The 339190-nt window shown below is 64.6% G+C and carries 337 protein-coding genes, 1 tRNA gene, 1 pseudogene and 3 riboswitches; of the genes and pseudogenes, 175 read left to right on the top strand and 164 right to left on the bottom strand.

The features are described 5' to 3' along the window. Positions 1–475, top strand: a 475-nt coding sequence (locus ACXJKC_RS01695) for an HNH endonuclease (RefSeq protein WP_456694934.1), incomplete at its 5' end; no start/stop codon positions are given. Between the two features lie 388 nt (positions 476–863). On the opposite strand, the gene ACXJKC_RS01690 is transcribed toward ACXJKC_RS01695, so the two are convergent. The 3 genes from ACXJKC_RS01690 to xylB are packed head-to-tail and all read right to left on the bottom strand — an operon-like array spanning position 864 to position 4607. Continuing rightward, positions 864–2024, bottom strand: a complete 1161-nt coding sequence (locus ACXJKC_RS01690) for an ROK family protein (RefSeq protein ID WP_456694933.1) — start codon at positions 2022–2024, stop codon at positions 864–866. Positions 2025–2032: 8 nt separating this feature from the next. Further along, complete coding sequence (xylA, locus tag ACXJKC_RS01685; protein WP_456694932.1) at positions 2033–3193, bottom strand: xylose isomerase; 1161 nt, start codon at positions 3191–3193, stop codon at positions 2033–2035. A gap of 28 nt (positions 3194–3221) precedes the next feature. After that, positions 3222–4607 carry a xylulokinase gene (gene xylB / locus ACXJKC_RS01680; protein WP_456694931.1) on the bottom strand — a complete coding sequence of 462 codons (1386 nt, stop codon included), beginning with the start codon at positions 4605–4607 and terminating at the stop codon, positions 3222–3224. Positions 4608–4836: 229 nt separating this feature from the next. Here xylB and ACXJKC_RS01675 point away from each other — a divergent pair, with 229 nt between their 5' ends. The 7 genes from ACXJKC_RS01675 (at position 4837) to ACXJKC_RS01645 (ending at position 12782) form a co-directional block, all read left to right on the top strand. Further along, positions 4837–6081: a class I SAM-dependent methyltransferase gene (locus ACXJKC_RS01675; RefSeq protein WP_456694930.1), complete on the top strand. Its 1245-nt coding sequence runs from the start codon at positions 4837–4839 to the stop codon at positions 6079–6081. An 18-nt stretch (positions 6082–6099) separates the two neighbouring features. Next, entirely contained in the window at positions 6100–6618 is a 519-nt protein-coding gene (locus tag ACXJKC_RS01670) for a flavin reductase family protein (protein ID WP_456694929.1), read from the top strand. Positions 6619–6628: 10 nt separating this feature from the next. Continuing rightward, positions 6629–7615 carry an SMP-30/gluconolactonase/LRE family protein gene (locus ACXJKC_RS01665; RefSeq protein ID WP_456694928.1) on the top strand — a complete coding sequence of 329 codons (987 nt, stop codon included), beginning with the start codon at positions 6629–6631 and terminating at the stop codon, positions 7613–7615. Between the two features lie 64 nt (positions 7616–7679). Further along, complete coding sequence (dxs, locus tag ACXJKC_RS01660) at positions 7680–9560, top strand: 1-deoxy-D-xylulose-5-phosphate synthase (RefSeq protein WP_456694927.1); 1881 nt, start codon at positions 7680–7682, stop codon at positions 9558–9560. Positions 9561–9570: 10 nt separating this feature from the next. Next, complete coding sequence (locus tag ACXJKC_RS01655) at positions 9571–10491, top strand: proteasome assembly chaperone family protein (protein ID WP_456694926.1); 921 nt, start codon at positions 9571–9573, stop codon at positions 10489–10491. Between the two features lie 230 nt (positions 10492–10721). Continuing rightward, positions 10722–11906 carry a DUF418 domain-containing protein gene (locus ACXJKC_RS01650; RefSeq protein WP_456694925.1) on the top strand — a complete coding sequence of 395 codons (1185 nt, stop codon included), beginning with the start codon at positions 10722–10724 and terminating at the stop codon, positions 11904–11906. Between the two features lie 9 nt (positions 11907–11915). Next, complete coding sequence (locus ACXJKC_RS01645; RefSeq protein ID WP_456694924.1) at positions 11916–12782, top strand: acyl-CoA thioesterase; 867 nt, start codon at positions 11916–11918, stop codon at positions 12780–12782. Here the strand turns inward: ACXJKC_RS01645 and ACXJKC_RS01640 are convergent. The 4 genes from ACXJKC_RS01640 to ACXJKC_RS01625 are packed head-to-tail and all read right to left on the bottom strand — an operon-like array spanning position 12779 to position 17585. Further along, complete coding sequence (locus ACXJKC_RS01640; RefSeq protein ID WP_456694923.1) at positions 12779–14923, bottom strand: CocE/NonD family hydrolase; 2145 nt, start codon at positions 14921–14923, stop codon at positions 12779–12781. The two genes, ACXJKC_RS01645 and ACXJKC_RS01640, sit on opposite strands and share 4 nt — an antisense overlap. Before the next feature lie 44 nt (positions 14924–14967). After that, on the bottom strand, positions 14968–15327 hold the full coding sequence (locus ACXJKC_RS01635; protein WP_456694922.1) for a bleomycin resistance protein: 360 nt from the start codon (positions 15325–15327) through the stop codon (positions 14968–14970). A 25-nt stretch (positions 15328–15352) separates the two neighbouring features. Next, positions 15353–16234, bottom strand: coding sequence for a MaoC family dehydratase (locus ACXJKC_RS01630; RefSeq protein WP_456694921.1), 882 nt, complete (start codon positions 16232–16234; stop codon positions 15353–15355). A 1-nt stretch (position 16235) separates the two neighbouring features. After that, a complete protein-coding gene (locus tag ACXJKC_RS01625; protein WP_456694920.1) occupies positions 16236–17585 on the bottom strand; it encodes a 3-oxoacyl-ACP reductase in 1350 nt (449 codons plus the stop codon). Between the two features lie 151 nt (positions 17586–17736). On the opposite strand from ACXJKC_RS01625, the gene ACXJKC_RS01620 reads away from it, so the two are divergent. Then, on the top strand, positions 17737–19083 hold the full coding sequence (locus ACXJKC_RS01620) for an acetyl-CoA C-acetyltransferase (protein WP_456694919.1): 1347 nt from the start codon (positions 17737–17739) through the stop codon (positions 19081–19083). A gap of 24 nt (positions 19084–19107) precedes the next feature. Here ACXJKC_RS01620 and ACXJKC_RS01615 read toward each other — a convergent pair whose 3' ends face one another. Beyond that, on the bottom strand, positions 19108–19761 hold the full coding sequence (locus ACXJKC_RS01615) for a TetR/AcrR family transcriptional regulator (RefSeq protein ID WP_456694918.1): 654 nt from the start codon (positions 19759–19761) through the stop codon (positions 19108–19110). 49 nt (positions 19762–19810) lie between these two features. Between ACXJKC_RS01615 and uvrB the strand changes: the two genes are divergently transcribed. Both uvrB and ACXJKC_RS01605 read left to right on the top strand, forming a co-directional pair. Continuing rightward, positions 19811–21895, top strand: a complete 2085-nt coding sequence (gene uvrB / locus ACXJKC_RS01610) for an excinuclease ABC subunit UvrB (RefSeq protein ID WP_456694917.1) — start codon at positions 19811–19813, stop codon at positions 21893–21895. A 26-nt stretch (positions 21896–21921) separates the two neighbouring features. Next, positions 21922–22683, top strand: a complete 762-nt coding sequence (locus ACXJKC_RS01605; protein ID WP_456694916.1) for an aldose epimerase family protein — start codon at positions 21922–21924, stop codon at positions 22681–22683. On the opposite strand, the gene ACXJKC_RS01600 is transcribed toward ACXJKC_RS01605, so the two are convergent. Next, positions 22665–23588, bottom strand: coding sequence for an oxygenase MpaB family protein (locus tag ACXJKC_RS01600; RefSeq protein WP_456694915.1), 924 nt, complete (start codon positions 23586–23588; stop codon positions 22665–22667). The two genes, ACXJKC_RS01605 and ACXJKC_RS01600, sit on opposite strands and share 19 nt — an antisense overlap. 195 nt (positions 23589–23783) lie before the next feature. Here ACXJKC_RS01600 and ACXJKC_RS01595 point away from each other — a divergent pair, with 195 nt between their 5' ends. Next, positions 23784–24785 carry a TerC family protein gene (locus tag ACXJKC_RS01595; RefSeq protein ID WP_456694914.1) on the top strand — a complete coding sequence of 334 codons (1002 nt, stop codon included), beginning with the start codon at positions 23784–23786 and terminating at the stop codon, positions 24783–24785. Between the two features lie 20 nt (positions 24786–24805). Here the strand turns inward: ACXJKC_RS01595 and ACXJKC_RS01590 are convergent, their stop codons facing one another. Then, the gene (locus ACXJKC_RS01590; RefSeq protein WP_456694913.1) at positions 24806–26230 is read right to left on the bottom strand and encodes an APC family permease; all 1425 of its coding nucleotides are present in this window, start codon (positions 26228–26230) and stop codon (positions 24806–24808) included. A gap of 96 nt (positions 26231–26326) precedes the next feature. On the opposite strand from ACXJKC_RS01590, the gene ACXJKC_RS01585 reads away from it, so the two are divergent. Then, on the top strand, positions 26327–27607 hold the full coding sequence (locus ACXJKC_RS01585) for a cytochrome P450 (protein ID WP_456694912.1): 1281 nt from the start codon (positions 26327–26329) through the stop codon (positions 27605–27607). Between the two features lie 2 nt (positions 27608–27609). Further along, a complete protein-coding gene (locus tag ACXJKC_RS01580; RefSeq protein ID WP_456694911.1) occupies positions 27610–28608 on the top strand; it encodes a hypothetical protein in 999 nt (332 codons plus the stop codon). On the opposite strand, the gene ACXJKC_RS01575 is transcribed toward ACXJKC_RS01580, so the two are convergent. Next, positions 28605–29000: a hypothetical protein gene (locus tag ACXJKC_RS01575; RefSeq protein WP_456694910.1), complete on the bottom strand. Its 396-nt coding sequence runs from the start codon at positions 28998–29000 to the stop codon at positions 28605–28607. The genes ACXJKC_RS01580 and ACXJKC_RS01575 overlap by 4 nt on opposite strands. Positions 29001–29090: 90 nt before the next feature. On the opposite strand from ACXJKC_RS01575, the gene ACXJKC_RS01570 reads away from it, so the two are divergent. After that, on the top strand, positions 29091–29504 hold the full coding sequence (locus ACXJKC_RS01570) for a hypothetical protein (protein WP_456694909.1): 414 nt from the start codon (positions 29091–29093) through the stop codon (positions 29502–29504). Between the two features lie 119 nt (positions 29505–29623). On the opposite strand, the gene ACXJKC_RS01565 is transcribed toward ACXJKC_RS01570, so the two are convergent. Continuing rightward, a complete protein-coding gene (locus ACXJKC_RS01565; protein ID WP_456694908.1) occupies positions 29624–30277 on the bottom strand; it encodes an MBL fold metallo-hydrolase in 654 nt (217 codons plus the stop codon). Positions 30278–30474: 197 nt separating this feature from the next. Here ACXJKC_RS01565 and uvrA point away from each other — a divergent pair, with 197 nt between their 5' ends. The 5 genes from uvrA to whiA all read left to right on the top strand — a co-directional run bounded on the left by uvrA (position 30475) and on the right by whiA (position 38215). Further along, positions 30475–33339, top strand: a complete 2865-nt coding sequence (gene uvrA, locus ACXJKC_RS01560) for an excinuclease ABC subunit UvrA (RefSeq protein WP_456694907.1) — start codon at positions 30475–30477, stop codon at positions 33337–33339. 9 nt (positions 33340–33348) lie between these two features. After that, positions 33349–35289 carry an excinuclease ABC subunit UvrC gene (gene uvrC, locus ACXJKC_RS01555; RefSeq protein WP_456694906.1) on the top strand — a complete coding sequence of 647 codons (1941 nt, stop codon included), beginning with the start codon at positions 33349–33351 and terminating at the stop codon, positions 35287–35289. A gap of 13 nt (positions 35290–35302) precedes the next feature. After that, positions 35303–36166, top strand: a complete 864-nt coding sequence (rapZ, locus tag ACXJKC_RS01550) for an RNase adapter RapZ (RefSeq protein ID WP_456694905.1) — start codon at positions 35303–35305, stop codon at positions 36164–36166. Further along, on the top strand, positions 36163–37143 hold the full coding sequence (locus ACXJKC_RS01545) for a gluconeogenesis factor YvcK family protein (RefSeq protein ID WP_456694904.1): 981 nt from the start codon (positions 36163–36165) through the stop codon (positions 37141–37143). Before rapZ ends, ACXJKC_RS01545 begins: the two co-directional genes overlap by 4 nt. Positions 37144–37231: 88 nt before the next feature. After that, entirely contained in the window at positions 37232–38215 is a 984-nt protein-coding gene (gene whiA, locus ACXJKC_RS01540) for a DNA-binding protein WhiA (protein ID WP_456694903.1), read from the top strand. 6 nt (positions 38216–38221) lie between these two features. On the opposite strand, the gene ACXJKC_RS01535 is transcribed toward whiA, so the two are convergent. Beyond that, complete coding sequence (locus tag ACXJKC_RS01535; protein ID WP_456694902.1) at positions 38222–38683, bottom strand: hypothetical protein; 462 nt, start codon at positions 38681–38683, stop codon at positions 38222–38224. Positions 38684–38787: 104 nt separating this feature from the next. Here ACXJKC_RS01535 and gap point away from each other — a divergent pair, with 104 nt between their 5' ends. From gap to ACXJKC_RS01510, 5 genes are all read left to right on the top strand, one after another. Next, positions 38788–39792, top strand: a complete 1005-nt coding sequence (gap, locus tag ACXJKC_RS01530) for a type I glyceraldehyde-3-phosphate dehydrogenase (RefSeq protein WP_456694901.1) — start codon at positions 38788–38790, stop codon at positions 39790–39792. Between the two features lie 18 nt (positions 39793–39810). Next, on the top strand, positions 39811–41019 hold the full coding sequence (locus ACXJKC_RS01525; RefSeq protein WP_456694900.1) for a phosphoglycerate kinase: 1209 nt from the start codon (positions 39811–39813) through the stop codon (positions 41017–41019). Between the two features lie 3 nt (positions 41020–41022). Next, positions 41023–41820, top strand: coding sequence for a triose-phosphate isomerase (gene tpiA / locus ACXJKC_RS01520; protein ID WP_456694899.1), 798 nt, complete (start codon positions 41023–41025; stop codon positions 41818–41820). A gap of 66 nt (positions 41821–41886) precedes the next feature. Then, complete coding sequence (gene secG / locus ACXJKC_RS01515; RefSeq protein ID WP_456694898.1) at positions 41887–42123, top strand: preprotein translocase subunit SecG; 237 nt, start codon at positions 41887–41889, stop codon at positions 42121–42123. Next, on the top strand, positions 42123–42476 hold the full coding sequence (locus ACXJKC_RS01510; RefSeq protein ID WP_456694897.1) for an RNA polymerase-binding protein RbpA: 354 nt from the start codon (positions 42123–42125) through the stop codon (positions 42474–42476). Before secG ends, ACXJKC_RS01510 begins: the two co-directional genes overlap by 1 nt. A 78-nt stretch (positions 42477–42554) precedes the next feature. Here ACXJKC_RS01510 and ACXJKC_RS01505 read toward each other — a convergent pair whose 3' ends face one another. Genes ACXJKC_RS01505 through tkt form a run of 7 tightly spaced genes read right to left on the bottom strand, consistent with a single transcriptional unit; the run spans position 42555 to position 51383 of the window. Continuing rightward, complete coding sequence (locus ACXJKC_RS01505) at positions 42555–43397, bottom strand: alpha/beta fold hydrolase (protein WP_456694896.1); 843 nt, start codon at positions 43395–43397, stop codon at positions 42555–42557. Beyond that, positions 43394–44095: a 6-phosphogluconolactonase gene (pgl, locus tag ACXJKC_RS01500; RefSeq protein ID WP_456694895.1), complete on the bottom strand. Its 702-nt coding sequence runs from the start codon at positions 44093–44095 to the stop codon at positions 43394–43396. Before pgl ends, ACXJKC_RS01505 begins: the two co-directional genes overlap by 4 nt. A gap of 1 nt (position 44096) precedes the next feature. Next, positions 44097–44996: a glucose-6-phosphate dehydrogenase assembly protein OpcA gene (locus tag ACXJKC_RS01495; protein WP_456694894.1), complete on the bottom strand. Its 900-nt coding sequence runs from the start codon at positions 44994–44996 to the stop codon at positions 44097–44099. Further along, positions 44996–46522 carry a glucose-6-phosphate dehydrogenase gene (gene zwf / locus ACXJKC_RS01490; protein ID WP_456694893.1) on the bottom strand — a complete coding sequence of 509 codons (1527 nt, stop codon included), beginning with the start codon at positions 46520–46522 and terminating at the stop codon, positions 44996–44998. The genes ACXJKC_RS01495 and zwf overlap by 1 nt, the downstream gene beginning before the upstream one ends. After that, the gene (locus ACXJKC_RS01485) at positions 46519–48096 is read right to left on the bottom strand and encodes a glucose-6-phosphate isomerase (RefSeq protein WP_456694892.1); all 1578 of its coding nucleotides are present in this window, start codon (positions 48094–48096) and stop codon (positions 46519–46521) included. Before ACXJKC_RS01485 ends, zwf begins: the two co-directional genes overlap by 4 nt. 4 nt (positions 48097–48100) lie before the next feature. Continuing rightward, positions 48101–49189 (bottom strand): transaldolase, encoded by a 1089-nt coding sequence (tal, locus tag ACXJKC_RS01480; RefSeq protein WP_456694891.1) that lies wholly within the window; start codon positions 49187–49189, stop codon positions 48101–48103. Between the two features lie 34 nt (positions 49190–49223). Continuing rightward, on the bottom strand, positions 49224–51383 hold the full coding sequence (gene tkt, locus ACXJKC_RS01475) for a transketolase (RefSeq protein WP_456694890.1): 2160 nt from the start codon (positions 51381–51383) through the stop codon (positions 49224–49226). Positions 51384–51467: 84 nt separating this feature from the next. On the opposite strand from tkt, the gene ACXJKC_RS01470 reads away from it, so the two are divergent. Both ACXJKC_RS01470 and ACXJKC_RS01465 read left to right on the top strand, forming a co-directional pair. After that, entirely contained in the window at positions 51468–52415 is a 948-nt protein-coding gene (locus ACXJKC_RS01470) for a heme o synthase (RefSeq protein WP_456694889.1), read from the top strand. Between the two features lie 21 nt (positions 52416–52436). Then, complete coding sequence (locus tag ACXJKC_RS01465; RefSeq protein WP_456694888.1) at positions 52437–53462, top strand: hypothetical protein; 1026 nt, start codon at positions 52437–52439, stop codon at positions 53460–53462. Positions 53463–53551: 89 nt separating this feature from the next. Here the strand turns inward: ACXJKC_RS01465 and ACXJKC_RS01460 are convergent, their stop codons facing one another. Genes ACXJKC_RS01460 through ACXJKC_RS01445 form a run of 4 tightly spaced genes read right to left on the bottom strand, consistent with a single transcriptional unit; the run spans position 53552 to position 56949 of the window. Further along, positions 53552–54325: an inositol monophosphatase family protein gene (locus ACXJKC_RS01460; RefSeq protein ID WP_456694887.1), complete on the bottom strand. Its 774-nt coding sequence runs from the start codon at positions 54323–54325 to the stop codon at positions 53552–53554. Next, positions 54322–55236: a COX15/CtaA family protein gene (locus ACXJKC_RS01455; protein WP_456694886.1), complete on the bottom strand. Its 915-nt coding sequence runs from the start codon at positions 55234–55236 to the stop codon at positions 54322–54324. The genes ACXJKC_RS01460 and ACXJKC_RS01455 overlap by 4 nt, the downstream gene beginning before the upstream one ends. Positions 55237–55240: 4 nt before the next feature. Next, on the bottom strand, positions 55241–56017 hold the full coding sequence (locus ACXJKC_RS01450; protein ID WP_456694885.1) for an ABC transporter permease: 777 nt from the start codon (positions 56015–56017) through the stop codon (positions 55241–55243). Then, on the bottom strand, positions 56014–56949 hold the full coding sequence (locus ACXJKC_RS01445) for an ABC transporter ATP-binding protein (RefSeq protein ID WP_456694884.1): 936 nt from the start codon (positions 56947–56949) through the stop codon (positions 56014–56016). The genes ACXJKC_RS01450 and ACXJKC_RS01445 overlap by 4 nt, the downstream gene beginning before the upstream one ends. A gap of 50 nt (positions 56950–56999) precedes the next feature. Here ACXJKC_RS01445 and ACXJKC_RS01440 point away from each other — a divergent pair, with 50 nt between their 5' ends. After that, positions 57000–58085: an ATP-dependent DNA ligase gene (locus ACXJKC_RS01440; protein ID WP_456694883.1), complete on the top strand. Its 1086-nt coding sequence runs from the start codon at positions 57000–57002 to the stop codon at positions 58083–58085. Positions 58086–58110: 25 nt separating this feature from the next. Here the strand turns inward: ACXJKC_RS01440 and ACXJKC_RS01435 are convergent, their stop codons facing one another. Then, positions 58111–58890, bottom strand: coding sequence for a GTP pyrophosphokinase (locus ACXJKC_RS01435; protein ID WP_456694882.1), 780 nt, complete (start codon positions 58888–58890; stop codon positions 58111–58113). A gap of 80 nt (positions 58891–58970) precedes the next feature. On the opposite strand from ACXJKC_RS01435, the gene ACXJKC_RS01430 reads away from it, so the two are divergent. After that, positions 58971–59537, top strand: a complete 567-nt coding sequence (locus ACXJKC_RS01430; RefSeq protein ID WP_456694881.1) for a YdeI/OmpD-associated family protein — start codon at positions 58971–58973, stop codon at positions 59535–59537. A 6-nt stretch (positions 59538–59543) separates the two neighbouring features. Here the strand turns inward: ACXJKC_RS01430 and ACXJKC_RS01425 are convergent, their stop codons facing one another. Then, positions 59544–60587: a DNA polymerase domain-containing protein gene (locus ACXJKC_RS01425; protein WP_456694880.1), complete on the bottom strand. Its 1044-nt coding sequence runs from the start codon at positions 60585–60587 to the stop codon at positions 59544–59546. Between the two features lie 66 nt (positions 60588–60653). Between ACXJKC_RS01425 and ACXJKC_RS01420 the strand changes: the two genes are divergently transcribed. The 12 genes from ACXJKC_RS01420 to ACXJKC_RS01365 all read left to right on the top strand — a co-directional run bounded on the left by ACXJKC_RS01420 (position 60654) and on the right by ACXJKC_RS01365 (position 73042). Next, positions 60654–62789, top strand: a complete 2136-nt coding sequence (locus ACXJKC_RS01420) for an MMPL family transporter (RefSeq protein WP_456694879.1) — start codon at positions 60654–60656, stop codon at positions 62787–62789. 162 nt (positions 62790–62951) lie between these two features. Further along, positions 62952–64184: a DUF2786 domain-containing protein gene (locus tag ACXJKC_RS01415; protein WP_456694878.1), complete on the top strand. Its 1233-nt coding sequence runs from the start codon at positions 62952–62954 to the stop codon at positions 64182–64184. 63 nt (positions 64185–64247) lie between these two features. Beyond that, positions 64248–64955, top strand: coding sequence for a helix-turn-helix transcriptional regulator (locus ACXJKC_RS01410; protein WP_456694877.1), 708 nt, complete (start codon positions 64248–64250; stop codon positions 64953–64955). Continuing rightward, positions 64952–66400, top strand: coding sequence for a Fe-S cluster assembly protein SufB (gene sufB, locus ACXJKC_RS01405; protein WP_456694876.1), 1449 nt, complete (start codon positions 64952–64954; stop codon positions 66398–66400). The genes ACXJKC_RS01410 and sufB overlap by 4 nt, the downstream gene beginning before the upstream one ends. After that, positions 66397–67581, top strand: a complete 1185-nt coding sequence (gene sufD, locus ACXJKC_RS01400; RefSeq protein ID WP_456694875.1) for a Fe-S cluster assembly protein SufD — start codon at positions 66397–66399, stop codon at positions 67579–67581. Before sufB ends, sufD begins: the two co-directional genes overlap by 4 nt. Further along, positions 67578–67898, top strand: coding sequence for a non-heme iron oxygenase ferredoxin subunit (locus ACXJKC_RS01395; RefSeq protein ID WP_456694874.1), 321 nt, complete (start codon positions 67578–67580; stop codon positions 67896–67898). Before sufD ends, ACXJKC_RS01395 begins: the two co-directional genes overlap by 4 nt. A gap of 6 nt (positions 67899–67904) precedes the next feature. Further along, positions 67905–68666: a Fe-S cluster assembly ATPase SufC gene (sufC, locus tag ACXJKC_RS01390; protein ID WP_456694873.1), complete on the top strand. Its 762-nt coding sequence runs from the start codon at positions 67905–67907 to the stop codon at positions 68664–68666. Continuing rightward, a complete protein-coding gene (locus tag ACXJKC_RS01385) occupies positions 68663–69949 on the top strand; it encodes a cysteine desulfurase (RefSeq protein ID WP_456694872.1) in 1287 nt (428 codons plus the stop codon). The genes sufC and ACXJKC_RS01385 overlap by 4 nt, the downstream gene beginning before the upstream one ends. A gap of 8 nt (positions 69950–69957) precedes the next feature. Then, positions 69958–70416: a Fe-S cluster assembly sulfur transfer protein SufU gene (sufU, locus tag ACXJKC_RS01380; protein ID WP_456694871.1), complete on the top strand. Its 459-nt coding sequence runs from the start codon at positions 69958–69960 to the stop codon at positions 70414–70416. After that, a complete protein-coding gene (locus ACXJKC_RS01375) occupies positions 70413–70775 on the top strand; it encodes a metal-sulfur cluster assembly factor (RefSeq protein WP_456694870.1) in 363 nt (120 codons plus the stop codon). Before sufU ends, ACXJKC_RS01375 begins: the two co-directional genes overlap by 4 nt. Before the next feature lie 190 nt (positions 70776–70965). Beyond that, positions 70966–72564 carry a ribosomal protection-like ABC-F family protein gene (gene abc-f, locus ACXJKC_RS01370; RefSeq protein ID WP_456694869.1) on the top strand — a complete coding sequence of 533 codons (1599 nt, stop codon included), beginning with the start codon at positions 70966–70968 and terminating at the stop codon, positions 72562–72564. A 58-nt stretch (positions 72565–72622) separates the two neighbouring features. Continuing rightward, entirely contained in the window at positions 72623–73042 is a 420-nt protein-coding gene (locus tag ACXJKC_RS01365; RefSeq protein WP_456694868.1) for a GNAT family N-acetyltransferase, read from the top strand. A 6-nt stretch (positions 73043–73048) separates the two neighbouring features. Here ACXJKC_RS01365 and ACXJKC_RS01360 read toward each other — a convergent pair whose 3' ends face one another. Continuing rightward, complete coding sequence (locus ACXJKC_RS01360; protein WP_456694867.1) at positions 73049–73828, bottom strand: SURF1 family cytochrome oxidase biogenesis protein; 780 nt, start codon at positions 73826–73828, stop codon at positions 73049–73051. Between the two features lie 69 nt (positions 73829–73897). Between ACXJKC_RS01360 and moaA the strand changes: the two genes are divergently transcribed. Continuing rightward, positions 73898–74884, top strand: coding sequence for a GTP 3',8-cyclase MoaA (moaA, locus tag ACXJKC_RS01355; RefSeq protein ID WP_456694866.1), 987 nt, complete (start codon positions 73898–73900; stop codon positions 74882–74884). A gap of 109 nt (positions 74885–74993) precedes the next feature. Here the strand turns inward: moaA and ACXJKC_RS01350 are convergent, their stop codons facing one another. Continuing rightward, positions 74994–75182: an acetone carboxylase gene (locus ACXJKC_RS01350; RefSeq protein WP_456694865.1), complete on the bottom strand. Its 189-nt coding sequence runs from the start codon at positions 75180–75182 to the stop codon at positions 74994–74996. Further along, positions 75175–75531, bottom strand: a complete 357-nt coding sequence (locus tag ACXJKC_RS01345) for a DUF3099 domain-containing protein (protein ID WP_456694864.1) — start codon at positions 75529–75531, stop codon at positions 75175–75177. Before ACXJKC_RS01345 ends, ACXJKC_RS01350 begins: the two co-directional genes overlap by 8 nt. Positions 75532–75574: 43 nt before the next feature. On the opposite strand from ACXJKC_RS01345, the gene ACXJKC_RS01340 reads away from it, so the two are divergent. Further along, the gene (locus ACXJKC_RS01340; RefSeq protein WP_456694863.1) at positions 75575–75790 is read left to right on the top strand and encodes a dodecin; all 216 of its coding nucleotides are present in this window, start codon (positions 75575–75577) and stop codon (positions 75788–75790) included. 2 nt (positions 75791–75792) lie between these two features. Here ACXJKC_RS01340 and ACXJKC_RS01335 read toward each other — a convergent pair whose 3' ends face one another. After that, positions 75793–76995, bottom strand: a complete 1203-nt coding sequence (locus ACXJKC_RS01335) for an MFS transporter (RefSeq protein WP_456694862.1) — start codon at positions 76993–76995, stop codon at positions 75793–75795. An 85-nt stretch (positions 76996–77080) separates the two neighbouring features. Here ACXJKC_RS01335 and ACXJKC_RS01330 point away from each other — a divergent pair, with 85 nt between their 5' ends. Beyond that, positions 77081–77395, top strand: a complete 315-nt coding sequence (locus ACXJKC_RS01330) for an ArsR/SmtB family transcription factor (RefSeq protein WP_456694861.1) — start codon at positions 77081–77083, stop codon at positions 77393–77395. Here ACXJKC_RS01330 and serB read toward each other — a convergent pair. Next, positions 77392–78597, bottom strand: coding sequence for a phosphoserine phosphatase SerB (gene serB, locus ACXJKC_RS01325; RefSeq protein ID WP_456694860.1), 1206 nt, complete (start codon positions 78595–78597; stop codon positions 77392–77394). The two genes, ACXJKC_RS01330 and serB, sit on opposite strands and share 4 nt — an antisense overlap. A gap of 80 nt (positions 78598–78677) precedes the next feature. Here serB and ACXJKC_RS01320 point away from each other — a divergent pair, with 80 nt between their 5' ends. From ACXJKC_RS01320 to ACXJKC_RS01270, 11 genes are all read left to right on the top strand, one after another. Then, positions 78678–79490, top strand: coding sequence for an ABC transporter ATP-binding protein (locus ACXJKC_RS01320; protein ID WP_456694859.1), 813 nt, complete (start codon positions 78678–78680; stop codon positions 79488–79490). Between the two features lie 46 nt (positions 79491–79536). Continuing rightward, a complete protein-coding gene (locus tag ACXJKC_RS01315) occupies positions 79537–80007 on the top strand; it encodes an NfeD family protein (RefSeq protein ID WP_456694858.1) in 471 nt (156 codons plus the stop codon). Next, positions 80007–81092 carry an SPFH domain-containing protein gene (locus ACXJKC_RS01310; protein WP_456694857.1) on the top strand — a complete coding sequence of 362 codons (1086 nt, stop codon included), beginning with the start codon at positions 80007–80009 and terminating at the stop codon, positions 81090–81092. Before ACXJKC_RS01315 ends, ACXJKC_RS01310 begins: the two co-directional genes overlap by 1 nt. 187 nt (positions 81093–81279) lie before the next feature. After that, positions 81280–82293, top strand: coding sequence for a phosphate ABC transporter permease subunit PstC (gene pstC, locus ACXJKC_RS01305; RefSeq protein WP_456694856.1), 1014 nt, complete (start codon positions 81280–81282; stop codon positions 82291–82293). Next, entirely contained in the window at positions 82293–83429 is a 1137-nt protein-coding gene (gene pstA, locus ACXJKC_RS01300; RefSeq protein WP_456694855.1) for a phosphate ABC transporter permease PstA, read from the top strand. Before pstC ends, pstA begins: the two co-directional genes overlap by 1 nt. Positions 83430–83455: 26 nt before the next feature. Further along, on the top strand, positions 83456–85051 hold the full coding sequence (locus ACXJKC_RS01295) for a substrate-binding domain-containing protein (RefSeq protein ID WP_456694854.1): 1596 nt from the start codon (positions 83456–83458) through the stop codon (positions 85049–85051). Further along, positions 85051–87606 (top strand): hypothetical protein, encoded by a 2556-nt coding sequence (locus ACXJKC_RS01290; RefSeq protein ID WP_456694853.1) that lies wholly within the window; start codon positions 85051–85053, stop codon positions 87604–87606. Before ACXJKC_RS01295 ends, ACXJKC_RS01290 begins: the two co-directional genes overlap by 1 nt. After that, positions 87603–88529 carry a sortase domain-containing protein gene (locus ACXJKC_RS01285; protein ID WP_456694852.1) on the top strand — a complete coding sequence of 309 codons (927 nt, stop codon included), beginning with the start codon at positions 87603–87605 and terminating at the stop codon, positions 88527–88529. Before ACXJKC_RS01290 ends, ACXJKC_RS01285 begins: the two co-directional genes overlap by 4 nt. A 139-nt stretch (positions 88530–88668) precedes the next feature. Continuing rightward, positions 88669–90549 carry an Ig-like domain repeat protein gene (locus ACXJKC_RS01280; RefSeq protein WP_456694851.1) on the top strand — a complete coding sequence of 627 codons (1881 nt, stop codon included), beginning with the start codon at positions 88669–88671 and terminating at the stop codon, positions 90547–90549. Between the two features lie 92 nt (positions 90550–90641). After that, entirely contained in the window at positions 90642–91496 is an 855-nt protein-coding gene (locus ACXJKC_RS01275; protein WP_456694850.1) for a phosphate ABC transporter ATP-binding protein, read from the top strand. Continuing rightward, positions 91489–92289 (top strand): lytic transglycosylase domain-containing protein, encoded by an 801-nt coding sequence (locus ACXJKC_RS01270; protein WP_456694849.1) that lies wholly within the window; start codon positions 91489–91491, stop codon positions 92287–92289. The genes ACXJKC_RS01275 and ACXJKC_RS01270 overlap by 8 nt, the downstream gene beginning before the upstream one ends. A gap of 118 nt (positions 92290–92407) precedes the next feature. Here ACXJKC_RS01270 and ACXJKC_RS01265 read toward each other — a convergent pair whose 3' ends face one another. After that, the gene (locus ACXJKC_RS01265; protein ID WP_456694848.1) at positions 92408–92935 is read right to left on the bottom strand and encodes a YbhB/YbcL family Raf kinase inhibitor-like protein; all 528 of its coding nucleotides are present in this window, start codon (positions 92933–92935) and stop codon (positions 92408–92410) included. Between the two features lie 18 nt (positions 92936–92953). Between ACXJKC_RS01265 and ACXJKC_RS01260 the strand changes: the two genes are divergently transcribed. Beyond that, positions 92954–93757 carry a TrmH family RNA methyltransferase gene (locus ACXJKC_RS01260; RefSeq protein WP_456694847.1) on the top strand — a complete coding sequence of 268 codons (804 nt, stop codon included), beginning with the start codon at positions 92954–92956 and terminating at the stop codon, positions 93755–93757. A gap of 95 nt (positions 93758–93852) precedes the next feature. Here the strand turns inward: ACXJKC_RS01260 and ACXJKC_RS01255 are convergent, their stop codons facing one another. Both ACXJKC_RS01255 and def read right to left on the bottom strand, forming a co-directional pair. Beyond that, a complete protein-coding gene (locus ACXJKC_RS01255) occupies positions 93853–94749 on the bottom strand; it encodes a DUF5343 domain-containing protein (RefSeq protein WP_456694846.1) in 897 nt (298 codons plus the stop codon). A 48-nt stretch (positions 94750–94797) separates the two neighbouring features. Continuing rightward, positions 94798–95409, bottom strand: coding sequence for a peptide deformylase (def, locus tag ACXJKC_RS01250; RefSeq protein WP_456694845.1), 612 nt, complete (start codon positions 95407–95409; stop codon positions 94798–94800). 177 nt (positions 95410–95586) lie between these two features. On the opposite strand from def, the gene ACXJKC_RS01245 reads away from it, so the two are divergent. The 4 genes from ACXJKC_RS01245 (at position 95587) to ACXJKC_RS01230 (ending at position 98978) form a co-directional block, all read left to right on the top strand. Next, complete coding sequence (locus tag ACXJKC_RS01245) at positions 95587–96903, top strand: acyl-CoA dehydrogenase family protein (protein WP_456694844.1); 1317 nt, start codon at positions 95587–95589, stop codon at positions 96901–96903. A 14-nt stretch (positions 96904–96917) separates the two neighbouring features. Continuing rightward, positions 96918–98135 (top strand): acyl-CoA dehydrogenase family protein, encoded by a 1218-nt coding sequence (locus ACXJKC_RS01240; RefSeq protein WP_456694843.1) that lies wholly within the window; start codon positions 96918–96920, stop codon positions 98133–98135. A 67-nt stretch (positions 98136–98202) separates the two neighbouring features. Further along, positions 98203–98652, top strand: coding sequence for a MarR family winged helix-turn-helix transcriptional regulator (locus tag ACXJKC_RS01235; protein WP_456694842.1), 450 nt, complete (start codon positions 98203–98205; stop codon positions 98650–98652). Then, complete coding sequence (locus ACXJKC_RS01230; RefSeq protein ID WP_456694841.1) at positions 98649–98978, top strand: DUF952 domain-containing protein; 330 nt, start codon at positions 98649–98651, stop codon at positions 98976–98978. Before ACXJKC_RS01235 ends, ACXJKC_RS01230 begins: the two co-directional genes overlap by 4 nt. Here the strand turns inward: ACXJKC_RS01230 and ACXJKC_RS01225 are convergent. Next, positions 98956–100002 (bottom strand): zinc-binding dehydrogenase, encoded by a 1047-nt coding sequence (locus ACXJKC_RS01225; protein ID WP_456694840.1) that lies wholly within the window; start codon positions 100000–100002, stop codon positions 98956–98958. The two genes, ACXJKC_RS01230 and ACXJKC_RS01225, sit on opposite strands and share 23 nt — an antisense overlap. A gap of 41 nt (positions 100003–100043) precedes the next feature. Here ACXJKC_RS01225 and ACXJKC_RS01220 point away from each other — a divergent pair, with 41 nt between their 5' ends. After that, a complete protein-coding gene (locus ACXJKC_RS01220) occupies positions 100044–100403 on the top strand; it encodes an FKBP-type peptidyl-prolyl cis-trans isomerase (RefSeq protein ID WP_456694839.1) in 360 nt (119 codons plus the stop codon). Between the two features lie 202 nt (positions 100404–100605). After that, positions 100606–101307 carry a GAP family protein gene (locus ACXJKC_RS01215; protein ID WP_456694838.1) on the top strand — a complete coding sequence of 234 codons (702 nt, stop codon included), beginning with the start codon at positions 100606–100608 and terminating at the stop codon, positions 101305–101307. Here the strand turns inward: ACXJKC_RS01215 and hrpA are convergent. From hrpA to ypfJ, 3 genes are read right to left on the bottom strand one after another with little or no spacing between them, the layout of a single operon-like run. Continuing rightward, complete coding sequence (gene hrpA / locus ACXJKC_RS01210) at positions 101304–104888, bottom strand: ATP-dependent RNA helicase HrpA (protein WP_456694837.1); 3585 nt, start codon at positions 104886–104888, stop codon at positions 101304–101306. The genes ACXJKC_RS01215 and hrpA overlap by 4 nt on opposite strands. Further along, positions 104885–105634, bottom strand: a complete 750-nt coding sequence (locus tag ACXJKC_RS01205; RefSeq protein WP_456694836.1) for a CPBP family intramembrane glutamic endopeptidase — start codon at positions 105632–105634, stop codon at positions 104885–104887. The genes hrpA and ACXJKC_RS01205 overlap by 4 nt, the downstream gene beginning before the upstream one ends. 3 nt (positions 105635–105637) lie before the next feature. After that, complete coding sequence (gene ypfJ, locus ACXJKC_RS01200; protein WP_456694835.1) at positions 105638–106540, bottom strand: KPN_02809 family neutral zinc metallopeptidase; 903 nt, start codon at positions 106538–106540, stop codon at positions 105638–105640. A gap of 52 nt (positions 106541–106592) precedes the next feature. Between ypfJ and ACXJKC_RS01195 the strand changes: the two genes are divergently transcribed. The 3 genes from ACXJKC_RS01195 to ACXJKC_RS01185 all read left to right on the top strand — a co-directional run bounded on the left by ACXJKC_RS01195 (position 106593) and on the right by ACXJKC_RS01185 (position 108474). Next, positions 106593–107873, top strand: a complete 1281-nt coding sequence (locus tag ACXJKC_RS01195; protein ID WP_456694834.1) for a DUF445 domain-containing protein — start codon at positions 106593–106595, stop codon at positions 107871–107873. A gap of 161 nt (positions 107874–108034) precedes the next feature. Further along, positions 108035–108298: a DivIVA domain-containing protein gene (locus ACXJKC_RS01190; RefSeq protein ID WP_456694833.1), complete on the top strand. Its 264-nt coding sequence runs from the start codon at positions 108035–108037 to the stop codon at positions 108296–108298. A gap of 91 nt (positions 108299–108389) precedes the next feature. After that, positions 108390–108474: transfer RNA gene (locus ACXJKC_RS01185), tRNA-Leu, on the top strand. An 85-nt stretch (positions 108475–108559) separates the two neighbouring features. Here ACXJKC_RS01185 and ACXJKC_RS01180 read toward each other — a convergent pair. Further along, positions 108560–109738, bottom strand: a complete 1179-nt coding sequence (locus ACXJKC_RS01180) for a GGDEF domain-containing protein (RefSeq protein ID WP_456694832.1) — start codon at positions 109736–109738, stop codon at positions 108560–108562. 369 nt (positions 109739–110107) lie between these two features. Here ACXJKC_RS01180 and ACXJKC_RS01175 point away from each other — a divergent pair, with 369 nt between their 5' ends. Further along, positions 110108–111265, top strand: a complete 1158-nt coding sequence (locus ACXJKC_RS01175) for a M20/M25/M40 family metallo-hydrolase (protein ID WP_456694831.1) — start codon at positions 110108–110110, stop codon at positions 111263–111265. Here ACXJKC_RS01175 and ACXJKC_RS01170 read toward each other — a convergent pair. Next, positions 111252–112097 carry a M55 family metallopeptidase gene (locus tag ACXJKC_RS01170; RefSeq protein WP_456694830.1) on the bottom strand — a complete coding sequence of 282 codons (846 nt, stop codon included), beginning with the start codon at positions 112095–112097 and terminating at the stop codon, positions 111252–111254. The two genes, ACXJKC_RS01175 and ACXJKC_RS01170, sit on opposite strands and share 14 nt — an antisense overlap. 129 nt (positions 112098–112226) lie before the next feature. Between ACXJKC_RS01170 and ACXJKC_RS01165 the strand changes: the two genes are divergently transcribed. From ACXJKC_RS01165 to ACXJKC_RS01120, 10 genes are all read left to right on the top strand, one after another. Beyond that, positions 112227–113843 (top strand): helix-turn-helix domain-containing protein, encoded by a 1617-nt coding sequence (locus ACXJKC_RS01165; protein WP_456694829.1) that lies wholly within the window; start codon positions 112227–112229, stop codon positions 113841–113843. A gap of 147 nt (positions 113844–113990) precedes the next feature. Then, positions 113991–115580, top strand: a complete 1590-nt coding sequence (locus tag ACXJKC_RS01160; protein WP_456694828.1) for an ABC transporter substrate-binding protein — start codon at positions 113991–113993, stop codon at positions 115578–115580. Next, entirely contained in the window at positions 115577–116602 is a 1026-nt protein-coding gene (locus tag ACXJKC_RS01155; protein WP_456694827.1) for an ABC transporter permease, read from the top strand. Before ACXJKC_RS01160 ends, ACXJKC_RS01155 begins: the two co-directional genes overlap by 4 nt. Next, entirely contained in the window at positions 116602–118461 is a 1860-nt protein-coding gene (locus ACXJKC_RS01150; protein WP_456694826.1) for a dipeptide/oligopeptide/nickel ABC transporter permease/ATP-binding protein, read from the top strand. The genes ACXJKC_RS01155 and ACXJKC_RS01150 overlap by 1 nt, the downstream gene beginning before the upstream one ends. Beyond that, positions 118458–119258: an ABC transporter ATP-binding protein gene (locus ACXJKC_RS01145; protein ID WP_456694825.1), complete on the top strand. Its 801-nt coding sequence runs from the start codon at positions 118458–118460 to the stop codon at positions 119256–119258. Before ACXJKC_RS01150 ends, ACXJKC_RS01145 begins: the two co-directional genes overlap by 4 nt. Continuing rightward, positions 119255–122563, top strand: coding sequence for a serine hydrolase (locus ACXJKC_RS01140; protein ID WP_456694824.1), 3309 nt, complete (start codon positions 119255–119257; stop codon positions 122561–122563). The genes ACXJKC_RS01145 and ACXJKC_RS01140 overlap by 4 nt, the downstream gene beginning before the upstream one ends. After that, complete coding sequence (locus tag ACXJKC_RS01135; RefSeq protein ID WP_456694823.1) at positions 122560–123351, top strand: GNAT family N-acetyltransferase; 792 nt, start codon at positions 122560–122562, stop codon at positions 123349–123351. Before ACXJKC_RS01140 ends, ACXJKC_RS01135 begins: the two co-directional genes overlap by 4 nt. After that, positions 123352–124479: an o-succinylbenzoate synthase gene (gene menC, locus ACXJKC_RS01130; RefSeq protein WP_456694822.1), complete on the top strand. Its 1128-nt coding sequence runs from the start codon at positions 123352–123354 to the stop codon at positions 124477–124479. It abuts the gene before it with no gap. A 49-nt stretch (positions 124480–124528) separates the two neighbouring features. Then, positions 124529–126082 (top strand): GMC family oxidoreductase, encoded by a 1554-nt coding sequence (locus ACXJKC_RS01125; protein ID WP_456694821.1) that lies wholly within the window; start codon positions 124529–124531, stop codon positions 126080–126082. A gap of 28 nt (positions 126083–126110) precedes the next feature. After that, positions 126111–127526 carry an aldehyde dehydrogenase family protein gene (locus ACXJKC_RS01120; RefSeq protein ID WP_456694820.1) on the top strand — a complete coding sequence of 472 codons (1416 nt, stop codon included), beginning with the start codon at positions 126111–126113 and terminating at the stop codon, positions 127524–127526. 6 nt (positions 127527–127532) lie between these two features. Here ACXJKC_RS01120 and ACXJKC_RS01115 read toward each other — a convergent pair whose 3' ends face one another. After that, the gene (locus ACXJKC_RS01115; protein WP_456694819.1) at positions 127533–128582 is read right to left on the bottom strand and encodes a serine hydrolase domain-containing protein; all 1050 of its coding nucleotides are present in this window, start codon (positions 128580–128582) and stop codon (positions 127533–127535) included. A 225-nt stretch (positions 128583–128807) separates the two neighbouring features. Between ACXJKC_RS01115 and speB the strand changes: the two genes are divergently transcribed. Beyond that, positions 128808–129824, top strand: coding sequence for an agmatinase (gene speB, locus ACXJKC_RS01110; RefSeq protein ID WP_456694818.1), 1017 nt, complete (start codon positions 128808–128810; stop codon positions 129822–129824). A gap of 14 nt (positions 129825–129838) precedes the next feature. On the opposite strand, the gene ACXJKC_RS01105 is transcribed toward speB, so the two are convergent. From ACXJKC_RS01105 to ACXJKC_RS01095, 3 genes are read right to left on the bottom strand one after another with little or no spacing between them, the layout of a single operon-like run. Beyond that, the gene (locus tag ACXJKC_RS01105) at positions 129839–131053 is read right to left on the bottom strand and encodes an MFS transporter (protein ID WP_456694817.1); all 1215 of its coding nucleotides are present in this window, start codon (positions 131051–131053) and stop codon (positions 129839–129841) included. Further along, positions 131050–132063 (bottom strand): App1 family protein, encoded by a 1014-nt coding sequence (locus ACXJKC_RS01100; RefSeq protein WP_456694816.1) that lies wholly within the window; start codon positions 132061–132063, stop codon positions 131050–131052. Before ACXJKC_RS01100 ends, ACXJKC_RS01105 begins: the two co-directional genes overlap by 4 nt. 36 nt (positions 132064–132099) lie before the next feature. Beyond that, the gene (locus tag ACXJKC_RS01095) at positions 132100–132573 is read right to left on the bottom strand and encodes an SRPBCC family protein (RefSeq protein WP_456694815.1); all 474 of its coding nucleotides are present in this window, start codon (positions 132571–132573) and stop codon (positions 132100–132102) included. A gap of 134 nt (positions 132574–132707) precedes the next feature. On the opposite strand from ACXJKC_RS01095, the gene ACXJKC_RS01090 reads away from it, so the two are divergent. From ACXJKC_RS01090 to ACXJKC_RS01060, 7 genes are all read left to right on the top strand, one after another. Further along, on the top strand, positions 132708–133325 hold the full coding sequence (locus ACXJKC_RS01090; protein ID WP_456694814.1) for a phosphoribosylanthranilate isomerase: 618 nt from the start codon (positions 132708–132710) through the stop codon (positions 133323–133325). Positions 133326–133359: 34 nt separating this feature from the next. Then, entirely contained in the window at positions 133360–133524 is a 165-nt protein-coding gene (locus ACXJKC_RS01085) for a hypothetical protein (RefSeq protein WP_456694813.1), read from the top strand. Between the two features lie 19 nt (positions 133525–133543). Then, positions 133544–133681 carry a hypothetical protein gene (locus ACXJKC_RS01080; RefSeq protein ID WP_456694812.1) on the top strand — a complete coding sequence of 46 codons (138 nt, stop codon included), beginning with the start codon at positions 133544–133546 and terminating at the stop codon, positions 133679–133681. Positions 133682–133874: 193 nt separating this feature from the next. Then, complete coding sequence (locus ACXJKC_RS01075) at positions 133875–134048, top strand: hypothetical protein (RefSeq protein ID WP_456694811.1); 174 nt, start codon at positions 133875–133877, stop codon at positions 134046–134048. 9 nt (positions 134049–134057) lie between these two features. Further along, entirely contained in the window at positions 134058–134627 is a 570-nt protein-coding gene (locus tag ACXJKC_RS01070; RefSeq protein ID WP_456694810.1) for a cysteine hydrolase family protein, read from the top strand. Positions 134628–134741: 114 nt separating this feature from the next. Next, a complete protein-coding gene (locus tag ACXJKC_RS01065) occupies positions 134742–134990 on the top strand; it encodes an SCO4226 family nickel-binding protein (RefSeq protein WP_456694809.1) in 249 nt (82 codons plus the stop codon). A 2-nt stretch (positions 134991–134992) separates the two neighbouring features. Further along, a complete protein-coding gene (locus ACXJKC_RS01060; RefSeq protein WP_456694808.1) occupies positions 134993–135793 on the top strand; it encodes a class I SAM-dependent methyltransferase in 801 nt (266 codons plus the stop codon). A gap of 23 nt (positions 135794–135816) precedes the next feature. Here the strand turns inward: ACXJKC_RS01060 and ACXJKC_RS01055 are convergent, their stop codons facing one another. After that, positions 135817–136293 carry a hypothetical protein gene (locus ACXJKC_RS01055; protein WP_456694807.1) on the bottom strand — a complete coding sequence of 159 codons (477 nt, stop codon included), beginning with the start codon at positions 136291–136293 and terminating at the stop codon, positions 135817–135819. A gap of 75 nt (positions 136294–136368) precedes the next feature. Here ACXJKC_RS01055 and ACXJKC_RS01050 point away from each other — a divergent pair, with 75 nt between their 5' ends. The 7 genes from ACXJKC_RS01050 (at position 136369) to ACXJKC_RS01020 (ending at position 143946) form a co-directional block, all read left to right on the top strand. Next, on the top strand, positions 136369–136779 hold the full coding sequence (locus ACXJKC_RS01050) for a VOC family protein (RefSeq protein ID WP_456694806.1): 411 nt from the start codon (positions 136369–136371) through the stop codon (positions 136777–136779). 91 nt (positions 136780–136870) lie between these two features. After that, positions 136871–137905, top strand: a complete 1035-nt coding sequence (locus ACXJKC_RS01045; RefSeq protein ID WP_456694805.1) for a phosphatase PAP2 family protein — start codon at positions 136871–136873, stop codon at positions 137903–137905. After that, positions 137902–139497 carry an ArnT family glycosyltransferase gene (locus ACXJKC_RS01040; RefSeq protein WP_456694804.1) on the top strand — a complete coding sequence of 532 codons (1596 nt, stop codon included), beginning with the start codon at positions 137902–137904 and terminating at the stop codon, positions 139495–139497. The genes ACXJKC_RS01045 and ACXJKC_RS01040 overlap by 4 nt, the downstream gene beginning before the upstream one ends. 179 nt (positions 139498–139676) lie before the next feature. After that, complete coding sequence (locus tag ACXJKC_RS01035) at positions 139677–140993, top strand: extracellular solute-binding protein (protein ID WP_456694803.1); 1317 nt, start codon at positions 139677–139679, stop codon at positions 140991–140993. Next, complete coding sequence (locus ACXJKC_RS01030) at positions 140990–141934, top strand: carbohydrate ABC transporter permease (protein WP_456694802.1); 945 nt, start codon at positions 140990–140992, stop codon at positions 141932–141934. Before ACXJKC_RS01035 ends, ACXJKC_RS01030 begins: the two co-directional genes overlap by 4 nt. 1 nt (position 141935) lies before the next feature. Beyond that, positions 141936–142778 carry a carbohydrate ABC transporter permease gene (locus tag ACXJKC_RS01025; RefSeq protein ID WP_456694801.1) on the top strand — a complete coding sequence of 281 codons (843 nt, stop codon included), beginning with the start codon at positions 141936–141938 and terminating at the stop codon, positions 142776–142778. A 4-nt stretch (positions 142779–142782) separates the two neighbouring features. Beyond that, positions 142783–143946, top strand: coding sequence for an ABC transporter ATP-binding protein (locus tag ACXJKC_RS01020; protein WP_456694800.1), 1164 nt, complete (start codon positions 142783–142785; stop codon positions 143944–143946). 12 nt (positions 143947–143958) lie between these two features. Here the strand turns inward: ACXJKC_RS01020 and ACXJKC_RS01015 are convergent, their stop codons facing one another. The 3 genes from ACXJKC_RS01015 to cls form a co-directional block, all read right to left on the bottom strand. Then, entirely contained in the window at positions 143959–144807 is an 849-nt protein-coding gene (locus ACXJKC_RS01015; protein ID WP_456694799.1) for a hypothetical protein, read from the bottom strand. Position 144808: 1 nt separating this feature from the next. After that, on the bottom strand, positions 144809–145450 hold the full coding sequence (locus tag ACXJKC_RS01010) for a metallophosphoesterase family protein (RefSeq protein ID WP_456694798.1): 642 nt from the start codon (positions 145448–145450) through the stop codon (positions 144809–144811). A 224-nt stretch (positions 145451–145674) separates the two neighbouring features. After that, positions 145675–147174, bottom strand: coding sequence for a cardiolipin synthase (cls, locus tag ACXJKC_RS01005; protein WP_456694797.1), 1500 nt, complete (start codon positions 147172–147174; stop codon positions 145675–145677). A 128-nt stretch (positions 147175–147302) separates the two neighbouring features. Here cls and ACXJKC_RS01000 point away from each other — a divergent pair, with 128 nt between their 5' ends. From ACXJKC_RS01000 to ACXJKC_RS00965, 8 genes are read left to right on the top strand one after another with little or no spacing between them, the layout of a single operon-like run. Then, positions 147303–147533: a lipopolysaccharide assembly protein LapA domain-containing protein gene (locus tag ACXJKC_RS01000; protein WP_456694796.1), complete on the top strand. Its 231-nt coding sequence runs from the start codon at positions 147303–147305 to the stop codon at positions 147531–147533. Positions 147534–147569: 36 nt separating this feature from the next. Then, positions 147570–148217 (top strand): TM7S3/TM198-like domain-containing protein, encoded by a 648-nt coding sequence (locus ACXJKC_RS00995; RefSeq protein WP_456694795.1) that lies wholly within the window; start codon positions 147570–147572, stop codon positions 148215–148217. Between the two features lie 8 nt (positions 148218–148225). Continuing rightward, positions 148226–148801: a hypothetical protein gene (locus ACXJKC_RS00990; RefSeq protein WP_456694794.1), complete on the top strand. Its 576-nt coding sequence runs from the start codon at positions 148226–148228 to the stop codon at positions 148799–148801. Next, positions 148798–149286: an RDD family protein gene (locus tag ACXJKC_RS00985; protein ID WP_456694793.1), complete on the top strand. Its 489-nt coding sequence runs from the start codon at positions 148798–148800 to the stop codon at positions 149284–149286. The genes ACXJKC_RS00990 and ACXJKC_RS00985 overlap by 4 nt, the downstream gene beginning before the upstream one ends. Positions 149287–149314: 28 nt before the next feature. Continuing rightward, entirely contained in the window at positions 149315–151033 is a 1719-nt protein-coding gene (locus ACXJKC_RS00980) for an alpha/beta hydrolase (protein WP_456694943.1), read from the top strand. A 33-nt stretch (positions 151034–151066) separates the two neighbouring features. After that, positions 151067–152452 (top strand): magnesium chelatase, encoded by a 1386-nt coding sequence (locus ACXJKC_RS00975; RefSeq protein WP_456694792.1) that lies wholly within the window; start codon positions 151067–151069, stop codon positions 152450–152452. After that, positions 152445–154514, top strand: a complete 2070-nt coding sequence (locus ACXJKC_RS00970) for a vWA domain-containing protein (RefSeq protein WP_456694791.1) — start codon at positions 152445–152447, stop codon at positions 154512–154514. The genes ACXJKC_RS00975 and ACXJKC_RS00970 overlap by 8 nt, the downstream gene beginning before the upstream one ends. A gap of 58 nt (positions 154515–154572) precedes the next feature. Continuing rightward, entirely contained in the window at positions 154573–155103 is a 531-nt protein-coding gene (locus tag ACXJKC_RS00965) for a ribonuclease H family protein (RefSeq protein ID WP_456694790.1), read from the top strand. On the opposite strand, the gene ACXJKC_RS00960 is transcribed toward ACXJKC_RS00965, so the two are convergent. Next, positions 155100–155855 (bottom strand): hypothetical protein, encoded by a 756-nt coding sequence (locus ACXJKC_RS00960; protein WP_456694789.1) that lies wholly within the window; start codon positions 155853–155855, stop codon positions 155100–155102. The genes ACXJKC_RS00965 and ACXJKC_RS00960 overlap by 4 nt on opposite strands. 70 nt (positions 155856–155925) lie before the next feature. Between ACXJKC_RS00960 and ACXJKC_RS00955 the strand changes: the two genes are divergently transcribed. Continuing rightward, positions 155926–156732, top strand: coding sequence for a phosphatase PAP2 family protein (locus ACXJKC_RS00955; RefSeq protein WP_456694788.1), 807 nt, complete (start codon positions 155926–155928; stop codon positions 156730–156732). Here the strand turns inward: ACXJKC_RS00955 and ACXJKC_RS00950 are convergent. Genes ACXJKC_RS00950 through ACXJKC_RS00940 form a run of 3 tightly spaced genes read right to left on the bottom strand, consistent with a single transcriptional unit; the run spans position 156719 to position 160568 of the window. Then, the gene (locus ACXJKC_RS00950) at positions 156719–158233 is read right to left on the bottom strand and encodes a glycoside hydrolase family 16 protein (RefSeq protein WP_456694787.1); all 1515 of its coding nucleotides are present in this window, start codon (positions 158231–158233) and stop codon (positions 156719–156721) included. The genes ACXJKC_RS00955 and ACXJKC_RS00950 overlap by 14 nt on opposite strands. Before the next feature lie 23 nt (positions 158234–158256). Next, positions 158257–159690 carry a vWA domain-containing protein gene (locus tag ACXJKC_RS00945; protein ID WP_456694786.1) on the bottom strand — a complete coding sequence of 478 codons (1434 nt, stop codon included), beginning with the start codon at positions 159688–159690 and terminating at the stop codon, positions 158257–158259. After that, positions 159687–160568, bottom strand: a complete 882-nt coding sequence (locus ACXJKC_RS00940) for an AAA family ATPase (protein WP_456694785.1) — start codon at positions 160566–160568, stop codon at positions 159687–159689. Before ACXJKC_RS00940 ends, ACXJKC_RS00945 begins: the two co-directional genes overlap by 4 nt. Positions 160569–160583: 15 nt before the next feature. On the opposite strand from ACXJKC_RS00940, the gene ACXJKC_RS00935 reads away from it, so the two are divergent. Both ACXJKC_RS00935 and ACXJKC_RS00930 read left to right on the top strand, forming a co-directional pair. Beyond that, complete coding sequence (locus ACXJKC_RS00935) at positions 160584–160979, top strand: SRPBCC family protein (RefSeq protein ID WP_456694784.1); 396 nt, start codon at positions 160584–160586, stop codon at positions 160977–160979. 26 nt (positions 160980–161005) lie between these two features. Beyond that, positions 161006–162298, top strand: coding sequence for a M20/M25/M40 family metallo-hydrolase (locus ACXJKC_RS00930; RefSeq protein WP_456694783.1), 1293 nt, complete (start codon positions 161006–161008; stop codon positions 162296–162298). Positions 162299–162401: 103 nt separating this feature from the next. Here the strand turns inward: ACXJKC_RS00930 and ACXJKC_RS00925 are convergent, their stop codons facing one another. Continuing rightward, entirely contained in the window at positions 162402–162587 is a 186-nt protein-coding gene (locus ACXJKC_RS00925) for a DUF5703 family protein (protein ID WP_396046908.1), read from the bottom strand. An 11-nt stretch (positions 162588–162598) separates the two neighbouring features. Continuing rightward, a complete protein-coding gene (locus tag ACXJKC_RS00920) occupies positions 162599–163552 on the bottom strand; it encodes an aldo/keto reductase (RefSeq protein ID WP_456694782.1) in 954 nt (317 codons plus the stop codon). A gap of 48 nt (positions 163553–163600) precedes the next feature. Between ACXJKC_RS00920 and ACXJKC_RS00915 the strand changes: the two genes are divergently transcribed. Continuing rightward, on the top strand, positions 163601–164437 hold the full coding sequence (locus ACXJKC_RS00915; RefSeq protein ID WP_456694781.1) for an undecaprenyl-diphosphate phosphatase: 837 nt from the start codon (positions 163601–163603) through the stop codon (positions 164435–164437). A 3-nt stretch (positions 164438–164440) separates the two neighbouring features. Here the strand turns inward: ACXJKC_RS00915 and corA are convergent, their stop codons facing one another. Then, positions 164441–165400 carry a magnesium/cobalt transporter CorA gene (corA, locus tag ACXJKC_RS00910; RefSeq protein ID WP_456694780.1) on the bottom strand — a complete coding sequence of 320 codons (960 nt, stop codon included), beginning with the start codon at positions 165398–165400 and terminating at the stop codon, positions 164441–164443. A gap of 74 nt (positions 165401–165474) precedes the next feature. Here corA and mshC point away from each other — a divergent pair, with 74 nt between their 5' ends. Beyond that, complete coding sequence (gene mshC / locus ACXJKC_RS00905; protein ID WP_456694779.1) at positions 165475–166701, top strand: cysteine--1-D-myo-inosityl 2-amino-2-deoxy-alpha-D-glucopyranoside ligase; 1227 nt, start codon at positions 165475–165477, stop codon at positions 166699–166701. A 1-nt stretch (position 166702) separates the two neighbouring features. Here mshC and ACXJKC_RS00900 read toward each other — a convergent pair whose 3' ends face one another. The 3 genes from ACXJKC_RS00900 to metH form a co-directional block, all read right to left on the bottom strand. Further along, positions 166703–167080, bottom strand: coding sequence for a hypothetical protein (locus ACXJKC_RS00900; RefSeq protein ID WP_456694778.1), 378 nt, complete (start codon positions 167078–167080; stop codon positions 166703–166705). 7 nt (positions 167081–167087) lie between these two features. Beyond that, complete coding sequence (locus tag ACXJKC_RS00895; protein WP_456694777.1) at positions 167088–167939, bottom strand: PAC2 family protein; 852 nt, start codon at positions 167937–167939, stop codon at positions 167088–167090. A 125-nt stretch (positions 167940–168064) separates the two neighbouring features. Then, positions 168065–171865 (bottom strand): methionine synthase, encoded by a 3801-nt coding sequence (gene metH, locus ACXJKC_RS00890; protein WP_456694776.1) that lies wholly within the window; start codon positions 171863–171865, stop codon positions 168065–168067. 152 nt (positions 171866–172017) lie between these two features. Here metH and ACXJKC_RS00885 point away from each other — a divergent pair, with 152 nt between their 5' ends. Beyond that, entirely contained in the window at positions 172018–172659 is a 642-nt protein-coding gene (locus tag ACXJKC_RS00885; protein ID WP_456694775.1) for an HAD family hydrolase, read from the top strand. Positions 172660–172668: 9 nt separating this feature from the next. On the opposite strand, the gene ACXJKC_RS00880 is transcribed toward ACXJKC_RS00885, so the two are convergent. After that, on the bottom strand, positions 172669–173505 hold the full coding sequence (locus ACXJKC_RS00880; RefSeq protein WP_456694774.1) for a RecB family exonuclease: 837 nt from the start codon (positions 173503–173505) through the stop codon (positions 172669–172671). A 66-nt stretch (positions 173506–173571) separates the two neighbouring features. Between ACXJKC_RS00880 and ACXJKC_RS00875 the strand changes: the two genes are divergently transcribed. From ACXJKC_RS00875 to ACXJKC_RS00860, 4 genes are all read left to right on the top strand, one after another. Further along, entirely contained in the window at positions 173572–174507 is a 936-nt protein-coding gene (locus tag ACXJKC_RS00875) for a site-2 protease family protein (RefSeq protein ID WP_456694773.1), read from the top strand. After that, on the top strand, positions 174504–175394 hold the full coding sequence (locus ACXJKC_RS00870; protein ID WP_456694772.1) for a tRNA (adenine-N1)-methyltransferase: 891 nt from the start codon (positions 174504–174506) through the stop codon (positions 175392–175394). The genes ACXJKC_RS00875 and ACXJKC_RS00870 overlap by 4 nt, the downstream gene beginning before the upstream one ends. A 119-nt stretch (positions 175395–175513) precedes the next feature. After that, positions 175514–177238, top strand: a complete 1725-nt coding sequence (gene arc, locus ACXJKC_RS00865; RefSeq protein WP_456694771.1) for a proteasome ATPase — start codon at positions 175514–175516, stop codon at positions 177236–177238. Positions 177239–177241: 3 nt separating this feature from the next. After that, positions 177242–177754 carry a GNAT family N-acetyltransferase gene (locus tag ACXJKC_RS00860; protein WP_456694770.1) on the top strand — a complete coding sequence of 171 codons (513 nt, stop codon included), beginning with the start codon at positions 177242–177244 and terminating at the stop codon, positions 177752–177754. Positions 177755–177773: 19 nt separating this feature from the next. On the opposite strand, the pseudogene ACXJKC_RS00855 reads toward ACXJKC_RS00860, so the two are convergent. Further along, a pseudogene (locus ACXJKC_RS00855) lies at positions 177774–178604 on the bottom strand (DMT family transporter); the annotation flags it as partial. Positions 178605–178662: 58 nt separating this feature from the next. On the opposite strand from ACXJKC_RS00855, the gene ACXJKC_RS00850 reads away from it, so the two are divergent. Then, the gene (locus ACXJKC_RS00850) at positions 178663–179283 is read left to right on the top strand and encodes a TetR/AcrR family transcriptional regulator (protein ID WP_456694769.1); all 621 of its coding nucleotides are present in this window, start codon (positions 178663–178665) and stop codon (positions 179281–179283) included. Between the two features lie 4 nt (positions 179284–179287). Then, positions 179288–180790 (top strand): depupylase/deamidase Dop, encoded by a 1503-nt coding sequence (dop, locus tag ACXJKC_RS00845; RefSeq protein ID WP_456694768.1) that lies wholly within the window; start codon positions 179288–179290, stop codon positions 180788–180790. Positions 180791–180835: 45 nt separating this feature from the next. Here the strand turns inward: dop and ACXJKC_RS00840 are convergent, their stop codons facing one another. Then, positions 180836–181264 carry a universal stress protein gene (locus ACXJKC_RS00840; RefSeq protein ID WP_456694767.1) on the bottom strand — a complete coding sequence of 143 codons (429 nt, stop codon included), beginning with the start codon at positions 181262–181264 and terminating at the stop codon, positions 180836–180838. A gap of 167 nt (positions 181265–181431) precedes the next feature. Here ACXJKC_RS00840 and ACXJKC_RS00835 point away from each other — a divergent pair, with 167 nt between their 5' ends. Genes ACXJKC_RS00835 through ACXJKC_RS00820 form a run of 4 tightly spaced genes read left to right on the top strand, consistent with a single transcriptional unit; the run spans position 181432 to position 183467 of the window. Beyond that, positions 181432–181626, top strand: a complete 195-nt coding sequence (locus ACXJKC_RS00835) for a ubiquitin-like protein Pup (RefSeq protein ID WP_456694766.1) — start codon at positions 181432–181434, stop codon at positions 181624–181626. After that, positions 181626–182447: a proteasome subunit beta gene (gene prcB / locus ACXJKC_RS00830; protein WP_456694942.1), complete on the top strand. Its 822-nt coding sequence runs from the start codon at positions 181626–181628 to the stop codon at positions 182445–182447. The genes ACXJKC_RS00835 and prcB overlap by 1 nt, the downstream gene beginning before the upstream one ends. Positions 182448–182489: 42 nt before the next feature. Continuing rightward, positions 182490–183185 (top strand): proteasome subunit alpha, encoded by a 696-nt coding sequence (gene prcA / locus ACXJKC_RS00825; RefSeq protein ID WP_456694765.1) that lies wholly within the window; start codon positions 182490–182492, stop codon positions 183183–183185. A 3-nt stretch (positions 183186–183188) separates the two neighbouring features. Further along, positions 183189–183467, top strand: a complete 279-nt coding sequence (locus ACXJKC_RS00820; protein ID WP_456694764.1) for a DUF6191 domain-containing protein — start codon at positions 183189–183191, stop codon at positions 183465–183467. Positions 183468–183469: 2 nt separating this feature from the next. Here ACXJKC_RS00820 and ACXJKC_RS00815 read toward each other — a convergent pair whose 3' ends face one another. Then, a complete protein-coding gene (locus tag ACXJKC_RS00815; RefSeq protein ID WP_456694763.1) occupies positions 183470–183784 on the bottom strand; it encodes a DMT family transporter in 315 nt (104 codons plus the stop codon). A gap of 11 nt (positions 183785–183795) precedes the next feature. Further along, positions 183796–183859, bottom strand: a riboswitch (guanidine-III (ykkC-III) riboswitch). Positions 183860–183937: 78 nt separating this feature from the next. Between ACXJKC_RS00815 and pafA the strand changes: the two genes are divergently transcribed. The 8 genes from pafA to ACXJKC_RS00775 all read left to right on the top strand — a co-directional run bounded on the left by pafA (position 183938) and on the right by ACXJKC_RS00775 (position 192947). Continuing rightward, positions 183938–185299 carry a Pup--protein ligase gene (gene pafA / locus ACXJKC_RS00810; RefSeq protein ID WP_456694762.1) on the top strand — a complete coding sequence of 454 codons (1362 nt, stop codon included), beginning with the start codon at positions 183938–183940 and terminating at the stop codon, positions 185297–185299. 69 nt (positions 185300–185368) lie between these two features. Beyond that, a complete protein-coding gene (locus ACXJKC_RS00805; RefSeq protein WP_456694761.1) occupies positions 185369–186304 on the top strand; it encodes an FKBP-type peptidyl-prolyl cis-trans isomerase in 936 nt (311 codons plus the stop codon). A gap of 12 nt (positions 186305–186316) precedes the next feature. Continuing rightward, positions 186317–187288: a helix-turn-helix transcriptional regulator gene (locus ACXJKC_RS00800; protein WP_456694760.1), complete on the top strand. Its 972-nt coding sequence runs from the start codon at positions 186317–186319 to the stop codon at positions 187286–187288. Beyond that, a complete protein-coding gene (locus ACXJKC_RS00795; RefSeq protein ID WP_456694759.1) occupies positions 187285–188247 on the top strand; it encodes a helix-turn-helix transcriptional regulator in 963 nt (320 codons plus the stop codon). The genes ACXJKC_RS00800 and ACXJKC_RS00795 overlap by 4 nt, the downstream gene beginning before the upstream one ends. Before the next feature lie 10 nt (positions 188248–188257). Further along, the gene (tatA, locus tag ACXJKC_RS00790; protein ID WP_456694758.1) at positions 188258–188485 is read left to right on the top strand and encodes a Sec-independent protein translocase subunit TatA; all 228 of its coding nucleotides are present in this window, start codon (positions 188258–188260) and stop codon (positions 188483–188485) included. Positions 188486–188542: 57 nt separating this feature from the next. Next, positions 188543–189310 carry a twin-arginine translocase subunit TatC gene (tatC, locus tag ACXJKC_RS00785; RefSeq protein ID WP_456694757.1) on the top strand — a complete coding sequence of 256 codons (768 nt, stop codon included), beginning with the start codon at positions 188543–188545 and terminating at the stop codon, positions 189308–189310. 19 nt (positions 189311–189329) lie between these two features. Beyond that, complete coding sequence (locus ACXJKC_RS00780) at positions 189330–190211, top strand: diacylglycerol kinase (RefSeq protein WP_456694756.1); 882 nt, start codon at positions 189330–189332, stop codon at positions 190209–190211. 9 nt (positions 190212–190220) lie between these two features. After that, on the top strand, positions 190221–192947 hold the full coding sequence (locus ACXJKC_RS00775) for a DEAD/DEAH box helicase (protein WP_456694755.1): 2727 nt from the start codon (positions 190221–190223) through the stop codon (positions 192945–192947). Between the two features lie 352 nt (positions 192948–193299). Here the strand turns inward: ACXJKC_RS00775 and ACXJKC_RS00770 are convergent, their stop codons facing one another. Further along, entirely contained in the window at positions 193300–194235 is a 936-nt protein-coding gene (locus ACXJKC_RS00770) for a 5'-3' exonuclease (protein ID WP_456694754.1), read from the bottom strand. 38 nt (positions 194236–194273) lie between these two features. Beyond that, positions 194274–195767, bottom strand: a complete 1494-nt coding sequence (locus tag ACXJKC_RS00765; RefSeq protein ID WP_456694753.1) for a M20/M25/M40 family metallo-hydrolase — start codon at positions 195765–195767, stop codon at positions 194274–194276. Positions 195768–195911: 144 nt separating this feature from the next. On the opposite strand from ACXJKC_RS00765, the gene ACXJKC_RS00760 reads away from it, so the two are divergent. Genes ACXJKC_RS00760 through ACXJKC_RS00750 form a run of 3 tightly spaced genes read left to right on the top strand, consistent with a single transcriptional unit; the run spans position 195912 to position 199236 of the window. Then, the gene (locus ACXJKC_RS00760) at positions 195912–196991 is read left to right on the top strand and encodes a M24 family metallopeptidase (RefSeq protein WP_456694752.1); all 1080 of its coding nucleotides are present in this window, start codon (positions 195912–195914) and stop codon (positions 196989–196991) included. Then, the gene (gene lnt / locus ACXJKC_RS00755; protein ID WP_456694751.1) at positions 196988–198514 is read left to right on the top strand and encodes an apolipoprotein N-acyltransferase; all 1527 of its coding nucleotides are present in this window, start codon (positions 196988–196990) and stop codon (positions 198512–198514) included. The genes ACXJKC_RS00760 and lnt overlap by 4 nt, the downstream gene beginning before the upstream one ends. Next, a complete protein-coding gene (locus ACXJKC_RS00750; protein WP_456694750.1) occupies positions 198511–199236 on the top strand; it encodes a polyprenol monophosphomannose synthase in 726 nt (241 codons plus the stop codon). The genes lnt and ACXJKC_RS00750 overlap by 4 nt, the downstream gene beginning before the upstream one ends. A 63-nt stretch (positions 199237–199299) precedes the next feature. On the opposite strand, the gene ACXJKC_RS00745 is transcribed toward ACXJKC_RS00750, so the two are convergent. The 7 genes from ACXJKC_RS00745 to ACXJKC_RS00715 all read right to left on the bottom strand — a co-directional run bounded on the left by ACXJKC_RS00745 (position 199300) and on the right by ACXJKC_RS00715 (position 206305). Next, positions 199300–199680: an RNA polymerase-binding protein RbpA gene (locus ACXJKC_RS00745; RefSeq protein ID WP_456694749.1), complete on the bottom strand. Its 381-nt coding sequence runs from the start codon at positions 199678–199680 to the stop codon at positions 199300–199302. A 73-nt stretch (positions 199681–199753) separates the two neighbouring features. Further along, on the bottom strand, positions 199754–201088 hold the full coding sequence (locus ACXJKC_RS00740) for an MFS transporter (protein WP_456694748.1): 1335 nt from the start codon (positions 201086–201088) through the stop codon (positions 199754–199756). Further along, complete coding sequence (locus ACXJKC_RS00735; protein ID WP_456694747.1) at positions 201085–201855, bottom strand: glycerophosphodiester phosphodiesterase family protein; 771 nt, start codon at positions 201853–201855, stop codon at positions 201085–201087. The genes ACXJKC_RS00740 and ACXJKC_RS00735 overlap by 4 nt, the downstream gene beginning before the upstream one ends. A gap of 45 nt (positions 201856–201900) precedes the next feature. Next, on the bottom strand, positions 201901–203436 hold the full coding sequence (locus tag ACXJKC_RS00730; RefSeq protein ID WP_456694746.1) for a UDP-N-acetylglucosamine 1-carboxyvinyltransferase: 1536 nt from the start codon (positions 203434–203436) through the stop codon (positions 201901–201903). Between the two features lie 31 nt (positions 203437–203467). Then, on the bottom strand, positions 203468–204439 hold the full coding sequence (locus tag ACXJKC_RS00725) for a DMT family transporter (RefSeq protein ID WP_456694745.1): 972 nt from the start codon (positions 204437–204439) through the stop codon (positions 203468–203470). Positions 204440–204441: 2 nt separating this feature from the next. Further along, complete coding sequence (locus tag ACXJKC_RS00720) at positions 204442–205086, bottom strand: MBL fold metallo-hydrolase (protein ID WP_456694744.1); 645 nt, start codon at positions 205084–205086, stop codon at positions 204442–204444. A 4-nt stretch (positions 205087–205090) separates the two neighbouring features. Then, positions 205091–206305 (bottom strand): oxygenase MpaB family protein, encoded by a 1215-nt coding sequence (locus tag ACXJKC_RS00715; protein ID WP_456694743.1) that lies wholly within the window; start codon positions 206303–206305, stop codon positions 205091–205093. 44 nt (positions 206306–206349) lie between these two features. On the opposite strand from ACXJKC_RS00715, the gene ACXJKC_RS00710 reads away from it, so the two are divergent. After that, on the top strand, positions 206350–207012 hold the full coding sequence (locus ACXJKC_RS00710) for a TetR/AcrR family transcriptional regulator (RefSeq protein ID WP_456694742.1): 663 nt from the start codon (positions 206350–206352) through the stop codon (positions 207010–207012). Positions 207013–207021: 9 nt separating this feature from the next. Next, positions 207022–207636: a rhomboid family intramembrane serine protease gene (locus ACXJKC_RS00705; RefSeq protein ID WP_456694741.1), complete on the top strand. Its 615-nt coding sequence runs from the start codon at positions 207022–207024 to the stop codon at positions 207634–207636. Here the strand turns inward: ACXJKC_RS00705 and ACXJKC_RS00700 are convergent. Further along, positions 207624–208454 carry a hydrolase gene (locus ACXJKC_RS00700; protein WP_456694740.1) on the bottom strand — a complete coding sequence of 277 codons (831 nt, stop codon included), beginning with the start codon at positions 208452–208454 and terminating at the stop codon, positions 207624–207626. The genes ACXJKC_RS00705 and ACXJKC_RS00700 overlap by 13 nt on opposite strands. A 56-nt stretch (positions 208455–208510) precedes the next feature. Here ACXJKC_RS00700 and ACXJKC_RS00695 point away from each other — a divergent pair, with 56 nt between their 5' ends. Together ACXJKC_RS00695 and ACXJKC_RS00690 are read left to right on the top strand one after the other, a co-directional pair. Continuing rightward, a complete protein-coding gene (locus ACXJKC_RS00695) occupies positions 208511–209110 on the top strand; it encodes a hypothetical protein (protein WP_456694739.1) in 600 nt (199 codons plus the stop codon). Between the two features lies 1 nt (position 209111). Continuing rightward, the gene (locus tag ACXJKC_RS00690; RefSeq protein ID WP_456694738.1) at positions 209112–209462 is read left to right on the top strand and encodes a hypothetical protein; all 351 of its coding nucleotides are present in this window, start codon (positions 209112–209114) and stop codon (positions 209460–209462) included. On the opposite strand, the gene ACXJKC_RS00685 is transcribed toward ACXJKC_RS00690, so the two are convergent. Further along, positions 209463–210092 (bottom strand): LysE family transporter, encoded by a 630-nt coding sequence (locus ACXJKC_RS00685; protein ID WP_456694737.1) that lies wholly within the window; start codon positions 210090–210092, stop codon positions 209463–209465. Positions 210093–210162: 70 nt separating this feature from the next. On the opposite strand from ACXJKC_RS00685, the gene ACXJKC_RS00680 reads away from it, so the two are divergent. Continuing rightward, positions 210163–210636, top strand: coding sequence for an Lrp/AsnC family transcriptional regulator (locus tag ACXJKC_RS00680; RefSeq protein WP_456694736.1), 474 nt, complete (start codon positions 210163–210165; stop codon positions 210634–210636). Positions 210637–211040: 404 nt separating this feature from the next. Here ACXJKC_RS00680 and ACXJKC_RS00675 read toward each other — a convergent pair whose 3' ends face one another. Further along, on the bottom strand, positions 211041–211550 hold the full coding sequence (locus ACXJKC_RS00675) for a winged helix-turn-helix transcriptional regulator (RefSeq protein ID WP_456694735.1): 510 nt from the start codon (positions 211548–211550) through the stop codon (positions 211041–211043). A 79-nt stretch (positions 211551–211629) separates the two neighbouring features. Between ACXJKC_RS00675 and ACXJKC_RS00670 the strand changes: the two genes are divergently transcribed. Beyond that, positions 211630–212892 carry an MFS transporter gene (locus ACXJKC_RS00670; protein WP_456694734.1) on the top strand — a complete coding sequence of 421 codons (1263 nt, stop codon included), beginning with the start codon at positions 211630–211632 and terminating at the stop codon, positions 212890–212892. On the opposite strand, the gene ACXJKC_RS00665 is transcribed toward ACXJKC_RS00670, so the two are convergent. After that, positions 212826–213263 carry an alpha/beta fold hydrolase gene (locus tag ACXJKC_RS00665; protein ID WP_456694941.1) on the bottom strand — a complete coding sequence of 146 codons (438 nt, stop codon included), beginning with the start codon at positions 213261–213263 and terminating at the stop codon, positions 212826–212828. The two genes, ACXJKC_RS00670 and ACXJKC_RS00665, sit on opposite strands and share 67 nt — an antisense overlap. A gap of 2197 nt (positions 213264–215460) precedes the next feature. Between ACXJKC_RS00665 and ACXJKC_RS00660 the strand changes: the two genes are divergently transcribed. Further along, positions 215461–215655 carry a hypothetical protein gene (locus ACXJKC_RS00660; RefSeq protein ID WP_456694733.1) on the top strand — a complete coding sequence of 65 codons (195 nt, stop codon included), beginning with the start codon at positions 215461–215463 and terminating at the stop codon, positions 215653–215655. A gap of 120 nt (positions 215656–215775) precedes the next feature. On the opposite strand, the gene ACXJKC_RS00655 is transcribed toward ACXJKC_RS00660, so the two are convergent. The 4 genes from ACXJKC_RS00655 to ACXJKC_RS00640 all read right to left on the bottom strand — a co-directional run bounded on the left by ACXJKC_RS00655 (position 215776) and on the right by ACXJKC_RS00640 (position 219356). Beyond that, the gene (locus ACXJKC_RS00655; protein WP_456694732.1) at positions 215776–216585 is read right to left on the bottom strand and encodes a hypothetical protein; all 810 of its coding nucleotides are present in this window, start codon (positions 216583–216585) and stop codon (positions 215776–215778) included. Then, positions 216582–217151, bottom strand: coding sequence for an RNA polymerase sigma factor (locus ACXJKC_RS00650; RefSeq protein ID WP_456694731.1), 570 nt, complete (start codon positions 217149–217151; stop codon positions 216582–216584). The genes ACXJKC_RS00655 and ACXJKC_RS00650 overlap by 4 nt, the downstream gene beginning before the upstream one ends. 104 nt (positions 217152–217255) lie before the next feature. Continuing rightward, complete coding sequence (locus tag ACXJKC_RS00645) at positions 217256–218278, bottom strand: hypothetical protein (RefSeq protein WP_456694730.1); 1023 nt, start codon at positions 218276–218278, stop codon at positions 217256–217258. A gap of 142 nt (positions 218279–218420) precedes the next feature. Continuing rightward, on the bottom strand, positions 218421–219356 hold the full coding sequence (locus ACXJKC_RS00640) for a GNAT family N-acetyltransferase (protein ID WP_456694729.1): 936 nt from the start codon (positions 219354–219356) through the stop codon (positions 218421–218423). 108 nt (positions 219357–219464) lie between these two features. On the opposite strand from ACXJKC_RS00640, the gene ACXJKC_RS00635 reads away from it, so the two are divergent. After that, positions 219465–220094, top strand: a complete 630-nt coding sequence (locus tag ACXJKC_RS00635; RefSeq protein WP_456694728.1) for an FMN-binding negative transcriptional regulator — start codon at positions 219465–219467, stop codon at positions 220092–220094. A 14-nt stretch (positions 220095–220108) separates the two neighbouring features. Here ACXJKC_RS00635 and ACXJKC_RS00630 read toward each other — a convergent pair whose 3' ends face one another. Then, complete coding sequence (locus ACXJKC_RS00630) at positions 220109–220534, bottom strand: cupin domain-containing protein (RefSeq protein WP_456694727.1); 426 nt, start codon at positions 220532–220534, stop codon at positions 220109–220111. Positions 220535–220650: 116 nt separating this feature from the next. Next, complete coding sequence (locus ACXJKC_RS00625; RefSeq protein ID WP_456694726.1) at positions 220651–221286, bottom strand: hypothetical protein; 636 nt, start codon at positions 221284–221286, stop codon at positions 220651–220653. 86 nt (positions 221287–221372) lie between these two features. Here ACXJKC_RS00625 and ACXJKC_RS00620 point away from each other — a divergent pair, with 86 nt between their 5' ends. Both ACXJKC_RS00620 and ACXJKC_RS00615 read left to right on the top strand, forming a co-directional pair. Next, positions 221373–221858, top strand: coding sequence for an SHOCT domain-containing protein (locus ACXJKC_RS00620; protein WP_456694725.1), 486 nt, complete (start codon positions 221373–221375; stop codon positions 221856–221858). Between the two features lie 91 nt (positions 221859–221949). Beyond that, positions 221950–222672 (top strand): VOC family protein, encoded by a 723-nt coding sequence (locus ACXJKC_RS00615; protein ID WP_456694724.1) that lies wholly within the window; start codon positions 221950–221952, stop codon positions 222670–222672. 17 nt (positions 222673–222689) lie between these two features. Here the strand turns inward: ACXJKC_RS00615 and ACXJKC_RS00610 are convergent, their stop codons facing one another. After that, positions 222690–223073 (bottom strand): YunG family protein, encoded by a 384-nt coding sequence (locus ACXJKC_RS00610; protein ID WP_456694723.1) that lies wholly within the window; start codon positions 223071–223073, stop codon positions 222690–222692. A gap of 90 nt (positions 223074–223163) precedes the next feature. On the opposite strand from ACXJKC_RS00610, the gene ACXJKC_RS00605 reads away from it, so the two are divergent. Continuing rightward, entirely contained in the window at positions 223164–223532 is a 369-nt protein-coding gene (locus tag ACXJKC_RS00605; RefSeq protein ID WP_456694722.1) for a hypothetical protein, read from the top strand. A gap of 119 nt (positions 223533–223651) precedes the next feature. Here the strand turns inward: ACXJKC_RS00605 and ACXJKC_RS00600 are convergent, their stop codons facing one another. The 4 genes from ACXJKC_RS00600 to ACXJKC_RS00585 are packed head-to-tail and all read right to left on the bottom strand — an operon-like array spanning position 223652 to position 226521. Continuing rightward, positions 223652–224485, bottom strand: coding sequence for a substrate-binding periplasmic protein (locus ACXJKC_RS00600; RefSeq protein WP_456694721.1), 834 nt, complete (start codon positions 224483–224485; stop codon positions 223652–223654). A 49-nt stretch (positions 224486–224534) separates the two neighbouring features. Beyond that, positions 224535–225194: an amino acid ABC transporter permease gene (locus ACXJKC_RS00595; protein ID WP_456694720.1), complete on the bottom strand. Its 660-nt coding sequence runs from the start codon at positions 225192–225194 to the stop codon at positions 224535–224537. Further along, complete coding sequence (locus ACXJKC_RS00590; RefSeq protein WP_456694719.1) at positions 225191–225832, bottom strand: amino acid ABC transporter permease; 642 nt, start codon at positions 225830–225832, stop codon at positions 225191–225193. Before ACXJKC_RS00590 ends, ACXJKC_RS00595 begins: the two co-directional genes overlap by 4 nt. Further along, positions 225829–226521, bottom strand: coding sequence for an amino acid ABC transporter ATP-binding protein (locus tag ACXJKC_RS00585; protein ID WP_456694718.1), 693 nt, complete (start codon positions 226519–226521; stop codon positions 225829–225831). The genes ACXJKC_RS00590 and ACXJKC_RS00585 overlap by 4 nt, the downstream gene beginning before the upstream one ends. A gap of 292 nt (positions 226522–226813) precedes the next feature. Here ACXJKC_RS00585 and ACXJKC_RS00580 point away from each other — a divergent pair, with 292 nt between their 5' ends. From ACXJKC_RS00580 to ACXJKC_RS00530, 11 genes are all read left to right on the top strand, one after another. Beyond that, a complete protein-coding gene (locus ACXJKC_RS00580) occupies positions 226814–227221 on the top strand; it encodes a RidA family protein (protein WP_456694717.1) in 408 nt (135 codons plus the stop codon). Next, positions 227218–228684: an APC family permease gene (locus ACXJKC_RS00575; RefSeq protein ID WP_456694716.1), complete on the top strand. Its 1467-nt coding sequence runs from the start codon at positions 227218–227220 to the stop codon at positions 228682–228684. Before ACXJKC_RS00580 ends, ACXJKC_RS00575 begins: the two co-directional genes overlap by 4 nt. A 42-nt stretch (positions 228685–228726) precedes the next feature. Then, on the top strand, positions 228727–228948 hold the full coding sequence (locus ACXJKC_RS00570) for a hypothetical protein (protein ID WP_456694715.1): 222 nt from the start codon (positions 228727–228729) through the stop codon (positions 228946–228948). Positions 228949–229025: 77 nt separating this feature from the next. Beyond that, positions 229026–230357 (top strand): amidase, encoded by a 1332-nt coding sequence (locus ACXJKC_RS00565; RefSeq protein ID WP_456694714.1) that lies wholly within the window; start codon positions 229026–229028, stop codon positions 230355–230357. 43 nt (positions 230358–230400) lie between these two features. Further along, on the top strand, positions 230401–231576 hold the full coding sequence (locus tag ACXJKC_RS00560) for a PucR family transcriptional regulator (protein WP_456694713.1): 1176 nt from the start codon (positions 230401–230403) through the stop codon (positions 231574–231576). An 88-nt stretch (positions 231577–231664) separates the two neighbouring features. Next, entirely contained in the window at positions 231665–232909 is a 1245-nt protein-coding gene (locus tag ACXJKC_RS00555; RefSeq protein ID WP_456694712.1) for an NAD(P)/FAD-dependent oxidoreductase, read from the top strand. A gap of 29 nt (positions 232910–232938) precedes the next feature. Further along, entirely contained in the window at positions 232939–233730 is a 792-nt protein-coding gene (locus tag ACXJKC_RS00550) for a DUF1707 domain-containing protein (protein WP_456694711.1), read from the top strand. Then, the gene (locus tag ACXJKC_RS00545) at positions 233730–234545 is read left to right on the top strand and encodes a DUF1707 SHOCT-like domain-containing protein (RefSeq protein ID WP_456694710.1); all 816 of its coding nucleotides are present in this window, start codon (positions 233730–233732) and stop codon (positions 234543–234545) included. Before ACXJKC_RS00550 ends, ACXJKC_RS00545 begins: the two co-directional genes overlap by 1 nt. Before the next feature lie 23 nt (positions 234546–234568). After that, on the top strand, positions 234569–234904 hold the full coding sequence (locus ACXJKC_RS00540) for a TraR/DksA family transcriptional regulator (protein WP_456694709.1): 336 nt from the start codon (positions 234569–234571) through the stop codon (positions 234902–234904). 30 nt (positions 234905–234934) lie between these two features. Next, a complete protein-coding gene (locus ACXJKC_RS00535) occupies positions 234935–236470 on the top strand; it encodes an MFS transporter (RefSeq protein WP_456694708.1) in 1536 nt (511 codons plus the stop codon). Positions 236471–236478: 8 nt separating this feature from the next. After that, positions 236479–237045, top strand: a complete 567-nt coding sequence (locus tag ACXJKC_RS00530) for a TetR/AcrR family transcriptional regulator (RefSeq protein WP_456694707.1) — start codon at positions 236479–236481, stop codon at positions 237043–237045. Here ACXJKC_RS00530 and ACXJKC_RS00525 read toward each other — a convergent pair whose 3' ends face one another. The 3 genes from ACXJKC_RS00525 to ACXJKC_RS00515 form a co-directional block, all read right to left on the bottom strand. After that, positions 237046–237606, bottom strand: a complete 561-nt coding sequence (locus tag ACXJKC_RS00525; protein WP_456694706.1) for a mycothiol transferase — start codon at positions 237604–237606, stop codon at positions 237046–237048. It abuts the gene before it with no gap. 121 nt (positions 237607–237727) lie between these two features. After that, positions 237728–240952: a fibronectin type III domain-containing protein gene (locus ACXJKC_RS00520; RefSeq protein WP_456694705.1), complete on the bottom strand. Its 3225-nt coding sequence runs from the start codon at positions 240950–240952 to the stop codon at positions 237728–237730. A gap of 23 nt (positions 240953–240975) precedes the next feature. Beyond that, positions 240976–243111 carry an Ig-like domain repeat protein gene (locus ACXJKC_RS00515; protein ID WP_456694704.1) on the bottom strand — a complete coding sequence of 712 codons (2136 nt, stop codon included), beginning with the start codon at positions 243109–243111 and terminating at the stop codon, positions 240976–240978. A gap of 286 nt (positions 243112–243397) precedes the next feature. Between ACXJKC_RS00515 and ACXJKC_RS00510 the strand changes: the two genes are divergently transcribed. Next, the gene (locus ACXJKC_RS00510) at positions 243398–244006 is read left to right on the top strand and encodes a DnaJ family domain-containing protein (protein WP_456694703.1); all 609 of its coding nucleotides are present in this window, start codon (positions 243398–243400) and stop codon (positions 244004–244006) included. Here ACXJKC_RS00510 and ACXJKC_RS00505 read toward each other — a convergent pair. From ACXJKC_RS00505 to ACXJKC_RS00490, 4 genes are all read right to left on the bottom strand, one after another. Continuing rightward, positions 243975–246470 (bottom strand): penicillin acylase family protein, encoded by a 2496-nt coding sequence (locus ACXJKC_RS00505; protein WP_456694702.1) that lies wholly within the window; start codon positions 246468–246470, stop codon positions 243975–243977. The two genes, ACXJKC_RS00510 and ACXJKC_RS00505, sit on opposite strands and share 32 nt — an antisense overlap. 81 nt (positions 246471–246551) lie before the next feature. Next, positions 246552–247235 (bottom strand): alpha/beta fold hydrolase, encoded by a 684-nt coding sequence (locus ACXJKC_RS00500; RefSeq protein ID WP_456694701.1) that lies wholly within the window; start codon positions 247233–247235, stop codon positions 246552–246554. Between the two features lie 10 nt (positions 247236–247245). After that, positions 247246–247866 (bottom strand): L-threonylcarbamoyladenylate synthase, encoded by a 621-nt coding sequence (locus ACXJKC_RS00495; protein WP_456694700.1) that lies wholly within the window; start codon positions 247864–247866, stop codon positions 247246–247248. 88 nt (positions 247867–247954) lie between these two features. After that, entirely contained in the window at positions 247955–248098 is a 144-nt protein-coding gene (locus tag ACXJKC_RS00490) for a GPGG-motif small membrane protein (protein WP_456694699.1), read from the bottom strand. Between the two features lie 203 nt (positions 248099–248301). Here ACXJKC_RS00490 and ACXJKC_RS00485 point away from each other — a divergent pair, with 203 nt between their 5' ends. Genes ACXJKC_RS00485 through cobA (ACXJKC_RS00470) form a run of 4 tightly spaced genes read left to right on the top strand, consistent with a single transcriptional unit; the run spans position 248302 to position 252562 of the window. Further along, positions 248302–249099: a phosphoadenylyl-sulfate reductase gene (locus tag ACXJKC_RS00485; RefSeq protein WP_456694698.1), complete on the top strand. Its 798-nt coding sequence runs from the start codon at positions 248302–248304 to the stop codon at positions 249097–249099. A 45-nt stretch (positions 249100–249144) separates the two neighbouring features. Further along, complete coding sequence (gene cysD, locus ACXJKC_RS00480) at positions 249145–250056, top strand: sulfate adenylyltransferase subunit CysD (RefSeq protein WP_456694697.1); 912 nt, start codon at positions 249145–249147, stop codon at positions 250054–250056. Continuing rightward, positions 250056–251366, top strand: a complete 1311-nt coding sequence (locus tag ACXJKC_RS00475) for a sulfate adenylyltransferase subunit 1 (protein ID WP_456694696.1) — start codon at positions 250056–250058, stop codon at positions 251364–251366. Before cysD ends, ACXJKC_RS00475 begins: the two co-directional genes overlap by 1 nt. Continuing rightward, positions 251363–252562: a uroporphyrinogen-III C-methyltransferase gene (cobA, locus tag ACXJKC_RS00470; protein WP_456694695.1), complete on the top strand. Its 1200-nt coding sequence runs from the start codon at positions 251363–251365 to the stop codon at positions 252560–252562. The genes ACXJKC_RS00475 and cobA (ACXJKC_RS00470) overlap by 4 nt, the downstream gene beginning before the upstream one ends. An 8-nt stretch (positions 252563–252570) precedes the next feature. On the opposite strand, the gene ACXJKC_RS00465 is transcribed toward cobA (ACXJKC_RS00470), so the two are convergent. Continuing rightward, on the bottom strand, positions 252571–253884 hold the full coding sequence (locus ACXJKC_RS00465) for a DUF222 domain-containing protein (protein WP_456694694.1): 1314 nt from the start codon (positions 253882–253884) through the stop codon (positions 252571–252573). Between the two features lie 93 nt (positions 253885–253977). Between ACXJKC_RS00465 and ACXJKC_RS00460 the strand changes: the two genes are divergently transcribed. Then, positions 253978–254811, top strand: coding sequence for a hypothetical protein (locus ACXJKC_RS00460; protein WP_456694693.1), 834 nt, complete (start codon positions 253978–253980; stop codon positions 254809–254811). Between the two features lie 38 nt (positions 254812–254849). Here the strand turns inward: ACXJKC_RS00460 and ACXJKC_RS00455 are convergent, their stop codons facing one another. From ACXJKC_RS00455 to ACXJKC_RS00435, 5 genes are all read right to left on the bottom strand, one after another. After that, the gene (locus tag ACXJKC_RS00455) at positions 254850–256022 is read right to left on the bottom strand and encodes an RtcB family protein (RefSeq protein WP_456694692.1); all 1173 of its coding nucleotides are present in this window, start codon (positions 256020–256022) and stop codon (positions 254850–254852) included. A 259-nt stretch (positions 256023–256281) separates the two neighbouring features. Continuing rightward, entirely contained in the window at positions 256282–256743 is a 462-nt protein-coding gene (locus ACXJKC_RS00450; protein WP_456694691.1) for a hypothetical protein, read from the bottom strand. Beyond that, a complete protein-coding gene (locus ACXJKC_RS00445; protein WP_456694690.1) occupies positions 256740–257138 on the bottom strand; it encodes a hypothetical protein in 399 nt (132 codons plus the stop codon). The genes ACXJKC_RS00450 and ACXJKC_RS00445 overlap by 4 nt, the downstream gene beginning before the upstream one ends. Further along, on the bottom strand, positions 257131–257496 hold the full coding sequence (locus tag ACXJKC_RS00440) for a hypothetical protein (protein WP_456694689.1): 366 nt from the start codon (positions 257494–257496) through the stop codon (positions 257131–257133). Before ACXJKC_RS00440 ends, ACXJKC_RS00445 begins: the two co-directional genes overlap by 8 nt. Further along, a complete protein-coding gene (locus ACXJKC_RS00435; RefSeq protein ID WP_456694688.1) occupies positions 257493–258155 on the bottom strand; it encodes an alpha/beta hydrolase in 663 nt (220 codons plus the stop codon). Before ACXJKC_RS00435 ends, ACXJKC_RS00440 begins: the two co-directional genes overlap by 4 nt. Before the next feature lie 174 nt (positions 258156–258329). On the opposite strand from ACXJKC_RS00435, the gene sigK reads away from it, so the two are divergent. The 3 genes from sigK to ACXJKC_RS00420 are packed head-to-tail and all read left to right on the top strand — an operon-like array spanning position 258330 to position 260416. After that, positions 258330–258929 carry an ECF RNA polymerase sigma factor SigK gene (gene sigK / locus ACXJKC_RS00430; protein WP_456694687.1) on the top strand — a complete coding sequence of 200 codons (600 nt, stop codon included), beginning with the start codon at positions 258330–258332 and terminating at the stop codon, positions 258927–258929. After that, positions 258926–259627: an anti-sigma factor gene (locus ACXJKC_RS00425; RefSeq protein WP_456694686.1), complete on the top strand. Its 702-nt coding sequence runs from the start codon at positions 258926–258928 to the stop codon at positions 259625–259627. Before sigK ends, ACXJKC_RS00425 begins: the two co-directional genes overlap by 4 nt. A gap of 42 nt (positions 259628–259669) precedes the next feature. Further along, complete coding sequence (locus ACXJKC_RS00420) at positions 259670–260416, top strand: alpha/beta fold hydrolase (protein WP_456694685.1); 747 nt, start codon at positions 259670–259672, stop codon at positions 260414–260416. A 1-nt stretch (position 260417) separates the two neighbouring features. Here ACXJKC_RS00420 and gcvP read toward each other — a convergent pair whose 3' ends face one another. The 10 genes from gcvP to ACXJKC_RS00370 form a co-directional block, all read right to left on the bottom strand. Then, complete coding sequence (gene gcvP, locus ACXJKC_RS00415; protein ID WP_456694684.1) at positions 260418–263243, bottom strand: aminomethyl-transferring glycine dehydrogenase; 2826 nt, start codon at positions 263241–263243, stop codon at positions 260418–260420. 92 nt (positions 263244–263335) lie between these two features. After that, positions 263336–263425: riboswitch (glycine riboswitch) on the bottom strand. A 115-nt stretch (positions 263426–263540) separates the two neighbouring features. Beyond that, positions 263541–264134 (bottom strand): MerR family transcriptional regulator, encoded by a 594-nt coding sequence (locus ACXJKC_RS00410; protein ID WP_456694683.1) that lies wholly within the window; start codon positions 264132–264134, stop codon positions 263541–263543. Between the two features lie 172 nt (positions 264135–264306). After that, positions 264307–264768, bottom strand: coding sequence for a bifunctional nuclease family protein (locus tag ACXJKC_RS00405; protein ID WP_456694682.1), 462 nt, complete (start codon positions 264766–264768; stop codon positions 264307–264309). Between the two features lie 4 nt (positions 264769–264772). Then, the gene (ftsR, locus tag ACXJKC_RS00400) at positions 264773–265492 is read right to left on the bottom strand and encodes a transcriptional regulator FtsR (RefSeq protein WP_456694681.1); all 720 of its coding nucleotides are present in this window, start codon (positions 265490–265492) and stop codon (positions 264773–264775) included. Further along, entirely contained in the window at positions 265489–265950 is a 462-nt protein-coding gene (locus tag ACXJKC_RS00395) for an FHA domain-containing protein (RefSeq protein WP_456694680.1), read from the bottom strand. Before ACXJKC_RS00395 ends, ftsR begins: the two co-directional genes overlap by 4 nt. A gap of 97 nt (positions 265951–266047) precedes the next feature. Beyond that, entirely contained in the window at positions 266048–266425 is a 378-nt protein-coding gene (gene gcvH, locus ACXJKC_RS00390; protein ID WP_456694679.1) for a glycine cleavage system protein GcvH, read from the bottom strand. A gap of 53 nt (positions 266426–266478) precedes the next feature. Next, positions 266479–267198, bottom strand: coding sequence for a DUF881 domain-containing protein (locus tag ACXJKC_RS00385; RefSeq protein ID WP_456694678.1), 720 nt, complete (start codon positions 267196–267198; stop codon positions 266479–266481). Beyond that, on the bottom strand, positions 267191–267523 hold the full coding sequence (locus ACXJKC_RS00380; protein ID WP_456694677.1) for a small basic family protein: 333 nt from the start codon (positions 267521–267523) through the stop codon (positions 267191–267193). The genes ACXJKC_RS00385 and ACXJKC_RS00380 overlap by 8 nt, the downstream gene beginning before the upstream one ends. Further along, the gene (locus ACXJKC_RS00375) at positions 267520–268326 is read right to left on the bottom strand and encodes a DUF881 domain-containing protein (protein WP_456694676.1); all 807 of its coding nucleotides are present in this window, start codon (positions 268324–268326) and stop codon (positions 267520–267522) included. Before ACXJKC_RS00375 ends, ACXJKC_RS00380 begins: the two co-directional genes overlap by 4 nt. A gap of 2 nt (positions 268327–268328) precedes the next feature. Continuing rightward, entirely contained in the window at positions 268329–268904 is a 576-nt protein-coding gene (locus ACXJKC_RS00370) for a CDP-alcohol phosphatidyltransferase family protein (protein WP_456694675.1), read from the bottom strand. Positions 268905–269070: 166 nt separating this feature from the next. On the opposite strand from ACXJKC_RS00370, the gene ACXJKC_RS00365 reads away from it, so the two are divergent. Continuing rightward, a complete protein-coding gene (locus tag ACXJKC_RS00365; RefSeq protein ID WP_456694674.1) occupies positions 269071–269688 on the top strand; it encodes a superoxide dismutase in 618 nt (205 codons plus the stop codon). A gap of 35 nt (positions 269689–269723) precedes the next feature. Here ACXJKC_RS00365 and ACXJKC_RS00360 read toward each other — a convergent pair whose 3' ends face one another. From ACXJKC_RS00360 to ACXJKC_RS00345, 4 genes are read right to left on the bottom strand one after another with little or no spacing between them, the layout of a single operon-like run. After that, a complete protein-coding gene (locus ACXJKC_RS00360) occupies positions 269724–271691 on the bottom strand; it encodes a cytochrome c oxidase assembly protein (RefSeq protein WP_456694673.1) in 1968 nt (655 codons plus the stop codon). Then, positions 271672–272205, bottom strand: a complete 534-nt coding sequence (locus tag ACXJKC_RS00355; protein ID WP_456694672.1) for a copper resistance CopC family protein — start codon at positions 272203–272205, stop codon at positions 271672–271674. Before ACXJKC_RS00355 ends, ACXJKC_RS00360 begins: the two co-directional genes overlap by 20 nt. Next, on the bottom strand, positions 272198–272884 hold the full coding sequence (locus tag ACXJKC_RS00350) for a YcnI family copper-binding membrane protein (protein WP_456694671.1): 687 nt from the start codon (positions 272882–272884) through the stop codon (positions 272198–272200). The genes ACXJKC_RS00355 and ACXJKC_RS00350 overlap by 8 nt, the downstream gene beginning before the upstream one ends. 38 nt (positions 272885–272922) lie before the next feature. Continuing rightward, complete coding sequence (locus ACXJKC_RS00345) at positions 272923–273450, bottom strand: hypothetical protein (RefSeq protein ID WP_456694670.1); 528 nt, start codon at positions 273448–273450, stop codon at positions 272923–272925. 172 nt (positions 273451–273622) lie between these two features. Between ACXJKC_RS00345 and rocD the strand changes: the two genes are divergently transcribed. Both rocD and ACXJKC_RS00335 read left to right on the top strand, forming a co-directional pair. Beyond that, positions 273623–274828 carry an ornithine--oxo-acid transaminase gene (rocD, locus tag ACXJKC_RS00340; protein ID WP_456694669.1) on the top strand — a complete coding sequence of 402 codons (1206 nt, stop codon included), beginning with the start codon at positions 273623–273625 and terminating at the stop codon, positions 274826–274828. Positions 274829–274845: 17 nt separating this feature from the next. Further along, complete coding sequence (locus ACXJKC_RS00335) at positions 274846–276483, top strand: ATP-binding cassette domain-containing protein (protein WP_456694668.1); 1638 nt, start codon at positions 274846–274848, stop codon at positions 276481–276483. A 2-nt stretch (positions 276484–276485) separates the two neighbouring features. Here ACXJKC_RS00335 and ACXJKC_RS00330 read toward each other — a convergent pair whose 3' ends face one another. Then, on the bottom strand, positions 276486–276842 hold the full coding sequence (locus ACXJKC_RS00330) for a hypothetical protein (protein ID WP_456694667.1): 357 nt from the start codon (positions 276840–276842) through the stop codon (positions 276486–276488). A gap of 25 nt (positions 276843–276867) precedes the next feature. Further along, entirely contained in the window at positions 276868–277689 is an 822-nt protein-coding gene (locus ACXJKC_RS00325; RefSeq protein ID WP_456694666.1) for a spermidine synthase, read from the bottom strand. A 37-nt stretch (positions 277690–277726) separates the two neighbouring features. On the opposite strand from ACXJKC_RS00325, the gene ACXJKC_RS00320 reads away from it, so the two are divergent. Beyond that, a complete protein-coding gene (locus ACXJKC_RS00320; protein WP_456694665.1) occupies positions 277727–278512 on the top strand; it encodes an ABC transporter ATP-binding protein in 786 nt (261 codons plus the stop codon). Here ACXJKC_RS00320 and ACXJKC_RS00315 read toward each other — a convergent pair whose 3' ends face one another. Both ACXJKC_RS00315 and ACXJKC_RS00310 read right to left on the bottom strand, forming a co-directional pair. Continuing rightward, positions 278513–279565 carry a Gfo/Idh/MocA family protein gene (locus ACXJKC_RS00315; protein ID WP_456694664.1) on the bottom strand — a complete coding sequence of 351 codons (1053 nt, stop codon included), beginning with the start codon at positions 279563–279565 and terminating at the stop codon, positions 278513–278515. A gap of 1 nt (position 279566) precedes the next feature. Continuing rightward, positions 279567–279797 (bottom strand): RNA-binding S4 domain-containing protein, encoded by a 231-nt coding sequence (locus ACXJKC_RS00310; RefSeq protein ID WP_456694663.1) that lies wholly within the window; start codon positions 279795–279797, stop codon positions 279567–279569. 22 nt (positions 279798–279819) lie between these two features. On the opposite strand from ACXJKC_RS00310, the gene ACXJKC_RS00305 reads away from it, so the two are divergent. Further along, positions 279820–280185 carry an RNA-binding S4 domain-containing protein gene (locus ACXJKC_RS00305; protein WP_456694662.1) on the top strand — a complete coding sequence of 122 codons (366 nt, stop codon included), beginning with the start codon at positions 279820–279822 and terminating at the stop codon, positions 280183–280185. On the opposite strand, the gene ACXJKC_RS00300 is transcribed toward ACXJKC_RS00305, so the two are convergent. The 21 genes from ACXJKC_RS00300 to ACXJKC_RS00200 all read right to left on the bottom strand — a co-directional run bounded on the left by ACXJKC_RS00300 (position 280182) and on the right by ACXJKC_RS00200 (position 299214). Continuing rightward, positions 280182–280808, bottom strand: a complete 627-nt coding sequence (locus ACXJKC_RS00300) for an alpha/beta hydrolase (protein WP_456694661.1) — start codon at positions 280806–280808, stop codon at positions 280182–280184. The two genes, ACXJKC_RS00305 and ACXJKC_RS00300, sit on opposite strands and share 4 nt — an antisense overlap. Further along, the gene (locus ACXJKC_RS00295; RefSeq protein ID WP_456694660.1) at positions 280805–281212 is read right to left on the bottom strand and encodes an NUDIX hydrolase; all 408 of its coding nucleotides are present in this window, start codon (positions 281210–281212) and stop codon (positions 280805–280807) included. The genes ACXJKC_RS00300 and ACXJKC_RS00295 overlap by 4 nt, the downstream gene beginning before the upstream one ends. Continuing rightward, complete coding sequence (locus ACXJKC_RS00290; protein WP_456694659.1) at positions 281209–281802, bottom strand: LOG family protein; 594 nt, start codon at positions 281800–281802, stop codon at positions 281209–281211. The genes ACXJKC_RS00295 and ACXJKC_RS00290 overlap by 4 nt, the downstream gene beginning before the upstream one ends. A gap of 59 nt (positions 281803–281861) precedes the next feature. Beyond that, complete coding sequence (locus ACXJKC_RS00285; protein WP_456694658.1) at positions 281862–282590, bottom strand: WecB/TagA/CpsF family glycosyltransferase; 729 nt, start codon at positions 282588–282590, stop codon at positions 281862–281864. 84 nt (positions 282591–282674) lie between these two features. Then, positions 282675–283085 (bottom strand): transcription antitermination factor NusB, encoded by a 411-nt coding sequence (nusB, locus tag ACXJKC_RS00280; protein WP_456694657.1) that lies wholly within the window; start codon positions 283083–283085, stop codon positions 282675–282677. Continuing rightward, positions 283085–283654 carry an elongation factor P gene (gene efp, locus ACXJKC_RS00275; protein ID WP_456694940.1) on the bottom strand — a complete coding sequence of 190 codons (570 nt, stop codon included), beginning with the start codon at positions 283652–283654 and terminating at the stop codon, positions 283085–283087. The genes nusB and efp overlap by 1 nt, the downstream gene beginning before the upstream one ends. Beyond that, entirely contained in the window at positions 283651–284718 is a 1068-nt protein-coding gene (locus ACXJKC_RS00270) for a M24 family metallopeptidase (protein ID WP_456694656.1), read from the bottom strand. The genes efp and ACXJKC_RS00270 overlap by 4 nt, the downstream gene beginning before the upstream one ends. Beyond that, positions 284715–285809, bottom strand: coding sequence for a 3-dehydroquinate synthase (gene aroB, locus ACXJKC_RS00265; RefSeq protein ID WP_456694655.1), 1095 nt, complete (start codon positions 285807–285809; stop codon positions 284715–284717). The genes ACXJKC_RS00270 and aroB overlap by 4 nt, the downstream gene beginning before the upstream one ends. Further along, positions 285806–286315 carry a shikimate kinase gene (locus ACXJKC_RS00260; protein ID WP_456694654.1) on the bottom strand — a complete coding sequence of 170 codons (510 nt, stop codon included), beginning with the start codon at positions 286313–286315 and terminating at the stop codon, positions 285806–285808. The genes aroB and ACXJKC_RS00260 overlap by 4 nt, the downstream gene beginning before the upstream one ends. Further along, positions 286312–287490: a chorismate synthase gene (gene aroC / locus ACXJKC_RS00255; protein ID WP_456694653.1), complete on the bottom strand. Its 1179-nt coding sequence runs from the start codon at positions 287488–287490 to the stop codon at positions 286312–286314. Before aroC ends, ACXJKC_RS00260 begins: the two co-directional genes overlap by 4 nt. Before the next feature lie 23 nt (positions 287491–287513). Continuing rightward, positions 287514–288197 (bottom strand): prepilin peptidase, encoded by a 684-nt coding sequence (locus tag ACXJKC_RS00250; protein ID WP_456694652.1) that lies wholly within the window; start codon positions 288195–288197, stop codon positions 287514–287516. 10 nt (positions 288198–288207) lie between these two features. Next, positions 288208–289011, bottom strand: a complete 804-nt coding sequence (locus ACXJKC_RS00245) for a shikimate dehydrogenase (protein ID WP_456694651.1) — start codon at positions 289009–289011, stop codon at positions 288208–288210. After that, entirely contained in the window at positions 289011–290138 is a 1128-nt protein-coding gene (gene mltG, locus ACXJKC_RS00240; protein ID WP_456694650.1) for an endolytic transglycosylase MltG, read from the bottom strand. Before mltG ends, ACXJKC_RS00245 begins: the two co-directional genes overlap by 1 nt. Then, the gene (gene ruvX, locus ACXJKC_RS00235; RefSeq protein ID WP_456694649.1) at positions 290131–290598 is read right to left on the bottom strand and encodes a Holliday junction resolvase RuvX; all 468 of its coding nucleotides are present in this window, start codon (positions 290596–290598) and stop codon (positions 290131–290133) included. Before ruvX ends, mltG begins: the two co-directional genes overlap by 8 nt. A gap of 10 nt (positions 290599–290608) precedes the next feature. Next, on the bottom strand, positions 290609–293266 hold the full coding sequence (alaS, locus tag ACXJKC_RS00230; protein ID WP_456694648.1) for an alanine--tRNA ligase: 2658 nt from the start codon (positions 293264–293266) through the stop codon (positions 290609–290611). Continuing rightward, positions 293266–293562 carry a DUF6167 family protein gene (locus ACXJKC_RS00225; protein ID WP_456694647.1) on the bottom strand — a complete coding sequence of 99 codons (297 nt, stop codon included), beginning with the start codon at positions 293560–293562 and terminating at the stop codon, positions 293266–293268. Before ACXJKC_RS00225 ends, alaS begins: the two co-directional genes overlap by 1 nt. Next, positions 293559–294029 (bottom strand): hypothetical protein, encoded by a 471-nt coding sequence (locus tag ACXJKC_RS00220; RefSeq protein ID WP_456694646.1) that lies wholly within the window; start codon positions 294027–294029, stop codon positions 293559–293561. Before ACXJKC_RS00220 ends, ACXJKC_RS00225 begins: the two co-directional genes overlap by 4 nt. 42 nt (positions 294030–294071) lie before the next feature. Continuing rightward, positions 294072–295433 (bottom strand): replication-associated recombination protein A, encoded by a 1362-nt coding sequence (locus tag ACXJKC_RS00215; protein ID WP_456694645.1) that lies wholly within the window; start codon positions 295431–295433, stop codon positions 294072–294074. A gap of 9 nt (positions 295434–295442) precedes the next feature. Beyond that, positions 295443–297221 carry an aspartate--tRNA ligase gene (aspS, locus tag ACXJKC_RS00210; protein WP_456694644.1) on the bottom strand — a complete coding sequence of 593 codons (1779 nt, stop codon included), beginning with the start codon at positions 297219–297221 and terminating at the stop codon, positions 295443–295445. Continuing rightward, entirely contained in the window at positions 297218–298519 is a 1302-nt protein-coding gene (gene hisS, locus ACXJKC_RS00205; protein WP_456694643.1) for a histidine--tRNA ligase, read from the bottom strand. Before hisS ends, aspS begins: the two co-directional genes overlap by 4 nt. After that, positions 298519–299214: an MBL fold metallo-hydrolase gene (locus ACXJKC_RS00200; RefSeq protein ID WP_456694642.1), complete on the bottom strand. Its 696-nt coding sequence runs from the start codon at positions 299212–299214 to the stop codon at positions 298519–298521. Before ACXJKC_RS00200 ends, hisS begins: the two co-directional genes overlap by 1 nt. A gap of 122 nt (positions 299215–299336) precedes the next feature. On the opposite strand from ACXJKC_RS00200, the gene ACXJKC_RS00195 reads away from it, so the two are divergent. Both ACXJKC_RS00195 and ACXJKC_RS00190 read left to right on the top strand, forming a co-directional pair. Next, positions 299337–300572: a DUF349 domain-containing protein gene (locus tag ACXJKC_RS00195; RefSeq protein ID WP_456694641.1), complete on the top strand. Its 1236-nt coding sequence runs from the start codon at positions 299337–299339 to the stop codon at positions 300570–300572. A gap of 140 nt (positions 300573–300712) precedes the next feature. Further along, positions 300713–301672, top strand: a complete 960-nt coding sequence (locus ACXJKC_RS00190) for a type IV toxin-antitoxin system AbiEi family antitoxin domain-containing protein (protein ID WP_456694640.1) — start codon at positions 300713–300715, stop codon at positions 301670–301672. Between the two features lie 30 nt (positions 301673–301702). Here the strand turns inward: ACXJKC_RS00190 and ACXJKC_RS00185 are convergent, their stop codons facing one another. From ACXJKC_RS00185 to ACXJKC_RS00085, 21 genes are all read right to left on the bottom strand, one after another. After that, positions 301703–303994: a RelA/SpoT family protein gene (locus ACXJKC_RS00185; RefSeq protein ID WP_456694939.1), complete on the bottom strand. Its 2292-nt coding sequence runs from the start codon at positions 303992–303994 to the stop codon at positions 301703–301705. Positions 303995–304198: 204 nt separating this feature from the next. Continuing rightward, positions 304199–304729: an adenine phosphoribosyltransferase gene (locus tag ACXJKC_RS00180; RefSeq protein WP_456694639.1), complete on the bottom strand. Its 531-nt coding sequence runs from the start codon at positions 304727–304729 to the stop codon at positions 304199–304201. Positions 304730–304756: 27 nt separating this feature from the next. Continuing rightward, positions 304757–305203, bottom strand: coding sequence for a hypothetical protein (locus ACXJKC_RS00175; RefSeq protein WP_456694638.1), 447 nt, complete (start codon positions 305201–305203; stop codon positions 304757–304759). A 59-nt stretch (positions 305204–305262) separates the two neighbouring features. Then, positions 305263–306360: a protein translocase subunit SecF gene (gene secF / locus ACXJKC_RS00170; protein ID WP_456694637.1), complete on the bottom strand. Its 1098-nt coding sequence runs from the start codon at positions 306358–306360 to the stop codon at positions 305263–305265. Next, positions 306357–307997, bottom strand: coding sequence for a protein translocase subunit SecD (gene secD, locus ACXJKC_RS00165; RefSeq protein ID WP_456694636.1), 1641 nt, complete (start codon positions 307995–307997; stop codon positions 306357–306359). Before secD ends, secF begins: the two co-directional genes overlap by 4 nt. Continuing rightward, entirely contained in the window at positions 307997–308296 is a 300-nt protein-coding gene (yajC, locus tag ACXJKC_RS00160; RefSeq protein ID WP_456694635.1) for a preprotein translocase subunit YajC, read from the bottom strand. The genes secD and yajC overlap by 1 nt, the downstream gene beginning before the upstream one ends. 115 nt (positions 308297–308411) lie before the next feature. Further along, positions 308412–309461: a Holliday junction branch migration DNA helicase RuvB gene (gene ruvB / locus ACXJKC_RS00155; protein ID WP_456694938.1), complete on the bottom strand. Its 1050-nt coding sequence runs from the start codon at positions 309459–309461 to the stop codon at positions 308412–308414. Between the two features lie 17 nt (positions 309462–309478). Further along, positions 309479–310069, bottom strand: a complete 591-nt coding sequence (gene ruvA, locus ACXJKC_RS00150) for a Holliday junction branch migration protein RuvA (protein ID WP_456694634.1) — start codon at positions 310067–310069, stop codon at positions 309479–309481. Beyond that, positions 310066–310581 (bottom strand): crossover junction endodeoxyribonuclease RuvC, encoded by a 516-nt coding sequence (ruvC, locus tag ACXJKC_RS00145; RefSeq protein WP_456694937.1) that lies wholly within the window; start codon positions 310579–310581, stop codon positions 310066–310068. The genes ruvA and ruvC overlap by 4 nt, the downstream gene beginning before the upstream one ends. An 86-nt stretch (positions 310582–310667) precedes the next feature. Further along, complete coding sequence (locus tag ACXJKC_RS00140) at positions 310668–311429, bottom strand: YebC/PmpR family DNA-binding transcriptional regulator (RefSeq protein ID WP_456694633.1); 762 nt, start codon at positions 311427–311429, stop codon at positions 310668–310670. 31 nt (positions 311430–311460) lie between these two features. Next, entirely contained in the window at positions 311461–312060 is a 600-nt protein-coding gene (gene pdxT, locus ACXJKC_RS00135; protein ID WP_456694632.1) for a pyridoxal 5'-phosphate synthase glutaminase subunit PdxT, read from the bottom strand. A gap of 245 nt (positions 312061–312305) precedes the next feature. Then, entirely contained in the window at positions 312306–313256 is a 951-nt protein-coding gene (locus ACXJKC_RS00130) for a signal peptidase I (RefSeq protein WP_456694631.1), read from the bottom strand. Then, a complete protein-coding gene (locus ACXJKC_RS00125) occupies positions 313253–313888 on the bottom strand; it encodes a SipW-dependent-type signal peptide-containing protein (RefSeq protein WP_456694630.1) in 636 nt (211 codons plus the stop codon). The genes ACXJKC_RS00130 and ACXJKC_RS00125 overlap by 4 nt, the downstream gene beginning before the upstream one ends. Then, a complete protein-coding gene (locus ACXJKC_RS00120; protein ID WP_456694629.1) occupies positions 313881–314429 on the bottom strand; it encodes a signal peptidase I in 549 nt (182 codons plus the stop codon). Before ACXJKC_RS00120 ends, ACXJKC_RS00125 begins: the two co-directional genes overlap by 8 nt. 27 nt (positions 314430–314456) lie before the next feature. After that, positions 314457–314957: an alternate-type signal peptide domain-containing protein gene (locus ACXJKC_RS00115; protein WP_456694628.1), complete on the bottom strand. Its 501-nt coding sequence runs from the start codon at positions 314955–314957 to the stop codon at positions 314457–314459. A 270-nt stretch (positions 314958–315227) separates the two neighbouring features. Continuing rightward, positions 315228–316124, bottom strand: a complete 897-nt coding sequence (gene pdxS, locus ACXJKC_RS00110; protein ID WP_456694627.1) for a pyridoxal 5'-phosphate synthase lyase subunit PdxS — start codon at positions 316122–316124, stop codon at positions 315228–315230. A 96-nt stretch (positions 316125–316220) separates the two neighbouring features. After that, positions 316221–317885 (bottom strand): FAD-dependent oxidoreductase, encoded by a 1665-nt coding sequence (locus ACXJKC_RS00105; RefSeq protein ID WP_456694626.1) that lies wholly within the window; start codon positions 317883–317885, stop codon positions 316221–316223. A gap of 2 nt (positions 317886–317887) precedes the next feature. Further along, positions 317888–318913, bottom strand: a complete 1026-nt coding sequence (locus ACXJKC_RS00100) for an AurF N-oxygenase family protein (RefSeq protein WP_456694625.1) — start codon at positions 318911–318913, stop codon at positions 317888–317890. A gap of 67 nt (positions 318914–318980) precedes the next feature. Further along, positions 318981–320090, bottom strand: coding sequence for a GGDEF domain-containing protein (locus ACXJKC_RS00095; RefSeq protein ID WP_456694624.1), 1110 nt, complete (start codon positions 320088–320090; stop codon positions 318981–318983). 10 nt (positions 320091–320100) lie between these two features. Beyond that, complete coding sequence (gene pgsA, locus ACXJKC_RS00090) at positions 320101–320745, bottom strand: phosphatidylinositol phosphate synthase (protein WP_456694623.1); 645 nt, start codon at positions 320743–320745, stop codon at positions 320101–320103. 5 nt (positions 320746–320750) lie between these two features. Then, positions 320751–321299: an HIT family protein gene (locus ACXJKC_RS00085; RefSeq protein ID WP_456694622.1), complete on the bottom strand. Its 549-nt coding sequence runs from the start codon at positions 321297–321299 to the stop codon at positions 320751–320753. A gap of 73 nt (positions 321300–321372) precedes the next feature. Between ACXJKC_RS00085 and ACXJKC_RS00080 the strand changes: the two genes are divergently transcribed. Next, on the top strand, positions 321373–322113 hold the full coding sequence (locus ACXJKC_RS00080) for a hypothetical protein (RefSeq protein ID WP_456694621.1): 741 nt from the start codon (positions 321373–321375) through the stop codon (positions 322111–322113). 7 nt (positions 322114–322120) lie between these two features. Here the strand turns inward: ACXJKC_RS00080 and thrS are convergent, their stop codons facing one another. Continuing rightward, positions 322121–324103 carry a threonine--tRNA ligase gene (gene thrS, locus ACXJKC_RS00075; protein ID WP_456694936.1) on the bottom strand — a complete coding sequence of 661 codons (1983 nt, stop codon included), beginning with the start codon at positions 324101–324103 and terminating at the stop codon, positions 322121–322123. 181 nt (positions 324104–324284) lie between these two features. On the opposite strand from thrS, the gene ACXJKC_RS00070 reads away from it, so the two are divergent. Beyond that, a complete protein-coding gene (locus tag ACXJKC_RS00070) occupies positions 324285–324944 on the top strand; it encodes a DUF305 domain-containing protein (protein ID WP_456694620.1) in 660 nt (219 codons plus the stop codon). Here ACXJKC_RS00070 and ACXJKC_RS00065 read toward each other — a convergent pair. Then, entirely contained in the window at positions 324922–326634 is a 1713-nt protein-coding gene (locus ACXJKC_RS00065; protein ID WP_456694619.1) for an FAD-dependent oxidoreductase, read from the bottom strand. The genes ACXJKC_RS00070 and ACXJKC_RS00065 overlap by 23 nt on opposite strands. 55 nt (positions 326635–326689) lie before the next feature. Here ACXJKC_RS00065 and ACXJKC_RS00060 point away from each other — a divergent pair, with 55 nt between their 5' ends. The 3 genes from ACXJKC_RS00060 to ACXJKC_RS00050 are packed head-to-tail and all read left to right on the top strand — an operon-like array spanning position 326690 to position 329312. Beyond that, entirely contained in the window at positions 326690–327271 is a 582-nt protein-coding gene (locus ACXJKC_RS00060; protein ID WP_456694618.1) for a TetR/AcrR family transcriptional regulator, read from the top strand. Further along, positions 327268–328710, top strand: a complete 1443-nt coding sequence (locus tag ACXJKC_RS00055) for a flavin-containing monooxygenase (protein ID WP_456694617.1) — start codon at positions 327268–327270, stop codon at positions 328708–328710. Before ACXJKC_RS00060 ends, ACXJKC_RS00055 begins: the two co-directional genes overlap by 4 nt. Continuing rightward, the gene (locus ACXJKC_RS00050) at positions 328701–329312 is read left to right on the top strand and encodes a hypothetical protein (protein ID WP_456694616.1); all 612 of its coding nucleotides are present in this window, start codon (positions 328701–328703) and stop codon (positions 329310–329312) included. Before ACXJKC_RS00055 ends, ACXJKC_RS00050 begins: the two co-directional genes overlap by 10 nt. 11 nt (positions 329313–329323) lie before the next feature. On the opposite strand, the gene cobA (ACXJKC_RS00045) is transcribed toward ACXJKC_RS00050, so the two are convergent. After that, positions 329324–330064: a uroporphyrinogen-III C-methyltransferase gene (cobA, locus tag ACXJKC_RS00045; protein WP_456694935.1), complete on the bottom strand. Its 741-nt coding sequence runs from the start codon at positions 330062–330064 to the stop codon at positions 329324–329326. A 109-nt stretch (positions 330065–330173) separates the two neighbouring features. Next, positions 330174–330302: riboswitch (cobalamin riboswitch) on the top strand. A 38-nt stretch (positions 330303–330340) separates the two neighbouring features. Here cobA (ACXJKC_RS00045) and cobN point away from each other — a divergent pair. The 5 genes from cobN to ACXJKC_RS00020 are packed head-to-tail and all read left to right on the top strand — an operon-like array spanning position 330341 to position 337560. Beyond that, the gene (gene cobN, locus ACXJKC_RS00040; RefSeq protein WP_456694615.1) at positions 330341–333961 is read left to right on the top strand and encodes a cobaltochelatase subunit CobN; all 3621 of its coding nucleotides are present in this window, start codon (positions 330341–330343) and stop codon (positions 333959–333961) included. Continuing rightward, on the top strand, positions 333958–334674 hold the full coding sequence (cobF, locus tag ACXJKC_RS00035; RefSeq protein WP_456694614.1) for a precorrin-6A synthase (deacetylating): 717 nt from the start codon (positions 333958–333960) through the stop codon (positions 334672–334674). The genes cobN and cobF overlap by 4 nt, the downstream gene beginning before the upstream one ends. Next, the gene (locus ACXJKC_RS00030) at positions 334671–336149 is read left to right on the top strand and encodes a cobyric acid synthase (RefSeq protein WP_456694613.1); all 1479 of its coding nucleotides are present in this window, start codon (positions 334671–334673) and stop codon (positions 336147–336149) included. Before cobF ends, ACXJKC_RS00030 begins: the two co-directional genes overlap by 4 nt. Further along, complete coding sequence (locus ACXJKC_RS00025) at positions 336146–336865, top strand: cobalt-precorrin-6A reductase (RefSeq protein ID WP_456694612.1); 720 nt, start codon at positions 336146–336148, stop codon at positions 336863–336865. Before ACXJKC_RS00030 ends, ACXJKC_RS00025 begins: the two co-directional genes overlap by 4 nt. After that, the gene (locus ACXJKC_RS00020) at positions 336862–337560 is read left to right on the top strand and encodes a (2Fe-2S) ferredoxin domain-containing protein (RefSeq protein ID WP_456694611.1); all 699 of its coding nucleotides are present in this window, start codon (positions 336862–336864) and stop codon (positions 337558–337560) included. The genes ACXJKC_RS00025 and ACXJKC_RS00020 overlap by 4 nt, the downstream gene beginning before the upstream one ends. Here ACXJKC_RS00020 and ACXJKC_RS00015 read toward each other — a convergent pair. Both ACXJKC_RS00015 and ACXJKC_RS00010 read right to left on the bottom strand, forming a co-directional pair. Beyond that, the gene (locus ACXJKC_RS00015) at positions 337543–338358 is read right to left on the bottom strand and encodes a CbtA family protein (RefSeq protein ID WP_456694610.1); all 816 of its coding nucleotides are present in this window, start codon (positions 338356–338358) and stop codon (positions 337543–337545) included. The genes ACXJKC_RS00020 and ACXJKC_RS00015 overlap by 18 nt on opposite strands. 95 nt (positions 338359–338453) lie before the next feature. After that, a complete protein-coding gene (locus ACXJKC_RS00010) occupies positions 338454–338672 on the bottom strand; it encodes a CbtB domain-containing protein (protein ID WP_456694609.1) in 219 nt (72 codons plus the stop codon). A 312-nt stretch (positions 338673–338984) separates the two neighbouring features. On the opposite strand from ACXJKC_RS00010, the gene ACXJKC_RS00005 reads away from it, so the two are divergent. Beyond that, the coding region (locus ACXJKC_RS00005; RefSeq protein WP_456694608.1) for a hypothetical protein at positions 338985–339190 on the top strand (206 nt) is incomplete at its 3' end.

Genomic DNA, 339190 nt, shown 5'->3' with positions numbered 1-339190 from the left:
GGAGAATCCGTGGGTGGCGCCGGATCGGATGCCTCCGACAGAGCCAGCGAAGTTGGCTGGGCATGGGGCTATTGGCCCAAATCTGCTGATGTATTTGTTGTGTGTGTCTGATCTGACGGCGTTTGTGATGAAGGACGGCGACCGGCAGGCGCAGGTGTTGAATGTGGGACGTACCAAGTACGAACCGAACATCAGGCAGCGTCGTGCTGTGCTGGCGCGTCAACAGGGGGTGTGTGCGGCACCTGGTTGCAGTCACACGCATCTGGAGATTCATCACACGGTGTTCTGGTCCCGGGGCGGTTCGACTGATCTGGATCTGCTGATCGGGTTGTGTACCCGGTGCCATCATTTGTTGCATCGGGGGTTCTTGAACATCACCGGTAACGCGGTTGATGGGTTCGTGTTCACCAATAACCAGGGCAAACTGCTACGCCGCCGCAGGCGACGACAAACCGGCCACCGGCCAGCCGCCTGACACCCCAGGTCCGGCGGCCCACCGGCACGCCCGCAGGTAAATCTGAGGATGAGCGTCGGCAGGCTCGGCTACTTGGTGCGGATTTCGGGGGAGGCATCCGGCCCGCCAGCCTCGTCCCACGCCACCCAAGCGCGATAGGCGCGTTCTTCGCGAATCCACTGCAACATGTCTCTGACGCCTAGCGCTATGACAGCCATGACGAACGCCTATGCCCACCAAGCTCGGTGATTGGCCAACAGCAACCCTGCGGCGATAATCTTGAGGGTGGCCCGAAAGGCGCAGCGGAGTTAGGTGCTTTCGGTGCCTTGTCCCACATCACCCGATCACCATAGAGGCCTGGCCGACTGCACGCGCACCTGTGGCGGGCTGGCGCACTCGAGACACCTACCTACAGCGCAAGCGCTCCGGTGAAGACCTCGGAGAGGGCATGCTCAGCTGCGCCGAGAGCTGCGGCGTGGATACCAAGAGAGCTGAGCCGGATCTCCGGCAGGTGGAGCTCGGCGGACGGCATTCTCGCCGCCAACACCTCCTGTGCAGCCGGAACAATGAACTCACCCAATGGCACGAAGTAGCCGCCCAGCACGATCGCAGCAGGGTCGAGCACCGCTGCCAAGGTCGCGATACCTGTGCCGAGGTCGGCTCCAAGTCGGGCCAGCGCAGCGCGGACGGTGGCGTCTTCGTGTGCCCGGTCGGCGACTGCCTGCGCTGTCTGCAAGGGTGTGGATTCTTCCTTCATCCCCACGAGTTCCAGCATTGCGCGCAGACCGACGGATGCTTCCCAGCAGCCGAGTCGTCCACAACCGCACGTGGAGCCGGGATTGCCGATCGGCATGTGCCCGACCTCGCCGGCAAATCCTGCGCCGCCGCGCAGCAATGCGCGGTTCTGCACGATCCCGGCGCCGATGCCGATCGTTCCGGTGAGATAGAGGAAGTCGTCGATATCGGTCGCGATGCCGTGAGATGACTCCGCCAACGCAGCGCAGTTGGCGTCGTTGTCGATCGTGGTCGGGCATTCGCCGTCGAAAGCCGCCTCCAGCTCGTCGGCGAGTGGCCGCGAGTCCCAGCCGAGATTGGGCGCCCAGGCGACCACACGGTTGTCGCTCTCGACCAGCCCGGGAACGGCGACAGCGGCTCGCACCACAGTGAGATCCTCTGCGAGCAAGGACGCGCGAACGTCCGTGGCGAACGCGATGAGCTGTTCGCCGGAGGTGACCGGTCGGGTCTCGACGCCCTGCACACGGCCGGACAGGTCGACCGCCACAGCGGCGACATAGTCGACGTTGACTTCGAGCCCTAGGCCGACGATACGTTCCCCGGTCAGTGTGACCGGGCGTCCTGGGCGGCCTCGGCCGTTCACCACGGTCCCGTCCTCGGAGACTGCCCCGCCAGTTTCCAGTTCAGCCACGATCGTGCCGATCGTGGCTTTGGCCAGACCTGTGCGGCGGGACAGTTCGGTACGAGTGGCCGGGCCATCGGAGCGCAACGAGCGCAGCACAAGACCGGTGTTCTGCCTCCGAATGTGCTCGGTCGCCGTGGGAGCGCCGGTCACCGCCACGCTCAGCGCACCCCGTACAGGTGCTCGAGCGCGAGTTGATCGAGCAGCTCGAAGCCTGCGCCACGAGCGGCCATCACCTCGGGAGCGGCCAGCGGCGCCTCTGCGAGCTCGGCCCAGCCTTCGCCCTCGGCGAGGGTCGGCACCGAGAGCTCGGGCAGCTTGGCCGCCTCGAGAGCCTCCCGGACGTCGGGGTCGGCCCGGAAGGCGAGTGCCTTGTCGCGCAGGATCAGGTAGTTGGTCATGCACGCCTCGGCGGCGACCCAGACACCGTTGTCGTCCTCGGTGCGCGGCGTCTTGAAGTCGAAGTGCACGGGTCCGTCGTAGCCACCCTGCAGGAGCGTGTCGACGACCCAGAATGCGCCGCGCGCATTCCCGGCGCCGAACCGGAAGTCCTGGTCGTAGCGGGGACCGCTCTGCCCGTTGAGGTCGATGTGGAACAGCTTGCCCTGCCACATCGCCTGGGCGTAGCCGTGCGCGGCATTGAGTCCGGCCATCTCCTCGTGGCCGATCTCGGGGTTGACGCCGACCAGCTCGGAACGGTCGAGCGTCTCGATGAACGCCAGCGCATGGCCGATCGTCGGCAGCAGGATGTCACCGCGCGGCTCGTTGGGCTTGGGCTCGATCGCGAACTTGATGTCGTAGCCCTTGTCGGTCACGAATTCGCCGAGGACGTTGAATGCCTCGCGGTAGCGGTCGAGCGCCGCAGCGACGTCCTTGGCGGCACCGGACTCGGCGCCTTCGCGTCCGCCCCAAGCGACGTAGACCTTGGCACCGAGTTCGGCGGCGAGATCGATATTGCGCATGACCTTTCGGATCGCGAACCGACGGACGTCGCGGTCATTGGACGTGAAACCGCCGTCCTTGAACATGGGGTGGGTGAACAGGTTGGTCGTCGCAGTTGTCACGGCCAGGCCTGTGTCGGCGAGGCCCTTCTTCCACCGGTCGATGATCGCGTCGCGGGCGGCATCGTCGGAGCCGAACGGGATCAGGTCGTCGTCGTGGAAGTTGACGCCGTACGCGCCGAGGCTCGCGAGCTTCTCCAGCGCGTAGATGGGGTCCATGTCGGCGCGGGTCGGCTCACCGAAAGGATCGCGTCCGGGGTAGGCGACGGTCCAGAGGCCGAAGGAGAACTTGTCGGCCGGTGTCGGGGTGAATGCGGTCATGATCGGGCCAATCTGTTGAGGTGGGGTGTCAGGTCCAGGCGGATGTGCGTTGGCGCAGGAGTGCGTAGGCCTCACGCACCAGAGGGGTGGGCTCGGCGGTGTGTGTCTCGGACGACACCGACGTCCAGGTCGGAGGAACAGCGGCCCCGGACAGCGCCCAGGCCGCTTGTCGGGCCGCGCCCAGCGCGACGTACTCGCCCGGCGAGGGAACCGTGACAGGGGTGCCCAGAATTGCCGGAGCAAGGGCTTTGATGGCCGGATTGGCCGCAGCGCCCCCGATCAGCAGAATCCGCCGAGGAGGGTCATGGGTCACGGCGGTCAGCTGGTCGACGGCATCGGCCAAAGAGCACAGCAGTGCTTCGAAGGCGGCCCGCGCCAGGTCCTCGCGCGTCGTGGACGAGGTCAATCCGGCCCACGTCCCGCTGGCGTCGGGCCGATTCGGGGTGCGCTCACCGTCGTAGTACGGCAGGAGAGTGAGACCGTGGGCACCGGGCGGCGCGGCCAGTGCGAGTCGCGCCAGTTCCTCATGGTCGACCCCCAGCAAGGCGCACTGCAGGTCGAGGATGCGTGCCGCATTCATTGTTGTGGCCATGGGCAGGAATCGACCAGTGGCGTCCGCGAAGCCCGTGACGCTACCGGAGCCGTCGGCGATGCGTGTGGAGCTGATCGCCGACGCGACTCCGGAGGTGCCGATCGACACAGCGACATCGCCCGGTTGCAGGTCGAGCGCCAACGCGGCGGCCATATTGTCACCTGTTCCTGCGGCGACAGGCACGCCCGTCGATGTGTGGGCCGCGACCTCGGCCGGGTTCGCGATTCGTGGCAGGGAGACTGGGTGACCGATCGCCGACTCGGCCAGATCAGTGCGCCATGTGCCGGTTACGGTGCTGAAATATCCGGTGCCAGACGCATCGCCGCGATCGGTGAACGACTCGCCGGTCAGGTGTCGCGAGAGGTAGTCATGGGGAAGGAGGACTTCGTGCGTACGACGGGCGGCTTCGGGTTCGTTCTCGCGCAGCCAGCGCAGTTTGGTTGACGTGAAGGACGCCACGAGGACGCTGCCGACCGTGTCGGCGCAGGCTTGGGGACCGCCCAGTTCGTTGATCAGGTCGAGCGCTTGACGACTCGAGCGGGTGTCGTTCCACAAGATCGCATCGAAGACCGGCCCGCCGGCGGCGTCCAACGCGACCATTCCGTGCTGCTGCCCTCCGACGGAGACGGCGTCGGCTCGGGGGAGTAGACCGTCGGTCGCGCGGTCGAAGGCGTCGAGCCAGGCGCGCGGGTCGACCGACGTGCCAGGCGGGTGGGCTGCTGATTGCTGTGCCACGACCTCGCCCGTGGCGGCCTCGACGAGGACCGCCTTCGTCGATTGGGTCGACGAGTCGATGCCGAGTACGAGGTCCGCTACCATCATCCCTGTTTAATACGAGTCTTGAACTAAGTCAAGAGGTGGCAGTCTGACATCTGGTCACAATAGAATCGACCAAATGACCACACCTATGACTGAAGTCCTGCGCCGTCGCCTTTCGCGAGTCGTACGAAGGTCTCAGTCTTCCCCGGCGACCAACGGCGCGAGTGCTCCCAAACCCATCGGACCTGAGGGGATTCCGGGTCGACTCGTCAGGGCGGTGGCAGACCACCCCGTGGCAGATCAGCCCTTCGAGACAGAGGGAACCGACCCGACCGAGACTTCCGCGGTCCGTGCGGGCTGGCTGTTGCTCGATGCATACGAGCGTATGAGCAGGCGAGGTGCCGACCGCATATTCGGACACGAGACGGCGGCTTGGCACAACTACGCAGAAGAGACACTCGGGGAGCTCGTCTACACGCTCTCGAGCGGTCAGGAGCTGGTTCCCGAGAACCGGAAGAACCGGCTGCGTTTCCGGCGCACACTCGACTTCGCCCGACCTGGTGAGACTGTCTTCGACGTGGGGTTCGGACGAGGTCTACTCGCGGCGCAACTGATCAAAGACCGCGGCGTCGCCCGCTATCACGGGATCGACATCGTCGATCGCTACGTCCCGACTGCGACGGATCTCTTTCATGTCAACGGGCTGGCCCCCGACACGCTCCAGCTCTCGGTCGGAGATCTGTACAACCTGAAGCGCGCCGACATCGAGGCCACGGGTGCCACGTTCGTGATCTGCTGCGAGGTGCTCGAGCACGTTCCCGACGCCGAGCTCGCACTCAAGACACTCGCCGAGGCGCTTCCCGAGGGCGCGGACCTGTTGTTCTCGGTTCCTATGTTCGGTCGGATCGAAGGTGCTTGGGGCCATGTGTCGGTGTTCGATGTCGCACGCCTCAAAGCGATGCTCGACGGTGCCGGCCTCATCGCGCATCACGTCGAGCCGCTGGCCAATGCCTGGTCGCTGATCGTCGCTTCACGGGACCCGGCCCCATCGCAGCGGGTTCGTGAAGCCACCTCTCGGCCTGCCCGGCGGGTTGCGGTGCCGCTGTCCCGGGCGCGTGACTTCGTCTACCTCAAGCCCGACGAGATCGAAGCCGCGGGCGCGGCCAGCATCGTGGCCCGGGGCAAGAGCGCTACAACACTTCGCATGTCGACGGGCGACGGCGTGACATTTGGCGTCAAGGGCTTGCAGGTGCTGAGGTTGATGTTCAAGTTCAGTGATGTCAACGCGGTCTCCCGCGTTGCGGTCAAGGCATACGCCGGGGAGCAGGTCGTGGCGACCTGGACGTGGAAGGTCAAGCCGGCGAAGTTGGTCTCGGGCTCCTGGATCACGACCTCGATGCGCCCAGGCGAGGTCGGACTGCAGTTCGTCGGAGGCCGCCATGACGGTGTCGGGCAGGCAGACCGGGTTGAGATCACGACCTCGTTGACTGGCAGCGAACCCGTGGAGACCATGGTCCGGGCCGCCTACCTGCCGTGACGAACTAGTCTCCGAAGTGTGACCATCCACTCCGACCACCCGTTCGTCCCACCAGAGGGGCAGCGCGATCCGCTGCGCCGACTGCGTGGCCGTCTTCCCGCGCCGGTGACGGTGTGGACGAGCGGGGTCGGGGCGGAACGCAGCGGCCTGACGGTTTCCTCGGTACTGGTGGCCGACGGAGAGCCCGGCCAGGTACTCGGTCTGATCGACGAGGACTCCGACTTCTGGACTGCCGAGCCGCAGACCTGGGTCGTCAACGTGCTGGGCGTCGGACATCGATTCTTGGCCGATGTATTCGCCGGAACGGCTCCCGCACCGGGTGGTCCGTTCACGCTCGGTGCTTGGGAGGAAAGCCCCTGGGGTCCGGTCCTGACTGACACCGCAGGATGGATCGGTGTTCGGCGCAGTGCGCTCGAACCCCGGCACGCTGGGTGGGGACTACTGGTCGAAGGATCTATCGAGCACATCGAGGTAGGTGATGCCGACGCGATGATTCACCTGCGCGGACGCTATCGACAGGCCGGTGCTTCGGACTAAAGTCCGCAGCATGACCAAGCCCTCGTTGGACCCTGCCCGCTGGAGACCGCCCGCCGCTGCGCCGATCGGCACACCCTCGGCTCCGCGCAATCTGAGGGTCTACAACACGTCGGGTTATGGCACCGAGGACGTGCTGCTGCGTGATGACGGACATGTCATCACCGGCGTCGAGGGCGGTCGCCTCATCGCGATCGATCCGATCACGGGCACCGAGAGCGTCATGGCCGATACGACCGGGCGTCCTCTGGGCATCGAGCATCATCCGGCGGGCGGCTACATCGTGTGCGATTCGAGCCGCGGACTCTTGCGTCTGGGAGTCGACTGCAGGGTCGAGGTCCTGGCAGACGGCTTCGAGGGCATGCCGTTCAAGTTCTGCAATAACGCGGCCGTCACCGCCGACGGCACGATCTACTTCACCGACTCCTCGACGAAGTTCGGCTTCGAACACTGGCGCGGTGACTTGATCGAGCATCGGCCGACCGGGCGTCTGTTCCGTCGCACCCCGGACGGAACACTGACTCTGCTCCTCGACGGTCTCGCGTTCGCCAACGGGGTGGCGCTGGCCGCCGATGACTCGTTTGTCGTCGTCGCGGAGACGGCTGGATATGCCTTGCGACGGCTGTGGCTGACTGGTGAGAAAGCCGGTTCCGTCGAGGCGTTCGGACCGGTGCTGTCAGGTTTCCCCGACAACATCTCCACAGGAGAGGACGGCAATATCTGGGTCACCATCGCCTCGCCGCGCGACGCGATCCTCGACAAGCTGTTGCCGAAGGCGCCCTGGATCCGCAAGGTCGTGTGGGCGTTGCCCGAACGTTTCCAGCCGCAGGCACAGCAGCTCATCAACATCCAGGCCTACGCTCCTGATGGCTCGTTGGTTCACGACATCGCCGGTCAGCACGACCGTTTCGGTAAGGCGACCGGTGTTCGGCAGGTGGGCGACAAGGTGTGGCTGGGCAGCTTTGAGCAGACCACGATCGCGGTGTTCGACCTCCCATGAGGGGCGACTCTCAGGTGACGCCGATAGACTGAGCGCTATGGCCAACGGAGGGAAGGAGCCCGCAATGAGCATCCTGGGCAGGTTGTCTGGACCTTCCGATCTGCGAGGTCTCGATCACGAGCAACTCGCACAGCTCGCGGCTGAGATGAGGGAACTGCTGATCACCTCAGTGGCCTCCAACGGCGGCCACCTCGGACCTAATCTCGGGGTCGTCGAACTCAGTATCGCGATCCACCGGGTCTTCGAATCGCCCCGCGATCGAGTCGTGTGGGACACCGGCCACCAGTCGTACGTCCACAAGATGTTGACTGGCCGCGCAGGCCAGTTCGGCTCCTTGCGCACCGAGGGCGGTCTGTCGGGCTATCCGAGCCAATCCGAATCCGAACACGACTGGGTCGAGAACTCGCACGCGTCCACGAGCCTGTCCTATGCCGACGGCATGGCCAAGGCCAACTATCTGCTGGGCAATGACGATCATGTCGTCGCGGTCATCGGCGACGGCGGCCTGACCGGTGGCATGGCCTGGGAGGCGCTCAACAACATCGCTGCCGACCAAGACCGCCGACTCGTCGTGATCGTCAACGACAATGGCCGTTCCTACACGCCGACGGTGGGCGGCCTGGCCAACCGGCTGACCGATATCCGCACGAATCCCAAGTACGAGCCGACGCTCAGTGCGATCCGGGAACGACTCAGCAATGCCCGATTCGGCGGTGCGCAGGCCTATGAGGCCCTGCACGCGATCAAAAAAGGCGTCAAGGACGCGCTCGCGCCGCAGGGCATGTTCGAGGACCTAGGGCTCAAATACATCGGCCCCGTCGACGGCCACAACCTGGCATCGGTCGAACACGCGCTGACCCAGGCCAAGAAGTTCGGCGGCCCCGTCTTGGTGCATGTCCTGACGACCAAGGGACAGGGCTACGACATCGCCGTGGCCAATGAGAACGATCAGATGCACCAGGCCAGTCCATTCGACCGGGAGACCGGCGACGCGCTCAGTATCGCCCCCGCCGGTTGGACGTCGGTATTCCGTGACGAGATCGTGCGCATCGCCGATCAACGTCCCGATGTCGTCGGGATCACTGCGGCGATGCTGTACCCGGTCGGTCTCGACGCCTTCGCCGACAAATTTCCCGACCGGGTGTTCGATGTCGGTATCGCCGAACAGCACGCCGTGACAAGTGCGGCCGGTCTGGCGATGGGGGGCCTGCACCCTGTCGTCGCGGTCTATGCGACGTTCATCAACCGGGCCTTCGACCAGGTGCTGCTCGACGTCGCACTGCACAAATGCGGTGTGACGTTCGTGCTCGATCGGGCTGGTGTCACGGGTGATGACGGTGCGAGTCACAACGGCATGTGGGACATGTCGCTGTTGCAAATCGTTCCAGGATTGCGACTTGCGGCACCCCGCGACGGATCACAGTTGCGCGAGCTGCTGCGCGAGGCCGTCGACGTCGACGATGCGCCGACCGTCATCCGGTTCGCGAAAGGCCCGGTGAGTGACGATCTGGTCGCGGTCGAGCGAGTCGGCGTATTCGATGTCCTATCTCGCGACGAAGCCAAGAACGTCCTGATCGTGGGAGTGGGCATCTTCGCCCACCTCGCTGTCGAGGCCGCGGACCTGATCCGCGCGGCAGGTCACGGCGTCACTGTCGTCGACCCCCGGTGGAGCAAACCCTTCGATCCTGCCCTCATCGAGTTGGCCGGCGACTACGACCTCGTTGTCACCGTCGAGGACAATGGTCGTCAGGGTGGAGTCGGCTCGGCGTACACGCAGGCCGTACGCGACACAGACATCGAGGTGCCCATCAGGGTTCACGGCATCGAGCAGGAATTCCTCGACCACGCCAAGCGCAATGTGCTCCTCGGCCGGCTCGGTCTCACGGCCGATGCGGTGGCTGATGACGCGATCAGTGCGCTCAGTCGGAATAGCACGGACAAGTGAGCGGTTGACCATGAAGATGAAGAACTGGCTATCACGACAAAGGCTCCCTCGACGAGGCGCCGACCGGCCGGCCCACACCGGGTCGGGTCCGGTGCTGATCCATGCCCTCGACGGTTTCCTCGGCGCGGGATCTGCCGCGAGGTTGGCCGCCGACCAGCTGAAGTCGGGCAGCGGCGAGGTCGTCCAGGAGTTCGATGTCGACTCACTGTTCGACTATCGCGCCCGTCGCCCCATGATCGCGTTCCGTGAGAATCACTACGCCGATTACGAAGATCCCACGCTGCAAATCGTGCTGGAGCATGACGCCAACGGGGTTCCGTACTTCCTGCTGTCCGGTCCCGAACCTGACTTCCAGTGGGAGTACTTCATCAACGAGGTACACGAGTTCGTCGAAGACAATGACGTGCCCTTGACGATCGGTCTCGGCGCCGTCCCGATGGGTGTGCCTCACACCCGCCCGCCGATGATCACGGCTCACGGCACCCGCCCAGAGCTCGTCGACCGGCAGAACATCTGGTCCGCCGAGGTGACGGTTCCGTCCTCTGCGCAGGCCCTGTTGGAATACCGATTGGGTCAGTGGGGCCATGACGCAGCAGGGTATGTCGTGCACGTGCCGCACTACCTCGCCCAGATCGACTATCCGACAGCATCTCTGGCGCTGATCGATGCGCTGGTCGATCGAACCGGTCTGAGCCTCGATGTCGACAATCTGCGCGCCCGTCAGGGTGAGGCGATCAAGGAGATCGAGCAGCAGATCGAGGAGCAAGGCGGTGCCGGTCTGCTCGGTGGGCTCGAGGAGCAGTACGACGCTTTCACGCGTGGTGCCGCCCAGTCATTGCTGGCCCATGACGGCGATCTGCCCAGCGGTGATGAGCTGGCCGACCAGTTCGAGCAGTTCCTGGCGCGCCAGCGCAAAGACGACCAGGGCTAGGGCGCGCGGCTCGTTCCTCGCCGCTCCAGCGGTTCGTTCCTCACCGCTGCCGGACTTCGTCCGGGCGCCTGCCTCGCTTCGCTCGGCCCATGGTTGGGTCTCGACCTTTGGCTTTCGTTCCTGACCGCTGCCGGACTTCGTCCGGGCGCCTGCCTCGCTTCGCTCGGCCCATGGTTGGGTCTCGACCTTTGGCTGATGGCAGCATCCGGTTGGTCGCCTATGTTCATCGGGTGACCACTCAGACCTCGGGGCCTCTCGCTCTCGGTGAGCGTGCGCTCGGACCCGACCTGGCGCGCGGCGTCATGCTGCTGTTCATCGCCTTGGCCAACTCACACTATTTTCTGGCCGGGACGCACATCCGAGGTGGCTTCCCGATGGGCGGTTCAGCCGTCGACAATGCCGTGATCTGGTTCATTGCCACGTTCGTCGACGGACGGGCGTTCCCGATGTTCGGGCTGCTGTTCGGCTATGGCGTGGCCCAGATCGTCCGTCGACAGCAGGGCCTCGGACGGCGGGGGGTGCGACACCTTCTGTGGCGACGGAGCGCGGCACTCATGCTGATCGGCTTCACACACGGGATGCTCCTGTACGTCGGAGACATCCTGGGGGCGTACGGAGTGCTGCTGTTCTTCGGAGTATGGGCGTTGCGGTGGAGCGATCGCTGGCTACTCGGTGTCGCGGTTGCGATATTCGTCCTGACCGCGATGCCGTCAGCCGATTCTTTGTCGATCTCGACGGATGGGCCTGACCCTTCGATGCTGCCACCTGATCTGGCCTCGATGCTGACCGAGCGGATCGTGGTGGTGCCCTTCATCATGCTGTTGGGACCGATCGGCTTCCTCTGCCCGTTCCTGGTAGGCATGTGGTTCGGCCGGCGCCGGGCGCTCGAACGTCCCCGACAGTATCGACGGTTGCTGACGGTGACGGCCGTCGTCGGGATATTCGCCGCGGTGCTGGGGGCCCAGCCGATCGCGCTGATGCTGTCAGGTGTGACTCGAGTGCCGTCGCAGTCGACGCTCGAGCTGATTGGACCGATGCACGATGCCACGGGTGTCCTGGGCGGATTCGGCTACGCGGCACTCATCACCCTGCTGGCCCATCGTCTCGGTGGTCGGCGTCCTCGGATCGTCGAAGCCATTGCCGCGACCGGTCAGCGATCGATGACGTTCTACCTGGCCCAGTCGGTCGTCTGGACCGTCGTCTTCACTCCGTTCCTGCTCAGCCTGGCCGACGAGTTGAGCGTCGCTGTGACGGCCCTGCTGGCAGCGGCAACGTGGGCGACGACCGTGGTGTCAGCTGACTGGATGCGGCGCACAGGCAGGCGCGGCCCGTTCGAGCAACTGATGCGGCGCGTCACCTACGTCACGGCGTCTGCAGTGCCTGTCTCGCCCCCCAAACAGGTTCCTCCCCGGTAACATCGGGCTGTGCCCTCGTCGATTGAAGAAGTTGTCGGACTGCTCGAACTCGAGACCCTGGAGGTGGGGCTGTTTCGTGGCTCGCAGCCCGAGAACTCGAAGGTCACACGAGTCTTCGGCGGACAGGTCGCCGCGCAGGCACTGATGGCCGCGCAGCTGACGGTTCCCGAGGATCGCCACGTGCACTCGATGCACGTGTACTTCCTGCTGGGCGGCGATCCGAGCATCCCGATCATCTACGACGTCGAGAGCGTCCGCGACGGCCGATCGTTCACGACCAGGCGCGTGGCAGCCCGCCAGCACGGGAAGATCATCTTCTACATGACCGCCTCGTTCCAGGTCGATGAGCCGGGCTATGACCACCAGGACACAATGCCGCAGGTGCCGGGGCCCGAGGGGTCGATGCCGATGAGCGAACTCCTACGTGGCATCAGCCAGGAAGCAGCAGAGCACTGGATCACGGAGTGGTCGTCATTCGACATCCGCTATGTCGGCGACAACCGGGCGGCCGACGATCCGCAGCGCGAACTCGTCCCCGGCGTGCAACGGCTCTGGTTCAAGGCTGCCGGACCGCTGCCGAAGTCGCGGATCATCCACAATGCGGTGTTCACGTACGTCAGTGATCTGTCTCTGCTGGGCGTCAGCCTCGTGCCGCACGGTCAGTACATCGGATCGCCGAAGATCCAGCCAGCGTCGCTCGACCACACGGTCTGGATCCACCGTCCGATCGCAGCTGATGAGTGGCTCCTGTACGACCAGACCTCCCCGTCGGCGTCGGGTGCCCGCGGCCTCAGCACGGCCCGCGTCTTCGCACAGGACGGGACGTTGGTGGCCTCGGCTGCTCAAGAAGGCCTGATCCGACCCGTGACGCGTTAGCGCACCCTCCACGAGACGGCGCGGCTCGATGCTTTGACGCTCGGTGAGCCGAGGTACTTGACCGTCACCCGATACTTGCGGGCACGAGTCTGCGTGGGGAGGGCGACTGTTGCGCGTCCATTCTTCAAGGTCGCGGTCCTGACCTTGCGGGAGCCCACATAGACCGCGACCTTGCCGGTGGCGGTGAACCCGTCGTTTTTGACCGTGATGGTCGCCCGATTCGACTTACGGACTTTGGTCGTGTGGTGCCGCAACGTCACGGACGTCGACGAAGCAAAGGTGCTGACTGTGGGGATCGTCAGCTCGGACGGGTACGCGGCAGAGTTGTGGATCTTCATGACGCTCAGGGTCCCGAGCAGATCGGGCAGCGTCGGCAGCAGGTGCGGGATGTCGAATGCCTGCACCGCGAGACGCAGCTTGTGCCCCGGCCTGATCTGAGCGGCAGTGGGGAAGATCTCCACGTCGATGGGTGCCACTTCGCCGTTGACCAGCTTTTTCTGCGCGGCCTTGGTGAACGGATGGAACGGTTGCAAGATCTTCCCGTCGACGTAGCGCGACTTCTTCTTGTCCAATGCGCGGTGGGAGATGACCTGCCAGCCGCCGGTCAGTCGGCTGACCTTCCCGTCGGGTGCCACATCCGACACCGAGACCGAGAGCATCCCGTCGCCGCCGATCGACGAAGTCCACAGCCGGGCGTTGATGGGCCCCTGCAGGCTCATCGCCTTCGTTGCGGCAGCGGTCTCGAAGACGATCCCAGTCTTGTCGTTGAGCGCATTGTCGGTGATGCACGGGTTGCTGGGCATCACCATGTTGAGGATTCCGGCGGTCCACTGGCTCGCGGAACGGGTGCAGAGCCCGGCCACGGGGATCGGCAGGACGTCCGATGTGCCGGTCGTGGCCTTGCCTGTCGTGAGGGTTCCGGGCGCACCTCCGGGGCTCGAGGACCCGGACAGCTTCAGGCTCGTGGCGCGGATGTTGGAGCCCAGCCAGTTACGTGACTTGGTCCAGGCGCCGGTGCCCTGCTGGTAGTAGGTCAGATCGGCGATATCGCTGTCGAGAGCGGTGTCCTTGATGCCCTTGACGTAGTGATCGAACCAGCGAAGTTGCAGTTCGGCGAGCGTTCCGTGCCCGGCCCGGTCCAGGCCCGTTCCGGCCGAGGCCTGCAGGTGGTCCCAGGGGCCGACGATCATCTTGGTCGGGATCTTGCGCTTGTTGAGGTTCTCGAACAGCAGGGGAGTGCCGCGCTGGAACAGGTCGTACTCGCCCGACACGAAGAAGGCCGGAACCTTGACCTTGTCGACCACGTTGATCAGCGAGCGCTCGCCGTAGAACGGGCCGTCGTACGCCGGCTCGCCGCCGCCGAGCGCGCTGACCAGGAGTGGAAGCGTGAACGTCCCGGCGCCCGCGAGATGTTGCAGCAGCGCGGCGAGACCCGACTGCGGATTGGTTGCGGTGACGGCCGGCGGGATGATGCCGGTTGCGGTCACCAGCCCCATCCACAGCGGGATGAATCCGACGTCGATCTGTCCGCCGGACGCCACGACATCGCGATACACGTCGGCACCGGGTACCTGAGGGAAGATCGCCTTGAGCCCGGGTGGCTGGGCGGCTGCGGCCCAGAGCTGGCTGATGCCCATGTAGGACGGTCCGGACATCCCGGTGCTGCCATTGCTCCACGGGCGACTCGCCGAGTGCGCCCATGTCATGATCTCGCCGCCGTCTTTGTTCTCCCGCGCGCCGAACGCCTGCCAGATGCCCTCAGAGCTTCCGGTGCCCCGGGCGTCGACGGTCAGCTGCACATAGCCGCGTTTGACCAGATAGTCCGGGCTGGCACCGCCCAGGCCTCCGGCAGACGACAGGATCGATTTGTTGTAGGCCGTGATCGTCACGATGACCGGGAAGCGTTTGTCGATCGCCTTGCCGTTCGTGTCAGCAGGACGCACAACGTCCCCGCGCAGGATCGTGCCATCCGACATCGGGATCGGGACATCACGTTCGGTGACAGTGTGCGCATACTGCTGCGCTCGGGGCTTCCACTTCGGCGTTGCTGCGGTGGCGGACGTGAACGACAGTGAGGTGCCGACCAGTGCGAGCGTCAGTGTCGCGACGACGATGAGCCGAGCGAGAACGGTGCGGGTCATGTATCCACAACGAAGCGCCGTCGACCGAAGTTACGTGCGGGTAACTAGGGGTTCGCGATCAGCCGCAGCAGCGTGCCGTCCAGGTCTAGCAGCGCCCCGATACGCAGGCCTGATGCCTCCACTACCGGCCGGTGCAAGCGTGGGAAGCCGCGCGCGGCCTCCGGTATCCCGGCGGCAAGACACTGCTCATAGAAGGCATCGACATCATCCAGTCGAAGGCAGCAGCTGAACCAACTGGTCGACGGATCGAGGTCGAGGTGACGGAAGAACTCGATCAGTAGATCGCCGCGACGCATGATCATCCAGTCGTCATCGCGGTACTCCTGGGCGAAACCGAGCTGGGTGTAGAAGTCAGCCGTGCTGCTCAAAGATTGTGAGGGCAGATTCGGTGTGGCCTTGTCCATGAAGCGACCTTAGAGGCAGCCGCCGTCACAAACCGGCCGAAATCTGCCCGACGAGGTGTGTACTCGGCTTCTTGGCGCCCTTCACGCCGAACACGAGCCCGTCGGCGGTCTGCTGCGAGCCGAATATCACGGTGCTCGGCAGCAGGATCGGCTTACGGAACTCGGCATGGTTGACAAATACCTCTGGCAGCTTGTTCTGGACTGCGGCCAGGCTCCGGGCCAGCGTCCACATGCCATGGGCGATATTGCTCGAGAAACCGAATGCCTTGGCCGTCAACGGGTGGAGATGGATCGGATTGCGATCGCCCGAGATCGCGCCGTAGCGTCGACCGAGGTTGCCTTTCAACTTCCAGTGCACGACACCGTCAGGTGCCTCGATGCCTGCCAGAGGGGCGGCGACTGTCTCGGCCGAGCCACCGGAATGACGAGCGAACAGGGTCATGACCTCGTCCCATACGAGTTCCCCGTCTGCGGAGACGGTCGTGACGATGTCGATCAGTGACCCCTTCGGATGGGGACGCAGGTCAGATGCTCGCACGGAGACGTCGAGATTTTCGTCGAGACCGATACGCCGGTATTGGCGGATCGTGTTGCGCAGATGGACCAGGCCCATCGGCGCGAATGGGAAGGAGGTGTCGGTCATCATCGTCATGTGCAGACCGAAGGCTGCCATGTGCGGATATGTCGCGGGCAGGAAATCGGCATGTGGGAAGCCACAGACCTCGTTGTACGCGTCGAGGTGGGCGCGGTCGGTCGCGATCCCACTGCGTTCCAGCACCAGATCAGGCGCAGCGCCGCGGGAGTGTTTGACGCCCGGCAGGCTGCCGATCAGCGGTATGGCCGGCAATGCGGCCTTCACCATGAGTGGCAGACCGGCCGGCGCCTTGGTCAGAACGCGAGTCGTCATGTCACGCGCCGATCAGTGCCTGGCCGCACACGCGGACGACGTTCCCGGAGATCGCTGAGGACCCAGGGTTCGCGTACCAGGCGATGGCCTCGGCGACGTCGATCGGCTGGCCTCCTTGTGACAGCGAACTGAGTCGGCGGCCGGCCTCGCGGATGCCCAGCGGCATGGTCTTGACCATGTCGGTCTCGATGAAACCGGGGGCTATCGCGTTGACCGTGATGCCGTCCTTGGCCACCCGTTTGGACAGGTCCTGGACGAAGCCGATGACGCCGGCCTTGGCGGTACCGTAGCTCGTCTGGCCGTTATTGCCCGCGATGCCGGCGATCGAGGAGATGCCGATGACGCGGCCGCCCTTGCGGATGAGCTTGCGCTTCAGCAGTTCCGCCGTGATGCGCTGTGGCGCGCCGACGCTGATGTCGATCACGAGATTCCAGTTCTCGGTCTTCATGTTCTTGAGTCGCTTGTCGCGGGTGATGCCGGCGTTGTGCACGACGATGTCGACGCCGCCGTGGGCCGCCTTGACTGCTGCGGCGATGACGCTGGGCGCATCCTCCGCCGTGATGTCTTCGGCGATCGAGGTGCCGCCGAGCTCTGTCATCAAGGCGTCCAGGTCTGATGAGAGGGCTGGAACGTCGAGGCCGATGATCGTGGCGCCGTCACGGTGCAGCGTGCGAGCCATCGCGGCACCCAGGCCGCGCGAGGCACCCGTGATGAGGGCGACTTTTCCGGTCAACGGCTTCGTGGAGTCAGCGACTTCGTCGGCGTCGACGAGTTCGGTCAACCCGAGTCGGATGACCTGACCCGACACGAAGGCGGACTTGGGCGAGAGCAGGAACTCCAGCGTCGAGGTCAGCGCATTCTCGGCACCCGCGCCGACGTACACCAGATTCGCGGTGCTGCCGTTTCCGCCGACTTCCTTGCCGGCCGAACGGACGAAGCCTTCAAGTGCACGCTGGGCGATCGCCGCGGTCTCGGATGCGGCCTGTTCGGGCAGGGTACCGATGACGATCAGACGCCCGGAGTTGGCGAGGCTGCGGAGGGCGGGAGTGAAGAACTGTTGCATGTCGGCCAGTCCGGCGGTGTCGCTGATGCCGGTCGCGTCGAACACCAGGCCCTTGTAGCGCTTGGAATCGGCACGCACACCGACGACGTCGACTCCGCTGGCCTTGAGCGTCGGGTTGAGGGAGTTCCCCAGGGTGCTGTGCGGTGCGGCACCGAGCAGGACCGTGCCCTGGACGAGTGGAGTGCCTTCGGTCCACCGCTCCAGGTCTGGAGGGTTGGGCAGACCCAGGTTCTTGATGACGAACTTGCCGATGGGATTGTGCGCCAGCGACTGGTAACGGTCAGTCATGAGTTGGGTGTGTCCTATCTCTCGGATACCATTGGTATCTGGATTGCTGCTGAAACTGTAACCTCATGTTTCAGCGCTAGTCCACCAATGCGTGTGCGGCGCTCGTCACGTTTGTTCGGTTCCACTGTTCACGAAGATCGAGGAGATTGCCATGGCCGACACCACCCCAGCCAAGAAGCCGGCCAAGAAAGCCGCGTCGCCGGCGGCTGCTACTCCCCAGCAGGTTCGCCGCGTCGCGGTGATCGGCGGCAACCGCATCCCGTTCGCGCGGTCCAACAGTGTGTACGTCGATGCCTCGAATCAGGAGATGTTGACCGCTGCGGTCGACGGACTCGTTGACCGTTTCGGTCTGGCCGGCGAGACGGTCGGCGAGTTTGCGGCCGGCGCCGTGCTGAAGCACAGCCGCGACTTCAATCTTGCGCGTGAGACGGTCCTGGGTTCGAAGCTCTCGCCGTCGACGCCGGCCTTCGACGTCCAGCAGGCGTGCGACACGGGTATCCAGGCAGCCGTGCTGGTCGCCAACAAGATCGCCCTCGGCAAGATCGAGTCCGGTATCGCCGGCGGATCCGACACGACGTCCGATGCGCCGCTGGCGGTCGGCGAGAAGCTGCGCAAGATCCTGCTCGAGGCCAATCGGGCCAAGGACAACAAGGGACGTCTCTCGGCGCTCGCCAAGATCCGGCCGAGTCACCTGGCACCCGATCAGCCCCGCAACGCCGAACCGCGCACGGGACTGTCGATGGGCGACAGCCAGGCCATCACGACCAAGCAGTGGGGCATCACCCGTGAAGCTCAGGACGAACTGACCGTCGCCTCACACGTCAACCTCGCGCGGTCGTACGACGAGGGCTGGCAGGACGACCTGGTGACGCCGTTCCGGGGTGTCACGAAGGACAACAATCTGCGACCCGACTCCAAGATCGAGAAGCTCGCGACGCTGAAGCCGGTGTTCGGCAAGTCATTCGGCGACGCTGCGACCATGACGGCCGCGAACTCGACACCGCTGTCCGACGGCGCTTCGGTCGTGCTGCTGGCGTCCGAGGACGAGGCCAAGCGCCACGGCTGGACCCCGCAGGCCTACTTCGTCGACTACGAGACCGCCGCCGTCGACTACGTCTCGGGCGCTGAGGGGCTGTTGATGGCGCCGGTCTACGCCGTCCCACGGATGCTGGCCCGTCAGGGCCTCACGCTGCAGGACTTCGACTTCTACGAGATCCACGAGGCGTTCGCAGGGCAGGTCCTGACGACGCTCGCTGCGTGGGAGGATGCCGAGTTCTGCAAGGACAAGCTGGGCCTCGACGCCCCGCTCGGTGCGATAGATCGCAGCAAGCTCAACGTCAAGGGCTCCTCACTGGCCGCGGCGCACCCCTTCGCCGCGACGGGTGGACGCATCGTGGCCAACCTCGCCAAGCTGCTGCAGGAGAAGGGATCGGGTCGCGGCCTGATTTCGATCTGTGCGGCCGGTGGTCAGGGCGTCGTCGCGATCCTCGAAGCCTGACTGCTCGCGGGGTTTCGCGGGGGACTAGTTCGTGCCGCGGGCCATCGCGATCGCCGCTGTGGCGACGAGCGCTTTGACCTGATCGAACGGGACCGCATCGACCGCGGGCAGGCCCGGATTCTCCTCGCGCACCGACAGTTGCAAAGTCGCCAGGTTCAGAACGCCTAGTGCCTGGGTGTAGTAGACATTGGCCAGCAGATGCGGGTCGGTCACCTCGAACTGGCCCGTGGCGACGCCGGCCTGCAAGATCTCGACGGCGTGATTGAGGCACGCGGTCATCGCGACGCCGAGGTCGATCATGACCTCCTGGCTGACCTCTTCCATGAGCTCTTCACCGCGGCGGCGCAACAACGCCTGGGCGCAGTCGACGAACGCCGGCAGACGTGCGCCGAAATCGAGGAACTCCACAGATATCGACCGCAGGCGTACCTCCGGATCGGCCGACGAGTCGTCGGCCGCCGCGAGAGCCGCGTCGAGTTCGCGTAGATAGCCGACCAGAGTCTGCGCGAACAGCTCCTCCTTGCCGGAGAAGTGCCGGTAGATGATCGCGCGGTTGATTCCGACAGCACGGGCAATATCTTCGATTTGGGCATCACGGACGCCGCGCTCGTCAAACAGGTTGCGGGTCGCGTCGAGGATCTCCCTCTTACGGGCTGCGCGGCGTTCGGTAACGGGCATAGCCGACACTTTAATCGCCCTTGTCAGTGGCGGCCCGTAGGCTCGACGTATGAGGCAAGTGTCCGAGCTCCGCCGCCAGGTGGCGCCTATCCAGGTCGTGTCCGACTACCAGCCTGCCGGTGATCAGCCGGCAGCGATCGCTGAGCTCGCCAAGCGCCTGCGCGGCGGCGAGCAGGACGTCGTGCTGCTGGGTGCGACGGGCACCGGAAAGACCGCCACAACGGCCTGGCTCGCCGAAGAACTGCAGCGGCCCATGTTGGTCATGATGCCCAACAAGCTGTTGGCCGCTCAGTTCGCCAATGAGCTGCGCGAGCTGCTGCCCAACAATGCGGTCGAGTACTTCGTCTCGTACTACGACTACTACCAACCTGAGGCCTATATCGCCCAGAGCGACACCTATATCGAGAAGGACTCCTCGATCAACGAGGAGGTCGAGCGGCTGCGTCACTCGGCCACGTGGTCGCTGCTGACCCGTCGCGACGTGATCGTTGTCGCGACCGTGTCATGTATCTACGGCCTCGGTTCAGCGCAGGAATACCTGGAGCGCATGATCGGCTTCAAAGTCGGCGAAGAGCTGCCTCGGGAGCAGTTGTTGCGCACCCTCGTGCAGGCGCAGTACGTCCGCAATGACGTTGCCAGCACCCGCGGCACGTTCCGGGTCAAGGGTGACACTGTGGAGATCTTCCCGGTCTACCAGGAGATGGCTGTCCGGGTGGAGTTCTTCGGCGACGAGATCGAGCGCCTCATGACACTGCACCCGCTGACCGGTGAGGTGCTCAGCGACGACCAGGAACTCTATGTGGGTGCCGCGACGCACTATGCGGCCGGCAACGAAACGATGCACCGGGCGATGCGCACGATCGCCGAGGAGCTGGAGGTCCGGCTGGCCGAACTCGAGGGTGAGGGCAAGTTGCTGGAGGCTCAGCGTCTTCGCATGCGCACGACCTACGACCTGGAGATGATGCAGCAGGTCGGCACATGCGCCGGCATCGAGAACTACTCGCGCCACATGGACGGCCGTGAAGCCGGATCGGCGCCCAACTGCCTGCTCGACTACTTCCCCGAAGATTTCGTCCTGGTCGTGGACGAGTCCCATGTGACGATTCCGCAGATCGGCGCGATGTACGAGGGCGATATGTCTCGCAAGCGTTCGCTCGTCGATCACGGATTCCGGTTGCCGAGCGCGATGGACAACCGGCCGCTCAAGTGGCCCGAGTTCCTGGAGCGCATCGGTCAGACGGTCTACTTGTCGGCCACGCCGGGCAACTACGAGATGGACAAAGTCGATCGCGATGTGGTCGAACAGATCATCCGTCCGACCGGTTTGGTCGATCCCGAGGTCATCGTCAGGCCCACCAAGGGGCAGATCGACGATCTCATCACCCAGATCCGCACCAGGGTCGACAAGAGCGAGCGGGTGCTCGTCACAACCCTGACCAAGAAGATGTCCGAGGACCTCACGGACTATCTGCTCGAGGCCGGAATCCGCACCCGCTATCTGCACAGCGAGGTCGACACCTTGCGACGCGTCGAACTGCTGCGCGAGCTGCGCATGGGGGAGTACGACGTCCTGGTCGGCATCAACCTGCTGCGGGAGGGACTCGACTTACCGGAGGTCAGTCTGGTCGCGATCCTCGACGCCGACAAAGAGGGCTTCTTGCGGTCGGGGCGTTCGCTGATCCAGACCATCGGACGTGCGGCCCGAAATGTGTCGGGTCAGGTCATCATGTACGCCGACCGCATCACCGACTCGATGGCCCAGGCGATCGACGAGACCAACCGACGTCGCGAGATCCAGGTTGCCTACAACACGGCCAATGGCATCGATCCGACCCCGTTGCGCAAGAAAATCGGCGACATCACCGACATGCTCGCCCGCGAGGACGCCGATACCGCGACTCTGCTCGCGGCCACCGGTGACAAACGGCGTAAGGGTGCCCCGGTGCCGTTGGGTCAGCACACGGCCGATCTGGCGAGCCTGCCTTCAGGCGAGCTGGCCGAACTGATCGAACAGCTCAGCGAACAGATGCGAGCGGCTGCGGCCGAGTTGCAGTTCGAGGTGGCGGCGCGGTTGCGCGATGAGATCAGTGAACTCAAAAAGGAATTGCGCGGGATGATCGAGGCTGGCGTCTGAGACGTCATGTCCTCGACAATGGCCGGGTGACCCATGTTCTGCACAATGATGTCGTCCGCGCCACGATCGATCCGGGTCGCGGGGCGCGGCTGACCTCACTGCAGGTCCACGGTCTCGAGCTCTTGGCCGAGGCGGGCAGCTTCCCGATGGTGCCATGGGCGGGGCGGGTGCGCGCGGGCAAACTCAATATCGGCGGCGCGACCTATGACCTGCCCTTGGGCAAGGACGGCAATGCGATGCATGGCCTGGGTCGCAATGTCGGGTGGCAGCAGGTGTCGACCGGTCGCTACTGGGTCGAACTCGGTGATCCGTGGCCGAGCACTGGAGTCGCCGAGCTGCACTACGAATTGCTGGCCGATGGCCTGCGCACGACACTGACTTGGACTGACGGCACCGACCTGCCCGCGTCGATCGGGTTGCATCCGTGGTTCAACCGCAAGCTCGCGATCGGTGATGAAGTTATCGTGGATCTCGACATCTCGCATATGGTCGAACGCGGTACCGATGGTTTGCCGACGGGACATCTGGTCGAACCCCGTCCCGGGCCGTGGGACGACTGCTTCAGACTCGCAGCCTCCCCGGTGCTGACCTGGCCGGGCGCACTCCAGCTGACGCTCTCGTCATCCTCGCCCTGGTGGGTCGTCTACGACCAGCCCGCCGACACCGTGTGCGTCGAGCCGCAGACCGCCCCGCCAGACGCCTTCGACCACCCCTCGCTTCAGCCTGACGGGTCGTGGCCCCGCTCCCTGACATTCGACCTCGTGGTCTCTCAGCGACCCGGAACATAGTGGCTGGGATCATTGCGCTCAGCCTCAGGAGGCAGATTGCGATCAGGGGTCTCAGGCAGTGGGGCGTCGGCCCGAATGCGGCCGGTGGCGCGATCCCAACCGGCGCGGGCACGTGGATGCAGGCGCCGACGGCGGGGCACCAATGTGAAGGCGGCGTTGACGCTACGTCCCATGAGTCGGTGCAGCCGCTCGTCGCGTGACGACCACGAGTATCCGAGCAGCTCGCGGATCTCGGGGTCGTACAGACCGACCGTCGTCCACACCTGGCCGCGGGAGATGCCCGGGCGCAGTGCACGCCAGACGGGGCGAGGGAACCACCACCAGGTCGGCGGTTTCGGCAGATCGGACAGGTCGAGGACCTGCCGGGTCGCCACATTGTCTTCGAGTACGTGGCTGCACATGTGCTTCCAATAGATCTGGAAGTCCTCCCAGGTGCCGGGCACGGGACGCATGCTCATGCCGTACAGCGCGTACCAGGTCCGGTGCTCGTCGAACATCTGACGCTTGTCGGCTTCGGAGAGGCCGCCCATGAAGTGCTGGGCGGTCAGCAGCGTGCCCATGAAGAACGTCGCATGGGCCCAGTAGAACGTGTCGGGGTCGAGCGCGTGGTACTTGCGACCCTGGGAGTCGACGCCATGGATCCCGTGGTGGTAGTCGCGCACCTGACGGGCGGTTCGAGCGGCACGGTCGCCGTCGAACACAACACCGCCGATCGGATACAGCGATCGCAACAGACGTTCCCAGCGTTCATTGAAGAACCGCGAGTGCTGTTCGACGCCGGCTCCGAGGCCCGGATGCATGTTCTGCATCGACCCCGCCCACAAACCTTGCAGGATGCCTCGCCAGTCACCGAAGTAGCGCCAGGTCAAAGACTCCGGCCCCAAAGGTGTCACTGGCGTTTGCATTGTGGAACTATAGGTCGATTCGGTGTCAGGGACCATCCCTGACACAATGGCCCACGGAGGGGAGTATTCCCTGATCGCAGTGCCGTCATCACGGTGACTCCCGGCAGTCATCCGGTGCTGCGGGCCGTGCTCCTAGTAGTTTTCGGGACATGCGGCGGAAGAGACCTCCGGCGTAGTGACGACCGGAGGAAAATCTTGAACGTCTCCCAGACCGAGTGGTTCATCACCATCGGTGTGACCGTGGCGGTGTTGTTGTTCGACATCGTCATCGTGGCCCGCAAACCGCACGAACCGTCCATGAAGGAATGTGCGACGTACCTGTCGATCTATGTCGGCATGGCGATCGCCTTCGGTATTTGGGTCATGGTCTACCACGACGGACCCGGCAAGAATGAGGACTTCGGCCTACAGTTCTTCGCCGGTTGGCTGACCGAGTACAGCTTGTCGATCGACAATTTGTTCATCTTCATCATCATCATGGCGAGCTTCAATGTGCCGCGGAAGCTGCAGCAGGAAGCGCTGCTGGTCGGCATCATCATCGCCTTGATCTTCCGCGGAATCTTCATCGCGCTGGGTGCAGTGGCGATCAACAACTTCTCGTGGATCTTCTACATCTTCGGAGCGTTCCTGCTCTACACGGGCTACAGCCTGATGAAGGACACCGACCACGACGATGACGGGGAGAATGCCGTCGTCAGGTTTGCCCGCAAACGTTTCCGGGTCTCGGAGAACTGGGACGGACTCAAGCTCGTGGTCCGCGAGAACGGCGCCCGAGTCATCACGCCGATGCTGCTGGTGATCCTCGCGCTCGGTACGACCGACCTGCTGTTCGCGCTCGACTCGATCCCGGCGATCTACGGTCTGACCAAGGAGCCGTACCTCGTCTTCACGGCCAATGTCTTCGCCCTGATGGGTCTTCGCCAGCTGTACTTCCTGATCGGCGGACTGCTGACCAAGCTGATCTACCTCTCGCAGGGCCTCGCGATCCTGCTGGGCTTCATCGGCGTCAAGCTGATCCTGCACGCCCTGCACGAGAACGAGCTGCCGTTAATCAACGGCGGCGAACACGTCAAGGTGCCCGAAATCCCGACGCTGGCCAGCCTCGGCGTGATCGTCGTGATCCTCTCGGTGACCGCCGTCGTCAGCCTGGTCGTGTCAGGTCGACGCGAGCGAGCAGCCGCAGACGATTCCGCCTGAGGCTGCTCGCGGGGCGAGGATCACGGGATCTTGTGCGGCGGAATATCGTCCGGATCGGTGATCTCGAGGTCTTCGCCCTGCGCTCGGCGGTACAGGTAGATCGGCACCGAGAGCACCAGGCCGATCACCAGTAGGATGCCGGCCACGACGTACTGCTCGCTGTCGCGGCCCGACAGCGGCGTGACCAGATACAGGCACGCTGCGGAGCCGGCGATCGCTAGAGCGGTCTTGGTCTTGAAGTGATCGTGATCGACGCGGTCGTGGCGTAGCACCAGCACCGCGATGTTGACGACACCGAAGACACCGAGCAGAAGCAGCGCCGTGGTTCCACCGAGAACCGCCACCGAGTCGTCGTTGGCATTGGCCACATAGGCGATCAAGGCGAGCGAGAGTGCGGTGGTGAAGACGATCGCGGCGTACGGCGTCTGATTCTTGTGGTGCACCTTCGCCAAAGATCGGGGAAGCACGCCTTGACGTGCCATGCCGTAGAGCAGGCGGCTGGCCATCATCATGTTGATCAGCGCCGAGTTGGCCACGGCGAACATCGAGATGAACGGCAAGATGTCGTCGGCCGGGATATCGGGTGCGCCGGCCGCGACCACCTGAACCAACGGCGGGGCAAGATCGGGATTCGACAGATCGCCTACCGGCACGAGCGCGACCGCACAGATCGACACGAGGACGTACATCACGGCCGCGATGCCCAGGCCGGTCAGCATCATCTTGGGGAAGATCCGACTCGGTTCGTGGCACTCCTCGGCCATATTGACCGAGTCTTCGAAGCCGACCATCGCGAAGAACGCCAAGGAAGTCGCTGTGGTGACGGCGAGGAAGACGTTCTTGTCATCAGGGGTGTCGAAGGCCACGACCCGACTGAAGTCGGCGTCGCCGCCGGCGATCGCGTAGAAGCCGACCAGGATGACCAGCACGAGTCCGGAGATCTCGACCAAAGTCAGCACGACATTGGTCTTGACGCTTTCGCTGGCACCGCGGAAGTTGATCGCCGCGACGAGAAGCATGAAGCCCATCGCCATCAACATGATTTCGGTGTCGGTGGCCTGCCAGTCGATCCCGGCAGCGAGGTTGTCTGCGAAGGCATTGGATGCCGTTGACGCCGACGTGATGCCAGAACACATCACGGTGAAGGCCACCATGAACGTGAAGAAGTGCACGCCGAAGGCTTTGTGGACGTACAGGGCAGCCCCGGCTGCCTGTGGATATTTGGTCACCAACTCCAGATAGGAGAATGCGGTCAGCAGCGCCACCGCGAACGCCACCAGGAACGGCAGCCAGGCAGCGCCGCCGACTTCGGCGGCGACCGAACCCGTCAGTGCATAGATCCCGGTGCCGAGGATGTCGCCGACGATGAACAGCAGCAGGAGCTTGGGCCCCATGACCCTTTTGAGTTCGGGCGGCTGTGTTGAATCGGTGGTTTCGGTACTCATCTGAACCCCCATCCAGGCCCACTACTGGGCGTCACGTTTGTCCCACCTTCCACCGGCTGGACACGACGCGCAACAAGGCGGTGTAGTTTCGTGTCCGTGTTCGACGTGAAGAGGAGACTCAGTGGCTTGCTCAGCAAGCTAGTAGTTCGGCGGATCCAGAAGAAGGGGATCGACCTCAGCGCACTGTCGTTCATTCCGGCCAAAACCAAGATCCCGCTGCAACGCGAGGGCATGAATCCGCTGCCGGAGATCGCCGAGTGGCGCGAGACCGAGCCGATGCACAAGCTCGACCTGCCGTTCGCTTTCACGGCCTACTTGGTGACGGGTTATGAGCAGACCCGGACGGTGTTGACCGACCGTGACTCCTACAGCAATGACATCCGGCACCTGCTGCTCGGTGACGGGCCCGCCACCGCAGACGATGTCGGTGGGCTCGGCTTCACGGATCCTCCGTTGCACACCCGTTTGCGCAAGATCATCACTCCCGAGTTCACGATGCGGCGCCTTGCGCGACTGGAACCCATGATCACCGAGTTCGTCGAAACGCAGCTGAACGCCCTGGAGGCCGAGGGCCCCGGTGCTGACTTGTGCAAGGCGGTCGCCTTCCCGATCCCGTTCCAGACGATCTGCGCCCTCCTGGGTCTCGACTACGACGACCGGGATGCCTTCGAGAAGCTGGGTAGTGCACGGTTCGACGCGACCAACGGCGGCGCCGCGGCATTCGGAGCCGTTTCCGAGCAACGGGAGTTCTTGTTCGCGGCAGTGGCCAAACAACGCAAAGAGCCCGGACCGGGTCTGATCGGACAGATCCTCCTCGACGAGGGTGACATGATCTCCGACGTCGACCTCGCGGGTCTGGCCGACGGCGTGTTCACGGGTGGTTTCGAGACGACCGCAGGAATGATCGCGCTCGGAACAATCGTGCTGCTGGGCGATCCGGAGTACGCCGCGCTGATGCGCCGCGGCGATCCGAAGGACGTGGATCGGATCGTCGAGGAGCTGCTGCGCTATCTCGCGGTCGTGCAGGTCGCCTTCCCGCGCTTCGCCAAGCACGATATGGACCTGTTCGGCACCAAGGTCAAAGCCGGCGACGTCATCCTGGCCTCGTTGAGCGGTGCGAACCGCGATCCGGAGATCACGGGGGAGCGGCCCGACGAGTTCGATCCGTTCCGTACACCGTCCAGTGGGCACCTTGCGTTCGGCCACGGCATCCACCGGTGCATCGGCGCCGAACTGGCCCGGATGGAGCTGCGGATCGCCTTGCCGATGTTGTTCCAGCGCTTCCCCGATCTCGCATTGGCCAAGCCGGCCGAGGAGCTGAGCTTTCGGCAGCTGTCATTCGTCTTCGGTGTCGACGAGCTTCCCGTCACGTTCTAGCGATGTCGTCGTCCCACGCCGATTCGGCTGCCCAGATCGAGACCTGGTTCGATCAGCACGGATTGCCGTACTTCGCTGGTGATCACGCCGACGCGGTCGAGCGCTGGCTGTCGAGTCGGCGGATCGTCGCGGTCATCGTCTTGATCGTTGCGGTCTCGGTGGCTTCGGGGATCGTCGTGGGGGTCGTGTGGGCCGATCACGGCTCCGTGGGGACGCTGGTCGGCGGATTGGTACTCCTGACCCTGTTAGGGCTGTTCGCGGGCCGGTTCCTGCGGCTGGGCACGATGCTGCGGTGGGCGGTCCGGCGTACATTCGGTTCGCTCGGCCTGATGTTCCCGTTGCTGACTCGGGCATTGCCATTGCTGCTGCTTGCGGTCACATTCTTGTTCATCAACGCCGAGGTCTGGCAGGTCGCGGCACTGATGTCACGCCATGTGCTGTGGCTGGCGGTGTTGTTCTTCGCCGCGATCGCGATGACCTTCCTCCTGGTTCGGCTACCCGAGGAGGTGCGTCAGGTCGAGGCCGACGTCGTGGGCGACCGGGTAGCCGAATGCTGCGTCGGCACTCCGGCCGAACAGGCCGCACGACTCGTCACCGCCGAACCCGCCGCGTTGCCGCGGTTCGCCCGAGCCAATCTGGTGTTGGTGTTGTTGTTCAGCCAGGCGATTCAGGTGTTGTTGCTCGCGTTTGGTCTGTTCCTGTTCTTTGTCGTGTTCGGCTCGTTGACGATTCCGGACGGGACGGTCGAGGCCTGGACGGGTGCGCCGGTCTCGGACCTGCCGTCGTCCCTCGGCAAGCACATTCCGGTCACGAATGAGCTGTGGCAGGTTGCGGTCTTCCTGGCGGCGTTCTCCGGTCTGTACTTCACGGTCTATGCCGTCACGGACGAGACGTATCGGTCGCAGTTCTTCGCGGGGCTGTCGCAGGAACTCGAACAGGCCGTTGCGGTCAATGCGGTGTATGTGTCGCTGCCACGCCAGGATCAACCCCAGCAGGATTAGGTCAGCACGCCGGGCGTGCTGTCGAACGGCTCGCCGGATGCGCACTGGTTCAGGGTGACCGCTTTGTGACGGGCGAAGTCAGCGGACTGGCGTGCGGCCTTGGCGTAGCTCTCCGGAGGCAGTGCGGCGTAGTAGTGGACGGCCTCCAGTAGAGCGCGGGCCTCCGGCTCCGGCTGGGCCGTCGCGTAGATCTCGGCGGGGGGCACAGCCTTCTGGAAGTGTTCGACCGTTCCTTGGTAGTCCTTCTGGTTGAACTCGTCGATGCCGGCTCGGACTTCCTCGCAGGTACGTTGCACCGCCTCGGCCGCAGACAGATCATCTTGCTTGTCTGCTTTGTCACTGCCACAGGCGCACAGGACCGCGAGGAGGCCGAGCGCGACGAGCAATCTCATGGCTCAACGCTAGGGGCTGGGTGACTTTCCGCGAGCCGAAGTCCGAAGTGCGGAATCAGGTGCCGTCCGGGCAACCGGTACAACTGACGCATGGGACTTTTCGCGACGTTCGTGTTCGCCGACGGCGCCTGGGGCGGCAGCCATGACTCGACACCTCGATTGACGGCGAAGGTGCACGACAGCGATTTCGTCACGATCGGCTACTCGCCGGTGCTGGCCGACGGGAGTGGACGCTGCTACGTCGGTTTTGAGCCACGGCACTACTTCGAGGAGGAGAGCGCGAGCGATCCGATCGATCCCGCCGCTGAGGCGCGAGGTCTGGCGGCCTGGGCGGCCGACGTCCGCGGAACGGTCGTCGATCCCGCTGCGGTTCTGGAACTGCTGGCCAGTCCGGATGCCGCCGACGAGGCGCCAGACGTGTTCGTCGAGGCCGCCTTGGTCCGCGTGTTGCTGGCACTCGGCCTGCCGGTGCCCGAGGACCTGGAGGACTGGGTTCCGGCCTGATCCAACCGGTGCCGGCGGTTTCCCATGAGGCCTCGTGCCTTTGGCACGTACCTCGGGTTACAGCGCTGGGGGAGTGACGAACTCCCTAGGCCTCATGGGAAACCGGCAAGGGGTGGGGATCACCAACCGCGCTCGCGCCACTCCGCCAGGTGCGGACGCTCGACGCCGAGCGTCGTATCGCTGCCGTGTCCCGGGTACACCCGCGTGTCGTCGGGGAAGCGGCCGAAGATCTTGGTCTCGACCTCGTCGATCAGCGTCGCGAAGTCCTCTTCCGACCAGGTCTTGCCAACGCCGCCGGGGAAGAGGGAATCGCCGGTGAACAGGTGCACGATGCCATCTGGATCGTCGTAGGCCAGAGCGATGGAGCCAGGGGTGTGGCCGGCGATCTCGATGACTTCGAGCTCGCAGGAGCCGACGCGCACTCGGGCGCCGGTCTGCACGCGGACGTCGACCGGGACCGGCAACTCGTCGGCATCCCGCTCTCCTGCGACCGTCTCGGCGCCCGTCGCCGTCACCAAGGCCTCGAGGGCCTGCCAGTGATCGCCGTGACGGTGTGTCGTGACGATCTGCGAGATACCTGCGTCGCCGATCAGTTCCGCGAGGCGGTCGGCCTCGTTCGCGGCGTCGATCAGGATCTGCTCGCCGGTGAGATTGCAGCGCAGCAGATAGGCGTTGTTGTTCATCTCGCCGACGGCGATCTTGGTGATGATCAGGTCTGTTGCGTCCTGGACGTCGGCGGGACCGCCGACCTCGACTTCTCCGGTGTACGTCATGGCTCCAACCCTGCCAGAACCCCCAGGGACGGTGCGCTGGCGTCCAAGAATGTGGCGAGAGTGGACGCCAACGCACCGCCCCGGGGGAGGTGTGATGGGGCTGACTCGGTCTCCCGGAAAGAAACTGTCGGACCTCGTCGTTACGATGACGAGGGGCAGAATTCTGCCCGTCAACCACGATTTTTACAGGGGAACACGTGACCGATCGCCTCGTCATCCGCGGCGCACGAGAGCACAACCTCAAGGACGTCTCACTCGACCTTCCGCGCGATTCGCTGATCGTCTTCACGGGGCTGTCCGGCTCGGGCAAGTCGTCCCTGGCCTTCGACACGATCTTCGCCGAGGGCCAGCGTCGCTACGTCGAGTCTCTGTCGGCGTACGCGCGCCAGTTCCTCGGCCAGATGGACAAGCCCGACGTCGACTTCATCGAGGGCCTGTCGCCCGCGGTCTCGATCGACCAGAAGTCGACCTCACGCAATCCGCGCTCGACTGTCGGCACGATCACCGAGGTCTACGACTACCTGCGCCTGCTGTACGCCCGCGCAGGCCGCGCGCACTGCCCCGAGTGTGGCGAGCCGATCGCGCGCCAGACGCCGCAACAGATCGTCGACCGTATCCTCGACGGCGAGGAGGGCGCCCGGTTCCAGGTGCTGGCCCCCGTCATCCGTGGCCGCAAGGGCGAGTACCTCGAACTGTTCCGCCAACTGCAGTCACAAGGCTTCAGCCGCACGGTCGTCGACGGCGAAGTGCACATGCTGGCCGATGAGCCGCCCAAGCTCGCCAAGCAGAAGAAGCACACGATCGACGTCGTGGTCGATCGCTTGCAGGTCAAAGCCAGCCAGCAGCAGCGACTGACCGAATCGATCGAGACGGCGCTGAATCTCGCCGACGGCCTCGTGATCATCGACTACGTCGACCTCGACGCCAAAGACCCGGCACGTACGCGCCGATTCTCCGAGAAACTCGCGTGCCCCAACGACCATCCGTTGGCGGTCGACGAGCTCGAACCCCGGTCGTTCTCGTTCAACGCCCCGTTCGGTGCCTGCCCCGAGTGCCACGGCATTGGCACCCGTATGGAGGTCGATCCCGAACTCGTCGTCGCCGACGATGCCAAATCCCTCAACGAAGGTGCCGTCGTGCCGTGGGCCTCGGCGCACGTCGCAGACTATTACTCCCGCCTGATCGGCGCCTTGGCCGATGAATTGAACTTCTCGGCCGACACCCCGTGGGGCGATCTCAGCAAAGAGGTCCAGGACGCGATCCTGCACGGTCACCCGACCAAGGTGCACGTCCGGTACAAGAACCGGTACGGCCGTGAACGGTCGTATTACACCTCGTTCGAGGGCGCGATCACCTACCTGGAGCGGCGCCACGAAGAGACCGAATCCGACACCAGCAGGGAGCGGCTCGAAGGCTTCATGCGCGAAGTTCCGTGCCGGGTCTGCCAAGGCACGAGACTCAAGCCGGTCATCCTGGCCGTGCAGCTCAACTCGGCGAAGTTCGGTCCCAAGAACATCGCCGAAGTCTGTGCACTGTCGATCGCCGAAGCGGCCGAGTACCTCGCGACGCTCGAGATGACCGATCGTGAACGCCAGATCGGCGAACGGGTCCTCAAGGAGATCAACGAGCGACTCCGGTTCCTGCTCGACGTCGGCCTCGACTACCTCGCCCTCGACCGGGCCGCCGGCACGTTGTCGGGTGGTGAAGCGCAGCGCATCCGGCTCGCGACCCAGATCGGCGCCGGCCTGGTCGGCGTGCTCTACGTCCTCGACGAACCTTCGATCGGCCTGCACCAGCGTGACAATCAGCGACTGATCGAGACCCTGATCCGCCTGCGCGATCTCGGCAACACCCTGATCGTCGTCGAGCATGACGAAGACACGATCCGCGCCGCCGACTGGGCCGTCGACATCGGACCAGGCGCAGGCGAACACGGTGGGCAAGTCATGGTCTCGGGTCCGATCAAGGAGCTATACGCCAGCAAAGACTCGCTGACCGGTCAGTACCTGTCCGGACGCAAGTCGATCCCGCTGCCGGAAAAGCGCCGTGAGCGGGTTCCGGGTCGCGAGCTCACAGTGCACGGCGCCAAGGAGAACAATCTCCGCGATATCGACGTGTCGTTCCCGCTCGGCATGCTGGTCGCCGTGACCGGAGTTTCAGGCTCCGGCAAGTCGAGTCTGGTCAACGACATCCTCTACACCCAGCTTGCGCGGACGATCTACGGAGCGCGCACGATCCCTGGGCGGCACCGTACGATCACCGGACTCGACCAGGTCGACAAAGTCATCCATGTCGACCAGTCGCCGATCGGCCGTACGCCACGGTCCAATCCGGCGACGTACACAGGCGTCTTCGACCATGTCCGCAAGCTGTTCGCGCAGACGCCCGAGGCCAAAATGCGCGGCTACCAGCAGGGCCGGTTCTCGTTCAACGTCAAGGGCGGCCGCTGTGAAGCGTGCTCCGGCGACGGAACCCTCAAGATCGAGATGAACTTCCTGCCCGATGTGTACGTGCCGTGCGAGGTCTGTCACGGCGCGCGCTACAACCGCGAGACGCTCGAGGTGCACTACAAGGGCAAGTCGATCGCCGATGTGCTCGACATGCCGATCGAAGAGGCCGTCGAATTCTTCGAGGCCATCCCGGTCATCGCCCGTCACCTGCGCACCCTCGTCGAGGTCGGCCTCGGCTATGTCCGGCTCGGGCAGCCCGCGACGACGTTGTCAGGTGGTGAGTCGCAGCGGGTCAAGCTGTCGGCCGAGCTGCAGAAGCGCTCGACCGGCCGTACGGTCTACGTCCTCGACGAGCCGACGACCGGCCTGCATTTCGAGGACATCAACAAGCTCCTCGGCGTCCTGCAGCGCATCGTCGACACCGGCAACTCGGTCATCGTCATCGAGCACAACCTCGACGTCATCAAGACCGCCGACTGGTTGATCGACATGGGTCCTGAAGGCGGCAGCGGCGGCGGCCTGCTGATCGCCGAGGGTACGCCCGAGGACGTCGCTGCCTGCCCCGACAGCTACACCGGCTCGTTCCTCAAGCCGCTGCTGGCCAGCTCGTAGAGTGGACCAGTGGCAGATCCAGCAAGCTATCGACCCGCGCCGGGGGAGATTCCTCGGGATCCGGGTGTCTATCGGTTCCGCGATGACGAGCGTCGGGTCATCTACGTCGGTAAGGCCAAGTCGCTACGGCCGCGACTGAGTTCATACTTCCAAGACGTCAACGGCCTGCACCCTCGTACGCAGCAGATGGTCTTGACTGCGGCCAGCGTCGAATGGACCGTCGTCAGCACCGAGGTCGAAGCGCTCGCGCTGGAGTATTCGTGGATCAAGGAATTCGACCCGCGGTTCAACGTCAAGTACCGCGACGACAAGTCGTACCCGTGGCTCGCGGTGACGGTCGGTGAGGAGTTCCCGCGGGTCACCGTGATGCGCGGCGCCCAACGCAAAGGTGTCCGTTACTTCGGCCCCTACGGCCATGCGTGGGCGATCCGCGACACCGTCGACACGCTGTTGCGGGTCTTTCCGATGCGGTCGTGCTCGGCCGGCGTCTTCCGCCGGGCCAAGGCGATCGGTCGGCCGTGCCTGCTGGGCGATATCGGCAAATGCGCTGCCCCTTGTGTGGGGCGGGTCAGCCCCGATGAGCATCGCGCGATCGTCAACGACTTCCTGGCGTTCATGGGCGGGCAGACCGCCGGGTTCACCAAACGCATCGAGAAGCGCATGTTGGAGGCGTCCGCGCAGGAAGAGTACGAACTCGCCGCCAAACTGCGGGATGACCTCGGGGCGCTCCAACGGGTTCTGGAGAAGCAGACCGTCGTGCTGGGCGACGGAACTGATGCAGATGTGCTGGGCTTCGTCGACGATCCGCTCGAGATCGCAGTGCAGATCTTCTCGGTCCGCGGCGGCAGGATCCGCGGTCAGCGCGGCTGGGTCGCCGAGAAGGCCGATGAGGCAGAGTTCCCCGAGCTCGTCCAGCGTGCACTGATGACGCTCTACCAAGACAGTGCGCCCTCGGCGATACCCAAGGAGGTCTTGGTCCCCAAGCTGCCGCTCGACACCGACACGGTCGTCGAACTGCTCACCGAGCTGCGCGGGGGAGCCGTGCGCATCCGGGTGCCCCAACGCGGTGACAAACGAGCACTCATGGCGACCGTCGAACAGAATGCCAAGCAGTCGTTGATGCGGCACAAGATGAAGCGGACCTCCGACCTGACGGCGCGCAGTCTGGCGCTGGAGGAGATCCAAGAGGCCCTCGATCTGCCCACCGCACCGCTGCGCATCGAGTGCTATGACATCTCCAACCTCGGCGAGACCGAGACGGTCGCCTCGATGGTCGTGTTCGAAGATGGCCTGCCACGCAAGTCCGAATACCGCCGATTCACGATCCGCAATGAGGGGCAGAGCGATGTCGCCGCGATGCACGAGGTCATCACGCGACGGTTCACTCAACTCCTTCGGGCCAAGCAGGACAATGACGACGAAGGTCCCGGCATCGATCCGGAGACCGGCAAGCCGCGTCGGTTCGCCTACACACCGGCACTCGTTGTGGTCGACGGCGGACCCCCACAGGTCGCCGCCGCGCACCAGGCCATGCAGGAGCTCGGGGTGTCCGGTATTGCCCTGGTCGGACTGGCCAAACGGCTTGAGGAGGTGTGGCTGCCCGAAGACGAGGACCCGGTCATCTTGCCGCGCACCAGCGAGGGGCTCTACCTGCTGCAGCGGCTGCGGGACGAGGCACACCGGTTCGCGATCTCCCATCACCGTGGTCGGCGCAGTAAATCGATGATCGAAAGTGTCCTGGATTCGGTCGACGGTCTCGGCCCGACGCGGCGCAAGTCATTGCTCAAATCGTTCGGCTCGATCAAGAAGCTGCGCGCGGCGACGGCCGAGGAAATAGCAACTGTGCCCGGGATCGGCGCGACTACGGCACAATCCATCGTGGACGCTCTTGCGACCAGCGAGACTGCGCCGTCGATCAACACCGCGACTGGCGAGATCATCGATTCATGACAGTGGAGGAAAGTTGACGACCCTCAGGCAGCTCGTGCTCGTGACGGGTATGACCGGTGCCGGCCGGGGTTCGGCATGCAAGGTGCTGGAAAAGCTCGGCTACTACGTCATCGACAATCTGCCGCCCGACCTCCTCATGAACGTGGTCGAAACGGTCGAGAAGTCGCCCGATATCGACAAGCTGGCCGTGGCGGTCGATGCCCGGTCACGGCAGTTCTTCGGCGCGATCGTCGACAAGATCGAGCAACTGCGCGAGCGCGGCACACACACCCGCATCCTGTTCCTCGAGGCCGCCGACGAGGTGCTGGTACGTCGCCAGGAAGCCGCTCGCCGGCCACACCCGCTGAGCCGCGAAGGCCGTCTGATGGACGGTTTCGATCGGGAGCGCGAGTTGCTGCGGCGGCTTCGTGGGCGGGCCGACATCGTCGTCGACACGACCAATCTGAACGTGCACCAGTTGGGCCAGCGGATCCACGCCGCCTTTGTCGACGCTGACTCCGGCGGTCTACGGGCTTCGGTGATGTCATTCGGCTTCAAATACGGCATCCCGATCGACGCCGACATGGTGGCTGACTTGAGATTCCTGCCGAATCCGTTCTGGGTCGACGATCTGCGTCCGCTCAGCGGCCTTGACGTTCCGGTCAGCCAATATGTTCTGAATCAGCCGCGGGCCGAAGAGTTCCTCGAACAGTACGAGAAGCTCGTCGCGCTGCTGACGGACGGATATCTACGCGAGGACAAGCACTTCTTGACGATCGCGATCGGCTGCACAGGAGGGCGGCATCGCAGTGTTGCGATGTCCGAGGCCTTTGCCGCCCGACTACGCGCTCAAGGTGTCAAGACTTTGGTCGTCCACCGCGATCTAGGTCGCGAATGATCGCTCGTCCAGCCCGCCCCTCGAGGCCAGAACGATACGAGGGGGACCTGAGGGTCGTCTCCCTGGGCGGCGGGCATGGCCTTGCGGCCAGTCTCGCGGCGTTGCGTCGCCTGACGACCGAGCTGACCGGAATCGTCACGGTGGCCGACAACGGCGGTTCCTCGGGACGGCTGCGCGAGGAGTTTGGCGGTCTGCCGCCAGGTGATCTCCGGATGGCGTTGGCCGCACTGTGTGGCGACGACGACTGGGGTCGTACCTGGGCGGCAGTCCTGCAGCACCGTTTCTCCAGCGACGGTCCGCTGAACAACCACGCTGTCGGCAATCTTCTGATCGCTGCGATCTGGGATCAACTCGGCGATCACGTCGCAGGACTCGATCTCGTGGGTGACCTGCTGGGTGCCCAAGGACGGGTTCTGCCGATGGCGGCGGTGCCTCTCGACATCGAGGCCGATGTGCACCTGACCGCGGCGCCGGATCGGTTGACGGTCTTGCGCGGGCAGGTGCAGGTCGCGCAAGTCGAGGGACAGGTCGTCTCGGTCCGGCTGTCCCCGGCCGACCCGCCGGCCTGTCCGGAGGCAGTTGTCGCGGTGGAAGAGGCCGATTGGGTCGTCGTCGGTCCCGGATCCTGGTTCACCAGCGTCATGCCGACGTTGCTCGTCCCGCAGCTGCGCGATGCGTTGATCCGCACCAGTGCCAAGCGGGCCCTGGTGCTGAATCTGGTGGAGCAGCGCGGGGAGACTGAGGGGCTGAGTCCGACCGATCATCTTGAGGTGTTGGCCGCACATGCGCCCGACTTGCGACTCGATGCCGTGATCGCCGACAGTAGCCAAGTAGACGCGCGCGGCACGCTCGAGTCGACGGCGCGGGCACTCGGTGCGACGCTGTTCGTCTCCGACCTCGCGGTGACCCGCGGATCGGATCAGCATGATCCGTCTCAGCTCGCAGCCGCATTCGGGCATGTCATGCGGCAAGCGTAAAGTGGCACCTTCTTTGGGCACACAGGTCCTGACCGAACTGAACTGAATCGAATACTGAATTGATCGAAAGACATGGGGGCGTGGTGGCATGGCGATGACGGCGCAGGTCAAGGCGGAACTGGCCAGTACGACGATCACGAAGTCATGCTGCCGCAAGGCCGAGGTTTCATCGATCTTGCGGTTCTCCGGCGGTCTGCACATCGTCGCCGGCCGGATTGTCGTCGAAGCTGAACTCGACACCGGTGCGGCGGCGAGGAGACTTCGCAAGGACATCGCCGAAATCTACGGTCACGACAGCGATATCCTGGTCATGCAGAATGCCGGTATCCGCAAAGACACCCATTACGTCGTCCGCGTTTCCAAAGAGGGCGAGGCGCTGGCCCGGCAGACCGGATTGATCGACGGCGGTGGACGTCCCATTCGCGGCCTTCCGCCGCAGGTGGTCTCCGGCTCGTCGTGCGACGCCGTCGCGGCCTGGCGGGGCGCCTTTCTCGCGCACGGATCGTTGACCGAGCCCGGACGCTCTTCTGCCCTCGAAGTCAGTTGCCCCAGTCCTGAAGCGGCGCTCGCGCTGGTGGGCGCGGCTCGCCGGGTGGGCATCAGTGCCAAGGCCCGCGAAGTGCGTGGGATCGACCGAGTCGTGATCCGCGACGGCGAGGCGATCGGAGCTTTGCTGACTCGCCTCGGCGCACATGAATCGCTCTTGGCGTGGGAAGAACGCCGAATGCGCCGCGAGGTGCGTGCGACGGCCAACCGCCTGGCCAACTTCGACGATGCCAACTTGCGCCGTTCGGCTCGGGCAGCTGTTGCTGCCGGTGCGCGGGCCCAGCGGGCGTTGGAGATCCTGGGTGAGGAAGTGCCAGATCATCTCAAGATGGCCGGCGCCCTGCGCGTCGAGCACCGTCAGGCGAGCCTCGAAGAGCTCGGACAGTTGCATGAGCCCGCCCTGACCAAGGACGCGATAGCCGGTCGCATCCGACGTCTCCTCGCGATGGCCGACAAGCGTGCGGAGGAGCTCGGTGTGCCCGACACGGAGTCGAGCCTCGGCGAAGAGACGCTCGCGAGCGACTGACGCGGATCATCTCGTCGCGACGCGTCCGGCCCAGCTGTTGGGAAGATGGCCTGCAGCCAAGATCGTGACGGCCAGGGCGAGCCAGGCCGACTCGGCCCAGATCGCCAGCCCCGCGAAGATCAGCACCGGAAGCACCGCCATCGGCACGGGAACGCCCGCGACAGGACTGAACAGATCAGCCACCCGGCGCCCGCCACGCACGTAGCGCAGCCACAGCATCCAATAGCCTGCGACGAGCACGACGACGCCGATCGCGCACGCAGCGTCGAGGCCACGGGCGATCGTCTGCGGTCCTGTCACTGTCGCCAAGGCGAGACAGCCGACCTGACCGGATCGTTCGAGAGCCGTGGCCAGGACTCCGGCAGAGAATCCTGCTGGTCCAGCCGGACGAGGCGGCCAGAAGACCAGCAGCATCGACGGCGCGAGGACGGTGAGCGCGACCGACAGGCCGATGATGGACAAACTCATGATGCGCACACGGTGGCACATCGAGAGGTGACTCGCCGGTAGTAGTGCGCTCTCGGTAGGGTGGGGGCACCTAGCCACCTCATCTTGCAGGAGATCTGTTTCCCGTGACCGTACGCGTAGGCATCAATGGATTTGGCCGAATCGGCCGTAACTTCTTCCGTGCGGTTCGCGCCGCCGGGGCTGACATCGAGATTGTCGCCGTCAACGACCTGACCGACAACAAGACGCTCGCCCACCTGCTCAAGTACGACTCCATCCTGGGCCGTCTCGACGCCGACGTCACGTATGACGAGGGCTTCATCTACGTCGGCGACCAGAAGATCGCCGCCTTCGAAGAGCGCGATCCGGCCAAGCTCGACTGGGCCAGCGTCGGCGTCGACGTCGTCGTCGAGTCGACCGGCTTCTTCACCGATGCCACCAAGGCCAAGGCGCACATCGACGGCGGTGCCAAGAAGGTCATCATCTCGGCGCCCGCCAAGAACGAAGACATCACGATCGTCATGGGCGTCAATCATGAGCTCTACGATCCCGCCGCGCACACCGTGATCTCGAATGCTTCGTGCACGACCAACTGCCTCGCTCCGATGGCCAAGGCGCTCAATGACGCCCTCGGCATCGAGAAGGGCCTCATGACCACGATCCACGCGTACACGCAGGATCAGAACCTGCAGGACGCGCCGCACAGCGATCTGCGTCGGGCCCGGGCTGCTGCGATCAACATCGTGCCCACCTCGACGGGGGCCGCGAAGGCCGTCAGCCTCGTGCTGCCTGAGCTCAAGGGCAAGCTCGACGGCTACGCGCTGCGCGTTCCGGTTCCGACCGGTTCGGCCACCGACCTGACGTTCACAGCCTCGCGTGAGACCTCGGTCGAAGAGGTCAACTCGATCATCAAGGCTGCTGCAGAAGGCGCCATGAAGGGCATCCTCGTCTACACCGAGGACCCGATCGTCTCCAGCGATATCGTCACCGATCCCGCATCGAGCATCTTCGACTCGGGTCTGACCAAGGTCATCGGCGACCAGGTCAAGGTTGTCTCCTGGTACGACAACGAGTGGGGTTACTCCAACCGCCTCGCCGATCTGGTCGCGCACGTCGGCTCCTCGCTCTGAGCTGCGGAGTCAACTGACGTGAAGACAACTGCGTTCAAATCGGTTGGGGACCTCGGCGACCTGCGCGGCAAGCGAGTGCTCGTCCGCAGCGATCTCAACGTCCCCTTCGAAGGTGACGCGATCTCGGACGACGGGCGCATCCGTGCGAGCGTCCCGACGATCAAGAACCTGGCCGACGCAGGTGCGCGAGTCCTGGTGACCGCGCACCTGGGTCGGCCCGACGGAGTGCCCAACGAGAAGTATTCGCTGGCGCCCGTCGCTCTCCGGCTCGGTGAACTGCTGGGTGCGCCTGTGCAGTTCGCCGCCGACACCGTGGGTGCTGAGGCCCAGGCTGTCTCGTCAGGTCTCCAGGACGGTGAGGTCGCGGTCTTGGAGAACGTCCGCTTCAACGCGGGCGAGACCAGCAAGGACGACGCCGTGCGGGCTGAATTCGCCGCACAGCTTGCCGCTCTGGCCGATGTGTTCGTCTCGGACGGTTTCGGTGTCGTTCACCGCAAGCAGGCCAGCGTTTACGACGTCGCCACATTGTTGCCGTCAGCGGTCGGCGGACTCGTCGAGGCCGAGGTGACTGTGCTGAAACAGCTCACGGAGGATCCGGCCCGTCCCTACACCGTCGTCCTGGGCGGTTCGAAGGTTTCCGACAAGCTGGGTGTCATCGACAACCTGCTCAGCAAGGCCGACAATCTGCTGATCGGCGGCGGCATGGTCTTCACGTTCCTGAAAGCCCAGGGTCACGAGGTGGGCAAGTCGCTGCTCGAGGCCGATCAGCTCGAGATCGCACGTGGCTACATCAAGCAAGCCGCCGATCTGGGCGTCAAGCTAGTGCTGCCGACCGACGTCGTTGTCGCGCAGGCATTCGCGGAGGACGGCGCGACAGTTGTCGCCGCAGACGCGATTCCGGCCGATCAGCTCGGACTCGACATCGGGCCTGAGTCCGGCGCGGCGTTCGCCGAGATCATCGCAGCTTCCAGGACGGTGTTCTGGAACGGTCCCATGGGCGTGTTCGAGATGAATGCCTTCGCGGCAGGCACCAAGGCAGTTGCACAAGCGTTGACCGAGGTCGACGGTCTGTCAGTTGTCGGCGGCGGCGATTCGGCTGCCGCAGTACGTCAGCTCGGCTTCGCCGACGAGCAGTTCGGCCACATCTCCACCGGTGGTGGCGCCTCCCTGGAGTACCTCGAGGGCAAGACCCTGCCGGGCCTGGACATCCTGAATGAAGGAAGCTGAATCATGACCCGCAAGCCACTCATGGCAGGCAACTGGAAGTCCAACGTCAACCACCAAGAAGCTGTGGTGTTGGTCCAAAAGCTCGCCTGGACATTGCAGGACAAGAAGCACGACTACGACAAAGCCGAAGTCGTGGTGATCCCGCCGTTCACGGATCTGCGCAGTATCCAGACCGTGGTCGACGGCGATCAGCTGGGTATCCGTTACGGCGCCCAGGATGTCTCCGAGCACGACGGCGGCGCCTACACCGGCGAGATCTCCGCCGCGATGCTCGCCAAGCTCGGTTGCTCGTACGTCGTGGTCGGACACTCCGAGCGTCGGGAGTACCACGCCGAGACCGACCAGGTCGTCAACGTCAAGGCGACCAAGACTCTCGCCGCGGGCATGAGCCCGATCGTGTGTGTCGGCGAAGGGCTCGACGTGCGTAAGGCGGGCGAACACGTCGCCTACACGTTGGCGCAGATTGACGGTTCCCTAGCCGGTTTGACCGTCGAGCAGATGGCCGATGTCGTCATCGCCTATGAGCCCGTGTGGGCCATCGGCACCGGCGAGGTCGCCACTCCCGAGGACGCTCAGGAGGTCTGCGCGGCTATCCGGGGACGCATCGAGGAGACCTGGTCCACCGAAGTGGCCTCGGCAACGCGTATTCTGTACGGCGGGTCGGTCAAAGCGGCTAACATCGCTGCCATCATGGTGAAGTCAGACGTTGACGGAGCCCTGGTCGGCGGAGCTAGCTTGCAAGCCGATGAGTTCGCCGGGATTTCCCGGTTCTATGCCATGCCGGACCTGTCCGGTTCGTGACAATCACTTTGTGATGGTTGCTCAGCAAGTGTTGGACAGATTAGTGACCACAACCGAAGGTAAGCCGTGATTTTAACTTTCTCGATCATCCTCGCGATCAGCAGCATGCTGATGATCGTCCTGGTCCTCATGCACAAGGGACGCGGGGGCGGCATGTCCGATATGTTCGGCGGCGGCGTCTCCAGCTCACTCGGCGGTTCGTCCGTGGCGGAGCGCAACCTCGACCGCATCACGGTCGGTATCGCCGTCGTGTGGGTCGTGTCGATCTTCGCGCTCGGTCTGCTCCTGAAGGTGAGCAACTAGTGGCAGCAGGAGCCATCCGGGGAAGCCGTATCGGCTCTGGCCCCATGGGCGAGGCCGAGCGCGGCGAAGCGGCCCCGCGGCAGTTCGTGACGTTCTTTTGCATCAACAATCACACGACCGAGCTGCAGTTCGCGATCGAGGCCGAGGTCCCGGAGGCCTGGGACTGCCCTCGTTGCGGTATGCCGGCCAGCGTCGATGCTGACAACCGTCCGACAGCCAAGAAGATCGAACCGTACAAGACGCATCTGGCGTATGTGAAGGAGCGTCGCTCAGAGACTGAGGCCGACGAGATCCTGAAGGAAGCAGTCGACACCCTGCGCAGCAAGCGCAAGTCCGGCGAGATTATCTTTTAAACCAACTCAACCCGTCGGCGGTGCGCTGGCGTCCACATCCTGCGCTCAGGTGGACGCTGGTGCACCGCCTTCGGCGTATCAGGGGAGTTTGGTATCGAGGAATTCGGTGACCTGGGCGGCAAAGACGTCGTTGTCGTCGCCGGCGACCATGTGGCCGGCCTTGGCCTCGCGGACGATCGCGTGGGGAATGAGCTCACGTAATTCCTCGGCGCCTTCGGCCGTCACGACGTCAGACTCGGCCCCCCGCACCAGCAGCGTCGGTACCCGCACCGCGCGAGCGGCGTCCTCGAGGCGTTCCTGTGATGCGCTGCGGCGGTGCTCGTCGCCGCCGTTCAAGAAAGCAGGATCCCAATGCCAGCGCCAGCGGCCGTCTGCGCCCTGCCGAACGTTCTTCTTCAAGCCTTCCAACGAGGAGGGGCGCGGTCGATGCGGATTGTACGCCGAGATCGCGTCAGCCACCTCCTCCAACGAGGCGAAGCCGTCCGGCGCCGAGCGCATGAACCCGAGGATGCGTTCGACGCCCTTGGGTTCGGTGCGGGTCGCGATGTCGACGAGTACCAGGGCGCGCGCCAGATCGGGATTCTCTCCCTGAGCGATCAGCGAGGTGATACCCCCGAGCGAGGCTCCGATCAGCACCGGTTGGGTACCGATCTGCCGCACCACGCCGAGCAGGTCCTCGACGAGTAGATCGATGCCGTACTCGCCGTCGGAGTCCCAGGTGCTGTCGCCGTGCCCGCGCGCGTCGAGGGCGTATGTCGTCCACCCGGCCTCGGCGAAACGGGCCCCGCTTCGATGCCACGAATGGCGGGTCTGCCCACCGCCGTGCAGCAGCAACACTGTGCCGCGGTCACCCGCACTCGGCCACTGATCGGCAACGATCGTGCCCGCAGAGTTCTCGAACTTGACGACCTCGGACGTCATGCAGTGATCTCCTTCGCAGCATCCTCATCGAGGAGCCAGAGCGTTTCGGTCGCCCCACGCACGCCGCTGGCGGGGATCTGAGCCTTGTCGGCACCGTCCACGGCCTGGGCGACCACCGCAGCCTTGGCCTCGCCGGAGACCAGCAGCCAGACGCTCTGCGCACGGTTGAGCGCGGGATAGGTCAGTGAGATGCGCTGGGGCGGCGGTTTGGGGGAGTCGAACACCTCGACGGCCCGGCGCTCGGTCTCGTCGAGCTGCGGAAAGCCGGGGAACAACGAAGCGATGTGCCCATCGGGCCCCATGCCCAGCAGCACCAGATCGAACGGCTCCTGCGGCAGGATGTCGGCGTAGCCGTCGGCGGCCTCGGCCATGCTCAGGTCACATCCGTGCGCCGGCATCGGGTGGATGCCGGTCTCGGGGACCCCCAGCCGGGTCAAGAACGCATCGCGTGCCTGTTGGTCGTTCCGGTCGGCATGGCCAGCAGGAACGAACCGTTCGTCGCCCCAATAGAAGTCGACGTCGGCCCAGTCGACATCGCCTGTCGTGATGTGCCTGTAGGCCTCGATCGCGATCGTGCCACCGGTCAGGACAATGCTGGGCCGTCGCCCTGTGCGCTGCACTTCGGCGAGTCGGGTCGAGATGCGCTCCGCGATCTTGGCGGCGAGCACATCTGCGGTGGGCCACACTTCGACCGTCACGTCACGCCTCCAGCAGATGTTTGATCGTCGCGGCGTAGATGTCGTCGGCGTCGAGTCGCCGCAGGTCCTCAGCCAACAACTCAGCGAGTGTGCGGGCGCCGAGCGGCACTTCGCGCGGAGACGAACCGGGGACGCTGAAGTGACACGACACGGCGTCGATGCGCTCGATCAGCACATCGCCGACCGTCGTGTTCAGGACGACAGAGGCGATCTGCTCGGTCTCGCTGCGCTTGGAGACGATGGGCACCTTCAGGCGGCTCTCCAGCCAGGCGACGAGCAGCGCAGCGGCCGGGTTGGCCGGACCGGCCACGACGGTGCCGCCGGTGACCTTGCCGGAGGTCTGATCGAGTGCCGCCGCCAGCAGCGCACGCCACGGCGTCAACCTGGTCCACGACAAGTCGGTGTCGCCGGGTTCGTACGCCCGGGCGACGGCCTTGAGCGCGCGGATCGGTGAGTCGGTCGCTTCGGCGTCGGTGAGTCTGCGGCGGGCCAGCCTGCCGATCGCGTCCTCGGACGGGACGGTCGGCGGCTTGCCCGGCCACCACACGACGACGGGGGAGTCGGGCAAAAGGAGCGGGAGGACGACGGACTCGGCGTGTTTGGTCAGCTCGCCGGAGATGCGCAACAGGATCGACTCCCCGGACGAACTCTCGCCGACCCGAACTTTCGCGTCGAGCTTGGCCGAACCGCGACCGTCGCCGAGGATCACTCCGATGACGCGCGAAGGGTGCTCACGCGACAGCGTCGTGGCCGTCTGCAGAGCTTCGCTGACGTTGGCGTCGTCGGTCACGACCAGAAGCGTCAGCACCATGTCCATGGCCGGACTGCCTGCGGCCGAACGCGCCTTGACCAGGGCACGGGCGATCTTCGCCGAGTTGGTGCGAGTCAGTGCGATCTCCATCAGGGACGCCTCCAGAAGCGACCGTCGTGGGCCATCATGGCGTCGGCACTGGGTGGTCCCCAGGTGCCGGCCTCATAGGTGTCGATGTCCTTGTCACGTTTCCAGTGCGCGATGACAGGATCGAGGATCTTCCAGGCCAGCTCGACTTCTTCGTGCTGCGGGAACAGCGGTGGATCGCCCAGCAGAACGTCGAGAATAAGCCGCTCGTACGCTTCCGGGCTGCTTTCGACGAAGGCGCCGCCGTAGGCGAAGTCCATGTTGACGTCGCGGATCTCCATCGTGGTGCCAGGTACCTTGGCGCCGAACCGCAAGGTGACACCCTCGTCGGGCTGGATGCGCATGACCAAGGCGTTCTGCCCGAGCTCCTCGACGTCGTTCTTGGCGAATGGCTGGTGCGGCGCACGTTTGAACACGACCGCGACCTCGGTGACGCGACGGCCGAGGCGTTTGCCGGTGCGCAGGTAAAACGGGACGCCGGCCCAGCGACGGGTCGACACGTCGACTCTGATCGCGGCGTACGTCTCGGCGCGTGAGCCGTCGGGGACACCGTCTTCCTCAAGGTAACCCTGCACCTTTTCCCCGCCTGCCCAACCGGCCACATACTGCGCCTGGGCGGTGTGTAGGTCCATGCGTGCCGGTGGGCGCGCATTCGCGAGGATCTTCTGCTTCTCCAGACGCAGCGACGAGGCGTTGAACGAGACGGGTTCCTCCATCGCGATCAGCGCCATGAGCTGCAGCAGGTGGTTCTGGATCACGTCGCGGGCGGCGCCAATGCCGTCGTAGTAGCCAGCGCGTGAGCCGATGCCGATGTCTTCGGCCATCGTGATCTGGACGTGGTCGACGTAGTGGTTGTTCCAGATGGGTTCGAACATGCCGTTGGCGAAGCGGAACGCCAGGATGTTCTGGACGGTTTCCTTACCGAGGTAGTGATCGATCCGAAACACCGACTCGCGGGCGAAGACGTCGGCGACGATGCGGTTGAGCTCTTCGGCCGAGGCAAGATCGTGCCCGAAGGGCTTCTCGATCACAACCCTGCGCCAGCCCTTCGCCGATTCGGCCAGGCCATGCTTCTTGATCTGCGAGACGACGACCGGGAAGAGTCCTGGCGGGATCGACAGGTAGAACGCGTGATTGCCGCCGGTGCCCTGTTGCTCGTCGAGGTCGGCCATCGTGTCGGCGAGCCGTTCCCAGGCGTCGTCGTCATCGAACTCGCCGGGAACGAAGCGGATGCCCGCCGCGAGCTGCTTCCAGACCGTCTCGCTCCAGGCGGTGCGAGCGCCGTCTTTTGCGGCCTGTTTGATCATCTTGGCGAAGGTGTTGTCGCCGAAATCGTGCCGGGCGAAGCCGACGAGCGCGAATCCGGGCGGCAGCAGGCCACGGTTGGCCAGGTCGTACACCGCCGGGATGAGCTTCTTCTTGGCCAGATCGCCGGTCACGCCGAACATGATCAGACTGCATGGCCCGGCGATCCGCGGCAGCCGCCGGTCGTTCGGATCGCGCAGCGGATTGCTGGTGGCAGAACTCATGCCAGCAGACTCCTGATCTTGGCCAGACCGGCCGGTATGTCGTCGAGGTGAAGCCGGAGCACCGGTCTACCGTGGTCCCGCAGGACTGTTGCATCGCCGGCTGCCTGTGAGGCGATGAACGAGCCGAAAGAGAAGCCACGTCCGGGGACGTCGAGATCCTCGATGGGAGTTCCGGTGACCTGCAAAAACACGCCATTGGGCGTGCCGCCCTTGTGGTACTGGCCGGTCGAGTGCAGGAATCGTGGGCCCCAGCCGAAGGTGACCGGACGGTCGAGCCTCGCGGCGGCGACTTCGCGGACGCCCGCGAAGTCGGCGTGCGCGTGGCGATCCAGATATGCCTGGATCGCCAGATAGCCGTGATCCAAGTCGATCTGGTCGAGCAGGGTACGAATCGCGTTCTCGAGCGATCCGCCGGGTCCGTAGACGTCGATACCCTCTTCCGTGAAGTCGGGCGTCGGTGCGCTACCGCCGCCGTCGAGCAATTCGCGCGCGGCCTTCTTGGCGCTTTCGACGTCGGGCTGATCGAATGGATCGATGCCGATCAGGCGGCCGGCGATCGAGACCGCGACCTCCCACAGCAGCATCTGGGCACCGAGCGGGCCTTGGATCGCGGCGGCATAGCCGGACTGGCCCACGGGCACCTCGGAGCTGCCGATCGAGACCAGGATCGAATCGGGCGTGCTGGGGGAGAAGTTGACCGCATTCGTCGACGGCACCACGACCGGTAGGACGCCACGGCCCTTCTTACCGGTCGATTCGGCGACGAGCTGCTCGATCCAGTCGCCCACACCGTGGCGGGTCTGATCGGCGATCACGAGCTTGTCGATCTGCTGGGTGTTGGAGACGCCCATCAGGACGCCGAGCAGCAGCGCCGGATTCGCGGGATCGTCCGAGTACAACAGCGCCTCCGTGTCGGCGGCGCTCTCCAGGAGCTCGTTGATATCGGCACCGGCAAGTCCACTGGGAACGAGTCCGAACGCGGTCAGCGCCGAATAGCGTCCGCCGACGTGCGGATCGGCCCGGAACACCCGGTATCCGGCGGCTTTGGCCATCTGGTCGAGCGGGGAGTCCGGATCGGAGACCACGATGATCCGGGTCAGTGGATCGATCCCGGCGTCTTCGAATGCCTTCTCATAGGCACGTCGTTGACTGTCGGTCTCCACGGTGCCGCCGGACTTGCTCGACACCACCACGACGGTCCGGTCGAGACGGTCGGTCAGCGCGCCCCGGACCATGTCGGGCTGCGAGGAATCGAGCACGGTCAGATCGACGCCGGCGGTATGACAGATGACCTCCGGTGCCAGCGAGGAGCCGCCCATCCCGCACAGCACGATGTGGTCGAGCCCTTGCATGATGAGCTCTTCACGCAGGGCGAGTATCTCGGCGACCAGAGGACGTGAGGATTCGGGTAGATTCGTCCAGCTCAACCGGATGCTGGCCTCGGACTCGGCATCGGGACCCCACAGGGTGGAGTCCCTCGCCGCGATACGGGATGCGACCTTGTCGTCGATCGCGCGTTGGAGCGCGCTGTCGAACGCAGGTTGGGACGGAACGCTGTATGCGACCTCGACCACGGTTTCAGGCCTTGTCGAGCTCGGCGGAGACGGTGTCGAGGAGCTCGTTCCAGGAGGTCTCGAACTTCTCCAGTCCCTCGTCCTCCAGGAGTTTCACGACTTCGTCGTAGGAGACGCCCTCACGTTCGAGCGCCGCGATGGCGTCACGGGACTCCTCGTACGTGTTGCTGACCCGATCTCCCACGATCTCGCCGTGATCGGCGACAGCCTGCAGGGTCTTCTCCGGCATCGTGTTGACGGTGTTGGCCACGACAAGCTCGGTGACGTACAAGGTGTCGGGCAGGCTGGGATCCTTGACGCCGGTCGAGGCCCACAGCGGACGCTGTGCATTGGCGCCCTGCGCGGCCAAAGCCTCGAAGCGATCGGAACCGAAGACCTCTTCATAGGCCTCGTACGCGAGTCGGGCATTGGCCAGCGCAGCAGTGCCGCGCAGCGGACTGTCGTCGGCGAGGCGCTTATCGACTTCGGTGTCGACGCGGCTGACGAAGAAGGACGCGACCGAGTGGATAGTCGACAGATCGCGCCCGGCTGCGGCGGCCTGTTCCAGACCGGCCAGGTAGGCGTCCATGACACCGCGGTAGCGATCGAGCGAGAAGATCAACGTGACGTTGACGCTGATACCTTCGGCGATCGCCGCCGTGATGGCCGGCAGGCCCTCGACCGTCGCGGGAATCTTGATCAGCAGATTGGGACGGCTGACCCGCTCCCACAGCCGGTGTGCGAGTTCGATCGTGCCCTCGGTGTCGCGGGCCAGATCGGGATCGACCTCGATCGAAACCCGTCCGTCGACGCCACGGGTCGCGTCGTAGACCGGCTTCAGGATGTCGCAGCCGTTCTGCACGTCGGTCGTGGTGATCTCGAAGACTGTTGTCGCGACATCGGCGCCCGACTCTTTGAGTTCCTTGACCTGTGGCGCGTACTTCTCACCCTTGGCGAGCGCCGAGGCGAAGATCGAAGGATTGGTCGTGACACCCACGACCCCGTAGTCGGCGATGAGTTCGGCGAGATTGCCCGATTCGATGCGCTCGCGAGACAGATCGTCGAGCCAGATGGACACTCCCGCGTCAGCGAGAGCCTTGAGACGGTCGTTCATGAGTGCTCCTTTGTGAGGATCAGTCCTGCGTTCGTCAGTGTGAGAGGTCCGGGAGGACGGGCCCGGCCGGACGGGCGTGGAACGGGGCCGACGGTTCGCCTGCCGCCGCCGCGATCGAGTCCTTGGCTGCTGTGACAACGGCGTCGGCGGTGATACCGAACTTGTCGTACAGCGTCTGGTAGTCGGCCGAAGCACCGAAGTGCTCGAGGCTCACGATGCGTCCGGCGTCGCCGACGACATCGCGCCAACCCAATGAGATGCCGGCCTCGACGGAGACGCGGGCGCGAAGCGACGGCGGGATGACGCTGTCGCGGTAGTCGGCGTCCTGCCGCTCGAACCATTCACGCGAGGGCATCGACACGACACGGGCCGCGATTCCCTCGGTCGCGAGCTGTTCGCGGGCGGCGACGGCCAGCTGCACCTCGGAACCGGTGGCGACCAGGATGACGTCGGGGGTGCCGTCGGTGTCGAGCAGGATGTAGGCGCCCTTCGCGACGAGGTCGGCCGAGGCATAGCCGTCGGTTCCACGCGGGAACGTCGGCAGGTTCTGCCGGCTCAACGCGAGCGCCGACGGACGGTCGGTGTGCGTCATGATGGTCTTCCAGGCGACGATCGTCTCATTGGCATCTGCCGGACGGATGACATCGAGGCCGGGGATCGCGCGCAACGAGGCGACGTGCTCGATCGGCTGGTGTGTCGGGCCGTCCTCGCCGAGGCCGATCGAGTCGTGGGTCCACACATACGTGACGGGCAATGCCTGCAGCGCCGCGAGACGGACCGACGGGCGCATGTAGTCACTGAAGACCAAAAATGTTCCACCGTAGGGGCGGGTCAGGCCGTGCTGCACCATGCCGTTCATGATCGCGCCCATGGCGTGCTCGCGGATGCCGAAGTGCAGCACCCGGCCGTACTCGGTGCCCTGGAACTTGTCGGTCGACCACTCAACGGGAATGAACGACGGTTCGCCCTTGGGCGTCGTGTTGTTGGAGCCGGCGAGGTCGGCCGAGCCACCCCACAGCTCTGGCAGTAGGGGAGCGGCGGCGGTCAGGAAGTCACCCGAAGCGACACGGGTCGCGACGCCCTTCGAGCTGGCTTCGTAGGTCGGCAGCTCGGCGTCCCAGCCCTCGGGCAGGGCGCGGGTCGACAGACGGTCGAGCAGTTCGGCGGCTTCGGGCGAGGCAGTGCGCCAGGCGTCATATGACTTCTGCCACTGCGCGTGGGCCTCGGCGCCGCGATCGCCGGCGGCCTGGGTGTGCGTGATGACATCGTCGTCGACGAAGAACGTCTTCTCCGGGTCGAAGCCCAGCAGCGTCTTGGTGGCCTTGATCTCATCGTCGCCGAGCGCCGAACCGTGCGATCCGCCGGTGTTCTGGGCGGTCGGGGCTGGCCACGCGATGATCGTGCGGAGTTTGATGAAGCTCGGCTTGTCGGTCACTGCCTCGGCCGCCTGGTAGGCGTCCCAGAGGGCCTGGACGTTCTCTTCGTAGCCGGTGCCGCCATTGGTCCAGTCGACGGTCTGGACATGCCAGCCGTACGCCTCGTAACGGGCAGCGACGTCCTCGGTGAACGCGATGTCGGTGTCGTCCTCGATCGAGATCTTGTTGTCGTCCCACAGGACCGTCAGATTGCCGAGCTTCTGGTGCCCGGCGAGCGACGACGCCTCGGCCGAAACGCCTTCTTGCAGGTCGCCGTCGGAGGCGATGACGTACACGCGGTGGTCGAAGGGGCTCTCACCCGCGGCGGGGTGCGGATCGAGCAGCCCACGCTCACGACGGGCGGCCATCGCCATGCCGACAGCGTTGGCGACGCCCTGACCGAGCGGGCCGGTCGTGACCTCGACACCGGGCGTGTGGCCGTACTCGGGGTGGCCGGGGGTCTGGCTGCCCCAGGTGCGCAGGCTCTTGAGATCGTCGAGCGTCATGGGATAGCCCGCCAAGTACAGCTGGATGTACTGGGTCAGGCTCGAGTGGCCGCACGACAGCACGAACCGGTCGCGACCGATCCAATGCGGATCGGTCGGGTCGTGGCGCATGACCTTCTGGTACAGCAGGTACGCGGCCGGTGCCAGACTCATGGCGGTGCCGGGGTGGCCGTTGCCGACTTTCTGCACGGCGTCGGCGGCCAGGAGTCGGACCGTGTCGACGGCCTTCTTGTCAAGGTCGGTCCACTCGAGGGCGGGAGTTCCTGACGTCACAGCGGTGGCTCCTGATCATGATGCGAGTTATGTCATTGACGAGCGGCGTAGGCCGTCATACCGAGCCTACTCGCGTCCATTAGAATGGCGAACGTGACCGCCGTTGATGTCAAGACAGCTGCTACCGCTGACGCTCCCGCATCCCTGCCATTCGGCGAGGTGATCAAGGGATATGTCGCGCTGACCAAGCCGCGGATCATCGAATTGCTGCTGCTCACGACGGTCCCCGTGATGTTCCTTGCACAAAAGGGCGTGCCGCCGTTCTGGCTGGTCATCGCGACGTTCGTGGGAGGAGCGCTCTCGGCCGGCAGTGCCAATGCGCTCAACTGCGTCGTCGATGCCGACATCGATCAGAAGATGCGTCGCACCTCGCGCCGGCCGCTGGCACGTCATCAGATCCCGACCCGCAATGCACTGATCTTCGGTCTGGTGCTGGCTGTCGTGTCGACACTGGTGCTCGGCATCTTCGTCAACTGGCTGTCGTCGGGTCTGGCCTTGGCCGCGAATGCCTTCTACGTCTTCGTCTACACCATGATCCTGAAGCGCCGCACCAGCCAGAACATCGTGTGGGGCGGGGCCGCAGGCTGCTTCCCGGCGCTGATCGGCTGGACGGCCGTCACCGGCGAGCTGGCCTGGGCACCGGTTGTGCTGTTCGCGGTCGTGTTCTTCTGGACGCCGCCGCACACCTGGGCGCTCGCGATGCGCTATCGCGAGGACTACTCCGCGGCCAACGTCCCGATGCTGCCGTCCGTGGCTCCCGCCGCCGAGGTGGGTCGACAGATCGTCCTGTACAGCTGGGCGATGTTCGCGACGTCTCTGGCGCTGTGGCCCGTCGCCGGGACCGGATGGTTCTATCCCGCCGTCGCGATCGTGCTTGGCATCGTGTTCATGGTCGAGGCCTATGACCTCAAGTCCCGTGCGCAGGACACCGAGCAGTTGTCCATCATCAAGCCGATGCGACTGTTCCACTACTCCAATGCCTATCTCGCATTGCTGTTCGTGGCGGCCGCGGTCGATCCCTTCCTGCGTTGAGTCAGCCCTGAGGTGACGCCGTTGCCGCCGCATCGACTGGTTCGCGCGCAAGCGGCATCGGAGCTCGGTCGGCATCGCCGGGTGGGCCTGCGGGGAGTGCTGTCCCATCTGAACCGCACAGCGCAGCATGCCGATGTGCCTGCCGAGGCCGCGACATCCGCGATGGTCTGGGATGCGGTCGACCAGGACTCGACCAGGTGGTTCCCGCAAGGCATCACGACGTCCGCTGACGCGTACGGGCCCGAGCCGACCGGCGGGATGTTCGAGGGCCACGACGTCGTGATGACGAGCTGGTACGGCCGTGGCTGGATCGGGCGCCGGCTCGGATCACGTGTCTCGGTGATCGACTGGAAGGACGACGCGGCTCCGCGCTATCGCCACGTGCTCCTGGTCGAGCCGCGACGCCGGTGGGGATTCTCCAGGCTGCGCCGGGTGAAGATCCATGCCGGCGGTATCGTCTGGTACGGGGAATATCTGTTCGTTGCGGGCAGCTCGACCGGCATCCGGGTCTTCCGGCTCGATGACATCGTCCAGGTCCGCAATCGGCTGCGCACCGGGGGCTACCGCTACGTCCTGCCGCAGTTCACGTTCTACGCCGCCGAACACGATGAAGCGTCCGGGCCCCTGACGTACTCCTTCATGTCGCTGGACCGGCGCGGTTCGGCCGATCATCTCGTCGCGGGGGAGTACGGGCGCAAGGGCGGCAGTCACCGTCTGGTCAGTTATGCGATCGACGCGGAGACCGGCTTAATGCGAGGCGACGAGCTGGGACGATCGACACCCACGGACCTGCACGATCGACAGATCGTCCGCATGCAAGGAGCGGTCGTGGCGGACGGTCGATGGGTCGTGACGTCGAGCAATGGCGAGGGTCAGCCGGGCGATCTGTGGATCGGACGACCAGGTGAGTTCACCCGGCACCGTGGCGTGTTGCCGACCGGACCGGAGGACATCACCTACCTGCCCCAGCGGCGTCAGCTGTGGACCCTGACGGAGTGGCCCGGCCGACGTTGGGTCTACGCGATCGACTTCGACCGCTGGCTGTGAACCCGCGAGTGGTGCAAAACCGGCCCCGAGTGGTGCGCTTCGGACAGACACGCCGTCTCAGGACGTCCACAATCCAGCACTCGCGGATCTTAGGAGGTGACGAGGCGCTTGAGTAATTCTTCGACCGATTGCTGGTTGCCGGCCAGGTGCCAGCGATGGCCGCGATGCTCCACGACTTCGGTACGTCCGCCTGCTGCCGTGACGAGCGCCTGACCGGGCAGCCAGTCCCATGCGGGAACCGAATGCTGGGCCCAGACGCCGATCCGTCCGCTGGCGACGCCCGACAGGTCCAACGAACCCGATCCGAGCAGGCGGGGGGTTGCGACACCACTGACCATTGCGAGCCATGGCTCCAAGACGTCTGGGTCGGTCAGCGTCGTGGGATGCACGTAGGTCGCTAGGCTGACCTGGTCGAGCGGTTGATCCGACAGGCGGTCGACCAGAACGCCGTCGACGGTCGTCGGCAGACCGCGCCCGCCGATCCAGGTCTCGCCGCCGACGGGCTGGTGCACCGCGCCCAGTACCGCACCGTCCGCGTCGCGCAATGCCAGCGCGCTGCACCAGTAGGCGAGCCCCGAGGCGAAGTTGTAGGTTCCGTCGACCGGGTCGATGACCCAGGTGCGTCCGCTGGTGCCGTCGTGTGATGCACCTTCTTCGCCGAGGATCCCGTCGTCCGGCCGTGCCAGGCGCAGGGCGTCCGTGACGAGCTTCTCAGCCGCGTGATCGGCGGCCGTGACGACATCTGAGACCGACGTCTTCTGGGCGATGTCGAGCCCCTGAGAGCGCATGTCGGCGGCAAGTCGTCCGGCGATCTGCACGAGCTCGACCGCGAGTTCGGCATCGCTTTGATTGGTGTCGATCATGTGCGCACCCGGGTGTCCGAACTGCCCACGGGCACAGACCTGGTGGGCGCGATCACGTCGATCAACAGGCGAGTGCCGATGGCCACCAGGACTGCGGCGCCGACCAAGTGGGCCGCGACCAGCGCGATGGGCAAGTCGGTGAAGTACTGCACGAAGCCGATCAGGCCCTGCGCGAGCTCGGCGACGAGCAAGGTCACCACGAGGACGCGTGCGGTGGTGTTGCGCAGCAGGTAGCAGCACACCAGTGTCAGAGCTATCAGCGCGTAGACGCTGAACGCGTGCACGTGGCTCATGACCTGCGGGTCGAGGCCGTTGCGGGGTGCCTCGTCGTCGCCGGCATGCGGCCCGCTACCCGTCACGATCGTGCCGAGGTAGACCACGATCCACAACACGGCGTACGTCACGACGACGAGCAGACGCGTGCGACTGGTGTGGACGGTCGATGCGCCGCCGCGCACGCGGACGACCAACAGCACCGAAGCCGACACGAGGATCAGCGACAAGATCAGGTGCAGCGCCACGATCCACGGGTTGAGGTCGGTCAGCACCGTGATGCCGCCGATGACTCCCTGGAACGGGACGCCCAAGGCGATCACCGCAGCCAAGCGGCGCAGTTCGCGGCTCGTGCCGGACCAGCGCCACACCGCCACGAACGTGGCGACCACGACCGCGATCAGGACGTAGGTCAGCAGCCGGTTGCCGAATTCGATGAGACCGTTGATGCCGAGCTCGCTGTGCGGGACGAATGACTCTTCCGTGCATTTGGGCCAGGTCGGACAACCGAGGCCTGAACCGGTCAGGCGGACGAGCCCGCCGGTCAGGATGATGACCGTGTTGGCGATGACGGTCGCCCAGGCCCATCGGTGGACGGTGGACGTCTCGGCCCGCCTCAGGCCTAGATCGATACCCATATGTCTATTCCCATTTGAAGGTCCTCGAGACCATGAGACTTGCGCACACGGTCCAGATGAGCAGTACGACGGTGGAGAACGCGGAGGGCCCGTGGCCGGCGAATGTGTCGCGCAGGCCTTGGCCCAGCGCGCCGGAGGGCAGCAGCTGCAGCGCATGGCTGGCGGCTTCCGGGTACCGGCTCAACGGCACGAGCAGCCCGCCGCCGACCAGAAGAAGGACATAGACCAGGTTCGCGACCGCGAGCGTCGCCTCGGCGCGCAGGGTTCCGGCGATCAGCAGGCCGAGCGAGCCGAAAGCGGCGGTGCCGAGCACGATCATCAGCAGGAACTGGGCGACCGCGGTGAGCCCGCCGTGTGGCTCCCACCCGAGGGCGAAGCCGACGCCGGACAGCACCGCCAACTGGAGGATCTCGATGATCACGACGGCGCCGATCTTGCCGAACAGCAATCCCCATCGGGGCAGGGGCGAGGCGCCGAGTCGCTTGATGATGCCGTAGCGGCGTTCGAAACCTGTGGCGATCGCCAGTGAGGTGAACGAGGTCGACAGCACCGCGAGCGCCAAGATTCCCGGCGTGATGATGTCGATCGTGCGGCCGGGGCCCAGGTCGACGATCGACTTGGCTTTGGCGCCGAGCACCAGCAGCACCAACGGGATGACCATCGTCAGCAGGACCTGCTCGGCGTTGCGGGTCTGCAGGCGCAACTCCATGACGGTCTGCACGCGCAACATCGTGGCGCGTGACGCCGCACCCGGCTTGGGCGTCAGGTCGAGTGCCGTCATCGCAGCGCCTTTCCGGTCAGTTCGAGGAACCGGTCCTCGAGGGTCTGCCGTTCGACGAGCAACGACTCGGTCAGCACGCCCTGATTGGCGCACCACGCGGCCAGCGTCGCCAGGAGCCCGGGATCGACCTCTCCGGCGATGACATAGGAGCCGGGGTTGATCTCGTCGACCTTGGTGTCGTGCGGCAGTGCCAGCATCAGGCTCTCGAGGTCGAGCCCCTCACGGGCCGTGAACCGCACAGTGTTCTTGGCGCCGGACGCGGAGAGCTGTGCGGGAGATCCTGAAGCGATGACCTGGCCCGAATCCACGATGTGGATCTGGTCGGAGAGCGCTTCGGCCTCATCCATAAAGTGGGTCGTGAGCACAGTCGTCACACCGCTGTCGCGCAGCTCGGTGAGCAGGTCCCAGGTCGAGCGTCGCGCGGCCGGATCGAGGCCGGCGGTCGGTTCATCGAGGAACAACAACTCGGGACGTCCCACGATCGCCATCGCGAGACTGAGCCGCTGCTGCTGACCTCCGGACAGCCGGCGATAGGGCGTCTTGCCGTACGAGCCCATTCCCAGCCGGTCGATCAGCAGGTCGACATCGAGCGGATGCGCATGCAGCGAAGCGATGTGGCGGAGCATTTCGTACGACCTGGCGCCTGACCACGCACCGCCTGACTGGAGCATGACGCCTACTCGTGGGCGGAGGAGATGGCCCTCGGCTACGGGATCCAAGCCCAGAACACGGACGTTTCCGGCGTGCGGTGTCCGGAAACCCTCGCACGTTTCGATCGTGGTGGTCTTTCCCGCGCCGTTGGGACCCAGGATCGCGGTGATGGTTCCGGTCTCGACGGTCAGGCTGAGCCCATCGACCGCGGTCGTTGCGCCGTATTGCATCACGAGGTCGACGACCTCGACGGCGGACACCTCTCTAGCCGGCTCAGTCACCCCAGAAGTATAGGTGTCGTGAATCTGCGAGCCGCCTTAGGCTGTGCTCCATGGATCTGCCCGTGATGCCGCCGCTGAAACCCATGTTGGCCAAGTCGGTCAAGGGAGTGCCTGCCGCAGACTCGATCGATGGTGGCCTCTCGTACGAACCCAAATGGGACGGCTTCCGCTGTCTGGTGTTCCGCGACGGCGGCGAGGTTGTCCTCGCGAGCAGATCGACCAAGGAGCTGAACCGGTACTTTCCCGAGATCGTCGAAGCGGTGCTGGCCCAGACGCCGGAGCGTTGTGTTCTGGACGGTGAGATCTTCCTGGCGGTCAAGGGGAAACTCGAATTCGAGCTGCTGTCGCAGCGGATCCATCCGGCCGCCTCGCGGGTGAAACTCTTGGCCGTCGAGACGCCGGCTTCATTCGTGGCATTCGATCTGCTGGCCGTGGGCGATGAGTCGTTGATCGACGAGCCGTTCGCGGTGCGACGAGCCAGGTTGGAGACCGAATTGGCCTCGGCTGTCGCCCCGGTGCACGTCACGCGCACCACGACGGACTCTGCTGTGGCGCAGGAGTGGTTCGGAATCTTCGAGGGCGCAGGCCTCGACGGGGTCGTGGCCAAGCCGCTCGCGAAGGCTTACGCGCCCAATGGCCGCACGATGCTCAAGATCAAGCACGCGCGGACCGCCGACGTCGTGGTCGCGGGGTACCGACTGCACAAGACCTCTACCGACGAGCGACCGCTCCTGGGGTCGCTGTTGCTCGGGCTGTACGCCGACGACGGGATGTTGCAGCACGTCGGCGTCGCGGCGTCGTTCACCGAGGCCCGCCGTGCCGAGCTGATCGCCGAACTGGCCCACCTCGTGGTCGACGGAAGCGATCACCCGTGGAGTCAATGGCAGGACCCGGATGCTCAAGCGGCTTCGCGACTGCCCGGCGGGCAGAGCAGGTGGACCGGGAACAAGGACCTGTCATTCGTCCCGCTCGCGCCGACACAGGTCGCCGAGGTCGGCTACGAACACATGGAGGGGGACCGGTTCCGTCACACCGCCCAGTTCAAACGCTGGCGCCCCGACCGTGAACCCGCATCGTGCACCTACGAACAGTTGGAGGAAGTCGCCAAATACGATCTGGCCGACGTCCTCAGCTGACCCAAGATCCGGTGATGGGCCGAGGTCAGGGAGCCATGCGGCGGAGCCGTTCGAGGAAGTCCTCGCCCGGTACGACGTCGCTGCTGGCCTGCAGTTTGTGTTTGAGGTCTGGCGGCAACTCGCCTGACGTCATGACCTCGGTGTGCAGCCGTTCCATCGTGGCGTCGAGTTCGCCGGCGGTGTCGGCGGCCTGACGTAGGCCGTCGACCAATGAGTCGGGGATGTCCTGGCGGTACTTGTAATGGATCTTGTGCTCGAGGCTGGCCCAGAAGTCCATCGCGATGGTCCGCCACTGGACCTCGACCAGAACGGGCACCGCGCCGTCGGTCATGAACACCGGAACCTCGATCAGCGCATGCAAGCTCCGGTAGCCATTGGGCTTGGGATCGGCGATGTAGTCGCGCACCTCCACGACCCGCACGTCGGATTGTCCCGTCAGCAGGTCGAAGACACGGTAGACGTCAGAGACGAAACTGCATGTCACCCGTACGCCGGCGATGTCGGTGATCCGCTCGGCGATTGACTCGAAAGTCGGATCGCAGTTCTTGCGACCCATCTTCTCCAAGATGCTGTCGGGCTTCTTGAGCCGCGACGAGACGTTTTCGATCGGGTTCGTCTGGTGCAGGTGGGCGAATTCTTCGCGCAGGATCGACAGCTTGGTCGTGATCTCCTCCATCCCGAACTTGTAACGCATCATGAATCGAGTGAAGTCCTGGCGGAGCTCGGCGGCGTTCTCGTAGGCGAAGGCACCCGTCGGTTGTTCGATGAGACGGCCGAGATCGATACTTGCGGGCGTGGTGTCCACCTGACCAACTGTAGACACGCGGCCCATGCGTCGGCTGTGAGACCGTCATCACACCGATTGACGGTTCTATTCTGAAGCCCATGACCGCCATGGACGACGCCGAGCGATTCCATCCCGCTTCGCTGGAAGACTGGCGTGCCTGGCTGGCCGAGCATCACGCGCGCGGGCATGGGGTCTGGCTCGTGTTCTGGCGACGCTCGTCGGGCGGGCCGGTCATGGAGTACGAGGACTCCGTCCTGGAAGCGCTGTGCTTCGGGTGGATCGACTCGACCCGCAAGGTCCTGGACGACAACCGGGTCATGATGTGGTTCGCCCCGCGCCGACCCCAGAGCACCTGGGTGCGCAACAACAAAGAACGAGTTGCCCGGTTGGAGGCGGAAGGACGCATGCAGCCGGCAGGGTTGGCGCTGGTCGCCGCTGCTAAAGCCAATGGCATGTGGAACGTCTTCGACGATGCCGAGGCGGGCGTGCTGCATCCAGCTCTCAGTGCTGCCCTCGCGGATGAGCCGTCGGCCTCGACGGCTTGGGACGCGCTCACCCCGGCGCAGCGCAAACGTCACCTGATGGACCTGGCGCTGGCCAAGACGCCGACGATACTGGCCAAGCGGGTCGATGCGGTGGTCGCCACGCTCCGGCAGAGCCAGTAGTCCCGGCTACTCCTTCTTGGCCTTGCTCGGCTGGACCCGCTTGGGTTCGCCCGGCATCTTCGGATATTCCGGGGGATAGGGCATCTCGGTCGGATCGGCGTCCCAGAGTACGAGCAGCGGCTCCAGCGAATGCTCCACATCGTCCATCTCGGCCCAGGCATCGCCGTCGGCGGCAAGCTTGTCGGGCACGGTGTGCAGCGTGAACACCCGCGGGTTGTCGAGATCGGCCAGCTCGTCCCACGTCACCGGCATCGAGACCGTGGCGCCGGGTGAGGGCCGCAGACTGTACGCCGAGGCGATCGTCCGGTCGCGGCAGTTCTGGTTGAAGTCGACGAAGATGTTGTCTCCGCGCTCTTCCTTCCACCAATGTGTCGTCACTCCGGTGGTGCGCCGTTCCAGTTCACGTGCGAACGCGATCGCGGCATGCCGGACGTCGGTGAACGTCCACTTCGGTGCCACTCGCGCGTACACATGGATGCCCCGTTTGCCGCTGGTCTTGGCGAAGGCCCGGATCCCCAGCTCCTCGAAGAGCTTCCTGGCCACATCGGCCACACGCACCGCATCGGCGAACGTCGCCGAACCGAACGGGTCCAGGTCGATGCGCAACTCGTCGGGACGGTCGTTGTCGATGCGACGGGTCGGCCAGGGATGGAAAGTGATCGCGCCCATGTGCGCAGCCCACGCAGCGACCGCGATCTCGGTCATGCACATCTCGTCGGCCACCCGGCCCGACGGGAACAGCACCCGGGTGCTCTCGGCATAGTCGGGGGCGCCGCGCATCATCCGCTTCTGATAGAACGCATCGCCGTGGCTGTCGCTGCGAGTCGACATGACCATGTCTTCGCGAACGCCCTTGGGCCACCGCTCGAGCGCGACGGGGCGGTCCCGGAGCGCTCGCATCAGACCGTCCTCGACTGCGACGTAGTACTCGGCCACCATCAGCTTGGTGACCTCGGGGGAGAACTCGGTGGTTTCGAAGATGACCCTGGTCGGGCTCGAAATCCGCACAGAACGTCCGCCTGCTTCGATCTCGACCGCATCGTTCGCCATGGCTTCACTGTAGATGCGGGCGTGTCGTCTTTCGCTGTACCTGCAACTTCTTCTAGTGTCGTGGGCATGTTCTCAGCGCTCGGACGGTTCGTCGCTCGTCATCCCTGGCAGGTCATCATCGCGTGGATCGTGGTGGCCGTCGTCGTCATCCTGACAGCTCCCAAGCTGACCTCCACGACCGACGAGGCCGAGTTCCTGCCCAATCACTATGAGTCGATCAGGGCTCTCGACCTGCAGAGCAAGGCCTTCCCCGATCGCACGGATGTCGGCGCGATCATCGTGTTCGACCGTCAGGACGGCGGTGAGTTGACTGCCGCGGACTCGGCGGCCATCGGAAAGATCGCGAGCAGGCTGGATGCCAAGGGCATCGACCAGTTCGGTGCGATCGCAGCGTCTCCGCCGTCGGAGAACAAGCTCGTGCAGACTGTGCTCGTCAGTCTCGACAAGGACGCTGATCCGTTCGGCACCAAGATCCTCGACAGTGCCAAAGAGCTCCGTGCCGAGCTCAAACCACTGGTCAAGGACACCGATCTGCAGGCAGGTGTCACCGGCTCGGTCGCGCAGAGTCTCGACTCACAGGAAGCGTCCTCGAACGCCGAGGCGATCGTCGGCATCGCAACGATCCTGTTGATCGTCATCTTGCTGCTCGTGATCTTCCGTAGCCCGATCATCGCGTTGATGCCGATCGTCCTGATCGCGATCATCTCGATGGTGGCGACCGGCCTGATCGCCTTCGCCAACGAGGTGTTCGGTCTCCAGGCCGACAGCTCGATCCAGGTCATCTTGATCGTCGTCCTGTACGGAATCGGCACCGACTACATCTTGTTCTTCCTGTTCCGCTATCGAGAGCGGCTACGCCAGGGAGAAGACAGCAAAGTTGCAGTCGCGCAGGCGGTCGAACGGGCCGGCGAAGCTATCGCCTCGGCCGGCGGCGCGGTCATCGTGGCGTTCATGGCGCTGATCTTGTCGACCCTCAGCATCTTCCGGTCGATCGGTCCTGCGCTGGCGATCGCGGTCGCGGTGACGGTTGTCGCGGCGCTCACTCTGGTACCGGCCGTCGTCTCCCTGCTGGGCACCAAGATCTTCTGGCCGTCCAAGGCCTGGAAGGTCGAGCCCGAGGGAGCGCGGTTCGGCGCGGTCGGCGACTCACTCGGTCGGCATCCGGTGCGCTTCGCGCTGGCGTCGGGTCTCGTACTGGCCGCGCTCGCGGTGTTCGCCTTCGGTTTCAAACCGACGTTCGACCTGACCGACACGGGCGTGCCCAAGACCGCCGAGTCGACTGTCGCGCTCAAGACACTGCAGAAGGGCCTGCCACCAGGAGCTACCGATCCGACCGCGGTGTTCTTGACCAGCAAGGACGGGGAACCGCTCGATGACGCGGCGGTGACCCGGTTCGCGACTGATCTGGGCAAGGCCAAGGGGATCGCGCAGGTCGCGCCGGCGACGCTGTCGGAGGACAAGGCGACCGCGGTGTTCAGCGTCCTGCTGGATGCCGATCCGACATCGGATGCAGCGTTGGCCAACGTCAAGGGACCGATCCGGTCGACTGCCCACGCGGCGGCGTCGGATGGCGCGGAGGCTCTGGTCGGCGGTACGACGTCGGTGTTCGTCGACCTGCAGCGCGCCATGAACCGCGACTATTCGGTCGTGTTCCCCGTGGCGGCGGTCATCATCATGGTGATCTTGGCGCTGCTTCTGCGAAGCCTCGTGGCTCCTTGGTACCTGATGGCGTCGGTCGGTCTGGGCTTCGGTGCGACGTTGGGTGCGACGACGCTGCTGTTCCAGCAGATCAAGGGCGAGGACGGCCTGATCTTCATGTTGCCGATCTATATCTATCTGTTCGTGGTGGCGCTCGGCACCGACTACAACATCTTGATGATCGCGCGATTGCGTGAGGAAGCGCGTGAAGGCAGGAACTCGCGCGATGCCGCGGCGCACGCGGTCCGGCACGCCGGACCCACGGTTGCCGCAGCAGGTCTGATCCTCGCCGGGACGTTCGCCTCGCTGATGCTCGGTGGCAACGCCTTGCTGATGTCGATGGGCTTTGCGATCTCGTTCGGCATCATCGTGTCGGCATTCGTCATGGCGATGTTCTTCACTCCGGCCCTCACGGCTCTGATCGGGCATGCGGCATGGTGGCCCGGACACGGGGACCGTTCTGCCGACGAAGGCGAGCAGGAGAAGGTCGGCGCGACCCGTTGACGGGCCGGCCTGTGGACAACCGGACCGACGGCTGAGGGCGATGTCCTCGGCCGTCGCAAGGATGTCGATATGAGCCAAAACAGCCGACAGCGAAGAGATGCCAGACGACGAGCTCAGGGCCGGGTAAGACGCCCTGTGCAGCCCCCATCACAGTGGACGGCGGTGCGTGGCGCCCCGCCGCCCTCGGTGGCAGAACTCGTGCAGTTGATCGAGATCGCCAGGCGGTATGCCGTCGCCTCGCCCAAGGCCGCCGTGCCGCGTGTCGAACTGCTTGTGGAGTTGGGCGCGTCCGCATCCGATCCGCACCTGGATCCGGCCGTCATGGTCATGGGTCAGATCCTGTCGCGGCTCACCCAGGTGTGGGAGCTCGGCTGGCAGCCACACGATCTGGTGCACGCGACCAAGCGGCGGGCCTCGGCGAAGACGGCCACCTGGCTGGCCCGTGCGGTGCTGCTCGAGGCTGATCGCGCTGGTGCCGTCGAGCGCGCTCCGCAAGCCTGGGTCGATCAACTGTCGGCTCTGGCGGATCGCCACGGCCACCCCACCCGGCCCGAGACCTTGCTGGGCACCGGGGGCCGCGCCTCGATCGACGAATGGACCGTCGCGCTCGTCGCGATGGACTTCCTCCACCGCCTGCCACCATCGCAGCTGCTCCTGCCGCCACCTTCGAGGTGGGATCAGCCGCGACATAGCCCCAGGGCGGCCACGCCTCGCACCGGCGAGCAGGCCAAGACCCTCACCAAGATCCGGGCCTTGTTGGCCAAGGCCGAATCGACCGAATTCACCGCCGAGGCTGAGGCCTTCACGGCCAAAGCACAGGACTTGATGACCCGTCACTCGATCGATGAGACGTTGTTGGCCGATGAGGCCGGGCTCGACTTCGAAGTCGCCGGACTGCGGGTCCTGATCGACCATCCCTATGCCTCCGAGAAGGCCAGCCTGTTGCATGTCGTCGCCCGGGCCAACCGGGCCCGAGCGGTGTGGAGTGACTTCGCGTCCCATGCGACGCTGCTGGGAGCGCCCATCGACGTCTCCCAAGTAGAGATGTTGTTCACATCGACGCTGGTTCAGGCGACGCGTGCCATGACGCAGGCGGGGGAGACATCACACGGAGCTGATCGCCGTTCGGGGTTTCGCAAGGCATTTCTCACCGCTTACGCCGTTCGGATCGGTGAACGGCTCGCCGGGGCCGACGACGCGGCCGCCAGATCGTATGGCAGCGCACTTGTCCCGGTATTCCAGCGCCAGGCCGAGGCGATCGAAGAAGAGCTCGAACGGCTCTTTCCGCACATCACGACGGGCTCGTCGAGGTCCTCCTATGACGTGCGCGGCTGGAACGCGGGTCTTCGCGCCGCCGACCAGGCGGTCTTGCCGGCTGCCGAGGTCGAAAGATGAGGGCTGCCTCACTAAGGTTCACCTTCGTTGAAAGCGTTTGTCGATTAAAGGCACACTTATCTTGTGAAAAACATTGGGCCGTCGCAGACGCCCGCTGCCGAGGTGGCAGCGGACGATGCGCCGACCCGCGAGAAGGTCGCTACGACGCTGCTGACCAAAGGGCCTTCGACGGCCGCCGACCTGGCGGTCGAGCTGGGACTTACTCCGGCAGCGGTGCGCCGCCACCTCGACCAACTCCTGGCTGACGGGATCATCGAAGCCCGTGACGAGCGGATCACCGGCCAGCGCGGACGGGGACGTCCCGCCAAGGCGTTCGTCATCACCGATGCCGGTCGCGATCACTTCAGCCATGCCTACGACGATCTCGCCGCAGACGCGTTGAGGTTCCTGGCCGACACCGTGGGCACGGATGCGGTCAAGGCATTCGCACAGCACCGCCTGCTCGACCTGGAAGATCGGTACCGGCCGTTGCTTGCGATGGCCGATCCCGCACAGCGTCCCCAGATTCTGGCCGAGGCACTCAGCAAGGACGGCTTCGTAGCGTCCAGCAGCACCACGGGTGCGGGCACCCAGATCTGCCAGCACCACTGCCCGGTCGCCCACGTGGCCGAGGAGTTCCCGCAGATGTGCGAGGCCGAGACCGAGATGTTCTCGCGTCTTCTCGGCACGCACGTCCAGCGACTCGCGACGATCGCCCACGGCGACGGCGTGTGCACCACCTACCTACCCGCTCTACCTGTTGTTTCCACCACAGAGAGGTTGACCTCATGACGACGACGTCGCACGAGAGCACCGTTCCGAACGCGATCATCGAGGCCAATCCCGGCCTCAAGGATGTCGGCCGCTACGAGTTCGGCTGGTCCGACGGCAATGACGCCGGTGCCAACGTCCAACGAGGTCTCAGCGAGGCAGTCGTCCGCAATATCTCGGCGCTCAAGAGCGAGCCCGAGTGGATGCTCGACCTGCGCCTCAAGGGCCTCAAGCTGTTCGGCCGCAAGCCCATGCCGACCTGGGGTTCGGACCTCGGGGGCATCGACTTCGACAACATCAAGTACTTCGTGCGCTCGACCGAGAAGCAGGCCGCCACGTGGGACGATCTGCCTGAAGACATCAAGAACACGTACGACCGCCTCGGCATCCCCGAGGCCGAGAAGCAGCGCCTCGTCTCCGGTGTCGCCGCGCAGTACGAGTCCGAGGTCGTCTACCACTCGATCCGCGAGGACCTCGAGGCCCAGGGCGTGCTGTTCCTCGACACCGACACGGCGCTCAAGGAGCACCCCGAGCTGTTCCGCGAGTACTTCGCGACGATCATCCCGGTCGGCGACAACAAGTTCTCCGCGCTCAACTCCGCGGTCTGGTCGGGCGGCTCGTTCATCTACGTGCCCAAGGGCGTCCACGTCGACATCCCGCTGCAGGCCTACTTCCGCATCAACACCGAGAACATGGGGCAGTTCGAGCGCACCCTGATCATCGCCGACGAAGACTCCTACGTTCACTACGTCGAGGGCTGCACGGCGCCGATCTACTCCAGCGACTCGCTGCACTCGGCGGTTGTGGAAATCATCGTCAAGAAGGGCGCTCGCGTCCGCTACACGACGATCCAGAACTGGTCGAACAACGTGTACAACCTCGTCACCAAGCGCGCCGTCTGCGAAGAGGGCGCGACGATGGAGTGGGTCGACGGCAATATCGGCTCCAAGGTCACGATGAAGTACCCGGCGGTCTACCTCATGGGCGAGCACGCCCGTGGCGAGACGCTGTCGATCGCCTTCGCCGGTGAGGGACAGCACCAGGACGCCGGCGCCAAGATGGTGCACGCGGCACCCAACACGTCGAGCTCGATCCTGTCGAAGTCCGTGGCCCGTGGCGGCGGACGCACGTCGTACCGCGGTCTGCTGCAGGTGCTCGAAGGCGCCGAGGGCTCGGCCAGCACGGTCAAGTGCGACGCGCTGCTCGTCGACCAGATCAGCCGCTCCGACACCTACCCGTACGTCGACGTCCGCGAGGACGATGTGACGCTCGGCCACGAGGCCACGGTCTCCAAGCTCAGCGATGACCAGCTCTTCTACTTCATGTCACGCGGCATGGAGGAGGACGAGGCCATGGCGATGATCGTGCGCGGCTTCGTCGAGCCGATCGCGCGCGAGCTGCCGATGGAGTACGCCCTCGAGCTCAACCGTCTGATCGAACTTCAAATGGAAGGAGCAGTCGGTTGAGTCTCGCCGAAGCTCTGGAGCTCTCGCCTGTCGAGAGCCACTTGCACCCCGAGGGGTCCTTCGACCTCGACGACCACCCTGTGCCGACGGGTCTGGAGGAGATCTGGCGGTTCACCCCGCTCAAGCGCCTCCGCGACCTGCACAAGGACGAACCGCTCGACGGTGACGACTACAAGGTCGAGGTCGACGCCGCACCCGGTGTGACCGCCGTGTCGGTGCCTGCCGCCGACTCAGCGCGCGGTGTCTCGGGCTACGTGCCCGTCGACCGCGTGTCGGCCCGTGCCTGGGCTGCCGCGAAGTCAGTCTTCGAGATCACGATTCCGGCCGATGCCGAGATCGATCAGCCCACGACTGTGCGACTGCACGGTGGGGGCATCGAGAAGGCCGCAGCCGGTCACTTATTGGTGCGCGCTGGTCAGTTCTCCCGCTCCGTTGTCGTCGTCGACTACGACGGTTCGGCGACCTGGGCCGAGAACATCGAGGTCGTCGTCGAAGACGGTGCCCAGCTGACCTTCGTGACGATCCAGGACTGGAATGACGACAGCGTCCACGTCGTCACCCAGCACGCGACAGTCGGTCGCGACGCCGAGTTCCGCCACGTCGCGGTTTCGCTCGGCGGAGACGTCGTGCGTGCCAGCACATCGGCCGACTACCGCGGCACCGGCGGCAGCGTCGAGATGCTCGGCGTCTACTTCGCCGATGCAGGGCAGCACATCGAACACCGCCTGTTCGCGGATCACACAGCTCCCCGCACCAAGAGCAACGTCGAATACAAGGGCGCGCTGCAAGGCGAAGGCGCTCACACGGTGTGGATCGGCAATGTGCTGATCCGCAAGGAAGCCGAAGGCATCCTGACGTACGAGAGCAATGACAATCTCGTGCTGACCGATGGTGCCAAGGCCGACTCGGTGCCCAACCTGGAGATCGAGACCGGCGACATCGAAGGCGCGGGACACGCGTCCACGACTGGCCGCTTCGACGACCAGCACCTGTTCTACCTGCAGAGCCGTGGCATCCCCGAAGAGGAAGCCCGGCGCCTCGTCGTGCACGGCTTCTTCAACGACATCATCCGTCGTATCGGCGTGCCGTCACTGCAGGAGCGTCTCGTGGCCTCGATCGAGACTGAGTTGTCACAGCATCTTGGGCTCGCCGAAACGCACGTAGGACGCCTCGAAGGATGAGCTTCGTTGAAGCCGCGCAGCTGGCCGACGTACCCGAAGGGGGAGCGCTGGCCGTCGAGATCGACGGTCAGGAGCTCGCCCTGGTACGCAACGGCGACGATGTCTACGCGATCCGCGACGAGTGCTCGCACGCCTCGATCCCGCTGTCCGAAGGCGATGTCGAGGGTTGCGAGATCGAGTGCTGGCTGCACGGATCGCGTTTCGACCTGCGTACCGGCAAGCCACTGAACCTCCCAGCCACAGAACCCGTACCCGTTTACCCCACCCAGATCACCGGAGACGTCGTCATGGTCGACCTCTCCGCCGACAGGAGCTGAACCCACATGGCAACCCTTGAGATCAAGGACCTGCACGTCTCGGTCGACACCGAGGAAGGTGCGAAGGCGATCCTCAAAGGCGTCGACCTGACCGTCAAGACCGGAGAGGTCCACGCCATCATGGGCCCCAACGGCTCGGGCAAGTCGACGCTGGCGTACTCGATCGCCGGTCACCCCAAATACACCGTGACCGGTGGCAGCGTGACGCTCGACGGCGTCGACATCTTGACGATGTCGGTCGATCAGCGCGCCCGCGCCGGCCTGTTCCTCGCAATGCAGTACCCCGTCGAGGTTCCCGGCGTCTCGGTCGCGAACTTCCTGCGCACCGCCAAGACCGCGATCGACGGCGAAGCGCCCAAGCTCCGTACCTGGGTCAAGGACGTCAACGCGGCTCTGGAGCGGGTCACCCTCGACAAGGACTTCGCTCAGCGCAGCGTCAACGAGGGCTTCTCCGGCGGTGAGAAGAAGCGTCACGAGATCGCTCAGCTCGAGCTGCTCAACCCCAAGTTCGCAGTCCTCGACGAAACCGATTCGGGTCTCGACATCGATGCACTGCGCGTCGTCTCCGACGGCGTCAACCGCTACAGCGACCAGGGCGACCGTGGCGTGCTGCTGATCACGCACTACACCCGCATTCTGCGCTACATCAAGCCTGACTACGTCCACGTTTTCGTGGCCGGCCGGGTCGCCGACCAGGGCGGAGCAGAACTCGCCGACGAGCTCGAGGCCAACGGCTACGACAAGTACGTCAAGGCTGCCGCGCTGTGACCACTGTCGAGGGCACCCAGGCGTACGACACCGCGTCGTATGACGTTGCCAGGATCCGGGGAGACTTCCCGATCCTGGGACGTCGGCTGTCCGGTGACTTGCCACTGGTGTACCTCGACAGTGCCAACACTTCGCACAAGCCGCGGCAGGTCATCGATGCGATCGCCGATCACTATCGGCTGCACAACGCCAATGTGGCACGGGCGATGCATCAGCTCGGTGCCGAGGCGAGCGCGGCGTTCGAACTGGGTCGCGACAAGGTCGCCGCGTTCATCAACGCGCCAAGTCGCGACGAGGTCGTCTACACCAAGAACGCCTCCGAGGCGCTGAATCTGGTGGCCCGCGTGCTGGGCGACGCCGGACGTGTCTCGGCCGGCGATGAAGTCGTCATCACCGAGATGGAGCACCACTCCAATATCGTGCCGTGGCAACAGCTCACGCAGCGCACTGGCGCGACGCTTCGGTGGTTCGGCGTCACCGACGAGGGGCGGCTCGATCTCGATGACATCGACACGCTCATCACCGAGCGGACCAAGGTCGTCTCGCTGACCTGGGTGTCCAATATGCTCGGCACCATCAATCCGGTCGATGTCATCATCGCCAAGGCCCATGCGGTGGGTGCGCTCGTCGTCATCGACGCCTCGCAGGCTGTGCCGCAGTTACCGGTCGATGTGGCAGCTCTCGGGGCCGACTTCGTGGCGTTCACGGGGCACAAGCTGGTCGGTCCGACCGGTATCGGCGTCCTGTGGGGCCGTTATGACCTGTTGGCCGAACTGCCGCCGTTCCTCGGCGGTGGCGAGATGATCGAGACGGTCACGATGCAGGGTTCGACGTACGCTGCTCCTCCGGCGCGTTTTGAGGCAGGCACCCCGCCGATCGCCGAATCCGTCGGACTCGGCGCAGCTGTCGACTACCTGTCGTCGATCGGCATGGAGAACGTCGCGGCCCACGAGCAGGCCATCACGGCCTATGCGCTTGAAGCGATGCAGGAGATCGACGGCATGACGATCGTCGGTCCCAAGACCGCCGAGATGCGCGGGGGAGCGATCAGCTTCACGCTCGACGGCGTCCACCCACATGATGTGTCGCAGTTGCTCGATTCGCGTGGTGTGGCCGTACGCGCAGGTCATCACTGCGCAAAGCCGGCTCACCTGCGGTTCGGTGTGCAGTCGACGACCCGCGCGTCGTTCTACCTGTACACGACCGAGCAGGAAATTGATGCGCTGGTCGAGGCGTTGCACTATACGAAGAAGTACTTTTTGGGAACGCCGAGCGGGGCCTGAGGGGGATCGTGAACGTCGACACTCTGTACCAGGAGATCATCCTGGACCATTACAAGCACCCACACGGTGCGGGCCTGCGCGAGCCCTTCGAAGCCGAGGTGCACCATGTCAACCCGACGTGCGGTGACGAGATCACGCTGCGGGTGCATCTCGACGGCGAGACCGTTGCCGATGTCTCGTACGAGGCCCAGGGTTGTTCGATCAGCCAAGCCTCGGTGTCGGTGCTCAATGATCTGATCCTCGGCAAGAGCGTTGACGAAGGTATGTCGGTGCTCGACTCCTTCACCGAGCTCATGCAGGGCAAAGGCAAGGTCGAACCCGACGAAGACGTGCTCGAAGACGGCATCGCCTTTGCCGGCGTCGCCCAATTCCCGGCGCGCGTCAAGTGCGCGCTGCTGGGCTGGATGGCCTGGAAGGACGCCGTCTCACAAGCGCTTGTCACCACCAACACGGGAGATACCCCATGACCACCGACCACAGCGACCTCCCCGAGGTCTCCACTGCGCCGGCCGGCGCGACCACGGCCGAAGATGTGCTTGAGGCGATGAAGGATGTCGTCGACCCCGAGCTCGGTATCAACGTCGTCGATCTCGGCCTGGTCTACGGCGCCGACGTCGACGAGCACAGCAACACAGTGCTCTCGATGACGCTGACCTCGGCGGCTTGCCCGCTGACCGACGTCATCGAGGACCAGACCCGAGCAGCCCTCGACGGAATCGTCAACGACTTCCGCATCGAGTGGGTCTGGATGCCGCCGTGGGGCCCCGACAAGATCACCGACGACGGCCGCGAGATGCTGCGCGCCCTCGGCTTCAACATCGGCTGACCCCAACGCTCGCGAGTCACTGAATTACGTGCCGCGAGTCACTTGGTGACAGAACTCACGTGACCAAGTGACTCGCGAGGCGTAACTCAGTGACTCATCAGCGTAGAGTGGTGAGGTGAACTTTTATCAGCGTGAGTGACGTCGGTTTCGCTTCGTCGATCCCTTTCCACCCCTGATTCAAAGGTTTTTCATGCTTACCGTCTCCAATGTGGAGCTGCGCTTTGGCGCGCGCGTTCTGATGTCCGATGTCTCCTTCAGAGTCGACAAGGGCGACAAAGTGGGTCTCGTCGGCCGTAACGGCGCAGGCAAGACGACGTTGACCCGCATGCTGTCGGGCGACGGCGAACCTGCCGAGGGCACGATCAGTTCGACCGGCAAGATCGGGTACCTGCCGCAGGATCCCAAGTCCGGTGACCTGTCGACCACGGCTCGCGACCGTATCCTCGGCGCACGAGGACTCGATGAGGCGTTGACGGCGATGCGCAAGGCCGAACTCGACATGGGCTCGCCCGACGCCGCGATCGCTGAGAAGGCCATGAAGGCCTATACCCGTGCGGATGCGATCTTCGGTTCTGGCGGAGGCTATGCAGCCGAAGCGGAGGCGGCGACGATCGCGCATGCTTTGGGACTGCCTGACCGTGTCCTCGAACAGCCGCTCAGCACTCTGTCGGGCGGACAGCGGCGTCGTATTGAGCTCGCCCGGATTCTGTTCTCCGACGCCGACACGCTCCTGCTCGACGAGCCGACCAACCACCTCGACGTCGACTCCGTCGTGTGGTTGCGCGGCTTCCTCAAGTCATTCCCCGGCGGCATCGTCATCATCAGCCACGACGTGGAACTGATCGAGGAGACCGTCAACAAGGTTCTCTATCTCGACGCCAACCGGGCAACGATCGACATCTACAACATGGGCTGGAAGTCCTACGTCAAGCAGCGTGAGTCCGACGAGCAGCGGCGCCGTCGCGAGCGGGCCATCGCGGTCAAGAAGGCTGATGCGCTCACGAGCCAGGCCAATAAGTTCCGCGCCAAGGCTTCCAAGGCGTCCACGGCCCAGCAGATGCTTCGTCGAGCAGAGCAGCTCGTCGCCGGGCTGGAGGGCGAACGGGTTCAGGACAAGGTCGCGAACATCAAGTTCCCGAAGCCTGCACCGTGTGGCAAGACTCCGCTCATGGCCGAAGGCCTGTCGAAGTCGTACGGATCTTTGGAGATCTTCACCGGCGTCGACTTGGCGATCGACAAGGGCAGCCGGGTCGTGATCCTCGGCCTCAACGGTGCCGGTAAGACGACGCTGTTGCGTATGCTGGCCGGCACCCTCAAGCAGGACTCCGGTGAGATCATTCCCGGCCACGGCCTCAAGATCGGCTACTTCGCCCAGGAGCATGAGACGCTCGACACCTCGCGCACCGTCCTGGAGAACATGCAGGCCCAGGCGCCGCAGCTGACCGACACCGAAGCACGCAGCGTGCTGGGCTCGTTCCTGTTCAGCGGTGACGACACGTCCAAGCCCGCCGGGGTGCTTTCGGGCGGTGAGAAGACCAGGCTCGCGCTCGCCAGTCTCATCGTCTCCAGCGCCAACGTCTTGCTTCTCGACGAGCCGACCAACAACCTCGATCCGGCTTCTCGCGAAGAAGTGCTGCGGGCGATCCGCACCTATGAGGGTGCCATCATTTTGGTCTCGCACGACGAGGGTGCCGTCATGGCGCTCGAGCCCGATCGGGTGCTGCTGCTGCCGGACGGCGATGAGGACATCTGGTCCGACACGTACGCCGACCTCGTGAACCTGGCTTAGCAGGCCGACTATGCCGCGCTGGGCTCTGAGACGGAGTCACGCCTCGGATGCGCAGTGGATGGCTGAATTGCGCGCAGTGGTGATGCAGCCAGACCTGCAACGGTTGGGTCGCTATGACCCGGTGCGGGTACGTCGACGCTTCCTCGACGGGTTCGTGGCCCATCACACGCGGGTTGTGGTCATCGACGGCAAGGACGTGGGGCTGGTGGGTGTTCGTGCGGAGGAAGATGCATTCTGGCTCGAACATTTCTATCTGTCTGCGGAGTGTCACGGCCAGGGGATCGGCGGCGAGGTGCTTGCTGAGGTCATGGTCGAAGCGTCAGACGGCGTTCGGCCGTTCCGCCTGAATGTTCTGCAGGGCAGCCCAGCACGGCGACTCTACGAGCGTCATGGATTCGTCCTCGAACACGAGGACGCCATTGACGTGTACTTGAAGGCGGAGCCAATGCCTCAAATCAATCGTGGCAACTCGGCCTAGCGGACGTCACGCGGTCTCCTTGGTCGAATCCTTCGGACTGAACCCGTCGATTCGACTCGGATTGCGACGTTCCTTGGCCTCGACGCGGGCGAACCAGAAGAAGCCGACGATCGCCAGTAGCGCGAAGAACCACCATTGGAGCGCGTAGAAGAAGTGTGGTCCTTGACCCAGGTCCGGTTCGGGTTCGGCGGCCAAGCCCGTGGTGGGCTCGGGGGTCTGCTTTTGCAGGTTGATGTACCCGTTGACCAACTCGTACGGGACCTGTTCACCCAACACCGTGCTGGAGATGGCACGGATCTGCCCTTCAGCGGGGACAGTCGCGTTGGTGCCCGCACCTGAGTTCTTGCGGAGCCAGCCCTCGATCGTGACCTCGCCGCTCGGCGGTGCCGGTGCATCGGGCTTCGTGACGTTGTTGTCGGTCGCGACCCAACCGCGGTTGACCAAAACCGCCTGGCCGGACGGCAGCATGAAGGGCGTCACGACATCTGCACCGGGTGCTCCGTCGCGGGTCACGAACTTGACCGTGACCTGGTGGTCCACGTCGTAGGTGCCGACGGCAGTCACGCGCGTCCACTCATTTGTCTTGTCGACCTCGGCGCCCTCCGGCAACGCAGTCTGTAGATCGACCGGTGCGGCGGCGAAATGCTTGGTGACAATCTTGTTGCGATCGATTCGCTGGTCGAGTTTGTCCAACTGCCAGAAGCCCAGTCGGGTGCAAATGGCGGCGAGTAGCACGACGAATACGGCGAATCCGATCCAGCGCGCGCTCAAGACGAAGCGGTACACACCATGACGGTAGTTGTCGTGGCCAAGTATCGGTCGGCCGGGTTATCGGTTGGCGCCTAGAATCAATCTATGGAGCTGATCGATAGTCACGGGCGTCGCGCCACCGATCTGCGCGTGTCGTTGACCGATCGGTGCAATCTGCGCTGCCAGTACTGCATGCCGGCCGAGGGCCTCGACTGGTTGCCGACCGATGAGACCCTCACTGACGCCGAATTGATCCGCCTGATCACGATCGGCGTCGAGATCCTGGGCGTCCGTGATGTCCGGTTCACCGGGGGAGAGCCGCTGCTGCGCCGTGGTCTCCCCGCTATCGTCGCCGCGACCAAGGCATTGCCTTCGAATCCGCGCACCGCGATGACGTCCAACGGATTGGGTCTCAAGCACACGGCCAAGGCGCTCGCGGCGGCCGGACTCGATCGCGTCAATATCAGCCTCGACACGACCGATCCGATGACATTCGAAAAGATCACTCGTCGCAACCGCCTCGATGACGTCCTCGCTGGTCTTGGGGCGGCCCGGGAGGCCGGTCTGACGCCCGTCAAGGTCAATGCGGTCCTGTTGCGTGGCATCAACGATCTGGAGGCGCCAGATCTGCTCCGCTGGTGCATGAAGCATGAGTACGAGTTGCGTTTCATCGAGCAGATGCCGCTCGACGCCCAGCACGGCTGGAGCCGAGAAGCCATGGTCACCGCCGACGAGACGTTGGCGCTTCTGGGCGAGCACTTCCGGCTGACCGCCATGGACGGACGTGGTTCGGCGCCGGCCGAGAAGTTCCTGGTCGACGACGGGCCGCACACGGTCGGCATCATCGGTTCGGTGACGCGTCCGTTCTGCGGTGACTGCAACAGAGTGCGGCTGACCGCGGATGGACAGATCATGAACTGCCTGTTCGCCCGTGAGGAGTCGGATCTACGCACGGCGATGCGAGCCGGCGCGAGCGATGTCGAGATCGCCGAGCGTTGGGCTGCGGCCATGATGACCAAACTCCCCGGCCACGGCATCGACGATCCGACGTTCTTGCAGTCGCCGCGCCCGATGTCGGCCATCGGCGGCTGACTTCTCGGGGTGCGGTTTCCCATGAGGCCTAGCGCAACGCTCACGTACCAAGCGCTGTAACGCTAGGTGCGTGCCAAAGACCCTAGGCCTCGTGGGAAACCGACAACCCTTAGAGGGGCTGGGTTTCTTTCCAGAAGCCGCGGGCATCGAGGAAGCCTCGGAGCGACACCTCATGTTCGTCGCAGGCCAACCAGGTCTTACGACGGTCGGGTGTGTGGAGCTTCGGGTTGTTCCAGAGCACTTGATGCGTCGCATCGGCAGTGCAGCCCTTGGCCGAGCAGATGGGCGCGTCAGCCATGGGTATTCGGCGGAGTGTCGGCCGGGGGCTGCTGGGGGCCGTCGATCTGGCGGCCTGGCTCGGCGCCGAACGGAGAGGGACCTGCGCCCTTCTTGCGGACGCCGGCATTCGCGACCACCACGGCGATATACGGCAAGAACACCGCGCCGACGAACATCAGCCAACCGAGGACCGCCCACGGCATCGACTGCATGACCAATACGACACCGGCGAGGAAGCACACCGTGCGGATCCCCATCGAGAGCGCGTAACGCTTTTCGCGTCGCAGCCGGTCGGCGGTCTGCGACTCGGCTGCTGACGTGATGGAGAAGACCTGCTGCTTGCGGGGTTCGCGAGGCTCGGGGGGCACCCTTCCAGAGTACGCCGATGGGTGGAGACGGCATGATGGGCACATGACTGATCGCACGTATCGCATCACCGAGATTGTTGGAACCTCTCCCGACGGCATCACCGAGGCCGTCGACAACGGCATCAAGCGGGCCTCGCAGACATTGCGGCACCTCGACTGGTTCGAGATCACCGGAATGCGCGGCCAGATCACCGACGACGCCGTCTCGCACTACCAGGTGACGATGAAGATCGGCTTCCGCCTGGAAGATGACGAATAAGCTCAGTCCTTCGACTTGAACTTTCGGAGCAGCGCGGCGGCGCCGGACAGCACGACGACGATCCCGCCGTAGATGAAGGTCGTCTCGGCCAAACCGATGTGCGGTGCGGCGATCCCGGCGATGACTGCCGGGACGCCGAACGCGAGATAGCTCACCACGAAAACCGAGGCGAACAGCTCGCCGCGTTCGTGCGGTGCCGCCACGGGCGTGATCGAGCGCATGATGCCAAGAAATGACGTTCCGAACCCGGAACCAGCCACGACGGCGGCAGCGATGAAGCCCCAGTAGGAGCCCGCCGCCAGCGCGACCAGTGTCAGGGCCGTACCGATCGCGAGGGCGGAGGTGCCGTAGATCGTGATGGATCGTGACGACCGATCGCGAGCGATGAAGCATGCGATCGAGCCGACCCCCGTGAGCACCGCGACGACGAGCCCCTGTTCGATATGGGCCGTGCCGCCGAGTTCCTGTGTGACGAGCGGCGCTCCCAGCGACAGGTAGAGGCCTCCGGTCGCCCAGCCGGCGAAGAGGGCCGGAGCGCTTCGCAGGAACGGCGCGCGGGCCGATTGCGGCACGCCGATGCGAGGGATGAACGATCGCAGGATGCCCTCATTGCGCGGTGACGTCTCGGGAATCAACCAGACCATGGCGCCGATGACGACATAGATCGCCGTGAGGCTGCCGAAGACCACGGCAAGTGCCGAGGACGAGTGGTCCAGCAGGAGTCCGGCGACGAGTGCGCCGACCGCGAGGCCGCCCAACGGACTGACGCTGTTGAGCGTCGCGGCCAGGCCGGGACGGTGCGAGGGCTCCAGGTCGACCACGGCCGCTGACAAGGACGACATCAGCAGGCCCGCGGCAATGCCCTGGACGATGCGCGCGATGAACAGCACCATGACGCTGTCGGCGTGCCAGAACGCCACCATGCTGATCGCGAGCACGATGAATCCGACCGAGATGACCGGACGTCGACCGAGATGGTCAGAAAGCGATCCCGAGACGAGCAGGGTCAGCAGCAGGGCCACGGCGTACACCGCGAAGATCGCGGTCATCGTTGCTGCTGAGAAGCCCAACTCGGCCTGCAGTACCGGGTAGAACGGTGAGGGAGCACTCGCACCGATCATCATCGCCACGACCGCCGCGACGGCCAACGAGAAGCCGTAGGTGCGGGTCGAGCGGATCGCGGGGGGTGCTGTCGTGACGTTCATGTCGGCCTCGGAGAGAAAAGTTCGAAAATAATGGAACTCGGACCACGTTACCCCGGTTTCGAGATTGTTCGAGTATTATCGAACCATGACGACGATCACACGGCTGGCGCATCCCGATGTCGCGGATCTGGCGCTGACAGATGTGCTGTTCGCCCTGAGCGACCCCGCACGCCTCGAGATCGTCCGCGAACTGGCCGCCGGACCGCTGACGATGGCCGAATGCGGCGTCACGCACCCCGATCTGCCGAAGTCGACGAAATCGCACCTCATGAAGGTGCTGCGTGAGGCCGGGATCGTGCGCAATGAGCCTGACGGGCGCCGTCGCGTCCTCAGCCTCCGTAAGGACGAACTCGACCGGGTGTTTCCCGGCCTGCTCGATTCGGTGTTGCGTGCCGACTAGTCGGCAGCGTCTGCGGCTTCGACCTCTTCGCGGGTGATGCCCAACAGGTAGATGATGGCATCGAGATACGGGACGTTGACCGACGTGCGGGCCTGATCGCGCACGACCGGCTTGGCGTTGAATGCGATGCCGAGGCCAGAAGCGGCCAGCATGTCGAGATCATTGGCGCCGTCACCGATCGCCACGGTGTTCTTGACCGGGATGCGCGCCTCGGCCGCGAACGTCCGGAGCGCTTCGGCCTTGCCGGCGCGGTCGACGACCCGGCCCACGATGCGTCCCGTGAGTTTGCCGTCTTCGACCTCCAGGTCATTGGCGGCGTAGTAGTCGATGCCGAGCTCGGCGGCGATCTTCTCGATGATCTGGGTGAATCCGCCGCTGACCAGTGCGAATCGATAGCCCAGTCGTTTCAGAGTTCGGATCATGGTGCGCGCCCCGGGCGCGTACAGCAGGGATTCATACACCGCATCGAGCGCGGAGGCGTCGACGCCCTCGAGCAGAGCGACACGGGCCGTGAGCGATTCACCGAAGTCGAGCTCGCCGCGCATCGCCGCTTCGGTGATCCGCGCCACTTCGGCCTCGCAGCCGGCGTGGGCAGCGATCATCTCGATGACTTCGCCCTGGATCAGGGTCGAGTCGACGTCCATGACCACGAGCCTTTGGGCATGTCGCAGGATGCCGTTCTCCTGGACGGCCACGTCGACGCCCTGCTGGTAGGCGACAGCCGCCAGATCCGACTGCAGCAGGTCGGGGTCGGCACCAGAGACCTCCATACGGATCGCGGTGACGGGATAGCGCGCCATACGGACGATCCGGTCGATATTGCCGCCATCGTCCTTGATGCGTTGGGTCAGTGCGGCGAGTGCGCCCGGACGAAGGGGGGCACCCAGGATCACGACCTGCGCGCGACCGACCCGGCGCGGGCGGTTGTCGCCCGTCCCGTACTCGATCGTGACCTCGAGCCCGAAGGCCGCGGCTACCGCGTGTGCGGTCTTCTCGAATGCATCGAGATCATCGGGGACGGTGACGAGCGCGCTGAGCACGAGTCGTCCTCGAACGACGAGCTGTTCGATGTCGATGACCTCGATGCCGAATGGCGCGAGGTCGGTGAACAGGCGAGTCGATACGCCGCTCTGGTCAGGTCCGGTGAGGGTGACGAGAGCGGTCGGGTCGGTGAAGTGCAACGTGGGCACAGGATCAGTCATCGCATCCGAGGCTATCGCTGACGTCCAGGTGGCTCGCGATAGGTTGACACCACCGGCACCTACACAGTCCAGGAGGGTCCATGCCTGCTGCTTTCGAGCTCTCGAAGGTGAGTGTGGTGCGCCCCGGCAAAGTTCTGCTCGACAACGTCAGCTGGACCGTCGCCGAAGGCGAACGTTGGGTCGTCCTCGGACCCAACGGAGCGGGCAAGACGACCCTGATGCAGATCGTCGGAACGTTCCTGCATCCGACCACCGGAACCGTCACGATCCTCGACGAACTGCTCGGTGCGGTCGACGTCTTCGACATCCGCACCCGCATAGGCCACACGAGCACATCGGTTGCCGATCACATCCCGCCGGCGGAGTCGGTGAGGAATGCGGTGTTGTCCGCGGCGCATGCCGTCACGGGACGCTGGAAGGAGATCTACGACGAACAGGATCTGCGTCGTGCCGAGCAGATCATGGGCGAGTGGGGCATTGCCGGATTGGCCGGACGGACGTTCGGCACGCTGTCCGAGGGCGAACGCAAACGTGTCCTGATCGCTCGGGCATTGATGACCGACCCAGAACTGCTGTTGCTCGACGAGCCTGCGGCCGGCCTCGACCTGGGGGCCCGCGAGGATCTGATGGCGAGTCTGGAGACGCTCTCGCACGCCGATGATTCGCCGGTGCTCGTGATGGTCTCGCACCATGTGGAGGAGATCCCGGTCGGCTTCACGCACGCGTTGATGCTGCGAGATGGCAGGGTCGTCGCGCAGGGTCCCATCGAAGAGACCATGACCGCTGCGAATCTCGGCAGGACATTCGGCCAGCGCATCCAGCTGGACCACGAAGGTGGACGCTGGGCCGCGCGTCGGGCAGCATACGGACACCGGGCCGAAATCAGCCGCTAGAACCGCCACACCGACTCACTCACGGATCAACTCACTAAGGGGAAGCATGATCGACTGGATTCAGGAGCATGCGTGGGCCAGCTGGCTCGGCGCCGCGGTGATCCTCGCGGCGGTCGAACTGCTGAGCCTTGACCTGGTCCTGCTGATGTTCGCGATCGGCGCGCTGGCTGCGGCGTTCATCGCGGCTGTGGGCGGACCGCCGTTGCTGGCGATCGCGGTCTTCGCGGTGGTCTCGCTGCTTCTGCTGCTCGTGGTTCGCCCATCCGTGGTCGCGAAACTCCACGCCGGCCCGACGCTGGAGACCGGACACAGCAATCTCATCGGCCGTACCGCCACAGTGCTCGAACCCGTGACGAAGTCGAATGGTCGAGTCCAGCTCGCGGGTGAACTGTGGTCGGCCCGCACGGCAGAACCAGACGATGTCTTCGTTCCCGGCATCGAGGTCATCGTCATTCAGATCGACGGCGCCACCGCCGTCGTCACACACGCCAGCCCATCCGCCTCTAAGGAGTCCTGATGACCCCAGCATTGATCGTGCTCATCCTGCTCGCCGTCCTGGCGATCTTGATCGTCTCGATGACGGTCAAGATCGTGCCCCAGGCACGGTCGGGCATCGTCGAACGATTCGGCAAGTACCGAACGACCCTGTCCGCGGGCCTCAATATCGTCCTGCCGTTCATCGACAAGGTGCGCTATGTCATCGACCTGCGCGAGCAGGTCGTCTCGTTCCCGCCCCAGCCGGTCATCACGGAGGACAACCTCGTAGTTTCGATCGACACCGTGATCTACTTCCAGGTCACCGATCCGGTCGCCGCGACGTACGAGATCGCCAACTACATCCAGGCGATCGAGCAGCTGACCATGACGACGCTGCGTAATATCACCGGCGGCATGAGCCTGGAGCACGCGCTGACGAGCCGCGATCAGATCAACTCGGGTCTGCGCGGCGAACTCGACTCCGCAACCGGCAAGTGGGGTATCCGCGTCAACCGCGTGGAGCTCAAGGGCATCGACCCGCCGCCGTCGATCATCGACGCAATGGAGCAGCAGATGCGCGCCGAGCGCAACAAGCGTGCCGCGATCCTGACCGCCGAGGGCGAGCGTCAGTCGGCGATCCTGACCGCCGAGGGCGACAAGCAGTCCGCGATCCTGACCGCCGAAGGCCAGCGGCAGGCGCAGATCCTCACGGCTCAGGCCGATCGCCAGGCACAGATCCTGCGCGCCCAGGGCGAGGCACAAGCTATCCAGACGGTGTTCCAGGCGATCCACGACGGCAACCCGGATCAGAAGCTGCTGTCGTACCAGTACCTGCAGATGCTGCCGAAGATCGCCGACGGCGAGAACGCGACGACGTGGATCATCCCGGCCGAGCTGACCAAGGCACTGGGAACTCTCGGTGGCACGATCGGGTCGATCCCGGTCGACGGCGGCGGCAGTAAGAGCCGGGTCGATCTCAACGCCGAGATCGAGGACGACGTAACCGACGATGCGGCGACCAACGTCGCCGTACAGGAGGCGCTCGACGCCGCGAAGGCCGCGGAGAATCCTGCGACGGCCGCCGCCGACGTGCCGCCCCCGCCGCGCGACGATCAGAGCAGCTAGCTCGAAAGAACTACCGCGAATGCCCCGTCCGAACCATCGGACGGGGCATTTTCGCGCGCCCGGAAGCGTGACGCCGAAGGTATGGCCAGCGTTCATTCCACGTTCACCGCAGGCGGCCGGATCGGCAGATCGGTGACCCTATATTGCTCGGGACAAGCACGACTGCAACCCGAGAAGAGAACCCTCTGTGAGCACGATCTTGCGTTCCGGCCCGCCGGACGCAGACCTCGATGAGCCGCGTGAGCTGGCCACCAATCCGACCGGATCCGACCGGGCCTTTCTCCTCATCAGTCGATCTGTCGCGGCAATAGTGCTGCTCATCACCGGCGGCATCGGCCTGTTCCTGGCCAAGTCGTTCCTGCCCACATTGGGACACTACGGACTGAGCTTCTTCACCGAACGCCAGTGGCAGCCCGAAGCCGATGTGCTCGGCATCGCGGCAGTAGTGATGGGCACGTTCACGGTCGCGATCGTGGCGCTTTCGATCGCGTTCCCGCTCTCGGTGCTGACGGCGCTGTACATCGCCGAATATGCCCCCGCACGGATCCGGCCGACGTTGGTGTCGCTGGTGGACCTCATGGCGGCGGTGCCCAGCATCATCTACGGGCTGTGGGGGTTCACGCTGATCAGCCCTTATGCGAGCAGCCTCGCGCACTGGCTGCACGTTCACCTCGGTTTCATCCCGTTTTTTCGGGTCGACGCCGATCCGAACGCCGCTATCTGGGAGCAGACCCGCTACACCGCCTCGGCGTTCATCGCGGGTATCGCGGTGGCCATGATGGTCATTCCCATGGCCTGCGCCGTGATGCAGCAGGTGTTCAGTCAGGCACCTCCCGGCGAGCGAGAGGCCGCATTCGCGCTCGGCGCGACGCACTGGGGAGTCGTCAAGAGCGTCGTCCTGCCGTTCGGCAAGGGCGGCGTCATCGGCGGAACCATGCTGGGCCTCGGCCGCGCGCTCGGCGAGACGATCGCGGTGCTGCTGATCATCTCGCCGTCCTTCGACATCAAATTCAAGCCGCTCGAAGTGGGCACCAACACGGTGTCGGCGCTGATCGCCGGACGTTTCGGCGAGGCGACCGCCTCCCAGTTGCAGGCGTTGTTGGCCGCCGGATTCGTGCTGTTCCTGATCACGCTGTGCATCAACAGTCTGGCGTCCATGGTCGTGGCGCGCAGCCGTTCTGGACAAGGGGCCGACGCCTGATGAGCATCGATATCGATGAAGCGCCGACGACGATCGTCTCGACGGGCACGACTCACGTGCGGACCGAGCCGTCCTCGACCGAGTCCGTTCCGGTCTTTCAGCGTCGCCTGCTCAGCAAGTCGACCGCCGAGCAGAAGTTCGAGGTCCTCGGATGCTGGGTCGCAGCGTTCGCGATGGCCTGGCTCGTGTGCGGGAGACTGCTGCCGTGGAACGGCCCGATCGTGTTCACCCTGACGACTGTCGTGGTCGGTGTCATCCTGATCGCCGTCATCACAGCGATCGACTCGGGCTGGCCAGAGGTGGCCGACCGGGTGGTGACAACCGTCATCACTTTGGCCGCACTGCTCGTCGGCGTAGCACTCGTCTCGACCGTGGTGTTCGTCTTCGCCAAAGGCTGGAAGCCGCTGATCCACCTCAACACGTTCTTCGACGACATGTCGGGCGTCGGCCCGCGTGATCCGCTGACCAAGGGCGGCGTCGCACACGCGATCGTCGGCTCGCTCATCCAGGTCGGAATCGCGATCATCATCACGATCCCACTCGGTATCGGTACCGCGGTCTATATGACCGAGGTGGGCGGGAAATTCGCCCGAATCGTCCGCACCGTCGTGGAAGCCATGACAGCGCTGCCGTCGATCGTGGCGGGCTTGTTCATCTACACGACGCTGATCGTGGGTCTTGGCGTTCCGCGTTCGGGACTCGCCGCCGCGTTGGCGCTCGGCGTCATGATGCTCCCGATCATCGCCCGGGCAGCGGACGTCGTGCTGCGCGTCGTGCCGAGCAATCTGCGCGAGGCGAGTCTCGCGCTCGGGGCGTCACGCTGGTCGACTGTGTGGCACATCGTGCTGCCGACAGCGCGTCCCGGCCTCGCAACGGCGGTGATCCTCGGCGTCGCACGCGGCATCGGAGAGACCTCGCCGGTGCTGCTGACCTCGGGTGCCGCGAGCTTCATGGTCGCCAATCCTGCCGACGGCGTCATGAACTCGCTGCCGCTGTTCATCTTCTCCACCGTCCGAAGCGGCGAGCCGATCTACATCGAGCGCGCCTACGGCGCCGCCGCGATCCTGCTCGCCATCGTCCTCATCCTGTTCGTCATGGCCCGACTACTGGCCCGTCCCAGAAAGGGCACCCGTTGATCACCATCGCCCGCAAACCGCTCATCATGAGCACGCTGATCGGCATTTTGTCGGTCGCCGTGCTGTTGGCAGGTTCGCGTCCAGCCAACGCCGCCGCCTACGCGCAGATCGAGGGCTCGGGGTCCACTTGGTCGCAGGGCATCGTGTCGCAATGGATCGCCAAAGTCAGAGACAATGGCATGAAGATCGCTTACAACGGTGCCGGCTCCTCGCAGGGCCGCAAGGATTTCGCCAATAACGTCACCGATTTCGGCATCACGGAGATCCCGTACCAGGGCAAAGATGAATTCGGCAACGTCGATACGGCCGGATCGCGCGAGTACGCGTACATGCCGATCGTCGCGGGCGGCACGGCGTTCACATATCAGCTCAACGTCGCCGGCAAGCCGGTCAAGAACCTGCGCCTGTCGGGGGACACGATCTCCAAGATCTTCACGAACAAGATCACCAATTGGAACGATCCCGCGATCGCCAAGGACAACAACGGCCGCAAACTGCCGTCGCTGCCGATCATCCCGGTCGTACGCTCTGACGGCTCGGGCACGACGGCGCAGTTCACCGCCTGGATGGACAAGATGCACTCCAGCATCTGGCGCTCGTACTTCGGACGTTCGGGCCTGACGTCGTACTATCCCAAGAAGTCCGGCAGCAAGATGATCGGCGCCTCGGGCTCGGATCAGGTCATGAACACGATCTCCAGCAGGTCCGGCCAGGGGACCATCGGGTACGTCGAGTACTCGTACCCAGTGAACAAGAACTACCCGGTCGTCAAGGTGCTCAACCGGGCCGGATACTTCGTCGAGCCGACGCAGTACAACGTCGCAGTAGCGTTGACACGGGCCAAGATCAATCAGGACAAAGGATCGCAGAACTACCTGACCTCGATCCTGGACGGCGTCTACACGGCGTCCGATCCGCGGGCCTATCCGCTGTCCTCGTACTCCTACATGCTCCTGCCGACCGGCAAGAACGACCGTCGCATGACAACTGCGAAACGGCAGACTCTGGCCGACTTCATGTTCTACTCGCTGTGCCAGGGCCAGGGGAGTGCGGGAAATCTTGGCTACTCGCCGCTGCCGCTCAATCTCGTGCAGGCCGGATTCACCCAGCTCAAGAAACTGTCGACCGCCGATCCCAACGTCAACTTCAAGAACCGAGATGTCACGAAGTGCAATAACCCGACGTTCACGAAGGGAAATCTGGCCAAGAACCATCTGGCCGAGATCGCGCCGCAACCGGCCAAGTGCGACAAGGTGGGCGCGGGACCGTGCGTCGGTCCGACCGGATCGGCGCCGACGACGGTTGCCGAGGCGTCCGGCGGCGATAAGCCCGCGGCCGGTGCAGGCGGCGGTACCGATGCTCCTGCAGGCGGCGATGCGCCGACGGGGGGAGATGAGATACCTGGTGCGGTCGATCCCGAAACAGGGATTGCTTCTGGCGGCGGTTCCGCCGGAGGACCCGGATCGGAGGCCGTGCCGACCGAACTCGTTTCGAGCCGCGCCGGCGACAACAAAGTCTTCGGTGCGTTAGCGGCGGCCCAGCTGCTCGTCATCGTCCTGGCCCCGGGAGTGGGCGCCGTGTACTTCCGCCGACGCGCGCGCAAGCGCCAAGGAGCATTCTGATGAAGGTCAACTTAGCCCGACGAGGCTTGTACATGCTTGCGACGCTGATGCTGCTTGCTGGCACCGTGGTGGGTGGCGTGACCACACCTGCCGCGGCGGCGGGCGCCGACGAGGGGGCGTTCAGCAAGACCAAGACCGTGACTCGCGAATTCAGGAGCGCCGGCGGTGCCGATGAGACCGTCGACCGACGCGATGTGACGTTGAAGGTCGATCACACCAAGAACCTGCGTGGGCGTGAACGGGTCAAGGTCAACTGGTCCGGCGCACGACCGAGCGCGGCCCGCGCGGCGGACCCCTACGGCGAGAACGGCCTGAACCAGGAGTATCCGCTGGTCCTGCTGCAGTGCCGGGGCATCGACGACCCGAAACTGCCCGCAGCCAAGCAGATCCGGCCCGAAACCTGTTTCACCTCGACCCGCCAGCAGCGTTCGCAGTCCACATCGCCGAGCTTTGCGGTGTGGCGGCACGATCTGTACGCGACGGAAGCCGACCGGGGCGAGAAGTCCGGCCTCGACCCGATTCCTGCGGCCTGCAATGACATCGCGGTGTTCTCGACCCATGTGACACCCTTCAAGGCAGCTTCGGGCAAGGTCTACCCGTCCTGCACGGGTGAGACCATGCCGCCGGAAGCTGCAGTCGGCGCATCGTTCCCGCCGTCGGAGGTGGCTGCATTCACCGGCAAGGACGGCAAGGGCGAGATCAACTTCGAGGTTCGTTCGGCCGTTGAGAACGAATCCCTGGGCTGCACGGACGACACTCCATGCTCGATCGTGGCGATTCCCATCATGGGTTTGAGCTGCATCGACGCCGATCGCGAGTGCCGCCGGGCAGGACGCTTCGAGCCGGGGTCGAGTAACTTCGCCAACGAAGGGATCGACGCGGCCGTCTCACCGGTGTACTGGTGGAGCGAGTCCAACTGGCGCAACCGGATCGCGGTACCGTTGACCTTTGCGCTGCCGCCGGACGTCTGCGATGTCGTGGACAGCCGCACGCCGGTCGACTTCTACGGTTCCGAGCTCATGAGCCAGGCCACGATGCAATGGGCGCCGGCGTATTGCCTCAACAAGAAGCGGTTCACCTTCCAGCACACGACTGTCGGTGACGCTCCGGCGTTCAAGCTGGTCGAGACCGGCTCAGCGGCGGGAGCGTTCGTGTCGGGAACCCGTGAAAGGTCGACGGAGGACCCGATCGGCTATGCCCCCACAGCATTGACCGGGTTCGCGGTCTCCTATGTCGTCGACAAGCCCAATAATGCCGGCGAGCAGGTTGCGCTCAACCTGAATCCGCGGCTCATCGCGAAGCTGCTGACGCAGTCGTACACGGGTTCGAGTCTGGGCGCCCAGCATCCGGGCCTGACCAAGAATCCGATGTCGCTCAACCAGGATCCTGAGTTCAAGGCGCTCAACCCCGGACTCGACTCGATTGCGCGGGAGGCCGGAGCCAATATGTTGTCGCTCTCGGAGTCGTCTGATGTCATCAAGGCCATGACCGAGTACCTGCAGGCCGACCCTGAGGCCAAGGCATTCATCTCGGGCAAGACAGATCCGTGGGGAATGGTCGTCAACCCGTCGTACAAGGGCATCGAGCTGCCGGTCAGCGAGTATCCGTTGCTCGATGAGTTCCAGCCCAAGTCGGAGCAGAAGTGCCGCCAGGACAACCCGGCGGCTTACTTCGGGCAGCTCGCGGCGCCGGTTTCGAGCCTTCGCAAGATCGCCGAAGCCGTCCTCGATGCGTGGCCCAATGTGCAGACCAAGTGCGAGCGGCCGAACCCGGCCGAGCCGTACAAGGTCGGTCGCATCGATCGGCAGGGTGTGGGAGCTCGGTTCATGCTGGGCGTTGTGAGTTTGGGCGATGCGCAGAGGTACGGTCTGCGCACGGCCAAGCTCCAGACCCAGTCGTCGATGTCGCCGACTGCCAAGTTCGTCAGTGACGAGGGACGCACGTTCATCGCACCTACTGTCAAGAGCATCTTGGCCGCAGCGCGTATCGCGAAGCCGGGTAAGAACACCGCGGCGTTCTCGTTGCCGATGAAGAGGCTGCGCGACAATCCCGAGGCCTATCCCGGCACGATGATCGTCTACACGACTGCCAAGCTGCGTGGGCTCGCCAAACCCGAGGCCAAGAACGTGTCGTCGTTCATCAAGATCGCGACGACAGAGGGGCAGGTCCCCGGCTCGGGCAATGGCAGGCTTCCCGACGGCTTCGTGCCGATCACCAAGAAGGGTGCGACAGCCGCGCTGTATGAGCGGGCCCAGGACGTCGCCGCGCTCGTCGCGGCACAGAAGGAGGCGAAGTCGCCGGTCAAGAAGCCCGAGACGCAGTCGCCGGGCGGCGGTGGTTCCGACACGCCGGTTGACGGCCCTGCCCCGGACGCCCAGGACGAACCTCCGTCGGCCTCGGGAGACGGGACCCAGACCTTGGAGACCAGCCCGACCGCAGGTGCGTCATCGCGACCGGCCCAGGTGCTGCTTCCCATGCTCCTGGCTCTTGCCCTGCTTGCCGGCCTGGGTGGGCCGGCGACTCGCCTGATCGCGATCGTGAAGGCACGCAAGTGACGGCGATCCTCAATGGTCGTCGGCGGGCCAGTCAACCCGCGCAGGTGTGGCCGATCCTGCCTCGTCGAGACCGCGCGCCGGTCACCCTGGCTGAGTCGACGTCGATCATCAGCACGTCGTTGACGGTCTTCGCGATCATCTTGATGTGGTTCCTGGCGCAACTGCTGTTCCTCAGCGGAATCGAGCAGGGGCGCGCGCAGGACCGCCTGTATCTCGACTTCCGGACCCAGCTCGCTGCCGCGACAGCGCCCACCGGGGGAGTCATCGCCCCGGGTGCTCCAGTCGCGCTGTTCTCTATCCCGGCGCTCGGATATGAACAGGTCGTCACGGAGGGTACGTCGTCTGGAGCCCTGCTCTCAGGGCTTGGACACCGCCGTGACACGGTTCTGCCTGGTCAGGCCGGCGTCTCGATCGTCTACGGCAAGTCACGCACATTCGGCAAGCCCATGGCGGTGATGCTCGATGGTGCGGCCGGCCGCACCATGAAGGTCACGACGGCGCAGGGCACGTCGGAGTACCGAATCGCCACGGTGCGCCGAGCCGGTGATCCCATGCCGGCACCGCCGACCGGTGCCGGGTCGCGCATCACGATGGTCACCTCGGAGGGGTCGGGAAGTCTCGGGGCGCTCTCTCCGAGCAAGGTTGTCTACGTCGACGCGCAGCTGACCGGGAAATCGTTCGAAGCTCCGGGCGGACGTCCCAATACCGTGAGCAAGACCGAAGTCGCGATGGCCGGTGACACGACCGTGATGCCTTCGCTGGCTCTGAGCCTTGGAGCCCTGGCGCTGGCGACAGTCGGGACGATCTGGGCACGCCAACGATTCGGACTTGTGCGTACCTGGATCATCGCCGCGCCGATCATCGTCGCGCTGGCCTGGTTGACATCCGATCTGGCGATGTATCTGCTGCCGAATCTCCTGTGATTGCAGCGATTCCAACTTGCCGTCTGATGGACATCTGCCGTTCACCTCAAACCCTGCCAAGCACACCCCAACAGCCATACGTTGCTCGTGGGCGACAGCATCCCGCTGGCGCAGCACATATGAGAAGAGGATCCCAGGAATGATTCGTCAGCGAGTCTCCTTCGCCGTGGCCGGCGCACTCGTGGCCGGCACGGCAATGACCGTAGGACTGGCCGGACCGGCCAGCGCGGCCAACACTGCGTACGACCCGAACTTCACCCCCGCAGCTGGCGACCTCGTCGGAGTCGGGTCCGACACGATCGAAATCGCCCTTGACTACCTGGCCAAGGGTGCCAACGGCGTGAATGGCTTCAACGCCGGGACTGCCGGATTCAAGATCGCCTCGTTCGCGGCCGCCGGCGATCCGGCCACCGTGACACTGCGCTCGGGATCTGCGGCGATCGCTCGCTCCACGATCAACGGATCGGGTTCGGGCAAGGCCAAGCTCTACAGCACCGGAAACAACCCCGACGTGAACTTCGCGCGTTCGTCCTCCTCGCTCAATGCCGCCGAGATCTCGGCCGGACTGCAGCAGTACCCGTTCGCGGTCGATGGTCTGAAGCTCGCCGTGTCGGGTGCGACGACCTCGAACGCTCCGGCCACGATCTCCCCGGCCGACATGGTCAAGATCTACAGCGGCCAGGTCACCAACTGGAGTCAGCTCGGTGGCACCCCCGGCGTCATCAAGCCGTATGTCCCGCCGACGACTTCAGGAACCTACTCGTTCTTCATCGCGCAGTTGAAGGCGGCGAACTCGGGCTCCGACGTCACGCTCGCCGGAACCGTGTCCACGAGCCAAGAGCACGATGACACCCTGATCAAGAGTGATCCGAACGCTATCGCGCCGTTCTCGACGGCTCGTGCCAAGGGTCTGACCAGCAGCATCAAGCTCGAAAAGGGCTTCAAGGCGTACCGCGCGGTGTACAACGTCGTGCGCGGGACTGACCTGTCGGACGGTGTCCTCGGCCCCAAGCTCAACTCCGTGTTCGCCGGGAACGGCTTCATCTGCAGCCCCGCGGCCAAGCCCCTGATCGAGGCCGCCGGCTTCGACCAGCTGGCACGTGCCAGTGCCGGTGGAGTGTGCGGGGAGCCGACGCAGGCCGCTGTGTCGACGTTCGTGACGACCTCGCAGGTCGACACCGAGACGACCCTCACGGCCGAGTCGATCAACGACAGCAAGGTCAAGCTGACCGCGACAGTCGACGCGTCCAGTGACGTCGAGGGTACGGTGCAGTTCAAGCAGGGCGGCACCGCGATCGGTGTGCCGGTCGAGGTCGTGTCGGGTAAGGCCAGCAAGACGCTTACGCTGGTCGCACCAGGGGACTACTCGTACACCGCCGAGTTCATCCCGGCCGACTCGCTCGGGTTCAATGCTTCGACCGGGACCGCATCGGCCTCGGTCAAGGCGCCTTCGCAGGTCACAGTCGGTCTGCTGAACCCGTCGGGCACCTACGGCTCGGCACGTCTGGCAGTCGTCTCGGCCACCGTCGACGGTGCTGCGGCGACGGGCAACGTCCAGGTCAAGGTCGACAACGGTGCTGCGGTCAACGTCGCGCTCAAGAACGGCTTCGGCTTCTACACGGTTCCCGGCACGACCGCGCTCGGTTCGCACACTGTGACCGCATCGCTGGCCGGCACCGCGACGTACAGCGCGGACACCGCGTCGACACCGCTCAGCGTCTCGAAGGCGACGACCAAGACGTCCTTCACGTTGAGCCCGGCCAAGATCAAGGTCAAGAAGGCGACGAAGGCCAAGGTCTCGGTCGTCATCAACGGGGCTGCGGTCAAGGCCAACGGTGCAGTCGTCATCAAGGCCGGCTCGAAGATCGTCGGCAAGGGCACGGTGCGCAACGGCGTCGCCACCATCACGATCGCCAAGCAGTCCAAGAAGGGAACGCTGTCGCTCAAGGCAACGTTCACGGGCAACGGCAACTACGGCAGCTCGACCTCCTCGACCGTCAAGCTCAAGGTCACCAAGTAACGCATGCCAGACCCGCACACAGCAGCCGGCTCCGTGTCCTCCGGGACGCGGGGCCGGTCGTGTGTGCTCCGTACTCCAGAGAGGCTCGACCCATGACCATGACCGCACCTGAATTCGATGTCGAGGCGGGCTCGTACACCGATGTCCTGCCGGCCGTTCCCGCTGCACCGACCCTGGCCGAGATCAAGGCGAATGAGGTCTCGGCCTGGTTCGGTACCCACAAGGTGCTCGACCGGGTCTCGCTGACGATGCCGGCCGGTGCCGTGACGGCCCTGATCGGTCCGTCCGGCTGCGGCAAGTCGACGTTCCTGCGAATCCTCAATCGCATGCACGAACTGATCCCTTCGGCCTCGCTCGCCGGCAGCGTCGAACTCGATGGCCAGGACATCTACGATCCGGAGCGCAAGCTGACCGATGCCCGGCGATCCATCGGCATGGTCTTCCAAAAGCCCAATCCGTTCCCGGCGATGACGATCCAGGAGAATGTGCTGGCCGGACTCAAACTGACCGGTACCAAGATCGATCGTGCCGCGCGGGAGGAACTCGTCGAATCGTGCCTGACCAAGGGCGGTTTGTGGAATGAGGTCAAAGATCGGCTCGACGCGCCAGGCGGCGGTCTTTCCGGCGGGCAGCAGCAGCGCTTGTGCATCGCCCGTTCGCTGGCCATCAAACCGCGCGTCCTTTTGATGGACGAACCGTGCTCGGCACTCGATCCGACCTCCACCAGGGTCATCGAGGAGACGATGCTCGAGCTCGCCCGGGAGGTCACGATCGTCATCGTGACGCACAATATGCAGCAGGCCGCCCGGGTCTCCTCGCAGTGCGCGTTCTTCCTCGCCGCCCAGGGCACGCCCGGCGTGATTGTGGAGCATGGGGATACTGGTTCCATGTTCGGCAGCCCCCAAGATCCCCGCACAGCGGATTACGTCAACGGTCGCTTTGGCTGATCACCCACGAGACTCTCGCTCCACGACAGGACTGCTCCTGGGCGTGCTGGGTGGCTTGAGCGCACTCGTGCTGTTGATCGCGATCGCGATCTTCGCGAGTACGCCGAACGATATCCCGGCACGAGACGGCACGGCCGCGATCGATCCTGCGCTGCCCCCCGAACCCGTCACGACGATGTCGCCCGTCCAGCCCACCGAAGAGGCGGCGACACCACAGGCCGCCACCACCGCCGGGGTCGCACCTCAGTGGATCGCCCGGGTCTCGCAGCAGACCGGCATCAGCAGCGTCGCGGTGGCGGCCTACGGCTCGGTATCGCTGCGGATGGCCAAGGAACAGCCCGGATGCAAGGTCGGTTGGACGACCCTGGCAGGCATCGGCGGGATCGAATCGGGACACGGCACCAACAGCGGATCCCAGTTGTTGGCGGACGGCACGACCTCGCGGCAGATCCTCGGCCCGGCCCTCGATGGCTCACCGGGCCTGGCCGCGATCCGATCAGACGAGGAGTCGGCACAGTGGCACGGCGACACGAAATGGGACCACGCGATCGGACCCATGCAGTTCATCCCGTCGACCTGGGAGAAATGGCATTCTGACGGCAACAGCGACGGCACGGACGATCCGCACAATATCTTCGACTCCGCCTACGCTGCCGGCCGCTACTTGTGTGCGTCCGGCGGCGATCTGACGACGGGCGAGGGGTGGACCCGAGCGGTGTTCTCCTACAACCACTCCGACGACTATGTGCGAAACGTCCTGGCCCGCGCGAACTCCTACGCTCAAGCCAAATAGAAACCCTTCCCGCGAGTGGTGCGCTCTGGACGTTTCAAGACGGCGTGTCTGACCAAAGTGCACCAGTCGCGGGGCGGTTTGCACCACTCGCGGGAAGGTTTGCACCACTCGCGGACGGTCAGTGGGCGTAGGTGCCTTGGATGATGGCCCGGCCCAGCGTCTTGAACGCCAGGTTGAAGCCCACGACCGCCGGGGACGCTGATGCGTCGACGCCCAGAGTCTCGGCTCCCACAGCGTGGACGACGAAGTAATAGCGGTGCACCTGATCGCCTTGCGGGGGAGCAGCGCCCATGTACGACAGGCCGCCGCCGTCATTGCGCACGTGGAAGGCACCGCCGGGCAGTGATGCGTCGGAGCTGCCGGCGCCGGTGGGCAACTCGGTGACGTCGGCCGGGAGGTCGACCACGACCCAATGCCAGAAACCCGACACGATCGGTGCATCGGGGTCGAAGCAGGTCACGACGAAGGACTTGGTCCCCTCGGGAACGTCGGTCCAGCTCAGTTGCGGCGAGGTGTCGCCGCCGCTGTTGACCTGGTCGTCTTTGAGTGGATAGCCGTCGGACACATCCGTACTGGTGACCGTGAACGATGCGACGGTGGGCAGAAGCGGGTAGGGATCAGGTGTGACGGGACGATCAAGGCTCATGGTCGATAGGCTAACGCGGTGGCCGAGATCGTACGACTGGAAGACCTGGACGATCCGCGATTGCGCGACTACCTCGACCTCCGAGACGTCCAGATGCGGCTCAAACACGAGGTCGACGGCGGGATCTTCCTGGCCGAGGGCGAGAAGGTCGTGCGCAGAGCAGTCGAGTCGGGCCACACGCCGCGCTCGTTCCTGATGGCGCCGAAATGGCTCGATGGGCTGGCCGACATCCTCGATACGACCGATGCGCCCTGTTTCGTGCTCGATGAGAAGGCGGTCGAGAGGGTCACCGGCTTCCACGTGCACCGAGGCGCTCTGGCAGCGCTCGAACGTCCCGCTCTGCCGTCGCCGCAACAGGTGCTCGCGGATGCTCGACGTGTCGTCGTCATCGAGGACCTCGCCGATCACACCAACGTCGGCGCGATCTTCCGCAGCGTCGCCGCATTGGGGTTCGACGGGGTCTTGTTGTCGCCACGCTGCGCCGACCCGTTGTACCGGCGGGCCATCAAGGTCTCGATGGGTTCGGTGTTCTGGCTGCCCTACGCCCGCGTCGACGACTGGTACGGCGCACCTGATCTGCTCCGCGATGCGGGTTACACGACGTACGCCATGACCTTGGCCGACGATTCGGTGGCGATCGATCAGGTACCCCGCGACGTCGAACGAATGGCCGTCATCGTGGGCTCAGAGGGCCACGGGCTGACGGCTCACTGGGAGCAGGCCGCCGACTATCGCATCACGATTCCCATGGCGGCCGCGATCGACTCGCTCAACGTGGCGTCCTCGGTCGCGGTGGCGTGCTGGGAGCTGCGCCGGCGCTGACCTGGACGCCATCGTTCCTGGTGGGCCGGTGCGCTGGCGTCCAAGACGAGCGCCGCGGTGGACGCTAGAGCACCGCTGCAGGGATGCGGTGGACGCTAGAGCACCGCTGCAGGGATGCGGTGGACGAGCGAGAGTGCGGCAGTGACGACATCACTGATGTAGTCGGCGGTCTCATCGGCTGACGGCGTGAAGAACGTGGGACGGGCGGAGTCGTCTCGTGCCTGCAGGAGGATCTCCAGGTTGTCGACTTCGGCGGCCGTGCACAGATCGAGCGAGGAGAGCATCTCCAGCAGCAGTTCGCCGTTGGTGCGCACCGACAGATCCTCGATCGTGCCGCCGCTCCAGCTGGGGCGGATCGCCCTCACCGCCGAGAAGTCGTTGGAAGCGAGCATCGTCAGGGCCAAGGCAGTGAATCCGTTCCAGGCCGAGACATGCGCCGGCCGGTGCAACTCGTACCGAGTGCACTCGAGCGCTTCCTGATGGGCGGCGGTGAGTCGCCGCATCGCCAGCAGTCGTTCGTGGGTGGTCAGACTCACCTGCCGTGAGGCCGGGCTCTTGGACGTCTGGATCACCGAGACGGTGAAGTTGGCATGCTGCGCCAGCGTCAGGAAGCACTCGGCGGTGCGGGTCACGTGATGCTCGGAGTATTCGGTGTGGCGGCGGATGACCTTGCTGAGTGCGGCGATATCGCGATCGGGTGCATCCGAGTAGCGGGTGAACAGGGGAGCGTAGGAACTGCGCAGGGCTCCCGCGAGCACGACACCGGAATGGTCCGGGCGTCGGTAGCGGTTCCAGGTCAGGGTCGGACGTCCTGCACCGTCGACGAAACCGAGGGCGCGCAGCATGCCGACGACGTGACCGCCCTCGCCGGAAGGGATCCCGTTGGCCTCCAGGAACGCAGCAGTCACCTTGCCCGGGACGGTCGCATTGCGAATCGCGTTGAGGGTCAGGGGGATCGACGATGGAGCCGTCGTGTGCGGCATGCCTCCCATGACCCTCCTCGTCCGGTCGTGCCGATCGGCGGTGCCGTCGGCGCGGTCTCAGCGTTCGATGACATCCTCGTCGACGAGGATCGTGACGGGCCAGTCGTCGGGATAGCTGTCGGCGAGTTCCTCATGTTGTTTGTAGAGCTTCTTGCGCGAGCGTTCGGGGACGCGATCGCCGAAGACAGTGCCGAAGAGGTGATCGGTCTCATGCTGCAGGCAGCGGGCGAGCAGGCCGTTGCCCGTGAACTCGACCGGTTCGCCGTTCTCGTCGAAGCCGCTGACATGGGCGAGATCCGGACGTGCGCAACCCGTGAAGGCGCCGGGCAGCGAAAGGCAGCCCTCATCGTCGTCCTCAAGATTGCGTTCCTTGCCTTCGGGCAGGGTCAGCACGGGATTGCACACGACTCCGGTGATCTGGTTGTTGTCGTCGTCAGGGCAGTCGAAGACGAAGACCTTCAGGTCGACGCCGACCTGATTGGCTGCCAGGCCGACGCCGCGGGCGGCGTACATCGTGGCGACCATGTCGGCGACCAGAGTGCGCAGGTCATCGTCGAACTCGGTCACGTCTGCGAGCTCGCGGTGCATCACGGGCGTGCCCCAGCGCGTGATGGGACGGACAGCGCCGCCGGTAGGTAACGGGCGGGACTGCGATGCGGTGGACGTCACTGGTGCTGGGCTCCTCAGATCAGGTTCACCAAGGTTATCGAGAAGGGTTTCGGGCCGTGGTGCTGGTCCCGGGATGTGAAGTGGAATACCATTGGTATGTCGAAGTGCAAACGAGAGTTACACTTGACACGTGGTGGGCAACTCAGTCCAACCCGACCCAGTCTTCTAGGAGTTCCTGTGGCTACTCGTCGCGATCCCATGGGGATCGGCCTGGCGGTGCTCAATCGCATCGCCAGTTCGCCGACCATCGACAAGCTGAAGCTACGTAAGACGACCGAACGGGCCGTCTACGAAGGCGCCCGGAGCGGATTCCGTGTCGCCGGCGCCTCGAGCCGCGCCTTCAAACGGGTCAAAGGCTCAGGCAAGCCCCAGCGATTGAGCCAGCCGTCCGACCGCGGCGTGTTCGATCTCGAACCGACCGAGGATCAGCAGATGATCGTCGGCGTCATCAAGGAGTTCGCCGCCGAGGTGCTGCGTCCGGGCGCAGCCGAGGCCGAGAACGTCAACGACACGCCCAAGGAAGTACTCGCGCAGACCAGCGATTTCGGTCTGACACTGATCAACATCCCCGAGAAGCTGGGCGGTCTTTCCGAGGAACGCTCGACCGTCACCGGCGTTCTGGTGGCCGAGGCGCTCGCCGAGGGCGATATGGGACAGGCCGTGGCGTGTCTTGCGCCGGCGGCCGTCGCGACAGCGATCTCGCTGTGGGGCACAGATGCCCAACAGCAGACATATCTTCCCGATTTCGCCGGTGACGACATCCCGGCTTCGGCTCTGGCGATCGCTGAACCCCGTGCGCTGTTCGACCCGTTCGAACTGCAGAGCACAGCGGTCAAGCGTGGCGACAAGTATGTGCTGAACGGTGTGAAATCAGCTGTCGTACGCGGGATCGAGGCCGAACTCTTCATCGTCGGTGTCGATCTCGAAGGCAGTGGTCCGACCCTGTTCCTGGTCGAGTCGGCCAGTCCCGGCGTCTCGATCGAGGCCGATCCCAGCATGGGTCTGCGCGCCGCGGGTCTGAGCCGTCTGATCCTCGAAGACGTCGAGCTCTCTGCCGATGCGATTCTCGGCGAGGGAGATCCCGCCGACTACCGAGAGTGCATCCGGTTGTCGCGCCTGGCCTGGGCAGGACTCGCTCTCGGCACGTCACGCGCCGTCCTCGACTACGTGTCCGACTACGTCAAGACGCGCTCGGCGTTCGGCGAGCCGATCGCACATCGTCAGGCCGTCGCCTTCATGGTCGCCAATATCGCGATCGAACTGGAAGGCATGCGACTCGTGACCCTCAAGGCCGCGGCTCGTGCCGAGCGCGGTCAGGACTTCTCGCGCGAGGTCGCCCTCGCGAGGCGACTCGCCGGCGAGTACGGAATGAAGATCGGCACCGATGGTGTGCAGCTGCTCGGCGGCCACGGCTTCGTCAAGGAACACCCGGTGGAGCGGTGGTATCGCGATCTGCGTGCTGTCGGCCTGATGGAAGGAGCAGTCCTCGTCTGAGGGCGGACATACTCATGATCAATCTCGAAACCCCCCGCAAGTTCCGTCCGTTCATCAAACAGGCGCATCAGGTCGCCGAGGAGTTCCTGCGCGCCAATTCGCGCAAGTACGACCTGGCCGAACACGCCTACCCCAAGGAGCTCGATCTCCTGGCATCGCTCGTCGACGGCATGGGCGACTCCGGCCAAGGACAAGGTGCCGGTGCCGGAGCAGTCGGCAGCCGCGATGAGGACGAGGCGAAGGACGGCAAGGTCAAGAACGGCACCAATATGTCGTCGGTCCTGTCGATCATCGAGATGTGCTGGGCCGATGTGGGCCTGCTGCTCTCGATGCCGCGCCAGGGCCTCGGCAACTCCGCGATCGCGTCGGTCGCCAACGAGGAGCAGCTGGAGCGCTTCAAGGGCACCTGGGCCTCCATGGCGATCACCGAGCCCAGCTTCGGCTCCGACTCCGCCGCGATCACCACGACCGCGGTCAAGGACGGCGACGCCTACATCCTGAACGGTGAGAAGATCTTCGTCACCGCCGGTGAACGGTCCGACTCCGTCGTGGTGTGGGCGACGCTCGACAAGGCGCTGGGCCGTGCCGCGATCAAGTCGTTCCTGGTGCCCAAGAGCCTGCCCGGTATCCGGGTCGAACGCCTCGAACACAAGCTCGGAATCCGATCGTCCGACACCGCGGTGATCGTTCTCGACAACTGCCGGGTCCCCGCGGAGAACCTCCTGGGAAATCCGGAGATCGACGTCAAGCAGGGCTTTGCCGGAGCGATGGCCACCTTCGACAACACCCGTCCGCTGGTCGCCGGCATGGCCGTCGGCTGCGCCCGCGCGGCGCTCGAGGACACCCGGGAGTTGTTGGAGAAGGCCGGTGTCGTCATCGACTACGACCGTCCCGTGCAGTCGCAGTCGTACGCCGCGGCGACGTTCATCTCGATGGAGGCCGACTGGGAGGCCGCCTTGTTGCTGACGTTGGAGGCGGCCTGGCTCGCCGACAACCGCAAGCCCAATTCGATGGAAGCGTCGATGGCCAAGGCCAAGGCCGGACGGGTCGGCAATGAGATAACCCTTCGCTGCGTGGAGCTGGCCGCAACGCTCGGCTACAGCGAGAACCAGCTGATCGAGAAGTGGTCGCGCGACTCCAAGATCCTCGACATTTTCGAGGGAACCCAGCAGATCCAGCAATTGATCGTGGCACGACGCCTGCTCAACCTCACGTCGACCGAGCTTCGCTGACCCGACCCACACGCCTGGAACTCCCCGAACGGTTCGGGGAGTTCCAGGCGTTCTATAAGGTTCACTCATGACCAGCGATCTCCCAGCCGACCTCGACGTCGACTTCGAGCTGACCCGTTTCGTTCGCCGCGTGCGTGGACGGGCTCTCCGGACCCTGGGGGAGATCCATCCCAAGCTCGACTACGGGACGTTCACCTTCCTGCTCGTGATCTGCGACTCCCCGGACGGAATTCGCGGTTCTGAGCTCGCAGAGGAGCTCGGCGCCCACAAGTCCACTGCCAGTCGGGCCGCGGCCGCTTTGGAGAAGTACGGACTCATCACCCGGGTTCCGGACCCCGACGACGGGCGGGCACAGCTGCTCGTCGCGCAGCCCGAGACCCAACGTCTGATCGCCGAATACCGCAGACGAGGACACGCGAGGCTCAAAGCGATCTTCGAGGACTGGACGCCTGAAGAGATCACCTCATTCGCTCGCGGTCTGGTGCGGCTCAACGAAGGCGCAGAGAAGCTGCTGTGAAGATCTTCCACCTCGCACTCGAGGAGGCGTGGCTCGCGGCGCAGACCGCCGGCACATACACCGTCTCGACGCTGGGACTCGACCTCGCGGAGGTCGGTTTCATCCACTGTTCGCAGGCGGAACAGGTCGCAGCTGTCCATGCCAGGTTCTATCGCGCGGTGACCGGACCCGTCATCCGGTTGACGATAGACACCGGCTTGCTGACGTCACCGTGGCAGCTCGACGAAGTGCCTGGTGAGCCATTGCCGTTCCCGCACATCTACGGCCCGCTCAATCTCGATGCGGTGGTGGCGACGGAACCGTTCACAAGGTCAGCATCGTCTTGATCGCGGTACGCTCGTCCATCGCGCGATAGCCTGCCGCGACTTGGTCGAGAGGCAAGGTCAGATCGAAGACATCGCCCGGCGTGACGGTTCCGTCCAAGACCTCGGGGAGTAGATCTTCGATGTAGCTGCGCACCGGAGCCACCCCGCCGGCGAGCCCGATATTGCGGGCGAACATCGCCGGGATGTTGAGCGAGACGTCGTGCGGGACGCCGACATACCCGACCCGGCCGCCTGGACGTACCGACAGCATCGCCTGCTTCATGCTGTCGCCGGTGCCGACGCATTCGAGCACGCTGTCCGCGCCGATACCGTCGAGGATCTCGCGCACGACAGCGGCGCCGTCCTTGCCTCGCTCTTCGACGATCTCGTCGGCTCCGAAGCGACGAGCGATGGCTTGACGGTCTTCGTGGCGCGACATCGCGATGATGTGGCGTGCTCCCAGACGTTTGGCCGCGAGCACGCCGCTCAGACCGACCGCGCCGTCACCGACGACCACGACGGTGCTGCCCGCGCCGACCCCTGCTGCGACGGCAGCGTGATGGCCGGTCGGGAAAACGTCCGACAATGTCAGGAGATGCGGGATCAGCGCGGCGTCGGGCTGTGACGGGGTCGCGACCAGGGTGCCGTCGGCCCACGGGACTCGCACAAGTTCGCCTTGTCCGCCGTCGGCGAAATGTCCCTGCTTGTCGTCGGCGCCCCAGAAGCCGCCGTTGACGCATGAGGAGTGCACGCCACGGCTGCACAACTTGCAGGTGTTGTCGGAGAAGGTGAACGGTGCGATCACGAAGTCACCGGTCGCCAGCGTCGAGACCGCCGCGCCGACCTGCTCGATGACGCCGACGAACTCGTGGCCGATCCTCACGGGCCCGTCCAGCTTCTTGACGCCGCGATACGGCCATAGGTCGGAGCCGCAGATACATGAGGCGACGACCCGTACGACTGCATCGGTGTCGGCAAGGATCTGGGGTGCCTCCACATCGTCTAGACGGATGTCCCGGGCAGCATGAAGAACGGTGGCGCGCATGGGTTAATACTGCCAGCCAGCCATGTGGAAGGATCTTGCTTATGACTAACAAGCCTGAGATCGACTTCATCGAGGGCCCCGCGCCCACCGAACTCCAGATCACCGACCTCATCGTGGGCGACGGCCCGGAGGCCGTCCCGGGTGGGCTCGTCGACGTGCACTATGTGGGTGTCGAGTTCGACACCGGCGAGCAGTTCGACGCCTCATGGGACCGCGGCCAGTCCGCCAGGTTCCCGTTGCCGCAGCTGATCGGCGCCTGGCAGCAGGGCATCCCCGGCATGAAGGTCGGCGGACGCCGCCAGCTCGTGTGCCCGCCGGAGCTTGCCTACGGTCCGGCCGGCGGAGGACACCACCTGTCCGGCAAGACCCTGGTGTTCGTGATCGATCTCCTCGGAGTCTGAGCGAGGCCCGATCTCGCGCAGCGAGTGACCGGCCGAGCTGGTTGAGGAGCGAGGGCGTCCAGCGCCCGAAGCCTCGAAACCCGATGAGCCGAAAAGCTCGCCAGGTTTCGAGGCTTCGGCCGCAAGCGGCCTACGCACCTCAACCAGCGATGCTCGGTTTCGAGGCACCTCAACCGACGACCTTGACTGATGGGGTTCGGACATGACCTTGGCCCTGCTGGGGACGCTTGCGGTGCTGGCGCTGATCGACAGCACGAGCTTCGGGACACTGCTGATCCCGATCTGGTTGTTGACGGCGCCTGGACGCCTGCGCGCCGCTCGCGTCGTGGTGTTCTTGGCGACGGTCGCGGCGTTCTACCTCGTGCTGGGGCTGTTGCTGGTCGCCGGAGTGGCCCAGTTCTCCGATGAGATCAGCGACGCGCTGGAGACGACGCCGGTCCAGATCGCCCAGGCCGGGCTGGGAATCGCGCTGCTGCTGGCAGGTATCTGGATCGGCTCGCGCAAGGACACGGGCGATTCAGGTCGTCTGCTCCGCTGGCGGGAACGGGCCGTGGGGGAGAGCGGATCGCCTCGGGGTCTGATGCTCCTGGCCCTGATGGCCGCCGTGGTCGAAGCCGCCTCGATGGTGCCCTACCTGGCCGCGATCGGTCTGATCGGAACTGCCGATCTGGCCTGGCCGGTCATGCTGCTGGTGCTGGTCGGCTATTGCTGCGTGATGATCCTGCCGGCCCTGGTGCTGCTGGGGATGCGGATGGTTCTGGGCGGAGTGATCGAGAGGCCCCTGCAGCGGATCAACGACTGGATGATGCGGACCGGACGTGAGAACACCGCCTGGGTCCTCGGCATCATCGGTGTGATCCTCGCCGGCAACGCGCTCCAAGCGTTGGGCGTCATCGGGTCCTAGAGGGCGTCGACCAATGCGGTCAGCCTCTTGACCGAGACCGGATACGCGGTCTTCAGGGTCTGGGCCAGGAGACTCAGGCGAAGCTCTTCCAATGCCCAGCGGACGTGCTGGACCTCGGGCGACAGCCGTGCCCAGGTCGAGAGCCCAGCGGTCCGCTCGTGGAATCTGGCCTCCAGGTTCTGGGTGGCGACCAGATCATCGGTCAGCGGCGAATCCAGTCGCCGCCTGGCCGCCTGCAAGTACAGTGGCAGACGCCGGAGCTGGGCCGTTCCGGCCTCCCGGATGAATCCGGGGAACAGCAGCCACGACAGCTGGACGCGGACGTCCTCGCCGGCCTCGGTCTGCGGCAGGGGAGTCACCTCGCCTAGTGCCCTGAACGTCGCGATGACTGCGTGTACGGCCTGTTCGGTCTCGCCGTAGACCTCGGCACGGACCGTCTCGTACAACAGCCCGAACGTCGCCTCGTCCCAGACGGGCCCGCTATGCCGGACGACCAGAGTCTCGATCGCGGCCAGCCAGCACTCCTCAATGACTGCGGCGGCGTCCTTGTGCGGACCGGTCGACAGCAGCAGTTTCGACTGCAGGTCGAGCGATCGACCCAGGTGAGGCACCGGCGTCGGCAGGGCGTAAGACAGCAGACGTGCCTGTCCTTTGATCATCGCGATCGACTGCTCGGCGGAGGAGTCCAGGATGCGCAGCGCGACCGATGCGCCTTCGTCGACCAGCGCCGGATAGCCGGTCACCTGGCCGGCGGTGATCGACTGCTCGATCGTCCCGACGTCCCAGGTGCGGAGCCCAGCGCGCTCTTCTTGGCGGGCGACCTTGGTCAGGTCGGCCCGCAGGTGGCTGGTCAACTCGCGACGCAGCTCGGCCAGATCCTTGCCGCGGCCGAGCTCCGTGCCGTTCTCGACGACCCTGAACGTGACCCGCAGGTGCGAGGGCAATGCCGCGAAGTCGAAGTCGCTGGCCGCGACGATCGTCCCGTTGAGCAGACGCATCTGCCGGGCCAGCTCCTCGCTCATATCGGTCGCGGCCGGGTCGAGCGCCTCGACGAGTTTGGGTGCGAACTGGCCGGCCGGGACGAACTCACGTCGTAGCCGTTTGGGCAGCGACCTGATCAGCTCGGTGACAAGTTCGACCCGGTGCCCGGGCACATGCCAGTCGAAAGCCCGGTCGTCGACGGTCAGGAGTCGCTCGATCGGCAGATCGACCGTGACGCCGTCATCGCTCATGCCCGGTTCGAAGGCGTACGTCAGCGGGTAGGCCTCGCCGTCGGAGTGCCATTCGCGCGGGAACTCGTCCTCGGCGCCGTCGGGTCCATCGCTCAGCATCGCGGGGTCGAACGTCAGCAAATCGGGCTGGTCGTGCTTGGCCTTCTTCCACCAGGCGTCGAAGTGTCGGGTCGAGACGACGTTCAACGGGATGCGCTGATCGTAGAACGCGTACAGCGTCTCGTCGTCGACACGCAGGTCACGGCGCCGCAGGCGCTCCTCGAGCTCCTCGACGTTCGCGATCATCTTCTGGTTGGCGGCCCAGAATTTGTGGTGCGTGCGCCATTCGCCCTGCACGAGAGCATGCCGGATGAACAGATCGCGCGACACGATCGGGTCGATCCTGCCGAACTGGACCAGCCGGTCGACGATCAGCGGGATGCCGAACAGCAGAAGCTTCTCGCGGGCCATGACCGCGCCACGTCGGGTCGACCAATGCGGCTCGCTGTAGACGCGATTGATCAGGTGATCGCCCGCGGCCTCGACCCATTCGGGTTGGATCTTGGCCGCGGTGCGACCCCAGAGCCGGCTGGTCTCGACCAGTTCGCCGACCATGACCATGCGGGGCGGCTTCTTGGCCAGGCCTGAACCGGGGAAGATCATGAACTTGGCATTGCGGGCGCCGAGATACTCGCGCCCTTCGGCGTCGCGCAGGCCGATGTGGGACAACAATCCCGCCAGCAGCGCCTGGTGGATCAGATCGGGATCGGCGCCGTTGCTGCCAGGCTTGAGACCGAGGTCCTTCGCGGTACGGCGCAGCTGGGAGTGGACATCGTGCCATTCACGGATACGCAGATAGTGCAGGAATTCGTCGCGGCACATGCGCCGAAACGCCGAGCTCGACAGATCGTCGCGGCGCTCGCGGATGTATTTCCACAGCGTGAGGTACGACAGGAAGTCCGAGTCAGGCTCCCGGAACCGGGAGTGCTTCTCATCGGCGGCCTGCTGCATCTCCAGGGGACGTTCGCGCGGGTCCTGGATCGACATCGCCGACACGATGACCAAGACGTCTGCGAGGCAGCCGAGTTCGTCAGCGGCCAGCAACATCCGGGCCAAACGGGGGTCCGTCGGCAGCGTCGACATACGCCGGCCGATCTTGGTCAGCTTGCCGTCTTGGAGGGCATTGAGCTCGTACAGCAGGTTGAGCCCATCGCTGACCGAGCGGGAGTCCGGCGGGTCGAGGAACGGGAAGTTCTTGATATCGCCGAGATCGAGTGATGCCATCTGCAGCAGCACCGACGCCAGATTGGTGCGCTGGATCTCGGGGTCGGTGAACTCGGGACGACCGTCGAAGTCCTCTTCGGAGTACAGCCGGATGCAGATTCCGTCGGCGACGCGGCCACATCGGCCGGCACGCTGAGCCGCGCTGGCCTGCGAGATCGGCTCGATCGGAAGCCGTTGCACCTTGAGCCGTTGGCTGAACCGGGAGATACGGGCCAGGCCGGTGTCGATGACGTAGCGGATGCCGGGAACCGTCAGCGATGTCTCTGCGACGTTGGTTGACAAGACGATGCGGCGTCCGGGGTGGCTGCTGAAGATCTTCTGCTGATCCGCGGCGGCGAGCCGTCCGTACAGCGGCAGGATCTCGGTGCGGGGGTACTTTTTGCCCGCGAGGAACTCGGCGGCGTCCCGGATCTCCCGTTCGCCTGACAAGAAAACCAAGATGTCGCCTTCGAGCGGCAGGTCGGAGACGGCGTACGCGATCGCGTCGAGCTCGCTGTCGGCGCCGGTCTCCTCGATCGGGTGGTAGCGGACCTCGACGGGGAAGGTGCGTCCACTGACTTCGATGATCGGTGCATCGAACATCGCCCCGAAACGTTCGACGTCAATCGTCGCCGACGTGATGATGACTTTGAGCTCGGGGCGACGGGGGAGCAGTTGCTTCAAGTAGCCCAGGAGGAAGTCGATCGACAGCGAGCGTTCATGCGCCTCGTCGATGATGATCGTGTCGTAGCGCGACAACATGCGGTCGCGTTGCAGTTCAGCCAGTAGGAGGCCGTCGGTCACCAGCTTGATCACGGTGTCGGCGTTGGTCTGATCGTCGAAACGCACGGCGTAACCGACCTCGGCACCCAGGTCGACCTCGCACTCGTCGGCGATCCGTTTGGCCACGGATCGGGCAGCGATCCGGCGGGGCTGGGTGTGCGCGATCGATCGGCGTCCCAGCTCGTAGGCGATCTTGGGTATCTGGGTCGTCTTTCCCGAGCCCGTCTCGCCGGCGATCACGACGACCTGATGGTCACGAATCGCCGCAGCGATGTCGTCGTGACGGGCGCTGATAGGCAGGCCCGGGTCGAAGGCGATTTTCATTTCAGTCCAAGCGAATCGGCGAACAAGAGATATCCCACGAATGCGACGACGTCGAGCAATGTGTGGGCGATGACCAGCGGCATGACGCGCTTGGTCCGGTGGAACCAGTATCCGAACACCAGCCCCATGACAAAGTTACCCAGTCCCGCCCCAACACCTTGATACAGGTGGTAGCTGGCGCGCAGCGCGGCTGCGGTCACGATTGTCGCGGCGGTCGTCCAGCCGAACTGTTTGAGCCTGGTCATGAGGTAGCCGATGACGATGACTTCCTCGAGGATCGCGTTCTGGAACGCGGCGAGGATCAGGACGGGAATCGTCCACCAGTAGTCGACATCCGGCGAGGGGATGATCTCGGCGGTGATGCCGAGCCACCGGCCGATGAAGTAGAACGCCAATCCGGGGATACCGATCGCAGCGAACAGCGCAACGCCCCAGCGGGAGTCGAATCCCACCCGCGACCGATCCAGGCCGATGCGCTGCAGCACCGGTTTGTCGTCCCGATCGAGAGACAGCAGGTACAGCGCCAGCGCGACCGCTACCAGTGAGAAGCCGATACCGAGGACTTGGTAGATGAAGTCGAAGATCTCACGGTCGTCGCGGGAGGAGTTGAGCGTCGCCGTCTGATTGCCGATACCGCCAGGCAGGGTCGCCTTGCGGATCAGGCTGACGACGGCGTATACGCCCGAAGCGCCCAGCGACAGGCCGAGGACGATCCAGACCTCGACCTTGAGACGTCGGTCAGACACCGATCACAGGTCGTCCGTGCTGAAAGTGTCGCAGGAGTTGACGGTGCCGGACTGATAGCCCGCGAGGAACCACTTCTGCCGCGATTCGCTGGAACCGTGGGTCCACAAGTCCTGGTTGACGTTGCCTCCGCCGAGCGACTCTTGGATGTGGTCGTCGCCGACGGCTGCGGCGGCGGACAGTGCCGACTGGACATCGGCCTTGGTCAGCGGCTTCAACAGCGTGTTGCCCTCATCGTCCTTGGTTGTCGCGGCGTGGTTGGCCCACACCCCGGCCATGCAGTCGGCCATGAGCTCGATGCGGACACCGCCGCTCTTGGGACCCGTGCGGCCGTCCTGGCCCTTGGCGAGGAAGCCGAGGATGTTCTCGACATGGTGGCCGTATTCGTGCGCGACGACGTACTCCTGTGCCAAGGCGCCGCTGTCGGCGCCGAATCGGCTCGTCAGTTCGTCGAAGAAGCTCGCGTCGATGTAGATGCGTTCATCGCTGGGGCAGTAGAACGGGCCCGTCTGGTTGGACGCCGTACCGCACGGGGACTGCGTCGCACCTTCGTAGATGACGGTCTTGGCGGCGCGGTACTGGCGACCCACATCAGCAGGCAGGGCATCTTGCCAGTAGGCCTGGACGCTGTTGACCGTCCCGACGATGCGGCATGTGTCGTCGCGGTTGGCGTCGGCGCCGGTCTTGCATTGTTCGAAGCTGGTCGTCGACTCCTGTCCTCCGGCCTGGACCTGGCTGGTGTCGAACGGGCTGCCGCTTCCGTTGATGGCGCTGAGGTCGACTCCGAGGAATGCGCCGATCAGGATGATCAACAGTCCGCCGATGCCGCCCCCGACCGCAAGACCCGCGCGCGAGCTGCCGCCGGTGACCTGACTGGTGTCGAGGTTCGCGCCCTCGTTGAAGCTCATGGACGCAAGTGTACGCAGAGCGAGGCCTTCAAAACGTGGATAGTGTCGTCGAGTGACCCCGACAATTTCGGCTGCTGGCCTTGCGATGCCCGAGGCGATGTCAGACGGTGATGCGTCCCGATTGAAGGCTTTGCGGCGCATGCGGGCGCTGGCGTTATCGCTGCTGATCCTCGCTGCTGTCATCTACGTGCTGACCAGGAAACACGACACTGGTTGGCTCGGCTACGTCAATGCCGGCTCCGAGGCCGCGATGGTCGGAGCCATCGCAGACTGGTTCGCCGTCACAGCGCTGTTCAGGCATCCGCTCGGGATCCCCATCCCGCACACCGCGATCATTCCCAAGCGGAAGGAGTCGCTGGGGGAGAGCCTGCAGGAGTTCGTGGCCGACAACTTCTTGCGCGAAGACGTGATCCGGGAGAGGATCCAGACCGCGCAGGTCAGCAAGCGGGTCGGGGAGTGGCTGATCGCAGAGCGACATAGCCAACGCCTCGTCCATGAGGGATCCCGGGTCCTGGCCGATGCGCTGTCGCACATCAAGGAGAGCGATGTCGCCGCCGTGATCCAGGAAGCGCTGATCCCGAGGCTGCAGGAGGAAGAGCTGAGTCCCGTCGTGGGTCAGTTGCTTGAACAAGTTCTGCGCGATGACGCTCACCGCGGTCTGGTCGACCTGGTTCTGGACGAGTTGGCGCGCTGGCTGAGTCACAACGAGGCCGAGGTGGCGGCCCTGATCGAGAACCGGGCGCCGTCCTGGACACCGCAGTGGGTCGATAAGCGGGTCGCGACCTGGGTGCACGAGCAGGTTGTCGAATGGGTCGCTGAGATCAGCCGGTCTCCCGAGCACAAGGCACGGATCGCTCTCGACGGCTGGCTGGCCCAGCTCGCGCAAGACCTGCAGCACGACGAGGCCACGATGCAGCGTTTCGAGCGACTCAAGGAGCGGATGCTGGCCCAGCCACAGGTCATCAAGACGTCGGCGCAGCTCTGGGACGCTCTGCGGCGGGCACTGATCGGTGCCTTGGCCGACGAGGACGGCTTGCTCCGGCGACGAGCGTTGGAAGAGCTGGATGCATTCGGGCATCGGCTGATCGAAGACCCACAGCTCAGCCAGCGCCTCGATTCCACCATCAGCGACATCGCGGCGTACGCGGTCAACAACTATGGGACCGAGGTGGCGTCGATCATCTCGGCAACGGTCAATCGCTGGGATGGCAAGGAGACCGCCGATCGGATCGAACTGCACGTCGGACGCGACCTGCAATTCATCCGGATCAACGGCACAGTGGTCGGCGGTTTGGCCGGGCTCGTGATCCACGCGATCTCGACTCAGCTATGACTCTCAACGTGTGGTGGAGAGTTAGTCCACAGGTGTGGAAAACCTGTGTGTAACTTCTCACATGCTGTGGGTGACCTGGGTCACACTGTGGATTAGCGCGTTCCACGGCGCGCCGAAACGTTTAGGCCGAGTTGGCGGCAGTTGTGGCAGGATCCATCGTCATGGCATCTGAATCGACTGTTCCGCTCGCGGAGCCATTGTTCCGGTTGGCCGGCCTAGCCGAGGGGTATGACCGCGTGCAGGTTGAAGTATTTCTGCACGATGTTCTGGCCGAACTCGATGGTCCGCTGCCCAATGAGGCGCTCGCCGAACGCATCCGGGACACACTGTTCACGCCGGTCCGATTCCGCCGTGGCTACGACATGGACGAGGTCGACGAGGCCCTCGATGAGCTCGAAGTGTTGGCATTGCGGGGACGCGGCTGATCGAGCGCCAGAACAAGCATCCCCATGACAGCTGCTCGCGAGGGGTTTGTTAGAGTTCAGTGCTGCACCGCGCTACTGCAAAGAAGCGCATGTCCGGGTGGCGGAATGGTAGACGCGCTAGCTTGAGGTGCTAGTGCCCTGTTAGGGGCGTGGGGGTTCAAGTCCCCCCTCGGACACAAGAGGAATAGTGGCCCTGAACTGTGGAAACGCAGTCAGGGCCACTATTCATTTGGTGCCGTGAGCGCCAACCCTCTTGGCGCCTCAGATGGCCTTTTCAATGGGTCGAACCACCAGGATCTGGACTTCTTGGTCCTCGAGGACTGCGCGATCACGGCCACGCATCTTGGCTTGGTAGAGGGCGTCGTCGGCCGCCGCGATCATGCCGTTGAGATCCTTGCCGTCAGCATTGGAGGCGATGCCGTAGCTGACGGTAGGCAGACCGCCTTCCGGCGGTTGCATGCTGTGGATCCGACGGCTTATCTCCGAGGTGATCTGCTCGGCCCGGCCCAGGCTGGTGCCCGTCAGCAGGAAAACGAACTCCTCGCCGCCGTAGCGACCCACCAGATCAGTCGAGCGCACTGTATCGGTGCAAGCAGCGGCAAATACCTGTAGTGCGTGGTCGCCAGCGAGGTGGCCGAATGTGTCGTTGATGTTCTTGAAGTGATCCAGGTCGGCGAGAATGAGTACGATCTCCGTGCCGTCGGGCTTCGTGCGACGTAGTTCCTGGGCAGCCAAGTCAAAGAATTCGGTGCGGTTGAGCAGCCCCGTCAGTCCGTCCCGCGTCGCCCGGGCACGCAGAGCTCTGATCGACTGCTCTTGACTCAACAAGGACATGCTGAACGACACTGCGATCAGCAATATGAGGTTGATGAGCAGTGCGATGCTCCCGTTCAGATACGTCCTGAAGAACGCCCCGTCCGGACCTGTGATCGTGAAGACCACCAGCCGGCACAGGTAGAACCCGCTGACGATGCCTGCGGCCACAGACATTGCGCCCTGCGTCAGCGCGTCGGCACCGCTATGGGGCCACAGCTCGCGTGCTGTGAGGCCGAACAGCAAGGCCATCATCAAGAGGAAGGCGCTTCCACCCGCCCACGGCTCCGAACCGGGGTTGCCCAGCGCTGCTGCTCCGCCCGCCACCGCCGGCGGCACGAGGATCAGCCACGCTCTCGATTGCCGTTTCACCAAGGAGCGAGCCGCAGTCCAGATCGAAGCGGCACCCATGACGAGCAAGGCATTGCCGACAGGATTGGCCCACCGCTGCTGACCGAAGTCCACCAAGAGGTAGGCGGTTGAGCCGCCAAGGAACAGCACCAACGCAATACACCACCAGCCGCAATACGACGAGCGGGTGGAGCGATATGTGACGAAGTAGAACAGGGACAGCGTGGTCAATGCGACCACGAGGAACGCTACGAACAGAGCCGATGATTCAAGCACAATGGTGTAGTCCCTCAACTCCCCGTGATCCCGTTCCCAGTCTCCCATGGAGGCATCGACACCGGGTCGGTTTGTGCCACATCGATGGCGGTCCGACTGATGTCACATCTCGGCGTGCTCCTGACGGACATCCAACGCGGCGCGGGTGGCGCTCCACGGACCCGCGAGTGCTGTTCGGGAGACCGACTCGAGCTGCTGTTTCTGGGTCAGCCAGACGGATACGCAGGGGGTGTTAACAGGCGAGACTGACTAAGAGGAGATCGAGATCTCCAGGTAGGCGATTGATGTGCCTCGGCATCTCACATCACTGCATGACTTTCGACAAGTGGCGGCTGATCCCGCTCGTGACAAACGACTATGAGGTTCTTGATGCGATCCGTACCTATTTCTGATGTCGGTGATTTCGATTCCGGCGAAGGCGACGATCTTCGGGTCATGCTTGCCGATCTGGCTCGGCTGGTCCGAACCGAGTCGCCGTCGACCGACCTAGACGCTGTCCGCGTCTCCGCGCATGGCGTCGCGGACCTCGTGGAGGAACGATTGGCTCGTCGGCCGCAGGTCATCGCGGTGGACGGCGTGCATCACGTCATCCTGCGCGGCGCGCAGCCCCGCGTTCTGATCCTGTGCCACCACGACACGGTCTGGCCGATCGGGACGCTGGATGAACTGCCGTACTCCGAGACGCAGGGCGTAGTGCGCGGTCCAGGGTGTTTCGACATGAAGCTCGGGCTGGTTCAGGCCGTGCACGCGCTCGCCCGTTTGGTCGAACGTCACGGTCCACACGCCCTCGACAGGGTGACGTTGTTGGTGACCGGCGACGAGGAAGTCGGTTCGACGACGTCGCGAGCCATGATCGAACAGGAAGCCGGGGGGTGTGTCGCGGCCCTCGTCCTGGAGGCGGCCGGACCGGGTGGTGCGCTGAAAACGGGACGCAAAGGGGTTTCCCGTTACGAGGTCGAGATCATCGGACGTGCGGCTCACAGCGGGCTCGAACCGGAAAAGGGCATCAACGCAACGATTGCCGCCGCAGAGGCGGTTCTCGCGATCGCTGCGTTGGGGGACGTCGAGGGCGGCACCACCGTGACACCGACGGTGATGAGTGCAGGCACATCTGCCAACACCGTCCCCGCCGCAGCCAGGTTCGCGGTCGACGTGCGTGCGAGCACCGTCGAGGAGCAGTATCGAGTGGATACTGCAATACACGCAATGAGGCCCGCGATCGACGGCGCTCGGATCGAGGTCAGCGGAGGTATCAACCGTCCTCCGATGGAACAGACCATGGCGAGGGAACTGTTTCGTCGTGCTGAGCAGATCGCGATCGAGCTGGGACATCCGCCGCTCGCGAGCATCTCGGTGGGGGGTGCTTCGGACGGCAACTTCACAGCGGGCATGGGCGTGCCGACTCTCGACGGCCTGGGGGCTGTCGGTGGCGGGGCCCATGCGCGCGATGAGCATGCGGAAATCGCCTGGATCCTCCCGAGGACCCGCCTTCTCGAGGTGTTGGTGGACGAGCTCAGCGTCGATTGACCACGGCGAGTCGGGTACGTTCGCCCGCGGCAGCGAGTTCGTAGAGAACCGTGATGAAGCCTATGACGTCGCTGGAATCGTTCACCGTCGCCGACACGGTCCGGTCCGCGGTGCGAGAGCACCCGGGGATATTTGCCGCGAGCTCAGCTGCGAGCGGTGATGGCATGTCCACCTCGACATCGAAGGACGAGGGTAGTGATGAGCATGTCAGGCTCACCGCATGGTCTACGGCGCGAGCCGCGCTCTCGCGGATCAGGTCCCGTGAAGTGCTGGGGGAGACGGAGTTGGCGGCAGAAAACCCGTGTGCCGTCTTCACCGTGACGATCTCGGCGCCGGGGAAGGCCTTGGCCGCAATCTCGCCGATGACATCATCGCCGGTGACCAGGCCCACAGGAACTCCCAACGACGTCGCGTAGAGCGCGTTGACCTCGGCTTCGGAGACTGGTTCCCCGTTGATCCTGACCTCGCCGAAGTGTGCCGAGAAGGTGTGGGCCAAGACACCAGGCGCTCCTGCCGGCGCGTGGTATCCGACGAACAGGGCTACAGCACAGTCAGAAGTCAGACCTTCGGCCATGCACTGCGCCTTGGGTGCTCCGAACACCAGCCGCGCTCTCCTATCGAGCCGCTCGTGGATCAGATTGTCCATCGTGCCGTGAGAATCATTGACGATGACTTCGGTCGCGCCCGCGTCGAAGGAGCCTGCGATAGCGGCGTTGGCCTCGTCGGTCATCAATTCCTGGGCTCGGGCGTATCCGTAGCCACCCCGCAGGATCTGATCGAGGGTGGCAATGCCTGCTACGCCCTCCATGTCGACTGATATGTAGACCTTCAACGTTGACTCCTCACGCTCGACACCGGATCCGAATTCGGTCCAGATGATGTTCCCACCGTCTCTGAATGTGGCTCCCGCGCGCTTGTACACTCGTCCAAAATGGTGCGCACTGACATGTACTATCGGACCATGTCGGCTCCTTACTCCACCGCGACTGACCTAGGACGACTCACCGAAAGGCTCGGATCGACGCTACTCACGCTCGTGGCGGGTAAGCATCAGTCCACCCGGGTGATCTCGACGGTAGTTCTCTTCGACCCGCTCGACCCTCCCGAGATCATGCCTGACGCACTCGTCCTGGGTGTGGCGATCGCTGCCGACGAAGATTTCGCCGGCCTGGTGAAGTCACTGGGCGACGCTGGTGCCGCCGCACTCATCGTTCGCGAGCCCGTCATGATCGACGCCGAAGTTGCCCGCGTGGCAGAACGTCACCAAATCTCGATCTTCGGTCTGGTGCGTGGGGCCTCGTGGGTGCAGGTGGCGACGTTGCTCGCAGGTGCCTTGAACATCGGAGCGGAGGAACAGCCGTTCGCGGCTGTCGACTCGGGGCGTGACCTGTTCACGCTGGCGAATTCGCTGTCTGCGTTGCTGGGCGCCCCGGTGACGATTGAGGACCGTTCATCCCGAGTCGTCGCGTTCTCAGCTGATCAGGCCGGGACGGACGAACCTCGCCGTTTGACGATCCTGGGACTTCAGGTACCCGAGTTCTACACTTCCTTCCAGCGTGAGAGAGGCGTGTTCCACCGGCTCTATCGATCGGAACGTCCGATCTTTATGGAGAACCCGGCGCCCAACACTCTTCCCAGAGTCGCGATGAGGGTTCAGGCGGGGGATGAGGTCCTGGGATCGATCTGGGCCGTCGTCTCGAAACCACTCACGTCCGAGCGAGAGCAGGGAATGATCGAGGGCGCGCAAGTTGTGGCCTTGGCCATGTTGCGTGCCCGGGTCAGCGCAGACGCTTCTCAACGTCTGGCCGAGTCGATGGCCTCGATGCTTCTCGAGGGTGGGCTCACCGCGCGCGAGGCCGCGCAGCAACTCGCGATCGGGACCTCGCCGGCGTGCGTCATCGCGTTCGGGCCATTGGATGCCGCTGACGAGGTGCGTGTGGCCGCCGATGTCCAGAAGGCGGCGTCGGCGCTGCGCATGAACTTGCGCCCGGTCTTCCCGAGAGCCATTGCAGCTCAGCTCGGGAGCGTCGTCTACGCCGTGGTGCCCCTCCGGGCCGATGATGCTCACACGAGAACCGCTGTGGAGAATCTGGCGTCCGAGTTCATCGCGCGCCTCGACACGACAACTAAATTCTGCGCCGGCCTCGGTGACATCGTCGGCGACATCAGTGATCTGCACATTTCGAAACGTAATGCCGAAACCGCGCTGAGGGTCGTCCGTTCTCGTGCCCGTGAGGACGGGAGGGTCGCACGTTTCGCCGACGTCCAGGTGGACGCCCTCATGCTTCGAATCGGCGACTCGATCGTGACGGACCACATCGAGTTCGGCGGCCCGCTCGAAGCTCTTCGGGAGTACGACACGGCACATGGCACCCACCTGACGCTGACGCTTCAGACCTGGCTCGAGCACTTCGGCGACGTCGTGGCAGCGGCCCGAGCGATTCATGTTCACAAGAACACGTTCCGCTACCGACTTGACCGACTGGCCTCGATTGCCGAGGTCGACCTCAGCGATCCTGACGTCCGCTTCGGGCTACTCCTGCAACTGAGGCTTTCGGCGGGCCAGCGCTCTTCCTAGAGGGGATCGCGCGACCACGCGGGCTGCCTGGTCATGTGTCCAAGGCCATTCGGTATTTGTTGGACAGGTGAACGATGAGTGGCCCAGAGGTGATGGACGAATGTATGAATCGGACGTGACACCTCGATTTAGCCAAGGCGGACTCACATGAAACGACGCGCGGCCCTTGCGGCCCTCCTGACTGTCTCGCTGACTTTGGCGGCCTGCAGCAGTTCCGACTCAGGCGGAGGCGGGAAGGACTTCGCGACCGACGGATCGTTCTCGGTGGCGGTGGATTCTGATCCCGGTGACCTCAATCCGTTGGTGACCAACCTGGTGAATGCCCAGACCGTCGGCCTGTACTCCTACGACAGCCTCATCTACCAGAATCCTGCGACCGGCGAGCCTGAACCCTTCCTTGCGGAGAGCTGGACTGAGAGCCCGACCAAGGTGACGTACACCCTGCGCTCGGACATCACGTGCGCGGATGGCTCGCCCTTCACTGCGCAGACAGTCGCTGGCAACCTGAACTGGATCCTCGACCCGAAGAACGAGTCGCCTCGTCTGGGGTCAGTGGTGCCGGCTGATGCCAAGGTCACCGCTAAGGGAGACGTTCTCACCGTCGAGACCTCGAAGCCGAGGCCGTTCATGCTGTCCGACCTGGGCGCCCAGCAGCTTGTGTGCGACAAGGCGCTCAAGGATCCGAAGAGCGTCTCGGCGGGAAGCGACGGCACCGGTCCGTTCGTCATCGATCGAGTGGTCGCAGGCGACTCCATCACCTTGACCCGCAGGGACGACTACACGTGGGGTCCCATGGGCAGCACGAGCCAGACTCCTGGTCTGCCGAAGAACGTGGTGATCAAAGTCGTTCCGAGTCCGTCGACTCGAGCCAACCTGCTTCGTTCAGGCGGCCTGAACGCCGCGATGGTGAGCGGGAGCGACGAGGCCCGGCTCAAGAACCTCAAGTCGAAGCCGTCGCCGGCGATATCGGGCATGATCGTCTACAACCATCTGAAGGGGATGCCCACCGCTGACCTCGCGGTACGCACCGCTTTGACGCAGGCCATCGACCTTGACACGCTGACCGACATCCTGACCGGCGGCAAGGGTGAACGCGCGACGTCTCTGTTGACCGAGCAGCCAAGCTTGTGCACCTACGACACCCTCGCGAAAACACTTCCCAAACACGACGCCGCGGCCGCGGGACAGAGTCTGAAGGCTGCCGGCTACGCCAAGGGATCTGGCGGACTGCTCGAGAAGGACGGCACCGGCTTGAGCATCACCCTGGTGTATGACAACAGCACGGACACACGCAGCGCTGCGGCCGAGTACGTCGCCAAGAAGTGGGAGGAGCTGGGCATCAAGGTCAAGCTCGACGGAGGGGATGAGAACTTCATCATAGGTCGCGCGTTCGCACCGAAGGACCCCAGCGGCTGGACGGCAACGCTCGGACTGAACCTGCAGTCGGGAACCCCTGCGATCTTCCCGCAGTATTTGACCGGCCCTACCGCCCCGAACGGCACCAACTTCGCATCAGTGGCCAATAAGGCCTACGAGCAGGCCGTGGCGCGTGCCGCGGACAAGACCGGCGACGCTGCGTGCGCAACGTGGGCCGAGGCAGAGGAAGCGCTGTTCAAAAACGTCGACCTCATCCCCGTGTCCGTGACTCCGTTCAAGATGTACTTCAACGGAGCGACATCGACCGTCCAGCCGATCGGCGGAATGCTCCCGGGCTCCGCGATCCGTGTCCTGAAGTGACGTCTGATCCGGCGGTCGTGAGCGTTGGAGCGGCCGGGCCGTCTCCAGGCATCTCGGGGAGCGGGCACGGCCGTGACAATGCGCTGGTTGCCTTCATCGTCCGGAGAATCCTGCGTCTGGTGTGGTCTGCGGTCGCGCTTGTGACAGTCGCGTTCGTCATGGTGCGACTCGTTCCCGGAGATCCGGTCCGCAATGCGCTCGGAACCAACGCGTCGGCCGCGGCGGTCGAGGCGCGACGTGAGAGTCTCGGCCTGAACGATCCGTTGTTGAGCCAGTACGGCAGCTTCTGGAAGGGGCTCTTCACCTGGGACCTCGGTGACTCATTCTCGCTGAGCACCCCGGTGTCAACCATCATCAACCAGCGGTTGCCGGCGACACTGGAACTCGCCTTCTTGTCACTCGCAGTGGTTCTGTTGGTTTCGGTCCCGGTGGGTATCGTCGTCGCTGCCTTGACGCGTGGCGGACGCCGACGAGCTGTCGATCTGGCGTACACATCAGTCAGCGGGCTGTTCGCAGTCGTACCGGAGTTCCTCATCGGCGTCGGGCTCGTGTACCTGTTCGCAGTGCAGACCCAGCTTCTGCCGGTCGCCGGTCGTGACGGACCAAGCTCATACGTGCTGCCGGTCCTGGCACTGTCGATCGGAGTCAGCGCGGGCATGTCCAGGATCGTGCGGGTCGAAGCTCTCACGGTGTTCGATCAGGACTACATCAGGACGGCCCGGGCCAAACGGATGTCGGGCGCCCGCTTGTATCTGCGGCATGCACTTCCGAATCTCCTGACCTCTTCGCTCACGGTCGGCGGAATCGTGCTCGGCTCCCTGATCGCAGGAACTGTGCTCGTCGAGACGATCTTCTCCTGGCCCGGTCTTGGACTCACGATCGTGGACGCTGTACGCAGCAAGGACTTTCCGCTGGCGCAGGGCATCGTCATCGTCTACGGGCTGATCGTCCTGATCGCCAATCTCCTGATCGATGTCGCCTTGGTGTGCGTCGATCCCCGCTCAGCGCTCAAGGACAGCTGATGACCATGCTCGACCCGAACGCAGTCCAGACCGCCGTCGTATCAGAGCTGACGACCGGAAAGATCGTCAGAGATCGGCGACACCCGATGTGGGTCGCTCTGCGTTCCCCGATCGGGATAGCGGCTTGCATCGGCTTGCTGACTCTCGTGTTCTTCGCAGTGTTCGGGCCCATTCTTTGGGGTGATGCCGCACGAGAGGCCGACCTCGGCCAACTGTCGGCAAAGCCGAGTGCAGATCATCTGCTCGGGACCGATGCCGGCGGCCGGGACGTCATGGCGCGAATTCTGAGTGCGACCAGGCTGTCAGTTGTCGCAGCTGTGTCGGCGACTGCGATCGGAGTGTCGGTGGGCGTGGCCCTCGGACTGCTGCCGGTGGTTGCACCGCGTCGGCTCGGCAACCTCGTCAACGGAATCATCGGGGTCGCCCTCGCCTTTCCCGCGCTCTTGCTCGCGATCGTGGTGTCGATCATCTTCGGTGCCGGGGCGTTCGGAGTCAGCATGGCGATCGGTCTGGCGATGGCGCCGGCCTATGCCCGCCTGACCCAGACCCTGGGGGCCTCCGTGGCGGGGCGCGACTTCGTGGCGGCAGCGCGCATTCTGGGGGTCGGTCGCACACGCGTCCTCCTGCGACATGTCCTACCCAACGTGCGTGATCCGCTGATCGTCAACGCGAGCATCGGGGCCGGCACGGCACTTGTCGCCGCAACCGGGCTGTCCTTCCTCGGTCTCGGCGTTCAGGCACCGAAGTACGACTGGGGGCGACTGCTCGGCGAGAGCTTGGATGCGATCTACGTCAACCCCGCCGCGTCACTGGGACTGGGCGCTGCCATCGTGCTGGCGGGCGTCACCTTCGCGTTGGTGGGCGAGACGTTGGCGCGGGGCCTGGGAGTTCATCGGCCTTCGGGCCGCAACAAGAAGCGGGCGTCGTCAGGGCGAAGCCCGGCACCTGCGGAGCAGCCGCATCACGTCAGCGACGATCCAGTGCTCTCCGTGCGTGGGCTCAGCATCGAGGCGCCACGGGGCGACGGCTGGTCCACTCCGGTCAGCAATGTCAGCTTTGACATCGGGCGTGGTGAGATCGTCGGCATCGTCGGGGAGTCGGGCTCCGGGAAGTCGCTCACGTGCATGGCCGTGGCGTGTCTTCTTGAGCATCCCTTGAGCGTCTCCGCCTCCTCGGTACGGTTCGAAGGCGCCGAGCTGCCGGTGGGCGGACGCCCGCGCGGTGCCCGAAGGACCAAGGGTCTTGCAACTCACCTCGGCACGCGCATGGCATTCGTCTTCCAGGATCCGTCCACCTCGCTCAACCCGGCACTCCACGTCGGCACGCAGGTCGCGGAGATCGGGTTGCTGCATGGAGGGCTTGACCGACGGCAAGCGCGTCGACGCGCTGTCGACAAGCTGGCGGCTGTCAGGATCTCTGATCCCGAACGCCGCGCCCGCCAGTATCCCCACCAGTTCTCGGGAGGGATGCGGCAGCGCGCCATGATCGCCATGGGCCTCATGTGCGAGCCCGCGCTCGTCATCGCTGACGAGCCCACGACTGCGCTCGACGTCACGGTGCAGCGCGAGGTCCTCGCGTTATTGCAAGAGGTCAATCAGGAGCACGGGACGGCAGTCATGTTGGTGTCACACGACATCTCCCTCGTCTCGTCGTTCTGCACCCGCGTCCTGGTGATGTACCGAGGGTCGATGGTCGAAGACATCAGCGTCGAGGACCTCACCGCCGGCCGGGCAACCCACCAGTACACGCGTGCGCTCATGGCTGCCGTGCCCCGTCTGGACGCCGAACCGGGCACCGAGTTCGCCACCATCAGCGAGGGGACTGTGTTCCCCGACGACCGAGCAGGGGAAATATCGTGACGAGCCTGGCCTTTGAGAACGTCTGGGTCCGGTACGGCTCGGGCCGTTCCTCCCACGACGTCGTGCGTGACGTGAACCTGGTCGTGCCGAGCGGACGAATGGTCGGCCTGGTGGGCGAGTCGGGCTCCGGCAAGTCGACGTTGGCCCGTGCTGCGGTCGGCCTTCAGGAGCCGCGCTCTGGCCGGATCCTTGTCGACGGGGTCGATGTCGTCGGCGCACGTGGCAAGACGGCAGTTGCGCGCCGCCGGGTGCAGATGGTCTTCCAGGACGCGAACTCATGCCTTGATCCGCGGATGTCGATCGGGGCGTCGATTGAGGAGGCCATCGCTGTGCGCGGCAGGTCCGCCGGACGCAACCGCACCGCTCGACGTTCCGAGGTCTCCGAGTTGCTGCAGCTTGTCGAGCTGGATCCGGCCCGTGCCGGTGACCTGCCCGCGCAGTTGTCGGGAGGACAGCGTCAGCGGGTCTCGATCGCCCGTGCGCTCGCGGCCGATCCACAGGTGCTGCTGGCAGACGAAATCACCTCCGCGCTGGACGTCTCCGTGCAGGGGACGGTTCTCAACTTGCTGACTCGGGTTCAGCGACAGCTCGACCTGACCGTGCTGTTCATCAGTCACAACCTCGCCGTCGTCCGTCAGCTCTGCGACGACATCGCCGTCATGAAGGACGGCGTGATCGTCGAAGCGGGGCGGGCAGTCTCCGTGATCGACAACCCCCAGCATCCCTACACACAAGAGCTGGTCGCGGCCGTCCCGCGCATCGGCATGCCAATCTTCGGCGAAGGAGCCAGCAGATGACCACCCGACCGTTCGGTCTCGACGATGTCCGCAGGATTGTGACCGTCCCCGAGACAGCGATCTCGGCCGATGGCACCTCGGTGGTCTTCACCAGGCGTGAGGTCATGTCCGGGCGTAGCGTCACGTCGTTGTGGGAGGTGAGTGAAGGCGGCGATGCCCGTCCGCTGACTCAGACAGGCACCGACCGTGCCCCGGTGTCGGCACCTTCGGGCATCTTCTTCCTCCGAGATGTGGCCGACGTCCCGCAGCTGCACCTGCTCCCGCGGCGGGGAGAGCCGATTCAGCTGACAACGGGTTCGACGGGAGCCGGTCCTGCCGTGCCGAGTCCAGACGGCAGCCGTGTCGCCTTCGTCTCGTCCGTCGGCACGGATCCAACACAGCAGCACGCGCCGATCGTCGTCGACACACTCGACCAGCTGGTCGACGGAGTGGGGTGGACAGGTATCCGTCGGCACCTGTTCGTGCTCGACCTGGCAACTCGAGGAGTACGACAGATCACCGACGGCGACTACGACGTCAACGATCCGGCGTGGTCGCCCGACGGAGTACGTATCGCGTTCATCGCGGGCCTGGATCCGCGCGCAGACGTGACGCTTCAACGTCGTGCCTGTTCCGTCGAGGTTGACGATCCGCTGGCACCTGTCGAGAGGTTCGGTGACGCGACAGGACTCGGTGGTCCGGTGATCTGGTCTCCCGACGGCGAGTCCGTCATCGCGGTGGGATCGAAGTCGGCCGACGATGGTCACGCGCACCTGTTGAGGCTGCACCGCGATGGCCGTCCCGACGACGATCTCACTGCCGGTATCGACCGCAACGTGATGCCCGGCTCGACGGGCTACCCGGGCGGACGTCCGGCATTGACTCCCGATGGGTTGCACATCATCTTCTGTGTACGTGACCAGGGATGGACCCATCTCTACAGCGTGGGACTGGACGGTCAGGCTCCACGAGGCGTCGTCGCGCAGCCACACCAGGTGGTCTCGGCGCTGTCTGTTTCCGCGAATGCGTCCCGTGCGGCGGTAGTGCTGACAACGCAGGAATCATTCGCCGAAGTGGCAATCGTCGACCTGGTATCCGGCGAAGTCCGGGTCATGACGGCGTTGAAGGACGAGTCACTCGCCGATGTCGAGTTGTACCGGCCTCAGCCGCGACAGTTCCAGATCAGCGACGGAACAGTCGTGCATGGCTGGCTCATGGAGGCTGAAGGTGCGACCGGGGCTGCACCCCTCATCCTCGATGTGCACGGCGGCCCCCACAACGCATGGTCGGGGGTCGCGGACGAGATCCACCTCTACCAGCAGCTCCTGGTGGCGCGAGGATGGCGCGTGCTGATGATCAATCCGCGGGGATCGGATGGTTACGGCGAGGACTTCTACCAGGCGGTGAATGGTGGCTGGGGTCGAGTCGATCTCCAGGACTTCCTCGAGCCGATCGACCAGCTGGTTGCCGAAGGCGTGGCCGACGCAGATCGGCTCGCCGTCACGGGATACAGCTATGGCGGCATCACGACGTGCGCCTTGACCACGCACACCGACAGATTTGCCGCAGCTGTGGCCGGTGGGCTGATCTGCGACTTCGTGGCCGTGGCGGTGCAGCAGATACCCGAGGGATACTTCTCGTCCTTGGCCGTAGGCGTGCCTCCCACTGACACAGCGCGGCTGGCTGAGGCTTCACCGATCTCGCGAGTGGCTCAAGTGAGCACCCCCACCCTCGTGCTGCACGGGGATGAGGACCACACCTGCCCAGTGGATCAGGCCCAGGAGTGGTTCTCAGCGCTCCGCCACCAGGGAGTGCCGACCCGTCTGGTGGTCTACCCGAGCGGAGGCCATCTCTTCATCGCCGACGGACCAATCGATCATCGGATCGACTATCACGCCAGGGTCGTGGAGTGGGTCGAGCTGAACGTACGGAGCTCGCCGAGGCCGTCCGCCCTCTCCCCGGCGCCTCGCGGTCGTACCTACTGGCAACGCCGGCTCGACCTGCTGCGAAAGAGGCACGCGGTGGTGGGCGCCCAACTCGGGATCGTGCAGCTCACCGAGAACGGGGTGCCGTTCGACCGTGTGACGGTCGGCTCCGGGCTATTGGATGCCTCGACGGGGGAGCCGGTGATCGACGACGCGGTCTTCCAGATCGGGTCGATCACGAAGGTGTGGACGACGATGCTCGTGATGCAGCTCGTCGAGGAGGGCTTGCTGAACCTCGAAGGTCGGGTCCGAGATGTCCTGCCGGACTTCACCCTTGCGGACTCGCCCACGCCTGACGTAACGGTACGAGCGCTGCTCAATCACACCAGCGGGATCGACGGAGACGTCTTCACAGACACCGGGCAGGGCTGCGACTGCGTTCGGTTGTACGTCGATCAGCTGGCCTCGGTGGAACACCTGTATCCCTCGGGTGAGCGATTCTCCTACTGCAACTCGGCGTTCGTCATCGCGGGACGGATCGTGGAGGTCCTGCGGGACATGACGTGGGAGGAAGCCGTTCGGCGCTACCTGATCGAGCCGATGGGCCTCAAGCACACGATTGCGTCTTCGGACGAGGCGGCCAGATTCGCCGCGGCGACTGGCCACACCCTCGACGGCGATACGCCGGTGCCGGTCCCGCAATGGTCGATCGCTCGCTCGATGGGACCGGCCGGCCTGATCACCGCAAGTGTCGGAGACCTGCTCACCTTTGCCGAGACTGCTCTGCGTGCAGGGGTGACGCCCGATGGGGGACGAATTCTTTCGGCCGAAAGTGCTGCCCTCATGACCGAGGAGAACGTGGACCTCAGCGAGAGCGTGGTCACGAAGGACGGGTGGGGTCTGGGGTGGTTCCTCGAGGACTGGGGCGGAACCTTCGCCTATGGTCACGACGGTGGCACGATCGGTCAACGCGCCTATTTGCGACTGTTCCCCGATGCTGGCTATGCCGTGGCGCTGCTGACGACGGGCGGCAGGGCGGACGGTCTGTACACGGAGCTGTTCTCCGACATCGCGTCGTCGATCGACGGGAGCATTCTGCCGCCTCGTGTCCGTGCCGATCACGCGCGGACACCTGCGCCGGTGGAAGGTACGTGGATCTGTGCGGGTATGCGAGCGCAGGTACGCCCCATGGGAGAACGGCTCGAGCTGACGATGACCGATTTGATGGGCATTGTCCACGGGGCGCCTCCGGCGAGTCCGACAACCGTGACTCTCTACCCGTCGACGACCCCCGACGTCTACGCATTCACGACGCCCGATCTTGCTGGTTGGGAGCAGCTGCGTGTGGTGCCCGGAGGAATGTACATAGGGGCCCGCTTCCTGAAGGAGGTGAAGTCATGACCGCCCATTCCGGTCCGTCCGAGGTGGAGATCCGGCTCCTGCACGGTCCAGAGGAGATGGAAGCGGCCTCCGCTCTCGCGGCCCAGATCTGGGAGGTCGACAATGCGCACTCGCATGTCAGCCCGGAACTGCTCATGGCTCTCGCACACGCCGGCAACTATGTGGCGGGCGCCTACCGCGGGCGAGAGCTGTTGGCCATGTGCGTCGGCTTCTTCCATCCTCCGCATGACAACGCGTTGCACTCGCATATCGCAGGTGTTCGCGCGGACGCTGCAGGCAGTGGACTGGGCAAGTCCCTGAAACTGCACCAGAGGGACTGGTGTCTGGATCGCGGTATCACGCGAGTGACCTGGACCTATGACCCCTTGGTGGCCCGCAACGGATACTTCAACGTCCACAAGCTGCGGTGCGAAGTGGTGGCCTATTTCCCAGACTTCTACGGGAGCATGAAAGACGGCCTCAACCAGGGCCAGCACAGCGATCGGCTCCTGGTCGCATGGCATCTGGATGCGACAGACGTCGACACACAAACGGTCGCTGATCCCGGCGTCACCGTCCTCCGGTCCGAGCGCGGACGGCCGGTCCTCGACCTCGACGAGGCACGGGACGCGCAGCACTGTTTCGTCGAGGTCCCGTCCGACATCGAGGTCATGCGCCGGGACGATCCCGACCTCGCCGCCGAGTGGCGCGTCGGACTTCGACATGCGCTCGGCACCCTCCTCCGTTCCGGATGGGTCGTGGTGGATTTCGACCGCCGCGGACACTACCTCCTCACGAAAAGAGCTTGAATGCACATCGAACGCGTCGACCTGGTGACCGTCCGGATGCCATTGGTCCATCCATTCACCACATCGTTCTCGACCCAGACCGAGCGGTATCCCTTGCTGATCCGTCTCACCGCGTCGATCGGTGGCCGTGCCGTGACCGGGTGGGGCGAGTGCGTCGCGCTGAAGGAGCCCTTCTACTCGCCCGAGTACCTCGATGGTGCCCGCGAAGCCTTGGAGCGGTTCCTCGTGCCGGCGTTGTTCGCCTCGCAAACTGCGGGAAATGTGGTGACGGCCCAGTCCGTCGGCCCGATGGTCAGCCATGTCGTGGGGCACCGTATGGCCAAAGCAGCACTGGAGATGGCGGTCCTGGACGTACAGCTGCGAGCCGCCGGGACATCGTTCGCCGACCACTTGGGTGTTACGCGGACAACTGTCCCCTCAGGCGTCAGCGTCGGGATCGAGACCTCTGTGCCAGACCTGCTGGCGGTCGTCGAAGACTTCGTTGGTCAGGGCTATGAACGGATCAAGCTCAAGATCCGCCCCGGATGGGACGTCGAACCGGTCAAGGCGGTCCGGGAACGGTTCGGAGATATCGCCCTGCAGGTCGACGCCAACGCCGCCTACCGGCTCTCCGATGTGCCCGTTCTGCGCAGACTCGATCCGTTCGACCTGCTGCTGATCGAGCAGCCGCTCGCGGAGGAGGATCTGCGCCAGCACGCGTTGCTCGCCCGTCAGGTCGCGACGCCGATCTGTCTCGACGAGTCGATCGTGTCGGCGCAGTCGGCCGCCGACGCGATCGCATTGGGCGCCGCGAGCGTCATCAACATCAAGCCCGGACGGGTCGGGGGATACCTCGAGGCCGTACGGATCCATGATCTCGCAGCGGCCAGCGGTGTCGCCGTGTGGTGCGGAGGCATGCTGGAGACAGGAATCGGTCGATCGGCCAATGCCGCGCTGGCCGGGCTCCCCGGTTTCACGCTGCCGGGCGACATCTCGGCATCGGACCGCTTCTACCAACTTGACATCACCGAGCCGGTTGTCATGGAGGCCGGGGCAGTGGCGGTGCCACGCGGACCTGGATTCGGTGTCGAGCCCATCCCTGACCTCTTGGAGGAGTTCACGGTGCACACGTTGGAGCTGACGGCGTGATCTCACCGAACGCCAGACAAGACGCCAGAGCCGCAAGGGAGCGACGATCATGACCAGCCATGTGCGCTATGACGCGTTGATCGTGGGTGCGGGCTCCTCCGGTGCCGCTCTCGCTGCGGGTCTGGTCAGACGAGGCCGGCGGGTCCTGCTCCTGGAGGCCGGGCGGAACTACGTCGCCTCAGACCTGCCCGAGGTTTGGAGGTCACCCAATCCGTTCAATGCCATCTTGGACCAGGAACTTGGCGGCTATCTCTGGGACGATCTCACGGCCAGTCGAACCGATGCCCAACCGCCACAGCTCTACTGGAGAGGCAAAGGGGTGGGCGGAAGCTCCGTCATCAATGGTCAGATCGCCATCCGGCCTCCGGTTGAGGACTTCGACGAGTGGGCGGCCGACGGCTGCGCCGGCTGGTCGGCGGCGGACGTCATGCCGGCCTTCAAGGCTTTGGAGTCCGACCTCGATTTCGGTCGCGACGACTACCACGGCGATACGGGCCCCATCCCCGTGTTCCGTACCCCGGTCGAGCGTTGGGGCGCGGTGGACGAGGCGCTGCGGGAGGCCGCGTTGGCATCGGGGCTCCCATGGGCGCCCGACGTCAACGCACCTGGGGCGACGGGAGTGTCTCCCTATCCCATCAACTCGATCGACCAGCGAAGGGTGTCCAGCAATGACGCCTATCTGGAGCCGATCCGGGACAATCCGCTGCTGACCATTCGCGGCGACTCGTTGGTCGACCAGGTCCTCTTCGAGGGACGGCGAGCCGTCGGCGTGCGGCTCGTGGACGGCACGTCCTTCCACGCCGACGAAGTCGTCCTCAGTGCCGGCGCGATCGCCTCGCCCGCGATCCTCCTACGGTCCGGCATCGGTCCGGCGCGAGATCTCGAGTCACTCGGTATTCCTGTGCGAGCCGACCTCCCGGTCGGTCTGGGGCTGCAGGACCACCCCTTGGCGCTGATCGGCGTGCCGTTGACGGAAGCTGCCTCGGCGGGACCCGAGGATCGGCACACCAACTGCTGCGTGCGGTTCTCCAGTGGGCTCGGGCCTGATGAAAACGACATGATGTTGGTCTCGCTGAACCAGAACGCGCTGGCGATGGCGTCGGTCGACCTGCGCAGCGGTGCGGGTGCCCTCGGAGTCTTCGTCAACCGACCGTACTCACGCGGTGTTCTCCGGCTGTCGAGTGCCGACCCACTGGTCCAGCCTGAGGTCCGCCTCAGGATGCTGTCGGACGAGCGGGACCTTGAGCGACTCGTCGATGGCGTCGAGAGACTGATGACGATCATCGACCATGGTGCCTTCTCCAAGATCGCCGCAGCAGACATACGGTCCGCCAACCCTGAGCTGAGCAAGGCTCTGACAGGACCGCCGAGCGGCATGCGTCGCTACTTGCTGGAGAGCGTGACCGATACTCAGCACCCGACGAGCACATGTCGCATGGGAGCGTCTGACGCCGCCGACACCGTGGTGGATTCTGACTGCTGGGTTGTCGGGGTCGAAGGCCTGCGGGTCGTGGACGCCTCGATCTTCCCGTTCGTCCCTCGCGCGAACACTCACCTCACTTGTGTCATGGCCGGCGAGCACATGGCACGCAGGATGAGCTGACTTGATGGCACACGAACGAAGGACTCCTATGCTCCATCTGAATCACATCATCGACGGGGTCGGCCTCGAGTCCGCCAGTCCCGAGACCTGCGAGGTCGTCAGCCCGTTCACAGGGCGAGTCATCGCACGGATTCCTGCAGGCTGCCCACAGGACGCCGACGCGGCAGTCGCGTCCGCGCGAGCCGCCCAACCAGAATGGGCCGCACTCGACCTTGCCGAGCGGGAACAGCATCTGATCGCGCTCGCGGATGTGGTGGAGCGAAATGTGCGGGATCTGGCTGAGTCCGAAAGCAGCGAGATGGGCAAACCCCTGGCTCTCGCCGAGCAGTTCATCACCGGGGGAGTCGCCGCCCTTCGTGCGAGTATCGAGCTTGCCCGGACCTATCCGTTCGTCGCCGACGTCACGGTGGCCGGTGAGTCGAGCCGCACCACTGTGCTTCGTCAGCCCGTGGGGGTTGTTGCCCTGATCGTGCCGTGGAACTTCACCGTCATGTCCGTCCTCGGCGTCCTGGGTCCCTTGCTCCTGGCCGGGAACACGGTCGTGATCAAGCCGTCCGAGAAATCACCGGTCTCCGCGGCCGGACTGATCGAACTCAGTGACCTTCCACCCGGCGTCGTCAACCTCCTCCAGGGCGACCGGAGGGCAGGCCAGCCTCTTGCCGAACACGAGGGAGTCGACCTGGTGCACTTCACGGGATCCGTCGGGGTCGGCCGATCGGTCGGCGAGGCTTCGGCGAAGCGTTTGACCCGATCGATCCTCGAGCTTGGTGGCAACGATCCTGTGATCGTCGCGGCCGACATTGATGATGTCGCTGCCACTGCCAGAGCCGTCGCGTTCTCGAGCTTCATCAACAGCGGCCAGATCTGTACGTCGTCCGAACGCATCTATGTGCACCGGTCGATCGCCGCGGAGTTTACGCGCTCCCTGGTCGAAGCAGCGGGGTCGTTCCCGATGATTCTCAGCCCAGAAGGGGCAGGCCTGGGACCTTTGGTCGATGACGGACAGCGACAGATCGTCCACGGGCATGTCATGGACGCGGTCGCGCTCGGCGCGACTGCGGTGTGTGGTGGTGAACTTCCGGAGGGGGATGGGTACTTCTACCCCGCGACAGTGCTCGTCGACGTCCCGCCGGCCGCGCGGATCCTGAGCGAGGAGACGTTCGGTCCCGTGGCCCCTGTCATGGTGTTCGACACCTTCGACGAGGCGATCGCCTTGGCCAATGGGACCCGGTTCGGGTTGGCGGCGACCGTCTACACCTCCGACGGCGACAATCTGCGGCGTTGTCAGGAGATCCGTGCTGCGATCGTGTGGGTCAACGAGTGGCAGGGCGGCGGCGCCGGCGTGATGTACGAGCCCTGGGGGGAGAGCGGTTCAGGAGCGACAGGCGGGGTGGCGCTGTTCGACGCCGCCACCCGGCCCATGTCGGTCATCGTCGCGAGCTAGCCTGCGTCACGCTGGACGGTTCGCGGCGAGCTGCGTACGCACCAGGGCAGCAAGCGTGTCCGCGGCGTTGTCGTCGACGTTGGTCATCGTGACGATCGTGGTGCCCGAGACAGGATCGTGGCCGGCAAAAGACTGGAACCCGGGCAGCGAACCGTTGTGCCCCCACAGTCCGTCGAAGTTCGCGATGCCGAGTCCGTAGCTGACAGGGGCCCCAGGAACGGCAAACGTGTTGAGCCGATCGCGTTGTGTCTCATCGCGAAGCAGAGTGCCTACGGCAGTCGCCTCGACCAGGCGTCCGAGGTCGGCAGCTGTGGACACGAGACCGCCGGCAGCCCATGCCCATGACATGTTGATATGGGTCGCATCGACGAGCTGGCCACTGCGGCGGTGGTAGCCACGGACATGGGCATCCTGCAGGTCGGCGGCCGGGCGGTCGGGCGGGGGGAGCTCGGAGTCGCCCATGCCGAGCGGTGCGAACACGAGGTCACGGGCGACTTCCGTGACGGTTCGGCCGGTGAGCCGCTCGATGAGCAGTCCCAACACGATGTATCCGGAATTGCAGTACTCCCAGGAGGTGCCGGGCTCGAAGCGCTGTGGCTCACCACGCGTCAGGTCGAGCAGTTCTTCGGGGGCCCACACACGGTCCGGGTTGTCCCAGAGTGCGTCGATGAATGCTTCGGAGGTGTAGTCGGGCAAGCCCGAACGCATCGCGAGCAGGTGGCGTACCGTCACGCCGGGCGCGACCCCGAGGTCGGGTAGAAGGATGCTCAGGTCTTGGTCGAGCGCGAGCTCACCGGCATCGGCGAGGCACAGGACCGCAGTGCCCACAACTATCTTGGTGACACTGCCCACCCGCATCCGGCTGTTCGCCGTCAGCGGAGCACTCGTGGTCAGGTCCGAGACGCCGAGCGCGTGCACCCAGCCGGCGTCGATCGCGTCGTTGACGTGGACGATGGCTCCGGGGATCGACAGGCGTCGGCGTTCACTGTCGACCGCCGTGACGAGTTCACTTTCAGCGGCCGAACATACGGTTGCGAGGTGTTCATCTGCCGTCACGATTGCTCCTGGTTGTCATGGGCGGGCTCGGGGCTTGCATCCGCACCATTGTGGGGCACCAGTCGACGAAAGCACCTGGTACATCGACCCAGAGCGGGCTGACAACGCTCGGTCGATCGTCCAAGCCTTGGCGCGCCTTTGCTTCGTAGAGTCGAGGCAGATCGACCACGCACCCTTGCGTGGTCGGAATCGACACTGATGGCGGAAGAAGAGGCGAGGAGAATCGTGCCGGAAGACAGCACTTTTGCGGGACAGTCAGAACATGATCGCGCAGTCATCGTAGGGCCCCCGAGCGCGACGCAGCAGCTGCCACGATTTGCCGGTCCGTCGACGTTCGCAAGGTTGCCCCGTCTCGATGAGGTGGAGCACGCCGATGTCGCCATCCTGGGCGTGCCCTTCGACTCGGGAACGACGTATCGTCCGGGTGCTCGATTCGGTCCTGAGGCCGTGCGAGCGGGCTCGAAGCTCATCAGGCCCTACCACATCGGGCTCGAGATCGAACCGTGGTCGGTCATGCAGATCGCCGATGCGGGTGACGTCGGGGTCACGCCTTTCGATATTGCTGCCGCGATCGGCCAGATCGAGGTGGCGGCGCGCCAGCTCTACCGACAAGCAGATCGCATCGTCTCGATCGGTGGCGATCACACGATTGCCCTGCCGCTCTTGCGGGCCGCGTATGAACGCCATGGTCCGATCGCGCTGGTGCACTTCGATGCACACCTAGACACGTGGGACAACATGTTCGGAGCGCCACTGACGCATGGCACGCCATTTCGGCGAGCCACGGAGGAGGGTCTGCTCGCTGTGAACCACTGCGCCCACGTGGGTATCCGGCACACCACTCCGGCGGCGAAGGACTTCGCTGATGACAAGAAGCTCGGTTTCGCGACGATCACGACGCTCGACGTCGCACGCCGCGGCGTCTCGGAGGCGGCAGACAGGATTCGTGAGCGGGTGGGTGACAAACCGGTCTACCTGAGTATCGATATCGACGTACTCGACCCGGCTCATGCACCGGCAACCGGTACACCTGAGCCTGGCGGGCTGACGACGAGGGAATTGCAGCTGCTGCTCTTTTCCCTGGCGGGCCTGGACATCATCGGCGCGGATATCGTCGAGGTCTCTCCTGCCTATGACCACGCGCAGATCACCGCGCTTGCCGCAGCTGGCCTGACGTTCGATCTGCTGGCCCTGTTGGCCCACGCCCGGTTCCCGGGACGGCTGACCGACGCGCACGGATGATCGAGGCACAAGGCTCAGCTCGTGCGGCCCTCACGCCGTTTCACGGAGACGAGTAGCCCCAACGACGCCGCCTGCAGCACGGCGACGATCGCGATCAGAAGTGGCAATGACCGGGGATACAGGTACCCGGCCGCAGCACCGCCGAGGATCGCCGCCCCGCCTTGGACCGCGGCGAACGTCCCGTAGGCGGTCGCGAGCCGGGTCGGGGGGACCAGATCCGCGACGAGTGCCTTGACCGTCGAGTCCTGCAGCCCCACCGCAACACCCCAGATCGCCACGCCGACCAGCACCGCTGAGATCTGTGGTGCGAACACCAAGGCCGGGACGGCCGAGACCAGCACCGGAAGCGCGAACAGCACCCCGCCGCCGAAGCGGTCGTAGGCCCAGCCTGTGGCGAGCGCTGCGACCGCAGCCGAAGCCATCGCGAGGGCGTAGACGACGGGGACCACGCCGGTGGGCACCAGATCGTCGTCGACGAGATGGAATCCGATGAGCCCGAAACTGACCAGCCCGGCTGTGGCCAGGCCGGCGGCGGTCGCGAACCGGTAGAACGATCCTGGCAGGGACGCGGTGGTGCTCGCGGGTGTTGACGCCGTGACGTCAGCTTGTGGGGGAGGCTCTGGAGACACGCGCATGTGCCCGCGGACGATGACCAGCACGATCATCGCGGCGGCACCTGGGACGGCCAGGACGGCCAATGCCGGCCAGATCGATGTGGTCACGGCGATGACGGCGGCCACGATCAGCGGTCCGGCGAATGCGCCGACTTGATCCAGTGCCTTGTGAACGCCGAATCCGCGCCCGCGACCGACGTCGCGGGCGGCCACCGCGAGCAACGCCGACTTCGAGGGGCTTCGCACGGCTTTGCCGGTGCGTTCGGCCAGGATCAGCAGACACGCGACGCTCAGACCGGCCCCGCCGATGAACGGCGTCAGCGCCAGTAGAGGCACCGATACCGCTGTGAGCCCGTAGCCGATCATGGTCAGGTTCCAGTACTGGCCCGTGCGGTCGGCCATGGTGCCGAAGAACAATCTCAGCACCAACGCGGCCGCTTCACCGGCACCGGTTACGACGCCGACGACGAATGCTGATGCACCGAGGCTCGCGAGCAGCGGACCCGTGATGGACCGCGCACCCTCGTAGACCAGGTCGGCAAGCAGGCTGACGATTCCGAATGCGACGATCGCCCGCCAGGGCGACCAGTTCTGACTGGCGGAAGAGTCCGTCACAGGAGACCGAGCGTTTCAGCGTGCTCTCTGACCGCCTCGCTGTCCGCGGCGAGTACGAACGGGACGTCGGGCGCCCAGGTCTGCGCCACTCGCTCCACGGTCCCGTCGCCAGGGTCCAGGCGGACTTCGCGGATGTAGACCGCGAGGATGCGGCCGGGATGCGAGCGCACGATGTCGGCGTAGATCTGTGGGTCCTTCTCGCCCGAGTCGCCGATCAGTACGAACGGCAGATCCGGGTGAAAATCGAGGATCTCGCGGATGCGTCCGTGCTTCTGCTCGCGCCCCTCGGCGGTGCCCAGAAGATCGCGCAACAACAGCGGGCCGGCCGGGAAGCCGTGGTGATCCAGGAAAGCGGTCAGAAATGCATGCAGATTCCACGGGCTCGACGAGACGTAGAACACCGGATTCGCAGCTCCGGCGAGATCGCGGTACAGGGCGGCCGCGCCCGGGAAGGGCTCACGGGTCAGTGCCGATCCGGTGAACGTCTGCAAGAGCATCTGCGCGGTGCGCTGGACTCCGGTTTTGATGACGGTGTCGTCGATATCGGAGATGACCCCGAAGTGTGCCGTCTGGTCGGGGACCCGCACGTCGACAGGTGTCGCGTGAGGCTCCGTCAGACCCCGGTACTCGCCGTTGAGTGACACGGTCCCGGTGGTCCAGGGGGAGAGGAGCTGCGCGGCCTGCGGAATCGGCACGACGAAGTACCCATCGACATCGGTGAATGCGTCGACTCGCGAGGTTCCCACCTGGATCTTTAAGGGGACGCCGGGCAGTTCGTGTGTCAGGAAGTTCTGCACGCTCCGGCGGACCGCCGCGCCGAGACCTTCGCCTTCGGCGGCCTTCGAGGGTTCGAGGTTGTCGAGGACGCGTCCTCGAACGATGAGTCCTTCGGGTCCACCGTGGCCGCCGTACGACTCGATCCGAAAGCTTGTCGGAGCCGATGTGGACGACTTCAGCCGCGCCGATTCGAGGAGCCGTTCGACCTTGGTGACCCATCGGCTCGCTGCCATGGAACCACCGTATCGGCGAACCCTCTGGCACGTGCTCTAGAGGGCCTCCAGCACATCAGGGTTCCCGCACGCCCGGCCGAATGCGGCGATCCGGGCCCGGATTTCGCGACCCAACAACCACCGGCCGATCGGATCGGCGACCGGAGCCGACCAGGCCGGCCGGGCGGACCAGGTGTACTTCCACACGACCCGGGTCCCGGCCACGCCGTCCTGGTGTTCGGGGGCGAAACGCCAACCGCCCCCGAAGGTCGCGAAGAACCAGGGACCTTTTTCCATCGTCATTCCGACCGACGTGGGTGGCCGGTACGAGACGTAGCGGCTGATCATCGTCGGGCCGATGCGCGCTCGGGTGAGGGTGCGTACATCCTTGCCCGGCCGGTCGGCGTCGATCAGGTGCTGGTGCCGGATGAACGGGTCCCAACTCAGGCGGACCTCTCCGGTCGTCTGCGAGACAGCGAACGCCGTGTCAGGCTCGACCGCGACCCACACCTCTGCTGTGACTTGGGGCATGCAGCGCAGCATGTCACGTCCTGCCCGCGAACTCGTCGACGGCTTTCTGGATCACGTGGCCGACGCTCCGTAGGCGCATTTCGGGTACGGAGGCCGGCTCCGCTGAAGGAGGGTCCTCCTGCGAGAATCACCGCATGTACGTCAAGATCTGCGGCCTCAGAGATCCCGAACACGCACGCGTGGCTGTGGGCGCCGGGGCACACGCCGTCGGCGTGGTTATGAACCGGACGAGCTCTCGCCGAGCCACCGACGACGAGGCGACCGCGGTGATCTCAGCAGTGCACGGACGGGCCGAGACGGTGCTCGTCGTGAATGACATGCCGGCTCACGAAGCTGCCGCGACGGCACATCGGCTCGGATTCGACATCCTGCAGCTGCACGGACCTGCGTATCGCGTTGATGACTTCGCCACTGCCTTGGAGGTCGTGCCACGGATATGGCGTGCGACGTCATTGGATGGCGGATCGGTCCCGCAGGTAGGGGAGTACGGCGACGAGATGCTGCTTCTGGATTCCCCGAAACCGGGATCGGGGGAGCGATGGGATCTCTCGGCCCTGGCAACCAGCGCTCCGGACGGCAAGTGGTTGCTCGCCGGCGGATTGTCGCCCGACAACGTCGCCGATGCCGTGCAGGCGGTAAGGCCCTGGGGTGTGGACGTCTCGAGCGGGGTGGAGATCGCTCCGGGGCAGAAGGACGCGAGTCTGATTGAGACGTTCATCGAGGCAGCGGTCAGGAATCGCACCTTCCGGTAGGTGTCAGCTCGACGTACCTGGGTATCTATGGTCCATGACGACACCTGGGAACGGACATCACGAAGCACCCGATGAGGGCGGTCAGCTGGCCAATCAAGGTCCGGTGCCAGCAGAGCCCGAAGACGTGTCGGACACCGGCGAGAAGCGCGGAGACCTCGCACCGCAGGCCGGGGGACCGGCCGACGAAGAAGAGAGCTGACGAACGCAAGGAGACGATCATGAGCGAGACACCTTTCGAATCGGACCCCACGATCGAGCCGGTCGACCCCGATGAGCCGACGACGACTGTGCCGGGCGGAATCGAGGAAGATCCCGACGGGGGAATCGTGCCGCCCGATCCGACCGAGGACATCTGATCCATAAAAAGGGCCCCGGTCTCGCAAGGGGATCCGGGGCCCGAAGAGGCTGGCTTCCCGCCTGCGTAAGTCGGGGGTGAGCCGTCTTCGTAGTGGGTCGCCTGCCGCCCGGCGCCAAGGCGTCAGACACGACCATATTACCTCGCAAGACACTGCGATACCAGTCAAATATGTCGACTGATCAGGAGTTGCCATGACGATCTTTCCGGACGATTCCGGTTCCCTGTCCGAAGACGATCCAGACGCCGAGCCGGGGCCATCAGCAGAAGGGCCCACCGTTGACCCGGCGGTTGATCCAGGTGCCGAACCGGCAACCGAACCTCCAGTGGATCCGGAAGCGCCGCTGATCGAGCCGACCGATCCGTGAGGGCCCGCAGTGTCTGATCCGCACACCGTGGATGCGCTGGTTCTGATCGACTTGCAGACCGACTACTTCGAAGCCCCTGAACTGCAGCAGCGATCTGAATCACTGGTGTCGACATGCAACCGCCTGATACGTCGGGCGGCGGCTGCTGGAGCGCCGGTGTTCGAGATCCGGACCGAGCACGCAGCTGACGCGAGCACTTGGACGCTCAATATGCGAGATGACGGCGAAGGCGTGGTGATCGAGGGGACCAAGGGCGCGCAGCGAGTCGACGGGCTGGACGCGAACGGGACGATCGAGATTGTCAAGACCCGGGACAGCGCATTTCATCAGACGGCTCTGAGCGGGATGCTGCGTGAGCGGCGGGTCGAGTCGATCGCAGTGTGCGGTGTGTCGACTGAGTCGTGTGTCGCTTTGACCGCCTCAGATGCGTATGCGCACGATCTTCGGGTCGTCCTCGTGGCGGATGCCATCGCCTCCAGCAAGCCCCAACATCACGACCACACGCTCGGACTGCTCAGCGAGCAATATCGTCAGCCCGTGGTGGATGCGGATCAGGTCGGTTTCAACCACCCGCAGTAGCGATCCCGAGCCTGGAATTCGGGCCGATGGTCCCGTGTGGATCGCGGTTTTCGGGCGTACGTTGAAATGGCAGCGTGGTGCTGTGCCATGCCGCGTGTGAAGGAGATGGTGAAAATGCCTGAATTCATGGATGTCCACCGCGGAATGACTGGTATCAGCGCCGAGGATCTGTCGGCGGCGCACGCTGCCGACCTGGCGATCCAGAGCGAGGAAGGGGTCGACTTCAAGCAGGCCTGGGCTGATCCGGACAGCGGTGTCATCTACTGCCTTTCCGAGGCACCTTCGGCCGAAGCGGTCCAGCGCATCCACCAACGTGCCGGTCATCCGGCCGATGAGATCCATGCCGTGCCGCTGAGCGTCTAACGGTGAACCAGTTCGCCGGGTCGATTCCCGACGTCTACGAACGACTGATGGTCCCGATGATCTTCCGGGCCGCGGCGACCAGGCTGGCGGCCATCGTGGCCCGATCGGCACCACACGACGTGCTCGAGACGGCGGCGGGCACCGGGGTGTTGACTCGCGCGCTGATGCAGAGCTGTCCCGAGGCGCACATCGTCGCGACGGACCTCAGCCAGCCGATGTTGGACGTGGCGGCGGCGCAGATGCCTGACAGCGCGCTCGTGTCGCGGCAACAGGCCGATGCGCTCTCCTTGCCGTTCGAGGCGGGTTCCTTCGATGTCGTGGTCTGCCAATTCGGGGTTATGTTCTTCCCCGACCGGGTCCGCGGCTATCGCGAGGCGCGCAGGGTCTTGCGACCACAAGGATCGTTCATCTTCAACGTGTGGGACAGGATCGAACACAACGCTGTGACAGCCGTGATCGAATCGGCACTGAGCGAGGCTGTCCCGACGAGCCCGTTCGCGTTCATGAGTCGAGGTCCGCACGGCTACTTCTCGACCGATCAGATCCGAGCTGACCTGGGGGCTGCGGGCATGGCCGTCGTCAGCACCACTGAAGTCGACGGCCTCGCCAGGAGCACTCCCGGCGAGGCGGCGGTCGCGTTCTGCCACGGCACCCCATTGCGTCTTGAGATCGAAGATCACGAGACGCTGGACGTCGCCGCTGCCACGGTTCTCGCTGAAGCGGCGTTGGTCCGTCACTTCGGGCCAGGCCCGTTCGAGGCGCCGATCCGATCGATCGAGGTCATCGCCCAAGCCAGGGCCTGACGCCATGGGCCAGGTCGTGGCAATCAGGGCTTGCCGGCGGCCAGCTTCGAATCGACGGCCCGCAGGCTGGACCGCAAGGAGAAGTAGGACAACGCGCCCAGCCCCAGGAAGAACAGGACACCGAGGACCAGGAACACGACCGTCGCCGACGGTGCGGTCAGCGTGATCTTCCCGTCGTCCCGGACCCATATCTCCACCCGGTCACCCACATCGGGCCCCGAAGAGCAGGTCCTGGCCCAACCGGTACGGAGTTCGCCGTCCTGGGTCCATTCGAGTTGGGTCTCGTAGTCGCGCCCTTTGCAGCTGCCGCTGCCAGGGACCTCGTCGATGACAGTTCCGTGGGTCTGCAGGACCCGGGATTCGTCGTCCCAGCCCTGCCGCTCCGAGGAGAAGAGGAAGGCAACCAGGCCGATGCACGCCACGGCGAGCAGCACACTGACCGCGATCGCCGACACAATCAGCTCGCGACGTCGACGCAGGAGCGCCTGATGGTCTGTCACGCCGACCAGCGTACGGAAGGTCGCTTCTGGGGCGAGTCCGGGAGTAGCGTGAGCCCACCGTGTATTGGAGGAATCATGTCGAACCTTGTCGTACATTTCGAGATCAACGCTTCTGACCCGGAGGAACTCATCGAGTTCTACTCCGAGCTGCTCGGCTGGAAGTTCGAGCAATGGGGCGAGATGTCCTACTGGGGCATCGACACCGGCGAGGGGTCGGTCAGGAACGATACTGAAGGCGGCACGAAAGGGCTGGGCATCAACGGCGGGCTGACCCAGCGTCCCGGTCCGCGACCCGAGCCGGGTTCGCCCGTCAACGGCTGCAACGTCGTGGTGGCGGTCGATGACGTCGACGAACTGTTCGCCCGCGGGATCGAGCTGGGGGGCTCGCAGGCCCTGGCCCCTGAGACCATGCCCGGGGTCGGACGTCTTGCCTACCTGCTCGACCCGGACGGCAACGTCTTCGGGCTCCTCACGCCAACCATGTAGATGCAGCCGATTGCCCCAGCGGAGGCATTATCGTGATCTCGGGCGCATCCGGCGACCCGCCGTGACGACGCGCACGGACTGAGAGATCGAGGTGCCCGCCATCACGTCCCACACAGGCACAGCCACCGACACAAGAACGGACGATCCGGCGACGACCGCGCGCTGGTGGATCTGGACCTGGGTGGTCGTGATCGTTTTCGGCGCGATCGCGTTGTGGCGCTCCCAGCAAGTGGACGTGCCATTCCGGGATCCGGACGGCCGGGTCTTCACCTCGCGGATCCTGTTGTCGTACGGGATCTTGATCGTCCTCATCCTTCTCGACGGTGCGGTGCGAGCCGGCCGGCGGGACTGGACGATCAAGAAGATGGCCCAGGCGATCGCCGCGCGATGGACACCCGACCGGATCGCTCTGGCGGTGACCGGGCTGCTGGCCTATCACCTGGTGTACACGTTCTACCGCAATCTGAAGAGCTGGAACGCATTTCGTACCCAGTACGACGACGAGCTGCTGAAACTGGATCGTTGGCTCTTCTTCGGCCACGATCCCGCCCAGTTGCTGCATGACCTGTTCGGCGAGCAGGTGGCACCGCATATCTTCCGGGCGATCTACGAGTCGTTCTCGATCATGGTGCCGATCTCTTTCGTGGCGGCATTGGTGTTCGCACCCCGTATCCGTGAGGGGTACGTCTTCTTGACGTCCGCGATGTGGGTGTGGATCCTGGGTGTGGGTTCGTACTACCTGATTCCCGCGATCGGACCGTTCGACTCGGCACCCCACTTGTTCGCCGGTCTCGACCCCACGAGCGTCACCGCGACCCAGGCCAAGTACATGGCAGAACGTGCTGAGTTGTTGAGCGATCCCGGTCTGGCCGATTCCTTCGCGAGCATCGGGGCATTCGCGAGCCTGCATACCGGCTTCACCTTCTTGGTCGTGTTGATGATGCGCTACTACGGATTCCATCGGATCTCGCAGATACTCGGCGTCTACCTGGTCGCCGTGATGGTCTCGACGATCTACCTCGGCTGGCACTTCGTGCTCGACGACGTCGCCGGATTGCTGATCGCCTGGGCAGCCGTACGCTTGGGACGTCTGACAGTCCACCCGCCCGGGAGGTTCCAGGTGTGACGTTGCTGGACGAACGGGTCACCGATTTCGGGACCCGTCTGCGTGACTCGATGGTCCGTTGGTGGCTGCTGTGCGCCGCCATCGTGATCGTGTTGCGTATGCCGTTCATCAATGTCCCGCTGGGAATCGACGAGGGCGGTGACTCGTTCGTGGCCCGGGCCTGGGGTTCGACCGAGGGTTCGATGTACGGGGGATCATGGCTCGACCGGCCGCCGCTCCTGGTGCTGATCTACAAGGTCGGTGTCCTCGGTGGGGACCTGGGAGTCCGGCTGCTCGGCATGCTGGCCGCACTCCTGCTCCTGACCGCGACGATGGTCATCGCCCATCGGATCGCGGGTGCGCGTGCTGCCAGAATCACCGGTGTCATCACCGCCGTGATGACCTCGTCGGTCGTGTTGGGCGCCGTCTTCACCGGCAATGAGTTATTGGCCAGTGTGCCCGCGACCTACTCGATCCTGGCCCTGATGTGGGCCAGAGACGCCCAGCGGCCGCGTCGCTGGCTGTACGCCGCGGGGCTTTTCGCGACCTGCGCGTTGCTGATCAAGCAGTCGTTCGGCGAGGTGCTGGTCGCCGGCATCATCTTCCTGCTCGTCAGCTGGTTGACACGGACGCGTTCGGGGTTCGACATCACCTGGGTCTGGTGGTGGCTGGCCGGCATCGTGACGCCATTGCTTGTGACCTTCGCGTGGTTCGAGGCGTACTCCGTCGGTGCGCGATCCTTCGTCTACGCCGTGGCGGGATTCCGGCTCGACAGCCTCGCCCAGCTGAGCGGCTCACCGCATGGTGCCGGCTCGATGCTTCTACGTCTGGGCCTGCCCATCGCCTTGGTGTCGGGATGCCTGTTCCTTGTGCCCTGGGCGGTCTCGTGGCTGGTCCGACGCCGGACCGATCCGCAGTTGGTACTTCCACTGGGGGCTTGGCTGCTCATCGGATTCATCGCGATCGCCGGTGGTGGCAACTACTACCCGCACTACTTCATCCAGCCTGTCGCCGCTCTCGCGGTGTTGTCGGGTTGCGCATTGGCAGCGACTCGGCGCCAGCGACTGGCTTGGTCCACCGCATTCATGGTTGTCGTGCTGGCGATCGGCAATGTCGCTGTGGGCTCGGCGCTCAGATCCATGGACCCGCCACAGCAACGCACGCTCGCGGTGGCCGACTACCTGCAGTCCAATGCCCACCCCGGCGACACGTTGTACGTCTTGTACGCGCGGGCGAATCTGCTCTATTACGCCGACATGGAGACGCCGTATCCATATTCATGGGCTCAGATGGTGCGCACCGTCCCGAACGCCGAGAACCGGCTGCGCGACATGCTCCGGTCGCCCGTAGAACGGCCGACCTGGATCGTCCAGTGGCAGCGCGCCACGATCTTCGGGATGGACGCGTCGGGTGAGACCAGACGCCTGATCGCCAAGCACTACGTCGAGGCCGACGAGATCTGTGGCAAGCGGGTGCTGATCAGGCGGGATGAGGCCGTCCGGCCGCTCGAGGACTCCAGGCACGGCGAGTGTGCGACCTTGGAAGTGCCGCGTCATCTCGGCCCGAACTCCTCGCGTTCGCCCGAAGACAGCGCCGACTATCTGTGGCAATAGCGCTGTCGGACGTCACCACCGCAGTACGTGCGGCAACGCGAGCATGATGAAGTTCAGCACTCCGGCCGACGAAGACACCCTGCCGCAGCGGTTGCGCACCTCCTAGGACGGGTTTACGGTCGAATCACTCTGTAGTCCACGCCATATCGGCGCAGTCACGGGGTGGTTCGGAGGGTTCGATGGTCGTACGTCCAATTCGCAAGGTCGCTGCGGGGGTCGCCGCTGCGGCACTCGCGATGACCACACTTGCCGCATGTGGTTCGGGCGGTGGCAAACCGACGCTCAACTGGTACATCAACCCCGACGCCCAAGAGACGGTCAAGAAGATCGCGGCAGGATGCAGCACCGACGACTACAAGATCGCGGTCCAGTTGCTCCCGGCGAGCGCGACCGATCAGCGAACACAGCTCGCGCGACGCTTGGCCGCCAAGGACAGCTCGACCGATCTGATGAGTCTCGATCCGGTCTTCGTTCCGGAATTCGCCAGCGCCAAATGGCTCGCGCCCTTCAAGGGAGAGCAAGCGACGAAGGCCGTCGACGACGATGTGCTCAAGGGGGCCGCCGAACCGGCCACCTGGGACGGTGAGGTTGTCGTCGCGCCGCAATGGGCCAATACGCAGGTGCTGTGGTTCCGCAAATCGCTCGCCGAGGCTGCCGGGCTCGACATGAGCCAACCCGTCACGTGGGACCAGGTGATCGACGCGGCCAGCGACAATGGCGGCTCGGTCGGCGTCCAGGCCAACAAGTACGAGGGCTACGTCGTATGGCTCAACTCCCTGATCCAGGGTGCGGGCGGAAATATCCTCGACCCCGCCACAGTCGAAGACGGGCGCGATGCCAAGGTCACGATCGATTCGCGGGCCGGCAAGGACGCGGCCGCAGTCGTGCAGAAACTCGCCGACTCGCCTGCATCCCAGCCTGATCTGTCGACCTCCAACGAGGGCACGAGCCTCGGTGCGATGTTCCCGTCCGAAGGTGCCGGCGAGTTCATGGTCAATTGGACCTTCGCCTACAAGAACTACGAAGGTCTGATCGGCAAGCCGGGAGGTCCCGCAGATGAGGCGGGCTTCGACGATCTCGGCTGGGCCCGCTATCCGCGCACCGTCGCCGGCGAGGAGTCCAAGCCGCCGATCGGCGGTATCGACATCGGTGTGGGCGCATTCTCCAAACATCTCGACTTCGCGCACGAGGCGGCCTTGTGTGTCTCGAGCCCCGAGGCCCAGACGTCATTGGCTGTCGAGAATGGGCTGATGCCGTCGCGCCAGTCCGTCTACGATTCGGCGGCGCTCAAGGAGGCCTATCCCGCCGATCTGCTGAAGCTGTTCAGCGAAAGCGTCGACACCGGCGGCCCCAGGCCGCAGAGCGCGTTCTACAGCCAGATCTCCAGTGCGGTGCAGGCCAGGTGGCACTCGCCGACCTCGGTCAACCCGTCGTCGACGCCCGAGAAGTCGGCCGCATTCCTCAAGGCGATCCTGAGCGGGAAGGCACTGTTGTGAGTACCACGGCCCCCAGCACGTCCAAACACCTCAAGTCCAAGCCGGAGAACCAAGTCTCCGACCGGTCCCGGGTCGAGAACTCATTGGGACGCAGACTCGTGGCGCCGGCGATCATCCTGATGCTTGTCGTCACGGCATTTCCGATGCTGCGCGCTTTGTATCTCTCGTTGTTCGACTACTCGCTCACGGCCCCGGACGATCGCGAGTTCGTCGGACTGGGCAACTACGTGACGGCGCTGACCGACTGGCTGTTCTGGAAGACGACCCTCAACACCGTGGGCATCATGATCATCACGGTGGCGTTCGAGCTCGTCATCGGTTTCGCATTCGCGATGGTCATGCACAAGATCATCTTCGCGCGGGGCGCGATCCGAACGTCGATCCTGATTCCGTACGGAGTCATCACCGTGGTTTCGGGCTTCGCCTGGCAGTTCGCGTTCTCCAATACCAACGGCTTCGTCAACAGTTGGCTGCCTTTCACACCCGACGACTTCAACTGGTTCGGCCAGTACTGGTCGTCGATGATCGCGATCATGGCCTCGGAGATATGGAAGACGACCCCGTTCATGTCGCTGCTCCTGTTGGCCGGGTTGGCGCAGGTGTCCGAAGACATGCTGGAGGCGGCAAAAGTCGACGGTGCAACCTGGTGGCAGCGATTGTTCCGGGTCATCCTGCCCAATATGCGGGCCGCGATCATGGTCGCGGTGCTGTTCCGCGCCCTCGACGCATACCGCATCTTCGACAACATCTTCGTCATGACGGCCGGCGCGAACAACACCGAGTCGATCTCGTTCTTGACGTATCGGCAGGTGATCGAACAGTTCCAGCTCGGCATCGGATCAGCGCTCTCGGTGTTGCTGTTCCTGTCCGTGCTGGTGGTGGCATTCGTGATCGTCAAACTGTTCAGAGTCAACCTCGCGGACGCACGGCAGGAGGGCTGACATGAAGAATCTGACCAACCGCATGGGCATGGTGTTCGGCTGCGCGCTGATTCTGATCTGGTGCCTGCTGCCGGTCGTGTGGATCATCTCGCTGTCCTTCAAGTCGCAGGAAGCTGTGACGGTGGGCAGCCCCGGATTCTTCCCGTCCGACGGCGGGGGAGCAGGCTGGCAGAACTACACCGATGTCTTGAACAACGAGCAGTTCCGACGGGCGATCTTCAACTCGATCGGGATCTCGCTGATCGCGACGCTCCTGTCGGTGATCTTCGCGACGCTCGCGGCGTACGCGATCGCACGATTGGAGTTCGTCGGCAAACGCTTCGTCCTGACCACAGCGCTCGTCATCGCGATGTTCCCGGTCGTGTCGCTGGTCGGCCCGCTGTTCGACATGTGGCGCACGTTCGGCATCTACGACACCTGGCCCGGGCTGATCATCCCGTACATGTCGTTCACGCTGCCGCTGGCGATCTGGACGCTGTCGGCGTTCTTCCGCGAAATCCCGTGGGAGATGGAACAGGCCGCGCAGGTCGACGGAGCGACGCAGTGGCAGGCGTTCCGCAAGGTCATCGTCCCGCTGGCAGCGCCCGGCGTGTTCACCGCCGCGATCCTGACGTTCTTCTTCGCCTGGAACGACTTCGTCTTCGGAATCTCCCTGACCTCGACCGAGAATGCACGTCCGATTCCAGCTGCCCTGTCGTTCTTCGTCGGTCCTGACCCGTTCAACCGGCCGGCGTCGCTGCTGGCCGCAGGTGCCGTGGTCGCCACGGTGCCGATCGTCGTCCTCGTCCTGTTTTTCCAGCGCAAGATCGTCGCCGGCCTCACCGCCGGCGCAGTGAAGGGTTGATCGCATGGCCGCCATCGAGATGAAGAATATTGTCAAGAAGTACGGCGACGGCTTCCCTGCCGTCAACGACGTGAGCATCGATGTCGCCGACGGCGAGTTCATGATCCTGGTCGGGCCGTCGGGCTGCGGTAAGTCAACGTTGTTGCGGATGATCGTGGGTCTGGAGGACATCACGTCCGGCGACATGATCATCGGGGGAGACCGGGTCAACGACCTCGCCCCCCGCGACCGCAACCTGTCGATGGTGTTCCAGAACTATGCCCTTTACCCGCACTTGACGGTGTACGAGAACATCGCCTTCCCACTGCGTCTGTCCAAGACGAGCGAGAAGGAGGTCGACGAGAAGGTACGAGAGGCCAGCAAGACTCTCGACCTCGACGAGCACCTGCAACGCAAGCCCGCCAATCTGTCGGGCGGCCAGCGCCAGCGCGTCGCGATGGGACGCGCGATCGTCCGCGATGCCAAGGCGTTCTTGTTCGATGAGCCGTTGTCGAATCTGGATGCCAAACTGCGCGGCCAGATGCGCACCGAGATCGCCCGTCTGCAAAAGAAGCTCGGCATCACGACGGTCTACGTGACCCACGACCAGACCGAGGCGATGACACTCGGCGATCGGGTCGCGGTCATGAAGCGTGGCTCGCTGCAGCAGTTGGCCACGCCGCGCGAACTCTACGAACAGCCGGTCAATCTCTTCGTGGCGGGCTTCATCGGTTCGCCGCCCATGAACTTCCTGCCCGCGACGGTTGAAGGCGATCAGGTCACACTGCCGTTCGGCACCTTCCCCTTGCTGTCGGCCAAGGCCGAGCGCACCGCAGGCAAGGGCCTGTTGATGGCCGGAGTGCGACCTGAACACTTCGAGGACGTCTCGGTGCTGGAAGAAGGGCATGTCGACAGTTCCAGAACATTCGAGGCGCATATCGACGTCCGTGAGTGGCTGGGCGATCAGCAGTACGCCTACGTGCCGTACGAGGCCGAGGCCGAGGTGCAAAACCAGCTCAAGGAACTGGCCCGCGAGTCCGACAGCGACTCGCTGCGCACCCAACTGGTGGTGTCGCTCGACGCGGCGAGCACCGTGAAAGAGGACGACACGGCCACGCTGTTCATCGACGCCGACAAGATGCACCTGTTCGATCCGTCGACGGGAGAGAACCTCACTGTCGGGCTCTGAGCGCGGGCGACCTTAACGCCGCTTCTTGCCCTTCTTCGCGACGGCGGCCATGATCTCGGCGCTCCACTCGTGTTCGCGGATCAGCCGATAGCGTTCGTTCGCGACCCGCAGATAGGCCTCTGCGGGACGTTCGTCGACGCCGCGTACGCCGGCTTCCTCGATCATGTCGACGACGGGGCGGAATTCCTCGGCGTACCACCGCGCGGCCATGGTCTCCGGATCCATGTAGGTGCGCTCGGCATGCATCCTTCGGGTCGCCCACGCTTCGACGTTCTCAGCGATCAGCCCGTAGTCGAACGGCCGATTGAAGGCCACTGCGGCTCGTGCCTCGCCTGTGAACGGCACGCGTTGGAGCATGAGGCGTCGCCAGTGCTTGAGTTCGAGATCTGAGCGGCCGCCGATACCCACCGGCGCAAGGAAGGTGTCGATCGCTGTGACTCGGGCTTCGATGACGTCGAGGCCGAGGCTGCGTGCGACCGACACTCGGTGGTGACCGTCGCGGACGAAGTAGTAGTCGCCCACCTGGTACACCTCGATCGGCGGGATCTCCTCACCCGTCCGGCTCGCGCGGGAGAGGCGCTCCCAGCGTTGACGGCTACGTGCTGAGGTGGGTCGAAATCGTCTGTCGAAATCCCGAACCTTGTCGACCGAACCGACAATGGCGTCCAGCGGGATGAGTTTGGTGCCCAGGTAGTTCTCGGCTCGTCGTCCGAGGGCATCGACCACCTCGTCGAACGACATCGCGTCCACATCGCTGTCGTTGCGCAGAGTCGCCGCCAGGCTCGACAGGACCTGGTGTCTGCGGGCGCGCATGAAGTCGCTCTCGGCATCGACTCGTGGAGATCCAGAACTGCTGACCATGTCAGGCTCCTCGTCGCGCGTTGACAGATCCGCTGGTGGTCAACTGCGGTTCGATGTCGATGACCTGCCACGGGATGACATTGCGGATCGTGGTCGGTCCGACCTGCCGGTCGGATTTGAGTAGTCCATAGGGGTGAATGTGGCCGTGCAGATGCCAGCTGGGCCGCAATGTCGCGAGGACACCGTGCAGCGCCTCGATGCCGACATGGGACGGATCGGGCTCGTCACCGAGTCCGAACGGGGGAGCATGGGTGAGGAGGACGTCGACCGTCTCGAAACCGGCTCGAGCTGCCTGTTTCGTGAGACTGCGTGCTCGGTCGTCATATTCGCGCTGCGTGTATTGGTGATCGCCACGGTTGTAGCGCACGCAGCCGCCGAGGCCGGCTATCCGCAGACCTGCGATAGATGCCGCTCGTCCGTCGAGATTGACCAGACCACGCGGACCTGAGGCCCGCCCGCGGCCGATCCGCGGATCGTGATTACCCGGCACGAATGCGGCCGGGGCATCGATCGACGATGCCAATGTCTCCAGGTAGTCCCAGGGCAGATCGCCTGCGGCAAGGACCAGGTCTACGCGCAGGTCTTGCACCCGCGACTGCATCGCGGGGACCTCTTCGTCGGCGACGGCCAACACGCGGACCATGTCTCGACACTACCCCTGAGGCGGCCGGCTAACCCGTGCGAATGTGCGCGATCTCGAATATCGGCCGGCGTGGATCAGCGCCGCCGTTCGCTCAAGTACTGGGCCGCGAGCAGGGTCACGACCACGACATTGATGAGGACGACCGCTACCGCGCTGGTCAAGAGTGCTTCTTGCATACTTCTGAGACGCGGGCCTCATCGATGTATGACGCGTGAACTGTCACCTCATTGCAAGGCAGAGGTCAGCCGCATCACATTGTCGACATATCGTCTTCGCAGAGGACGACGCGCCCAGTCCTCGGCAAGCAGCTCACTGGACAACTCCCGGTAGTGGTCTTCGACCTCGCGCATCCGGGCGACGACCTGGGATCCCAGCATCATGAGCGAGATCTCGTAGTTGAGCCCGAATGAGCGCATGTCCATATTGCTCGATCCGATCACGGCCACGGTGTCGTCGATCGTGAAGTGTTTGGAGTGCAGGATCAGGGGAGCGGGATACAGATATATCCGTACGCCGGCATCGAGCAATGCCTGGTAGTACGAGGCCTGGGCGTGACCGACCATGAACTGGTCGGAGACCTCGCTGACGAACAGCTCCACCTCGACGCCGCGCATCGCCGCAGTCGTGACGGCGTAGAGCAGCGACTCGTCCGGCACGAAGTAGGGGCTGGTCAGCGAGATCCGCTCGGTCGCGCCGTAGATCAGGCTCGTGAACATGCGCAGATTGTTCTCCGCGACGAATCCCGGGCCGCTGGGGACCAGCTGACACGCGACATCGCTGACGCAGCCGTCGTTCACGGCGACCGTCTGCTTCTGCGGCATGGACACATCGAGCATCACATCGCTCTCGACGTACCAGTCCGAGGCGAACACGGCGTCGAGCGCGGCCACGACCGGCCCCTCCAGACGCACCATGAGCTCGACCCATGCGCGGCCGAGTTTGTGGTTCTTGGGCTTGTTGTAACCCGGCTCGGTCAGATTCTGTGAGCCGGTGAATGCGACCAGATCGTCGACGACCAGAAGTTTGCGGTGATTGCGCAGGTCCGGTCGACGGAATCTGCCCTTGAGCGGTTTGATCGGCAACATGACTCGAAATTCGATCGGTCCGTTCTCCAGGCGTTCGAGCAGCTTGGCGTATCCGGGGATGCCACGAGAACCGAGATGGTCGAACAACATGCGAACCGCGACCCCGCGACGGTCGGCGGCCTCGAGTGCGTCGATCAACGGGCCGGTCAGCTCATCGAGCGCGGTGATGTAGAACTCGATGTGAACGAAGTCGCGGGCGTCCTCGATGGCCTCGATCATCTTGGCGATCGACGTCGAGTAGTCCTCGATGAACTCCACGGTGTTGCCGCTGACAGCGGGCAGAGCACTGAGCTGACGGTTGAGGTGGACGACGGTGCGTATCGCCGGCGTCGTCTCGACCCCTTCGGGCTCGATGAGGCCTTCGGTGTGGGTCGCGACGTTCTCGAACGCTTCACGCTGGCGGCGATGACGGTCCCGTCCCAGGCGAGTGTTGCCGAAGAAGGCGAAGGCGATGAATCCGAGCAATGGACTGAGCAATATGGCCAGAAGCCAGGCCATTCCCGACGATGGGCGACGGTTGCCCGGTATGAAGCCCAATGCCGCGATCTTGAACAGGATCGAGGTGGCCGCGAGCGCGAATCCGATCAGGAGCGCGATGGTCGACGGGCTGTTGTCGAGCACCGGTATCGCAGAAGTCATGACCGGAAGTCTGCACTACCGTGGCGCTCAGATGGCGGCCGATCGGCTCAAACAGACGATGCGGTGAACGGCGTGAAGCGTAGACTTCGGCGGACCAGCACGTGTCAACTCGTTCCGAGAGGCTTGCCATGACGACACCGACCCCCGACCGAGCGCCGCTGTTGACTGTCGTCCGCGAACGCTGGATCGCAATAGTCCTGGTCATTTTGACGGTCGCGTTCATCCTGCAGAACCGCAACCGAGTCGACATCAATCTGTTCTGGATGCACGTGAGCATGCCGTTGTGGCTTGTGCTGTTCCTGATCACCGCGATCGGGGTGGCGATCGGATATCTCGTCTCCCGCCGCCGCCATCGCTGACCAGGTGATCCGGACAACGACGAAAGGTGGCTTCGCATGTCTGATGTCTTCGTAGGGATCCTGGCCGTCCTGGCCGGACTGATGCTCTGTTTCCGGGGTTACTGGACCTTGCGGCTCGTGCTCGGCATCTGGGGCGCGGTGATCGGCTTCGGGCTGGGCGCGACGCTTGCGACGTGGATCAACGACGACAGCTACCTCGCCTCGGCGTTGGGCTGGATCATCGGCCTCGTGTTGGCGCTGGTGTTCGCTCTGTTGGCATACCTCTACTACGCGATCGGCGTGATCCTCTCGCTCGGCTCGATGGGATTCGTCCTCGGTGCCGCAGTCACCGGCGCGCTCGGTGTCGAGTGGGACTGGGTCATCATCGGCGTGGGAGTCGTGTGCGGTCTGGCCGTCGCGCTGCTGGCGATCGCGGCCGATGTGCCGATGGTTCTGCTCGTGGTGTTGAGCTCGCTGTCCGGCGCGACGGTGCTGATCGCCGGCGTCATGCTGATCGCCGGCGTCTTGAACACGGCAGACTTCGACCAGGCTGCCGTGACCGAGAACATCGATGGTCACTGGTACTGGACGTTGGGATTCGCGGCGCTGGCCGTCGTCGGCATCTTGTCGCAGTTGAACCATGTGCGGGGTCTTGCCAGTGCCCGTCAGGGCTGGGATGCGAGCGCACGCCGGACGGGTGCCTGAGACATCAGATGGCAGAACCAGATGATGGTCCGCTCGGGCGCGGATTGGACGCGGCAGCTGATCTGTTGCGTGGCGCGATAGTCCCAGGGCGCAGGCTCGCGGCCCTTGCGCTGCATCCGCCTTTGCTCCCGGAGGCCATTTCACCAGGGCGGGCGCTGCAGGACATGTCAGCCAGGGTGCATCGCGGGAGCGAAGCCTCACTGGAGATCCTCCATGACGTGCTGGAGACGTTATTGGATGCGCAGGTGCCCAAGATCGCCGATGCCGTACTGGCCCGACTCGATCTGACAACTCTGATCGCAGACCACGTCGACGTGAGCCAGATCGTCGAGTCGATCCTCGATCGTCTCGACCTGACCGAACTTGCTCGCACCAGGATCGATCTGGCCGGGTTGACGAACGAGGTCATCGAAGAGATCGACTTGTCGGCCCTCATCCGCGAGTCGACATCCGGTGTGGCCTCCGACGTCGTCACGGGTGCCAGAGCGAGCGCCGCGACGGCCGACGAGGCGGTCGCGCGCTTCCTGAGTAGGCGGCGCAGGCGCCGAGGCGAGACCGAACCGACGGGGGAGACAGCACCATGACCGGATCGAGGAGGCGGGCAGTCGCCTCGCTGCATGGCCGGCCAGCTGGTGTTGTGACCCGTGCGGCAGCCGGCGTCATCGACTACCTGGTGGTGGGGTTGATCGTCCTGCTCGGGCACCTGTCGATCATCGCGCTTCGATTCGTGACCAATCCGGTCCGTTTCAACTGGCCGCGGACGAGCTGGGCGATCCTGATTGTCAGCGGCGTGATCGTCATGGTGTGCTATCTGACGATCTCGTGGTCAGCGACCGGAAAGACCTTGGGTGCCAGCATCATGGGCACCCGAGTCGTCAACCGGCACGGCGGTCGACTCGGGTTCGCCTGGTCATTGATCCGCGCAGCGCTGGTCGTCGTCTTTCCCGTGGGGCTGTTGTGGTGTGCGGTGAACACCGGCGGCCGTTCGGTGCAGGATGTCGCACTGCGCACCCGTGTGCTCTACGACTACGACATCTCGACGTCCTATGCGGTGCACGAAGCTCCCTGAGCCGGATCGCAGTAGGATCTCGCACGTGATGTCGACCAGCAGCACACAAACGTCTCGGCCAGGACGTTTCCGTCGCGTCTTCACGGCGTCGCGGGTGCTGCGTTACACCCTGCCCGGAGCATGGGCGGCCTGGATCTTCGCCGCGCTGGCGTTCACTCCTTCACTGCTGCCGCGAAGCGGCCTGTTCCAGGGCGTGCTTTCCGGCATCAACGGAGCGATCGGGTACGGCGTAGGTGTCTCACTCGCGTGGGTATGGCGTGAGTACGCCGATCGTGAACGGCGCAGGCCGGGAGTCAACTCCTGGCGGCTGTTCTGGGTTTTCGCGATTGTCACAGGTGTTGTCGCAGTGGTCCTCGGAGAACGCTGGCAGTCGCAAGTACGCGAACTGATGGGAGCCGGCGACGTCTCGATCTCGCGGTTCATCATGATGCCGGTCGTCGGTGTCGTGACGTTCGTCGTGCTGGTCGGTGTCGGCCGGGCGTTGCGCAGCGCCTATCGCGGTCTCTCGTCTCTCCTGGCGCGTAAGATCGGGCCCCGCGCAGCACGTGCCACCGGCTGGCTCGCGGTCGCGGTCGCGACGTTCCTGGTGCTGAGCGGCCTGGTCTACGACAATGCGATCAAGGCGGTCGACGCCTCGTTCTCACTGGGCGATCAGACCATTTCTTCGCGATTGACCGCACCTGAGCTCGCGACCCGATCGGGTAGCGACGTCTCCCTGGTCGACTGGGAGGATCTCGGCAGGCAAGGACGTCGTTTCGTGGTCGGCGGTCCGAGTGCCGAGCAGATCACCGAGGCCACCGGTCGTCCGGCGGTCGAACCTGTGCGCGCGTATGTGGGCACCGCCGCGGCGGAGGACGTCGACGAGCGTGCCCAGCTCGCGGTCGACGAGCTCGAACGGGCGGGCGGTTTCGACCGCGAATACCTCATGGTCGCCAACACGACCGGGAGCGGATTCCTCGAGCCGGGAGCAGTGGACTCCTTCGAGTACATCACCGCGAACTCCGCGATCATCTCGATGCAGTACTCCTATCTTCCATCCTGGATCTCCTACCTGGTCGACCAGAAGAATGCCCGCGACGCGGGCCGGGCCCTGTTCGATGCGGTCTACCAGCGCTGGAGCGCTCTGCCCAAGGAGTCGCGTCCCAAGATCTACATCTTCGGGGAGAGCTTGGGCTCGTTCGGCGGCGAGACGGCGTTCAGCGGGGAAGCCGATCTGGCCAATCGCAGTTCGGGCGCCTTGTTCGTCGGCCCGCCGAACTTCAACACGCTGTTTCGTGAGTTCACCGACCAGCGTGACGCCGGAAGCGGCGAAGTCGAGCCGGTCTTCCGACACGGCCGGATCGTGCGGTTCAGCAATGATGCGACCCAGCCGGCCGAGCCGGTCGACCAGCCATGGGACGGACCCCATGTGCTGTATCTCCTGCATCCGTCCGACCCGATCACCTGGTGGAGTCCGGATCTGATCTGGAGCAAGCCGGACTGGTTGTCGGAGCCGCGTGGCCGCGATGTGCTCCCGTCCATGCGGTGGATCCCGTTCGTGACGTTCTGGCAGACCGCGGCCGACATGGCCGTGAGCCAGAACGTGCCCACAGGCCACGGGCACACGTACGTCGGGGACCACGTCAACGGGTGGGCGCAGGTCCTGCAGCTCGATGGCTGGACGGCTGAACAGACCCAGCGGGTTCGCGACGTCATCTTGGACGGCTTCGACCCCGACGGTCCGCCGCCGTCGCTGACCGAGGAATGAGACGTGTTGGTGCCGGCGCAGTAGCGTTGTCGTGTGACTGCACCCACAATTCATACCGTCGGTGAGCTGCGAGCCTCCGGCCACGTCCACAAATCCCTGCGGGCCGAGATCCGCGACAACCTGCTCTCGGCGCTGCGCGACGGTCGCGATCCTTGGCCGGGTCTGCACGGATTCGAGTCGACTGTCATCCCGCAGCTCGAACGCGCGCTGATCGCGGGACACGACATCGTTCTGCTCGGCGAACGGGGGCAGGGCAAGACCCGGCTGCTGCGCACGATGGTCGGCCTCCTCGACGAATGGACGCCCGTCATCGCCGGATCCGAGCTCGGCGAGCATCCCTTCGAGCCCATCACGACCGCGAGCCTGCGACGTGCTGCCGAGCTCGGCGACGATATGCCGATCAGCTGGGTGCAGCGTGATGACCGCTATGCCGAGAAGCTGGCGACGCCCGACACGAGCGTCGCGGATCTGATCGGCGACGTCGATCCGATGAAGGTTGCGGAGGGGCGTAGCCTCGGTGACCCCGAGACGATCCATTTCGGCCTCATCCCGCGCAGCCACCGCGGCATTGTGGCGATCAACGAGCTGCCCGACCTGGCCGAGCGTATTCAGGTCGCGATGCTCAATGTGATGGAAGAACGCGATGTGCAGATCCGCGGATATGTCCTCCGCCTCCCGCTGGACGTCCTGGTCGTCGCGAGCGCGAACCCCGAGGATTACACCAACCGCGGTCGGATCATCACGCCGTTGAAGGACCGGTTCGGCGCCGAGATCCGGACGCACTATCCGACCGAGCTGGCCGACGAGGTCGCGGTGATCCGTCAGGAAGCCGAGCTGATCGCCGAAGTGCCCGACTACCTCGTCGAGATCCTGGCCCGGTTCACCCGCGCGTTGCGAGGCTCGAGTGCCGTCGACCAGCGCAGCGGCGTCAGCGCCAGGTTCGCGATCGCCGGTGCCGAGACGATCGCCGCGGCCGCGATCCATCGCGCGACTCGTCAGGGTGAGGAGCACGCCGTGGCCCGTCCGGTCGACCTGGAGACGGCGGTCGACGTCCTCGGCGGGAAAATCGAGTTCGAGTCGGGCGAAGAGGGCCGTGAGGATCAGATCCTCGACCATCTGCTGCGCACGGCTACCGCCGAGACTGTGCGCGAGTATCTGCGGGGGATCGACTTCGGGCTGCTGATCGATGCGCTCGAGAGCGGAATCCTGGTCACGACCGGCGAACAGGTGACGGCCCGTGACTTCTTGGCCGGTCTGCCGGTTCTGGGTGAGTCCGAGGTGTACGAGGAGGTCTGCGCCCGGCTCGGAGCGAGTAATGAGGGCCAGCGTGCCGGCGCCATCGAGCTGGCGCTGGAAGGGCTGTATCTGGAGCGGAAGGTCGGCAAGGAGTTCGGACAGGGAGAGACGGTGTATGGCTAGAGCCAACCGCAGGCTCACCCGCGACGCCCGTTACGGCAAGTACGTCGACGGGCCCGATCCGCTCGCGCCCCCGGTGGATCTGGCCGAGGCCCTCGGTGAAATCGGCGAGAACGTCATGGCCGGCTACTCCCCAGAGCATGCTCTGCGGGAGTTTCTGCGACGTGGGGGACGAGATCAGGCCGGACTGGATGACCTGGCCCGCCAGATCGCCGAGCGCCGACGGGAGCTCGCGCAGCGTCACAACCTCGACGGCACGCTGCAGGAGATCCGCGAGCTGCTCGATCGGGCGGTGCTCAGCGAGCGAAAGCAGCTGGCCCGCGATGTCGATCTGGACGACGTCGACCGCACTTTGGCCGAAATGCAACTGGGAAATCTGCCCAGTTCGGCTGCTGCGGCCGTCAGCGAGCTGAACGACTACAACTGGCGCAGCAGCGATGCTCGGGAGGATTTCGAGAAGATCAAGGACCTTCTGGGTCGAGAGATGCTCGAACAGCGGTTCGCCGGCATGAAGCAGGCCTTGGAGAATGCCACTGATGAGGATCGGGCGGCCATCAACCAGATGCTTCAGGACCTCAACCAGCTGCTCGAGGCGCATGCCCGGGGCGAAGCCGACCAAGATCGGTTCGACGAGTTCATGGCCGAGCACGGCGAGTTCTTTCCCGAGAATCCGGCAACCATCGAGGAACTCCTCGACATCCTTGCCCAACGGGCCGCCGCGGCGCAGCGGATGCGCAATTCGATGACGCCCGAACAACGTGATGAACTCGACGCCCTGGCTCAGCAGGCGTTCGGTTCGCCGGAGCTGATGGCATCGCTGTCCCAGCTCGACGGGAATCTGCAGTCCCTGCGGCCAGGTGAGGACTGGAGCGGTTCTGAGCAGATGAGCGGTGAGCAGGGACTCGGCCTCGGCGACGGCACGGGTGTGTTCCAGGACATCGCCGACCTCGACCAGCTCTCCGACCAGATCTCGCAGTCGTACAGCGGATCGCGGATGGACGATATCGACCTCGACAAGCTCGCCCGTCAGTTGGGCGAGGAGGCCGCGGTCGACGCCCGTACGCTGCAGTCCCTCGAGAAGGCCCTGCGCGACTCCGGAACCATGAAGCGTGGCGCCGACGGGCAGCTCAAGTTGACGCCGAAGGCCATGCGGCAACTCGGCAAGGCGTTGCTCCGCGATGTCGCCGACAAGATGTCAGGGCGCCAGGGCAACCGGGATCTGCGTCAAGCGGGGGCGGCAGGTGAGCGATCGGGCGCGACCCGCGAGTGGGCCTTCGGCGACACCGAACCGTGGGATGTGACCCGGACCATCACGAATGCGATAACCCGGACCGCCTCCGAGCACGGGAATTCTGCCGCAGGTGTACGCGTCGAGATCGGCGACGTCGAGGTGCAGGAGACCGAGGCGAGGACCCAGGCCTGCGTCGCACTGCTGGTCGACACATCGTTCTCGATGGCGCTCGACGGCCGGTGGGTTCCGATGAAACGCACCGCGCTGGCCCTGCACACGCTCATCACGAGCCGGTTCCGCGGAGACGATCTGCAACTCATCGGCTTCGGTCGCCATGCCGAGGTCATGGATATCGAACAGTTGACGGCACTGGATGCGATGTATGCCAAAGGCACCAACCTGCACCACGCACTGTTGCTGGCAAATCGACATTTCCGCAAACATCCGGGTGCCCAACCGGTACTGCTGATCGTCACCGACGGTGAGCCCACGGCGCACTTGGAGTCGAGCGGAGAGGTGTATTTCGGCTATCCGCCGCATCCGGTCACCGTGGCGCTCGCGGTACGTGAACTCGACAATGCGCGCCGACTCGGTGCCCACACGACGTTCTTTCGTCTGGGCGATGATGCGGGCCTGGCCCGGTTCATCGACTCATTGGCCAAGCGCGCCGACGGCACAGTCATCGCGCCGGAACTCGACGATCTGGGTGCCGCGGTCGTCGGCTCGTACTTGGGCACGCGTAGCGGTCGCGGCGGCCCGGGCGGCGATTTCGGCGGTACCGGCAGTACCTACCGTGACCTGTTCGACGGCGGGCGTGGCTTCTGGGTGGGCTGACGTTAGGGTTCGTGGGGCCGTCGCAGCCGCGCGGCCGATGACATCCTCAGGAGTATCCGTGACGCTGGCCCGTGACCATTCCGACGTCAGTTCCATGATCGACGCAATCGTCGTCGGCACCGACGGTTCGTGCGTCACGAATCCGGGGCCCACGGGTTGGGCCTACGTCGCTGACGACGGGACATCGGCGTGCGGTGGTCTGCTGACCGGCACCAACAACATCGGGGAGTTGCTGGCCGTCGAGAACGCCCTGCGCGACTTCGCGGATCGTCCACTGGTGATCCAGGCGGATTCGAGCTACACGATCGGCTGCGCCACGACCTGGGCCGGCGGGTGGGCACGCAATGGCTGGCGCAACTCCAAGAAGGAGACCGTCGCCAACGTGGAGATCGTGCAGGCGATCTACGCGCTCATGCAGGCACGGCGCGATGCCGATCAGCCGGTGTTCTTCCAGAAGGTCAAGGCGCACCTGACCGATCTCACGGTCTGGCCGCTCAACGTGGCTGCCGACACCTTGGCCGGGCAGGCGTCAGCTCGTGCCGCGCGCGGGGACATCGCCGAGCTGCGCACAGCGTCGGTCCCGGGCTAACCGATCCGGACCGTGCACACCAGACCGAGGTGGTCTGAACTGTCCGGTTCGGTGACCAGCACCCGGCCGTCCAGCACCTCGACCCGGGATCCGACGTAGATCGCATCGAGGTGTCGGCCATTGCGCTGCACCGTTTCGCCGATCGTGTGGTGGACGTCGTGATCGACGTTCTCGACGTCCACCAGTCCGCGCCAGTCGGCGTAACCGGCCGCCTCGAGTACTGCACGCGGAGTGCCCGGCCGCAAGGCGATGTTGTTGAGATCGGCGGCGACGACATCGACAGAATGCTCATGGCACAGTTCGGCCAGCCGAACGGCCTGCACCGCGCGGGACTCCGTGGCCTTCTCGGCGGTCGTCCCGGCAGAAGACGACAGATGGGTTGTCGCGGCAGTCCACTCGACACCGCTGGGGAGATGCTCGTACCTCACGATCGTCACGTACCGCTGCTGACGGGTACGGGTGCCGAGCGGCAGTTCCTGCATCGTGATCAGCCGATGCTGTGCCGGGTCGCTGTAAGCGTCGTTGCGGCCGTGAAGTGACCGGGCCACATCCCAGCCCGGGAGGATCCTGGCGAGGCTCCGTCGTTCGGCGCCGCGGTTGACCTCGACGAAGAAGTAGACGCTTGCGTCGGCACCGTCTTGGCCGTTGAGCTCGCGTTCGAGCATTACGGCCCGGCCGGGCCAGCGATGTCGCAGCAGCGTCCAGTTGGACCCCAGGATGTTCTTAAATCCGAGGCGGAACGTCGCCGTCATCATGCGAGCCTAGCCGAGGCGATCTCACCCCGGTCGGATCTCGCTCAGGGGATCGGGTCAGAATGAGCGGGTGCCGTGGCCGTCCTGGGAGCAAGCAGCTCTCGCGTGTGCGGTCAGCGTCATGGCCTGGCTCCTCGTCCGGCAGTTGCCCCCGAGCCGGATAGGGGATGCGACGCTTCCGGCGTTCCGCGAGTTCGCCTATATCGCCGGTCTCTACGCCATCTGGCGCCTGGCGCGCATGCTGCCGATCACGCATGAGACCGGAGCGCTGGACCGAGCCCGAGATATCGACGCCGTGCAGCACTTCTTACGGTTGCCCACCGAGATCTCGATGCAGCACTTCGTGATCGGCCATGACTCCCTCGCACGGGCTGTCAACGGCTACTACGCGATTGTTCACGTGCCGGCGTTGATCACGTTCTTGATCTGGGCTTTCGTACGTCACCGCGACATGTACCCGCGCTGGCGCAACGGTCTTGTCGTCGTGACCGCGGGATGTTTGCTGATCCGGTTCGTGCGCGTTGCTCCTCCGCGTTTCGTCGAGGAACTCGGCTTCGTCGACTTGTCGAGCCGGTTCGGGCTCGGGGTCTACGGTGACGTCGGCACCGGCGTGTCGGATCAATACGCCGCGATGCCGTCGATCCACGTCGGTTGGGCAGCTGTCGTGGCTCTCGGCGTCTTCGCGATGACGAGCCATCCGATCAGGTGGCTCGTGCTGATGCATCTACCCGTTACGGTTTTCGTCGTGGCCGCCACGGGACACCACTGGTGGCTCGACGGCGTCGTAGCGGTCCTGCTCCTGGCGGCGGGCCTCTCGCTCGACACCGCGGTCGCCCGCCGTCGGCGGCGTCCTCTCGTGCCGGTCAGGGTCGGTTGAGCAGTTCCTTGCCCTGATACACCCGCACCCAATCGACCTTGTACGTGAACTCGTCGCGCGTGTGCTCGGGAGAGGCCCAGCCCCAGTACTTCGAACCGACCTGCATATTGATGCGCAGATGGAATGTCGAGTCGAAGGTGTCGCCCCGGAAGTACGACTTGGTGTCAGGATCGTTGAAATCGACGAGTCCGACCGTTTTGCCGTCGTACAAGTAGCGCAGGCAATCGGGCGACCAGTTGACACCGAATCGGTGCCAGCCCTGCCAGATCTTGTCATCGCCGACATCGGCCCTGCCCCAGGTGTGGTCCTTCGACATCTGCTGCAGCGTGTCGTGCCAAGAGTTCCATTCATAGGAGGACGAGGGATCGAAGCTCTTGATCGTCTTGCCGCCATATGACTCGATGACGTCGATCTCGCCGGGCTTGTCGTCGGCCCGCAGCCAGAACGCGGGCCAGATGCCGCGCGATGCGGTGGCGGCGCTCGGCACCCAGGCGCGGACCTCGAAGTGTCCGTACTTCTGTCCGAACCGTTCGCGTTCTGCGTTGCCGAAGCCGGCGCTGTCGATCGTGTCGACGTATCCGGTCGAGTAGTCGCGAACCAGATTGTCGGGGTAGATCGCGTTCAGGTTGGTCCGCCACTCGGACTCAGGCAGTCGCTTGCCGGTGATGTTGAGCGCACCGTCACTGACCGACACCGCATCCTTGGTGATCCAGGCTCGGTCCTGATTCAAGAACGTGTTGTCACGGACCCGCCACGTGTCGCGGTCGATCGAGGTTCCCTCGAACTCGTCGGCGAACGTGAGTTCTCCCTGTTCGGGATCTGAGTAGTCGATGTCCTCGCACAGTGACGGCTGGGGGTTGGTCGGCGAAGGCGTGGGAACCGTTGGTGTGGGAGTCGGTGTCGGGGTGGGAGTAGGGACGGTCGGGGCAGCTGTCGCGACGACACTGATGTTGCGGATCCGAACGAAGTTCCGGCTTCGGATTTTCGTCCCCCGGGCGTACAGGCGTACCCGACTGGCGGCCTTCTTGGTCCGCACGGATGTAGTGACGGTGTACCAGCCTCGACTCGACGGACGGACGATCGTGGTCCGGCTTGTGACTGGGCTACCTGCATTGACCTCCTGGATACGGAATCGGAGCACGCGTCCGGGCTCAGATGTGCGGATACGGGCCGTGGCTGTCACGGTCGTGCCGGCGGCCGCGATCGGACGCGACGACAGTGGTGAACGCATCGAGATGTTCTTGCGTCCGGAATGGCGTTTCGGCCGTACCTGCAGCGAGGGTGTCGTCGCGCTGGAGCGGATCGCGCTGACTCGGGCATTCTTCGACGGTGTCCAGCGATCGGTCGCAGGCGAGATGTTGACCGTGGCAGGCGCGGCCTGCGCAGGATCTGAACCTCCGGGAGCAATCAGGAGTGCGAGGGCTGTCGCCGAGGCCATGGCTGCGCCGATCAGGCGTCGACTTCGATGGCCAGAACTGGCCACCCTCCCCGGAGTCGTCATGGAGACACGGTAGGGGCGTGGGCTCAGACAGGCAACAACCGGGTGATGAATTTCGCTAACTGATCGACATTGCAGCATTCGTGCATCTCGACGACCTCGGCGTACTGCGGGGCCACGGAATCGCCGAGACCCCACCGCATGGTCGCTTCCGGATTGAGCCAGAACGTGCGTTTGGCGCGTTGGCTGATGGCGTGCAGCGCCGGGAGGTTGGGCGATTGGTTGTTGTTGCGCGCATCGCCAAGGATCAGCACGGCGGTCCGCGGGCCGATGGCGTTCATGTACTCGGCGTGGAAGTCGCCGAATGCCTCACCGTAGTCGCTGCTGCTGTGCCACTTGGTGATGTGCGCATCGCGGGCGATGCGGTCAGAGAGGTCGTCGCTGTCCTCGCGGACGAGATCGGTCACCTCGTCCATCGCATTGACGAATGCGAAGACCCGGATCTTGCTGAACTGACTGCTGAGCGCCTGCACCAGATGCATCGTGAACCCGGAGAAGCCCGACACCGATCCGGAGACATCGCACAACAGCACGAGTTCGGGACGGGCCGGATGCGGCTTGGCGAAGACCGGATGCATCGGCACGCCGCCGGTCGACATCGAACGCCGGAGGGTGCGGCGGATATCGATACGGCCACGGGTCGCCTTACGCCGGCGCGCGGCCAGTCGGGTGGCCAGTTTGCGTGACAGCGGCGTGACGGTACGGCGAAGTTCCTCCAGCTGCTGTTTGCTCGCGCTGAGGAAGTCGATGCGATCGGTCCCTGACCGCACCGCGTGGCGCGTCACGATATCGCGCCCGCGCACTTCGGCGGTTCGCCGCCGAGCCTCGGCGGCGACCATCAGCCGGAGCCGGTCGATGTTCTGCCGGACCTCGTCGCGTTCGATCCGCTCGAGTATGTCGCCGTTCGCGCCGCCTTGTCCTGATCCGGTGCCTTGACCTTGACCCTTCCCCTGTCCGCCGCCTTCGCCTCGCAACTGCATGGCCTGGGCGAGTAGTGTCTGCGGCCGCAGACGTTCCAGCGTCTGGTAGGCCGACCAGCCGGCATTGGACGATCCGGGCTGGCCGACCTGTCCAAGCAGGTCCACCGCGATCTCAGCGATCTGATCGAGCGCCCGAAGATCGTTTTCAGCCAGCGCCATCGCCAGCAGATCGCGCAGGTCCTCGATATCGAAATCGTCGTCGGTCTCGAGTGCCGACTGCGGAGTACCGACTCCGGCCGGGAAGTAGATGTCGAAGGTCATGTCGAAGACATCGCGTTGACCGCCGCGGCGCACGAGCGCGGCGGCCAGCCCTTCGCGCAGCTGATGGCGATCGCTCATACCGAGGACCTCGATCACCGCGGCCGCGTCGACCGTTTCGCTGGTACCTGCAGGAATGCCTTTGGAACGAAGTGCCGTGACGAACTCGACCAACCGGCCGGCGACATCGCCGGCCGAGCCTTGAACGTGCCCGATGCTCATGAGGGGCTGAGCACCGCATCCAGGTCGAGTCGGGTCCGCGCCTTCTCCAAATCGTCCTGATGTTTGAGGATCACGCCGAGACTGTCCTTGACGACCTCGTCATCGAGGATGTCGGCGCCGAGAGCCACCAGCGTCCGAGCCCAGTCGATCGTCTCCGAGACAGAAGGCGCCTTGCGCAGCGGCATGGCCCGCAGTGCGTTGATCACTCGCACGAGTGACTCACCCAGCGTCTGGTCGAGCCCGGGCACCTTCAACGACACGATCTCCTGTTCCAGAGCGGGATCGGGGAAATCGACGTGCAGGAACAGGCAACGACGGCGCAATGCCTCCGACAGCTCACGGGTTGCATTCGATGTCAGGACGACGAATGGCCGGTGTTTGGCCGTGATGGTTCCGAGCTCGGGGATCGTGACCTGGAATTCCCCGAGCACTTCGAGAAGCAGGCCTTCGATCTCGACATCGGCCTTGTCGGTCTCGTCGATCAGCAGGACCGATGGATTCTCATTGCGGATGGCGGTCAGCAGCGGGCGGGCCAGCAAGAAGTCGTCGGAGAAGATGTCATCGCGTGCATCGTCCCAGGTCTCACCTCGCCCGGAGGTGATCCGCAGGAGTTGCTTGGCGTGGTTCCACTCATAGAGCGCGCGGGCCTCATCGACGCCCTCGTAGCACTGGAGCCGCACCAGATCCGATCCGCAGGCCGTCGCGACAGCCGTGGCCAGGGCGGTCTTGCCGACGCCTGCAGGGCCTTCCACCAGCAAGGGCTTGCCGAGCTCGCTGGCCAAGAAGACCGTCGTCGCAATCGCGTCCGACGCGAGGTATCCGGCGGACGCCAATTTAATCTTGACGTCGGCGATCGAGTCGAAAGGCATGGTGCGCATGCCTACGATGATGCCGTGGCCCTGATCGAGATCGTGCGCGAGGTACACCTCAGCCCCGAAGAGGCCTGGTCCCGACTGACGGACTGGGAACGCCACGGCGACTTCGTCCCGTTGACCCGGATCAGCCTCACGACGCGCGGTTTCGACGCGTTCACCGGAATCGGGCGAGCGGGATTTCACGATCCCATGGACGTCGTGCAGTGGGATGAGCCCGCGTTCTGCCGCCTGGAGAAACGCGGGCGGGTGGTGAGCGGATGGGCCGAATTGAGTGTCGATCCGATAGGCGGCAGGAGCCGGGTGACCTGGCGCGAGGACATTCGCGTGAGGGGGGTGCCGCGGCTGTTCGACGGGCTGACTCGTGCGAGCAGCCGGGCGCTGTTTTCCCGGGTCATCGACGGCCTTCTGGCCTGATCGAGCCGCCGACGTACGATCGCGGTATGGCCTACACCCCGGAGGGCGAGACCCTCGACATCTGCCGTGAGCTGATCCGGATCGACACCAGCAACTTCGGCGACGATTCGGGACCGGGGGAGCGCAAAGCGGCCGAATACGTCGCCGGACTGCTCGCCGAGGTCGGCATCGACTCGCAGATCATCGAGTCGACGCCGGGTCGTGCGAGCGTCATTGCCCGATGGGGCAATCAGAACTCTCCCCGTCCTGGTCTGTTGATCCACGGACACCTCGATGTCGTCCCTGCGCAGGCTTCCGACTGGTCGGTCGATCCGTTCGCGGCCGAGGTCGTCGACGGCTATCTGTTCGGTCGCGGGGCAGTCGACATGAAGGACTTCGACGGGATGCTGCTGTCGGTCGTACGTGCTCGGCAACGAGCCGGGGTGATTCCCGACCGCCCCATCACCTTGGTGTTCACCGCTGACGAAGAGGCAGGAGGCCTACTGGGCGCGCATTGGCTTGTCGAACACCATCCTGAACTGTTCGAGGGCTGCACCGAGGCCATCGGCGAGGTCGGAGGATTCTCCACCGAAGTCGGCGGCCAGCGGCTCTACCTGATCGAATCGGGCGAGAAGGGCATCGATTGGATGCGCCTTCGCGCGCGTGGCACCGCGGGCCACGGTTCGATGGGTAACAGCGACAATGCGATCTCGCATCTCGCCGGCGGTCTGCTGGCACTCGGGCAGCATGAATGGCCGGCCGAACCCGGACCGTCGATGACGCTGCTTCTGGCCAAGGTGCGTGAACTGACGGGCACAGACGGCACCGCCGATGAGCTGTTGGCGCACTTCGGTCCGGCCGTTCGGATGATCGGCGCGGGCATCCGCAACACCACGAACGCCACGATGCTGGAGGCCGGCTACAAGCACAATGTCATTCCCGGCGAGGCGATCGCCTATGTGGATGGCCGCTTCCTGCCCGGGCACGGTGAGTCGTTCCTGCCGGCCGTGCAGGACATCGTCGGCGACCAGGTGGTCGTGGAGCGTCATATCAATGACCATGCTCTGGAGTACGCCTTCGAGGGCGACCTCGTTGATGCCATGACGGTCGCGCTGCACAGTCAAGATCCCGAAGCCCACATCGCGCCCTTCCTGATGTCGGGCGGAACCGACGCCAAGGCCTGGCACAAGCTCGGCATCACCTCATTCGGCTTCGTCCCGCTGAGACTGCCCGCAAACCTCGACTTCACCGCGCTGTTCCACGGTGTCGACGAGCGGGTCCCGGTCGACTCCCTGGAGTTCGGCTCCCGGGTCTTCGACGAATTCCTCAACCTCGCCTAACGCTCATGAGTCACTGAATTACCGCTCGCGAGTCACGCAATCCCCACCGGCGAGAACGCGAGTGACTCGCGGCCGGTAACTAGGTGACTCGCGAGCGTTGGGGTTAGAGGGTGCTGCGCATGCGGATGATCTTGCGACGCAGCGTGACAGTGCGTTGACCCGTGCCGTCTTTTCGCAGCCGGTCGAGCTCCCAGCCTTGGTACTCGGCGGCATCGGTGAGCATGCGGCACACGGCCGACCTGGATTTGGTGCGGTCGATCGTCAGATTCCAGAACTCATACTCGAACATCACTGCCCCTTTCATCGAACCGCCGCTGACACATCATCCAACGCTTGGAGGATCTCGGTGGGAAGTTCAAGATCATCGGCGGCGAGGTTCTCCTCCAACTGCGCCGTGGTGCGGGCACCGACGATCGCTGCCGAGACTTGAGGCCGTGCTAGCAGCCAGGCCAAGGCGACGTGCGCGATCGTGACGTCGAGACCTTCGGCCGCGCGCGCCAGCGCTTCGACTGCACTCGCCTTGCCTGGCGTCAGGTGCTCGCCCACGAAGCTGTCCCAGCCGGGCGTGGCGGCCCGGGAGTCGGTCGGGATCCCGGCGCGGTACTTGCCCGACAAGACGCCTCGACCCAACGGGGACCAGGCGAACACCCCCATGCCGAGATGGGCCGCGGCGGGAATGATCTCGGCTTCGGGATCGCGATTGATCAACGAGTACTCGACCTGTGTGCTGACCAACGGGATGCCCTCCGAGCGTCCGGACAACCAGGTCTGCGCGATGCCGGTCTGCCAGCCGGTGAAGTTCGAGATGCCGACGTAGCGGGTCCGTCCGGTACGGACCGCGTGCTCCAGTGCTCCCAGCGTCTCTTCGAGGGGGACTTCGAGGTCGGGGGTGTGGATCTGCCAGAGATCGAGATGATCCGTGCCGAGTTGTCGCAGCGAGACGTCGAGCTGGTCCAGCAGCGTGCGCCGGGAGCCGTCCTTGACGACTTGACCGGCACGTCTGGTGAAGCCGGCCTTGCCCGCGAGGACGATCTGGTCGCGGACACCCGACTTGGCGAGGAGGGTGCCGAGCAGTTCCTCGCAGTCCCCGTCGCCGTAGATCGGGGCGGTGTCGACCAAGGTCCCGCCGGCGTCGAGGAACACTCGGAGTTGATCCTCAGCTTCGAAGGCATCGACCGTGCTGCCCCATGTCATGGTGCCCAGCGCGAGCCTGGAAACCTCCAGTCCTGAGCGACCGACCCGGCGATACCGCATGGCAGAAGGTTAGACCGAGAGGTGGTTCAAGCCGTGTAGGCTCGCGCGGTGGACTTCCTGCAAGCCGTCGTGCTCGGCGTCATCCAAGGTCTGACCGAGTTCCTGCCGATCTCCAGCAGTGCCCATCTGGCGATATTTCCCAAGTTCTTCGGCTGGGACGATCCGGGCGCCGCGTACACCGCGGTAGTGCAGATCGGTACCGAGGTCGCGGTGGTCCTGTATTTCTGGCGCGATATCTGGACGATCGGATCCGGCTGGGTCAAAGGCGTGTTCTCGTCGGAGGCACGCCGTGCGCCTGAGTGGCGGATGGGCTGGTTCGTCATCATCGGTTCCTTGCCGATCGTGCTGTTCGGACTGGCGCTGCAGGGTCTGATCGATCGCGAGTTCCGCAATCTGTGGGTCATCGGTACGACGTTGATAGTCCTCGGCATCGTGCTCGGTATTGCCGAACGGGTAGGGCGCAAGACCAGCGGGATCGAGTCGATGACGCTGCGGCATGCCATTTTGCTCGGCCTGGCCCAGGCCGGTGCTCTCGTCCCGGGTGTGTCGCGTTCAGGCGCCACGATCAGCATGGGACTGTTCCTCGGCTACGAGCGGGCCGCAGCGACCCGCTATGCATTCTTGCTGGCCATCCCAGCGGTACTGGGCGCCGGGATCTACAAGCTCAAGGACATCCCCGGCGGCGAGAACGCCTACGGCGTCGGACCGACCATCGTGGGCACGATCGTCTCGTTCGTGGTCGGCATCGCCGTGATCCATTGGTTGCTGAAGTTCGTCAGTACCCGGTCGTATGCGCCGTTCGTGGTCTACCGCATCGGGCTGGGCGCGCTGGTCCTGATCCTGGTGGGATCGGGTGTCATCGCTGCCGGCACGACGGTCGGCTGACGTTCACAGCCAGCCGGAGCGCTTGAACCGCCAGTAGATGTATCCGCACAGCGTGCCGATCACAGCAACGCAGATCGGGTAGCCGTACGTCCAGCTGAGCTCGGGCATGTGGTCGAAGTTCATCCCGTAGATCCCGGCGATCGCCGTCGGGACGGCGAAGATCGTGGCGCCCGCAGTCAGCTTGCGCATGTCCTCGTTCTGCTGGACGCTCAACTGTGCCAAGTGGGCTTGTAGAGCGTTGTCGAGCAGATGGTCGATCGAATCGATGGTCTCTGACGCCCGCGACAGATGATCGGCGATATCGCGGAAGTACGGTCGAGCTTCCTCCGACGCCGCGGTCAACGCCAACCGGTGCAATGGCTCGCGAAGCGGCACGACTGCCCGCCGGAACTCCAGCGTTTCGCGCTTGAGGCGGTAGATGCGGCTGGAGTCGCTGGAACGCTGCGTGGAGAACACCGACGACTCGACTTCCTGCACATCGGTTTCGAGCTCCGCAGCGACAGCCTCGTAATGGTCGACGATCGAGTCGACTACGGCATAGAGCGCTGCAGTAGGCCCGTGTGACAGGGGCTCGATCAGCTTCTCGGCGGATTTACGTGCATCTCGCAAGGGGCGTCCGCCGTGGCGAACCGTCAGCAGATAGTTGGCGCCGAGGAACATGTTGACCTCGTGGGTCGTGATGTCGTCATCGCTGTAGGAGACCGTCCGGATCGAGATGAAGGTGTGATCCGCGTAGCGCTCGACCTTGGGGCGCTGATGCGCTTCGAGGGCATCCTCGACTGCCAGGGGGTGCAATCCGAGGGAGGAGCCGACCCGCTGCATCTCGTCCTCGGTCGGGTTGCCGATGCCGATCCACAAGAAGTCGTCCTGGCCCAGGTCAGCCAGCGCAGCATCGATCGAAGATGTGTCGTGGGGTGTCGTCTCACGAACTCCGTCACGATAAACCGCGCAGTCGATGATCACGTCGACATTCTCTCCCGGTGCGGAAGGCAACGGCCGTCGACAGGCCGTAACCGTCCAACAGATACGCTCAGGCCATGCGTAGTTGGTCGAGTCCCGAGGTCCCTGTTCTTGGCGATCTCGGTCTGGGTAGTGGCCCGATTGTCCAGGTGCACGACACCTCCACCACGGCCGTACGTCCGGTCGACCCCGAGTCGCACGCCCGGCTGTACGTCTGCGGCATCACGCCGTACGACGCGACCCATATGGGCCACGCCGCGACATACCTGACATTCGATCTGCTCCAGCGGGTCTGGCGAGACCGCGGTCTCGACGTGACCTACACGCAGAATGTCACCGATGTGGATGATCCGCTGCTCGAACGTGCCCTTGCCACCGGTGTCGACTGGGTCGAGCTCGCCGAGCGCGAGACCGAGCTGTTCCGCGAGGACATGACAGCGTTGCGCATCATTGCACCGGCCCACTACATCGGCGCGGTCGAATCGATCGGACTTGTCGTGGATCTGGTCGAACGGCTCCAAGAGGCGGGGGCTGTCTACTCCGTCGACGACGATCTCTACTTCGACGTCCACGCCGACCCGGGCTTCGGGCTCGTCTCGGGCTTCGACGAAGCCGAGATGCTGCGGATCTTCCCCGAGCGTGGGGGAGACCCCGACCGTCCGGGCAAGAAGCACCCACTGGATTGTCTGCTCTGGCAAGCCGAACGGCCCAACGATCCCGCGTGGGACACCCGCCTGGGCAAGGGACGCCCGGGGTGGCACATCGAGTGCACGGCAATCGCACTGGAACATCTCGGCGAAGCATTCGACGTCCAGGGCGGCGGATCGGATCTGGTCTTCCCGCACCACGAGATGTCGGCTTCGGAAGCGACGGTCGCGACGGGTGAACCGTTCGCGCGGGCCTATGTACACGCCGGGATGGTCGGGTACGAGGGCGAGAAGATGTCCAAGTCGAAGGGCAATCTGGTTCTCGTCTCCAAATTGCGCGCGGCCGGTCACGATCCGATGGCCATCCGACTCGCCTTGCTCGCCCACCACTACCGCAGCGACTGGGAGTGGTTCGCCGACGAGATCACCATCGCCGAGACCCGTCTGGAACGTTGGCGGGCCTCGGTGGCTCGCACCGTGGCGCCATCGGGCACCGCGGTCCTCGAACAGATCCGCGCCGCACTGAGCAACGACCTGGACGCACCGGCGGCGCTGGCCGCCGTCGACGCCTGGGCAGCGGACGACACGGCCGAGGATCCGCAGGCCGGACGCACCGTGCGGTCAGCGGTCGACGCGTTGCTCGGCGTCGAACTCTGATTCAGCCTCCTGGGCCGCAGTCGTTGCTGCCGCTGTAGCACGGCTCGTAGTCGTCCGGCAGCTGGTGGACCGGGTCGTCGCGCACCCAGCGGTCACTGGGAACCACGAAGACGGCCCCCGCGATCACCGCGAGCACGACGCCGATGCCGCCCAACGCCCCAAGCACTTTGCTCGTGGCCAAGGTGCCGGCGATGGTCCCGCCGAGCATGGCCACGACGCATGCCGATGCCGTCCACACGTAGCGCGTCCCCTGAGCGGCGGAGGGATCGGCACTCTCGCCGCCCAGCACGAAGTAGACGTCGAGGAACTGCCAGAACAGGACGAGCAGCAGTACGACGCCCAGGCTCAACAGGGCAACGGCAACCGGACGCAGGCGCAAGGGCTTCCTACTCCGGATCGACGTTGCGACGTCGCAGGTAGCGTTCGAACTCACGGGCGATCGCGTCCCCGGAAGCTTCGGGGAGATCGCTGGTGTCGCGCTCATTTTCGAGTGCCTCGACATACTCGGCGATCTCCTCATCACGCGAGGCCACGTCGTCGGCCCCGCGCTGCCAGGCCTCGGTGAGTTCTGAGAGGACGCCCTGGGGAAGCGGGATACCGACCGCATCCTCGAGGGCTCCGAGGAGGGCGAGCGTCGCCTTGGGGCACGGCGGCTCGGCCAGGTAGTGGGGCACCGCCGCCCAGAGCGAGGTCGCAGCGATCTCCTCGCCAGCGGCGAGCTCGGCCAGTACTGACGTGATGCCGATCGGCCCGGTGTAGCGCGAGGGCAGCAGCGCCATCCGCTCCATCAGCATCGGATCGGTCGTCGATCCGGTCACCGGGACAGGTCGAGTGTGCGGCGAATCGGCCAGAAGCGCACCGAGAGTCACGATCTCGGTGACCCCGGCCAGTTTGGCGATGCCGATCACCGTGGAACAGAACGTCTTCCAGCGCAAATGCGGCTCGGGAGCCCGCAAGATTAGCACATCGCGTTCGCTGTGCTTGGGACGTGCGTGATAGATCGCAGGCGTCGGCCACAAGATGATCCGCTCGCCGGCCTCAGTGGACACGATCTGCGGCCGATGCTCCTGGAAGTCGTAGAACTCCTCGGGATCGAGCTCGACCAGCAGTTCGGCATCCCACTCTTCGATCAGGTGGTCGACCGTGCCCGACGCCGCGTCGGCGGCGTCGTTCCAGCCCTCGAACGCGGCCACCATCCACGGATCACGCAATTGCGGAATGTCAGGAGTGGAACTCACCCCATCAGCCTAGCCCCGCCCGGCTCCTATCGGACCCAGGCGTGCGCGAGCGAAGCGAGCGGAAGCGGCCCGATGCGAGCGCCAGCGAGCAGCGGAGTTGAGGGCGACGGAGGAGCCCGCCCGCTTTACTCGTTTTCGGTTCTGTACCCCAGATTCGGTGACAGCCACTTCTCGGCCTCGTCGAGCGTCCAGCCCTTGCGCTCGGCGTAGTCCTCGACCTGGTCGCGGCCGATGCGTCCGAGGACGAAGTACGACGACTCCGGGTGTGAGAAGTACAGACCGCTGACCGAGGCACCCGGCCACATGGCCATGCTGTCGGTGAGCTCGATTCCGGTATTGGCCTCGACGTCGAGCAGTTCCCAGATCGTCTGCTTCTCGGTGTGCTCGGGGCAGGCCGGATAGCCGGGTGCGGGCCGGATTCCGGCGTACTTCTCCTTGATCAGCTCTTCATTGCTGAGCGTCTCGTTCGGGACGTACGCCCAGAACTCCTTGCGGACCCGTTCGTGCATACGCTCGGCGAAGGCTTCGGCGAACCGGTCGGCGAGGGACTCCAACAAGATGGCGTTGTAGTCGTCGAGATTCTTCTTGAAGTCCAAGATGCGTTCGGTGATTCCGACGCCGGCAGTGACGGCGAAGGCGCCGACGTAGTCGCGCAGACCCGATTCCTTGGGTGCCACGAAGTCGGCTAGGGATTTGCGCGACGATCCTTGCCGGCCCTCGCCCTGCTGGCGCAACTGATGCAGCGTCGTCAAGACGTTCGAGCGTGACTCGTCGGTGTACACCTCGATGTCGTCGCCGGGGATCTGACTTGCCGGGAACAGACCGAAGACGCCATTGGCGCGGATCCACTTCTCGGCGATCAGCTGGTCGAGCATGGACTGTGCGTCGTCGTACAGCTTGCGTGCTGCTTCGCCCGAGGCGGGGTTGTTGAGGATGTCGGGGAATTTGCCCTTCATCTCCCACGCATTGAAGAACGGCTGCCAGTCGATGTACGGCCGCAGCTCCTCGAGTGAGTAGTCGGTGAAGGTCTTGACGAACTGGGTCGGTTCGCCGTGACGGTGATCGCAGCCCGGTCCGCTGCACACATCGCGGGCCTGCTGGGCCAGCATGCGCGGGCGCGGCGGATGGTAATCGCTCCAGTCGATCGGCGGCGCCTGCTCGCGGGCCGCTCCGATCGTCAGCAAGGAGCGGGAGTCCTGGCGGGCTGCGTGACGTTCACGCAGCGATTCGTAGTCGGCATCGGTGTCGGCGATCAGCTTGGGTCGCTGTTCATCGGACAACAGGGCCGCGACGACCGGCACCGAACGCGATGCATCTTTGACCCAGATGACCGGCCCGTGATACTTCTTGTCGACCTTGACAGCGGTGTGCGCGCGTGAGGTCGTCGCCCCGCCGATCATCAACGGGATGTCGAAGCCTTGGCGCTCCATTTCGGCCGCGAAGTTGACCATCTCGTCGAGCGACGGTGTGATGAGTCCGGACAGGCCGATGACGTCCGCACCCTCGGCCTTGGCGGCGTCGAGGATCTTCTGCGCCGGGACCATGACGCCGAGGTCGACGACATCGTAGTTATTGCATTGCAGCACGACGCCGACGATGTTCTTGCCGATGTCGTGCACATCGCCCTTGACCGTGGCCATGACGACCTTGCCATTGCTGCGCTCGACATCGCCAGGCTGCTTCTCGGCCTCGATGAACGGGATCAGATAGGCGACGGCCTTCTTCATGACCCGTGCAGATTTGACGACCTGCGGCAGGAACATCTTGCCCTCGCCGAACAGATCGCCGACCACGTTCATGCCGTCCATCAGGGGACCCTCGATGACCTCGATGGGTCGGCCGCCGCGATCGGAGATCAGCTGGCGCAGTTCCTCGGTGTCGGATTCGGCGAACTCGTCGATGCCCTTGACCAGGGCGTGGGTGATCCGTTCGCCAACAGGCAGTGAGCGCCATTCCTCCGTTGCGACCTCTTTGACCGAACCGTCGCCGGCGAAATCGGCGGCGATGTCGAGAAGCCGCTCGGTGCTGTCGGAGCGACGGTTGAGGACGACGTCCTCGATGCGTTCGCGCAGCAGCTCGGGCACCTCGTCGTAGACCTCGAGGGCTCCGGCGTTGACGATTCCCATGTCCATACCGGCACCGATCGCGTGGTACAGGAAGACCGCGTGAATCGCCTCGCGGACCGGATTGTTGCCGCGGAACGAGAACGAGACGTTGGAGACGCCGCCCGACACGAGCGCGCCGGGAAGGTTCTGCTTGATCCAGCGGGTGGCCTCGATGAAGTCGAGCCCGTAGTTGGCGTGCTCCTCGATACCGGTCGCCACTGCGAAGACATTCGGGTCGAAGATGATGTCCTCGGCCGGAAAGCCGACCTCGTCGACCAGGATCCGGTACGCACGCTCACAGATCTGCTTGCGGCGTTCGAGGTTGTCGGCCTGACCGTCCTCGTCGAATGCCATGACGACGACGGCAGCACCGTACTTGCGACACAGCTGGGCCTCGCGGACGAACTTCTCGACTCCTTCCTTCATGGAGATCGAGTTGACGATCGCTTTGCCCTGTACGCATTTGAGACCGGCTTCGATGACCTCCCACTTGGAGGAGTCGACCATGGTCGGCACGCGGCAGATGTCGGGCTCGGTCGCGATCAGCTTCATGAAGCGTTCCATCGCGTCGACGCCGTCGATCATGCCTTCGTCCATGTTGACGTCGATGACCTGGGCGCCGTTCTCGACCTGTTGACGGGCGACACCGAGTGCGGTGGGGTAGTCGCCGGCCTTGATCAGATTGCGGAACCGCGCCGAACCCGTGATGTTGGTCCGTTCACCCACGTTGAGGAACAGCGATTCCTCTGTGACGATCAACGGTTCGAGGCCTGACAGTCGCAAGGCCGGTTTCGTGGTGGGGACGACGCGGGGTGCTTTGTCGGCGACTTCACGCGCGATGGACGCGATGTGGGCCGGCGTGGTGCCGCAGCAGCCACCGACCAGATTGACGAAGCCGGCATCGGCGAACTCCGAGACGATGGCCGCGGTCTCGTCGGGCGCTTCGTCGTACTCGCCGAAGGCGTTGGGCAACCCGGCATTGGGATAACAGCTGACGAATGTGTCCGCCACCCGCGACATCTCGGCGATGTATGGACGCATCTCCTTGGCGCCGAGCGCACAGTTCAGGCCGACCAGGAGCGGCTTGACATGACGGATCGAGTACCAGAACGCCTCCGTGACCTGGCCCGACAGAGTACGGCCCGAAGCATCCGTGATCGTGCCCGAAATGATGACGGGCCAGCGCCGTTCGCGCTGCTCGAAGAGGGTTTCGAGCGCGAAGATCGCGGCTTTGGCGTTGAGCGTGTCGAAGATCGTCTCGATCATCAGGACGTCGGAACCGCCGTCGACCAGTCCATTGGCCTGTTCGAGATACGCCTCGACCAGTTGGTCGTACGTGATGTTGCGGGCTCCTGGGTCGTTGACGTCCGGAGAGATCGACGCGGTCCGGCTCGTCGGGCCGACCGCGCCGACAACGTAGCGGGGCCTGTCGGGCGTCTGAGCGGTGACCTTGTCGCACTCCTGGCGGGCGAGCCTGGCCGATTCGAAGTTCAGCTCGTACGCGAGCTCTTCCATGCCGTAGTCGCTCAACGAGATCGAAGTCGCGTTGAAGGTGTTGGTCTCGATCAGATCGGCGCCGGCCTCGAGGTACTCGCGGTGGATGTCGGCGATGATCTTCGGCTGAGTGATCGACAGCAGATCGTTATTGCCCTGCACATCGGAGGGCCAGTCCTTGAACCGTTCGCCGCGGTAGCCGGCCTCGTCGGGCCGGTCGCGTTGGATCGCGGTGCCCATGGCGCCGTCGAGCACCAGGATGCGGTTCTTCAAGGCGGCCACGAGGTCTTCAGTGGCATCAGGGCGAAGGTTGACAGACTCAGTCACGAGCAATCCTCAGGTCCGGCTAGACAAAAGTAGGAATGCTGGGGAACTCCAGCCGGCGGCGGGCTCGCCTGGGCCTCGGGAGTTCCCGAACTAGAGGTCCACTATCTCACGGCGGGCAAGGATGTCACGACCGTGACTACTACGGTGGACATGTGATTTCTTACGCTGCCGTGTTGTGGGATCTCGACGGCACGATCGTCGATACCGAACCGCTGTGGATGGCTGCCGAGCACGAGCTCGCAGCCGCGCACGGCAAGATCTGGACGGAGGAGGACGCTTTACAGCTCGTCGGCAATTCGCTGATCGCATCGGGGGAGTACATCCGCGACCGCCTCGAACTGGACATGACGCCGCCGCAGATCGTCGACTACCTGGTCGAGCGGCTTGCAGCGTCCCTGCGCGAGCACATCGAGTGGCGGCCGGGCGCACGGGAATTGATCCAGGCTCTCGATGACGCAGGCATCCCACAGGCTCTCGTGACGATGTCGTACACCGCGATCGCCGAGCCGGTCGCGCAGTTGCTGCCGTTCGGCGCCGTGGTCACTGGCGATCAGGTCGCCCGGCCCAAGCCCTTCCCCGACCCTTACCTGCGGGCTGCAGAGCTTCTAGGAGTGGACGCGGGCAAATGCCTCGCGATCGAGGATTCCGGCACCGGCGCCACCTCGGCCAATGCCGCAGGATGCGATGTCATCGTCGTCCCGCACTTCGTCAATGTGCCAGAGGCCGAACGCCGGGTGCAGATCCCGACGCTGGCCGGACTGGCGCTGGGTGACCTCTCGGCGTTCTTCGCCTGACGTCAGTCGTCAGGCGGGCGCAGCCAGCTGCAGCAGCGGCAACTCCGGGGGAGTTCCGCCCCACTCGGGGCACAGCGACTTGTGCGCGCACCAGCCGCACAGCCCGCTCTTGCGTGGCGGAAAGTCACGCAGTTCGATGGCGCGCTCGATCGCATCCCACAGTGCCATGAGCTTCTTCTCGGCGGCCACGAGATCGTCTTCGGTGGGCTCATAGCGCAAGAACGACCCGTCGCCGAGATACATCAGCTGCAGGAGTGTCGGAATGACCCCGCGGGTGCGCCAGATGACCAGCGCGTAGAACTTCATCTGGAACAGTGCTTTGTCCTCGTAGCGAGGATCCGGCGACCGGCCGGTTTTATAGTCCACGACTCTGATCCGGCCGTCGGGCGCGATATCGACCCGGTCGATGATGCCCCCGAAGGCAACCCCCGAATCGATCTCGTACGAGACCCGTTCCTCCCGCGCGGCAGGTTCGAGATAGCGCGGGTCCTCCATCGCGAAGTAGGTGCGCAGCAGATCTACGCAGGATGCGAGCCATGCGGTCTCCTCGGCGGCCCGTTCGGCGGTGAAGAGCTCCGCGAGACGGGGCTCGGCCTCCCGTAAAGCTGCCCACTCACCCGGGAGCAGTTCGACGGCCCGGTCGAGGGTCCGCGACGGCGCGTCATCGCCGAAGAGGTCCTCGAGCACAGCATGAACCAGCGTGCCGCGCACCATCATGGGATCGGCGGGTTCGGGCAGTCTGTCGATGACCCTGAACCGGTACAGCAACGGGCAATTTTGGAAATCACCCGCGCGACTCGGTGAGAGCGACCGTCGGTAGGTCAGCGGTTCAGGGTTCTCCGTCATGGGCATCACCTTAGTTCCGGGGCCTGACACTCCGCGCCGGCGCGGAGCACCCGATAGATTGAATCCGTGAACCACTCCCATCGACCCGGCGCTTGGCGGATGGGTCGACTGTTCGGCGTCGATCTGCTGATCCGACCGTCGTTGCTGATCCTCGGCGCGATTCTGGTGGTTCTGTTCGCGGCCCGGTACGACGAGTGGACCGACGCGAATCCGTATCTGCTGGCGACGATCTTCGTGGTATCGCTCTACGTGTCGATCCTGGTTCATGAGATCGCCCACCTGCTGCTGGCACGTTCGTACGGGATGCGGGTCGAATCGGTGACATTGCACCTGCTCGGCGGCGAAACCCTGATCGCGGGTCAGAGCAGAACTCCCAGCCAGGAGTTGCTGACGTCGATCGCCGGGCCGCTGGCCTCTTTCGCGATCGCAGCCGGCGCCTTCGGCATCGCTGACGTCCTGGACGACCAGACTGCTTCCGATGTCGTGTGGTCCATCGCGGTGGTCAATCTCATCGTCGCGGTGTTCAACATGATTCCCGGTCTGCCGCTCGACGGCGGTCGGGTGTTCCGGGCGATCGTCTGGATGATCACCCGCAACGAGGAAGCCGGAATCCGAGCCGCGGGGTGGATCGGACGGCTGACCGCGGTCGCCCTTGTCGTGTGGTCGGTCGTCACATTCCGCAATGCCGAGGAGAGCACCATCAATGTGCTGGTGGCGGCCATGGTGGGAGTGATCCTGTGGCAAGGCGCCACACAGGCGTTACGCGGCGCCGGACGCTCGGCTCGCATCAATCTGCTCGTGGCCCGCGATATCGCGCTGCCCGGCCAGCCGGCACCAGAGGATGCCGTGGCACTGCCCGCCGATCTGCACGGCTCAGAGCTCCTCCGCGCGATGGCGGCGCGTCCAGCTGAAACCTATGTACTGACCGAAAAGGACGGGAGCGTGTTCGGTGTCATGACCTCGCGCGCCGTCGACGATGCCTACCGAGCGAGCCGAAATTGACGTCATTCACCCGTAGCGGACCCCTGACCGAAGGCGAATGGGTCCGTCTCACCGATCCCAAGGGCCGAAAGCACAATGTGCGGTTGGCGTCGGGCTTGGAGTTCTCGACCAAGAAGGGACAGATCAAGCACGACGACATGCTGGGTCAGCCAGAGGGGATCGTCATCTACTCCTCGATGGATGCGCCGTATCAGGTGTTCCGGCCGCTGCTGTTCGAGTACGTCGTCTCGATGCCCCGCGGCGCGGCGATCATCTACCCCAAGGACGCCGCCCAGATCGTGGCGCAGGCCGATATCTACCCGGGCGCCCGGGTCGTGGAGGCAGGTGCCGGATCGGGCAGCCTCACGTCATATCTGTTGCGGGCCATCGGGCCGACCGGAACGCTCGGCTCGTACGAGCTGCGTGAGGAATTCGCCGAGAACGTCACGAAGAACGTGCATCAGGTCGCCGGCACCGACCTGCCCGGTTGGACGTTGACGGTCGGCGATGTGCGAGAGGTCATCACCGAGACCGAGATCGACCGGTTGATCCTCGACATGGTCGATCCGTGGACGTGCATCCCGTTGGCCGTCGAACGCCTGGTGCCCGGCGGGATCGTCTGCGCCTACGTCGCCACAACGACACAGTTGTCGAGGTTCGTCGAGACGATCCGCGAGGACGGCGGCTTCACTGAGCCGCGTGCGTGGGAGACCCTCGAGCGCGACTGGCACCTCGAAGGACTCGCCGTGCGCCCCCAGCACAAGATGAACGGGCACACCGCATTTTTGGTCACGGCTCGCCGGATGGCTCCGGGGCACCACTCGATGGGCACCTCGCGGCGTCCCGCCCCCGGAGCGTACGGACCCGACTACACCGGCCCACGACCGTTCGGCCAAGACGCCGAGTAGCCGCCCGGAGCGCGACCTTGGTGCAACGTCACCCAAACGACACTCGTGGCAGAAGCTGAGATGGCATTCGCAAAGTTGTCTTGACCGGTAGGGTCGTGCGTACGAGCAGGAGGTGTCTGATGAGCGACAACGAGCCCACCGGCATGAATGGTTCCGACCAGGAGATTGCTTACTTGCGCGCGGAGGTCGAACACCTGCGCCGTCGCCTAGGTACTGAGCGGTCCACGAATGCCGCATTGACCGAGCTGGAGGCCAAGCTTTCGGCGACCAACAGCCAGAACGAACGGCTGACGTCGACTCTGCGTGAAGCCCGCGACCAGATCGTGACCTTGAAGGAAGAGGTCGACCGCCTGGCGCAGCCGCCGACCGGATTCGGCACGTTCTTGCAGCGCAATGACGACGACACCGTCGATGTCTTCACCGGCGGACGCAAGCTGCGGGTCAATGTCAGTCCGGCTGTCGACAAAGACGCCCTGCGCAAGGGGCAAGAGGTCATCCTCAACGAGGCGATGAATGTCGTCACGGCCCTGGATTTCGAGCAGACCGGTGAGGTCGTGACGCTCAAGGAGATCCTGGCCGACGGCGAACGTGCGCTCGTGCTCGGTCATACCGACGAAGAACGTGTCGTCCGGCTCGCCGAACCACTGCTGGGTCTGAAGATCCGTGCCGGCGACTCACTCCTGCTCGACGGCCGCTCCGGCTATGTCTACGAGCGGGTGCCGAAGTCCGAGGTCGAGGAGCTCGTCCTCGAAGAGGTGCCAGACATCGATTACGACTCGATCGGCGGACTGCGTCAGCAGATCGAGTCGATCCGCGATGCGGTCGAGCTGCCGTACCTGCACCCGGAGATCTTCATCGAGCACGAACTCAAGCCGCCCAAGGGGGTTCTGCTCTACGGTCCTCCCGGCTGCGGCAAGACCATGATCGCCAAGGCGGTCGCTGCGTCGCTGGCCAAGAAGGTTTCGGAGAAGACGGGGGAGGAGGGGCGCTCGTTCTTCCTCAACATCAAGGGTCCCGAGCTGCTCAACAAGTACGTCGGTGAGACAGAGCGGCACATCCGCCTGGTGTTCCAGCGTGCCCGTGAGAAGGCCAGCGAGGGTACACCGGTCATCGTGTTCTTCGACGAGATGGATTCGCTGTTCCGCACTCGGGGATCGGGCGTCTCCTCCGACGTCGAGAACACCATCGTTCCGCAGCTGTTGAGTGAGATCGACGGTGTCGAAGGGCTGGAGAACGTCCTCGTGATCGGCGCATCCAACCGCGAAGACATGATCGACCCGGCGATTCTGCGACCCGGTCGTCTCGACGTCAAAATCAAGATCGAACGCCCCGATGCCGAGTCGGCTCGCGACATCTTCAGCAAATACCTGACCGCGAGTCTGCCGCTGCACCCCGACGATCTGGAGGAGTGGGCCGGCGACCGTCAGGCGTGCGTCAACGGCATGATCCAGCGCACAGTCGAGCGGATGTACACCGAATCCGAGGACAATCAGTTCCTCGAGGTCACGTACGCCAATGGCGACAAGGAAGTCCTGTACTTCAAGGACTTCAATTCCGGTGCGATGATCCAGAACATCGTCGACCGGGCCAAGAAGATGGCGATCAAGGATCTGCTCGATCACGGCGCGCGCGGCCTGCGGATACAGCACATGCTGCAGGCATGCCTCGACGAGTTCAAGGAGAACGAGGACCTGCCCAACACGACCAATCCCGACGACTGGGCGCGGATCTCGGGCAAGAAGGGCGAGCGCATCGTGTTCATCCGGACCCTCATCTCCGGCAAGAGCGGCAATGAGCCGGGACGGTCGATCGACACGGTCGCCAACACCGGCCAATACCTGTAGGGGTTGGCTCTGACTCACGAAACGGCCGCCCGCGACGAGAGGAGCGCCGTCAGCGAGCTGAGGGTCGTCTCCTATGCCACTGACGACGCACAGCTGCTGACGGCCGAAGTCCAGGTCGAATACGGCCGTCGTTACGGCGGAGAGGGCGACATCGCCCCGATCGACGTGTATCAGTTCGACCCGCCTGGTGGGCACTTCGTGATGGTCTACGTCGACGAGGTGCCCGCCGCGATGGGCGGTTGGCGTCGCGGCGGACCCGGCGGGGATTCGGATGCCGAGATCAAGCGCATGTACGTGCGTCCCGCGTACGCCCGGCGTGGTCTGGCCAGGCAGATCCTCGCAGAACTGGAACGCACTGCCGCAGCCGTCGGCGTCACCCGGCTCGTCCTCGAGACCGGTACTGCCCAGCCCGAAGCGATCGCACTGTACTCATCTTGCGGTTACACCGAGATCCCCAGCTTCGGTTTCTACGCCGACTACGACGATTCCGTCCACCTCGGCAAGACGTTTCACTGAGGGCGGTCGTCACGCCCATGGCGCTCACGGCCAGTCCCGCCACCCCAAGTGCGGTCACGTCGTCGCCGAACATCAACGCGGCCCACAGCATCGTCGTGGGCGGGGTCAGATAGAGCCAAGTGCTCGCCCGCGTCGCACCGTGTCGCCGCGACACGTACAGGTAGGTCCCATAGCCGCCGAAGCTCGAGAGCACCACGACCCAGACGATCGCGGACCAGAATCCGATCGACGTCGGTGCGGCGGTCTCGCCCCGCAACGCCGCGAATATCCAGAAGACGACGGCTGCCGTGACGGTCTGCGCTGTCAAGGCCATCAGCACTGACTGCTGCGGACGCCATCGCTGCTGCAGGACGGTGCTGACCGACAGGCCCAGCATGCCGGCGGCGGGCAGCAGGTAGACCGGCCACGGGGCGTTGCCCACCGTCAGATCGCCGCCGACCACCAGAATCACGCCGACCAGACCGACGCCGAGGCCCACCAGCTGCACGCGGCGGACGCGCTCCGACAACGCCGCGGCGGCCAGGCCGATCACGACCAGTGGCTGCAGCGACGCGATCAGCGCCGACGTCCCAGCGGTCGCGCCGAGTGCCACGCCGCCCACTGTGAGCCCGAGGTACATCGCCTGTCCCAGCAGGCCGAGGACGACCTGCTGCTTGAGGCCGTCGCGGCTGATGCGCTCGCTGCGCCACAGGCAGAGCGCGACCAGGATCACCGACGCTACGAGATAGCGCCACGCCAGCAACGTCGAGACGGGCGCTTGCCGGGTGCCGAGCTCCGCGCCGATGAAGCCAGAGCTCCACAGCACGACGAGTGCGAGCGGAGGGACAATCGGGCCAAACGGAGATGACATGTCCCCACATAAACACACCGGTCGGTATACTCTCAGTGTACTTCCGGAAGGACTTGTCATGACGACCATCACAGAGCCGCGGATGACACCCACAGCCGTCCGCATCCTCGACACCGCCGAGGTGTTGTTCTACGAGCACGGCCTCCGGGCGATCGGCGTCGAGCGAATCGCCGACGAGGCAGAGACGACCAAGAAGACGATCTACGACCGGTTCGGGTCCAAGGACGGCCTGATCACGGCATACCTGCGGCAGCGATGCGCTCGCTGGCAGGCCTTCGTCGCTGCCTTCATCGACGAACACCAGCCCCAGCCGGGGGAGGCTCGCGTGCTGGCGGTGCTTGACGCGCTCGACACCTGGATGACCGGCAGCTCGCGAGGATGTGGGTTCGTCAATGCGTACGCCGAGCTCGCGGGCACCGGCCATGCGGCCCTGCGGATCATCGAGGATGAGAAGCGGTGGACGCGCGACCACTACGTCCGGCTGTTGACCGAGATCGGCATCCCGGACGCCGAACGTCGCGGCCGCGAGGTGGCCATGGTGCACGAGGGCGCCATCGTGCAGCTGACCGCGGGTGGCCAGCCGGACGCTATGGATGACGCCCGGGCCCTCGCTCGCCGACTCATTGCCGATGCCGTCGCTGCACGCGACGCCACCGTGACCGCGATCACCGTAGGCTGATCGCATGACAGTTCGCCGCGTGCAGGGCAGTGAGGTCGAGTACGGCATCGCCGTGCAAGGACAGCCACATGCCAATCCGATGGTTGCCTCGACCCATGTCGTCAACTCCTATGCTGCGGCGCACGATCTGACTCGGCGCGCCCGGTGGGATTTCGAGGAGGAGAGCCCTCTGCGGGACGCCCGCGGATTCGATCTCAGCCGCGAGGCAGCCGATCCCTCGCAGCTGACCGACGAGGACATGGGTCTGGCCAACATCATCTTGACCAATGGCGCCCGGCTCTACGTCGACCATGCCCACCCCGAGTACTCCAGCCCGGAGGTCACCAATCCGCTGGACGTCGTGTTGTGGGAGAAGGCCGGCGAGAACGTCATGCGGCTGGGAGCAGAACTGGCCGGACAGTTGCCCAACACGCCGCCGATCGTGCTCTACAAGAACAACATCGACAACAAGGGCGCCTCGTACGGCTCGCACGAGAACTACCTGATGCGGCGAGACGTCCCATTCGACCAGATCGTGCAACACCTGACGCCGTTCTTCGTGTCGCGCCAGATCTTCACCGGCGCCGGGCGGGTCGGCCAGCGCCAGGACGGCAGCGTGCACGCATTCCAGATCAGTCAGCGCGCCGACTACTTCGAGGTCGGGGTGGGACTGGAGACGACGCTCAAACGTCCCATCATCAACACGCGCGACGAGCCGCACGCCGATCCCCGCAAGTACCGCCGCCTCCACGTCATCATCGGCGATGCGAACTGCTCGGAGATCGCGATCTACCTCAAGCACGGGACGACGTCGTTGGTGCTCGCAATGATCGAGGCCGGCTTCATCACCGAGAATCTGGCCCTCGCAGCCCCGGTCCAGGCCGTGCACGACATTTCCCACGATCCGACGCTGACCCACAAAGTCGAGTTGGACAGCGGTCGCACCGTCACGGCGCTCGAATTGCAGGGGGAGTATCTCCAACTCGCGAAGGCCTTTGTCGCCCGTGAGGGTTCCGACGAGCAGACCGATGACATCCTGCGGCGGTGGGAGAGCGTCCTCGTCCGGTTGGCCCGCGATCCCATGGAGTGCGTCCGTGAGCTCGACTGGGTCGCCAAACTGGCGCTGCTCGAGCGCTATCGTGAGCGTGACCAGCTCGACTGGGACCACGCCAAGCTCCACTTGGTCGACGTCCAGTACCACGACATCCGTCTGCACAAGGGGCTCTACCACCAGCTCGTACGGACCGGCCGGATCGATCGGCTGCTCACCGAGGAGCAGATCGCGGCGGCCGTCACCGAACCGCCACACGACACGCGGGCGTTCTTCCGCGGACGCTGTCTGGCCAAGTTCAGCAAGGACATCGCCGCAGCCTCATGGGATTCGGTGATCTTCGATCTGCCCGGCCACGACTCCCTGCAGCGGATCCCGACGATGGAACCGCTTCGCGGCACGGCCGAGCATGTCGGCTCCCTGTTCGAGAACAGCGAGACGGCAGCCGAGCTGTTCAGCGCGATCACCGGACGCTGAGGCTGAGCCGCCACTTCATCGGCGACTCAGCCGGGTCCGTTCAGCTCAGTTGGTGTGAGCCACGTAGACGTCACACGGCGCTTGCGTGACGACATCGCGCGCGATGCTGCCCAGCACTCGTGAGATGCCCTGTACCCGCTTGTTGCCGACCACGATCAGGTCGATGTCGAGCTGTTCGGCCAGCTCCACGAGCGCGCCGGCCGGCTTGCCCTCTCTGGCGTGCGGGGTGGCCCGAAGGGCCGGGAACTGCTTCCTCAGGGGACGCAGCACGTCTTCGGCCACCGTCAGACCGCCTTGTTCGGTGCTGATGATGAACTCGTCTCCACCGAGGTTGATGTGTTCGACCTCGAACTTGCCGTACGCGGTCATGACATGCAGTTCAACCTTGAGCGTGTCGGCGAGTTCGGCCGCGGTGACCGCTGCGCGTGCGGCAGTCTCGCTGTCGTCGACACCTACGAGAATCTTGTTGATCATGAAGGCTCCTGGGAGTAGTGGCGCAAGCTGCGGTGTCCTGCGCAGCTGAATCTACCCGTTCGAACGACGTCTGCCGGGGTAGGCGGCGACGGGGCGCGAATCCAGTGGTTCACATCTCAACGGCTGAGTCACCCCACTCGGTCGGTGTCGGGGGATAGGGTTGAGTCATGTCAGAGCAGCAGCACAAGAACACGCGCAAGCCCGCCGAGGCCGAAGAGCAGGTCGATGCGACCGAGGTCGACACCGAGGCCAAGGCCAAGCTGGACGACGACGTCGACTCGATCCTCGACGAGATCGACGATGTCCTCGAGGAGAATGCCGAGGAGTTCGTCCGCAGCTTCGTGCAGAAGGGCGGACAGTGATGCTGCCTGAGGGCACTCGACTGACCGGCACATCGTCGTTCGCGGACTATCTCGCCTCGGCGGCTCCGGAGCTCATGCCCGGCGCGGCCTCGCGGACCGCGGGCGCGCACGGCGATCTGGCTCCGCATGCCACCACGATCGTGGCTGCCACGTTCGACGGTGGCGTCGTGATGGCCGGCGACCGCCGGGCCACGATGGGCAATGTCATCGCACAACGCGATATCGAGAAGGTCTTCCCGGCCGACGAGTACTCCTGCATCGGCATAGCGGGCAGCGCCGGTCTGGCAATCGAGATGGTGCGGCTGTTCCAGGTCGAGCTGGAACACTACGAGAAGATCGAGGGCACGGTCCTTTCGGCGGACGGCAAGGCCAATCGGCTGGCGGCACTGATCCGCGGAAACCTCGGGCTCGCGATGCAGGGCCTGGCCGTCGTCCCGCTGTTCGCCGGTTTCGACTTCGAGACGCGGCAGGGCCGCATCTTCTCGTACGACGTCACGGGTGGTCGTTACGAGGAGCACAGCGGCTTCCACACCGTCGGCTCGGGCTCTGTCTTCGCACGCGGCTCGCTGAAGAAGCTCTACAGTCGAGGCCTGACCGAAGGCGATTGCGTCACCGCCGCGATCCAAGCGCTGTACGACGCCGCGGACGATGATTCGGCCACCGGCGGACCAGATCTGACCCGGCGGATCTTCCCGGTCGTGTCGGTGGTGACGGCCGACGGTTATCGCCGACTCGCGACCGACGAGGTCGGCGCCATCGCCGACGATGTCATCGGTGGGCGCCTGGTGCGTCCAGACGGCCCGCCGGCACCCCTGAACTGAACGACGTAGACACATCTTGATGTCAAGGCACGAGGAGCTTTTATGACCCAGCAGTTCTACGTCTCGCCTGAACAGCTCATGAAGGATCGGGCCGATTTCGCCCGCAAGGGAATCAGCCGCGGTCGCAGCGTCACGGTCGTGCAGTATGCCGACGGCATCGTGTTCGTCGCAGAGAATCCCTCTCAGGCGCTGCACAAGATCAGTGAGATCTACGACCGGATCGGATTCGCCGCGGTCGGGCGCTACAACGAGTTCGAGAACCTGCGCATCGCCGGCGTCCGGCTCGCAGACATGCGTGGCTATGCGTATGACCGGCGTGATGTGACGGCGCGCGGCCTGGCCAATGCCTATGCGCAGACCCTCGGCACGATCTTCTCCGCAGGCGGCGAGAAGCCGTATGAGGTCGAGATCTTCGTCGGCGAGCTCGGTGACGATGCTGCGCACGATCAGGTCTACCGGCTGACCTACGACGGTTCGGTGGCAGATGTCCAGGGCTTCGGCGTGATGGGTGGGCAGAACGAGAAGGTCGAGGCCTATCTGTCCGAGCATTACACCGCGGGCCTCGACTTGGAAAGTGCGATCAAACTCGCCGTGACCGCGTTGGGGCAGGACACCGACCCGGTACGCACGGTCGAAGCGTCCGCGCTGGAAGTCGCGACGCTGTCTCGCATGCGCCCGCAGCCTCGTAAGTTCAAGCGGCTCAGCGATGCCGATGTCGTGGCGGCGCTCGGCGGCTAGTCCATGAGCTTTTCGATTCTGGTCGCAGCGACCCTTCCGGGTCTGGTGATCCTGTTGATCATCCTGGCCGCTGTCGAACGCGTGGTGCGCCGCCGCAAAGGCCACAGCAGCCTGAGCGCGGCAGGACTCGACGTCTTCTCCGCGGCCATGCTCCCAGGGCGCGCGATCGAATTGGAGCACCGGGCCGAGGCGAAAGAGCGTCGCCTCGGCCCCTCCGACGGTGCGCCGCCGCACGGAGTCGATCTCGCCGGCGGCACCGCTCGGGTTCGGCGGGAGAAGTGAGATCAGTGCGTGAGCTTCAGACCCACGACACAGCCCACGAGTCCGACAAGTAGCAGCACTTTGAGCACGCTGGCTTGCTCATCGCCCGACGCCATGCCGTAGGCGACAGTCAATGAGGCGCCGATCGCTACCCACACGGCATAGGCGGTGCCAGTCGGGAGCGTGCGCATCGCATAGGCGAGTCCGCCCATGCTGAGGGTGACCGCGACGAAGAAGACGATCGACGGATTGAGCCGGGAGAAGCCCTCGGTCTTGCCGAGCGCGACGGCCCAGACCGATTCGAGTACACCGGAGACAACAAGCACTAGCCATGCCATGAGAATTCCTTCATGGCCGTCTTGTCGCTTGCCGGGTACGGCTCCCTCGTCCGGTAGGCCTGGTGGGGCCCAACAGGATCGAGGATATCAGTGTGGATCGGCAGGTTTGCGCGTCATCCCGCGCAGTTGCGTCCACGCGACTAGGCTGAGGCTATGGACCGGCGGATCTTCGGTATCGAGAACGAGTACGGCGTCACGTGTTCTTTCAAGGGCCAGCGCCGGTTGTCTCCTGACGAGGTCGCCCGCTATCTGTTCAGGCGGGTCGTCTCGTGGGGGCGCAGCAGCAACGTGTTCTTGCGCAATGGCGCGCGTCTGTACCTCGACGTCGGCAGTCATCCCGAGTACGCGACGCCCGAGTGCGATGATCTCGTCGACCTGGTGACGCATGACCGTGCCGGTGAACGGATCCTCGAAGGCCTGATGCTCGACGCCCAGCAGAGACTGGCTGACGACGGTGTCGAGGGTGATATCTACCTGTTCAAGAACAACACCGACTCCGCTGGTAACTCCTATGGCTGCCACGAGAACTACCTGGTCAGCCGGCAAGGCGAATTCAGTCGCCTCGCCGACGTCCTGATCCCGTTCCTCGTGTCGCGTCAGATCATCTGTGGTGCCGGCAAGATCCAGCAGACGCCGCGTGGAACCATCTTCTCGGTCAGCCAGCGGGCAGAACACATCTGGGAAGGCGTGTCGAGTGCGACGACCCGCTCGCGCCCCATCATCAACACCCGTGACGAACCGCATGCCGACGCCGAACGGTTCCGCCGACTCCACGTCATCGTGGGCGACTCGAATATGAGTGAGACGACGACGCTGCTCAAGGTCGCCACGACCGATCTGGTCCTGCGCATGATCGAGGCAGGTGTCTCGATGCGCGATATGACCCTCGACAACCCGATCCGCGCGATCCGCGAGATCGCCCACGATATGACGGGCCGTCGCAAGGTGCAGTTGGCCAACGGCCGAGAGCTGTCCGCGCTGGAGATCCAGGCCGAGTACTTCGGCAAGGCGGCTGAGTTCGTCGACAAGAACGGCCTGCACACTCCGACCATCACCCGGGCGCTCGATCTGTGGGAGCGGACTCTCAAGGCCGTGGAGTCCGAAGACCTCTCACTCGTCGAGCGTGAGATCGACTGGGTCATCAAGTACAAGCTGCTCGACCGCTACCGCACGACCCACGACATGGGGTGGAGCGATCCGCGGATCGCCCAGCTCGATCTGGCCTATCACGACATCCGTCGCGATAGGGGGCTGTTCTATCTGCTCGAAAAGCGGGGCGCGGTAGCACGCGTCACGAAGGATCTCGACGTCTTTGCCGCCAAGTCGATACCGCCGCAGACGACTCGTGCGCGGCTGCGCGGCGACTTCATCAAGAAGGCGCAAGAACGACGTCGCGACTTCACGGTCGACTGGGTTCACCTCAAGCTCAACGACCAGGCACAACGCACGGTGCTGTGCAAGGACCCGTTCCGCTCGGAGGACGAGCGAGTGCAAAGACTCATCGACGGGATGTGACTGCACAGCCCTTGGTGATGGTCGTTACGATGAACCACGATTTGTGCCGTCCACTCAAAGGTCGTTATCGTGCGTCGAATTCTCTTGGCATCTGTTGCCACCAGCCTTGTTCTCGCAGGCTGCGGAAGTAACGACTCTGACGGCGGCGACGGTGGTAGCTCTGACCTCTCGTCGATCAAGGTCAGCTCGGCCAAGACGCCCAAGGTCACGGTCGAGAAGGGCTTCAAGGTCTCCAAGACCGAGACCGATGTCATCACCGAAGGTGGCGGCGACAAGCTCAAGGACGGCGACCTGGTCAAGGTCAACTACGCAGCGCTCAACGGACGCACGGGCAAGCAGTTCGACAGTTCCTACACGCGCGGCGTGCCGGTCACCTGGACACTCGACGCCAAGCAGATCTTTCCCGGCATCGTCAAGGGGCTGACCGATCAGAAGGTCGGCAGCCGCGTCGTGGTCGGCGTCTCCCCGAAGGACGGCTTCGGGGTCGACAAGAAGGAATTCGACATCAAGGCCGGCGACAGCCTGGTGTTCGTGTTCGACATCGTCTCCAAGGTGCCGACCGAGGTCACGGGCAAGGCCAAGAGCCTGCCGTCCGATCTGCCCAAGCTCAAGCTCGACAAGGACGGGCATCCGTCGGGCTTCACGCCGGGCGATGACGTGAAGAAGAAGCAGACCAAGCAGAGCCTGCACACTGTGATCGCCGGCGATGGCGCCAAGATCGAGAAGGGCCAGACCCTCACGGCACAGTACGTCGGCCAGGTCTACCCCGATGGTGCTGTGTTCGACGAGTCCTGGTCGAAGGCTCCAGCCAACTTCCCCGTCGGTACCGGCGGTTTGATCAAGTGCTGGGACGAGCTCCTGGTCGGACAGAAGCTCGGCAGCCGTGTTGTTCTGGTGTGCCCTGCCGACAAGGCGTACGGCGACACTCCCCAAGGCGATGTGATCAAAAAGGGCGACACGCTGATCTTCGCGATCGACCTGCTCGACGCAGCCGCCGCTTCCTGACATCCTCCTGTCATGGCCGAGCGCAAGACCGAGAGGTTGATGAACCTCATCTTCGCTCTGTTGGTGAGTCGTCAGTACCTGACGAAGGAACAGATCCGCGAGTCGATCGCGGACTACCGCGAGTCGAGTCCAGCTGCCTTCGATCGCAAGTTCGAGCGCGACAAGGAAGAGCTGCGCGAGCTCGGCATCAACGTCGAGACCGGGCAGAACGACAAATACTTCAACGACGAGCCGGGCTATCGGATCCGACGTGATGAGGCAGAGCTCCCAGACCTCGAGCTGACTCGTGAGGAAGCATCCGTGATCGGCCTGGCGACTCAGGTCTGGGAGCACGCGGGCTTGGCCAGCCAGTCGACGACTGCGCTGGTCAAGCTCAAAGCCATCGGCGTCGATGTCGACACCAGCGTCCTGCAAATGGCCGAACCCAGACTCTCCACCGACGAGCCGTCATTCGATGCCATGTGGGACGCCACGACCCGGCGTATCCCGATCACGTTCGCGTACGCCCGACCCAATGCCGAGCCGATGCTGCGGCACCTGGAGCCCTGGGGCATCATCTCGTGGCGCGATCGCTGGTATGTCGGAGGCTTCGACCTGGACCGCAATGAACGACGCCTCTTCCGGCTGTCGAGGGTCATCGGGGAGGTCGAGACGGCGGGGGAGCCGGGCTCGTACGTCATCCCGGACGGGATCGACATGAAGGAATTCGCCCGGGCGCTGTTCCCGCCCGCACCGCAGGAAGCCGCGGTGCTGCATGTCCGCACCGGACGCGGACAGTCATTGCGTCGATTGGCCGAGTCTGTGACGCCCATCGACAATGGGCTCGACGAGGTCCGCGTGCGCTATTCCTCGCCATGGGAGCTGGCTTCCGAAGTGGCGTCGTACGGCCCCGATGTCATGGTGATCTCTCCGCCCGATGTGCGCAGCGCCGTCATCACCCGGCTTCGCGCGGCGGTCGACGGTTCGATGGAGAACAGCGCGTGAGCCGGTCGCAGCAACAGGTCATCCGGATGCTCGCCCTCGTGCCGTACCTGCAGGGCAATGACGGTATCCCGGTCAATGAAGTGGCCGCCGAATTCGGCGTGACACCCAAAGTGATCCGCAATGACCTGCGTCTGCTGATGTACACCGGGACGGGCGAGTACGCCGGCGAGCTGATCGACTTCGATCTCACGGCCCTGGAACGCGATGGCATCGTCCATATCCGCGACGCCGATTTCATGACGCGTCCTTTGCGGATCAACGCACGTGAAGGCATAGCGTTGATCGTGGCTCTGCGGACCTTGCGGGCATCGGCGAGCGGATCTGAGCTGACCGTCATCGACAGCGCACTTGCCAAAGTCGAAAGCGCCGTCGGCGACACCGTCTCGGCCCCAGTCGACATCGTGCTCGACGATGTCGACGCCGAGATCCACGCCAACATCGTGCGTGCCCTGAGCACGGGCAAGCGGCTCGAACTGTCGTACGCGACCGCGACCCGTGATGAACGGACGGAGCGTCAGGTCGACCCACGTCGGCTCTTCACCGAGCAGGGCAAGTTGTATCTCGAAGCGTGGTGCCTCAAGGCCGAGGACCTGCGATTCTTCAGGCTCGACCGGATCCTGCGCGCCGACGTCAGCGAGATCGACGTGGAAGATCATGATGCATCGCCGCGTGACTTGTCGGACGGCTTCTTCACGGTGGGCGAACAAACCCCCTTTGTTCTCGTGGATCTGCATCCGCGGGCCCATTGGTTGACCGAGTACTACCAGGTCGACCTGTTGGAGCGATCAGACGACGGGGTCTGGCGGGCCAAGATCTACGGTGCCGACCTGGGCTGGCTGCGCCGCCTGGTGCTTCGCAATGCCGGGTCGGTGACCGTCATCGCGCCCGAGACAGTGCGCTCACAAGTTATTGAGGACGCTCGCGTAGCCTTGCTGGCGTACGATGAAGATCGGACTTGAAGGAGTCATCATGCCGAATCTGGGTACCACGGAAATTCTGCTCATCCTTGCGGTAGTGATCCTGCTGTTCGGTGCCAAGAAATTGCCTGAGCTTGCCCGCGGATCGGGTAAGGCTCTGCGGATCTTCAAGACCGAGGTCAAGGCCTTGCACGATGATGACGACAAGGACGCGCCGAAGCCCGCGTCACTGGAAACCACCGAGGCGACTGATCGGGACATCAAGCGCGAACAGGGCTGACGTTTGGCGCTGAAGCGCGGCAAGCCAGCCCCTGCACCGGGCGGCACGATGCCGCTCATGGAACATTTGCGCGAACTGCGCAGCCGCTTGGTGCGAGCGGTCCTCGCTGTCCTCGTGGCGACAATCATCGCCTGGATCTTCTACGACCCGGTGTTGGATTTCCTGACCCGTCCGTACGACAAGATCCAGCCGCTGCTCCTGGAGCGCGGGATCGAATCGAATATTGTCATCACCGGCATCGGCGGTGCATTCCAGTTCCAGCTGAAGATATCGCTCGTGACCGGGATACTGCTGTCGAGCCCGGTGTGGATCTGGCAGGCATGGGCGTTCATCCTGCCGGCCCTGCATCGCAATGAAAAGCGCTGGGCGGTCCTGCTCACCGCGACGGCCGCACCCCTGTTCGTGGGCGGCGCAGCGCTGGCCTACGTCGTGCTCCCCAAGGCGATCGATGTCTTGATCGGCTTCGTCCCCGACGGGGTCGACAACCTCGTGACCGGGGCGGAGTATTTCGACTTCATCGTGCGCATGATGCTCGTCTTCGGTGTGGCAGCTGAGATCCCGCTCGTCGTGATCATGCTGAACCGCCTCGGGATCGTGTCCGGACGCCAGCTGGCCGGCGCACGTCCGTGGACCATCGTCGGGATCTTCGTGTTCGCAGCTGTCGCGACGCCGAGCACGGATCCGTTGTCGATGCTGTTCCTGGCAGTGCCCATGACCGTGCTCTACATGATCTCCGAGATCATCGCCCGGGTGACAGATCGGCGTCGCGCGAAGGAAGCTCCGGTCGAACTGCGCGACGACGAAGTATCCCCACTCGACGACTGAGTCGCACTACGCTGCTGCCATGCACCTTGCGCTTGTGGTCAATCCCACGTCCGGCAAGAAGCGCGGCGAATCGATCGCTGCTCTCGCCGCCGCCCAGTTGCATGACGGCGGACATACGACCTGCACGATCCAGGGCGCCGACGCGTCCACGGCACGCGATCAGCTCAAGCAGGCGATCGACGCGGGGCTGGACGGAGTGCTCGTGGTGGGCGGCGATGGTGCGCTGCACGGGGTGCTTGACCACGTGGCCGACACGGATCTGGTCTTCGGCCTGATCCCTGCCGGAACCGGCAATGACACGGCCCGCTCGCTCGGCATTCCGGTCAAGGATATTGCGGCCGCGGTCGGCATCGTCCTCGACGGGCACATCCGGACGATCGATCTGGCTCGGGCCGACCAGGCCTACGTCGCGACGGTCATCGCGTCCGGCTTCGACTCCAAGGTCAACGAACGTGCCAATGCCATGACGTGGCCGCAAGGCAATATGCGCTACAACATCGCGATCGTCAAGGAGTTGCGCGAGTTCTCACCGCTGCCGTTCGAGATCACGCTCGACGGTGTGACGATCGAGCGCGAAGCCATGCTGGTCGCGGTGGGCAATGGCCCATCGTTCGGCGGCGGGTTGCGTATCTGCGAGGGCGCGCTGATGGACGACGGACTGCTCGACGTCGTGGTGATCAATCCGGTCAGCAAAGGCAAGTTCCTGCGCGTCTTCCCGAAGCTCTACAAGGGAACACATGTCACCTTGCCCGAGTTCGAACGCCATCGCGTGCGCGAGGTGACGCTGTCATCTCCGGGGATCGTGGCCTATGGCGACGGTGAACGCCTGGGACCGCTGCCGATGACCACGACGGTGCACCCCGGAGCGTTGCGTGTGTTCGCTCCACGATCGCCCGCGTAGTCTGGAGGCATGACCTCGCCGGCCGAAAAGTACGCCCAATCCCGCGCCAGCAGACAGTACCCGCACCTGGCCGAGTTCCGGGGCCTTTACGAGTTCGGGCTCGACGGATTCCAGGTCGAGGCGTGCAAGGTCGTCGAGGACGGTCACGGGGTCCTCGTGGCCGCACCGACCGGTTCCGGCAAGACGCTGGTGGGGGAGTTCGCGGTTCACTTGGCGCTCGCAACGGGTCGCAAGTGTTTCTACACCACGCCGATCAAGGCGCTGTCGAATCAAAAGTTCGCAGATCTCGTCGACCGCTACGGTGCCGACAACGTCGGGCTGCTGACCGGCGACAACACGATCAACGGCGAAGCCCCGATCGTCATCATGACGACCGAAGTCTTGCGCAATATGCTGTACGCCGGTTCGCGCACGCTCGACACCCTCGGCTACGTCGTGATGGACGAGGTGCACTATCTGGCCGATCGGCTGCGCGGCGCGGTGTGGGAGGAGGTCATCATCCACCTGCCCGAGTCGGTCTCGGTCATCTCGTTGTCGGCGACGGTCTCGAACGCCGAGGAGTTCGGCGACTGGCTCACCGAGGTGCGCGGCGACACCGTCACGATCGTCGAGGAACGCCGGCCGATCCCGCTGCACCAGCATGTTCTGGTGGGCCGGACCCTCTATCCGTTGTTCGAGCCGAGTCGGGACGACCGTGGCGTCGAGGTCAACAGGGCGTTGGAACGGCTCGCGCGTGATGACTGGCAGATGAGCCGCATGATGAAAGGCCACAAGTCCAAGGGCGGCAAGCGTCCGCGTAGCCGCAATCGGACGCCCAGTCGGGTCGAGGTCGTCGAACGTCTCGATGCCGAAGGCCTGTTGCCCGCGATCAACTTCGTGTTCAGCAGGGCCGGGTGCGCGCAGGCGGTTCAGCAGTGTCTCGATGCCCGCATCACGTTGACGACACCGGACGAGCAGGCCGAGATCGGCGCTTTCGTCGATGCAGCATGCTCGCATCTGCCCGATAACGATCTTCATGTGCTGGGCTTCTACGAGTTCCGCGACGGATTGGTGCGCGGAATTGCCGCCCACCATGCCGGAATGCTTCCGACGTTCAAAGAATGCGTCGAAGATCTGTTCAGCGCAGGATTCGTCAAGGTCATCTTCGCGACCGAGACGTTGGCATTGGGCATCAATATGCCCGCCCGGTCCGTCGTGATCGAGAAGCTGTCGAAATGGAACGGTGAAACGCACGCCAACATCACGCCGGGGGAGTACACCCAGCTCACCGGACGGGCGGGCCGGCGCGGTATCGACGTCGAAGGACATGGAGTCGTGCTGTGGCAGCAGGGACTCGATCCGAAGCAAGTGGCCGGACTGGCCAGCACCCGCACGTACCCGCTGAACTCGTCGTTCCACCCGTCGTACAACATGGCGGTCAACCTGGTGGGCCAGGTCGGCCGCGGGACCGCCCGCGATCTGCTGGAGCAGTCGTTCGCCCAGTTCCAGGCCGACCGCGCCGTTGTCGGGCTGGCACGTCAGATCCGCAAAGCCGACGAGGCGCTGGAGGGCTACCGCGAGAAGGTCGTGTGCGAGCTGGGTGACTTCATGGAGTACGCCTCCTTGCGTCGCGACCTCAGCGATATCGAGGCGACGGGCTCGAAGGCACGACGCCAAGCCGAGCGAGACGAGGTCATCGCCTCGCTGGTGCGGCTCAAGCCCGGCGACGTCATCCATGTGCCTGTGGGTAAATTCGCCGGTCTCGCAGTCGTCCTGGACCCCGGCAAGGCCAGCGACTCCGAAGGCCCGCGCCCCATGGTGCTGACTGCCAACCGGCATGCTCGACGACTCGCGATGATCGACTTCCCCACACCTGTCGAACCCATCACGACGATGCGGATCCCCAAATCGTTCAGCTCCCGTAACCCGCAGGCACGACGTGACCTGGCCTCGGCGCTGCGTAGCCACGCCGACAAAGTGTCATGGCACCACACCAAGGCATATCGGGCCCAGCCGACCCGTGAGGATCCACGCATCGGCGTGATTCGCGAGAAGCTGCGTGACCATCCCTGCCATCAATGTCCCGATCGTGAGTCACACGCGCGGTGGGCGGAGCGTTACCTCAAGCTCGAACGCGATACCCGCAACCAGCGTGGACGTATTGAGCAGCGCACCAATACCGTGGCACGCCAGTTCGATCGGGTGTGCCAGGTGCTCGATGTCTTGGGCTATCTCGACGGCGACGAGGTGACACCAGACGGGATGCGGCTGAAGCGTCTCTACAGCGATCTCGACCTCTTGGTGAGCGAATGCCTGCGTCAGGGCACGTGGGACGATCTGGATGCCGCTGAGCTGGCGGCCGTGGTCAGCGGTCTGACGTTCGAATCGCGCAATGCCGATGACGTGCCGATGCCGCAGTTCCCCACGCAGATGGTGCGGGAAGCGGCCGCGACGATGAACGAACTGTGCGCCGACCTGCAGCAGCTCGAGCGTGAGCATCGGGTCAAGTTCCTGCGAACCCCCGATTTCGCATTCGCCGGTGCCGTGTGGTCCTGGTGCAACGATGCGACGCTCGACGAGGTGCTCACCGACATGGACCTCGCGGCAGGTGACTTCGTCCGCGCCATGAAGCAGTTGATCGATGTCGTCGCTCAGATCGCCGACGCCGCAGGACCCGGCCCGCTGCGCAAGACGGCCCGTGAGGCGCTCGACGAGTTGCGCCACGGCGTCGTCAGCTACACCAGCATCAGCGCCTGACCCGTTGGCGGTGGATCTGCAACCTTCGGCTGGGTCGGTTTACCACGGTCCCGCGGCAAGCTGGCTCCGCCCGCAGGAAGCTTTCCGCGGGCGGACAGCGTTTGCCGCGGGAAGACGACCGTCCTGCCCCGGAATGACGTTCAGGTCGCGATTGGATGACGCTGCGCCTAGCGCGTGACGTCCGGTCTGTGGAGACGTTTCGGGCCGGGTCGACCCCGTCTTCCCGCGGCAAGCTGGCTCTGCCCTCAGGAAGTTTCCCGCGGGCAGAGCGTGTTTGCCGCGGGACCGTGGTAAACCGACATTGTTGGCCGCGAAATGATGTTGAGATTTCACCTCCCCGGGGCGGGAGCGGTCAGGCAGTTTGACGTGCCGCGAGGGCTCGCTCCGTGACGCCGCCGAGGCCCCACGTCGTGCCGAACGATGTGAAGGCAGGAACATCGGTCTCAGCAAGCAGCACGGGCAGCTCGCAGACGTCGCGTCGAACGGCCACGACCTCGCGGGCCGCCGCGATGTAGTCGACCGAGTCGAGCAGCGACTGGCGCACACGTGGTTTGATCGACGAGTCGGGGTCGAGCGCGGCCGCTGCGATGCCTTCCAGGTCGCCGAACTCTTCGAGGAGGACGGCGGCGGTCTTGTCGCCGATTCCGGCCACTCCCGGAAGTCCGTCGGAGGCATCGCCGCGCATGACCGCGAAGTCGACGTAGGAGGCCGCGTCGATACCGTATTTGGCGCGTAGCCAGGCATTGTCGACGACTTCGTGTTTCGAGACGCCTTTCGCGACGTAGAGGACCCTGACGTCGCGCGCATCGTCCACGAGCTGGAAGAGATCGCGGTCGCCGGTCACGATGTCGACGGGACCATCCCACAGTCGCGACAGCGTCCCGATCACGTCGTCGGCCTCGGCGTCCGCTGCACCGACGACGGGGATCCCGAGCAGACCGAATGCCTCGGCGATCAGCGGGACCTGCGGGCCCAGGAGACCGTCGGTCGTGTCGGCTTCAGCGCCTTGTGCGTCGAGGCGCTGAGTCTTGTAGGTGTCGATCAGATCGACTCGCCACTGAGGTCGCCAGTCGTCGTCCCAACAGGCCACGACGGCCTCGGGAGCGTACTGGGTCGTCAGCGAGGAGGTGAAGTCCAAGATCCCCCTCAGCGCATTGACCGCCGTCCCGTCAGGAGCCTTCAGCGTCTTCGGGATCCCGAAGAAGGCACGAAAGTACAGGCTTGCGCTGTCGAGCAGCAGGAGTCGACCGTGGGGCACGTCTTGAGAAGGCACAGTTTGAGAAGACACAGCCCGAGCCTAGGACATACCCCACGGTCGAACCTGGATCAACGGCTGTGCACGTCCCCGTGCGCGATGCCGCGCTTGGAGCTCAGCTTCTTGGCCGAGGCCTTCGACTTCTTGGCATCGCCGTACAGGCCCTTCTTCGACAGCGCCAGCGCACCGACCGAATGAGCGGCTGCATCGCCCAGCTGATCGAGCGCCTTGGTGCTGATATTGCTGATCGTGTCGCATGCCTGGTGGTAGCACTTGTCGTACGCGACACCGGCCGTCCCACCGAACAGCGCGACCTCGGCGGGCGTCTTGACGCCTTCAGCGCCACTGAAGAGACCCCCGGCCGGAATGCCGACCTCGATGAACGGTCCGTAGTCGGAGCGTCCGTCGAATGCTGTGGGCGCGGTCGCGAGCTTCTTCTTGGCGAAGTACTTCAAGAAGACCTGCTCGATCTCGGCCGAGCCCGCCGGCCCAGCATTGCCGTCCTCCGAACCGTCTCCGTCATAGACGAAGCGGGCGAAGTTCGGCGAACCCAGCATGTCGAAATTGAGGTTGGCGTAGATCTTGGCGCGCTGGGCATCGGACAGGGCGCCGACGTAGTGGTACGAGCCGAGCAGTCCCTTCTCCTCAGCACCCCAGAAGGCGAACCGCACGGGTCGGACAGCCTTCTTGGCCATACCCGTCTTCTTGAACTGCTTGGCGATCTCGAGCACCGCAGCGGTTCCGCTGCCGTTGTCGTTGATACCCGGACCGGCGGCGACACTGTCGAGGTGCGCTCCGACAACCACGACCTGGTCAGGATTCTTGGTCTTGCGCGGCAGGTCGGCGATGATATTGCTGGTCTGCCGGTTGAGGTCGACCTCGGTCTTGGCCGTGACACGCACGGTCGCACCCGGTGTCGCGGCAAGGGCAGCACCGTCGGCGAACGAGGTGCCGACGACGGGAATGTCGACCGGATTGCCGAGAGTTCCCGTCAGCAGCTCCTGACGTCCCTCCTGGCCCTCGTTGAAGATGATCGCAGCGTCGTAGCCTGCCGCTTGCGCATTGGCGGCCTTGACGCCGAAGTCACAGGTTCCGCGCTGAATCAATGCCACGGCGGGATCGGGTCCGGGGGCCGGGAAATCGGCGGCTTCGCAGCCGGACGGCGCGGTGCCGGCCTCTCCTGGCGGGATCGTCAGGTTGATCGCAGTCACCGGTCCAGTGACGTCGCCCGAACCGGAGTAGTCGAATGCCGCGGTCTCGATCTGTTTGGCGACCGGCGTCACCTGGGCAAGGGTCGCCGGCTCGAGATCGCGGCTGAACGCGAAGGTGAAGGTCTGCTTCTTGACCTTGTACCCGGCCCGACGAAGCTCCTTGGCCACATAATCGGCCGACTGATCATAGCCCGGAAGCCCCGAGGCCCGGGTGCCTTCATTGCGATTGGCGATGACCTGCAATTGACGCAAGGTCTTGAGCTGACCGTTGACGGTGACAGCTTTGGTGAGTCGTTTCGTGTCGACTCCGGATGTGTGCTTGTTGCCGGCCTCTGCGGGTGCAGTGACCAACATGCTGCTCGTCAACGCGACGGCAGCGGCAGAAAACAGTGCTCTGCGCATAAGGACCCCCCGATCCTGGACAATGATTTCTTCACAGTAGGTCAGCAAATACGGTCTGTCATCTGGGGAGAAACGCCGGGTAGGTATCGTCGTCATGTGAGTACATGGCGCAAGGCACAGGAACTGGCAGCTTCCCGGGGGATCGATGCCCTGCTCGTGACACCCGGAGCGGATCTTCGTTATCTGACCGGATATGTCGCGCTGCCGCTGGAACGGTTGACCTGCCTGGTGCTCCCGGCAGTCGGCGCACCGACGCTCGTCGTGCCGGCATTGGAACGCCAGGCCGCTGTCGCATCAGGAGTCGACGTCGACATCGCCACGTGGACCGAGACCGAGGACCCGTTCGCCTTGGTTGCCCGGCTCGTCGGCGATGTCGCCACGATCGGGCTGGACGATCACATGTGGGCCTCGCGGGTGTTCTCCTTCGGAGAGGCGATGCCCCAGACCGATCAGGTGCTCGCCGGCGCGCTGGTGCAGGAGCTCCGTATCCGCAAGAGCACCGAAGAGGTTGCGGCGCTGCGTGAGGCGGGCCTGGCAATCGACAGCGTCCATTCGCGCGTCCACGAATGGCTGCGCCCCGGACGCACGGAACGTGAGGTGGGTGCCGATATCGCCGCAGCGATTCTCGAGGCCGGTCACGAAACCGTCGACTTCGTCATCGTCGGATCAGGCCCGAATGGGGCGTCGCCGCACCATGAGCTGTCCGACCGGGTCATCGAAGCAGGCGATCCTGTCGTGGTCGACATCGGCGGGACGATGCCGTCGGGCTATTGCTCGGACTCGACCCGCAACTACCTGGCCGGCGGCAGCGTCGACGCCGAGTATGCCGAGGCCTATGCGGTGTTGGAGGCCGCGCACCAGGCACAGCGCGACCATGCCCGTCCCGGCGTGACCGCCGAGTCGGTCGATGCGATCGGTCGCCAGATCATCGCGGACGCCGGCTACGGAGATCTGTTCATCCATCGGACCGGCCACGGCATCGGCCAGGAGACGCACGAAGAGCCCTACATCGTCGAAGGCAATGACCTCGTTCTCGAAGAGGGTATGGCGTTCTCGATCGAGCCCGGAATCTACTTCGAGGGCCGCTTCGGTGCCCGTATCGAAGATATCGTCGTGTGCTCGGCCGACGGTCTCGAAGTGCTCAACAACACTCCGCGCGGACTCGCCGCCCTGTGAACCCCACCCGCCTCGGGTGGACTTCGAAGCTCGGTTGGAAGGAGGCTTGGCCGGCAGCCGCAGCGCTGGGGGTCCTGTCCTCACTCAACTTCGATCCGGTCGGTCTGCCATTCGCCATGGTCGTCGGCGTCGCCGGACTCATCTGGCTCGCCCGTGGGCTCGATGGCGCGCGCAAGCGGACCGTTGCGGTCACGGGAGTGTTGTACGGGCTGGGCTTCATGGGTCCGCTGATCTGGTGGATGAACGCCGTCAGCAGCGGCGCGTACGTAGCGCTGGTCCTGGCCGAAACTCTGTTCTTCATCCCGATCATGCTCGCGCTGCGGGCCGCGGTTCGACTGCGGTGGTGGCCATTGGCCGGCGCCGGGGTCTGGGTCGCGGGGGAGTGGGCCCGTGGGGGATTCCCCTTCACGGGCTTCCCTTGGGGACGGCTGGCCCACACGTCTATCGACACGCCCTTCGCGTCCTACGCACGCCTCGTGGCGATGCCCGGTACGAGTGCGCTGATATTCGGCGTCGCCGCTTTGCTTGTCGTGATCGTCATCGGACCGGCACGCCGAACCAGACTGGCCGCCGCGGCCGCAGTCCTGGCACTCGCCGCCCTGGGGGCGCTGCTGCCCACCGGGATCGCCGGGGCCGACGGGACCAGGCAGGTGGCACTGATCCAGGGCGATGTGCCCGGTGTCTTCCTCACGTGGCCTCGTGGAGAGATCCTCGACCTGCATCTGGCCGAGACGGCTCGTCTGGCCGACCGCATCGAGGCGGGCGACGCCCCGCGACCGGACATGGTGCTATGGCCTGAGAACGCCACCGACATCGACCCCTACAACAATCAACTGGTGCGCGATCAGATCGAGGCATTGTCGGCCCGTATCGGTGCTCCGATCCTGGTGGGCGGCTTGTTCGACGGACCGACCGTCGACACGTCGTACAACGCCGGCGTCGTGTGGACGAAGGACGGACCGGGGGATCGATACGTCAAGCTCAAACCGGTGCCGTTCGGAGAGTACGTCCCCTTCCGCAAGCAGGCCGGATTCATCTTCGAGCGACTCGCGCGTGACATTCCGCGCGATATGCTCGCGGGCGACGAACCCGGCGCCATGACGATCGGCGACACCCGGATCGGCGACACGATCTGCTACGACATCGCCTACGACGGCGTCACCCGTCGGGCGATCGACGCAGGTGCCCAGATGATCGTCGTACAGACCAGCAACGCCGCCTTCACCGGCACATCACAGCCGGAGCAGCAGTGGGACATCTCGCGGCTGCGCGCGATCGAGACCGGCCGCTGGGTCACCGTCCCGTCGACCAACGGAATCAGCGGAGTCGTCGATCCCACCGGGCGGGTCGTCGAGCGGGCGCCGATGCATCAGCCCGCCACGATCAGCTCGACCGTGACTCTCGCATCGGGCAGTACCCCGGCGCTTGTCATCGGCCGATACCTTGAGTGGGCGCTGGTCGTCCTGGGAGTGGGAGCCTGGTGGGCCGGAACACGACGTCGTAATCAGGGGAGCACCGCATGAAGGCACTGGTCATCGTTCCGACCTACAACGAATCGGCGAATCTCCAGCCGATCATCGAACGGATTCACCAGGCCCAGCCTCAGCTCGACGTCCTGGTGGCCGACGACGGCTCGCCTGACGGCACAGGGGAGATCGCCGACCGACTGGCCGCGGCAGATCCACGCGTCCACGTGCTGCATCGCACGTCGAAGCAAGGGCTCGGCTCGGCCTATCGAGCCGGCTTCGCCTGGGGGCTGGCGCGTGACTACGACACATTCCTCGAAATGGACGCCGACGGATCGCATCGTCCCGAAGATCTCTCCCAGATCCTCGCCGCCAGCGCCGGCGGTGCGGACCTCGTGCTCGGATCACGCTGGGTACCCGGAGGCGCCGTCGTCAACTGGCCCTGGCACCGCCGGTTGATATCGCGTGGCGGAACCTTCTATGCCCGGCTGATGCTCGGCATACCGGTCAAGGATGCGACCGGGGGCTTTCGGGCCTTCAAACGCTCGACACTCGAGAGACTGCCGCTGAGCGAGGTTGCGTCTCAGGGGTACTGCTTCCAGATCGACATGGCTCGCCGCGTCATCGCGGACGGGATGTCCGTCGTGGAGGTTCCCATCACCTTCGTCGAACGTGAACGCGGTGAATCCAAGATGAGCGGCGCAATCGTCCGCGAGGCCCTGTGGCGGGTCACGCTGTGGGGACTGGGCCGCCTCGTCCCGGCCAGATTCCGTAGCTGAGCGGCGGCGGGGCAAAAAGAAAGGACCCCGAGCTGAGTCGGGGTCCTCTTTCAGCGCGTCCGGCTAGGCGCTCTTCTTCTTTTTGCTCGGTCGGTGCAGATGCGGCGGACCGATCTCTCCGCCACGCAGCAGCGCTAGGCGCTCCGTGAGGATCTCTTCGAGCTCGTCGACTGACCGACGCTCCAACAGCATGTCCCAATGGGTGCGGATCGGCTTCTCAGCCTTGCCTTCCGGCTTGACACCGCCCGCAAGCTCGCCGATCTGACCGGTCTTGGGATCTTCCCACTCGAACGGAATCTCGGCCTCGTCGGCCATCGTCACCGAGAAGGTGTGACCGTCCGGGCACACGTACTCGACCTGCTGCCGGGGAGCCATCTCCACGCCGCGTTCGTCCTCGAAGCTCTGGGTTCCGAGCCGAGCACCTCGCAATGCACGTTCAGCCATGTCCCTCCCCTTTCAAGAGCGTTACGTACATACAACGTAGGGCACGCAGATGAAATTCCCCTGAACGGAGATCTCATGCATCGATTGCACGATCCCCTTCCAGAGCCGGTACCCGCAAGAGTGCGAGGAGCCCGGCCAGGAGCACGATCATGATGCCGACGATGCCCCAGCGATCGTCACCGAAGATGAACGCGAAGAGGCCGAAAAGCGTCGGCGCCAGGAACGAGGCGGCCCGGCCCGTCATGGCGTAGAGGCCGAAATGCTGGCCCTCTTTGCCCGGGGGAGTCAGTCGGACGAGGTAGGTACGTGACGCTGATTGGGCCGGGCCGACGAACAGACACAGCACGAGACCGAAGATCCAGAATCCGATCATGCCTTCGACAAACAGCAAGATGAGTCCCGCGCCGAGCATCGACAGCAATGAGACCGTGATGACACGGCGCGGACCGAGACGGTCGTCGAGTCTGCCCGCCACGATCGCGCCGCCGGCCGCAGCAACATTGGCCGCGATACCGAAGGGAATGACGGTGTCGTCGGTGAACCCGTACACGCTGACGGCGATCACGGCGCCGAAGGTGAAGACCCCGGCCAGGCCGTCGCGGTACAGAGCGCTCGCGATCAGGAAGGCAAGGGTCTGTCGGTCGTTGCGCCACATCGTGCGCAGTTCGGCGAACAGAACCCGGTACGACTGGGCGAATCCGACGCTGGGCAGCGGGCTGGCGTCGGCTGGCAGTTCGGGGACGGTGAACAGCACTGGCAACGAGAAGACCAGGAACCAGACCGCAGCGACCACCGCGACCCAGCGGATATTGAGACCGTTCTCGGTGGACACGCCCAGCATGCCGCCATCACCGGCTATCAGGCCGACGTAGACGATCAACAACAGTGCGATTCCGCCGAGATATCCGAACGCCCAACCGAGGCCCGAAACGCGTCCGACATTCTCGGGTGTCGAGACTTGACGCAGCATTGCGAAATAGGGCACTTGGGCCAGCTCGAACAGGACTGTCCCGATCGCGATCAGGAGCAGTCCGAGCCACAAGTAGTCATGGCGTTCTTCGACCAGGAACATCAACGCCGTCACGGCCACGACCGACAGGGTCAGCAGTCCGAGGCTGCGTTTGCGGTGTCCGGAACCGTCAGAGCGCTGTCCCATGACCGGCGCGAGGATCGCGATGACCAGACTCGCTGCGCCGATCGACCAGCCGAGCCAGGAACTGGCCGAAATGGGACCCGGCAGTTCGTCGCCGACGGCATCGGTCAGATAGACCGAGAACACGAAGGTCACGATCACGGCGTTGAAAGCCGCCGAACCCCAATCCCACAGGCTCCAGGCGATGACCGCCTTGCGTTGGGTGGCCGAAGCCACCGCCGCCGAGACCACTGAGTCTTGGGCATGATCGCTCATCTGGGTTCCCTCCAGGTTCCTCGCGCCACGAGGACGTCCTTGAGGACGTCGGTGCGGTCGGTGACGATTCCGTCGACTCCAAGATCGAGCAGCCGGTTCATCTGGTCGGCGTCATCGATCGTCCAGACATGTACTTGCATGCCCAGGGTGTGGGCCCGCTGCAGGAACCGCGGGGTGACCACCGTGAACCGGCCGCGGGTGGCCGGAACCTGCAAACACACCGGGGCCTTCGGTCCGAACAGCTTGAGCACCCAGGTGGGTAGCAGCCGGACGGCAGCTACCTCAACGCTCGACCCGGAGGTCGCGACACTGCGCAGTCGTTTGCGTACACGACGCAACCGGCGATACGAGAACGACGCCAGCAGCGTGCGATTCTCCGTGCCGAGCGCCTCGATCAGTGAGCATGTCGACTCGACGACGTCATCGGACTTGAGATCGATGTTGAGCCGTGCATCGGGGAACGTCTCATAAAGCGCCTCGAGACGCGCGAACGGTTCGCGTTGGTCGAGGCGCTGCAGATCGAGGGCCTCGGCGGTCAATGCTGATACCGAATCGCTGCTGCCGGTCAGCCGGTCCAGAGCTGCGTCGTGGATCGCGTAGACGATCCCGTCCGACGACGATCTGACATCGGTCTCGAGATAGCGGAACCCCAACCGATAGGCATGTGCGAATGCCGCGAGCGAGTTCTCGATCCCGACGTTGTCCGCCACCTTCGAGCCGCCACGATGCGCGAATGCGAGCGGGGGAGGGTCGAGATAGCCGGGCACACCGTCACGCTATGCCCTGATAGGGGCACAGCGCACGCAGCGTGGCTAGATGTCGCGGAACGTCTCGATCTGCGCTCCCAGCGCGTTGAGCCGTTCGGCGAGATCCTCGTAGCCCCGATTGATGACGTAGACGCTGCGCAGCACCGAGGTGCCCTTGGCGGCCAACATCGCGAGCAGGATCACGACTGCCGGGCGCAACGCCGGCGGGCAGATGAGCTCGGCGCCGCTCCAATGGGTCGGCCCCTCGATCAACACGCGGTGCGGATCCAGCAGCTTGACCTGGGCGCCGAGCTTGTTGAGCTCGGTCAGGTAGATCGCCCGATTCTCATAGACCCAGTCGTGCAGCATCGTCTGGCCGTCCGCGGTCGCCGCGATGACGGCGAAGAAGGGCAGATTGTCGATGTTGAGGCCCGGAAACGGCATGGGGTGGATCTTGTCGATCGGCGCATGCAGCGTCGAGGGGTAGGTCGTGATGTCGACGAGTCGGGTCTCGCCGTTTTCCGCGCGGTACTCGGGCGTGCGGTCGTATTGGAAACCCATCTCCTCGAGCAGCGCGAGTTCGATCTCCATGAACTCGATCGGCACCCGGCGCACCGTGATACTCGACTTGGTGACGATCGCAGCCGCGATCAGGCTCATGGCCTCGATCGGGTCCTCGCTCGGCGCGTACTCGACATCGCAGTGGATGACGGGTGCCCCGGTGATGCGCAGGGTCGTCGTCCCGATGCCCTCGATCTTGACCCCGAGCTTGACCAGGAAGAAGCACAGATCCTGAACCATGTAATTGGGGCTCGCGTTGCGGATGACCGTGACACCGTCGTAGCGGGCCGAGGCGAGCAGGGCGTTCTCGGTCACGGTGTCGCCGCGCTCGGTCAGCACGATCGGGCGTTCGGGACCCACGCCTTCGGCAGTCGTCGCGTGATAACTGCCTTCTGTCGCAACGACCTTGAGGCCGAAGGGGCGAAGCGCCGTCATGTGCGGCTCGACGGTACGGGTTCCGAGATCGCAGCCGCCCGCGTAGGGCAGCTCGAAGTCGTCATAGCGATGCATCAGCGGTCCGAGGAACATGATGATGCTGCGCGTACGGCGTGCGGCGTCGGCGTCCATCGAGGCCAGGTCGAGTTCGGCCGGAACGATGAGCTCCAGGTCGTTCTCGGCATTGAGCCACGTGGCTTTGACCCCGATCGACGTCAACACCTCGAGGAGCCGGTTGACCTCTTCGATCCGGGCGACCTTGCGCAGCACCGTGGTGCCGGCATTGAGCAGGCAGGCACACAGCAAGGCCACACCGGCGTTCTTGCTGGACTTGACGTCGATCGCGCCCGACAACGTCGTGCCTCCGACGACGCGCAGGTGGCTGGGGCCGGACGTTCCGACGCTGACGAGTTCGGAATCGAGGGCACTGCCGATGCGGGCGAGCATGTCGAGGGTCAGGTTCTGCTGACCCTTCTCGATCCGGTTGATCGCGCTCTGGCTGGTCTTGAGCTCTGCGGCGAGCTCGGCCTGGGTCAATCCGCTGTGCTGTCTGGCATCACGAATGAGGGCGCCAATTCTGGCCAAATAGTCATCACGAACCGTCATGCCCACCACCATATCTCAGATATGAGATAACTCAATTTGTCGAAACCCGCGTGTCGGAGCGCCGTGAAACCAGTGCAATCGCAACGCCTACGAGCGTCAAGGCCCCGCCGAGAACGCCGATTGCGCCGACGTGAGAATCCTCACCGAAGACGTCCATCACCTCGGCGGTCACGACCTGTCCGGCGATCATGCACAACCCGAGGACGAGGACGCCGTGGATGCGCACGGTCCACGACGCGATCCAGATGAAGCCGACACCGCACAGTCCGCCGAGGTACAGCCACCAGGTCCCGGGCAGCGATTCGAGATTCCCGTCAGCGGTGAAACTGACGGCCAGGAAGATCAACAGGCCGAAGGTGCCGACCACGAAGTTGTTCCAGGTGGTGGCCCATGATCCGCCGACCGCGGCCACCCGTCCGTTGAGTGCCTGCTGGACCGCCTGGAGTGTTCCGGCCAGGAAGGCCAGAAGCGCGTAGACGGCGATCAGCGCATCCGTATCGTCGACAAGGCGTTCTCCCGCCGTCAGGAGCACCGCGACGACAGCCAGCATGGCAGCGATCACACGAGGCGCCGCAATGCTGTGGCGTCCGTGCGGTGACCAACCGAGATGGTCGACCGCGAGCGAGCTCGCCGACTGTCCGGCTGTGAACGCGACGATGAACAATGCGATACCTATCGTGCCGACCGCGATGCCCTGGGTGGCCACGAAGAAGGCGCCGCCCAGACCACCGAGCAGTTCGTAGGGGCGGATACGTCGCTGAGTCAACCCGCTGCGCAGCGCCTTGACCCCCGCCCGAACGTTGGGCCGACACAGTACGAGCACTGTGAGCAGGACGAACCCACTGCCGAAACTGATGGTCGCGGCGAGCGCCCCTGAGCGCAGTCCCTCACCCAGTCGGTCGGCGAGTTCTCCGTTGATACGTGACTGCGCCGCCACCAAGGCGCCGCCGAGCAGCATGAGAGGGATCGAGGCCGAGCGCATCCATCCGGCGTGCCCGGTCACCCTCAGACTGTCGTGGAGTCGGTCTGGCCGAGCAGGCGAGCGTCCTCGACGCCGCCGTGACCGCTCACCTGGGCCCAGTAGCTCGCATGTCCTGCCGGCGATGTCGTGCAGTCGTGGATCGGGAAGAACGTCGTGGGGGAGATCCGTTGCACGAAATCGACCGTCTCGCTGGACTTCGCCCACGGCGCCGACAAGGGCAGCGCGAGAACATCGACACCCTCGGGGGCGTACTCGTAGGCGTCACCGGGGTGGAACAGCGTGCTTGCGCCGTCCTCAGTCAGAAGTACGCCGACATTGCCGATCCGGGGGATCGAGGGGAGGATCGGTGCGTGTTGCGAGCCGACCCCGCGAACTGTGAGTCCTGGGAAGCTGGTTTCGAGACCATCGGCGTTCTCGCGCCAGCTGCCGAAGTCGACCAGGGAGGCCGTCTCCGGATCACACAGCAGCACGGCGTCGGGATTGCGTTCGATCAGCGCGGGCGCCCGCGATTGGTCGAGATGATCGGGGTGCTGATGGGTCACGATGATCGCGTCGAGTCCGTCGAGCTCGAAGACTTCACCGACGCTCAGCGTGCCCGGATCGATGAGGATTCGGGTGGTCCCGACCTCGACGAGCAGGGCGGCGTGTCCGAAACGGGTGATCTGCATGAGATCAATCTTGGCTGATACGGCCAATCTCCGGCGCATCGGCTCCGAAGTAGCGCGCAAGCAATCTGCGGCGAACCGCCGAGCCGCGACGTTCCAGATAGCCTCGACCCCACGACGTGCGACCGATCAGGTGATAGCGCAAGAAGTTGGCCGGGATGATCAATGCCACCGCCCACGGAAGCCTGCTCGGCAGACGCAGATCGGTCAGTCCGTCCTTGCCGAGGAACACCCGAAGCATGCTGAGCAGGCGCTCGCGCCCGTAGCGACGGGAGAGCCACTCGAAATGTGCGAAATGCAGCTCGTCCTGGGCGTCGATGATCGCATTGGCGAGCTGGGGGCCAGCTGCAGTGACGTCGGACTGCGCCAGCAGCACGTGATAGTTGAATCGGTGCTGCTCGCGCTCGCTGTCGAAGAGCCAGTCCTCATTGACGCCCATGAGCCAGCCGACGTACTTCCACAAGTGCATCACGGCGCGCGAGTCGGCCCGGGGGACACGTACGCCGAGCGCCCTGACGCCCAGCAGCAACGTTGCGTTGAAGAGACCCAGCGTCGCGGCCTGATCCGATTGGTTGATCGGCAACCCCCAGGTGTCGACGTCCCATCGGTCGCCGGTGGAGAACCGTTGGTTGACCATGGCGTGCATCAGCCGCACGTGGACCGTCAATTGGAAGCCCTCACCGCTGCGATGCATCGCGTCATGCTCGGAAAGAGCGATTCCCCACTTCTGGGTCTCGCCGAGACGACGCTTGGTCATCCCGCCTGCGAGTCCGCCGGTCGCGACGAGCAGATCTGTGGGACCACCGAACCGGTACCCGCCGATCAGCGACAATTGCAGCAGCACATCGGCCGAGTTCTGTCCGTACGTCCGGTAGACGCGGGCACCTTCGTTGACCAGGTCCATGTCGACCCATTCGGGCACCGCATCGACGTGTGCGAAGAACGTCCGTAACGCAGGGGGAGCGTCCTTGACGTTCTCGATGCCGTGCACCAATGCCTGCTGGAACTGACGCATCGTGACGTCTCCGCGGTCGCGTATCGCGGTGGCCAGAGCCGCACCGACCTCATCGCGCTGCATGAAACGTCGCCCGATCAATCCCATGAGCTCTTCGTCGACCTCGTCGATCCGACCTACAGATCGCAGCACCCGTCCAATACGGGCACCGCGTTCTTCTGCGGCGCGGAATCGTGAGGGGATGGGAGTCGCGGTGTCGATCGTCATGTCCGGATGCTGACACGAGCTATTACTCGCATACAATTCGCATCATGGCCCGGCCCCGCGTGCATCCGACTCGTCCTGCGACAGAACTGCGTAAACAGCCCAAACAGGAGCGCTCGCGAGCCATGGTCGAACGCATCATCACAGCAGGGCAGACGGTGCTCCTGCGAGACGGATATGACAAGGCCTCGACCAATCGGGTCGCGCAGGAGGCCCGAATCAGCCCGGGATCGCTGTATCAGTACTTTCCCGACAAGGCGTCGATCCTGACCGCAGTCGTCGACCGTTATTCCGCGGAACTTTCGGTCAGACTCACCGCGGTGCTCGCTGATCGTTTGGACGAGCCCGGCCCTGCGCTTGTCCGTTCGACACTGGAGGGCCTGCTGGATGCGCTGGAGGAGAACGTCGAATTCCTCCGTGTCGTCGTCGAGCTCCTTCCACGCGCTCAGCACAGTGGACGCGCCGCAGAACTCGAGCAACGGGTCGGCGACCTCGTCGCGGCCTATCTGTCGATCAACAAGCCCCAGACCCGCGTGTCGGAGCCGGCGACCTCGGCGTGGATAGTCGTCCGACTGGTCGAGCACCTCACGGTGCAGTACGTCCTGGAGGCGCCGCCGATACCGCGTGATCGGTTCGTCGACGAACTCACGACGTTGGTGCTCTCATACCTCGAACCCCGGGACACGAACCGAATGCGAGCACCCGTCTAGCATCAGGGCATGAGCAATCCGCCAGCCGAGCGCACAGCCCCCTCGCGTCCGATCGTGGCCGGAACCGTGGCCGGCGGGTACGTCGCCTTGTTGTACCTCATCGAGGTCGTCGACACCCTGGTGTCCGGCCGGCTCGAGCGCAACGGGGTCCAACCTCGCGAGCTCGGTGGCCTGGACGGGATCGTGTTCGCCCCCTTGCTGCACGGCGGGTGGGGGCACCTGATCGGCAACACCGTCCCGCTTTTGGTACTGGGATTCCTGATCGCACTCTCAGGGGTGCGTACCTGGTTGCAGGTCACGGCGGTCGTGTGGATCGTGGGGGGAGCGGGTGTCTGGCTGTTCGGCGCACATCACACGAACCACATCGGCGCATCCGGCATCGTGTTCGGCTGGTTGGCGTACCTGATCGTGCGTGGCGTCTTCAACCGCAGCCTGGGCCAGATCGCGCTCGGCATGGTGGTCTTCATGGTCTACGGCGGCGTGTTGTGGGGCGTATTGCCGGGTCGACCTGGAGTGTCGTGGGAAGGACATCTGTTCGGCATGCTGGCCGGGGCGCTTGCGGCGTGGCTGCTGTCTGAGCGGACGGTTCGAGAAACGACGTCGGGGCAGAATCAGGTCAGGTGATCGTTCTTGCCGCTGACCCAGTCGGCATATCGGCGCGCAGACCGATTCACGATCGACCGGGCGTCAGGACCGGCGCTCGCTCCGAAGTTGTTGAACAGCACGTCGAATTCGTACTGATCGACCTGCGCCGCGATGCGTTCGACGACGTGCGCTGACATCGGGATCCGGTTGGGATAACTGCGTAGGAATGTGACATTGCCGTCGGCCACCGGGAAGATCGCATCGCCGGCCAACATGACGCCCCGGCCGTCGGCGCCGTGCGACCACACCGCCACCGTGCTGCCCGGGAAGTGCCCGCCAACCTGATCGAGGAGGATGCCGGGCAGCACCTCGAATGGCTCAGACCACAGCCGGACGCTCGACGTGTGACGCCCGAGCCACTCCTGATCGGCCTCGGCGATCCAGATCGGGGCATCGTCGAATGCTGCGCTCCACGCCGATTGCACGCCGTACATGTGCGGGTGGCTGGCCACGATGGCAGCGATCCCGCCCAGCTCGTGCACTTTCGCCACGGATTCGTCGTCGATCAGTCCGGGCACGTCGAACAGCAGGTTCCCGGCATCAGTCTGGATCAGAGCGGCTTGCTGCTCGATTCCGACGTCGCCTGCGCACAGTCCCCAGAACTTGTCGGCGACCTCGAAGACACTGACACTTTGGCCTGCTGCTCGAAGCTGCTCGACCGTCGTCCACCTCTGGCCGGATGCCGGGACGTACTGGCGTTCGTCCTCGCAGATCGCGCACGCGTCCGGGGGAGCCTGTGATGGTTCGTACTCGACTCCACAGGTCACACACAGCCATGCTGAATCATTCGTCTGCATGCTCTCAGTCTCGCTCATCTGAGAAGCCACTCGAGGTATATCCCTAGACTTTGCGCATGACTATCGACTGGGAGCACCTGCCGAGCAGCGGACGACGCGGCCAGCGGACGGCCTACCTTCTCGCGGGGGTCATGGTGCTGGTCGCCTTGGGCTCGATCCTGTATGTCAGTGTCGGATCAGTCGGTCCGGACAAGGCCAAAGTCCGGACTGTCGAGGGATTTGCCCAGATGGTCGCCGACGCCAGGGACGAATTCGGCACGACCGAAGTCTTGGAAGCCTCCCTCTACGACACCTACGCGATGGTCACCGTTCCGGTCGAGGGGAGTGCTCGCCGCACGATCACCTATCAGTACGGGGGAGACTTCGACGACGTGTTCACCAAAGGGCAACGCGACATCGACGAGACGACGCTCATCGACCTGGCCGATGTCGACGCCGCCGCGGTGCTGGCCTTTCTGAAGTCTGCGCCGAAGGAAGTAGGCCTACCCGACGGGAAGGTGTCGAGCGTGTCGATTCGCATGGGCACCCTCCCGGACAACTCCGATATCGAGGCTGCGTCGGTCTATATTCGCGTTGACACCGAATTCGACGAGTATGGCTCCATCCAGACCGACCTGTCGGGCAAGGTGGTCGACATCGACCGCGGGGATGACTGACATGCTGAGCGCAGATTGGATCGAGCATCGACGTGGCCGCGACGGCGAACGTCTCGGCTGGATATCTCCCGAGGACGACGGTTTCGTCGCGATCGATCTTCTCGGCCGTCGCCACACCCAGGTGGTTGACTGGATGACCGCGGAAGAGACACTCGAATCGCTCGGGATCGGCTACCTCGCAGATCGCTATGAGCTCCATCTGGGCGACGACCGCTGGTTACGAGTACGCATCAGCGAGGTCGCCACAGACATGATCACGGTCAGTGAGGACCATGGAGCCGCAATTGAGGCACCGCAGGTCGACTACTCGTTGCCATTGCCGCTGACCGACTTGCTCCGACCCGTCGAGTGATCAGATCAAGCCGCTGACAGTGATGAGACAACCCAGACCGACGATGAGAAGAGAGGCGACTATCCCCACAAGCTCGACGGCGGTCGAGTTCAGGGTCTTGCCGAATACGCTGCCGGCAGATGCGATCAGGACTTGCCACGCGAGCGACGACAGACCGACCGCAAGCACGAAGACGACCGGTCCGAACCATGATTTGCTGTGGCTCGTCACGGCTGCGGCCAGCGAGACGAAGTAGACCAGCGTCAAGGGGTTGAGAGCCGTCAGTCCGACGAATCGCACGAACGCCTTCACCGGCGAGACGGGTTCGACGGTCGGGGCCTCAGCGGCACGACTTCTCATCCCCGAGGCAAGTTGCCGGACACCGATGAGAGCTATCAACAGCCCGGAAAGAGTCAGGAACAAGGTCTGGTGCGATTCCACCGCAGAGGACAGCGCAGCCCCGGTCAACATCGCGATCGCGCAGTACGTCGTGTCGACAATGGCGACACCCGCAGCTGCGGACACGCCTACTCGCACACCGTTGACCACGCCTTCTCGTAGAAGCAGCGCGGCGATGGCCCCCAGTGGCATTGCGACGCCAAGACCGGCAGCGACGCCGGCGCCGGCGGGCACGAGGATGTTCTCAAGCATGGAGACAAGTCTTGAGTCTGCACGACGGTATGACTGCGAATCCGGAAGTCATACTTGTAAAGTCAGCAGTATGGATGACATAGACCAACAATTATTCGGTCTACTCCGAGAAGATGCTCGCCGTTCGTTCAGTGAGCTGGGACGTCGCGTAGGCCTGAGCACCAACGCGGCGGCGGCCCGCGTGCGCCGCCTTGAAGATGGCGGAGTCATCGCCGGCTACACCGTGGTGACAGGCGACGAGGCGCCAGCTCCGCGAGGTGGCCTCGAGGTGTTCATCGATGTGCGCCTCGACAGTTCGACTGATTACGACAGCTTCACCGCGAACATCGAACGTGTCAGCCAGATCGTCGAGGCAGTTCATATGACCGGACCGTACGACTATCTCCTGCGCGCTTACGTGCCCGACACCGGCGCTCTCGACATGTTGCTGAGAACGCTCAAGAAGGACTGTGGTGCCGCTCAGACTCAGACCCGCGTCGCACTGCGTCCGTCTACCGCGGCCGTGACCGCCCGTAGGCGACGATCAGCGTGGCCACAAATGTGAGAGCATGTCTTGACAGGCTGTATCTGAAACGTTTGTACTAGTTATGGCGGTCGACGCAAAAGAGTGTCGGCCCGAAACAGTACGAGGGAGAGCCATATGCGTACCATCCTCCGCGGCGCAACGGTCGCCGTAGCAACGACGATCGCCTTAACGGTGCCCATGAGTGCGGCTAACGCTGCGCAACCGAACGACTTGTGTCGCACCAACGCTGACGCAACGCTTTTCACGAGCCCTAGCGGTGGGCATTTCATCCCCGCCGGGAGGCAGGTCAGGATCCTCGATTACCGCGGCCCCTACCACTACCTGGCCCGCTATGACGGAAATGTTGGTCAGCTCGAGCGCAGTAAGGTCATCCAGTCCAGTTGCTACTAGCGGCGAAGACAGGTATTAGGCGCCCGGCTCCTTCATGGGGCTGGGCGCCTTCTTGTCGGCGGCACATCCTCGCCGACCTTGTCCACGTGCGTGTCGTTGGCGCTCAGGGTCTGGCCTGAGGTAGTCGACAGAGCAAGTGTCGGCACGGGGGAGCCGTCTGTTGTGACGAGTTTTGAGTGCTCCTCGCCTTCGGTGAAGGCATGACGCTCGCCCCACTGGCGGAGAGCCACGATCGTGATGAAGAGGTCATGACCCGACTCGGTGAGGACGTACTCACGACGTTTCCCCGATGACGCGACCTGCTGGGTCAGTACGCCGCATTCGGTCAGTCGGCGAAGACGGTCGGTCAGTATGTTCCGGGCGACACCGAGACTTCGATGGAACTCGGTGAAGGAGCGTGCCCCGTCGTATGCGTCGCGGACGATCAACAGACTCCACTTGTCGCCGATCAGGTCGATCGCGCGGGCCACTGGGCACAGGGGGTCGGTCCAGTCGGTACGGCGTATCCCGGCGCTCGCGGAGGTGTGCTCGGACGGCTTCAACTGTTCTCCAATGAGTTGCGATTTGAAACTAGTATGCACTAGTCTCAAAGAGTTGTCTTTTGCTACCGATTGGATAGTTGTGAATCTGGACCCGGTTCGGTCACGTCCCTTCCCGACGTCGTTACGTTTCGTCTTAGCGGCGTTGTGTGCGGTCTCGGTGGCCAACATCTACTACGCGCAACCACTCCTCGAAACGATCGGCGCGGACCTGGACATCCCTACACGGAGTCTGGGGGCAGTTGTTGCCGTCGGGCAGATCGGCTATCTGGCAGGTCTGGTCGTGTTGGTCCCGCTGGGGGACTGGCTCAACCGCCGGGTGTTGATCGCGGCACACATCGCACTGGCCGCCGCCGGCACTCTGGTGATCGGATTGTCGACCAATGTGTCCATGCTCTTAGCGGGAGTGGTGATGGCAGGTGTCTTCTCGGTAGTGGTACAGATCGTGGTCGCCTACACCGCTTCGGTGTCCATACCGGGCGAGCGGGGTCGCAATATCGGAACCGTCACGTCTGGCGTAGTGGTCGGGATCATCTTGGCGCGCACGGTCGCCGGCGCGATTGCTGATCTGACCGGATGGAGAAGCGTCTATCTCACTTCGACGATTGTCTCGCTCGTGCTGGCATCTCTCGCATTGAGACTTCTGCCTCGGGACGCTCCGCGTCGTCGTCCCAGCACATACGCCGCCGCCGTGCTCTCGGTCTTCGTGCTCACCGCGACCGATCGCGTATTCCGTACCCGAGCGCTCATGGCATCGGCGGTATTCGCCTCCTTCGGAGTTTTGTGGAGCGGTATCTCCTTGCCGTTGAGTCAAGGTCCGTGGCAGCTTTCGGCGACACAGATAGGCATGTTCGGGTTCGCTGGGCTCGCGGGGGCTTTGGGGGCGGTCCGCGCCGGCCGATGGGCAGACCAGGGGAGTGCGGTGTCTGTGACGGCTGGTTCGCTCGTGTTGCTGATCGTCTCGTGGTGGTTGATCGGACACGTCGGCTCGTCGCTGTGGATGCTCGTCATCGGCATCGTCGTTCTGGACTTCGCGGTTCAGGCCGTCCATGTCACAAGCCAGAGTCTTATCGTCGCCCGCGAACCGGAATCTGCTGGACGAGTGATCGGCTCGTACATGGTCTACTACTCACTCGGCTCCGCGTTGGGGGCCATGTCGGCGACCTGGTGCTACGAATTTGCCGGCTGGCGCTGGACCTCTGTGCTCGGTGCAAGCTATGCCGCGATCGCCTTGATCATCTGGGCATTGGACCACTGGATTCCATTACGCCGACCGGATCAGATCATGACATTCAGCGCAGGGGAGTCGGGGTGTCGACATCGGGGCGGGCCAGGAACGCAGTGACCGCGCGGGCAAGTTCGTCCGGCGCTTCTTCGGCCATGTGATGGCCAGAATCGATGCCTCGCGCACAACGGACGGATTCCGGGTCGCCGCTCGCCATTCGTCATAGTTCTCCGAATACAATCGGCCAAAATCAGGCGGTTCACCGAATCCGGGTGATCCAGTGCCAGGCGCAGTGCGACATAGCTGCCTCGATCATGTCCCAGCAAAGCGAAGCGCTCATGGCCCAGGCTGCGCATGACCGTCAGCACGTCCTCGGCGACCGCACGTTTGCAATGTGTCGAATGATCTGCGGTCGGCGCCGGACCAGTCGAACGTCCATATCCACGACGGTGTGTCGGGCACGAACCAGAATCGGCGCGACTCGGTGCCAGGTGGCGGACGTTCGCGGATGGCCGTGCAGAAGAACAATCGGCGGTCCGTGGCCGCCGTGACGCACGAAAATCTGAGCGCCCGTAGTGTCGACGAACGTTCCAGCGAATCCTTCGAACACCACATCAGTCTGCCGGAATTCAGCCGCGGCAGCATGTGCGTCAAACCAACGGTTCTGGCAGATCCTCTCGGTCAGGCTTCTCCTCAATCCGGATGTCCGATAATGCACATTATGTCAGGTAGTAGTCTGCGCATTGCATCAGATGAATCAATCGGGGCTGGCGGCAGCATCAACGGCTGCGGCCCACCCGTGCGGTCGCGCCGCCGAATCCCGAGCCACTCCCCTGACTCGACACCACGCCAACCAGGCGTGGCAGTTTGGCGCTGCGCCCGGCAGATTAGTGTTTTGCTGCGGACAACACACCCCTCGTGGCACTCTTGCCGAATTCTTGTCGGTGAATTCTGAGGGTCATCTTTTTGGCCGTACTCCCGATACGACGAATGGAACTTCTGACACATGATTCCTCTGCTGATCAGCGCTCTCGGGATTGCTGCTTTTCTCGATCCTTTGTCACGCACAGACTGGATTGATCCATGGCGAGCTCTAGTCGGATTCTTAGTTCTTCTAGTATCTGGAGTTGGTGCGAAGCGTGCCGGACGCCGTGGTTTTATCTACTGGCTGTGCGGCGCAATCGGGGCTGGGCTGGCAGCCAGTTCGTTCATCCCACCCACGGAAGCAGGAGACGCGAACGAGTACCTAGCCGGATTGCTCGGCGTCCTGCTCGGCGGATTGTGCGTCGTGTTTGGAATCATTGCGCTAGTCGTCAATTCTAGAGGCGCTTTGCTCGACGAACAACGTAGGAAGTCTCAGGAACAACCTTGATCGCGGAGACGAGCGCGCATGCTGGTAAAGCGCAGTCAGTCGTTGGCTTCACATCTGCTGTTGGATGCCTTCCGATCGGCAAGTTGTCGTGGATTCTTGGCGTCGAGCGAACCCAAAGCGCAGGCAGTCCTGTAGGTCGGATCGAAGGCAATGTCAGCGTGCACGACTTTGTAGTCTCGACGCGCGTGCCTGAATTGGCCGCGAGAGCCGTCGATCTCGGGCATGAACACGCCCACACTTGATACGCAGGCTGTCAGGCACCGGTCGGCGTACCGCATCAGATGAATCAATTGGGATCGGCACCCACCACTCGCCTTGTTCGAGCACAGCGACCTCGAGGTGAAACGCGTCGGCAAGTCCGGTCAGAAAGGTTGGCAGGCCGCCTACCGCGACTCAGTCATGATGAGGGTTGCCCACGGTTACGGTCTCCGGTTCAACGAGCTCCGCCATCTGCAAACCGTCGACTTCGCACGCAATCCTCACGCACGAGATTTCGGTTCCTTTTGGCGCCTGCAAGGTCCGTTTTGGCAAAGCCAGGCGGGCCTCTCCCCCTAGGCCCCGCAGCATGCTCACTGTCTGGCGTTGGACACCCGGGATCCTTGAGGATCAGTTGGCCAATGGTCGCGGTGATCGAGGCGCCCTCGACTTGTTTCCCAGTGAACGTAGTGGGACAGCCGCCGGCACACGCGCCCGCAAGACCGGGACCGCCACACCAGCCAATGTCACACCGCTTGACCGGACCACGCGACGGCGACGCGCCAACATTCTCGACAAATAGATTGGGCAGGAGAACATGATGGATCCCGAACCCCTTGGCCTCTCCCCCGCTCACACCAACGTGGCCGCCCCCGTACTGCGACTGCGCGCATGCGCAAGCGTGGCGATCCCTGCGGCCGGCGCGGACGGCCCATCCCCCGGGTGGCCGCAACCTGGTCAACGCAGTCGTGACAGTTCAACACCGTGCTGCACGCTCAAGCCCATCGCTCACGCAGGACCAACGGCTCGCCTGGCTCAACGAACTCCTGACCGGGCGAAACGAATCGCTGCACTACCAGCATCGCCGGGATACTTCTCCTGCTCTACGCGCAGCCTCTGGTCAGGGTCGTGAGTCTGCGACTTGACTCAGTTGATGACAGTGTGGCCGGGATGAAGATCACCCTCGAGGATCGACCGGTTGACGTTCCCGAACCGTTCGCCAAACTGCTACGAGACCATGTGTCCACCAGGCCCAATCTCCGTAGGGGGACAGGATCCAATAGCCCCTGGCTGCTCCCCCAGCACCATCGCTGGACGGTCACCTGCACGACAACACCGTGATGGATCGTCTCCGACAACTTGGCATCAACCTGCTCGGCGCCCGCAACCGGGCAATCGGCGAACTCGTCCTCGAAGTCCCGCCCTCACTGGTTGCCGAAGCGCTCGCCTACAGCCCCCACGTCGCGTTTCTGCACACCAATAGAGCCGCAGAACCATGGGCCCGCTACGCCGGGCGTCGCGTCAAAGAGCCGTAAGCGCCAGACCTACGACCATTCCCGCCGGCATTCTGCGACCGACCCGCAACCATCGGCCGCCCTCTTAGCACTCGATCTTTTCATCCTTCGGCACTCGCACACGTCTTCTGGTGGCCAACGTCAGGCGCTGGCCTGCCGCGAAGTCCCGTCTGCCAGGGTCACGGTGTAGGTCCACGCTCCACCCACACCTGAATTGTCGCCTCGGAGTTCGCCCGCCGGCCACCAAGCGCTGAAACGACCGTGGCTGACGGTGGCTTCGACATCGGGGCCGACGGGCGGGTGCACCGTGACGGCGGTGACGTCGCTACCCACGTAGCCGTTGACCCAACTGAACCACTCGTCGGTGGAACTGAATGGCAGCCGACCCGGAACGGTGACGGAGCCTTCCATGGTCACGGTTTCGATGATGCCGTCGTTAGCGGTCGCTGGCGCCTCCGGGGGATCAGGGTTGTAGGTGCCGAAAAATCCGTTCTTGCGGTTCGTGTGGTCTTCGGGCATCAGGCATGCGCCTTCGCCTGCTGGGCCTTCGATGAGGACGTACGTCCATTTGCCTCGCATCTCGCTGATGACTGTTTGCGCACGTTGGTCGTCAATACGAAGAGCTGCCCGGCAAGTTGTGGCGGCCGCGGTGGCAGCCGAACGCGAAAGTGGCTCCGGGGTCGCGGTCCACGATGCGAAGGCGGAGCCGCCGCCGATTAATGTTGGCACTGCGACAGCCGCGGTTGCGGCGATGGCGACCGCAACGAGCGCACGGCCTCGATGCCGTTTCTTATGATCAGGCTCGATCCCGACATGTCCCTCCCTAGGCGTGGCCAGGATCCGATCGCGAGTTGCAGCGGCGCGGCGACGTTCATCTTCGGTCACTGTGGGTGGGGCCGGGTCCATTTCACGCAGGACATTTTCGAGGTGGGCGATACTGCGCTTAGTCATTCTGGGCTCCTTACGTAAGCGATGTCTCCGGGCAGTTGACCATCGGCTTTCCCCGACTCGATGAGTCGCCTCAGCGATCTCCTGGCGCGAGACAGCCGAAGCCGAAAAGCTGTCGGCGAGATGTCCAGCACGACGGCGGCCTCGGGCGCGCTCAGTCCGTCGAAGACGGCAAGAGTAAGTGCCTCTTGGTGGATAGGGTTCAGTGCGCGCCAAGCTGTTGCGATGTCGATTCTGGCAGCGATCAAATCAGCGGAATGACCGCCGTCGGTCAAGACAGGAGCGGCCTCGGCGAGACGAATTGGGAGCGCTTCTTGCCCGCGTTCGCGCCGACCCGTGTTTAGGAGGGTGTGGCGTGCCACGCCGAACAACCAGGCGCGTGCTGTCGACAAGTCGGAAGGCACGTCGTCCAAACGCCGCCACGCCACGAGCATTACCTCGCTAACGACATCCTCGGCGTGTCTCGGATGGACTCGTCGGCGCACAAAGCGCAGCAGATCAACATGAACGTCGTCATATAACGTCCGAAAGCGCTGCTCTCGATGCTGCGCCGCAACGGTGGAGTCCATATCTCCTCTTGTCGACAGTCACACAAGTGTGTCGCAATGACTAGCAGATCTTTCGCACGAGCCCGTCGCTGACGCAAGACCAGCGGATGGCGTCGATCCAGGAGCTACCAGGGGGTGAACTCGACCTTCACGTCGTCGCCGTCGACCGTGTACCTACCGATGAGATCGGTCGTGTAGTCCCTTGTGCCGGTCCCCGACGACGTTCCCCCCTCGGGGCGGTACCAGAAAACCGCCTTGACCATGAATCGGTGGCCGGTCCGAAAGGTCACGTTGTGCGGCGCCTGGATGACCCCGGTGGTCGACGGATCTTGTTGCCTCAGGAGCAGCGGACAGACGGCATCCGCCGAGGTTCCGGGTTCGACACAGGCGTTGGCTTGGACGTTCGCCGCATCCAGCAGGGTCGTCTGCAGGGCCTCAGTTGCCGCCACCGAGAGTCCGGCCGTCGCTCTCGGCGGGATGGCCACCACCTCAGTGGGCGCGACCGTGAAGTACATGCCCAGGTCCGGTCCGGTCAGGTCGTAGACTGCGGGATAGACCTGCACCGGCTCAGACCGGGAGTCCGCAGACACCCCGGGAACATCGCTCACTGGGAGCGCGAGTTCGGTCCCGGCGAAATCGACCTGCGTCACACCGGCGAGGGAAATGCGGTCCCGCACGGCCACGGCCGCCTCGACCGTCAGCGGCGCGTCTGGGCGCCATCGCGGCCGCAGCAGCCAGTAGGCACCCGCATCTCGCGTCATCTTGAACGTATGGGTGAAGGTCTTTGAGGCAAGCTCCATCACGGCCGTCACCTCCGCGGTGTGACCCTCGCGCTTGGTCGTGGTCACAGACACCACCTCGATACGCTCGGTGGCGGCACCAAGGACGTCATCGGTTAAGTAAGCCGCATCGTTACCGGATGCGCCAGGATCGACGATCTGCGCGGCAGTAGAAACATCACCGTCGGCGATCGCCGCGAGGTATGAGCTCACCGCTTCCGACGGATCACTGGAGTTGGATACCAGCGCTGCCGCGGTCAGATAACCACCGATCGCAAGCCCGACTGCACCCAACGTGATCCACACGCGTCTCTCGCGCCGTGCCGCAGGCGCCGTCGGTGAACTGCCAGTCGTCGAAGTTGTCGTCACTGGTCCGATCCCTGTCACTAAGGTGTTCATCGAGCTTTCCCGCTCAGACTACGGCGCCCCCCAGATGCCAACGGGAGGTTGCCGAGACGTCGGCTTACCAAGACCCTAGTGCCTCTCCCCCTCGGCCAGACGGCGTTACGAGTCAGCGCGGCGCTTCGAGCACAAGCCGGATTTCGGTGACCAGGTAGCCGGCTCGGTCGAACGCCGCCGCCATCGGCAGATTCGTCATGTCAGTGGTCGCGGTGATCAGATCGGCCCCCGCCTCAGCGTGAATCCGCGTCACCTCGCCAAGCAGGTCATCAACGAGTCCTCGCCCACGATGGCTCGGTAATACGCCGAGATAGCCCACGTTGCGGTGGTACGGCGTCGCTGACGGCACGATGAAGCCCACCGGTGCCCCGTTGCCGTCGAGCGCCACCTGCCACCACTCCCGCTCCCCCGGGCAGCCGGCGTAGAACTCGAAGTCGTCTCGGGCCTGGGCGACCTCGTCCATGGTTTCCAGCGCCTGGCGGGTCTCGACGTCCAGGCTTCCGCGAGCGGCCTCGCGGAACAGCTCCAAGAACTCCTCGTCCGAGCCCGGTCGGAACTCGACTCGCGTGCTGCCCGCCGGGATCCCGTTCTCCGGTGTCCAGGCGTACTGGCGGCGCTCGAGCGAACTGGTCACGCCCACGTCCGACATCGCCTCACACCGCCACGTCGCCGCACGGGTCGTTCGCTCGTCGTCACCCCACCCTTCGGGCAGCCGGACGGTGTACGGGGGCAGCACGCTCTCACCGGAGGCCGAGAAGTCGGCATGCCCGCCGCGCAGCAGGTCCACCGCGGCCAAGCGTGGGTCGTCGAGCTCTTGCACGACGTCCAAGGCGTCGAGAGCGCTCGGCACCGAGTCCCCGCGCCCCCMCCAGAGGGCGCGGCCCAGAAGGCGTCCCTCGTCCTCGAGTAGCCAGGACCATTCGGGCCGCATACGCCCGGCCTCGAAGTCCTCACGCACTTGGTCACGGGGCAAACTGACGACCCCTGGGTCATCCGGGAAGTTGACGAGGGCGTCTACGTCGTCCGGTGTGGCTCGACGGCATTTCATGCTCCAACACCTACCATCTCGGTCGTAGCAACCCAGAACCCTGCGCTCAGCGCGCGCTGGTCATGCTCTTCCACGCCAGTCCTATCCTGTCGCTGTAAAATGAGACTCATGTACACGCCGCCGTTCAATCGCGTAGACGAAGAGGACGAGTTGCGTAGGTTCGTCGCCGCCGTTCGTGTGGGCTGGCTGGTCACAAGCCGCGCCGGAGCGGCTCCCGCCGCGTCATTTCTTCCGTTTGTCTGGAAGGGTGACTCCGTTGTGGCCCACTTCGCCAAGGCGAATCCGCACTGGCGGGAAATTGAGGAAGATACGCCGGCGTTGTTCATCGTGTCGGGTCCGGATGCTTACGTCTCTCCCAGCTGGTACCCCGCCAAGGCTGAGCACGGCAAGGTCGTACCGACCTGGAACTACAGCGCGGTTCACCTGACGGGCACGGCTCGGGTGCATCACGAACCGGAGTGGCTACGCTCTGCCGTAACGGACCTGACCGATCGGCATGAGGGCGCGCGCGATGAGCCTTGGCACGTCAGCGACGCGCCGACTCCCTATATCGAAGGACAACTGCGCGGCATCGTCGGCGTAGAGGTCGCTGTGACGGGTGTGGTCGGCAAGGCGAAACTGAGTCAGAACCGGTCGGACGCTGATCGCGAGGGCGTCCTTGATGGCCTGCGCGCAGACGGCCGGCCCGGCGATCTGGGTGTGGCCGACGCGATGGGCACATCACTCGGCCGCGAGTGATGGCATCCTCTCGACTACGGCGAATTTGATTCTCGTGCGTCGAGTGCGGGCTCAGCCGGGTAGGTGTACCGCGTCCGTTCGTCCGCTGCCGAGTCGGCGGCGTACACGTAGAAGAACTCCAGTTCGTCGTGGCCTGTGTTGCGGACTCCATGCACACATTCAGACGGGATGAAAACCAGACTTCCTTGCCCAATATGTTTCTCATCCCCAGCCAAATGCACGATGCCTTTTCCGGACAATACGTGGTAAACCTCGGTGGCCTCATGGCTATGAAGCCCGAGCCAGCCTCCCGGCGGCACTTTCGTCAATCCCGCCGTTAGCGTATCCGACGGGGTCGTGCCGTCACCGATGGTCGAGGTGAACGACAGCAGACCGTCGCGAGGATCATCCCAGTCAGTCCATGAACTCTCTGAAGAGTTGCGGACAAACGGCTTCGACATCGACAATTTCCCCTGTTTCAAATAGCAAGGTCAGGACACGTTTGGCGCCCACGTAACGTGCGACCAAGGTCGTCCAGCTCCGAAGTTTGTCAGGCAGCGATCCTGCGAGGGCCGCCCTACAGCCCGTACTTGCTCCAGAGCAGCAGATCTGCTCCGTGAGCTCTCACAGAACGCCACTCTTTCGAGGTCAGGCTGCTCTTGTACTTGGTCAGAGCCTGGGTGACCTTGGCTTTGGTGAGGTGTTTGGCCAGGATCACGTCAATCTGCTTGAGACAGTCCGACTTTGACTTCCCACTACGTTTCATTGCGAGAACGGTCGCACTTGCGTCGATATAGAACGGTTTGAAACTACCGAGGAAGACAGTGCGGGCCTTTGTCTGAGGAACCTCCGAGGTTGCACCGAGGTCTGTTCGCAACCCGCTCTCGACCTTCATCAACTTCACCATTTGACTTGTGGTGAGAACGTCCAAGGCAATGAGAGTGTCGAAGATTTCTTCAAGAGATTTACCGGCGTAGATGTTCATCGCCATTCTGTCCAACATCACGGACAATTGCTGGTCAGTGAAAAACGTCGTCAGCAAAGATTTGATCTTGTCGACGGCGATTTGCTTCGGCGTGACTGACGTGGCTGACAGCGTCGAGGTAGTGCTCATCGGCGTCTGGGACGGCGACGCGGTTGCGCTCGCCGTCGAGGCGGTCGCAAGGCAGACCGACATTGTGAGGCCAGCGGCGACTAAAGAGGTTCGAGACATGACGTCATGCTACTCACCTATTCGGGGCCCGCGGTGAGTTTCAGCCTGACGGCTTGCTACCGACCTTCGAATGCAAAGATCGTCACATGGGCCTCTTCGACGCTTTCCGTGCCACTCATTCAGCCGCCCCGGATGATCTGATCGGCGAAGCGCACGTGGTGTCGGTCTCGGTCCATCACGGCGATACGGTCAACCAGACCTGCGAGATGTATCTCGTGATCAGCGCTCCAGGTGTGGCGCCGACGGCTGTCGAATTCTCCGGTCCGGTGAAGCGGAAGGTCTGGCCCGTGCCAGGCGCCATGCTGCCGATCCTCGTCAACCCACAGAACCCAGCCGACTACCGGATCCTCTGGGACCAGGTCACCCCCGCCAAGGACGCTGCACGAGCCAAGGCGGAGAAGTTCGCTGCCCTGCTGCGCGGAGAGTCGGTCGACACGAACGCGACGTTCGCCTCGATGGGAACGCCCGTGGACGACACCATCAGTCAGCTGGAGCGCCTGGCCGCACTGCGCAACAGCGGCGCGATCACCGAGGCGGAGTTCGCCGCCCAGAAGGCCAAGGTTCTGGGCTAGCGAGCACGAGCACCTCCGCTCGTTCACGCTTGCACGCCCTGCAGGGTGTGGTGAATCATCAGATCTTGACGAGTTTCGAGGGGGAACAACCATGTCATCGCACCTGACCGCGCTCGTGTTCGATGCACACGACCCACATCGACTCGCCACCTTCTGGGCCGGCGTACTGCGTCGAGCGATCGTCCAGGAGGACGAGGGCGGCTACGCCCTCCTGCCGACCGACGCGACCGAGTTCCGCATCGAATTCTTCCCGACTCAGGAGCCCAAGACCGGCTCCAATCAGATGCACTTCGACCTGACGAGCACCTCCGTTGACGACCAGCAGGCGACAGTTGCGAGAGCTCTCGAGCTCGGCGGTCGGCACCTGGACATCGGACAGGGACCGGACGCGAAGCATGTGGTTCTCGCTGACCCCGAGGACAACGAGTTCTGCGTCATCGAGCCCGGGAACAACTTCCTTGCGGGCACCGGTGCGATCGGCGCTCTCTCCGGTGATGGTTCACAGGCGGTCGGCTACTTCTGGAGCAAGGCGCTGGACTGGCCGCTGGTATGGGACCAGGACGAGGAGACCGCGATCCAGTCGCCCATCGGCGGCTCGAAGGTGACCTGGGGCGGACCGCCGGTCAACCCCAAGACCGGCAAGAACAGGTTGCACGTCGACCTCGCTCCCCCAGCGGACACTGATCTGCAGACTGAGGTCGACCGGCTCCTCTCGCTCGGAGCGACCTACGCCGACATCGGTCAGGGCGACGTCGACTGGGTCGTCATGGCCGATCCCGACGGCAACGAGTTCTGCGTCCTGACGCCGCGCTGACAGTCAGCCCCGCATCATCAGCCGTTTGTCGTAGCTGTGAGCCGTGCGGAGACCCGCGACGACAACAACTCGTAGTGGGCATCGAGTCGCGTCGGACCTGTGGGGCGCTCGACTTCTGCCCCGCCCACGACCGACTCGTGCGCATCGAACTGTCCGCGAGTGAGGTCGATGTCCTTGCCGTCAGGCAGACGATTCCACCAGTGGTAGTCGACGCGTTGGCCGTCGACCCGCACCTCACCCATGACGAGCAATCCGCCGAAATAGTCGTGCAGGACCACCGCCGTCGTGGCGCACTGGCCACGGGCCGGGTTCTCAGGGCTCCAAGAAGGGATGTCCTCAGGAGAACATGTGTCTGGTCCCCACGACTCGCGCAGGGCGGCGGCAACTCTTTCCAACTCCATGCGCGCAACACTAGGTGTCGCCTATGACACGTGGGACGTGATCGCTACACATACGCGCGCATCAAGGACCGGCCTTGGTAGCGTTCAACGATGAGCAAGCCGACAGACGAAAAACTCGCCGTATTGCTTGGCGAGGACAAGAACGTCCTGGCCGCGCGCCTGTTCGTGGCGTCGTTCACGCCAGACGCCAAGAGCCCGCTGGAGTTTCGCAAGGTGCGTGCTCAGCTGGCCTCGATGGCAGGCCTCGGACGTTTGAAGATCTTCTCCGGATACGGCCCTGACTACGTCATGGGGTTTGAGCTGGTGCTTCGCTGGGAGCGTGCGATGCTCGCTGCTCGCACGTTTACCGGGGATAGTGCGACGATGTACGTTTTGCTCCTTGACGACGGCGATCTGATTCGTCAGTCCGCCGATCCGTACACCGCTGCCCTCGCGGCCATTCGAGCCGGGACGCCGTGAAGATTGTCGAGAAGTCGCAGCGCAGTGCGCGCACTCAGTGATGAGTTGACAGCGTCCACCTCGGCATCGGTGGTGGGGACGCTCCCCCGCCACCGATGCCGACAGTAAGTAAGGCCGAGCTACTTCTTGAGGGCGATCGTCGAATCGATGCCGTTGTCCTCGAGTATCTGGGCGAGCTCGCCGCTTTTGGTGATAGCCGCGATGTCCTCGTTGAATGCGGCTGTCAGCGAAGTCGACCCCTTCGGTGAGAGGATCACGATGTCGAAGGTCTCGTGTGAAGCCGGGATCGTGTCGTTGGGTTCGAAGACCGCTGCCTTGAGGTCACCTTTGGCGCGGAATGCGGCCTCGGCCGAGGTGTAGATGCCGGCATCTGCGCGACCGGACGTCAGATCGTTGTTCAGGCTGACGGAGTCCTGATAGATCTTCACGTTGTCCTTGCCCAACGCGTCGACCAGCTGCTCATTCCACAGGTAGCCCTGGATGACGCCGACCTTCTTGCCCTTCAGGTCTTCAAGGCTCTTGAGCCCATCGGCTGACAGAACCGACATGCCTTCGTGATACATCGTGTCGGACAATGAAAGGATCTTCGCGCGGTCATCTGTGTGTGCGATGCCACCGATAGCCGCATCGGCACGACCGGACTGCACCTGGGTCACGAATGCGGCACCATCGACGGGCGACGCGGCGATCTTCAGGCATTCCTCCTTCGCCAGACGCTTGATGATCGTGCCGTCGATCCCTCCAAGGCTGTCGCGCTCGAGCGAGGTGTACGGGGCGGAGACGTAGACAGCGACCGTGAGGGTGCCCGGGACCTTGGTCTTCACATCCTTGTGCGCGGGTGTGCAGTCTTTCGCCACTTCGGAGTTCTCCGCGCTCGTGCTGCCACCGCATGCGGCGAGGCCGAATGCCGATATCGCTGCGATTGCGGCCAGAGAAATTCGAGCACTGTTCACTATGACTCCTAGGGGTGATTCAGGTGGGTTGGATGTATGAGCTGTGGGCTCACGAGGGGGGTGCGGTCGCGAAGCGCGCATTGAACAAAATGACGCCTGCGAGGGATATCGCCGCGTACATCACGCCGGCCAAAGCCAAGGCCGAACCGAACTGATAGCTCAACGTCGCGACGTTGTACGCCCGACTAAGCAGTTCGGGAACAGAGATCGCGTAGGCCAAGGAGGTGCCTTGGAAGAGCAGGATCGCCCAACCCACCAGCGGCGGCGCGACCCGGCGAAGTGCCTGCGGCAGCGTGATCAGCCGGAACTCACTCCACGGACTCAGTGAGAGCGCTTTGGCAGCTTCGGACTGTCCTCGTTCGACCGAGTTGATTCCCGCTCGGAAGATCTCGCTGGTGTAGGCCCCTGTCGTGAAGCCCAAGCCCAGCGCCGCTGCAGTGAAGGCCTCGAGGGTCACGCCGACCTGCGGAAGACCGAAGTACATGAGGTACAACATGATCAGCCCCGGCGTGCCACGTCCCACCTCGATCAGCGCGACGGTCGCCCAGCGCACAGAGCGTCTCCGCGACGATGTGAGAGTGGCCAGAAGCAGACCGATCGGGAGACCGACCAGGAGCGAGGCGAGAGTGAGCTTGACGCTGACCCACAGCCCGGGCACATAGTCGCCGAAGTTGTCGAGCCATGGCCCGAAGAACTCGTTGGGGTTCACGACGCCAACCTCGATTCCAGGAACGATCCGCTGATGCGCGCGAGCGCCGCAACCGGAAGACTCAAAAGCAGGTAGAGCCCGGCCGCGATGATGAATGTCGTCAGGCCGTCGTTGCTCACTCGCGCGTGCTGAAATGCCTGGAATGTCACGTCATTGGCTCCGATGACTGATGCGACGGCGCTGTCCTTGAGAAGCCCGATCGCGTAGGTCGCAGCCGGCGGTATGGCCAGGAGGAGTCCCTGCGGAGCCACGACCTTCGAGTACATCTTGACCGGGCTCAAACCGAGCGCGCGGGCCACTTCCCATTGCCCGGCCGGCACCGATTGGAGTGCCGCACGGTAGATCTCAGCCATGTACGCGGACGCGATGAGGCCCAGCCCGACGATCGCCGCTGTCTTGGTTCCGAACTGGTGCCCGCCGACCGTGACTCCGTAGTAGAGCAGGAACAACCACACGATCGGTGGGACCGATCGAAGCAACTCGATGAACGATCCGCCGGCGAAGCTCAATGCCTTGAACCTGGAGGTCCGAGCCAGCACGAGGGGCACACCGACGACCGCGCCCACCGCGAAAGATCCTGCCGTGATGATGACCGTCGTGGCGATGCCGCTGCACAGGATCTGCACGATCTGGATCATCGGTCGCGCACCGCCCGAAGAAACTGTTTGGTGCGGTCCACTTCGGGGTTGCGGAGCACATCGCACGCACGGCCCTGTTCGACGATCCGTCCATCAGCCATGAAGATGACCCGGTCGGCGACATCCTCAGCGAAGTGCATCTCGTGGGTGACGACGACCATCGTCATGCCCTCCGAGGCCAGCTTCCGCATGGCAGTCAACACCTCCAGACCACGTTCTGGGTCCAGGGCCGACGTGGGTTCGTCGAAGAGCATCACTTTGGGGTCTATCGCCAGCGCACGCGCGATCGCGATCCGCTGCTGCTCTCCCCCGCTGCAGCGCCCCGGGCGTCGATCCGCGAGTTGCTCGACGCCGATATGCGACAGCTCCAGGAGTGCACGCCGGCGGGACTCGGTCTTGTCCCGACCCAGTGCGTGCATCTGAGCGAGCATGACGTTCTCGACTACCGTCAGGTGGGGGAACAGATTGAAGTTCTGGAAGACCATGCCGACATCGCGTCTGAGCGCTGCAGCGGCCTTGGACGTGAGGTTCTCCCCTGCGCTGACTTCGTGGTCCGTGACGCGAATCGTTCCGGCCGACGGCTGCTCGAGCAGGTTGATGACTCTGAGCAGGCTGCTCTTGCCCGCCCCCGAGGGCCCGATGAGGGCGACAACCTCACCTGGAGCGACGTCGAGGGAGACGTCGTTCACGACGCAGTTGCTCCCGTAGGAAACACAGATGTCTCGCAAGCTCAGGACGGGCGGGTTTGCCGTGGACACAGTTGGCTGCTCCTAGGGTGGGCATGTCGGATACTCAGACTGGCGTAGTGGGCTGCGACCGCACCACCGAAAATCTTCCGGGAACTTGCCGACGGGTACGACATGTGTCGGCCGACGGCATCACCACAGCCCCTGGAAGTGCACGAAAATCTTCGTGCCGGGGTCCGCGCACTGACGAACAGGTTCCGTTGTGACTGTCTCGCCACTCCCACAGGGTGAGGGCATGACACTTGAACTGCTTCGTATCGGCAACGCACTTGACCTCCCCGGCCTCGCTGCCGGCTGTGTTGTCGGCGGCCAGGTCCGCACTGCCGGCATCCTGCCGCTCGACCCGACGACAGGTGAAGTCGTCGAGGGCGGGATCGAGGCGCAGGCCCGCCAGGCGCTCGCCAACCTGGTCATGATTCTGGATGCCGCCGGCGCCCAGTTGACCGACGTGAGCATGGTCGAGATCTACCTCGCCGATATCCGGGTCGATCTGGGGCCGTTCAACCGCGTCTACGCCGAGTACTTCGACGTCCATCACCCTCCCCGGATCGCCGTAGGCGTCGAACTGGCGTGGCCGTCACTGGCTGTCGAACTGCGGGCCGTGGCCGAACTGGTTTCATCCGATCGAGAGGCAGAGCAATGACCCACGAATCCGCACCGACGATCCTCCCTCCTGACGATCTCCCCGACCAGCCGCAGAAACTTGCCGGTTCCATGGGGGCCACCGAGCTCGCGATCACGGTTCTCGCGTTCGCGGCGCCGGTGGCGGTCGTCGCAGGCCTGATCCCGTTCGTCATCGTCTTCAACGGGATCGGCACTCCTGCGACGTACGCCGTCACGACGCTGTTGCTCCTGACCTTCGCCGTCGGATACACCGCGATGTCACGCCGACTCAGTAATCCCGGCGCTTTCTACGCCTACATCACAGCCGGGCTGGGACGCACTGTCGGACTCGGCTCGGCCTTCATGGCGACTTTCGCCTACTTCGTGCTGGGTATCAACGGATATACCTTCTTCGGGATCGCTTGTGAGCAGCTGCTCGTGAGCTTCGACCTGCCGGCAGGAAGCTGGTATTGGTACTCCTTGGCCTGTTGGTTGGCTTGCGCCGTCCTTGGCTACGTGAACATCAGCGTCTCGGCGAAGGTGCTCTCAGTTGCCATGGTCCTGGAAGTCGCGGTCGTGATCGTCTACGACATCGCCGTCGCGTTCAGCAGCGGGCCCGAACCGCGCACCTTGAGCTCCTTCGAGTGGTCATCGCTGACCTCCGGGTCTCTTGGTATCGCGATGCTCTTCGCCGCGACGAGCTTCCTCGGATTCGAGGCCACCGCCGTCTTCCGCGAGGAGGTCAGGGATCCGGACAAGAACGTGCCTCGCGCCACCTACATGGCAGTCGTCCTGATCGGATTGTTGTACGTCGCGACTTCGTTGATGATCGTCTTCGCGTACGGTGCCGGATCCGTGACCCAGGTCGCGACCGACAATCCGACTGGGATGTTCGGCGACTCGATGATCGAGTACGTCGGCCACACCGCGGCCGATATCGTCGCGGTCCTGCTCGTCACGTCAATCTTCGCCTCGATGATCTCGCAGCAGAATATTCTGTCGCGTTATATCTTCGCGCTCAGCGGTGACGGAGCGATCAGCAGCAAGCTCAATCGGGTGCATCCGATTCACAAGTCGCCGAGCCGCGCATCGCTCGCAGCGACCGGCGCAGTCTTTTTGGGTGTCGCGCCCTTCGTGATCGCCGGCGTCGATCCCGTGACGCTGTTCTCGAGGGCGACCGGGATCGGCGGTTATCTGGTGCTCACACTGATGTTCATGACGAGCGTCGCGATTCTCGCGTACTTCCGTGGAGTGTCGCGAACATCTGCTGCCGAGATCTGGCGGCTGACAGTTGCTCCTTTGGTGGCAGCCGTCGGTCTGGGCGTCATCGTCTACCTCGCGACCCGGCACTTCAGCGTGTTGGTCAGCGGCTCGAACACCGTGGCGGTGCTCCTCATGGTTCTCGTGTGGGCGGTGTTCCTCGCGGGGGTCGTCACAGCACGGTTCTTCAAGAGGAACAAGCCAGAGGTCTATCGTCGGATCGGCATGCAGCGTGTCTCGTGATCGTCGGACCGACCGTCCGAAACTGAGCAAGGAGTTGGTCGTATGAGCAATCCAGCACGTCTACTGCCTGATCTGACCGGCATCGTGGAGGACATCGCCGTCCTGAAGGGGCTGCCCGTCGACCATGAGATCGTCGCCGGTGCACGCGCGGCGATGATCGGCAATGAGGCATTTTTCGAGACCGTCGACGATCTGGTGCTCCCGCATGCTGCTGACCCGGGCAACTTCGCGGAGTGGCTGAGGCGCAAGGGCACCGAAGCGTGAGCGCGGACGCCCTCCGGTGGCCCGTGCGGCGCGTCGCGGCTGCGCTCCGCGATGGTTCACTCACATCGGTTGGGCTAGTGCAAGCACAACTGGCACGTATCGATGCGACCGAGCCAGTGCTGCTGGCCTACGCCCATGTCGCGCGCGAACGGGCCTTGGACGAGGCGGACACGGCTGACCGCGAATTGGCGGCCGGCCGAGATCGCGGGCTCCTGCATGGCTGTCCCATCGCGGTGAAAGATCTCATCGACACCGCTGAGATCACCACGACCTACGGGTCGTCGATCTTTGGTGAGCATCTCCCCGAGCGGGACGCCACCGTGGTGACTCGGCTGCGCGAGGCGGGCGCCGTGCTGGTCGGTAAGACCAATACGCACGAATTCGCGCTCGGCGCGGAGACTCCGCCGACTCGCAACCCGTTCGATGCCGACCGCATCCCGGGCGGATCGAGCGGCGGCTCGGCCGTCGCCGTCGCCGCAGGTTCGGCGTTTCTCGCGCTCGGCACCGACACTGGCGGATCGATCCGGATACCGGCGAGCTTCTGCGGTGTTGTCGGGCTCAAACCCACATACGGGCTGGTCAGCCGCACCGGAGTATTTCCCGAGTCGTGGTCGTTGGACCACATCGGACCCATCACCCGGTACGCCGAGGATGCCGCTGCGGTCCTCGAGGTGCTGGTGGGCTATGACGAAGCAGACACGTCCACGTCACGCGGGACGAGTGTCGACTTCCTCAGCGGTATCGACCGGGGTGCTGACGGGGTCAGACTGGGTCTGCCCGTGAACTACTTCTTCGAGCATCTGCAGCCCGACGTCGAGAGCTCGGTCAGCGCGGCGATCGAGGCGTTGACCAGGCTCGGCGCGGTGACCCGGGAGGTCACGGTGCCCCATGTGCCGGAGATCATCGGAGCCCACGCGGCAATCGACCTCGCCGAGATCGCAGCACATCATCGTCGTCTCTACCTGGACGAGTGGGACAAGTATCTGCCGGAGAGTCTGGTCTGGCTCGAATCCGGACTATCGGTGCGTGCGACAACCTACATCGATGCGCAACGCGCCCGACCGGGGCTGATTACGGCGGTCCTGGACGAGCTGCGTGACGTGGATGTGCTCGTCGTCCCCACCCAGCCGGCGACCGCCCCACTTCGAGAACCGTTCAAGGCGGGGGTCCCTCTCGACTTCGGTGACTTCGAAGAGGATCCGACATCGGCCATGGTCAGGTTCACCGCCCCTTTCAACTACCTCGGGCTGCCGTCGGTCACTGTCAGCTGCGGCTACGACTCGAATGGGCAACCGATCGGCCTGCAGTTGATCGGCAAACCGTTTGCGGACGCCCTCGTGCTCCAGGTCGCACAGGCCTACCAGTCGGTCACGACCTGGCTCGACGGACTACCGGACGGACGGCTGTGAGGCAGACACAGGTCTATCGTGGACGGGCAATGAAGGAGACGGCATGAATGATCTACAGCGTTTGGTCGACGGGTTGGCCTCACGCCTGCGTCGGGCCGTCGCGATCGACGATCCCAACTTCCAGCTGATCGCCTACAGCACCGGAATCGGCGATCGTGATCTGGTCCGTGAACAAGTGATCTTGAACAAGACACCGTCAGCAGAATCGGTTGCCTGGGCCCACCAACTCCGTCTGGTGCGGGCCCAGGGGCCCCGGTGGGTGGAGAACCCGGAGCTGAAGATCCTCTCCCGGCTGGTCATTCCGATCCGTTTCCATGACATCCACCTGGGTGCTTTGTGGATCATCGCCCCGGAAAGCCAGCTCGACGCGCAGGACGTGGCCTTCGCCGAGGAGGCTGCCCAAGAAGCAGGTCTGATTCTTTTCCGGGAGCGGAGTCTGGGGACGACCGCGCGTGATCGGGTTCGCGCGCTGACGCTCGACCTGGTCGGCGAAACGGAGGAGGGACGACTGACCGCTGCTTCCCAGCTGGTTGAGGAGGAACTCTTCCCGCACGGATCGTCCGCGCTTGCCGTCGTGGTCAGGCCCTCGACCGACGCCGAGCCGCTCGGCACCGACGAGAAACTCCTCCTGGAGGATGCCCTCAACCGACTCGACGTGTTCCCGCGGTGCCAGTATCTGACGCTGATCCGGTCAGATCACGCGCTCAACGTCGTCCCCGTTCCCGATGACGGGCGGTCGGACCTGCCTGAGAAGTTGTATGCGCTCGCGCGGAAGGCGATGTCCACGGACGAACTGTTCGTCGGCGTCGGAACCGCTCGGCCACTCGGGTCACTGGTGACGTCCTATCGTCAGGCGCTGCAGGCCTTGCGGATCGCCGGTGCCGTGCCGTCGTTGAAACCCATCGCCAGAATCGATGCGTGCGGGGTCTATCGCTTCCTGGCAAGTGCCACCAGCACAGAAGAATTGCGGGAGTCGGTCCATCCGGCCATCGGCCTGCTCGAGACCGAGGCGCCATGGTTGCTCAGAACGCTCGAAGAGTTCCTCGACAATGCGGGCAACACCGCCGCTGTGGGACGTGAACTCACCTTGCACCGTTCGACGGTCTACACGCACATCGAACGCATCGAGGCACTCACGGGCCTGGATCTGAGCAAGGGCGAGGACCGCCTGGCAGCGCACCTCAGCCTGAGGATCTCCAGGCTGCTGCAGGCACCCTGACAGCCCGTCCGAAAGTCCTCGGGCTCTGGTCGAGAAACCGCGAAGGATTTTGGTCGATTCGCGTGTGGCGACACGTGAGGCTTGCTGCATGAGCAAACCCATCGCGGTCATCGGTGCCGGAGCAATCGGTCTTACATCTGCCTACTATCTGCGCCGGACGGGCGCCGATGTGATCGTGATCGAGAATGACCGTCCCGGCGCGGGTGCATCCCATGGCAATGCGGGTTGGATCGTCCCCTCCCTTTCGGCACCGCTGGCCGCTCCCGGCATGGCCAGGACCGCCCTGCGTGCATTCGCCTCACGCAATGGGCCGCTGCGAATCGATCCGGCGGCGCTGCCTGCGCTGCTGCCGTGGTTGCTTCGGTTCCAGCGGAACTGCACCGCAAGCCGGCATCTCGCCGGCATGCGGGCGACTGCCGCATTGGCCAGTGATGCGGTGCACCTGTACGAGGAACTCCGGGGGGACGGTATCGAGTTCGACATGGTCGAGGGTGGGCTGGTCGCGGTGTTCCCGGACCGCGACAAAGCACAACGTCACCTTCACAGCCTCGAACCTTTGGCCGGCTACGGATACACCGGATTCGACCTGCTCGACGAGGACGCTCTGCACCGCCTGGAGCCCGGCCTCGGCCCGCGCGCCCTCGCGGGATTCGCTGTGGGGCAGGAGGCTGCTGTGCACCCGGGCTCGCTGATCGCAGGTCTCGTCGCGCGTCTCACCGAGATGGACGTGCCGATCATCTCAGGTACGCGAGTCGCCGGTTTCCGTACCGAGAATCGCGTCGTCACATCTGTGTCCACGGCGAAAGGCGAAATCGATGTCAGCGCAGTGCTCATCGCCGCCGGTGCCTGGTCCGGCCAGCTCGGGGCCCAGCTCGGCGTGAACCTGCGTCTGCAGCCAGGCAAGGGGTACAGCGCCTCGGTCCACAGCGACCGCGCGCCGCGTATCGCCGTCTACGCCCCTGAGGCCAAGCTCGGCATCACCCCGTTCGGCGACCGGGTGCGTATCGCTGGAGGAATGGAGCTCGGCGGATACGGCCTGGAACTCCAACCGCGCAGGATCGAGGCACTCCTGACCTCGGCGCACGGAATCTTGCAGGACTGGCGGATCGATTCGGAGAGCGAGTCGTGGTGCGGGCTTCGTCCGATGACGTCGGACGGGCTCCCGCTCATCGGCGCGCTCGGGACCAGGGCCAACGCCTACATCGCCGGCGGACACGCGATGCTCGGTATCACGCTGGCGCCGGCCACAGGGCGAGCTGTCGCGGATCTGATCACGACGGGGCGTAGCCCTGAGGTGATCCGACCGTTCGATCCCGCCCGACGGACGCTCTGAGGGCGGGACCTACCCCCTACGCTTGGTGCGTGAGTCAGCGAAGGGTCCGGGCACGGGACGTCGACCGTGATGCCGCGATAGAGATCGTTGAGGCCGCCTGGTCCGACGGACAGTTGATCCGCGAGGAGTACGACCAGCGGGTCCGACGGCTCCTTCGGGCATCGACCCTCGACGAGCTCGAACAGGAGATCGTCGACCTTCAACCTGAGGGCACTGAATGGCGGCCGTCCTCAGGTGTTCCTGCGGACATCGCGGAATTGGTGTCCTCCGCGCCTGTGAGGCGCAACTCCACGACCACGGTCGTTGCCCTGGTCCTGACGGCGATCGTCGTGATCGGCGGGGTGATGTACGTGAATATCGGATCGGACAGTCCTCCACCATCCGACAAGCGGGAGCAGGTAGTGGCGGCCGAGTCGCCGTTCACACCGGCGTCGTTCATCGCCGCCCGCGAGGCGTTGGTCGATCAATCAGGTAGCGACAGTGTCTACTCCGCAGTGCTGACCAGCGACAAGTTCGAGGTCGTGAGGCCTGTTTCCGCAACCGGAAACGAAGCGGTCAAACTCACGTGGGACGGCCGATGGAGTGCGGGCCGGCCTACGACCTCCTCCGCCGAGCGGCTCAGCCTGGGGCTCGTGAGCGCAGAGGCAGTGTCGACGATTCTCGCCGACGCACGTCAGCAGTCAGATGACGAGGTCGACGTGACGCTGCTGTTCGCGATCGAACGTCACGAAGGACGGCGTGTGTGCATCACCGCCACTGTCGCCGGCGGCGCGGAGTTCTCCCGCCGTTACGACTGCCGCGGCCAACTGGTGGGAAGCTGATGGCCTATTCCCGCACACGAGCCAGAGACGCTGACCGTGCCAAGGCCATCGAGGTGCTCGCCTCAGCGTTTGCCGACGGGCAACTCAGTCGCGCCGAGCACGATAGCCGCGTGGACAAGGTTCAGGTCGCCCGCACATTCGCGGATCTGGACGCACAGCTCTTCGACCTCCAAAAGCCCGGTGAGACAAGCTGGCAGGCTCCGGGAGTCCCCCCGAAACCGGGTACTGGCAGTCCCGCACTCCTCAAGGGCGCAGCGGTCGCGACGATCGCGGCGGTGGTCCTGGCCGTGATCCTCCCCCGGGTCTTCTCCGACGACTCCGCACCTGCGCCGATCGCCGGTCCCACGGTCGCGGCGGGCAACGAAAACGAAGAGGAGCAGCCCGAACCCATCAAAGATCCGCGTACCGCCGAAGGCTATGCCGCGTTCCTCAAGGAGATGGAGACCAAACATCGCACGACCGAGATGACGAGTGCGCACTTCAGCGAAGATTCGGTCACCGTCACGCTCCCGGTCGATCCGGACAAGAGCCGTAGATACGTCGTCTGGTCGTGGGACGGCGAGTGGAGTGAGTACTCGACCGGCAAGTACTCCGACTCCGAGCAGATCTGGTCGCTGGACCTCAAGAAGGTGGACGCTTCGAAATTCGCCGCGTCGATGGAGTTGGCCCTCGGCAAGATCGAGGATGCGGAGTCCGTCGCCTTCTCCATCCAGCCCGATGGAAAGTCGTGCTACAACATCTATGTCGACAACCGATTCGACGAGTCCTACTACGGCCGTTTCGCCTGCAATGGCAAGGTGGTCCAGGAGAGCTGAGAATCCGGTGGCAGAGTAGCCGGATGGACGATCCGGCCACCCTCCTCGAACGCGAACGGCAGGCGACGCTCAGCCGGCTGTCGACCCTCACGCATGACTTCGACGAGATCGTGGCCGCCTCGCGCGACAGCAATGCCGACGACGAGCACGATCCCGAGGGCTCGACGATCGCCTTCGAACGATCCCAGGTCGGCGCGTTGGTGGCGCAGGCCCGTCGGCACCTGGCCGAGATCGAAGCGGCGTACAGCCGCCTGGCGGACGGAGTCTATGGCTCGTGTGAGCTCTGCGGTCGGCCCATTGCAGAGGCACGACTCATCGCGCGTCCGGTGGCGCGCACGTGTATCCGATGCGCATTCTGAACTGTACTGACCAGACGGTATAGTTCTGGGATGACCTATCTTCCCGGCAGCCGCCCCACGAGAAGTCGCTGGGCCGCGCTGGCCGTGCTCGCCGGTGCAGTGCTCCTGCTCGCGATCGACGGGACAGTCCTGTACCTGGCCGTCCCCTCGTTGACCGAGGACCTCTCTCCCACTGCCACGCAGGTGCTGTGGATCGGTGACGTGTATTCGTTGACCTTGGCAGGTCTGCTCATCACGATGGGCAATGTCGCAGATCGGATCGGTCGAAAGAAGCTGCTCCTGATCGGATCGACGGCGTTCGGTGTCGCGTCGCTGTTCGCCGCCTATTCCACGAGTCCCGAGATGCTGATCGCCGCTCGCGTCCTCCTCGGCATCGCAGGCGCGACGATCATGCCCTCGACTCTGTCGATCATCCGGAATCTGTTCCCCGACAAAACGGAGCGGACCAGGGCCATCGCGATCTGGTCGGCTGCGTCCACGGGCGGAATCGCACTGGGCCCACTCGTCGGCGGCGCCCTGTTGGAGAACTTCTGGTGGGGTTCGGTCTTCCTCATCAATGTCCCGGTCGTCATCGTCCTGGTCATCGCCGGCATCATCTTGCTGCCTGAGACCCGCGACCCCGATCCGGGCCGGTTCGACATCCCGTCGGCGGTTCTGTCGATGGCGATGATCGTGCCGCTGGTCTATGCGGTCAAGCACGCCGTGGGCTCCGGCTTTGACGCCGTGACGCTCACGGCGCTCGCGGCCGGAATCGTCGCCGGGATCGTGTTCGTCCGCCGGCAACGCCTGCTGCCCTCGCCCATGATCGATGTGAGTTTGTTCCGTATCCCGGCGTTCAGCGGTGCGGTGGTCGCCAACTTCTTCGCCATTTTCGCCTTGACCGGCCTGTTGTTCTTCTTCTCGCAGTACTTGCAGCTGGCACGGGGATTCGGCCCGTTGAAAGCAGGGCTGGCCGAGATGCCGGCAACGATCGCTTCGATCGTCGTGGTCCTGGTCGTCGGCACCGCCGCCGCTCGGCTCGGAGTGGGTCGGGCGATCGCCTCCGGTTTGCTGCTCGCGGCCGTTGGCCTGTTGATCGTCGCGGTCGCCGAATCGGCGGACAGCTACGTGTGGCTCGCGCTGGCGCTCATCCCGGTCGGTTTGGGGATCGGAATAGCCATGACGTTGACCACCGATGCGGTGGTCTCGTCGGTCAAACCGGAGAAGGCCGGCTCCGCGTCCGCAATCGCCGAAACCGCCTACGAACTCGGGGTCGCCTTGGGTATCGCCGTGCTCGGATCGATCGTGACGCTCGCGTATCGCGCCTCGCTCGATCTTCCGGAAGGGGTCGATTCTGGGACCCGGGAGGCGGTCGAGGACTCGTTGGCCTCGGCGCTCAACGCGGTCGAACCGCAATCTGTCCTGGCACATGCTGCGACAGAAGCCTTCGTCTCGGCGATGCAGACGGCTTCGGTGCTGGCGGCGGCACTCACCGCATTCGCGGCGCTGATCGCCTGGCGGGTCATCCCTTCTCCCCGGGCCGGTCGCCCCAGCGATGAGCCGGTCCGATCAGCTGTCGAGGACTAGGCGAGATCATGGGACGATCTGCGGGCCGCACACCCGAACAGACGCGACGGCTCCTGCTCGATGCAGCAGGTTCGGTCATCCGCACCAGAGGAATCGCCGCAACCCTCGACGAGATCGCCGATGCCGCCGGGATCTCCAAGGGCGGGTTGATATATCACTTCGCGAGCAAGGACCAGCTGATCCTGGCTCTGGCCACAGATGCCTTGGACGCCTTTCGAACCGCGGTGCTGAACGCCGTCGACGTCACCGAACCGTCCCCGGGGCAACTGACCCGGGCCTATATCCGCTGCTGTTTCGACGTCAGTCACAATGAACCGGCGACGCGAGAAGATCTCAGACTGGCGGTCCAGCTCATGAGCAGTGCAGACGTCAACGAGCTGAATCGCCTGGACTCCATGAAGTGGGATGAGGATCTGCGGGCCGACGGATTGCCCGACGACGTGCTCACCCTGGTCATCGCCGCCGCGGACGGGGTCAGCAGCGCGCCGCTATGGGGCGGGCTGACCGACACTCAGCACTACAACCGACTGAGAGATCAGCTCATCGCGATGACGTTCGAACCACCGCGAAGCTGACTACTGACCGACCCGGCCGTCGACACATTCGCGCAGCAGATCAGCATGCCCGCAGTGCCGTGCGTACTCCTCGATCCGGTGGACCATGAGCTCGCGGACCGAGACGTTGTCAGCGCCGAGACGCTCGCCCAGGTCAGGATGCTCGGCCAGGAGTGCATCGGTCTCGGCCTGCTCACGTTCGAGATCGGTGTAGGCGGCGTCGACCATCGCCTGGTCGGCCCGGGCATCGTCGAAGTCCGCATCACGCGCGCCGTACAGTTTGGGCACCTCGACGTCCGGTTCGATCCAGGTGCGCCAGTCCCGTTCGACTTCCACCAGATGGCGCAGGAGTCCAAGGAGCGACATCGTCGAAGGCGGTACTGAACGCATCGCGAGCTGGGCCGCGTCGAGACCCTCGCACTTCATCAACAGCGTCAACCGATAGTCACGCAGGAAGTCCAGCAACGTGGCCAGTTCGCCGTCGGGGCTGGAACTATCGCGATTGCGTGGATCCTGGTCCGGATCAGCCCACATATCGGGATAGGTGGTCGCCTCGGTCCATCGTCGGGGTTGATCGGCCATGATGCCGATACTGGCTGGTTTCCGGGCCCGCGGCAAGCTCGTGGACGCTTGTGACGCCGAAGGGCCGGACTCCCCTGGTGGAGAATCCGGCCCTCGACGAAACCATCAGATCAGATCGGCATCAACCCTTCGGGATCTTGATCTTGATGATGCCGACCGGAGCACGGTCTCTGGCCGACACGTAGGCGAACCCACGCTGGGAGTCGACCGAGATCCCGTACACCTTGTTTCCGTATTCATGTGCCGACAACCGGATCACCTGCGAACGATCAGACGTCTTGAGCACTGTGACACCGCTGTCCTGATACGTGTTGGTCGAATTGGCCAGGAACACCAATCCCGCGTTCTCGTCGACATCGACCGCACGCCACGTCGGGCCGACCTGCGGCACTTCATGCTCGAGGGAGTAGTCCGTCCCGTTGTACACCCGCAACCCCACGGTGCCGGCGGCGTTCTCGTTCGAGACATAGATCCGACCCGCCTTGGCGTCGAACGCGATCCCGTGGGATGCCCAATTGGCGCCCGGCGTGTCGATGACCTGGGTTATCGCACCGGTCGCGGCGTCGCTGACGGTGAATCCGGTCCCACGGATCGAACCGAAGACCTTTCCGTTCGCGAAGTCGACCGCGATCCCCCGCACGTTCGCACCGAAGGTGAACGGACCACGGATCACCGACGCATCCGTCGGGTCCACCACAACCCAGCTGGCGCCGTAGGCGACGTACAGCTCGCCCTTGGCCTCGTCCAGCGCAAGATCTCGGACTCCCTCAGCAGCTGCGTCCGGGATCGTCAGGACCTTGACGGTTTTGTCCGTGGCCGGATCGATGACCCGGACTCGTGCCGGACGCTGCTCATTGCCGACGAACAGGTGTCCGGTCGCCTTCTGGACCACCGAACCCACGGGCTTGTCGTCCATGGAGGTGTCGTCGGCCCCCGGGATCGCCGTCAGCGGGGTGGCCTTCCAATCAGGCGTTCCTGCTCCCGGATCGGTACCGCCCGGCTCGCCCTCACCGGGATCCGTGCCCGGATCGGTGTCACCCGACAACACCCGCTTGCTCTTGGTGATGGCGGTGGGGGTGGTTTCTTCGCCGGCGGGGTTGAGTCGGAAGTCGCGGTTGGTGACGTAGACCTGTTGACGTTCTTCGTCGACTGCGATGCCGTAGCCGTCCTTGCCGAACTGGGCACCCTTCTTGTCGGCCAGCTCCTTGCCGGTGGCCAACGAGTGGACGCTGAATCCGCCCGAGGTGTCGTTGGTACCGGTGTAGCCGACGTAGACGAGCCCGTTGGTGGAGTCGATGTCGACCTGCCGGGCGTTCGCGCGGGTCGGGGTCGACCACTTGGACGCGAACGATCCCTTGGCGTCGAAGACCTCGACATTCTTGACGTCAGTCGATTCCTCGAARTACGAGACCGCGACCTTGCCACCGGCCTCATCGGCTGCGACATAGTAGGCACCTGTCGTACCGGAGATCGTGCCGATCGACTCGCCGGTCTTGGCGTCCAGCACCTCGACACCACGTGCCGGGATCGCGACGTACACGTACCCCAGCTTCGGATCGATATCGATCGAACGGTTTGACTCAGCAACCGTGAACGGCCCACGTACAACCTGGCCGTACGTTTCGGCCTTGGTCGAGACCACGACCCAGTTCTTGTTCTGCTGACCCACGTACAACAGGTCATTCTCATCATCGACACCCAGATCACGRATGTTCTCCGGCAACGTCATGGTGTTCTTGACCTCATCGGTAGCCGGATCGATCTCGAAGATCTTGCGACCATTCTGATCACCCATGAACACGTGATCCCGCTTCGCCGAGAACGCCACACCCGCAGGCAACGACGCCAACGACTTATCCACCGACCTCAGAGTCTTCTTGGGGTTGTAGTTGTACGTCTCTCCGGTGCCGGGATCAGTGCCCGGATCCGTTCCCGGATCGGTTCCGCAGCCCAGGCACGGGCCTGGGTTGTCCGGGTCGATGACATCCGGAGCCTTGTCGTCGGTGACGGCTTTGCCGTGCTGGTTCTTCACGATCGTGAAACCGTCGTAGTACTGGCCGTCCGCGGTGCGCGACTCGTACCGTAGCTTGCCCGCCTTGACATCGATCGCCTGGTAGAGCTGCAGTCCACCGCCCATGCGGCGCAGATGGGCGTCATTCTCGTTCCACAGACGCGGTCCGGCCTTGTACTTCTTGGATCCGACAACCGAGACGGCGTACACGGGGCCGTCGTACGAGAGCTTGGCGTCCCAGCTCGCGGGATTGTCGACCTCGGCGTCCTCATGATTCCCACGCCCGTAGGCATGGTCGTGGCCCTGCAGGACCAGGTCGACGTTGTGCTTCTCGAACAGCGGCAGCCATGCTTCCCGGATCGTCCGGTTGTTGCGGCCTTCGTCGAGCGAGAAGATCGGATGGTGGAAGTAGATGACCGTCCACTGGTTGGGATTCTGCTCCAGTACACCCTTGAGCCATGCGGTCTGGATGGCCAACGGACCGGCCGCGCTCGCATTGCTGTTGAGCGAGATGAACCGAACGCCCTGGTAGTCGTTGTAGTGAACCGTGCCCTTCAGCAGGTCGTAGTCAGGACTGCTGCCCTGGGGCCCGTTGTCGGGATACGTGAACTGCGCCTGGAACTGCTTGGAGATCGCATCGCCCTCGTATTCGTGGTTGCCGGGTGCCATCAGGAAGTTCTTGGTGCCCATCGCGTATCCCGTTGCGTCATACACCTCCCCCCACTGCTCGTCACTCATCGCATCGTTGACGATGTCGCCGACCTGAACCATGAGATCGGCGTCGGGCCGATCACGCAGGGCGTTGCGGATGACTCGCGACGACTGCGACTTGATCCCGTTCTGCACGTCGCCGAAGTACAGGAATGAGAAGTCCTTCTTGTCGGCCTTCGCGGTCGTGAAGTGCTGCCATTCGCTCCAGTTGGTGCCGTCACCGACCCGATACTGGTACGTCGTGCCCCCGGTCAGACCCGTCAGAGTCGCCTTGTGGAACTTGGCGTCGTAACCCAGATCAGTCTTGATCGAGGTGCTCTCGGCGTCGAACTTCATCTGGTCATTGCGGTATGTCTTGCTTGAAGCGACCAGCACCTCGACCTGGGGGGATGTGACCGCCGTCGACGACCGCCAACTGACGTACTGGCTGGTCTCAGGCGTTGCCGTGGGAGTCAGCGTGAGCCGGTCGGGCACACGCGTGGGGTTGTAATGATCTGCCGGTGATGTGGCGACGGCTTGTGCCGGAGTGGCCGACATCGTGGCGACGCTCGTCAGGGCGGTGCAGGCAAGTGCCGCACCCAGGACGCGGCGCACGAGGCGCCGGGGTTGTGTCGACGTGGACACGGTGATCCCTCTCGTTGGAGTCTTCATCGGACCGTCACCTTCTTGGCGGCGGACTTGGATCCTGTGACATTCGACGTTCCGTCATAGCGGACCGAGATCTTGTGCGATCCCTTCTTGAGCTTGGGCAGCTTGATCTTGACGGTGCCGTTGGAGCGCAGCGTGGCGGTGCCGATGAGCTTCGAGCCGTCATAGACCCGGACTCGTGCGGCTGGCGCTTTGATGCCGCTGACCAAGACCCGAACCGTGACGCTGGCCCGCTTCTTGGCCTTGATCTTCGAGGCGAGGCCGCTGATCTGGGTGCCGGAGCTCGCCTTGAGCACCGTGATGGTGCGGGCGGTCGACGTGCCTGGCTTGTAACCGGTTGCGCCCTTGGCGGGAGTGAATGTCGCGGTGATCTGGTGACGACCTGCGGGCAGTGTCGCGGGCAGCTTCAGTGCCGCTTTGCCACTGCCTGGCGCCGTGACCGTGGAAAGCGTGCGAGCGCCGTCCTTGAACGTGACACTTCCAACCGGCTGCTGGCCCGATACCTTCGGCACAACAGCGGTGACAGTCACCCGTGACGCCGATCCATACCGCTGTGACGAGGCGCGATCTGCCGTCAGAACCGGAATGACTGCTGACACAGCAGGTGTGGTGGGCGTAGTGGGCTCAGGTGTTGTCGGAACCGTCGTCGTGGGGGTGGGACCGGGTACCGCGGCCGACGGCAATGCGGTCGGCGTACCGTCCTTGGCCCGTGAGGATCCCGGCCCGTTCGCACGGGGCTTGTCGATCGTGGTGACGAGCTTCTTGCCGCCGGATTTGACGATGTCGAATCCGTCGACCAGCTGACCCGAGACATTCCAGCTCTCCACGTGGAGTTCACCGGACTTGACGTCGACGAGTTGGTACATCTGGGTGTCGCGTTCCATGGCCCGAAGGCGCGCGCCGTTGACGATCCAGTTGTTCGACTCGGCCGGGTCCGGCACGTAGTACTTCGGACCCGCGACGGAGACCAGATAGACCGGTCCCCGGTTGCTCGTGACGGCAGTGGAGCCGGACGGCAGATCTGTCTCGTTCGCGATGACATTGCCGCGGCCGTAGGCGTGATCGTGGCCGTTGAGCACGATGTCGACGTCGTACTTCTCGAACAACGGCATCCAGGCATTGCGCAATGTGGCGTTGTCGCGGCCCGACGTCACCGAGAAGATCGGGTGGTGGAATGTGACGACGGTCCACTGATTCGGATTGTTCTTCAGCACGCCTTCGAGCCATTCGGTCTGTGCGGCCATGGCAGCGGCATCACCGGGGAAGTTGCTGTTGAGGGCGATGAACCGGACGCCCTGATAGTCGCTGTAGTACACGTTCTCGGAGTACTGCTGCTTGATCGCCGAGGTTGTGTCGGGCCCATTGGTCGGGTATTCGAACTGTGCGGCCCAGTTGGCCGAAAGCTGCGGTCCCGGGTAGTACTCGTGGTTGCCGGCGGCGGCAACGACATTCATCGAGCCATTCGCGAAGCCGGCGGCGCCGAACCACTCCCCCCACTCGGCATCGGAGTTGTCGGTGTCGATCAGGTCGCCGGCGTGCATGACAACCTTCGCGTATGGACGCGCCTCGGTCGCAGCACGGAACGTGCGGGACACATATGACTTGATGTCGTTCTGCGCATCGCCTTGCATGATGAACGAGAACGGCTCGGCATCTGCTGCGGCCGTCGTGAACTCGGTCCATTCACTCCACGACTCCCCGTCACCGACTCGGTAGACGTATGTCGTGTCCGGGGTGAGATCGGTCAGCGTCGCCGAGTGATGCGATTCGGGGTAGCCGAGGTCCGCGGTCTTGGTCGTCGTGGTGGCGGCAACCGTCTTGGTCGCCTGAGCGTCACCCTTGGTGGCAAGCGACAGCTCGACCTTCGGCGTCGTCACATCGCTCGACGTCCGCCACGTGATGCTCTGCGACACGCTGGGAGTCGCGGTGGGTGTCAGGATGACGCGGCCAGGGGTGGCGTCGGGCCGGTAGATCGTGGCCGGATTGACAGCCGGTGGCGCCAAGCCGCCGGATGCGATGGCGATGGCGCCGGTGGTGAGCACGAGGCCCGCAGCGACACCGCCAACCAGCAACTTCGGTCGAATTCCATCGAATCGCCGGACTCGATCGAATCGCCGGGAGGGGACAGTTGACATCAGGGGGATGTACCTCTCATAGAAGCACCGCGAGATGGTCGCGATGAGGCGCGAACATAAATAGCTGTCGGCGGCACATCGCCCCCGACAGCAGCTGAAACGCTAGTGCCGGCCGGCACCCGGATTTGCCCAAAACAGGGGCGCGGCCAAGAGGTTCCGCGACTGTTCGTCTGCCGTTCGTCTAGCTCCTGAGCCGTCCTGGATGACGTGCAAGTGGACGCCAGATGTCGCGAGAGCGCGATGTGTGATGAGAACGCCTAGAATCGCAGTAGTGCAGGAGGTGATCATGAGCGCGAATGACCGAGCGCGTCACGAATACCGGTGGCGTCTCGAGAAAGAGGCCGCCGCGAGCGAAGCGCCTGTCGAAGACGATCCCCAGGAGCAGGTCCGCCGCCGACTCCGACGCGAGACGAGCCAGCCCCGCTGGGTCGACATGCAGATCGAACAGGCGATGCGTGACGGTGAGTTCGACAATCTCCCCGGTGCCGGAAAGCCCATCCCCGGGATCGACCGGCCGCATGATCCCGACTGGTGGCTCAAGCGCCTGATCGAGCGTGAACGCCTCAGTGTCCTCCCGCCGGCGCTGGCACTGCGTGTCGAGGACGCCGAACTCGACGACGTGCTCGACCGTGAGTCGACTCCCGACGGGGTCCGCCGTGTGCTCGAGGACTTCAATGCACGCATCATCGACGCGCGCCGCCAGCTGCAGGGCGGACCTCCGGTCATCACCGTCCTGCGCGATATCGACCGCGAGATCGACGCCTGGCGAAAGCGTCAGCGTGACCGGATCGCAGAACAGAAACGCCGCTTGGCCGAACTTCGTGCAGCCGAGACATCACGACGTCCGACGCGCTGGCGATGGCTCACCGCTTGGCGTTCAACCTCACACGACTGATCTTCTGCTTGGCGATCTGTGCCTTCGTGAACGGGAAGTTGACCCACTTCTCCTGGCTGAAGAGTCTGGTCTGGTCGCGGCTCCACGGAGATCTCGTGTCGAGGGACTGGCCGTACGCCAGGATCGTCGATGCCTTGACACTGCGCCGCGTGAACGACACCGCCTGGATGTGTGAGGAGCCGTAGTTGACCCGATACGGCTTCCCCGTGGTCGAGAAGATGCCGCTGTTGCTCAGGACATTGGCATTGCCGGACTCCGCATCGCCACCACCGAGGGGTATCTGAGCGCCGGGTTTGTCGGCGACCTGGAGTGTGCTCAAGCGCGCGTCGAGCGGGATCTTCTTGGCATTCAGCGATGCGATCGCCTCGCTCATGGCCTTGATCGTCGGCTGATCGGTCTCTTTCAGGTCACGTGGTGTGTTCAGCGGATCGTTGGGATCGAACGGGACCGCCCACGGCGACTTCGCCCGCTGCATGAACTCACGGAAGATGTGCGATCCGACGCTGTTCAGATCACTGCTGCCGTCCCAGGCGCGTAGAACCTTGCAGGCCTGCCCGCCCTGCGCGGCCGTGCACAGCTTGTCGAGGTCGCCGCCCCGACGGGCGAGCTCGGCACCGAAGACTCGGTTCCGGTGCTGGAACCCCCGCATCGTGGTGTGCGATATGCGGCCCTTCTTGAGTGCATCGGTCACATATCGATAGACCATGCGGGTACGCAATGTTCGTTCGGACCGTTCGCTGCCGATGATCGGCGAGAAGCCTTCGAGCTTCTGCGCCGGATGAGGCAACCAATATGAGTCATTGGCGTTGGCCACCCAGTCGCGTCTGATCGTCGCGGGCAGATTTCTCGGCCCGAAGATTCCGGGGCGCTGGGCATCGGGGTCGTTCTTCCAGGCACACGAGGATCGTGCGCGGGTGCCGTCGAGCACCGGCAGCCCGGCGAGTTGCTGGGTCAGGATGCCGATGGGCGTCAGGCACGCGAGCGGATTGATCATCGAGCCCGGGACGTTGGGGACGACGCCGTGATCTGCGTACAACGCATTGCCGGCCCGATCGGCCGCGATCGTGTTGACCCACGGGATCCCGGCACCACGGTCCTGTGCCTTCAGCAGTCCTCGCACCGATGACGCCTTGCTCATACCGAGAAAAGTGTCGATCGTGCGCAGGTGCTCACCATTGGCGTCGCGGATCACAAAGACGCTGATGGGAGTCCAGCCCATCAAAGTCTTCGGATTGTCGATGACATAGCCATCCTCCGTGCGGTACAGGGTCTTGCTGACGTTCGTGACTTGGCCGTTCGCGCCGCGCACCGGAACGCTGACCGGCCGCTTCTCCAGGGTCTTGATGCCGTGGTCGGTCAGATACTGCCGTGGAAATCCGGGCAGGGTGCGGTATTCGTACGGCGTGAACCGATAGGCCGTGGAGACCGTGTGGCTCCATGCGACGTTCTTGTTGAAGCCGATGTTGATCACGGGTGAACCCAGCAGACTCGCGCCGGCGGCATCGTACTTTCCCGGGATCGTGAGGTGCACCTGTTCGAACCGGAACCGACCGTCCCAGGGAAAGTGCGGATTGCCCAGCAGCATGCCCGTTCGTGTCGTCGTGGCGTTGCCGCCGAGCGCCGTGGCGTTCGAACCGAATGGGCTGGCCGGGTCCTTGCCGAGACGTGATTTGAGCGCGCTCGCCGACGGTTTCGATGCGGGGGCGGCGGAGAACGGTAGGAGGGCCCCGAGATCAGGAATCGGCAGATCAGGCAGATCAGGCAGCTCGAGACCCGGGGGCAGGTCGAGACCCAGATCTCTGAGCTTCGGCAGGCCGAGGTCGCCCAGAGACGGTGGATCCGCGTCAGCGATCGCGGGCAGGAAGACGCCCGAGGATGCCAGAAGATTCGCGGCGTAGACCCCATACCAAAGATCCGTCGAGCTACCGGGTCTCAGGTAGCCGGCACCTCGACACGACTTGTCCTTGACCCGCTTGGCTCCGCCGATCTTCTTGAGATACCGGTTGACGCCGGCGGAATATCCACGGACCAAGGCCTTGGCCTCCGCGCCAGGTCCCCTGACCGGATCGGCCAGCAACTTCTCGACGACTCTGCGTTGACGCAGATCGATGAAGAAGGCATCGGACTGCAGATTCGTCGCGCTGACACTGACCCGGTCTTCGTACCTTGCCTTCCCACCGAACCATCTTGACCGCTCCCCTCGTCCGGTCAAGATGGTGTCGGCGAGATTGCACAGGTGCGTCTCCGCCGTGGCGAAGCCGTGCCCGTACCCGAGTGACTCCCAGTCCTTCGCCACCACGTGCGGAATGCCGTGCTGGGTCCGGGTGATTGTGACGTCGTATCGGCCGTTGCGGGGTGACAGTGGAGTTCCTGCGGCATCTGCCTCACCGGTCGTCGCCGGTAACAGCAGGCTGGCTCCCACCAGCGCCGCAGTGATCGCTGCTGCCCGCAGGCTCCATGACATCGACAACCTCCTGTGTGTCCCACCTGACGCGTTCAACGCCGGGGATCACACAAAGTTACGCAAACGTCCAGGTTGTGGCTGCTATGACGAACGCAGAAGCGTGTCGGCGAGCTCGTCAGGTTGACTCAACGCGCACAGGTGGCCACCCGGAACGGCTTCGACCTCTAGACCGAGACGGTCGCGCGCCACCCTCTGTTGGAACTCGAACGGGAAGAATCTGTCATCGAGACCGCTGAGTACTCGAGTCGGCACATCGGGCCACCCCCTCGGTGCCCAAGCAGCCTCGAAAACTACCTCGTGCTCGTCCTGAGCGTCCTGGTTGAGCGGAGCCACGATCGCAGGGTCCACATCGTGAGTGAAGTAGGTATCCAGATCGAATGGCGCGTCGGGGTCGCGGCCGTCCCGCACGTCATGTGCCCTGCGAGCGGCATCAGAATCGGTTGCGGCCCACCATTCGCCGGCCGTCTCCCCCGGCAGCGGAATCATGGCGTTGACCAGCACCAACTCGCGTGGGCCGATCAGGTTAGCTGCCCACGATGCGCTGAACCCACCGAGCGACTGTCCGACCAGCACCACATCGTGCAATGGTTCGACTACTCGCACGATCAGATCGACGTACTCCGGCAGGCCGCTTTCAGGGTCTGGGCCGGGCAATGCGACAGCGGTACTCGGCACCCCACGGGCGTCCAACCGCTCACGGACCAGATTCCAATAGGACGCCACTCCTCCGGCGCCCGGCACGAAGACGTACGTCGGGGAGCTCATGACGTGATCCTTACTCGAACGGCGCCGGGTCACCCGCGCCGACGCGGACGACTTCGGCGTATCCCTCGGAGAAGTCGACGACCGTCGTCGGCTCGGCGATGACGTCCTCTCCGGACTCGATCACCGCATCGACCTGACCGTCGAGTTCCTCGGCGATAAGCCAGGCCGCCGTCATCACCTCAGTGTGGTCGGGCAGGATCAGCGTCGTCGACAACAGCGGTTCACCGATCGCGGTCAACAAAGCCGTGACGATCCTGCTCTCGGGAATCCGGACTCCGACGGTCTTCTTCTTCTCGTGGAGGAGGCGTCGAGGCACTTCCCGGGTGGCCGGCAGGATGAACGTGTACGGTCCCGGCGTCGCGTTCTTGACAGCCCGGAATATCGAATTGTCGACGTGGACGAACTGACCGAGCTGCGCGAAGTCTTTGCATACGAGGGTGAAGTGGTGCTTGGCATCGAGCTTGCGGATCGTCCGGATGCGCTCCAGGGCATCTTTGTTGCCCAGTTGCGCGCCCAGGGCGTACCCCGAATCCGTGGGATACGCGATCAGTCCGCCGTCCTGGATCACTGCCGCCGCCTGATCGACTGCACGTTGCTGAGGGTTGGCCGGGTGGATGTCGATGAAACGCATGGTCTGAGATTACGTCCGATACCACCCAATGACGAAGGGCCGGGTGGAATAGCCACCCGGCCCTCTGCTTGCGTCTTGCGGTGTTCAGCTATTTGAAAATGCTGTATCCGCCTGGTCCGACCAATGCTGCGACGACCAACAAGATGATGCCGATAAGGATGTCACCGCGCACCAGGCGCAGGATTCCGTAAATCGCGATGGCTACGGCGATGATCCACAAGATGAAAGCCATGTCTGTCCCTCTCTTTCGGGTGGCGAGTGCCACTCGGGTATGACGTACCCAGCAGCAGCTGGATCAAACATTGTGAGGTGGGTCACGCGATTGCGTTCCGCGATACGGACACGGCTCCGTCGCACACGACACTGCCGCCAGCTCGACCTAGTGTTGAGGCCGTACGACGATCGATTGAGCCAGATCCAGGAGGTGCGCGGTCCATGAGTGAAGCAGCCCCAACACTGGCGGAGCGCCGCGATCAGCAGCTCGCCCATACCGCGGCACGCACGGCCCATCTGGCCTCGCGTGAATCAAAGCTGTCGCCCCGTCGCGGCAATGCAGAACTGAAGGCCATCGCAGAACAGGCCCAGGAACGTCTCGGCGACACCGATGCCGACACGGTACTTGCGTGGGTGGCAGAAGAGTTCGGCTACCGTACCGCCGTCGCCTGCTCGATGGCCGACGCGGTGCTGCCCGATGTGGTCGCCAAGCACCTTCCGTGGGTCGACACGCTGTTCCTCGAGACCGGCTACCACTTCGCCGAGACGATCGGCACTCGCGACGCTGTCGAAGCCTCGATGCAGCTCTCGATCGTCGATGTGCTGCCGCGGCTCACGGTCGCCGAGCAGAACGAGGAGTTCGGCGAGAAGCTGTATGAGCGCGATCCGGCCAAATGCTGCGATATGCGCAAGGTCGAACCGCTGCACCGGACGTTGCAGGGATATGAGGTCTGGATCACCGGGGTCCGTCGCGACGAGGGACCTACCCGCGCCAACACCCCCTTCATCACCTGGGACGACAAGAATGGCCTGGTCAAGGTCAACCCTCTGGCCGCCTGGACATTCGACGATCTCTTGGCCTACGCCGATGACCATGGCGTCATCGTCAATCCGCTCGTCAACGACGGCTACCCGTCCATCGGCTGCGCCACGTGCACCCGTCGGGTGGCCCCCGGCGAGGATCCCCGCGCCGGACGCTGGGCAGGACTCGACAAGACCGAGTGCGGCTTGCACACCTGATTCTCCCGAACACCTGCACTCCCCCGATGGCAAGACAAGGCAACGATGACCCTGACTGACGAACGCCGCCTCACCCAGCTCCAGTGGCTGGAGTCCGAGGCGATCCACATCATCCGCGAGGTCGCTGCGGAGTTCGACAAGCCTGTCTTGCTGTTCTCCGGTGGCAAGGACTCGGTTGTGATGCTGCACCTCGCGACCAAGGCTTTCTGGCCTTCGCCCGTGCCGTTCCCAGTGCTGCACGTCGATACGGGGCACAACTTCCCCGAGGTGCTCGCATTCCGCGATGCCACTGTCGAGCGGCTCGGCATCCGGCTCGAAGTCTCGAGTGTGCAGGACTACATCGACGACGGACGCCTTCGCGAGCGCAGCGACGGCACCCGCAACCAGTTGCAGACACAGCCGCTTCTCGACGGAATCACCGAGGGCAAGTTCGACGCGGTGTTCGGCGGCGGACGGCGCGATGAGGAGAAGGCCCGCGCGAAGGAGCGGGTGTTCAGCCTGCGCGACGAGTTCGGCCAGTGGGACCCCCGCAATCAGCGCCCCGAGCTGTGGAATCTGTACAACGGCAAACACCGTCCGGGCGAACACGTGCGCGTCTTTCCGCTCAGCAACTGGACCGAGCTCGACGTGTGGCAGTACATCGGCGCCGAGCAGATCGCCTTGCCGGAGTTGTACTACGCCCATCAGCGCGAGGTGTTCGAGCGCGACGGGATGCTGATCAGCGTCAGCGATGTGTCGCAGCCCCGCGAGGGCGAGACGGTCGAGAAGCGCCAGGTGCGCTACCGCACGGTCGGCGACATGTCGTGCACCGGCGCTGTCGAGAGCGACGCCGTCACGGTCGAGGACGTCATCGTCGAGGTCGCCGCGACCCGCATCACTGAGCGCGGCGCGACCCGCGCAGACGATCGCGCCTCCGAGGCCGCCATGGAAGATCGCAAGAAGGAAGGCTACTTCTGATGCGCACGCTCTTGCGTCTCGCCACCGCCGGCTCCGTCGACGACGGCAAGTCGACTCTCGTCGGCCGGCTGCTGTACGACTCGAAGTCAGTGCTGGCCGATCAGTTCGACGCTGTGGAACGCGTCAGCCGCGATCGTGGTCTGGCCTCGGCCGATCTCGCACTGCTCACCGACGGACTGCGTTCGGAACGTGAGCAGGGCATCACGATCGATGTCGCGTACCGCTACTTCGCGACGGCGGAGCGGTCGTTCATTCTGGCCGACTGCCCCGGCCACGTGCAGTACACCCGCAATACTGTGACCGGCGCGAGCACCGCCGATGTCGTCGTGTTGCTGGTCGACGTGCGGCACGGTATCCAGGAGCAGACGCGCCGCCATCTGGCCGTCGCCTCGCTCCTGCGCGTCCCGCATGTCGTCGTGGTGGTCAACAAGATCGACCTCGTCGACTTCGACGAAGCCACCTACACGCGGGTATCGGACGAAGTACTCGAATCGGCTCGCAGTCTCGGCCTGTTCGACGTCGCGACGATCCCGGTCTCGGCCCTCGACGGCGACAACGTCGTCGATCGCTCGGACCGGACGCCCTGGTACGACGGCCCCAGCCTGCTCTCATTCCTCGAACAGCTCTCCCCCGTCGGAGATCCGCACTCCGAGCCACTGCGTTTCCCGGTGCAGCTCGTGATTCGGCCGCAGTCAGCCGCGGGCGAGGAGTTCCGCGACTATCGCGGGTACGCCGGACAGGTCGCATCTGGCTTGGTACGCGTCGGCGATGCGATCACGGTGCAGCCGAGCGGTCGTACAAGCACGGTCACGGGCATCGACTTCGCGGGCGAGGAACTGTCCGAGGCGTTCGCCCCGCAGTCTGTGACGCTTCGGCTGAGCGATGACATCGATATCAGCCGGGGCGATCTGATCGTCACGTCTCGCAGTGTCCCGCCGGTGACCCAGGACATCGACGGCACGATCGCTTGGCTCGCCGACGGCAATCTCGTCCCCGGCACCAAGGTGCTGCTCAAGCACGGCACGAAGACGGTGCAGGCGATGGTCAAAGCGATCGGCGGGAAACTCGACCTCGATGACGCGCGACTGCTGCCGTCCGATTCGCTCGGGCTCAACGACATCGGTCACGTGACTTTGCGGCTGGCGACACCGATTCCGGCAGAGGAGTATCTGCACGCCCGCAGCACCGGCGCATTCCTGCTGATCGATGCCCAAGACGGCGCGACACTGGCGGCAGGCATGGTCGGAGACGCCCTGCTCGACACCAAGGCCGAAGTGGCCGCGGTCACTGGCGCTACCGTTCCTGCATGACATCTGGTGGCAGCCTCCCTTTGACCTTGCGCGTCGGCGGCCGGCGAGTCGTCGTCGTGGGCGGCGGGCATGTTGCCACCCGGCGCGCGCTGAGCTTGCTGGAATCGGGCGCGGCGGTGGTCGTGATCTCGCCAACCGTCTCGGACTCGTTGGCGTCGTCGATCGGGCGCGGTGACGTCGAGTGGATCCAGCGTCCGTACTCGTCCGGCGACCTGGCCGGTGCTTGGCTCGTGCAGACCGCCACGGGTACCCCCGTCGACGATCTGGTCGCTGCCGACGCCGCGGCATCACAGATCTGGTGCCTCAAGGGCGGCGATCCGGAGCACGCCACCGCTTGGGTGCCGGCCGTCGCGAAGGTCGATGACGTCATGGTCGCTGTCAGCGGCGGCGGGGACGCCGGCCGGGCCGTTGCTCTGCGTGATGGAGTCGCTGCTGCCCTGCAGTCGGGTGAGTTGCCCATGCGGCACCGCACCCACCACCCAGAGGGATTTGTCGCGCTGGTCGGCGGTGGGCCGGGTGATCCGGGACTGCTCACGACTCGCGGTCGTCGTCTTTTGGCGGAGGCCGACGTGGTGGTCGTGGATCGCCTCGCCCCCCACAGCGTCCTGGCTGAACTGGATCCCGATGTCGAGGTCATCGACGTCGGCAAGATGCCGGATCATCACCCGATTCCCCAGCACGAGATCAATGCGATTCTGGTTGAACGAGCCAAGCGTGGGCTGGTCGTCGTGCGGCTGAAGGGCGGTGACCCGTACGTTTTCGGCCGCGGCGGCGAAGAGCTCATCGCTTGCCGCGAGGCGGGTGTGCGGGTCGAGGTCGTTCCCGGCGTGACGAGCGCGATATCTGTCGCTGCGGCCGCCGGCATTCCAGTGACCCATCGCGGTATCGCTCGCGGCTTCAGCGTCGTCACGGCGCATGATCAGGTCGCCGCACTCCCCCACTCGCGTGACCACACGATCGTGATGCTCATGGGCGTCAAACGCCTGGCCGAGACCTGCGCGGAGCTCATCGCGAACGGTCACGAGGCCTCGACCCCGGCAGCGATCATCGAACGCGGCTACAGCCCGACCCAGAGGGTCACAGTGGGGACTCTTGCGACCCTCGCCGACGTAGCTGCTGCTGTCGGTGCGACTTCTCCCGCGATCACGGTCGTTGGGGATGTGGTGACTCTGTCGCCTGCTTGGCCTCAGAGCTGACAGAGGTTTTAGGCGGCGCGGGGTTGTTGTTGGGTGTATCTGGCGTGTCGTCGGGGTTTTTGTTCTGGGTCGACTCGGGCGGGTGGGATGACTTCGACGATGCCGTCGTCGGCTCTGCGCGCGGTCCATTCACCTTCATGCAGCTTGAAGTGATGGCCCTTCGACAGGCTCAGGGACCGGACCAACGGGGCGGCGTTGTCGAGGTCGGTGGGTCCGTTTTCGGACCAGGAGTTCAGGTGGTGGGCTTCGCACCACGCTGGGGGCCTGTCGCAACTCGGCCAGACGCAGCCGCCGTCATGGACGGCGAGTGCCAACCTTTGGTGGCGGTCGAAGAGGCGGCGGGTCATGCCGTGGTCGAGCACCCGGGAGTCTGAATCCAGGTACAACGCGACGAGGTGTGCATTGCAGGCCATCCTCTGGGCTTTGGCCGCTGACACGTCGGTTCCGCTGGTGGTGGTGGCGGTGCCTTGTCCGGTGCGCAGGTCATCGATATCGATCGTGACTGCCACCGTTGCTGCAAGACCACCGGCCATGGGCAAAGCCCCTGTTGGGAGGTGGTTGATCAACTCGATGAACGCGTGGCCCATTTTCTGGTCGCGGGGCAGGGTGGTGAAGTCATCGATGCTCATGCCGTACTTGGCGGCGTTGAGTTTGGTTCGCCGTGGGGCGATGATTCCTTCGATCGCCGCACGTAGCGTGTCGGCATCGGCCGTGGGGATGGTGAACGTCCCCCGGGTGGTTCCGTCGCCGCGGCGGCTCATTTTCAACCGCGTCGCGTTCCAGGCTTTTTCTTCTTCGGCGCGCAGCTTCTTGCCGAGTTCTTCCTCAGCCCCGTCAGGGTCGATGACTTCGAGTACACGGTTGGCCAGACGCTTGAGGTCATCGAGGTTGTGTTCGGCAGCCAGGCGGATCAGATGGGCTTCAGCATCAGCACGGGGTTCGTCATCAACCCAGTCCGGCAGCGCGTCGATCGTCTTCATGATGACTCGGGCTTTATCCGTGGACAGGCCACCGGTGGCCCACACGGCACGGGTGGCCTCAGTGTGTTCGGTGGTGACCCGTGCCATCGACACCAGTTTCGCGGCTTCACCCTTGTGCATCCCGGTCTGATTGGCCAACCACACGGTGGTGGAGGTGGCACCATCATCGCCAGGGAGTCCCATGGCCTCAGCGGTCCCGGCCAGCCGGGACACCAGGGCATCTAATCCGGTGCGGGCTTTCTGTGCTGCGGTCAAGACTTCACGAACCTCAGCACTGGTCAGCGTCCACGGTTCGAGCACAGCAGTGTCATCAAGAAGCGACGACAACTGCTCAATAATCATGCAATAGCTCCGGGAACAAGAAGGGTTTTCGACTCACTTCAAAGCCTAAACACCCCCACCGACACCCCATATTCAAAGGGCATACTTATCCACATGATGCCGATTCGGGTCCTGCTGGCTGTGTTGCTTGTGGGATCGCTGACGGCCTGCGGCAGCGACAAGATCGAGAGTTCACCGATGCCCGATGGGATCGTGGTCGAAATCGACCAGTCGAGATTCCAGCGCAGCGGACGGATTCTGTTCTTACGTATTCAGAACGGCACCGGCGACCAGATCTCCATCAGCGACTTCACCCTCTCCTCACCACGATTCAAAGACGTCCGCTGGTCTGGCGATGACACGCTCGAAGCCGGCGACAAAACCGATATCGATTTCACGATGCCGCAAGGACGATGTGGCACAGAACTCGATGCCAAGGTCACCCTGACGTATCGACGCGATGATGCAGACCTCCAGAAATCCACGGTGTCGGTCGACGACATCTACGACAATGCGTTGTACTTCGCCGACCGCGACTGCGCTCAGCTGACGTTGGAGGAGGCAGCAAAAGTCGAGGTCGGAACGCCCCACGTCACCGGCGCCGGACGCGACTCAGTGCTGAGTCTTCCGGTCACCATGACCCCTACCGGCAAACGCACCGACGTGAGGTTCGCCGGATTCGGAGACACCGTCTTGTTTCGCCAGGCACCCGCATCGCCTGCAAAGGCAGACATCGCCCTCACCGGACCGCCGCAGCATCTCAGGATGCAGGTCGTGCCCGCTAGATGCGATCCGCACGCTCTCGCCGAAGACAAGGTCGGCCGGCTGTTCCCCGTCAAGGTTGCCGCCGATGACGTTCCCACCGATGCCACGTACTTCCTGCCACTGACCAAGGCCCAGCGGATCGCATTCTTCGACTTCTTCCGATCGCACTGCGGAATCAGCTGAAGCCAAGTGGCGGTCGACTCACGCCGACCGCCACTTGCTCAATCACCCTTCACATTGACGATCTGCCGCAAGGTGTGCCGGACCTCGACCAGGGCTGCGGCATCTTGCATCACGACGTCGATGTCCTTGTAGGCGCCGGGGATCTCATCTACGAATGCCGCCGTGTCGCGATACTCGATGTCGCCCATGGCCGCCCGAAGATCGTCCTGGGTGAACTCACGCCGCGCTGCCGACCGGCTGAACGCCCGACCCGCACCGTGAGGTGAGGAGTTGAGCGCAACTGGGTTTCCCTTGCCCACTACGACGTACGACCGGGTGCCCATCGAGCCGGGAATCAGCCCCATGGTCCCCGCCGAGGCATCGATGGCACCCTTGCGGGACAGCCACACGTCCTTGCCGAAGTGCTTCTCCTTGGTCGTGTAGTTGTGATGGCAGTTGATCTCCTCCAGCCTGTTGACCGAGGAAACCCCCAGCCAATCCGCGAAGCAGGTGACGACCCGATCCATCATCTCCTCACGATTGAGCAGCGCGAACTTCTGCGCCCAGCGCAGCTGCCGGATGTAGGCGATGAACTCGTCGGTTCCCTCCACCAAATAGGCGAGGTCAGGATCCGGCAGATCGATCCACCAGCGCTTGCACAGCTTCTGGGCCACGGCGATGTGACGCTGGGCGATCTTGTTGCCGATGCCCCGCGAACCCGAATGCAGGAACAGCCAGACCTGATCCTCCTCGTCGAGGCTGACCTCGATGAAGTGATTGCCCGATCCGAGTGTGCCGAGCTGCAACTCCCAGGTAGGCACCAACGCTGACGGGTCGAAGCCCGCCTTCTCGGCATCGGCGGTCAGCTCGTCGAGCCGTGCCTGGGTGTGCTCACGCGTCACTGCGGTGTTGTAGTTACCGGCCGACAACGGGATCGCCTGCTCGATCGACTCGCGCAGCGCCTTACGATCTGCGGGCAGGTCCGATGCGGCGTACGGCGTCTTGACCGCGATCATTCCGCAGCCGATGTCGACACCGACGGCTGCCGGAATGATCGCGCCGAGCGTCGGGATGACCGAACCAACCGTGGCGCCCTTGCCGAGATGAGCGTCGGGCATCAGTGCGAGGTGCGGGTAGATGAACGGCATTGTGCTGGCCGTCTCTGCCTGCGCCCGAGTATTCGGCTCGAGTATGGATGCCCAGCTGAACAACCGCCGGGAGATCTTCTCCATGACTACTTCTTTCTGTGAGTGATAAGCCATCTGTGATGGCAACAAAAAAGCCCCGACCGCAGACGCGGTCGAGGCTCGGGATCCGGAGCAGCTGGCTGAGTCAGCCAGGACTGGATTCCGGGTAGCGCGCATCGACCGCACAGCGCTTGAACTCACTTCGAGGCGAGTATTCGGGCAGCACGATGGACGGCTTGATCGATGTGTTGATCATCATCAGGTGCCTTCCTTCGTCGTGTGCGGTGTGATGCGACGCAGGACGTTACCGCATCGGCTGGGCTTTTGCGAGCCAGGCATTCAGGTGCTTGTGTCCCTGGCGCATGATCAGCATGTGGCCCGCGGTGAAAATCAGCCGGAGCAACCAACTGGTTCGTCGCATCCAACCCCGATCGGTCGTGACCCGCCAGTCGATCTCCATGACGCAGGAGCCGGCGCGCGTCTCTGAGAACGTGACGACGCCCGCGCCCCGCAGATCACCGGCGGCCGCGAACGTCAGTCGATCGGGGCGACGCGCGTCGAGGTCGGTCATCGAGAAAGTCAATGCGTACCCGAAGGCGCTGGCAGCCCGTACTGTCATGGTCGCGCCGTCGTAGCTTCGAACCTGTACGGCCGGCCACCACACCATGGGATCGTCGGTATCGAGCAGATCCTCCAGAACGTCCCACAGCGACTCGCGTGACCGTGCCACGGTCCACCGAGACACGAACGCGTAGTCCGCGCTCATGGAGTCGTGTCATCCACCGCGTGGGTGCGCCGCAGCCACCACAATCCGATGATCGGCAAAACCAACGGGATGAAGCCGTATCCCTCGCCGAATGCCGACCACACGGTCTGGCGGGGGAACAGATCCTTATCGACCACTGACAGCAGACCGACGGTGAGGACACCGACAAGTTCGATCAGGATCGTGAACAGAGCCAGCCGCTGGCGGTTGCGGGCCAAGGCATACGTCGCGGCGACGTAGACCACGGCCGCGAAGGCCGACAATGCGTACGGGACGATCGTGTCCGATTCGACGTCGGAGATCAGCTGGTACAGCGACCGAGCCGTCGCCGAGAGAGCGAAGACTGCGTAGACCGCGACCAAGACGCGACCGAATCCGTGAGCTGTGTCAGACATACGCTCCCTGCCAGATCCCCAGGCACCTGATGGACAACACACTGACGGTCAACATCGCGACCACGACGACTCCGGTCCCCCACCGCGACTTCTCGGCGATTCCCCACAACGTCGCAGCGATCGGGATCACGACCATCGTGGCCAGGTAGGAGACGAACAGCACTCCGTCGACGTCGCGTGAGGTCTTGGACAGGGCGATCGAGCTGCCGATCGCCAATCCGATCAGCGCGATTTGCAAGACGCCGACCGCATAGAACAGCGGATTGCTGAAGTCCTGGCGCTTGTAGGTGTGCCATCCGGCGAAGATCGCGACGGCAAGCGCATAGATCGCGATCCCGTAGCCCACGGAGTCCGTCACACACTGCCTTTGTTCGCCGCGTCCTCCTGCGAGGTCGCGCTGTCGAGAATGTCCAGGACGGATTCTTCCACGAACCGTCTCCACACTGACGGGCGGCGGAGCATGAAGTGGCCCGCATCGGGCAGGGAGCGCCATGTGGCGGTCGCCGCTATGGGGCGACAGCGGTCGACGAAGTCTCGACTCATCCGCGCTGACGTCCAGCGGTCACGGGTACCGTGCAGGACGTGCAGGTGTTTGCCGCTGAGAGCCTGGCACGGCTCGCCGTCGGGCAACCACGGCGCCAGGGCCACGACGCCGAGAACGTCCGGCGCGTCGGCGACCCGGCACGCGGTGCGTCCGCCCATCGAGTGGCCCACCAGGATGACCGGTACGTCTGGATGTTCGGCCGCGAGTCGGTCGAGGACCCATCGGGCGTCCTGCACCGGCGAGGGATTGGTCGGAACATTCCAGCCGCGCACCCGATACTGCAGCAGAGCGAGTTCCAACTCGTGGCGCCGCGCGAACCGCCGCAACGATCGGGCCATCGCAGCCATCCGCCACCAACTGGCGTGCTTGTTTCGGACAGGCTCCATGCTGTTCTGCTGTCCGCCGTGTAACAACAGCACGATGGCCCGCGGCTGCGGCGGTGAGACGAATACATCGAGTCGTGGATCGGACACGTCATCGATGCTGACACCTGTTGCCAAGCGACGCACGACGAACTAGGTCGGCACAGCGACACCGTCACTGCACCTAGACTCAGAGGGTCGTGGAAGATGCATGGCGAACCCACCCATCCTGACCGGAGGCTGTAACGAATGGCTCGTAGGAAGCTTCTTGGAAAGGGGAACCCGGTGTCGTCATCTGCGCACTTGAGTCTTGCCGGCGATCCGGTCGACGCGCCGGACGAGGTCATCGATCTCAGCGATCTCCTGACCAAGGTCTCCCACGGTGACGAGACGGCGTTCGGTGCCTTGTTCGACGCTCTGGGCTCGGCCGTGTACGGCCTGGCCCGGCGAGTCATCCGCGATCCGGCACGCGCTGAAGAGGTCTCACAAGAAGTCTTCATGCAGGTGTGGCAGACCGCCGCCCGCTATGACGCAGCACGTGGCAGTGCCAAGAGCTGGGTCCTGACCCTCGCTCACCGTCGCGCGGTGGACGCAGTCCGGCACGATCAGGCCGCGACCAACCGTGAGAACAAGTACGACTGGTCCAACGGCCCCGAATACGACGAGGTGGCCGAAACCGTGACCGTGAGTCTGGAGCATGAACAAGTGCGCAGGTGCCTGGACGGATTGACCGACCTGCAGCGTGAAGCTGTGACGTTGGCCTACTACCAGGGCTACACCTATGCCGAGGTTGCCACGGCACTCGGCGCCAATACCGCAACTGTCAAAACCCGTATGCGAGATGGCATTGTCCGCTTGCGCGACTGCATGGGAGTTCAAGCATGACTACCGATCTCCACTCCTTGATCGCGCCCTATGCGTTGGACGCCCTCGACCCGGATGAGCGCAACCGGTTCGAGGCCCATCTCGAACAGTGCCCCGACTGCCAAGCCGAACTTGCCGGTTTCATGGCCACGGCTGTGCGTCTCGGCGAGGCGGTCAGCCTCACCCCCCCATCGGGCCTGCGCGATCGATTGGTCGCAGAGATCGCCAAGAGTCCCCAGGAACGACCGGCGGTGTCATTGCTGTCGCAGCGACGGGGACTTCGACGTACGCTCCCCCGTCTCGCCGTGGCGGCGGCATTGCTGATCGGCGCAGTAGGCGTCGGCGGCTATGTCGTCGAACACCAGAACGTGCAGGAGGCCCAAGACCAGAACGAGGTCATGTCGAAGGTCTTGGGCGCCGACGACCTGGCGACGTCTGCCAAGACCTTCGACGCCGGTGGCAGCGTCAAGCTCTACACCTCGAATGACGCCGATGCCGCGGTTGTCATCGCCAAGAACCTGCCGAGTCCGGGCAAGGGCAAGGTCTACCAGGTCTGGATGGTCGATGGCACCGGTTCGCACTCGCAGGGCTACTTCAAGTCCAGCGGGCAGATGGTCATGAAGGGTGTCGCAAAGGCCAAGACCATCGCGGTCACGGTCGAGCCCGACGGGGGTTCGGACCAGCCGAGTTCCGACCCGGTCGCAACGATCGCGGTCTGACCCGCGGCCACGTGGCCGCCATCGCGATGCGATCATGACGCCGTGACTTCACCACTCGTCCTGATCAGCCCCGCGATGGCGGTACCGTCTGCCTTCTACCGTCCCCTCGTCGCAGCGTTCGAGGAACGGGACTGGGAGGCACGAGCGCTGCGTTCGCGGGGATTCGAGCGCGACGAGCCAGCCGCCTCGCGCCGCAATGACTGGAGCTACGGCGACGGAATCCTCGATATCGCCGAAGCCGTCGCCAAGGCGCGGGCAGAGAACTCCAATCGTCCCGTGATCCTGCTGGGCCACAGCATCGGCGCGCAGCTCGCCGCCGGGCACGAGCTCAACCATGTGCCGTGCGACGGATTCGTGGGCGTGGGGGCGGCGATCCCCTGGTACAAGAACTATCCGTATGGCGGCGTTCCCCTGGTGTTCATGGGGCTCGGCGTCCCCGTCGTGTCCCGCCTGTGGGGCTATGTCCCCAAACCGTTCTTCGGCGGTCCGGGCGCGCGCACGTTGATGAACGAGTGGGGCCGGTTCATCCGCACCGGCCACCCCCCGTTCCGAGCCGACGCCGCCCACACCACTCCGTCACTCATCGTGCACCTGCAAGGCGATTCATTCGCGCCGTCCAAGGCCAACAAGGCGTACGTCGACCGGTTCCTGACGTCCGCGAAGACGACCCGCTGGATCTACACCAAGGACGCCGTCCCCGAGGGCGGAAGCAATGATCACGTCCAGTGGGTCCGCACCCCGGGGCCGGTGGCCGACCAGATCGTGACCTGGTGGACCACCCGGGCCTGAGCTACTCGGCGAACGCTTCGATCGGCGGGCAGGAGCACGCGAGGTTGCGGTCTCCGTAGGCCTGGTCGATCCGGCCCACGGGCGGCCAGTATTTGTCGTCGAGGCTGCCGGACGGGAAGCAGCCCAGTTCAAGGTCGTAGGCGTGCTGCCAGTCGACCAGCGTGCGCATCGTGTGGGGAGCGTGCACCAGAGGGTTGTCGCCCTCTGGCCAGGTGCCGGAGATGACCTGGTCGATCTCGGCTCGGATCGCGAGCATCGCGTCGCAGAATCGATCGATCTCGGCGAGATCCTCGGACTCTGTCGGCTCGACCATCAACGTTCCCGGGACCGGGAAGCTCATGGTGGGGGCGTGGAAGCCGTAGTCGATAAGTCGCTTCGCGACGTCGTCGATCGACAAACCTGCCTGCTTGAGGATCGGACGCAGGTCGAGGATGCACTCGTGCGCCACGAGGTCGTTGTCGCCGGTGTACAGCACCGGGAAGGCATCTTCGAGCCGCTTGGCGATGTAGTTGGCCGAGAGCACTGCCACCGATGTCGCGTCGGTCAGGCCTTCGGCACCCATCATCGCGACGTACGCGTAGGGGATCGGCAGGATACCTGCGGAGCCGTACGGTGAAGCGCTGATCGCGCCGATGCCGTCGCGCTTGCTCTCGATCGGATGCAACGGGTGTGTGGGCAGGAACGGGACAAGATGTTCTGCCACGGCAACCGGTCCGACGCCCGGCCCGCCGCCGCCGTGCGGGATGCAGAACGTCTTGTGCAGATTCAGATGTGAGACATCGCCGCCGAAGACACCGGGCTGGGCATGCCCGAGCAGCGCGTTGAGATTTGCTCCGTCCACGTACACCTGCCCGCCGTGGGAGTGCACGATGTCGCACAACTGGGTGATGCCGTGCTCGTAGACGCCGTGCGTCGACGGGTAGGTCACCATGATGGCGGCGAGATCGTCTTTGTGCGCCTCGCACTGCGCTTGCAGGTCAGCAAGGTCGACTTCGCCCTGGTCGGTCGATTTGACGATGACGACGCGCATGCCGGCCATGACCGCCGATGCGGCGTTGGTGCCGTGTGCCGAGCTCGGGATCAGGCAGACCGTGCGGTGCTCGTCGCCGCGACTGCGGTGGTACGCCCGGATGGCCAAAAGACCGGCGAACTCGCCCTGTGAGCCGGCATTGGGCTGGATCGACACTCCTGCGTAGCCCGTGACCTCCGCGAGCCACGACTCGAGCGTCTCGACCAGCTCGATCATGCCGGCGGCATCCTCGGCCGGCACGAACGGGTGCAGCTCGGCGAATCCAGGCCAGCTGATGGGCTCCATCTCCGCGGTGGCATTGAGCTTCATGGTGCATGAGCCCAGCGGGATCATGCCCCGGTCGAGCGCGTAGTCGCGGTTGCTGAGCTTCTTGAGGTAGCGCAGCATCTGGGTCTCACTGTGGTGCTCGTGGAACACCGGATGGGTCAAGATCTCGTCTGTGCGCAGCAACTCGGCAGGCAGCGACGATGACGTCTGCGGCCAGTCGCCACTCTCGACGCCGAACGCGCCCCATACAAGGCGCAGATGATCATCGGTAGTCGTCTCATTCGCTGCGACACCCACATGGTCGGCATCGATCAGACGCAGATGAACACCCGCAGCACGTGCCTTCGAAACGATCTCGGATGCCCGGCCAGGAACCCGAGCCACCAGGGTGTCGAAGAACGTCTCGGAAACGAGCTCCACTCCCCCGCTCACCAGGCCCGAAGCCAACGTGCGTGCGGCGGCGTTGACGTTCTCCGCGATGCGGCGGATTCCCACGGGACCGTGGTAAACCGCATACATCGAGGCCGTCACCGCCAGCAGCACCTGGGCGGTGCAGATGTTCGAGGTCGCCTTCTCACGGCGAATGTGCTGTTCACGGGTCTGCAGCGCAAGCCGGTACGCCGGACGTCCGGCGCTGTCGACCGAGACGCCGACCAGACGTCCCGGCAGATGACGTTCGAGTCCGGAACGGACGGCCATGAAGCCTGCGTGTGGACCGCCGTAGAACATCGGCACACCGAATCGCTGCGTGGATCCCACGACGACGTCCGCGCCGAGTGAGCCGGGCGAGGCCAGGAGCACCAGTGCCAACGGGTCCGCGACAACGACCGCGAGACCGCCGGTCGCATGAGCAGCCTCGATCGCGGGCCGCGGATCGATGATCTGGCCATCGGCACGTGGATAGGCCACGATGATGCCGGCTGCCTCGATCTCGGGAACACCAGCCGCGAGATCAGCCTCGTGAAGCTCGATTCCGAGCGCCTCGGCGCGGGTATGGGTCACGGCCAGCGTCTGGGGCAACAGACCCACGTCGATGATGATCGGCAGGGAGTCCTTGCCTCTGGTGCCCCGGCGGATCAACGTCATGGCTTCAGCGACCGCTGTGCCTTCGTCGAGGAGCGATGAGTTCGCGGTGGGGAGACCGGTCAGATCGGAGATGACAGTCTGGAAGTTCAGCAGTGCCTCCAGGCGTCCCTGCGAGATCTCCGGCTGATACGGCGTGTAGGCGGTGTACCAAGACGGATCCTCGAGCACATTTCGACGGATGACTGCCGGCGTCACAGTCGGGTGATAGCCAAGACCGATCATCGCGATACCGGGGTTATTGCGCTCGGCGAGCGATCGCAAACCAGCAAGGGCTTCGGACTCGGTCTGGGCGGCCGGCAGGTTGAGCGCCGACGTGCTGCGGATCCCGGCAGGAACAGCGGCCTGCATCAAGGCATCCAGCGAGTCGTAACCAATGCGGCGCACCATCGCGTCCTGATCGGAGGCGGTCGGTCCAATATGGCGGTCGGCAAAGTCGTGGGACAAAGGAACTCCGAAGGTAGAGGCGCGGACGATACGCCTCCCCTTCTGTCACCCCACCGCGATCAGTCGTGATCGAAGAGGTGCTTCAGAATTGCCTCAGTCGCGTGGTCCTTTGTGCCTGAGAGGTTCCGGGGAGGAATTGCCCCTTCGGCGTCGCCTGGACGAAACTCTCCCACGCGCGGTCGATAGCACCTCCACCCTACCGCTGATGAGTCACCAAATCACCTACGGCGAGTCACTGAATCACATCGTCCGCGTAATTGACTGACTTACCGGCCGTAATTACGTGACTCGCGAGCGTTAGGAGGTGCGGCGGGCTTGACGGCGGGCTGCCAGCTCGTCATTGGCCGACAGCGTGGCCTCGGCGTCGATCGCGCGTTCACTGGGCAGTTCGTGCAGCGAGCCTTCGATTTCTTTCCACACGCCACCGATCGCGATGCCGAAGACGCCCTGTCCGCCGCGGAGCAGGTCGATGACCTCGTCGGCCGAGCGGCATTCGTACACGCTGGCGCCATCGCTCATCAGCGTGACCTGCGTCAGGTCATCGGTTCCGCGAACGCGCAGGTGATCGATCGCGATGCGGATCTGCTGGAGCGATACACCGGCGTCGAGAAGGCGCTTGATGATCTTGAGCAGCAGGATGTCTTTGAACGAATAGAGTCGCTGGGTGCCCGATCCGGTCGCTGAGCGCACAGTCGGATCCACCAGGCCCGTACGAGCCCAGTAGTCGAGCTGTCGATAGGTGATACCAGCCGCGCTGCACGCCGTGGGACCGCGGAAACCCGCATCCATGGGCAACGGTGAGACATCGTCGTTGAACAACAGACCTTGGTCGCTGGCCTCTGCTGCTGCCGCATCGGACGCCGCGGCGTCGCTCTCGTGTGACTCGATCATGCGAAATGCCTTCCAAAGCTGGTATGGGGGAAGACTACCGCGACGGAACTACATCCGTGTACCTTCGGCAGCACCCTCAACTTAAGGGTGAGAGTTTCCCGGGTCAACGACCGAGCGTGTTCACCGGCGTGTCGCAACCCTCAACCCTCACGTAAAACTTGAGAGTTGGCACTCACCCGAAGTCCTCAGGCTCGACTTCATCGAGGAACTCACGGAACTTCTCGACTTCCTGGTCTTCGTCGGTCGTCGAGACGATCCCCGCCTCGTCGAGGACATCTTCTGTGCACATGATCCGTGCTCCGGCCCGCAATGCCAACGCGATCGAGTCGGATGGACGAGCATCGACCTCGGCGCCCGACGCGAAGACCAGCGAGGCGAAGAAGACACCTTCCTTGACGTCGAAGATGCGTACTTCGGAAAGTTCATCGCCCAAGGCCAACACGACGTTCTGCATCAATTCGTGAGTCAGGGGTCGGGCTGTTGCCGTGCCCTGTTCGGCGTACGCGATCGCCGAGGCCTCGACCGCGCCGATCCAGATCGGCAGATACCTGCCGCCTTCGGCCTCGCGCAGCAAGACGAGCGGCTGGTTGGTCGGCATCTCGACCCTGACGCCGATCACTTCGAGTTCGCGCATCAGGTCAGCCCCGCAGTCGGCTCTTGACCAAAACCGATTGGAACCGGATCGACAATGCGGCAAGACCCGCCACGGTGCGGTCGGTCGCATCCTTGTCGAGCTGACGCGCGCGCGGTGTCACGACCTGCTCGAACAATGCGACCTCGCGGTCGGCTGCGGCACTGAACATCTTCAGGTGCCGGGGCTCGAGCCCGAGTTCACCGAACTCCCCCACCAACGAGGCGATGTGCAGTGCCGTGGCGTCGTAATAGGTCTGGGACGGCCGGCGCGTGATGAGCCCGTACTGCTCGATCGCATCGAGAGTCTCGGAGCTGATCTGGGCCGACTCGAGCAACTCTGCCCGTGACAGCCGGGCGCTGCCGGAAGACTCCAGGAACGACTCTTCCGTCGGCAGTCCGTCATCGGCCAGACTGAGGTGCGGAACACGAGTCTTGCCGGTCTGCTCGGTGTCGGGAACCTGACCTCGGTCCATCTCGTCGAGGACCTGGCGGATATGGCTGAGCGGCCAGAACTTGTCCCGCTGCTGCCGCAGGATGAACCGCAGCCGCTCGACGTCGCGGAACGAGAACTTGCGGTAGCCCGACGGGGTGCGCTCGGGCTCCAGGAGTCCCTCGGACTCCAGGTAGCGGATCTTGGTGATCGTCAGGTCACCGAACTCCGGTAGCAGTTCGTCGAGCACCTTGCCGATGCCGAGCCGGGACAGCTCAGGAATCGGTTCGGTCACTTCTGCGCTCCGGCGAAGTAGATGAGTCGGTACTTGCCGATCTGGACCTCGTCGCCGCCCGACAGTGTGACCTCGCCGTCGATGCGATCGCGATTGACGTAGCTGCCGTTGAGGCTGCCGAGATCGGCGATCGCATAGCCCGCATCGCTGCGGGTGAATGTCGCGTGCCGACGCGAGACGCTGATGTCGTCGAGGAAGATATCGCTGTCGGGATGGCGGCCGACCGTCACGACATCGCTGTCGAGCAGGAAGCGGGCACCCGAGTCGGGTCCGCGCTGGACCAGAAGCATCGCACTGCCGGCCGGCAGGTTCTCCACCGCGGAGACATCCGACGACGTCAGCTCTTCGGTGTCGGCGTCGAGTATCGGGATGTGGGTCGTGTGGTCGCTGATCTGCGCAGATGGATCGGCGCCGGGTGCAGACGATTCGGCGTCGGGCTCGTGCTCCGGCGTAGACATCGGCATTTCTCCTGTTGATCGACCTAGAGTGCGGCTTGAGGCTTCGTCTTCAACTTATCACCCGATGCGAGTCGCCTGTCCCGAGATCGGATGTTGATCAGGTGGCGGTGAGCGCCTTGTACGCCTCGGCTTCGAGAAGCGTCGCCGTCGGATCTTCGTCGAGCGGCCGGAGCTTGAGCAGCCAGCCCTCGCCGTACGGATCCGAGTTGATCACCTCGGCACCGCCGTCGAGTGCGTCATTGCGGGCCACGATCTCCCCGCTGAGCGGCGAGTAGATGTCACTGACGGACTTGGTCGACTCGAGTTCGCCGATGACGGACCCGGCCGTGACCCGGTCTCCGACGGCTGGAAGCTCGACGTAGACGATGTCCCCGAGTTGGTCCTGCGCGAAATCGGTGATGCCGACAGTCGCGATGTCCTCATCCAGACGCACCCATTCGTGCTCTTCGCTGTAGTAGAGGTCCTCAGGAATCACCGTGTTGCTCCTTGCGCTGTCGGTCAGATAGTGGGAGTCAAGTCAGATCTGGGTCAGGATGTCGGTCGAGCGTACTCTGGGCTCTTCACATCGGCCAATGCCGTGATCGTGATCTTGTCCTGCTCGGTCACGAACGCCTGGGCACCACGGATCTCGATCCCTGCGATCAACCCGCCGGGAAAGCCTACCGCCTGGGCAAGGACCTTGGCATCGCCTATCGCCTCGATCCGGTACGGGCGCTTGATCTCCCGTCCCCCGATGCGAATCTGATCCTCGTCGTCGAGGAAATAGCTCTGCGCGACGATCCTCGCCACGCCGTTGATCGCGATGACCTCGGCACCCGCGTCCCGCAGCTCTTCGACCGCGTCGAGCAACCCGGCGGCGTCGATCTTCTTGTCCGGATCGCTGATCACGACCTCGATCCCCGGTCCGGTCGCACCGACGCTCCCGGCGAGGATCGCCAGCTGTTCCGCACGCTGTTTGGCCTGCTTCTGAGCCTGTTTGGAACGTTTGGTGCTGCTCAGCAGATCATCTCGGGTCGCACTCAGATCGTCGATCTGAGCGGTGAGACGTTCATTGGCCGAGTCGAGTGACTTGAGCAGCTCCACGAGGTTCTCTCCCCGCACTCCGGAGTAGTCGTCCTTATCCTCGTCACGCACCTGAACCATGATCGCGAAGGCAAGCCCACCGAGCAGGACGGCGACGACGAGCTGGGACACGCCGACCTTGAACGGTCGGCGACGGGAGCGTTCGTACGTGGGCTTCTCAGGCATGGAAGATCCGTCGACGGATAGCTGCCGCATTGGCGAAGATACGGATACCGAGCACGACGACGACACCGGTCGAGAGCTGTGAACCGACGCCCAGCTGATCGCCCAGGTAGACCATGAATGCCGCGATCACGACATTGGAGATGAACGAGACCACGAAGACCCGATCATCGAAACGCCGTTCACCCAGGGCACGGAAGGCTCCGATGACGGCGTCGAGCGCCGCCACGATGGCGATCGGCAGATAGGGCTGCAGTCCGGTCGGCACGGTGGGCTCGAACACGAGCCCGGCCACCACCCCGATCGCCAGACCGAGAATCGCGATCATTCTTGCTCCTTGACGGCTTCAGCGTGGCGGATCGTGAGCCTTTTTTCGGGGACTACTCCAAGAGTTAACTTCGATGATGGTGTCACGTCGAAGCCCACTCCCGCATTGTCATGGCGCGAAGCCCAGTATCGCCCGGCCGGATTGTCCTTGAACCGATTCGCGAGCGAGTCGGAATCGCCGATCGCCTCGACGACGTACGGCGGCGCGACGCCGCGGTAGTTGACCTTGATGACATCTTCGGCGGTGCGAATCGCCGACAGGGAGCCGATCCGATTTCCGTTGACCGAGACGGCTTCCGCGCCCGCGTACCAAAGTCCGTTGACGATGATCCGCAGATCGCTGTCGCGGATCCGGCCGCTTTCCTGAATCTGTCCATCGGACGACTGCGCCGGGGCGACCCGCACCGTGATCCCCGGACCCGTGGCAGGAAGGTCCGATGACATCAACCGCAGTTCCTGATAGGCCGGATCGAACCGGTTGACCGCGGAGGAGAGCTCGGCGACCTGCACGCGCAGGTCATCGGCGGTCTTCTCGCGGCTGGCGAGCAGCTCCTTGCGGGCGTCGACATCCGAGATGAGCGTCGCGCGCTCCCGCTCGGTGGTCGGACGATCCGATCTGGTCTGGATCGCGGCGATCGACACCAACAGCGCGAAGATGCCGAGCACGACGGCCGTCAGGACCGTGTTGAACTCACGGCTGCGCTGGGTTCCGGACCGCACGACGTAGTAGTCGTCGTCCAACGCCGTGTCGGCGATCTGCTCGAGCAGACCTTCAGCACGACTGGCAGAGTCCGGCTGGGTCATCGTCAGCTCCGCAGGACGCGCTCAGTCGTGGCGAGCAGCCGCCGGACTTGGAAGGCGTACAAGATGCCGCCCCACCAATAGAGTGCGACACCCCAGATCGTGAACGCCCAGCCGAAGACGTTGGCCAGGTCGGCGACCGTCCCGGTGGAGTCGCCGAGCAGCAGCAACGGGAAGGCGTACAACAGGCTGGCCGTGGCCGCCTTGCCCAAGAAGTGCACCGGCAGCGAGCTGTAGCCGCGCGTGCGCAGGAAAGGCACCAGCGAGAACAAGAAGACGTCCCGCAGCGGCAGTATCACCGCGAGCCACCACGGGATGATGTCGCGGAAGCCCAGGCCGATCACGACCGCCAGGATGTACACCCGGTCGGCGACCGGATCGAGGATCGCACCGATCTTGGACGACTGGTTGAACTTGCGGGCCAGCTTGCCGTCCAGGTAGTCCGTGACCCCTGAGATCATCAGCACCAGGAGGGCCAGGCCATCGCGTTCGGGACCCAGGACGAGCCACAGGAAGACTGGCACCAGCAACAACCGGATCATGCTCAGAAGGTTGGGAACCGTGAGGATACGGTCGTTCACCTCGATCCGCCTCCTCAGCTGCTGTTCGTCCCTGGATTGTCCACAGACAGACTAGGACATGCGCACCGGACGTTGCGTGTTGGATGACGACTGACAGACTGGGTACTGCAAGTTCACAACAGAACATTCAGGGCAGGACCTGCCCGCATCCCGAGGAGGATCAGACGTGGCTCTCTACACGCTTCCCGATCTGCCGTACGACTACGGCGCATTGGATCCGCATATTTCCGGCAAGATCATGGAGCTTCACCACTCCAAGCACCACGCCGCCTACGTCGCCGGCATCAACCAGGCGCTCGAGCAGCTCGAGGAGGCACGCGACAAGCAGGCCTTCGGTAACATCAACCTGCTGGAGAAGAACCTCGCGTTCCACCTCGGTGGTCACATCAACCACTCGATCTTCTGGAAGAACCTGTCGCCCGAGGGCGGCGACAAGCCCACGGGCGAGCTGGCTGCAGCGATCGACCAGGACTTCGGTTCGTTCGATGGCTTCCGCGCGCAGTTCGAGGCAACCGCGCTGGGCCTGCAGGGCTCCGGCTGGGCCATCCTGGCGTGGGATTCGCTGGGTAAGAAGCTTGTCATCGTCCAGCTGTTCGATCAGCAGAACAACATCCCCGCGACGCTGATCCCCATCACGCAGCTCGACATGTGGGAGCACGCGTTCTACCTGGACTACCTCAACGTCAAGGGCGACTACGTCAAGGCGTGGTGGAATATCGCCAACTGGGCCGATGCCCAGGAGCGCTTCACCGCAGCAACGTCCGGCGGGCAGATCATCTTCTGATCCGACCACCGGTATCACGGCGGGATCTCGACCAGCTACTGGTCGGGGTCCCGCCGTTTTCCGTGCTCGGCCAGATCGCGCAGACGTGCGTTGTACGCCTCCAGCGCGGCGTCCTCATTGCGGTCTTCGGCGCGGTCGAAGCGCTTGGCCTCGCGGGAGTCCGACCTGAACCACTGGAACAGCAGCGCGATCATGACCAGGACCAAGGGGATCTCGCCCATCGCCCACGCCATGCCGCCGCCGAGATACTGATCGGTCAGCAGATCGGTGCGATACGGCCGATCGAGTTCTTTCCAGTAGTCGAGCGCGAACACCGTATTGGACGACATCACGCCGGTCGCGAAGAAGGCATGGAACGGCAAGGTGATCAGCAACATGCCGAATCGGGCGATCGGCGCCAGTGATCGCGGAGCCGGGTCGATCCCGATCAGCACGTAGTAGAACAAGGTGCCGACGGCCAGGAAGTGGATCTCCATGACCGCGTGGCCCCAGTGATTACTCATCAACAGCTCGAACAGGCCGGTGAAGTACAGACCGTAGAGGCTGCCGACGAATAGCACCGGACCGACCAGCGGATGGGTCATGAACTTGGAGAAGCGCGAACTCAAGAAGCCCAGCAGCAAGGCACGCGGCGACACCTCACCTGGCCGACGCGGACCGGGGAGCGTTCGCAGCGCCAGCGTCATGGGAGCGGCAAGGGCCAAGAAGATCGGCGCAACCATCGACAGCAGCATGTGAGAGGCCATGTGCGCGCTGAACAGGACGTGCGAGTACTCCCCCAAGCCGCCGAAGGTCGCCCAGGCGATGACGACCATGCCGGCCAGCCAAGAGATCGTGCGACCGATCGGCCAGGAATCGCCGCGGCGATACATGGCCCACACCCCGCGGAGATAGAACGCCGTGCCGAGGCCGACGATCGCCAGTCCGACCCCGTTGGCGGACCAGCCCAACAGGAGCCGCATCACGGTCGGTGCGGCCGGCAGCGGACCGCCCAGCAGCTCCTCGACCGGCGTCGTCAAGACGTCCTCCCCGACGGGCGTCGGCGTGCGGGACAGCGCCACCGCCAGCCCGACCGCGGTCGCCATGATGAGGATCTCGGTCACCGCGAGGCGCAGGAAGCCTGCGCCGGCCGCGATGATCCGCTTGCGTTGATAGAAGCCGAAGACGCCCAGCAGGATCAGCGCCGCGGTCTTGACCAGCACGAGTTGACCGTACGGCTCCCTGAACAGATCGTGCAGGGAGCGCAGCCGCACCGAGGCATTCACGACGCCCGAGACCGCGACGATGACGAAAGCCCACAGGGCCAGTGACGAATAACGTACGACTGCGGCTTCGAGCCGCTTGCTTCCGTGGATCGCGACCCAGCTCAGCGCAGCAAGTCCGCCAACCCACAGGGACGCGCCGACCAGGTGCAGGAGCAAGCTTGTCGTGGCCAGATCATGCGATCCCGACGAGGCGGTGTGACCTGTCAGTGCGACCGGCGCCAAGGATGCCACCGCGATGCCGAGCGCAGCGGCCGCCCAACGGACTGTGAGGGCGAACCGGGTCAGTACTGCGACGACGGCGGCTCCCAGAGCCTGGAGCCAGATCGCACGCCCATTCGACGTCTCGAAGTAGCCGGAGATCTCGGCCCAGCTCAGATCGAACAACGGCTTGCCGAAGCCGTCGCCAGCGGTCTTGACGAAGAAGTAGAACACGCTGAGCACGGCCCAGACGATCGCCCACCGTGACGCGAGCACGACGCCCCGCATCGCCAGACCCCGTACTCCCTCCTTGTCGGACGGCAGCAGGAACGCCGCCGCCAGGAGGAAGCCGATCACCAGGATCGAGGTGATGTCGATCAACAACTTGGTGAACGGCACCGCCCAGCCCACGAACGGCCCGGGGTCGGCGATCCCGAGCGGTGCCTTCTCGTACGAGCCGCCGCCGATCGTCAAGAACAGCGTCAGCGAGATCCCTGCGAACAGGATCGAGACGAGCGTGTCACGAGTTGTCTGCGTCATGCCGCTTCCTCAAAGGTGCGAGCAACAGGCCGATCGCGACCGCTGCTGCCAGGATTCCCCAGAACAGGTGGCTGCGGTGGCGGTGGATGAATCCGTCGTTGTCGGGCGCTTCGACCTGCTTGACCACGGATCCGGTCGTGACCTCGTACTTCACGGTGGCGGTGACCGGGTGCCCGTCGGCCGAGACGACCCGATACGACAGGGCGTACGTCCCACGTTGCCCGACATCGGCCACGTCCGCGGTGACCTGCCGATCGACGGCTTGGATATTGGTGACCTCGACCGCGCTCCCGTCGGGCGCGACGACCGCGACCTGCGGCGATGAACCGATGTTCTCGTTGAAGTCGAGCGCGATACTTGCCGGGGACGAGGTCATCGTCGCCCCGTTCTCGGGGTCGGACCCGACCAGTGCTGTGTGAGCACTGGCCGGGCCCGCCCCGAGAACACTCAGCCCAAAGATCATGGGCAGAGCAAGTCCCGCGAGGAGACTGCGAACGAGAAGCTGATTACGCACGACGCCGATTCTGTCGTAGTGCCACAACCAGAGCTGCGAGGGCCACGACGAGAGCACCGCCGCCGAGCCAGGCCCCGAGCGCCTGATCGTCCGAATCAGTCGTGTCGGCTACGGTTTCGGTGGTGTCATCCTTGGCACCGTGGCCGTCGTCGGTCGACTTCCCCAGGGTCAGGACGGGTGCCGGATGCTCCGGCTCCTTGTCACCGACCGTCGGCTGGTTCCAGTCGGAGATCTCTCCGTCGCTGTAGGTCTGCTCGACGTTGAACGCGATCGAGTCGGCCTTCGGGAACGGGCCGCCCGACAACGCGAATTCGTCGAACTCGCCGACGCCGATCCCATCGCCGTCGGCAGTCCAGGTGATGGTTCGCACTGCCTTGGTGACCGTGAAGTCACCGACCTTGGTCGGCTTGTCGAGCTCCTGAGTGTCGAGCTTGGCCTTCCAGCCAGGCTTGGCGCCCACGGTGACGAATGCGAACGGGGTCTCGGCCGGGAGGGTCACGACGATCTTGGTCGTGGCTGCCTTCTCGGATTCGTTCGGCACCCGGAACACCGCCTTGCCGAAGCCGTCTTGTGCGGCGTCGGTCGAGGATACGCCGACATGGGCTGTGGCCGGAGCGGCAATCGCCACCAGGCCGATCGTGATGAGCGCAGCACTGAGCCGCTTGATGGTGCGTGTCATGAGTTCTTCCTTGGTTGAGTGAGATGCAGAACAGGTCGTCACGACCCGCTCGGCGGTCCCCTCAACGAGCGCGAGTGCGCGAGCAGCACGTCATGGCGCGAGCGCGGCGCCACGACCGGAACCAGCGGCCGCAGCGATGGCACGACCATCGCGGTCCGCAGGATCGGCATGGCCCGCAGGCCCAGGCGTTCGGCAAGACCCCAGACGAAGCGCTCGCCCCTCGACAGCGCGAGTGCACTGACCAGGGTGGCGGCGACGTGACTGGCCAGCATTTGGGCATCCATCGTCATCGCGGTGTCAGAGCCTGCCCAGTGCACGCTGACCTGGCACAGGACGAGCAGGCCGAGGATCTGGCCCATCGTGACCCGCCTCGACGACAGCAACCAGGTGATCGCCGTGCCACCTGCGAAGACCGCAAGCACTGCCGGTGCCGACAACTGGCCGCCGGCTGTGTGGTGGCCCAAGGCGGCTGTCAGGACGCATGCGAGCGCCGCAGCGACCGAGCGCACGAGCCTCATGGGTCGACCCGCCGGGCTGAGTGCGCCGGCGCGATCGGGGAGGTTCACACGTCCACGATATCGGCGCGGTCCGGTGACGCTCCGGCAGGCCGCCTGAATCGACGAACCGTCAAGGCTGCCGCCACGATGAAGACCAGTGCGCCCAGGAGCCACCACCAAGGGAGAACGAGCGCTCTTGCTGGTGCAGGGGCCCGCGCTACTGTCCGGTTACCGTGGGGGCATGAGCCCTGATACCGCATCGTTCATCGCGCTCGATCAACAGTGGGGCGCGCACAACTACCACCCGCTGCCGGTCGTGATAGCCGAGGCGGAGGGTGCGTGGGTCACCGACGTCGAGGGACGCCGCTACCTGGACTTCCTGTCCGGCTATTCCGCGCTCAACTTCGGGCACCGTCACCCCAGGCTGATCCAAGCCGCGCACGATCAGCTCGATCGCCTCACACTGACGTCACGGGCGTTTCACAACGACCAGTTCGGGGCGTTCTGTCACGAACTGGCTGACCTGACGCAGACCGAGATGGTGCTGACCATGAACACCGGCGCCGAAGCCGTCGAATCGGCGATCAAGATCGCACGCAAGTGGGCATACGAGGTCAAGGGCGTCGCTTTCGATTCTGCCGAGATCATCGTGGCGGCGGGAAACTTCCATGGCCGCACCACGACGATCGTCTCGTTCTCCGACGATCCTCTGGCGCACGACAACTACGGGCCGTTCACCCCAGGATTCGTGACGGTGCCGTACGGCGACATCGAGGCGGTGCGGGCCGCGATCACGCCGTCCACCGCCGCAATCCTCATGGAACCGATCCAGGGCGAGGCCGGCGTCATCGTGCCGCCAGCGGGCTTCTTCTCCGGTGTGCGTGAGCTGTGCGATGAGCACGACGTGCTCCTGATCGCCGACGAGATCCAGTCCGGACTCGGCCGCACCGGCAAGCTGTTCGCGCTGGATCATGAGGACGTCCGAGCCGATCTCTACACCCTGGGCAAGGCCCTGGGCGGCGGGATCATCCCGGTATCGGCGGTCGTCGGCCGGGCCGATGTGCTCGGCGTCCTGGCGCCTGGTCAGCACGGTTCGACGTTCGGTGGCTACCCGGTGGCGTGTGCGGTCGGACGGGCGGTGGTCGAGCTGTTGAACACAGGTGAGTTCCAGACCCGGTCGCAGGAGCTCGGCAGGCATCTGCACCGACGTTTGGAAGCCCTGGTCGGCGAGGGGCTTCTGGCCGTGCGCGGCCGCGGCCTCTGGGCCGGCATCGACATCGACCCACGCGGCAGGACCGGTCGCGAGGTCTCGATGGCACTGCGCGATCGCGGCGTCCTGTGTAAGGAGACGCACGAGCGCACTCTGCGCATCGCACCGCCGTTGGTCATCACGACGGCCGAGATCGACACCGCCATGGATGCACTCGCCGAGGCGCTGCAGAGTTGAGTCCCTAGGATCATCCGGTGAGCGCAACCGTAGTAGCCAAGGGCCTTGCCGGCGGACATGACCACCGGACTCTCTTCTCGGGGCTCGACCTCACGATCGCGCCCGGAGATGTCGTCGGGGTCGTGGGCGCCAACGGCGGGGGCAAGAGCACTTTGCTGCGTCTACTGGCCGGTATCGACGAGCCACTGGCTGGTTCGGTGTCATGGGCACCGGCGGATGCCTTCGTCGGCTGGCTACCGCAGGAACATGACCGCGTCGACGGCGAGACCGTGGCCGGATACATCGCCCGTCGCACCGGCGCGGCCGCCGCGACCGAAGCCATGGAGACCACCGCAGCGGCGTTGGGCTCGGGCAGCGACGAAGCCGATACCGCGTACGCCACGGCATTTGATCGTTGGCTCGCAAGCGGCGCCGCCGACCTGGAGGACCGCATTCCGGCGGTGCTTGCCGAGATCGGGCTGACGACAGGTCCCGATGCGCTCATGACGAACCTGTCGGGTGGGCAGGTGGCCCGTGCGGCGCTGGCTGCGCTGCTGTTGAGCCGCTTCGACGTCGTCCTGCTCGACGAGCCGACCAATGACCTGGATCTCCTCGGGCTGGAACGCCTCGAGACGTTCGTCACGGGCCTGCGCGCGGGGGTCGTCCTGGTATCGCATGACCGCGAGTTCCTTGCCCGCTGCGTGACGAGGATCGTCGAGCTCGATCTGGCCCAGGACACGGTCTCGGTGTACGACGGCGGCTACGAGGCCTATCTGCACGAGCGCGAAGTGGCGCGTCGTCAGGCCCGCGAGGCGTACGACGAGTTCGCCGACACCAAGGCCGATCTGATGTCGCGCGCCCGCACCCAACGCGAGTGGAGCTCCCAAGGCGTCCGCAATGCCATGAAGAAGTCGCCCGACAACGACAAGATCAGGCGCCGGGCACAGAGCGAGTCATCTGAGAAGCAGGCGCAGAAGGTGCGTCAGATGGAGTCGCGCATCGCCCGACTCGACGAGGTCGCCGAACCGCGCAAGGAATGGGCCCTGCAGTTCAGCATCGCGGCAGCGCCCCGATCCAGTTCCGTGGTCGCCACCCTCAATCAGGCCATTGCGCAGTTGGGCGGCTTCACCCTCGGACCGGTCTCCTTGCAGGTCGACGCCGGACAGCGTATCGGGATCACCGGGCCCAACGGTGCTGGAAAGACCACGCTGTTGCGCATGCTGCTGGGCAGCGTGCCGCCGTCCGCCGGTTCGGCCTCGCTCGGTGCATCGGTGTCGATCGGCGAGATCGACCAGGCACGCTCGACGCTCGCGGCCGATCTCGTCCTCGGCGAGGCCTTCGGTCAGGAGATCCCTGAGATGACCGTGGCCGATGCCCGCACCCTGCTCGCGAAGTTCGGATTGAAGGCCGATCAGGTCTCGACCCAGGTGGCGCAGCTGTCACCGGGCGAACGCACCCGCGCCGCGCTGGCAGTGCTGCAGGCCCGTGGGGTCAACCTTCTCGTGCTCGACGAGCCGACCAATCACCTCGACGTCCCCGCGATCGAGCAGCTCGAAGAGGCGCTCGGGGCCTACTCGGGCGCACTGCTGTTGGTGTCACACGACCGCCGACTACTCGACAACGTCCGACTGGACGCTCGCTGGCAGGTCGATGACGGTCAGGTCACGGTGCGCTGAGATCAGCGATGGGCGGAGGCCCAGAAGACTGCCACGCCGACGTTGATGACGGTCAGACCGAGGATCGTGCCGAACAGCGCATTGCTGATCTGTTCCTTGCGCGTGTTGGCCATGACCAGTCCGAGCACCACCAGCGCGATGACGAGCTTGACGGCGATCTTGGCGTGATTGACGTCGGCGTCATCGGCCTCCAGCACGCCGACCGCGGCAAGACCGGCCAGGAACGCGGTTCCGGAGCCGTCGCGCATCGCGGCGTTGACCTTCTTGACCGGTGAGGACGCCTGGGCCAGGAGGCCGCCCAGGAGGGCCGCCATGCCGAGCAGGTGGATGAACAAGATGATCAGGCGAAGGGTTTCCACGGTCCAAGGCTAGTCCGCTGCGAGGTCAGCTGAAGAAGGTGGCTCCGCCAGGTGGCGCCGGTGAACGCGAACTGTCGGCGTCGGTGAATGGTGCTTTGGCGGCGAAGCTCGTCACGATCTCGCGGTAGGGCAACACCCGGTACGGGAACGGCGAGCTGGCAGCCCTGCGGGCGAGTGCCTCCCACGGCAGCGCCATGGCGGAGGCCGCGACCAGCACATTGCCGAACCGACGACCTTTGAGCGTGGCCGGTTCGGCACTGATCATGACATGGGCGAATGCGTCACAGACGCCCTTCACGGCGCGTCGCACATACGGGAAGGGTGCCCGGTCGGCGAGGTTGAGCAGCACGATCCCGCCGCCTGTCGTGACCCGCGCCAAGTCGGCGAAGAACTCGACGGTCGACAACTCCGCGGGGACCTGCGCCCCGTCGAAGGCGTCCAGCACGATGATGTCGGCGAGGTCATCTCGCATCGCCGCGATACCACTGCGGCCGTCTATCGGGCGGATCTTGATTCCGCTGTTGCGGGGCAGGGGCAGTTGTTCGCGGACGAGGGCCGTGACGCGCTCATCCGGTTCCAGCACGGTCTGCGACGACCGGGGTCTCGTCGCCGCGACATATCGGGGAATCGTCAGTGCCGCTCCCCCGATATGCACGATCCGCACAGGAGTGCCAGGGACGCCCACGGCATCGATGACATCGGCCATGCGCTGCATGTAGTCGAACTCCAGATGCGAAGGATTGTCGAGGTCCACGTGGGACTGATCCGTGCCATCGATCCGCAGTGTGAAGGCCGAAGGACGATCCCGGTCGGGCACTATCTCGATTCGCCGTTGGACTTCACTCACCGCACAACTCTAGGCCCGGCTTGACTAGGCTGTGACAGTGAGTAGCGACAAGGTGTTGGACGTCCGGGCAGTCGACTTCGTGCGCGAAGGCAAACTCCTGCTCGACCAGATCGACCTCTCGGTCAACCACGGCGAGCACTGGGCGTTGATCGGACCCAACGGCGCCGGCAAGACCACACTGCTCAATCTCTGCGGAGCGGTCAACCATCCGACCCGCGGCACGGTGCACGTGCTGGGCCGGCAACTCGGCCGGGTCGACATGCGTGAGCTGCGCCGCGACATCGGCTTCGTCAATCCCCGGCATCCCCTGCGCTCGAATCTGACGGTCGAGCAGATCGTCCTGACCGGCGCCACGGGGACCAATGAACTGATCCCCCGCTGGCGGCCCACCGACGATGAACGCGATCGGGCGCACCTGCTCATGAAGATGCTGGGGGTCGACGTGCCGACCTCGCCGCGCTGGCTGACGATGTCGCAGGGCGAACGCGGTCGAACGCTCATCGCCCGCGCGCTGATGCACGATCCGCCCCTGCTCCTGCTCGATGAGCCCTCGACGGGTTTGGATGTCGCGGCGCGCGAGCAGCTCCTGACCACGCTCGACGATCTGCGGTCGGTGCTGACTGACACCTCGACGGTCATGGTGACCCATCACTTCGAGGAACTCCCCCGCACCACGACGCATGCGGCCCTCCTGCGCGGCGGCCGCATCATCGCATCGGGTGCGGTCGACGAGGTGTTGACCACCGACCTGGTGACGGAATGCTTCGACTATCCGATCCGGGTCGAGCGCAATAACGGACGCTGGGCCGCGACGGCCGGCTAGCTACTCGATCAGTCCGGCTGCCGCGAACGAGATCCCGACCTGGCGCCGGATCTCATCCGATGCCTCCATCGAGATGATCGAAGCGCTGAGTGGCCTGATCGGCGTCTGGGTCTGCCCTTCGGCGATCCGCCGGGCTGCCTCAGTGGCCTGGAAATGCAGACCCGCGATCTGATCGCCGTGCGGCTCGTCGTACCGCAGCTCGATCGAGCGATCCGCCGAGGCCACCGTGATCGGACCTGGTGAATTGTGTATCGCCTCGACCGTGGCCACACCTTGACTGCCGATGATGACTATCTCATTGCGGGGCCAACCGTGGACCGTTGTCGCGATGACCGACATCGCACCGTCGGCATGCAGCATCGTGGCGCCGAGCTGTCCGTTGACACCGCGTCGATCGGGCACTCCCGCCGCCGCGACGGTCTCGGCCGGGCCGAGCAGAGACGTCACGTACGCGATCGGATACGTACCCAGGTCGAGTAGCGGCCCTCCTGCCAGGCCGGCGTCGAAGATGCGGTGATCGTCGGTGAAGTACTCGCCGTAGATCGTGTGTACCGATCGGAGTTCGCCGAGCAGGCCACCGTCGATGATCTGACGCAGCACATCCCATTTGGGTTGGTGCAAGGTCCACAGCGCCTCGGCACAGTAGACGCCCGTCTCCTCGGCCTTGGCCTTGATCTGACGCGCTTGGTCGGCGTTCAACGCGATGGGCTTCTCGATCAGCACGTGCTTGCCGGCGTCCATCGCGAGGAGCGCATGCTCGCAATGGGACGGGTGCGGCGTCGCGATGTACACGATGTCGACATCGCCGAGCGCTACGAGCTCTTCATATGATCCGACCGCTGTGGCGATCTCGTGGGTCTCGGCGAAGGCTCGTGCCCGTTCGGGCGACCGAGAGCCGACGGCGACGACTTCTTGGCCCGTGTGGGCGTGCAGCGATCGCACGAACTGATCGGCGATCCAGCCGGGTCCGAGGATCCCCCAGCGCAGACGGGGAGCCTGCATCGAGTCGGGCGTACGGGGGCTCGGCAGTGGGCTGTCCCAGCTCAGCTCCACGTCAGCCCACCCGCGCTGCCAGGACTCGATCGGGAGTCCTGACCTCGATCAGCATCCCTTTGGCGAGTTGGCGACCTCGCCTGGTCTCGGTCTCGCCATCGACCGAAACGTCACCGTCGACGATCATCGCGCCGGCCTGTGCGCCTGAGTCGGCGAAGTTGGCGAACTTCAGGAACTGTCCCAGCCGGATCATGTCGCCGCTGATCTCGATGGTCTCGGGTCCGGTAGTCATGGGGCAAGTCTAGAGTCGGAACATGCACACGACCGCCCGAGCCGATGTCTGGATCTCGTCGGTGCGGCTCTACAGGACCCGTTCCATCGCCTCGAACGAGTGCAAGGCCGGTCATGTGCGCATCAACGGGGCCAAGGCCAAGCCCTCGCTGCCGGTCAAGATCGGTGACCGGGTCGAGGCGCTCACCGAAGGCGGGCTGCGGATCGTGATCGTCACCAAGATCATCGTCAAACGGGTCGGCGCCACGGTCGCCGTCGGGTGTTACGACGATCTGACGCCTCCGCCACCGCCGAAGGAGGAGGTCGCGATCATGCCGCGACGCGATCGCGGTGCAGGCCGGCCGACCAAGCACGAACGCCGCGCGATCGACCGGCTGCGCGGACGTTAGGACAGGTGAGTGGACAAGAACTCGTTGATGTCGGCGAGCTCCTCGGCCGAGACCGCATGCTGCAGGCCGGGATAGTTCTTATCGGTCAGATCACTGTGGGCCGCGAGCCAGACCGAAGCGCGAACGGTGGCATCAGGTGCGATGATCGGGTCGGCGTCGCCATGCCCGAAGAACACCGGGACATCGCGGGCGAGGAGCACTTCGTCGCCCGGCAGTGTCGCGTCGAGTACGAACCCCGACAGCACCAGACCTGCGACGAACCGGTCGGGACGATGACGCAGTAGCTGGCTGACCATCAGGCCGCCTTGTGAGAAGCCCAACAGGATCACCTGGCGCTCGGGGGCGACGAACTCGTCGAACCAGGCCAGCAGGGCCAGGGTCGCTTCTGCGGTCGCGGCGGGATCAGGACGCCCTGGAACCCGGATCGGGACCCAGGCGTGCGAACCTTCGCCGAGCGTCAACGGTGCGCGGACCGAGGCCGCAGCAAGTCCCGGTCTGAGGTGGGGTATCAGGCCCGGCAGATCGAGTTCATTCGAACCGTAGCCGTGCAGCAGCAGAACCAACGGCGCATCGTCGAGGCCGCTGCGGACGGTGTGCCGGTCGTCGATCACGAGAGTCGTCATAGTTGTCCTGTCAGGATCGGCAGCAACGCCTGGCTGCTGAGTGGGGCGATGTCGAGGGTGCCGGGATCGTGCGGATCTACCCAACGGCTCTCGGCGATCTCAGCAGCAGCGGTCGGGGTGCCGGCCAGCAGCGTCACCGAGTACACCTCGGCGAGTACCCGGTGTCCCGGCTCGTTCGCGGCGTCCTCCTCGAACGTGCCGACCCAGGTGAAGTCCTCGGCGGGCAGCCGAAGGCCGAGTTCCTCGTCGAGCTCACGCCGGAGCGTGTCGAGTGGATGCTCTCCTGGTTCGATCTTGCCCCCGGGCTGCATGAACATCGTCGTGCCGTGTTTGCGGACCATGAGCGCCTTACCCGATGCGTCGACGACGAGCGCCGCCGCGACGTGGATGACCGGCGCCGTCACGGCTGCACGGTCTTGGTCATGCCGCCCCATTTGTCGGTCCAGGAGGGTGGCTGCGACAAGGCTTCCAGGAGTGAGTCGAGGTCTTCACGGATCGTGACGATCGCCGACTGATCGGCCCGGACGAATCCTTGACCGACCATCGAGTCGAGCATCGCCTGCATGGGCTGCCAGAACCCTTCGACGTCGAGGAAGCCGCACGGTTTGGCGTGGATCGTGAGCTGCGCCCAGGTCCACTGCTCGGCGATCTCCTCAAGCGTCCCGGCGCCGCCGGGCAGCGCGATGAACGCATCGGCGAGATCGGCCATGAGCTGCTTGCGTTCGTGCATCGATTCGACGATATGCAGATCGGTCACGCCGTGGTGGGTCAGTTCGCGGTCGTGCAGTTGGCGAGGGATGACGCCGATCACCTGACCGCCTGCTGCGAGAGCCGAATCGGCCACGATGCCCATCAGTCCCACGTGGCCGCCACCGTAGACGACGCCGATCCTCTTCTCGGCCAGCGTGCGACCGGTCAGACGCGCCGCTTCCGCATAGGCAGGAGAACTGCCGAGGCTCGATCCGCAGAACACTGCCACCGTTGAGAGCGCCATCGCCCACCTTTCGTCAGGTGTCCATCGTGACGCAATCGACCGCAGTCGCGGTCGCCGGGTCAGCGGCGGCGACGCCAGTAGTTGGGCAGGATGTGCTTGACGAAGACCGGCATGCACTCGATGAAGTACCGCCGGAACAGTCGGCGCGGTTCCTGGGCCAGCCGGTAGAACCATTCGATCTTCGCTGCCCGGACCCAGCCCGGGGCCATCGTGGCATTTCCGGTGACCATGTTGACCGCGCCGCCGACGTTGACCACGACGCCGCCGAATCCAGCCCGCCGCACCTGCTCGCCGATCATGTCTCCGAACGGTGGTGTCACCGCCACGATCAGCAGATCGACGTCGTACTTGCGCAACTTCTTGGCCAGCCGCTTGGGCTCCCACTCGCCGCGATTGCCGTGCTCACGGAACACGACGTGCAGACCCGAATCGTGCAGCTGACCGCGAAAATCGTAGCCGACCCGGCGTTCCGCACCGAGGATCGCGGCCTTCTTGCCGTGGAACTGGCGGCCGGCCAACATCCGTTCGAGGAATTCAGAGCCTGTGACGCGTTCGGGGTCGATGCCCCGAGAACGCATGAGCGAGACGATGGGCCAGCCGTCGGCCGTGATGTAGTCGGCCTGTTCGATCGTGCGGGCGAATTCGGCCGACTTCGAGGCCAGAGCCAAGTGATGCAGGTTGACCGTCTGGATCCGCTTGGAACGCTCGTCGAGCACTGCGGCATCGAGATCCTGGTCGCTGAGAATGCACTTCTCGGCCATCTGGTCGATGAGTTCGGTCGTGATCACGTCAGCCCTCCCTTTGGTGAGACCTGTCAGCCTCACCAAAGGAGAGTCTTGAACCACCAGATCATGACGCGGAAATGCTGAGAATCAGCCGATCAGCGTCGGTTTGAGCTCCACGATCCGGCTCAGCAAGCCGTTGACGAAGACCGGCGACTCGTCGGTCGACAGCTCACCGGCCAGGCTGACCGCCTCGCTGACGGCCACCGCGTCGGGGACATCGTCAGCGAAGAGGATCTCGTAGGCACCGATGCGCAGCAGGTTGCGGTCGACGGCCGGCATCCGGTCGAGCGTCCACTCGTTGGCGTTCGCCGAAATGATCTCGTCGAGACGCTCGCAGTGGGCCATGACTCCCTCCACAAGGAGGACCGCATAGTCATTGACCGGGTATTCCTTGTCGCTGACCCGATCGGCGAGCGTGCCACCGGTCGGCAAGCTCTGCGCCTCAGATTCGAACAAGATGTCGAGGGCGCGCTTGCGAGACTTACTGCGTGAGGCCATCAGGCCTTCACACGACCGAGATAGCTGCCGCCTTCGCGGGTGTCGACCTTGATCTTCTCGCCCGAGACGATGAACAAGGGAACCTGGATCTCTTTGCCGGTCTCCAGCGTGGCCGGCTTGGTGCCGCCGCTGGAGCGATCGCCCTGAAGACCCGGATCGGTGTGGCCGACAAGCAGCTCGACCGAAGCAGGCAGTTCGACGAACAGCACGCGACCTTCGTTGGTGGCCACGAGAGCTTCCTGGTTCTCCAGGAGGAAGCCGATCGCGTCGCCCATGACCTCGGGCGGTACTTCGGTCTGCTCGAACGTCGTGGTGTCCATGAAGACGTAGCTCGTGCCGTCGTTGTACAGGTACTGCATCGTGCGCTTGTCGACATTGGCCGTCTCGACCTTCGTGCCGGCGTTGAACGTCTTGTCGACGAGCTTGCCGGTCTCGACGTTCTTCATCTTCGTGCGGACGAAGGCAGGGCCCTTGCCGGGCTTGACGTGCTGGAACTCGATGACAGCCCACAGCTGTCCTTCGATGTTGAGCACCATGCCATTCTTCAGGTCGTTAGTGGTGGCCATCAGCCAATCTCCAAGAGGTCTTTGGTCATCGTGGTGAGCACCTCGGGGGCACCCGCGGTCACGAGGACAGTGTCTTCGATGCGCACTCCCCCACGACCCGGCACATAGATGCCCGGCTCCATCGTGAGGACGGTGCGACTGGACAGTTTACCTGTGTGGGAAGCCGCGATGAACGGGTCCTCGTGGATCTCGAGCCCGACACCGTGACCGAGGCCTGTCGTGAACGCTTCGAGCCAGCCCGCAGCCTCCAGCGAACCACGCGCAGCAGCGTCTGCCGTGGCCACGTCGACGCCCTCACGTAGCTGGTCGAGCCCGGCAGCCTGCGATGCCTGGACGGCTGTGTAGACCTCGCGCTGCCAGTCGTCGGCGCGGCCGAGGACGACGGTGCGGGTGCAATCGGCGTGGTAGCCGTCGTATCGGGCACCGAAGTCGACCTTGAGCAGATCGCCGGCCACCAGTACGCGGTCGGTCGGGTGGTGGTGCGGGATCGCGGAGTTGTCGCCGGCGGCCAGGATCGTCTCGAAGGCGATCGTCTCCGCGCCGAGATCGAGCATCGTGCTCTCGAGGTCGCGGGCGACTTCACGCTCGGTCCGGCCGACCAGTCGGCCGGCCAATATCTGCTCCAGCGCGAGAGTCGAGATCTCGCAAGCCTTTCGCAGCGACTCGACTTCGGTGTCGTCCTTGACCTCCCGCAGCTGTTCGACAACCCGATCGGCTCCGGCGAATGTCGCAGACGGTGCGAGCTCGACGAGCCGTTCGTACGCATCGACACTCAGGGTGTGTGACTCCACGCCAAAGGTTCCAGCACCCACCCGTGCAGCCATGCCACCGAGCAGGTCTCGCCCGATCGCGTGTTCGACGTCGGGTAGCTCGCCTTTGGCCTGGTCCTGGTAGCGGCCGTCGGTCAAGAACACCGCGTCGCCGTCGACCGGCACGAGGACAGCGCCGTTGGAGCCGGTGAATCCCGTCAGATAGCGCACGTTGACCAGCGTCGTGACGAGTAGTCCGTCGAGACCCTGCTCGGCGAGTGCGGCGACAAGGCGGGAGCGACGTGCTGCGGTACTCATGACGAAATCGCCTGGTACGCGTCGATCAACAAGGATTCGGACGGTCCGGCGAGAATCGTGGGTACGGCCAGCGACTCCAACACCACGAATCGCAGTTGGTTGCCGCGGGTCTTCTTGTCGAGGCGCATCGTGGCCAGCAGTTGTTCCCAGATGCCGGGCCGGTACGTCGTGGGAAGCCCGATCGACTGCAGGATCGAACGGTGCCGGTCGAGCAGGTCCTGATCGATGTGACCGATGCGGTGTGCCATCTCGGCGACGTACACCATGCCGACGGAGATCGCTTCGCCGTGGCGTACACCGTAGTTCTCGAAACGTTCGATCGCATGACCCAGGGTGTGACCGTAGTTGAGCGCCTCGCGTCCGATCGAACCGTCGGCTCCGGTTTCGCGCAGATCGCCGGCGACCGTCCGGGCTTTGACCGCTATGCCCTTCGTGATGAGCTCGGCCACAATGTGCGACGTCGGATCCGCGATCGCCTCGGGGGCGGCCTCGATCAGCTCGAGGATTGTCGGATCGGCGATGAAGCCGCACTTGGCGACCTCGGCCATCCCCGAGCGCAGTTCGGCGGCGGGCAGCGTCTGCAGGACGTCCAGATCGCACAGGACACCGACCGGCTCGTGGAACGCCCCGACGAGGTTCTTGCCCTCAGTCGTGTTGATTCCGGTCTTACCGCCCACTGCCGCGTCGACCATCCCGAGCACCGTGGTCGGGACGTTGACGAAGCGCACGCCGCGCAACCAGCTGGCGGCCACGAATCCGGCCAGATCGGTCGTCGCCCCGCCGCCGAGACCGACGACGACATCGGAACGGGTGAAGCCGTTCTCGCCCAGGACCTTCCAGCAGAACGTCAGGACGTCGGCGGTCTTGGCCAATTCGCTGTCCGGCACCTCGATCAGGTGTACCGCGAGCTGATCGGAGACAAGCGGCTCGCGCAGCCGTTCGGCCTGCAGGCGCATCGCCGGAGCATGGATGATCGCGACCCTCAACACGTCGGATCCCGAACCGATCAGGCCGCGCAGTTCCTCGTGCACGCCGTTGCCGATCACGACCTCGTACGGACGGTCCGTCGCGACGGTCAGTCGGGTCGTCATACGTCCTCCTCGATGAGCGAAAGCACTTGGTCGACCACCTGCACGGGCGCCAGCGAGTCGGTGACGATCGTGAATCGGGCGACCTCTTCGTACAGCGGACGGCGGTGATCCATGAGTGACTTCATCTGCGAGCGCACATTGCCGAGCAGCAGGGGCCGGTTGCCGTTGAGCCCGACGCGCGAAGCAGCCGCGGCCAGTCCGACGTCGAGGAATACGACCCGATGCTGTTTCAGGAGCTGGCGCGAGGCAGCGCTGAGTACGGCCCCGCCGCCGAGGGCCAGGACGCCGTCATGCTCGACGAGCGCCGCTTCGACAGCCTGCTCCTCGAGGACCCGGAAGGCCGGTTCGCCCTGATCGATGAAGATATCGCGGACGCTGCCGCCTTGACTTGCCTCGATATCGGCGTCGGTGTCGCGGAACGGCAGTCCCAACCGAAACGCGAGATCGCGCGCAACGGTCGACTTGCCGGCCCCCGGAGGACCGACGAAGACGACGACTGGACTCAACGGATCCTCAGATTGGCCAAGTACGTCTCGACATTGCGCCGGGTCTCTTCGACCGAATCGCCGCCGAACTTCTCGATCAACGCATCGGCGACGATCAACGCCACCATGGCCTCGGCCACGATGCCGGCAGCGGGCACGGCGCAGACATCCGACCGCTGGTGGTGGGCGCGTGCCTCTTCGCCCGTCTCGACGTCGATCGTGCGCAGAGCACGAGGGACCGTCGCGATGGGCTTCATGGCAGCGCGAACCCGCAGAATCTCACCGGTACTCATCCCGCCCTCGGTGCCACCGGCACGGCCGGACGCGCGTCGAATTCCGTCTGGCGTGGGGAGGATCTCGTCGTGGGCCAATGACCCACGAGTCCGGGCAAGTTCGAATCCGTCGCCGATCTCAACGCCCTTGATGGCCTGGATGCCCATCAGGGCTTGCGCCAGGCGTCCGTCGAGACGCTTGTCCCAGTGTGTGTAGGAGCCGAGACCCGGCGGCAGTCCCTCGACGATGACCTCGACGACCCCGCCGAGCGTGTCGCCTTCCTTCTTGGCCACGTCGACCTCGGCGACCATCTTGGCGCTCGTCTCGGCGTCGAAGCAGCGCAGTGGATCGGCGTCGAGCGCCTCGACGTCGGCGAAGGTCGGGATGACGCCGGAGGGGGCGCGTACCGTCCCGAGCTCGACGACATGCGACACGATCGTGGCGTCGGTCGTCTGCTGGATGAACTGGGCCGCGATCTCTCCGAGTGCGACTCGGGCCGCGGTCTCCCGGGCGCTCGCGCGTTCGAGTACAGGGCGTGCCTCGTCGAAGCCGTACTTCTGCATTCCGGCCAGATCGGCATGTCCTGGACGAGGACGGGTCAGCGGCGCATTGCGCTTGAGTCCCGCGAGGACATCGTCGTCAACGGGGTCGGCGGACATGACCTGGTCCCACTTGGGCCATTCGCTGTTCGCGATGCGCAAAGCGATCGGGCTGCCCATGGTCGTGCCGTGACGTAGACCGCCGACGATTTCGAGCTCATCGGCCTCGAACGCCATCCGCGCACCTCGGCCGTAACCGAGACGTCGACGCGCGAGCGCGGCTTGGATTTCCTTGCTGGTCACCTGGACGCCTGCCGGCAGCCCTTCGAGGACGGCAACAAGGGCAGGGCCATGGGACTCACCAGCGGTCAACCAACGAAGCATGGAGCCAATTCTCCCATGGGTGCTCACACCACGTAGATGGCCGGTCCCCACGCGGCGCCGACGACCGCGCCGATCACCATGTAGGGGCCGAAGGCATAGGCACGGGCATCGATGATCTTGAGCCGGGACAGCAGGACCCCGAACACGGCCCCGAGGATGAAGCCGGCGTAGATGCCGACCAGCGTCTCACTCGTGCCGAGCGCACCGAGGGCCAACGCGAGGACGCCGGATAGCCGGACGTCGCCGTAGCCGAATGCGCCCCCGAAGAAGCGTCCGCCGAACCAATACAGCAGCCGGAAGACAACGTAGACGATCGCATTGGCGATCAACGCGAACTTCAGCACGTCAAGATCGTCGAGGAGCAGCGCGCCCAGCGCTACCAGCAGCAGCACCGCGAGATAGGTCGGTGCGACGATCAGGAACGGCAGGAGTTTGGTGTGCCAGTCGATGAAGGCCAACCACGACCCGACTCCGGCGATCAGCACCCATACCGGCATCAGCTCAGGAAGATCGATCCGCCAGGCGATGACACCGGCCATGGCTGCGGCCACGGTCGCGAGCCCGAAGGACAACAGCCTGTAGTCGGCCAGCGCCGTATAGGCAGGTTTGTCGGGCTCAGCACGCGGTGGTTCAGGCAGGCGTCTCAGCACCAGGGGGCCGGCCGCACCGATGAGCGCGGCCAGCACGGTCGCTATGGCGATGGGCACGCCTCGAAGACTAGCGAACGGACAGCGCAGAAAGAGCCGCGTCGCGCAGCCGCTGTGGAGAAACTGTCGAACCGGTCATCAGCTCGACCTGCAGCGCGGCCTGGTGGGCCAGCAGATCCAGCCCGGAGATCACCGGCACGCCGGCTTCGGCTGCCGCCCGGGCCAACGCTGTCGGCCACGGGTTGTAGATGACATCGAAGACCGCACGCGAAGATTCGACGAACTCGTGCGATCGTGAGCCGAACACGTCACCGGGGACCGTCGAGACGAGCAGATCGACCCGGCTGATCATGGGCTCTTCGATCTTGCGGACCGTGACGGCGATGCCCCGGCCACGAACGACTGCCTCGGCCTCGGCGGCACGGGACGGATCACGGACCACGAACTCGAGCTCCTCGACGCCCCCTTGCACGAGCGTCAACGCCAGGGAGGCGGCCGTGGCGCCACCGCCAAGAATGCGTGCGGTCTGCGGTGCCCGGATGCCCGCCTCGGCGATGGCCGCAGCGGCACCGGGCACATCGGTGTTGTAGGCCGAGATCATCCCGTCGTCGACGATCAGCGTGTTGGCGACGCCCAGGGTCTCGACAACACCGTCATGCTGATGACTGACCTTGGCGGCTTCTCGTTTCAGGGGCGCCGTGACCGAGAAGCCCCGCACGTCATCGCCCAGCGCTGCCACGAACTCGGCGAGCGCACCCTCGTGCACCTCGACGGCCTCATACGTCCAGTCGAGTCCCAACTCGGCATACGCGGCGCGGTGCATCGCGGGTGACAGCGAATGCGCGATCGGCGAGCCGAGGACTGCGCACAGCATCAGCAGGCCTCCGATGTCTTGCAGTACTCCTGCAACTTGGCCACTCCGACGTTGTGCTCGGCGAACGTCTTGGAGAACACCGTCTCGCCGGTGTCGAGATTGACCGCGACGAAGTACAGCCAATCACCGTCTGCGGGGTTGAGCGCTGCCTTGATGGTCTTCTCGCCGGGCGCACCGATCGGGCCGGGCGGCAGTCCGGCGTTCTGGTACGTGTTGTACTTCGACGGATCTGCGCGCTCCTCGGGCGTCGTGAACACGTCACCCTCGCGCTTGCTCACGTACGACACGGTCGAATCGAGTTGCAGCGGCATATCGATCTTCAGGCGGTTGTACAGGACGCGCGCGACCTTGGAGTAGTCCTCGTCCTTCTTGGCCTCGTACTCCAAAATGCTCGCGACGGTCAGCACCTGCTCACCGGTCAGACCCAGGGCCTTGGCCTTGGTGCCGATGTCGAGCGACCTGGCGACGTCGAGCGTCTTCTTGACCATGTCCTGCAACAGTTCCTCGGCGGTCGTGCCTGGCCGGACGTCGTAGGTGGCCGGGAACAGGTAACCCTCGGGGTTCAGGTTCGCGACGTCTGGCAGGCCGAGCTTCTCGGGCGTGTCGAGTACCGCCAGCAGATCCTTCTCCGAGATCTCGGTATTGGCCGCGATGGTCTTGACGATCTGGCCCACGCGGGCGCCTTCGGGGATCGTGACCTTGCCTTCGGCCCGGTTGTTCTTGTTGATCAAGGCGACAAGAGCGCTCTCGGCCGATGCCTTCTTGGGCAGATTGAAGAATCCGGCCTGCACGGCCTGGAATCTGGAATCCTTGAGGGCCAGCTGGTAGAACGCTTCGGCGCTCTTGACCACGTCGGCCTTGGCCAGGATGTTGGCGATCTGCTGACCGTCGGCGCCGCTGGGTATCTCGACGGAGACTGTGCCCGAGCCCTGGCCCGTGTAGTCCTCGGGGCCGCTCAGCATGTCGGAGACTTTGCCGTAGGCCAGGTAGCCGCCGCCCAGCACCGCGAGCAGGACGATCAGCACGAAGATGCGACGGCCCCACGGTTTGCGTGGGGGCGTTTCGGCCCGTCGACGCCCCGGCCCGGAGGGACCGCTGGTCATCAGGTCAAGTCCACTGTCACTCATGCGTTCCTCGCATACTCTCGCCGGGTGCCGAACCGCGGGTGCGTTCAGCGTCCAATGCCGTTTGCAGGATCACGGTAGCGGCAGCTTGGTCGATCACGCTGCGCCTGTCCTTGCCTTTGCGTCCGCGTTCTCGCAAGATCGAGTCCGCCGTCATGGTTGTCATCCGTTCGTCGAACAGTCTGATGTCGACCGGATCGATGGCTTCGGCAAGCTCGGCGCAGAAGGCCCGGACCTTGACGACGGCCGGACCTTCACGCCCCGACATACCGAGCGGAAGTCCGACGACGCACTCGAAGATCTGCAGTTCGTCGACCAGTTCGGCCAGACGTTTGACGGCACTGGGACCGGCCGCCACGGTCTCGACCGGCGTCGCCAGGACGCCGTCGGGATCGCTGACCGCGACCCCGATGCGCACGTCGCCGACGTCGACACCGAGCCTGCGTCCTCGTCTGAACGTCACGCGGCGTCCGTCATCCGGCCAACGCTGTCTCGACGGCCGCCAGCGCAGCGGGGATACCCGCGACGTCAGTGCCACCGCCTTGGGCGACATCGCCCTTGCCGCCGCCCTTGCCGCCGATCTTGGCACCGACAACCTTGATCAGATCGTTGGCGCTCAGACCACGGTCCAGGGCCGCGTCGTTGAGTGCTACCACTGCTGCAGGCTTGCCCCCCGCATCGCCGATCACGACGACGACGGCAGGACGATCGGCCAGACGTTTGCGGATGTCGAGTGCGAGCGTGCGCACATCTCCCCCACCAGCACCGGTCGCGTGGTGGCCGACGTACGCGACACCGCCGATGTCCTTGGCCCCCGCGGCGACGTCACCGGCTGCTCCGAGGAGCTGCTGGGCTTTGATCTTCTCGGCGGCCTTCTCAGCCGACTTCAGACGTTCCATGAGGTCCTGCACGCGCGCCGGAACCTCTCCCGGCTGAGTCTTGAGCAGATCGGTCAACTGGCGGACGACGTCGCGTTCCTTAGCGAGGTACTGGAAGCCTTCGATGCCGACCAGCGCCTCGACCCGGCGGTTGCCGGAGCCGACCGAACCGTCCGACGTGATCACGACGGTGCCGATCTGCGACGAGCGGTCGACGTGGGTGCCGCCGCACAACTCGCGGGACCAGGGGCCGCCGATCTCGACGACTCGCACGTCTTCGCCGTACGTCTCACCGAAAAGCGCGAGGGCACCCCACTCGCGGGCTTCGGGCAGCGACATCGTCTGCGCCGTGACGGGCAGATCGGCGCGCAGGGCGCGGTTGGACGCCTCTTCGACGCCGTGCAGTTGTTCGGGCGACAGGGCGCCGTTCCAACCGTAATCGAGGCGCAGGTAGCCGGGTCGGTTGTACGAACCGGCCTGCAGAGCCGTGGGTCCGAGCACTTCGCGCAAGGCGGCATGGACGACGTGGGTGCCCGAGTGGGCCTGACGGGCGCCGAGACGCCATTCGGGGTCGACTGCGGCCTCGAGCGTCTGATCGAGGGTCAACTCGCCGTCGGTCACTCGGACCTGGTGCACCACGAGGCCCCTGACAGGGCGCTGCACGTCGAGCACTTCGGCGCTGCCGCCGTCCCAGCGCAGGTGTCCGGCGTCGGCGTTCTGCCCGCCGGACTCGGCGTAGAACGGCGTGCGATCGAGCACGACCTCACCGACTGAGCCGGCCGTGATCGCCGGAACCGTTCCGCCCTCGGTGATCAGGGCGAGGACCCGCGACTCGGTCGTGAGCTGGGTGTAGGCGAGCCAATCGGTGGGGCCGTTGGCATCGAGCGCCGTGCGGTACACCGTCGTGTCGGCGTGGCCGCCCTTCTTGGACTTGGCATCGGCCTTGGCCCGGGCACGCTGCTCGGCCATCAGGGCGCGGAAGCCGTCCTCGTCGACGCTCAGCCCCTGCTCGGAAGCCATCTCGAGGGTCAAGTCGATCGGGAATCCGTACGTGTCATGCAGCGCGAAGGCGGCGTCGCCGGACAGCTTCTGCTCGCCGTTCTGCTTGACCGCGATCGCGGCGGTCTCGAAGATCTGCGTGCCCTTGCCGAGGGTCTGACGGAACGCATCCTCCTCGGCGTACGCGATCTGTTCGATCCGCGGGAAGTCGGCTTCGAGCTCGGGATAGGAGGCCTTCATGCGCTCGAGGCTGACCGGGAGCAGCAAGGGCAGCGCCGGGTCCTCGAAACCCAGCAGGCGCATCGACCGTACGGCGCGACGCAGCAGTCGGCGCAGGACATAGCCACGGGCCTCATTGCCCGGCGTCACACCGTCGCCCATCAGCATCAGGCCGCTGCGGACGTGATCGGCGATGACCCGGAAACGCACATCGTCGGTGTGGTCCTTGCCGTACGTCCGGCCCGAGATCTCCGACGCCTTCTCGATGACCGGGAACACTTCGTCGATCTCGTAGAGATTGCCCTTGTCCTGCAGCAGGTACGCAACCCGTTCGAGGCCCATTCCGGTGTCGATGTTCTTGTTGGGCAGTTCGGCGATGACGTCGAACTGGTCCTTCGCGCGGACGTTCGTGATCTCCTCCTGCATGAAGACCAGGTTCCAGATCTCCAGGAACCGGTCCTCATCGACAACCGGCCCGCCGTCGGCGCCGAATTCAGGTCCACGGTCGACATAGATCTCGCTGCACGGCCCGCCGGGCCCGGCCACGCCCATGTGCCAGTAGTTGTCGAGCAGACCGCGGTCCTGGATGCGCTCGTCGGGAAGTCCGGCGACCCGCTTCCAGATCTCGCGTGCCTCCTGATCGGTGTGCAGCACCGTGACCCAGATCTTCTCCGGATCGAAGCCGAGCCCGCCTTCGGCCAGGGAGCCGGTGATCAGGCTCCACGCGTGGGTGATGGCGCCCTCTTTGAAGTAGTCGCCGAACGAGAAGTTTCCGTTCATCTGGAAGAACGTGCCGTGACGCGTCGTCTTGCCGACCTCCTCGATGTCGAGGGTGCGGACGCACTTCTGCACGCTCGTCGCGGTGTTCCACGGCGGTGTCTCCTGGCCCAGGAAGTACGGCTTGAACGGGACCATGCCGGCGTTGACGAACAGCAGATTGGGATCGTCGAACAGCAACGGTGCCGACGGCACCACAGTGTGGCCCGCCTTCTCGAAGTGGTCGAGGAATCGTCGGCGGATTTCCGCAGTCTGCATCAGTGTGCCTTCTTGTCGGGTAGCACTCTCTTGGGGGGTGCCGTGTCGGGGTGTGCCTGGTCGAGGCGCCCGGTTGCTGAGTCGGGATCGGTCATCAGGTGGCGGGCGATCTCGTGCTCGCGGGCCTGCATTCCGTCCTGCATTTCGGCGGTGAATGCCCGCCAGCCTTGGCTGAGTGCCGCGGCCTGGTCGGCGAGACCGGGGGTCGAGAGTCGGTACGCCGCCCGGCGAGCCTTGGCAGCGCCGTACACGCCCGCGGCCGAACCGGCGATGAACCACACGATGCGGGGTTTCACGAGCCGAGCCAATCATCGCCGGGCGCACTAGGCTGCGCGGATCGAACGGCTTTGCGTCCTGCCTGAAGGCGTTCACGCCTGCGGCGCCGGTATTCGCGGCGCATCAACGCAGTGATCCGGTCGCGGCTTTCGGCCCGTAGCGCGTGGGCGACGCCGTGAGCGAAGACCGAGAGGCGTACGCCCGGTCGGCCCAAGGCGGTACGGACGACCTGCTGTTGTGTCGGTGGGACGATCAGCCGACCCTCGATGACCCGCGGCTCGAGTCGCACATCCAGTTTCGCCGGGACGTGGACGACCGAGGGCGAAATATCGTCCCGGTCGATCCGGGCGAGCGCGGTGCTCGGTGCGGACTGATCGTGAATGCTGCGAGCCGTTTGGCGCGCGGCACGCACGGCGATCAGCGCAGCACTGATCGCGACCACGGCCAATACCGCGGTCGCCGTCAGAATCCACAGCTCCGCCGACATGAAGACGAGCCTATCGCGCTGGCCCACCGCCCACATGTGAGGTCAGCGGTCGCGCAGGATCTTGCGGATCATCGCCAGGCGGTCCTTGAGGCGTGCTTCGAAGCCGTGCTCGGACGGTTCGTAGTACGTCGTGCCGTCGATGTCGTCCGGGGCGTACTGCTGCCCCACGACGCCGCGCGAGTCATCGTGGGGATAGGCGTAGTTGTGCCCGTGCCCCAACTTCTTGGCGCCCGAGTAGTGCGCATCGCGCAGAGCAGGCGGGACGGCGGCCACTTTGCCTGCCCGGACGTCGGACAGGGCGCGGTCGATCGCCACGATGACCGAATTGGACTTGGGCGCGGCCGCAAGGTGGATCACGGCCTGCGCGAGCGGAATGCGGGCTTCGGGAAATCCGATCATCGCGACGGCTTGTGCCGTGGCGGTCGCCAGTGGAAGGGCAGTCGGGTCGGCCATACCGATGTCTTCGCTCGCGTGGACCATGAGGCGCCTCGCGATGAACCGGGGATCCTCCCCCGCCTCGATCATCCTGGCCAGATAGTGCAGCGCCGCGTCGACGTCTGAGCCACGGATCGATTTGATGAACGCGCTGATGACGTCGTAGTGCTGATCGCCTTGTCGGTCATAGCGGACAGCGGCCTTGTCGACGGCCAGTGCGGCGTCCTCGACGTCGATCTCGGCCTTGCCCTGCGACGTCGCGGCGCCGGCGGCGGCTTCGAGATACGTCAGGACCCGACGACCGTCGCCGCCGGCCAACCGCACGAGGTGCGACTTGGCCTCGTCGGTCAGTGTGACGACGCCCGCCAGACCACGTTCATCGGTCAACGCGCGGTCGACCAGGACGCCGATGTCGTCATCGGTGAGGCTCTCGAGGGTCAACAACAGTGAGCGGCTCAGGAGCGGCGAGATGACGCTGAAGTGCGGGTTTTCGGTCGTCGCCGCGACCAGCGAGACCCAGCGGTTCTCGACACCGGGCAGCAAGGCGTCCTGCTGCGATTTGCTGAACCGGTGGACCTCGTCGACGAACAGGACCGTCTCGACACCGCTTTGTGCAAGGGCGCGCCTCGCCCCGGCGATGGTCTCGCGCACTTCCTTGACGCCGGCCGAGACCGCGGAGACCTCGACGAACCGCCTGTCGGTGTGCGCGCTCAGCAGGCTCGCGATTGTGGTCTTGCCGGTGCCGGGCGGGCCCCACAACAGGATCGTCAACGGCTGGTTGCCGTCGATCATCTGCCGCAGGGGCGATCCGGGCGCGAGCAGATGCTGCTGGCCGACCAGTTCGTCCAATGACCGTGGACGCATACGCACCGCCAACGGCGCGTTGGCCTGGGCGTTCCCTGCCAGGCTTCCGCCGCCCATACCGGACGGCGCAGCGCCCGGCAGGTCGAACAATCCGTCGGAGCTCATGTCTGGAGCCTAGGCGTCAGGTGTGACGTCTGCCTTCTTCGGCTCCGGCTTCCAGTCGACTCCGGCATCACGGCGCTGCTCCGGCGTGATCGGCGCGGGGGCGGCCGTCAACGGATCGAAACCGCCGCCGGACTTCGGGAACGCGATGACGTCGCGGATCGAGTCGGCACCGGCCAGCATCGCGCAGATGCGGTCCATGCCGACCGCAATGCCGCCGTGCGGCGGTGCGCCGAACGTGAATGCGTCGAGCAGGAAGCCGAACTTCTCCTGCGCCTCGTCCTCTTCGATGCCCATGATCTCGAAGACACGCTTCTGCAGGTCCTCGCGGTGGATACGGATCGACCCGCCACCGAGCTCACTGCCGTTGCAGACGATGTCGTATGCCCAGGCGAGCGCCGAACCCGGATCGGCGTCGAAGTTGTCGACGTCCTGCGGGGACGTGAACGCGTGGTGCACGGCCGTCCAGGCACCCTTGCCGACCGCGACGTCACCGGAGGCAACCGCATCGCCCGCGGGCTCGAACAGCGGCGCATCGACAACCCAGACGAACTCCCAGGCATCCTGGTCGATCAGTCCGCAGCGCTCGCCGATCTCCAGACGTGCCGCTCCCAGCAGCCCGCGGGTCGACTTCGTCGCACCGGCGCCGAAGAAGATGCAGTCTCCGGGCTTGGCTCCGACGTGATCGGCCAACCCCTCACGTTCGGCATCAGACAAGTTCTTGGCGACGGGGCCACCGAGCGTTCCGTCTTCGGCGATCGTGACGTACGCCAGACCGCGCGCACCCCGCTGTTTGGCCCATTCCTGCCACGCGTCGAACTGCCGGCGGGGCTGCGACGCACCGCCGGGCATCACGACGGCGCCCACGTACTCGGCCTGGAAGACCCGGAACGACGTGTCCTTGAAGAACTCCGTGCACTCGACGAGCTCCTGGCCCATCCGCAGGTCGGGCTTGTCGGAGCCGAACCGGCGCATCGCATCGGCGTAGGTCATGTGCGGGATCGGAAGCGAGATCTCATGACCAACCAAACGCCACATGGCTTGGATGATCTTTTCCATGAGCTCGATGATGTCGGCCTGCTCGACGAAGCTCATCTCGATGTCGAGCTGGGTGAACTCGGGCTGACGGTCGGCGCGGAAGTCCTCGTCGCGGTAGCAGCGCGCGATCTGGTAGTACCGCTCCATGCCGCCGACCATCAGCAGCTGCTTGAACAGCTGCGGGCTCTGCGGCAGGGCGTACCAGCTGCCGGGCTTCAGACGTGCGGGCACGACGAAGTCGCGGGCACCTTCGGGCGTCGAACGCGTGAGGGTCGGCGTCTCGATCTCAACGAAGTCACGCTCGCCCAGCACTTCGCGGGCCGCGGCGTTGACCTTGCTGCGCAGTCTGATCGCGGCGGCCGGACCGCTGCGGCGCAGGTCGAGATAGCGGTACTTCAGGCGCGCTTCCTCACCGACGTCGACGTGATCGTCGATCGGGAACGGCAACGGCGCCGCGGCGCTGAGGATCTCGACATCATCGGCGATGACCTCGATCTCGCCGGTCGGGATGCCGGCGTTCTCGTTGCCCGCCGGACGCTGCTGGACCGTCCCGACGATCTTCAGGCAGTACTCGGCGCGCAGCTGGTGGGCCACCTCTTCGCGGACGACTACCTGGACGACGCCGGAAGCTTCGCGCAGGTCGATGAACGCGACACCGCCGTGATCTCGCCGGCGCGCGACCCATCCGGCGAGTGTGACCTGCTGGCCGATGTGTTCGGTGCGCAGGCTTCCGGCGTCATGGGTGCGGATCACGAGAGTTGCTCCTTGGGAGAAATGGACGGTATGAGGTCTTCGGTGGGCGGCGTCCAGTCGTCGGGGTCGACATCGACCTGTTCGCCGCTGCGGATGTCCTTGACGGACAACGGCGGGAACCAGACGTAGGGGATGCCGCGTTTCTCGGCGTGCTGGATCTGCTTGCCGAACTTGTCGGCCTTGGGGGCCACTTCGGTCGGGATGCCTCGGGCGCGCAGCTTCTGGGCGATCGCATTGCTCTCCGGGCGCGACTCCTCGGCGTCGACCGCAACCAGCACGACCGACGGCACTGACCGCGTGGCCGACAGAGCCAGCGGGACGAGGAGGCGCGAGACGCCGAGCGAGATGCCGACACCCGGGTAGGACGTCTTGCGGTCCTGGGCGAGCTTGTCGTACCGGCCGCCTGAGCAGATCGAGCCGAGGTGCTCCCAGCCGGCCAGACGCGTCTCGAACACCGTGCCGGTGTAGTAGTCGAGCCCGCGGGCAATGCGCAGGTCGGCGGTCACGACGACCCCCTCGACCCCGGAGGCGCCGGCAACGACCTGGGCCAGCTCGTCGAGGCCCTCGGTCAGCATCTCGTGCTCGACGCCGAGTGCCTGCACCTGTTCGACGAAGGACGTGTCGGTCGTGACGATCTGGGCGAGCGCCAGGATCTTGTCGGCCTGGGCGTCGACGAGCCCCTGCTCGAGCAGCAGCGCGTGGATCTTCTCGGCCGGCAGCTTGTCGAGTTTGTCGACGACCTGCATCACCGCGGCGGGCTCTGCGACGCCGAGGCCCAGGTAGAACCCTTCGAGCACTTTGCGGTTGCTGATCTGCAGCGTCGGCGTCGGGATCGGCAGACCGGCCAGGGCCTCCGCCATGACGCGAGCGATCTCGACGTCGAAGTGGAATGGCAGGACGTCTCGGGCGACGACGTCGATATCGGCCTGCGTGAACTCGCGGAAGCGGCCCTGCTGGGGGCGTTCGCCGCGCCACACCTTCTGGATCTGCCAGCGACGGAACGGGAACTCGAGCTTGCCGGCGTTCTCCAGCACGTAGCGGGCGAACGGGACGGTCAGGTCGTAGTGCAGTGCGAGCTCGGCGGCATCGCCCTCGGCCGCAGCCAAGCGCTTGACGGCGTAGACCTCTTTGTCGATCTCGCCCTTGCGCAGCAGGACGTCGAGCGGCTCGACGGCACGCGTCTCGATGTTCGCGAAGCCGTGGAGCTCGAAGGTTCGACGAAGGTGGTCGAGCACCTGCTGCTCCACGATGCGTTCGCGCGGCAGGAACTCGGGAAATCCGGAGAGCTTCTTGGACATCAGGACGCCACCTCGGCCAGGAAGGGATTGGTCGCACGTTCGCGGCCGATGGACGTCTGATCGCCGTGCCCCGGCAGGACGACGATGTCGTCGTCGAGCGGAAGGACGCGTGTGCGGAGACTGTCCTGCATCTGCGGGTGCGAGCCGCCCGTCAGATCGGTACGTCCGATGGAGCCGGCGAACAGGAAGTCGCCGGAGAACATGATCTGAGAGACGGGTTCGGGACCGTCGTAGTCGACGCGGTACACGACAGTGCCGGGAGTGTGTCCCGGAACGTGGTCGACCGTGAACGTCAGCCCGTCGACCTCGATCGTGGTGCCGTCGGTGGCGTCCCGGACGTCAGCGGGCTCGGAGAATTCCGGCATGTCGTCGATCCCCAGCTGGGAGCGCAACATCGAGGCCGATTCGCCGGAGATCGCGGCCATCGGATCGGTCAGCAGATGACGGTCGCCCGGGTGGATCCATACCGGGCAGTCGAACTCCGCAGCGACATCCTGGGCATTCCACATGTGATCGAAGTGGCCGTGGGTGATCAGCACTGCGACGGGATTGAGGTTGTGCTCGGCGATGACCTGCCGGATACCTTCGATCGAGTCCATTCCGGGGTCGACGATCGCACAGCCCGAGCCAGGACCACGGGCGACGAAATAGCAGTTCGCCTGCAACGGGCCGGCTGGAAATGACGTGAGAAGCACGCAGCAAAGCGTACGCGAACGCCGTCGCGCGGTTGAGTCGGTAGGCGACGGAATAGCGCCCGTGAACAATTCATGGGTGCCGTGGCGTCGCGCCGGTCCGGTATCCACCTAGACTGTGCGCCATGAGTTCTGCGCCCACGAACCCCTGGGGTCGTGTAGACGACGACGGCAACGTCTACGTAAAGACCGCTGATGGTGAACGACTGATCGGCCAGTGGCCCGGCGGTGACCCCGCTGAGGCGATGTCGCTGTACGTGCGACGCTACGAAGGTCTCGAGGTGGAGGTCGATCTGCTCGAGAAGCGTCTGGAGAGCGGCACGGTCTCCCCCGACGATGCTGCCAAGGCGGTGACGAAGGTACGGGCGCTGCTGGTCGACGCACAGGCGATGGGTGATCTCGATTCGCTGGCCAAGCGACTCGATGCCATGCAGCCGACGATCGACAAGCATCGCGAAGAGCGCAAGGTCGAGCGTGCCGCCAAGGTCGCCGAGGCCCAGGTGGAGAAGACCCGCATCGCCGAAGAGGCCGAGAAGATCGCCGCCGGCACCGACTGGAAGGCCGGAGCCGACAAGCTTCGGGCGCTCTTGGACGAGTGGAAGGCGCTCCCCCGGCTCAGCAAGTCGGCCGACGACGAGCTGTGGCACCGCTTCAGCTCCGCTCGCACGACACACACGCGTCGTCGCAAGGCTCACTTCGGAGAGCAGTCGACGCTCCGCGATGCTGCCAAGACGATCAAGGAAAAGCTGATCGTCGAGGCCGAGGCACTGTCGACGTCCACCGACTGGGGTCCGACAGCGGGCAAGTACCGCGATCTGATGGCCGAGTGGAAGCGTGCCGGTTCGGCACCCCGCAATGTCGAGGACAAGTTGTGGAAGAAGTTCCGCGCCGCCCAGGACGCCTTCTTCCAGGCTCGCGATGAGGCCAACACGCTGCTCGACGCCGAGTACGAGGTCAACGCCGAGAAGAAGCTCGAGATCCTCGCCGACGCCGAGAAGTTGCTGCCGATCAAGAATGTCGACGCGGCCCGCAAGGCATGGCTCGACATCGCCGACCGCTGGGAGGCCGCAGGCAAGGTGCCGCGCGCCAAGATCGGCGAGTTCGAGGCCCGGATCCGCAAGATCGAACAAGCCATCAAGGATGCGACCGAGTCGGCCTGGAAGAAGACCGATCCGGAGAAGTCGGCCCGTGCCGACGACATGATCGGCAAGCTCCAGCGCGCGATCGACGAAGTCGCCGAGAAGATCAAGGCCGCCGAGGCCAAGGGCGACACCAAGAAGGCAGCGGATCTGAAGAAGGACCTTGAGTCAAAGGAAGCCTTCCTGGAAATGGCCAAAAAGGCCCAAGCCGACTTCTCCTAACCCCACCCCCACCCCCATCCCCGCTGACGAGGTGGTTACTGCCCCCTGAGGAGGTAGTTGCCGCCCGTCGGTGAGGTAGTTGCCGCCCTCCTGTGGACGACGACCTGGACTGGATCGGGCATGTGCCATGACATGAGCACATGCCCGAACTCATCAACGATGGTCACCCGTTCACCACAGCACAAGCCTCATCTCTCGGCTTGACACCCAAGATGCTGCGGCTCCGCCTCGCGCAGGGACTCGTGCGCCGAGTCTTCCGCAACGTCTACGTCGACGCCTGCGTGCCTGACTCCAGGGCAAGCCGCATACGCGCCTTGGCAGTGGCGACGCCAGCCAATGCGATCGTGTCGGACGAGACCGCCGCCTGGGTGCACGGCCTCGACGTCTTCGCGCCCGGTCGACGCCACGATCTCACACCGTCGATGCTCGTACGTCACGGCAAGGGACGAGTCGAGCACACCGGCAGCAACGGACGGCAAGCCATCATCGCGTCCGGCGACGTCGAGCTCGTGGACGGGCTGTTCGTCACGACCCCCTTGCGCACCACCTCCGACCTCCTACGTCGGATGTACCGCCCCTATGCCCTGGCAGCAGCTGATGCCTTCGCGCACGCGGGGCTGGTCGACCCGTTCGAGCTGATCGACTACGTCGACCAGCTCAAGGGGTTCCGCGGGATCGTGCAGGCGCGCAGCCTGGCGGCGATCGTCGAGCCGAAGACCCAGTCGCCCGGCGAGTCGTGGCAACGCTTGCGCATCATCGATGCTGGGCTGCCCCCGCCAGAACCCCAACACGAAGTCATCGATGACTTCGGTCGGTCGTACTTTATCGACCTGCCCTACCCTGATGTGCTGATCGGCACGGAGTACGACGGGCGCGAGTTCCACACCGACGACGAGCACCGACGGCACGACCAGGAGCGCCGGGACTACCTCACCGAGGTCTACGGCTGGCGCTGGATCATCGGGACCAGGGATCGAATCTTCGGGGACGACACGTCGTTCGAGCACGAGCTGGGTCGCGCGCTGGGGATCACTCCCCTGAGCAGATGGTGGGGAACGGGGCGCTCAGGACCTCCTCAAGGGGCAACAAGTGCCTCCTGAGGGGGCCGTAACTACCTCGTCAGGGTGGGCTTACTGGGTGAGGCGGTAGACGTCGAAGACGCCTTCGACGGTGCGTACGGCGCTCAGCACGTGGCCCAGGTGTTTGGGGTCGGCCATTTCGAAGGTGAACTTCGACTTCGCCACGCGATCGCGTCCGGTCGACAGTGATGCCGACAAGATGTTGACGTGCTGATCGGAGATCACCCGGGTGATGTCGCTCAGCAGCCGAGGACGATCGAGTCCCTCGACCTGGATCGCGACCAGGAACGTGCTCTTGCCGGTCGGCGCCCATTTGACCGCAACGAGCCGCTCGGACTGGCTGCGCAACGCCAGGAGATTCGCGCAATCGGTGCGGTGCACCGAGACGCCGGCTCCACGCGTGACGAATCCTTCGACCCGGTCGCCGGGCACCGGGGTGCAGCAGCGGGCGAGTTTGATCAGGACATCGCCGTCGAGGCCTTCGACAATGATGCCGGCGTCGCGGTTCTCAGTACGACGCCGCGGCGCGCCGATGCTCGGGAGCGACGTCGCCTCGGCGAGATCTTCCTGAGCGCCTTCGCGTCCGCCGGCCAGGTCGATGACCCGGTCGACGACGTTCTGCGGGCTGGCGTTGTGCTCGCCGACCGCGGCGTAGAGCGCGGAGACGTCAGCGAGATGCAGTTCCTGGGCGACCGCGGCCAACGTCTCATGCTTGAACAGCCGATGCAGCGGCAGCCCCTCCTTGCGCATCTGCTTGGCGATCAGGTCCTTGCCACGTTCGATGGCTTCTTCACGGCGTTCCTTCGTGAACCACTGCCGTATCTTGTTGCGCGCTCGGGGGCTGACGACGAATTCGAGCCAGTCGCGGCTGGGGCCGGCGTCGGGCGATTTGGAGGTGAACACCTCGACCACATCGCCGCTCTCCAGCGTCGACTCCAGCGATACCAGCCGGCCGTTGACGCGGGCGCCGATACAGGCATGCCCCACCTCAGTGTGCACGGCATAGGCGAAATCAACAGGGGTCGCATCGGCTGGGAGCTGGATCAGGTCACCGCGCGGGGTGTAGGCGTAGACTCCCGCGTTGTTCATCTCGAACCGCAATGTGTCGAGGAAATCGGCTGAATCGGCCGTCTCGGACTGCCAATCGAGCAGCTCGCGCAGCCAGCTCATGTCGTTGCCGTCGGGTCCCTTGATGCCCTTGCCGGCGGCGCCGTCCTCCTTGTACTTCCAGTGCGCCGCGACACCGTATTCAGCGCGGCGGTGCATCGCGAAGGTACGGATCTGCAATTCGACGGGTTTGCCCTGAGGACCTATCACCGTCGTGTGCAGCGATTGGTACATATTGAACTTGGGGACCGAGATGTAATCCTTGAACCGCCCGGGAATCGGATTCCACCGGGCATGCAAGACGCCCAGGACGCCGTAGCAGTCGGCCACCGAGTCGACCAGGATGCGAACTCCGACCAGGTCGAAGATCTCGGAGAACTCACGCCCGCCGACCAGCATCTTCTGGTAGATCGAGAAGTAGTGCTTGGGCCGGCTCGACACCGTTGCCTTGAGCTTGACGTGACGCAGATCGGACTCGACGTCGCTGACGACGCGCTCGAGGAACTCCTCGCGTGACGGTGCCCGGTCGGCGACCAGGCGCACGATCTCGTCGTACACCTTGGGATGCAGGGTCGCGAATGCGAGATCCTCGAGCTCCCACTTGATCGTGTTCATACCGAGGCGGTGGGCCAGCGGTGCGAAGATCTCGATCGTCTCGCGGGCGATCCGCTCCTGCTTGTCTTGACGCAGGTAGCGCAGCGTCCGCATATTGTGCAGCCGGTCGGCCAGCTTGATGACCAGGACACGGATATCGCGGCTCATCGCGACAACCATCTTGCGGATCGTCTCGGACTGCGCCGAATCGCCGTATTTGACCTTGTCGAGCTTGGTCACCCCGTCGACGAGGTGTCTGACCTCTTCGCCGAAGTCGGCGGTCAGCTCATCGAGCGTGTACGGCGTGTCCTCGACCGTGTCATGCAGCAGCGCGGCACACAGGGTCGGCGTCGTCATGCCGAGCTCGGCCAGGATCGTCGTCACGGCCAATGGGTGCGTGATGTACGGATCGCCGCTCTTGCGCTTCTGCCCCGAGTGCATCTTCTCGGCGATCTCATAGGCCTTCTGGATCGCGGTGATGTCGCCCTTGGGATGCGTGGCCCGGTAGACCTTGATCAGCGGGTCGAGCACGGTGTCGGGCGAGCCCGTACGCCCGCCGCTGATACGCGCCAGCCGATTGCGCACGCGGGCAGAAGCCGGTGCCGAATCGGTGTTCTTCGACTCGACCGGACGCGCTTCGATACGGTCAACCACGCTGGCTCCTCATTGTGTCCTCCATGGTATGCCAGAGGTTCCAGCACTCACTTCGGCACAGTGTCAGAGCAGCTCACCGATCAGGGTCGCGGCGGCACCGGCCACCAACAGCACGACAAGGACGAGCGCAACGATACGTACCTGGTGTGGATTCATGATTCTCGCTTCTCGGCAGGGTTGTGACGGTGAGGATCAGTAGGTGCGGACGGCCGCGCAGCCGACCGGCGCGAGGCGCTCGGCCCCGGCGAGGTCGGCGAGCTCGATCAGCACCAGGTTGCCGGCCACGACTCCCCCGGCCTGCTGGACCAGTTCGGCTGCCGCCAACATCGTCCCGCCCGTGGCCAGGACGTCGTCGACGACCAGAACCCGTGCACCGGGTGCCAAAGCGCCTACGTGCATCTCGAGCGTTGCCGAACCGTACTCCAGGTCGTACGAGGTCGAGTGCGTTTCGGCGGGGAGCTTGCCTGCCTTGCGCACCGCGATGAATCCCACGCCGAGTCGAAGTGCGATGGCCGGACCGAGGATGAAGCCACGGGCCTCGATGCCGAGCACGGCGTCGACCGGGCCGACCTGACCGGCCAGCTCGACGAGCTGGTCGATTGTCGAGGCCAAGCCGGCGGCGTCCGCGAGCAATGGGGTGATGTCACGGAATGTGACACCTGGTTCGGGCCAGTCGGCGATGGGCCGCACCAGATCATCGATCACGGTGTCCAGCTGGGTCATGCGGATCCTCTCGAACGTGAAGAACGGCTAGGAGCCGGAGATATCGACCTTGCATGCCGTCTTGGCATGTTCCTCGATCGCCGTACGAGCCTTGGTGACATCGGCGGACGTCAGTTTCTGGATGACGTCGAGCGGGATCTTGCCGCTGGTCAGTGCCTTCTGCGCGGCGGCGGAGTCGGTGAAGTCGACCTTGGCCTTCTTGAAGGCGGCTTCCAGCTCGACGAACGCACCGTCGAGCACCTTCCATTGCGCCGAGACCTTGTCTGGGGCGGATGCGGCCAGGCTGTGGAACGTCTTCAGACTGTCCTTGATCGACACATTGCTGGCCGGGGCCCCGATCGTGGTCTGCGCGCTCTTCAGCTCTTTGCAGTAGTCGGCGGAGGATTCCGAGGCCGGCTTGTCATCACTGCCGCCGCAAGCAGCCAGAGACAGTCCGACCATGACGATTCCGGCGGCCAATCCTGTGTGCTTCATCGAATCTCCTCAGTAGACGTCACGACCCTATCGGGAGGTGCCGAACGACGAACCGTCCGCTACCGACCCTTACCCCTTTGCGACCGCGGCTTGCGCGATGGCTGTGCGCGCTTGGCCGATCCCGAGGATGTGACCGGACGCGCCGGCGTGCTCGAGCCGACTGCGACCGGCGTCTCGGCGTCCTTCGCCCGACGGGCCAGAACCCGCGCGGTGTGGGCCTTGATCGCCGGTTCACGGTCCTTGAGCTGGGTCAGCAACGGGGTCGCCAAGAAGATCGACGAGTACGCGCCGGCCAGCATGCCGACGAACAGCGCGAGCGCCAAGTCCTTGAGCGGACCGGTACCCAGGATGAACACACCTGCGAACAGCAGCGCCGCGACCGGCAGCAAAGCCGTGACGGTGGTGTTGATCGACCGCACCAAGGTCTGGTTGAGCGCCAGGTTGGCCTGCTCAGCATAAGTTCTCGTGGACGACTTCAAGATGCCCTTGGTGTTCTCTCGCACTTTGTCGAACACCACCACGGTGTCGTACAGCGAATAGCCCAGGATCGTCAGAAGGCCCGTCACCGTGGCCGGTGTGACCTCGAAGCCCGAGAGGGCGTACACACCCGCCGTGATGATGAGATCGTGCGCGAGCGCGACGATTCCGGAGACAGACATCCGCCACTCACGGAAGTACGCCCAGATGAACAGCACGATGAGGATCACGAAGACGATCAGGCCGGTCAGTGCTTTGGTGGCGACCTGCTTGCCGTACGTCGGGCCGATCAGATTCTGACTGACCTCCGTCGCCCCCGCAGACTTGAGCGACTCAGTCACCTGCGTCGCCTCATCCTGCGTCAGGGCTCGCGTCTGGATTCGGATGGTGTCTTTGCCAGAGGTCTGGACGGTGGGATCCCCGGCTTCGGGGACGTCAGCATCCTCAACTGCCTGGACCATGGCGTCGGACGATTCGGAATTGGCGACCTGGACCTTCGCGGTGAACTCGACGCCTCCCTTGAACTCGACACCCAGATTGAAACCACGCACCACGAGCGCGAGGCCCGCCACGATCATGATTCCGGCCGAGATCGCGTAGAAGAGCTTGCGCCGACCCACGAAGTTGAACGAGACACGTCCCTCGTAGAGGTTGTGCCCGAACTCACTGATGCGGCTCATACGCTGGCCTTCCCCTCGGTGCGGACGTCCTTGGAAGCACCGATCTGCGACACCTTGCGGCCCGAGATGCCGAGGTGGGCCGCGTCCAGGCCCGAAAGCTTGTGTCCCTGACCGAAGAACTTGGTTCTGGCCAGGATCGAGACGAGCGGTTTGGTGAAGAAGAACACAACGAAGACGTCGATCAACGTGGTCAGACCCAGTGCGAACGCGAATCCGCGGACGACGCCGATCGCGAAGAAGTACAGCGTCAACGCGGCGATGATCGAGACGGCGTCGGCGGCAAGGATCGTCCCTCGCGCCCTGGCCCAGCCGGCCTCGACGGCGAGGCGAAGTGACTTGCCATCGCGCACTTCGTCGCGGATACGTTCGAAGAACACGATGAACGAGTCGGCGGTGATGCCGATCGCGACGATCAATCCCGCGATACCAGGCAGGGTGAGGGTGAATCCGACTCCCTTGCCGAGCAACAGCACCATGACGTAGGTCAACGCCGCTGCGACCAGCAACGAACCGATGATGACGAGTCCCAGGCCGCGGTAGTACAGCAGGCAGTAGACGATCACCAGTATCAGGCCGATGACCCCTGCGATCAGCCCCGCGTCGAGCTGGGAGCCGGCCAGCGACGGGCCGATCTCCTCGCTGCCGTTGATGCCGAAGGTCAGGGGCAATGCGCCGAATTTGAGCTGATTGGCCAGCGCCTTGGATGTGGATGCGGTGAAGTCGCCGGTGATCGACGACTCGCCGTTCGTGATGGGGGCCTGTGAGGCGGGGGCGGTGATGACATCGCCGTCGAGGACGATCGCGAACCGCTTGCTCGCCGGTGTCAGAGCCGTCGTCACGTCCTTGAACACGCCTTTGCTGTCGCCCTTGAGCGCGATCTGGACGGTCCACTCGGCACGCTGCGAGTCGTAGGCCGCATCGGCGCTCTTGATGTCGCCGCCGGGAATGACGGTGGGGCTGAGGATCTGCACCTCGCCGCGCTTGGTGTCGCAGGTGACAAGTGGTTGGGCGGCCACGTCGTTGACGTCGACGCCCTCAGGGTTGCAGACGAACGCTGCGGCCTGCGCCTGCAGCGCTTTGATACCCGGCTGGACGGACTCGGGCAGCGCCTCGAGCCCTTGGGTCTCGGCCTTGATCATCTGATCGAGCGTGAGCTTGCTCCAGTCGATGCCGTCGATGATCTTCTGTTGCGCCGCGGTATCGGTGGTCTTTGCCGCACTGGGCAGGTCACCGGTCCACAACAGGCGGAATCGCAGCTGCGCGGTCTTGCCGACCTCGTCGACGATGCCTGCCTTACGCTCGCCGGGGATCTCGATGATGACCTGGTCGGAGCCCTGCGTCGTGACCTCGGCCTCGGTGACACCCGAGGCATTCACGCGCTGGTCAATGATGCTGCGCGCCTGGTCGAGCTTGTCCTGAGTCACTTTGCCGTCGGTGGCCTTGGCCTGCAACGAGATACGGGTGCCGCCCTCGAGATCGAGGCCGAGCTTGGGATGCCAGGCGCTGTTCTCGCCCTTGTCATTGGTCAGGTCGATCAGTGCCACAAGGCCGTACAACGCGATGATCGCCGCGAGGAACAGCGTCAACGTCCGCTTGGGGCGAGGCGTCGTCGAGCTGCGCGGTTTTGCCTTGGCCATCACTCTTCGGTGCTTTCTTCGGCTTCGGACTCGATCTCGGCCGGAAGGATCCGTGAGACCGCATGACGGTTGACCGTGATGACGGTCTCGGGCGCTATCAGCAGTTCGACCGTTTCGTCGCCGACTGTGACCGTCTCGCCGAAGATCCCGCTGGCCAGCATGACCTGCTGTCCGACCTCCAGCTGACGTTGCAGCCCCTGGAACTCACGTTGGCGTGACCGCGCGGGCCGGACCACCAGAAACCAGAAAGCAAGGATGAGTACGACGATCGGCAAGACGGTCGAGGCCCAGTCATTCACAGTGAAACTCCGATGCTTTCGTGGTGACCCGATGTCACCTCAGGCTTGGCCGGTGGGCCGCCGGATAGTTTAACCCGGCAACCGAATTGACGTGAGCCGGTTCACCATATGTCGCTCAGGCGATGTCGTCGGGCAGCGCGAGCTGATCGGATCCCGCCGGCGCCGTGAGTCCCAGATGACGCCAAGCCGCCGGAGTCGCGATGCGGCCGCGGGGCGTCCGGGCCAAGAATCCGAGCCTCACCAGGAACGGCTCAGCGAGTTCTTCGACCGTCTCGCGCTCCTCTGCGACGGCGACCGCGAGAGTCGAGACACCCACAGGCCCTCCGCCGAAGCTGCGGCACAGCGCATCGAGCACCGCCCGATCGAGCCGGTCGAGGCCCAGCTCGTCGACCTCGTACAACGCCAAGGCACTCATCGCCACTGAATGATCGACGACTCCCCCGGCGCGCACCTCGGCGAAGTCACGCACTCGACGCAACAGCCGGTTGGCGATACGCGGAGTGCCACGGGAGCGGGTAGCGATCTCCCGGCCAGCATCCTCGGACGCCTCGAGACCGAGCAGGCCAGCCGACCGCTTGACGATGCGGTGCAGTTCATCGGCATCGTAATAGTCGAGCTGCGCGGTGAATCCGAACCGATCCCGCAACGGGCTGGGCAGCAGACCGGCCCTCGTCGTGGCGCCCACGACCGTGAACGGCGGGATCTCCAAAGGAATCGCTGTCGCACCGGGCCCTTTGCCGACAATCACATCGACGCGGAAGTCCTCCATCGCCATGTAGAGCAACTCTTCGGCAGGCCGCGACATCCGGTGAATCTCATCGATGAACAGCACATCGCCCTCGTTGATGCCCGAGAGGATCGCGGCAAGATCGCCGGCGTGCTGGATCGCCGGGCCACTGGTGATGCGCAGCGCCCTCGACAATTGATTCGCAATGATCATCGCGATCGTGGTCTTGCCCAGTCCTGGCGGTCCGGACAGCAGGACGTGATCGGGAGTGCGTCCGCGAGCCACAGCGGCCTCGAGCACCAGGGAGAGCTGTTCGCGCACTCGTTCCTGCCCGACGAGCTCCTCGAGCGTCTTGGGGCGCAACGCCGCCTCGAATGCCCGATCTTCTGGGCCGGCTGCGGCGACCACGACGTCATCGTCATCGCCGCCGTCACCCATGAAGGTGTCGTCGTGCATCAGCGGCCCTTGGCCAGTGAACGCAAGGCATCGCGCAGGATCTGCGACACATCGGGCGTCGAGCCTGCGGGCAATTCAGACGCAGCGTGGTCGAGCGCCGCCTCGGCCTCGCGCGCCGACCAGCCGAGTCCGAGCAGGGCCTCATGCACTTGCGTACGCCAGGCTCCCCCAGCCGAGATCGTCTGGCTCGTGACACCGACTCGATCCTTCAGCTCCAACACGATGCGTTCGGCACCTTTGCGTCCGATGCCGGGCACAGTCGTCAGGGTCGCCAGATCACCTTGGCCGATGGCCTGTCGGAGACGGTCTGGATCGAGCACCGCGAGCATCGCCTGGGCGACCTTCGGTCCGATACCGCTGGCGGTCTGCACCAACTCGAACATATCGCGTTCGTCATTGGTCGCGAAGCCGAAGATCGTCAGGGAATCCTCTCGGACGACCATCGAGGTCGACAGTTGAACTTCGGTGCCGATCCGCAGTGTCGCAATGGTGCTGGGCGTGCACATGACCTGCATCCCGACCCCGCCTACGTCGATGACGGCCGAGGTGATGGTGACGCCGGCAACCGGGCCGCGGACATGAGCGATCATCGTGCTTGAGCCTTTGCTGCGGCGACGGCCGCTTCGAGTCGGTTGGTGGCTCCCCCGCGCCAGATATGGCAGATCGCCAACGCCAGGGCATCGGCGGCATCGGCGGGCTTGGGCGCCTGCGTCAGCCGCAACAGCCGGGTCACCATCTGGGTGACCTGTGCTTTGTCGGCACGACCGCTGCCCGTCACGGCGGCCTTGACCTCGCTGGGGGTGTGCAGGTGCACGGGGATCCCATGGCGGGCAGCGACGAGCAGCGCGACGCCGCTCGCCTGCGCAGTGCCCATCACGGTACTGACATCGCGCCGGCTGAATACCCGTTCGACCGCCACGGCATCGGGACGATGGGTCAGGATGCTGGCCTCGAGCTGCTGCTCCAGGCGATACAGACGTCGGGCGATGTCGAGATCGGCAGGTGTGCGGAAGACTCCCACATCGACCATCGTCAGGGGGCGCCCCACCGTTCCGTCGACGACACCCACACCGCACCGGGTCAGGCCCGGATCGATGCCCAGGACCCTCATCGGACCGTCACCGAGTTAGAACGCATGTTCGACAGCTTAGACCGCCCCACAGCTATGCCGCGGGCGACTCGCCGGACCTATTCGGCTGCTGCCATGACTTCGTCCGAGGCGTCGAAGTTGGCGAAGACGTTCTGCACGTCGTCGCAGTCCTCGAGCGCATCGATCAGGCGCATGATCTTGGAGAATGCCTCGGCATCGACCTCGACCGTCACGGTCGGCACGAAGTTGGCGTCGGCGGAGTCGTAGTCGAGACCCGCGTCCTGTAGTGCGGTCCGAACGGCCACCAGGTCGGTCGCCTCACACAGCACCTCGAAGGAACCGTCGAGATCGTTGACCTCTTCTGCCCCGGCGTCGAGCACGGCCATCAGGACGTCGTCCTCATTGGTCGGACCGCCCTCTTGCTCCTGCGGGACGATGATGACGCCCTTGCGGTGGAACATGTACGACACCGAACCCGGATCGGCCATGGTTCCGCCGTTACGGGTCATCGCGGTGCGTACTTCCATCGCCGCGCGGTTGCGGTTGTCTGACAGACATTCGACCAAGAGCGCGACTCCGCCCGGCGCGTAGCCTTCGTACATGATCGTGATGTAGTCGACCGCATCGTCGCCGACGCCGCCGCCGCGCTTGACCGCCCGGTCGATGTGATCCTTGGGGACCGAGGACTTCTTGGCCTTCTGGATCGCGTCATACAGCGTCGGATTGCCCTCGGGGTCGGCCCCGCCCATGCGCGCGGCGACCTCGATGTTCTTGACCAGTTTGGCGAACATCTTGCCGCGCTTGGCGTCGACGATGGCCTTCTTGTGCTTCGTGGTCGCCCACTTGGAATGGCCTGACATATATGACGCCCCTTAACCTGTAATCGACGAGTTATGACTGCCGAACGAAGTCGACGAAGTAGCTGTGGACACGCAGGTCGTTGCCGACCTCGGGATGGAACGACGTCGCCATCACATTGCCCTGACGGACCGCAACGATTCTACCGGCAGCCTCACCAGAATCGATCCTGGCAAGCACGTCGACCCCGTCGCCGACCTGCTCGACCCATGGTGCCCGGATGAAGACGGCGTGCACGGGATCACTGAAACCGTCGAAGGCGATATCTCCCTCGAACGAGTCGACCTGACGGCCGAACGCGTTGCGGCGCACCGTGACATCGAGCCCGCCGAGCGTCTCCTGCCCGACGATCCCGTCGACGATGCGGTCGGCCAGCATGATCATCCCGGCGCAGGTGCCGAACGTCGGCATGCCCGCACCGATCCGTTCGACCAGCGGCTCGAACAGTTCGAAGGTCCTGGCGAGTTTGTACATCGTGGTCGACTCTCCACCCGGGAGGACGAGTGCATCGCACTTCGCGAGTTCTTCGGGCCTCCGGACGGCCACGGCGTCAATACCCAGCACCGTGAGGGCACGGATGTGCTCACGAAAATCGCCCTGCAGTGCAAAGACGCCGATCGAGGGGGAAGTCACGGGCCAACACTACTGAACCCGACTGCAGACATGAGGAGGCGGCAGTGGCGTAAGAGACAAGTCTCCAGGGGATACGCCACCACCGCCAAGACCTGATCCAATAAAGCTCCCGATCAGGCCACAAAGAGCGTATGAACCACCCGCGAAGAACGCGGACGGAGTTCACAGCTCCCTCTTGTCGTCATACGTTGGAGGCACTCCCATACCTCGCGCACGTCGACACCTCGATCATACCCCTGTGCCGGTCAGGAACAGAGTCCCACCAGGAACAGCAAGTTGGTGTACGTCAGCGAATTGGACGGTGCCGACGTCCAGGTCACCGAGCCGAAGTTGGTCTGGGCCTCGACCCAAAAACGCCCGCCGGTGATCAAACCGCTCAGACTCTTGCTGAGTACGGCGGCCCCGACAGGTTCAGTCGTTGCACCGTTCGCCCCGGAGTGCAGGACATATCCTGTCGCGCCGGCTACCTCGGTCCAGGTGACCTGGACGCTTCCGACGCTGATCAGACCGCAGGCCGCGACCGGTGCAGGGATCGTCCGCGCGGTCAGGGAAGCGCCGGTGATCGGCGCTGCGTCACTCCACGGGATCGCCTGGGCCGGTCCCCCACACGCCAGGACCAACGCTGTCGCCGCAGTTGCGGATCGGCGCAGCAACGGAACACTGCGCGACGTCCGGGGCGCCCGACGCCGGCCTCCCGATTTCGGCCGGTCGTCATCGGCCGGCGGCCGTCGTCGGAACACCAGCCACAACATCATCGCGACGTACAGGCCTCCGACGAATATGCCGAACGGGCTGGCGACTGCATTGACGACGTACCCGGCCTTCGGGATGTGGAACAGCACCCGGTCCGCGCGAGCGATGACGTAGGGCTCGGCATCGGGCGCCTGGTTAGCGTCGCCCTTCATCGTCAGCTGTTGTCGATCGCCTTGTGGGGCGGAAGAAACGACGCGGTGGGTGACCCGCACGCCGGATCCCGTGACCACCGAGACGACGTCGCCGGGACGAAGCGCGGAGGCATCGACGGTGCGCGCGATCGCCAGATCCCCTGTTTCGATCGCCGGCGACATGGATCCCGAGCGGAACACCAAAGGCACGATGCCGAACGCCACCCCGGCCACCGTCAGCCCGAGACACAGGACCCCCACCAGCGCACCGACGGTCAGGAGGCCTTCCCGGACCGTGCGGGCGGCACTCACGAGACATCCGATGTGGCGTTGGCCGAGAACGTGGCAGTGGCAGTTTTGCCCTGCAAGGCATTCGGCGCGGTGTCGCTCAGCTTGATCTGGACGCAAAGGCTCTCCGTGCCACCGCCAACTCCGGCACCGCTGGCCGCCGCCAGAGGCGATGTCGGCCGTTTCGCCAACAGCACGGTCGTGGTGGTGCTGGTCAGTGGGGCTTCGGTGAATACGACGGTCCCTCCCGTGCACGTGCCGCCCGATTTGGTCCCGCCCAGGCGAATCGTCAGGAGCAGACCACCTGTTGTCGCGGTGCTGAAGTCGGTGGCGTTCGCTCCTCCCAGACCGCCCGTCATGACATATTTGAGCGGCGCGGTGCCGACATTCTTGACCACGAGCACCTCAGACGAGCTCGAACCCGGGACCATCGCCGGCATCGCGAGAGATGTCGAGGTGTACGCGTCCTGGTCGTTGACCTTGACGTTCAACGTCGCCGAGGAGAACGTTCCGGCGTCGATGACGACCTCGTCCGTCCAGAAGGCGAATGTGCCGACCGCACCGACTCCCAGGGCCACGCCGAGACTCAAGACCGCTCGGACCCGGACCGATGCCAGGACGCCCAGGACGGAGCGACGGGACTTGTGCTCAGACATGAACCCTCCGTTCCCGGGCAGCCGACGTGAACATGTACGCGGCGTAGAGCGCTAGGAGTGACGCGGTCGTCATCGTCACGATGCGGCGCTCCTTCCTACCGACGTACTCGTTCACGAAGCCGAGATACGGCAATGCGTACCAGAGCTCTCCACGGATCTGTACGGGCCGAACGGCAATGGCGTCCGGGACGTCGTTGGCGTCGCCTCGAGTCGTGAACAGCCGCTCGCCGGTCGCGGAGAATCCTTGACCGACCACGCGGTGTGTCACGACATCCGATCTGCCCGATTTCAGCTGGTACGTGATCACGTCGCCGGTTCTGATGTCGGAGACATCGACCGGTTTCATCACGACGAGGGTCCCAGGCGGGTAGTCCGGCCGCATCGAGCCCGTCAGGATCGAATACGGCGTCGCACCCGCGATCCGCGGCAGCGCTACGGCGCCGAGGAGCGCGAGGACGAGGCCGGTCAGCACCAACCACACGCCGCCACGCCACAGCCAGGCCAGCGGCCTGCCAGATCGGGCTTTGTGCATCCGGTTCATCGGAGACCCAGTGTCAGCGCGTATTCATCACGGATTGTGTGTCTGGGTCGCAGTGAGTTCGATGCCGTCGAGCGTTTGGGTAACGCCCTGAGAATCGTTCGTCGCTGCCGCACCGGCGAATGCTGCCGAGAGGGTCACGGTGACGTCGTGCACGCCAGGATCCGTGATCGGGGCGGCGGGTTCGGTGAGGGTCGAGGTGATGTCGACCTCGCCGTTGAACGCGGCCTCGACGGTTGCCACGGACGTGGGATCCAAGGCGACGGTCGCACCGATGTGGTCGCCCGTGAGCGTCAACGTCGCGGCGCACTCCTTGGTGATGGTGTCGCCGGGCACGATCGTGGTGATCGTGGCGAGACCCTCTTTCCAGGCTGCATCGCAGGTCACGGCGGACAGCGTCAAGGTTCCCGATGCGATGGCTCCGGCGTCGCCGTCCTTGCTGTCACTCCAATACGCCAGCGACCCGGCCCCGCCGAGAAGCAACACACCCGCGGCGGTTGCCGCGAATACTCCCTTTGTCGACTTCTTCATGATCTCTCCCAGTCATGATCCCCCCGTAACCCCAACGGTGAGGGGGCTAGGACCTAAGTCCCTATCGGAATCATGACCCACCACTGTGACCCACAACACAGAACGACCAAAGATGGCCCGAAAGAACCACAAAGACGCCCCAACCAAAAAAGGTCAAGGCGCCAGTGGAGGCGAAGCGACGTCACCAAAAGGCCGAGCGAAGCGAGGCCAAGGGCCCGGGCGAAGCCCGGAGAGCGACGAGGTCGCGGGCGCGGCGAAGCCGCGCAGCCCTTACCAACCCCGTTCGGCCAACCGGTGCGGTTCGGGGATCTCTTCGACGTTGATGCCGACCATGGCTTCGCCGAGACCGCGGGAGACCTTGGCGATGACGTCGGGATCGTCGAAGAACGTCGTGGCCTTGACGACGGCCGCAGCACGTTCGGCCGGATTGCCGGACTTGAAGATGCCCGAGCCGACGAACACGCCCTCAGCACCCAGCTGCATCATCATGGCCGCATCGGCGGGCGTTGCGATGCCGCCTGCGGTGAACAGCACGACCGGGAGCTTGCCGGCTTCAGCGACTTCCTTGACCAGTTCGAACGGTGCCTGCAGTTCCTTGGCCGCGACGTACAACTCGTCCTCGGACAGCGACTGCAACCGGCGGATCTCGCCACCGATCTTGCGCATGTGCATCGTGGCGTTGGAGACGTCACCGGTGCCGGCTTCACCCTTGGAACGGATCATCGCCGCGCCCTCGGTGATACGGCGCAATGCCTCACCCAGGTTCGTGGCACCGCACACGAACGGCACGGTGAACTTCCACTTGTCGATGTGGTTGGTGTAGTCGGCCGGGGTCAGCACTTCGGACTCATCGATGTAGTCGACACCGAGCGACTGCAGCACCTGTGCCTCGACGAAGTGACCGATACGGGCCTTGGCCATGACCGGGATCGAGACCTGCTCGATGATCCCATCGATCAAATCGGGATCGGACATCCGAGCGACGCCGCCTTGGGAGCGGATGTCAGCCGGAACACGCTCGAGGGCCATAACGGCGACAGCGCCCGCGTCCTCGGCGATCTTGGCCTGCTCAGCGTTGACGACGTCCATGATCACGCCGCCCTTGAGCATCTCTGCCATGCCCCGCTTGACGCGAGACGTGCCGACCGTAGTTGCTTCGTTGCTCACTAGCAATGTCCTTCTTCATGTCACCCGGAATGTCGGGCTCAAGTCTACCCCCGGGGTAGCCGCGAGATTCGGCCGGACACATTGCGGACATATGTGTCAGCGGCGCGCAAATCCCCGGCGTCTGCGGCGTGGCGTGTACTCCCGAGTAGCTTGCTCCACGAGGTCGGTCAGCCGAACCAGCTTGCGTCGTGGACGTCCGGTCCGTGTTCCCTCCGCGCGCTCGGCCAGATCGATCGCACGCCAGCCGTCGACGTCGATGACCTGGGCCACCTGCGACCGCACAAGAGCCGTCAGCTGGGCCGAAGAGCGTTGCGGAACTTGCAGGAGTCCGGCATTGAAGTCGGTCACGAGATGATCGACCGTCTCCTGAGCGCACGTCTTGTTGGTTCCGATGAATCCGCTGGGACCGCGTTTGATCCACCCGACGACATAGGTGCCGGTACGGCCTTGCACGCGTCCGCCTTCATGGGGTACGACAGCTGCGGACTCGTCGAACGGCAGATCGGGCAATGGCACGCCGCGGTAGCCGATCGAACGCAGCACCAGCCCTGCTGTGATCTGATGGGTCTCCCCCGTGTCCACCGGCCGAATGACGCCATCGGAAGCAACCAGTTCATTGCGGCCGATCGTCAGGCCCTCGACCTGCGACTCTCCGACGATCGACACCGGCGATGACGCGAACCGGAACACGATCCGGCGGGCTCCCTGACGAACCGGACGCGAGGCGGCCGATCGCAACACCGAGATCTTGAGGGCCGTCATCGGATCATCGACGGGCTCGATCAACTGATCTCCCTCGACCACGATCTCGATATCGTCGCGGGCCATCAGACCGATCAGTTCCGGCAGGGTGAACGCGGCCTGGGCGGCTCCACGACGTCCGAGCAGCACGATCTCGCGGACTGCACTCGTACGCAGGGCGTCCAGCGCGTGATCTGCGATATCCGTGCTGGCGAGGTCCGATGGGTCTGTCGCCAAGATGCGAGCGACGTCGAGAGCGACATTGCCGTTGCCCACGATCACGACGCGTTCGGTGCTCAGGTCGAATTCTTGACCGGCATGGTCGGGATGTCCGTTGTACCAAGCCACGAATGCCGTCGCGGTCGAGCTTCCGGGCAGGTCCTCACCCGGGATGTCGAGCCGCCTGTCCTGCGAGGCGCCGGTCGCGTAGACGACGGCGTGGTGGTGCGCCGCGAGCTGCTCGTGGCTGATCTCGGTACCTACCTCGACGTTCAGGAAGTAGGAGAATCCGTCCTGGTCCTCGATCTGGCGGAACAGGCCTTCGACCTGTTTGGTTGTCTGATGGTCCGGCGCGACCCCTGCACGCACGAGTCCGTGCGGCGTGGGCAACCGGTCGAATACGTTGACCTGCGAGCCGGGCCTCTTGAGCAGCTCATCTGCCGCGTACAGAGCCGCCGGCCCGGAACCGACGATCGCGACCCGCAACGGCTCTGGCCGGCTCGCGGCGATGATCGGCGTCACGGGAGCCTGTGGTGGGTAGTCACGCGGCTCGGCGTGGAACAGTGCGTTGATGTCGACGAACGGCAGTTGCGCCTCGGTCAGCTTGCCGGCCGGCGCGATGGCACCCACCGGGCAGGCCGTGACGCATGCGCCGCAATCGACACACGAGACCGGATCGATGTACAGCATCTCGGCCAGACCGAAGTCGGCCTCGTCAGGTGTCGGGTGAATCGCGTTGACCGGGCAGGCGAAGACACACGACCCGTCGCCACAGCACGACTGGGTCACGACATGCGTCATGGTCAGTCCTGGATCGCGAAGGCCACCGGCGGCTCGCTGCGGTAGCGCGAAGACCTGCCGTCGATACGGCAGAGCTTCCACATCATCCGAGCCAGACGGCTCTTGCGCAGCCCGGCCTGATCGGCCAGCATCCGGACGTCGCCGAACAGCTCCTGCAGGCGCTCACGCGATTCGGGCGCGCGCCAGTACAGGTCCTTCATGACGCTGCGCGGAATACCGAATTCCTTGCGGAATGCCTTGGACGGCACCATGATCACATCGCACAGGACCCGCATGATGACCGGGAACAGCAGCGACATGATGAACTTGTCGCCGCGGCTGAGACTCGGCGCATGCCGACGGATGTAGTGATGCGCGAACGAGATGTGCCGCGCTTCTTCGGCGACGTGGATCTCCATGATCCGCGACAACACCGGGGGCAGCTCCTTGCCACTGCGCAAGATGCCCTTCTGGGTGTGATCGATCGGCTCCTCGCCGGCCAGGACGCCGATGAAGAATGCATACGGCACCGCAGACCCGGCCCAAGGCAGGATCGTGGCGACCCGGCGCATCAGCCACGGCATGCCCTTGACCGGGGCGCCGATCCGGTTGACCGTCTCCTGGAACATCTGGGTGTGGTGGCACTCCTCAGTGGCCTCGTGGGTCAGGTAGCGGTATTCGGGCGACCCGTTCGGGAGGGTGAAGACGTACTGCATGATGCCGCGGATCAGGATGTTCTCGAACTGCAGACCGACCTTCAAGATATTGGCCTGCCGCCACTGCCCGATCTCGATCTGGCGCTCCAAGGACTGCGATTGGTACCACGGGTGCGCGCCCAACGGGTCGACGTCCGTGGGCAGCACCCACCTCGGATCGTCGGACCGGACTTGGAAGTCAGGGTGGTCCCAGTCGATGTCGATGAACGCATCGAAGTGGCGGTCGACCGAGGCTTGTGACAGCCCCTGCAAGATCTCGTGATATTCCTCCGGCGTGACGTCGACCGGAATATCAGGCAGCTCGGCGTGCGGTTGATCCAGCGTCTGAGACATCGAGAACTCCTCGGTACGGCTTGGCAGTACTGCAAGCATGGACCATACCGAGGGTATGTGTCAACGTCTATGTGCCATTGACAATGTCATATAGATCTGCCGGGCCCTCGACGGCGTTGCCGCCAGCCTGTTTGGCGATGTACATCGCGTGATCGGCGGCCCGAATAAGGCCACTGATCACGTCGTGAGCGACTCTCTCGTCGGAGCCGCCCATGGGCCGCGCCGCCACACCGATACTGACTGTGACAGCGACAGGAGCACCACCAGCGGCGGACTCTCGTCTCACTCGTTCAGCCCACTCCGACACATCGGCCTGATTCAAACGAGCAATGACCGTGAACTCTTCACCACCCGTACGCGCCACGACATCGGACGATCTGGCCGCAGCCTCCAACCGTTCGCCCAGACGGCGAAGCACCAGGTCGCCCATATCGTGACCGAAGGTGTCATTGACCTGTTTGAACTTGTCGACGTCGATCACGAGCACAGCGACGGTGTCTCCCAACTCCGGGTCCGCGAGCACCGCATTGGCCCGGACGTACATGCCGCGCCGGTTCAACCTGCCGGTCAGCGGATCGTGCAAGGCATCGTGCGCCGTGTACTCGGCCGCAGAGCGCATCGTCTCGATGATGTACTGAATAAGTACCGGCAGGAACACGACCACGACAAAAGCCGGCGTGTAGTAGGCGAACAGAGCGCTGAAGCTGAAATGGTCGGTCACGATCGCGTCGACGATGAAGACCCCGAGGACGGCAGTGGCGAACATACAGTGAGCCGCGAGAATCCACCGGCCCAGCAGAAATCCTGCGAAGACCCCGATGACCGCGAATTCGGTTGATCCGCACAACCGCGCCACCGGACTCACGTACGACCACAGCACGGCCGCCATCGCCACATCGGCCCAGACCACAAAACCGATCGCGCCCCAGTGCCCCGGCCAAGGCATGCACCACCAGAGCAGACCGACCACAACTGCTGACAGACAGCACCCGGCGACGGTCCAGCGCTCGAGCGGAGTGTCAGGGCCGGTGCTGAGAAACTGCATCGTCATGCCCAACAAGGCGATGGCGAAACACAGCACCGCGATGGCACGAGCAAGTGGCCTGTCGACTCCCGATGTCCTCAAGGTGTCGGTCAAGAAGCGATAGGTCGTTGCGCTGTCCTCGACCGGATTCACCTCAGCAGTGTCACACGCTCGTATGACCTTCCGGGGGTTCTATCGTTTGTTTGTAGACCATGATGAGTCGCTGGAAGACCGTGATGAGGCTTGCGAGAGCCAACGCCCACAGTGTGATTTCGCGCAGGAACGGCATGTCGAGCAGACCCGCGAATCCCGTCATGACCAGGATCGACACCAGCCGGTCCGACCGTTCGGCGATTCCGCCCTTGGCCGTCATCCCGAGCGACTCGGCGCGTGCGCGCGCGTACGACGTGAGGTTGCCCAGCACCAGACATGCGAAGCTCAGCCAGAGATAGATGCGCGGATCGCCGAGATCGGCCTTCGCGTCCGACGTCGTGTAGTACAGCATGATGCCACCGAACACGGCAGCGTCACCGACCCGATCGAGCGTCGAGTCGAGGAATGCCCCCCACTTCGACGTCGTGCCCAGCTTGCGCGCCATGTAGCCGTCCATGATGTCGCTGAACACGAAGGCTGTGACAACCATGACGCCGATGAAGAACTGACCACGTGGAAAGAACCACAAGGCGCCGGCACTGACGCCGATCGTGCCGACGACCGTGACCTGGTTGGGGGTGATCCCCATGCGCAGAAACAGGTCAGCAAGAGGCGACCAGACATTGGTCCAGAATTGGCGAAAACGTTCGAGCATGGCTTCTATGACTCCTTGGGCCAGGCGGCCGCGAGCATTTCACGGGTGTCGCCGAGCATTTGCGGCATGGTCTTGGTGTGCCCGATGACGGGCATGAAGTTGGCGTCGCCGCCCCAGCGGGGAACGATGTGTTGGTGTAGATGGGCCGCGATTCCGGCACCGGCGGCATCGCCCTGGTTCATCCCCAGGTTGAAGCCGTGCGGACTCGTGACGGTACGCATGACCCGCATCGCTGTCTTGGTGAGGTCGGCGATCTCCGCAGTCTCCTCGTCTGACAGCTCTGTGTAGTCGGCCACATGCCGGTACGGGCAGACGAGTAGGTGTCCGGCGTTGTAGGGATACAGATTCAGCACGGCGTACGAGACGGTGCCGCGGTGGACGATGAGGCCCTCGGCGTCGTCCATCGCAGGGATGCGGCAGAACGGGCAATCGGCCTCGGCCGAGGATTCGGGTTTGTTCTCACCCTTGATATAGACGATCCGATGCGGAGTCCACAGGCGCTCGAAGGCGTCGGGCTCCCCCGCGCCGGCCTGGTACTGCTGCTCGTCAGTCACCCGAGCAAGCCTAGTGTGTGCCTCTGATGGACGACCGCGCCCCGCCGGACACGTCGTGTAGTTGACTTGCCCCATGAGCATGCAGCGACCGCCGACGTCCGCAGAACGTCTTGCCGCCCGCCAGAGCGCGTCGGCGTCGACGGCCATGCAGCTGATTGTTCTCTTCATATGCGTTATCGGCGCCGCGGTCATCGCGGGCGTCCTGGGTCATGTCACCCAGCTTTCCAATCCCATCTGGGTACTGCCCGTCATCGTCTCGGGCTTCGCATGCTTCCTCGGGCTGCTGGCGACCACGTCCTGGAGTATGCGCTCTCGCATGGGCCTGTCGCCGGCGCCACGAATCACCGGTGGCATCTATCTCGCCGCTGCGCTGCTGACTGGCGGCTTGGTGGCGTGGGCCTCCGAAACTCCCCTGCTGGCACACGTGATCCCGCTTACTCTGGCGGGAGCGGTCGCTGCCTTGACGGTGCTCGGACGCATGCGGCGACGTGCCTCCACCGCCCGGGTCGATCGCTTGCAAAGCGGTGCCCACGTCGTCGGCACCGTCACCGACGACGGGCTGGCCCCGTTCGCCGTCTCCCCCAACATCAAACTCGCAACTGTCACGGTCTCGTTCCGCGACTACAGCGGTGCCACCCGATGGGTCACCGCTCCGGCGATTCAGTCCCCCAGCCGGTTGATCGCGGTCGGCGATCAGGTGGACGTGTGGTTCGACTCGGCCGACCCGGGCAATATCGCCAAGATCCTCGTCCGTCACGACAACGGGGTTTCCCGCATCGCGCCCGGCCAGGTCGGCACGGGCGCGAAGCGGTAGCGCACAGTCAGACCTGGACGCGGGTCTCGATCGCCTCGACGATGCGGGCCACGGCGTCATCGAGTGCGACGCCGTTCTCCTGGTCGCCGCTGCGATAGCGGAACGAGATCGCGCCTGCCTCGACGTCGTTGTCGCCCGCGATCAGCATGAACGGGACCTTCTGAGTCTGCGCATTGCGGATCTTCTTCTGCATACGCTCGTCGGAGTCGTCGACCTCGACACGGATTCCCAGTGTCTTGAGTCGCTTGGCGAGCTCATACAGGTAGTCGGCGTGCCGTTCTGCGACCGGAATACCCACAACTTGCACAGGTGCCAGCCACGGAGGGAACGCACCGGCGTAGTGCTCGACGAGGACGCCCATGAACCGCTCGATCGAACCGAATTTGGCCGCGTGGATCATGACCGGTTGCTGGCGAGTCCCGTCAGCAGCCACATATTCGAGGTTGAACCGCTCGGTCGACGGCATGTTGAAGTCGTACTGAACCGTCGACATCTGCCAGGTGCGGCCGATCGCGTCGCGAGCCTGTACCGACACCTTGGGACCGTAGTAGGCGGCGCCACCCGGATCAGGTACGAGTTCGAGGCCGGTCTCGAGACAGACATCTTCCAGAACCTGGGTCGCCAGCGCCCAGTCCTCGTCCGAGCCGATGAACTTGTCGGGCTTGGAGTCGTCCCGGGTCGACAGCTCGAGGTAGAAGTCGTCCATCCCGAAGTCGCGCAGAAGGCTCAGCACGAAGTTGAGCAGATGCCTGATCTCGCCGGGTGCCTGCTCAGGCGTCACATACGAGTGCGAATCATCTTGTGCGAACCCGCGGACACGGGTCAGACCGTGGATGACGCCGGACTTCTCGTTGCGGTACACATGGCCGAACTCGAACAACCGCAGCGGCAACTCACGATAGGAGCGCTGGCGCGACCGGAAGATCAGGTTGTGCATCGGGCAGTTCATCGCTTTGAGGCGATAGTCCTGGCCGTCGACGTCGAGCGCCGGAAACATGCCTTCGCCGTAGTACGGCAGGTGACCTGAGGTGTAGAACAGACCCTCCTTGGCGATGTGAGGGGTGCCGACGTACTCGAAACCCTCCTCGATGTGCCGGCGGCGGACGTAGTCCTCCATCTCCCGCTTGATCACACCACCCTTCGGGTGGAACACCGGCAGGCCGGAGCCGATCTCGTCGGGGAAGCTGTAGAGATCGAGCTCGGTGCCGAGGCGACGGTGATCGCGGCGCTGGGCCTCCTCGATCCGGAGCAGATGCTCGTCGAGAGCTTCCTTGGTCTCCCAGGCGGTTCCGTAGATCCGCTGAAGCTGCTTGTTGTTCTCGTTTCCGCGCCAGTAGGCGGCGGCCGAACGCATCAGTTTGAACGCCGGGATGCGCTTGGTGGTCGGCAGGTGCGGACCACGGCACAGATCGCCCCAGACCGCAGACCCATCGCGCTTGAGGTTGTCGTAGATCGACAATCCGCCCTCGCCGACCTCGACACCGGCACCTTCGGCAGCGTCGCCTGCGGTGCTCTTCAGTCCGATCAGCTCGAGCTTGTAGGGCTCGTCGGCGAGTTCGGCGCGCGCCTCGTCGTCGGTGACCTCGCGGCGGTCGAACTTCTGGCCCTCCTTGACGATCTTCTTCATCCGCGCCTCGATCTTGACGAGGTCTTCGGGGACGAAGGGCTCGTCGACATCGAAGTCGTAATAGAAGCCATCGGTGATCGGCGGGCCGATACCGAGCTTGGCTTGCGGGAACAGCTCCTGCACGGCCTGAGCCATGACATGAGCCGTCGAGTGGCGCAGGATGTCGCGCCCGTCAGCGGAGTCGATCGCGACACCTTCGACGTCGTCGCCGTCGTTGAGTTCGTACGCGAGGTCTTTGAGATCCCCGCCGACGCGGGCAGCGATGATCTCGGGGCTGTCGGCGAAGAGCTGCCAGGCCTTCGTGCCCTTCTCGACGGATCGTGACTCAGGCCCTGAATCTGGCGGAGTGACGGCGATCTGGATGTCGGACACGTTGCAATCCTCATTCTGTTTCGACGCGCCCTACGGATGGCGCGTACTGCTCGGAGGCAGCCTACGCCAGGCAGGTGCACCGATGACATGCCGTCTTGTTGATCCGGCCCGCGCGACCCTTTCGGGTGGCAGAGTCGTGGTGTCACATCCCGGCACCCCGAAAAGGACTCGCATGTCGCCGCGTCGCTACTTCATCGTCCCACTCATCACCCTGGTGACCTGCTTGCTGCTCACCGCATGCGGCGGTGGCTCCGACGAAAAGGTCGTGAACATCGGTGGCGCGACTGTGGCGCCAACGACAGTCGAACGTCCGTGGGGCACGGTCAAGACCTTCCCGAAGCTGAAGAAGGCGGAGTCGCCCAGCAGCGCTGACGTGCGTTTCGCCAGTGATATGGCCATGCACCACCAACAAGCCATCGAGCTCAGCGACATCCTGCTGGGTCACGAAAAGGCCGATGAGAGGATCGCCGCCTCGGCGCGATTCATCAAGCAGGACCAGTCCCGCGAAATCGGTGTCATGCAGGCCTGGCTGGAGGCATGGGGCGAATCATCCGGCGCCGACTCCCACGGTGATCACGGCATGTCGTCGATGCCGGGCATGGTGGCGCAGGAGAAGGTCGATGAGTTCGCCGCGATGGACTGGAAGAACGGTCAGATCGAGTTCTTGCGACTCATGGTCGAACATCATCAAGGTGCTGTCGACATGTCGAAGGATTACCTGGCCGATGCGGAGAATTCCTTCACGCGAAGCATCGCCCAGCACATCATCCGCGAGCAGATGGTCGAGATCTCCTATATGAACAACATCGTCAAGGAGCTCGCGGCGGGATAGGCGGCACGGGGAGCAACAGCGCTGCCGATGCGCCCGCGGGAACGGCGGGATTGGCTGGTGCGACTGCATCGATCCGTCGGTAGGGCCTACCCAGCTCCGGCCGCTGATCCAGGGTCCCCTTGTTGGGCCACAATGCCATCGCGCGTTCTGACTGAGCGGTGATCGTCAGCGATGGATTGACGCCGAGATTGGCTGTGATCGTCGAGCCATCGCTGATGTGCAGGCCCTTGTAGCCGAAGATCCGCTGGTACGGATCCACGACACCGGTGGACGTCGACTCACCGATGACGCAACCGCCGATGAAATGTGCCGTCAGCGGAACCCCGACCAGCTCACCGGTCGAGCTGCCTGGGTGCCCGCCGATTCGGTCGGCGATGTCCTTGGCGACCCGGTCGGCGACCGGAATGTACGCCGGATTGGGTTGCCCCACACCCTGGCGGCTGGTCATCTTGTGCCCGAACAGGCCGCGTTTGGTGAACGTCGTGATCGAGTTGTCGAGGGACTGCATCACGAGCACGACGATCGACTGCTCGGCCCAGCGACGCGGCACATGCAACCGCACCGTGCCGCGCAGGCCCAGCAGCCGGTAGCCACGCAGCACGGCGCGCAGCCGGCCGCCGGGCCCTGGACGATCGGGCAATGCCATGTTCATCAGCGACAGCGCGCTGGAACCACGCCCGTACCGGACGGGTTCGACGTGGGTGTCGGCATCCGGGTGGAAGGAGGAGGTGATCGCGACTCCAGGTGTGTAATCGGCGCGGGGATCCGCCGACCTGGCCGACAGAACAGCCTCGGAGTTGGTGCGACTCAGCTCGCCGATGCGATCGGAGAGCCGCGGCAACGAGGTGCGCTTCAAGGTGTGCAGGAGTTCTTGGGTGTTGAGCGCATTGCCTGCGAAGACGATCTGCTCAGCCGTGAAGGTCCGGCGACGCAGCGCATTGCCCGTCCGATGAGTGTGGACCGTGTAACCGTCCGATCCGCGAGGGCGCACATCCGTGACGGTCGTCATGGCATGCACGCGTGCCCCCGCCCCCTCAGCCAGATGAAGATAGTTCTTGACCAAGGTGTTCTTCGCATTGTGACGGCACCCCGTCATACAAGCCCCGCAGTCGATGCAGGCGCGCCGTGTGGGCCCGGCGCCGCCGAAGAACGGGTCAGCGACCTCCTGTCCCGGCTCGATACCGTGACTCTCGCCGAACAGCACACCGACATCCGCCGCGTGGAACGTGTCTTCGACGCCGTAGTCCTTTGCGAGCGCCGCCATGAGTTCGTCGGCCGGTGTCACCCCGGGATAGGTCGTGACACCGAGCATCTTCTTGGCCTGGGCGTAGTGCGGCGCGAGCTCCGCCTTCCAGTCGGTGATGTGCGCCCACTGCTGGTCGTCGTAGAACGCGTCGAGCGGTTCATACAGCGTGTTGGCGTAGACGAGCGACCCGCCCCCGACGCCGGTGCCGCTGGCGATCAGGACGTCCTTGAGGAGCGTCAACCGCATGATGCCGAAGCAACGTGCCCACGGCGCCCAGAGGTACCGCCGCGCCTGCCACGACGTCTTCGGTAGCTGGTCGTCGGTGAAACGGCGCCCCATCTCGAGCACCCCGACGCGGTACCCCTTCTCTGTGAGGCGGAGCGCCGCAACACTGCCACCGAAGCCGGAACCCACCACGAGAACGTCATAGTCGTACTTCGTCATGGCTGCACCCTACGACCTTGTTGACACTCTGCCAATAGCCCGCAACACTCAGGACGTGAACGCGATCCGGCAACGCCTTGCCCCTGCCGCCCGGCGACAGCAGATCATCGATGCCGCCGGGGTGCTCTACAGCGACCGCCCATATGCCGATGTGTCGACGGCAGAGCTGGCGAACGCGGCCGGGGTGGCCCGTGGATTGATCAACCACTATTTCGGCGACAAGCGTGAGCTGTTCCTCGAAGTCATGCGCGGCTCGATCCTGATGCCTGAAGCCGCTCTACCTGACTTCCACGGTCGACCGATCGAAGAACGCGCGCGACTCACGATGGACTGGATCCTCGAGGCAGCCACGACCTACGGACAGGCCTGGATCGCGGCGAGCGGCGCTGCCAACCTGCATGGCGCATCCGATGTGCAGGCGATCGTCGACGAAGCCGATGACCGCGCCGCACGGCTCGTACTAGATGCCTTGGGCCTGCCCGACACCCCACACCTGCGTGCAAGGCTTCGTCCCGTCGCTGCGCTGACCAAAGCCGTATGTCGCGAATGGCTGCAACGCGGTACCTACACGAGGGACGAGGCGCTCGACCTGCTGACCGACAGTGTTCTGCTGTTCGCCCAGAAAGGGACCACATGACATCCATCGGGATCATCGGATCCGGCTTCGGCGCACTCGCCGTCGCGATCGAACTGCGCCGCGCCGGCCATGGCGACCTGCGGCTGTGGGAGCGCGCGGACAGCATCGGCGGAGTCTGGCGCGACAACACCTATCCGGGTGCCGCGTGCGATGTGCCGTCCCCGCTGTACTCGTTGTCCTATGAACCGAATCCCGACTGGTCGTACCGGTACGCCCGTCAGCCCGAGATCTTGGCCTACCTGCGCTCGACGGCCGACAAGTACGGCATCACGCCGCTCGTGCAACTGGGTCGCACCGTGGTGGCCGCGCACTTCGACGAGGACGCATCGAACTGGACCGTCCGGTTCGACGACGGTTCCGCACAGACCGTTGACCTCCTGGTCAGTGCCGTGGGACAGCTGTCGCAGCCCGTCCTTCCACCGATCCCCGGCATCGAGACGTTCGCCGGCGCCACCTTCCACTCAGCGCGCTGGGATCACAGCGTTGATCTGACCGGCAAGAAGGTCGCCGTGGTCGGCACCGGTGCCAGCGCTATCCAGTTCATCCCGGAGCTAACCGAGCAGGCCGCAGAGCTCGTAGTGTTCCAGCGATCGGCTTCGTACATCGTGCCGAAGCCCGACCAGTCGTACGGTCCGCGGTATCGCGCGGGCATGCGGCATATCCCGGGCATGCTCAAGGGCGAACGGGCCACGTTCTGGGGAGTCGCCGAACAGTTCTCCCGCGGTCTCGACGACGGCACGGTTGCAGGCAAGACCATCAAGACCATCGCTCTCACACATCTGTCAGCCAAGATCAAAGACCCCGTCCTGCGGGCCAAACTCACCCCTGACTACCCCGTGGGCTGCAAACGGATCCTGTTCGCCAATACCTATTACCCCGCGATCGCGAAACCCCATGTCGACTTGGTGACCGATGCGATCACGCAAATCACACCCACCGGCGTCGTGACCTCGAACGGCTCCGTCCACGACGTCGATGTCATCATCTACGCGACCGGCTTCGACACCCAGGAGTTCCTCGAGCCGATCGACATCACCGGCGTAGGCGGCCAGAAGCTCTCCGCACAATGGACCGATGGCGCTCGCGCGTATCTCGGCATCTACGTGCCGAACTTCCCCAACTTGTTCCTGTCGTACGGCCCCAACACCAATCTCGGCGGTGGTTCGATCATCTACATGCTTGAGGCGCAGGCCCGTCACATGCGTCAGAGTCTGGATCACCTGCGGAACCATCGGCATCGATCGGTCGAGGTGACCGAAGCAGCCGAGGAGGCGTACGACCGTGAGATCCAGGCCCGCCTCGGACGTTCGGTGTGGTCGCACTGCAACAGCTGGTATCGCCACGCATCGGGCCGGATCACGTCCAATTGGCCGGGTTCCACGCATCCCTATGCCAAACGGACCAGGACACTGCAGCCGGAGGCCTTCGCATGGCGGTGAACAGCTTTCCGGCCGAGCCGTGGGATCTGCACGGGCATGCCTACATCGGCATCTGGCTCATACCGCGTCAAGACCTGCCACGGCCGCACTCGGCGGCCACCGTACCCGTGACGATATTCGGTCGTGGCATCGTCTCTGCCGCGTTCTTCGTCTATGAGCAACCGAGCCCCCTGACGTACGACGAGGTCATGTCGACAGTCGTGGTACGTGACGGATGGCGGCTGCGGATCTCGATCACCCATATCTGGGTCAACAGTCCCGCCTCCCGCGACGGCGGCCGTGCTCTCTGGGCGATTCCGAAGGAACTTGCCGACTTCGAAGTCTCCCCACATGCCTCCTACGTGGCCAAGGACATCGGCTCACTGCAGATCGGACGAATCCGGCGGCTGCCGTTCGCGCTCCCCCTCGGATTCCGTATCGCCCAGGATCGGCGAGGAAGTCTGAAGGTCTCGCGCGTCCGCGGACGTATCCGGATGGGTTCGGGCCGGGCCGTCTGGCGATTCGCCGACGACGGTCCGCTGCGATTCCTGAGCGGACGCCGCCCCATGCTGACGCTGGCGGCGAAGCCCTTCCATCTGCTGTTCGGCAGCAGGACGGTGTAGCTCACACCGAGTCAGCGGGTCTGCGTCGACTGTCCGGCAAGCGCCGCAACGGCACCGATGACGATCACGGCCGGCGGTTCGACCTGTTCTCGCTCCATCGTGACGCGCACCTCGTCCAGCGTCGTGAGAATCGTCCGTTCCGATGGGAGGCTGCCATCGCAGATCAATGCGACGGGCGTCTCCGCTCCCATCCCGCCGGCCGTCAGCGCATCGGCGATGTGACCCGCGTTGGCTACACCCATCAAGACGATGATCGTGCCGCCGACGGAAGCCAGAGCCGACCAATCGGTCAGGCTCGACGGATGCCCCGGAGGCACGTGACCCGACACGACCGTGAAACCGTGGACCAAGCCACGATGGGTTGCCGGGATTCCGGCCAGCGCCGGAACCGCGACCGCCGAAGACAGACCCGGAACGACCCTGACCGGAACGCCTGCCTCACGGCAGGCATGAAGCTCCTCGAAACCGCGCCCGAACACGTAACCGTCGCCGCCTTTGAGCCGGACGACTCGCAATCCCTGCTTCGCGCGATCGATCAGCAGCTCATTGATCGCCTCCTGCGGAGTCGTCCGTCCGCGAGGGAACTTGGCCACATCGAGGACTTCGACGCCGGGACGCAACTGCTCCAGCAACGCCAAGGGGGCCAGGTGATCGGCCACCACGACATCGGCGGCCATGAGGGCCTTCAGGCCTGCGACCGTGATCAGTTCGGGGTCGCCGGGCCCGCCGCCCACCAACGTGACACCCGCCATTCCGGGCTCTCCTGCCGCAGGAAGATCGGGCGTCGACAACGTCAAACCAAGCATTGCCCCATTGTCGCCTGCGGCTCGGACGTGACCGGCAACCAGGGCGTCCGACGGCCACCGCTGGTTCTCCCGTAGTCTTCGAGTACGCCCGTGGCGCAGGAACCCGGTGACAATCCGGGGCGGTTCCGCCACTGTGACATCCGACAGGATGAAGCCAGACACTGTTCACGGGACGGTCCGACCAATTGATGGGGCGAGAACCCCTAGGAGGAGCCCGGCACCATGGCCGAGTCGTCTACACGTATTGCCCTGCTGTCCACGTCCGACACCGACTTGCTCTCCGCACGCGCGTCGGGAGCCGACTACCTGTACGCCAACCCATCCCGACCGAACCACACCGAGATGGCCGAGGCCCTCGAGAAGGCCGACCTGATCGTCGCCCGCATCCTCGGCTCCCCGCAGGACCTGTGCTCGGGCTTCTGGCGCATCCGCGACCTCGGCAAGCCGATCGTGGTACTCGGCGGCGAGCAGACCCCGAGCGCCGAGCTGATGGAGCAGTCGACCGTCCCGATCGGCGTCGCGGCCGACGCGCACGTCTACCTCGCCGAGGGCGGCCCAGCCAACCTCGCGCAGCTGCACGCCTTCTTGTCCGACACCGTCCTGCTGACGGGCGTAGGCTTCGAGCCGCCGGCGACGCTGCCCGAGTTTGGGGTGGCCGAGCGCCCGGCCAAGCCGGCGGACCTGCCGCGAATCGGGGTCTTGTATTACCGGGCGCACGAGGCGTCCGGTAACAGCGGCTTCGCGCACTCGCTCGCCGACGCGATCGACGCGACCGGCGAGGCCGCCGGCGTCCCGATCTTCAGCTCATCCCTCCGCGCGGCCCCCGACGCCCTCTTCGACGAGCTGGCGAAGCTCGACGCCCTGATCGTCACGGTGCTCGCGGCGGGCGGCACCAAGCCCGGCACCGTCAGCGCCGGTGGTGACGACGAGTCGTGGGACGTCGCGCGGATGAAGGCGCTCGACATCCCGATCCTGCAGGGTCTGTGCCTGACATCGAGCCGCGAGGACTGGGAGGAGTCCGACGACGGCGTGACGCCACTCGACTCGGCCAACCAGATCGCGATCCCCGAGTTCGACGGACGCATCATCACTGCGCCGTTCTCGTTCAAGGAGATCGATGAGGACGGGCTGCCCCGCTACGTCGCGCACGACGAGCGCAGCGCCCGCGTGGCCGGCATCGCGATCGCCCACGCCCGCCTGCGCCACCTGCCGGCCGCCGACAAGAAGATCGTGCTGATGCTGTCGGCCTACCCGACCAAGCACAGCCGCGTCGGCAACGCCGTCGGCCTCGACACCCCTGCGTCGACGATCCGCCTGCTGCGCGCGATGCGCGACGCCGGCTACGACCTCGGCGCTCCTGGCGATGTGCCCGGCCTCGAGATGGACGACCTGACCGAGGCCGGCGATGCGCTGATCCACGCGCTCATCGCGGCTGGCGGCCAGGACGAGGAGTGGCTCACACAGGTGCAGCTCAACGAGAGCCACGTCCGTATCCCGGCCGCGCAGTATGCCGAGTGGTTCGAGAACTTCCACCCCGACCTGCGCGACGCGATGCTCGAGGCGTGGGGGCCCGCGCCCGGCAAGCTGTTCGTGAATGATGAACAGGAAATCGTCCTCGCCACGATCCGCGCCGGCAACGTCATCCTGATGATCCAGCCGCCCCGCGGCTACGGCGAGAACCCCGTCGCGATCTACCACGATCCCGACATGGCGCCGTCGCACCACTACCTCGCCGCGTACCGGTGGGTGGAAGAGTCGTTCGGCGCCCACGCCGTCGTCCACCTCGGCAAGCACGGCTCGATGGAGTGGCTGCCGGGCAAGAACGCGGCGCTATCGGCCGCGTGCGGCACCGACGCCGCGATCGGCAACCTGCCGCTGATCTATCCGTTCCTCGTCAACGACCCGGGCGAGGGCGCGCAGGCCAAGCGACGCGCGCACGCCACGATCGTCGACCACCTGATCCCGCCGATGGCGCGCGCCGAGAGCTACGGCGACATCGCCAAGCTCGAGCAGCTGCTCGACGAGTACGCCAACATCGCGGCGATGGACCCGGCCAAGCTGCCGGCGATCCGCTCGCAGATCTGGACCCACATGCGTGCCGCCGAGATGCACCGCGACCTGGGGCTCGACGACATCCCGGACGAGGACGACTTCGACGACTTCATCTTCAACGTCGACGGTTGGCTGTGCGAGATCAAGGACGCGCAGATCCGCGACGGCCTGCATGTCCTCGGGCAGGCGCCGTCAGGAGAGGCGCGGGTCAACCTCGTGCTCTCGATCCTGCGCGCCAGCCAGATCTGGGGCGGCGAGACTGGAGCCGTCCCGGGCCTGCGCTCGGCGCTCGGGCTCAAGGAGGGCGACCCTTCGACAGGCTCAGGACGAGCGGCGTTGGTGGAGATCGACGAGATCGAGGAGCAGGCCCGCGAGCTGGTGCTCGCCATGGAAAAGGAACAATGGTCACCTTCAGTGGCCAGGACTCTGCATGACAGCCCAGATGTGGTCCAGGTGCTTGAGTTCGCCGCGACCGAGGTCGTCCCGCGCCTGGCGAAGACCACCGACGAGCTCGACCACGTGCTGCACGCCCTCGATGGCGGCTTCATCCCGGCCGGACCGTCGGGCTCGCCGCTGCGCGGACTCGTCAACGTCCTGCCGACGGGTCGCAACTTCTACACCGTCGACCCCAAGGCCGTCCCGTCGCGCCTCGCGTGGGAGACCGGACGCGCGATGGCCGACTCACTGATCGAGCGGCACCTGCACGACACCGGCGAGTACCCACGCTCGGTCGGCCTGTCGGTCTGGGGCACGTCGGCCATGCGGACGTCCGGCGACGACATCGCCGAAGTGCTCGCACTGATCGGCGTCGAGCCCGAGTGGGACCCGGCCTCCAGGCGGGTCAACGGCCTGCGCATCGTCCCGCTCGACGAGCTGGGGCGCCCCCGCATCGACGTCACGGTACGTATCTCGGGCTTCTTCCGCGACGCGTTCCCGCACGTCATCTCGATCCTCGACGACGCGATCCGCCAGGTCGCCGAGCTCGACGAGCCCGACGACCGCAACTACGTCCGCAAGCACTACTTGGCCGACTATGACGTTCACCAAGACAAGCGACGTGCAACTGTCCGCATCTTCGGTTCGAAGCCCGGCTCGTACGGCGCGGGCATCCTGCAGGTCATCGAGGCCGGCAATTGGAAGAACGACGACGACCTCGCCGACGTCTACACGGCTTGGGGCGGCTTCGCCTACGGTCGCGACCTCGACGGCGCCCCGGCGGCCGACGACATGCGCGCCAACTACCGGCGCATCGCGGTCGCGGCCAAGAACATCGACACCCGCGAGCATGACATCGCCGACTCGGACGACTACTTCCAGTATCACGGCGGCATGATCGCGACGGTGCGCGCGCTGACGGGTAGCGACCCCAAGGCGTACGTCGGCGACTCGACGTCGCCCGACGCCGTCCGCACCCGCACGCTGCAGGAGGAGACGACCCGGGTGTTCCGCGCCCGCGTCGTCAACCCGCGGTGGATCGGTGCGATGCAGCGCCACGGCTACAAGGGTGCGTTCGAGCTGGCCGCGACGGTCGACTACCTGTTCGGCTTCGACGCCACGACGGGCGTCGTGCACGACTGGATGTACGAGACGCTCGCGAAGGAGTACGTGCTCGACGAGACCAACCAGCAGTTCCTTCGCAAATCCAACCCGTGGGCCTTGCGCGGCATCGTCGAACGTCTGCACGAGGCCGCCGATCGTGGCCTGTGGGCCGAGCCCAATCCTGAAACCCTTGAGGCGATGCAGGCGGTGTACCTCGACGTCGAGGGCGACCTGGAGGACCGCGGACAGTGAAGGTGCTCATCGCCGGGGTCGGCATGGGACTGCAGCATGTGACGGGAGAGGTCGCCGAGGCCTTGGCCGGAGCCAACTACGTCATCGCTGCCACCAAGGGTCCGGACGACGGGCTGCTGGCGGCACGCCGGGTCATCGCGGATCACTTCGGACTCGATCTCGTCGCGGTGACCGATCCTGAACGCGACCGGCGTGATCCGGCGGACTATCCCGGCGCTGTGAAGGCGTGGCACGAGGCGCGAGTTGTGGCGTACGAGCAGGTGCTTCGTGCCCGCGAAGGCACTGCGGCGTTCCTGGTGTGGGGCGATCCCTCGCTGTACGACTCGACGATCCGCATCGTCGAGCAACTGGCCTCGCGGATGCCGCTGGAGTACGAGGTGCTGCCCGGAATCTCCGCGCCGCAACTGCTGGCTGCTCGCCACAAGATGGTGCTGCATCCGGTCGGATCCCCCGTCCACGTCACGACCGCGCGACGTCTACGTGAGGCGATCGAAGCTGGTCAGACCAATATCGCCGTCATGTTGAGCGCGTCACTTGATCTGGCTGGCCTCGACGACTGGACGATTTGGTGGGGCGCGAATCTCGGCACCTCATCGGAGGAACTGGTTCATGGCCGAGTGGCTGACGCGCTGTCCTCGATCGAGCAAGCACGCGGACGGGCGAAGAAGTCGGCCGGTTGGGTCATGGACGTCTACCTGTTGCGGGCTCCGTGAGCGGGCTGCTGGTCGCCGGCACCACTTCGGACGCCGGGAAGAGCATCGTGACCACGGCTCTGTGCCGGGCAATCGCACGTCGCGGAGTGCGGGTCGCGCCGTACAAAGCGCAGAACATGTCGAACAACTCGATGGTGTGTGTCGACGCCGCGGGCGTGCATGCCGAAATCGGCCGGGCACAGTGGGTGCAGGCCTTGGCAGCCGGAGCAGCGCCTGAACCCGCCATGAACCCGGTCCTGCTCAAACCCGGCAGCGACCGACGAAGCCATGTCGTGGTCATGGGGCAGCCTGCTGGCGAAGTCTCGTCCTCCGACTGGACCACTGGGCGAAGGCACCTCGCTGAGGCGGCTCACGACGCTTTCGATGATCTGGCTTCCAGGTACGACCTTGTGATCGCCGAAGGTGCCGGTAGCCCGGCCGAGATCAATCTGCGCGACGGCGACTACGTCAACATGGGGCTGGCCCAGCACGCCCAACTGCCCACGATCGTCGTCGGTGACATCGACCGAGGCGGCGTCTTCGCGGCGATGTTCGGCACCCTCGCATTGCTGTCGGCCAGCGACCAACGACTCATCGCAGGATTCGTGGTCAATAAGTTCCGCGGCGACCAGAGCCTCCTGCAACCGGGGATCGACGCGCTTGAGCGCCTGGCAGGACGACCGATCTTCGGCGTACTCCCATGGGACCAGCATCTGTGGCTGGATTCGGAGGATGCGCTCGACCTCGAAAGCCGCCGCAACACCGGAACGCAGGCCCGCAAGGTCGCGGTCATCCGGCTCCCGCGCATCAGCAACTTCACCGACGTCGATGCATTGGGGCTCGAGCCTGGCCTGGACGTCACGTTCGCGACAGATCCACGTGATCTCGGCGATGCCGATCTGATCGTGCTGCCCGGCACGCGGGCGACGATTGCCGATCTCGCCTGGCTGCGCGCTCGCGGCCTCGACCGTGCGTTGATCGATCACGCACGACGGGGTCGACCGCTGCTCGGCATCTGCGGAGGCTTTCAAATGCTCGGCCACAGCATTGCGGATCCGGTGGGTGTTGAGGGTGAACCGGGAGCGGTCGTCCAGGGCCTCGGACTGCTCGACGTCCGCACGGAGTTCGGCAGCGACAAAGTCCTGCGGCTCCCCACCGGCGACGCGCTCGGTGCACCGGCCAGCGGGTACGAGATCCATCACGGCCGGATCACGGTCGGTGGTGATGAACCGTTCCTCGGCGGAGCGCGGTCGGATCAGGTCTTCGGCACGATGTGGCACGGCAGCCTTGAAGGCGACCAGTTCCGTCGCGCATTCCTCGCTGAGGCGTTGGCCGTCGAGCCCTCCTGTGTCTCGTTCCCGGCTGCCCGGGAATCTCGGCTCGACCGGCTCGGTGATCTCGCGGAGCAGCATCTCGACGTCGAAGCGCTGTTGTTGCTGGCCCGTAACGGAGCGCCGACCGATCTGTCGACCGTGCAGATCGGTCTGAGTCGATGAGGGTCCTGCTCCTGGGCGGCACCGGCGAGGCACGTGCGCTGGCCCGGCGGCTGGTCGATCTCGGCATCGACGTGACGACCTCGTTGGCCGGCCGAGTCAACGACCCGACGCTGCCCGTCGGGGCGGTGCGGATCGGCGGATTCGGCGGCGTCGAGGGGCTCCGCGAGGCGGCGGCCGACTTCGACGTCGTGGTTGATGCGACCCACCCCTTCGCCCGCGGAATAAGTGCCAATGCCGCAGCGGCCTGCACCGAGGTCCCGCTCCTGCGCTTCCAACGTCCGGCATGGCCGGTCGATCCTCGCTGGCGCTATGTCGCATCCCACGAGGAAGCAGCCAATCTTGCGGCGGTCGTGGGACGTCGACCCTTTCTCACGGTGGGACGGCAGGAACTCGCCCGGTTCACGACTGCTCTGGCCGCACACGCCGTGCTCGCCAGAGTCGTGGATGCGCCGGACCTAGACGTGCCTTCTAGCTGGACGATTCTGGCGAGTCGCGGCCCGTACGCCGTCGACGGCGAGCTTGAGGTCATGACGAAGCATCGCGCGGACGTCCTGATCACCAAGGATTCCGGCGGAGCGCTGACCTGGCCCAAGATGGAAGTGGCCGGAAGGCTCGACATCCCGGTCATCGTCGTCGAGCGCCCGGCGTCAGATCCCGCAGTGACCGCAGTCGACAACCTCGACGACGCCGTGGCTTGGATCGAGTCGCACCGATGAGCGCTCTGCTGCTCGTCGGCATGTCTGCCAGCGACGTCGACCGTCGCGAAGAATTGCAGCAGGCTGCACAGGACCTGCAACCAGGTGCCAGTATCGCCTTCTTGCAGATGGCAGATCCTTCGCTGTCACGTGAGCTCACGCGGTTGGCCGACGAGCAGGTCGACCGCATCACGCTTGTCGGGGTCAACCTCGGGACTCTTGGCCCGGCGCACTCATGGCTGCGCAGGGTCGCCGGCCATTGGTGGCGGGAACGGACCGGTCTCCGTCCCGTTGTCGATGTCAGCACACGTCTCGCCAAGAGCCTCGACGAGATCCGGATCGTGCTGCCTGCCGTCAAGCCCATCGCCGGGACCGAGGCTCCACTGACGTCGCAAGCCTGGGACGAGGTGCCCCGGCACCGCCATCAGGTGCTGGTGTGCCGGGGACCTCGTTGCACAGCACGCGGATCCGATGCGACGGCACGAGCACTCGACGTCGAGCTCAAAGACCGAGGTCTGGGCGACGACGACGTTCTCGTGACCCAGACGGGCTGCCTGTTCCCGTGCAATCATGCGCCTGTGGTCAGCGTGCAGCCAGATGACACCTGGTACGGAGCGGTCGATCCTGAGGTCGTGTGCCGGATAGTCACCGAACACCTGATCGCGGACCGACCGCTCGAAGCCCGTCGGCTCAGTCGGTCACAGGCTCGCAGCTAGCTCGCGTCGCGCGGCCTTCGCCAGATCTGCGGCGTACAGACGAGAGATCAGACCCGTCAGTACGACGCCGAGTACGCCCCACATCGTGGCGAGGGTGAACAGCGAGCCGCGACGGAAGAACCACAGTGTGTCGGCCGGGAAGTCGCCGATCTCGTTGACCGTCGAGAACAACTGACCCGCGACGACCATCACGACCAGATAGACCGCGATACCCGCTACGACTGCGGCGTAGGTGCCGATTCGGTCACGCAGCTTCACCGCCAAATAGGTTGTGACGGCTGCGGCGAGGATCGAGACCAGAAGGAATCCGAAGTACAGGCCGGTACGCTCGCCGATCGTATCGCCGCTGCCCACCGCAGGCGGTGTTGACGGATACTTCAGGAACGGCACCAAGGCGACCGAGACAAAGCCGATCAGCGCGATCAACGAGGTCGACTGCCCCGGCATCATCCGGCCGAGACGACCGACGACCGCCGCCGAAACGAGAGCAGCGAGTCCACCCAGGGCAATCCCCACCGACAACGTGCCGGTCAGCAGGCCCCACGTGCGCTGATTGTGACGCGAGACTTCTGTGCCACTGTCTTCGTCGCCGTGCGAGTGGGTATGGGCGGCTGCTTCGTCGCCGTGCTCGTGATCGGCCGCTGCAGCTTCGTCGGTCGGCGCCTCGGCTCCTGACGCCTCCAGCGAGATGGCCTTCTCCACGTGAGGTTCGCCGACCTGATAGGCCACGAAGAAGGCCGCCAGACCGGCGATGAGTCCGGCCAGCAGGCCGCGTACTAGAAAAGCGCGTGCATTCATATGAGTGTGTTCCGTTCGGGTGGTGCCGTCGCGCCTCCCTTTTCGGGCAGCCGAAAACGACACGAGATCCAGTGGGTGTTGGGGCGAAACGAACGTCAGTGGCAGGGGAAGCCGAGCAGATGACGTCCGTCGTGAACCCATTCGTGGATCGCATTACCTGACGGGATGGAGATAGCGCCCTGGTCGGCACTGATGAAGAAGATCACCAGCACCGCGAGCAGCCCGAACAGCGCGGCCCATGGGGCCAGCTCCCGCATCGGGACGGTGGGAAGTGAAGGGGCGCCAGACAGTGGCGCCGCAGAGATTTGCGACATGTGTCCTCCTCGGGGATACGTGCGTCCCCGCTTGATGGGTTGGACGAACACTCGGGTCTGACTCCGCAGCCAACGGCTGCGTCACAGTAGCGCGACTGTGCCGGAATCTCACCGGCTTCCTTGCATTCGTTGTGCCTGACTCTAGTGGATGACGGTCGCATCCGTCGTGTGATTCTCGTCCTGCGTGACGGATGATTTCCCGCAGGACGAGTCTCGTTGTGGACAACCTCTGTGTGCTGGATTTGGGGTGTCGGTGGTGGTGTTTAGGCTTTGAGGTGAGTCGAAAACCCTTCCAATTCCAGGAGCTACTGCATGATCATCGAGCAGTTGTCGTCGTTGATCGATGATGCTGCCGTGTGTGAGCCCTGGAGGTTGACCGGCCGTGAGCTACGCGAGGTCGCAGTCGCACTACAAAAGACCCGCACCAGCTTGGACGCTTTGATGTCACGGATCGCCGGAAGCGCCGAAGGCATGGGACTACCTGGCGATGATGGTGCCACCTCCACCACGGTGTGGTT

The organism is Aeromicrobium sp. P5_D10 (genome assembly GCF_054049535.1).
Note: the sequence above shows the minus strand (reverse complement) of the source record. Positions and strands in the feature narration are given on the sequence as shown.

Coding starts and splice junctions, on each gene's coding strand:
- pgsA (WP_456694623.1), bottom strand. CDS start 320,745: ATGCTCGAACGTTTTCGCCAATTCTGGACCAATGTCTGGTCGCCTCTT.
- ACXJKC_RS00635 (WP_456694728.1), top strand. CDS start 219,465: ATGTACACGCCGCCGTTCAATCGCGTAGACGAAGAGGACGAGTTGCGT.
- ACXJKC_RS01035 (WP_456694803.1), top strand. CDS start 139,677: ATGGTCGTACGTCCAATTCGCAAGGTCGCTGCGGGGGTCGCCGCTGCG.
- pafA (WP_456694762.1), top strand. CDS start 183,938: ATGGACCGGCGGATCTTCGGTATCGAGAACGAGTACGGCGTCACGTGT.
- ACXJKC_RS00950 (WP_456694787.1), bottom strand. CDS start 158,233: ATGACGACTCCGGGGAGGGTGGCCAGTTCTGGCCATCGAAGTCGACGC.
- cobA (WP_456694695.1), top strand. CDS start 251,363: ATGACATCTGGTGGCAGCCTCCCTTTGACCTTGCGCGTCGGCGGCCGG.
- ACXJKC_RS00215 (WP_456694645.1), bottom strand. CDS start 295,433: ATGAGCTCCGACGGATTGTTCGACCTGCCGGGCGCTGCGCCGTCCGGT.
- ACXJKC_RS00680 (WP_456694736.1), top strand. CDS start 210,163: ATGGATGACATAGACCAACAATTATTCGGTCTACTCCGAGAAGATGCT.
- ACXJKC_RS00310 (WP_456694663.1), bottom strand. CDS start 279,797: ATGACTACCGGACCCGAGACCATCGAGATCAGCGGCGACATGATCCGG.
- ACXJKC_RS01190 (WP_456694833.1), top strand. CDS start 108,035: ATGGCATCTGAATCGACTGTTCCGCTCGCGGAGCCATTGTTCCGGTTG.
- dop (WP_456694768.1), top strand. CDS start 179,288: ATGACAGTTCGCCGCGTGCAGGGCAGTGAGGTCGAGTACGGCATCGCC.
- ACXJKC_RS00655 (WP_456694732.1), bottom strand. CDS start 216,585: ATGACTAAGCGCAGTATCGCCCACCTCGAAAATGTCCTGCGTGAAATG.
- ACXJKC_RS00705 (WP_456694741.1), top strand. CDS start 207,022: ATGAGCAATCCGCCAGCCGAGCGCACAGCCCCCTCGCGTCCGATCGTG.
- ACXJKC_RS00015 (WP_456694610.1), bottom strand. CDS start 338,358: ATGAATGCACGCGCTTTTCTAGTACGCGGCCTGCTGGCCGGACTCATC.
- ACXJKC_RS00745 (WP_456694749.1), bottom strand. CDS start 199,680: ATGGCTGAACGTGCATTGCGAGGTGCTCGGCTCGGAACCCAGAGCTTC.
- ACXJKC_RS00625 (WP_456694726.1), bottom strand. CDS start 221,286: ATGTCTCGAACCTCTTTAGTCGCCGCTGGCCTCACAATGTCGGTCTGC.
- ACXJKC_RS01570 (WP_456694909.1), top strand. CDS start 29,091: ATGGGACTTTTCGCGACGTTCGTGTTCGCCGACGGCGCCTGGGGCGGC.
- ACXJKC_RS00395 (WP_456694680.1), bottom strand. CDS start 265,950: ATGTCTACGCCGGAGCACGAGCCCGACGCCGAATCGTCTGCACCCGGC.
- ACXJKC_RS01635 (WP_456694922.1), bottom strand. CDS start 15,327: ATGGACAAGGCCACACCGAATCTGCCCTCACAATCTTTGAGCAGCACG.
- ACXJKC_RS00815 (WP_456694763.1), bottom strand. CDS start 183,784: ATGGCATGGCTAGTGCTTGTTGTCTCCGGTGTACTCGAATCGGTCTGG.
- ACXJKC_RS01565 (WP_456694908.1), bottom strand. CDS start 30,277: ATGACGTACACCGGAGAAGTCGAGGTCGGCGGTCCCGCCGACGTCCAG.
- ACXJKC_RS00570 (WP_456694715.1), top strand. CDS start 228,727: ATGAGCAATCCAGCACGTCTACTGCCTGATCTGACCGGCATCGTGGAG.
- mshC (WP_456694779.1), top strand. CDS start 165,475: ATGCGTAGTTGGTCGAGTCCCGAGGTCCCTGTTCTTGGCGATCTCGGT.
- tal (WP_456694891.1), bottom strand. CDS start 49,189: ATGAACGACCGTCTCAAGGCTCTCGCTGACGCGGGAGTGTCCATCTGG.
- ACXJKC_RS00065 (WP_456694619.1), bottom strand. CDS start 326,634: ATGACGAAGTACGACTATGACGTTCTCGTGGTGGGTTCCGGCTTCGGT.
- sufC (WP_456694873.1), top strand. CDS start 67,905: ATGGCAACCCTTGAGATCAAGGACCTGCACGTCTCGGTCGACACCGAG.
- ACXJKC_RS01015 (WP_456694799.1), bottom strand. CDS start 144,807: ATGGTCAGCAGTTCTGGATCTCCACGAGTCGATGCCGAGAGCGACTTC.
- ACXJKC_RS00925 (WP_396046908.1), bottom strand. CDS start 162,587: ATGTTCGAGTATGAGTTCTGGAATCTGACGATCGACCGCACCAAATCC.
- ACXJKC_RS00245 (WP_456694651.1), bottom strand. CDS start 289,011: ATGCTGTGCGCAGTCCTCGGCTCGCCGATCGCGCATTCGCTGTCACCC.
- ACXJKC_RS01240 (WP_456694843.1), top strand. CDS start 96,918: ATGATCAATCTCGAAACCCCCCGCAAGTTCCGTCCGTTCATCAAACAG.
- cls (WP_456694797.1), bottom strand. CDS start 147,174: ATGACTTCTGCGATACCGGTGCTCGACAACAGCCCGTCGACCATCGCG.
- ruvB (WP_456694938.1), bottom strand. CDS start 309,461: ATGGGTGACGGCGGCGATGACGATGACGTCGTGGTCGCCGCAGCCGGC.
- ACXJKC_RS00080 (WP_456694621.1), top strand. CDS start 321,373: ATGAGCATGCAGCGACCGCCGACGTCCGCAGAACGTCTTGCCGCCCGC.
- whiA (WP_456694903.1), top strand. CDS start 37,232: ATGGCGATGACGGCGCAGGTCAAGGCGGAACTGGCCAGTACGACGATC.
- ACXJKC_RS01535 (WP_456694902.1), bottom strand. CDS start 38,683: ATGAGTTTGTCCATCATCGGCCTGTCGGTCGCGCTCACCGTCCTCGCG.
- ACXJKC_RS01495 (WP_456694894.1), bottom strand. CDS start 44,996: ATGGAGATCGCACTGACTCGCACCAACTCGGCGAAGATCGCCCGTGCC.
- tatA (WP_456694758.1), top strand. CDS start 188,258: ATGCCGAATCTGGGTACCACGGAAATTCTGCTCATCCTTGCGGTAGTG.
- ACXJKC_RS00920 (WP_456694782.1), bottom strand. CDS start 163,552: ATGCGGTATCGCCGGGTCGGTCGCTCAGGACTGGAGGTTTCCAGGCTC.
- ACXJKC_RS00990 (WP_456694794.1), top strand. CDS start 148,226: ATGGCAGAACCAGATGATGGTCCGCTCGGGCGCGGATTGGACGCGGCA.
- ACXJKC_RS00515 (WP_456694704.1), bottom strand. CDS start 243,111: ATGTCAACTGTCCCCTCCCGGCGATTCGATCGAGTCCGGCGATTCGAT.
- ACXJKC_RS00525 (WP_456694706.1), bottom strand. CDS start 237,606: ATGGCCGATCAACCCCGACGATGGACCGAGGCGACCACCTATCCCGAT.
- ACXJKC_RS00740 (WP_456694748.1), bottom strand. CDS start 201,088: ATGAGCGATCATGCCCAAGACTCAGTGGTCTCGGCGGCGGTGGCTTCG.
- ACXJKC_RS00840 (WP_456694767.1), bottom strand. CDS start 181,264: ATGATCAACAAGATTCTCGTAGGTGTCGACGACAGCGAGACTGCCGCA.
- ACXJKC_RS00535 (WP_456694708.1), top strand. CDS start 234,935: ATGACCTATCTTCCCGGCAGCCGCCCCACGAGAAGTCGCTGGGCCGCG.
- ACXJKC_RS00620 (WP_456694725.1), top strand. CDS start 221,373: ATGGGCCTCTTCGACGCTTTCCGTGCCACTCATTCAGCCGCCCCGGAT.
- serB (WP_456694860.1), bottom strand. CDS start 78,597: ATGACTGATCCTGTGCCCACGTTGCACTTCACCGACCCGACCGCTCTC.
- ACXJKC_RS01095 (WP_456694815.1), bottom strand. CDS start 132,573: ATGCCCCAAGTCACAGCAGAGGTGTGGGTCGCGGTCGAGCCTGACACG.
- ACXJKC_RS00010 (WP_456694609.1), bottom strand. CDS start 338,672: ATGTCGCAAATCTCTGCGGCGCCACTGTCTGGCGCCCCTTCACTTCCC.
- ACXJKC_RS00710 (WP_456694742.1), top strand. CDS start 206,350: ATGGCCCGGCCCCGCGTGCATCCGACTCGTCCTGCGACAGAACTGCGT.
- ACXJKC_RS01470 (WP_456694889.1), top strand. CDS start 51,468: ATGGCGAACGTGACCGCCGTTGATGTCAAGACAGCTGCTACCGCTGAC.
- cobN (WP_456694615.1), top strand. CDS start 330,341: ATGGCCGAGTCGTCTACACGTATTGCCCTGCTGTCCACGTCCGACACC.
- ACXJKC_RS00605 (WP_456694722.1), top strand. CDS start 223,164: ATGAGCAAGCCGACAGACGAAAAACTCGCCGTATTGCTTGGCGAGGAC.
- ACXJKC_RS01120 (WP_456694820.1), top strand. CDS start 126,111: ATGCTCCATCTGAATCACATCATCGACGGGGTCGGCCTCGAGTCCGCC.
- ACXJKC_RS00490 (WP_456694699.1), bottom strand. CDS start 248,098: ATGGCTTTCATCTTGTGGATCATCGCCGTAGCCATCGCGATTTACGGA.
- xylB (WP_456694931.1), bottom strand. CDS start 4,607: ATGATGGTAGCGGACCTCGTACTCGGCATCGACTCGTCGACCCAATCG.
- ACXJKC_RS01160 (WP_456694828.1), top strand. CDS start 113,991: ATGAAACGACGCGCGGCCCTTGCGGCCCTCCTGACTGTCTCGCTGACT.
- ACXJKC_RS01640 (WP_456694923.1), bottom strand. CDS start 14,923: ATGACCCGCACCGTTCTCGCTCGGCTCATCGTCGTCGCGACACTGACG.
- ACXJKC_RS00100 (WP_456694625.1), bottom strand. CDS start 318,913: ATGTCTCAGACGCTGGATCAACCGCACGCCGAGCTGCCTGATATTCCG.
- ACXJKC_RS01075 (WP_456694811.1), top strand. CDS start 133,875: ATGACGATCTTTCCGGACGATTCCGGTTCCCTGTCCGAAGACGATCCA.
- ACXJKC_RS00460 (WP_456694693.1), top strand. CDS start 253,978: ATGATGCCGATTCGGGTCCTGCTGGCTGTGTTGCTTGTGGGATCGCTG.
- ACXJKC_RS01505 (WP_456694896.1), bottom strand. CDS start 43,397: ATGACGTCCGAGGTCGTCAAGTTCGAGAACTCTGCGGGCACGATCGTT.
- ACXJKC_RS00880 (WP_456694774.1), bottom strand. CDS start 173,505: ATGACGGAGAACCCTGAACCGCTGACCTACCGACGGTCGCTCTCACCG.
- ACXJKC_RS00405 (WP_456694682.1), bottom strand. CDS start 264,768: ATGCGCGAACTCGAAGTGATCGGCGTCAGGGTCGAGATGCCGACCAAC.
- ACXJKC_RS00445 (WP_456694690.1), bottom strand. CDS start 257,138: ATGTCTGACACAGCTCACGGATTCGGTCGCGTCTTGGTCGCGGTCTAC.
- ACXJKC_RS01395 (WP_456694874.1), top strand. CDS start 67,578: ATGAGCTTCGTTGAAGCCGCGCAGCTGGCCGACGTACCCGAAGGGGGA.
- ACXJKC_RS00780 (WP_456694756.1), top strand. CDS start 189,330: ATGCACCTTGCGCTTGTGGTCAATCCCACGTCCGGCAAGAAGCGCGGC.
- alaS (WP_456694648.1), bottom strand. CDS start 293,266: ATGCAGACTGCGGAAATCCGCCGACGATTCCTCGACCACTTCGAGAAG.
- ACXJKC_RS01125 (WP_456694821.1), top strand. CDS start 124,529: ATGACCAGCCATGTGCGCTATGACGCGTTGATCGTGGGTGCGGGCTCC.
- ACXJKC_RS00195 (WP_456694641.1), top strand. CDS start 299,337: ATGAGTTCTGCGCCCACGAACCCCTGGGGTCGTGTAGACGACGACGGC.
- ACXJKC_RS01140 (WP_456694824.1), top strand. CDS start 119,255: ATGACCACCCGACCGTTCGGTCTCGACGATGTCCGCAGGATTGTGACC.
- ACXJKC_RS00750 (WP_456694750.1), top strand. CDS start 198,511: ATGAAGGCACTGGTCATCGTTCCGACCTACAACGAATCGGCGAATCTC.
- dxs (WP_456694927.1), top strand. CDS start 7,680: ATGAGCATCCTGGGCAGGTTGTCTGGACCTTCCGATCTGCGAGGTCTC.
- aroB (WP_456694655.1), bottom strand. CDS start 285,809: ATGACGACCCGACTGACCGTCGCGACGGACCGTCCGTACGAGGTCGTG.
- ACXJKC_RS01340 (WP_456694863.1), top strand. CDS start 75,575: ATGACTGATCGCACGTATCGCATCACCGAGATTGTTGGAACCTCTCCC.
- ACXJKC_RS00120 (WP_456694629.1), bottom strand. CDS start 314,429: ATGAACCGGATGCACAAAGCCCGATCTGGCAGGCCGCTGGCCTGGCTG.
- ACXJKC_RS00970 (WP_456694791.1), top strand. CDS start 152,445: ATGGCTAGAGCCAACCGCAGGCTCACCCGCGACGCCCGTTACGGCAAG.
- ACXJKC_RS00305 (WP_456694662.1), top strand. CDS start 279,820: ATGCACACGACCGCCCGAGCCGATGTCTGGATCTCGTCGGTGCGGCTC.
- ACXJKC_RS01420 (WP_456694879.1), top strand. CDS start 60,654: ATGTTCTCAGCGCTCGGACGGTTCGTCGCTCGTCATCCCTGGCAGGTC.
- ACXJKC_RS01365 (WP_456694868.1), top strand. CDS start 72,623: ATGGCTGAATTGCGCGCAGTGGTGATGCAGCCAGACCTGCAACGGTTG.
- ACXJKC_RS00350 (WP_456694671.1), bottom strand. CDS start 272,884: ATGACACGCACCATCAAGCGGCTCAGTGCTGCGCTCATCACGATCGGC.
- ACXJKC_RS01600 (WP_456694915.1), bottom strand. CDS start 23,588: ATGCAAACGCCAGTGACACCTTTGGGGCCGGAGTCTTTGACCTGGCGC.
- ACXJKC_RS00695 (WP_456694739.1), top strand. CDS start 208,511: ATGACTATCGACTGGGAGCACCTGCCGAGCAGCGGACGACGCGGCCAG.
- ACXJKC_RS00730 (WP_456694746.1), bottom strand. CDS start 203,436: ATGACGGTTCGTGATGACTATTTGGCCAGAATTGGCGCCCTCATTCGT.
- ACXJKC_RS01100 (WP_456694816.1), bottom strand. CDS start 132,063: ATGGCAGCGAGCCGATGGGTCACCAAGGTCGAACGGCTCCTCGAATCG.
- ACXJKC_RS00820 (WP_456694764.1), top strand. CDS start 183,189: ATGAGCTTTTCGATTCTGGTCGCAGCGACCCTTCCGGGTCTGGTGATC.
- ACXJKC_RS00555 (WP_456694712.1), top strand. CDS start 231,665: ATGAGCAAACCCATCGCGGTCATCGGTGCCGGAGCAATCGGTCTTACA.
- ACXJKC_RS00650 (WP_456694731.1), bottom strand. CDS start 217,151: ATGGACTCCACCGTTGCGGCGCAGCATCGAGAGCAGCGCTTTCGGACG.
- ACXJKC_RS00800 (WP_456694760.1), top strand. CDS start 186,317: ATGGCCGAGCGCAAGACCGAGAGGTTGATGAACCTCATCTTCGCTCTG.
- ACXJKC_RS00850 (WP_456694769.1), top strand. CDS start 178,663: ATGACGACCATCACAGAGCCGCGGATGACACCCACAGCCGTCCGCATC.
- ACXJKC_RS00465 (WP_456694694.1), bottom strand. CDS start 253,884: ATGATTATTGAGCAGTTGTCGTCGCTTCTTGATGACACTGCTGTGCTC.
- nusB (WP_456694657.1), bottom strand. CDS start 283,085: ATGGCCTCACGCAGTAAGTCTCGCAAGCGCGCCCTCGACATCTTGTTC.
- ACXJKC_RS01080 (WP_456694812.1), top strand. CDS start 133,544: ATGAGCGAGACACCTTTCGAATCGGACCCCACGATCGAGCCGGTCGAC.
- ACXJKC_RS00940 (WP_456694785.1), bottom strand. CDS start 160,568: ATGCGCACCATGCCTTTCGACTCGATCGCCGACGTCAAGATTAAATTG.
- ACXJKC_RS00540 (WP_456694709.1), top strand. CDS start 234,569: ATGGACGATCCGGCCACCCTCCTCGAACGCGAACGGCAGGCGACGCTC.
- ACXJKC_RS00930 (WP_456694783.1), top strand. CDS start 161,006: ATGGCCTACACCCCGGAGGGCGAGACCCTCGACATCTGCCGTGAGCTG.
- ACXJKC_RS01135 (WP_456694823.1), top strand. CDS start 122,560: ATGACCGCCCATTCCGGTCCGTCCGAGGTGGAGATCCGGCTCCTGCAC.
- ACXJKC_RS00765 (WP_456694753.1), bottom strand. CDS start 195,767: ATGTTGGTCACTGCACCCGCAGAGGCCGGCAACAAGCACACATCCGGA.
- ACXJKC_RS01225 (WP_456694840.1), bottom strand. CDS start 100,002: ATGCGCGCCACCGTTCTTCATGCTGCCCGGGACATCCGTCTAGACGAT.
- ACXJKC_RS00700 (WP_456694740.1), bottom strand. CDS start 208,454: ATGCAGACGAATGATTCAGCATGGCTGTGTGTGACCTGTGGAGTCGAG.
- ACXJKC_RS00300 (WP_456694661.1), bottom strand. CDS start 280,808: ATGACGACTCTCGTGATCGACGACCGGCACACCGTCCGCAGCGGCCTC.
- ACXJKC_RS01175 (WP_456694831.1), top strand. CDS start 110,108: ATGCGATCCGTACCTATTTCTGATGTCGGTGATTTCGATTCCGGCGAA.
- ACXJKC_RS00960 (WP_456694789.1), bottom strand. CDS start 155,855: ATGACGGCGACGTTCCGCCTCGGATTTAAGAACATCCTGGGGTCCAAC.
- ACXJKC_RS01625 (WP_456694920.1), bottom strand. CDS start 17,585: ATGACTGACCGTTACCAGTCGCTGGCGCACAATCCCATCGGCAAGTTC.
- ACXJKC_RS00495 (WP_456694700.1), bottom strand. CDS start 247,866: ATGCGTTTCATCGACATCCACCCGGCCAACCCTCAGCAACGTGCAGTC.
- ACXJKC_RS00125 (WP_456694630.1), bottom strand. CDS start 313,888: ATGTCTGAGCACAAGTCCCGTCGCTCCGTCCTGGGCGTCCTGGCATCG.
- xylA (WP_456694932.1), bottom strand. CDS start 3,193: ATGACCGCATTCACCCCGACACCGGCCGACAAGTTCTCCTTCGGCCTC.
- rocD (WP_456694669.1), top strand. CDS start 273,623: ATGAGCCCTGATACCGCATCGTTCATCGCGCTCGATCAACAGTGGGGC.
- ACXJKC_RS01150 (WP_456694826.1), top strand. CDS start 116,602: ATGACCATGCTCGACCCGAACGCAGTCCAGACCGCCGTCGTATCAGAG.
- ACXJKC_RS00055 (WP_456694617.1), top strand. CDS start 327,268: ATGACATCCATCGGGATCATCGGATCCGGCTTCGGCGCACTCGCCGTC.
- ACXJKC_RS01425 (WP_456694880.1), bottom strand. CDS start 60,587: ATGGCGAACGATGCGGTCGAGATCGAAGCAGGCGGACGTTCTGTGCGG.
- hisS (WP_456694643.1), bottom strand. CDS start 298,519: ATGTCCAAGAAGCTCTCCGGATTTCCCGAGTTCCTGCCGCGCGAACGC.
- ACXJKC_RS01310 (WP_456694857.1), top strand. CDS start 80,007: ATGACCCCAGCATTGATCGTGCTCATCCTGCTCGCCGTCCTGGCGATC.
- ruvA (WP_456694634.1), bottom strand. CDS start 310,069: ATGATCGCTCATGTCCGCGGCCCGGTTGCCGGCGTCACCATCACCTCG.
- ACXJKC_RS01065 (WP_456694809.1), top strand. CDS start 134,742: ATGCCTGAATTCATGGATGTCCACCGCGGAATGACTGGTATCAGCGCC.
- ACXJKC_RS01295 (WP_456694854.1), top strand. CDS start 83,456: ATGAGCACGCTGATCGGCATTTTGTCGGTCGCCGTGCTGTTGGCAGGT.
- ACXJKC_RS01265 (WP_456694848.1), bottom strand. CDS start 92,935: ATGAGCCTTGATCGTCCCGTCACACCTGATCCCTACCCGCTTCTGCCC.
- ACXJKC_RS00505 (WP_456694702.1), bottom strand. CDS start 246,470: ATGTCATGGAGCCTGCGGGCAGCAGCGATCACTGCGGCGCTGGTGGGA.
- tpiA (WP_456694899.1), top strand. CDS start 41,023: ATGACCCGCAAGCCACTCATGGCAGGCAACTGGAAGTCCAACGTCAAC.
- secF (WP_456694637.1), bottom strand. CDS start 306,360: ATGAGCCGCATCAGTGAGTTCGGGCACAACCTCTACGAGGGACGTGTC.
- hrpA (WP_456694837.1), bottom strand. CDS start 104,888: ATGAAAATCGCCTTCGACCCGGGCCTGCCTATCAGCGCCCGTCACGAC.
- ACXJKC_RS00945 (WP_456694786.1), bottom strand. CDS start 159,690: ATGAGCATCGGGCACGTTCAAGGCTCGGCCGGCGATGTCGCCGGCCGG.
- ACXJKC_RS01025 (WP_456694801.1), top strand. CDS start 141,936: ATGAAGAATCTGACCAACCGCATGGGCATGGTGTTCGGCTGCGCGCTG.
- ACXJKC_RS00360 (WP_456694673.1), bottom strand. CDS start 271,691: ATGACGCAGACAACTCGTGACACGCTCGTCTCGATCCTGTTCGCAGGG.
- secD (WP_456694636.1), bottom strand. CDS start 307,997: ATGGCCAAGGCAAAACCGCGCAGCTCGACGACGCCTCGCCCCAAGCGG.
- prcA (WP_456694765.1), top strand. CDS start 182,490: ATGACCCAGCAGTTCTACGTCTCGCCTGAACAGCTCATGAAGGATCGG.
- ACXJKC_RS00715 (WP_456694743.1), bottom strand. CDS start 206,305: ATGACGATCGACACCGCGACTCCCATCCCCTCACGATTCCGCGCCGCA.
- ACXJKC_RS01335 (WP_456694862.1), bottom strand. CDS start 76,995: ATGAACGTCACGACAGCACCCCCCGCGATCCGCTCGACCCGCACCTAC.
- ACXJKC_RS01010 (WP_456694798.1), bottom strand. CDS start 145,450: ATGGTCCGCGTGTTGGCCGTCGCCGACGAAGAGGTCCCCGCGATGCAG.
- ACXJKC_RS00050 (WP_456694616.1), top strand. CDS start 328,701: ATGGCGGTGAACAGCTTTCCGGCCGAGCCGTGGGATCTGCACGGGCAT.
- ACXJKC_RS01450 (WP_456694885.1), bottom strand. CDS start 56,017: ATGACGGCACTCGACCTGACGCCCAAGCCGGGTGCGGCGTCACGCGCC.
- ACXJKC_RS00455 (WP_456694692.1), bottom strand. CDS start 256,022: ATGGAGAAGATCTCCCGGCGGTTGTTCAGCTGGGCATCCATACTCGAG.
- arc (WP_456694771.1), top strand. CDS start 175,514: ATGAGCGACAACGAGCCCACCGGCATGAATGGTTCCGACCAGGAGATT.
- ACXJKC_RS01000 (WP_456694796.1), top strand. CDS start 147,303: ATGACGACACCGACCCCCGACCGAGCGCCGCTGTTGACTGTCGTCCGC.
- ACXJKC_RS00545 (WP_456694710.1), top strand. CDS start 233,730: ATGGCCTATTCCCGCACACGAGCCAGAGACGCTGACCGTGCCAAGGCC.
- tatC (WP_456694757.1), top strand. CDS start 188,543: ATGGAACATTTGCGCGAACTGCGCAGCCGCTTGGTGCGAGCGGTCCTC.
- ACXJKC_RS01315 (WP_456694858.1), top strand. CDS start 79,537: ATGATCGACTGGATTCAGGAGCATGCGTGGGCCAGCTGGCTCGGCGCC.
- ACXJKC_RS00410 (WP_456694683.1), bottom strand. CDS start 264,134: ATGATCGAGTCACACGAGAGCGACGCCGCGGCGTCCGATGCGGCAGCA.
- ACXJKC_RS01460 (WP_456694887.1), bottom strand. CDS start 54,325: ATGATCGACACCAATCAAAGCGATGCCGAACTCGCGGTCGAGCTCGTG.
- ACXJKC_RS00835 (WP_456694766.1), top strand. CDS start 181,432: ATGTCAGAGCAGCAGCACAAGAACACGCGCAAGCCCGCCGAGGCCGAA.
- moaA (WP_456694866.1), top strand. CDS start 73,898: ATGGAGCTGATCGATAGTCACGGGCGTCGCGCCACCGATCTGCGCGTG.
- ACXJKC_RS01255 (WP_456694846.1), bottom strand. CDS start 94,749: ATGGGAGGCATGCCGCACACGACGGCTCCATCGTCGATCCCCCTGACC.
- ACXJKC_RS00630 (WP_456694727.1), bottom strand. CDS start 220,534: ATGTCGAAGCCGTTTGTCCGCAACTCTTCAGAGAGTTCATGGACTGAC.
- ACXJKC_RS00105 (WP_456694626.1), bottom strand. CDS start 317,885: ATGACGCATGTCGTGACCCAGTCGTGCTGTGGCGACGGGTCGTGTGTC.
- ACXJKC_RS00580 (WP_456694717.1), top strand. CDS start 226,814: ATGACACTTGAACTGCTTCGTATCGGCAACGCACTTGACCTCCCCGGC.
- ACXJKC_RS01375 (WP_456694870.1), top strand. CDS start 70,413: ATGACCACCGACCACAGCGACCTCCCCGAGGTCTCCACTGCGCCGGCC.
- ACXJKC_RS00510 (WP_456694703.1), top strand. CDS start 243,398: ATGAGCGCGAATGACCGAGCGCGTCACGAATACCGGTGGCGTCTCGAG.
- ACXJKC_RS00995 (WP_456694795.1), top strand. CDS start 147,570: ATGTCTGATGTCTTCGTAGGGATCCTGGCCGTCCTGGCCGGACTGATG.
- ACXJKC_RS01615 (WP_456694918.1), bottom strand. CDS start 19,761: ATGCCCGTTACCGAACGCCGCGCAGCCCGTAAGAGGGAGATCCTCGAC.
- ACXJKC_RS01350 (WP_456694865.1), bottom strand. CDS start 75,182: ATGGCTGACGCGCCCATCTGCTCGGCCAAGGGCTGCACTGCCGATGCG.
- ACXJKC_RS00020 (WP_456694611.1), top strand. CDS start 336,862: ATGAGCGCTCTGCTGCTCGTCGGCATGTCTGCCAGCGACGTCGACCGT.
- ACXJKC_RS00375 (WP_456694676.1), bottom strand. CDS start 268,326: ATGACCCAGCCGGACTCTGCCAGTCGTGCTGAAGGTCTGCTCGAGCAG.
- ACXJKC_RS00560 (WP_456694713.1), top strand. CDS start 230,401: ATGAATGATCTACAGCGTTTGGTCGACGGGTTGGCCTCACGCCTGCGT.
- ACXJKC_RS00500 (WP_456694701.1), bottom strand. CDS start 247,235: ATGAGCTCCCCGACGTACGTCTTCGTGCCGGGCGCCGGAGGAGTGGCG.
- ACXJKC_RS01575 (WP_456694910.1), bottom strand. CDS start 29,000: ATGAGATTGCTCGTCGCGCTCGGCCTCCTCGCGGTCCTGTGCGCCTGT.
- ypfJ (WP_456694835.1), bottom strand. CDS start 106,540: ATGAGCTTCAACGAGGGCGCGAACCTCGACACCAGTCAGGTCACCGGC.
- ACXJKC_RS00985 (WP_456694793.1), top strand. CDS start 148,798: ATGACCGGATCGAGGAGGCGGGCAGTCGCCTCGCTGCATGGCCGGCCA.
- ACXJKC_RS01275 (WP_456694850.1), top strand. CDS start 90,642: ATGACCATGACCGCACCTGAATTCGATGTCGAGGCGGGCTCGTACACC.
- ACXJKC_RS00660 (WP_456694733.1), top strand. CDS start 215,461: ATGGATCGTCTCCGACAACTTGGCATCAACCTGCTCGGCGCCCGCAAC.
- zwf (WP_456694893.1), bottom strand. CDS start 46,522: ATGAGTTCTGCCACCAGCAATCCGCTGCGCGATCCGAACGACCGGCGG.
- ACXJKC_RS01020 (WP_456694800.1), top strand. CDS start 142,783: ATGGCCGCCATCGAGATGAAGAATATTGTCAAGAAGTACGGCGACGGC.
- ACXJKC_RS00485 (WP_456694698.1), top strand. CDS start 248,302: ATGAGTGAAGCAGCCCCAACACTGGCGGAGCGCCGCGATCAGCAGCTC.
- ACXJKC_RS01545 (WP_456694904.1), top strand. CDS start 36,163: ATGATCGCTCGTCCAGCCCGCCCCTCGAGGCCAGAACGATACGAGGGG.
- ACXJKC_RS01050 (WP_456694806.1), top strand. CDS start 136,369: ATGTCGAACCTTGTCGTACATTTCGAGATCAACGCTTCTGACCCGGAG.
- ACXJKC_RS00270 (WP_456694656.1), bottom strand. CDS start 284,718: ATGAGTACCGCAGCACGTCGCTCCCGCCTTGTCGCCGCACTCGCCGAG.
- cysD (WP_456694697.1), top strand. CDS start 249,145: ATGACCCTGACTGACGAACGCCGCCTCACCCAGCTCCAGTGGCTGGAG.
- ACXJKC_RS00180 (WP_456694639.1), bottom strand. CDS start 304,729: ATGACCCAGCTGGACACCGTGATCGATGATCTGGTGCGGCCCATCGCC.
- ACXJKC_RS00425 (WP_456694686.1), top strand. CDS start 258,926: ATGACTACCGATCTCCACTCCTTGATCGCGCCCTATGCGTTGGACGCC.
- ACXJKC_RS00070 (WP_456694620.1), top strand. CDS start 324,285: ATGTCGCCGCGTCGCTACTTCATCGTCCCACTCATCACCCTGGTGACC.
- sufB (WP_456694876.1), top strand. CDS start 64,952: ATGACGACGACGTCGCACGAGAGCACCGTTCCGAACGCGATCATCGAG.
- ACXJKC_RS01590 (WP_456694913.1), bottom strand. CDS start 26,230: ATGAGTACCGAAACCACCGATTCAACACAGCCGCCCGAACTCAAAAGG.
- ACXJKC_RS00290 (WP_456694659.1), bottom strand. CDS start 281,802: ATGGCGCTCTCAACGGTGGCAGTGTTCTGCGGATCGAGCCTCGGCAGT.
- ACXJKC_RS00530 (WP_456694707.1), top strand. CDS start 236,479: ATGGGACGATCTGCGGGCCGCACACCCGAACAGACGCGACGGCTCCTG.
- ACXJKC_RS00475 (WP_456694696.1), top strand. CDS start 250,056: ATGCGCACGCTCTTGCGTCTCGCCACCGCCGGCTCCGTCGACGACGGC.
- ACXJKC_RS01215 (WP_456694838.1), top strand. CDS start 100,606: ATGACCTTGGCCCTGCTGGGGACGCTTGCGGTGCTGGCGCTGATCGAC.
- ACXJKC_RS00190 (WP_456694640.1), top strand. CDS start 300,713: ATGCCCGAACTCATCAACGATGGTCACCCGTTCACCACAGCACAAGCC.
- ACXJKC_RS00450 (WP_456694691.1), bottom strand. CDS start 256,743: ATGAGCGCGGACTACGCGTTCGTGTCTCGGTGGACCGTGGCACGGTCA.
- ACXJKC_RS00575 (WP_456694716.1), top strand. CDS start 227,218: ATGACCCACGAATCCGCACCGACGATCCTCCCTCCTGACGATCTCCCC.
- ACXJKC_RS00175 (WP_456694638.1), bottom strand. CDS start 305,203: ATGAAGCACACAGGATTGGCCGCCGGAATCGTCATGGTCGGACTGTCT.
- ACXJKC_RS01665 (WP_456694928.1), top strand. CDS start 6,629: ATGACCAAGCCCTCGTTGGACCCTGCCCGCTGGAGACCGCCCGCCGCT.
- ACXJKC_RS01090 (WP_456694814.1), top strand. CDS start 132,708: ATGTACGTCAAGATCTGCGGCCTCAGAGATCCCGAACACGCACGCGTG.
- ACXJKC_RS00980 (WP_456694943.1), top strand. CDS start 149,315: ATGTCGACCAGCAGCACACAAACGTCTCGGCCAGGACGTTTCCGTCGC.
- ACXJKC_RS01320 (WP_456694859.1), top strand. CDS start 78,678: ATGCCTGCTGCTTTCGAGCTCTCGAAGGTGAGTGTGGTGCGCCCCGGC.
- ACXJKC_RS00775 (WP_456694755.1), top strand. CDS start 190,221: ATGACCTCGCCGGCCGAAAAGTACGCCCAATCCCGCGCCAGCAGACAG.
- ACXJKC_RS00380 (WP_456694677.1), bottom strand. CDS start 267,523: ATGATCGCGATTCTCGGTCTGGCGATCGGGGTGGTGGCCGGGCTCGTG.
- ACXJKC_RS01220 (WP_456694839.1), top strand. CDS start 100,044: ATGACTAACAAGCCTGAGATCGACTTCATCGAGGGCCCCGCGCCCACC.
- cobA (WP_456694935.1), bottom strand. CDS start 330,064: ATGGCGGGTGTCACGTTGGTGGGCGGCGGGCCCGGCGACCCCGAACTG.
- ACXJKC_RS00690 (WP_456694738.1), top strand. CDS start 209,112: ATGCTGAGCGCAGATTGGATCGAGCATCGACGTGGCCGCGACGGCGAA.
- abc-f (WP_456694869.1), top strand. CDS start 70,966: ATGCTTACCGTCTCCAATGTGGAGCTGCGCTTTGGCGCGCGCGTTCTG.
- ACXJKC_RS00385 (WP_456694678.1), bottom strand. CDS start 267,198: ATGCCTGAGAAGCCCACGTACGAACGCTCCCGTCGCCGACCGTTCAAG.
- ACXJKC_RS00590 (WP_456694719.1), bottom strand. CDS start 225,832: ATGATCCAGATCGTGCAGATCCTGTGCAGCGGCATCGCCACGACGGTC.
- ACXJKC_RS01630 (WP_456694921.1), bottom strand. CDS start 16,234: ATGACGACTCGCGTTCTGACCAAGGCGCCGGCCGGTCTGCCACTCATG.
- ACXJKC_RS01330 (WP_456694861.1), top strand. CDS start 77,081: ATGACGACGATCACACGGCTGGCGCATCCCGATGTCGCGGATCTGGCG.
- ACXJKC_RS00685 (WP_456694737.1), bottom strand. CDS start 210,092: ATGCTTGAGAACATCCTCGTGCCCGCCGGCGCCGGCGTCGCTGCCGGT.
- menC (WP_456694822.1), top strand. CDS start 123,352: ATGCACATCGAACGCGTCGACCTGGTGACCGTCCGGATGCCATTGGTC.
- ACXJKC_RS01430 (WP_456694881.1), top strand. CDS start 58,971: ATGACCGCCATGGACGACGCCGAGCGATTCCATCCCGCTTCGCTGGAA.
- aroC (WP_456694653.1), bottom strand. CDS start 287,490: ATGCTTCGTTGGTTGACCGCTGGTGAGTCCCATGGCCCTGCCCTTGTT.
- ACXJKC_RS01655 (WP_456694926.1), top strand. CDS start 9,571: ATGAAGATGAAGAACTGGCTATCACGACAAAGGCTCCCTCGACGAGGC.
- ACXJKC_RS00720 (WP_456694744.1), bottom strand. CDS start 205,086: ATGCAGATCACCCGTTTCGGACACGCCGCCCTGCTCGTCGAGGTCGGG.
- prcB (WP_456694942.1), top strand. CDS start 181,626: ATGCTGCCTGAGGGCACTCGACTGACCGGCACATCGTCGTTCGCGGAC.
- ACXJKC_RS00610 (WP_456694723.1), bottom strand. CDS start 223,073: ATGGAGTTGGAAAGAGTTGCCGCCGCCCTGCGCGAGTCGTGGGGACCA.
- ACXJKC_RS01165 (WP_456694829.1), top strand. CDS start 112,227: ATGTCGGCTCCTTACTCCACCGCGACTGACCTAGGACGACTCACCGAA.
- ACXJKC_RS00140 (WP_456694633.1), bottom strand. CDS start 311,429: ATGTCAGGCCATTCCAAGTGGGCGACCACGAAGCACAAGAAGGCCATC.
- ACXJKC_RS01290 (WP_456694853.1), top strand. CDS start 85,051: ATGAAGGTCAACTTAGCCCGACGAGGCTTGTACATGCTTGCGACGCTG.
- ACXJKC_RS00025 (WP_456694612.1), top strand. CDS start 336,146: ATGAGGGTCCTGCTCCTGGGCGGCACCGGCGAGGCACGTGCGCTGGCC.
- mltG (WP_456694650.1), bottom strand. CDS start 290,138: ATGAGTGACAGTGGACTTGACCTGATGACCAGCGGTCCCTCCGGGCCG.
- ACXJKC_RS01085 (WP_456694813.1), top strand. CDS start 133,360: ATGACGACACCTGGGAACGGACATCACGAAGCACCCGATGAGGGCGGT.
- ACXJKC_RS01620 (WP_456694919.1), top strand. CDS start 17,737: ATGGCCGACACCACCCCAGCCAAGAAGCCGGCCAAGAAAGCCGCGTCG.
- pstA (WP_456694855.1), top strand. CDS start 82,293: ATGAGCATCGATATCGATGAAGCGCCGACGACGATCGTCTCGACGGGC.
- ACXJKC_RS01235 (WP_456694842.1), top strand. CDS start 98,203: ATGACCAGCGATCTCCCAGCCGACCTCGACGTCGACTTCGAGCTGACC.
- ACXJKC_RS01440 (WP_456694883.1), top strand. CDS start 57,000: ATGGATCTGCCCGTGATGCCGCCGCTGAAACCCATGTTGGCCAAGTCG.
- uvrB (WP_456694917.1), top strand. CDS start 19,811: ATGAGGCAAGTGTCCGAGCTCCGCCGCCAGGTGGCGCCTATCCAGGTC.
- ACXJKC_RS00115 (WP_456694628.1), bottom strand. CDS start 314,957: ATGAAGAAGTCGACAAAGGGAGTATTCGCGGCAACCGCCGCGGGTGTG.
- ACXJKC_RS01455 (WP_456694886.1), bottom strand. CDS start 55,236: ATGGGTATCGATCTAGGCCTGAGGCGGGCCGAGACGTCCACCGTCCAC.
- ACXJKC_RS01280 (WP_456694851.1), top strand. CDS start 88,669: ATGATTCGTCAGCGAGTCTCCTTCGCCGTGGCCGGCGCACTCGTGGCC.
- ACXJKC_RS00220 (WP_456694646.1), bottom strand. CDS start 294,029: ATGTCGGCGGAGCTGTGGATTCTGACGGCGACCGCGGTATTGGCCGTG.
- ACXJKC_RS00615 (WP_456694724.1), top strand. CDS start 221,950: ATGTCATCGCACCTGACCGCGCTCGTGTTCGATGCACACGACCCACAT.
- ACXJKC_RS01580 (WP_456694911.1), top strand. CDS start 27,610: ATGTCGTCGTCCCACGCCGATTCGGCTGCCCAGATCGAGACCTGGTTC.